This is a genomic window from Shinella sp. BE166, assembly GCF_051201095.1.
Lineage (GTDB): Bacteria > Pseudomonadota > Alphaproteobacteria > Rhizobiales > Rhizobiaceae > Shinella > Shinella lacus.
The window spans coordinates 220,541-669,236 of record NZ_JBPEHL010000002.1 but is presented as its reverse complement, the minus strand read 5'-3'; the positions used below and the strand labels follow the sequence as shown (position 1 = coordinate 669,236).

Annotated in this window: 433 protein-coding genes, 17 tRNA genes, 1 pseudogene and 2 riboswitches (2 of these 453 cut by a window edge); of the genes and pseudogenes, 195 read left to right on the top strand and 256 right to left on the bottom strand. The window is 63.8% G+C overall.

Annotated features, from left to right (window positions below):
* Positions 1 to 2,685: the 5' portion of a DUF3971 domain-containing protein gene (locus J2Y63_RS07300; RefSeq protein WP_435265486.1), read on the bottom strand. It extends 708 nt beyond the left edge of the window; 2,685 of the gene's 3,393 nt are visible here — the first part of the coding sequence; the start codon lies at positions 2,683 to 2,685; the stop codon falls past the left edge of the window.
* 149 nt (positions 2,686 to 2,834) lie between these two features.
* Here J2Y63_RS07300 and J2Y63_RS07295 point away from each other — a divergent pair, with 149 nt between their 5' ends.
* The 5 genes from J2Y63_RS07295 to J2Y63_RS07275 all read left to right on the top strand — a co-directional run bounded on the left by J2Y63_RS07295 (position 2,835) and on the right by J2Y63_RS07275 (position 7,678).
* On the top strand, positions 2,835 to 3,302 hold the full coding sequence (locus J2Y63_RS07295; protein WP_435265485.1) for a peroxiredoxin: 468 nt from the start codon (positions 2,835 to 2,837) through the stop codon (positions 3,300 to 3,302).
* A gap of 21 nt (positions 3,303 to 3,323) precedes the next feature.
* Positions 3,324 to 4,151 carry a ferritin-like domain-containing protein gene (locus J2Y63_RS07290; protein ID WP_435265484.1) on the top strand — a complete coding sequence of 276 codons (828 nt, stop codon included), beginning with the start codon at positions 3,324 to 3,326 and terminating at the stop codon, positions 4,149 to 4,151.
* 97 nt (positions 4,152 to 4,248) lie between these two features.
* A complete protein-coding gene (locus J2Y63_RS07285) occupies positions 4,249 to 5,538 on the top strand; it encodes a M23 family metallopeptidase (protein ID WP_435265483.1) in 1,290 nt (429 codons plus the stop codon).
* A 193-nt stretch (positions 5,539 to 5,731) separates the two neighbouring features.
* Positions 5,732 to 7,252: a DEAD/DEAH box helicase gene (locus J2Y63_RS07280; protein WP_435265482.1), complete on the top strand. Its 1,521-nt coding sequence runs from the start codon at positions 5,732 to 5,734 to the stop codon at positions 7,250 to 7,252.
* A 9-nt stretch (positions 7,253 to 7,261) separates the two neighbouring features.
* Positions 7,262 to 7,678 (top strand): NUDIX domain-containing protein, encoded by a 417-nt coding sequence (locus J2Y63_RS07275; protein WP_435265481.1) that lies wholly within the window; start codon positions 7,262 to 7,264, stop codon positions 7,676 to 7,678.
* Here the strand turns inward: J2Y63_RS07275 and J2Y63_RS07270 are convergent.
* The 8 genes from J2Y63_RS07270 to J2Y63_RS07235 all read right to left on the bottom strand — a co-directional run bounded on the left by J2Y63_RS07270 (position 7,675) and on the right by J2Y63_RS07235 (position 15,544).
* Positions 7,675 to 9,792, bottom strand: a complete 2,118-nt coding sequence (locus J2Y63_RS07270; protein WP_435265480.1) for a TonB-dependent receptor domain-containing protein — start codon at positions 9,790 to 9,792, stop codon at positions 7,675 to 7,677. The genes J2Y63_RS07275 and J2Y63_RS07270 overlap by 4 nt on opposite strands.
* Positions 9,793 to 9,902: 110 nt before the next feature.
* The gene (locus J2Y63_RS07265) at positions 9,903 to 10,220 is read right to left on the bottom strand and encodes a TfoX/Sxy family protein (protein ID WP_435265479.1); all 318 of its coding nucleotides are present in this window, start codon (positions 10,218 to 10,220) and stop codon (positions 9,903 to 9,905) included.
* Between the two features lie 3 nt (positions 10,221 to 10,223).
* Positions 10,224 to 11,834 (bottom strand): NTP transferase domain-containing protein, encoded by a 1,611-nt coding sequence (locus tag J2Y63_RS07260; RefSeq protein ID WP_435265478.1) that lies wholly within the window; start codon positions 11,832 to 11,834, stop codon positions 10,224 to 10,226.
* The gene (locus tag J2Y63_RS07255) at positions 11,831 to 12,529 is read right to left on the bottom strand and encodes an XdhC family protein (RefSeq protein WP_435265477.1); all 699 of its coding nucleotides are present in this window, start codon (positions 12,527 to 12,529) and stop codon (positions 11,831 to 11,833) included. Before J2Y63_RS07255 ends, J2Y63_RS07260 begins: the two co-directional genes overlap by 4 nt.
* The gene (locus J2Y63_RS07250) at positions 12,529 to 12,861 is read right to left on the bottom strand and encodes an XdhC family protein (protein ID WP_435265476.1); all 333 of its coding nucleotides are present in this window, start codon (positions 12,859 to 12,861) and stop codon (positions 12,529 to 12,531) included. Before J2Y63_RS07250 ends, J2Y63_RS07255 begins: the two co-directional genes overlap by 1 nt.
* A gap of 10 nt (positions 12,862 to 12,871) precedes the next feature.
* Complete coding sequence (locus tag J2Y63_RS07245; protein ID WP_435265475.1) at positions 12,872 to 14,098, bottom strand: vWA domain-containing protein; 1,227 nt, start codon at positions 14,096 to 14,098, stop codon at positions 12,872 to 12,874.
* 9 nt (positions 14,099 to 14,107) lie between these two features.
* Entirely contained in the window at positions 14,108 to 14,983 is an 876-nt protein-coding gene (locus J2Y63_RS07240) for an AAA family ATPase (protein WP_435265528.1), read from the bottom strand.
* Between the two features lie 78 nt (positions 14,984 to 15,061).
* A complete protein-coding gene (locus tag J2Y63_RS07235) occupies positions 15,062 to 15,544 on the bottom strand; it encodes a flavin reductase family protein (RefSeq protein WP_256116177.1) in 483 nt (160 codons plus the stop codon).
* 185 nt (positions 15,545 to 15,729) lie between these two features.
* Between J2Y63_RS07235 and J2Y63_RS07230 the strand changes: the two genes are divergently transcribed.
* From J2Y63_RS07230 to J2Y63_RS07200, 7 genes are all read left to right on the top strand, one after another.
* On the top strand, positions 15,730 to 16,806 hold the full coding sequence (locus tag J2Y63_RS07230; RefSeq protein WP_435265474.1) for an ABC transporter substrate-binding protein: 1,077 nt from the start codon (positions 15,730 to 15,732) through the stop codon (positions 16,804 to 16,806).
* A complete protein-coding gene (locus tag J2Y63_RS07225; RefSeq protein ID WP_435265473.1) occupies positions 16,807 to 17,808 on the top strand; it encodes a P1 family peptidase in 1,002 nt (333 codons plus the stop codon). It begins immediately after the preceding gene.
* Between the two features lie 82 nt (positions 17,809 to 17,890).
* Positions 17,891 to 18,568 (top strand): ribulose-phosphate 3-epimerase, encoded by a 678-nt coding sequence (gene rpe, locus J2Y63_RS07220; RefSeq protein ID WP_435265472.1) that lies wholly within the window; start codon positions 17,891 to 17,893, stop codon positions 18,566 to 18,568.
* Entirely contained in the window at positions 18,565 to 19,299 is a 735-nt protein-coding gene (locus J2Y63_RS07215) for a DUF2259 domain-containing protein (protein ID WP_435265471.1), read from the top strand. Before rpe ends, J2Y63_RS07215 begins: the two co-directional genes overlap by 4 nt.
* Before the next feature lie 2 nt (positions 19,300 to 19,301).
* Positions 19,302 to 19,832, top strand: a complete 531-nt coding sequence (locus J2Y63_RS07210; protein ID WP_435265470.1) for a hypothetical protein — start codon at positions 19,302 to 19,304, stop codon at positions 19,830 to 19,832.
* Between the two features lie 59 nt (positions 19,833 to 19,891).
* The gene (purB, locus tag J2Y63_RS07205) at positions 19,892 to 21,199 is read left to right on the top strand and encodes an adenylosuccinate lyase (protein ID WP_435265469.1); all 1,308 of its coding nucleotides are present in this window, start codon (positions 19,892 to 19,894) and stop codon (positions 21,197 to 21,199) included.
* A gap of 100 nt (positions 21,200 to 21,299) precedes the next feature.
* Positions 21,300 to 21,548 (top strand): hypothetical protein, encoded by a 249-nt coding sequence (locus tag J2Y63_RS07200; protein WP_435265468.1) that lies wholly within the window; start codon positions 21,300 to 21,302, stop codon positions 21,546 to 21,548.
* A gap of 95 nt (positions 21,549 to 21,643) precedes the next feature.
* On the opposite strand, the gene J2Y63_RS07195 is transcribed toward J2Y63_RS07200, so the two are convergent.
* Complete coding sequence (locus tag J2Y63_RS07195) at positions 21,644 to 22,447, bottom strand: DUF2189 domain-containing protein (RefSeq protein WP_256115733.1); 804 nt, start codon at positions 22,445 to 22,447, stop codon at positions 21,644 to 21,646.
* A 171-nt stretch (positions 22,448 to 22,618) separates the two neighbouring features.
* Here J2Y63_RS07195 and J2Y63_RS07190 point away from each other — a divergent pair, with 171 nt between their 5' ends.
* The gene (locus tag J2Y63_RS07190) at positions 22,619 to 23,179 is read left to right on the top strand and encodes an RBBP9/YdeN family alpha/beta hydrolase (protein ID WP_435265467.1); all 561 of its coding nucleotides are present in this window, start codon (positions 22,619 to 22,621) and stop codon (positions 23,177 to 23,179) included.
* A gap of 95 nt (positions 23,180 to 23,274) precedes the next feature.
* Positions 23,275 to 25,863, top strand: coding sequence for a sensor domain-containing protein (locus J2Y63_RS07185; RefSeq protein ID WP_435265466.1), 2,589 nt, complete (start codon positions 23,275 to 23,277; stop codon positions 25,861 to 25,863).
* 61 nt (positions 25,864 to 25,924) lie between these two features.
* Here J2Y63_RS07185 and J2Y63_RS07180 read toward each other — a convergent pair whose 3' ends face one another.
* Positions 25,925 to 26,245, bottom strand: a complete 321-nt coding sequence (locus J2Y63_RS07180) for a DUF1476 domain-containing protein (RefSeq protein WP_319321611.1) — start codon at positions 26,243 to 26,245, stop codon at positions 25,925 to 25,927.
* A 224-nt stretch (positions 26,246 to 26,469) separates the two neighbouring features.
* Here J2Y63_RS07180 and purC point away from each other — a divergent pair, with 224 nt between their 5' ends.
* From purC to J2Y63_RS07155, 5 genes are read left to right on the top strand one after another with little or no spacing between them, the layout of a single operon-like run.
* Complete coding sequence (purC, locus tag J2Y63_RS07175) at positions 26,470 to 27,234, top strand: phosphoribosylaminoimidazolesuccinocarboxamide synthase (protein ID WP_256115728.1); 765 nt, start codon at positions 26,470 to 26,472, stop codon at positions 27,232 to 27,234.
* A 44-nt stretch (positions 27,235 to 27,278) separates the two neighbouring features.
* Complete coding sequence (gene purS, locus J2Y63_RS07170; protein WP_256115726.1) at positions 27,279 to 27,521, top strand: phosphoribosylformylglycinamidine synthase subunit PurS; 243 nt, start codon at positions 27,279 to 27,281, stop codon at positions 27,519 to 27,521.
* A gap of 19 nt (positions 27,522 to 27,540) precedes the next feature.
* Positions 27,541 to 27,798 carry a hypothetical protein gene (locus tag J2Y63_RS07165; protein WP_256115725.1) on the top strand — a complete coding sequence of 86 codons (258 nt, stop codon included), beginning with the start codon at positions 27,541 to 27,543 and terminating at the stop codon, positions 27,796 to 27,798.
* A complete protein-coding gene (gene purQ, locus J2Y63_RS07160) occupies positions 27,795 to 28,466 on the top strand; it encodes a phosphoribosylformylglycinamidine synthase subunit PurQ (protein ID WP_319321620.1) in 672 nt (223 codons plus the stop codon). The genes J2Y63_RS07165 and purQ overlap by 4 nt, the downstream gene beginning before the upstream one ends.
* Before the next feature lie 47 nt (positions 28,467 to 28,513).
* The gene (locus J2Y63_RS07155; RefSeq protein WP_256115723.1) at positions 28,514 to 28,906 is read left to right on the top strand and encodes a hypothetical protein; all 393 of its coding nucleotides are present in this window, start codon (positions 28,514 to 28,516) and stop codon (positions 28,904 to 28,906) included.
* A 10-nt stretch (positions 28,907 to 28,916) separates the two neighbouring features.
* On the opposite strand, the gene J2Y63_RS07150 is transcribed toward J2Y63_RS07155, so the two are convergent.
* Positions 28,917 to 29,132, bottom strand: a complete 216-nt coding sequence (locus J2Y63_RS07150) for a DUF1127 domain-containing protein (protein ID WP_435265465.1) — start codon at positions 29,130 to 29,132, stop codon at positions 28,917 to 28,919.
* Positions 29,133 to 29,226: 94 nt separating this feature from the next.
* On the opposite strand from J2Y63_RS07150, the gene J2Y63_RS07145 reads away from it, so the two are divergent.
* From J2Y63_RS07145 to J2Y63_RS07120, 6 genes are all read left to right on the top strand, one after another.
* A complete protein-coding gene (locus J2Y63_RS07145; RefSeq protein WP_435265464.1) occupies positions 29,227 to 30,645 on the top strand; it encodes a PLP-dependent aminotransferase family protein in 1,419 nt (472 codons plus the stop codon).
* A gap of 104 nt (positions 30,646 to 30,749) precedes the next feature.
* Positions 30,750 to 32,987 carry a phosphoribosylformylglycinamidine synthase subunit PurL gene (purL, locus tag J2Y63_RS07140; protein WP_435265463.1) on the top strand — a complete coding sequence of 746 codons (2,238 nt, stop codon included), beginning with the start codon at positions 30,750 to 30,752 and terminating at the stop codon, positions 32,985 to 32,987.
* A gap of 19 nt (positions 32,988 to 33,006) precedes the next feature.
* Entirely contained in the window at positions 33,007 to 33,240 is a 234-nt protein-coding gene (locus J2Y63_RS07135) for a BolA family transcriptional regulator (protein ID WP_256115719.1), read from the top strand.
* 6 nt (positions 33,241 to 33,246) lie between these two features.
* Positions 33,247 to 33,510, top strand: a complete 264-nt coding sequence (locus J2Y63_RS07130; protein WP_435265462.1) for a hypothetical protein — start codon at positions 33,247 to 33,249, stop codon at positions 33,508 to 33,510.
* A gap of 152 nt (positions 33,511 to 33,662) precedes the next feature.
* The gene (gene grxD / locus J2Y63_RS07125; RefSeq protein ID WP_256115717.1) at positions 33,663 to 33,995 is read left to right on the top strand and encodes a Grx4 family monothiol glutaredoxin; all 333 of its coding nucleotides are present in this window, start codon (positions 33,663 to 33,665) and stop codon (positions 33,993 to 33,995) included.
* Between the two features lie 127 nt (positions 33,996 to 34,122).
* Positions 34,123 to 35,328 (top strand): multidrug effflux MFS transporter, encoded by a 1,206-nt coding sequence (locus tag J2Y63_RS07120; RefSeq protein WP_435265527.1) that lies wholly within the window; start codon positions 34,123 to 34,125, stop codon positions 35,326 to 35,328.
* A 75-nt stretch (positions 35,329 to 35,403) separates the two neighbouring features.
* Here the strand turns inward: J2Y63_RS07120 and J2Y63_RS07115 are convergent, their stop codons facing one another.
* From J2Y63_RS07115 to J2Y63_RS07075, 9 genes are all read right to left on the bottom strand, one after another.
* The gene (locus tag J2Y63_RS07115) at positions 35,404 to 36,225 is read right to left on the bottom strand and encodes an inositol monophosphatase family protein (RefSeq protein ID WP_435265461.1); all 822 of its coding nucleotides are present in this window, start codon (positions 36,223 to 36,225) and stop codon (positions 35,404 to 35,406) included.
* Complete coding sequence (gene ttcA, locus J2Y63_RS07110) at positions 36,222 to 37,082, bottom strand: tRNA 2-thiocytidine(32) synthetase TtcA (protein WP_435265460.1); 861 nt, start codon at positions 37,080 to 37,082, stop codon at positions 36,222 to 36,224. Before ttcA ends, J2Y63_RS07115 begins: the two co-directional genes overlap by 4 nt.
* 31 nt (positions 37,083 to 37,113) lie before the next feature.
* Positions 37,114 to 38,043, bottom strand: a complete 930-nt coding sequence (locus J2Y63_RS07105) for a glutaminase (protein WP_435265459.1) — start codon at positions 38,041 to 38,043, stop codon at positions 37,114 to 37,116.
* Positions 38,044 to 38,116: 73 nt separating this feature from the next.
* On the bottom strand, positions 38,117 to 38,734 hold the full coding sequence (gene rpsD, locus J2Y63_RS07100; protein WP_256115713.1) for a 30S ribosomal protein S4: 618 nt from the start codon (positions 38,732 to 38,734) through the stop codon (positions 38,117 to 38,119).
* A 221-nt stretch (positions 38,735 to 38,955) separates the two neighbouring features.
* Positions 38,956 to 40,467, bottom strand: coding sequence for an ATP-binding protein (locus J2Y63_RS07095; RefSeq protein ID WP_435265458.1), 1,512 nt, complete (start codon positions 40,465 to 40,467; stop codon positions 38,956 to 38,958).
* Positions 40,468 to 40,606: 139 nt separating this feature from the next.
* Positions 40,607 to 41,329, bottom strand: coding sequence for a carbonic anhydrase (locus J2Y63_RS07090; protein ID WP_435265457.1), 723 nt, complete (start codon positions 41,327 to 41,329; stop codon positions 40,607 to 40,609).
* 96 nt (positions 41,330 to 41,425) lie between these two features.
* Complete coding sequence (gene murI / locus J2Y63_RS07085) at positions 41,426 to 42,241, bottom strand: glutamate racemase (protein WP_435265456.1); 816 nt, start codon at positions 42,239 to 42,241, stop codon at positions 41,426 to 41,428.
* Positions 42,225 to 43,061 (bottom strand): RNA methyltransferase, encoded by an 837-nt coding sequence (locus J2Y63_RS07080; RefSeq protein ID WP_435265455.1) that lies wholly within the window; start codon positions 43,059 to 43,061, stop codon positions 42,225 to 42,227. Before J2Y63_RS07080 ends, murI begins: the two co-directional genes overlap by 17 nt.
* 68 nt (positions 43,062 to 43,129) lie before the next feature.
* The gene (locus J2Y63_RS07075; RefSeq protein ID WP_435265454.1) at positions 43,130 to 43,705 is read right to left on the bottom strand and encodes a hypothetical protein; all 576 of its coding nucleotides are present in this window, start codon (positions 43,703 to 43,705) and stop codon (positions 43,130 to 43,132) included.
* A 217-nt stretch (positions 43,706 to 43,922) separates the two neighbouring features.
* Between J2Y63_RS07075 and J2Y63_RS07070 the strand changes: the two genes are divergently transcribed.
* Complete coding sequence (locus tag J2Y63_RS07070) at positions 43,923 to 45,137, top strand: NADP-dependent isocitrate dehydrogenase (protein ID WP_435265453.1); 1,215 nt, start codon at positions 43,923 to 43,925, stop codon at positions 45,135 to 45,137.
* Between the two features lie 114 nt (positions 45,138 to 45,251).
* Entirely contained in the window at positions 45,252 to 45,890 is a 639-nt protein-coding gene (locus J2Y63_RS07065; protein WP_435265452.1) for a glutathione S-transferase family protein, read from the top strand.
* 30 nt (positions 45,891 to 45,920) lie between these two features.
* On the opposite strand, the gene J2Y63_RS07060 is transcribed toward J2Y63_RS07065, so the two are convergent.
* Positions 45,921 to 46,778, bottom strand: a complete 858-nt coding sequence (locus tag J2Y63_RS07060; protein WP_435265451.1) for an AraC family transcriptional regulator — start codon at positions 46,776 to 46,778, stop codon at positions 45,921 to 45,923.
* Between the two features lie 186 nt (positions 46,779 to 46,964).
* Here J2Y63_RS07060 and J2Y63_RS07055 point away from each other — a divergent pair, with 186 nt between their 5' ends.
* Positions 46,965 to 48,632: a SulP family inorganic anion transporter gene (locus J2Y63_RS07055; protein ID WP_435265450.1), complete on the top strand. Its 1,668-nt coding sequence runs from the start codon at positions 46,965 to 46,967 to the stop codon at positions 48,630 to 48,632.
* Here J2Y63_RS07055 and J2Y63_RS07050 read toward each other — a convergent pair.
* From J2Y63_RS07050 to recA, 3 genes are all read right to left on the bottom strand, one after another.
* Positions 48,629 to 49,861, bottom strand: coding sequence for a GGDEF domain-containing protein (locus J2Y63_RS07050; RefSeq protein ID WP_435265449.1), 1,233 nt, complete (start codon positions 49,859 to 49,861; stop codon positions 48,629 to 48,631). The genes J2Y63_RS07055 and J2Y63_RS07050 overlap by 4 nt on opposite strands.
* A 102-nt stretch (positions 49,862 to 49,963) precedes the next feature.
* A complete protein-coding gene (gene alaS, locus J2Y63_RS07045) occupies positions 49,964 to 52,627 on the bottom strand; it encodes an alanine--tRNA ligase (protein WP_435265448.1) in 2,664 nt (887 codons plus the stop codon).
* 305 nt (positions 52,628 to 52,932) lie between these two features.
* Positions 52,933 to 54,027: a recombinase RecA gene (gene recA / locus J2Y63_RS07040; protein ID WP_435265447.1), complete on the bottom strand. Its 1,095-nt coding sequence runs from the start codon at positions 54,025 to 54,027 to the stop codon at positions 52,933 to 52,935.
* A gap of 230 nt (positions 54,028 to 54,257) precedes the next feature.
* Between recA and J2Y63_RS07035 the strand changes: the two genes are divergently transcribed.
* Both J2Y63_RS07035 and J2Y63_RS07030 read left to right on the top strand, forming a co-directional pair.
* On the top strand, positions 54,258 to 55,205 hold the full coding sequence (locus J2Y63_RS07035) for a carbohydrate kinase family protein (RefSeq protein WP_435265446.1): 948 nt from the start codon (positions 54,258 to 54,260) through the stop codon (positions 55,203 to 55,205).
* 58 nt (positions 55,206 to 55,263) lie between these two features.
* The gene (locus tag J2Y63_RS07030; RefSeq protein ID WP_256115698.1) at positions 55,264 to 56,190 is read left to right on the top strand and encodes a pseudouridine-5'-phosphate glycosidase; all 927 of its coding nucleotides are present in this window, start codon (positions 55,264 to 55,266) and stop codon (positions 56,188 to 56,190) included.
* Positions 56,191 to 56,245: 55 nt separating this feature from the next.
* Here the strand turns inward: J2Y63_RS07030 and J2Y63_RS07025 are convergent, their stop codons facing one another.
* From J2Y63_RS07025 to J2Y63_RS07005, 5 genes are all read right to left on the bottom strand, one after another.
* Positions 56,246 to 56,734: an RrF2 family transcriptional regulator gene (locus J2Y63_RS07025; RefSeq protein ID WP_435265445.1), complete on the bottom strand. Its 489-nt coding sequence runs from the start codon at positions 56,732 to 56,734 to the stop codon at positions 56,246 to 56,248.
* A 404-nt stretch (positions 56,735 to 57,138) separates the two neighbouring features.
* Positions 57,139 to 57,324, bottom strand: coding sequence for a hypothetical protein (locus tag J2Y63_RS07020; protein WP_435265444.1), 186 nt, complete (start codon positions 57,322 to 57,324; stop codon positions 57,139 to 57,141).
* Between the two features lie 348 nt (positions 57,325 to 57,672).
* Positions 57,673 to 57,749: transfer RNA gene (locus J2Y63_RS07015), tRNA-Pro, on the bottom strand.
* Between the two features lie 96 nt (positions 57,750 to 57,845).
* Positions 57,846 to 58,292: a DUF192 domain-containing protein gene (locus tag J2Y63_RS07010; protein ID WP_435265443.1), complete on the bottom strand. Its 447-nt coding sequence runs from the start codon at positions 58,290 to 58,292 to the stop codon at positions 57,846 to 57,848.
* 50 nt (positions 58,293 to 58,342) lie between these two features.
* The gene (locus tag J2Y63_RS07005; protein WP_256116017.1) at positions 58,343 to 58,921 is read right to left on the bottom strand and encodes a cold-shock protein; all 579 of its coding nucleotides are present in this window, start codon (positions 58,919 to 58,921) and stop codon (positions 58,343 to 58,345) included.
* 196 nt (positions 58,922 to 59,117) lie between these two features.
* Between J2Y63_RS07005 and gloA the strand changes: the two genes are divergently transcribed.
* The 6 genes from gloA to J2Y63_RS06975 all read left to right on the top strand — a co-directional run bounded on the left by gloA (position 59,118) and on the right by J2Y63_RS06975 (position 62,981).
* On the top strand, positions 59,118 to 59,558 hold the full coding sequence (gene gloA, locus J2Y63_RS07000) for a lactoylglutathione lyase (protein ID WP_435265442.1): 441 nt from the start codon (positions 59,118 to 59,120) through the stop codon (positions 59,556 to 59,558).
* Positions 59,559 to 59,908: 350 nt separating this feature from the next.
* A complete protein-coding gene (locus J2Y63_RS06995; protein ID WP_435265441.1) occupies positions 59,909 to 61,234 on the top strand; it encodes a YcbK family protein in 1,326 nt (441 codons plus the stop codon).
* 140 nt (positions 61,235 to 61,374) lie between these two features.
* A tRNA-Glu gene (locus J2Y63_RS06990) sits at positions 61,375 to 61,449 on the top strand.
* A gap of 200 nt (positions 61,450 to 61,649) precedes the next feature.
* Positions 61,650 to 62,180, top strand: a complete 531-nt coding sequence (locus tag J2Y63_RS06985; RefSeq protein WP_435265440.1) for a hypothetical protein — start codon at positions 61,650 to 61,652, stop codon at positions 62,178 to 62,180.
* Between the two features lie 523 nt (positions 62,181 to 62,703).
* Positions 62,704 to 62,778, top strand: a tRNA-Glu gene (locus J2Y63_RS06980).
* Positions 62,779 to 62,906: 128 nt separating this feature from the next.
* Positions 62,907 to 62,981, top strand: a tRNA-Glu gene (locus J2Y63_RS06975).
* Positions 62,982 to 63,015: 34 nt separating this feature from the next.
* Here J2Y63_RS06975 and recJ read toward each other — a convergent pair.
* From recJ to J2Y63_RS06955, 4 genes are all read right to left on the bottom strand, one after another.
* Positions 63,016 to 64,824 (bottom strand): single-stranded-DNA-specific exonuclease RecJ, encoded by a 1,809-nt coding sequence (gene recJ, locus J2Y63_RS06970; protein ID WP_435265439.1) that lies wholly within the window; start codon positions 64,822 to 64,824, stop codon positions 63,016 to 63,018.
* 92 nt (positions 64,825 to 64,916) lie between these two features.
* On the bottom strand, positions 64,917 to 66,239 hold the full coding sequence (locus tag J2Y63_RS06965; RefSeq protein ID WP_435265438.1) for a homoserine dehydrogenase: 1,323 nt from the start codon (positions 66,237 to 66,239) through the stop codon (positions 64,917 to 64,919).
* 57 nt (positions 66,240 to 66,296) lie between these two features.
* Positions 66,297 to 67,514, bottom strand: a complete 1,218-nt coding sequence (locus J2Y63_RS06960) for an LL-diaminopimelate aminotransferase (protein ID WP_256116021.1) — start codon at positions 67,512 to 67,514, stop codon at positions 66,297 to 66,299.
* 176 nt (positions 67,515 to 67,690) lie between these two features.
* Positions 67,691 to 68,029, bottom strand: a complete 339-nt coding sequence (locus J2Y63_RS06955; RefSeq protein ID WP_435265437.1) for an SHOCT domain-containing protein — start codon at positions 68,027 to 68,029, stop codon at positions 67,691 to 67,693.
* Between the two features lie 125 nt (positions 68,030 to 68,154).
* On the opposite strand from J2Y63_RS06955, the gene J2Y63_RS06950 reads away from it, so the two are divergent.
* From J2Y63_RS06950 to J2Y63_RS06925, 6 genes are all read left to right on the top strand, one after another.
* The gene (locus tag J2Y63_RS06950) at positions 68,155 to 70,011 is read left to right on the top strand and encodes a PHA/PHB synthase family protein (RefSeq protein ID WP_435265436.1); all 1,857 of its coding nucleotides are present in this window, start codon (positions 68,155 to 68,157) and stop codon (positions 70,009 to 70,011) included.
* Positions 70,012 to 70,017: 6 nt separating this feature from the next.
* Entirely contained in the window at positions 70,018 to 70,737 is a 720-nt protein-coding gene (gene sfsA, locus J2Y63_RS06945) for a DNA/RNA nuclease SfsA (RefSeq protein ID WP_435265435.1), read from the top strand.
* 30 nt (positions 70,738 to 70,767) lie between these two features.
* Positions 70,768 to 71,595 carry a type I methionyl aminopeptidase gene (gene map, locus J2Y63_RS06940; protein WP_256116025.1) on the top strand — a complete coding sequence of 276 codons (828 nt, stop codon included), beginning with the start codon at positions 70,768 to 70,770 and terminating at the stop codon, positions 71,593 to 71,595.
* Between the two features lie 94 nt (positions 71,596 to 71,689).
* A complete protein-coding gene (radC, locus tag J2Y63_RS06935) occupies positions 71,690 to 72,433 on the top strand; it encodes a RadC family protein (RefSeq protein WP_435265526.1) in 744 nt (247 codons plus the stop codon).
* A gap of 138 nt (positions 72,434 to 72,571) precedes the next feature.
* Complete coding sequence (sthA, locus tag J2Y63_RS06930; RefSeq protein WP_435265434.1) at positions 72,572 to 73,978, top strand: Si-specific NAD(P)(+) transhydrogenase; 1,407 nt, start codon at positions 72,572 to 72,574, stop codon at positions 73,976 to 73,978.
* Positions 73,975 to 74,778: an endonuclease/exonuclease/phosphatase family protein gene (locus J2Y63_RS06925; RefSeq protein ID WP_435265433.1), complete on the top strand. Its 804-nt coding sequence runs from the start codon at positions 73,975 to 73,977 to the stop codon at positions 74,776 to 74,778. The genes sthA and J2Y63_RS06925 overlap by 4 nt, the downstream gene beginning before the upstream one ends.
* Here J2Y63_RS06925 and J2Y63_RS06920 read toward each other — a convergent pair.
* The 5 genes from J2Y63_RS06920 to J2Y63_RS06900 form a co-directional block, all read right to left on the bottom strand.
* Positions 74,765 to 75,412: a DUF2306 domain-containing protein gene (locus J2Y63_RS06920; protein WP_435265432.1), complete on the bottom strand. Its 648-nt coding sequence runs from the start codon at positions 75,410 to 75,412 to the stop codon at positions 74,765 to 74,767. The genes J2Y63_RS06925 and J2Y63_RS06920 overlap by 14 nt on opposite strands.
* Before the next feature lie 225 nt (positions 75,413 to 75,637).
* Positions 75,638 to 77,113 carry a trigger factor gene (tig, locus tag J2Y63_RS06915; protein WP_435265431.1) on the bottom strand — a complete coding sequence of 492 codons (1,476 nt, stop codon included), beginning with the start codon at positions 77,111 to 77,113 and terminating at the stop codon, positions 75,638 to 75,640.
* A 179-nt stretch (positions 77,114 to 77,292) separates the two neighbouring features.
* Positions 77,293 to 77,377: transfer RNA gene (locus J2Y63_RS06910), tRNA-Leu, on the bottom strand.
* A gap of 136 nt (positions 77,378 to 77,513) precedes the next feature.
* Positions 77,514 to 78,104 (bottom strand): GDYXXLXY domain-containing protein, encoded by a 591-nt coding sequence (locus tag J2Y63_RS06905; protein WP_435265430.1) that lies wholly within the window; start codon positions 78,102 to 78,104, stop codon positions 77,514 to 77,516.
* A gap of 2 nt (positions 78,105 to 78,106) precedes the next feature.
* Positions 78,107 to 79,210, bottom strand: a complete 1,104-nt coding sequence (locus tag J2Y63_RS06900; protein ID WP_435265429.1) for a DUF2157 domain-containing protein — start codon at positions 79,208 to 79,210, stop codon at positions 78,107 to 78,109.
* A gap of 1,096 nt (positions 79,211 to 80,306) precedes the next feature.
* Between J2Y63_RS06900 and J2Y63_RS06895 the strand changes: the two genes are divergently transcribed.
* The 3 genes from J2Y63_RS06895 (at position 80,307) to trmFO (ending at position 82,496) form a co-directional block, all read left to right on the top strand.
* Positions 80,307 to 80,450: a DUF1127 domain-containing protein gene (locus tag J2Y63_RS06895; RefSeq protein WP_256116034.1), complete on the top strand. Its 144-nt coding sequence runs from the start codon at positions 80,307 to 80,309 to the stop codon at positions 80,448 to 80,450.
* A gap of 346 nt (positions 80,451 to 80,796) precedes the next feature.
* The gene (locus J2Y63_RS06890) at positions 80,797 to 80,940 is read left to right on the top strand and encodes a DUF1127 domain-containing protein (RefSeq protein WP_023511883.1); all 144 of its coding nucleotides are present in this window, start codon (positions 80,797 to 80,799) and stop codon (positions 80,938 to 80,940) included.
* Positions 80,941 to 81,086: 146 nt separating this feature from the next.
* The gene (trmFO, locus tag J2Y63_RS06885; protein WP_435265428.1) at positions 81,087 to 82,496 is read left to right on the top strand and encodes a methylenetetrahydrofolate--tRNA-(uracil(54)-C(5))-methyltransferase (FADH(2)-oxidizing) TrmFO; all 1,410 of its coding nucleotides are present in this window, start codon (positions 81,087 to 81,089) and stop codon (positions 82,494 to 82,496) included.
* 1 nt (position 82,497) lies between these two features.
* Here trmFO and J2Y63_RS06880 read toward each other — a convergent pair whose 3' ends face one another.
* The 5 genes from J2Y63_RS06880 to yajC form a co-directional block, all read right to left on the bottom strand.
* Entirely contained in the window at positions 82,498 to 82,950 is a 453-nt protein-coding gene (locus J2Y63_RS06880) for a hypothetical protein (RefSeq protein WP_435265427.1), read from the bottom strand.
* Between the two features lie 77 nt (positions 82,951 to 83,027).
* Positions 83,028 to 83,870 (bottom strand): phytoene/squalene synthase family protein, encoded by an 843-nt coding sequence (locus tag J2Y63_RS06875; protein WP_435265525.1) that lies wholly within the window; start codon positions 83,868 to 83,870, stop codon positions 83,028 to 83,030.
* Between the two features lie 34 nt (positions 83,871 to 83,904).
* Positions 83,905 to 84,291 (bottom strand): Mth938-like domain-containing protein, encoded by a 387-nt coding sequence (locus J2Y63_RS06870; RefSeq protein ID WP_256116040.1) that lies wholly within the window; start codon positions 84,289 to 84,291, stop codon positions 83,905 to 83,907.
* Positions 84,284 to 86,791 carry a protein translocase subunit SecD gene (secD, locus tag J2Y63_RS06865; protein WP_435265426.1) on the bottom strand — a complete coding sequence of 836 codons (2,508 nt, stop codon included), beginning with the start codon at positions 86,789 to 86,791 and terminating at the stop codon, positions 84,284 to 84,286. Before secD (J2Y63_RS06865) ends, J2Y63_RS06870 begins: the two co-directional genes overlap by 8 nt.
* A 149-nt stretch (positions 86,792 to 86,940) precedes the next feature.
* Positions 86,941 to 87,276: a preprotein translocase subunit YajC gene (gene yajC / locus J2Y63_RS06860; RefSeq protein ID WP_256116042.1), complete on the bottom strand. Its 336-nt coding sequence runs from the start codon at positions 87,274 to 87,276 to the stop codon at positions 86,941 to 86,943.
* Positions 87,277 to 87,459: 183 nt separating this feature from the next.
* On the opposite strand from yajC, the gene J2Y63_RS06855 reads away from it, so the two are divergent.
* Together J2Y63_RS06855 and J2Y63_RS06850 are read left to right on the top strand one after the other, a co-directional pair.
* On the top strand, positions 87,460 to 88,329 hold the full coding sequence (locus J2Y63_RS06855; RefSeq protein ID WP_435265425.1) for an ATP-binding protein: 870 nt from the start codon (positions 87,460 to 87,462) through the stop codon (positions 88,327 to 88,329).
* Between the two features lie 7 nt (positions 88,330 to 88,336).
* On the top strand, positions 88,337 to 88,711 hold the full coding sequence (locus J2Y63_RS06850) for a VOC family protein (RefSeq protein ID WP_435265424.1): 375 nt from the start codon (positions 88,337 to 88,339) through the stop codon (positions 88,709 to 88,711).
* Positions 88,712 to 88,927: 216 nt separating this feature from the next.
* Here J2Y63_RS06850 and J2Y63_RS06845 read toward each other — a convergent pair whose 3' ends face one another.
* The 15 genes from J2Y63_RS06845 to J2Y63_RS06775 form a co-directional block, all read right to left on the bottom strand.
* Positions 88,928 to 90,487, bottom strand: a complete 1,560-nt coding sequence (locus tag J2Y63_RS06845; RefSeq protein ID WP_435265423.1) for a peptidoglycan DD-metalloendopeptidase family protein — start codon at positions 90,485 to 90,487, stop codon at positions 88,928 to 88,930.
* A 150-nt stretch (positions 90,488 to 90,637) separates the two neighbouring features.
* The gene (locus J2Y63_RS06840; protein ID WP_435265422.1) at positions 90,638 to 91,264 is read right to left on the bottom strand and encodes a hypothetical protein; all 627 of its coding nucleotides are present in this window, start codon (positions 91,262 to 91,264) and stop codon (positions 90,638 to 90,640) included.
* Between the two features lie 255 nt (positions 91,265 to 91,519).
* Positions 91,520 to 92,176: a protein-L-isoaspartate(D-aspartate) O-methyltransferase gene (locus J2Y63_RS06835; RefSeq protein ID WP_435265421.1), complete on the bottom strand. Its 657-nt coding sequence runs from the start codon at positions 92,174 to 92,176 to the stop codon at positions 91,520 to 91,522.
* Positions 92,173 to 92,943 carry a 5'/3'-nucleotidase SurE gene (gene surE / locus J2Y63_RS06830; RefSeq protein ID WP_319318984.1) on the bottom strand — a complete coding sequence of 257 codons (771 nt, stop codon included), beginning with the start codon at positions 92,941 to 92,943 and terminating at the stop codon, positions 92,173 to 92,175. The genes J2Y63_RS06835 and surE overlap by 4 nt, the downstream gene beginning before the upstream one ends.
* 19 nt (positions 92,944 to 92,962) lie before the next feature.
* The gene (serS, locus tag J2Y63_RS06825) at positions 92,963 to 94,246 is read right to left on the bottom strand and encodes a serine--tRNA ligase (protein WP_435265420.1); all 1,284 of its coding nucleotides are present in this window, start codon (positions 94,244 to 94,246) and stop codon (positions 92,963 to 92,965) included.
* A gap of 75 nt (positions 94,247 to 94,321) precedes the next feature.
* Positions 94,322 to 95,152 (bottom strand): twin-arginine translocase subunit TatC, encoded by an 831-nt coding sequence (tatC, locus tag J2Y63_RS06820; protein WP_435265419.1) that lies wholly within the window; start codon positions 95,150 to 95,152, stop codon positions 94,322 to 94,324.
* Positions 95,149 to 95,760 (bottom strand): Sec-independent protein translocase protein TatB, encoded by a 612-nt coding sequence (gene tatB, locus J2Y63_RS06815; protein WP_435265418.1) that lies wholly within the window; start codon positions 95,758 to 95,760, stop codon positions 95,149 to 95,151. The genes tatC and tatB overlap by 4 nt, the downstream gene beginning before the upstream one ends.
* Before the next feature lie 50 nt (positions 95,761 to 95,810).
* The gene (locus tag J2Y63_RS06810; RefSeq protein WP_256116053.1) at positions 95,811 to 96,008 is read right to left on the bottom strand and encodes a twin-arginine translocase TatA/TatE family subunit; all 198 of its coding nucleotides are present in this window, start codon (positions 96,006 to 96,008) and stop codon (positions 95,811 to 95,813) included.
* A 42-nt stretch (positions 96,009 to 96,050) separates the two neighbouring features.
* Entirely contained in the window at positions 96,051 to 97,154 is a 1,104-nt protein-coding gene (locus J2Y63_RS06805) for an ABC transporter ATP-binding protein (protein ID WP_435265417.1), read from the bottom strand.
* Positions 97,155 to 97,227: 73 nt separating this feature from the next.
* Positions 97,228 to 97,893: an SMC-Scp complex subunit ScpB gene (scpB, locus tag J2Y63_RS06800; protein WP_435265524.1), complete on the bottom strand. Its 666-nt coding sequence runs from the start codon at positions 97,891 to 97,893 to the stop codon at positions 97,228 to 97,230.
* Between the two features lie 50 nt (positions 97,894 to 97,943).
* Positions 97,944 to 98,744, bottom strand: coding sequence for a segregation and condensation protein A (locus J2Y63_RS06795; RefSeq protein ID WP_435265416.1), 801 nt, complete (start codon positions 98,742 to 98,744; stop codon positions 97,944 to 97,946).
* Between the two features lie 72 nt (positions 98,745 to 98,816).
* A complete protein-coding gene (nagZ, locus tag J2Y63_RS06790) occupies positions 98,817 to 99,836 on the bottom strand; it encodes a beta-N-acetylhexosaminidase (protein WP_435265415.1) in 1,020 nt (339 codons plus the stop codon).
* A gap of 105 nt (positions 99,837 to 99,941) precedes the next feature.
* Entirely contained in the window at positions 99,942 to 103,235 is a 3,294-nt protein-coding gene (locus J2Y63_RS06785) for an SPOR domain-containing protein (RefSeq protein ID WP_435265414.1), read from the bottom strand.
* Positions 103,236 to 103,298: 63 nt separating this feature from the next.
* Positions 103,299 to 105,059, bottom strand: a complete 1,761-nt coding sequence (gene argS, locus J2Y63_RS06780) for an arginine--tRNA ligase (RefSeq protein ID WP_435265413.1) — start codon at positions 105,057 to 105,059, stop codon at positions 103,299 to 103,301.
* Positions 105,060 to 105,096: 37 nt separating this feature from the next.
* Positions 105,097 to 106,317, bottom strand: coding sequence for a deoxyguanosinetriphosphate triphosphohydrolase (locus J2Y63_RS06775; protein WP_435265412.1), 1,221 nt, complete (start codon positions 106,315 to 106,317; stop codon positions 105,097 to 105,099).
* A gap of 218 nt (positions 106,318 to 106,535) precedes the next feature.
* Here J2Y63_RS06775 and erpA point away from each other — a divergent pair, with 218 nt between their 5' ends.
* Positions 106,536 to 106,868 carry an iron-sulfur cluster insertion protein ErpA gene (erpA, locus tag J2Y63_RS06770; protein ID WP_327506890.1) on the top strand — a complete coding sequence of 111 codons (333 nt, stop codon included), beginning with the start codon at positions 106,536 to 106,538 and terminating at the stop codon, positions 106,866 to 106,868.
* A gap of 30 nt (positions 106,869 to 106,898) precedes the next feature.
* Positions 106,899 to 107,690: an exodeoxyribonuclease III gene (gene xth, locus J2Y63_RS06765; RefSeq protein WP_435265523.1), complete on the top strand. Its 792-nt coding sequence runs from the start codon at positions 106,899 to 106,901 to the stop codon at positions 107,688 to 107,690.
* A 19-nt stretch (positions 107,691 to 107,709) separates the two neighbouring features.
* On the opposite strand, the gene exoR is transcribed toward xth, so the two are convergent.
* From exoR to J2Y63_RS06735, 6 genes are all read right to left on the bottom strand, one after another.
* Positions 107,710 to 108,513 carry an exopolysaccharide production regulator ExoR gene (exoR, locus tag J2Y63_RS06760; RefSeq protein WP_435265411.1) on the bottom strand — a complete coding sequence of 268 codons (804 nt, stop codon included), beginning with the start codon at positions 108,511 to 108,513 and terminating at the stop codon, positions 107,710 to 107,712.
* Positions 108,514 to 108,877: 364 nt separating this feature from the next.
* On the bottom strand, positions 108,878 to 110,131 hold the full coding sequence (locus tag J2Y63_RS06755) for an OmpP1/FadL family transporter (RefSeq protein WP_435265410.1): 1,254 nt from the start codon (positions 110,129 to 110,131) through the stop codon (positions 108,878 to 108,880).
* Between the two features lie 355 nt (positions 110,132 to 110,486).
* Positions 110,487 to 113,414 (bottom strand): valine--tRNA ligase, encoded by a 2,928-nt coding sequence (locus J2Y63_RS06750; protein WP_435265409.1) that lies wholly within the window; start codon positions 113,412 to 113,414, stop codon positions 110,487 to 110,489.
* A gap of 137 nt (positions 113,415 to 113,551) precedes the next feature.
* On the bottom strand, positions 113,552 to 114,331 hold the full coding sequence (locus J2Y63_RS06745) for a PopZ family protein (protein ID WP_435265408.1): 780 nt from the start codon (positions 114,329 to 114,331) through the stop codon (positions 113,552 to 113,554).
* 153 nt (positions 114,332 to 114,484) lie between these two features.
* The gene (locus J2Y63_RS06740; RefSeq protein ID WP_435265407.1) at positions 114,485 to 115,885 is read right to left on the bottom strand and encodes a TolC family outer membrane protein; all 1,401 of its coding nucleotides are present in this window, start codon (positions 115,883 to 115,885) and stop codon (positions 114,485 to 114,487) included.
* Positions 115,886 to 116,142: 257 nt separating this feature from the next.
* Positions 116,143 to 116,793 carry a protein-L-isoaspartate O-methyltransferase family protein gene (locus J2Y63_RS06735; RefSeq protein WP_435265522.1) on the bottom strand — a complete coding sequence of 217 codons (651 nt, stop codon included), beginning with the start codon at positions 116,791 to 116,793 and terminating at the stop codon, positions 116,143 to 116,145.
* A gap of 369 nt (positions 116,794 to 117,162) precedes the next feature.
* On the opposite strand from J2Y63_RS06735, the gene exbB reads away from it, so the two are divergent.
* Positions 117,163 to 118,143, top strand: coding sequence for a tonB-system energizer ExbB (gene exbB / locus J2Y63_RS06730; RefSeq protein ID WP_435265521.1), 981 nt, complete (start codon positions 117,163 to 117,165; stop codon positions 118,141 to 118,143).
* A 4-nt stretch (positions 118,144 to 118,147) separates the two neighbouring features.
* Complete coding sequence (gene exbD, locus J2Y63_RS06725; protein ID WP_435265406.1) at positions 118,148 to 118,585, top strand: TonB system transport protein ExbD; 438 nt, start codon at positions 118,148 to 118,150, stop codon at positions 118,583 to 118,585.
* 46 nt (positions 118,586 to 118,631) lie between these two features.
* On the opposite strand, the gene J2Y63_RS06720 is transcribed toward exbD, so the two are convergent.
* Complete coding sequence (locus tag J2Y63_RS06720) at positions 118,632 to 118,895, bottom strand: hypothetical protein (protein ID WP_435265405.1); 264 nt, start codon at positions 118,893 to 118,895, stop codon at positions 118,632 to 118,634.
* 186 nt (positions 118,896 to 119,081) lie between these two features.
* Between J2Y63_RS06720 and J2Y63_RS06715 the strand changes: the two genes are divergently transcribed.
* Positions 119,082 to 119,155: transfer RNA gene (locus tag J2Y63_RS06715), tRNA-Cys, on the top strand.
* Positions 119,156 to 119,432: 277 nt separating this feature from the next.
* Positions 119,433 to 119,771 carry an RcnB family protein gene (locus tag J2Y63_RS06710; RefSeq protein WP_256116066.1) on the top strand — a complete coding sequence of 113 codons (339 nt, stop codon included), beginning with the start codon at positions 119,433 to 119,435 and terminating at the stop codon, positions 119,769 to 119,771.
* 52 nt (positions 119,772 to 119,823) lie between these two features.
* Here J2Y63_RS06710 and J2Y63_RS06705 read toward each other — a convergent pair whose 3' ends face one another.
* Together J2Y63_RS06705 and J2Y63_RS06700 are read right to left on the bottom strand one after the other, a co-directional pair.
* A complete protein-coding gene (locus J2Y63_RS06705; RefSeq protein WP_256116067.1) occupies positions 119,824 to 120,300 on the bottom strand; it encodes a DUF2938 domain-containing protein in 477 nt (158 codons plus the stop codon).
* A gap of 79 nt (positions 120,301 to 120,379) precedes the next feature.
* A complete protein-coding gene (locus J2Y63_RS06700) occupies positions 120,380 to 120,664 on the bottom strand; it encodes a hypothetical protein (protein ID WP_256116068.1) in 285 nt (94 codons plus the stop codon).
* 163 nt (positions 120,665 to 120,827) lie between these two features.
* On the opposite strand from J2Y63_RS06700, the gene J2Y63_RS06695 reads away from it, so the two are divergent.
* Positions 120,828 to 120,902, top strand: a tRNA-Asn gene (locus tag J2Y63_RS06695).
* A 116-nt stretch (positions 120,903 to 121,018) separates the two neighbouring features.
* Here J2Y63_RS06695 and J2Y63_RS06690 read toward each other — a convergent pair.
* Entirely contained in the window at positions 121,019 to 121,210 is a 192-nt protein-coding gene (locus tag J2Y63_RS06690) for a hypothetical protein (RefSeq protein WP_256116100.1), read from the bottom strand.
* Positions 121,211 to 121,285: 75 nt separating this feature from the next.
* Positions 121,286 to 121,495 (bottom strand): hypothetical protein, encoded by a 210-nt coding sequence (locus J2Y63_RS06685; protein WP_435265404.1) that lies wholly within the window; start codon positions 121,493 to 121,495, stop codon positions 121,286 to 121,288.
* A 226-nt stretch (positions 121,496 to 121,721) separates the two neighbouring features.
* Between J2Y63_RS06685 and J2Y63_RS06680 the strand changes: the two genes are divergently transcribed.
* The 8 genes from J2Y63_RS06680 (at position 121,722) to J2Y63_RS06645 (ending at position 128,824) form a co-directional block, all read left to right on the top strand.
* On the top strand, positions 121,722 to 122,987 hold the full coding sequence (locus tag J2Y63_RS06680; protein WP_256116102.1) for an SAM-dependent methyltransferase: 1,266 nt from the start codon (positions 121,722 to 121,724) through the stop codon (positions 122,985 to 122,987).
* Positions 122,988 to 123,113: 126 nt separating this feature from the next.
* Entirely contained in the window at positions 123,114 to 124,154 is a 1,041-nt protein-coding gene (locus tag J2Y63_RS06675; protein WP_435265403.1) for a cysteine synthase A, read from the top strand.
* A gap of 11 nt (positions 124,155 to 124,165) precedes the next feature.
* The gene (locus tag J2Y63_RS06670; RefSeq protein ID WP_435265520.1) at positions 124,166 to 124,903 is read left to right on the top strand and encodes an alanyl-tRNA editing protein; all 738 of its coding nucleotides are present in this window, start codon (positions 124,166 to 124,168) and stop codon (positions 124,901 to 124,903) included.
* 62 nt (positions 124,904 to 124,965) lie between these two features.
* Positions 124,966 to 125,820 (top strand): 3-mercaptopyruvate sulfurtransferase, encoded by an 855-nt coding sequence (gene sseA, locus J2Y63_RS06665; RefSeq protein WP_435265402.1) that lies wholly within the window; start codon positions 124,966 to 124,968, stop codon positions 125,818 to 125,820.
* Entirely contained in the window at positions 125,820 to 126,410 is a 591-nt protein-coding gene (locus J2Y63_RS06660) for a GNAT family N-acetyltransferase (RefSeq protein ID WP_435265401.1), read from the top strand. The genes sseA and J2Y63_RS06660 overlap by 1 nt, the downstream gene beginning before the upstream one ends.
* Before the next feature lie 98 nt (positions 126,411 to 126,508).
* A complete protein-coding gene (locus J2Y63_RS06655) occupies positions 126,509 to 127,069 on the top strand; it encodes an OmpA family protein (RefSeq protein WP_256116106.1) in 561 nt (186 codons plus the stop codon).
* A gap of 182 nt (positions 127,070 to 127,251) precedes the next feature.
* Positions 127,252 to 128,286, top strand: a complete 1,035-nt coding sequence (locus tag J2Y63_RS06650; RefSeq protein ID WP_435265400.1) for a phosphotransferase enzyme family protein — start codon at positions 127,252 to 127,254, stop codon at positions 128,284 to 128,286.
* Between the two features lie 70 nt (positions 128,287 to 128,356).
* On the top strand, positions 128,357 to 128,824 hold the full coding sequence (locus tag J2Y63_RS06645; protein WP_435265399.1) for a DUF1203 domain-containing protein: 468 nt from the start codon (positions 128,357 to 128,359) through the stop codon (positions 128,822 to 128,824).
* Between the two features lie 48 nt (positions 128,825 to 128,872).
* On the opposite strand, the gene ald is transcribed toward J2Y63_RS06645, so the two are convergent.
* Complete coding sequence (gene ald, locus J2Y63_RS06640) at positions 128,873 to 129,991, bottom strand: alanine dehydrogenase (RefSeq protein WP_435265398.1); 1,119 nt, start codon at positions 129,989 to 129,991, stop codon at positions 128,873 to 128,875.
* Between the two features lie 164 nt (positions 129,992 to 130,155).
* On the opposite strand from ald, the gene J2Y63_RS06635 reads away from it, so the two are divergent.
* Entirely contained in the window at positions 130,156 to 130,617 is a 462-nt protein-coding gene (locus tag J2Y63_RS06635; protein ID WP_256116110.1) for an Lrp/AsnC family transcriptional regulator, read from the top strand.
* On the opposite strand, the gene J2Y63_RS06630 is transcribed toward J2Y63_RS06635, so the two are convergent.
* The 3 genes from J2Y63_RS06630 to ilvA form a co-directional block, all read right to left on the bottom strand.
* Entirely contained in the window at positions 130,614 to 131,861 is a 1,248-nt protein-coding gene (locus J2Y63_RS06630) for a diguanylate cyclase (RefSeq protein ID WP_435265397.1), read from the bottom strand. The genes J2Y63_RS06635 and J2Y63_RS06630 overlap by 4 nt on opposite strands.
* A 163-nt stretch (positions 131,862 to 132,024) precedes the next feature.
* Positions 132,025 to 132,339: an HlyU family transcriptional regulator gene (locus J2Y63_RS06625; protein WP_435265396.1), complete on the bottom strand. Its 315-nt coding sequence runs from the start codon at positions 132,337 to 132,339 to the stop codon at positions 132,025 to 132,027.
* A gap of 61 nt (positions 132,340 to 132,400) precedes the next feature.
* Entirely contained in the window at positions 132,401 to 133,648 is a 1,248-nt protein-coding gene (ilvA, locus tag J2Y63_RS06620; protein ID WP_256116114.1) for a threonine ammonia-lyase, read from the bottom strand.
* A gap of 279 nt (positions 133,649 to 133,927) precedes the next feature.
* Here ilvA and J2Y63_RS06615 point away from each other — a divergent pair, with 279 nt between their 5' ends.
* From J2Y63_RS06615 to J2Y63_RS06595, 5 genes are all read left to right on the top strand, one after another.
* Positions 133,928 to 135,382: a TrkH family potassium uptake protein gene (locus tag J2Y63_RS06615; RefSeq protein ID WP_256116116.1), complete on the top strand. Its 1,455-nt coding sequence runs from the start codon at positions 133,928 to 133,930 to the stop codon at positions 135,380 to 135,382.
* A gap of 78 nt (positions 135,383 to 135,460) precedes the next feature.
* Positions 135,461 to 136,039, top strand: a complete 579-nt coding sequence (locus tag J2Y63_RS06610; RefSeq protein ID WP_319319162.1) for a hypothetical protein — start codon at positions 135,461 to 135,463, stop codon at positions 136,037 to 136,039.
* Between the two features lie 115 nt (positions 136,040 to 136,154).
* Positions 136,155 to 136,799, top strand: coding sequence for a DUF47 domain-containing protein (locus J2Y63_RS06605; RefSeq protein ID WP_256116118.1), 645 nt, complete (start codon positions 136,155 to 136,157; stop codon positions 136,797 to 136,799).
* Complete coding sequence (locus J2Y63_RS06600) at positions 136,799 to 137,806, top strand: inorganic phosphate transporter (protein ID WP_256116119.1); 1,008 nt, start codon at positions 136,799 to 136,801, stop codon at positions 137,804 to 137,806. The genes J2Y63_RS06605 and J2Y63_RS06600 overlap by 1 nt, the downstream gene beginning before the upstream one ends.
* A 108-nt stretch (positions 137,807 to 137,914) precedes the next feature.
* Complete coding sequence (locus J2Y63_RS06595) at positions 137,915 to 138,220, top strand: hypothetical protein (protein WP_435265395.1); 306 nt, start codon at positions 137,915 to 137,917, stop codon at positions 138,218 to 138,220.
* A 52-nt stretch (positions 138,221 to 138,272) separates the two neighbouring features.
* Here the strand turns inward: J2Y63_RS06595 and J2Y63_RS06590 are convergent, their stop codons facing one another.
* From J2Y63_RS06590 to wrbA, 3 genes are all read right to left on the bottom strand, one after another.
* Positions 138,273 to 139,070, bottom strand: a complete 798-nt coding sequence (locus J2Y63_RS06590; RefSeq protein WP_435265394.1) for a hypothetical protein — start codon at positions 139,068 to 139,070, stop codon at positions 138,273 to 138,275.
* Positions 139,071 to 139,342: 272 nt separating this feature from the next.
* A tRNA-Leu gene (locus J2Y63_RS06585) sits at positions 139,343 to 139,427 on the bottom strand.
* A gap of 132 nt (positions 139,428 to 139,559) precedes the next feature.
* Entirely contained in the window at positions 139,560 to 140,159 is a 600-nt protein-coding gene (gene wrbA, locus J2Y63_RS06580; RefSeq protein ID WP_435265393.1) for an NAD(P)H:quinone oxidoreductase, read from the bottom strand.
* Between the two features lie 169 nt (positions 140,160 to 140,328).
* On the opposite strand from wrbA, the gene J2Y63_RS06575 reads away from it, so the two are divergent.
* The 6 genes from J2Y63_RS06575 (at position 140,329) to J2Y63_RS06550 (ending at position 148,512) form a co-directional block, all read left to right on the top strand.
* Positions 140,329 to 141,084 (top strand): competence/damage-inducible protein A, encoded by a 756-nt coding sequence (locus J2Y63_RS06575; RefSeq protein ID WP_319319177.1) that lies wholly within the window; start codon positions 140,329 to 140,331, stop codon positions 141,082 to 141,084.
* A 64-nt stretch (positions 141,085 to 141,148) separates the two neighbouring features.
* On the top strand, positions 141,149 to 141,991 hold the full coding sequence (locus J2Y63_RS06570; RefSeq protein WP_256116124.1) for a universal stress protein: 843 nt from the start codon (positions 141,149 to 141,151) through the stop codon (positions 141,989 to 141,991).
* 112 nt (positions 141,992 to 142,103) lie between these two features.
* Positions 142,104 to 142,601 (top strand): xanthine phosphoribosyltransferase, encoded by a 498-nt coding sequence (gene gpt / locus J2Y63_RS06565; protein WP_435265392.1) that lies wholly within the window; start codon positions 142,104 to 142,106, stop codon positions 142,599 to 142,601.
* A 195-nt stretch (positions 142,602 to 142,796) separates the two neighbouring features.
* Positions 142,797 to 143,384: a hypothetical protein gene (locus J2Y63_RS06560; RefSeq protein WP_435265391.1), complete on the top strand. Its 588-nt coding sequence runs from the start codon at positions 142,797 to 142,799 to the stop codon at positions 143,382 to 143,384.
* 626 nt (positions 143,385 to 144,010) lie between these two features.
* Positions 144,011 to 147,829 (top strand): vitamin B12-dependent ribonucleotide reductase, encoded by a 3,819-nt coding sequence (locus J2Y63_RS06555; RefSeq protein ID WP_435265390.1) that lies wholly within the window; start codon positions 144,011 to 144,013, stop codon positions 147,827 to 147,829.
* Positions 147,830 to 147,930: 101 nt separating this feature from the next.
* Positions 147,931 to 148,512: a histidine phosphatase family protein gene (locus tag J2Y63_RS06550; protein ID WP_435265389.1), complete on the top strand. Its 582-nt coding sequence runs from the start codon at positions 147,931 to 147,933 to the stop codon at positions 148,510 to 148,512.
* A 3-nt stretch (positions 148,513 to 148,515) separates the two neighbouring features.
* Here the strand turns inward: J2Y63_RS06550 and J2Y63_RS06545 are convergent, their stop codons facing one another.
* The 3 genes from J2Y63_RS06545 to metE all read right to left on the bottom strand — a co-directional run bounded on the left by J2Y63_RS06545 (position 148,516) and on the right by metE (position 153,666).
* Positions 148,516 to 149,595 (bottom strand): DUF6925 family protein, encoded by a 1,080-nt coding sequence (locus J2Y63_RS06545; RefSeq protein ID WP_435265388.1) that lies wholly within the window; start codon positions 149,593 to 149,595, stop codon positions 148,516 to 148,518.
* Positions 149,596 to 149,661: 66 nt separating this feature from the next.
* Positions 149,662 to 150,852, bottom strand: coding sequence for a formaldehyde dehydrogenase, glutathione-independent (fdhA, locus tag J2Y63_RS06540; RefSeq protein WP_435265387.1), 1,191 nt, complete (start codon positions 150,850 to 150,852; stop codon positions 149,662 to 149,664).
* A 189-nt stretch (positions 150,853 to 151,041) separates the two neighbouring features.
* Positions 151,042 to 151,243, bottom strand: a riboswitch (cobalamin riboswitch).
* A gap of 89 nt (positions 151,244 to 151,332) precedes the next feature.
* Complete coding sequence (gene metE / locus J2Y63_RS06535; RefSeq protein WP_435265386.1) at positions 151,333 to 153,666, bottom strand: 5-methyltetrahydropteroyltriglutamate--homocysteine S-methyltransferase; 2,334 nt, start codon at positions 153,664 to 153,666, stop codon at positions 151,333 to 151,335.
* 100 nt (positions 153,667 to 153,766) lie between these two features.
* Positions 153,767 to 153,981, bottom strand: a riboswitch (cobalamin riboswitch).
* Positions 153,982 to 154,167: 186 nt separating this feature from the next.
* On the opposite strand from metE, the gene J2Y63_RS06530 reads away from it, so the two are divergent.
* The 4 genes from J2Y63_RS06530 (at position 154,168) to J2Y63_RS06515 (ending at position 156,313) form a co-directional block, all read left to right on the top strand.
* A complete protein-coding gene (locus tag J2Y63_RS06530; RefSeq protein WP_435265385.1) occupies positions 154,168 to 155,160 on the top strand; it encodes an endonuclease/exonuclease/phosphatase family protein in 993 nt (330 codons plus the stop codon).
* 61 nt (positions 155,161 to 155,221) lie between these two features.
* Entirely contained in the window at positions 155,222 to 155,392 is a 171-nt protein-coding gene (locus J2Y63_RS06525) for a hypothetical protein (RefSeq protein WP_435265384.1), read from the top strand.
* Between the two features lie 7 nt (positions 155,393 to 155,399).
* Positions 155,400 to 156,038 carry an alpha/beta hydrolase family protein gene (locus J2Y63_RS06520; RefSeq protein WP_435265383.1) on the top strand — a complete coding sequence of 213 codons (639 nt, stop codon included), beginning with the start codon at positions 155,400 to 155,402 and terminating at the stop codon, positions 156,036 to 156,038.
* 98 nt (positions 156,039 to 156,136) lie between these two features.
* Positions 156,137 to 156,313: a hypothetical protein gene (locus tag J2Y63_RS06515; protein WP_256116135.1), complete on the top strand. Its 177-nt coding sequence runs from the start codon at positions 156,137 to 156,139 to the stop codon at positions 156,311 to 156,313.
* Between the two features lie 106 nt (positions 156,314 to 156,419).
* Here the strand turns inward: J2Y63_RS06515 and J2Y63_RS06510 are convergent, their stop codons facing one another.
* On the bottom strand, positions 156,420 to 157,367 hold the full coding sequence (locus J2Y63_RS06510) for an alpha/beta fold hydrolase (RefSeq protein ID WP_435265382.1): 948 nt from the start codon (positions 157,365 to 157,367) through the stop codon (positions 156,420 to 156,422).
* A gap of 270 nt (positions 157,368 to 157,637) precedes the next feature.
* On the opposite strand from J2Y63_RS06510, the gene J2Y63_RS06505 reads away from it, so the two are divergent.
* Entirely contained in the window at positions 157,638 to 157,955 is a 318-nt protein-coding gene (locus tag J2Y63_RS06505; RefSeq protein ID WP_435265381.1) for a DUF1883 domain-containing protein, read from the top strand.
* On the opposite strand, the gene J2Y63_RS06500 is transcribed toward J2Y63_RS06505, so the two are convergent.
* Together J2Y63_RS06500 and J2Y63_RS06495 are read right to left on the bottom strand one after the other, a co-directional pair.
* Positions 157,952 to 159,259, bottom strand: a complete 1,308-nt coding sequence (locus J2Y63_RS06500; RefSeq protein ID WP_435265380.1) for a replication-associated recombination protein A — start codon at positions 159,257 to 159,259, stop codon at positions 157,952 to 157,954. The two genes, J2Y63_RS06505 and J2Y63_RS06500, sit on opposite strands and share 4 nt — an antisense overlap.
* The gene (locus J2Y63_RS06495) at positions 159,256 to 160,659 is read right to left on the bottom strand and encodes a DegQ family serine endoprotease (protein WP_435265379.1); all 1,404 of its coding nucleotides are present in this window, start codon (positions 160,657 to 160,659) and stop codon (positions 159,256 to 159,258) included. Before J2Y63_RS06495 ends, J2Y63_RS06500 begins: the two co-directional genes overlap by 4 nt.
* Positions 160,660 to 160,863: 204 nt before the next feature.
* Between J2Y63_RS06495 and msrP the strand changes: the two genes are divergently transcribed.
* Both msrP and msrQ read left to right on the top strand, forming a co-directional pair.
* Positions 160,864 to 161,805 carry a protein-methionine-sulfoxide reductase catalytic subunit MsrP gene (msrP, locus tag J2Y63_RS06490; protein ID WP_435265378.1) on the top strand — a complete coding sequence of 314 codons (942 nt, stop codon included), beginning with the start codon at positions 160,864 to 160,866 and terminating at the stop codon, positions 161,803 to 161,805.
* Positions 161,805 to 162,461: a protein-methionine-sulfoxide reductase heme-binding subunit MsrQ gene (gene msrQ, locus J2Y63_RS06485; protein WP_435265377.1), complete on the top strand. Its 657-nt coding sequence runs from the start codon at positions 161,805 to 161,807 to the stop codon at positions 162,459 to 162,461. Before msrP ends, msrQ begins: the two co-directional genes overlap by 1 nt.
* 13 nt (positions 162,462 to 162,474) lie before the next feature.
* Here the strand turns inward: msrQ and J2Y63_RS06480 are convergent, their stop codons facing one another.
* Positions 162,475 to 163,644, bottom strand: coding sequence for a diguanylate cyclase (locus J2Y63_RS06480; RefSeq protein ID WP_435265376.1), 1,170 nt, complete (start codon positions 163,642 to 163,644; stop codon positions 162,475 to 162,477).
* Between the two features lie 204 nt (positions 163,645 to 163,848).
* Here J2Y63_RS06480 and J2Y63_RS06475 point away from each other — a divergent pair, with 204 nt between their 5' ends.
* Positions 163,849 to 164,559: a class I SAM-dependent methyltransferase gene (locus J2Y63_RS06475; RefSeq protein ID WP_435265375.1), complete on the top strand. Its 711-nt coding sequence runs from the start codon at positions 163,849 to 163,851 to the stop codon at positions 164,557 to 164,559.
* A gap of 62 nt (positions 164,560 to 164,621) precedes the next feature.
* Here J2Y63_RS06475 and rplQ read toward each other — a convergent pair whose 3' ends face one another.
* From rplQ to rpsL, 31 genes are all read right to left on the bottom strand, one after another.
* Complete coding sequence (gene rplQ / locus J2Y63_RS06470) at positions 164,622 to 165,044, bottom strand: 50S ribosomal protein L17 (RefSeq protein ID WP_256116144.1); 423 nt, start codon at positions 165,042 to 165,044, stop codon at positions 164,622 to 164,624.
* 45 nt (positions 165,045 to 165,089) lie between these two features.
* The gene (locus tag J2Y63_RS06465; RefSeq protein WP_256116145.1) at positions 165,090 to 166,100 is read right to left on the bottom strand and encodes a DNA-directed RNA polymerase subunit alpha; all 1,011 of its coding nucleotides are present in this window, start codon (positions 166,098 to 166,100) and stop codon (positions 165,090 to 165,092) included.
* A 103-nt stretch (positions 166,101 to 166,203) separates the two neighbouring features.
* The gene (rpsK, locus tag J2Y63_RS06460; RefSeq protein WP_023513823.1) at positions 166,204 to 166,593 is read right to left on the bottom strand and encodes a 30S ribosomal protein S11; all 390 of its coding nucleotides are present in this window, start codon (positions 166,591 to 166,593) and stop codon (positions 166,204 to 166,206) included.
* Positions 166,594 to 166,835: 242 nt separating this feature from the next.
* Positions 166,836 to 167,204, bottom strand: coding sequence for a 30S ribosomal protein S13 (gene rpsM, locus J2Y63_RS06455; protein ID WP_064329867.1), 369 nt, complete (start codon positions 167,202 to 167,204; stop codon positions 166,836 to 166,838).
* Between the two features lie 273 nt (positions 167,205 to 167,477).
* The gene (locus J2Y63_RS06450) at positions 167,478 to 168,062 is read right to left on the bottom strand and encodes an adenylate kinase (protein WP_256116146.1); all 585 of its coding nucleotides are present in this window, start codon (positions 168,060 to 168,062) and stop codon (positions 167,478 to 167,480) included.
* Positions 168,059 to 169,399: a preprotein translocase subunit SecY gene (secY, locus tag J2Y63_RS06445; protein ID WP_256116147.1), complete on the bottom strand. Its 1,341-nt coding sequence runs from the start codon at positions 169,397 to 169,399 to the stop codon at positions 168,059 to 168,061. Before secY ends, J2Y63_RS06450 begins: the two co-directional genes overlap by 4 nt.
* A 315-nt stretch (positions 169,400 to 169,714) precedes the next feature.
* Positions 169,715 to 170,194 carry a 50S ribosomal protein L15 gene (gene rplO, locus J2Y63_RS06440; RefSeq protein ID WP_256116148.1) on the bottom strand — a complete coding sequence of 160 codons (480 nt, stop codon included), beginning with the start codon at positions 170,192 to 170,194 and terminating at the stop codon, positions 169,715 to 169,717.
* A gap of 11 nt (positions 170,195 to 170,205) precedes the next feature.
* Entirely contained in the window at positions 170,206 to 170,409 is a 204-nt protein-coding gene (gene rpmD, locus J2Y63_RS06435) for a 50S ribosomal protein L30 (protein WP_256116149.1), read from the bottom strand.
* A gap of 13 nt (positions 170,410 to 170,422) precedes the next feature.
* Entirely contained in the window at positions 170,423 to 170,989 is a 567-nt protein-coding gene (rpsE, locus tag J2Y63_RS06430) for a 30S ribosomal protein S5 (RefSeq protein WP_023515494.1), read from the bottom strand.
* Positions 170,990 to 171,117: 128 nt separating this feature from the next.
* Positions 171,118 to 171,480 carry a 50S ribosomal protein L18 gene (gene rplR, locus J2Y63_RS06425; RefSeq protein WP_256116151.1) on the bottom strand — a complete coding sequence of 121 codons (363 nt, stop codon included), beginning with the start codon at positions 171,478 to 171,480 and terminating at the stop codon, positions 171,118 to 171,120.
* Between the two features lie 12 nt (positions 171,481 to 171,492).
* A complete protein-coding gene (gene rplF, locus J2Y63_RS06420) occupies positions 171,493 to 172,026 on the bottom strand; it encodes a 50S ribosomal protein L6 (RefSeq protein ID WP_256116152.1) in 534 nt (177 codons plus the stop codon).
* A gap of 42 nt (positions 172,027 to 172,068) precedes the next feature.
* Positions 172,069 to 172,467, bottom strand: coding sequence for a 30S ribosomal protein S8 (rpsH, locus tag J2Y63_RS06415; protein WP_256116153.1), 399 nt, complete (start codon positions 172,465 to 172,467; stop codon positions 172,069 to 172,071).
* 12 nt (positions 172,468 to 172,479) lie between these two features.
* Positions 172,480 to 172,785 carry a 30S ribosomal protein S14 gene (rpsN, locus tag J2Y63_RS06410; RefSeq protein ID WP_256116154.1) on the bottom strand — a complete coding sequence of 102 codons (306 nt, stop codon included), beginning with the start codon at positions 172,783 to 172,785 and terminating at the stop codon, positions 172,480 to 172,482.
* Positions 172,786 to 172,819: 34 nt separating this feature from the next.
* Entirely contained in the window at positions 172,820 to 173,377 is a 558-nt protein-coding gene (rplE, locus tag J2Y63_RS06405; RefSeq protein ID WP_256116155.1) for a 50S ribosomal protein L5, read from the bottom strand.
* Positions 173,370 to 173,681 carry a 50S ribosomal protein L24 gene (gene rplX, locus J2Y63_RS06400; protein ID WP_069059026.1) on the bottom strand — a complete coding sequence of 104 codons (312 nt, stop codon included), beginning with the start codon at positions 173,679 to 173,681 and terminating at the stop codon, positions 173,370 to 173,372. Before rplX ends, rplE begins: the two co-directional genes overlap by 8 nt.
* Before the next feature lie 12 nt (positions 173,682 to 173,693).
* Complete coding sequence (gene rplN / locus J2Y63_RS06395) at positions 173,694 to 174,062, bottom strand: 50S ribosomal protein L14 (protein WP_018328276.1); 369 nt, start codon at positions 174,060 to 174,062, stop codon at positions 173,694 to 173,696.
* 238 nt (positions 174,063 to 174,300) lie between these two features.
* Entirely contained in the window at positions 174,301 to 174,537 is a 237-nt protein-coding gene (gene rpsQ, locus J2Y63_RS06390) for a 30S ribosomal protein S17 (protein WP_256116156.1), read from the bottom strand.
* Between the two features lie 12 nt (positions 174,538 to 174,549).
* Positions 174,550 to 174,750 (bottom strand): 50S ribosomal protein L29, encoded by a 201-nt coding sequence (gene rpmC / locus J2Y63_RS06385; RefSeq protein ID WP_069059028.1) that lies wholly within the window; start codon positions 174,748 to 174,750, stop codon positions 174,550 to 174,552.
* Positions 174,751 to 174,762: 12 nt separating this feature from the next.
* Entirely contained in the window at positions 174,763 to 175,176 is a 414-nt protein-coding gene (gene rplP, locus J2Y63_RS06380) for a 50S ribosomal protein L16 (protein ID WP_117372290.1), read from the bottom strand.
* 38 nt (positions 175,177 to 175,214) lie between these two features.
* Positions 175,215 to 175,946 carry a 30S ribosomal protein S3 gene (rpsC, locus tag J2Y63_RS06375; protein ID WP_256116157.1) on the bottom strand — a complete coding sequence of 244 codons (732 nt, stop codon included), beginning with the start codon at positions 175,944 to 175,946 and terminating at the stop codon, positions 175,215 to 175,217.
* A complete protein-coding gene (gene rplV, locus J2Y63_RS06370) occupies positions 175,946 to 176,335 on the bottom strand; it encodes a 50S ribosomal protein L22 (protein WP_117372288.1) in 390 nt (129 codons plus the stop codon). Before rplV ends, rpsC begins: the two co-directional genes overlap by 1 nt.
* 2 nt (positions 176,336 to 176,337) lie before the next feature.
* Positions 176,338 to 176,616 (bottom strand): 30S ribosomal protein S19, encoded by a 279-nt coding sequence (gene rpsS / locus J2Y63_RS06365; protein WP_023517272.1) that lies wholly within the window; start codon positions 176,614 to 176,616, stop codon positions 176,338 to 176,340.
* A 15-nt stretch (positions 176,617 to 176,631) separates the two neighbouring features.
* Positions 176,632 to 177,468: a 50S ribosomal protein L2 gene (gene rplB, locus J2Y63_RS06360; RefSeq protein WP_256116159.1), complete on the bottom strand. Its 837-nt coding sequence runs from the start codon at positions 177,466 to 177,468 to the stop codon at positions 176,632 to 176,634.
* 31 nt (positions 177,469 to 177,499) lie between these two features.
* Entirely contained in the window at positions 177,500 to 177,793 is a 294-nt protein-coding gene (locus J2Y63_RS06355) for a 50S ribosomal protein L23 (RefSeq protein ID WP_256116160.1), read from the bottom strand.
* Positions 177,790 to 178,410: a 50S ribosomal protein L4 gene (rplD, locus tag J2Y63_RS06350; protein ID WP_256116161.1), complete on the bottom strand. Its 621-nt coding sequence runs from the start codon at positions 178,408 to 178,410 to the stop codon at positions 177,790 to 177,792. Before rplD ends, J2Y63_RS06355 begins: the two co-directional genes overlap by 4 nt.
* Before the next feature lie 12 nt (positions 178,411 to 178,422).
* Complete coding sequence (gene rplC / locus J2Y63_RS06345; protein WP_256116162.1) at positions 178,423 to 179,106, bottom strand: 50S ribosomal protein L3; 684 nt, start codon at positions 179,104 to 179,106, stop codon at positions 178,423 to 178,425.
* 170 nt (positions 179,107 to 179,276) lie between these two features.
* Positions 179,277 to 179,585 (bottom strand): 30S ribosomal protein S10, encoded by a 309-nt coding sequence (rpsJ, locus tag J2Y63_RS06340; protein ID WP_003507767.1) that lies wholly within the window; start codon positions 179,583 to 179,585, stop codon positions 179,277 to 179,279.
* A 189-nt stretch (positions 179,586 to 179,774) separates the two neighbouring features.
* Positions 179,775 to 180,950 carry an elongation factor Tu gene (gene tuf / locus J2Y63_RS06335; protein WP_435265371.1) on the bottom strand — a complete coding sequence of 392 codons (1,176 nt, stop codon included), beginning with the start codon at positions 180,948 to 180,950 and terminating at the stop codon, positions 179,775 to 179,777.
* Positions 180,951 to 181,016: 66 nt separating this feature from the next.
* A complete protein-coding gene (gene fusA, locus J2Y63_RS06330) occupies positions 181,017 to 183,116 on the bottom strand; it encodes an elongation factor G (RefSeq protein WP_435265374.1) in 2,100 nt (699 codons plus the stop codon).
* Between the two features lie 31 nt (positions 183,117 to 183,147).
* Positions 183,148 to 183,618, bottom strand: a complete 471-nt coding sequence (rpsG, locus tag J2Y63_RS06325; protein WP_256121541.1) for a 30S ribosomal protein S7 — start codon at positions 183,616 to 183,618, stop codon at positions 183,148 to 183,150.
* Positions 183,619 to 183,677: 59 nt separating this feature from the next.
* Positions 183,678 to 184,049 carry a 30S ribosomal protein S12 gene (gene rpsL, locus J2Y63_RS06320; RefSeq protein WP_022719193.1) on the bottom strand — a complete coding sequence of 124 codons (372 nt, stop codon included), beginning with the start codon at positions 184,047 to 184,049 and terminating at the stop codon, positions 183,678 to 183,680.
* A gap of 638 nt (positions 184,050 to 184,687) precedes the next feature.
* Here rpsL and J2Y63_RS06315 point away from each other — a divergent pair.
* Positions 184,688 to 184,981: a transcriptional regulator gene (locus tag J2Y63_RS06315; RefSeq protein ID WP_256121540.1), complete on the top strand. Its 294-nt coding sequence runs from the start codon at positions 184,688 to 184,690 to the stop codon at positions 184,979 to 184,981.
* Positions 184,982 to 185,179: 198 nt separating this feature from the next.
* A complete protein-coding gene (locus J2Y63_RS06310) occupies positions 185,180 to 185,854 on the top strand; it encodes a class I SAM-dependent methyltransferase (protein WP_256121539.1) in 675 nt (224 codons plus the stop codon).
* A 77-nt stretch (positions 185,855 to 185,931) separates the two neighbouring features.
* Here the strand turns inward: J2Y63_RS06310 and rpoC are convergent, their stop codons facing one another.
* The 11 genes from rpoC to tuf (J2Y63_RS06255) all read right to left on the bottom strand — a co-directional run bounded on the left by rpoC (position 185,932) and on the right by tuf (J2Y63_RS06255) (position 200,602).
* Positions 185,932 to 190,143: a DNA-directed RNA polymerase subunit beta' gene (gene rpoC, locus J2Y63_RS06305; protein WP_256121538.1), complete on the bottom strand. Its 4,212-nt coding sequence runs from the start codon at positions 190,141 to 190,143 to the stop codon at positions 185,932 to 185,934.
* Between the two features lie 154 nt (positions 190,144 to 190,297).
* Entirely contained in the window at positions 190,298 to 194,440 is a 4,143-nt protein-coding gene (gene rpoB / locus J2Y63_RS06300) for a DNA-directed RNA polymerase subunit beta (protein WP_435265373.1), read from the bottom strand.
* 255 nt (positions 194,441 to 194,695) lie between these two features.
* Positions 194,696 to 195,073 (bottom strand): 50S ribosomal protein L7/L12, encoded by a 378-nt coding sequence (rplL, locus tag J2Y63_RS06295; protein WP_256121536.1) that lies wholly within the window; start codon positions 195,071 to 195,073, stop codon positions 194,696 to 194,698.
* 60 nt (positions 195,074 to 195,133) lie between these two features.
* Positions 195,134 to 195,652: a 50S ribosomal protein L10 gene (gene rplJ / locus J2Y63_RS06290; protein ID WP_256121535.1), complete on the bottom strand. Its 519-nt coding sequence runs from the start codon at positions 195,650 to 195,652 to the stop codon at positions 195,134 to 195,136.
* Positions 195,653 to 195,993: 341 nt separating this feature from the next.
* Positions 195,994 to 196,686 carry a 50S ribosomal protein L1 gene (rplA, locus tag J2Y63_RS06285; RefSeq protein ID WP_256121534.1) on the bottom strand — a complete coding sequence of 231 codons (693 nt, stop codon included), beginning with the start codon at positions 196,684 to 196,686 and terminating at the stop codon, positions 195,994 to 195,996.
* Between the two features lie 2 nt (positions 196,687 to 196,688).
* Positions 196,689 to 197,120, bottom strand: coding sequence for a 50S ribosomal protein L11 (gene rplK / locus J2Y63_RS06280; protein ID WP_023517311.1), 432 nt, complete (start codon positions 197,118 to 197,120; stop codon positions 196,689 to 196,691).
* Positions 197,121 to 197,325: 205 nt separating this feature from the next.
* Positions 197,326 to 197,856, bottom strand: coding sequence for a transcription termination/antitermination protein NusG (nusG, locus tag J2Y63_RS06275; RefSeq protein WP_256121533.1), 531 nt, complete (start codon positions 197,854 to 197,856; stop codon positions 197,326 to 197,328).
* 16 nt (positions 197,857 to 197,872) lie between these two features.
* Complete coding sequence (gene secE, locus J2Y63_RS06270) at positions 197,873 to 198,073, bottom strand: preprotein translocase subunit SecE (RefSeq protein ID WP_256121532.1); 201 nt, start codon at positions 198,071 to 198,073, stop codon at positions 197,873 to 197,875.
* A gap of 194 nt (positions 198,074 to 198,267) precedes the next feature.
* Positions 198,268 to 198,343, bottom strand: a tRNA-Trp gene (locus tag J2Y63_RS06265).
* 135 nt (positions 198,344 to 198,478) lie between these two features.
* Complete coding sequence (locus J2Y63_RS06260; RefSeq protein ID WP_435265372.1) at positions 198,479 to 199,039, bottom strand: hypothetical protein; 561 nt, start codon at positions 199,037 to 199,039, stop codon at positions 198,479 to 198,481.
* Between the two features lie 387 nt (positions 199,040 to 199,426).
* Entirely contained in the window at positions 199,427 to 200,602 is a 1,176-nt protein-coding gene (tuf, locus tag J2Y63_RS06255) for an elongation factor Tu (protein WP_435265371.1), read from the bottom strand.
* 386 nt (positions 200,603 to 200,988) lie between these two features.
* Here tuf (J2Y63_RS06255) and J2Y63_RS06250 point away from each other — a divergent pair, with 386 nt between their 5' ends.
* Together J2Y63_RS06250 and J2Y63_RS06245 are read left to right on the top strand one after the other, a co-directional pair.
* Positions 200,989 to 201,615, top strand: coding sequence for a calcium-binding protein (locus J2Y63_RS06250; protein ID WP_435265370.1), 627 nt, complete (start codon positions 200,989 to 200,991; stop codon positions 201,613 to 201,615).
* Between the two features lie 33 nt (positions 201,616 to 201,648).
* A complete protein-coding gene (locus J2Y63_RS06245; RefSeq protein ID WP_435265369.1) occupies positions 201,649 to 202,209 on the top strand; it encodes a hypothetical protein in 561 nt (186 codons plus the stop codon).
* A 43-nt stretch (positions 202,210 to 202,252) separates the two neighbouring features.
* Here the strand turns inward: J2Y63_RS06245 and J2Y63_RS06240 are convergent.
* Together J2Y63_RS06240 and J2Y63_RS06235 are read right to left on the bottom strand one after the other, a co-directional pair.
* Positions 202,253 to 202,326 (bottom strand) — tRNA-Gly (locus tag J2Y63_RS06240).
* 25 nt (positions 202,327 to 202,351) lie between these two features.
* Positions 202,352 to 202,436, bottom strand: a tRNA-Tyr gene (locus J2Y63_RS06235).
* A gap of 202 nt (positions 202,437 to 202,638) precedes the next feature.
* Here J2Y63_RS06235 and rlmB point away from each other — a divergent pair.
* Positions 202,639 to 203,514 carry a 23S rRNA (guanosine(2251)-2'-O)-methyltransferase RlmB gene (rlmB, locus tag J2Y63_RS06230; RefSeq protein ID WP_435265368.1) on the top strand — a complete coding sequence of 292 codons (876 nt, stop codon included), beginning with the start codon at positions 202,639 to 202,641 and terminating at the stop codon, positions 203,512 to 203,514.
* 72 nt (positions 203,515 to 203,586) lie between these two features.
* Here rlmB and J2Y63_RS06225 read toward each other — a convergent pair whose 3' ends face one another.
* Complete coding sequence (locus J2Y63_RS06225) at positions 203,587 to 204,210, bottom strand: FMN-dependent NADH-azoreductase (protein WP_435265367.1); 624 nt, start codon at positions 204,208 to 204,210, stop codon at positions 203,587 to 203,589.
* A 131-nt stretch (positions 204,211 to 204,341) separates the two neighbouring features.
* Here J2Y63_RS06225 and J2Y63_RS06220 point away from each other — a divergent pair, with 131 nt between their 5' ends.
* From J2Y63_RS06220 to J2Y63_RS06185, 8 genes are all read left to right on the top strand, one after another.
* The gene (locus J2Y63_RS06220; RefSeq protein WP_435265366.1) at positions 204,342 to 205,289 is read left to right on the top strand and encodes a LysR family transcriptional regulator; all 948 of its coding nucleotides are present in this window, start codon (positions 204,342 to 204,344) and stop codon (positions 205,287 to 205,289) included.
* A 54-nt stretch (positions 205,290 to 205,343) separates the two neighbouring features.
* Positions 205,344 to 205,419: transfer RNA gene (locus tag J2Y63_RS06215), tRNA-Thr, on the top strand.
* 404 nt (positions 205,420 to 205,823) lie between these two features.
* Positions 205,824 to 207,968, top strand: a complete 2,145-nt coding sequence (locus J2Y63_RS06210; RefSeq protein ID WP_435265365.1) for a caspase family protein — start codon at positions 205,824 to 205,826, stop codon at positions 207,966 to 207,968.
* A 96-nt stretch (positions 207,969 to 208,064) separates the two neighbouring features.
* Positions 208,065 to 208,880 carry a hypothetical protein gene (locus J2Y63_RS06205; protein WP_435265364.1) on the top strand — a complete coding sequence of 272 codons (816 nt, stop codon included), beginning with the start codon at positions 208,065 to 208,067 and terminating at the stop codon, positions 208,878 to 208,880.
* A gap of 177 nt (positions 208,881 to 209,057) precedes the next feature.
* Positions 209,058 to 209,549, top strand: a complete 492-nt coding sequence (locus J2Y63_RS06200; RefSeq protein WP_435265363.1) for a hypothetical protein — start codon at positions 209,058 to 209,060, stop codon at positions 209,547 to 209,549.
* Between the two features lie 113 nt (positions 209,550 to 209,662).
* Positions 209,663 to 209,857 carry a hypothetical protein gene (locus tag J2Y63_RS06195; RefSeq protein ID WP_435265362.1) on the top strand — a complete coding sequence of 65 codons (195 nt, stop codon included), beginning with the start codon at positions 209,663 to 209,665 and terminating at the stop codon, positions 209,855 to 209,857.
* A gap of 125 nt (positions 209,858 to 209,982) precedes the next feature.
* Positions 209,983 to 210,756: an NAD kinase gene (locus J2Y63_RS06190; RefSeq protein WP_435265361.1), complete on the top strand. Its 774-nt coding sequence runs from the start codon at positions 209,983 to 209,985 to the stop codon at positions 210,754 to 210,756.
* A 34-nt stretch (positions 210,757 to 210,790) separates the two neighbouring features.
* Positions 210,791 to 211,294 carry a hypothetical protein gene (locus tag J2Y63_RS06185; protein WP_435265360.1) on the top strand — a complete coding sequence of 168 codons (504 nt, stop codon included), beginning with the start codon at positions 210,791 to 210,793 and terminating at the stop codon, positions 211,292 to 211,294.
* Between the two features lie 209 nt (positions 211,295 to 211,503).
* Here the strand turns inward: J2Y63_RS06185 and prfB are convergent.
* The 3 genes from prfB to J2Y63_RS06170 all read right to left on the bottom strand — a co-directional run bounded on the left by prfB (position 211,504) and on the right by J2Y63_RS06170 (position 216,684).
* Positions 211,504 to 212,635 (bottom strand): peptide chain release factor 2 gene (prfB, locus tag J2Y63_RS06180; RefSeq protein WP_256119064.1). Its coding sequence is split into 2 segments (ribosomal slippage): positions 211,504 to 212,565 and positions 212,567 to 212,635, totalling 1,131 coding nucleotides; the frame shifts between segments, so codons are not numbered across the junction.
* Positions 212,636 to 212,737: 102 nt separating this feature from the next.
* Positions 212,738 to 215,185, bottom strand: coding sequence for a penicillin-binding protein 1A (locus tag J2Y63_RS06175; protein WP_435265359.1), 2,448 nt, complete (start codon positions 215,183 to 215,185; stop codon positions 212,738 to 212,740).
* Between the two features lie 257 nt (positions 215,186 to 215,442).
* Entirely contained in the window at positions 215,443 to 216,684 is a 1,242-nt protein-coding gene (locus tag J2Y63_RS06170) for an N-acetylmuramoyl-L-alanine amidase (RefSeq protein ID WP_256119062.1), read from the bottom strand.
* Between the two features lie 635 nt (positions 216,685 to 217,319).
* Between J2Y63_RS06170 and J2Y63_RS06165 the strand changes: the two genes are divergently transcribed.
* Both J2Y63_RS06165 and J2Y63_RS06160 read left to right on the top strand, forming a co-directional pair.
* On the top strand, positions 217,320 to 220,208 hold the full coding sequence (locus tag J2Y63_RS06165) for an Rne/Rng family ribonuclease (RefSeq protein ID WP_435265358.1): 2,889 nt from the start codon (positions 217,320 to 217,322) through the stop codon (positions 220,206 to 220,208).
* 133 nt (positions 220,209 to 220,341) lie between these two features.
* On the top strand, positions 220,342 to 221,106 hold the full coding sequence (locus J2Y63_RS06160) for an SDR family oxidoreductase (protein WP_435265357.1): 765 nt from the start codon (positions 220,342 to 220,344) through the stop codon (positions 221,104 to 221,106).
* A gap of 75 nt (positions 221,107 to 221,181) precedes the next feature.
* Here the strand turns inward: J2Y63_RS06160 and J2Y63_RS06155 are convergent, their stop codons facing one another.
* On the bottom strand, positions 221,182 to 222,321 hold the full coding sequence (locus tag J2Y63_RS06155; protein ID WP_435265356.1) for a pyridoxal phosphate-dependent aminotransferase: 1,140 nt from the start codon (positions 222,319 to 222,321) through the stop codon (positions 221,182 to 221,184).
* A gap of 205 nt (positions 222,322 to 222,526) precedes the next feature.
* On the opposite strand from J2Y63_RS06155, the gene J2Y63_RS06150 reads away from it, so the two are divergent.
* The 5 genes from J2Y63_RS06150 to aat all read left to right on the top strand — a co-directional run bounded on the left by J2Y63_RS06150 (position 222,527) and on the right by aat (position 226,343).
* Positions 222,527 to 223,285, top strand: coding sequence for a DsbA family protein (locus J2Y63_RS06150; protein WP_435265355.1), 759 nt, complete (start codon positions 222,527 to 222,529; stop codon positions 223,283 to 223,285).
* Positions 223,286 to 223,437: 152 nt separating this feature from the next.
* On the top strand, positions 223,438 to 223,875 hold the full coding sequence (gene aroQ, locus J2Y63_RS06145) for a type II 3-dehydroquinate dehydratase (RefSeq protein WP_256119057.1): 438 nt from the start codon (positions 223,438 to 223,440) through the stop codon (positions 223,873 to 223,875).
* Positions 223,876 to 223,897: 22 nt separating this feature from the next.
* Complete coding sequence (accB, locus tag J2Y63_RS06140) at positions 223,898 to 224,359, top strand: acetyl-CoA carboxylase biotin carboxyl carrier protein (protein ID WP_256119056.1); 462 nt, start codon at positions 223,898 to 223,900, stop codon at positions 224,357 to 224,359.
* A 10-nt stretch (positions 224,360 to 224,369) separates the two neighbouring features.
* Positions 224,370 to 225,716 carry an acetyl-CoA carboxylase biotin carboxylase subunit gene (gene accC, locus J2Y63_RS06135; protein ID WP_256119055.1) on the top strand — a complete coding sequence of 449 codons (1,347 nt, stop codon included), beginning with the start codon at positions 224,370 to 224,372 and terminating at the stop codon, positions 225,714 to 225,716.
* Between the two features lie 12 nt (positions 225,717 to 225,728).
* On the top strand, positions 225,729 to 226,343 hold the full coding sequence (gene aat / locus J2Y63_RS06130; RefSeq protein ID WP_435265354.1) for a leucyl/phenylalanyl-tRNA--protein transferase: 615 nt from the start codon (positions 225,729 to 225,731) through the stop codon (positions 226,341 to 226,343).
* Between the two features lie 201 nt (positions 226,344 to 226,544).
* On the opposite strand, the gene J2Y63_RS06125 is transcribed toward aat, so the two are convergent.
* From J2Y63_RS06125 to gatB, 4 genes are all read right to left on the bottom strand, one after another.
* Positions 226,545 to 226,994, bottom strand: coding sequence for a DUF2155 domain-containing protein (locus tag J2Y63_RS06125; protein WP_435265353.1), 450 nt, complete (start codon positions 226,992 to 226,994; stop codon positions 226,545 to 226,547).
* Between the two features lie 76 nt (positions 226,995 to 227,070).
* Positions 227,071 to 227,469, bottom strand: a complete 399-nt coding sequence (locus J2Y63_RS06120) for an NADH:ubiquinone oxidoreductase subunit NDUFA12 (RefSeq protein WP_256119051.1) — start codon at positions 227,467 to 227,469, stop codon at positions 227,071 to 227,073.
* 127 nt (positions 227,470 to 227,596) lie between these two features.
* On the bottom strand, positions 227,597 to 228,097 hold the full coding sequence (locus J2Y63_RS06115) for a GNAT family N-acetyltransferase (protein ID WP_435265352.1): 501 nt from the start codon (positions 228,095 to 228,097) through the stop codon (positions 227,597 to 227,599).
* A gap of 67 nt (positions 228,098 to 228,164) precedes the next feature.
* The gene (gatB, locus tag J2Y63_RS06110; protein WP_327510254.1) at positions 228,165 to 229,667 is read right to left on the bottom strand and encodes an Asp-tRNA(Asn)/Glu-tRNA(Gln) amidotransferase subunit GatB; all 1,503 of its coding nucleotides are present in this window, start codon (positions 229,665 to 229,667) and stop codon (positions 228,165 to 228,167) included.
* 131 nt (positions 229,668 to 229,798) lie between these two features.
* Between gatB and J2Y63_RS06105 the strand changes: the two genes are divergently transcribed.
* The 4 genes from J2Y63_RS06105 (at position 229,799) to J2Y63_RS06090 (ending at position 232,043) form a co-directional block, all read left to right on the top strand.
* The gene (locus tag J2Y63_RS06105) at positions 229,799 to 230,104 is read left to right on the top strand and encodes a DUF1294 domain-containing protein (RefSeq protein ID WP_435265351.1); all 306 of its coding nucleotides are present in this window, start codon (positions 229,799 to 229,801) and stop codon (positions 230,102 to 230,104) included.
* A gap of 57 nt (positions 230,105 to 230,161) precedes the next feature.
* Positions 230,162 to 230,605, top strand: a complete 444-nt coding sequence (locus tag J2Y63_RS06100; protein ID WP_435265350.1) for an RrF2 family transcriptional regulator — start codon at positions 230,162 to 230,164, stop codon at positions 230,603 to 230,605.
* An 83-nt stretch (positions 230,606 to 230,688) separates the two neighbouring features.
* Positions 230,689 to 231,591: an NAD(P)/FAD-dependent oxidoreductase gene (locus tag J2Y63_RS06095; protein ID WP_435265349.1), complete on the top strand. Its 903-nt coding sequence runs from the start codon at positions 230,689 to 230,691 to the stop codon at positions 231,589 to 231,591.
* 194 nt (positions 231,592 to 231,785) lie between these two features.
* Positions 231,786 to 232,043 (top strand): YjhX family toxin, encoded by a 258-nt coding sequence (locus tag J2Y63_RS06090; protein ID WP_435265348.1) that lies wholly within the window; start codon positions 231,786 to 231,788, stop codon positions 232,041 to 232,043.
* 36 nt (positions 232,044 to 232,079) lie between these two features.
* Here the strand turns inward: J2Y63_RS06090 and J2Y63_RS06085 are convergent, their stop codons facing one another.
* The 7 genes from J2Y63_RS06085 to J2Y63_RS06055 form a co-directional block, all read right to left on the bottom strand.
* Positions 232,080 to 232,592, bottom strand: a complete 513-nt coding sequence (locus J2Y63_RS06085) for a GNAT family N-acetyltransferase (protein ID WP_435265347.1) — start codon at positions 232,590 to 232,592, stop codon at positions 232,080 to 232,082.
* Between the two features lie 118 nt (positions 232,593 to 232,710).
* Complete coding sequence (locus tag J2Y63_RS06080) at positions 232,711 to 233,856, bottom strand: slipin family protein (protein WP_435265346.1); 1,146 nt, start codon at positions 233,854 to 233,856, stop codon at positions 232,711 to 232,713.
* A gap of 438 nt (positions 233,857 to 234,294) precedes the next feature.
* A tRNA-His gene (locus J2Y63_RS06075) sits at positions 234,295 to 234,368 on the bottom strand.
* A 237-nt stretch (positions 234,369 to 234,605) separates the two neighbouring features.
* The gene (gene gatA, locus J2Y63_RS06070; RefSeq protein WP_435265345.1) at positions 234,606 to 236,087 is read right to left on the bottom strand and encodes an Asp-tRNA(Asn)/Glu-tRNA(Gln) amidotransferase subunit GatA; all 1,482 of its coding nucleotides are present in this window, start codon (positions 236,085 to 236,087) and stop codon (positions 234,606 to 234,608) included.
* 18 nt (positions 236,088 to 236,105) lie between these two features.
* Positions 236,106 to 236,570, bottom strand: coding sequence for a GNAT family N-acetyltransferase (locus tag J2Y63_RS06065; protein ID WP_435265344.1), 465 nt, complete (start codon positions 236,568 to 236,570; stop codon positions 236,106 to 236,108).
* Between the two features lie 3 nt (positions 236,571 to 236,573).
* Entirely contained in the window at positions 236,574 to 236,861 is a 288-nt protein-coding gene (gene gatC, locus J2Y63_RS06060; protein WP_435265343.1) for an Asp-tRNA(Asn)/Glu-tRNA(Gln) amidotransferase subunit GatC, read from the bottom strand.
* A 104-nt stretch (positions 236,862 to 236,965) separates the two neighbouring features.
* Positions 236,966 to 237,670 carry a metal-dependent hydrolase gene (locus tag J2Y63_RS06055; RefSeq protein ID WP_435265342.1) on the bottom strand — a complete coding sequence of 235 codons (705 nt, stop codon included), beginning with the start codon at positions 237,668 to 237,670 and terminating at the stop codon, positions 236,966 to 236,968.
* 121 nt (positions 237,671 to 237,791) lie between these two features.
* On the opposite strand from J2Y63_RS06055, the gene J2Y63_RS06050 reads away from it, so the two are divergent.
* Entirely contained in the window at positions 237,792 to 238,088 is a 297-nt protein-coding gene (locus J2Y63_RS06050; RefSeq protein WP_256119037.1) for an alkylphosphonate utilization protein, read from the top strand.
* Positions 238,089 to 238,101: 13 nt separating this feature from the next.
* Positions 238,102 to 238,587 (top strand): Holliday junction resolvase RuvX, encoded by a 486-nt coding sequence (gene ruvX, locus J2Y63_RS06045; RefSeq protein ID WP_319312122.1) that lies wholly within the window; start codon positions 238,102 to 238,104, stop codon positions 238,585 to 238,587.
* Here the strand turns inward: ruvX and J2Y63_RS06040 are convergent.
* Together J2Y63_RS06040 and J2Y63_RS06035 are read right to left on the bottom strand one after the other, a co-directional pair.
* Positions 238,533 to 238,859: a DUF6105 family protein gene (locus J2Y63_RS06040; protein ID WP_256119035.1), complete on the bottom strand. Its 327-nt coding sequence runs from the start codon at positions 238,857 to 238,859 to the stop codon at positions 238,533 to 238,535. The two genes, ruvX and J2Y63_RS06040, sit on opposite strands and share 55 nt — an antisense overlap.
* Positions 238,856 to 238,987, bottom strand: a complete 132-nt coding sequence (locus J2Y63_RS06035; RefSeq protein WP_256119034.1) for a hypothetical protein — start codon at positions 238,985 to 238,987, stop codon at positions 238,856 to 238,858. The genes J2Y63_RS06040 and J2Y63_RS06035 overlap by 4 nt, the downstream gene beginning before the upstream one ends.
* Before the next feature lie 208 nt (positions 238,988 to 239,195).
* Here J2Y63_RS06035 and J2Y63_RS06030 point away from each other — a divergent pair, with 208 nt between their 5' ends.
* Positions 239,196 to 240,131: an AEC family transporter gene (locus J2Y63_RS06030; RefSeq protein ID WP_435265341.1), complete on the top strand. Its 936-nt coding sequence runs from the start codon at positions 239,196 to 239,198 to the stop codon at positions 240,129 to 240,131.
* Here J2Y63_RS06030 and J2Y63_RS06025 read toward each other — a convergent pair.
* Positions 240,113 to 241,765 carry an acyl-CoA dehydrogenase family protein gene (locus tag J2Y63_RS06025; RefSeq protein ID WP_435265340.1) on the bottom strand — a complete coding sequence of 551 codons (1,653 nt, stop codon included), beginning with the start codon at positions 241,763 to 241,765 and terminating at the stop codon, positions 240,113 to 240,115. The genes J2Y63_RS06030 and J2Y63_RS06025 overlap by 19 nt on opposite strands.
* A gap of 171 nt (positions 241,766 to 241,936) precedes the next feature.
* Here J2Y63_RS06025 and J2Y63_RS06020 point away from each other — a divergent pair, with 171 nt between their 5' ends.
* The 4 genes from J2Y63_RS06020 to dprA all read left to right on the top strand — a co-directional run bounded on the left by J2Y63_RS06020 (position 241,937) and on the right by dprA (position 246,014).
* Positions 241,937 to 242,878, top strand: a complete 942-nt coding sequence (locus tag J2Y63_RS06020) for an aspartate carbamoyltransferase catalytic subunit (protein WP_435265339.1) — start codon at positions 241,937 to 241,939, stop codon at positions 242,876 to 242,878.
* Entirely contained in the window at positions 242,875 to 244,167 is a 1,293-nt protein-coding gene (locus J2Y63_RS06015) for a dihydroorotase (RefSeq protein ID WP_435265338.1), read from the top strand. Before J2Y63_RS06020 ends, J2Y63_RS06015 begins: the two co-directional genes overlap by 4 nt.
* Before the next feature lie 87 nt (positions 244,168 to 244,254).
* A complete protein-coding gene (gene plsY, locus J2Y63_RS06010) occupies positions 244,255 to 244,860 on the top strand; it encodes a glycerol-3-phosphate 1-O-acyltransferase PlsY (RefSeq protein ID WP_435265519.1) in 606 nt (201 codons plus the stop codon).
* Positions 244,861 to 244,862: 2 nt separating this feature from the next.
* On the top strand, positions 244,863 to 246,014 hold the full coding sequence (gene dprA, locus J2Y63_RS06005) for a DNA-processing protein DprA (protein WP_435265337.1): 1,152 nt from the start codon (positions 244,863 to 244,865) through the stop codon (positions 246,012 to 246,014).
* Here dprA and J2Y63_RS06000 read toward each other — a convergent pair.
* Positions 245,946 to 246,200 carry a hypothetical protein gene (locus J2Y63_RS06000; protein WP_256119028.1) on the bottom strand — a complete coding sequence of 85 codons (255 nt, stop codon included), beginning with the start codon at positions 246,198 to 246,200 and terminating at the stop codon, positions 245,946 to 245,948. The genes dprA and J2Y63_RS06000 overlap by 69 nt on opposite strands.
* A 260-nt stretch (positions 246,201 to 246,460) precedes the next feature.
* Between J2Y63_RS06000 and topA the strand changes: the two genes are divergently transcribed.
* The 6 genes from topA to rpmG all read left to right on the top strand — a co-directional run bounded on the left by topA (position 246,461) and on the right by rpmG (position 254,076).
* Positions 246,461 to 249,097, top strand: a complete 2,637-nt coding sequence (gene topA / locus J2Y63_RS05995; protein WP_435265336.1) for a type I DNA topoisomerase — start codon at positions 246,461 to 246,463, stop codon at positions 249,095 to 249,097.
* 4 nt (positions 249,098 to 249,101) lie between these two features.
* Positions 249,102 to 251,456 carry a ribonuclease R gene (gene rnr, locus J2Y63_RS05990; protein ID WP_435265335.1) on the top strand — a complete coding sequence of 785 codons (2,355 nt, stop codon included), beginning with the start codon at positions 249,102 to 249,104 and terminating at the stop codon, positions 251,454 to 251,456.
* 34 nt (positions 251,457 to 251,490) lie between these two features.
* Positions 251,491 to 251,958, top strand: a complete 468-nt coding sequence (locus J2Y63_RS05985) for a DUF983 domain-containing protein (protein ID WP_435265334.1) — start codon at positions 251,491 to 251,493, stop codon at positions 251,956 to 251,958.
* The gene (locus J2Y63_RS05980; protein WP_435265333.1) at positions 251,955 to 252,617 is read left to right on the top strand and encodes an NUDIX hydrolase; all 663 of its coding nucleotides are present in this window, start codon (positions 251,955 to 251,957) and stop codon (positions 252,615 to 252,617) included. The genes J2Y63_RS05985 and J2Y63_RS05980 overlap by 4 nt, the downstream gene beginning before the upstream one ends.
* A 13-nt stretch (positions 252,618 to 252,630) precedes the next feature.
* Positions 252,631 to 253,815: an MFS transporter gene (locus tag J2Y63_RS05975; RefSeq protein WP_435265332.1), complete on the top strand. Its 1,185-nt coding sequence runs from the start codon at positions 252,631 to 252,633 to the stop codon at positions 253,813 to 253,815.
* Positions 253,816 to 253,908: 93 nt separating this feature from the next.
* Positions 253,909 to 254,076 (top strand): 50S ribosomal protein L33, encoded by a 168-nt coding sequence (gene rpmG / locus J2Y63_RS05970; protein ID WP_023512792.1) that lies wholly within the window; start codon positions 253,909 to 253,911, stop codon positions 254,074 to 254,076.
* Positions 254,077 to 254,771: 695 nt separating this feature from the next.
* Here rpmG and J2Y63_RS05965 read toward each other — a convergent pair.
* Complete coding sequence (locus J2Y63_RS05965; RefSeq protein WP_435265331.1) at positions 254,772 to 256,139, bottom strand: PleD family two-component system response regulator; 1,368 nt, start codon at positions 256,137 to 256,139, stop codon at positions 254,772 to 254,774.
* Between the two features lie 16 nt (positions 256,140 to 256,155).
* Entirely contained in the window at positions 256,156 to 256,527 is a 372-nt protein-coding gene (locus J2Y63_RS05960) for a response regulator (RefSeq protein WP_010065708.1), read from the bottom strand.
* A 141-nt stretch (positions 256,528 to 256,668) separates the two neighbouring features.
* On the opposite strand from J2Y63_RS05960, the gene J2Y63_RS05955 reads away from it, so the two are divergent.
* From J2Y63_RS05955 to J2Y63_RS05945, 3 genes are all read left to right on the top strand, one after another.
* Positions 256,669 to 256,968 (top strand): DUF3572 domain-containing protein, encoded by a 300-nt coding sequence (locus J2Y63_RS05955; protein WP_435265330.1) that lies wholly within the window; start codon positions 256,669 to 256,671, stop codon positions 256,966 to 256,968.
* A gap of 125 nt (positions 256,969 to 257,093) precedes the next feature.
* A complete protein-coding gene (locus tag J2Y63_RS05950; RefSeq protein ID WP_435265329.1) occupies positions 257,094 to 258,440 on the top strand; it encodes a DNA polymerase IV in 1,347 nt (448 codons plus the stop codon).
* Between the two features lie 130 nt (positions 258,441 to 258,570).
* Positions 258,571 to 259,884, top strand: a complete 1,314-nt coding sequence (locus J2Y63_RS05945) for a L,D-transpeptidase family protein (protein ID WP_435265328.1) — start codon at positions 258,571 to 258,573, stop codon at positions 259,882 to 259,884.
* A gap of 57 nt (positions 259,885 to 259,941) precedes the next feature.
* Here the strand turns inward: J2Y63_RS05945 and J2Y63_RS05940 are convergent, their stop codons facing one another.
* On the bottom strand, positions 259,942 to 260,922 hold the full coding sequence (locus J2Y63_RS05940) for a tetratricopeptide repeat protein (RefSeq protein WP_435265327.1): 981 nt from the start codon (positions 260,920 to 260,922) through the stop codon (positions 259,942 to 259,944).
* An 87-nt stretch (positions 260,923 to 261,009) separates the two neighbouring features.
* Positions 261,010 to 261,582: a TetR/AcrR family transcriptional regulator gene (locus J2Y63_RS05935; protein WP_435265518.1), complete on the bottom strand. Its 573-nt coding sequence runs from the start codon at positions 261,580 to 261,582 to the stop codon at positions 261,010 to 261,012.
* A gap of 173 nt (positions 261,583 to 261,755) precedes the next feature.
* On the opposite strand from J2Y63_RS05935, the gene J2Y63_RS05930 reads away from it, so the two are divergent.
* Positions 261,756 to 262,154: a RidA family protein gene (locus J2Y63_RS05930; RefSeq protein WP_435265326.1), complete on the top strand. Its 399-nt coding sequence runs from the start codon at positions 261,756 to 261,758 to the stop codon at positions 262,152 to 262,154.
* Here J2Y63_RS05930 and dnaE read toward each other — a convergent pair whose 3' ends face one another.
* On the bottom strand, positions 262,155 to 265,649 hold the full coding sequence (gene dnaE, locus J2Y63_RS05925; protein WP_435265325.1) for a DNA polymerase III subunit alpha: 3,495 nt from the start codon (positions 265,647 to 265,649) through the stop codon (positions 262,155 to 262,157).
* A gap of 362 nt (positions 265,650 to 266,011) precedes the next feature.
* On the opposite strand from dnaE, the gene J2Y63_RS05920 reads away from it, so the two are divergent.
* Entirely contained in the window at positions 266,012 to 266,590 is a 579-nt protein-coding gene (locus tag J2Y63_RS05920; RefSeq protein ID WP_256119015.1) for a hypothetical protein, read from the top strand.
* Between the two features lie 21 nt (positions 266,591 to 266,611).
* Here J2Y63_RS05920 and J2Y63_RS05915 read toward each other — a convergent pair whose 3' ends face one another.
* From J2Y63_RS05915 to J2Y63_RS05795, 25 genes are all read right to left on the bottom strand, one after another.
* Positions 266,612 to 267,298 (bottom strand): ABC transporter ATP-binding protein, encoded by a 687-nt coding sequence (locus J2Y63_RS05915; protein WP_256119014.1) that lies wholly within the window; start codon positions 267,296 to 267,298, stop codon positions 266,612 to 266,614.
* 12 nt (positions 267,299 to 267,310) lie between these two features.
* Complete coding sequence (locus J2Y63_RS05910; RefSeq protein ID WP_435265324.1) at positions 267,311 to 268,618, bottom strand: lipoprotein-releasing ABC transporter permease subunit; 1,308 nt, start codon at positions 268,616 to 268,618, stop codon at positions 267,311 to 267,313.
* A gap of 35 nt (positions 268,619 to 268,653) precedes the next feature.
* The gene (proS, locus tag J2Y63_RS05905; RefSeq protein ID WP_435265323.1) at positions 268,654 to 269,982 is read right to left on the bottom strand and encodes a proline--tRNA ligase; all 1,329 of its coding nucleotides are present in this window, start codon (positions 269,980 to 269,982) and stop codon (positions 268,654 to 268,656) included.
* A gap of 717 nt (positions 269,983 to 270,699) precedes the next feature.
* Positions 270,700 to 270,969, bottom strand: a complete 270-nt coding sequence (locus J2Y63_RS05900; RefSeq protein ID WP_256119010.1) for a DUF1467 family protein — start codon at positions 270,967 to 270,969, stop codon at positions 270,700 to 270,702.
* Between the two features lie 78 nt (positions 270,970 to 271,047).
* On the bottom strand, positions 271,048 to 271,452 hold the full coding sequence (gene mce / locus J2Y63_RS05895) for a methylmalonyl-CoA epimerase (RefSeq protein ID WP_435265322.1): 405 nt from the start codon (positions 271,450 to 271,452) through the stop codon (positions 271,048 to 271,050).
* A 247-nt stretch (positions 271,453 to 271,699) separates the two neighbouring features.
* Positions 271,700 to 273,367 (bottom strand): ribonuclease J, encoded by a 1,668-nt coding sequence (locus tag J2Y63_RS05890; protein ID WP_256119008.1) that lies wholly within the window; start codon positions 273,365 to 273,367, stop codon positions 271,700 to 271,702.
* 15 nt (positions 273,368 to 273,382) lie between these two features.
* Positions 273,383 to 274,123 (bottom strand): biotin--[acetyl-CoA-carboxylase] ligase, encoded by a 741-nt coding sequence (locus tag J2Y63_RS05885; RefSeq protein ID WP_435265321.1) that lies wholly within the window; start codon positions 274,121 to 274,123, stop codon positions 273,383 to 273,385.
* Positions 274,124 to 274,146: 23 nt separating this feature from the next.
* On the bottom strand, positions 274,147 to 275,589 hold the full coding sequence (nuoN, locus tag J2Y63_RS05880; RefSeq protein ID WP_256119006.1) for an NADH-quinone oxidoreductase subunit NuoN: 1,443 nt from the start codon (positions 275,587 to 275,589) through the stop codon (positions 274,147 to 274,149).
* A 16-nt stretch (positions 275,590 to 275,605) separates the two neighbouring features.
* The gene (locus J2Y63_RS05875) at positions 275,606 to 277,117 is read right to left on the bottom strand and encodes an NADH-quinone oxidoreductase subunit M (RefSeq protein WP_435265320.1); all 1,512 of its coding nucleotides are present in this window, start codon (positions 277,115 to 277,117) and stop codon (positions 275,606 to 275,608) included.
* Positions 277,117 to 279,114, bottom strand: a complete 1,998-nt coding sequence (gene nuoL / locus J2Y63_RS05870) for an NADH-quinone oxidoreductase subunit L (protein ID WP_435265319.1) — start codon at positions 279,112 to 279,114, stop codon at positions 277,117 to 277,119. Before nuoL ends, J2Y63_RS05875 begins: the two co-directional genes overlap by 1 nt.
* Before the next feature lie 7 nt (positions 279,115 to 279,121).
* Positions 279,122 to 279,430 (bottom strand): NADH-quinone oxidoreductase subunit NuoK, encoded by a 309-nt coding sequence (nuoK, locus tag J2Y63_RS05865; protein ID WP_160860343.1) that lies wholly within the window; start codon positions 279,428 to 279,430, stop codon positions 279,122 to 279,124.
* A 27-nt stretch (positions 279,431 to 279,457) separates the two neighbouring features.
* Positions 279,458 to 280,072, bottom strand: coding sequence for an NADH-quinone oxidoreductase subunit J (locus J2Y63_RS05860; RefSeq protein WP_435265318.1), 615 nt, complete (start codon positions 280,070 to 280,072; stop codon positions 279,458 to 279,460).
* A 99-nt stretch (positions 280,073 to 280,171) separates the two neighbouring features.
* A complete protein-coding gene (gene nuoI / locus J2Y63_RS05855) occupies positions 280,172 to 280,663 on the bottom strand; it encodes an NADH-quinone oxidoreductase subunit NuoI (protein WP_256119002.1) in 492 nt (163 codons plus the stop codon).
* Positions 280,664 to 280,699: 36 nt separating this feature from the next.
* On the bottom strand, positions 280,700 to 281,746 hold the full coding sequence (gene nuoH / locus J2Y63_RS05850) for an NADH-quinone oxidoreductase subunit NuoH (RefSeq protein ID WP_435265317.1): 1,047 nt from the start codon (positions 281,744 to 281,746) through the stop codon (positions 280,700 to 280,702).
* Between the two features lie 20 nt (positions 281,747 to 281,766).
* Positions 281,767 to 283,845 carry an NADH-quinone oxidoreductase subunit NuoG gene (gene nuoG, locus J2Y63_RS05845; RefSeq protein ID WP_435265316.1) on the bottom strand — a complete coding sequence of 693 codons (2,079 nt, stop codon included), beginning with the start codon at positions 283,843 to 283,845 and terminating at the stop codon, positions 281,767 to 281,769.
* 122 nt (positions 283,846 to 283,967) lie between these two features.
* Complete coding sequence (locus J2Y63_RS05840; RefSeq protein ID WP_435265315.1) at positions 283,968 to 284,606, bottom strand: hypothetical protein; 639 nt, start codon at positions 284,604 to 284,606, stop codon at positions 283,968 to 283,970.
* 5 nt (positions 284,607 to 284,611) lie between these two features.
* Complete coding sequence (gene nuoF / locus J2Y63_RS05835) at positions 284,612 to 285,916, bottom strand: NADH-quinone oxidoreductase subunit NuoF (RefSeq protein WP_256118998.1); 1,305 nt, start codon at positions 285,914 to 285,916, stop codon at positions 284,612 to 284,614.
* 11 nt (positions 285,917 to 285,927) lie between these two features.
* Positions 285,928 to 287,061, bottom strand: a complete 1,134-nt coding sequence (locus tag J2Y63_RS05830) for an NADH-quinone oxidoreductase subunit E (RefSeq protein ID WP_435265314.1) — start codon at positions 287,059 to 287,061, stop codon at positions 285,928 to 285,930.
* A gap of 16 nt (positions 287,062 to 287,077) precedes the next feature.
* Positions 287,078 to 287,317, bottom strand: coding sequence for a hypothetical protein (locus J2Y63_RS05825; protein ID WP_435265313.1), 240 nt, complete (start codon positions 287,315 to 287,317; stop codon positions 287,078 to 287,080).
* Positions 287,317 to 288,507 carry an NADH-quinone oxidoreductase subunit D gene (locus J2Y63_RS05820; protein ID WP_327510299.1) on the bottom strand — a complete coding sequence of 397 codons (1,191 nt, stop codon included), beginning with the start codon at positions 288,505 to 288,507 and terminating at the stop codon, positions 287,317 to 287,319. The genes J2Y63_RS05825 and J2Y63_RS05820 overlap by 1 nt, the downstream gene beginning before the upstream one ends.
* A 48-nt stretch (positions 288,508 to 288,555) precedes the next feature.
* Positions 288,556 to 289,161, bottom strand: coding sequence for an NADH-quinone oxidoreductase subunit C (locus J2Y63_RS05815; protein ID WP_435265312.1), 606 nt, complete (start codon positions 289,159 to 289,161; stop codon positions 288,556 to 288,558).
* 17 nt (positions 289,162 to 289,178) lie between these two features.
* On the bottom strand, positions 289,179 to 289,754 hold the full coding sequence (locus J2Y63_RS05810) for a NuoB/complex I 20 kDa subunit family protein (RefSeq protein WP_256118993.1): 576 nt from the start codon (positions 289,752 to 289,754) through the stop codon (positions 289,179 to 289,181).
* Positions 289,745 to 290,110 (bottom strand): NADH-quinone oxidoreductase subunit A, encoded by a 366-nt coding sequence (locus J2Y63_RS05805; protein ID WP_119258712.1) that lies wholly within the window; start codon positions 290,108 to 290,110, stop codon positions 289,745 to 289,747. Before J2Y63_RS05805 ends, J2Y63_RS05810 begins: the two co-directional genes overlap by 10 nt.
* 467 nt (positions 290,111 to 290,577) lie before the next feature.
* Positions 290,578 to 290,654, bottom strand: a tRNA-Asp gene (locus tag J2Y63_RS05800).
* Between the two features lie 45 nt (positions 290,655 to 290,699).
* Positions 290,700 to 290,776 (bottom strand) — tRNA-Asp (locus J2Y63_RS05795).
* Positions 290,777 to 291,021: 245 nt separating this feature from the next.
* Here J2Y63_RS05795 and J2Y63_RS05790 point away from each other — a divergent pair.
* A tRNA-Val gene (locus J2Y63_RS05790) sits at positions 291,022 to 291,097 on the top strand.
* A gap of 70 nt (positions 291,098 to 291,167) precedes the next feature.
* Here the strand turns inward: J2Y63_RS05790 and J2Y63_RS05785 are convergent.
* Positions 291,168 to 292,364 (bottom strand): glycosyltransferase family 4 protein, encoded by a 1,197-nt coding sequence (locus J2Y63_RS05785; RefSeq protein ID WP_435265311.1) that lies wholly within the window; start codon positions 292,362 to 292,364, stop codon positions 291,168 to 291,170.
* A gap of 244 nt (positions 292,365 to 292,608) precedes the next feature.
* Between J2Y63_RS05785 and J2Y63_RS05780 the strand changes: the two genes are divergently transcribed.
* The gene (locus J2Y63_RS05780) at positions 292,609 to 293,793 is read left to right on the top strand and encodes a polysaccharide pyruvyl transferase family protein (RefSeq protein ID WP_435265310.1); all 1,185 of its coding nucleotides are present in this window, start codon (positions 292,609 to 292,611) and stop codon (positions 293,791 to 293,793) included.
* A gap of 23 nt (positions 293,794 to 293,816) precedes the next feature.
* Here J2Y63_RS05780 and J2Y63_RS05775 read toward each other — a convergent pair whose 3' ends face one another.
* From J2Y63_RS05775 to J2Y63_RS05750, 6 genes are all read right to left on the bottom strand, one after another.
* Positions 293,817 to 295,025, bottom strand: coding sequence for a polysaccharide biosynthesis/export family protein (locus tag J2Y63_RS05775; RefSeq protein WP_435265309.1), 1,209 nt, complete (start codon positions 295,023 to 295,025; stop codon positions 293,817 to 293,819).
* A gap of 64 nt (positions 295,026 to 295,089) precedes the next feature.
* Positions 295,090 to 297,261, bottom strand: a complete 2,172-nt coding sequence (locus tag J2Y63_RS05770; RefSeq protein ID WP_435265308.1) for a GumC family protein — start codon at positions 297,259 to 297,261, stop codon at positions 295,090 to 295,092.
* Between the two features lie 26 nt (positions 297,262 to 297,287).
* Positions 297,288 to 298,088 carry a response regulator transcription factor gene (locus J2Y63_RS05765; RefSeq protein ID WP_435265307.1) on the bottom strand — a complete coding sequence of 267 codons (801 nt, stop codon included), beginning with the start codon at positions 298,086 to 298,088 and terminating at the stop codon, positions 297,288 to 297,290.
* Positions 298,089 to 298,178: 90 nt separating this feature from the next.
* Positions 298,179 to 298,832 carry a PIG-L deacetylase family protein gene (locus tag J2Y63_RS05760; RefSeq protein ID WP_435265306.1) on the bottom strand — a complete coding sequence of 218 codons (654 nt, stop codon included), beginning with the start codon at positions 298,830 to 298,832 and terminating at the stop codon, positions 298,179 to 298,181.
* Entirely contained in the window at positions 298,829 to 299,641 is an 813-nt protein-coding gene (locus tag J2Y63_RS05755) for a glucose-1-phosphate cytidylyltransferase (protein ID WP_256118985.1), read from the bottom strand. Before J2Y63_RS05755 ends, J2Y63_RS05760 begins: the two co-directional genes overlap by 4 nt.
* Positions 299,638 to 300,933, bottom strand: coding sequence for a class I SAM-dependent methyltransferase (locus tag J2Y63_RS05750; protein ID WP_256118984.1), 1,296 nt, complete (start codon positions 300,931 to 300,933; stop codon positions 299,638 to 299,640). The genes J2Y63_RS05755 and J2Y63_RS05750 overlap by 4 nt, the downstream gene beginning before the upstream one ends.
* Positions 300,934 to 301,193: 260 nt before the next feature.
* Here J2Y63_RS05750 and rfbC point away from each other — a divergent pair, with 260 nt between their 5' ends.
* Positions 301,194 to 301,727 carry a dTDP-4-dehydrorhamnose 3,5-epimerase gene (gene rfbC, locus J2Y63_RS05745; protein WP_435265305.1) on the top strand — a complete coding sequence of 178 codons (534 nt, stop codon included), beginning with the start codon at positions 301,194 to 301,196 and terminating at the stop codon, positions 301,725 to 301,727.
* Here the strand turns inward: rfbC and J2Y63_RS05740 are convergent.
* The 4 genes from J2Y63_RS05740 to J2Y63_RS05725 all read right to left on the bottom strand — a co-directional run bounded on the left by J2Y63_RS05740 (position 301,718) and on the right by J2Y63_RS05725 (position 306,301).
* Positions 301,718 to 303,061 (bottom strand): DUF4910 domain-containing protein, encoded by a 1,344-nt coding sequence (locus J2Y63_RS05740; protein WP_435265304.1) that lies wholly within the window; start codon positions 303,059 to 303,061, stop codon positions 301,718 to 301,720. The two genes, rfbC and J2Y63_RS05740, sit on opposite strands and share 10 nt — an antisense overlap.
* A gap of 9 nt (positions 303,062 to 303,070) precedes the next feature.
* The gene (locus tag J2Y63_RS05735) at positions 303,071 to 304,141 is read right to left on the bottom strand and encodes an NAD-dependent epimerase/dehydratase family protein (protein ID WP_435265303.1); all 1,071 of its coding nucleotides are present in this window, start codon (positions 304,139 to 304,141) and stop codon (positions 303,071 to 303,073) included.
* A 132-nt stretch (positions 304,142 to 304,273) separates the two neighbouring features.
* A complete protein-coding gene (locus J2Y63_RS05730) occupies positions 304,274 to 305,644 on the bottom strand; it encodes a glutamate-1-semialdehyde 2,1-aminomutase (protein WP_435265302.1) in 1,371 nt (456 codons plus the stop codon).
* A 99-nt stretch (positions 305,645 to 305,743) separates the two neighbouring features.
* On the bottom strand, positions 305,744 to 306,301 hold the full coding sequence (locus J2Y63_RS05725; protein ID WP_256118979.1) for a response regulator transcription factor: 558 nt from the start codon (positions 306,299 to 306,301) through the stop codon (positions 305,744 to 305,746).
* 536 nt (positions 306,302 to 306,837) lie between these two features.
* On the opposite strand from J2Y63_RS05725, the gene J2Y63_RS05720 reads away from it, so the two are divergent.
* Positions 306,838 to 311,124 carry a chemotaxis protein CheB gene (locus tag J2Y63_RS05720; protein ID WP_435265301.1) on the top strand — a complete coding sequence of 1,429 codons (4,287 nt, stop codon included), beginning with the start codon at positions 306,838 to 306,840 and terminating at the stop codon, positions 311,122 to 311,124.
* A 3-nt stretch (positions 311,125 to 311,127) separates the two neighbouring features.
* On the opposite strand, the gene J2Y63_RS05715 is transcribed toward J2Y63_RS05720, so the two are convergent.
* Positions 311,128 to 312,117, bottom strand: coding sequence for a GDP-L-fucose synthase family protein (locus J2Y63_RS05715; protein ID WP_305112021.1), 990 nt, complete (start codon positions 312,115 to 312,117; stop codon positions 311,128 to 311,130).
* Complete coding sequence (gene gmd, locus J2Y63_RS05710) at positions 312,101 to 313,171, bottom strand: GDP-mannose 4,6-dehydratase (protein WP_256118977.1); 1,071 nt, start codon at positions 313,169 to 313,171, stop codon at positions 312,101 to 312,103. The genes J2Y63_RS05715 and gmd overlap by 17 nt, the downstream gene beginning before the upstream one ends.
* A gap of 292 nt (positions 313,172 to 313,463) precedes the next feature.
* Here gmd and J2Y63_RS05705 point away from each other — a divergent pair, with 292 nt between their 5' ends.
* From J2Y63_RS05705 to J2Y63_RS05695, 3 genes are read left to right on the top strand one after another with little or no spacing between them, the layout of a single operon-like run.
* Positions 313,464 to 314,726 carry a glycosyltransferase family 4 protein gene (locus tag J2Y63_RS05705; protein WP_435265300.1) on the top strand — a complete coding sequence of 421 codons (1,263 nt, stop codon included), beginning with the start codon at positions 313,464 to 313,466 and terminating at the stop codon, positions 314,724 to 314,726.
* Positions 314,723 to 315,964, top strand: coding sequence for a glycosyltransferase family 4 protein (locus J2Y63_RS05700; protein ID WP_435265299.1), 1,242 nt, complete (start codon positions 314,723 to 314,725; stop codon positions 315,962 to 315,964). Before J2Y63_RS05705 ends, J2Y63_RS05700 begins: the two co-directional genes overlap by 4 nt.
* Positions 315,961 to 317,148 (top strand): glycosyltransferase, encoded by a 1,188-nt coding sequence (locus J2Y63_RS05695; protein WP_435265298.1) that lies wholly within the window; start codon positions 315,961 to 315,963, stop codon positions 317,146 to 317,148. Before J2Y63_RS05700 ends, J2Y63_RS05695 begins: the two co-directional genes overlap by 4 nt.
* Before the next feature lie 3 nt (positions 317,149 to 317,151).
* On the opposite strand, the gene J2Y63_RS05690 is transcribed toward J2Y63_RS05695, so the two are convergent.
* The 3 genes from J2Y63_RS05690 to J2Y63_RS05680 form a co-directional block, all read right to left on the bottom strand.
* The gene (locus J2Y63_RS05690) at positions 317,152 to 317,736 is read right to left on the bottom strand and encodes a putative colanic acid biosynthesis acetyltransferase (RefSeq protein WP_435265297.1); all 585 of its coding nucleotides are present in this window, start codon (positions 317,734 to 317,736) and stop codon (positions 317,152 to 317,154) included.
* A gap of 181 nt (positions 317,737 to 317,917) precedes the next feature.
* Positions 317,918 to 318,751 carry a glycosyltransferase family 2 protein gene (locus tag J2Y63_RS05685; protein ID WP_435265296.1) on the bottom strand — a complete coding sequence of 278 codons (834 nt, stop codon included), beginning with the start codon at positions 318,749 to 318,751 and terminating at the stop codon, positions 317,918 to 317,920.
* Between the two features lie 16 nt (positions 318,752 to 318,767).
* Positions 318,768 to 319,844, bottom strand: a complete 1,077-nt coding sequence (locus tag J2Y63_RS05680; protein WP_435265295.1) for an MraY family glycosyltransferase — start codon at positions 319,842 to 319,844, stop codon at positions 318,768 to 318,770.
* A gap of 291 nt (positions 319,845 to 320,135) precedes the next feature.
* On the opposite strand from J2Y63_RS05680, the gene J2Y63_RS05675 reads away from it, so the two are divergent.
* Together J2Y63_RS05675 and J2Y63_RS05670 are read left to right on the top strand one after the other, a co-directional pair.
* On the top strand, positions 320,136 to 320,303 hold the full coding sequence (locus J2Y63_RS05675; RefSeq protein ID WP_256118970.1) for a hypothetical protein: 168 nt from the start codon (positions 320,136 to 320,138) through the stop codon (positions 320,301 to 320,303).
* The gene (locus J2Y63_RS05670; protein ID WP_435265294.1) at positions 320,300 to 320,491 is read left to right on the top strand and encodes a hypothetical protein; all 192 of its coding nucleotides are present in this window, start codon (positions 320,300 to 320,302) and stop codon (positions 320,489 to 320,491) included. Before J2Y63_RS05675 ends, J2Y63_RS05670 begins: the two co-directional genes overlap by 4 nt.
* Positions 320,492 to 320,509: 18 nt before the next feature.
* Here the strand turns inward: J2Y63_RS05670 and J2Y63_RS05665 are convergent, their stop codons facing one another.
* A complete protein-coding gene (locus tag J2Y63_RS05665; protein WP_435265293.1) occupies positions 320,510 to 321,484 on the bottom strand; it encodes a CatB-related O-acetyltransferase in 975 nt (324 codons plus the stop codon).
* A 96-nt stretch (positions 321,485 to 321,580) separates the two neighbouring features.
* A complete protein-coding gene (locus J2Y63_RS05660; protein WP_435265292.1) occupies positions 321,581 to 322,120 on the bottom strand; it encodes a Pycsar system effector family protein in 540 nt (179 codons plus the stop codon).
* A gap of 170 nt (positions 322,121 to 322,290) precedes the next feature.
* Here J2Y63_RS05660 and J2Y63_RS05655 point away from each other — a divergent pair, with 170 nt between their 5' ends.
* The gene (locus J2Y63_RS05655; protein WP_435265291.1) at positions 322,291 to 324,249 is read left to right on the top strand and encodes a CHASE2 domain-containing protein; all 1,959 of its coding nucleotides are present in this window, start codon (positions 322,291 to 322,293) and stop codon (positions 324,247 to 324,249) included.
* A 149-nt stretch (positions 324,250 to 324,398) separates the two neighbouring features.
* On the opposite strand, the gene hutC is transcribed toward J2Y63_RS05655, so the two are convergent.
* Both hutC and J2Y63_RS05645 read right to left on the bottom strand, forming a co-directional pair.
* Positions 324,399 to 325,205 (bottom strand): histidine utilization repressor, encoded by an 807-nt coding sequence (gene hutC / locus J2Y63_RS05650; protein WP_435265290.1) that lies wholly within the window; start codon positions 325,203 to 325,205, stop codon positions 324,399 to 324,401.
* Between the two features lie 31 nt (positions 325,206 to 325,236).
* Positions 325,237 to 326,580: a formimidoylglutamate deiminase gene (locus tag J2Y63_RS05645; RefSeq protein WP_435265289.1), complete on the bottom strand. Its 1,344-nt coding sequence runs from the start codon at positions 326,578 to 326,580 to the stop codon at positions 325,237 to 325,239.
* Positions 326,581 to 326,689: 109 nt separating this feature from the next.
* Here J2Y63_RS05645 and hutI point away from each other — a divergent pair, with 109 nt between their 5' ends.
* The 8 genes from hutI (at position 326,690) to J2Y63_RS05605 (ending at position 335,912) form a co-directional block, all read left to right on the top strand.
* Entirely contained in the window at positions 326,690 to 327,916 is a 1,227-nt protein-coding gene (hutI, locus tag J2Y63_RS05640; protein WP_435265288.1) for an imidazolonepropionase, read from the top strand.
* A 52-nt stretch (positions 327,917 to 327,968) separates the two neighbouring features.
* Entirely contained in the window at positions 327,969 to 329,504 is a 1,536-nt protein-coding gene (gene hutH, locus J2Y63_RS05635; RefSeq protein ID WP_435265287.1) for a histidine ammonia-lyase, read from the top strand.
* 1 nt (position 329,505) lies between these two features.
* Positions 329,506 to 330,306, top strand: coding sequence for an N-formylglutamate deformylase (gene hutG / locus J2Y63_RS05630; RefSeq protein WP_435265286.1), 801 nt, complete (start codon positions 329,506 to 329,508; stop codon positions 330,304 to 330,306).
* 18 nt (positions 330,307 to 330,324) lie between these two features.
* Positions 330,325 to 332,001: a urocanate hydratase gene (gene hutU, locus J2Y63_RS05625; RefSeq protein ID WP_435265285.1), complete on the top strand. Its 1,677-nt coding sequence runs from the start codon at positions 330,325 to 330,327 to the stop codon at positions 331,999 to 332,001.
* Positions 332,002 to 332,003: 2 nt separating this feature from the next.
* On the top strand, positions 332,004 to 332,579 hold the full coding sequence (locus tag J2Y63_RS05620) for a HutD/Ves family protein (protein WP_435265284.1): 576 nt from the start codon (positions 332,004 to 332,006) through the stop codon (positions 332,577 to 332,579).
* 83 nt (positions 332,580 to 332,662) lie between these two features.
* On the top strand, positions 332,663 to 333,649 hold the full coding sequence (locus J2Y63_RS05615; protein WP_435265283.1) for an aldo/keto reductase: 987 nt from the start codon (positions 332,663 to 332,665) through the stop codon (positions 333,647 to 333,649).
* Between the two features lie 200 nt (positions 333,650 to 333,849).
* Positions 333,850 to 335,034 (top strand): mannonate dehydratase, encoded by a 1,185-nt coding sequence (gene uxuA, locus J2Y63_RS05610; protein ID WP_435265517.1) that lies wholly within the window; start codon positions 333,850 to 333,852, stop codon positions 335,032 to 335,034.
* A 101-nt stretch (positions 335,035 to 335,135) separates the two neighbouring features.
* Positions 335,136 to 335,912 (top strand): transporter substrate-binding domain-containing protein, encoded by a 777-nt coding sequence (locus tag J2Y63_RS05605; protein WP_435265282.1) that lies wholly within the window; start codon positions 335,136 to 335,138, stop codon positions 335,910 to 335,912.
* Between the two features lie 203 nt (positions 335,913 to 336,115).
* Here the strand turns inward: J2Y63_RS05605 and J2Y63_RS05600 are convergent, their stop codons facing one another.
* On the bottom strand, positions 336,116 to 336,421 hold the full coding sequence (locus tag J2Y63_RS05600; RefSeq protein ID WP_435265281.1) for a hypothetical protein: 306 nt from the start codon (positions 336,419 to 336,421) through the stop codon (positions 336,116 to 336,118).
* Between the two features lie 99 nt (positions 336,422 to 336,520).
* Between J2Y63_RS05600 and J2Y63_RS05595 the strand changes: the two genes are divergently transcribed.
* Positions 336,521 to 337,477, top strand: a complete 957-nt coding sequence (locus J2Y63_RS05595; RefSeq protein ID WP_435265280.1) for a LysR family transcriptional regulator — start codon at positions 336,521 to 336,523, stop codon at positions 337,475 to 337,477.
* An 81-nt stretch (positions 337,478 to 337,558) separates the two neighbouring features.
* On the top strand, positions 337,559 to 338,683 hold the full coding sequence (locus tag J2Y63_RS05590; protein WP_435265279.1) for an NAD(P)/FAD-dependent oxidoreductase: 1,125 nt from the start codon (positions 337,559 to 337,561) through the stop codon (positions 338,681 to 338,683).
* A 36-nt stretch (positions 338,684 to 338,719) separates the two neighbouring features.
* Here the strand turns inward: J2Y63_RS05590 and secD (J2Y63_RS05585) are convergent, their stop codons facing one another.
* From secD (J2Y63_RS05585) to J2Y63_RS05570, 4 genes are all read right to left on the bottom strand, one after another.
* Entirely contained in the window at positions 338,720 to 341,257 is a 2,538-nt protein-coding gene (gene secD, locus J2Y63_RS05585; RefSeq protein WP_256118953.1) for a protein translocase subunit SecD, read from the bottom strand.
* Between the two features lie 109 nt (positions 341,258 to 341,366).
* Positions 341,367 to 341,789: a hypothetical protein gene (locus J2Y63_RS05580; protein ID WP_435265278.1), complete on the bottom strand. Its 423-nt coding sequence runs from the start codon at positions 341,787 to 341,789 to the stop codon at positions 341,367 to 341,369.
* 156 nt (positions 341,790 to 341,945) lie between these two features.
* The gene (locus tag J2Y63_RS05575) at positions 341,946 to 345,416 is read right to left on the bottom strand and encodes an AAA family ATPase (RefSeq protein WP_435265277.1); all 3,471 of its coding nucleotides are present in this window, start codon (positions 345,414 to 345,416) and stop codon (positions 341,946 to 341,948) included.
* A gap of 4 nt (positions 345,417 to 345,420) precedes the next feature.
* Complete coding sequence (locus tag J2Y63_RS05570) at positions 345,421 to 346,689, bottom strand: metallophosphoesterase family protein (RefSeq protein ID WP_435265276.1); 1,269 nt, start codon at positions 346,687 to 346,689, stop codon at positions 345,421 to 345,423.
* A 259-nt stretch (positions 346,690 to 346,948) separates the two neighbouring features.
* Here J2Y63_RS05570 and J2Y63_RS05565 point away from each other — a divergent pair, with 259 nt between their 5' ends.
* Positions 346,949 to 347,410, top strand: coding sequence for a MarR family winged helix-turn-helix transcriptional regulator (locus tag J2Y63_RS05565; protein WP_435265275.1), 462 nt, complete (start codon positions 346,949 to 346,951; stop codon positions 347,408 to 347,410).
* Between the two features lie 116 nt (positions 347,411 to 347,526).
* Here J2Y63_RS05565 and J2Y63_RS05560 read toward each other — a convergent pair whose 3' ends face one another.
* The 6 genes from J2Y63_RS05560 to J2Y63_RS05535 all read right to left on the bottom strand — a co-directional run bounded on the left by J2Y63_RS05560 (position 347,527) and on the right by J2Y63_RS05535 (position 355,899).
* Positions 347,527 to 349,722: an esterase-like activity of phytase family protein gene (locus J2Y63_RS05560; protein WP_435265274.1), complete on the bottom strand. Its 2,196-nt coding sequence runs from the start codon at positions 349,720 to 349,722 to the stop codon at positions 347,527 to 347,529.
* A gap of 290 nt (positions 349,723 to 350,012) precedes the next feature.
* A complete protein-coding gene (gene hupB, locus J2Y63_RS05555) occupies positions 350,013 to 350,288 on the bottom strand; it encodes a DNA-binding protein HupB (RefSeq protein WP_023516583.1) in 276 nt (91 codons plus the stop codon).
* A 204-nt stretch (positions 350,289 to 350,492) separates the two neighbouring features.
* Positions 350,493 to 352,916, bottom strand: coding sequence for an endopeptidase La (lon, locus tag J2Y63_RS05550; RefSeq protein ID WP_435265273.1), 2,424 nt, complete (start codon positions 352,914 to 352,916; stop codon positions 350,493 to 350,495).
* Positions 352,917 to 353,332: 416 nt separating this feature from the next.
* Positions 353,333 to 354,610, bottom strand: coding sequence for an ATP-dependent Clp protease ATP-binding subunit ClpX (gene clpX / locus J2Y63_RS05545; RefSeq protein ID WP_256118946.1), 1,278 nt, complete (start codon positions 354,608 to 354,610; stop codon positions 353,333 to 353,335).
* Between the two features lie 264 nt (positions 354,611 to 354,874).
* Positions 354,875 to 355,240 carry an MmcQ/YjbR family DNA-binding protein gene (locus J2Y63_RS05540; protein ID WP_435265272.1) on the bottom strand — a complete coding sequence of 122 codons (366 nt, stop codon included), beginning with the start codon at positions 355,238 to 355,240 and terminating at the stop codon, positions 354,875 to 354,877.
* Between the two features lie 26 nt (positions 355,241 to 355,266).
* The gene (locus tag J2Y63_RS05535) at positions 355,267 to 355,899 is read right to left on the bottom strand and encodes an ATP-dependent Clp protease proteolytic subunit (protein ID WP_256118944.1); all 633 of its coding nucleotides are present in this window, start codon (positions 355,897 to 355,899) and stop codon (positions 355,267 to 355,269) included.
* A 273-nt stretch (positions 355,900 to 356,172) separates the two neighbouring features.
* Here J2Y63_RS05535 and ggt point away from each other — a divergent pair, with 273 nt between their 5' ends.
* On the top strand, positions 356,173 to 357,927 hold the full coding sequence (gene ggt, locus J2Y63_RS05530) for a gamma-glutamyltransferase (protein WP_435265271.1): 1,755 nt from the start codon (positions 356,173 to 356,175) through the stop codon (positions 357,925 to 357,927).
* Between the two features lie 63 nt (positions 357,928 to 357,990).
* On the top strand, positions 357,991 to 359,241 hold the full coding sequence (locus tag J2Y63_RS05525; protein WP_435265270.1) for a cytochrome P450: 1,251 nt from the start codon (positions 357,991 to 357,993) through the stop codon (positions 359,239 to 359,241).
* Positions 359,242 to 359,244: 3 nt separating this feature from the next.
* Here the strand turns inward: J2Y63_RS05525 and J2Y63_RS05520 are convergent, their stop codons facing one another.
* A complete protein-coding gene (locus J2Y63_RS05520) occupies positions 359,245 to 360,045 on the bottom strand; it encodes an SDR family NAD(P)-dependent oxidoreductase (RefSeq protein WP_435265269.1) in 801 nt (266 codons plus the stop codon).
* A 108-nt stretch (positions 360,046 to 360,153) separates the two neighbouring features.
* Between J2Y63_RS05520 and J2Y63_RS05515 the strand changes: the two genes are divergently transcribed.
* Positions 360,154 to 360,633 (top strand): MarR family winged helix-turn-helix transcriptional regulator, encoded by a 480-nt coding sequence (locus J2Y63_RS05515; RefSeq protein ID WP_435265268.1) that lies wholly within the window; start codon positions 360,154 to 360,156, stop codon positions 360,631 to 360,633.
* On the opposite strand, the gene J2Y63_RS05510 is transcribed toward J2Y63_RS05515, so the two are convergent.
* From J2Y63_RS05510 to J2Y63_RS05490, 5 genes are all read right to left on the bottom strand, one after another.
* Positions 360,630 to 360,974, bottom strand: coding sequence for a cupin domain-containing protein (locus J2Y63_RS05510; protein ID WP_435265267.1), 345 nt, complete (start codon positions 360,972 to 360,974; stop codon positions 360,630 to 360,632). The genes J2Y63_RS05515 and J2Y63_RS05510 overlap by 4 nt on opposite strands.
* A gap of 50 nt (positions 360,975 to 361,024) precedes the next feature.
* Positions 361,025 to 362,308: an O-acetylhomoserine aminocarboxypropyltransferase gene (locus tag J2Y63_RS05505; RefSeq protein ID WP_435265266.1), complete on the bottom strand. Its 1,284-nt coding sequence runs from the start codon at positions 362,306 to 362,308 to the stop codon at positions 361,025 to 361,027.
* A 104-nt stretch (positions 362,309 to 362,412) separates the two neighbouring features.
* A complete protein-coding gene (locus J2Y63_RS05500) occupies positions 362,413 to 362,841 on the bottom strand; it encodes a CoA-binding protein (RefSeq protein WP_435265265.1) in 429 nt (142 codons plus the stop codon).
* A gap of 68 nt (positions 362,842 to 362,909) precedes the next feature.
* Positions 362,910 to 363,347: a CoA-binding protein gene (locus J2Y63_RS05495; protein WP_435265264.1), complete on the bottom strand. Its 438-nt coding sequence runs from the start codon at positions 363,345 to 363,347 to the stop codon at positions 362,910 to 362,912.
* Between the two features lie 31 nt (positions 363,348 to 363,378).
* Positions 363,379 to 363,570 carry a hypothetical protein gene (locus tag J2Y63_RS05490; RefSeq protein ID WP_435265263.1) on the bottom strand — a complete coding sequence of 64 codons (192 nt, stop codon included), beginning with the start codon at positions 363,568 to 363,570 and terminating at the stop codon, positions 363,379 to 363,381.
* A 29-nt stretch (positions 363,571 to 363,599) separates the two neighbouring features.
* Between J2Y63_RS05490 and J2Y63_RS05485 the strand changes: the two genes are divergently transcribed.
* On the top strand, positions 363,600 to 364,436 hold the full coding sequence (locus tag J2Y63_RS05485; RefSeq protein WP_435265262.1) for an EamA family transporter: 837 nt from the start codon (positions 363,600 to 363,602) through the stop codon (positions 364,434 to 364,436).
* A 3-nt stretch (positions 364,437 to 364,439) separates the two neighbouring features.
* Here J2Y63_RS05485 and J2Y63_RS05480 read toward each other — a convergent pair whose 3' ends face one another.
* The 3 genes from J2Y63_RS05480 to J2Y63_RS05470 are packed head-to-tail and all read right to left on the bottom strand — an operon-like array spanning position 364,440 to position 365,886.
* On the bottom strand, positions 364,440 to 364,727 hold the full coding sequence (locus J2Y63_RS05480; protein WP_319311704.1) for a HigA family addiction module antitoxin: 288 nt from the start codon (positions 364,725 to 364,727) through the stop codon (positions 364,440 to 364,442).
* A gap of 13 nt (positions 364,728 to 364,740) precedes the next feature.
* Positions 364,741 to 365,019, bottom strand: a complete 279-nt coding sequence (locus J2Y63_RS05475; RefSeq protein ID WP_435265261.1) for a type II toxin-antitoxin system RelE/ParE family toxin — start codon at positions 365,017 to 365,019, stop codon at positions 364,741 to 364,743.
* Positions 365,020 to 365,064: 45 nt separating this feature from the next.
* Entirely contained in the window at positions 365,065 to 365,886 is an 822-nt protein-coding gene (locus J2Y63_RS05470) for an enoyl-CoA hydratase (protein ID WP_435265260.1), read from the bottom strand.
* A 138-nt stretch (positions 365,887 to 366,024) separates the two neighbouring features.
* Here J2Y63_RS05470 and J2Y63_RS05465 point away from each other — a divergent pair, with 138 nt between their 5' ends.
* The 5 genes from J2Y63_RS05465 (at position 366,025) to argC (ending at position 369,741) form a co-directional block, all read left to right on the top strand.
* Entirely contained in the window at positions 366,025 to 366,456 is a 432-nt protein-coding gene (locus J2Y63_RS05465) for a PaaI family thioesterase (RefSeq protein ID WP_435265259.1), read from the top strand.
* A gap of 230 nt (positions 366,457 to 366,686) precedes the next feature.
* Positions 366,687 to 367,151, top strand: coding sequence for a 50S ribosomal protein L13 (gene rplM, locus J2Y63_RS05460; RefSeq protein ID WP_256118930.1), 465 nt, complete (start codon positions 366,687 to 366,689; stop codon positions 367,149 to 367,151).
* A 2-nt stretch (positions 367,152 to 367,153) separates the two neighbouring features.
* The gene (rpsI, locus tag J2Y63_RS05455) at positions 367,154 to 367,630 is read left to right on the top strand and encodes a 30S ribosomal protein S9 (RefSeq protein WP_256118929.1); all 477 of its coding nucleotides are present in this window, start codon (positions 367,154 to 367,156) and stop codon (positions 367,628 to 367,630) included.
* Positions 367,631 to 367,760: 130 nt separating this feature from the next.
* On the top strand, positions 367,761 to 368,714 hold the full coding sequence (gene speB / locus J2Y63_RS05450; protein WP_435265258.1) for an agmatinase: 954 nt from the start codon (positions 367,761 to 367,763) through the stop codon (positions 368,712 to 368,714).
* Positions 368,715 to 368,808: 94 nt separating this feature from the next.
* Positions 368,809 to 369,741, top strand: a complete 933-nt coding sequence (gene argC, locus J2Y63_RS05445) for an N-acetyl-gamma-glutamyl-phosphate reductase (protein WP_435265257.1) — start codon at positions 368,809 to 368,811, stop codon at positions 369,739 to 369,741.
* Positions 369,742 to 369,750: 9 nt separating this feature from the next.
* Here the strand turns inward: argC and J2Y63_RS05440 are convergent, their stop codons facing one another.
* Positions 369,751 to 370,830 (bottom strand): COX15/CtaA family protein, encoded by a 1,080-nt coding sequence (locus J2Y63_RS05440; protein WP_435265256.1) that lies wholly within the window; start codon positions 370,828 to 370,830, stop codon positions 369,751 to 369,753.
* Between the two features lie 111 nt (positions 370,831 to 370,941).
* On the opposite strand from J2Y63_RS05440, the gene J2Y63_RS05435 reads away from it, so the two are divergent.
* The gene (locus J2Y63_RS05435; protein ID WP_256118925.1) at positions 370,942 to 371,160 is read left to right on the top strand and encodes a DUF2842 domain-containing protein; all 219 of its coding nucleotides are present in this window, start codon (positions 370,942 to 370,944) and stop codon (positions 371,158 to 371,160) included.
* Between the two features lie 4 nt (positions 371,161 to 371,164).
* On the opposite strand, the gene J2Y63_RS05430 is transcribed toward J2Y63_RS05435, so the two are convergent.
* The gene (locus J2Y63_RS05430) at positions 371,165 to 371,611 is read right to left on the bottom strand and encodes an NUDIX hydrolase (RefSeq protein WP_435265255.1); all 447 of its coding nucleotides are present in this window, start codon (positions 371,609 to 371,611) and stop codon (positions 371,165 to 371,167) included.
* A gap of 174 nt (positions 371,612 to 371,785) precedes the next feature.
* Here J2Y63_RS05430 and J2Y63_RS05425 point away from each other — a divergent pair, with 174 nt between their 5' ends.
* Positions 371,786 to 373,051, top strand: a complete 1,266-nt coding sequence (locus tag J2Y63_RS05425) for a GNAT family N-acetyltransferase (RefSeq protein ID WP_256118923.1) — start codon at positions 371,786 to 371,788, stop codon at positions 373,049 to 373,051.
* Positions 373,052 to 373,057: 6 nt separating this feature from the next.
* Here the strand turns inward: J2Y63_RS05425 and J2Y63_RS05420 are convergent, their stop codons facing one another.
* The gene (locus J2Y63_RS05420) at positions 373,058 to 375,340 is read right to left on the bottom strand and encodes an exopolysaccharide transport family protein (RefSeq protein ID WP_435265254.1); all 2,283 of its coding nucleotides are present in this window, start codon (positions 375,338 to 375,340) and stop codon (positions 373,058 to 373,060) included.
* A 246-nt stretch (positions 375,341 to 375,586) separates the two neighbouring features.
* Here J2Y63_RS05420 and J2Y63_RS05415 point away from each other — a divergent pair, with 246 nt between their 5' ends.
* The 5 genes from J2Y63_RS05415 (at position 375,587) to J2Y63_RS05395 (ending at position 381,341) form a co-directional block, all read left to right on the top strand.
* Entirely contained in the window at positions 375,587 to 376,135 is a 549-nt protein-coding gene (locus tag J2Y63_RS05415; RefSeq protein ID WP_435265516.1) for a polysaccharide biosynthesis/export family protein, read from the top strand.
* A 5-nt stretch (positions 376,136 to 376,140) separates the two neighbouring features.
* A complete protein-coding gene (locus J2Y63_RS05410) occupies positions 376,141 to 377,307 on the top strand; it encodes a glycosyltransferase family 4 protein (protein WP_435265253.1) in 1,167 nt (388 codons plus the stop codon).
* A gap of 79 nt (positions 377,308 to 377,386) precedes the next feature.
* The gene (locus J2Y63_RS05405) at positions 377,387 to 378,952 is read left to right on the top strand and encodes an undecaprenyl-phosphate glucose phosphotransferase (RefSeq protein WP_435265252.1); all 1,566 of its coding nucleotides are present in this window, start codon (positions 377,387 to 377,389) and stop codon (positions 378,950 to 378,952) included.
* Complete coding sequence (locus J2Y63_RS05400) at positions 378,949 to 380,190, top strand: O-antigen ligase family protein (protein ID WP_435265251.1); 1,242 nt, start codon at positions 378,949 to 378,951, stop codon at positions 380,188 to 380,190. The genes J2Y63_RS05405 and J2Y63_RS05400 overlap by 4 nt, the downstream gene beginning before the upstream one ends.
* A complete protein-coding gene (locus J2Y63_RS05395) occupies positions 380,187 to 381,341 on the top strand; it encodes a glycosyltransferase (protein WP_256118917.1) in 1,155 nt (384 codons plus the stop codon). Before J2Y63_RS05400 ends, J2Y63_RS05395 begins: the two co-directional genes overlap by 4 nt.
* 58 nt (positions 381,342 to 381,399) lie before the next feature.
* Here J2Y63_RS05395 and J2Y63_RS05390 read toward each other — a convergent pair whose 3' ends face one another.
* Positions 381,400 to 381,651, bottom strand: a complete 252-nt coding sequence (locus J2Y63_RS05390) for a GlsB/YeaQ/YmgE family stress response membrane protein (protein WP_256118916.1) — start codon at positions 381,649 to 381,651, stop codon at positions 381,400 to 381,402.
* A gap of 119 nt (positions 381,652 to 381,770) precedes the next feature.
* Positions 381,771 to 381,847 (bottom strand) — tRNA-Pro (locus J2Y63_RS05385).
* 559 nt (positions 381,848 to 382,406) lie between these two features.
* Between J2Y63_RS05385 and J2Y63_RS05380 the strand changes: the two genes are divergently transcribed.
* Complete coding sequence (locus J2Y63_RS05380) at positions 382,407 to 382,619, top strand: hypothetical protein (protein WP_435265250.1); 213 nt, start codon at positions 382,407 to 382,409, stop codon at positions 382,617 to 382,619.
* A 54-nt stretch (positions 382,620 to 382,673) separates the two neighbouring features.
* Here J2Y63_RS05380 and J2Y63_RS05375 read toward each other — a convergent pair whose 3' ends face one another.
* From J2Y63_RS05375 to J2Y63_RS05345, 7 genes are all read right to left on the bottom strand, one after another.
* Positions 382,674 to 382,868: a hypothetical protein gene (locus J2Y63_RS05375; RefSeq protein WP_435265249.1), complete on the bottom strand. Its 195-nt coding sequence runs from the start codon at positions 382,866 to 382,868 to the stop codon at positions 382,674 to 382,676.
* Positions 382,869 to 382,973: 105 nt separating this feature from the next.
* Positions 382,974 to 383,504 carry a MerR family transcriptional regulator gene (locus tag J2Y63_RS05370; RefSeq protein WP_256118913.1) on the bottom strand — a complete coding sequence of 177 codons (531 nt, stop codon included), beginning with the start codon at positions 383,502 to 383,504 and terminating at the stop codon, positions 382,974 to 382,976.
* 176 nt (positions 383,505 to 383,680) lie between these two features.
* Positions 383,681 to 384,019: an integration host factor subunit alpha gene (locus tag J2Y63_RS05365; RefSeq protein WP_435265248.1), complete on the bottom strand. Its 339-nt coding sequence runs from the start codon at positions 384,017 to 384,019 to the stop codon at positions 383,681 to 383,683.
* A 99-nt stretch (positions 384,020 to 384,118) separates the two neighbouring features.
* Positions 384,119 to 385,090, bottom strand: coding sequence for a beta-ketoacyl-ACP synthase III (locus J2Y63_RS05360; protein ID WP_435265247.1), 972 nt, complete (start codon positions 385,088 to 385,090; stop codon positions 384,119 to 384,121).
* 1 nt (position 385,091) lies between these two features.
* Positions 385,092 to 386,150: a phosphate acyltransferase PlsX gene (gene plsX, locus J2Y63_RS05355; protein ID WP_256118910.1), complete on the bottom strand. Its 1,059-nt coding sequence runs from the start codon at positions 386,148 to 386,150 to the stop codon at positions 385,092 to 385,094.
* Positions 386,151 to 386,267: 117 nt separating this feature from the next.
* Entirely contained in the window at positions 386,268 to 386,819 is a 552-nt protein-coding gene (locus J2Y63_RS05350) for a YceD family protein (protein ID WP_435265246.1), read from the bottom strand.
* A 21-nt stretch (positions 386,820 to 386,840) separates the two neighbouring features.
* The gene (locus J2Y63_RS05345; RefSeq protein WP_435265515.1) at positions 386,841 to 387,395 is read right to left on the bottom strand and encodes a ubiquinol-cytochrome C chaperone family protein; all 555 of its coding nucleotides are present in this window, start codon (positions 387,393 to 387,395) and stop codon (positions 386,841 to 386,843) included.
* 153 nt (positions 387,396 to 387,548) lie between these two features.
* Here J2Y63_RS05345 and J2Y63_RS05340 point away from each other — a divergent pair, with 153 nt between their 5' ends.
* Positions 387,549 to 388,031: an outer membrane protein assembly factor BamE gene (locus tag J2Y63_RS05340; protein ID WP_435265245.1), complete on the top strand. Its 483-nt coding sequence runs from the start codon at positions 387,549 to 387,551 to the stop codon at positions 388,029 to 388,031.
* A gap of 73 nt (positions 388,032 to 388,104) precedes the next feature.
* Here the strand turns inward: J2Y63_RS05340 and J2Y63_RS05335 are convergent, their stop codons facing one another.
* The 4 genes from J2Y63_RS05335 to ribH form a co-directional block, all read right to left on the bottom strand.
* Positions 388,105 to 390,240, bottom strand: a complete 2,136-nt coding sequence (locus J2Y63_RS05335; protein ID WP_435265244.1) for a sodium-translocating pyrophosphatase — start codon at positions 390,238 to 390,240, stop codon at positions 388,105 to 388,107.
* 196 nt (positions 390,241 to 390,436) lie between these two features.
* Positions 390,437 to 391,663, bottom strand: coding sequence for an MFS transporter (locus J2Y63_RS05330; RefSeq protein WP_435265243.1), 1,227 nt, complete (start codon positions 391,661 to 391,663; stop codon positions 390,437 to 390,439).
* 14 nt (positions 391,664 to 391,677) lie between these two features.
* Positions 391,678 to 392,160 carry a transcription antitermination factor NusB gene (gene nusB / locus J2Y63_RS05325; protein ID WP_256118905.1) on the bottom strand — a complete coding sequence of 161 codons (483 nt, stop codon included), beginning with the start codon at positions 392,158 to 392,160 and terminating at the stop codon, positions 391,678 to 391,680.
* Positions 392,157 to 392,618, bottom strand: coding sequence for a 6,7-dimethyl-8-ribityllumazine synthase (gene ribH / locus J2Y63_RS05320; protein ID WP_435265242.1), 462 nt, complete (start codon positions 392,616 to 392,618; stop codon positions 392,157 to 392,159). Before ribH ends, nusB begins: the two co-directional genes overlap by 4 nt.
* A 198-nt stretch (positions 392,619 to 392,816) precedes the next feature.
* Between ribH and J2Y63_RS05315 the strand changes: the two genes are divergently transcribed.
* Positions 392,817 to 393,320 (top strand): cupin domain-containing protein, encoded by a 504-nt coding sequence (locus tag J2Y63_RS05315; RefSeq protein ID WP_435265241.1) that lies wholly within the window; start codon positions 392,817 to 392,819, stop codon positions 393,318 to 393,320.
* Between the two features lie 6 nt (positions 393,321 to 393,326).
* Here J2Y63_RS05315 and J2Y63_RS05310 read toward each other — a convergent pair whose 3' ends face one another.
* The 8 genes from J2Y63_RS05310 to J2Y63_RS05275 all read right to left on the bottom strand — a co-directional run bounded on the left by J2Y63_RS05310 (position 393,327) and on the right by J2Y63_RS05275 (position 401,041).
* The gene (locus tag J2Y63_RS05310; RefSeq protein ID WP_435265240.1) at positions 393,327 to 394,463 is read right to left on the bottom strand and encodes a diguanylate cyclase; all 1,137 of its coding nucleotides are present in this window, start codon (positions 394,461 to 394,463) and stop codon (positions 393,327 to 393,329) included.
* A 132-nt stretch (positions 394,464 to 394,595) separates the two neighbouring features.
* Entirely contained in the window at positions 394,596 to 395,213 is a 618-nt protein-coding gene (locus J2Y63_RS05305; RefSeq protein ID WP_435265239.1) for a riboflavin synthase, read from the bottom strand.
* Positions 395,213 to 396,310 carry a bifunctional diaminohydroxyphosphoribosylaminopyrimidine deaminase/5-amino-6-(5-phosphoribosylamino)uracil reductase RibD gene (gene ribD, locus J2Y63_RS05300; RefSeq protein ID WP_435265238.1) on the bottom strand — a complete coding sequence of 366 codons (1,098 nt, stop codon included), beginning with the start codon at positions 396,308 to 396,310 and terminating at the stop codon, positions 395,213 to 395,215. The genes J2Y63_RS05305 and ribD overlap by 1 nt, the downstream gene beginning before the upstream one ends.
* Complete coding sequence (nrdR, locus tag J2Y63_RS05295; RefSeq protein ID WP_319311457.1) at positions 396,311 to 396,790, bottom strand: transcriptional regulator NrdR; 480 nt, start codon at positions 396,788 to 396,790, stop codon at positions 396,311 to 396,313.
* Between the two features lie 66 nt (positions 396,791 to 396,856).
* Positions 396,857 to 398,155 (bottom strand): serine hydroxymethyltransferase, encoded by a 1,299-nt coding sequence (glyA, locus tag J2Y63_RS05290; protein ID WP_256118898.1) that lies wholly within the window; start codon positions 398,153 to 398,155, stop codon positions 396,857 to 396,859.
* A gap of 193 nt (positions 398,156 to 398,348) precedes the next feature.
* Positions 398,349 to 399,671 (bottom strand): L,D-transpeptidase family protein, encoded by a 1,323-nt coding sequence (locus J2Y63_RS05285; protein ID WP_435265237.1) that lies wholly within the window; start codon positions 399,669 to 399,671, stop codon positions 398,349 to 398,351.
* 289 nt (positions 399,672 to 399,960) lie between these two features.
* Positions 399,961 to 400,473, bottom strand: a complete 513-nt coding sequence (ldtR, locus tag J2Y63_RS05280; protein WP_256118896.1) for a transcriptional regulator LdtR — start codon at positions 400,471 to 400,473, stop codon at positions 399,961 to 399,963.
* Between the two features lie 130 nt (positions 400,474 to 400,603).
* A complete protein-coding gene (locus J2Y63_RS05275) occupies positions 400,604 to 401,041 on the bottom strand; it encodes a DUF6163 family protein (protein WP_256118895.1) in 438 nt (145 codons plus the stop codon).
* A gap of 155 nt (positions 401,042 to 401,196) precedes the next feature.
* On the opposite strand from J2Y63_RS05275, the gene hemB reads away from it, so the two are divergent.
* The 4 genes from hemB (at position 401,197) to J2Y63_RS05255 (ending at position 404,759) form a co-directional block, all read left to right on the top strand.
* Positions 401,197 to 402,213, top strand: a complete 1,017-nt coding sequence (gene hemB / locus J2Y63_RS05270; protein WP_256118894.1) for a porphobilinogen synthase — start codon at positions 401,197 to 401,199, stop codon at positions 402,211 to 402,213.
* A gap of 233 nt (positions 402,214 to 402,446) precedes the next feature.
* Positions 402,447 to 402,911, top strand: coding sequence for an RDD family protein (locus tag J2Y63_RS05265; RefSeq protein WP_435265236.1), 465 nt, complete (start codon positions 402,447 to 402,449; stop codon positions 402,909 to 402,911).
* Between the two features lie 145 nt (positions 402,912 to 403,056).
* On the top strand, positions 403,057 to 403,827 hold the full coding sequence (locus J2Y63_RS05260) for an arginyltransferase (RefSeq protein ID WP_256118891.1): 771 nt from the start codon (positions 403,057 to 403,059) through the stop codon (positions 403,825 to 403,827).
* A 14-nt stretch (positions 403,828 to 403,841) separates the two neighbouring features.
* Positions 403,842 to 404,759, top strand: coding sequence for a DMT family transporter (locus J2Y63_RS05255; RefSeq protein WP_435265235.1), 918 nt, complete (start codon positions 403,842 to 403,844; stop codon positions 404,757 to 404,759).
* Between the two features lie 227 nt (positions 404,760 to 404,986).
* On the opposite strand, the gene parC is transcribed toward J2Y63_RS05255, so the two are convergent.
* Positions 404,987 to 407,239 carry a DNA topoisomerase IV subunit A gene (gene parC / locus J2Y63_RS05250; RefSeq protein WP_256118889.1) on the bottom strand — a complete coding sequence of 751 codons (2,253 nt, stop codon included), beginning with the start codon at positions 407,237 to 407,239 and terminating at the stop codon, positions 404,987 to 404,989.
* 212 nt (positions 407,240 to 407,451) lie between these two features.
* On the opposite strand from parC, the gene J2Y63_RS05245 reads away from it, so the two are divergent.
* On the top strand, positions 407,452 to 408,648 hold the full coding sequence (locus tag J2Y63_RS05245; RefSeq protein WP_256118888.1) for a hypothetical protein: 1,197 nt from the start codon (positions 407,452 to 407,454) through the stop codon (positions 408,646 to 408,648).
* Between the two features lie 64 nt (positions 408,649 to 408,712).
* Here J2Y63_RS05245 and creD read toward each other — a convergent pair whose 3' ends face one another.
* The 4 genes from creD to J2Y63_RS05225 all read right to left on the bottom strand — a co-directional run bounded on the left by creD (position 408,713) and on the right by J2Y63_RS05225 (position 415,383).
* Complete coding sequence (gene creD / locus J2Y63_RS05240) at positions 408,713 to 410,149, bottom strand: cell envelope integrity protein CreD (RefSeq protein WP_435265234.1); 1,437 nt, start codon at positions 410,147 to 410,149, stop codon at positions 408,713 to 408,715.
* A 281-nt stretch (positions 410,150 to 410,430) separates the two neighbouring features.
* On the bottom strand, positions 410,431 to 412,221 hold the full coding sequence (gene aspS / locus J2Y63_RS05235; RefSeq protein WP_435265233.1) for an aspartate--tRNA ligase: 1,791 nt from the start codon (positions 412,219 to 412,221) through the stop codon (positions 410,431 to 410,433).
* A gap of 385 nt (positions 412,222 to 412,606) precedes the next feature.
* On the bottom strand, positions 412,607 to 413,203 hold the full coding sequence (locus J2Y63_RS05230) for an NUDIX domain-containing protein (protein ID WP_435265232.1): 597 nt from the start codon (positions 413,201 to 413,203) through the stop codon (positions 412,607 to 412,609).
* Positions 413,204 to 413,223: 20 nt separating this feature from the next.
* Positions 413,224 to 415,383 carry a molybdopterin-containing oxidoreductase family protein gene (locus J2Y63_RS05225; protein ID WP_435265231.1) on the bottom strand — a complete coding sequence of 720 codons (2,160 nt, stop codon included), beginning with the start codon at positions 415,381 to 415,383 and terminating at the stop codon, positions 413,224 to 413,226.
* On the opposite strand from J2Y63_RS05225, the pseudogene J2Y63_RS05220 reads away from it, so the two are divergent.
* The 3 genes and pseudogenes from J2Y63_RS05220 to J2Y63_RS05210 all read left to right on the top strand — a co-directional run.
* Positions 415,294 to 416,271, top strand: a pseudogene (locus J2Y63_RS05220) (23S rRNA (adenine(2030)-N(6))-methyltransferase RlmJ); the annotation flags it as partial. The gene J2Y63_RS05225 and the pseudogene J2Y63_RS05220 sit on opposite strands and share 90 nt — an antisense overlap.
* Positions 416,272 to 416,378: 107 nt before the next feature.
* On the top strand, positions 416,379 to 417,110 hold the full coding sequence (locus J2Y63_RS05215; protein ID WP_435265230.1) for a ribonuclease T2 family protein: 732 nt from the start codon (positions 416,379 to 416,381) through the stop codon (positions 417,108 to 417,110).
* A 15-nt stretch (positions 417,111 to 417,125) separates the two neighbouring features.
* Positions 417,126 to 417,716 carry a glutathione S-transferase family protein gene (locus J2Y63_RS05210; RefSeq protein ID WP_435265229.1) on the top strand — a complete coding sequence of 197 codons (591 nt, stop codon included), beginning with the start codon at positions 417,126 to 417,128 and terminating at the stop codon, positions 417,714 to 417,716.
* A gap of 58 nt (positions 417,717 to 417,774) precedes the next feature.
* On the opposite strand, the gene J2Y63_RS05205 is transcribed toward J2Y63_RS05210, so the two are convergent.
* The gene (locus J2Y63_RS05205) at positions 417,775 to 418,416 is read right to left on the bottom strand and encodes an outer membrane protein (RefSeq protein WP_256118880.1); all 642 of its coding nucleotides are present in this window, start codon (positions 418,414 to 418,416) and stop codon (positions 417,775 to 417,777) included.
* A gap of 358 nt (positions 418,417 to 418,774) precedes the next feature.
* Between J2Y63_RS05205 and J2Y63_RS05200 the strand changes: the two genes are divergently transcribed.
* From J2Y63_RS05200 to J2Y63_RS05175, 6 genes are all read left to right on the top strand, one after another.
* The gene (locus J2Y63_RS05200) at positions 418,775 to 419,539 is read left to right on the top strand and encodes an SDR family oxidoreductase (RefSeq protein WP_435265228.1); all 765 of its coding nucleotides are present in this window, start codon (positions 418,775 to 418,777) and stop codon (positions 419,537 to 419,539) included.
* The gene (gene uvrC / locus J2Y63_RS05195) at positions 419,536 to 421,584 is read left to right on the top strand and encodes an excinuclease ABC subunit UvrC (protein ID WP_435265227.1); all 2,049 of its coding nucleotides are present in this window, start codon (positions 419,536 to 419,538) and stop codon (positions 421,582 to 421,584) included. The genes J2Y63_RS05200 and uvrC overlap by 4 nt, the downstream gene beginning before the upstream one ends.
* A gap of 66 nt (positions 421,585 to 421,650) precedes the next feature.
* Positions 421,651 to 422,124 carry a hypothetical protein gene (locus tag J2Y63_RS05190; RefSeq protein WP_435265226.1) on the top strand — a complete coding sequence of 158 codons (474 nt, stop codon included), beginning with the start codon at positions 421,651 to 421,653 and terminating at the stop codon, positions 422,122 to 422,124.
* Between the two features lie 143 nt (positions 422,125 to 422,267).
* The gene (gene pgsA, locus J2Y63_RS05185) at positions 422,268 to 422,852 is read left to right on the top strand and encodes a CDP-diacylglycerol--glycerol-3-phosphate 3-phosphatidyltransferase (protein WP_256118876.1); all 585 of its coding nucleotides are present in this window, start codon (positions 422,268 to 422,270) and stop codon (positions 422,850 to 422,852) included.
* A 1-nt stretch (position 422,853) separates the two neighbouring features.
* Complete coding sequence (moaD, locus tag J2Y63_RS05180) at positions 422,854 to 423,108, top strand: molybdopterin converting factor subunit 1 (protein WP_435265225.1); 255 nt, start codon at positions 422,854 to 422,856, stop codon at positions 423,106 to 423,108.
* A gap of 3 nt (positions 423,109 to 423,111) precedes the next feature.
* Positions 423,112 to 423,579 carry a molybdenum cofactor biosynthesis protein MoaE gene (locus J2Y63_RS05175; protein WP_435265224.1) on the top strand — a complete coding sequence of 156 codons (468 nt, stop codon included), beginning with the start codon at positions 423,112 to 423,114 and terminating at the stop codon, positions 423,577 to 423,579.
* A gap of 63 nt (positions 423,580 to 423,642) precedes the next feature.
* Here the strand turns inward: J2Y63_RS05175 and J2Y63_RS05170 are convergent, their stop codons facing one another.
* On the bottom strand, positions 423,643 to 424,539 hold the full coding sequence (locus J2Y63_RS05170) for a branched-chain amino acid ABC transporter permease (protein ID WP_435265223.1): 897 nt from the start codon (positions 424,537 to 424,539) through the stop codon (positions 423,643 to 423,645).
* Between the two features lie 66 nt (positions 424,540 to 424,605).
* Between J2Y63_RS05170 and J2Y63_RS05165 the strand changes: the two genes are divergently transcribed.
* The 3 genes from J2Y63_RS05165 (at position 424,606) to J2Y63_RS05155 (ending at position 427,129) form a co-directional block, all read left to right on the top strand.
* The gene (locus J2Y63_RS05165) at positions 424,606 to 425,160 is read left to right on the top strand and encodes a CGNR zinc finger domain-containing protein (protein WP_435265222.1); all 555 of its coding nucleotides are present in this window, start codon (positions 424,606 to 424,608) and stop codon (positions 425,158 to 425,160) included.
* Positions 425,157 to 425,657, top strand: a complete 501-nt coding sequence (locus J2Y63_RS05160) for a hypothetical protein (RefSeq protein ID WP_435265221.1) — start codon at positions 425,157 to 425,159, stop codon at positions 425,655 to 425,657. Before J2Y63_RS05165 ends, J2Y63_RS05160 begins: the two co-directional genes overlap by 4 nt.
* Before the next feature lie 62 nt (positions 425,658 to 425,719).
* Positions 425,720 to 427,129, top strand: coding sequence for a hypothetical protein (locus J2Y63_RS05155; RefSeq protein WP_435265220.1), 1,410 nt, complete (start codon positions 425,720 to 425,722; stop codon positions 427,127 to 427,129).
* A 72-nt stretch (positions 427,130 to 427,201) separates the two neighbouring features.
* Here J2Y63_RS05155 and ndk read toward each other — a convergent pair whose 3' ends face one another.
* Together ndk and J2Y63_RS05145 are read right to left on the bottom strand one after the other, a co-directional pair.
* Positions 427,202 to 427,624 (bottom strand): nucleoside-diphosphate kinase, encoded by a 423-nt coding sequence (gene ndk, locus J2Y63_RS05150; protein WP_050742909.1) that lies wholly within the window; start codon positions 427,622 to 427,624, stop codon positions 427,202 to 427,204.
* A gap of 138 nt (positions 427,625 to 427,762) precedes the next feature.
* A complete protein-coding gene (locus J2Y63_RS05145; RefSeq protein ID WP_435265219.1) occupies positions 427,763 to 428,464 on the bottom strand; it encodes a glutathione S-transferase family protein in 702 nt (233 codons plus the stop codon).
* Between the two features lie 134 nt (positions 428,465 to 428,598).
* Between J2Y63_RS05145 and J2Y63_RS05140 the strand changes: the two genes are divergently transcribed.
* From J2Y63_RS05140 to J2Y63_RS05120, 5 genes are all read left to right on the top strand, one after another.
* Positions 428,599 to 429,108, top strand: a complete 510-nt coding sequence (locus J2Y63_RS05140; protein ID WP_435265218.1) for a DinB family protein — start codon at positions 428,599 to 428,601, stop codon at positions 429,106 to 429,108.
* Between the two features lie 198 nt (positions 429,109 to 429,306).
* Positions 429,307 to 429,591 carry a hypothetical protein gene (locus J2Y63_RS05135; RefSeq protein WP_435265217.1) on the top strand — a complete coding sequence of 95 codons (285 nt, stop codon included), beginning with the start codon at positions 429,307 to 429,309 and terminating at the stop codon, positions 429,589 to 429,591.
* Between the two features lie 195 nt (positions 429,592 to 429,786).
* Positions 429,787 to 430,866 (top strand): GGDEF domain-containing protein, encoded by a 1,080-nt coding sequence (locus J2Y63_RS05130; RefSeq protein WP_435265216.1) that lies wholly within the window; start codon positions 429,787 to 429,789, stop codon positions 430,864 to 430,866.
* 55 nt (positions 430,867 to 430,921) lie between these two features.
* The gene (locus tag J2Y63_RS05125) at positions 430,922 to 432,808 is read left to right on the top strand and encodes an ABC-F family ATP-binding cassette domain-containing protein (protein WP_435265215.1); all 1,887 of its coding nucleotides are present in this window, start codon (positions 430,922 to 430,924) and stop codon (positions 432,806 to 432,808) included.
* 85 nt (positions 432,809 to 432,893) lie between these two features.
* Positions 432,894 to 433,721, top strand: coding sequence for a polysaccharide deacetylase family protein (locus J2Y63_RS05120; protein WP_435265214.1), 828 nt, complete (start codon positions 432,894 to 432,896; stop codon positions 433,719 to 433,721).
* 6 nt (positions 433,722 to 433,727) lie between these two features.
* Here the strand turns inward: J2Y63_RS05120 and J2Y63_RS05115 are convergent, their stop codons facing one another.
* On the bottom strand, positions 433,728 to 434,570 hold the full coding sequence (locus J2Y63_RS05115; protein WP_435265213.1) for a GNAT family N-acetyltransferase: 843 nt from the start codon (positions 434,568 to 434,570) through the stop codon (positions 433,728 to 433,730).
* Positions 434,571 to 434,824: 254 nt separating this feature from the next.
* Here J2Y63_RS05115 and J2Y63_RS05110 point away from each other — a divergent pair, with 254 nt between their 5' ends.
* Entirely contained in the window at positions 434,825 to 435,931 is a 1,107-nt protein-coding gene (locus J2Y63_RS05110) for a TRAP transporter substrate-binding protein (RefSeq protein ID WP_435265212.1), read from the top strand.
* 90 nt (positions 435,932 to 436,021) lie between these two features.
* Here the strand turns inward: J2Y63_RS05110 and J2Y63_RS05105 are convergent, their stop codons facing one another.
* Positions 436,022 to 437,803 carry a TRAP transporter large permease gene (locus J2Y63_RS05105; RefSeq protein ID WP_256118860.1) on the bottom strand — a complete coding sequence of 594 codons (1,782 nt, stop codon included), beginning with the start codon at positions 437,801 to 437,803 and terminating at the stop codon, positions 436,022 to 436,024.
* Complete coding sequence (locus J2Y63_RS05100) at positions 437,800 to 438,375, bottom strand: TRAP transporter small permease subunit (protein WP_435265211.1); 576 nt, start codon at positions 438,373 to 438,375, stop codon at positions 437,800 to 437,802. The genes J2Y63_RS05105 and J2Y63_RS05100 overlap by 4 nt, the downstream gene beginning before the upstream one ends.
* A gap of 247 nt (positions 438,376 to 438,622) precedes the next feature.
* Here J2Y63_RS05100 and J2Y63_RS05095 point away from each other — a divergent pair, with 247 nt between their 5' ends.
* The 3 genes from J2Y63_RS05095 to J2Y63_RS05085 all read left to right on the top strand — a co-directional run bounded on the left by J2Y63_RS05095 (position 438,623) and on the right by J2Y63_RS05085 (position 440,623).
* Positions 438,623 to 439,549 carry a Gfo/Idh/MocA family protein gene (locus J2Y63_RS05095; protein ID WP_435265210.1) on the top strand — a complete coding sequence of 309 codons (927 nt, stop codon included), beginning with the start codon at positions 438,623 to 438,625 and terminating at the stop codon, positions 439,547 to 439,549.
* Positions 439,550 to 439,731: 182 nt separating this feature from the next.
* On the top strand, positions 439,732 to 439,938 hold the full coding sequence (locus J2Y63_RS05090; RefSeq protein WP_435265209.1) for a hypothetical protein: 207 nt from the start codon (positions 439,732 to 439,734) through the stop codon (positions 439,936 to 439,938).
* On the top strand, positions 439,931 to 440,623 hold the full coding sequence (locus J2Y63_RS05085; protein WP_435265208.1) for a Fic family protein: 693 nt from the start codon (positions 439,931 to 439,933) through the stop codon (positions 440,621 to 440,623). The genes J2Y63_RS05090 and J2Y63_RS05085 overlap by 8 nt, the downstream gene beginning before the upstream one ends.
* 44 nt (positions 440,624 to 440,667) lie before the next feature.
* Here the strand turns inward: J2Y63_RS05085 and J2Y63_RS05080 are convergent, their stop codons facing one another.
* Positions 440,668 to 441,117: a DNA polymerase III subunit chi gene (locus J2Y63_RS05080; RefSeq protein WP_435265207.1), complete on the bottom strand. Its 450-nt coding sequence runs from the start codon at positions 441,115 to 441,117 to the stop codon at positions 440,668 to 440,670.
* A 7-nt stretch (positions 441,118 to 441,124) separates the two neighbouring features.
* Complete coding sequence (locus tag J2Y63_RS05075; protein ID WP_435265206.1) at positions 441,125 to 442,615, bottom strand: leucyl aminopeptidase; 1,491 nt, start codon at positions 442,613 to 442,615, stop codon at positions 441,125 to 441,127.
* Between the two features lie 269 nt (positions 442,616 to 442,884).
* On the opposite strand from J2Y63_RS05075, the gene lptF reads away from it, so the two are divergent.
* The 5 genes from lptF to pdxA form a co-directional block, all read left to right on the top strand.
* Positions 442,885 to 444,054 (top strand): LPS export ABC transporter permease LptF, encoded by a 1,170-nt coding sequence (lptF, locus tag J2Y63_RS05070; RefSeq protein ID WP_435265205.1) that lies wholly within the window; start codon positions 442,885 to 442,887, stop codon positions 444,052 to 444,054.
* Complete coding sequence (gene lptG / locus J2Y63_RS05065) at positions 444,051 to 445,133, top strand: LPS export ABC transporter permease LptG (protein WP_256118853.1); 1,083 nt, start codon at positions 444,051 to 444,053, stop codon at positions 445,131 to 445,133. Before lptF ends, lptG begins: the two co-directional genes overlap by 4 nt.
* Entirely contained in the window at positions 445,133 to 447,469 is a 2,337-nt protein-coding gene (locus J2Y63_RS05060) for an LPS-assembly protein LptD (RefSeq protein ID WP_435265204.1), read from the top strand. Before lptG ends, J2Y63_RS05060 begins: the two co-directional genes overlap by 1 nt.
* A gap of 146 nt (positions 447,470 to 447,615) precedes the next feature.
* Positions 447,616 to 448,554 carry a peptidylprolyl isomerase gene (locus J2Y63_RS05055; RefSeq protein WP_256118851.1) on the top strand — a complete coding sequence of 313 codons (939 nt, stop codon included), beginning with the start codon at positions 447,616 to 447,618 and terminating at the stop codon, positions 448,552 to 448,554.
* Between the two features lie 59 nt (positions 448,555 to 448,613).
* On the top strand, positions 448,614 to 448,696 hold the start of the coding sequence (pdxA, locus tag J2Y63_RS05050; protein ID WP_435265203.1) for a 4-hydroxythreonine-4-phosphate dehydrogenase PdxA. The gene runs 940 nt beyond the window's last position; only the first 83 of its 1,023 coding nucleotides appear in the window; the start codon lies at positions 448,614 to 448,616; its stop codon lies beyond the right edge, outside the window.

Genomic DNA, 448,696 nt, shown 5'->3' with positions numbered 1-448,696 from the left:
ATTGGAAAGGCTTTCGCCATTGAAACCGACGGCCCGCGACAGGTTGGCCTGCACGGTGATGCCCTGCTTGTCGCCGCCACTCTCGCCGCCGCCGGCGTTCTTGAGGCGCGCCAGCACGGAGCGCACGTCGGCCGCCTCGCCGTCCGCCACGACGGAATAGCCGGATTTGCCGCGCTCCAGCTTCAGCCGGAACCGGTCGTCGGCCGAAAGCCGGACAGTGGAAAAGTTTGCCGCGTCCAGCCTTGCGCCGCGGAAGGTGAGATCGCCCGCGACATTGAACCCGTCGCCGGCAAAGCGGAAATCGGAAACCCGGGTGACGCCCTCCTTGGTGTCCGCCGTCAGCGTGACCTTGCCGCCGATGCCCGCACCCTTGGTCCAGCCGATCCAGGGAATGGAGACCGCGGCAGCGCCCACATCCGCGTCCACCTGGCGCGGCCCGTCGCCGTCCTGCTCCATGCGCATGGCGATCGCGCCATCCAGCACATCCTCCAGGCCCGGCAGCAGCTTGCGCCGGTCCTTGTTGTCGAGCGTGCCGGACAGGATCGTCTTGCGCTTGATTGTGCTCGCCTTGCCGACGGGCTCGAGCAGTTCGAGATCGAGCGTCACGCCGTCTATATCGGCCTTGGCCTTGAGGTCGGCCTGCTTGGGATCAATCGCCAGCACGCCGTGCAGGCCGGTGACCTCGCGCCCTGCGATCGGCTTGGCGACATCCACGTCGTTGAGGGTGAGCGCGGCCGTCCATTCCGGCGGCGGCGGATTGTGCGAGGAGATGACGCCGAAATGCGCCTTCACCTTGGCCTCGACCTGCCCGCTGAAATCATCCGGCGCAAAACCGGTCGCCGGCAGCGCGCGGATCGGCCGGTAGGTCACGAGCTCCGCGATCGCATCGGCATTGCCGGCGACGTCGATGTCCATGTCGGCCATCAGCGGCTTGGTATAATTGTCCGGCAAAACGAAGGTGCCGCCCTTCAGCGCAACCGAGCGGCCGGACGGGAAATAGGCAGCACCGCCGGTGATCTGAATTTCGGTGCGCGGACCCCGCAGGCGGAACTTCCCGGACGTATCGCGCAAGGGCGGGATCTCGCCCGCCACGTTCATGCGCGCGCCCTCGATGTCGAAGTCGATCTTCAGCTCGTCCGGACCGAGATGCATCGGCACGCCCGGCAGGCGCTCGCGGCCTTCGGCGAGGTAGAATTCGATGCGGCCATTGGTGACCGTGCCGCCGAAGATGTTCTTAATCACCCAGCTGCGTGCGGTCTTGGCCATCCAGAACGGCCAGAACTGCTTGACGGCCGCCGATTCCAGCTCGCTGGCGATCATCACGAAGCTGACTTCCGGCGCACGATCGCTGAAGCGCATGGCAAGGGAGCCCGCGACATTGCCCTTCTCGCTGGAAACGGCCATCTGCTCGAACAGCAGGTTCTTCGTCTTCGGCAGATAGTAGCCGTTGACCTTGGCGTCGAAGCGGATCGGCGCCTCGGTGGAATCGACCGGCCGGCTGATCGCATTGCTGAAGACGAGATCGATGGCAAAGCCCTTGTCCGCCCGGTCGGAGACGCGGTCGAGGTCGATGAGGCCCCCGGTAAAGGGGAAATGCGACTGGCCGACGCTCGCATCCGGCGAGGCAAGCTCGATCGATCCCTTGTCGAAATTATAGACGGCCTTGAGGGTGGAGGGGCGCAGCTCCGCCGCGATGCCATCGCCATAGACCGCACCGGCGGCGACGTTGATGGTCAGCCCCAGCACCGGCTTTGTCCCGGCGATCTCGCGCACGGAATTGACCGAGACGTCCGCCGTCGTGTCGATGCCGGCATGCACATTGCCGTTGACATCATTGCCGAGCAGGAATTTTGCCAGCGCCACATTGCGGATCGAGCCGTCGAGCGTGCGGATCGCGCCCTCTGTGCCCGAGGCGGTGAGGTCGATCTCGCCTTCGGAACCATCCAGCGAAAAATGACCGTCGATCGACATGGTGCCGTCGCCGTCGCGGGTGAATTGCAGGCTGGCGATGGCAAGCGTGATCGGCTTGCCGTCCGGCCCCTGGAATGTCGCGCCGAGGTCGGAGATGCTGACGGTCTGCATGCCGTTGGCGTCGATCAGGCGGTTGACGCCGTCGAGCCGCTCGAAGGTGGTTTCGAGATAGTCCGGCACGTCGGAAATGCGCAGTGCCGCGAGATCGAGCGGCTTGCTCTTCGGCAGCAGCGCCGCATTGAACATGACGCCGTCGACATCGAGCCGCGAGACGGCAAGGCGGCCGGAGGCGAGCCCCAGCGGATCGAGCACGATACCGATCGAATCGGTCGTCGCCAGTTCCTTGTCCGACTGAAGCTCGATGATGCGGACATTTTCCGCCTTCAGCGCAAACCCGTTGAAGCCTGCAAGGCGCAGCACCGTGTGATCGACCGACGCGCGGTAGCGGGGGCCGAGCGCCTGGTTGAGGGCGGCGACGGCACGGGCGTTCAAGGTGCTGTCGAAAAGCCCGGTCTCGACCAGGCCGATCAGCACGGCGCCGAGAAACAGCACGAGGGCGACGGTCGCAGCGACGATGCGGCAGGCGATGCCCGTGCGGCTGGCCTGCGCCGCATGCAGGACGATGGGTTCGTGCGCCTGCGCGGACGGCAATTCATGCAGCGGAACGATGTCCTGCTTGCGGAACACGACTCTCTCGCCGCGGATATCTCCCATCTCGCGCTTGTTTCCTTTGCCCCTGCGCGCACCCTATCCCACGGAATCGGTGCGCATCGTCCAGTGGCCGTTGGACGATTCTGTCTGCCACTATATATGCGGGAGGCCGGGTCCTTGACTCAAAAAGCCGGCCAAAGAAAGGAAATCCCATGGCAGAACTCGTCCCAGGCGCTGCGGCCCCGGACTTCACCCTCCCGCGTGACGGCGGCGGCAGCATTTCGCTCTCCGCATTGCGCGGCCGGCCCGTCGTGCTGTTCTTCTACCCGAAAGATGACACGGAAGCCTGCACGACGGAAGCGAAGGATTTTACCGCCGCCAAGACGGATTTCGAGGCCGCCGGCGTCGCCCTCGTCGGCCTTTCGCCAGATCCGGTGAAGAAACACGACAAGTTCGTCAAGAAACACGAACTCGACGTGCCGCTCGCCTCCGACGAAGGCCTGGAGACGCTGCAAGCCTATGGCGTGTGGAAGGAAAAGAGCATGTATGGCCGCACCTATATGGGCGTCGAGCGCACGACCGTGCTCGTCGATGCCGAAGGCAAGATTGCGGAAATCTGGCCGAAGGTGAAGGTCAAGGACCATGTCGCGGCCGTGCTCGAAGCCGCCAGGAAGCTATAAAACCCCGCATAAGGCGCTGGAATGATAAAACTTCCGCATATCGAGAGCCTTCGCGGCGGCACCACGGCGGCAATCTCTGCCGCCGATCTCGACCTGAAGACGGAGCTCGCGCAGGAGACCGCGCGCCGCTGGTTCGCCCGCACACTTTCAATGCGCTCGCCGCGCGATCCGGTGCTGCCGGCGCGGCCCGGCCGGCCGGAAAAGCCGGAGCTCATTCCGCCCAAGCATATGAAGAAGCGCTCACTGCACACCGAGAAGGGCCGCATCGCGCTGCTCCATGCGCTCGCCCATATCGAGCTCAACGCCGTCGACCTCGCGCTCGACATCGTCGCCCGCTTCACCACCGAGCGTGTGCCGCATTCCTTCTTCGACGGCTGGATGCAGGTGGCCTTCGAGGAGGCTAAACATTTCCGCCTCATCCGCGATCGCCTGCGCGATCTCGGCGCGGACTATGGCGACCTGCCGGCGCATGACGGGCTGTGGCAGGCCGCCCATGACACGCGCAACGACCTGACGGCCCGCCTCGCCGTGGTGCCGCTGATCCTCGAAGCCCGCGGCCTCGACGTGACGCCGACGCTGCAGGCCAAGATGCGGGAGACCGGCGATGACGCGAGCGCCGACATTCTCGACATCATCTACAACGACGAGAAGGGCCATGTGGCGGTCGGCGCAAAGTGGTTCCGCTTCCTCTGCGCCCGCGAGAAGAAAGATCCGTCGGCCATCTTCAGGGAGCTGGTGCGCACCAATTTCCGCGGGCCGCTGAAGCCGCCGTTCAACGATGTGGCGCGCGCCGAGGCCGGCCTCACGCCGTCGTTCTACCGCTCCCTCGTTTCTGTCAGCCAGAGCTGATATTTGGCGCCAAACAACCGCCGGGAAAGGCTTTATTAACCCTAACAATGTGTAATTCCCCGCACGAGACCTGCACAACCGGTCGGGGGTATCAACTGTGGCGGAGCGTCCTGAAAACCGCATCTTCGGAAAGCGCGCGAAGCAGCACGTCGTGATTTTCGCGAGCGGCGACAAGATCCGCCACATGACCATCCGTCCGTGGATGGCTGCCGTTACGTTCTGTTTCGCCGGCATGTTCACCGTCGGCTATCTCGCCGCCACCTCTTACTTGGTGCTGCGCGACGACCTGATCGGCGCCACCATGGCGCGCCAGGCCCGCATGCAGCATGACTATGAGGACCGCATTTCCGCCCTTCGCGCGCAAGTCGACCGCGTCACCAGCCGCCAGCTCCTCGACCAGCAGGTCGTGGAGGAGAAGGTGGAGAAGCTGATGCAGCAACAGTCGGCCCTCTCCGCCCGTCACGGCAAGCTCGACGCGCTTTTGAACCGCGCCGAAAGCAGCGGCGTGGAGGCGAGTGCCCCCCTTACCGAAGAGACGCCGGTGATCGACGGCCGCCGGGCGGACGCCGCCGGCGCCATCGATGCGATCATGGGTGGCGCCGGCGCGGCACCGCTGAAGACGACGCAACTTGCCTATGCCGCCACCAGCGAATCGGTCGCCGACCGCGCCGACCGCCTGTTCTCCAAGGTCACGCTCTCGCTGAAGGACCTCGAACACGAGCAGATCAACCGCATCCAGTCGCTGACCGCCGGGGCTTCTGAAACCGCCGACGCGATCCAGACCATCCTGCGCCGCACCGGCTTCGACGTCGCAGAAGAAACGGCCGAGAAGCCGGCTACCGATTCGGATCTCGCGATCGGCGGCCCGTTCGTCGAGCCCGTCGCCTTCACCGATCCGTTCGAAGAATCCATAAACGACCTCGACGATGCGCTGGAACGCCTCGATAGCGCCCGCCGCACCGCCCGGAAACTGCCCTTCGGAAACCCCTCGCCCCAAAGCAGCATCACCAGCCGCTTCGGCAACCGCACGGATCCGTTCCTTGGCCGGCTGGCGCTGCATGCCGGCATTGATTTTCGCGCCCGCACGGGCACGGAAATCCACGCCGCCGGTGCCGGCACGGTCGTCGTCGCCGGCCGCAACGGTGGTTACGGCAACATGGTGGAAATCGACCATGGCGACGGCCTGACGACCCGCTACGCCCACCTTTCCCGCGTTCTCGTCAAGGTCGGCGACCATGTGGACGAGGCCGATCCGGTCGGCCTTTCCGGCACGACGGGCCGCTCCACAGGCCCGCACCTGCACTATGAAGTGCGCCGCGACGGCAAGGCCATAGACCCCATGCGCTTCCTCACCGCGGGCATGAAGTTGACCACCTATATGGATTGACGTAACGCAAGGCCGAGGGCTTGCGGACGGCAAAAGCATCCGCCACACAGTTCAAATTGCTCGGTGATTCACCAAATTCGCTGATTTCCTTGACTTTCCGGCACTTTCGGCATATCTGCGCTGCATCCTAGCGGCGCGTCGACCGCTGAAACCCATTGCGTTCGCAAGAACCGGAACGGAAATAGTTTTCCCTTTGACCACTTTTGCTGATCTTGGCCTGAGCCCGAAAGTCCTGTCTGCCGTCACGGATTCGGGCTATACGATCCCGACTCCCATCCAGGCGGGCGCCATTCCGCCGGCCCTGGCACGGCGCGACATCCTCGGTATCGCCCAGACGGGCACCGGCAAGACTGCCTCTTTCGTTCTGCCGATGCTGACGCTTCTGGAAAAAGGCCGCGCCCGGGCTCGCATGCCCCGCACGCTCATTCTGGAGCCGACGCGCGAACTCGCAGCCCAGGTTGCGGAAAACTTCGAGAAATACGGCAAGAACCACAAGCTGAACGTCGCGCTGCTCATCGGCGGCGTCTCCTTCGACGAACAGGACCGCAAGCTGGAACGCGGCGCAGACGTCCTGATCTGCACGCCCGGCCGCCTGCTCGACCATTGCGAGCGCGGCAAGCTTTTGATGACCGGCGTCGAAATCCTCGTCATCGACGAAGCCGATCGCATGCTCGACATGGGCTTCATTCCGGATATCGAGCGCATCGCCAAGCTGATCCCGTTCACGCGCCAGACGCTGTTCTTCTCGGCCACCATGCCGCCGGAAATCCAGAAGCTGGCCGACCGCTTCTTGCAGAACCCGGAGCGCGTCGAAGTGTCGGTCCGCTCTTCCACCGCGACGACCGTGACGCAGCGCCTCGTCGCTACGCACAGCAAGGATTACGAGAAGCGCGCGACGCTGCGCGACCTCATCCGTGCCCAGGAAGACCTGAAGAACGCCATCATCTTCTGCAATCGCAAGGTCGACGTTGCCGACCTCTTCCGTTCGCTCGACCGCCACGGCTTCTCCGTCGGCGCGCTGCACGGCGACATGGACCAGCGCTCGCGCACCACGATGCTGGCCAATTTCAAGGAAAACAAGCTTACCCTCCTCGTGGCATCCGACGTCGCGGCCCGCGGCCTCGACATTCCGGACGTGAGCCACGTCTTCAACTTCGACGTCCCGATCCATGCCGAGGACTATGTCCATCGCATCGGCCGCACCGGCCGTGCCGGCCGCTCGGGCGCCGCTTTCACCCTGGTATCCAAGCGCGACGGCAAGTTCGTCGATGCCATCGAGAAGCTGATCGACCGCAAGGTCGAGTGGCTGAACGGCGGCCTCGATGCCCTGCCGCCGCAGGCCGAAGGCGAGGAGCGTGAACAGCGCTCCCGTGGCGGCCGTGAACGTGGCGGTCGTGATCGCGACCGCTCCCGTGGCCGCAAGGGCGAAGCCCGCGTGACCGAGACACGTCCCGAGGCACGCCCCGCGCCCGGCATTGAGACCAGCGAGACCGAAGAGAAGGTGGAAGCCGTGAAAGCTGAACGCAAGACGGAAGGGCGGCCGCAGACTCCCGCTCGCAACCCGCGGGCCGCGAACCATGCCGCCCCGCGTCCGGCCAACGACGACAACCGCGATCGTCGCAACCGCTACCGCCGCGACGACGATGACGGCCCGACGCCGCTCGGCTTCGGCGACGAGATCCCCGCCTTCATGCTGATCGCCGGCAAGGCCTGATCTCCTAGCATGTCCATTCCAGGCATCGATGTGCCAGGCCTCGGTTGCGGCCTGGCCATTTTGCGTGAGGGTAGGCTCCTGCTCTACCGGCGCCTTCGTGCACCCGAAGCCGGCTCATGGAACATCGTCGGCGGCAAGGTCGACCATATGGAACGCGCCGTCGATTCCGCCCGCCGCGAGGCGGAGGAAGAATCGGGACTGACGATCGGCGCCGTCAAGCTTCTCTGCATTTCCGAACAGATCATCGCGGAGGAGCGCCAGCACTGGCTGTCGCTCATCTATGTGACGGAGGATTTTGCCGGCGAGCCGCGCGTCATGGAGCCGGAAAAGCTGCCGGAATTCGGCTGGTTCGCGCTCGACGCCCTGCCCTCGCCGCTCTCCCGCTTCGCCGCCGATGCGGTGAAGGCGCTACGCAGCCAGATTTAGAATCGCGCCGTCGCGCCGATGATGAAGGTGCGGCCGCGGCCGTTCTTGACGCCGCCGTAACTGTCCATCAGGCCGGCATTCGCCTTCATGTAGCTCTCGTCGAAGACGTTCTCGACATTGACGAAGATCTTGGCGTTCTCGTTGATCTGCCAGGAGGCATGCGCGTCGAACAGCGTATAGGCATCGAGCTCGAAGGCCATTTCCTGGTTGATATAGGCCTGCTTGCTCTTGCCGACATAACGCATGCGCCCGCCAACGGTGAGCGCTTCGTCCAGGAAGCGCATGCCGACGTCGATCGTCGCAAAATCGTCCGGCAGCCGTCCCGTATCGCCGCCGACGCCGGCAGCGGCACCTTCCGGCTGGTTGGTATCGGCCAGCGTCAACGAGAATCCGGCATAATACCGCCCGGCATCGTAGCCGCCCTCCACTTCCAGCCCCTTCATGACCGTCGTTCCATCGACGTTCACCCAGCGCGCAGCACCATCCTCGCCGATGTCATAGGTAATATAGTCGCGGATGCGGTTGTGGAAGTAACCGACCTTCAGCCAGGCGGAATCGCCGGGCGTGAGCAGGTCGTCCGTCGTCATGTTGACGCCGAATTCCCAGCCGCGGCTCTTTTCCGGCAAGAGGTTGGGGTTGTTGTTGACCGGGTCGGAGGATCCGTCGAAGCTGTGGCCGCCCGGATAGAACATTTCCGCCGCCGTCGGCGGGCGCGACGTGTGGGCATAGGTCACGTAGGGCTGCAGCCAGTCGAGCGGGCGCGCTGCAAGGGTGATCTTCGGGTTGACGTCGCCGCCGTCGCGCGACAGTTCTTCCATCGGGCACGGCTGGCCATCGGCCGCGCAACCATTGGTGCCCGGCGCGTCATAGCCGCTGATGCCTTCCAGCGACCAGTAATCGTAGCGCAGGCCGCCGGTCAGGTCGAAAATGCCGTGCGTGATCGTTGCCTCGCTGAAGACGCCGGCCTTGACCAGCGTTCCATCCGGATTGGCGCCGCGCTTGGCGTTCCCTTCGTATTTATCCCGGCTGTACGCGCCGCCATAGGTGAGTTTCAGCTCGGTCTCGTCGCTGAGGTCGAAGCGCATGCGGTTGGAAATATCGAAGCCCGTCGTCGTGTTGGTGCCCTTGCGGCCGTCGAAGGTGGTGACATTGCCGTTGCTGCCGTCGAATTCGAGATCGGTGATGTTGAGATAGGCGTTGATGCTGAGATCGATCAGGTCGCTGCCCGGCTGGTAGGTGTATTTCGCCGTATAGGTCTGGTTCTCGATCTGCCAGTTGTAGCCGGAGCTGCCGGGCAGAAAGTCGTTTCCGTACCAGATGACGCCGAGCGCAAGCTTGTGATCGGAATCCGGCGAAAGGTTGATCTTGAACAGGCCCGATTTCGGATGCTGGTCGCCGGCAAACGGATAGGTCACGCCGTCGCCGTTGTCGTAGGGGCTCTTCTTCGTGTCGCTGAGCGCGCCGACGATGCCGATCTCACCCTCGCCGCCGATATCGGTGCGCGCTGCGCCCGTCAGCAGGCGGGAATAGTCGAAGCCGTTCGTGCCGGCGCGCACCGAGGTCATCACGCCATAGTCGCGGCCGGGCAGCAGCACGTCGTCGACATCGAGCGTGCGGAAATTGGCAGCACCCGCCAGCGTGCCCATGCCTTCGGCGCCGGAGACGGCGCCGCGCGTCACATCGACGCCGACCAGCATGTTCTGCTCGACATAGAGCATGTTGTCGAAGGTGCCGCCGTGGCCGGACAGGTTGCGAAAGGTCTGCGGCACGCCGTCGATCATGCTGTTGACGCGGCCCATGCCTTGCAGGCCGCGGATATTGACGGTGATGCCCGGCTGGTCCGACGGTTCGCGGGTGAAGGTGCCGGGCGAGGAGCGCAGCACCTGCGCGACGTCACCGGCATAGTCTTCCTGGATTTTGACGCGATCGGCCTTCGAAACCGCAGCCGGGATATCGATGATGCCGTCCCCGTCGCTGTCGCCTTCGATGTTGATCTGCTGGAGGTCCGTGGCCGCCGCATCCTGCGCCTTGACGGGTGCCGCGGTGACCAGAAGCGCAAGCGCCATGGCCGTGCCCGCAAGAAGCGTCGACGCGGAAGAACGATCGTATGTCATGGAAACCTCACCGGACATTTCGTCCACGCAAACTCAGGCGTGAACCGTCCGGTAATGGACAACATGACAATATAAGTCAAGTTTGATTGCGGCGTTTTCCGGGCGGGTTTTTATCGCGCGCGCAACGCCGCCTCATAGGCCCGGCGTACCCAGATCGCCATGACGTCGGGATCGTCGAGCGCCTCGTCGGGAATGGACCAATAGGGCATCTTCACCGGCTTGCCGCTCTTGCCGTCGTAATACCATTGCCGGCTGCCGGCGGCGGAAAAGTCGGGTGCGCTTTCCTCGTCGGCCTTCAGCAGGATCTCGCCCTGCACCTCCAGCGCCAGGATGCGGCCCTCGTGATAGATGCCCTTGCCGCCGAACATGCGCTTGATCGTCACCGGACCCAGCGCCTGGAACATCTCTTCGATCCCGTCGCGATCCATGCCCTACCCTTTCAAAACGCCGCCGGCGGCCAGCACCGCCTCCGGTGTGTCGACATCGATATGCGCCGCCTCGCCGATCTCCACGTCGACAATGTCGAGCCCGGCGCTCTCGACGATATGCCGCGCGCCGACATCGCCTTCCAGCGCGCGGATGGCAGCAAAGGTCGCGCGCGGCAGCACGACGGGATTGCCGCGCTTGCCGCCGGAGACCGCCCGCACGATGGCGTGTCCGCCGGCTGCGGCGAAGGCATCGAGCAGCAGGCGCACATCGGCACCGGTAACATGTGGCATGTCCGCGAGCATCACCACGACCCCGTCGCAACCCGGCCCAAGCGCGGAAATTCCGGCGCGAAGGGAGGTCGACATGCCCTGCGCGTGGTCCGGATTGCGCACGATATCGATTTTCAGCCCCGCAAGCTCCGCCTCGATCTCCTCCGCCCGGTGTCCCGTGACGACCAAGACCCGCGCAGGCTTGGCCTCCAGGGCGGCCTCGGTCGAGCGGCGCACCAGCGCCTCGCCGTCGAAGGCGGCGAGCAGCTTGTGGCTGCCGTTCATGCGGCTGGCGCGGCCGGCGGCCAGCACCAGCGCTGCGACGGAGAGAGGCCGTTCCGGCCCGCGCAGGTCGCGCGGCTGCGGGCGGGTCGGGATTTCCGCGAGAAGACCGCCGACGCCCATTCCCGTTATCTCCGTCGGTCCGGGATTCTCCCCGGCGAAGATGCGGGCAAGAATCCAGTCGAAGCCGTTTTCCTTGGGGCTGCGGGCGCAGCCCGGCGCGCCGATCACCGGCACCGTGTCCACGCGGCCGAGAACCAACAGGTTGCCCGGATCGACGGGCATGCCGACATGCTCCACCACGCCGCCCGCGGCGCGGATCGCGGCTGGGATCACGTCGTTCTGGTCGGTGACGGCGGAGGCGCCGAAGACGAGGACGAGGTCGTTGTCTGCGGCCGAGCGATGGATCGCCTCCGCAAGCGCGCGCGCGCGGTGCGGCACGCGCACCTCGCCCGTGAGCCGGCTACCGGACGGCTGTAGGCGCTGTTCGACGAGGCGACGGGTCTTGTCCATGACAGAGACCTTGAGCGTCGGCAGCTCGGTCGCGACGAGGCCGACGCGGTGCGCCGCGAAGGGTTTGACCTCCAGCGCCCGGCTGGTCGCCATGACGGCCGCGGCCTTTCGTGCAAGATCGCCGGAAACGGCAAGCGGGATGATCTTGATCGTCGCCACCATGTCGCCGGCCGCAACGCTGGCATGGTCCGGCAGGGTGGCGACGGTGATTGCCGGATCGACCCGGTTGAACCGGTCGATCGCCGCCCGGTCGGCGACAAAAAGCCCGTTCGCCGTCGCATGCAGGTTGATGCGGCCGGTCGCGGGCGGGGTGAAGGTGAGATGGTCCGGGGGGATCGCCGCGGCAATCAGCGATGCCGCCTCGTCCTCGCCGATATCGCCCGTTTCGAGCCGCACGGCGATGATGGTTGCGATGCCGGCCACGACCAGCGCCCGGCAGTCCTGCGCCGTCACCACATGCCCCTTGTGCAGCGACAGGCCCTCGACCCGCACGCCATGCGCCAGGCGCGCGCCGACAGAATCGGCAACCGGGACCTCGCCGAAAATCATGGTCCGGCACCGAGCAAGGGCCGGCGGCGCAGATGCGCGACGATATCCGCCAGGATGGCGACAGCGATCTCCGCGGGGCTCGCGGCGCCGATATCGAGGCCGATGGGGGCGGAGATGCGGGCGATCGCCGCCTCGCCGTGCCCGAGTGCTGTCAGGCGTTCCACACGCTTGGCATGGGTCTTCCGGCTGCCGAGCGCGCCGACATAGAAACAGCCGGTTGCAAGCGCCTGCGACAGCGGGACATCGTCGATCTTCGGATCATGCGTGACGGCGACGAGCGCCGTATAGGCATCGAGCGGCCGCGTCTTCAGCACATCCTCCGGCCAGTCGGCGACAAGGTCGATGCCGGCAAAACGCTCTTCGGTGGCAAAGGCCGTGCGCGGATCGATGATGGTGATATCGAAGCCCGCCACCCTGGCCATCTGCGCCAGCGCCTGGCTGATATGGACCGCGCCGATGACGACGATGCGCGCCGGCGGCAGGTGCACGTTGAGGAAGAATTTTCGCTCCTCCGCCTCCACCACGCCGGATTTGCCGGAGCGCAGGGCGCTTGCGATCGCTTCGCCGAGCGGTCCCGCAACCGGATCGCCCTCGCGAATGACCCGATCGCGCCCGTCGCCGAGATCCGTCAGGTGGATGACGGCGCGCCGCGCCGTGCGTTCCGCGTTCAGTTTACGCAGCAGGTAGGGATCCATCAGCCGATACGCTCCACATAGACGCGGATGCGCCCGCCGCAGGAAAGGCCGACGCGCCAGGCGGTCTCGTCGGCGACGCCGAATTCCAGCATGCGCGGTTCCCCCTCGGAAATGACCTCCATCGCCTCGCTGATCACCGCGCCCTCGACGCAGCCGCCGGAAACGGAGCCGTGGAAATTGCCCTCGCCATCGATGACCAGATGGCTGCCAACGGGGCGCGGCGCCGAGCCCCAGGTCTCGACCACGGTGGCGAGCGCCACCATGCGCCCGTCGTCCATCCAGCGTTCCGCGATGGTCAGCGGGTCGAGCATGTCGTTTGCGGTCGCGTCCATTTTCACCTCCTCATGCCGCCGGCAGGAAACGCCGCGGGTCGCCGGCACCGCGCGGGGCGGCGCCGGAAAGCGCAGCCACCAGATCGGCCATGGCATCCAGATTGTGCACCGGCCGCAGGTCATCCACATGCGGCAGCATGGCACGCACCCCGCGCGCCCGGGCTTCGAAACCTTCGAAGCGCAACAGCGGGTTGAGCCAGATCAGCCGCCGGCAGGAGCGGTGCAGCCGGTCCATTTCCGTTTCCAGCAGTTCGATGCCCTCTCGCTCCAGCCCATCGGTAATGAGCAGCACGACGGCGCCCTGTCCCAGCACGCGGCGCGACCACAGCCGGTTGAATTCCTTCAGCGTCTCGCCGATGCGCGTTCCGCCGGACCAATCGCTGACCGTCTGGCTGCATGCCTCGACGGCAAGATCGGGATCGCGATGGCGCATCGGCCGGGTGACGTTGCTGAGCCGCGTTCCGAACAGGAAGGCATGCATGCGGCGGCGGTGTTCGGCGAGCGCATGCAGGAAATGCAGGAAGATGCGCGTGTACTGGCTCATCGAGCCGGAAATGTCGGCGAGCACGACGAGCGGTGGATGCGCGGTCTTCGGCTCGCGATGGCGCGGCAGGATCAGCGCGCCGCCGGTGCGCATGGCGTGGCGCATCGTGGCGCGCGCATCGATCACCACCGGCCGGGTGGAGCGGCGGAAACGGCGCGTGCGCACCTCGTCCATCGGCAACACGAGGTTGGAGATGGCGCGCTTGGCCCCGGCAAGCTCCGCCGCCGTCATCTGCGCGAAATCCGTGCGGCGCAACACCTCGCTGCCGGAAGCGGTGAACCGCGCGTCGATCTCGATATCCGGCTCGTCGCGAAGGCGCTGCTCCTGCCGTCCGAACAACGCGTCCGACACACGGGTCTCGCCCGCCTTGCGCTTCTCGCGCTCCTCATGCCGCGTGACGACCGGCGACATCAGCGCGATCATTTTCGCCACAAGGTCGCGCGCGCGCCAAAAGAGCCGGAAGGCCTCGTCGAAGACGGCGTCGTCTTCATGGCGCTTGACGAGCGTCGCATGCAGCGCCGTGTAAAACTCCTCGCGGTCGCCGATGCCGATCGCCTGCACGGCCTCGATGGCATCCGTGACGGCCGCCGGCCCGATGCGCAGGCCGGCCTTGCGCAGCACGCGGGCGAAAAACACGATATTGTCGGCGAGGCGCCCATCCACGGCGCTCGAAACATCGCTTTCCGCCGCCATCGCCATCGCTCAGCCCGCCGCTGCCAGGCCGGCCTTGACGTCGTCGAGCAGCTTGCGGCCCTCCGCGCCGTCGATGCGCGCAATGTCGTCCTGGTATTTGAGCAACGTGCCGAGCGTGTCGGCGACCGTCTCCGGATCGAGCGCCACGCGGTCGAGTTCGGTCAGTGCCGTCGCCCAGTCGATGGTTTCGGCGACGCCCGGATTCTTGAAGAGATCGAGCATGCGCAGCTTCTGCACATAGGCTACGACCTGGCGCGACAGCGTTTCGTTGCAGCCGGGCACCTTGCGGCGGATGATCTCCAGTTCCTGGGCTGCCTGCGGATAATCGACCCAATGATAGAGACAGCGCCGCTTCAGCGCGTCATGCACCTCGCGCGTGCGGTTCGTCGTGATGATGACGATCGGCGGCTCCGCGGCACGGATCGTGCCGAGTTCCGGCACCGTCACCTGGAAATCGGACAGCACTTCCAAGAGGAAGGCCTCGAAAGCTTCGTCGGTACGGTCCAGCTCGTCGATCAGGAAGATGGGCGCACGGCCGTCCGGCGCGGAAAGCGCCTGGAGCACGGGGCGGCGGATCAGGTAGCGCTCGGAGAAGATATCGGCCTCGATGCGGCCGCGGTCGGTGGTGCCGGAGGCTTCGGCGAGGCGGATCTCCAGCATCTGCGCCGGGTAGTTCCACTCGTAGACCGCCGAGGAAATGTCGAGGCCTTCGTAACATTGCAGGCGGATCAGCGGACGGTCGAGCGAGGCGGCCAATACCTTGGCGATCTCCGTCTTGCCGACGCCGGCCTCGCCTTCCAGGAACAGCGGCCGCTTCATGCGCAGCGCGAGAAACAGCACGGTGGCGAGCGAACGCCCGGCGAGATAATTGCCGGCCGAAAGCATCTCCACGGTTTCGTCGATCGATTGCGGGATGTGTCCGCGCTGGTAAACCACGCCGCTCCTCCGTTCCGGAGGTCGAACTTATAGCGTGTGGTAGCCCCGGTCCATATAGAGAAGCGCCGGTTTGTGCTCGCCGGTGGAAATGCCCATCACCTCGCCGATCAGGATCATGTGCGTCGCCATGACCTTCAATTCGACGAGCCGGCAGTCGAAGGCGGCGCGCGCATCCATCAGCACGGGCGCGCCGGTCACCAGCTCTCCCCAATTGCCCATGGCGAAGCGCTTTTCCGATGTCATGGCCGGGTCGCGGCCGGAAAAGGCGTTGGCAAGCTCAACCTGATCGGCGGAAAGCGAGTTCAGCGCAAAATGGCCGCTCTTGGAGAAGATCGCGTTGTTCGGGTTGGAGGCGTTGAGGCAGGCGAGAACCATGGCCGGATTGTCCGACACCGAGCAGGCGGCGGTGATCGTCACACCGCGCTTCTCGCCCTCGTGCGCCGTCGTCACGATTTGCACATGGCCGGCATAGCGGCTCATCGCATCGCGGTAGAGCGACGGGTCCAGCATCAATCTGTCCAACACGGCATTCTCCTTCAACACAGGAGATACATGGCGAAAGTGAAGAAAAATGTAAGCCCCGTCGTCGAATTTTCCTGTCCTGCCAGAGACAAGCGGGGAATTGCGACGATATTTTCTTTGACCCCGCCGGCGCGGCCCTTACAAAGGGCATCATCGCGATCCATGGATTGAGAATGAAGACCTTTTTCTTCGCCAGCCTCATCGGCGCCTCGGTGTTTACGGCCCTGCCGGCGACGGCCGCCGGCCTCACCTTCGCCGTCGTCGCGCCTTCCGAAGGGCCGCTCGCGATCCTCGGCCAGCAGGTGCGCGACGGCGCGCGCTTTGCGGCGGAGGCGAATGGCGACACGGTCGTGGAGATCCCGGAAGCCTGCGACGAGACCGATGGCGACGGGATCGCCAAGCAGATCCTGGCCGCCGACGCCGTCGCCGCCGTCGGCTTCCTCTGCACCGAAGGGCTTGCGGCCTCGCTGCCGGCGCTCGCCGAAGCAAAAGTGCCGGCCATCACGCTTTCCGTACGCTCGGGCATCCTCATAGAGGATGCGCTGAAGAAGAACTGGCCGCTCTTCCGGCTGGCGCCCGGGCCGAAAGCGGAGGCCGACAAGGCGGTGGAGGTCATCACCCGCGACTGGAAATCCGAGCCCTTTGCCCTCATCGACGACGGCACGATCCATGCCCGCGAACTCGTCGAGGCGATCCGGCTGCGGCTGGAGGAAGTCGGCATGAAGGCCGTCTTCGTCGATACCTACCGCCCGGCGCAGGAGCAGCAGCTCACCCTCGTGCGTCGCCTTTCCCAGACCGGAGTGACCCATGTCTTTGTCGGCGGCGACCGCACGGACATTGCGGTGATCGCGCGGGATGCCAAGGCCGAAAAGGTGTCGCTGGCGCTGCTCGGTGGCGAGGCGCTGCTCGGTGCCGATCCGAGCGTGCCGATGACCGACGGCGTCGAAGCGATCGCGCTGCCGGACTATGGGGCACTGCCGGAGGGCGAGCCTGTCGCGACAGCGCTGAAGGCAAAGGGCATCATCGCCGAGGGTTACGTGCTGCCCGCCCACGCTGCTATTACCGCGCTTGCAACCGCGGCGGCCACGGGTGGCGACCTTGTGGAAAAACTCGCCGGCGGCAGTTTCGCGACGGCAATCGGCCCAGTCGCCTTCGGCGCGGACCGCGAGCTCGGCGACAATCCCTATCGCCTGCTCGTCTGGCGCGGGGGTGCCTTTGTGCCGGCCGGGACCGCGCCTGAGAGCGAATAGATGAAGCCGGGCGCGAAAAACAGCATCACCGATGTCGCCGGCCTGAAGGTCGGCAATGCGACGGATCATGTCCTGCGCTCCGGCGTCACGGTCGTCGTCTGCGAAGACCCCGCCACTGCCGCGGTTCAAGTGCTCGGCGGCGCGCCGGGCACGCGCGAGACCGATCTTCTGGAGCCGCACAACACCGTGCAGACGGTCGATGCCGTCGTGCTTGCCGGCGGCTCGGCCTTCGGGCTCGATGCCGCCTCCGGCGTGCAGGCGGGTCTGCGCGAGGCCGGGCGCGGCTTTGCCGTCGGCGCCTTTCGCGTGCCGATCGTGCCCGCCGCCATCCTGTTCGACCTGATGAACGGCGGCGACAAGGACTGGGGGCGCTATCCGCCCTATCGCGAACTCGGCTATGCGGCGCTTGCCAATGCGGCCGCCGATTTCGAAACCGGCAGCGTCGGCGCCGGCACCGGCGCGCTCACCGCGACCGTCAAGGGCGGCCTCGGCTCGGCCTCCAGCGTGCTGGAGGGTTGCTTCACCATCGGCGCGCTGGTGGCGGTCAATGCGCTGGGCTCCGCGACCATCGGCGACACCCGGCATTTTTGGGCGGCGCCCTTCGAAGAGGGCGACGAGTTCGGCGACCTTGGTCTGCCGGCACCCTTCCCCGCCGGTGCTCGCGTGCCGCGCACCAAACTGTCGCGACGCCCGACGGGCGTGGAAAACACCACCATCGCCGTCATCGCCACCGATGCGGTGCTGAGCAAGGCAGAAGCCAAGCGGCTGGCGATTGCCGCCCATGACGGTTTTGCCCGCGCGCTCTGGCCGGCGCATACGCCGCTCGACGGCGACCTCGTCTTCGCGCTCGCCACCGGCAGGAGCGGCCGCACGCCGGCAGCGGAGGATTTCATCGCGCTCTGCGCGGCCGCCGCCTCCACCATGGCCCGCGCCATCGCCCGCGGCGTGCACGATGCGGTGCCGATGCCCGGCGATGTCATGCCAAGCTGGTCGATGCGGTAAATTCGCCCGTTGTTCGCCCTCATCCGGAATGATATGGCGACGGCAAAATCCTAGCCCCACATCCTTGTCCAAGGAGCCTGACATGACCCTTCCCATCCGGATCGCGCCCTCCATCCTCGCCGCCGACTATGCGAAACTCGGCCAGGAAGTGCGCGACGTCGTCGCGGCCGGGGCGGACTGGATCCACCTCGACATCATGGACGGGCATTTCGTGCCGAACATTTCCTTCGGCCCGGATGTCATCAAGGCGCTGCGCCCGCACACCGACGCCTTCTTCGACTGCCACCTGATGATCGCGCCCGCCGACCCCTATCTCGAAGCCTTCGCCAAGGCGGGCTGCGACAGCATCACGGTGCATGCCGAGGCCGGCCCACATCTCGACCGCTCGCTGCAGGCGATCAAGGCGCTCGGCAAACGCGCCGGCGTGTCGATCAACCCTGCGACGTCGGAAAGCGTGCTCGACTACATTCTCGACAAGATCGACCTCATCCTCGTCATGACGGTCAACCCGGGTTTCGGCGGCCAGAAATACATTCCGTCGATGCAGGAAAAGCTGCGCCGCGTGCGAAAAATGGTCGGCGACCGGCCGATCGACATCCAGGTCGATGGCGGCATCGCGGTGGATACGATCGCGCTGCCCGCCGCCGCCGGCGCCAATGTCTTCGTCGCCGGCTCCGCCATCTTCAGCGGCGGCCATGTTGACGCCTATCGCAAAACCATCGACACTCTGCGCAGCAATGCGGAGGGTGCGCGGGCGTGACGGTTTTCGGAAGGGCGGCGGTCGCGCTGCTCGCCTCCCTGCTGGCTGCGGCCGGCGCATCGGCCGGCGACTTCGCGAGCTACCAGACGCTCGGCTTCTCGCCGGACGGAAAGGTCTTCGCCTACGAGGAATTCGGCGTCCAGGACGGTTCCGGCTTTCCCTATTCCAACCTCTATTTCATCGACACGGAGAAGGATTCCTTTCTCTCCGGCACGCCGATCCGCGTGCGCATTGATGACGAGGAGGCGGACCTCGCCAAGGCGCGCGCCGAGAGCTTCGGCAAGGCGAAAAGCCTGATCGAACAGCACAAGGTGCTCTCCAATCCCGGCGTGCTCGCAGCCTTCAACCCGGTCGGCGAAGTGGGCGTCGATCGCAAGCGCCTCGAATATCTGCAATATGCTATCGAACCGACGCCCGGCGGCAGCTTTGCGCTGGCGATTGACGACATCCCGCTCGATGTGTCCGACCGATGCCGCGACCTAGTGATCGAGGGCGGCAAGGGCTTTCGCCTGAAGCTGGTGAAGCGCGACGGTGCGGCGGCCGATGAGGTGCTCCACGAGGACACACGCGTTCCGGACAGCCGCAACTGCCCGCATTCCTACCAGATCTCCGGCGCCGTGACCTTCAGCCCGCTCGGCGCCGATCCGGTCCATGTGGCGCTGGTGCTCGTGCGCAGCTTCGGCTTCGAGGGCAGCGACGGCCGCTGGATCGCCGTTCCCTTCCGGCCTTGAGCATGGAACTTGCGGCGGGCACGACGGGCGCAGCTTTCCGCGAACCGACTCCAATCCTGCCCGCCCTGCCGCTGCATCTCGGCGGCGCCGTCGGCTGGGGCCTGCTGATGGTCGCCTGTGCTTACATCTCGCTTGTGATACAGGGGCGCGCCGAGACCTTCCATCTCCAAACGATCCTGTCCATCTATGCCGCCGGCGGCCTTGCCGCCTGGCTCATCGCGTTGCCGATGGCCCGCCTGCTGACGCGCCGCCGCAACGTCGAGACGCGTTTTGCAGCGCATTTCGCGCTGCTCGGCCTCGGCACCGTCGCCTTGACCGCCTTCTTCTTCGCCATGGACTACCGGCTGTTCTATGCGCAATGGCACCAGCCTTTCGGCACGCGCATCTGGGCCTACCAGTTCGTCTTCACGTCGCTCGGCGCCTGCTACCAGTTCCTCGTCATGGGCCTCGGGCTCTACCTGCCGGCGGGATTGCCGCTGCTTGCGGGCGCCAGCCTGTGGCTCGCGCGATGCATGCCCGCATACATGCGTTGAGCTTGCCGGCCATCTTTGCTAAAGCGGCGGCAACGCCCACCTGAGAAAGTCTTGAGCCGATGATCCCCCGCTATTCCCGACCGGACATGGTCGCCATCTGGTCGCCCGAAACGAAGTTCCGCATCTGGTTCGAGATCGAGGCGCATGCCTGCGACGCGCTGGCGGAGCTGGGCGTCATCCCGAAATCGGCGGCCGAGACCATCTGGGAAAAGGGCGGCAAGGCCGAGTTCGACGTCGCCCGCATCGACGAGATCGAGGCCGTCACCAAGCACGACGTCATCGCTTTCCTGACGCATCTCGCCGAATTCGTCGGCCCCGACAGCCGCTTCGTGCACCAGGGCATGACGTCGTCCGACGTGCTCGACACGACCTTCAACATCCAGCTCGTGCGTGCCGCCGATATCCTGCTTGCCGACATGGACCGCGTGCTGGCCGCGCTGAAGGCCCGCGCCTTCGAGCACAAGGACACGATCCGCATCGGCCGCAGCCACGGCATCCATGCCGAACCCACGACGATGGGCCTGACGCTCGCCCGCTTCTACGCCGAGATGGACCGCAACCGCGCCCGCCTCGTGGCAGCCCGCGCCGAAATCGCCACCGGCGCGATCTCCGGCGCCGTCGGCACCTTCGCCAATATCGATCCGCGCATCGAAGAGCATGTCTGCGCCAAACTCGGCCTGACCCCGGAGCCGGTCTCCACGCAGGTCATCCCGCGCGACCGCCACGCCATGTTCTTTGCCGTGCTCGGCGTCATCGCATCGTCGATCGAAAACGTCGCGATCGAAATCCGCCACATGCAGCGCACGGAAGTGCTGGAAGCCGAAGAGTTCTTCTCGCCGGGCCAGAAGGGTTCTTCGGCCATGCCGCACAAGCGCAACCCGGTGCTGACGGAAAACCTGACGGGCCTCGCCCGCCTCGTGCGCATGGCCGTGACGCCGGCGATGGAAAACGTGGCGCTCTGGCACGAGCGTGACATTTCCCACTCCAGCGTCGAGCGCGCCATCGGCCCGGACACGACGGTGACGCTCGACTTCGCGCTGAACCGGCTTGCCGGCGTCATCGAGAAGCTGGTGATCTATCCGGACAACATGCTGAAGAATCTCAACAAGTTCCGCGGCCTGGTTCATTCGCAGCGCGTCCTGCTTGCCCTTACGCAAGCTGGCGTTTCGCGCGAGGACGCCTACCGCCTCGTGCAGCGCAATGCGATGCGGGTCTGGGAACAGGGCAAGGATTTCCTGGAAGAGCTGCTCGCCGACACGGAAGTGCGCGCCGCCTTGTCCGAAGAGCAGATCCGCGAAAAGTTCGACCTCGGCTACCACACCAAGCACGTCGACACGATCTTCCGCCGCGTCTTCGGCACCGTCTGACATCGATCCCCAAACGTGCCGGCGAAGCCCCTTCGCCGGCCGGAAACTCTGTATTAGACTTCCCTTGCGTGCAATGCCGCACGCATCCTGGGGGCTGAACATGAAGTTTCTTGCTGCCGCATTTTGTTCTGCAATTGCGCTGGCCGCGTCATTCGCCGGCACCGTGCAGGCGCAGACGCCACAATCCATCGTCGAACTGCTGAAGGCCGGCTACGACATCATCAACGTGGCGCCGATTTCCGAAAGCTACGCGGTCTTCCTGCAAAAGGACGACGGGGTCGTCGTCTGCCAGATGGGTTTCAACGACGGCGCCTTTTCCACCGACAAGTGCTATCCGCTGACCAAGTGAGGGCCAGAAACGGCGATGGCGCCAATGGCGCCATCGCCCCCTCTGACGGGCGGCCTTGCGCCCTCCTCCTGGCGCTCGTTCCACCCGCGAACGTTCTATTGCGGCTCGTCGACCACGATCTTGCGGTAGAGATGCCAGGTGGCATGGCCTAGGATCGGCATGACCACGGCAAGGCCGACGAAAAGCGGCACCGTGCCGATGATGAGCAGTGCCGCAACGATCAGGCCCCAGCAGGCGATCGGCACGGGGTTGACCAGCGTCGCCCTAAGCGAGGTTTCCATCGCCGAGACGGCGCCGACATCGCGGTCGAGCAGCATCGGAAAGGCGATGACGGTCGTCGCCAGCACGACGAGCGCGAAGCAGAAGCCGATGGCATTACCCGCCAGCATCAGCAGCAGCCCGTTTTCGGAACTGAAGATGGAAGCGAGGAACAGGGCGAGCGATTGCGGCGGCTCCGGCCCGAACAGGTTGGTATAGAGGATCTGCGCGAAGACCAGCCAGGCCACGAAAAGCGCCATCAGCATGGCGCCGACGGCAAGGATGGAGGGCAGCGCCGGCGAATGGCGCACCTCCAGCGCATGGCGCCAGGATGTATCCATGCCGCGCTCGCGCCGCCGGCTGATCTCGTAGAGGCCGATGGCGAAGAACGGGCCGAGCAGCGCGAAACCGGCGATCAGCGGAAAGATCAGGGGCAGCAGGTTGGCGCCGGAACTCCAGGTGACCAGCACCACGCCCGAGATCGGATAGATCAGGCTCAGGAAGACATAGTGCGAGGGTTTTGCGCGAAAATCGTCAAAACCGCGCGCCAATGCATCCCACACGTCGGAAAGCCCGATCCGGCGGATCGCCGGACGCGCCACCACGCTGTCTGGGCCTGCCATCACATGAAAAGTCGCCATGATCACGCCTCCTTGCCGGTTTGAAACCGTCACGGCCCGTGCGCGCGTGGAGGGCAATCGTCCGCCAGTACGGCCGGCCGTCATTGCATCGAAGATGGCGGATTATACACCCGGGCGGCGATTTGTCCTCCCCTCTTGACTTCAGGACTTCGTGAACGCACATGCGACCGCATGAAAGCGTCAGAAGCAGAAATCCTCATCGTTCCCGGCTACACCAATTCCGGGCCGGAACACTGGCAGAGCCGCTGGCAGAACAAGCTCGGCTCGGCGCGCCGCGTCGAGCAGGCCGAGTGGGCGAAGCCCGTGCGGGAAGACTGGGTCCAGCGCGTGGTCGAGGAAGTGGCCGCCGCGACGAAGCCCGTCGTCCTCGTTGCCCATTCGCTCGGTGTCGCCGCCGCCATCCATGCCGCGCCCCATTTCGGCAACAAGGTCGCCGGCGCCTTCCTTGTCGCACCGCCGGATGTCGCCAACCCGGATATCCGCCCGAAACACCTGACGACCTTCGGGCCGTATCCCCGCGAGCCGCTGACCTTCCCGTCGCTGGTGGTTGCCAGCCGCAACGACCCGTTCGGCACCTATGAACATGCCGACGACATCGCCGCCGCGTGGGGCTCGCTGCTGCTCGATGCCGGCGAGGCCGGGCATATCAACACGGAATCCGGCCACGGCCCCTGGCCGGAGGGCACGATGGTTTTCGCGCAGTTCCTGAGCCGCCTCAAGGCCCCCGAATGAAGCTTCTATGACGAAGGTGGTATTTCGTCATTAAGAGGAATTTCATAGAAATCCTGCACGCTCTGGCTGTTTAGTTCAAGCAGGCGCCGCGTTTCATGGCCAAACCTTTCGGTTCGACCTCCATTGCCGTGCGAGAAGCGGAGCCCGAGCCGTTTTATCGCCAGCTTTTTGCGCGCTCCGGCTTCGGTTTTGCAGCGCTCGATGCGGAAGGCCGCATCATCGATGCCAATGCCAGCCTGCTGCGCGCATTCGGCGTCGCGTCTTTCGCGGATCTCCCGCCTTTCCCGGATTGCGTCTCGCCCAAGGACCGTCCGGCCATCGCCTTCGCCATGCGCCCGCACCTTGCCGAACAGGCGCCCTGGGAAGTGCGCCTGCTGCGGGCGGACGGCAGCGAATTCTGGGTGCTCGCCTCCTTCATCGAGCCGCCCGCCCTTCCCGACGAGGCGCTGAGCCCGGCCATGATCGTCCAGACGATCGATGTCGACGAGCGCAAGCGCAACGCCCTCGAACTGGCGGAGCGGGAAAGCCGCTGGAACCATGCGCTGGAATCCGCCGGCCAGGGCGTCTGGGACCATGATTTCGCGCGCGGCGACCTCTTCTATTCCCGCCAGTGGCGCACCATCCGCGGCCTGCGGCCGGACGATCCGATCGACACCTCGCTTGACACCTGGATCCAGACCGTGCATCCGGACGACCGGGCGCATGTGCTTGCCGAAATCGCCAAGCAGGAAAGCGGCGAAGCATCCTTTAACGTCTTCAGCTACCGCGAACGGCACAAGGACGGACACTGGATCTGGATCGAGAGCCGTGGTGCGGTCGTCGAGTATGGCCCGGACGGCAAGCCGAGCCGCATCGCCGGCACGGACACGGACATCACCGAGCACAAGGAAGCGGAAGAACGGCTCGCGCAGATGTCGCGCCGCCTGGAACTCGCCCTTGACATATCGCGCATTGGCGTTTTCGAGATCAACCTCAAGACGTCCGATGTGCGCTGGGACGACCGCATGATCGGGATTTACGGCCTCGACGGAGACCCGGATTCGGAGACCTGGGAGCGCGCCCTTCATCCTGACGATCGCCTCAAGGCCACGATGACGGTCGCCGACGGCATCTTTCGCGGCCAGGACTTCGTCAACGAGTTCCGTATCATCCGCGGCGATGGCGAGATCCGTCATGTGCGGGGACGCGCCGCCCCCTATATCGACCTCACCGGCGTGCCCCGTCTCATCGGCGCGAACTGGGACGTCACCGGCGACGTGCGCCTGCAGGAAGAGCTGAAGCGCGCCAAGGATCTTGCCGAAGCCCGCAACGACGAATTGGAAGCGGCAAGGGCGCGCATCGAATATACCGCGCTGCACGACCACCTGACCGGCCTGCCGAACCGCCGCTATCTCGACGCAACCATCCAGGCCGCCGCGAAGGAGGCGCAGGAGACCGGCAGCCGGCTCGCTGTGCTGCATATCGATCTCGACCGCTTCAAGGAAATCAACGACACGCTCGGCCACCTCGCCGGCGACCAGATGCTGGTGCATGCCGCGGGCCTGTTGAACGCGTTGAAGGGACCGGATGATTTTGTCGCGCGCATCGGCGGTGACGAATTCGTCTTCCTTTCCACCGGCTCGGGTGGGCGCAACCTCGCGACGCTTGCCGAGGCGATCGTCGATGCCATGCGCAAGCCCGTCACCTTCAACGGCCATATTTGCCGCTTCGGCGCCAGCGTCGGCATTGCCAGCCTTTCGGGCGCGGCGATCGATGCCAAGCAGCTGCTCGTCAATGCCGACCTCGCGCTCTACCGCGCCAAGAACCGCGGCCGCAGCCGGCACGAATTCTTCACCAGCGATTTCCAGGCGCAGATCATCGTCAACAAGCAGACGGCCGACGAGATCCTCTCCGGCATCGAGCAGCGGCGCTTCCTGCCCTATTACCAGCCGCAGTTCTGCGCCCGCACGCTCGATATCGTCGGCGTCGAGACGCTGGCCCGCTGGGATCATCCGACACGAGGCATCCTTGCGCCCGATTCCTTCCTGAAGATTGCGGAAGACCTCGACTGCGTGGCGACGATCGACCGCATCGTGCTGGAACAGTCGCTTGCCGATTTTGCGCGATGGGAGGCGCAGGGGCTGGGCATCGCCAAGATCTCGGCCAACGTCTCGTCGAAACGCCTGCACGACCCCGAGCTTGCCCACTCGCTGCGCACGCTCGACATCCGCCCGAAATCGCTCTCCTTCGAACTGCTGGAATCGATCTTCCTCGACGATTGCGACCGCACGGTGCTGGAGAACCTCGCCGAGATGCGCAGGCTCGGCATCGATATCGAGATCGACGACTTCGGCACCGGCCATGCCTCCATCGTCAGCCTGATGAAGCTGAGCCCCCGGCGCCTCAAGATCGACCGCCAGCTCGTCAAGCCGGTCAGCCGTTCGCCGGGCCAGCGCAAGCTCGTCGCCACCATCGTGGAAATCGGCCGCTCGCTGAACATCGAGGTCGTGGCCGAGGGCGTCGAGACGCCGGCGCATGTCGCCATCATGCGCGATCTCGGCTGCGATATCCTGCAGGGTTACGCGCTTGCCCGCCCCATGCCGGCCGACGCTATACCGGATTTCGTGCAGCGGCAGGAATGGCGCAGCCAGACCGGCACCGTGCGCGACCTGCAGAACGAAGTCCGCCGCGCCATCATCCGCTAGAAACGAAAAAGCCGCCCGGCATCACCGGACGGCTTCTGCAATACATGATTGCAGCCGCTGATCAGCTGGCTTCGACCTGCGCGATCGCGACAGCGAGAAGCTCGAGCATCTGCACGCGGATTTCGTCTTCGCTGCGGGCGACACCGGCAGCGTCGAAATCGGCCTTGATCTTGCGCACGACATCCTCATGGCCGACTTCCTCGAAATCGGCGGCGACGACGTCTCTCGCATAGCTGTCCGCGTCGGCGTCCGTCTTGCCGAGCAGGCCGGCAGCCCAGAGGCCGACCAGCTTGTTGCGGCGTGCCTCGGCCCTGAAGCGCAGTTCCTCGTCCAGCGCGAACTTGGCCTCGAAGGCCTTTTCCCGATCCTGCATGTTGGTCATCCGTGACTCCCGTAGATTCTTTTGCCCGTTGGGTTCCCCGCCCATAAATCAAAACGACGGCAAAAGTGCAACGCGAACTTTCGTGAGTTCGGAAGTTCCGGGAAGGCCGGAAAACGGGGGATCGGGCGAGACGCCGATTGTTAAAGTGCAGCATTTCGTTTATGGGAGCGCAAACGAACGACACCTGCGCGGCCCCCAAGCGCGCCAACAACAGAGAAAAATCCATGAACCGTCGCCGCCGTATTTACGAGGGCAAGGGCAAGATTCTTTATGAAGGCCCTGAGCCAGGCACGCTGATCCAGTTCTTCAAGGACGATGCGACCGCCTTCAACAAGAAGAAACACGATGTGATCGACGGAAAGGGCGTGCTGAACAACCGCATCTCCGAGTTCCTCTTCACGCAGCTCAACAAGATGGGTATCCCGACCCATTTCATCCGCCGTCTCAACATGCGCGAGCAGCTGATCAAGGAAGTCGAGATCATCCCGCTCGAAGTGGTCGTGCGCAACGTTGCCGCCGGCTCGCTGTCCAAGCGCCTCGGCATCGAGGAGGGTACCGTCCTTCCGCGCTCCATCATCGAATTCTATTTCAAGGCCGATGCGCTCGAAGACCCGATGGTCTCCGAAGAGCACATTACCGCCTTCGGCTGGGCGAGCCCGCAGGAACTCGACGACATCATGGCGCTCGCCATCCGCGTCAACGACTTTCTCTCCGGCCTCTTCCTCGGCGTCGGCATCCAGCTCGTCGATTTCAAGATCGAGTGCGGCCGCCTCTATGAAGGCGACATGATGCGCATCATCATCGCCGACGAGATTTCGCCGGACAGCTGCCGCCTGTGGGACATCGCGACCCAGGAGAAGATGGACAAGGACCGCTTCCGCCGCGATCTCGGCGGTCTGCTGGAAGCCTACCAGGAAGTCGCCCGGCGCCTGGGCATCATCAACGAAAACGAGCCCGTGCGCGGCACCGGTCCGGTCCTGGTGAAGTAACCCTTCACCGGCCAGCCGAACATATTTGGTTTGAAGAGGAAGACATGATCAAGGCACGCGTAACGGTGACGCTCAAGAACGGTGTTCTGGACCCGCAGGGCAAGGCAATCGAAGGCGCGCTCGGCAGCCTCGGCTTCGAGGGCGTCGGCGCTATCCGCCAGGGCAAGGTTTTCGACCTAGAACTCGCCACCGCCGACCGCGCCAAGGCCGAAGCCGACCTCAAGGCGATGTGCGACAAGCTGCTGGCCAACACGGTAATCGAGAATTATACTATCGCCCTCGCCTGACGGTTGAAGGACATAGGCAATGGCAGAGGTCACGAACGAACTGCTCTACGAGGTGCTGAAAAGCATCCATGCCCGAATGGACAAATTGGACACGGGCCTTTCCGACCTTCGTAGCGAGATGATCACGATGCGCGGAGCAATCGTGACCGTGCAGCAGGACGTCCATCACATCTATTCGCGGCTGGAGCGCGTCGACCAACGCCTCGACCGTATCGAAAACCGCCTCGAACTGCGTGAACTCGCCGAGGCCCAGGCAAGGTTTGAACCACACCCATGAAGTCCGCCGTCGTCCAACTTCCCGGCCTCAACCGTGACCGCGACATGATCGCGGCGCTGACCAAGATTTCCGGCGTAGCACCGGTCACCGTCTGGCAGACGGAAACAGACCTGCCGGATGTCGACCTGATCGTCATTCCGGGTGGCTTCTCCTATGGCGATTACCTGCGCTGCGGCGCGATTGCCGCGCGCATGCCCGTCATGCAGGCGATCAAGGCGAAGGCGGAAGCCGGCGTGAAGGTTCTGGGCGTGTGCAACGGCTTCCAGATCCTGCTCGAAGCGGGCCTGCTGCCCGGCGCGCTGATGCGCAATGCCTCGCTGAAATTCGTCTGCCGCGAAGTGAAGCTGGAAGTGGCGAATGCCGAGACCGACTTCACCCGCGCTTACGACAAGGGCCAGATCATCCGCTGCCCGGTCGCCCACCACGACGGCAACTTCTTCGCCGATGCCGAGACGCTTGCCGCGATCGAAGGCAATGGCCAGGTCGTGTTCCGCTATGCCGAAGGCACTAACCCGAACGGCTCGCTGAACGACATTGCCGGCGTCATCAACGCGAAGGGCAACGTGCTCGGCCTGATGCCGCATCCGGAAAACCTGATCGAGGCCGCGCATGGCGGTTCGGACGGTCGCGGCCTCTTCGCATCGGTGCTCGACGTAATCGCTGCTTAACGCACGCTTGTTATCAAGGGCGCATGTCCATTCCCGAAAGGCTTTTCATGCGCCCTCTTCTCCCAGCCAAGCTTCTCCTGCCGCTCGCCGCCGTCGCGGCTCTGGCCGCTTGCCAGACGAAGACCCCGGCGCCGAAGGTCAATGGCGGCGCGCTGCCGACCATGGAGCGCGTGGCACTTGCCGCAAACAGCTGCTGGTTCAAGTCGGGCGATCCGGCCTTCAAGGCCTATCGCCTCGCGCCGGAATTGAACTCCTTCTCCGGCCGCCCGCGCATCCTCGTCGTGCACCGTAATTCGCCGGAATCCCGTCCGCTGCTCGTCGTGCAGGCGGAAGGCAACCCGGCAAAGCTCGATGCCTTCGGCCCGATGATGGGCGAAGCGGTCGGCGCGCGCATCGCGAGCGACGTTCAGCGCTGGGCCGGCGGCGGCAAGGGCTGCTGAGCGTTAAAACTCAATCCCAGTAGAACGATTTCCTGACCTCGCGATGTGCCTCGGTGCGAGTGATGCCGATGTCACGCAGCTCGTCGTCGGTGAGCTCCAGCAGGGCATGGCGCGTGCGCCGCTTCAGGCAATGGGCGCGCAAGGCGAGCCAGGTGCGATAGGCAATTGCCCGCACTGATCTCTTGGGCTCAAGGCCGGATTCGGCGAAGATTGTATCAATTGTCATTGTCAATTCTCCTGACAAGCCACTGCAATAGTAGCAATCGATACATTCAATAGATAATTGACTCTCTCGGCGGTGCAATATAAGAATTGGCACCATGACAAATTGGCTTCCCGATCTCCAGGCCTCCGACGGGCCGCTTTATGTCCGCATTGCCGACCAGATCGAGCAGGCGATCAATGCAGGCGCGCTCGCCTCGGGCAGCAAGCTGCCGCCGCAGCGCAACCTCGCCTATGACATCGGCGTCACCATCGGCACCGTCAGCCGCGCCTACAGCATGGTGCGCGAACGCGGCCTCGTCAGCGGTGAAGTGGGGCGCGGCACCTATGTGCTGGGCACGTCGGAGCACAATCCCTCCCCTGCCGTCGATCCGGTCAGCGCAAGGCTTGCCGGCACGCGCGCGGCCAATGCACCGCCTGGAAAACTGCGCTTCGACACGACCGCGGCGACGGACATCGGCCAATCCGCCGCCGTCACCGACATTCTGGCGGCGATCTGCCGGGAGCAGCCGAACGAGATTGCGAGCTACACCCGCAACTTCCCCCGCCATTGGCTGGAAGCGGGCCAGCGCTGGCTCGGCAGCGGCGGCTGGCAGCCCAGCATCGACAGCATCGTGCCGACGCTTGGCGCGCATGCGGGCATCATCGCCGCCGTCTCCGTCATCACCGCGCCCGGCGACCGCATCGTCTTCGAGCACCTCACCTATTCCCAGGTCAGCCGCGGCACCGCCCTGCTCGGCCGCCAGACGGCGCTCGTCGAATCGGATGCCTATGGCGTGATCCCGGACGATTTCGAGCGCGTCTGTGTGCAGCAGCACCCCAAGCTCGCCTTCCTGATGAGTGCCGCGCAGAACCCGACGCTCGCCACCATGCCGGAGGATCGCCGCCGCGCAATCGCGGCGATCGCCAAGCGGCACAATGTCTGGCTGATCGAGGACAATCTCTACGGCGCCACCGTCGACAATGGCATTCCGCTGCTGGCAGAAATCGCACCCGACCGCACTTTCCTCGTCGGCGGCCTGTCGAAAAGCGTGGCTGCCGGTGTGCGTGGCGGCTGGATCTCCTGCCCGCCGCATCTGGCGCAGCGCGTGCGCATTGCCCACAAGATGGTGAGCGGCGGCCTACCCTTCCTGCTGGCGGAAGTCGCCGCCCGCCTCGTGCTTTCAGGCACGGCCGATGCCATCCGCAGCGCCGTCGCCGACGAGGTGCAGGCGCGCGAGGCGATCGCGCGGGAGATTTTCGCCGGGCTGGATTTCGAGTCCCATCCGCGCGTGCCGTTCCTCTGGCTGAAGCTACCCGATCCCTGGCTGTCCGGCACGTTCCGCCAGGCCGCTTTCGCCGAAGATATCCTCATCGACGACGAGGACGAGTTCAAGGCGGGCCGCTCGGAGAAGACGTTCCACCGCGTCCGCATCGGCTTCTCGCCGCCGGAAAACCGCGAGGATGTCGTGTCCGGCCTGACGCGGCTTCGCCGCCTGCTCGTCCATGGCCCGACGGGTTACGACAGCCTCGCCTGACGGCCTCCTTCGGCTGTGATTGCAGGTCATTTTCCTGTCGCACTGCAAAGCAGCATGAGGTAAAGAGACCGCAAAGCTGCCCTCCACCGACAAGACGAGCGACGATGACCATTTCGAACACCCGCCCGATCACCCCGGAGCTGATTGCCGCCCACGGGCTGAAGCCGGATGAATATGACCGCATCCTCTTGCTGATCGGCCGCGAACCGACCTTCACCGAACTTGGCATCTTCTCCGCCATGTGGAACGAGCACTGCTCGTACAAGTCCTCCAAGCGCTGGCTGCGCACGCTGCCGACCAAGGGTCCGCGCGTCATCCAGGGCCCGGGCGAAAATGCCGGCGTGGTGGATATCGATGACGGCGACTGCGTCGTCTTCAAGATGGAGAGCCACAACCACCCCTCCTATATCGAGCCCTACCAGGGAGCTGCGACCGGCGTCGGCGGCATTTTGCGCGACGTCTTCACCATGGGCGCACGCCCGGTCGCGGCGATGAACGCACTGCGCTTCGGCGCGCCGGACCATCCGAAGACCCGCCACCTCGTCTCCGGCGTCGTCGCCGGTGTTGGCGGCTACGGCAACTCCTTCGGCGTGCCGACGGTCGGCGGCGAAGTCGAGTTCGACGAGCGCTACAACGGCAATATCCTCGTCAATGCCTTTGCCGCGGGTCTTGCCAAGTCCAACGCGATCTTCCTCTCGGAAGCCAAGGGCGTCGGCCTGCCGGTCGTCTATCTCGGCGCCAAGACCGGCCGTGACGGCGTCGGCGGCGCCACCATGGCATCGGCCGAATTCGACGAGTCGATCGAGGAGAAGCGCCCGACCGTGCAGGTCGGCGACCCCTTCACCGAAAAGTGCCTGCTGGAAGCCTGCCTCGAACTGATGCAGACCGGCGCCGTCATCGCCATTCAGGACATGGGTGCGGCCGGCCTCACCTGCTCCGCCGTCGAAATGGGCGCCAAGGGCGATCTCGGCATCGAGCTGAACCTCGATCTGGTGCCGGTGCGCGAAGAGCAGATGACCGCCTACGAGATGATGCTGTCGGAAAGCCAGGAGCGCATGCTCATGGTTCTGGAGCCCGCCAAGGAAGAGGTCGCCAAGGCGATCTTCGTCAAGTGGGGCCTCGACTTCGCCATCGTCGGCTACACGACGGACGACCTGCGCTTCCGCATCCTGCACCAGGGCGAGGAAGTCGCGAACCTGCCGATCAAGGACCTGGGCGACCAGGCGCCGGAATATGACCGCCCGTGGCGCGAGCCCGGCAAGCCCTCGCCGCTGCCGGCCAGCCTGGTGGCGGAACCTGCCGACTACAATGAGGCCGTGCTGAAGCTTGTCGGTTCGCCGAACCAGTCGAGCCGCCGCTGGGTCTACGAGCAGTATGATACGCTGATCCAGGGCAATTCGCTGCAGATCCCCGGCGGCGACGCCGGCGTGGTGCGCGTCGAAGGCCATGCCACCAAGGCGCTTGCCTTCTCCTCCGACGTGACGCCGCGTTACGTCGAGGCCGATCCGTTCGAGGGCGGCAAGCAGGCCGTCGCCGAATGCTGGCGCAACATCACGGCAACCGGCGCCGAGCCGCTCGCCTCCACCGACAACCTGAACTTCGGTAATCCGGAAAAGCCGGAAATCATGGGCCAGTTCGTCAAGGCCATCCAGGGTATCGGCGAAGCCTGCCGTGCGCTCGATTTCCCGATCGTCTCCGGAAATGTCTCGCTCTACAACGAGACGAACGGCATCGCGATCCTGCCGACCCCCACCATTGCCGGCGTCGGCCTGCTGCCGGACTGGTCCACCATGGCAAAGATCGGCGGCGCGAAGGACGGCGACCAGCTGATCCTCATCGGCATCGACGGCAGCCATCTCGGCCAGTCGGTCTACCTGCGCGACGTGCTGGGCATCGTCGACGGCCCGGCGCCGGAAGTCGACCTGCATGCGGAGCGCCGCAACGGCGATTTCGTGCGCTCGGCCATCCGCAACGGCCAGGTCACGGCCTGCCACGACATTTCCTCGGGCGGCCTCGTGGTCGCACTTGCCGAAATGGCGATGTCGTCCGGCAAGGGCGCCGCGGTCGATCTCTCGGGTTCGAACGGCCCCGCGCACGCGCTGCTCTTCGGCGAAGACCAGGCGCGCTACGTCATCGCCGTCCCGGCCGATCTCGCCAACTTCCTCAGCGCCAACGCCGAGGGTGCGGGCGTGCCGTTCCGCCGTCTCGGCACGGTGGGCGGCGACGCGCTCGTCGTGGAGGGTCGCCTGTCGCTCGCCATTGAGCAATTGCGCAACACCCATGAATCGTGGTTCCCTGACTTCATGGATGGCAACGGCAACGCCGCTGCCGCCGCGGAATAATTATAAGGGAGCAGTCCACATGCCTATGTCACCCGGCGATATCGAAGACATGATCAAGTCCGGCATTCCCGGCGCGAAGGTTGTCATCCGCGATCTTGCCGGCGATGGCGACCACTATGCAGCCGAGGTCGTCGCGGAAGCGTTTCGCGGCAAGACCCGCGTGCAGCAGCACCAGATGGTCTATGACGCCCTGAAGGGCAATATGGGCGGGGTGTTGCATGCCCTCGCCCTCCAGACCTCCATTCCGGAGTAATCCGCCATGGCCGGTCTCCTCGATGAACTCGTCTCCGGCGTGGTCGATGCGGCTCTCAAGGAGGTGCTGAAGAAGACCGGCGTGCGCAAGACAACGGCCAAGCGCACACGCCGCAGGACGACGACGCGCAAGAAGGCTTCCGGCGGGCTGCTCGGCGACATCCTCGAAGCGGCGCTGAAGCCGGCGGCGAAGAAGCCGGCCCGGCGCCCGCGCAAGCAGGTGAGCCGACGCCGCACCGCCGCCAGCCGTTCGCGCCAGCGCAGCCGGTAGGGCGCGACCATCGCGCAACAGCCCCGGAAATCGTAAGGGAGCCCCTTGCGTTTTTTCTGAGGGCCTTCTGGCAATTGTCATCCGAGATTGTTATCTAGGGCGGACGGTTCATCGCATCGGCCCTTGAAGCCGATTTGCCAAGGAATACTGCAATGAGCATCCACGATTTCATCGCAAACGAAGTAAAGAACAACGACGTCGTCGTCTTCATGAAGGGCACGCCGGAATTCCCGCAGTGTGGGTTCTCCGGTCAGGTCGTACAGATCCTCGACTATGTGGGTGTGGACTACAAGGGCATCAACGTGCTCGCCGACGCCGACATCCGCCAGGGCATCAAGGACTATTCCAACTGGCCGACCATTCCCCAGCTTTATGTGAAGGGTGAGTTCGTCGGCGGTTGCGACATCGTGCGCGAGATGTTCCAGTCGGGCGAATTGCAGTCCCATCTTCAGGAACAGGGTATTTCGATCAAGGGCGCTGCCTGACGCTTCACGGTCCTTCCGGCCGGCCAAGCTTTTAAAGGCGCCGCATTCCCAGCGGCGCCTTCTCTCTTTTATGGAATAAATTCTTATGTCCGGACTTTCCCCCGAATCGGCCCAGCGCCTCAAAGGCATGGGCAAGATAGAATTCATTGCGCTCATGGCGCTGCTGATGGCGCTCAATGCTCTGGCCATCGACATCATGCTGCCCGGCCTGCAGGAGATCGGCGCCAGCCTCGGCGTCGAGAACGAGAACCACCGGCAATATGTCATTTCCGCCTACCTGATCGGCTTCGCCTTCGCGCAGTTGCTCTACGGCCCGATATCGGACCGGTTCGGCCGCCGTGCGCCGATGTTCTTCGGCCTCGGCGTCTATGTCGTGTCGTCGCTGGCGGCGATCTTCGTGCCGAGCTTCGCGGCCCTGCTGGCGCTGCGCTTCATCCAGGGCATCGGCTCGGCCGCCATGCGCGTCATCACCATCTCCATCGTGCGCGACATTTTCGGCGGCCGCGCGATGGCGGAGGTCATGTCGCTGATCATGATGGTCTTCATGGTCGTGCCGGTGCTGGCGCCGGGCACGGGCCAGGTCGTCATGCTGTTCGGCGACTGGCACCTGATCTTCGTCTTCATGGCCGTCATGGCCTCTGTCGTCTGGGCGTGGATGTATTTCCGCCTGCCGGAAACGCTGCATGCCGATGACGTGCGCCCCTTCACGGTGCGGTCGGTGCTGCAAGGCTTCCGCATCGTGCTGACCAACCGCGTGGCGCTCTGCTACACGCTGGCGAGCACCTTCATCTTCGGCGCGCTGTTCGGCTTCATCAACTCGGCGCAGCAGATCTATGTCGGCATCTACGGGCTTGGCGTCTGGTTCCCGGTCGCCTTTGCCGGGGTCGCGGCCTTCATGGCGCTGTCGTCCTTCGTCAATGCGCGGCTCGTCGGCCAGTTCGGCATGCGCCGGCTGTCGCATGGTGCATTGCTCGGCTTCCTCGCCGTCAACACGCTGTGGCTGCTTTTGACGCTCCTCTGGGCGCCGCATGTGCCGTTCGCCATCTTCATCGTGCTCTTCGCGCTGTCGATGTTCCAGTTCGGCTGGATCGGCTCGAACTTCAACTCGCTCGCCATGGAGCCGCTCGGCCACGTCGCCGGCACGGCCTCCTCCGTGCTCGGCTTCATGGGCACGGCCGGGGGCACGATCCTCGGTGCGATCATCGGCCAGGCTTTCAACGGCACCGCGCTGCCCCTCGTCATGGGCTTCTTCTCGCTGTCGATCATCGGCCTGATCTTCGTGCTGATCGCCGAGCACGGGAAGCTGTTCCAGCCGCATAACCAGCCGGTCTGACGAAACCGCCAGGACAAATGCAAAAGGCCCGGCTACCAATGGCAGCCGGGCCTTTTTGTTGGGTCGAAAACCGCCTCAGTCGACAAAAACCTCGCGGCGCAGCATCTCCCAGCTATCCTTGTCCGGCGCGACCAGCAGGCCGCCCTCGACATGGTGCGGCTGGTAAGGCGAGCCGTCGAAGCGGGCGGCATAGGCACCGGCTTCCTGGGCGATGAGCGTGCCGGCCAGGTGATCCCAGGGCATCAGCTTGTTGTACATCAGGTAATGCAGGTGGCCGCCGGCGAAGGTGCGGTATTCGTGCGCCGCGCAGCGGTAGTTCGAAACGAAGGCCACCTTGGCGAGGTTCGACAGGATGCGGGCGCGCCGCTCGCGATCGAGGAAGCTGGTGGAGGCCATGCCGGTCATGGCTTCGAGCGGTGCCGCGCCCCGCGTCTTCAGCTTGACAGCCGGGCGGTGATCGCCGGTCTGCCAGGCGCCGCCGCCCTTTTCCGCCATCACGAAATCATCGCCCATCGGGTCGTAGATGATGCCGCCGACGGTCTCGCCACCGGATACGATCGCCGCCATGACGCCGAAAAGCGGCACGCCGGAGGCGAAGTTGAAGGTGCCGTCGATCGGGTCGACGACGATGGCAAGCTCGGCATCGGCGAGCTTCGGCAGCAACGCCGGATCGGCCGCGACCGATTCCTCGCCGACGAAGAGCACGCCCGGGAACTGTGCCGCGACCTCTTTCTTGATGAAGCGTTCGGCCGCTTCGTCGGCCTCCGTCACCAGGTCGTTGGCGTCCGCCTTGGTGCGGATGTCGCTCTTGGCGAGTGCGCGAAAGCGCGGGCGGATTTCGGCCTCGGCCGCCTGTGCAAGCACCAGCGCCAGGGCATTGATGTCAATCGTCGTCATTCGTGTCTTACCGTTTCCAGGGAGGAGAAATCGAAAAGCTTCGGGTCGAGAAGATGGGACGGGTTGGTATGGCCAAGTGCCCGCAGCATGGCGTCCTTGCGGCCCGGCATGCGCGTCTCGATATCGGCCAGCATCGCCTTCATCGCATTGCGCTGGAGGCCGTCCTGCGAGCCACAGAGATCGCAGGGGATGATCGGGAACTGCATGGCGGCCGCGAATTTCGCGAGATCCTCCTCCGCCGCATAGGCGAGCGGGCGCAGCACCATCAGGTCGCCCTCGTCGTTCAGGAGCTTCGGCGGCATGGCGGCGAGCCGGCCGCCATGGAAGAAGTTCATGAAAAAGGTTTCGAGAATGTCTTCGCGGTGATGGCCGAGCACCAGTGCGTCGCAGCCCTCTTCGCGCGCGATGCGATAGAGATTGCCGCGCCGCAGCCGCGAGCAGAGCGAACAATAGGTCGCGCCCGCCGGCACTTTCTCCTTCACGATGGAATAGGTGTCGCGGTATTCGATGCGGTGTTTGATGCCGATCGAGGACAGGTATTCCGGCAGGATATGTTTTGGAAAATTCGGCTGGCCCTGATCGAGATTGCAGGCGATGAGCTCCACCGGCAGCAGGCCGCGCCATTGCAGGTCCATCAACAGCGCCAGCAAGCCATAACTGTCCTTGCCGCCGGAGACGCCGACGAGCCAGCGCTTCTGGCCCTTCAGCATGGAAAAGTCGTCCATCGCCTGTCGCACCTGCCGCAGCAGGCGCTTGCGCAGCTTGTTGAAGGAGACGCTCCTGGGGGCATCCGCAAAGAGCGGATGACGGCCGTCGTCCGATGCGTCGTCGTCGGTATCTGCAAATGCGAGGGTCATGGGTTTGCAATGCCCCGAACGCGGCTCACAATCAAGCCCCGAAGACCGACCAGCCCGTCCGCGCCGCCAGCATTTCCAGCGCCAGCGAGCCGAGCAGCGAGTTGCCGTTGTCGTTCAGCCCCGGCGACCAGACCGCAACCGAGGCCTTTCCCGGGGCCACGGCGAGAATGCCGCCACCCACGCCGCTCTTGCCCGGCAGGCCGACGCGATAAGCGAAGTCGCCGGAGCCGTCATAGTGGCCGCAGGTCAGCATCAGCGCGTTGATGCGCCGCGCGCGCATATGCGAGACGACGCGGTGGCCGGTCAGCGGGTTGGTGCCGCTGTTGGCGAGGAACAGCCCCGTCTTGGCGAGCTGCCGGCAGCTCATCGCCAGCGCGCATTGGTGGAAATAGACGCCGAGCACCAGTTCGGCCGCGTGGTCGAGCTTGCCGAAGGAGCGCATGAAATTGGCGAGCGCGAAATTGCGGAACCCCGTCGCCTGCTCGGAGCGCGCGACAGCCTGGTCGATGATGATGTCGTCCTCATCCGCGAGGTAGCGCAGGAAGCGCACGATCTCGCCGATTGCCTCCTTCGGCGTATGGCCGGCAAGAATGAGGTCCGTGATCGCGATGGCGCCGGCATTGATAAACGGATTGCGCGGAATACCGCCCTCGTGCTCCAGCTGGACGATGGAGTTGAAGGCGGAGCCCGACGGTTCGCGCCCCACCCGCTTCCAGATCGCCTCGCCATGTTTGCCGAGCGCCAGCGTCAGCGTGAAAACCTTGGAAATGCTCTGGATCGAGAAGGCTTCTTCCGCGTCGCCCGCGAGATACCTCGTGCCATCGACACTGACGACAGCCATGCCGAACTTCTGCGGGTCCACATGCGCAAGCTGCGGAATGTAATTCGCCACCCTGCCCTCGCCACGCCGTGGCGACAGCGTCGCATGGATCTCGTCGACGATAGCCTGCAAATCCGTCATGCCGTTTCCCCCAAAAGAAAAAGCCGCCAATCTCTTGGCGGCTTTTCCAGATTTCGCAAGGTGTCGACCGCGATTAACGCGAGTAGAATTCGACGACCAGGTGCGGTTCCATGACGACGGCATAGGGCACGTCGGAGAGAACCGGGATGCGGACGAAGGTGGCGACCATCTTGTTGTGATCGACTTCGATGTAGTCCGGAACGTCGCGTTCAGCGAGGCCAACGGATTCCAGAACCGTGACGAGCTGCTTGGACTTGTCCTTGACTTCGATGACGTCGCCCGGCTTGCAGCGGTAGGAACCGATGTTGACGCGAACGCCGTTGACCTTGACGTGGCCGTGGTTGACGAACTGACGGGCAGCGAAGACCGTCGGAACGAACTTGGCGCGGTACACGATCGCGTCGAGGCGCGATTCGAGCAGGCCGATCAGGTTTTCCGGGGTGTCGCCCTTGCGGCGCTCGGCTTCAGCGAAGATCGCGCGGAACTGCTTCTCGCGGATGTCGCCATAGTAGCCCTTCAGCTTCTGCTTGGCGCGGAGCTGAACACCGAAGTCCGAAAGCTTGGACTTGCGGCGCTGGCCGTGCTGGCCCGGGCCGTATTCGCGGCGGTTGACCGGGGACTTCGGACGGCCCCAGATGTTTTCGCCCATACGGCGGTCGATTTTGTACTTGGATGCAGCGCGCTTGCTCATCGCATTTCCTCTAGTCTTGTTATTGCCTGCCCGTTGCCGGACCGGCTGAAGGAAACACGCCCTCCTCTGAACCTTTTCGAGGCTCCGACAGGTTTCTCACGATCGCGACCGGAGAATCCACGGGACATGTCAAATGAAACACCGGACATTGCTGCCCGGCGTTGGCGGGTCATTAGGCGGGTTTCACAAATTTGTCAACGCGCGGCGCCCGGAAAATCCGACTATTCAGCCGCATCCTGCCGGGAATCCGTCAGGTCCGGCCCGTTGGCATCGCCAGGCTTCGTCTCGCAGCCGAGATCCGGGAAGGCGACGATGCGGTGGCCGGCGAGATCGCTGTGCACCACGACCAGCCCCTGCTCCTCGAAATAGCCAAGCAGACGGCGCGCGCGGCGGGCGGAATGGGTGCCGTAGGCACGCGCGATCATCGCATCCGACGGGCAGGCAAGGCCGCGCACGGCGGCTTGTGCGACGAGCAGGAAGACGCCCTGCAGGTCCTCGGTGACGCTGCGGGACAGATCGAGCGCCCTCGCCCAGATTTCCGTTCCCGCCGTCTCGGCATCGACGCCGGATCGCGCGACCGCCATCTTGCGCCGGAAGGCCGGCAGCGAGAGCGGCGCGCCGGGCACGCGGCGGATGCGGCAGCGCACGAGGAAATCCTGGAACAGTTCAGCATCCGCCCGGAAGGCCGCATCGGGATGACCGAGGATTTCGGCCAGCGTGCGGTCGAGCAGGTCTTCGCGTTCCTCGGCGGTGATTTCAGGCGCCGCAGCCTTCGCCGGCTCCGCCACCGGCTCCGGCCGGGCGCGGGAGAGTTCGGCGAGGATATCCGTCGTGGGCCGCGGCGCCGGTGGCGCGCGGCGAACGAGCTGGCGCGAAAACTCTTCCGGGTCCGGCGTGAAGATCAGGTCTTCGACGTCCTGCGGTGCATCCGGCAGCGGCATCAGTTTGGGGCTGGTCGAACGCGCGGAGGTTTCCACCGCGCCGATCTCCACCGGCAGCGGGCGGCGCGACAGCGCCGGCCCGAGCGCCACGAAGGAGCCGCGCGGCAGGTCGCGGAACATTTCCGCCTGCCGCCGGTCGAGGCCGAGCAGGTCGGCGGCGCGCGCCATGTCGATGTCGAGGAATGTGCGGCCCATCAGGAAGTTGGAGGCCTCGGCCGCGACGTTCTTGGCGAGCTTGGCAAGGCGCTGCGTGGCGATGACGCCGGCCAGGCCGCGCTTGCGGCCGCGGCACATCAGGTTGGTCATCGCGCCGAGCGAGAGTTTTCGCGCTTCTTCCGACACTTCGCCGCCGGAGGCCGGCGCGAAGAGCTGCGCCTCGTCGACGACGACGAGCACCGGATACCAGAAGTCCCGGTCCGCATCGAAGAGCGCATTGAGGAAGATGCCCGCCGCGCGCATCTGCTCGTCGGCTTCCAGCCCTTCGAGCGAGAGCACGCAGGAGACGCGGTGCTGGCGGATGCGGTTGGCGATGCCGACGAGTTCGGCTTCCGTGCGCTCGCCGTCGACGACGACATGGCCGAATCGGTCCGACAGCGTGACGAAGTCGCCTTCGGGATCGATGATGACCTGCTGCACCCATTGCGCGGACTGTTCGAGCAGGCGGCGCAGCAGATGCGACTTTCCCGAGCCCGAATTGCCCTGCACCAGCAGGCGGGTCGCCAGCAGTTCCTCGATATCGAGCCTGGCCGGTGCACCGCCCTGCACCGTTCCCATGTCGATGCCGACCTTCATGCCATTCCTCGTTTCCGTCCGAAAGACAGCCGCGGTTCTATTGGACCGCGCGCATGGCGGGAGGTCTATCACCGATCCGCGCGACTTGTCCGCAACAACGCGCAAAACCCACAGTTTTGCGGCAGACCCCCGATGAGGGTCAGACGAAGAAATCGACCTTTCCTTCATCGAGGTCGTAACGGGCTCCGACGATCTTCAGCTTACCGGCCTCAAGTTTGCTGGTGATGACGTCGGTGGAAATCCGCAAGCGCTCAACCACGCGCTTGACGTTTTCCCGAACGGAATTGTCCAGCAAATCCCCCTCCAGGCGGGTGGAATGCAGGACGGAGGGCAGGATCGGTGCCACCATCGCCTCGATCGCGCTGTCGTAGTCCGCACTATCCTTCACTGCCGCGACGGCCGCGGCCACCGCACCGCAGCGTTCGTGGCCAAGAACCACGACCAGCGGCACGCCGAGATGCTCGACCGCATATTCGATGCTGCCGAGTCCGACCATGTCGACCGTGTTTCCGGCGACGCGCACAATGAAAAGATCACCCAATCCGCACGCGAACAGCAGTTCCGGCGGAACGCGCGAATCGGAGCATCCCACAAGCACGGCGAAGGGATGCTGCGCTTCGGCGATTTCCAGCCGGCGCTTGCGATCGATGTGGAGAACCGGAACACGATCGGCGACGAAATCGTCATTCCCTTTTTTCAAGAGCGCCAGCGCCTCGTCCGGCGAGAGACCGGTCGGCGCGGGCGCATGCGCAACGACCGTATTGTCTGCGGCGGAGGCCGACGCTGCAAAGCCTGTGCCGAGCACAGCCGCACCGCAACAGGCGCCCTTCAGGAAAAGACGCTTCGAAAGTTTCATTTCCATGTGTTCCTCTTCAAGGAGCCGATGGCAATAACCGCGCACCCCAGACAAAGACGCCAAGATGCCCCTCAACGCCGACATCCCGTAAATTCAGGCGCCTCAACGGTTTGTGCGTGAGTTCGATTCGATTTGCAATCCAAAGCCCTGCATCAGCCGGCGGGTGGAAAAATCCGGATTGCCGGAGGTGAAGACGGCGATGTCCTCGCCCGGCGCCAGCGTTTCGAGCGGCGGCACGAGCCGGCGAGCCTGGCGGGCGATGGCTTCGGCCGGGTCGAGCCAGTCGACCGGCCAGGGAGCAAGCTTGCGGAAGAGGTTCGCCATGAAGGGATAGTGCGTGCAGGCGAGCACGACGATATCCGTCTTGCGGCCGTCCTGTTCGATGAAGCATTGAGCAATCTCTGCACGGACCGCGTCGTCGGCGAGCGTTTCGCCGCGGATATAGGCTTCCGCCATGGGCGCAAGGCGCTCCGAGCCGACGAGGCGCACGTCGCACTGGCTGGCGAAGGACTGGATGAGATCGCGCGTATAGGCGCGCTTGACCGTGCCGGGGGTGGCGAGCACCGAGACGAGGCCGGAGCGCGTGCGCTCGGCGGCGGGCTTGATGGCGGGCACGGTGCCGACGAAGGGCATGGCGGGAAAGGCGGCGCGCAGGTCTGCTCCCACCAGCGTGAAGGCGGTGTTGCAGGCGATGACGCAGATTTCCGGGTCGTGCTCGGCGAGCAGCTTGCCGAAGAGGTCGATGACATGCGCCTTCAGCGCCGGCTCCTCCCAGGGACCGTAGGGAAACCCGGCATCATCCGCGACATAGATGAAGTGCCGCTCCGGCATCAGCACGCGCGCCTCGCGCAGCACGGTCAGCCCGCCGATGCCGCTATCGAAGACCAGGATAGGTTTGGCACTATTCGTCGTCGTCACGGGGCACCTTGGGCCGGCGGTTGCGCGTGCGGTTCGGGTTCGTCGCGCCGCGCGGTGATTCCGGGGTGAAACGGTCGAGGCAGGAAATGATGCCGCGCAACACCTGGATCTCCGTGCCGGTGAAGGAAGGACGCGTCAGGATGGCGCGCAGGTTCTCCACCAGTTTGGGCTTTTTTTCGACAGGCCGGAAATAGCCGCGCGCATCGAGCGTCTCCTCGACATGGTCGAACAGGCCCTGCAACTCTTCCTTCTTGGCGGGGCGCTGCGGCAGCGCGTCGAACGGGGTGTCCTCGACGGAGGCTAGGCCGCTCTTCATCCACTCGTAGCTCATCAGAAGTACGGCCTGGGCGAGATTGAGCGAGGCGAAGGCGGGATTGACCGGGAAAGTCACCAGTTCGTCGGCAAGCGCGATTTCCTCATTGGTGAGGCCCGTGCGTTCGCGGCCGAAGAGTATGCCGGTCTTTTCGCCGGCCCGGAAACGAACGCGCAAATCATCGGCAGCAACGACGGGGGAACGCACTTCCTTGTAGCCGTAGCGGTCGCGCGCGGTCGTCGCATAGACGAATTCGAGATCTGCGACGGCCGCTTCCAGCGAGGGATAGACCTTGGCCGCCTCGATGACATGGTCGGCCTTGCTGGCGGCGGAGATCGCCTTCTCGCTCGGCCAGCCGTCGCGCGGATTGACCAGACGCAGTTCGGCGAGGCCGAAATTCGCCATGGCGCGCGCCACCATGCCGATGTTTTCACCCAGTTGCGGATGAACGAGGATGATCGCCGGTCCTTCGGCGATCAGCGTGCGTTCGCTGTTCGTGCCTGCCATACCCATATTTCCCTAGAAAAGTCGGGCCTCACTGGCACAAATGGCTGAAAATGAAAAGCGGCAGCCGCTTATTCCGGGTTTTCCTCTGCCGTGCCGCTCCCGCCATTGGCGCCTTCCTGGGCAATCTCCTGCAACTCCTTCTTCAGCGACGCGGCCTCTTCGAAGCTCGGGCGCTCGATATCGTTGATGACGGCCCGGCCGTCCTCGTCGATAACCTTGAAGACGAGCTTTTCCGGCTCCCAGTCCGCGGCGCGCTCGCCGAAGCAGTGGCTGTTGTCGAAGGTTACCGTCACATCCTCCGCGCCGCCCGCGGGCTGGCCTTCCGTCACCGTGATGTCCTTCAGCGCGCAGCCGTCCTGGCCGCCGATGATCGGATCGTAATCGAAGGGCGAACCGCCGTCGTCATAGGCGGGGTACTTCGCGGCTTCCTTGTATTTCGCGACGAAATCCTTGCTGTAAAGCCGCGCCAGAAAATCCTCGGAGAAGTAGTCGGTATAGGGCGGCGGCGTGTGGCTGTCGGTGCCCATGTCCTGCCAGTTGGTGGTCGCCGCGGACATGATTTCCGACACCGGCGCCTTGTAGTCGGCCGCCTCGACGGAGACGGGAAGCAGAAGGACGAGCGCAACGAGACCGAAACGCGACATGACATTCTCCATTGGGTGACGGCAGGCCCGGATGGGCGCCGTGAGCGAACTTTCCTGGAACGGAATTTTGGCGAAACTTATTCCGTCCGCCGGCGAAAATAAACCGCCTCATCCGATCGTTGGCTTTGCCTTGCCGGCCTTGGATGCTATAGGGCCAAACGGTTCTTTCAAGTCCACGATCCGGGGCGCCCAGCCCCTACAAAACACGAGGCTCTCCATGGCAAAGATCAAGGTCGCCAACCCCGTCGTCGAGCTCGACGGCGACGAGATGACGCGCATCATCTGGCAGTTCATCAAGGACAAGCTGATCCATCCCTACCTGGACGTCGACCTCGAATATTACGACCTCGGCATGGAAAACCGTGACGCCACCGACGACCAAGTGACGATCGATGCGGCCAACGCCATCAAGAAGCACGGCGTCGGCGTCAAGTGCGCGACGATCACCCCGGACGAAGCCCGCGTCGAGGAATTCAAGCTGAAGAAGATGTGGAAGTCGCCGAACGGCACGATCCGCAACATCCTCGGCGGCGTCATCTTCCGCGAGCCGATCATCTGCAAGAACGTGCCGCGTCTCGTGCCCGGCTGGACCAAGCCGATCATCGTCGGCCGCCATGCCTTCGGCGACCAGTACCGCGCCACCGACTTCAAGTTCCCCGGCAAGGGCAAGCTGACGATGAAGTTCGTCGGCGAGGACGGCAAGGAGATCGAATATGACGTGTTCGACGCCCCGTCCGCCGGCGTCGCCATGGGCATGTACAATCTCGACGATTCGATCACCGAATTCGCCCGCGCCTCGCTGAACTACGGCCTGCAGCGCAAGGTGCCGGTGTACCTCTCCACCAAGAACACCATCCTCAAGGTCTATGACGGCCGCTTCAAGGACATCTTCCAGGAAGTCTTCGACAAGGAATTCGCCGACAAGTTCAAGGAAGCGAAGATCTGGTACGAACATCGCCTGATCGACGACATGGTCGCCTCGGCGCTGAAGTGGTCCGGCGGCTACGTCTGGGCCTGCAAGAACTACGATGGCGACGTGCAGTCCGACATCGTCGCCCAGGGTTTTGGCTCGCTCGGCCTGATGACCTCGGTTCTGATGACGCCGGATGGCCAGACGGTGGAAGCGGAAGCCGCGCACGGCACGGTGACGCGCCACTACCGCCAGCACCAGAAGGGCGAGGAAACCTCGACCAACTCGATCGCCTCGATCTTCGCCTGGACGCGTGGCCTCGCGCACCGCGCTAAGCTCGACAACAATGCCGAGCTCGCGCGTTTCGCCGACACGCTGGAAAAGGTCTGCGTCGACACGGTCGAATCCGGCTTCATGACGAAGGACCTCGCCCTTCTCATTGGTCCCGACCAGCCGTGGCTCTCCACCACCGGCTTCCTCGACAAGATCGACGAGAACCTCCGCAAGGCCATGGCGGCCTGAGCGAGACAGCCTATCGAAAGCCCGGCCTTGCGCCGGGCTTTTTCTTTGTCCTTCCCTTGCGGCGGCAACCCCGCGCCCTATCCTCCCGTCCACCATTTGTGAGAGGAGAACAGCATGGCCGAGGACCTGATCTTCTACGCCAATCCTATGTCGCGCGCACGCATTGCCCGCTGGATGCTGGAGGAAGTCGGCGCGCCCTATCGCACGGAATGGCTGACCTTCGACGGATCGATGAAATCGCCCGACTATCTGGCGATCAACCCGATGGGCAAGGTGCCCTGCATCCGCCACGGCAAGACCATCGTGACGGAAGCCGCCGCGATCTGCGCCTACCTCGCCGATGCCTTTCCGGAAGCCGGCCTTGCGCCGCCAACCGACCAGCGCGGCGACTATTACCGCTGGCCGTTCTTCGCCGCCGGGCCGCTGGAAATGGCGGTTTCGATCAAGGCTTTCGGGCTGGAGGTGCCGAAGGAGCGTCACCGCAGCATCGGCTGCGGCAGCTACGAATCGGTGATGGACACCCTCGCCTATGCCGTCACGCAGCACCCCTATATCACCGGCGACAGCTTCACCGCCGCCGATGTCTATGTCGGCGCCCATATCAGCTGGGGCCTCCAGTTCGGCTCGCTGGAGCCCCGGCCGGAATTCAAGGCCTATTGGGACCGGCTGAAGGAGCGCCCGGCGAGCAAGCGCGCCACTGCCATCGACGACGAGGAAATGCACCGCCAGCTTGCGGCAGCGAAGGCCGGCTAGGGCGGGTTTTCACCCGCCCCGCCTTCATCATCAAGCCGGCTGAAGCGGCAGGTGGATTTCCGTCAAAAGCTCGCTTGGCGGCACCTCGCGCGGATTGTTGAGATAGGTCTCGAACATGACCTCGTCGCGGATGGAGCGGCCGGAGGCCGGCAGCCAGGTGGCGTAGAGCCAGCGGTAGGCCGCTCCCATGTTGGCATACGGCCCCTGGTGGCGCAGCACCGCATAATCGCCGCCGGCAAGCGTGCGGCGAACCAGCGGCGCTTCGGCGGGAACGGCTGCGTCCGCCGTGACGCAGGCGAAGGAGCGCAGCTTGTCCTCCGCCACGAGATCCGGATCGTCGAGAAAAACCCCGACCATGCGCATGTCCGGCCGGAAGATGTTGCGGGAGAACAGCGCGCCGTAAAGCGCCTCGAAAGCCTTGCCGATGCCCATATAGGACCCGGCATGGGAAACGCCGAGCAGCGTCTGTTCAGGTAGGGTGCGGATGGTGATGTCGTACATGCGGGTCGGCTCCTTGCCGCTTTGGGGTTCGAAGGCGCGATGGCTCCCCTCCCGCCGGTAGCGCGCCGGCGGCATGCCATAGGCAGCCGCGAAGGTGCGCGTGAAGGACTGGAGATTGGGGTAGCCCCATCGCGCGGCGATGTCCCGTACGGTTTGGTCGGACCGCACCAGGTCGCCCGCGGCCCGGTGCAGACGAAGCCGGCGGACGGTCGCCGCCAGCGTTTCGTTGTGCACGGCCCGGTAGACGCGGTGCCAGTGATGCGCCGAAAGGCAGGCGATCTCCGCCAGCCGGTCGAGGTCGATATCCTCGTCCAGATGATCGTAGATATAGGCGGATACGCGCGACAGACGCTTCTCGTAGCTCGCCCAGATTTCATTCTCGCCCATGCCGCACCTCTTTCGTCGGGACGCATTCAACCAAGCATGCGGCGATTTCACAAATCCTGCGCTTCTGCCTTGCCTTGCAATTTTCACAAGGCTTTGACGTCCGTCATTGCAAAAACGCGCGACTCGGCGTGAGATGCCCTCGCCGGCCAGCTTTTCCCCCTTTCCACCGGCCTCCTGAGGCGCCCCATGACCGATACCCTGATGCCGAAGCTCGCCAGCGTTTTCGCGGAGGGTTACGGGCCGGCGCGACTGAAGGCGGACGTGCTGTCCGGCCTCACCGTCGCCATCGTCGCGCTGCCGCTCTCCATGGCGATCGCCATCGCCTCCGGCGTCACGCCCGACCGCGGCCTCTATACGGCGATCGTCGGCGGCTTCCTCGTCTCCGCACTCGGAGGCAGCCGGTTCCAGGTGGGGGGACCGGCCGGCGCCTTCATCGTGCTCGTCGCGGCAACGGTCGCACGGCACGGCGTCGAAGGCCTGCTGCTTGCGACATTTCTCTCCGGCATCATTCTCGCGCTTGCCGGCTATCTGCGGCTCGGGAAATTCATCAAGTTCATTCCCTATCCGGTGACGGTCGGCTTCACCGCGGGCATCGCCGTCATCATCTTCGCCAGCCAGATCGGCGAACTGCTCGGCCTGAAGCTCGGCGGACAGGAGCCGGGACCGATCCTCGAAAAGCTCGCGGCACTTTGGGCGGCACGTCCGACCTTCAGCCCCGCCGCCTTCGGTGTGGCCGGCGTCACCATCGCCATCATCCTGCTGCTGCGGCGCTTCCGGCCCGCCTGGCCCAACCTCCTCATCGCCGTCGCCGTCGCATCCGCGGCAACCGCCCTCCTCTCCTTGCCGGCCGATACGATCGGCACCCGCTTCGGCGGCATTCCGCGCGGCCTGCCGGTTCCCGCGCTGCCGTCCTTCTCGCCGGACCTCGTCATCGCCGTGCTGCCCGATGCGGTCGCCTTCGCACTGCTCGGCGCCATCGAATCGCTGCTCTCCGCGGTCGTCGCCGACGGCATGACGGGGCGGCGCCACCGCTCCAGCATGGAGCTGATCGCGCAGGGCTTCGCCAATATCGGCTCGGCGCTGTTCGGCGGCATCTGCGTGACGGGCACGATCGCGCGCACCGCCACCAATGTGCGCTCCGGCGCCACCAGCCCGGTTTCCGGCATGCTGCATTCGGTTTTCCTGCTGCTCTTCATGCTCGTTGCCGCGCCGCTCGCAAGCTACATTCCGCTCGCGGCGCTCGCCGGCGTGCTGGCGGTCGTGTCGTTCAACATGGTCGAACGGCCCGCCATCGCCGCACTCTTACGCTCGTCGCGGGGTGACGCGGCGGTGCTCGCTGTCACCTTCCTGCTCGTCGTCTTCCGCGACCTGACGGAGGGCATCGTCGTCGGCTTCCTGCTCGGCGCCGTGCTGTTCATCGACCGCATGGGCAAGGCGGTGAACATCCGCGAGGAGACGGTGCCGCAGATCGTGCGAGCCATCGAGAATGCCGGGGAGGACACCGGCCTGCCGGAGCGACCCGTGATCGCGAACGATCCGGATACGGTGATTTACCGCATCAGCGGCGTGTTCTTCTTCGGCGCGGCGGCCAGCGTCGGCTCCGTGCTCGACCGCATCGCCGACCAGCGCCGTAACTTCGTGCTCGATTGCGCGGACGTGCCGCTGCTGGATTCGACGGCGGCGAGCGTGATCGAAGGCCTCGTGCGCAAGGCGGAACGCGCCGGCGTGCGCGTGTTCATCACCGGGCTGAAACCCGACATGCGCCGCATGCTGGAAGCCCACGAGCTGCACCCGCCGCGCGTCACCTTCACTTCCACGGTGGACGCGGCCATGGCCGAGATTGCCGCGCGTTAGCCGATGGCGATGCCGACGGGGGAAATGACGGGTGCGCGCATGCGCTCCGCGAGATCGGCAAGGCCGGCCGTGGGCAACGCGCGCATGACCTGGTTGCGCCCGCCCTCCTTCGCCGCATAGAGCGCGGCATCGGCCGCCGAATGCAGGCGGTCGAAATCCGTGCCGAAGGTGGCGACATCGGCAAGCCCGATGCTGACGGAAACCGCGATGTCGCGGCCCTCGTTGCTGATTGCGAGCGACTCGACCTCGCGCCGCAGCCCTTCGGCGAACTGTTCGGCACGCGCGATATCATGCCCCGGCGCATAGAGCGCGAATTCTTCCCCGCCGAAGCGGCAGAACAGCATGTTCGCCTCCAGCCCGGCGGAAATGCGGGCAGAGAACCGTTTCAGCACGATATCGCCCGCGACATGGCCATGCGTGTCGTTGATCGCTTTGAAGCGATCGAGGTCGAAGATCATCAAGGTGCCGGGCGAACGGTCGGCCAGCCGCTTCTGCATGTCGTCCAGGAAGGAGCCGCGATTGGCGATGCCCGTCAGGGCGTCGGTGCGCGACGCCTGGCGATAAAGCGCCTCGCCGCGCTCCTTGATGAGCACCAGCATGGCGACGGCGGCGAGAATCGTGTGGGCGAAAAGCTCCAGCGTGAAGACCGCGAACCAGGTGGAATAGGCGGTGCCGTGCGCGAGCGGCGCCGGCGCGAGCAGCGCCATAGGGATGCGCAGCGAATAGATGATGCCGTGCGTCAGGAAAAAGAATGCGGCGATCGTGCGGGTCGGCAGCGGCTCGGCGCGGCGCTCGCGCCAGATATCGGCGGCGATCCACAGCGAATAAGCGGTGATGATCACCGAAATCACGACGATGCGGTTGTTGACGTCCGCCGTCACCGGCGGCACCAGCAGGTAGATGAGGGACCAGGCAAGCGGCCCGGCCAGCAGCACGGCGGGATAGACGCGGCGACGATCGAAAACGCGAAAACCGGCCCACATGAAAGCGTAGCCACAGGCCGCGAGCGCATTGCCGAGACCGACGGTCAGGAGCGGCGGCCCGATCGGGCGGAGCGCGAAGAGCAAGGTGCAGAGCGAGCCGATCCACATGGACAGGCACCAGTACCCGGCCGCTGCCGCATGGCGACGGTCGGTCAGCCAGACCTGCAACAGGAAAATCGCGATGACCGTCGTCGCCAGGAAGGTGCAGATCATCAAGGTCGATATGCTGATGACATCTTCAATCAAAACAAACACTCCGCGCGCGGACAGGCTAGGCGGAAACGTTGAAGACTTCGCAAACGAAAACGGCGGGCAAGGCCCGCCGTTCTACCGTCAAAAATGCTTTCGTCAGCCGGCAATGGCACCGGCGACCGCCTCGATGGCATCGGCCGCCTTCGCGCCGTCCGGGCCGCCGGCCTGCGCCATGTCGGGCCGTCCGCCACCGCCCTTGCCGCCAAGTGCTTCGGAGGCGCGGCGCACCAGGTCGACCGCGCTGAAGCGGCCGGTCAGGTCGTCCGTCACGGCGACCACGGCGCTCGCCTTGCCGTCCGGCGAAACGCCGACGAAGGTGACGACGCCGGAACCGAGGCTCTTCTTGCCCTCGTCCGCCAGGCTCTTCAGGTCCTTCGGCTCGACGCCGGTGACGACCTTGCCGAGATATTTGACACCCACGACCTCGCGCATGCCATCGTCGCCGCCACTCGTGCCGCCGCCGCCGAGCGCCAGCTTCTTCTTTGCCTCGGTCAGTTCACGCTCCAGCTTGCGGCGCTCGTCGACCAGCGCTTCGACGCGGGCGAGCACTTCGCCGGGCTGGGCCTTCAGTGTCGTGGCAAGCGCCTTCACGCGCTCGTCCTGCTCAGCGAGATAGGCGCGGGCCGCCTCGCCCGTCAGCGCTTCAAGGCGGCGGATGCCGGAGCCGACGGCGCTATCGGACAGGATGCGCACGAGGCCGATCTCGCCGGTGGCCGCGACATGCGTGCCGCCGCAGAGCTCGACCGAATAGGGCCGGTTCGCCTTGGCGCCGCGCACGCCGGTGCCCATGGCGACCACGCGCACCTCGTCACCGTATTTTTCGCCGAACAGCGCCATGGCGCCTTCCGCAATCGCGTCGTCCACCGTCATCAGGCGGGTGGTGACCGGCGAATTCTGCACGATGATCTCGTTGGCCATGTCCTCGATGACGCGCAACTCTTCCGCCGACATCGGCTTGGGGTGCGAGACGTCGAAGCGCAGGCGTTCGGGCGCGACCAGCGAGCCCTTCTGGGCGACGTGGGTGCCGAGGACTTCGCGCAGCGCCTCATGCAGCAGGTGGGTCGCCGAATGGTTGGCGCGCAGGCGCGAGCGACGGGCGTGATCGACGGTGAGCGCCACCGCGTCGCCGACCTTCAGCGTGCCGTCCCTGACGGTCGCGACATGGACGAAGACGCCCTCGCCCTTCTTCTGCGTGTCCGACACGTCGAGCTTGGCATTGTCGGCGGAAATGACACCCGTATCGCCCATCTGGCCGCCGGATTCCCCGTAGAACGGCGTCTGGTTGACGACGAGCTGCACCTCGTCGCCGGCGGAAGCAGCATCGACCGCCTTGCCATCACGCACGATGGCCTGGACGACGCCTTCGGCGGTCTCGGTGTCGTAGCCGAGGAATTCGGTCGCGCCGAACTTTTCCTTGAGCTCGAACCAGATCGTCTCGGTCGCCTTGTCGCCGGAACCGGCCCAGTGCGAGCGGGCCTCGGCCTTCTGGCGCTCCATCGCATCGGTGAAGCCGGACAGATCGACGCCGATTTCGCGGGCGCGCAGCGCGTCCTGCGTCAGGTCGAGCGGGAAGCCGTAGGTGTCGTAAAGCTTGAAGGCGGTCTCGCCATCCAGCATATCGCCCTTGCCGAGCGTGGTCGTCGCGTCGGAAAGCAGCGTCAGGCCCCGTTCCAGCGTGGTGCGGAAACGGGTTTCTTCCAGCTTCAGCGTCTCGGAGATCAGCGCTTCGGCGCGCTGGAGTTCCGGATAAGCGCGGCCCATCTCGCCGACGAGCGTCGGCAGCAGCTTCCACATCAGCGGATCCTTGGCGCCGAGCAACTGCGCGTGGCGCATGGCGCGGCGCATGATGCGGCGCAGCACGTAGCCGCGGCCATCCTTTGCCGGCAGCACGCCGTCGGCGATCAGGAAGGCGGAAGAGCGCAAGTGATCGGCGATGACACGGTGGCTGGCGCGCGCCTCGCCCTCTGCCTTCACGCCGGTCGCCTCGACGGAGGCGTCGATCAGCGCGCGGAAGAGGTCGATGTCGTAATTGTCATGCTTGCCCTGCAGGAGAGCCGCGACGCGCTCCAGGCCCATGCCGGTATCGATCGACGGGCGCGGCAGGTCGACGCGCTCTTCCTTGGTGATCTGCTCGAACTGCATGAAGACGAGGTTCCAGATCTCGATGAACCGGTCGCCATCCTCTTCCGGCGAGCCGGGCGGGCCACCCCAGATATGATCGCCATGGTCGTAGAAAATCTCGGAACAAGGACCGCAGGGGCCGGTATCGCCCATCGCCCAGAAATTGTCGCTGGTCGCAATGCGGATGATGCGGTCGTCGGAAAGGCCGGCAATCTTCTTCCAGAGATCGAAGGCCTGGTCGTCCGTATGGTAGACGGTGACGAGCAGGCGGTTCCTGTCGATGCCGAATTCCTTGGTGATCAGGTTCCAGGCAAGCTCGATCGCGCGCTCCTTGAAATAATCGCCGAAGGAGAAATTGCCGAGCATCTCGAAGAAGGTGTGGTGGCGCGCGGTATAACCGACATTGTCGAGGTCGTTGTGCTTGCCGCCGGCACGCACGCATTTCTGCGCGGAGACCGCCGTCGAATAGGGACGCGATTCCAGGCCGGTGAAGACGTTCTTGAACTGCACCATGCCGGCATTGGTGAACATCAGCGTCGGGTCGTTGCGCGGCACGAGCGGGCTGGACGGCACGACCTCGTGTCCGTTCTTTCGGAAATAGTCGAGGAAAGTCGACCGGATTTCATTCACGCCGTTCATATCGCGTCCTTCATCTCTGCACCGTCTGCACCTGAAAACCGGCGCATTACCCACCCAATTGTCCCGCAACGACGGCGCGACGCCGTAGAGTGCCCGCCCGGAAGGTCCGTGAAGGCCATCCACCCACGAATTCCGTCGAAACTGCGCGCCTGCCGCCTGTCTTGCGGAAGGCCGGAAACCTTTGGTCGCGCGCGAGAACTGAAGGCTTTTATCGCCCGCCTCGGCACCTGTCCAGACATCAAAAAACCGGCCCTTCACGAAGAAGAGGCCGGTTTTTCGATATTCTTGCGGGCGTTGCGCGGGGATTACATCGCCGCAGCGTCGTCGTCGCTGGAATCGTTCGGATCAGGGCCACCGTTTTCCAGGAAGCGGTCGGCGATGAGGCCGGCATTCTGGCGCAGCGACGTCTCGATCTCGTTGGCGAGATCCGGATTGTCACGCAGGAACGTCTTGGCGTTCTCGCGGCCCTGGCCGAGGCGCTGGCTGTTATAGGAGAACCAGGAGCCCGACTTCTCCACGATACCGGCCTTGACGCCGAGATCGATGAGCTCGCCCGTCTTGGAGACGCCCTCGCCATACATGATGTCGAACTCGACCTGCTTGAAGGGCGGCGCCATCTTGTTCTTGACCACCTTGACGCGGGTCTGGTTGCCGATGACCTCGTCACGCTCCTTGACCGCGCCGATGCGGCGGATGTCGAGGCGGACGGAGGCGTAGAACTTCAGCGCGTTGCCGCCCGTCGTCACTTCCGGCGAACCGTAGACGACGCCGATCTTCATGCGGATCTGGTTGATGAAGATCACCATCGTGTTAGACTTGGATATCGAGGCCGTCAGCTTGCGCAGCGCCTGGCTCATCAGGCGGGCCTGGAGGCCGGGCAGGCTCTCGCCCATCTCGCCTTCGATTTCGGCGCGCGGCGTGAGCGCGGCGACCGAGTCGATCACGAGCACGTCGATTGCACCGGAACGCACCAGCGTGTCGGTGATTTCCAGCGCCTGCTCGCCGGTGTCGGGCTGCGAGATCAGGAGGTTTTCCAGATCGACGCCGAGCTTGCGGGCATAGACCGGGTCGAGCGCGTGTTCGGCGTCGACGAAGGCGCAGATGCCGCCCTTCTTCTGAGCTTCCGCAATGGTCTGCAGAGCCAGCGTCGTCTTGCCCGAACTTTCCGGGCCGTAGATCTCGATGATGCGGCCCTTGGGCAGACCGCCAACGCCGAGCGCGATGTCGAGGCTCAGCGAACCGGTCGGAATGGTCTCGATCTCGATGACGCTGTCCTTGCCGCCGAGCTTCATGATGGAGCCCTTGCCGAAGGAGCGCTCGATCTGGGAGAGTGCCGCCTCGAGTGCCTTGCTTTTATCCACTGCTTTATCCTCTACGAGCCGCAAAGTGTTCTGTGCCATTCCGTCCACCTTTAGGTTATTGAAGCAAGACAGGCAACGAACCCGCCGATGAAAGCTATGTACACATTTTGTTCTCATTTCGCAAGGTGCATTTATCCATTTGAATGTTTTTGCGAATCGGGGGCGTGTTCTATTTTCGTTTCGGTGGGATAAAGCCACGCAGGAACAAGGGTATACCCGCCCTGGTGCCCGGCCTTCGAGGCCGAATCGGGCGGGTGCGAAGGAAGACGATGACGGGAAAGACGATACTGGTGATGGGCGGCGCCCATGTGGACAGGCGCGGACGCATTGCCGGCGAGACGACGCCGGGGGCGAGCAATCCCGGCGGCTGGTTCGTGGAAGCGGGCGGCGGCGCCTTCAATGCGGCGCGCAACCTCGCGCGGCTGGGGCATGCGGTGCGGCTCGTCTCGCCGCGCGGCGGCGATGCGGACGGCGATATCGTCGCGGCGGCTGCTGCGGCGGCGGGCATCAAGGACACCCCCTTCACCTTCCTCGACCGGGCGACGCCGAGTTACACGGCGATCATCGAACGCGACGGCAACCTCGTCATCGCGCTTGCCGACATGGACCTCTACCGGCTGTTCTCGCCGCGGCGCCTGCAGCAGCGAGCTATGCGCGAGGCGGTCGCGGCGGCAGGCCTCATCCTCACCGATGCCAACCTGCCGGCCGAAACGCTCGGCGCCATGGCGAAGGCCGCGGCTGAAGCCCGCGTGCCGATCGCCGGCATCGCCATCTCGCCGGCCAAGGTCGTGCGGTTCGAACAAACCCTGTCCGCCCTCGCCTTCCTGTTCATGAACGAGGCGGAGGCACGCACGCTGACGGGGGCTACACCGGAAAACCCGGCCGACTGGCCGAAGGCCTTGCGCGCCGCGGGCCTTGCCGCGGGCGTGGTGACGCGCGGCGGGCGGGGCGTCATCGCTTTCGATGCGAAGGGCGCGGCGCTGGTCACGCCGCCGGAAATCCCGGCGCTCGGTGATGTCACGGGTGCGGGCGATTCGCTGGCTTCCGGCTTCGTCAGCGCCTGGCTTGCCGGGCGGGATCTCGGCGAGGCGCTGCGCCACGGCGTGGCGGCGGCCGCGATCACCGTGCGCTCGCCGCTGGCCGTGGCTGAAGAAATGTCGCAGGCGGCCCTTGCCGCCGCACTTTCTCTTGTGCCTCAGGCCGAATGGATGGCATGAGACTTTCTTGCCGAAAATTCCGCCTGAAAATTCGACCAGATTTCCGCAAGGATCCAGCATGACCAGACCCGCCTCCGCCCTCCTGCCGATGCAGTATTCGGAAGAAGTCGCCGCCGCCAAGGCGCGCGGCGCGCCGATCGTCGCGCTCGAATCGACGATCATCACCCATGGCATGCCCTATCCGGGCAACCTGGACATGGCCCGCAGCGTCGAGCGCATCATCCGCGAGGAAGGCGCCGTGCCGGCGACCATCGCCGTCATCGACGGCGTGCTGCATATAGGCCTCGACGATGCGACGCTCGAAACGCTGGCGAAGACCGAGGGCGCCATGAAACTATCACGCGCCGACCTCGCCTTCGCGATCGCGGAGCGGCGCACCGGCGCCACCACCGTCGCCGCGACCATGATCGGTGCCGCGCGCGCCGGCATCAGGGTTTTTGCGACAGGCGGCATCGGCGGCGTGCACCGCAAGGCGGAGGAAACCTTCGACATTTCCGCCGACCTCGACGAGCTGTCGCGCACAGGCGTCATCGTCGTCTGCGCCGGCGCCAAGGCGATCCTCGACATTCCGAAGACGCTGGAAGTGCTGGAAACCCGCGGCGTGCCCGTCGTTACCTATGACAGCCCGGTCTTCCCCGCCTTCTGGTCGCGCGATTCGGGGCTGAAGAGCCCGCTGACGCTGAACAGCCCGGCCGCCATCGCCAATTTCCAGACGGTGCGCGACCAGCTCGGCGTCGACGGCGGCATGCTGATCGCCAATCCCGTGCCGGAGGCCGATGAAATCCCACGCGAGGAGATGGAGATCTATATCGCGCGCGCGCTCGACAATGCCGAACGCGACGAGATCGCCGGCAAGGCCGTAACACCCTACCTGCTCGACAGCCTTTTCCGCCTGACGGACGGCCGCAGCCTGAAAACCAACATCGCGCTGGTGGAGAACAACGCACGATTGGCGGCGGAAATCGCCGTGGCGCTGGTCGATTGACAATCCGACGGTGGCCGGTTTGCGCCGGCCATACCTCGCTTTTTTCCGACCTGGGTCAACCGGCGCGTTTCAACACCCATTGCGAACTGCTCTGCCAGAGCGTGGTCGGGATTTCCTGCTCCAGGGTCTGGACGAGGGCCGCGAGGCTGACGCTGCGCAGCTTTGCGCGCCATGCCTCGTCCGCATCCCACATGACGCGGGCGACCGCGCAGGGGCCGGCCTCGCAATAGCCTTCGGGACGGCAGGGATTGTTGGCGCGAATATTGCTGCAGGCAAAGGTCCGCTCCTTGCCTTCCACCGCCTCCACCACATCGAGAAAGGTGATTTCCGCGGTCGGCCGGGCAAGGCGATAACCGCCGCTCGGCCCCAGCGTCGATTCGACCAGCCTCGCCTGGGAAAGGCTCTGCAACGCCTTGGAGAGATACTCCTTCGGCAGGCCATGGAATTCGGCCAAAGCCTTGGTGGAAAGATAACGCCCGTCTGGAAGTCCGGCGAGAATGGCACAACAGTGCAGTGCCCATTCGACTTGGCTCTTGAGGATCATCAAACCCATCCGCGCAATAAGGATATTTATTATCCGTATTCTATGCTTTTTGTAAACGGCGGGGTGAGGAGATTGCAGGTACAGGGCCAAGATTCTCGCGAAGAGCTTTAGGAAAAACCGCTGACCCGGATGACCAGCGACGGGTTCTCTCGCACTTGGCTGTCAGATTTCGGTTTATGTAATTTAACCTAGTTTGCTGTCATAAGTGCCTGCCTATATGCGCAGGAAGGTTCGAAAGCATGCTTTCCTCCTGCCAGCGCACCCCGTTCTTTGTGGTCTTCTTGATCTGGTCGTTGGGAAGGCCGAAGCCTCGCGCGCAACGCGCTCCGAACCATATTGAGCTTTAGAATGGAACGGCCCGCCCTGTTTACTGCTATTGGGGTCATCAGGGCGGGCCAAACTGGTTAGGAGACCGGCAGCGTGCCGCTGAAATACGTATTGAATTGCTGCTGAGCTGCGGTCTTCACACCCTCGCGGCTGAGTTTTCCATCATTACTGGGATCATCCGAAACGTTCCGGTTGACGATTCGCCATACTGTGTCGCAGACCGCTGCGCGAACGCCCTTCAAGTCTTCATTTGTCAAAGCCATTTTCAGTCTCCTTCATATTTGGGTGACCCAATTGCCTACCCAAATCTAAGAGCGAGTAATGTTCGCTCTTAGAGCGACGGCCACATTCTCCGGCAACTCCGGGGTTATGCTTGATCGCTCGGCCATATTAAAACCGCCCAACAAGACGGGGATAATTTCTGAAGGATTTTCTGATCGGCTACCGGATTGGTGCGGGCTCAATCGCCTCGTAATTGAGAGAAGTCCGTCCACCCGAGTAAATGATGACGCACCTGAAGGAGGCTGTTCTCTCCCACAGTGCGCTCACAACGTAAATTTGACTAATCAAATACTGGGGCGGGAAACGTTGGCTTCTCAGGGCCTTGCCGATGGTCGGAGTGGAGAGATTCGAACTCCCGACCCTCTGGTCCCAAACCAGATGCGCTACCAGACTGCGCTACACTCCGTCCGTCCCGGCGAAGGGGGAGATACACGCATCCGCCGGCTGCCGCAACAGCTAATAGGCGCTTTCGGGCGCTTGTCGCGAGAAATGCGGGGACGGTCTATTGCGCCTTGCGCTGGGATTCCAGGAGTTCGTTCTTAACGCGGTTGCCGGCGCGGATGCCGAGGCGCTTGACGGTGCCACCGTTGAGTTCCAGCACGTAGTCGATCGGTCCCTGCGAATCGATGATCGCTTCCGAAAGCGGCTCGGCATTTTCCTTGATGGCGCGCACCTTGCCGTCCTTGGCGATGAACAGCATGTCGAGCGGCAGGTAGGTGTTCTTCATCCACATGAAGACCTGCCGCGTTTCGCCGAAGGCGAAGAGCATGCCGTGGTCCTCGGCCATTTCGCGGCGGTTCATCAGGCCCTGCTCGCGCTGGCGCGGCGTGACGGCCAGTTCGACCGTGAAGACATGGCTCTTGCCATCCTTGGTCACGATCGTCAGCGGCTGCTTGTCAAAGGTTTCCGCAGCGTGAGCGACGAGCGAGAAACAGAAAAAAAGCGCCATGACGGCGCTCGCGAGGCGCGCGAAGCCGAACGTCCGCGCGAGATGCCCCATCAGTGCGCCCTGTTGCCGGGAACCGGCATGTCCGGGTGGATTTCCGCGGCCATCAGGCCCTTTTCGCCATCGCCGAAGCGCACGAGCACGACCTGCCCCGGGCGAAGCTCGGTGAGGCCGAAGCGGCGCAGCGTCTCCATATGAATGAAGATATCCTCGGTGCCCTCGCCGCGCGTCAGGAAGCCAAAACCCTTGGTGCGGTTGAACCACTTGACCAGCACGCGCTCCAGCCCGCTCGACGGCGTGACCTGAACGTGGGTCTTCACCGGCGGCATCTGCGAGGGATGCACGGCGGTCGACTGGTCCATGGAAAGAATGCGGAAGGCCTGGTAGCCGCGGTCGCGCTTCTGGATCAGCGCGACGACGCGCGTTCCTTCCAGAACCGTCTGGTAGCCATCGCGCCTGAGGCAGGTGACGTGCAGCAGGACATCCTGCATGCCGTTGTCCGGCACGATGAAGCCGAAGCCCTTGGCGACGTCGAACCACTTGATGATGCCGGTGATCTCGATCAGATCGACGGCGTCATTGCTCTGGTCATCACGGGTCGTGATTTCCTTTGAAGACACCCTGTCCACCATGACCTGCCAGCCCCTCGTTTACGCGTCACATGAGTTTACGGTTAACTGATTCTTGATAACCAGAATAACATTGTCCCGATGCGAATGCGCAAGCCCCTTTGAAAGTTTTGCCGGCCCTATTGGTAGGCTGCAAGGCTTGCCTGAGGCTGACAAAACCCTACTCTTTCGGACGACCCCACATTCAGAGGATTTTCCAATGCGTTATCTCCACACGATGGTCCGCGTCAAAGACGTCGACCAGTCCCTCAACTTCTACTCGACGCTGTTCGGCCTTAAGGAAGTGCGCCGCTACGAGAACGAAAAGGGCCGCTTCACGCTGATCTTCCTGGCGGCGTCCGAGGATGTCGATGCCGCGCGCGAAAAGGCGGCGCCCTGCCTGGAGCTCACCTACAACTGGGACACCGAGGATTATGCCGGCGGGCGCAATTTCGGCCACCTCGCCTATGAGGTCGACGATATCTATGCGCTCTGCCAGAAGCTGATGGACAACGGCATCACCATCAACCGTCCGCCGCGCGACGGCCACATGGCCTTCGTGCGCTCGCCGGACGGCATCTCCATCGAGATCCTGCAGAAGGGCGAAAACCTGGCGCCTGCCGAGCCCTGGGCGTCGATGGGCAATACCGGAGTCTGGTAGGGCCGGCGCCGCAAGTCCTGCGGGACGCAAGCTCCGGGCAAAGCTTGCGTCCTATAGCTTTGTCACAAGACCATCGTTTCGCCGTATTTGGCCGGGATTTCTTGCCTTCCGGTCGATCGCCAGCGAGAGGGGCGCCTTGGCCGATTCCGGCCGGTTTGCTTCCCGTATGGCGTTCTCGGCTCCACACGCTTCGGCCTTTACACTTTTGGCCGAAACGGTAACATCGCGGCAACCGCAGCCTGGCCCTTCGGCTTTTCTCGCTTGCGGTTGCGACTGTTTGAAGAAATGGCCCGATCGGCGGCAAGACCGAGGGCGCGAACGTCGAAAGCGGGGGAAAGCCTTTGCAGGACATGCAGGGAAAGTGGCCAGGCCTGAAGGCGCTGCGGTATGGATTGCTGCTGGCCGTTTCGGTCGCCACGCTCTCGGGCTGCGTTTCCGCAGTCTCCACGGATATGCGCGCGGAAAACAAGGCCGTGCAAGAAAATGAAGAGACGGTCGCCGAGGGCAGCACCGACGACACCACCACGCCGGTGGTGACCGCCGACGCCGCTCAAGGCACGGCTAAGAATCTATCCGTCACGGCCGATGCCGGCACGACGGCGGGTGACCAGGTCGCCGGCGAAGAGGCCGGACGCGATATGGCAGGCCTCGTCATGCAGCAGACCACGCTGAATGCCGGCCAGTCGAGCATCTATGCGAATGGCGGCCAGACCAGCACCGCCTATGCGACGCAGACGTCGGGCACGAATGCCTCGGTCAAGAGCCTCTATGCTGGTTCCGGCGAGGCGCAGGGCACGGACCAGTCCGGCCGGTTGCCGGTCGAGGACATGCCGCAGGTCGAATCGACCGGGCAGCAGCCGCTCGAAACGCTCGGCGACGAGCAGGCCGAAGTGGTGTTGCCGGACAACGTGCCGATCCCCAAGACCGCGCGCACGGCGCTCGTCGCGGAGGCAGCGACCGGCAATGCCGCCGATTTTGCGCTTACGACACCCGCGGAAGACAGCGTGACGCTGCCGGAAACGACGGCTCAGGCCGGTCTTGCCGAGACGCAGACAAAGAAGGACCAAACGCGCAAGACGGTGACGCTAGCCTCGCTTTTCGCCAGCAAGCGCGAAGCCAAAGACCAGTTCGACGGTGATCGTTTTGCCGAGCAGCCGCGCCGCGTCCTCAACCGCGAGAGCGCAAGTGCCACGCGCAAGGCGTCCCTTGGCACACTCCCCGGCGTTTCGACGGCCAATGCGCTGTTTTCGACCGATCACTCGGAATCCGAAGAGGTCGAGGACGACGCGCCGCAGTTCAAGGAAGTGGCCTCACTTGCAGGCCTCGCGCGGCTCGCGCCGAACGGCCTGTGGCTGCAGACCGAAAAGGTGAAGACCGGCTGTTTCAAGCCGGAATTGCTGCAGGTGCTGAAGACGATCGAAACGCATTATGACAAGCCGATCATCGTCACCTCGGGCCTGCGCGACCTGAAACGCAACCGCGCGAAACAGTCGCTGCATACGCGCTGCGAGGCCGCCGATATCCAGATCGCGGGCGTCACCAAGTGGGAGCTTGCGGAATATCTGCGCAGCATGCCCGGCCGCGGCGGCGTGGGCACCTATTGCCACACCGAATCCGTGCATATCGACGTCGGCCCGGAACGCGACTGGAACTGGCGCTGCCGCCGGCGCAAATAGGCTATCGGCCTAAGCTCCTGTAATTGGTGCGCTTTCGCGTATCCGAAGCCGCCCTCTGGGCGGCTTTTCATTTTTTTGTCACAACGGCTTTTTCCCGCTTGCGGAAGCCAAAGCGCCCTTCTATAAGACGCCCACCGCACGCGCCCTTCGTCTATCGGTTAGGACGTCAGATTTTCATTCTGAAAAGAGGGGTTCGACTCCCCTAGGGCGTGCCACCCTCCCCCACCTCTCGACTTTTCCGCGAAATCATGGTTCCGTTTGTCCTGTCATGGGGGGACTGCCTGTGGAGTCATGGAAATACTCTGGACTGCTTCTGGGCGCTTTCTTGTTCGCTTCCGACCACGCGTCTGCCGACCCTGTCGACGCGTTTCTCAACAAGATGGTAGGCACTTTAAGAGTCACAAGCGAGCCATACATGCACTCGGGGAAGCTCGCCGGCTGCCAACTAATTTTCGAGGCGCTCGCCAAGGACTGGAAATATCGGCAGGGTGCGCTCTTGAAGATCGAAGGATCCGTTGCTGTTATGCTGATGAAGAGCCAGCTCGGTACCAGCCTGAAAGTCGTGGTTCAAGAAATGACCGTTTCGAAAGATCTTGATGTGTCATTTTCGCCTTCGTCACCTTCGCGCGCCTATCTTATTGCAGATAACCTGAACACGTCACTCGGGTCGTTGGTGGCTGCAACGCCGTCGGACACACCGGGTGCGCTCTTCTCTGTCTTCAACCTCTCCCCGACCCTCGATGTGCTCGTGGAAAGCTTAGACACGAAGACGTTGAAGGTTGCTTTCAATCAGTTGGACGGAGAGTCGGACATCGTGCTGACGTTGAACACTGACGTTGCGGAGACGGACGCAACAGGCCGGCGGACAAAATCCAACGAAGCAATGGAATCGCTCAGCGCTTGTTTGCTTGCCCTCAGCGAACAGAACCAGCCTTCTGAGAATTGATCAGACAGAGTGACTGTCGATACCTTCCTTCCGGGTGAAATCTTCATAGTTGATAGCCACGGGCACTCGCCAGCGCGTGCCACTTCTCCCCCACATCACGCATTCATGACCGCCCGAAGCTTTTCGTGCTCGCTCCAGCGTGGAACGACACATGGTTAAGGATCGTTGAGGATTTACGGCTGCGATCTTACGCGGTCGGGAGAGAGGCCCCGTCGAGTATGGCCCAGCGCTCCGGGGTCTCGATCCGCTCAGTCGCACCGCTCGTCCGGCCCAGCATGCCGGACGAGCGGCTGCGTGTTGCCGACAACGGCAACGGAGCTGAGCCAACGGGCACCGCCGGGAGGGTCAACGGCGGCAACCTCAGGACCTTCAGCAAGGATTATATGGGAAGGCTCCCGCGAAATTGCCAGTCGTCAATTCAACGCTCCGTGGGTTCCGGTTTCCATCGATGAAAAAGTTGCGATTTTCGCGATTTTCCGTCTTGCGCATCCGGCCGGTCCTGATTAGAAGACGCCCACCGCACGCGCCCTTCGTCTATCGGTTAGGACGTCAGATTTTCATTCTGAAAAGAGGGGTTCGACTCCCCTAGGGCGTGCCACTTCCCCTCCCCGAATACAGTCTCGACATCTCTGGACCGGCTCGTCGATCGAGCGGGAAAAAAGAGAAAAATCCTGCATTTAGGGCTTGCGCAAATCAATAGGCCCGACTAGAAGACGCCCACCGCACGCGCCCTTCGTCTATCGGTTAGGACGTCAGATTTTCATTCTGAAAAGAGGGGTTCGACTCCCCTAGGGCGTGCCACTTCCCCCGTCGACTTCTCCGCAAAACACGTCCGTCAGAACGCCTTTGCCGCGTCCAGCACGCGGAACTGCATGCGCCGGCTACCCTGCCAGCTATCGGCCGAAAGCGTGCCGGCGAGATGCACCGCCTGGCCGCGCTCCTTCATCAGGAACATGCCGAGATCAGCTTCCGCCGCGCGGAACGCCATGGCGTCGATGCGCCCGCCATCGGGACCTTCAAGGGCGATGCGCAGGTGGTTGACGCCGACGGGACGCACATCGCGGACACGATGCGCCGGCAGCGCGAAGATCGGCTGCGGATGGCCGGAGCCGTAGGGGCCGGCCTGTTCGAGCTGGTCGGCGAGCGCCAGGGTGGCGCCGCTGGCGCTCATCGCGCCGTCGATCTTCAGCGTCTCCACGGCCACCAGATCGCGCACGGTGCGCTCGGCGCGTTCCTCGAAGAAGGTGCGCAGGCGGCCGAGATTGGCCCGCTCCACCGTCAGGCCGGCCGCCATAGCGTGGCCGCCGCCCTTGACCAGGATGCCCTCGTCCACGGCGGCGCGCACCATGCGCCCGAGATCGAAACCGCTGATCGAGCGGCCGGAGCCGGTGCCCTTGCCGGAGGGATCGAAGGCGATGGCGAAGGCGGGGCGGCGGAAGCGGTCCTTCAGCCGTGAGGCGAGCAGGCCGACGACGCCCGGATGCCAGCCCTCGCGGGCCGTCAGGATCACCGAGGCGTTTTCGCCGGTGCCGTATTCCGCTTGCGCCTCGGCTTCCGCCTCGGTGAGCATGGCGGCTTCCATGGCCTGCCGCTCGCGGTTCAGCTCATCGAGCTGCTTGGCGATGCGCTCGGCCTCGCCCGGCTCGTCGATGGTCAGGAGGCGGCTGCCCAGCGCCGCATCGCCAATGCGCCCGCCGGCATTGATGCGCGGGCCGACGAGGAAACCGAGATGGTAGGGCGTCACCGGCCCGCCGATGCCAGCCTGCTTCAGGAGCGCCGTCAGGCCGGCATTGCCGAGATGGCGCGCAGCGACGAGCCCCTTCACCACATAGGCGCGGTTGAGCCCCTTCAAGGGAACGACGTCGCAGACCGTGGAGAGCGCCACGAGATCGAGCATGGAGAGGAGATCGAAGCCGGCGGCCCGCGTATCGCCCCGCGCGCGCAGAACGCGCTGCAAGGCCACCAGCACGAGGAAGACGACGCCGGCGGCGGAGAGGTGCCCCTGCCCCGACAGATCGTCCTCGCGATTGGGATTGACCAGGGCATGGGCCGGCGGCAGGTCCTCGCCGACCTGATGGTGGTCGATCACCACGACATCGATTCCGCGATCGCGCGCGACCGCCAGCGATTCGTGGCTGGTCGACCCGCAATCGACGGTGACGATCAGCTGTGCGCCGCGCTCGATGAGCTGGGCGATGGCGTTGGGATTCGGGCCATAGCCCTCGAAAATGCGGTCGGGAATGTAGATTTCCGCCTGCACGCCGAAATGCACGAGGAAACGGTAGAGCAGTGCCGAGGAGGACGCGCCGTCGACGTCGTAATCGCCGAAGATCGCCACGCGCTCGCCGCGCTCCACGGCGCGCGCCAGCCGCTCCGTCGCCGCCTCGCAGTCCATCAGGCTGTAGGGCTCGGGCATCAGGCGGCGCAGCGTCGGATCGAGGAATTCGAGCGCGGTCTCAAAAGGCACGCCGCGGCCGGCCAGCACGCGCGCGATCAGGTCCGGGAGGCCATGCGTCTGGCTCATCGCCAGCGCGCGGTTTTCCCCCGCCTGGTCGAGCCGCGCCACCCAGCGCTGGCCCGTCGCCGAGCGCTCGACGCCGAGAAAGGCTCGGCTGACGGGATCTGCGTTTTCCAGCATGCTCATGCTCACTCCTCGCTCGGCCTAAAAGACCAGTGCCCGCGCTCCGGCGCAAGGGCGGAGGCGGGCACGGGATTGTTCGCGATGAAAGACGGCGATCAGGCCGTCTTCGGCCGCTCGATGCGGATCACCTGCGGTTCGCCGACGAGATAGCCCTCGCCCTTGATGGAGGCGACCGCCTTGCGGACCGAATCTTCCATCGTCGCATGGGTGACGAGGATGATGGTCTTGGGATCGGTCGATTCGGTCGTGGACTGCGCACGCTGGACGATCGATTCGAGCGAGATGCCGTTTGCCGCCATGTGCTTGGCGATGCTGGCGAAAACGCCGGTGCGGTCTTCCACCGAGAGGCGGATGAAGTAGCCACCGTGGTGCTTGCGGATCTGCGCGCGCTTGTAGGGCGCAAGCGACGCCGCCGGGCGGCCGAGCGCCGGCACGGTCTGCGCGCCGGGGCGGCTTTTCGCGATGTCGGCGATGTCGCCGAGCACGGCGGATGCGGTGGCGTTGCCACCCGCACCGGGGCCGACCATCAGCAATTCGCCGAGAATGTCCGATTCGATCGCCACGGCGTTCGTCACGCCATCGACCTGCGCGATGACCGAATCGAGCGGCACCATGGTCGGGTGTACGCGCTGTTCGACGCCGGTGTCGGTCTTCTGCGCCACGCCGAGCAGTTTGATGCGGTAGCCGAGATCGGCCGCCGCACGGATGTCGTCGATCGAGATGTTGGTAATGCCTTCGAGATAGATGTCATCGGCCGAGATCTTCGTGCCGAAGGCGAGCGTCGTCAGGATCGACAGCTTGTGCGCCGTGTCGTTGCCCTCGATATCGAAGGCCGGATCGGCTTCGGCATAACCCAGGCGCTGGGCTTCCTTCAGGCAGGCCTCGAAGGACAGGCCCTCCTTCTCCATCTTGGTGAGGATGTAGTTGCAGGTGCCGTTCATGATGCCGTAGACGCGGGAAATCGTGTTGCCGGTAAGCGACTCGCGCAGCGCCTTGATGACCGGGATGCCACCGGCAACAGCCGCTTCGTAGTTGAGGATGCAGCCGTTTTTCTCCGCGATGCCGGCAAGCTCCACGCCATGGGCGGCGAGCAGCGCCTTGTTGGCCGTCACCACATGCACGCCTCGCGACAACGCCGCCTTGACCGCGGCATAGGCCGGATCGCCTGCCCCGCCCATCAGCTCGACGAAGACGTCGATCTTCGCCTCGCGGGCGAGCGCAACGGAATCGTCGAACCATTCGATGGCGGTAAGATCGACGCCGCGATCGCGGCCCTTGGTGCGCGCGGTGACGGCGACAATCTCGATCGGCCGGCCGCACGTCGTCGTGAGCATGTCCCTGCGTTCGACGAGAATCTTCGCGAGCGAAGCACCAACGGTGCCCAAGCCCGCAATGCCGATCTTCAGGGCATCAGCCATGGTCATGTCCTAACGTTTTGGAAAAAGCCCTCCGCCTGGCGCGGAGGGCGGATGGTGTCAGCGATGGGCGTTCAGCGAGATGACGTTGTGCATCGTCTCGTCGGCCGTGGAGAGGAACTTCTTGATGTTGCGCGCCGCCTGGCGGATTCGGTGCTCGTTCTCGACCAGCGCGAGACGAACATAATCGTCGCCCATCTCGCCGAAGCCGATGCCCGGCGCAACCGCGACGTCGGCCTTCTCGACGAGAAGCTTGGAGAATTCCAGCGAGCCGAGATGGCGGAACTTTTCCGGGATCTTGGCCCAGGCGAACATGGTGGCCGCCGGCGGCGGAACCTCGAAGCCGGCCTTGCCGAAGGTATCGACCATGACGTCACGGCGGCGCTTGTAGATGCTGCGCACTTCCGCGATGTCCGCACCGTCGCCGTTCAGCGCATGCGTCGCCGCCACCTGGATCGGCGTGAAGGCGCCGTAGTCCAGGTAGGACTTTACGCGGGTGAGTGCTGCGATCAGGCGTTCGTTGCCGACGGCAAAGCCCATGCGCCAGCCGGGCATGGAGAAGGTCTTCGACATGGAGGTGAACTCGACAGTGATGTCGATGGCGCCCGGAACTTCCAGCACGGACGGCGGCGGCGCGTCGTCGAAGTAGATTTCCGAATAGGCAAGGTCGGACAGCACGATGATGTCATGCTTCTTCGCGAACGCGATGACGTCCTTGTAGAAATCGAGTGTCGCGACATGCGCCGTCGGGTTGGACGGATAGTTGATGATCAGCGCGAGCGGCTTCGGGATCGAGTGGCGCACGGCGCGCTCGAGCGGCGGGAAGAAGCTCTCGTCCGGCTCGACCGACATCGAGCGGATCACGCCGCCGGCCATCAGGAAGCCGAAGGCGTGGATCGGATAGGTCGGGTTCGGGCAGAGGATCACGTCGCCCGGCGCGGTGATCGCCTGCGCCATGTTGGCGAAGCCTTCCTTGGAGCCGAGCGTCGCGACGACCTGCGTCTCCGGGTTCAGCTTCACGCCGAAGCGGCGGGCATAATAGGCGGCCTGGGCGCGGCGCAGGCCGGGAATGCCCTTGGACGAGGAATAACGATGGGTGCGCGGGTCCTGGACGACTTCGCAGAGCTTGTCGACGATCGCCTTGGGGGTCGGCAGATCGGGATTGCCCATGCCAAGGTCGATGATATCGGCGCCACCCGCTCGCGCGCTTGCTTTCAAACGGTTGACCTGTTCGAAAACATACGGCGGCAGACGCCGGACCTTGTGAAACTCTTCCATCTTTTACCCCGTTGAGCGCGGAGCCCCTCCGGCGGCTCTGCCGGAAGACGCAAAACTCCACGCGAATCAAGTGACCGGATAAGGGCGAAAGCGTTCAAAATGAAGGCGCTTCGCCTGCGCCGGCGGTCCAGGGGACCGCCCATCGCTTTGCTGCCAAACGGCAAGAAAGGCAAGTGCTAATTCGTGCCCTGGATCTCAGAAAGTGTCGCCGCGCCGTGTCCGTCGCGCAGAGCCTGCAATTCGGCGAGCTGGCGACGGTATTCCGCCTCCGAAATCACGCCGGAACTGCGGCGGCGCGACAGCGACGACAGGCGCGCCGAGTAGCTGGCGGCTTCCTCGTCGCTCATCTGCTTCGTCTCGGCGCTGACGATCGCGGTGATGTCCGGATAGACGTCGGCGCGGTTGGCGCCGCTGTTGACCGTCGAGGGCGTCTCGCTGGAAGCGCAGGCGGCAAGGACGACCGGCATGGCGGCCATGAGAAAGGCGGCGCTCAAGCGCCTGAATTCGAACGCCATGTGGCAGTATGCTCCTGTCGAAACGACCGGTTCCGTATCTTTCCGTGAAAGGCTGTCAGGCCCTTGTAATCTGTTTCGCAGAGAATGTAAAAATACAAAAGTAACAATAAAATCGGGAGGGAACGATGGCCGAGGACAGCAAAGCGAACGACCGCGATGCAGCCGGAAACAAGCCCGGTTTTCAGCCCTTCGACCCCGCCGCGATCGAACCCTATGTCGTGAAGGACCCGGAAGCGCTGACGGTCAACCTGGCCCGTACCGTCGAGCAGCTCGGCAAGGCGGCGTCGGCCTGGCTGGCGCCCCGCGAAAGCGGCGAGAAGGTCGACACCGTCTCCGAGCCGATGGTGGACATGGTGAAAACCCTCTCCAAAGTCTCGGAATACTGGCTGACGGACCCGCGCCGCACGCTGGAAGCGCAGACCATGCTGCTCGGCAGCTATTTCAACATCTGGTCGCGCACGCTGAGCCGTCTTTCCGGCGAGGAGCCGGACGCCACGCCCGATCCGCACAGCAAGGACAAGCGTTTCAGCGACGAGGACTGGGTGAAGAACCCCTTCTTCGATTTCCTGCGACAGGCCTATTTCGTGACCTCCGACTGGGCGGAAAAGCTGGTGGCGGATGCGGAAGGCCTCGACGAGCACACGCGCCACAAGGCGGGCTTCTATGTGAAGCAGATCGCCAGCGCGATCTCGCCCAGCAACTTCGTCACCACCAATCCGCAGCTCTATCGCGAGACCGTTGCCTCCAATGGCGCCAACCTCGTGCGCGGCATGAAGATGCTGGCGGAGGATATCGCGGCCGGCCGGGGCGACCTGAAGCTGCGCCAGACCGACACGAGCAAGTTCGCGATCGGCGAGAACATGGCGCTGACGCCGGGCAAGGTTCTGGCGCAAAGTGATGTCTGCCAGGTCATCCAGTACGATGCGACGACGGAGACGGTGCTGAAGTGCCCTCTCCTCATCTGCCCACCGTGGATCAACAAGTTCTACATCCTCGATCTCAACCCGGCGAAATCCTTCATCAAATGGGCCGTCGACCAGGGCCATACGGTCTTCGTCATCTCCTGGGTGAACCCGGACGAGCGCCACGCCGCCAAGGACTGGGAGGCCTATGCGCGCGAGGGCATCGGCTTCGCGCTCGATACGATCAAGCAGGCGACCGGCGAGGACGAGGTCAACGCGATCGGCTATTGCGTCGGCGGCACGCTTCTGGCTGCGACGCTGGCGCTGCATGGGCAGGAGGGCGACAAGCGCATCCGCACGGCGACGCTCTTCACCACGCAGGTCGATTTCACCCATGCCGGCGACCTCAAGGTCTTTGCCGACGAGGAGCAGATCGACCTCATGGAGCGTGGCATGAAGGCGACCGGCTATCTCGACGGCTCGAAGATGGCGACCGCCTTCAACATGCTGCGCGCCTCCGAGCTGATCTGGCCCTATTTCGTCAACAACTACCTGAAGGGCCAGGATCCCATGCCCTTCGACCTTCTGTACTGGAATTCAGATTCCACGCGAATGCCCGCCGCCAACCACTCGTTTTACCTCAGGAATTGTTATCTGAACAATACCCTCACAAAGGGCAAGATGGTGCTCGCCGGCAAGACGCTTTCGCTGAAGGACGTCAAGATCCCGATCTACAATCTCGCGACCAAGGAGGACCATATAGCGCCGGCGAAATCGGTCTTCGTCGGCAGCCAGTTCTTCGGCGGCAAGGTCACATACGTCATGGCGGGCTCGGGCCACATTGCCGGCGTCGTCAATCCGCCGGACAAGATGAAATACCAGTTCTGGACCGGCGGCCCGGTGAAAGGTGCCTTCGAGGACTGGGTCGAGAAGGCAAACGAGACGGCCGGGTCCTGGTGGCCGCATTGGCACGCCTGGATCAAGGCCGAGGACGACCGCATGGTGCCGGCCCGCAAGACCGGCGGCGCGATGAATTCCATCGAGGAAGCCCCCGGCTCCTACGTGCGTGTGCGTGCCTGACGCGACATGAAATTCGATCCGCCGCTCGTCTCCGGCACCCTCGTTCAGCGCTACAAGCGCTTCCTGTTCGACGCCATCCTCGATGACGGATCGGCGATCACCGGCTCCTGCCCCAACACCGGCTCGATGCGCGGCCTCACCGCGCCGGGCTCGCGCATCTGGATGTCGCAGAGCGACAGCCCGACGCGAAAACACCGGCATCGGCTGGAGCTGGTGGAGGCGGACGACACGATCGTCGGCATCAATACCGGCCTGCCGAACCGGCTCGCCGAGGAAGCGATCCGCGCCGGCCTCGTCGCCGATCTCGCCACCTATCCCGTTCTTGAGCGCGAAAGGAAATACGGCCGCAATTCGCGCATCGACATCCTGCTCTCCGGCGAAGGCCGCCCGTCGGCCTATGTCGAGGTGAAGAACGTGCATTTCCGCCGCACACCCGGCCTTTCGGAATTCCCCGATACCGTGACGGAGCGCGGTGCAAAACATCTGGAAGAGCTCGGCGACATGGCGGAGGCGGGTTTTCGCGCGGTCATGCTTTATCTCATCCAGCGCGAGGATTGTTCGCGCTTCCGCATCTGCGCCGACCTCGATCCGACCTATGCGACAGGTTTCCGGCGGGCGATTGCGCGCGGCGTCGAGGCCTATGCGGTCAAATGCGCGGTTACATCCCAGCAAATCCATCCTGTCGCAGCGATCGCCATGGACGAACCCGGTGTCGCTGATTTATGACGGTCTCTAAAGATTAGCGAAAGTTCGACCATGGTGACCTATATCGACGCGACCTCCGCGCCGCTGAAGAACACGGGCGTGATCCGCCTCTACGACGCGGAGGCCTTCGCCGGCATGCGCAAGGCCTGCCAGCTTACCGCGCGCTGCCTGGACGAGCTCTATCCGCTGGTGAAGCCGGGCGTTGCCACCGACGTCATCGACCGTTTCGTCTTCGAGTTCGGCATGGATCACGGCGCGCTTCCGGCAACGCTGAACTATCGCGGTTATACCAAGTCGAGCTGTACCTCGATCAACCACGTCGTCTGTCACGGCATTCCGAACGACAAGCCGCTGCGCGAAGGAGATGTCGTCAATATCGACGTCACCTTCATCCTGGACGGCTGGCATGGCGATTCGAGCCGCATGTATCCGGTCGGAGAGATCAAGCGCGCCGCCGAACGGCTCCTGGAAGTCACCCATGAATGCCTGATGCGCGGCATCGCCGCCGTGAAGCCGGGTGCGCGCACCGGCGCCATCGGCGAGGCGATCCAGATCTATGCGGAAGTCGAGCGCTGCTCCGTCGTGCGCGATTTCTGCGGCCACGGCGTCGGCCGGCTTTTCCACGATGCGCCGAACATCCTGCATTACGGCCGCGCCAATGAGGGGCCGGAGATGAAGGAGGGCATGATCTTCACCATCGAGCCGATGATCAATCTCGGCCGGCCGCATGTAAAAGTGCTGTCCGACGGCTGGACGGCAGTCACGCGCGACCGCTCGCTCTCCGCGCAATACGAGCACACCGTCGGCGTGACGGCGGATGGCTGCGAGATCTTTACGCTTTCGCCCGGCGGCCTCGACCGCCCCGGCCTTCCGGCATAGGTCGCCCATGGCAGGATCGCGCGGACGAAAGGACACGACATCCTCCACCACGACGGTGGACGAGCCCGCGACCGCCGACGATCTTTTCGACCCCATGGACGAACGCGGCCATTTCTATGAGCGCCCTGCCCGCACAGCGAACGCCAAGGCGATCCCGGCGGTTGAGGAAAAACACTATCACGGACACCGCGAGCGGCTGCGCCTGCGCTTCCGCGACAGTGGCGACGGCGCACTCGCGGACTACGAAATCCTCGAACTGCTGCTGTTCCGCCTCATTCCCCGGCGCGACACCAAGCCGGTGGCAAAGGCCTTGCTCGACCGCTTCGGCACGCTCTCCGGCGTGTTCGGCGCCACCCCCGCATTGTTGCAGGAGGTGAAGGGCATCGGCGAGGCGGTGGCACTCGACCTGAAACTCATTTCCGCCGTCGCGCAGCGCACGCTGAAAAGCGAGATCCGCAACAAGACCGTGCTCGCGTCCTGGTCCTCCGTCATCCAATATTGCCACGCCGCCATGGCGCACGAGCCGCGCGAACAGTTCCGCATTCTCTTCCTCGACAAGCGCAACACGCTGATCGCCGACGAGGTGCAGGGGCACGGCACGGTCGATCACACGCCGGTCTATCCGCGCGAGGTGGTGCGCCGGGCGCTCGAACTGTCGTCGACGGCGATCATTCTGGTTCACAACCACCCGTCCGGTGACCCTACCCCGTCGCGGGCGGACATCGACATGACGAAGACGATCGTGGAAACGGCGCGCCCGCTTGGTATCACGGTGCATGACCACATCATCATCGGCAAGGATGGGCATGCCAGTCTCAAGGGACTGAGACTTATGTGAAATCCCAAAATCGGATGAACCGGCTTTCATCCGATTGAAACGGTTCGCTGTCACATTCGGTTGACGTAAAAATGCGAGGCGAAGACAATTGCTGCAACGCAATATGATTCTTCCCGCAAAAGACTGGGGCACCCTCACATGCAGGAATTCGATCTCGTCGTCGTGGGCAGCGGCCCCGCAGGCCGCCGTGGCGCCATCCAGGCCGCCAAGCTCGGGCGCAAGGTTCTCGTCATCGAACAGGGCAAGCGCGTCGGCGGCGTTTCCGTGCACACCGGCACGATCCCGTCGAAGACGCTGCGCGAGACTGCGCTGAACCTCTCCGGCTGGCGCGAGCGCGGTTTTTATGGCCGCTCCTATCGCGTGAAGCAGGAAATCAGCGCCGACGACCTGCGCCGCCGCCTGCTCATCACGCTCGACCACGAGGTCGACGTGCTGGAGCACCAGTTCGCGCGCAACCGCGTGCAGCACATCCGCGGCAAGGCGAAGTTCGTCACGCCCGACACGATGGAAATCGCCAAGGACGACGGCGAGATCGTGCATGTGAAGGGCGCCGGCATCATGCTTGCGGTCGGCACCAAGCCCTATCGCCCGAGCAGCATTCCGTTCGACGGCGTCAGCGTGCTCGACAGCGACGAGCTGCTCGACATCCAGAGCCTGCCGCGCTCCATGGCCGTCATCGGCGCCGGCGTCATCGGCATCGAATATGCCACGATCTTCAGCGCGCTCGACACGCAGGTGACGGTTATCGATCCCAAGGCGACGATCCTCGATTTCATCGACAAGGAAATTATCGAGGAGTTCACCCATGATCTGCGCGACCGCAACATGAAGCTGATCCTCGGCCAGAAGGCCGACAAGGTGGAGAAGCTCGAAAACGGCAAGTGCGAGATCACGCTGGACAACGGCCGCCACGTCACCTGCGACATGGTGCTCTATGCCGCCGGCCGCGTCGGTGCGACGGACAGCCTGAACCTTGCCGCCGCCGGCCTCACCGCCGATTCGCGCGGTCGCCTCAGCGTCAATCCGGAGACGTTCCAGACCGAAGTGCCGCATATCTTCGCCGCCGGCGATGTGGTCGGCTTTCCGGCGCTTGCCTCGACCTCGATGGAACAGGGCCGCATCGCCGCCCGCGTCGCCGTCGGCGCCATTGCCAAGGAGCCGCCGAAATATTTCCCCTACGGCATCTATGCCGTGCCGGAAATCTCGACCTGCGGGTTGACCGAGGAAGAGGTCAAGGAACGCGGCATTCCCTATGAATGCGGCATGGCGCGGTTCCGCGAGACCTCGCGCGGCCATATCATGGGCCTCAATTCCGGCCTGCTGAAGATGATCTTCTCGCTGAAGACCCGCCGCCTGCTCGGCGTGCACATCGTCGGCGAAGGCGCGACCGAACTCGTCCATATCGGCCAGGCCGTGCTGAACCTGAAGGGCACCGTCGAATATTTCGTCGAAAACACCTTCAACTACCCGACGCTTGCCGAAGCCTACAAGATCGCCGGCCTCGACGCCTGGAACCGCATGGGCGACCTGTCGCAGACGGCATGAAGATCCTGTCGCTGAACGTCTGGGGCGGCATGCTGCACGCGCCGCTCATCGACTATCTCGCCGCAGTCGATGCCGATATCTATTGCCTGCAGGAAGTGCCTCGGGCCGTCGCCGCGCGGTCGGACTGGCTCACGTATCGCGACGGCGCGGTGGAACTCCAGCAGCGCGCCAATCTCTACCGGGACATCGCCAGCGCGCTTTCCGCCCATGACGGCTTCTTCGCGCCGGCCATGCGCGGCGAATTGCTGGACGGTGACCAAGCCTGCTGGCAGGAATTCGGCCTCGCCACCTTCATCCGGCAGGACATCGCGGTGATCGGCCAGGCGCTCGATTTCGTGCACGGCGCCTATTCCCCGCATGGGTTCGGCACCCATCCACGCGCCCGCAACGCCCACGCTTTCCGCCTCTACGACTACGCGGCCGATCGCGCGTTGTCCGTCGTGCAACTCCACGGCCTGCGGACGGAAGACGGCAAGGGCGATTCTCCCGTCCGTGATGCGCAGGCCGACGCCCTCGTCGCGCTCATCGAGCGCCTGCATCGCAAGGAAGAAGGCCTCGTGCTCTGCGGCGACCTCAACCTGCTGCCCGACAGCCGCACCTTCAAGACACTCGAACAGCTCGGCCTCACCGACCTCGTCACGACCCGCGGCTTCACCGACACGCGAACCTCGCTCTACAAGAAGCCCGGCCGCTATGCGGACTACCTGCTGGTGAATGCGGAAATAACGGTCGCCGAGTTCACCGTCGTGGAAACACCTGAAGTCTCAGATCACCGGGCACTGCTCCTCACCCTCGGCTGACGACGGGTCGCAGGCCTGCCCGCCGCTGCCCGGATTTGCTCCGGCGCACGATGACCTCAGCAAGAAGAAGATTGGGTATCCAGCATCCCCACGCCAGCGCGCCGGCCACCTCGTCGTAGGACAGGCCGGCCACGACGGAGAGCCCGAGGTAGATGCGAAGTGTCACCGCAGCCATCGTCAGGGCGGCGGAGCGGATCATCCAGCGGCGATGCGCCGCCACATCCCCCGTCATCGCGAGAATGACGCCGTAGACCGTCGTGCCGACCCAGGCAATGGCCAGGCAGCCGAAGCCAGAGGCGGCAACAGCGCCCGATTCGGTGCCCACCGCCAGAAAGAAGCCGCCGGCGCCGGAGGCGAGAATCGAAATCGCATAAACCCTCCCGAGGATGCGGTGAAGGGTGATGCGGCGTTGCCGCAACCCCGGCCACAACTGCACGGGCACGAGAGCAAGCGCGACCGACGCCAGAACGATATGGGCATAGAATGCGACCGGCCGCAGGTTGGCGTGATAGACGAAGTCGGCCATCGTCACCTCGACGCCTCCGAGGAGAAAGCGAAAGGAGGCAATGGCCACCACGGGACACAGAATCCAAAGCAGGACGAACCTGCTGATGGCGACAGTTGATTTCAACATGCGGGCGCACTCCGGCATTGCGGCCGCGCTATTTGCACAGCAGGCGGCGACCGCGTTTTCGACATGGTCATCACTGGCATAATCGAGCGTATTGGCGGGTTTCGTTGTGCTGCACTTTGTTGCGGAGGCCGCGCGTGGCTGCCCGGTCTACGCGGAAACATTCTGTCCAAACGCAAAAAGGCCGCCCAGTGGGCGGCCTCTTCGTATTCGATCGGGTCGATCCGATTATTCGGCGTCGCCTTCGGCGGCCTTCTTCTTGGCCGGGGCCTTCTTCTTCGGAGCGGCTTCTTCGCCGTCCGTTGCTTCAGCCTTGGCGGCAGCCTTCTTCTTCGGCGCAGCCTTCTTGGTTTCCTTTTCGGAACCCTCTTCGTCTTCAGCCATCAGCTCGTCCTTGGAGACGGCCTTGTCCGTCACCTTGATCTCGCTGAGCAGGTGATCGACGACCTTTTCTTCGAAGATCGGCGCGCGCAGCGAAGCGGCGGCACCCGGGGTCTTCTGGAAATATTCGAGGATCTGCTTTTCCTGGCCCGGGAACTGGCGGAGCTGCTGGTAAAGCGACTGCTGCATCTCTTCGTCGGTCACCTGGACGCCGGCCTTTTCGCCGATTTCCGAGAGAACGAGGCCGAGGCGGACGCGGCGTTCGGCGAGCTTGCGATATTCTTCGCGAGCGGCTTCTTCCGTCGTGTCTTCGTCAGCGAACGTCTTGCCGGACTGCTGGAGGTCCGTGTTGATCTGGCGCCAGATGTTTTCGAACTCGGCGTCGACCAGGCGTTCCGGCGAATCGAACTTGTACATCTCGTCGAGCTGGTCGAGGATCTGACGCTTGACCTTCTGGCGGGTGACCGAGCCGTACTGGCTTTCGATCTGGCCGCGGACGATTTCGCGCAGCTTGTCGGCCGATTCGAGGCCGAGCTTCTTGGCGAGGTCGTCGTTGATCTCGACGTCGGCGGCGGCAGCGACTTCCTTGACGTTGATGTCGAAGGTGGCTTCCTTGCCGGCGAGGTTTTCAGCCGGGTAATCGGCCGGGAAGGTAACGGTGATGACCTTCTCGTCGCCAGCCTTCAGGCCGATGAGCTGCTCTTCGAAGCCCGGGATGAAGCGGTTGGAGCCGATGACGAGTTCCGCGTCTTCGTCCTTGCCGCCGTCGAAGGCTTCGCCATCGACCTTGCCGAGGTAATCGATCGTGACGCGGTCGCCGTCGGCGGCCTTGCCCTTCTTGGTTTCGTAGGAACGCGCGCTTTCGGCGATCTTCAGGATCTGCTCGTCGACCTCGGCAGCGTCGACTTCAACGACTTCGCGCGTGACGGCGATGCCGGAAGCGTCCTTCAGCGTGATCGCCGGAATGACTTCGTAGGACAGGGTGAATTCGAAATCGGCTTCGGCGGCAAGGATCTTTTCCGCTTCGGCCTGGTCTTCGGTCATCACGATTTCCGGCTGGGTCGCCGACTTTTCGCCACGCTCGGAAAGGATCGCCGACGGACGGTCGCGGATGATCTCGTTGACGAGCTCAGCCATGATCGACTTGCCGTACATCTTCTTGAGATGGGCGAAGGGGACCTTGCCCGGACGGAAGCCGTTGATGCGGACACGGCCCTTGGCGTCTTCAAGACGCTCGTTCATCTGAGCTTCCATGTCCTTGGCCGGGATAACGACCTTGATTTCGCGCTTCAGCCCTTCAGCGAGCGTTTCGATAACCTGCATGTTCAAACCTTCAATTTCGAGTTGGCGGTGCTCAAACCGGCCTGCCGGTTATGGCGAGCACCCCGCCGGTCCATTTGCCAGCGGTGGCTTTACTGAATTCCGTGGCCTTTTGGCAAGCAAAATGGCGCTCTCAAATGTCCACACCCCGCGGAAACCTCCATTTCCACGGTTCGTGGCTCTGGTGCGGGTAGAGAGACTTGAACTCCCACGCCTTGCGGCACCAGAACCTAAATCTGGCGTGTCTACCAATTTCACCATACCCGCGTCTCAGATTCTGCAGTGCCACGGGCGGCATGGCCGCTGCCGTGGCGCCCTCCGAGCGCGGCGTCTCTATATCACCCGTTTCCGGCGGATCAAAGGAAAAATGCGGGGCAGAGCGGCGTGATCCAGCCCGTTCTCGTCAATAGAGCGGTTCATCATAAATCGGCTCGCCCTTCAGGATGAGCCGGGCGATCTGCGGCGTGCCCTCCTTCGAGACGCGCGCCTCCACCTCCAGTTCCTCCTGGTTGCGGGCATCCTCCAGCACCTTGCCCTCGCCTTCCGGCACATAATAGCGCTCGATGCCGTAGCTGACGAAGATGTTATCCGGCAGGACGTTGTCCACCGAAGAGTAATATTCAAAGGGCAGCGTGCGCAGCACGACGCTGCCTTCCGCCGGCGCCAGAGCGCCGAAGCTCGCCTCGCTCGCCGTCCACAGGCCGTCCGCGCCGGGCTTCAGCCGCACCGACATGCGCACCTGCTGGCTGTCCTTCGGTATCTCGCCCGTCACGATATCCTTCGGGATCGTCGAGATCGGATAGGACAGGATGACGTAGTCGCCGCGCAGCAGGTCGCGCGGATCGACGGGCAGCGTCTTCAATTTAATGTCGGCGCCGCTGCGCAGGATCGAGGCGCGGCTTTCGACCATATAGCCGAGCACCGCCGTCTGGAGCGCCGCGGCGACGATGGCTGCGGCAAGCGGGGGCACGCGGAAGAAATTGGATATCGTCATGCTCACGCCTCCACCTTGGTTTCAGCCTTGGAAAACCGCCGCTCCAGCGCGATGACGCCCCAGGCGATCAGCGCCACCACCAGGCCCGAGACGAGGAAGAAGCCGGACGTGCCGATGATCGAGCCGATCGTTTCGGAGGCGAGATAGAGCGTCTCGGCGGCGAAAGCACCGTAGCCGAGATAGCGCACGGCCCCATTCTCCTTGCCCGAAAGTGCAATGCCGGCGATGGCGGCGGCAAGCGTGAGGATGCCGAGGAACAGCCGGTCCGCCACATTGTCGAATTCGGCATGCAGCACGAGAAGGCCGACCATCAGCACCAGGTAGGAATAGAAGGCGGGTGCGGCGCCGGCCGTGCGGGCGAAGGCATGCAACGGCGACTGCGGCACGGCGGCCAGCAGATAGGCGACCGCGCCGAAGGCGGCAATCGCGATGGCGGTCGTCGGCGTCTCATATTCGCTATAGATAAAGGCGAGCCAGGTGACGAGCAGCAGATAGGCGAGATGGCGGACCCGCGCGGCGCTGGTATACCGCACCAGCAGGATAATGATGACGGCCATCAGCGGCATCAGCCAGAGCAGCACGGTCTCATTGGCGCTGTAGGATTGCGTCCAGTCCGCACCGGACACGACGAAGGCCAGGAAACCCGCTACGGCAGTGACGGCGCCCGAGCGGAAGAGCGCAGCCGCCACGACCGCGCCGACGAACCATACGAGCATCGCCTGGAACGTATCGCCGGAAAGATGGTACATCTGCCCGACGAGCGCGATCGCGCCGCCGAAGGCGAGCGTGCCGAACACCAGGAAGGCGGCGGCGAGCCGCTCTGCGCCGCGCGTGATGAGCACCGCGCCGGCCAGATAGGCGCCCCAGATCAGCCCGACGATGCCGACGAGCCGCACGAGGCGCGGAATGGCATCCCAGTTGGCGGCGACCAGCAGCAGGACCGCGGCGGCGACCAGCAGTGCGGCGATGATCATCAGCACGCGGCCGAGGCTGAAGGAACTGGGGCGGGAATCGTATTCCTTGAGCAGCCGCCCGACGGTCGGCGCGTCGATCAGGCCCTGCACCTCCCAGAGTTTGAGGTCGCGCTCCAGCCTGCCCCTGTACATGCGTTCCCGCTCCGTTCCGAAAATATCACTCGATCGCGCCGATTCCGGCTCTGTCAACAGGGACGATATAGGTTGCGGAGAAATTCGCAATCGGGGCGAAAATTCGAAAAATGGGCAAATCTTCGCAAGTTACGCCCTTGAATGCGGACCAATGACCACCAAGATTAACGGGAAATAAAGAAATACATGGTAATTCTAGCCCTCAAGAGCCGATTGGCTCGGCGGTTTCGGGCATGCAGCAGGCGCATATCATCCATGCCCATATTGCACTGCACAAATTCGACGGGCGTGGTTATAGTTCAGTCATCGGATCAGAGATGGTCCGGCCCGGAAATCAAGGCGCCGCGTTTCGTAAGGCGACAGAGGACCGGAAGAGCGGATTGGTCGAACGCCTGGCATGATGCCTGAAGACCCGATGTCCGGAAACGGGGATCGAAATGGAATTCGGGGCGACGCACTCCTCCTCCCAGCGTCGCTTCGATACGATTGGCAACACTCCTCCTCCCAGTTGCCAGTCACCTTCAATGACGCCCGCTGGATCTCCTCCCCCAGCGGGCGTTATTATTTGCGCCAGACGCATGGCGCGCCCTCCCTTTCCCGGCAAAATCCTTCGACGCTGCGTAGATCCGCGCAAAGTTTGCGCAATTCGCGCGCCTGACGTTGAACGCATGCAAGCGACGCATGGGTGCCATTCCGATCCCGCTCTTTTTTATGCGGCGGCGCCATCCTATATTTCTCTCATCGGTCGGGCGACGATCTCCTCCTCCCAACGTCCCCGACAGGATCGGCACCCCTCCTCCTCCCAGGTTGCCGATCGAGACCAGAAACGCCCGCCGGATCTCCTCCCCGGCGGGCGTTTCTTTTTGCACTGCACCCAACCAGAGATGCATACCGGCCTTAACCTTTGTGGCCAAAAGCCCGGATTTTGGCCAGAATTTTGCCAAAATTTCTGCTTGACATGCGCAAAACGCATGGGTGCCGTGCTGGAACAGCGCTTTTCTTTTCGGCGGCGCAGCGTATATTCCGTTTCATCAGATCAGGGCGGCGCCAAAGACGAGCGGCCGCCCAGTACGAAGCCCAAGAAAGGGGTAATCACATGAACCTGGCACGCTCTTTTAACAACTGGCGCAAGTATCGTCAGACCGTCAACGAACTCGGCCGCATGTCGGACCGCGAGCTCCGCGACCTCGGCATCGGCCGCAGCGATATCCCGTACATCGCTCGCAAGGCTTCCAACTAAGCCGAACGACCTTTAACGGTCCTTTTTCGAACGCCCTCCGGTTCCCGCCGGAGGGCGTTTTGCTGTGCTCGACTTATTGCGCCGCACAATGCCGCGATTCATCGTCTGCGACACGCCCGACTTTCTTCTCCGAAAATGCTGAAAATCTCTATCCGCCTGGAATATCGGCACTTTCTGCCTATTCTGCTCGCACCGTTCGCAACTGCCCGATCCGTGATCGTCTTATTGCACAAATGCATAGCAGCTGCATTTTCTTTGCACTGCACATTAACAAGAGTGTCGCGTATATAAGCATCACAAACCGGTTGACAGACGTCCCGGACAACCGCTTCGAGGAGCAAAGACGATGAACCCGATCCGCATTGCAAAGAACTGGATTTCCTACCGCCGCACGATGAACGAACTCGGCAACCTGTCGAACCACACGCTGTCCGACATCGGCCTGACGCGTTACGACATCCGCGACATCGCAGCCCGTTCCTTCCGCTAAGACATCAGCCGAATTTCCGCCGCTGCGGCCGGAATAGGCGACGCGCGAGGAACGCTTCAAACGGCACCATCTGGTGCCGTTTTTGATTCAAGCTTTTGATTTCGGGGTGATGGAAAGCCGCACGCCGCCGTGGTAACGAACCGGCCATGAGCAACACCTCCTCCCCAGCCCCCATCCACGTCATCGGCGGCGGCCTTGCCGGCTCCGAAGCTGCCTGGCAGATCGCCGAGCGTGGCGTGCCCGTCATCCTGCATGAAATGCGCGGCGTGCGCGGCACGGATGCCCACAAGACGGACGGCCTTGCCGAGCTCGTCTGTTCCAACTCCTTCCGCTCCGACGACGCGACCAGCAATGCGGTCGGCGTGCTGCATGCCGAGATGCGGCTGGCCGGCTCGCTGATCATGCGCTCGGCGGATGCCAACCAGGTGCCGGCCGGCGGCGCGCTTGCGGTCGATCGCGACGGTTTTTCCGTCGCCGTCACGGCCGCGCTCGAAAGCCACCCGCTGATCACCATCACGCGCGAGGAAGTGACCGGACTGCCGCCGGAGGAATGGGACCAGGCGATCATCGCGACCGGTCCGCTGACCGCACCATCGCTCGCCGCAGCGATCCAGGCGCGCACCGGCGCCGATTCGCTCGCCTTCTTCGATGCCATCGCGCCGATCGTGCACACGGCAAGCATCGACATGGAAATCTGCTGGTTCCAGTCGCGCTACGACAAGGTCGGCCCGGGCGGCACGGGCAAGGACTATATCAACTGCCCGATGGACGAGGCGCAGTACAATGCCTTCATCGATGCGCTGATCGCCGGCGACACGACGGGCTTTAAAGAATGGGAAGGCACGCCCTATTTCGACGGCTGCCTGCCGATCGAGGTGATGGCGGAGCGCGGCCGCGAGACGCTGCGCCACGGGCCGATGAAGCCGATGGGCCTCACCAATGCGCACAACCCGACCGTCAAGGCCTATGCCGTCGTGCAGCTGCGCCAGGACAATGCGCTCGGCACGCTCTACAACATGGTCGGCTTCCAGACAAAGCTGAAATATGGCGCGCAGGCAGAGATCTTTCGCCTGATTCCCGGGCTCGAAAATGCGGAATTCGCCCGCCTCGGCGGCCTGCACCGCAACACCTACATCAACTCGCCGACGCTGCTCGACCGTTCGCTGACGCTGAAAGGCCGCCAGGGCCTGCGCTTCGCCGGCCAGATCACCGGCTGCGAAGGTTATGTGGAAAGCGCCAGCATCGGCCTGCTCGCCGGCCGGTTCGCCGCCGCCGAGCGGCTGGGCGAGACGCCCTCGCTGCCGCCGGAAACCACCGCCTTCGGTGCGCTGCTGAACCATATTACCGGCGGCCACATCGTCTCCGACGACGAGCCGGGCAAACGTTCCTTCCAGCCGATGAACGTCAATTTCGGCCTGTTTCCGCCGCTGGAGCCGGGCGCGGTGATCAGGCCCGAAGGCCTGAAGCGCTTTCGCGGCAAGGACAAGGCGATCGCCAAGAAGCACGCGACCGCCGCCCGCGCGCTGGAAGACTGCGCGCGCTGGTTAAGCCTGTGAATTAGTGCGGCTGGCCCGCGGCCTGCGGGTCGGCGCTGGCGATACCAGGCATGAAGCTGCCGAGCAGCCACAGCGAGACTTCCGCGGCGTCCCGCTCGTCGCGGAACTCGAAGGTGCCCCCCTCGTAGGCGGCATTGGCGAACTTGATATCGAGGCGCTTCGGGCCGGCGCCGTTGACGCGTACCGTGCCGGGTTCGATGAGATGGCAGGAATAGTGGTGGCCGTGCGCATTCATGCAGCCGGCCTTGCCGTCATGCAGCCGCAGGAACACCGTGCGGCCGTTTGCGGTGGTGACCATCTCGCGGATCGCCTCGTCGGGAAACGCACGGCCGAATTCCAGGATCGCCAGGCCGGCATCCTCGCCCGCCAGCTCCTGCTCCTCCTCCCGGCGAAACATCTGACGAAAGACCAGGCCGGCCAAGAGCAGGCTGGCGATGGTGATGGTCCAGAGCATCGGCGCGACTCCTCCGCGAAAAACGTCCTGACGCTGTAGCCGACAAGGCTTGCGCCAGTTTTGCGTCTCGTCAATTTTTAGAACGGCCCGCGCCGCATCGCCCGCCACATCCACCATTGACGCCGCCACTGCGCCGGCTGGGGGGACCGTTCCAGCACCGCAGCGCCCGCCTTTTCGGCGGCGTCCAATATATGCGGAACGAGGGCGACGGGCAAAAAGGCGGGGCGATTCGCCGGCGAGACGCCGCCCGCCGCCCGCGCCTTGGCCAGATGCTCCCGCCCGAGGCCCACGAATGCCTGCACCGCGCGCGTTGCCGCAGCGGCATCGCTGCCGCCAAGAAGCGCTTCCGGCGCCAGGCCGGTCGCGGCCAGGAGATCGGCCGGCAGGTAGACCTGCCCGCGGCGACGGTGGAGCGGCAGCAGCAGGAGTGTTCCGGCCACCGTCTGCGCCACGCCGGCATGGCCGGCCGCATCCGCCGATTTCGGCGCGGTGGCGGAATCAAGGACGAGGCTCGCAAGCTGGATCAGCGCGGAGGCCGTCTCGCCGGCATAACCTTCGAAAGACGCGCGGCTTTCCATCGGGTCGTTATAGACGTCGAAGATGCGCGCCTCGATCATGTCCGTCAGCACGGCGATGGGCAGCCGGTGTTCCCTGACGCAGGCCATCAGGCCGGCGGCGAGCGGATTGGCCATGGCGTCCCCGTCGGCCTCGCCCTCCAGCAGGTCGCGCCACCATTGCAGGCGGATTTCGCCGGGAAGCGCCTCGCGCACGACGTCGCGCACGCGGGCGATCTCGGCATTGAAGGCGTAGAGCGCAGCAAGCGCGCCGCGCTTTTCCACTGGTGCCAGCAGGCAGGCGAGATAGCGGTCGCGATCGGTGTCGCGAAGCACCGTCAGGCAGTGCTCGTAATGGGCATCCATCTTGTCGGTCACGTCGAAAAAACCGCCTTTCGCGTCACACCGCGATCAGCGCCGCGGCGACCGCGCGGCTTTCCGCCAGCATGACATTGAACGTGCGCACGGCGGCCCCCGTGCTCATCGGGTCGGAGCTGATCCGGCGCTCCTTGAGCGCCGCCTTGATATCCGCCGGCAGCGGGCGGATGTCCTTGCCGGTGCCGACGAGCAGCACCTCGATATCGCCCGCCTCGTCCAGCACGCGCTGGAGGTCGGCGACCGTCAGCGCCTCGCCCTCCTCCTTGTCCCAGCCGTGGATGCCGGAGGGCAGGCAGAGGATGGAGCCGCGGTGCGACATGTCGGCAAAGCGAAAACCGCCATTGCCATATGCGTCGATCGGCGCACGACCGGGGAAGTGCGCCTCGCGGATTTCGATGCCTTTAGCCATTGCTTTCCGTCGCTTCCGTAACCGGTGCCTTACTACCCTTGCCCGGGCGGTAGCGTTCCGGCTGCAGGCGGAACAGGATAAGGATCGGTCCGGCAATATAGATAGAGGAAATGGTGCCGATCGCCACCCCGAAGAGCAGCGTCAGCGCGAAGGTGCGGATCGCCTCGCCGCCGAACAGCGCCAGCGCCGAAAGCGCGATCAGCGTCGTCGCCGAGGTCAGCACGGTGCGAGACAGCGTGCGATTGATCGCGTCGTCGATCAGGATCGGTAGCGGCATCTGCTTGAAATTCCTGAGATTCTCGCGGATGCGGTCATAGACGACCATCGTGTCGTTCAACGAATAGCCGGCGACGGTCAGGAGGGCCGCGACGGCGGTGATGTTGAACTCGATCTTGGCGAGCGCCAGGAAGCCGAGCGTGAAGAACACGTCATGCGCCAGCGCGATGATCGCGCCGATGGCGAAATGCCATTCGAAGCGGACCCAGATATAGGCGACGAGCGCCAGGAGGCCGACGACGAAGCCGAGCGTCGCGGTGTCGATCAGCTCGCCGGAAATCGCCGGGCCAACCACCTCGACGCGGCGGAAATCGTAATCGTCCTCAAGCTCGCCGCGGGCGATGAGCACGGAGGTCTGCTCGGCGTTCTCGCCCTCGCCGGCCGACGTCAGCCGCACCAGCGCGTGGCGCGCATCGCGGTGCTTGGTGACGTTCAGCACGTCGACGCCGGCATCCGTGAGGCGCGCGGCGATATCGTCGGGGTCGGCATTGCCCGCCTTCGCCTGCACTTCGAGCGCCGCGCCGCCGGTGAAATCGATACCGGGCTTGAGCTTTCCGGCAATCAGCAGGCCCGCGATGGAGAGCGAGAGCACGGCCGTCATCAGGAAGACGACGTTACGCACCGCCATGAAGCGCAGATTGAGGCTGTCGAAAAAGCCGGAGCGCACGCCCTTCGGCAGGTGCGTCGCGTGGCTGCGGTTGAGCCAGGCGCTGACAAGGCGGCGCGTCAGCGTGAAGGTGGTGATGAGCGTTGCCAAAAGGCCGATGCCGACGGCAAGCGCGAAGGCGCGCACCGGCGCAGCCGAGAGCAGGAAAAGGACCGCGATGGCAATGAACATGGTGATGGAGGCGTCAAGCACCGTGGCGCGGGCACGGCGGAAGCCGACCAGAACCGCGCGCGAGAGCTCGCGCCCGCCCTTCACTTCCTCGCGAATGCGCTCGAAGATCAGCACGCTGGCATCCACCGTGATGCCGACGGTGAGCACAATGCCGGCGATCATGGAAAGCGACAGCGGCGCCCCGACCAGCGCCAGCACGGCGAAGGTGAGGATGACGTTGAAGAACAGTGCTATCGAGGCGATGACCCCGAGCACGCCATAGAAGAAGGTCATGAAGGCGACGACGGCCCCGACAGCGACGACGAGCGCAGCGGCCATCGTGACCCGGGACGTCGTGCCGAGCGCCGGCTCGATCGAGCGCTCCTCGATGATGGTGAGCGGTGCGGGCAGCGGGCCGCTGGCGATGATGCGCGCGAGGTTTCCCGCACCCTCAGCGTCGAAATCGCCGGAAAGCCGGCCGACGCCATCCGTGATAGCGCCCTGGATGCGCGAGGTCGAGATGATCTGGCCGTCGAGCAGGATGGCGATGGTGCGTCCGCTGTTTTCGCGCGTGAAGGCGGCGAGCCGCTCGGTCGCTTCGCCTCTCAGCACGAATTCGATGAAGGGCTCGCCATTGGCGGCTGGCTGCGCGGAGGCGACGTCCGATGCGGTGAAGAGATCGTCCTGGCGGACCAGGTAGCCGACCGGCGGCTCCCCGGTGGAGTAGAGCACTTCGGAGCCCGCCGGCGTGCCGTCCTCGATCGCCGTGTTGACCGGCACGCTGTCATCGACCAGCCGCGCGGAGAGCCGGCCGACCTGCGCCAGCATGTCCTTGACGCGCTGCGGGTTGGTGAGGCCCGGCATGGCGACGACGATGCGGTAATGCTCGCCGCGCCCGACGACAAGGGTGGGGATATCCAGGCTCTCGACGCGGCGGCGGACCGCATCGACAGCGCCAAGCGAGGCGGCGCGGACGGAATCGTCGATGGCTGCGGCCGACAGGACGAGGCGGAACGCGTTGGTTTCGGGCTCGCTGAGCGTGCCGAGATCGAGGCCTGCCAGCGTCGTGCGGGCGGCCTCAACGCGATCGGGCGCCGTCACGGTCACGTCGATCGTATCGTCCGCACCGTTAAGGTCGCTATAGGGAACGCGGGCGGCGCGCAGCGCATTGCCGATCGTTTCCACGGCGGCGCGCAGCCGGTCGGCGGCGATGTCGCTGCGTGAAACCTCCAGCACGAGGCGAGAGCCGCCGGTGAGGTCGATGCCGGGCTCGAGGCGGTGCATCGTCAGCCAGCCCGGCAGAAGAGCGGCGGTGCGCGTGGGCAACAGGCTGGGCAGAATGACAAGAAGGCTCGCCGCAAGGACGAGCCAGAGGGAAACGGTCTTCCAGCGGGCGGATTGCTGCATCGCGGTCTCGCCTACGGCAATTCCAGCAAAAGGGCGGAACGCGGTCCTGCTGGCATTGCGTAAAAACAAAAACAACCCGGCACGGACGCCGGCTGAAAACCAGTCGGGCCGTCCGGCCGGGTTTTTACCCGGCCAGGCGGCAGGCCAAGTTATTCCTTGACGGGTTCGCCCTTGACGCGGACTTCGCTGATGCCGCTGCGCACGACGCGCACCTTCATGCCCTCGGCGATTTCGACTTCAAGCTCGTGGTCGTCGACGACCTTGGTGACCTTGCCGACGATGCCGCCGCCGGTGACGACCTGGTCGCCGCGGCGGATGTTCTTCAGAAGCTCTTCGCGACGCTTCATGTTGGCACGCTGCGGGCGGATGATGAGGAAATACATCACCACGAAGATCAGCAGAAACGGCAGGACCGACATGAGAATGTCTGCACCGCCAGCTGCCCCGCCGGGTGCCGTCTGGGCGAAGGCCTCGGTAATGAACATCAGCTACTCCTTGAAATCTTGAATTTGTGCGGCCTGAGGGGCCATTTCGGTTGCCGGAATATAGGCAAGCAGGCCTTGAATGCAACACACGAGACTGAGAAGCCGGCTCTTTTCAAGCGCTTTCCCCCTTTTCGCCACCCGCCGCCCCATGTTACCCGGCAGGGACGCATGAGGAGAGAGAAATTGCAGGAAGACCACGTCAAGCTTTTGCTCGCCGAAATCGGCCGTATCAATGCGGCGCTGGAACGCCTCGCCGGCCCCGCGCCCGCCATCAACGACTGGAACGCCGCCGACGTCTTCGTCTGGTCGCCGGCCCGCCAGCACCTCCAGCCGGTGAAGCGGCCGAACCGCATCGACATCGAGCTCATCCGCGGCGTCGACCATGTGCGCGATATCCTGGTGGACAACACAGTGCGATTCGCCCGCGGCCTGCCGGCCAACAACGTGCTGCTCTGGGGCGCGCGCGGCATGGGCAAGTCGTCGCTGGTTAAATCGGTGCATGCGCTTGCGGCCAAGGAGACGGGGAGCGGCCTGAAACTCGTCGAGGTGCACCGCGAGGATATTTCGACGCTGCCGGCGCTGATGGAGATCCTGAAGGACGCGCCCGCGCCGATCATCATCTTCTGCGACGACCTCTCCTTCGACCATGACGACACGTCCTACAAGTCGCTGAAGGCGGCGCTGGACGGCGGCGTGGAAGGCCGGCCGGACAATGTGCTGCTCTACGCCACCTCCAACCGCCGGCACCTCCTGCCGCGCGACATGATGGAGAACGAGCAGTCGACGGCGATCAATCCCTCCGAGGCTGTCGAGGAAAAGGTATCGCTCTCCGACCGCTTCGGCCTCTGGCTCGGCTTCTACAAGTGCAGCCAGACCGAATATCTCGAAATGATCGACGGCTATGCCGGCCATTTCGATCTCGACCTCCCGGCGGAACAGCTCCACGCCGAGGCGCTCGAATGGGCGACGACGCGCGGCTCCCGCTCCGGCCGCGTCGCCTGGCAATATGTGCAGGACCTCGCGGGGCGGCTTGGCAAGCCGCTGGTGAAATGACCGGCCGATGCGCTTCGTCAATCCGATCCCCTTCGTCCGTGATATCGGTCGCTCCCGGGATTTCTACCGCGACAGGCTCGGCCTGAAGATTCTGGAGGATTTCGGGACCTTCGTGCTCTTCGAGACCGGCTTTGCGATCCACGACGGACGCGCGCTGGAACAGACGGTCTGGGGAAAGGAAGCAAGCGGGGAAGAGCCCTACGGGCGAAGGAACCTGCTGCTCTATTTCGAGCATGAGGATATCGATGCGGCCTTCGCGGCCATCGCGCCGCATGTGGAGCTGATACACCCGGTCGAACGGCAGGCCTGGGGCCAGCGCGTCTTCCGGTTTTATGATCCGGACGGGCATGCGATCGAGATCGGCGAGCCGCAGGTGAAATAAGCAAGGCGACGGGACCACCTTGCTTTGATCGGTAAACCTCGCCCCATCCTCTGTCGTCATCCTCGGCCCTGAGCCGAGGATCCACATCCGCGGCGTGGCCGTGGATGGATGGTCGGGTCAGGCCCGACCATGACGGAGGAGAGGTCGAGCGGCATTATCAGAAACAACAAGGCCCGGTCGAACCGGGCCTTGTTGTATTTCCTATGGACGATCAACCTATTCCAGGAAGGTCATCGGGTTGACCGGGGTGGCGTTCTTGCGCACTTCGAAGTGAACCTTCGGGCGGGTGGCGTTGCCGCTCATGCCGGACGTGGCGACCGTCTGGCCGCGCTGGATCTTCTGTCCGCGCTGGACGCTAAGGTCGCCGGCATGGCCATAGACCGTGACGGTGCCGTCGTCGTGGCGCACGAGAACCGCGTTGCCGAGTTCCTTCAGGCTGCTGCCGGCATAGATGACCACGCCGTTTTCAGCGGCCTTGATCGGCGTGCCTTCCGGAACCGAGATATCGATGCCGTCGTTGCGGTTGCCTTCGACATTGGCGCCGTAGCCGGCGATGACCGCGCCGCGCACCGGCCAGCGATATTTGCCGATGCCGGTCGATTCGGGGGCATCTTCCGTTACGTCCGACTTTTCGGTCGCTTCGGTCACGGAGACAGTCTTCACCGGTGCCTTGTAGGTTTCCGGCTTCTTTTCCGTCGTCTCGACCTTCTTTTCCTTGTTGACCGGAACCGAGGCCGTCGTCGTCTTGTCCGTCGTCGTTTCGACGCTCGCGCCGCCGGCCGGGATCGTCAGCTTCTGGCCGATGCGGATCGATGCGGTTTCAAGCCCGTTCGCCTTCTTCAGCGCATCGACGGAAACGCCGTTGCTGCGCGCGATCTTGGCAAGCGAGTCGCCCGGCTGCACTTCGTAGCCGGACTTGCCCTTGCCTTCGCCGGCCTCGGCGACCTTGGAATTCGTCTGGCCGGTTTCCGACTTCACCTTGTCCCGGGTGGAGGTGCCCGGCAGGATGGCGACGTTCTGCTCGCCCTTGCGCTCCGGCGTCGGCAGCTTTTCGCCGACCTTCAGCGTGTGGTCCGTCGAGGCCTTAGCGGCACTTGCCGTCGTGCTGAAGGTTGGGATGACGATCTTCTGGCCGGGCTCGGCATCCGCAGCGCGCTTCAGGCCGTTGGCGGCGAGAATTTCCTTTTCCGGCACACCGTAGCGGTTGGCGAGCGTCTTCACGCTTTCGCCCTGGCGCAGCATGACGACCGGTGCGTTCTTCGTCGACCAGCCGGCCTTGCCCTTGACGGTTGAGGTCGTGAGCGTATCGACTTCCTTGACCTTGCGCTCGGGAAGCTCCTGGGCCATGGCGACGTCGCGCTCGGCTTCCTGGCGGGCGCCGGCGGTCGGGTCGTTGAGTTCGCCGCGCTGCACGGTCATCGGCGTCGTGGCGAGCCGCGTGCCGGAGCCGCCGGTGGTGGATGTGTTGATCGGGTCGTAGGAGACCGTGCCCTGATCCGGGAATTCCTGGTTCAGCGCCTGCTCACGGGTGCCCATCTGGTCGGTTGCGACGACCTGCTGGCCGTTGCCGACCGAGCCGCGCGGCACGACATTGTTGCCGAAGAGCGTGCGGCGCGGGACCGAACTCGTCGTGATGTTGTCTGAGCCGGAGGAGGAGAAGAGGCCGCCAAAACGGGAGACGTCCGAGCTGCACCCGGTCGCTACGCTTGCCAGCAGGGCGGCGGCCACGAGGCGGGTCGCGGTCCTACCAAAACTCGGCGATACACTCTTACGCATGAGACTACCCAATCGGTACGCTACTTGATGTAGACCGATTAAAGCGCGTTAGAGTTACTGCACGGTTAAGGACGGGCTATCCGCAACAGGTTTTTGATGAATTGATAACCATGGTGCCCCCGCACCATGGCAAAACGAGGGTGAAAAGCCTCAGAAGCCCGTCGCGTACATGCTGTCGGCGCGCGAGATGCGGCCGTTGACGCGGGCGACATTCTCGACATCGGCAGCACTTGGCTGGAAGATCGCCGAAATGGGCGTCGCGCGGCGCGTGGCGCGTTCACCGAGGACGGCGGCATTTTCGAGGGCGGCATCGGGCGCCGTCATGTCGAGGGCGCTTTCATTGTAGGCGATGGCTTGCAGTGCGGCGACGGCCGGCTCGCGTGTTCCGGCATAACGCGCGCTGCGTTGGTCCTGCGCCGGCATGCTGTCGAAATATTCGACATAGGCGCGATAATAGGCCTTGCGGTCGTCCTTCTCCAGGAAATGGCCGAAGGCGGCATATTCGCGCTTTTCGAGTTGGGCAGTATCGAGGTTTTCACGCTCGGCAGCGGTCAGCGCCGGCAGGCTGGAAGTCGTCTCTTCCCTGGCGACGCTCAGCACGAGCAGCGCATCGACCGTCAGGCCGACATGGGACGACGGGTCGTAGCTGCCGCCGGCGAGATGCGCGGTCGATCCGGCCTCGGCATTCTCCTCGACAGCCTTGCCCGCAGCCTTGCCTGCGAGATAGGCGAGGCTGTCGCTGGTCGAGCTGCTGGTGATCCTGTTCGAGACGTACATTTCCCTCTCCATCGGAACGGCCTCAAAAAATCGGCGTCCTGTGTGGAAACTTCTGCTTCGCTATCGGCCTACGCCCCGAAGCTTGCGCGAAGCTTACGTTGGTTAACAAAAGGTTAACGCGCTGAAATCGCGATGGGAATCCGGGCCGAGCGCCAAGACGCGTTCGCTGGAGGGACTGATTTTCCGGGAAAAAACGCTACGAGACTCAGCAGGCGGACGCCTGCCAAGCCGTAAAAGCCATGAATGAGAGTTTGATTAGAGCGCCTGCGCCATCTGCGGCACGATCGGCAGGTAAGGCACCTCGAAGAGGTCTTCGCGGTCAAAGCGGCTGCCGGTCTTGGTCAGCTTCAGCATGCGGCACTCGGTGTCGCTGACCATGACGGGGGCGATCAGCATGCCGCCGGAGACGAGCTGTTCGGCGAAGAAGCGCGGCAGAGCCTGGAAGGCGGCGGTGACGAGGATGCGGTCGAAGGTGCCCTCGCCCGGCATGCCGTTGCTGCCATCGGCCTGGCGCACGATGACATTGCGGATGCCGGCCTTTTCGATGGATTGCTGCGCATTGGTGGCGAGCGTGCGGTAGCGGTCGACCGTCAGCACGCGCTCCGTCAGACGGCCCATGACGGCGGCGGTGAAGCCGCTGCCGGTGCCGACTTCGAGGATGCGCTGGCCGGCCTTGAGGCTGAGCAGATGCAGCACGCGCACCGCAAGGTCGATTCCCTCCATGAAGGAGCCGCAGTCGAGCGGCAGGACGCGGCGCGAATAGGCCTCGCCGGCAAACTGCGGCGGCACGAAGAGCGTGCGCGGCGTCTGCTCCACGGCCGTCAGGAGGTCGAGATTGTTGATGCCCTGCCCGCGCAGGCGCAGCGCCAGCGCGGCAAAACCTTCCTTCTCGATCACCCGTCCCGTGTTCAATCCGCATCCTCGCCGTTGAGCACGCGCTGCACGCGATCGAGCACGGTGTAATCCGTGAGGTCGAGTTTCAGCGGCGTGACCGAGATCTTGTGGTTCTTGACCGCGTGGATATCGGTGCCGACGCGGAAGTCGCCCTTCCGCTCGCCGAAGCGCAGCCAGTAATAGGGGAAGCCCCGGCCATCGGCGCGCTCGTCGATCGTGAGACCGAAATCGAGCTTGCCCTGGCTCGTCACCTCGACGCCCTTGAGTTCGGCGGGGGTGCAGTTGGGGAAGTTCAGGTTGAAGAAGGTCCAGTCCGGCAGTTCGACGTCCATCAGCTGGCGGATGAGTTTTGGCGCGAAGGTTTCGGCCACTTCCCACGGCACGACGCGGCCGCTGGCATGGTGGTAGGCCTGGCTCAGCGCCATCGACTTGATGCCCTGCAGCGTGCCTTCGATGGCGCCGGCGATCGTGCCCGAATAGGTCACGTCATCGGCCATGTTGGCGCCGGCATTGACGCCGGAGAGAACGAGGTCCGGCTTGACGTCCAAAACTTCGCGCACGCCCATGATGACGCAATCCGTCGGCGTGCCGCGCAACGCGTAACGCTTGTCGTCGATCTTGCGCAGGCGCAGCGGCTCGGAGAGCGTCAGCGAATGGGCAAGGCCGCTCTGGTCGGTCTCGGGCGCCACGACCCAGACATCGTCCGTCAGTTCCCGGGCGATCCGCTCGAGGGCTGCGAGGCCCTCGGCATGGATGCCGTCGTCATTGGTCAGAAGGATGCGCATCTCGTCTCCGCCCGCCGCCTCAGGCGGCCTTCTCGATCTTCTTCAGGCCGCCCATATAGGGCAGCAGGACATCGGGCACCGTGACCGTGCCGTCCTCGTTCAGGTAGTTTTCCATGACGGCGATCAGCGCGCGGCCGACGGCCGTGCCCGAGCCGTTCAGCGTGTGCACGAACTTGGTCGCCTTGTCGTCCTTGCCGCGATAGCGCGCATTCATGCGGCGCGCCTGGAAATCACCGCAGACCGAAACGGACGAGATCTCGCGGAACGTATCCTGCCCCGGCAGCCAGACTTCCAAGTCGTAGGTCTTGCGGGCGCCAAAACCCATGTCGCCGGTGCACAGCGTCATGACGCGGTAGTGCAGGCCGAGGCGCTTGAGGATTTCTTCGGCGCAGGCCGTCATGCGCTCGTGTTCGTCGATCGAGCTGTCCGCATCGGTGATCGAGACGAGTTCGCACTTCATGAACTGGTGCTGGCGCAGCATGCCGCGCGTGTCACGACCGGCCGAACCCGCCTCCGAGCGGAAGCACGGTGTGAGCGCCGTGAAACGGAGCGGCAGCTTGTCCTGGTCGAGGATTTCCTCGCGCACGAGATTGGTCAGCGAGACTTCCGCCGTCGGGATCAGCCAGCGGCCGTCCGTGGTGCGGAACAGGTCTTCGGCGAATTTCGGCAGCTGGCCGGTGCCGTACATGGCGTCGTCGCGCACCAGCAGTGGCGCATGCACTTCCGTATAGCCGTGTTCGCCCGTGTGGACGTCGATCATGAACTGGCCGAGCGCACGCTCCAGGCGGGCAAGCTGGCCCTTCAGCACGGTGAAGCGCGAGCCGGCGATCTTCGCCGCGGCCTCGAAATCCATCCAGCCGAGCGCCTCGCCGATTTCGTAGTGCTCCAGCGCCTTGTGGTTCCAGCCGGGCTTGGCTCCCCATTGCAGCTTTTCCACATTGCCGGTCTCGTCCGAGCCGACCGGCACGTCGTCGAACGGGATGTTGGGAATGCGCGAGAGCTGGTCGGTAAGCTCGGCGGTGACCTGGCGCTCTTCCTCTTCGGCTGCGGGAAGCAGATCCTTGATGGCGGAGACTTCGGCCTTCAGCTTGTCGGCAAGTTCGCCGTTCTTCTGCGCCATCGCCGCGCCGATCTCCTTGGAGGCGGCGTTGCGGCGCGACTGCATGTCCTGCGCCTTCTGGATGACGCTGCGGCGCTTCTCGTCGAGGTCGATCAGCGCCTTTGCGAGGGGGCTTGCGCCGCGCTTCGCCAGGGCGGCGTCGAAGGCGTCGGCATTGTCGCGGATCCATTTGATATCAAGCATTGTCGTTCCAGGCGTTCTTTGGATGAAGGCTCACCCCGCCCGGCAGCGACCTGCGGCAACGCCGCGGGAAAAGCCTCAGTCGGCCTCGCCCGGGGTTGCTACGACCTCGTTTTCCGCGTCCTGCGCGTTCGAGGCGTTCGCCCGCTGCCGTTCGATGAGTCGGGCCGTATAGATGGAAATCTCGTAGAGAAGGATGGCCGGCAGTGCAAGGCCGATCTGGGAAACCGGATCGGGCGGCGTCAGCACGGCCGCCACCACGAAGGCAATGACGATCGCGTATTTGCGCTTTTCCTTCAGCGTCTGCGACGTGATGAAGCCGGCGCGCACCAGAAGCGACGAGATGACCGGGAGCTGGAACACGAGGCCGAAGGCGAAGATCAGCGACATGATCAGGCTGAGATATTCGGAAACCTTCGGCAGCAGCTGGATGGAGACCTGCCCTTCGCCGCCGCCCTGCTCCATGGCGAGGAAGAACCACATGACCATGGGCGTGAAGAAGAAATAGACCAGTGCGGCGCCGATCAGGAACAGGATCGGCGAAGCGATCAGGAACGGCAGGAAGGCCGAGCGCTCGTTCTTGTAGAGGCCGGGCGCCACGAACTTATAGACCTGCTGGGCGATCACCGGGAAAGCGATGACGAAGGCGCCGAACATGGCGACCTTGATCTGCGTGAAGAAGAATTCCTGCGGCGCCGTGTAGATCAGCTCCACATTGCGATGCGTCAGCCCCGCCCACTCCACCGCCCATTTGAAGGGCAGGACGAGCAGGTTGAAGAGCTGCTTGGCGAAATAGAAGCAGACCAGGAAGGCGACGAAAAAGGCGCCGACCGCCCAGAGCAGGCGCTGGCGGAGCTCGATCAGGTGCTCGATCAGCGGCTGGGGCTTGTCTTCGATATCGCCGCTCATGCCTCGTCCTTCTTGGTCTTTGTCGTCTTGGCCTTGGCGGGAGCGGCCTTCTTGGCCGTGGCGACCTTTGCCGCCGACTTGGCAGCGGCCTTCGTCTCGGCCTCGAGCTTGGCGGCCGCCTTGCGCGGCTTCGTGGCCTTCGCGGCCGTTTCGGCAGGCTTCTTCGCCGCCGTCTTCTTTGTCGGCCCCGCCTTTAGTGGGACGGCTGCCACCGGCTCTGCCGAGGCCGGCTTGTTGGCCTCGGACGGCACGGCGAGCGGTACGCTCTCCGCCGGCGTGCTCGTGCTCGTCGACGATGTAACGGAGCTGGCCGACTTCTGCAGGTCCGCCTTGATCTCGTTGCCCATCTGGCGCAGCGGATTGACCGCCTCGCGAATGGTGTTCAGCGGATTGAGCTTCTGCGCCTCGCCGATCGTCTTCTTCACATCTTCGAGATCGGCCTCGCGCAGCGCCTCATCGAACTGCTGGCGGAAATCGCTCGCCATGCCGCGCATCTTCGACATCATGCGGCCGAACGTGCGCAGCATCTGCGGCAGGTCCTTCGGACCGACCACGATGATCAAGACGATCGCGATGACGAGTATTTCGGTCCAGCCGACATCAAGCATTGGGTATTGTCCTCATGGGCCGCGAACCACCGCCCGCGGCCAAACGCCGGTCACTTGACCTCGTCAGCCTTGTGATCGACGGTCTTCGCCTTGTCGGCGGCGGCCGCTTCCTCTTCGGACATGCCCTTCTTGAAATTCTTGATGCCCTTGGCGACATCACCCATCAGTTCCGGAATCTTGCCGCGGCCGAACAGCAGCAGCACAACCACCAGAACGATCAGCCAATGCCAGATGCTGAAAGAACCCATTCCCGTAACTCCCTTTCGAACTCGAACCCCGATGTAAGACGTTCAGGCGTTTTTTTCAAACACTAGTATGTCGCGCTGGTTAGCCGAAAGCGTGACGTCGCGCAATCCGGCCGCCAATTGATCGGCCCTGACACGCGCCCGAACCGGCCGATCGGTGCCCGGCACGGCGAGATCCAGCAGCTCGACCACGCCGAGAAAGCGCCGCGACAGGATGCGCGCCGGAATGTCGCCGCCGGTTTCCATGACGTGCAGGCCCGACAGGCGCACCGCGACATGCACTTTCTGGCCGTCCGAAAAATCCCTGCCGTCGGCATTGCCGAGCGGCGTTTCGACGACGCCGCCGCGCACATGGCCGGGAAATTCGTTGATTTCGGAGAAGAAAGCGGCCGCAAAGATGTTTTTCGGGCGAAGATAGAGCTCTTCCGCCGTGCCCACCTGCACGAGGCGACCGTCCTTCAGAAGCGCGATCCGGTCGCCCATGCGCATCGCCTCCTCGGCATCATGGGTCACCACGATGGCGCTGGCGCGCGAGTGGCGCAGGATCGCCAGCGTGTCGGCGCGGATCGAATCCTTGAGGCGCGAATCGAGGCCGGAGAACGGCTCGTCCATCAGCAGGACCGACGGCCGCGGCGCAAGCGCACGGGCAAGCGCCACGCGCTGCTGCTCGCCGCCGGACAGGACATGCGGAAATTTCTGGGCATAGTGCGACAGTCCGACGCGGTCGAGCGCCACCAGCGCCTCGGCTTCCGCTTCCGCTCGCGGCAGGGCCGTCAGGCCGAAGCGCACATTTTCGAGCACCGACATATGCGGGAACAGCGCGAAATCCTGGAACATCAGGCCGACGCCACGCCGCTCGGGCGGCAGGAAGGTGGTCGGGCCGGCGATCTCGCGGTCGTTGAGCAGCACACGGCCGGCGATCTGCGCCTCGATGCCGGCGGCGATGCGCAATAGCGTCGTCTTGCCGGAACCGGAGGGGCCGAGCAGGCAGAGAACCTCGCCGGGCTCCGCCGTCAGCGAAATGCCGCGGATCGTCTGCTTGTTGTGGTAGCTGTGGTGGATATCCTCGAAAGACAGGCGCGCGCCGAACATCACAGCCGATGCCCGTCTCGTCTCGATACCGTTGGAGCCTGACGGGTCCGAAGCCATTTCCGAAGTTTTCCCAGTCCCTTGGCCAGTCACTGGCGTGTCGCCGGCGACCGGTGCTGGCGATAAGCTTCGTCTATTCGTCTTCTTTTCCGCCCGGTGTCAAGAGACCGAGTTCTTCGAGGTCGAGCTGGGTGATCGGGTCCTCGTCTTCCGCCAGTTCGTCCTCGCGAAGCGGCATGGGCACCTGGAAATTGGCAGGGATGCGGCCGGTCAGCAGGCCAGCGCCCTTCAGCTCTTCCAGCCCCGGCAGGTCGCGCAGGTCTTCGAGGCCGAAATGATCGAGAAAATCGCGCGTCGTGCCGAAGGTGACCGGGCGCCCGGGCGAGCGCCGGCGGCCGCGAAACCGCACCCAGCCCGCCTCCATCAGCACGTCCAGCGTGCCCTTGGAGGTCTGCACGCCGCGGATATCCTCGATTTCGGCACGCGTGACCGGCTGGTGATAGGCGATGATCGACAGCACTTCGAGGGCGGCGCGCGACAGTTTGCGCAGCTCCGTCTCGTCGGTGCGGATGACGAAGGATAGGTCCGGCGCGGTGCGGAAAGCCCAATTGTCGTCCATCTGCACGAGGTTGACGCCGCGCCCGGCATAAAGCCCCTTCAATTCGCGCATGACATGCAACACATCGACGCCGCGCGGCAGGCGCTCGGCGATATAGGCCGCGGAGACCGGGCCGGCGGAGGCGAAGACCAGGGCTTCGGCGATGCGCGCGGCCTCGTGCAGCCGGCGCGGATCGACGATCGTGCCGCCATCCGCATCGCGCGGTGCGTCGTCCTCGCCTTCGATCACGCTCACGGCCCCCCGTCCTCGTCGCCTTCGGGGTTCGGCCCGCGGCGCAGGTAGATCGGCTGGAAGGCGCCGTCCTGGCGAAGCTCCAGCCGCCCTTCCCGCACCATTTCCAGCGTCGCCGCAAAAGCGCTGGCGATCGCCGTGGTGCGGTCAGCCGGGTCGGTCAGGTAGCGCAGCAAGAAATGGTCGAGCGCCGTCCAGTCCTCGAACTCACCGACCAGCAGCGACAGGATGTCCCGCGCCTCGGCGAGCGACCAGACGGTGCGCTTTTCTATGGTGACCTGGGTGATGGCATGGCGCTGGCGCAGCGACGCATAGGCGTTGAGCAGGTCATAGAGCGAGGCCTCGAAGGTCGAGCTTCGTTCGACCGGAATGTGTTCCGGCATGCCGCGGGCAAAGACGTCGCGGCCGAGGCGGTTACGGTTGACGAGCCGGGTCGCTGCATCGCGCATCGCCTCCAGCCGCTTCAGGCGGAAGGCAAGGCTCGCCGCCATTTCCTCGCCGGAGGGACCGTCGTCCTTTGCCTGCCGCGGGATCAGCAGGCGGGATTTGAGATAGGCGAGCCAGGCCGCCATGACGAGATAGTCGGCCGCAAGCTCGATGCGGATCTTTCGCGCCCGGTCGATGAAGACGAGATATTGCTCGGCGAGCGCCAGCACGGAGATGCGGGTGAGATCCACCTTCTGCGTGCGGGCAAGATGCAGGAGAAGGTCGAGCGGGCCTTCGAAGCCGGCGAGATCGACGACGAGGCTTTCCTCGGAAAGCCCCCGCTCCTCGCCGCCCTCCTGCCACAGGTCGTCCATCGGCGCATCCGCACCGCGACCCTTCTTCTGTGGCTTCGGCCCCGTTCCCTGCACGTCGCCCCTCTAGCGTTTTTAAGCCACCGCGATCATCGCGTTGAACTCTTCGCGCAGCGCCTGCTCGTCCGCCCCATCCGGCGTCGGGAAGCCCGCGCGCACCGCATTCGCCCGCCGCAGGCTGTCGCCCGTGAGCGGCGGCACGTTTTCGGTCACCGCTATCATTTCGTCCATGATGCCATGGCAATGCAACACCATGTCGAGCCCCGCGGCGATGATTCCCCGGCTTCTTGCAGCAATATCGCCTTTCAGCGCGTTCATCGACACGTCGTCGGACATCAGCAGCCCGTCGAAACCGATATGGCCGCGGATGATCTCGCTCACCACCTTGGCCGACGTCGTCGCCGGATTGTCGCCGTCGATGGCAGTGAAGACGATATGCGCGGACATCGCCATCAGCTCGTCCTTCAGGCGCCGGAAGGGCACGAAGTCGCAGGCCTCCAGCTCTTCGCGGCTAGCATGCACGACCGGAAGGTCATGGTGCGAATCGACCATGGTGCGGCCGTGGCCCGGAATGTGCTTCATGATCGGCAGCAGGCCGCCGGCCTTGAGGCCCTCCGCCGCCGCCTTGCCCATCACCGAGACGATCTCCGGTTCCTGGCCGTAGGCGCGGTTGCCGATGACATCGTGCACGCCCGGCACGGCGACATCCAAGACCGGCAGGCAATCGACATTGATGCCGAGGCGCAGAAGATCGAAGGCATGCAGGCGCGACATCAGCCAGGCGGCGCGCAGCCCCTTTTCCGCGTCCGCGCGGTAGATCGCGCCGAGCGCCGCGGCATTCGGATATTGCTGCACATGCGGCGGCTTGATGCGCTGGACGCGGCCGCCCTCCTGGTCGATCAGCACGGCAATGTCGCTGCCGCCGCCAATGCAGTCACGCATCTCGGCCGTCAGGTCTGCCACCTGCGCCGGCTCGCCGATATTGCGGCCGAAGAGGATGAAGCCCCAGGGCCGCTCGCTGCGGAAGAAGGCCTTTTCGTCGGCGGTGAGGCTCAGGCCCTTGCAGCCCGAAAGGAAGGATTTCGATTCGCTCATGTCCGCAATCTTAGAGGTTCGGTTTGGAAAGACGAAGGGGTGCGCCTTCGCGGGAATCAAAGAGGCGCGGACCTGCCGCGCCTCTTCAGAAAATCTCTGCCGGCCTCAGCGGGTGACGAGGCAGCTGCCGCCCGCGCTCTTGTAGCGACTGCAGAGCGAGTTCGCCTCTTCGCGCGAGCCGACCGGAATGCGCACACGGAAGAAGGTGCCCTTGTTGGGGATTTCCGCCTTCTTGATATCCACGCCGCGGCCGCCGATGACGCTCGAGAATTTCGAGGACAGCGAGTTGTAGCTCTTCTGCGCTTCGGCTTCGGACGGCAGCGAGGCGATCTGGATCACGTAGCTGCCGGGGGCGACGGCTGCGACCTGCGTCTGTTCCGCCGTCTGCTGGGTTTCGGCCGGCTTTGCTTCGGCAGTCTGCGTGCCCGAGACATTGCCGTTTTCGGTGACGGTGCCGACGACGGTGACCGGCTGGTCGATCGGGCGGGTTTCCGGAAGCGGCGCGTTGCCGTCCGTCGAGGTGTCCGTCGCGCCGATCGTCGTCGTCTTCACGGTGCGCACCGGAGCAGTGTCGTCAACTTGCGCATCCGCCACTTCGGCGAGCGCAGAGCGCGGCTGGCCTTCGCTTGCCGCCTGCTCGGCGCTGAGCGAGGAATCCGCATCGATCGTCGCATTTGCCGTCGCGACGGCTTCGCCCGAGGCGCTGCCAGTCGTTGCGGTGGCCTTGGCGTCGATATCGGCCGTTTCGACCACCGGGTCGGTGACCGTTTCCTCGCGGGCGACCAGCGTGCCGTCCGGCTTGACGATCATCGTCTTGACCTTGCGCGGCGAGACGAGCGGCTTGTTGCCGCCTTCCGTCGTTGCGGTCTGGGGCTCGTCGACGCCCGGCAGCAGACGGTTCTCGTCGTCCGCCTGGATGACCGCTTCGACGCCGTCTTCCGGACCGTCGAACGGCAGGGTTTCCGGCGTCAGCGTGCGCTGCACGACGTCCACCGGCTCTTCCGTCGAGGTGACGAGCTGTTCCTGCTGCGGCGTGGCGGCAGCGTCGCCTGCGACGCGGTCGTAGACGGCCTTGTCCTGGTTCGGGACGGTCTTGCCGCCCTTTTCCTCCGGCACGATCTTCACCGGTGTCTTGTCTGCGAGGATGACGCGCGGCTCGCCTGAACCGGCCGTGCCGCCGGTAAAAGCGGTCCAGGCGTAGACGCCGCCACCGCCGACCAGCAGAAGGGCCGCGAGGGAAGCGGCGATCAGCAGGCCGCGGCGCGGGCGCGCCTGCTCGTCGTCATACCCGTCGCCGGTATAGAGCGTGCTCGCCTGGCCGGGATCGACCGGGATCGCCATGCGCTCCGGCTGGCTCAGCGAGCGGCGGAAATCCTCTTCCAGCGCGCGCTCGAAATCGTCGACATCGTTGATCTGCGCCGTCGGCTGGGCGACGGCCGCGGCAACCGCGCCGGCGGCAACACCCGCCTGTAGGTCTTCCGTGCGCGCCTTGTTCGATGGCTCGGTGAAGAGCTGCGCCATTTCCGCGTCGATGTCGAAATCATAGTCCGGCTGGTAGACCGGCGGCTTTTCCTTCTCGATGACCGGAAGCTGCGGCACGTCGAGCTCGGTCACCGGGGAGACGCCCTCGTCCGTATCGGCAATCATCGCGGGGTCGAAGGGCAGCGCGCCATCGGCCGTCTCGGTGATGACCGGCTGCGGCGCGGTATAGGTGGAGACCGGAACGGCGACGGCGGGTTCGCGGCGCACGGGCGTCACCACCTCGACCGGCCTTGCGACCTCGGCCTTCACCTCTTCCTTCACCGGCTCGTCGTCCAGCGAGAAATCGGAAAGATCCAGGTCGATATCGGACAGGTCGAATTCCAGGTTCTCGAAATCGAGGTCCGGCTCGGCGGCGACCGGGGTCGGCATCGCGACCGGCTCGTGGCGGGTCTCGACGACCGGGCTCTGGACGGGTTCGAAGACCGGTTCGCGAACGGTCTCGACGAACGGCGTCCGCGCCGTCTCGGCAACCGGCTGGCGGTGCGCGACGGGCGTCGCGCGGCCGAAGATGGAGGAGAGGCCGCCGGTGGTGCGCGGCGTCGCCGTCACGGCGGCAAGCGAAGAGCGGGTTTCCGGCACGGGATAACGCTCGACCTCGGCCAGCAGCGCATCGCGGTCGTAGTTCTGGCCCGGCTCGACGGATTCAACCCGGTAGTCGGGCTCGGCTTCGAGCGTGGGTTCTTCGGCCTGCCATTGCGTTTCGGCTTCCGCTACCGCACGGGCGCGGTCCTCGCGGTTTTCGAAGGGCATTTCGGCGACGAAATGCGGCTCGTCGCGGGCATAGACCGGCTCCGCGTGGAACGGCTCGGCATCCTCGCGGACAGTCTCGTCCGGCATCCAGCCGTCAAAATTCGGTTCGCCGTCAGCTTCCACGGTCACCGGCAGCGGCTCGACGAAGGAGGCTTCGGCGCTGTGCTCGCGCGGCGCGCGGTCGTCGGCCAAAAGATCGTCGGCAAAACCGTCGCCGATCGAAAGCTCTAGCTCGCGCTCCAGGTCGAGGCCGACATCGTCGAGCGGGTTTTCGTCCGCGGCGTGCGGCTGGAAGCCGAGGAAGGCCGGCTGGTGCTCATCAGCGCTGGTGCGCTCGGGAATATAGGTTTCGACGACCGGCTCGCTGCGCTGTTCGAAGCGCGGCTCCAGCCTCTCGACGAATTTCAGGCCCGCATGCGCCGTCGGCTCGGCCTCGACGGCGGGCACGTCTTCATGCACGGCCGTTTCAAGCTCGTCGGCCAGCAACAAGGCGGGATCGAATTCCAGTTCCGGCTCAGGATCGGCCGGCCGGACATCGGCAACCACTTCTTCTTCAACAGGAGTCGGCTCGACCGCTGGCTCTTTAAAAGCGGGCTCGCGATATTCGACCTCGCTGAGTGTGGCGCCGTACTGCGGATCGCCGACGATCAGCGCATCCTCGAAAGACGGCTCGATCGCCTGCTCAGTGACGGACGGTTCTTCGAAGGAAGGCTCGCGGTTACCGATATCGCTCGCGGCGACGTCGCGCGTCGGCACTTCGTCCAGAACAGCATCGCTCTCTTCGGCGACCGGCTCCGGCGCGTCGAAGACGGGCTCGACATGGCGCGGGGCCGCCCGCTCGGCGACGACCGGCTCGACCGCGACGCGGCTTGGCGTGTCATATTGCTCGAAGGCGCGCATCAGCTCGTCCTCGAGGGCGAGCACGGGGTTGTCCCGTCGCGGCACAGTTTGCGCGGCGTCGGCGACCGGTTCGGGGGAAGGCTTGCGGACGTCCTGAAGCGGACGCGGCTCGTAGCCGACGAGACGGGCAAGCTCGGCCAACGGATCGTCGTCCGCCAGGAGATCCGTGTCAGCGGTTCCGCTTCGCGCGAAGTTCTTCTCTGCCATACTGCTTCCCACTCACAAGCTACAAAAACGCGTTTGCCAGCTTATTGTGGGGAAATGGTGACGTTATCGCATTTCGTCCGGGGCGGCCGTGCCTGTAATCGACAGGCCGGACTTAAGAACAGACGCGACAGCATTCACCAGCCCAAGTCTGGCAATACTCAATTCTCTATTTTTATCGTTAACAAACCGTAATTCCGGTTGCTCTTTGCCTTTATTCCAATGCGCATGGAAAGCACTGGCAAGATCATAGAGGTAAAAAGCGATGCGGTGCGGCTCGTGCGCCAGTGCCGCGCCCTCGATGACGCGGGGATATTCTGCCAGCTTTGCGAGAAGCTGCAACTCGCTAGGATCAGCGATATTGCCCTCGATCGCCGCGGCGAGATCGAGCGAACCGATGTCGAGCCCCGGAAAGGCTTCTGCCGCCTGGCGGAACACCGACATGCAGCGCGCATGGGCATATTGCACATAGAAGACCGGATTGTCCTTGGACTGCTCCGTCACCTTGGCGAAGTCGAAGTCGAGCGGCTCGCTGTTCTTGCGATAGAGCATCATGAAGCGCACGGAATCGCGGCCGACCTCGTCGACCACGTCGCGCAGCGTGACGAAGTCGCCGGAGCGCTTCGACATCTTGACCGGCTCGCCACTGCGGAACAGCTTGACGAGCTGGCAGAGCAGCACCGTCAGCTTCGCCTTACCTTCGGATACGGCGCGCGCGACGGCCTCCAGGCGCTTGACGTAACCGCCATGGTCGGCACCGAGCACATAGATCATCTCGTCGAAGCCGCGGTCGAACTTGTCCTTGAAATAGGCGACGTCGGCGGCGAAGTAGGTATAGGAGCCGTCGGACTTGATCAGCGGACGGTCGATATCGTCGCCCACTTCCGTCGAACGGAACAGCGTTTGCTCGCGGTCTTCCCAGTCTTCCGGCAGCTGGCCCTTCGGCGGCGGCAGAACGCCCTTGTAGACATGGCCCTTGAAGGTCAGGTCGTTGATCGCCGTGCGGATCGGTGCGCCGTTGCCGGCATGCAGCGAACGTTCGGAATAGAAGACGTCATGGTGGACGTTGAGCGCGGCCAGATCCTCGCGGATCATCGCCATCATCGCGTCGATCGTCCTGTCCTTGACGAGCGGCATCCACTGGTGTTCCGGCATGGCGCGCAGGGTCGTGCCGAACTCTTCCGCCAGCGCCTCGCCGACCGGCTTCAGGTAATCGCCCGGATAGAGGCCCGACGGAATATCGCCGATCGCCTCGCCCAGCGCCTCGCGGTAGCGCAGGAACGCCGAGCGGGCCAGCACGTCGATCTGCGAGCCGGCGTCGTTGATGTAATATTCCTTTGTCACCGCATAGCCGGCAAAGCCCAGCAGGTTGGCGAGCGCATCGCCCACCACGGCACCCCGGCAATGGCCGACATGCATCGGGCCGGTCGGGTTGGCGGAGACATATTCCACATTCACCTTGCGCCCGGTGCCGAGCGAGCCGCGGCCATAGTCCGTGCCCTGCCGGATCATGCCGGCGAGCAGCGCCTGCCAATAGGCGACCGAAAGGCGCACGTTGATGAAGCCCGGTCCGGCGACGGCGACCTCGGCGACCTGCGGGTCCTTCTTCAGCTCCTCGACGATGAGGTCGGCGAGTGCGCGCGGATTGAGACCGAGCGGCTTTGCCAGCACCATGGCGGCATTGGTCGCCACGTCGCCATGGCTTTGGTCGCGCGGCGGCTCGACGCTGATGCGGCCGAAATCCAGCTCGGCGCGCTTCTCACGGACGATTTCAAGTCCTTCGAGTACGTTTTTGATTCTGTTGTCGAAGTCTGTAAAAAGGTTCATCTCATCCATCCGCGCGAAGCGATCCGTGGGCGGCTGACTATCGCAATTCCGGGGTATGGTCAAACAGCCGGCGGTGCGTGTTGATCGCGTAGTTGTCGGTCATTCCCGCGAGATAATCGCCGACATGGCGGGCGCGCGCCGATTCCGGCATGGTCGAAATGCGGTCCACCCAATAGTGCCCCTGCATGAGCTGCGGGTCGTCCATATAGGCGTGATAGAGGTCCGTCAGGATGGACGCCGCATTGGCGCGCACGCGCATCACCTCCGGGTGGCGATAGATGCGGGAAAACAGCAGGCGCTTGATCTGCTTGTCGGTGACCGCCATCTCGTCGGTGAAGGTCGCAAGCACCCGGCGCGCCTTGCGCACGTCCTCGGCACTTTCCGGGCGCTCCTCGCGGATCGCCTGCTGGGCATAGCCGATCACGTCTTCCACCATGGCGGTGATCTGGCGGCGCATGATCTCGTGGGTGAAGCGCGAAGCTTCGAGGTCCGGATAGCGCTCGCGCACGTCGCGCATCAGTTTTGCAAGGAACGGCACGTCCTCCAGCATGTCGAAGGTCAGGTAGCCGGAGCGCAGGCCATCGTCGATGTCATGGGTGTTGTAGGCGATGTCATCGGCGATCGCCGCGACCTGCGCCTCCAGGCTGGCATAACTCGCCAGCTCAAGGTCGTGCACGGCGCAATATTCGAGGATCGGCCGGGGCACGTCGTCTCCGTGCGTGCATTCGCCCGTCGGGCCGATCAGCGGCCCGTTGTGCTTGACGAGGCCCTCCAGGCTTTCCCAGGTGAGGTTCAGCCCGTCGAAATCGGCATAACGCCGCTCCAGCTTGGTGACAATGCGCAGCGACTGCGCATTGTGGTCGAAGCCGCCGAAGGGCTCCAGCACCTCGTGCAGCGCGTCCTCGCCGGTATGGCCGAAGGGCGTGTGGCCGAAATCATGCACCAGCGCCACCCCCTCGGCGAGGTCCTCGTCGAGCTTCAGCGCGCGCGCCAGCGCACGCGCAATCTGCGCCACCTCGATCGTGTGGGTCAGGCGCGTGCGGTAATGGTCGCCGTCGGCGGCGATGAAGACCTGCGTCTTGTGCTTCAGGCGGCGGAAGGCCGTGGTGTGCACGATGCGGTCGCGGTCGCGCTGGAAGTCCGACCGCGTGGGGCTTTCCGGCTCGGGATAAAGCCGCCCGCGGGTCGCCCAGGGGTCGGAGGCATAGATGGCGCGTTGCCCCGCGCCGAAACCCAGCGCATGTCTGTCCAGTGTCATTCGTCACCTGCATTCACGCCGCCCATTGACGCGGCCGCAATGCCTTCATACCTATAGTGTGCACAGCGGCAAGTCCGGCTGCAAGCTGAGCGTGAAATGCAAGCCTTTTCAGGGATTTGCCCAAGACGCTCCGCAGCCGCCCCTGCCATCGGCGACGAAGTCGCCATCTGTGCGACAGAGCGATTCTCTCCGGATCTTGACCCCGGCAGGAGGCAGACATGAACGACAAGTCCGTAAGTATTTCCGACGCCGCCGCAAGGCGCATCGCGTCGATCCTCAATTCCTCGCCGGAAAAACAGGCGTTGCGCGTCTCCGTGGAAGGCGGCGGCTGTTCCGGCTTCTCCTATAAATTCGACCTCGTCGAGGACCAGCAGGACGACGACCTGGTGCTCGAAAAGGACAAGGCCAAGGTGCTGATCGACCAGCTCTCCCTCGTCTACATGGACGGGTCCGAGATCGACTTCATCGACAACCTGCTCGGCCAATCCTTCCAGATCAAGAACCCCAACGCGGTCGCAAGCTGCGGCTGCGGCACCAGCTTCTCGATCTGAACCAACGAATCACAGGACCCGCGCATGCCGATGAAGATTGCCACCTGGAACATCAACGGCGTGCGGGCGCGCATCGACAATCTGGTTGCGTGGCTGAAGGAGTCCAATCCCGACATCGTCGCGTTGCAGGAAATCAAGTCGGTCGACGAGTCGTTTCCGCGCGGCGAGATCGAAGCGCTCGGCTATCACGTCGAGACGCACGGGCAGAAGGGTTTCAACGGCGTCGCGCTGCTCTCGAAGATCCGCCCGGACGAAGTGAACCGCGGCCTGCCCGGTGGCGAGGGCGACGAGCAAGCCCGCTTCATCGAGGGCGTGTTTTCCGTCGAGGGCGGCGTCATCCGCGTCTGCTCCATCTACCTGCCGAACGGCAACCCGCCGGACGATCCGGTGAAATATCCCTACAAGCTTTCGTGGATGGACCGGCTCATCGCCTTTGCTGAGGACCGGCTGGCGCTCGAAGAGCCGCTCATTCTCGCCGGCGACTATAATGTCATTCCCGAGCCGCACGATTGCTGGGACGTCAAGGTCTGGGAAAAGGACGCGCTCTACCTGCCGCCGACCCGCCAGGCCTTCCGCCGGCTGGAAAATCTCGGCCTGACGGATGCCGTGCGCGCCACGTCGGATGCCGTGCCGCTCTATACGTTCTGGGATTACCAGGCGGGATGCTGGCCGAAGAATTTCGGCATCCGCATCGACCACCTCATGCTGTCGGCCGAAGCCTCGGACCGCCTCGTCTCGACGGCGGTCGAAAAGCATGTGCGCGCCTGGGAAAAGCCGTCCGACCATGTGCCGGTCGTGGCCGTGCTCGATTACGCGGCCTAAGGCAAAAATCTAAAAGGTCTTATTCGTCAGGATTGAAGCGGATGCTCTGCGCGAGCGCCACGCCCTTGCGGCGGTCTTCCTCGCTTGCGACGGAGAAGGCTTCCTCCTGCGTCGCCTGCAGCCAGGCACAGTCCTTCGGCGGGCAGTGATCGAGGGCCGCGGTCATGAAGGCGAGGCCGCGGGCCGCCTGGCCTTCCTGGAAGAGGATGTTGCCGAACAGGCCCATCGCGCCGGCATGGCCATTGTTGCGCGCACGGTTCAGCCACTTCTTGGCCTGGTGCACGCTGGCACTGCCGCCCTCGCCCGAGAGCATCATGCGGCCGAGCTGGAACTGCGCTTCCGGAATACCGAAGGCCGAGGCTGCCTGAAAATAGAGCTGGCGGGCCTGGGTCATGTCGACCTTCACAGGGCTATCCGGAATGCCGCGGCGATAGTAGCTGGCGAGCGCGATCAGCGCATTGGCGAAGTAGCCGGTATCTTCCGAACCCGGCTCGACGCCGGCCTGGGCGATCTCGCTGTAGATCTTGAAGGCTTCGAGGTCGTTTTCCGGCACGCCGTCGCCATCGGCATACATATTGGCAAGCGCCCAGCGCGAGCCGGTATGGCCCTTTTCCGCCGCATAACGATAGGCCTCGATGGCGTCTTCCTTGCGACCCTTCTTGTAGGAGAAGAAACCGAACTTGAAGAGGTCGAAGGGACCGCTTTCCCTGCTGACGCCGGACTGGGGATCGAATGCGAGGGCCTGTGATGCCGCTCCAAAGGAGAGCGAAAGGCAAAGACCCATTACCACTATTTTCATCGGCGACAACTCGGACTTGGGCATCACTTCTACAATTCCGTGCCCAGCCTGGTTCGCTGTGCCAAACCGGAATCGCACGGGTCTCGTGCGGATTTCCGGCAACTCCGGCGGCAATGACATCGGCTGGCTCATCGTTTCCTTGGGCGCGGTTTCACGCGTCTACTTGTCATTATCGCTGCGCCCCGTTTGTGGCGGGAAATGGACATCTCGTCTCTCGTCTAGGTGTGTAGCAAACTCTGGAAAAAAATGTGTTGCGATTCCGTCACATAATTTGACGCCTCGCTGTGGTTTCCCCAGAGAGGCTTAACCGGAGCAACAAAGTCTTAACCAAGAAAAAAGGCCCGGCGATGACGCCGGGCCTGATTCTGATCTCTTGATGGTCCGCCGATCAGAATTTGACCTTGAGCGAGGTCGAGATGGCCGTCACCAGATCGTTGTCGAAATCATAGGAAACGCGCCGGCCGAAGGTGCGGCCGTCCTTGACGACCTGACCCGAGGAACCGCTCGTCAAGATGCCGATTGCGCCACTCAGGCGGAACTCGACATTTTCGCTCGCGGCATAGGAAATGCCGGTGCCGAGCGTCCAGGTGTCGGTCTGCGCGCCGATGCCGGTGCTCGTGCCGCGGTCCCAGGTGAGGCTCACGGCGCCGCTCAGCTTGTCGTTGAACTTGTGGCCGACGCCGCCCGAAACGGTCCAGCCGTCACGATACAGCAGGTCGAGCGAGGTGACTTCCGTCGGGCCGCTGGTGCGGCATTCGATGCCGCGCGTCGCGATCGGGCAGAACGGCAGGCTCTGGAGCTGGCTCCAGTCGGTCCATTTGACCGAACCGAAGGCCAGCCAGTCCGGCGCAATACCCGACTGGAACTTAAACTCCAGCGAATCCGGCATGTCGGCCGAGCCGAAGACCGGCGTGTTGACACCGGCAATGCCCGGCAGCACGGCGCCCGGCACCTGCCGCAGGTCCATCGTGCCGGTAATGTCGTCGAGCTTCACGGCACTGTTGTAGACCAGGCTCGTGCGCAGCGCATATTCCTCGATCTCATAGGCTATGCCGGCGCGCCAGCCCCAGCCTTCGCCTTCCAGCTCCAGGCGGCCCATGCCGTTGATCGGCGAGCCGGCGGGCATGGCGAAGACCAGGCGGTCCTTGAAACCGGAGACTTCCTGATAGAAGCCGCCGCCGATGATACGGAACTGGCCCGGCCCCATGTCGAAGGAATAGGAGCATGTCGTCGCGTAGTTGTGGCTTTCGATCTTGGTCTCGACGTTGTCGTTCGCGCCCGCCCAGTTACGGCCAGGATTGATATGCACGCCCCACGGCTGCGAATAGTCGGCCATGCAGTCGATCGCATCGCCAATCGACGCCTTGATGCCGACGCGCGGAACCCAGTACCCCTCGGTATCGCGGATGCCGTTGTTGGGCAGTCCATTGAGGTCGCCGTCTTCCAGCACATTGTCGCGGACATTGTTCATGTCGCGCTGTGGATTCACGTATGTGGCGCTTGCCTCGGCCGCATAATCCGAAGGATCGAACAGCAGGTCGATATTGTAGCCGCCGCGCTCCAGGCCACCGGCCTGCGCGGACGTCGCAGCCAGCAATGCAAGTGCCGCCACCGCACCCCGGCTAATCGTTTTCTTACCCATGCAATCCCCCTCACAAAGTCTTGCGCTAACGACAACTGCCTTCGTCGCGCGCCTCTCCGCAATGACTATCGGAGACACACGCTTTCTTGGCAAACCCCAGTTCTTGCCTGTGATTTCCAAACAGTATTCAGAAAATTACGTAAGGTTTTTATGAAGACCCTCAACATCAATAAGCTAAGGAACATTTTTTCAATACCACGGGAATTTTACCGGATTGATGGATATTCATTCCATCAAGGTGGCATTCTGTCACATTATGGACACAGCCGGAATTTTGCAGCCCGCTTACCGAATAGAAAACCGCGCCGGGGTCTCCGGCGCGGTTTTTTCATCTTCCCGGCAGATTTTAGGGGAATCAGCCTGCTTCGCTGACGCGGCCAAGGGCCACCGCGAGGCTTGCGAGCTGCTGTTCGAGCTCCGCGAAGCGTTCGCGCTCGGCCTCGACCACCTCGGGCTTGGCATTGGCGACGAACTTTTCGTTCGACAGCTTGCCCTCGATGCGGCCCGCCTCCGTCCTTGCCTTGTCGATCGCCTTTTCGAGGCGCGCCTTTTCGGCCGCCAGATCGATCAGGCTGCCGAGCGGCAGGCAGACGGTCGCCTCGCCGACGACGATCTGCGCGGCACCTTTCGGCGCCGTGTCTTCGAGGCCGATCTCCGACACGCGGGCGAGACGGCGGATGGCCGAATCGTGCGTTTCGAGGCGCGTCTTCGTCAGCGCGTTGGCGCCGACGACCACGAGCGGCGCCGTGGCGCTCGGCGGCACGTTCATTTCGGCGCGGACCGACCGGATGCCGGAGACGAGATCGACCAGCCAGTTGATCTCGTCGGCGGCCGCATCGTCGGCATAGGCCGGCGACGGCCATTCGGCGTGGCAGACGAGGCTGTCCCGCGTCTTGCCCTCGCCTGCGGTGTGCGCCCAGAGCTCTTCCGTCATGAAGGGCATGAACGGATGGAGGAGCTTGTAGATCTCTTCCAGGACATAGGCCGCGCAGGCCTGCGATTCCGCCTTCGCCGCCGCATCCTCGCCCATGAAGATCGGCTTCAGCAGTTCGAGATACCAGTCGCAGAACTGGTTCCAGACGAAGCGGTAGAGCGTGCCGGCCGCATCGTTGAAGCGGTAGGTCTCGATAGCCTCGGTGACGTCGCGCGCCGTGCGGGCGAGTTCCGTCAGGATCCAGCGGTTGATCGTCAGCGATGCCGTTTCCGGCACGAACTTCGGATCGGTCGCAACCCCGTTCATCTCGGCAAAACGCGTGGCGTTCCAGAGCTTCGTGCCGAAATTGCGGTAGCCGGCGATGCGGGCCGGGTCGAGTTTCACGTCACGCCCCTGCGCGGCCATGATGGCCAGCGTGAAGCGCAGCGCGTCCGCACCGTATTCGTCGATCAGTTCGAGCGGATCGATGACGTTGCCCTTCGACTTCGACATCTTCTGCCCGTTCTTGTCGCGAACGAGAGCGTGAATATAGATCGTGTGGAAAGGTTCGACCGGGTTGCCGAGCTCATCCTTCATGAAATGCAGACCCATCTGCATCATGCGCACGACCCAGAACGGGATGATATCGAACCCTGTTACGAGAACGCTCGTCGGATAATAACGCTCAAGCGCCGGCGTCTTTTCCGGCCAGCCGAGCGTCGAGAACGGCCACAATGCGGAGGAGAACCAGGTGTCGAGCACATCCTCGTCGCGCGTCAGGATCTCGCCCGGCTGAAAATTCTCCAGCTTCTCCTCGACCCAGGCCTTCCACGGGCCTTCATGCGCGATGTAGTGCTGGATGGCGGCGTGCAGCGCCTCCTCCTCGCTCTTTTCGACGAAGACCTGGCCGTCCGGGCCATACCAGGCCGGAATCTGGTGGCCCCACCAGAGCTGGCGGGAGATGCACCAGGGCTCGATATTATCAAGCCAGTTGAAATAGGTCTTTTCCCAGTTCTTCGGCACGAAGTTGGTGCGGCCTTCGCGAACGGAATCCAGTGCGGGACCGGCAAGCGCCTTGTTGTCGACGAACCATTGATCGGTCAGCATCGGCTCGATGACGACGCCGGAGCGGTCGCCGAAGGGCTGCATGACCTTCTTGTTCTCGACATAGGGAATGTCGTTGCCTTCGCCGTCCTTGACGGTGACCGCAAGGCCCTCGGCATTGATCGCGTCGATGATGCGCTTGCGCGCCTCGTAACGGTCAAGGCCGCGATATTCGTCGGGAACGAGGTTGATATCATCGACCTCCGACTCGTTCGGCACGTTGCCGGATTTCGCGATTTCCAGCGCCTGCGCCGCATAGACGGCATAGGGCTCGCCGTCGGCGCGCATGGCGGCCTGCGTGTCCATCAGCCGATAGAGCGGGATATTGTTGCGACGGGCCACCTGATAGTCGTTGAAGTCATGCGCGCCGGTGATCTTGACCGCGCCGGAACCGAAATCCCGTTCCGGATATTCGTCCGTGATGATCGGGATCAGACGGCGGTGCGCCTTGGGGCCGACCGGGATCTCGCAGAGCTTTCCGACGATCGGCGCATAGCGCTCGTCCAAGGGATGGACGGCGACGGCACCATCGCCCAGCATCGTTTCGGGACGCGTGGTGGCAATCGAGATGTAGTCGCGCTCTTCCTGGAAGACAACGTTGCCGTCGGCGTCCTTCTCGACATAGGTATAGGTCTCCCCGCCGGCGAGCGGGTACTTGAAATGCCACATGTGGCCGTTGACTTCGTTGTTCTCGACCTCCATGTCCGAAATCGCTGTTTCGAACTTCGGGTCCCAGTTGACGAGCCGCTTGCCGCGATAGATCAGGCCTTCCTTGTAGAGCGAGACGAAGACTTCGAGCACGGCTTCGGAAAGCCCCTCGTCCATAGTGAAGCGTTCGCGCGACCAGTCACAGGACGCGCCGAGACGCTTCAACTGGTTGAAGATCAGGCCGCCGGATTCCGCCTTCCATTCCCAGACCTTCTCGATGAAGGCGTCACGGCCCATCTCGCGACGGCCAGGCAGCTTTTCGGCGGCGAGCTTGCGCTCGACGACCATCTGCGTCGCGATGCCGGCATGGTCCATGCCCGGCTGCCACAGCACATCCTTGCCGCGCATGCGCTCGAAGCGGACCATGATGTCCTGCAGCGTGTTGTTGAGCGCGTGGCCCATATGCAGCGAGCCGGTCACGTTCGGCGGCGGGATCACGATGGTGAAGGTCTCTGCGCCCGGTTTTGCGCCTTCGCCGGCGCGAAACGCGTCCGCATCTTCCCACGCCTTGGCAATTCGCGGCTCGACCGCTGCGGAATCATAGTTCTTTTCAAGCATTTTCGTGCGAAGCCCGCTGTTTGTCGTCAGGGTTTTCTAAACCGGATGGCCGGCATGAAGTCAACAATATCAGAAGAAAAGCCGCGCCGGGGGTCCGGCGCGGCTCAAACCATTTTTTAGGAGAATGGCGGCGTCGGTCAGCGGCGCGGGCCGCGCGCCACCCGTTCGATCTCTTCGCGCACCAGCCGCTCGACCAGCGTCGGCAGGTTGTCGTCGAGCCACTCCTGCAGCATCGGGCGCAGCATCTCTTCGGCGATCTCATCAAAGGAGCGGCGCGGGCCGGCATCCATCGCCTGCGCCAGCGCACCAAAGGACTGCGCCACGCGCTCGCCGACCGCGGGAGAAACGAGAGCGGAGATATCACGGCCTGACCCGACGGGTTCGGCCACACGTGTTTCCACGACCGGCGTCGGCTCGACGTGGGGCGTTACGCTCTCATGCTTTTCGACAAAGGGCTCGCGCTTTTCGACGGCTTCGACCGGCGGCACGAAGCGGCTGGCATTCGCCGTCATGCGGGAGGTCATTACGGGGTTTTCTTCGCGCAACGGCAGTTGCACCGGCTCGATGGAAACGGGCTCAACCTCCGGCTCGCGGTTTGCGACATGCCGCTCCGAGGCGGCGCGCACGCGGGCGGCGACATCGGCGAGCGACAAAGCGGGCTGGGTGGCATGCGCCGGTTCCGCGCGCTGGATTGGCTGGATGGCGGAGGGGCGGTGCTCCTCGCTGTGGAACCGCTCGACCACTGCCGGGTGGTCCATCAGGTTGCCGGAATGGCTGTCCGTCGTGATGTGGAAACCCTCGTCGCCATCGGCATCGGGCGCAAGCTCCGGCATGGCTTCGTTGTTCTCGATGATCTTGCGGATGGACGCCAGGATTTCATCCATGGACGGTTCACGCGCTACATTTGGCTGAGCCATTTCTATCCCCGTTCTCTGCGGCGTCCACGGCCTGCCGCTCCCAGCCTGCCGGACATTCCGAAAACCCTAGGCGAGTTCGGTGGCGAACTAAATCACCGCGAATCATGTGTTACGAGTGATGCACAGATTTGTTTGCCCTGCCAAGGGCGAGGCTTATTCGCTGTCGACGGTTCTCAGCCCGAACCACTTGTCCTTGACGGCCTCGAAATGCACCTCGGAGCGGTATTCCGCCACTTCGAGGCCCTGGCTGCGCACGGTCAGGCTGCCGGTGGCGGCGAGCAAGGAGTAGCTCGCCACGACGGCATTGCGCTGCACGGCGGCGAGGTCTTCCTGTGCGTCGAGCACGTTCTGCTGGGCGTTTAGCACGTCGAGCGTCGTGCGCTGACCGACGTTTCGCTCCTCGATGACGCCGTTGAGCGCCTGGTTGGCCGCGTCGATCTGTACGCGGATGGCCGCGATCGACGCGCTGGCCGCCTCATATTGCGCATGTGCCGAGGCAATCGTGCGCTGAACTTCCATGCGCGCGGAATCGACCAGTAACTGGCTTTCGCCAAACCGTTCCTTGGCCTGGCGGATCTGGCCATATTCGGCACCGCCCTGATAAATCGGAACGGTAACGCGAGCCGTAACCGCACCGCGCAAATCATCGCCTGCAGCCTGATCGCCGTTGACCGACTTGTAGACGCTTCCCTGTAAAGAGACGCCCGGCAGCATAGCGCCTTCGGCCTCCTTCACATTAAAGCCCGCCGCATCGACATCGCGCATCGCGGCAATAATATTGGGGTTTTCACGCATGCCTGTGGCTACCGCGTTGTCAAGCGAGTTCGGCATGGCCTTCTTGGCCGCGGACGGTTGTTTGATGCCCTTCGGCGTTTCGCCGACGATTTGTACGTAGACTGCTTCACTCTGCTTCAGCGACGAGATCGCTGCAGTCAGCAGCGCTTTGGCGGCAGCAAGTTCGGCTTCAGCGAGACTAACGTCCGTGCGGGTGCCTTCGCCCACGTTCAGCCGCGCATTGGAAGCACTCAGCTGCTCTTGGAGAAAGGCGATGTTCTGCTTGCGGATCGACACGATTTGCTGGTCGCGTGCTATATTCGCGTAAGACTCCACCGCTGCGAGGAGGATCGAAATTTCCTGAGCGCGCAGCGATTCACGGCTTGCCAGCACATTCGCCTCGGCCGCCCGGACGCGATTAAGGGTCTGAAAACCATCGAATATTTGCTGGCTGATTGTGATGCCATAGCTCGACGTAACCAGATCTGTTCTGCGAGTGCCTTGAGGACGCTTCGATCCGGCGTAAGGGCCGATGTCGCGACTCACACGTAGGGCCTCGGCTTCAGCAACAGCCGAGACACGCGGCCTCATCCCCGACTTGGCAATCGTCACATTCTCATCAATGGCACGCAGAGCCGCACGGGCTGCATTCAGGTCCGGATTGTTCTCGTACGCCTTGGCCATCGCACCGGCCAGCGTTTCAGCGGATGCGCCGTATGGCACGGCGTGGAAGGCGGTGGCGAGGGCTAGCGCGAGGGCGGTTCGACGAAGAATGGACACAGTACGAAACTCCGATCCTGGCCAGCCCGGCGCATGAGCTGCCTTTACACAATTCTCACCGGCCATAGGCCGGGCACGCTTTCGGGCAGCGGCAACCCTCCACGGACGGTGCCGCACCGACCGCGATAATGCCTCTTCGTTCATTCGGGAACAGTCGGCAGGTCCATCGGCAAGGATTTGGTAACGACAATAGGACAGGCCCGTTGCGAAAGTGCAACAAATCGGGCCTGCCCGGGATAAAGCGCCTCAGCGCTCATTCAGAAGACGAATTCCTTCGCCCGACGGAAGCCCGGCAGCGGCTTGACGGCCGTGTTGAAGACGTTGCGCTCGGAAACCCGACCGCCTTCCTTGATATAAAGGCGGGCCTGCGAGGCATTGCCGTAGCCCTCGACGACGACCAGGCGACCACCGTCGCGAAGCTGGGCAAAAATGGCATCCGGCACGAATTCGACAGCGCCGTGCACGAAGATCACGTCATAGGGCGCTTCCGGCGCGTAACCTGCTTCGAGATCGCCGGTGACGACGGCGACATTGTCGTGGCCGAGGCGGGACAGCGTGTCCGTCGCGGTCGCGGCAAGATCCGCGTCGCTTTCGAGCGCCACCACCGAGCTGCCGAGGCGCGAGAGAATCGCGGAGGCGTAACCGGTGCCACAGCCCACTTCGAGCACCACGTCGGTATTGGCGATCTCGGCGAGCTGGATCAGCTTGGCGAGCGGCGACGGCTCCATGAGGTAGCGGCCGGGCACGAGCTGGATGTCGTTGTCGATATAGGCGAGCGGCTTCACCGCCGCGGGCACGAACTCTTCGCGCGCGACGGTCAGGAAGGCGTCGAGCACCTCGTGCGACGTCACGTCCGTCGTACGGATCTGGTTGTCCACCATCTTCGTGCGCGCTGCTTTGTAGTCAATCATCTCTAGCCCTGTGAGTAAGCGGCAGACCGCGGCACGAAGGCCCGGTTGCGATGCCGGATGCGTCGCAATTCTCTTAGTGCGGTTTCGGGCCGGGTGTCCAGTGGCGGCGACGGGTTGCGCGCAAAAACCGCGGCCCGGCCGGTTCGAACCGCGTGGCCCCGGAATATCCAAGGGTTATCATGAATAAATTACTCAACATATTATTGCCTGCTCCCTGCATAATGTCGTATTGAACACTCAGGTTTTACGGATGCCAAGGCAGCCGCACCATGCCCGTTTCTTTTGAACGGGCTTCGCTTGAACTAAGATATGTAAGAGGAATACGCCGTGCCGAAACGGTCTCGCCTGCTATTCGCGATCTTCCTGATGGCGCTTGCCGCCCCGCACGCCGCCCCGGCGCAGACCCAGGAGACACCATCGGTCCAGACGGACGGCCAGCCGGACACGACGGGCCAGTCCACAGGCAGCGCCAACACGACGGACACGACCGCGCGCCCGACGACGACCGAAGGCGCTGCCGACACCGCGACCGACCCGGACGCCATGGCCGCCGATGAGGAGGCGACCGAACTCGACGCCGTCGATGACGCCGCCGGCGAGCGCCAGGCCGGCCTGCCGCATGACCTTTCCCCTTGGGGCATGTTTATGGCGGCCGATATCGTCGTCAAGGGCGTGATGATCGGCCTTGCCTTCGCCTCCGTCGTCACCTGGACCGTGCTGCTCGTGAAGCTTGCGGAGCTTGGTGCCGCGCAGCGTTCCGCCAGCCGTGCCGTGCGCCGGCTCGTTGCCGCCCGCGGCCTCGCGGATGGCGAAGAGGCGCTCGGCCGCAACCGCGGCGTGGTCGCCCGCATGACGCGTGCAGCACGTGAGGAAATGGATGCCTCCGAGGCCGTGCTCGATCACGTCTCCGACGGCGGCGTGAAGGAACGCGTCTCCTCGCGTCTCGGCCGCATGGAAGTGCATGCCGGCCGCCGCATCGCCAAGGGCACCGGCCTGCTCGCGACGATCGGCTCGACTGCCCCCTTCGTCGGCCTGTTCGGCACAGTCTGGGGCATCATGAACTCGTTCATCGGTATCTCCAAGGCGCAGACCACCAACCTCGCCATCGTCGCGCCCGGCATCGCCGAGGCGCTGCTGGCGACGGCGATCGGCCTCGTCGCCGCCATTCCCGCCGTGGTGATCTACAACTTCCTGGCGCGCGCCATCACCGGCTACCGCCAGAACCTCGCCGACGCCTCGGCCGCGATCGAACGGCTCGCAAGCCGCGATCTCGACGTGCGCCGCGCCGTGCGTCACGCCGCGCCGCGCAGCGAGCGCGCTAGCGGCTCCGTCGTGAAGATCGGGTGACGTCATGGCGAGCAAGATCAAGGAAGGCGGCGGCGATGACCTGGAGGAGAACAGCGAAATCAACGTGACGCCGTTCATCGACGTCATGCTGGTGCTGCTCATCATCTTCATGGTGGCGGCGCCGCTCGCCACCGTCGACATCAATGTCGACCTGCCCTCCTCCGTCGCCCAGCCGACGCCCCGCGAGGACAAGCCTGTCTTCATGACGCTGAAGAAGGACCTCACTGTCTCGATCGGCAACGGCGAGATCGGGCGCGACACCTTCGGCCCACAACTCGACGAGGTGACGGACGGCAACAAGGACACGCGCATCCTGCTGCGCGCCGACAAGGCTGTCGACTACGGCAATGTGATGGATGTCATGAACCTGCTGCGCGCCGCCGGCTATGCCAAGATCGCGCTCGTCGGCCTCGAAGGCGCGGCGCCGGCTGCGGCCCAATAAGAGCAAGGCGCGCCTTCGGGCGCGCCTACCCGCTCATTCGGGTGGATTACCGCTCGAAAATATCGATCTTGTGCCGGGAAAGCAGTTGCAGCGATCTGTCCGGCGCGATCCGGTAGGTCTCGACATAACGATCGCCGAAATTGTCACGGAACAGATGTTCGAACGTGCTGCCGATTGGCGCCTTCGTCAGTTTGCTCCGCGGCTGGCCGTTATAGGTGATGCTGCCCGGAATGGGCTCGATGGCGTAGGCGGCGGAGCTTAATAGAGCAAACGTCATCGCCACCACCGCCAGGGTCTTTATCGTGCGCATCGGGCATTCTCCTGTCTTGTTGATTTCATCCAACTGTAGATGGGGTTGGCGGAGCCTTTGTTCCATCACAGGATCGTGGGACACGCACGCAGGCGGGAAAAAATTCACAATCCGCTGCAAGCCCCTTGCGCCCTTTCTAAATTCGTTCTAAACGCCCGGCACCACTCGCTTTATAGCAAAACGGACGGCCTCGTGGCGGAGTGGTGACGCAGAGGACTGCAAATCCTTGCACCCGAGTTCGATTCTCGGCGAGGCCTCCAACTTCCAATTTATCATGGACTTAGATCGCTTTGTTGTGGATACCTACGCTTAAGGTAGGCCACTCTTGGGATCCTTGCATTCCGACGCCGCATTTTGCTTGGCGCATGCTTCCGGCAGTACCGCTCCTCTATGAGCAATCAGCTCTTCACCGGTGGAGCGCTCACAGGAACAGGTAAATTAAGCGACTGTTTTCATTACAGAAGTTTAATCTTACATTCACTTCTCGTTCATCGGCGCGGACCTAGGCTCTGCTCATCGACAACGAGGAACTACCCCATGAAAGTCTTCATCCGCACGCTTCTTGCCACTGTCGCCCTCTCGGTCGCGGCAGTACCGATGGCACAGGCCGCCCAGCAATACGGCCACGACCGCAAGCCCGGCTATTCGCAGACCTATAAGAAGAAAGTCGTGACCAGGAAGAAGGTCGTGACGCGGCGCGCCTGGCACCAGGGCGAGCGCTACTCCGACTGGAAGCGCCGGCCGGCTGTGCGCGACTACCATCGCTACGGCCTGCGCAAGCCCAACCGCGGCCAGCAATGGGTCAAGGTCGACAACGATTACCTGCTGCTAAGCATCGCCACAGGCGTCATCCTCGGGGTCGCTGCGGCCCGCTGAACGAAAAACCCCACCGCAGACGATCTGCGGTGGGGTTCTTTCTTGTTACGCCTCAACGGATGAGCAGCGCCGTGCCGTAGAGCCCCAGCGCAAAAACGGTATGCGCGACGAGATTGAGGATGCGCACCGTATTGGCATTCGGCAGCTTCGACGCCGCAACCCCGATACCGAGACCCGGCTGCAGCAGGAACCAGCCGGCGCCGACGGTGACGATGCCGAGAATCCAGGCCGGCAGGAAGGTCGGGGCGGCAAACCAAGCCTCGCCGACGAGGAGCGCCAGGATCACGCCATAGAGAATGCCGACCGCATAGTGGCTGATCCAGCCGAGCGCCAGCTCGTTGGCATAGGGCGGCGCCTTGCCGATATCGTCATGAAAGACCGTGCCGTTCTTCAGGTGCCAGAACCAGCGGCCGACCGGCGCCCAGTTTGGCCGCGACTGGCGGAACCCCTTCCACAAAACGATCGCCCAGAGATCCATGAGCACGGTCGCGCCGATACCGATCGCAACGCCCTTCAACAGCAATTCCATATGCTTCCCTCACCCTAAAAAGCCCTGCCGGGGTTTAGAGCAGGTCCGCAGCGTCGATGCAATAAAGAGAGAGGGAACGTCAGCGCGCGTTGCGGCGCGCCTTACGGGTCGCCCACCAGACGGCCAGGCGACGGCGCTGGCGGCGGACGAAATGGGAATCGTGCGACAACACGAGAAGGCCGAGCGGCACCATCCAGAATCCGAGGATCGGCAGGAAGCCGAGAATGCCGCCGACGATGAGGAGAACGCCGATCAGGGTGCGCAGCCAGCGCGATTCCGGCAGTTTCATCCGAAAACTTCCGATCACGATCTGCCGCGTGCGCGGGTCGATCCCGAAATGCATGTTTGTTTTTCGCGTCGTCATTCGCCGTCCATTCGCTCGAAAGCCCGGTTTTCCGGGGCTCGCCTCCCCTCCAGTTGGAGACTTCTCCACAATCAATCAAGCCTCGTGCATTTTTTTGTCAAAAAGCGCTTGGCAAATCGATCCAGCATTTGTATTACGCGCTCACTCCGCAGCGAGCGGATGATCCCTGGTAGCTCAGCGGTAGAGCATTCGACTGTTAATCGACAGGTCGCCGGTTCGAATCCGGCCCGGGGAGCCAGATTTTGAGGGGCTGTGCTGAAAAGCGCGGCCCTTCTGCTTTTCCGGCATAGACGCAGTTAAGGAGCCATCCTTCCGCAGGATTGGCTCCCCGTCAATGATCACGTGCTGCTTTCGCTATCGCACGTTCGTCGGCTGGCGCTTGATGTTCATCTGGAGTTCGTGGCGGCTGGCGAAGCGGCCGAAGAGCAGGAGAAGCTTGCGTTCCTCCGCCTTGTCCAATCCGTTCTTGCGGCAATGTTCGATTACATCGAGCACATTGCGGGTCTGGCGGGGGCTGAACTGGCGATTGTCGATGTGGTGCGTCATGGCGGGCTCCTCGCTTCGGCATTCGGGCAGAGGAGGAATGCGCCGGGCGGCTTATTGTTCCCGGCGCTTTGATTTTCAGGCCACCATTCCGGCACCCGCCTGGCCGGCACTGCGGGCGAGGCTGTAGTCGCGATCGGGGGTGGCGCGGCGGAAGGTCTGGCTGCGGTCGCGCGGCCGCATAGCGGCGTCGCCGAGCGGCGTTCCGATTACCCCGTCGGCATAGGTGCCGGTCGCGATATCGTCGTCATGATCGACCGGGCTCGCCGGAAAAAGTCTGAAAAGCATCCTGATACCTCCAATTTTCCTTCAAACGAACGGGCGCGGTTTCCGTTCCCGCCGATTGCCGGATAGACGCAAAATTAACCATGTTTCCTAACAGCTCGTTAAAGCCTCGCGCTTTTCCGGGCGACCTTGCGCATCTTTGTGATCCGACCTGTCACGATTCACGTCTTGGCGTTCAGGAACATTGACGCTAGCTTACCCTTACGTCGGGTTGGCAGAGGGGCAATCGATGACGAATGATTTGATTTCAGAACAGACATTTTCAGATCGAGACATTTTGACGGCGGCCAATTTCGCCACACGCGCGAAAGGACTGCCGTTCCGTGCGCAGATGGTGTTGCGCAGCCTGCTCGGCCTGGAAACCGGGGCGCTCGCCATAACGGTGCCCAGCGGCCAGACCTTCGTGATCCGGGGCAAGACGCCCGGCCCGAACGCCGTCGTGAAGCTCAACAATTGGAACCTTGCCTATCGCGCCGTCAGCGGCGGCACGATCGGTGTTGCCGAAAGCTACATGGATGGCGACTGGGAAAGCCCGGACGCCGGCATGTTCCTCGAACTCGTGCTGGTCAATACCAACATCGTTCGCAACTATACGAACGGCCCGCGCGGCCTGTTGCTGCTCGTCGAAAAATTCCGCCACTGGCTGAACGCCAATACGCGCCGCGGCTCGCAGCGCAACATTTCCGCGCATTACGACCTCGGCAACGAATTCTATTCCCAGTGGCTCGACCCGACGATGACCTACTCCTCCGCGCTCTATTCGCGCGGCGCAAACGACCTCACCTCCGCCCAGGTCGCGAAATATCGCGCCCTTGCCGAGGCAACCGGCATCGGCCCGAACGACCATGTGTTGGAGATCGGCTGCGGCTGGGGCGGATTTGCGGAATTTGCGGCCAGCGAGATCGGCTGCAAGGTCACGGGCCTGACGATCAGCCGCGAGCAGCTTGCCTTTGCGCGCGAGCGCATGGCGAAGGCAGGCCTTACCGACCGGGTCGAGCTGAAATTCCAGGATTACCGCGACGAGACCGGCACCTATGACCGCATCGTCTCGATCGAGATGTTCGAGGCGGTCGGCGAAAAATACTGGCCGGCCTATTTTTCCAAGCTGAACGAATGCCTGAAGCCCGGCGGCCGCGCCGGCCTGCAGATCATCACCATCCTGCAGGAAGCCTATGAGGAATACCGGTCGAACCCGGATTTCATCCAGAAATACGTCTTCCCCGGCGGCATGCTGCCGACCCGCGAGCACCTGGCGTCGCTCGGCCGGCAGTTCGGGCTGTCGACGGCCTCCGACATCGGTTTCGGCCATGACTATGCCCGCACGCTTGCCGAATGGCGCCACCGCTTCTGGGCCGCCTGGGAGCGCATCGTGCCACTCGGCTTCGACGAGCGCTTCCGGAAACTCTGGGAATTCTACTTCTACTATTGCGAAGCGGGTTTTCGGGCGCGAAACATCGACGTGCGGCAGGTGGTTTATACGCGTCCGCTCGGCTGACCCGCGCAGGTTAAAAAAAATCCCTCTGGAAGCCCGTTCTCGGGGAACACGATTTCTTGCAAAGCGCCGCTTGGCGGCCGAAAAGACGTTTCCTGATCTAGGTTTATAACGCGAGGCTCGGCTCCCATGGCAATTCTTCCGTCCGTTCTGGATGCAATCGGCAATACGCCGCTGATCCGGCTCAAGGGGGCATCCGACGCGACGGGCTGCGAGATCCTCGGCAAGGCGGAATTCCTGAACCCCGGCCAGTCGGTCAAGGACCGCGCCGCACTCTACATCATCCGTGCCGCGGAACGGTCCGGGGCGCTGCGTCCCGGCGGCGTCATCGTCGAGGGCACGGCCGGCAATACCGGCATCGGGCTGGCGCTCGTCGCGCAGGCGCTCGGCTACCGCACCGTCATCGTCATCCCGGAAACCCAGAGCCAGGAGAAGAAGGACGCGTTGCGCCTGCTCGGCGCCGAGCTCGTCGAGGTCCCGGCCGTTCCCTACAAGAACCCGAACAACTACGTAAAACTCTCCGGCCGTCTTGCAGAGCAGCTCGCCAAGACCGAGCCGAACGGCGCGATCTGGGCCAACCAGTTCGACAACGTCGCCAACCGCGATGCCCATATCGAGACGACGGCGCCGGAAATCTGGCGCGACACGGACGGCAAGGTGGACGGCTTCGTCTCGGCCGTCGGCTCCGGCGGCACGCTGGCCGGCGTGGCCGCGGGCCTCAGGGCGAAAAACCACAACATCAAGATCGCACTTGCCGATCCGGATGGCGCGGCGCTCTACAACTATTATGCGCATGGCGAACTGAAGGCCGCCGGCAGCTCGATCACCGAAGGCATCGGCCAGGGCCGCATCACGGCGAACCTCGAAGGGTTCACGCCGGATTATTCCTACAATATTCCCGATTCCGAGGCGGTTCCGCTTGTTTTCGACCTGATCGAGAACGAAGGCATCGCGCTTGGCGGCTCCTCCGGCATCAACATTGCGGGCGCGATCCGGCTGGCCAGAGACCTCGGCCCGGGCCACACGATCGTGACGATCCTCTGCGACTATGCTAACCGCTATCAGTCCAAACTCTTCAACGCGGACTTCCTCGATTCGAAGGGCCTGCCTGTTCCGGCATGGCTGACGGCGAAATCGGGGATCAAGGTCCCCTATCAGCCGGTCGAATAGGTCTCATGTCCCTGCCAACCACTGCCCTCTTTCGCGACGATTTTTATCTTTCGACAAACGAGGCGGTGGTGACGGCGGTGCACGAGGATGGCGGCATCGAGCTCGACCAGACCTGTTTCTACGCGACATCCGGCGGCCAGCCGGGCGATACCGGTTTTCTGGAGCGCGCCGACGGTTCCCGCATCGCGCTCGGCCCGGCCTTCAATGGCGGCACGAAAGAGATCATCATCCACCGCCCGCTGGAGGGCGAGACGTCGCCGATCGTCGGCGAGACCGTCGTCGCCCATATCGACTGGGCGCGCCGCTACAAGCTGATGCGCATGCATACGGCCTGCCACCTGCTCTCCGTTGTCTGCCCCTACCCCATCACCGGCGCGGCCGTCGGCGAGGACGACAGCCGGGTCGATTTCGACATGAGCGAGACGATCGACAAGGATGAGGTGACGGCGCGGCTGATGAAGCTCGTCGAGGAAAACCATCCGATCTTCGTGCAATGGATCACCGATGAGGAACTCGCTGCCAATCCCGGCATTGTGAAGTCGAAGAACGTGCGCCCGCCGATGGGCCTCGGCCGCGTCAGCCTCGTCTGCATCGGTGAAAACTCTTCGGTCGACAGCCAGCCCTGCGGCGGCACGCACGTCTCGGAGACGCAGGAAGTGGGTGCCATCCACATCGGCAAGATCGAGAAGAAGGGCAAGGAGAACCGCCGGTTCCGCATCCGCTTCGGTGCGCCCGGTTCCGAGGCGTAGCGCTTTCTGGTTTACGCAAGACCGCGTTCCGCATTTTGCCGGAATTGCCTGAGGAGTAAAAAATGTCCAACGACAAGAGCAGGTTCGTCGTCTCGGCTGACTGGGTGGAAAAGCAGCTCGGCGCGCCGGAATTCCGCATCGTCGATGCCGCGTGGTATCTGCCCGCGCAAAACCGCAACGGCGCCCTCGAATATGCGGCCGGCCACATTCCCGGCGCCGTCTTCTTCGATCAGGATGTGATCGCCGATCATTCGAGCAACCTGCCGCACACCGTGCCCTCGCCGGCCTTCTTCGCCACCGAAGTCGGCAAGCTCGGCATTTCGGATACTGACACGATCGTGGTCTATGACGGCCCCGGCATCTTTACGGCGCCGCGCGTCTGGTGGCTGTTCCGCACGATGGGCGCCAAGAACGTCTTCGTGCTGGATGGCGGTATCGATGGCTGGAAGAAGGAAGGAAGGCCGCTCCAGACCGACCTGCCGGAACCCGCCCCCGCTGTCTTCCACACCAACTTCAATCCTTATGCCGTCACCTCCTTCGAGGAGATGCGCGGCATCGTCTCGACGGGTTCGAAGCAGATCGCGGATGCCCGCGGCGCCGGCCGGTTCACCGGCGAGGAAGCAGAACCCCGGGCCGGCATGCGCTCCGGCCATATGCCAGGCGCCAAAAGCCTGCCGTCGGGCACCTTCTCCGTCGATGGCAAGTTGAAGGACCTTACGAGCCTGCGAAAACATTTCGAGGATTCGGGCATCGACCTTACGAAGCCGGTCGTCACCAGCTGCGGCTCGGGCATCACGGCGGCGATCATCACGCTGGCGCTCACCTCGCTCGGCCATGAAAACAACACGCTCTATGACGGCTCCTGGTCGCAATGGGGTGGCCGGGACGATACGCCGGTCGTGACGGGAAAAGACTGATGGCGAAGAAGGCACAGACGGCACCGATCGCCGTCCACATCACCGCGCTCGAAATGACCTCGCCGCCGAAGCAGAGCCTGCCGGTGCCGGTCAACGTGCACACCGCGATCCTCAATGCGCCGGAAATCCCGCTCGCCTTCTACCGCTTCCTCTACCGGCAGGTCGGCAGCCGCTGGCACTGGGTCGACCGGCTGCGCATGACGGACGACGCGCTCGCCAAGACGCTGTACGACAAGCGCAACAGCGTCACCGTGCTCTATGTCAACGGCGCGCCGGCCGGGTTCTTCGAGCTGTTGCAGATCGATGAGGACGTGGTCGAGCTGTCGCATTTCGGCCTGTTCGAGCGCGCGCTGGGGCTGGGCATCGGCAAGTGGTTCCTGCTCCAGACGCTCTATGCCGCCTGGTCGCTCGGGCCGAAGCGCGTGACGGTCACCACCAACAATCTCGACCATCCGCGCGCTCTCCAGCTTTACCAGATGTTCGGCTTCTCGCCGGTCGGCACGCGGGATGCCGAGCTTGTTCCGCTCGCTGACGCCGAATTGCTGGCACTCGCGAAGCGGGATTGTCTGCTGCCGCCGGAGCCGCGTTAATCAATCTGAACGGGAGCTAACAGCCGGTTCAGCTCCCTTTCAGATCGCCCATGGCAATTTCCGTTCAACAGACGATCAAACGAACAGGAAACATTGCCATGCAACGCCGCGCCTTTCTGACCGCGTTCGCCACCGCCCTTGCCGTCCCCGCCTTTTCGGGCCTCGCGCTCGCGCAGGAAACCCCGTCCTCGGAGATCATCCTGCGCCGCCTCGATGCGGCCCCCTCCCGCCGCCTGCGCGAAGAGGAACGGGTGACCGTGCGCGAATTCAAGCGCCGTCCGGATCTGCGCGGTGCCGCCCCCTCGATCAACATCCAGTCGATCAACTTCGCCTTCGCTTCCTCGGATATTCCGCGCTCGGAATACCGCAAGGTAAGCCAGATCGCGCGCGCCATGGAGCAGCTCCTCAAGCGCCGCCGCCGCGCGGTCTTCCTCATCGAAGGCCATACGGATGCCGTGGGCTCGGCCGCGTCCAACCAGGTGTTGTCCGAACGCCGCGCCGAATCGCTGAAGCGGCTGCTGGTGCAGGAATTCGGCATCCCCTACCGCGCGCTCGAAACGGTCGGCTACGGCGAGGACTATCTGCTGGTGCCGACGCAGAACGAGGAATGGCGCAACCGCCGCGTGACGCTGCGCCGCATCGACGAATTCGTGCGCTAATTCAACGCTCCAGAAGCATCACCGCGGGTGCCCACCGGCATCCGCGGTGATGTTGTTTTTGCGGCCTACTTCGGTGCTGGAAACGACCGGGCAACTATGTCATATGACTGTCACGAGCATTTCCCGAAGGCGATGGAGCCGTGGACGGATCGATCGGCATACAAACGGAATCTTTCGCTCGCATGGACAGCCCCACCCCTGATCTTCGCGATTTGCTTGGCAAGCGGGTGCGCATCCTGCACACCAAGCGGCGCCTCAGCATCCAGAAACGCATCGTCGTCTTCGAGCAGCAGACCTATGTGCTGCATTTCTTCGTGCTGAAATCGACCAAGGACCGTTTCGAGGACGCCGTCGGGCGGCTGGAAGCGGCCGGCATTTCCGCCCAGCATGTCTGCGCCGGCACCGCCTCGTGGGGTGACGCCATCAAGGCCGGCGGCCACTGGCTGGCGCTCTCCTACCTCCCCGGCAAGCCGCTGACCCAGAAGGCGCATCCGGCAGCGCTCGCGGCGCTTGGCCGCACGCTCGCCAAGCTCAACACGATCGAAGGGGCCGCCACGGGTGCGCTCTTCGAACGCCGTCGGCCGGTCCTGCCGCATGAGGGTTACCTCGCCCAGTCCGGCGCCCTTCACAGCCCGGAGGAGCGGCGCTGGATCGAAGAGAGCCTCGCGCGCATGCGGCGCCTGCCAGCCACCCAGCTTACCCATGGCGACCTCTACGGCAGCAATATCATCGAGCAGGACGAACATGCGATCGGCCTGATCGACTATGAGCTGATGACCTATGACGTGTCCGGCATCGAGCTTGCCGCAACGATGATGCGCCCGTTCTGTCGGCAGACCACGCAGCGGCGCAGCCTGCTCGACGGCTATCTCGGCACCTGCGCTGCCGACCTACGCGCAACCTGGCTGGCGCATGCGCCGGACCTCGTCTTCACCGCCGCCACCCGCTTGCTCGCCGCACGGCGGCAGCGTATCCGTCACCTGAAGATCCGCGACCGGCTTCTCTCCATCGCTGAAGCGCTCCCGCTGGCATCGCTGCGCAAGCGGCTGAAAGACCGGCGCGAGGCCATTGCCAGGAACATCGTGTCCGCCGAGGCGAACGAGGCCTATTACCAGCACATCGCCAAGACCATGGTCGGCCTTTGCCTCGCCGATCCGGCGATCAATCCTGTCGAACTCCTCGGGCAATGCGACAAGGCGTTCCGCAAGACGGCCTGACAGGAATCGGGTGTCACAAGCGCGGCCAATGATGAAGGATTGCGGCACCTTGCAACCGGAGCCGCCAAAGATGTCCCTTCGTTTCCTGCCCATGCCGACCGAAACCGCGACCGCTTACTGGAGCGGCGGCAAGGATGCCTATGGCATGGTGCCGGAGCGGCATGTCTCCGACGGCGACGGCGTGCCCTGTCGCCACTGCCTGCGGCTCGTCGGTGCCGGCGAGACCTATCTCGTCCTGGCGCACCGCCCCTTCCCGGCCGTCCAGCCCTATGCGGAAACCGGCCCGATCTTCCTGCATGCCGAGCCCTGCACCGCCCATGTTCCGTCTGAAGACCTGCCGCCGATGCTGATTAGCCGCAACTATATCGTTCGCGGCTATTCGGCGAGAGACCGCATCCTCTACGGCACCGGCGCCGTGGTGCCGACCGGCGATATTCCCGACTATGCCGCCACGTTGCTGGCGCGCGAGGATGTCGCCTACCTCCACATCCGCTCGGCGCGCAACAATTGCTATCAGTGCCGCATCGAGCGCGCATGAAAAAGGCCCGGATCGCTCCGGGCCTTCTTTCATTGCATGCATGTCGGATCAGGCGACGTTCAGCACCGCTTCCGGGGCATAGGCCTCGTAGCCGAGCGCCTCGGCAACCGGGCGGTTGGTCACACGGCCCCTGTGCACGTTGAGGCCGGCGCGCAGATGCCGATCCTCGGCAATCGCCTTCAGGCCCTTGTCGGCGAGTTGCAGGCCGTAATGCAGCGTCGCATTGTTCAGCGCATGGGCGGAGGTGACGGGCACCGCGCCCGGCATGTTGGCGACGCAATAGTGCACCACGCCGTCGACCTCGTAGGTCGGGTCGGAATGGGTGGTGGCGTGTGAGGTCTCGAAGCAGCCGCCCTGGTCGATGGCGACGTCGACGATGACCGCGCCCCTCTTCATGCCCGACAGCATTTCGCGGGTGACGAGTTTCGGCGCCGCGGCACCGGGGATGAGCACGGCGCCGATGACGAGATCGGCGGAGAAGACTTCCTCTTCCAGCGCATCGATCGTCGAATAGCGCGTGTGGATACGGCCGCCGAAAATGTCGTCTAGCTGGCGCAGGCGCGGGATCGAGCGGTCGACGATCGAGACGTCGGCACCGAGGCCGGCCGCCATCTTCGCCGCATGCAGGCCGACGACGCCGCCGCCGATGATCGCGACCTTGGCCGGCAGCACGCCCGGCACGCCGCCGAGCAGGATGCCGCGGCCGCCATTGGCCTTCTGCAGCGCGGTGGCGCCTGCCTGGATGGAGAGACGGCCGGCAACCTCGGACATGGGTGCGAGCAGCGGCAGGCCGCCGCGCTCGTCCGTCACCGTCTCATAGGCGATGGCGGTGACGCCGGAGGCGAGCAGGCCCTTGGTCTGTTCCGGATCGGGCGCGAGATGCAGGTAGGTGTAGAGAATCTGTCCGTCGCGCAGCTGCGCCCATTCGGAGGGTTGCGGCTCCTTGACCTTCACCACCATGTCGGACTTCTGGAAGATATCCGCGGCGGTGGCCACGATCTTCGCGCCGGCGGCGCGGTAGGTGTCGTCGTCTGCGCCGATGCCGGCGCCGGCCTTGGTCTCGACGAGAACCTCGTGGCCATGGGCCACATATTCGCGCACGGCACCGGGCGTCAGGCCCACCCGATATTCGTGATTCTTGATTTCCTTCGGACAACCGATACGCATGCGCGTTCCTCTCCCAGTGCTGTTCCCGTTCATTGCCGCCGCTTGTCGGCGGGGACCACTATGGAAGCAGAGGACGCGTGCAATGTCCTTGCAAAGCGGGTTTGCGAAACGCGCCATTGTCGAATATTCTACGAATATCAGCGGAAATTTCGAAGGAAATTCGAATGGCGCATCTGGATGCAATCGATACTGCGATCCTGAGGGTGATTCAACAGAACGGCCGGATCTCCAATGCGGAGCTTGCGGAGCGCGTCGGCCTGTCGCCGTCGGCCTGCTCGCGCCGGCTGGACATTCTGGAAAAATCCGGCGTCATCAACGGCTATCACGCCCGCGTCTCGCCCAAGGCGCTCGACTACAAGATGATCGCCATCGTGCACATCTCGCTTTCCGGCCAGTTCGCCAAGACGCTGAACGAGTTCGAATCCGCCGTAAAACTCTGCCCCAACGTGCTCGTCTGCTACCTGATGTCCGGCGAATACGACTATATCCTGCGCGTCGCCGCCAAGGATCTGGAGGACTACGAGCGCATCCACCGCGACTGGCTGTCGGCGCTGCCCCATGTGGTGAAGATCAATTCCAGCTTTGCGCTGCGCGAGATCATCGACCGGCCGAATGTCGGCATCTAGCTCGCAATAACCCGGTTTCGGCCGGCATTCTTTGCCGCATAGAGCCGTGCATCGGCCGCCGAAAGCAGGGCGTTCAGCGTCGTGCCGTCGTTGTAGCTGTTGGCGATGCCGATGCTGACCGTCACCGGCACGCCGTCCGGCCGGCGGATTTCCGCCTCCACGGTGCGGCGCAGGGCCTCCGCGCGTTCGGCGCCGGCCTCTGGCGAGACATCCTCGCAGATCACCACGAATTCCTCGCCGCCAAAGCGGAAGACGCGGTCGGTGCCGCGCAGTGCGCGTTGCAGGCAGGCGGCCGTCTCTTTCAGCACGCCGTCGCCGGCGAGGTGGCCGAAGCGGTCGTTGACGTCCTTGAAATGGTCGGCATCGATGATCATCAGCGCCATCGGCTTGCCGGCCGCCAGCATCGCGGAGAGCAGGCGCGGCGCCTCGAATTCCAGGCGGCTACGATCATAGACGCCGGTCAGCGCATCGCGGCCGGAACGGTCCAGCAGGTCCTCGTAACGCTCGCGAAAGGTGAGATCGGCAAAGATATCCGAGATCGGGCGCGGCGAGACGGGAATGGCCGAAATGCGCGAATAGGAGAGATAGATGGTGATCAGCACCGCATAGGCGCAGGCCGCCATCATCTTTGCGATCCATCCGCCCCAGAAGACTTCGACCGGGGCGCCGTTGAGGAAATGCAGGGCTGCGAAGAAGCCGATCTGATCGAAGGTCAGCACCACGACGCCGGAGACGAAGAAGCGCATGGCCGTGCTCTTCTTGAACACCCGCCCGAGCCGTTCGTAGAGCAGGATGATCGCCAGCGCATCGATATAGAGCAGCGTCGTGCCCCAGAGCATCAGCCAGCCCATCTCTTCGATGAAGGCGAGGTCCGCGATGCGGCCCGGCACCGCGCCGATCGTCTGGTGATGGCGCAGAAAGAAACCGAGGCCGACCGTCAGGAAATTGCCGGCGAGCAGGCCGTAGATCGGCGCGCGCACGACCGCGGCGTCCTCCTTCACGTAAAGAAGGAGAATCATCATCAGCTTGCCGGAAAACAGCACGGAGGAGCCCGGCGAGATGACGCCGAAGGGCAGCTCGATGTAAAAGACGGCCGCGAGATAGGTTTCGAGGAAGTGCATCACGCCGAGTGCGGCAATGAAGACGCCGATGCCGATCTGATGGCGCAGATGCAGGATGCCCACCATGAAGACGAAATAGAATCCGGCCTCGACGAGAAGCAGGATCAGATTTTCAGTACCCATGGGCGATCCGCAGTTTCTTCGCTTCGCCCCGCAGCTAAATACAGGGCAAGAGTCGCAACAAGTCTTTTCCTGCGGATACAGGCAATCGCGCCGGTTCTCCAGCGCGTTCACGTTCTTTTGTGTGACTTTTCACAGAACGAGGCGAGAAATCGCCCGGCAGCGGTCAGACCTGCCGGCTGTCCACGCCGTCGTTGAACAGCGAAGGCCCGTGCTGGTCGACGATCTGCTTTGCCTTGCGGAAGGTCGAGGCGACCGTATCGTCCCGCGAGGAGAAGAGATCGGCGCGGATGAAGCTGCGGGTGAAGACCCGGTCGCCGTCCCGCTTCTCAATCCGCCCGGCCAGGCGATACTGGCCGCCTTCCGGAATGGGAGCCGCGACGAGGGTGAGGTCGTTGTAGGCCTCGGTTTCCTCCGCGACCTTCGCGGGGGCTGCCGAGTCGCTGCCGCGACCGAAGAGTTTTGAAAAGAACGATGCCATGGCCGATTGCTAACACAGGCCGCCGCGCCCTCCAAGGGGAGAGCGCTGCCAGCCCCTGCCCCTAGATGATGAGGTTTGCGAGAATTTCGTTTTCCGTGATGTCCTGGTAACGCATGCCGGCAGCGTCGAAGGCCTTTTTCAGCGCCGCAAAATTCTCCGGCGCCTTGGTTTCGATGCCGATGAGGATGGAGCCGAAATTGCGGGCGGATTTCTTCAGGTATTCGAAGCGGGCGATGTCGTCGTCCGGGCCGAGCATGTTGAGAAAATCCTTGAGCGCACCGGGGCGCTGGGCAAGGCGCAGAATGAAGTATTTCTTCAGCCCGGCATGGCGCATGGCGCGCTCCTTGACGTCCGGCAGGCGCTCGAAATCGAAATTGCCGCCGGAGACGACGGCGACGACCGTCTTGCCCTCCAGCGCCTCGCGGCCGAGCGCATCCAGCGCCGTCAGCGACAGCGCACCCGCCGGCTCCAGCACCACGCCCTCGACATTCAGCATGTCGATCATCGTCACGCAGATCGCGTTTTCCGACAGCAGCATGACCTGATCGGCCGAAAACCGGCTGAGGGCTGCAAAATTGAGGGCGCCGATCTGCCCGACCGCGGCACCGTCGACGAAATTGTCGACCTGGTCGAGCGTCACCACCGCACCGCTTTCGAGGCTGCGCTTGAGGCTCGGCGCACCGGCCGGCTCGCAGAACAGGAAGCTCGACGGGCCGATCCTGTCGGCAAGATACCCGGTCACGCCCGAAGCGAGGCCGCCGCCGCCGACGGGCAGCACGACGAGATCCGGCAGCTTGCCATCGGGAAGCTGCGCGACGATTTCGGCGGCCACCGTCGCCTGCCCCTCGATGATATCAGCATGGTCGAAGGGCGGCACCATCAGCGCACCGGTCGCCTCCGCGTGCTCGCGGGCCGCCTTGTAGCACTGGTCGAAGAAGTCGCCGACGAGCTTGATCGTCACGAACTCGCCGCCGAAGATGCGCGTCTTGTCGATCTTCTGCTGCGGCGTCGTCACCGGCATGAAGACCACGCCCGGCACGCCGAAATGGCGGCAGACGAAGGCGAAACCCTGCGCGTGGTTGCCGGCCGAGGCGCAGACGAAGCTGCGCGCGCCGTTCTCGTCGGCGAGAACCTTGCGGAAGAAGTTGAACGCCCCCCGGATCTTGTAGGAGCGTACCGGCGAGAGGTCCTCGCGCTTGAGATAGATTTCCGCGCCGTAGCGGGCGGAGAGATGTTCGTTCAGCTGGAGCGGCGTTTCGGGAAACAACCCGCGCAAGGCCTCCATGGCCGCGTCGACGTCGGATGTCATGCTCTGGTCCATATTCGATAGGGATCTGGGTTCGATAGGATTGGGTTCAAAAAGCTGCGTGTCTCGCCTTCAGGACAAGTCTTGCCTTCAGGAAGGACAGATGCAGGGGAAGCCGATCATTCTTCAAACCTTTCCGACGCCGCGCAGCAGAACCGGTTGAAACCAAGGAGGACCGCGTCGGAAGCCATCCTTGAGTTTGGACAATGCAAAGGCTATGGCATATCGACGCGACGGATACCACCCGCCCTGGCCGCCATGGCCTCTTCCCGAGACCAGAACTTGAACGCCACCATCTTTCGATCCGCCATCAACATTGCCGCCATAAGCGGCATCTACTTGTCCGTGGCGATGCTCGTTCCGGCCTTCATCGACGTCTATTACGGCCATCCCGATTCGGAGGTTTTCTTCCTCTCCGCCTTCATGACCGGCGGCCTGTCGCTCGCGACGGCTGCTGCGACACGGGCCGGCCCGCCGCCCTTCAACAAGCGCATGGGCTTCCTCGTCGTCAACATGCTCTGGCTTTCGGGCAGCATCATCGGCGCGATCCCGCTGTGGCTCTCGTCACTGAACCTCACCTTCGCGCAGGCCTTCTTCGAATCGGTCTCGGCGATCAGCACGACCGGCTCCACCGTCATCGTCGGCCTCGACGACGCGCCGCCCGGCGTCCTGATGTGGCGCTCGCTGCTGCATTGGCTCGGTGGCGTCGGGATTCTCGCCCTCGGCCTCTTCATCATGCCCTATCTGCGCGTCGGCGGCATGTCCTTCTTCAAGCTCGAATCGTCCGACACGGCCGACAAGCCCTTCGCCCGCATCGCGAGCTATACCCGCGCCTTCCTCGCCATCTACGTGGCGATCACCCTCATTTGCGCCATAACCTATGCCGCGCTCGGCATGAGCCGCTTCGATGCACTGAACCACGCCATGTCGACCGTCGCGACCGGCGGGCTTTCGACGCACGACGCCTCCTTCGGCTATTTCAAGAGCCTGCCGCTGCTCTGGGCCGCCACCTTCTTCATGACGCTCTCCAGCCTGCCGTTTTCGGTGCTCATCCTGTTCGTGGTGCGCGGGCGCATCGATGCCTGGCGCGACCCGCAGATCCGCGTCTTCCTCGCCTATCTCGCGCTCTTCGCGATCGCGGCCAGCATCTTCCAGCGGATCGAGAACGGTGTCCCCTTCCATGAGGCGCTGGCGCATTCCTTCTTTACCGTCTCCTCGATTCTCTCCACCACAGGCTTTGCCAGCGACGACTTCACGCAATGGGGTCACTTCATCGTCGCACTGGCCTTCGTCGCGACCTTCATGGGCGGCTGTTCCGGTTCGACGTCGGGTGGGCTCAAGGCCTACCGCCTGATCATTCTCTTCAATTTCATCCGCACTGGCCTCTACCGTCTCATCTATCCCGACGGAATCCATGCCGTGCGCTACGGCAGCATGACCGTCGACATCGATCTGCAGCGCGGCGTCTTCCTTTTCTTCATCACGTATGTGGCCATTTCCGCTATCGGCGCCATTGTGCTCGGCCTGATGGGCTATGACGTTCTGACGGCGGTATCGGCCGCCGCGACGTCGCTGTCCAACGTCGGCCCGGGCGTTACCCAAGCGATCGGTCCGGCCGGCAGTTTTGCCGGCTTTCACGATGCCGCTCTCTACCTGCTCTCCTTCCTGATGTTGCTCGGCCGTCTCGAAATCCTGACTGTGCTCGTCATCCTGACACCACTGTTCTGGAAGAGCTGACCGCGTACCGCCTTTGGCGTTCTTGACTGTTGTCACGCTTCTCCGCATCCTGCCGCCATCCGGCTGGAGGAAGACTGAATGTTTGCGTCGAAGTCCCTGTTGCGTTTGACCTTTATCGCCGCGCTCGCGCCGGCCTTCGCCTTTGCCGGGCCGCTTGCGGATGCGGCGAAGAAGGCGGAGGAACAGGCGGCCGCCGGCGACACGGTGGGCGCGCACAACACGATCCGCGATGCCTTCGGCACCTTCGCCGCCACCCTGCCCTTCACGATCGGCAAGGCCGTCTTCGTTTCGGCCCCGCCGGAAGGCTATGGCATGTATGCGGTCCGCCCCGCCTCCGACTTCAAGGTCGGAGAGGCGCTGATCTCCTATGTCGAGCCCGTCGGCCTCACCTGGCGGCCGGGCGACGGCGGCCTGCTCGAATCGCATTTCACCGTGGACCTCGAACTTCTCGACCCCAAGGGCACGGTGCTTGCCGAGCAGAAGGCCTTCGGCTCCTTCGACTTCAAGGGCAGCGTGCGCAACCAGGAAGTCTTCGCCAAGCTGACCCTCAATCTCAGCGGCCCGCCGGCTGGCGACTACGTGTTGCGCTACCGCTTCCGCGATGCGGCCAGCGGCGCCGTGGCGATCAGCGAACAGCCGTTCAAGATCGTGCCGTAACGAGGTTTTCCACAGGCAGGCAGAGAATTGTGACAAGCCGGAATCCAAGCTTTCCAGCGGCTTGACGGTCAATTATGACAGCGGCATGACAACCCCAGCCAGGTAAGGGGCATCCATGCTTTCGCTGTTTCGCAAACTCATGCCGCGCGAAGACCGCTTCTTCGATTATTTCGAGCAGCATTCCCGCACCGTCGTCGGCGCCGCCGAAGCCCTCCGTTCGGTTCTCGCGGGCGGGCCGGATCTGGAAAAACATTGCGACCGCATCGTCGAACTGGAAAACCAGGCCGACGATATTACCCGCGAAGTGCTGCTCGCCGTGCGCCGCAGCTTCATCACCCCCTTCGACCGCGGCGACATCAAGGACCTGATCCAGTCGATGGACGACGCCATCGACATGATGCACAAGACGGTAAAAACCATCCGCCTCTACGAGCAGACGCAGTTCGAGCCCGGCATGCAGGAGATGGGCGAGACCGTCGTCAAGGCCGCACATCTCATCGCCGAGGCCATTCCGCTGCTCGACAAGGTCGGCGTACACGCCACGCGCCTCAGCGCGATCGCCGAAGAGGTCACCCGCGTCGAGGGCCGCTCGGACGAGCTGCACGACCAAGGCCTGAAGAACCTCTTCAAGCAATACGGCAAGACCGACCCGATGGCCTATATCATCGGCAGCGAGATCTATGGCGAACTGGAAAAGGTGGTCGACCGCTTCGAGGACGTGGCGAACGAGATCAGCGGTATCGTGATCGAGAACGTCTGATGGAGGCCACCCTCGCCCTACCCCTGCTGGTCGCGCTCGTCGGCATCGCGCTGCTCTTCGACTTTCTGAACGGCCTGCACGATGCGGCGAATTCCATCGCCACCATCGTCTCGACGCGCGTGCTGCGCCCGCAATATGCCGTGATGTGGGCGGCCTTCTTCAACTTCATCGCCTTCCTGTTCTTCGGCCTGCACGTCGCCGAAACGCTCGGCAAGGGCATTATCGATCCGGGCATCGTCAGCCCCCTCGTCATCTTCGCGGCCCTGATGGGCGCGATCATCTGGAATGTCGTCACCTGGATCTTCGGCATCCCGTCGAGTTCCTCGCATGCGCTGATCGGCGGGCTGGTCGGCGCCGGCCTTGCCAAGACCGGCTTCGACGCCGTCGTCTGGAGCGGCCTCATCAAGACGGCGAGCGCCATTTTCCTGTCGCCGGCGATCGGCTTCTTCCTGGCGCTCGTCCTCGTGCTCATCGTCTCCTGGCTCTTCGTGCGCCAGACGCCGTTTGCCGTCGATCGCACATTCCGCGTCATGCAGTTCATCTCGGCCTCGCTCTATTCGCTCGGCCATGGCGGCAACGACGCGCAGAAGACCATGGGCATCATCGCCGTGCTGCTCTTCTCGCAGGGCTATCTCGGCAGCGAGTTCCACGTCCCCTTCTGGGTCGTCATCAGCTGCCAGGCGGCCATGGCGCTCGGCACCCTGATGGGCGGCTGGCGCATCGTGCACACCATGGGCTCGAAGATCACGCGCCTCAACCCGATGCAGGGCTTCTGCGCCGAAACCGGCGGCGCGATCACCCTCTTTGCCGCCACCTGGCTCGGCATCCCGGTCTCGACGACCCATACGATCACCGGCGCCATCATCGGCGTCGGCGCCGCGCGCCGCGTCTCGGCGGTGCGCTGGGGTCTCGCCGGCAACATCGTCATCGCCTGGATCGTCACGCTGCCCTCGGCGGCCGCGATTTCGGCGCTGTTCTACCTGACGTTCAGTGCTATCGGAGGCTAGGCGTTTCGCTGCGGCGATAAGAGACCAGCGATTGACGTTCCGGTACGGTCCATTAAATGAGACTGATGGAACCCGCGCGGTTTTTTTCAGAACTGGCATTGGAAAGCTATGAACGACAAGGTTTTTGACACCCTGACCGGCATGTACTTCACGGTCGATGACCCCGATGGCAGCTATGGCACCGGTCAGGTCATCCGTCTTGCCGCCGAGGGGGTCTATTTCGTACGCTTCGACGGCAACGAAGTGACGTTGCCCCTGGAACTCGCCTCCATCGGCGAGATGCTGGAGACCACCGACGAAGAGTTCAAGCTCTGGCGGTTCTTCGACACGATCGAAGAGCGGGACGCCTGGATCGAATGGCTCGATGCCCCCTCCAAGCCGCGCGTCATCTCGCTGGTAAAGCCCACCAAGTAGGCTCCAGCGGCGGAAGCGTTTCCGCTTCCGCCGTTCACCCCGTTTCAATTGCTTAGAACAGGTCCGGCACGTGCTTGATCGCGTGGACCGGCTGGACGAAATCCTGCGTCGCCAGGAAATCGAAGCTGTCGGAATGCGTGGCGTTCGACGCATCGTCAAAGGCGGCGGCACGCGCGGCAAGACCGGCATCGTCGTGGCTGGCATCGGGGGCCGCGAGCTTCTTGAACACGAAGCTGTCGCCGTCCGCCGGCTCGCCCGCCTTGTTCAGGCTGGTGAACTTGAGCTGCAGCTTGTTGAAGAGTTCGGCCGTCTTGCCGGATTCGAAGAAATACTTGTCGGACTTGCCGTAATAATCGCCGAAGGCCTTGAGATTGAACTTGGCCGTGCCGATCACGTCGCCGCTGCCATCGACGGCCTTGAACGTCACCACGTCGCCGGCGATCTTGGTCGAGGTGATGGTCATCTTCTCCGTGCCGAGGGCATAGACCATCTTGAACTTGCTGAAATCGCCGTCCTTCTCGAGGTTCAGGCTGTAGTTGAACTTCGTCTTGAAGCTGTCGGTATATGTGGCATTGATGGCGATGCCGTTCTTCGTCTGCGCGGTGGAATAGGCAAGGGTGCTGTTATAGCCCTCCGCCTTGATTTTCAGCGTCAGGCTCGTCGTGGTCTTGCCCACCTTCATCAGAATGTCGGTGGTGCTGTCGCCGAAGCTGCTGTCGACCTCAACGGTCGCCTTCAGCGTGGTCGAGGTCTGGCTGTACTTCGTCACCTTGACCGTAAAATCACCGACGCCGATGGACCCATAGGTCTTCTGGAAATAGGCCTTGGTCAAATATTTTGGAAATTTCATTCACGCCCCCAATGGTATCCCACGTTGAAACATCGGGCGCTAAAAAAGCGAAAGCATTTTTAGCTGGCAAGGGCGCTTCTCTACTTTGCTCGCGTTCCGGCCACCAAGAAAAGCAAGTGTTGCGCGGCCGGCACATTTTCGAATGCCAGCAATGGTGGCAGGATCACAAAGCGCAGAACTCCACCCGTAAAAGTCCAACCGCCCGCCACTGCATCTGCGTCGGCAGGCGAATCAGGTGGCGATGAGATTGTATACTTGCATCGGGGAAAGTCTGGTGCGGGCGGCGGGGCTCGAACCCGCACAGCCAAGGCCGAGAGATTTTAAGTCTCTTGCGTCTACCAGTTTCGCCACGCCCGCATAGCCTGCTTTTCGAAGAGTCAGCACGCTTCGTCAATAGGGCGTTTTGCAAAGGCTTGTATCGGTCGCAAAAAGGGCGCGGCCCTTGTGCAGGACCGCACCCCCGTTTTTCGGTGACGCTTCAGGAAAACGTCAGGCCGAAAGCTTGCCCGCGATCTTGGCGACGTGGGCGCCCTGGTAGCGGGCGGCTTCGATTTCGACTTCGGAGGGCTGGCGCGAGCCGTCGCCGCCGGTGATCGTGGAGGCGCCGTAGGGCGAGCCGCCCTTGACTTCTTCCACGCCCATCTGGCCCTGGAAGGCATAGGGCAGGCCGACGACGACGAGGCCGTGGTGGAGAAGCGTCGGGATGAAGCCGAGGATGGTCGATTCCTGGCCGCCGTGCTGGGTGGCCGTCGAGGTGAAGACCGAGCCGACCTTGCCGACCAGCTTGCCGGCCATCCACAGGCCGCCCGTCTGGTCCCAGAAATTGCGCATCTGCGAGGCGACCGTGCCGTAGCGCGTGCCGGCGCCGACGATGATCGCGTCGTAGTCGCCGAGTTCGGCAACCGTGGCGATTTCGGCCTTCTGGTCCGTCTTGTAGTGCGAGGCCTTGGCGACCTCGTCCGACACCAGTTCGGGAACGCGCTTGACGGTCACCTCGGCACCGGCCGATTTTGCGCCTTCGGCCACGGCATAGGCCATGGTCTCGATATGGCCGTAGGCCGAGTAGTAAAGAACCAGTACTTTCGCCATCGTGGTCTCCTCAGGTCGAAGTTGCTTTCCGCTTGATCGCGGCGTCAGCTTGGATGTAGCACTTTGAGGGATCGGCGACAGAAGCCGCACGGTCGACAGACTGTTCACCCGCCATTGACAATGTCGCCCGGCACGGTCGCCATTGCTAGACGAAATCCAGAGAGCGCCCATGAGTTCCAGCCCCATCGCCACCGCCGCCATGCTCGCCATCGGCGACGAGCTTCTCTCCGGGCGCACCAAGGACAAGAATATCGGCCAGCTCGCCGACGTGCTGTTCCTCGTCGGCATCGACCTGAAGGAAGTGCGCATCGTCGGCGACGACGAGGAGGCGATCGTCGAGGCGCTGAATGCGCTGCGCGCCCGCTACACCTATGTCTTCACATCCGGCGGCATCGGCCCGACCCATGACGACATCACGGCGGACGCCATCTCCAAGGCTTTCGGCGTGCCCTGCCTGCACGATCCGCTTGCCATGCAGCTGCTCGGCGCCATGTACGAGCGGCGCGGCGTGGAGTTCAACGAGGCCCGTAAGCGCATGGCCCGCATGCCCGAGGGCGCCGTGCACATCGAAAATCCGGTTTCCACCGCGCCGGGCTTCAACATCGGCAATGTCTATGTGATGGCCGGCGTGCCGCAGGTCTTTACCGCCATGCTGAGCGCCGTGGTGCCGACGCTTGAAGGCGGCGTGCCGATGCTGTCGCGCTCCGTCGCCTCGCCCTTCGGCGAAGGCGACATCGGCAGCGCGCTCGCTGCGATCCAGAAGAACCACCCGGAAACCAGCATCGGCTCCTATCCGCGCTTTTCCGAAAACCGCTTCTCGACGGAGATCGTCATCCGCAGCCGCGAAGAAGCACCGGCGGAAGCCGCCGAACGTGATATACTCCAGATGATCGCCGAAATCGCCGTGGCCAAGGCCGCCTCTTGATCCGGATCAAGGTTTTGCCGCGGCGACAGGCGCAGGTTTCCGACGAACCACACAGGAGGCCGAAATGACCTACAAGACCATCGTGGCAGTGCTGAGCGCTGCCGATGACGCCGGCAAGGTGACGGACCACGCGCTTGCGCTCGCGCGCAAGACCGGCGGCCACGTCATCGGCATCCACGCCGAAGCGCCGGTCGTCGTCACGCTGATCGCACCCATGGAATATCCCGATCCGAACGCCGTGCTCGACCTGCAGGAGCGCGCCCAGCGCCAGTCGCGCGAGGTCGAGCAGGCCTTCCGGTCGCGCTGCGAGCGCGACGACATTTCCTATGAATGGCGGCTTTTCACCGGCACCGCCGGTTATGCCTCCGCCGGCATCATCGACAGCGCCCGCGGCGCCGACATCGTTCTCGCCGGCCAGTTCGATCCGGACATCGACGGCCCATCGCGCGAAGACATCGAGGACCTGCTCTACGAGAGCGGCCGCCCGGTCTATCTCGTGGCCAATGCGCCGGCCGGCCCGGAAACCATCGAGCGCGTGCTTCTGGCCTGGAACGGCTCGCGCGAAGCGGCGCGCGCCGCCTTCGATGCCCTGCCCTTCCTGACGGCAGCAAAAGAGGTCGAGATCTTCACCATCGACCCGCCGGAAAATTCCATGCAGTCGCGCGATTTCTGCGGTGCCGAGCTTGCGGCGACGCTCGCCCGCCATGGCATCAAGACGACGGTCGCCTCCGGCTCGTCCGACGGCCATTCTGTGGCGGATGCGATCAACCGCCGGGCGACGGAAATCGATGCCGGCCTTATCGTCATGGGCGCCTACAGCCATTCGCGGCTGCGCCAGCGCCTGTTCGGCGGCGTCACCAGTGCCATGATGCGCGGCGCGCGCGTGCCGACGCTGATGTCCCGGTAGCCAGACTTCGTTGTGGATCGCCCGGCGCCAAGGCCGGGCGGTGATTTCTTTGGGCGGCGAAGTGCTTTAAACAGAGGGAATCTCTGTTTTTCTGCCATCAGGAGCCACCCCCATGTCGTTGCCCGACAAAGCCTTCCCCGTTTCCTGGGACCAGTTCCACCGCGATGCGCGCGCGCTCGCCTGGCGGCTGGCGGATGGCGACCGCGAATGGAAGGCGATCGTCTGTATCACCCGCGGCGGCCTGGTGCCGGCGGCCATCGTCTCGCGCGAGCTTAACATCCGCGTCATCGAGACGGTCTGCGTCGCCTCCTACCATGATTATGTCTCGCAGGGCGAAATGCATGTGCTGAAGGGCATCTCGCCCGAGCTGTCGCAGCAGGGCGGCGAAGGCATCCTCATCGTCGACGACCTGACGGATACCGGCAAGACGGCCGCCGAAGTGCGCGCCATGCTGCCCAAGGCGCATTTTGCCGCCGTCTACGCCAAGCCGAAGGGCCGCCCGCTGGTCGATACCTTCGTCACCGAGGTCAGCCAGGACACCTGGATCTATTTCCCCTGGGACATGGGCTTCACCTACCAGGAGCCGATCGCCAAGGGCGCGCGCGACTGACATTTTTGCGAAAGCGGCATTGAAATTGATTCAATGCTGCGCCGCAACAGACTGATTTGACGATTTTTTTCGTGAAAAGCCGGCGGATGGGCCAGGCCTGCCCGCCGGCTTAATCTTTCCGCAATGCCTCCAACAGATAGTGCTGATATGGCCCGCCGGCGTGGCGTGCGTCCTTTCGATCCCTTCAGGCGGTAGATGCGCGGTCTGCGAATTCCCACATCCGCATCGGCGACCCTTCTCCTCGCGGCCCTCTTCTCGCCGGGCCAGGCGGTGGCAGAAGATATCCGCACCATGGCCGTCACGGAATTCGTCGAGAACAATGTGCGGCCCTGGCTGACCGAACCGGCCATCCTCAATGCCGTCATCGCGCAGAACGCCGCGCATGCGGCGATCGACCAGGCGGGGATCGACGCGCTCGATGCGCGCTGGCGCGCCGAGCTCTTCAACGCGGAGCGGCCGATGATCGAGGCCCAGCTTTCCAATGCGCTCTCGCTCACACTGAAGGGCCGGCAGCGCGCGGCCGAGGGGCTGATCACCGAAATCTTCGTGATGGACAATCGCGGCCTCAATGTCGGCCAGAGCGACATCACCTCCGACTACTGGCAGGGCGACGAGGCCAAGTGGCTGAAGAGCTTTGGCACCGGCGCGCTCTACATCGAGGACGCGGAGCGCGACGAGTCCACGCAGCTCATGCAGGCACAGGCGAGCCTGCCGATCACCGACCCGCATACCGGCGCCATCATCGGCACGATCACCGTCGGCGTGAACCTCGACGCGCTTTGACGCGCACGGCAGAGAATCACTTTATCCACGGATCACAACTCGGCCGGGATCGCTATTCCCTGAAGTCGGGAGACCTTAAAGACCCCTGAATTTTACCTATTATTTTTTTCACTTGTCCACAGTTACGCATGCCGCCGCACCGCCGTTCGGGGTGAACCTGCTGGTTTTGCAGGCTTCGCAGGATGTCCCCATTTTCCACAGGGGCAGGCACAAGATATAGGGTTCAAACTTCCGTCACAAACCAGCCCTTGACGGGAATCGCCCGGATGAGGTTAATGAAATCCAAGTTGCGGCGGCGGCTGGACCGTATTGTTACGAGGTCGGTTCTCATCACGAAATCGCGTTTTCTGCGCATGTGGCCGGGTGGATGATCCGCTCGCCGCATAAGGGTTTTTGCGCCCGATTTCCTGACGCGCCATTGCAGCAGATGGGGCTGGAAAAAAGAACCTGTTGATACTATATTTAGTATTTGCAGCCATACTCAGCACAAGATACAGGACACTCGAGATCATCGGGTTTCCCGCACGGACTGGAAGATTTGGGCTGGCTGCAAGAGCATTGCGGCCGGACGGGGATAATTGCGCCCTGTTTTTGAGGCAGGATGCGGCAGCAGAGGACAACGGACAATGCGCATAGAACGTCGTTTCACCAAACCCGGCCAATCGGCCTATGCGGAGATCGAATTCCGCAAGGCCATCAGCGAGATCAAGAACCCGGACGGTTCCATCGTCTTCCGGCTCGCCGATATCGACGTGCCCGCGCAGTTCTCCCAGGTCGCCGCCGATATCCTGGCCCAGAAATATTTCCGCAAGGCCGGCGTGCCCGCGCGCCTGAAGAAGGTCGAGGAAAACGACGTTCCGTCCTTCCTGTGGCGTTCCGTTGCCGATGCCGACGCCCTGAAGCTGCTCCCCGAGGGTGAGCGCTACGGCTCGGAAACCGACGCGCGCCAGGTCTTCGACCGCCTCGCCGGCACCTGGACCTATTGGGGCTGGAAGGGCAAATATTTCGCCTCCGAGGAAGACGCGAGCGCCTTCAAGGACGAGCTTGCCTATATGCTCGCCACCCAGCGCGTCGCTCCGAACAGCCCGCAGTGGTTCAACACCGGCCTGCACTGGGCCTATGGCATCGACGGCCCCGGCCAGGGCCATTTCTACGTCGACCCCTTCACCGGCAAGCTGGTGAAGTCGAAGTCGGCCTATGAGCATCCCCAGCCGCATGCCTGCTTCATCCAGTCCGTGGAAGACGATCTCGTCAACGAGAACGGCATCATGGACCTGTGGGTGCGTGAAGCCCGCCTCTTCAAGTACGGCTCCGGCACCGGCTCCAACTTCTCCTATCTGCGCGGCGAAGGCGAAAAGCTTTCGGGCGGCGGCAAGTCCTCCGGCCTGATGAGCTTCCTGAAGATCGGCGACCGCGCGGCCGGTGCCATCAAGTCCGGCGGCACGACGCGCCGCGCGGCCAAGATGGTCGTGGTCGACATCGACCATCCGGATATCGAGGCCTACATCAACTGGAAGGTCAAGGAAGAGCAGAAGGTGGCGGCCCTCGTCACCGGCTCGAAGATCGTCGCCAAGCATCTCAAGGCCATCATGAAGGCCTGCATCAATTGCTCGGCCGATGGCGACCAGTGCTACGACCCGGCGGCAAACCCGGCCCTCAAGCGCGAAATCCGCGCTGCCAAGAAGGACCAGGTTCCGGAAAACTACGTCAAGCGCGTCATCCAGTTCGCCAAGCAGGGCTACAAGGACATCGAGTTCAAGACCTACGACACGGACTGGGATTCGGAAGCCTACCTCACTGTTTCGGGCCAGAACTCCAACAACTCCGTCTCGCTGAAGGACGACTTCCTTCGCGCTGTCGAAAATGACGGCGACTGGAACCTGACCGCCCGCAAGGACGGCCGCGTAATGAAGACGCTGAAGGCCCGCGACCTGTGGGAACAGATCTCGCATGCCGCCTGGGCATCGGCCGATCCGGGCCTGCACTTCAACACGACGATGAACGACTGGCACACCTCGCCGGCCGCAGGCCCGATCCGCGCCTCGAACCCGTGCTCGGAATACATGTTCCTCGACGACACGGCCTGCAACCTCGCCTCGCTGAACCTGCTTCAGTTCAAGGATGCGGCCACCAAGAACATCAACATCGCCGATTACGAACACGCCGTACGCCTCTGGACCATCGTGCTCGAAGTCTCGGTGATGATGGCGCAGTTCCCGTCGCGCCAGATCGCCGAACGCTCCTACGAATACCGCACGCTCGGCCTCGGCTATGCCAATATCGGCGGCCTGCTGATGTCGTCGGGCATCCCGTACGACTCGACGGAAGGCCGCGCCATTGCCGGTGCGCTCACCGCCATCATGACGGGCGTCTCCTATGCGACCTCCGCCGAAATGGCGAGCGAGCTCGGTCCGTTCCCGAACTTCGCACCGAACCGCGACAACATGCTGCGCGTCATGCGCAACCACCGCCGCGCGGCCTACGGCGAGACCACCGGCTACGAGCAGCTTTCCGTCAACCCGGTCGCCCTTATCCATGGCGATTGCCCGGACCAGACCCTCGTCGTCCACGCCAAGGCTGCCTGGGACAAGGCCGTGGCACTCGGCGAGAAGCACGGCTACCGCAACGCCCAGACGACCGTCATCGCGCCGACCGGCACGATCGGCCTCGTCATGGACTGCGACACGACCGGCATCGAGCCCGACTTCGCGCTGGTGAAGTTCAAGAAGCTCGCCGGCGGCGGCTACTTCAAGATCATCAACCGCGCCGTTCCCGAAGCCCTGCGCACGCTCGGCTATTCGGAAAGCCAGATCGCCGAGATCGAGGCCTATGCCGTCGGCCACGGCAACCTGAACCAGGCGCCGGCCGTCAACCCCGGCTCGCTGAAGGCCAAGGGCTTCACCGACGAGAAGATCGAAGCGGTCAGCGCCGGCCTCAAGGCAGCCTTTGACATCAAGTTCGCCTTCAACCAGTGGACGCTCGGCGCCGACTTCCTGAAGGAGACGCTGAAGGTTTCCGACGAGCAGCTTTCCGACATGTCCTTCAACCTGCTGGAGCATATCGGCTTCTCGAAGAAGGACATCGAAGCCGCCAACATCCACGTTTGCGGTGCGATGACGCTGGAAGGCGCACCGTTCCTGAAGAACGAGCACCTCGCCGTCTTCGATTGCGCCAATCCCTGCGGCAAGATCGGCAAGCGCTACCTCTCGGTCGAAAGCCACATCCGCATGATGGCGGCCGCCCAGCCGTTCATCTCGGGCGCCATTTCCAAGACGATCAACATGCCGAACGAGGCGACCGTCGAGGATTGCAAGAACGCCTACATGCTTTCCTGGAAGCTCGCGCTGAAGGCGAACGCCCTCTACCGCGACGGCTCCAAGCTGTCGCAGCCGCTCAACTCCTCGCTGATCGAGGACGAGGACGACGAGGATGATGCCATCGAGGCCCTGATCGCGGCACCCGCTGCCGCCCAGGCCGTCACCGTCACGGAAAAGATCGTCGAGCGCATCGTCGAACGCCTGATCCGCGACCGCGAAAAACTGCCGAACCGCCGTCAGGGCTACACCCAGAAGGCCGTCGTCGGCGGGCACAAGGTCTATCTGCGCACCGGCGAATTCGGCGATGGCCGCCTCGGCGAGATCTTCATCGACATGCACAAGGAAGGCGCCGCCTTCCGTGCCATGATGAACAACTTCGCCATCGCCATCTCGCTGGGTCTCCAGTATGGCGTGCCGCTCGAAGAATATGTGGAGGCCTTCACCTTCACCAAGTTCGAGCCGGCCGGCATGGTGCAGGGCAATGACGCGATCAAGAACGCCACGTCGATCCTCGACTACGTGTTCCGCGAACTCGCCGTCTCCTATCTCGGCCGCCACGACCTCGCCCATGTCGATACGTCGGACTTCTCCAACACGGCACTCGGCAAGGGCATCCAGGAAGGCAAGACCAACCTGATCTCCACCGGCTGGACCCGAGGCCACAAGCCGACGCTCGTCCAGGGCGGCCAGGCCGGCGAGCGGGCGCTCGGCGAACCTAAGGGTGCGGCAACCGCAGCCCCCGCCAAGGCATCGTCCGGCAGCAACGTCACCTCGTTTGCCGGCAATGCCGCGCGCAAGCTGGAGCCGGCCGTCGCCATCTCCACCTCGGAAATCGTCGCCTTCAAGCGCGATTACGAGGAGCGTGCCGCCGAAGTCGCGGACGAGGTCGCCGAGGAGGCCGCGGACGGCGCAGTCGAGAGCGTCACCGCCCTCTTCTCCGACAAGGCCGCCGCCGAAGCCGCCAGCGCCAAGGCCGACGCCAAGAAGCTCGAAGCCGAACGCCGCATGCGCTCGATCGCCCAGGGCTACACCGGCAACATGTGCTCCGAGTGCCAGAACTTCACGATGGTGCGCAACGGCACCTGCGAAAAGTGCGACACCTGCGGCGCCACCAGCGGCTGCAGCTGATCACAGCATCCCATGACATTTCCTTCCGGGCAGGCAACTGCCCGGAAGGGGTTTTCGGAACAAAGCATAAACTCCACGACGACAGGCAAGCCGTGCAAGACGTGAGCGGAAAAACAAACCGCATCCGGGCGACCCGCCTGACCCTGCTCAGCCGCGGCGCGACCGCGTCAAATCAGCAGCCGCGTTTTTTCTCCGACGAGCCAATCCTTGCCAAAGAGCTTGAACGCGCAACACAGCTCGCGTGTGCCCTTCCCACCTTCGAAGACGTGTTGCATGCCCCCGAGGCCAGCGCCGCCGAGACGGCCGTGGCCTTCTCATCGAAGCCGACGCTTTGTGAGGCGCTGCGGGATGTCGATTATGGGCGGTGGAACGGGTTGGCGGTGGCCGATGTCGCGGCCGACGATCTCCAGCGCTGGATGGCGGACCCGTCGGCGGCGCCGCATGGCGGCGAAAGCTTCGAGCAGGTGCGCGAGCGTGTGGCCGCCTGGCTGGATGGGTTGCATGGGACCGGAGGACGCCGGCTCGCCGTCACGCATGGCATCGTGCTGAAGATCGTTCTCGCCCATGTTCTCGGCGCACCGCTGACGTCGGTCTGGCGTGTCGATGTCGAGCCGCTCGGTTCGCTCTCGCTGACGAGCGATGGCCGGCGCTGGGCCTTGCGGCACTTCGGATCGGCGGCGTAGCCGTCAGCCCGCTGCGGCCAGGGTCGCGGGATCCTGCCATTCGGCAGCGGCGTGGCCCGGTATATCCGCGTCCGTCTCGGCTCCGTCCGACACACGGTCCAGAACCTCCCGCCATTGCGACACCAGGCTAAGATAGGTGCGGCTTCCGAACCGCTCGGCGAGCCGATATTGCTGGCGCAGCGTTATGCGCACCGTCGCGCGGCTGAAACGGTCGGACTGGGCGGGGAAGTCATCGGGCTCCATCCGCCTTGCCAGCCCGTCCAGCACCGCCTTGCGCAGGAGCGGCAGGTCCGGGCGGGCGAAGCGCTCGAACAGCGCCTGGAAGCGGGCATGGGCGTCGATGTCGAATTTCAGGTCGCGGCCGAGCGTATCCATCACGGGATTGGCCGGGTGCAGATAACCGAGCGGGACGTGATATTTCGGGATCGGCGTGTTGGCCGAATGGGTGCGGCCCGACCGCAGCAAATGCGGCAGCAGGTGCGTGTGCGGCCCGGCGGGCGAGACGCCGCCGGTCTCCGGCCCGCCGATCTTCTGGAAAACCTCGATGCGGCCGATCCGGGTCAGTGCGACCCGATGAGGATGGGCCGTCATGAGGGCGGCGCTCACCGGATTTCCGGGATCGAAGAGGCTGCGCCCGGCATGGGCGCGCAGAAGGGTGATCAGGTCCGTGTCTGCCGTGCGGATGCAGAAGTCGCATTGCGGCAGCGCCAGCCCGATATCGAACAGCACCGCTTTCCTGTCCGTGGGACGCACCGCCTCCGCGTCGGCCCCGAGCTCCGTCAGGACCTTGCGCCCCTCCATCGCCGAATCCCTTTCGGGCAGGCAGAGCGCCACGCCGTGGCTCCATCGCTGCGGCTTCGCGCTGAGCGTCTCATAGGCGACCGGAACGACCTGCTCGACCATGTCGGCGTTCAGCCGCATGGCGCCGCGCGATGTCGCGCGCACGAACATCGTCGGCGCGTCGGCCTCCAGATATTCGCCCCAATCCTGGTGGAACTCGGCGACGGCGCCGAAGGAGCCCATGCTCCACCCTGCCCTCGCGTCGACGAGGTGGTCTATCAAGACATCCCGGAGATCCGCCATGGTCGTTTCATCCTTCATCCGTGATTTGCGTGCGCCGGCGGAAACACCCGCCGGCGCACCCGGCCGTCAGGCGGCCTTCAACAGGTCCCCATGCGGGTCGAGCACGAATTTCGTGGCCGCTCCCTGGTCGAAACTCTCGTAGCCCTGCACGGCATCGTCGAGCGCAATGATCTTCGCGTTGACGATGTCGGCGATCGGCAGCCGGTCGTGCAGGATCGCCTGCATGAGCTGCCGGTTGTACTTCAGCACGGGCGTCTGGCCGGTGTGGAAGGACTGCGCCTTGGCCCAGCCGAGGCCGAAGCGCAGCGACAGGCTGCCGACCTTTGCAGCACTATCGACCGCGCCGGGATCCTCGGTGACATAGAGGCCGGGAATGCCGATGGAGCCCGCAGCGCGGGTGATCTCCATCATCTGGTTGAGTACGATGGCCGGCTGCTCGCCGCCCGCATGGCCGCGCGCCTCGAAACCCACCGCGTCGATGGCGCTGTCGACCTCGTCGGTGCCGACCACTTCGGCGATCATGTCGCCCAGCCGATCGCTCTTGGAAAGGTCGATCGGCTCGAAGCCGACCCTTGCGGCATGCGCCAGGCGATCCTTGTTGAAATCACCGATCATCACGACCGCAGCACCGAGGATGCGCGCGGAGGCGGCCGCGGCCAAGCCGACCGGGCCGGCGCCCGCCACGTAGACCGTGGAGCCGACGCCGACGCCCGCGCGCACCGCACCGTGGAAGCCCGTCGGCAGGATATCGGACAGCATGGTGAGGTCGCGGATCTTCGCCATCGCCTTGTCGCGGTCGGGGAATTTCAGGAGGTTGAAATCCGCATAGGGGATGGTGACGTAGCGCGCCTGGCCGCCGATCCAGCCGCCCATGTCGACATAGCCATAGGCGCCGCCGGCGCGCGACGGGTTCACCGTCAGGCAGACGCCGGTATCCTGCGACTTGCAGCAGCGGCAGCGCCCGCAGGCCACATTAAACGGCACGGACACGATATCGCCGACCTGCAGCATCTCCACGTCGATGCCCTTCTCGATGACCTCGCCGGTGATCTCGTGGCCCAGCACGAGGCCGGGCATGGCCGTGGTGCGGCCGCGCACCATGTGCTGGTCGGAGCCGCAGATATTGGTGGAAATCACCTTGAGTATCACGCCGTGCTCGATGCGCCGGCCATCCGGCGCCTCCAGCTTCGGGTCGTCGATGTCGCGCACTTCCACCTTGCCGGGGCGCATGTAGACGACGCCTCTGTTCCTGCTCATATCCGTCTCCTCCTCAGTTGAACGCCGTTCCGGCCCGCAGATGCGCGGGCAGGATCTGGTCGGAACGCCGACGCGCATCGCCAATGGGCGAATGCGGACCGTGTCTTTCGACGAAAGGATGGAAAAGAGGAGGAACAGGGCGGCCCGAACGAGACGCCTATTCGCCTCTCGATCGCCCACCGCAATCGGTCGAGTCTTGGGTTCAAGGCTGGTTTCCGGGCTCCAGAACCGTCCTTCCGGACACTCTCGGCGCCTTCCCAGCCTGCTGGCCAGTGGCATTTGCCGAGATTTTGGTTCCGCTACCGTTGCGGGGGCAGCGCCGGTTTTAGACCGGCTTCCCAATTATCCATCCCGACAACGCCGGAATGGCACCCTGAACAGGCCCAACAAACCACGCGCAGGACGAAATGACCTTCGGGAATACGACATCCTCGATAGAAGCAACGACACGGCCCGGCCTTGCGGCCGGGCCACGCGTTGTTACTGCGCCGCCCGTCGCAGTTCGGCGGCGGCTGCCACCATGTTGACGAGGGCTGGCTTGACCTCCTCCCATTTCCGGGTCTTCAGGCCGCAATCGGGATTGATCCAAATCTGGCGATCCTGAAGGCGCTCGCGGGCGAGCGACAAGAGATCGGTCATCTCTTTCACCTCCGGCACCCGCGGCGAGTGGATGTCGTAGACGCCGGGGCCGATCTCGTTCGGATATTCAAAGTTCCGGAAGGCATCGAGCAGTTCCATCTTCGAGCGCGACGTCTCGATGGAGATGACATCGGCATCCATGGCGGCGATCGCGGAGATGATGTCGTTGAACTCCGAATAGCACATGTGGGTGTGGATCTGGGTGCCATCCGCCACGCCGCTTGCGCAAAGGCGGAAGGATTCGACGGCCCAGTCGAGATAGTGCTGCCAGTCCTTGTGGCGGAGCGGCAGGCCTTCGCGAAGGGCTGCCTCGTCGATCTGGATCAGTTTCGCGCCGGCCTTTTCGAGATCGACGACCTCGTCGCGGATGGCAAGGGCGATCTGTCGGCATGTCGCGCTACGGGCGATATCGTCGCGCACGAAGGACCAGTTGAGGATCGTCACCGGGCCGGTCAGCATGCCCTTCACCGGCTTGTCGGTGAGGGACTGCGAATATTGCCACCAGCGCACCGTCATCGGGTTCGGCCGCGAGACGTCGCCGAAGATGATCGGCGGGCGGACGTAGCGCGAGCCGTAGCTCTGCACCCAGGCATGCTGCGTGAAAGCGAATCCGGATAATTGCTCGCCGAAATATTGCACCATGTCGTTGCGCTCGAATTCGCCGTGCACGAGCACGTCGAGGCCGATCTCCTCCTGCCAGCGGATGGCGGTTTCTGTTTCCTTCTGCAGGAAGGTTTCGTAGTCCGCGTAGCTCAACATTCCCTTGGCATGGGCGGAGCGCGCCTTGCGAACGTCGCTCGTCTGCGGGAACGAGCCGATCGTCGTCGTCGGGAACAGCGGCAGCCTGATCGCCGCCGACTGGATCCGGCGGCGCGTTTCGAAGGCGCTCGCGCGCGTCTTCATGCCCGCGTCGATGCCGGCAATGCGGCCCTGCACCAGCGGGTCGGTCACCTTCGGCGATGCGGCGCGGGCGGCGATGGCCCGCGAAGCGTCGTCCAGGGTTTGTCGAGCGGCATCCTTGCCCTGTGCAAGGCCCTTGCCGAGCGTCGCAAGCTCGCCAAGCTTCTGCGTCGCGAAGGCAAGCCAGGTCTTGAGGTCGGAGTCGAGCGCCGTTTCGAGATCGAGGTCGATCGGCACATGCAGCAGTGAGCACGCGGCGGCGATTTCGACCGCATCGGCGCCGCGGGCGGAAACGACCGGGGCCATTCGGTCGAGGATGGACGCGAGGTCCGCCCGCCAGATGTTGCGCCCGTCGATCACGCCGAGCGACAGGACCTGGTCCGCACGCACGGTCTGCACGACCGCGTCGAGCTGGTCCGGCGCGCGCGCAAGATCGACATGGAGGCCGGCGACCGGCAGGGCGGCAACAGCCGAAAGATTATCCGCGAGCGCGCCAAAATAGGTCGTGAGCATCAGCTTCAGGCCGGGTGCCGCCTTGGCGAAGCCTTCATAGGCGAGTTTGAAGGCATGGCGCTCGCCCTCGGTGAGGTCGAGCGAAAGGATCGGCTCGTCGACCTGAACCCAGTCCGCGCCTGCCTCGCCCAAACGGCGGAACAGTTCCTCATAGACCGGCAGCAGCTTTGCCAGGAGGTCGAGCGGCTTGAAGGTGGACGGACGCGCCTTCGCGAGCTTGAGGAAGGTCACCGGGCCGAGCATGACCGGGCGCGTGTGGATGCCGAGCGCCTTGGCCTCCAGGAAGTGGGCGACCGGCTTCTGCGTGGTGAGGCGGAACACCTGATCCTCCGAGACCTCAGGCACCATGTAGTGATAATTCGTGTCGAACCATTTGGTCATTTCGAGCGCGGGAACGCCGTGGCCGTGATGCGCATGGCCGCAATCGGCAGGACCATCCCGCTCGCTGCCGCGTGCCATGGCGAAATACAGCGAAAGCGGTACGTCGCCGCCGTCCCAGCCATAGGCGGCGGGAATGGCGCCGACCATCACGGCCGTATCCAGCACATGATCGTAAAAGGAGAAATCGTTGGAGGGAATCCGCGTGATGCCCTGGTCGCGCTGAAGCGCCCAGTTTTCGGCGCGCAGTTTTTTCGCCGTTTCGAGAAGGTCGGTCTCCGTGAGCTTGCCGGACCAGAAGCCTTCGAGCGCGAACTTCAGTTCACGATGGCGGCCGATGCGCGGGAAGCCGAGGGAGGCGACCGGGAGAGTTTGTTTGGACATTGTCATACCCCATTGGTTTGTGGGGGCATGGGTTGAGCGGACGCGTGCAGGCTCTGCCGTTGCCGGAGAGATGCAGCAACCACCGGGACACCCCGCCCGTGGACGTTCTGTTGCCTTGGCAGGTCTCCTGGCTCGCGGGTCGTCGCCGCTGTCCGTCTTCCCAAGGCTTTCGCCTCAGTGACATTGTTGGACAGCAACTCGCCGCTCACAGTTGCGGGGGCAGCCCCGGCTTTGCCGACGGATCGACGCACCGGATTCCCTCTTAGCCCTGGGACGGACGGACCATCCCAGGGAACCACGACGACGCGACTTGGCGTGATATCGGCGGCAATGTCAAGTCATATAAAGAAATCTTTATGTCTTTATTTATGGTGCGACTTAACGCAGCGTGCAGTCCTTGCCCATGATGTCATTGCAGCGTCGGGATGTGCGGGGTACATGCAAACCTCCCGTTACGGGAATCGGCCTCCCGCGAATCCCGTGATGCAGAAGGAACAGTCGATGCCCATAGTGCCGCGCCGGGGACCGATCGCCCTTGCCTACCGTGTCCTCGTCCTGCCGGGCGTCATCGCCTATCTCTTCGCCGTCAGCATCGTCGTGCTTGCCGGGGACCGGTTCTGGCTGGTCGACCTGCTCACCTTCGCCTGGCCCTATATCGTCGCCGCCGGCGCGTTGTTGGTCGTTGCGGCCGTCGTGACGCGGCGCCTGAAGGCGATCGTGATCGCGCTGACCGGGCTTGCCATCGCCCTCATACCGGCGGCCGACGTGCCGACTGCGCGCGCCTCTGCCGCGAAGAGCGGCCTGAAGGTGCTGACAGCCAATCTCTATGTGCGCAACCGCGAGGACCCCGCCGTCTTCATCGACCTGCTGCGCCGGGAAAAGCCCGACATCGTCGTGCTGGAGGAGACGACGGCACGGTGGGAGCAGGCGCTTTCCGCCTCAGGCCTGTTCGCCTATGAAAGCAGCGTCGACACCCGCATCCGCGACAGCCTGAAGGTTTTCTCCACGCTGCCGATCCGGGCGGAGACGGAGCTGAAGCGCGCCTTCACCGAGGAGCGCGCCTACAAGCAGCCGCTTCGGCTGGAGCTCGACATGGGCGGCAAGCCGATCTTCCTCTATGCCTTCCACCCGGAGACGCCGCGTCGGCTCTGGCAGTGGCGCGACCGCAACGACTATCTCTCGGCAGCCGCCGACGCCGTGAAGGGCGATCTCGAAAAGGCGCCGGTCATCGTTGCCGGCGACTGGAACACGCCGACCTGGTCGCCCTTCTTCCGAAATTTTTTAAAGCAGGCCGGCCTTGCCTCCACGGCGGGCGGCTGGTTGCAGCCCGTCACGCGCTTCAGCCTGAAACTCGATGCGCTTGCCTATATCGGCGCCTCGATCGACCATGTTGCCGTCTCGCCGGATATTTCCGTGCGGGCGCGCCGCGTCGGCCCGTCTTTCGGCTCGAACCACCTGCCCGTCATTGCCGAACTCACCCTGCCGGAGACCTGATGGCCTCTCGTCTCGACGGGAAAATGCCCTATCTTGGAAGAAAGCAACACGGGAGATGACGATGCCGACCGAGAAGGACAGCCCGAAGACCTCGCTGGAAGCCGAGCGCGCCCGGCAGAAGGACAAGGACGCCAAGACCGAGCAGGATGATTATCTGGAAGAGGCGCTGGAAGAGACCTTTCCGGCAAGCGATCCGATCGCGCCCGGCGACGTGAAGGATCACGCGAAGTGAAGCAGCGATGAGCGCCCGCTTCCTGTTCGCCGGCCCGGACGACGCGCCCACCACCCTGCTTCTCGCGCATGGTAGCGGCGCGCCGATGGATTCGCCGGCAATGACCGCCGCGGCCACGGCGCTTGCAGCGGAAGGCCTGCGCGTCGCACGCTTCGAGTTTTCCTACATGGCCGCCCGGCGCAACGAGGGTAGCCGCAGGCCACCGCCGAAGGCAGAAACGCTGAACCCGGAATTTCTCGACGCTGTGGCAGCGCTCGCAGCAAAGGGGCCGCTCGTCATCGGCGGCAAGTCGATGGGCGGGCGCGTCGCCAGCATGGTGGCGGACGATCTTTTCACTGAGGGCCGCATCGCCGGCCTGCTCTGCCTCGGCTACCCGTTCCACCCGCCGGAAAAACCCGCGCAGCTGCGCACCGCCCACCTGATGGGCCTGAAGACGCCGGCGCTCATCTGCCAGGGCACCCGCGACCCCTTCGGCACGAAGGAGGAAGTGCCGGGTTACGGACTGCCGGACACCATCCGCGTGCTCTGGCTGGAAGACGGCGACCACGACCTCAAACCGCGCAAGAGCATTTCCGGTTTCTCCGCCGCCGACCACCTCGCCACCATGGCGAAGACGGTGAAGGCCTGGACGGAGACACTCGGCTAAACCTGTTCCATGCGGAACAGCGCGCAACACGGTCCCATGCGATTGTTCAGTCACTGGATGGAACGAACCATCCCAACCGAACCAGAAGGGACCCCACCATGCGCAACTTCATTCTCGCCGCCGCCGTCGCTCTCACCGCCGTCGCTTCCTTCGCCGCCCCCTCGCAGGCCGGCTATTACAGCTACGACTACCAGCCCTATTGCGTCATCAAGAAGATCAAGAGCTACGACTACTACGGCAACCTGATCATCAAACGCGTCCGCGTCTGCCACTGAGCGCTGCCCCGATCTGGGGTCGATTGGAGTGCGGCTGCCGCCGGCAGACGGCCTCACGGACGTGATGAAGCCCGGATGCGATCCTCGCATCCGGGCTTCTCCCTTTTTAGTTATTACCGACCTGGCCCGCCCAGCTCTGCGTGTTGGTCTCGCCATTGAGGAACGGCAAGGCGGTGCTAACGAGCGCCGGGGCCGCGAAGGTCTCGTAGTGGGTCAGGCCCGGCAGGATGGCGAGGCGGTTCTTCGCCATGTTCTCCCGCATCCAGCCGGCATCCCGCAGCCCGCCGCCGAGCTTCTGGTAAAATTCGACGATGTGTTCCGGGCGGATCATGTCGCTGTCGCCGAAGATCAGCATGACCGGCATGGAAAGTTTCGCCACCGCATCGGAGGCGTCATAGTCGCCGCGCATCGCCGCACCCATGGCGTCGAGCAGTTTCGGGAATTCAGAGACATCCGGTGCTACGGCGGCGTAGGATTTGTACATCGGCGTTTCCTTCATCATTTCGGCCATGGCGCCGGAGACTGCCGCCTGCTGCGGCAGCATTTCCGGGAAGAAGCCGTTCCGGGCAAAGGGCGCGGAAGCGATGACAAGGCGGCGCACCTTGTCCGGCGCCTGCGCCGCCATCTGCAACGCGACGCCGCCGCCGAAGGAATAGCCGAGCACGTCGACCTTGTCGTAACCGAGCTTTTCCACCAGCTCGGCCATGTCCGCGCCGATCGCCGGGATATCGATCGGCCGGTTGCCGAGCGGCGTGCGGCCATGGCCCTGGAGATCGACGCCGATCACCTGCCGCTTGTCCTGCAAGGTCTTGAGGTTGGCGCCGAACATCTCGATCTGGCCGAGGCCGCCATGCAGCAGCAACAGCGGTTCGCCCTCGCCGCGGATCTCGTAGTAATAATTGATGCCGTTCACCTCGAGATGGCCCGCCTTGTCCGGCACGCCGGCCTCGCCCTGCAACGGGTTTTCCTTAATCTCCTCGGCCTGCACGGCGGCCGCCGGCACGAAGGCGGCAAGGGCGGCGGTCACCAGGGTGATGATGGTCATTTTCGGCATGTCTCTCTCCTCGGGGTTCTGACCGGCAGGCCCGCCGGTTTCATACCTCAAGGACGAAGGCCCCATGCCCGCGCCGACAGGGCGGCGTGAAATTTTTTGCAAAGAGCCTGAGAAAGGGAATCAAGCGGCTGCCGGATTGAATCCGATTTACCTCGCAATCGATTGAAAAGAATAGGCAATCAAGGGGTGCACGCCACCATTGGCACGGAAGGGAACATTAACCGGCGCGTGCGAACATTAGCGCAAAACCAGATACATTCCGGGCAGACCATGGCACACAGTTTTTCCTACACGCATTACGATCTCGACATGCAGCGTGGCGGCACGACGATCGAAATTGCGCTCTCGGCGGTCGCCAATGTGCGCCTGATGAGCCACGCCAATTTCGACCTGTTCAAGAATGCCCGCCAGCACAAGTTCTTGGGCGGCGTCGCCAAACAATCGCCGATCCGGCTGAAGATTCCGGAGAGCGGCCACTGGCATGTGGTGGTCGATATGGAGGGTCATACGGGCAAGGCGGAATCGTCGATCAAGATCGTGCCGCTGGCACCGCAGAAGCCGGCGCCGCGCTTCAACGCCGCGTCCTAGCCTCTTTCCTTGCGCAGCTTCGCCCACCATTCCAGCCGCTTGCGCAGTTCCCGTTCGAAGCCGCGCTCCGGCGGATCGTAAAAGGTCCGGCGGCCCATCTTCTCCGGAAAATAGTCTTGGCCGGAAAAGGCGTCCGGTTCGTCGTGGTCGTAACGATAGCCGTCGCCGTAGCCCTCGCCCTTCATCAGCTTGGTCGGCGCGTTGAGGATGTGTTTGGGCGGCAGCAGCGAGCCGTTTTCCTTCGCCGCGCGCATCGCCGATTTGTAGGCGGTGTAGACGGCGTTGGATTTCGGCGCCGTCGCGATGTAGATGCAGGCCTGCGCCAGCGCCAGTTCTCCCTCCGGCGAGCCGAGGAAGTCATAGGCGTCCTTCGCCGCATTGCAGACGACGAGCGCCTGCGGATCGGCCAGCCCGATATCCTCGACAGCCATGCGCACCATGCGGCGGCAGAGGAACAGCGGGTCTTCGCCGGCATCCAGCATGCGCGTCAGGTAGTAGAGCGAGGCATCCGGGTCCGAGCCGCGCACCGCCTTGTGCAGGGCGGAGATGAGATTGTAGTGGCCGTCCTGCGACTTGTCATAGACCGGTGCCCGGCGTTGCACGATGCGGAAGAGATCGTCCTGGCCGAAGGCTTCGTCCGCCCGCGCCGCACGCCAGACTTCTTCCGCCAGCGTCAGAACCGCCCGCCCGTCGCCATCCGCCATGCGCAGCAGCGACATGCGCGCTTCCTCGTCGAGCGGCAGCGGCTTGCCCTCGCTCGCCTCGGCGCGCTTCAAAAGCTCCTCCAGGCTGGTTTCGTCATGCGGCTTGAAGGTCAGCACGCGGGCGCGCGAGAGAAGAGCGGCGTTGAGCTCGAAGGACGGGTTTTCCGTGGTGGCGCCGACGAGCACGATCGTGCCGTCCTCCATGACCGGCAGGAAACTGTCCTGCTGGGCGCGGTTGAAGCGGTGGATCTCGTCGACGAAGAGCAGCGTCTGGCGCCCGCCCATGCGGCGCGCGCGGGCGGCATCGAACAGCTTCTTGAGTTCGGCGACGCCAGAGAAGATCGCCGACGTCTGCTCGAAGGCGAGCCCGGTTTCGCCGGAGAGGAGGCGCGCCACGGTCGTCTTGCCGGTGCCAGGTGGCCCCCAGAAGATCATCGAGCCGAGCGAGCCCGCCTCGATCATGCGCGAGAGCACGCCGTCCGGGCCGGTCAGGTGCTCCTGGCCGGAGACTTCGCCGAGCGTGCGGGGACGCAGGCGATCGGCAAGAGGCCGCTTCGCCGCCATGTCCTCCGGTTCACGCGGGGCGAAGAGGTCGCTCATCGGAAGAACTGGCGGATGCGCTGGCCGTCACGCTCGATCTCGACGCGCCAGATGGACGGGTCCTCATTGACGAGGGAGGCGAGCTTTTCGGTGCTGACGACCTCGGTACCGTTCAGCTCGATGATGATATCGCGCGGCTGGAGGCCGATGCGCGCGGCCGGCGAGCCGCGGTTGATCTCCGTGACGACGACGCCGGTCGTCGCCCGGTTGGTCGGCATGCGCAGCTCCTCGGCGACGCGCGGCGACAGGTTGGCGACCACGGCGCCGGAGAAGGGATTGCGGCCTTCGATCAGCCGTTCGTCGCGCGGCGTCGTTTCCGGCGCGCGGTCGAGCGAGAGCGTCAGTTCCTCTTCCTTGCCGTTGTTGACGACCGTGATGCGTGCCGTGCCGCCGATGCCGACGGTGGTGAGGCGATAGCCGAGCGCATCGGGATGTTCGACGGACACGCCGTTGACGGCGGTGACGACCTCGCCCGCCTTCATGCCGGCCTTTTCCGCCGGGCTGCCGGCCTGCACCTGCGAGATCAGCGCGCCGCGCGCCCGCTCCAGGCCGAGCGCCTCGGCGACTTCGGATGTCACCGCCTCGAAGGTCGCGCCGATGAACGGGCGGTCGAAGCTGGCGCTGCCGTTTTCGGCGCTGGCGACGAAGGTCTTCACCAGATTGGCCGGGATGGCGAAGCCGACGCCGTTCGAGCCGCCGCCGCGCGAAAAGATCGCGGTGTTGATGCCGATCAGTTCGCCGTTCATGTTGATCAGGCCGCCGCCGGAATTGCCGGGATTGATCGCCGCGTCCGTCTGGATGAAGAAGCCGAAATCGCCGGAGCGGACCTGGTTGCGCGCGAGCGCCGAGACGATGCCGCTCGTCACCGTCTGGCCGACGCCGAACGGGTTGCCAATGGCGAGCACCAGGTCGCCGACCTGCACCGCGTCGCTGTCGCCGAGCGGCAGCGCCGTGAAATCGGCATCCGCCTTGATCTTCAGCACCGCGAGGTCGACGCGCTCGTCCTTCAGCACCACCGTGCTTTCATATTCGCGGCCATCCGCCAGCGCGATCTTGATGTCGCTGGCGCCCTCGATCACATGGTTGTTCGTCACCACGATGCCCTTGGAGCCGACGATGACGCCCGAGCCAAGCGACGACTGCTTTTCGCTGCGGTTCGGCATGCGCTGGCCGAAAAACTCCTCGAAGAAGGGATCGCCTTCGAAGATCGAGCGGCGCTCGACGACGCGCTCGGCATAGACATTCACGACGGCATTCTCGACCTGCTTGACGAGCGGCGCGAAGGAGAGTTGCATTTCCGTGCGCGACTGCGGCACGGTGCGCTCCTCGGCGGTTGCGGGCGTGACCAACGCGAGCGCAACGACGAGCGGGGCGGCAAGCAGGATGCGGACTTTCGGCATGGACGAGTCTCCTTCGTGTCTGCGCCACGATCAGATAGGATTTCGCAGGAAAAAAGGCAGACTGCGCCGCGCCGGACCGAATGATGGGCGTCACGCGCAACGCACGAAAAAGTGGTCGCCGGAAATCTTTTGCGGCCGTTGAAACAACACGAGCCTTGTTTACGTAGGAACCAGGGAAAGCAACCAACAGATCGAGCCCCCACCATGTCCTTCTACCGCCCGCTCCGCGTCCCCGCCTCGCAGATCACGCCGGAACACTGTTTCCTCAGCCGCCGCTCCTTTCTCGCCGCAGCGGCGGGTGGCGCACTGGCGGCTGCCGGCTCGGCCGCTTTCGCAGCGCCGCTGAATGCGTCCAAAAGCCAGTATATGGTCGATGAGACGCTGACGCCCGAAAAGGACGTGACCAGCTATAACAATTTCTACGAATTCGGCACGGGCAAGGGCGACCCGGTGGCCAATGCGACGGACTTCAAGCCGACGCCCTGGACGGTGAAGGTGGACGGCCTCGTCGGCAAGCCGAAGGAATTCGGGCTGGAAGAGCTGCTGGCCCTGCCGCTCGAAGAGCGCGTCTACCGCATGCGCTGCGTCGAGGCCTGGTCGATGGTGATCCCGTGGATCGGTTTTCCGCTTGCGGCCCTCCTCGACAAGGTTGAACCGCTGGGCGACGCGAAATACGTCGCCTTCGAAACCGTCGTGCGGCCGGAGGAAATGCCGGGCCAGTCCGGCTTCTTCCAGCCGCTGCCCTGGCCCTATGTCGAGGGTCTGCGGCTCGATGAGGCCCGCCATCCGCTGGCCATCCTCGCCGTCGGCGTCTACGGCAAGACGCTACCGAACCAGAACGGCGCGCCGATCCGCCTCGTCGTGCCGTGGAAATATGGCTTCAAGGGCATCAAGTCGATCGTCCGGATCACCCTCACCGACAAGCAGCCGCCCTCCACCTGGAACCTCAGCGCCTCGAACGAATACGGCTTCTACGCCAACGTCAATCCGGAGGTGGACCACCCGCGCTGGAGCCAGGCGAGCGAGAACCGCATCGGCGAAGGCGGCTTCTTCGGCGCGAACCGGCGCCCGACGCTGCCCTTCAACGGCTATGCCGAGGAGGTCGCAGGCCTCTATTCCGGCATGGACCTTCGGGCGAATTTCTAATGGCTGGCCTGCCCGCCCTGCCCCGAAAATATCATGCGGCGTCGATCTGGCTGCTTTATGCCGTGGGCTTCTTGCCGGCGGCCTACGGCTTCTATCTCGGCGCAACGGGCCGCCTGCCCGGCAATCCGGTCAAGGAATTCGAGCACCTGCTCGGCCTGTGGGCATTGCGTTTCCTCGTCGCAACGCTCGCCATATCGCCGATCCGCGATCTTTTCGGCATCAACTGGGTACGCTACCGGCGCGCACTCGGGCTGCTCGCCTTCTGGTATGTGCTGATGCACTTCCTGACCTATATGGTGCTCGACCAGTACCTGAATTTCGCAGCCATCATCACCGACATCGCCAAACGGCCCTTCATCACCATCGGCATGGCGGCCTTCGTGATGCTGATCCCGCTGGCGCTGACCTCGAACAACTGGTCCATCCGAAAACTCGGGCCGCGCTGGGTCAGGCTGCACAAGCTCGTCTACGTGATTGCGGCCTGCGGCGCGCTGCACTTCGCCATGGCAGTGAAGGTCGTGGGGCCGGAGCAATGGCTCTATATCGTCCTCGTCCTCTTGCTTCTCGCCTATCGATTGATACGGCCCATACTGCGCGGGAAGAAACGGGCAAGGCCGCAGGCGACCACGGTGCGCGGGCAGGAACGCTCGGCCTAGCCGAAGCCATTCATTACACGACGAAGAGCTTCGGCCCTGCCTGCGGCGATCCCTCCGCAACGCTGCTGACGACCCGGTTGCGGCCATTGCTTTTGGCGAGATAAAGCAGCCTGTCGGCGCGGCTGATCGCATCGTGGATGCTATGGTCGCCCGCCGCCGTGACGGCCACGCCGAAGCTGGCGGTAATCGAGCGGTCGATGCCGATGGCGCTCAGGTCACGCTCTGACAGCGCGATGCGGACGGTGTTCGCGAGCGTATGGGCGTCCTGCAAGCGGCAGTTCGGCAGATGGGCGATGAATTCTTCTCCGCCGAACCGCGCCACGGCAACGCCCGGCCAGGAGAGCGTGCGCAGCAGGGCGGCGACCTCCCGAATGGCCTCGTCGCCTGCGGCATGCCCGAAGCGGTCGTTGATCGACTTGAACCAGTCGATATCGGCAACGATGATGGCGGCCTCGCCCTTTGCGGCGCGCGCATTCTGGCCGATGAACTGTTCGAAGCCACGGCGATTGAGAAGGCCGGTCAGCGGATCTTCCTCGGCCGCCTTCCGATGCCCCTCGACAATGCGCAGCGCCACCGATGCAAGCGCCGTCAGGGCCATCAGCAGCGCGCCAATGGTCGCCGTGATCTGCATGACGAAGGCGTAGGACGAACCGATGAATTCGTCCATCGCCAGCGTGCCGGCCATGATGAAGAAGATCACCGTGCGCACGGATGTCTCCAGCACCACGAACCCCACTGCACCGAACAGCGCGCGATCGATCCAGCTGCTCGAACGGCGCCACGAGGATGCCATTGCGACGAGCAGCAGGGCGCAGCAGGCGACATCGCTGATGAAGAGCTCGAAGCGCAGGCTCTCTGCGGCGAGAACCGCGTAGCCGATGCCGGCATAGGCGATCGCGGCCATGGCAAGGCGAGCGCCCACAAGGCGGGGCGCGTCGAAGTGGGTGACGAGCGCGTGGCCGTAGAGGAGGAAGGCGCTGAGGAAAGCGGCATCCGCCGTCAGCGCCACCACGAAGACCGGCGCGACGGCTTGCAGAAGCGGTGCGAGGAAGCCGATCGCGGCGCAGAGATAACCCGCGCCCCAGAACAAGGCGGCGCGATTGCCGAAGCGCGCCACGACGAGAAATGCGACCCCAAACAGGGTGAGAACCATCGGCAGCAGATATGCGAAATTCTCGGCCATCACTCAAACTCGATTAAACTCCGCCAGAACTTTAAATCCCGGGGCTAAAGACAATCCGTAGGAATATGCTTTCCAAAATCTTTCCCCCGGATTTTCAAGGTGCGCCAGGCGTTAACCGCCACCGCCGCGCCTACCACCAATGAGATATTCCCGACGACGGATGGATAGCTGGCGCGGAAGGGCCACGCGATCCATCCTGACACCATGGAAACGCTCGAAAACCAGCGCACCTTCTGGAACACCTGGAACGCCGACAACCGGGAAGACCGGATCAGCGAGGTCTCTCGACGCCAGGCGGAAGTCATTACCGGCTGGCTCGACGAGCAGCCGGGTCGCAATCTCGATATCCTGGAAGTGGGCTGCGGCACGGGCTGGTTCTGCCCGCAGCTCTCCCGGTATGGCCGCGTCACCGGCACGGACCTTTCGGACGACGTGCTGCGCCGCGCGCAGGCCCGCTGGCCCGGTGTCGGCTTCATCGCCGGCGATTTCGCGACGATGCCCTTTGCGGATGCCAGCTTCGACGTCATCGTCAGCCTGGAAGTGCTCTCCCATGTCGCCGACCAGGAAGCCTTCGTCGCCCGCATCGCCCAGCTTCTGCGCCCCGGCGGCCTGCTGCTGCTCGCCACGCAGAACAGGACCGTGCTCAGCACCCATTGCAAAATACCGCCGCCCGCCCCCGGGCAGTTGCGGAACTGGGTGGACCGGTGGCAGCTCGACGCATTGCTCCGGCCGCATTTCAACGTGGAAAACCTCGTCTCGGTCACGCCCATCGCCCACAAGGGGGTTCGCCACATCCTCGCCGGCCGAAGGCTGAATGCCCTTCTGGGGCCTGCCGTGGGCCATGCATGGCGCACCATCATGGAACGGCGCGACTGGGGCTGGACGCTAATGGCGCGGGCGCGAAAGCCGAAATAGCCGCAAAGAAAAAGGCCGGGGACATGCCCCGGCCTTTTTTATACAATCCGGTCAACCGGCGATCAGGCTGCTTCGGCCTGTGCTTCGGCTTCCGTGCGAGCGAGGTCCTTCGCGCCCTTTGCGGAAGCGTCGCGGTCAACGAATTCGATGACGGCGAGCGGAGCATTGTCGCCACGACGGTAGCCAGCCTTCATGATGCGAAGGTAGCCGCCGTTGCGGGTGGCGTAACGGGTTGCGATGGCGTCGAACAGCTTGGCGACGACGGCAACGTCACGGATCTGCGAGATCGCCTGGCGGCGAGCGTGCAGGTCGCCGCGCTTGCCGAGGGTGACGAGCTTTTCGACGATCGGGCGAATTTCCTTCGCCTTCGGCAGCGTGGTGACGATCTGCTCATGTTCGATGAGCGAGGCAGCCATGTTGGCGAACATCGCCTTGCGGTGGCTGGCAGTACGGTTGAGTTTGCGGCCCGAATTCTGGTGGCGCATCTCGGTTCTCCTTCACATGCAGGCTGAAAACCTGCCGTTTGATGGTTAATATTGGTCTTCGTAACGCTTGGCGAGATCTTCGATGTTCTCGGGCGGCCATGCCGGCACTTCCATGCCGAGGTGCAGGCCCATGGAAGCGAGAACTTCCTTGATTTCGTTCAGCGACTTGCGACCAAAATTCGGGGTGCGAAGCATTTCGGCTTCGGTCTTCTGAATGAGATCGCCAATGTAGACGATGTTGTCGTTCTTCAGGCAGTTCGCCGAACGGACGGAAAGTTCCAGTTCGTCGACCTTCTTGAGGAGCGCCGGGTTGAAGGCGAGCTCGGTGACCGACTCTTCTTCGGCTTCCTTCTGCGGTTCGTCGAAGTTGACGAAGACCGAGAGCTGGTCCTGAAGAATGCGGGCCGCGAACGCGATCGCATCTTCGCCGGTGACGGAGCCGTCGGTCTCGATGGACATCGTCAGCTTGTCATAGTCGAGAACCTGGCCTTCGCGGGTGTTTTCCACCTTGTAGGACACTTTCTTGACCGGCGAGTAGAGGCTGTCGACCGGGATGAGGCCGATCGGCGCGTCTTCGGAACGGTTGCGGTCGGCGGGCACATAGCCCTTGCCGTTGTTGACCGTGAACTCCATGCGGATTTCGGCGCCCTCGTCGAGGGTGCAGATGACATGGTTGGGGTTCAGGATCTCGATGTCGCCGACCGTCTGGATGTCACCAGCCGTTACGACGCCCGGACCCTGCTTGCGCACGACCATACGCTTGGAATCGTCGCCATCCATCTTGATGGCGATTTCCTTGATGTTGAGCACGATATCGGTCACGTCTTCGCGGACACCCGGGATCGACGAGAACTCGTGCAGCACGCCGTCGATCTGCACGGCGGTAACAGCCGCACCGCGCAGCGACGACAGGAGTACGCGACGCAGCGCGTTGCCGAGCGTCAGGCCGAAGCCCCGCTCCAGCGGCTCGGCAACAAGGCTTGCCTTGGTGCGGCCGGAGGAGGAGAACTCCACCTTGTTCGGCTTGATCAGTTCCTGCCAGTTTTTCTGGATCATATGTTTTGCCTTCCGTTCGCCGCCACCATCCAATCGTGACGGCCGAGCCCTGAAGATCCGCGAAAGCCGGAAACCGGCTTCCGCAGCAATTCGAATGCGATGATCAGACGCGACGCTTCTTGCGCGGGCGGCAACCGTTGTGCGGGATCGGGGTCACGTCGCGGATCGACGTGATCATGAAGCCGGCAGCCTGGAGGGCGCGCAGAGCCGATTCACGGCCGGAACCCGGACCGCAGACTTCGACTTCCAGCGACTTCATGCCGTGTTCCTGGGCCTTCTTGGCGCAGTCTTCGGCAGCGATCTGGGCAGCGAACGGGGTCGACTTGCGCGAACCCTTGAAGCCCTTTGCACCGGCCGACGACCAGGCAATGGCGTTGCCCTGTGCATCGGTGATGGTGATCATCGTGTTGTTGAACGAAGAATTGACGTGAGCAACACCCGAGGTGATGTTCTTGCGTTCGCGACGGCGGACGCGTGCGGCTTCCTTGGCCATGGGTAGTCCTTTCGTTGATCTCGACACCGCCGTAGTTCCAGCGGCTCCACCGGGCGGAGGCTTGGCCCCTGCCCTGAATAAAATTTGCACACCGGCCCGAGGGCGTTGCGTGCGGCGATATCGTCACTGCCGTAGTGCCAGCAGCTCCACCGACCGGGACAAAGGCTTGGCGCCAAGCCCCGCTCGAAACTCAAAAGAGGCCGGCGCGACGCGCCAGCCTCCTGTTCCCCGTTTCCGGGAAATTACTTCTTCTTGCCTGCGATGGCCTTCGCCGGGCCCTTGCGGGTACGGGCGTTGGTGTGCGTGCGCTGACCGCGGACCGGGAGGCCACGACGGTGACGCAGACCACGGTAGCAACCGAGGTCCATGAGACGCTTGATGTTCATCGAGGTCTCGCGACGCAGGTCGCCTTCGACCTGGTAGTCGCGGTCGATGGCTTCGCGGATCTGCAGGATTTCTGCGTCCGTGAGCTGGTGAACGCGACGATCAGCCGGGATACCGACCTTCTCGATGATTTCCTGTGCAAACTTCGGGCCGATCCCGTGAATGTAACGCAGCGCGATGACAACGCGCTTCGCAGTCGGGATGTTGACGCCAGCGATACGTGCCACGCCTGTTCTCCTTGCTTCCAGTTGCCATCCGGCAAGTGGTCTTCTTCATTTGAAGCGGCTCCAAAGCCGCGTCGCTCAGTTGATGTCCGTGACACGTCGAAAACGACCGCACCCGGACTTCGTTCTTGGAAGTCCGCGCCGATCGCAATGGTATGTCGCGAGTTGGCGCTGTCATAAGGGGGAATCGGCTAAAAAGTCAACTCCCCGGCAGATCCTTTTTCGGATTCCAGGCTGCAAAGCAACCGCTTCACACTTTTCCCGGAATTGCTCCTATCAGGCGTTCTCCAGGATTCCGGCAATCTCTGCCGTCACCACGTCGACATTGGCCATGCCGTCGACCGTCTGGAGCTTGCCCGTCGATGCGTAGTAGCTCGACAGCGGCGCGGTCTTTTCGCGGTATTCCGTCAAGCGGCGCTTGAAGGCTTCCGGATTGTCGTCGGAGCGAACCGTGCCGCCGGCGGCGACCGTTTCGGCCACGCGATTCTCCATGCGCTTAACCAGCGCATCTTCATCCACCTTCAGCTCGATGACGGCGTCGAGCGCGATGCCCTTGCCGGCGAGGATCCGGTCGAGGGCTTCGGCCTGCGGAACCGTGCGCGGGTAACCGTCGAGGATGAAGCCCTTGGCACAGTCGGCCGAATCGATTCGGTCGGACACGATCTCGTTGACGATGGCGTCGGAGACGAGCTGGCCGGCGTCCATGACGGCCTTCGCGCGTTTGCCGACATCCGTGCCGGCGGCAACGGCCGCCCGCAGCATGTCACCCGTGGAAAGCTGCGGAATACCGTGCCTCTCCGTCAGGAGCTTGGCTTGCGTTCCCTTGCCAGCGCCCGGCGGCCCCAGAAAAATCAGTCTCATCGTCCCCTCTTTCCTCCACGCAGCTTCGACTTCTTGATCAGCCCCTCATACTGCTGAGCAATCAGGTGACCCTGAATCTGTGCTACAGTATCAAGGGTCACGCTGACAACAATCAAAAGCGACGTACCACCAAGGTAGAACGGCACACCTGTCTGAGCGATGAGAATTTCGGGAAGAATGCAGACGAACATCAGGTAGGCCGCGCCGATCACCGTGATGCGGGTCAGCACGTAGTCGATGTATTCTGCGGTGCGTTCGCCCGGACGGATGCCCGGAATGAAGCCGCCATGCTTCTTCAGATTGTCGGCCGTATCCTTCGGATTGAAGACGATGGCCGTGTAGAAGAAGGCGAAGAAGGCGATCATGCCCGCATAGAGCAGCATGTAGAGCGGCTGGCCATGGCCAAGGGCGGCGATGATGGCGGTCGCCCACGTCGGCAGCTCGGCGGTGTTCGAGAAGCCTGCAAGCGTTGCCGGCAGCAGCAGCAGCGAGGATGCGAAGATCGCCGGGATGACGCCCGCGGTGTTGAGCTTCAGCGGCAGGTGCGACGTATCGCCCTGGAACATGCGGTTGCCCACCTGTCGCTTCGGATACTGGATCAGAAGACGGCGCTGGGCGCGTTCCACGAAGACGATGAGCGCGATGACGACGACGGCCATAACGACGACGGCGAGAATCACGCCGATCGACAGAGCGCCAGTGCGGCCGAGTTCGAGGGTGCCGGCGAGCGCGCCCGGGAGGGCGGCGACGATGCCTGCGAAGATGATCAGCGAAATGCCGTTGCCGATGCCGCGCGAGGTGATCTGTTCACCCAGCCACATCAGGAACATCGTGCCGCCGAGCAACGAGATGACGGTGGAGATGCGGAAGAACCAGCCCGGATCGTTGACCAGCCCTGCCCCGCTTTCGAGGCCCACCGCGATGCCATAGGCCTGCAGCGTGCCGAGCAGCACCGTGCCGTAGCGGGTGTACTGGTTGATGATCTTACGGCCCTGTTCGCCTTCCTTCTTGAGCTGTTCCAGCGAGGGAACGACCGAAGTCATCAGCTGCACGATGATCGACGCGGAGATGTACGGCATGATGCCGAGCGCGAAGATCGCCATGCGCTCGACGGCGCCGCCGGAGAACATGTTGAAGAGGCCGAGAATGCCGCTGGACTGGCCCTGGAAGGCCTGGGCGAAAGCATCGGGATTGAGGCCCGGCAACGGGATATAGGTGCCGAGGCGATAGACGAGCAGCGCGCCCAGCGTGAACCAGAGACGCTTCTTCAGATCTTCCGCCTTGGCGAAAGTCGAGAAGTTGAGATTAGAGGCAAGTTGTTCCGCTGCCGAAGCCATGCATTTCTCCGCGAAGCCGATCCGGCGGCGGGGAGCCCGGCCAGGTCCGGAATGGCTGATCCGTTTGGCATAGGCGCCCGGCCCTCCTCGGACCGTTTGCTCATGCTGAAATTCGTCGTGCCCGTCTGCCGTTGCGGCAAACTCGGCGGATGGAGCCTAAACCGGTTGAAACGCGGATTGTCAAGCAATCCCGGCCTCACCCTGGTTTTAAATTCCGGACAACAGCGGGATGGGGTTCCCGGCCGTCGTTGTGAGGCTCACATATGGGAGCAAAATAGCCCGGTGTGAAGCACACCGGGCGAAGATTTCGTCGAATTATTCAGCGGCTTCCGCAGCTGCGAGAAGCAGCTTGATCGAGCCGCCGGCCTTTTCGATCTTCTCGATGGCGGGCTTGGAGGCGCCGGCGACTTCGAAGGTCACCTTGGCCGTCAGTTCGCCGTCGGCGAGGATGCGAACGCCGTCCTTGACGCGGCGGATGACGCCAGCGGCCTTGAGAGCGGCGGCGTCAACCGTTGCCTTGCCGTCGAGCTTGCCGGCGTCGATGGCGACCTGGATGCGGCCCAGCGACACGATGGCGAAGTCGGACGAGAAGATGTTGTTGAAGCCGCGCTTCGGCAGGCGACGGTAGATGGGCATCTGACCGCCTTCGAAGCCGTTGATGGCCACACCCGAACGTGCCTTCTGACCCTTCACACCACGGCCGCCGGTCTTGCCGGAGCCCGAACCGATACCGCGACCTACGCGCTTACGGTTCTTGGTAGAGCCTTCGTTGTCCTTGATTTCATTGAGCTTCATGATCTATCCCCTCACTTCTCGTCGACGACGCGGACGAGGTGCTGGACGGCACGGATCATGCCGCGGACAGACGGAGTGTCTTCCAGCGTGCGAACCCGATGCATCTTGTTAAGGCCCAGGCCGACGAGCGTTGCACGCTGTACGGCCGGACGGCGGATGGGGCTGCCGATCTGCTCGACAGTCACCGTCTTCGTTGCGGTTTCTTTCTTAGCCATTGTTCAGACTCCCTTATTCTTCGGAAGCGACGCCGGCGGACGCACGACGGGCCTGCAGCGTGGCATACTTCATGCCGCGCTGTGCCGCGATGTCCTTCGGGTGCATCTGGCTCTTGAGGGCGTCGAAGGTCGCACGGATCATGTTGTACGGGTTCGACGAACCGGTCGACTTGGCGACGACGTCATGAACGCCGAGCGTTTCGAAGACGGCGCGCATCGGGCCACCGGCGATGATACCGGTACCGGCCTTGGCCGAGCGAAGCAGAACCTTGCCGGCGCCGTGGCGGCCGTGCACGTCGTGGTGCAGCGTGCGGCCCGAGCGCAGCGGTACGAAGATGAGGTCGCGCTTGGCGGCTTCGGTGGCCTTCCGGATGGCTTCCGGAACTTCACGAGCCTTGCCGTGGCCGAAGCCGACGCGGCCCTTCTGGTCGCCGACGACGACGAGAGCTGCGAAACCGAAACGACGGCCGCCCTTGACGACCTTCGCGACGCGGTTGATCGCGACGAGCTTGTCGACAAACTCGCTGTCGCGCTCTTCGCGGTTCTGGCGGTCATCGCGACCGCGCTTTTCCTGTGCCATTGTCCTTTTCCTTTTTCTTTTCCGGGTGCAATCGGCAGATTGACGAAAGTCGCCCCCATTCAGGGAATGGAAGCGACCAATACCCAACTGAGCTGACCGGCAGGCGCTTTACGCGCCCAGCCGAAAGATCAGAAGCTAAGACCACCTTCACGCGCAGCTTCGGCGAGAGCCTTGATGCGGCCGTGATAGATGAAGGCGCCACGGTCGAAAACGACCTCCTTGACGCCGGCCTTGGCGGCACGCTCGGCGATGAGCTTGCCGACGGCAGCGGCTGCTGCCGTGTCGGCGCCCGTCTTCAACGACGAGCGCAGATCGGTGTCGAGCGTGGAGGCGGACGCAAGCGTCGTGCCGGCCACGTCATCGATGACCTGTACGTAGATGTTCTTCGACGAGCGATGAACCGACAGGCGCGGACGGCCGTTGGCGACCGCCTTGATGGAACGGCGCACGCGGTTGGCGCGGCGCACGAGAGCTTCTTTCCTGCTAGCCATTTCGCGTGATCCTTACTTCTTCTTGCCTTCTTTGCGGACGATCCGCTCTTCGGCATACTTGACGCCCTTGCCCTTGTAGGGCTCGGGGCCACGGTATTCGCGGATTTCCGCTGCGACCTGGCCGACCTGCTGCTTGTTGATGCCGGAGATGATGATTTCCGTCGGCTTCGGTACAGCGATCGAGATGCCTTCCGGCGTCTGGTAGACCACGTCGTGGCTGAAGCCAAGTGCGAGCTGCAGGTTCTTGCCCTGCAGCGACGCGCGGTAACCGACGCCGTTGATTTCGAGCTTGCGCTCGTAGCCGTCCTTCACACCCTTGAAGATGTTCTCGACCATCGTGCGGGACATACCCCACTTGGAACGAGCATCCTTGGACGTGTTGATCGGCTGAACGACAACTGCGTTGTCTTCGAGCTTCACCGAAACTTCGTCGTTTGCGACGAAGAACAGTTCGCCCTTCGGGCCCTTCGCGGTGACCGTCTGACCATCGACGGTCGCGGTGACACCAGCGGGAACCGGAACGGGCTTCTTACCGATACGAGACATTGTTTTATCCTGTCTGTTCGTTATGGAGATCCTTGCTCAGTCTTAGAAGACCGAGCAAAGAATCTCGCCACCAACGTTCTGTTCGCGTGCCTGGTGATCGGCCATCACACCCTTCGGGGTCGAAAGGATGGTGATGCCGAGGCCGTTCGCGACCTGCGGAATGGACTTGACCGAGACATAGACCCGGCGGCCCGGCTTGGAGACGCGGTCGATCTTGCGGATCACGGACGCGCCTTCGTAGTACTTGAGTTCGATGTTCAGCTCGGCCTTGCCGTTGCCGAATTCGACTTCCGAATATCCGCGGATGTAACCTTCGGACTGAAGGACGTCCAGAACGCGGGCGCGCAGCTTGGAAGCCGGCGTCGAAACGCTGGACTTGCGGCGTGCGGCGCCGTTGCGGATGCGGGTGAGCATATCGCCCAGAGGATCAGTCATAGACATGTGCCCGTCTCCTTACCAGCTCGACTTGACAATGCCCGGCACCTTGCCGGAATTGCCCAGTTCACGAAGCGCAATACGCGACATTCCGAGTTTGCGATAAAAGGCGCGCGGACGGCCCGTTACTTCGCAGCGGTTGCGGATGCGGGTCTTGGAACCATTGCGCGGAAGTTCGGCAAGCTTCAAGGTCGCCTTGAAGCGCTCTTCGATCGGAAGAGCCTGGTTCTGGATGATGGCCTTCAGGCGGGCACGCTTAGCGGCCTGGCTGGCAACCAGTTTGCGGCGGCGCTTGTTCTTTTCAACTGCGCTCGTTTTCGCCATAACAGTTATCCTTCTTTACGCTTGTCGTTACGGATCAGGCGCGGAACGGGAAGTTGAACTCTTTCAGAAGAGCCCGTGCTTCGTCGTCCGTCTTTGCCGTCGTGCAAACGATGATGTCCATGCCCCACATCTGATCAACCTTGTCGTAGTTGATCTCCGGGAACACAATGTGCTCCTTGATACCCATGGCGAAGTTGCCACGGCCATCGAAGGACTTCGGGTTCAGACCACGGAAGTCGCGTACGCGGGGCAGCGCGATGTTCACGAGGCGATCCAGAAATTCATACATGCGGGCGCCGCGCAGCGTGACCTTCGCGCCGATCGGCATGCCTTCGCGCAGCTTGAAGCCGGCGATGGAGTTGCGGGCGCGCGTGATGACCGGCTTCTGGCCGGCAATCGCTGCGAGGTCGCCAGCCGCTACGGACGGCTTCTTCGAATCGCCCGTCGATTCACCAACACCCATGTTGATGACGACCTTGTCGAGACGCGGGATCTGCATCTCGTTGGCGAAGGAGAACTGCTCCTGAAGCGCCTTGCGAATACGCTCGACGTATTCCTTCTTGAGGCGCGGCTCATACTTGGTGTCAGCCATCGATCGACACTCCCGAACGCTTTGCTACACGAACCTTCTTGTCGCCCTCGACCTTGAAACCGACGCGGGTCGGCTTGCCGTCCTTGGGGTCGGCGATCGCGATGTTCGACAGGTGGATCGAAGCTTCCTTGGTGATGATGCCGGCTTCCTGGGTCTGGGACTGACGCTGGTGACGCTTCACCAGGTTAATACCCTTGACGACCGCACGGTCTTCCTTCGGCATGACCTGAACAACTTCACCGGTACGGCCCTTGTCCTTGCCGGTGAGTACGACGACCTTGTCGCCCTTACGAATCTTCTGCATAGCCATCGCTCCTTAGAGTACTTCCGGAGCCAGCGAGATGATCTTCATGTGGTTCTTTGCGCGAAGTTCGCGCGGAACCGGTCCGAAGATACGGGTGCCGATGGGCTCTTTCTTATTGTCGATCAGGACGGCTGCGTTGTTGTCGAAACGGATAACGCTACCATCGGGGCGGCGGATGTCCTTGGCGGTGCGAACGACAACCGCCTTCATCACGTCACCCTTCTTCACGCGGCCGCGCGGGATGGCTTCCTTGATCGAGACGACGATAATGTCGCCGACCGAAGCGTACTTACGCTTGGAGCCGCCCAGCACCTTGATGCACATGACACGACGTGCGCCGGAATTATCCGCGACGTCGAGGTTAGTCTGCATCTGAATCATGTCAGGTCGCCTTCTTGTTTTACCGGACCGGTTGGGTGTTAGCCCCCTGTTCCAGCTTATGGAAATACGTGTTTTCGCGCGGGATGGTCTTTTGTCAGGGTGGTTTCCACTGATCGGCGAGCCGATGGGACCTTCCGTGCGCTCAAAGCAAAAGACGCTCGTGATTCCGAGCGTCCTTGCGCTGCTTCATACAGGTTTTCGCGCCGAACACAAGGGCCCGGCGCAAATTCCGATGTTTTTAGGCGTGGGCCGATACGACGGTCCAGCGCTTGTCCTTGGAGATGGGTGCGCATTCCTCGATGGAAACGACGTCACCGACCTTGTACTGGTTGTTTTCGTCATGCGCCTTGTACTTCTTGGACCGGCGAACGGTCTTCTGAAGCAGCGGGTGGGCAAAGCGGCGCTCGACGCGAACGACAACGGTCTTTTCGTTCTTGTCACTGACTACAGTGCCCTGCAGAATGCGTTTCGGCATCGTTTTCGGTCCTTAGGCCTTGGCTTCTGCCGCCTTCTGGCGGGCAATGGTCTTGACGCGCGCGATGTCCTTGCGGACTTCGTTGATGCGCGAGGTCTTCTCGAGCTGGCCAGTCGCCTTCTGGAAGCGCAGGTTGAACTGCTCTTTCTTCAGCTTGGCAAGCTCATCGTTGAGCTGGTCGGCGCTAAGCGCGCGAACGTCTACGGCTTTCATCCTACTCGCTCCTTACTCTGCAATGCGCTGTACGAAGCGCGTCTTGACCGAGAGCTTGGCCGAGCCGAGACGAAGCGCCTCGCGGGCGATCTCCTCGGAGACACCGTCGATCTCGAACATCATACGACCAGGCTTGACCTTGGCCGCCCAGTATTCGACCGAGCCCTTACCCTTACCCATGCGGACTTCGGTAGGCTTGGCGGTGACCGGCACGTCGGGGAACACACGGATCCACACACGGCCGGCACGCTTCATGTAACGCGTGATCGCGCGGCGGGCCGCTTCGATCTCGCGAGCGTTAACGCGATTCGGTTCCTGAGCCTTCAAGCCGAACTCGCCGAAAGCGAGGTCGGAGCCGCCCTTGGCGACACCCTTGATGCGGCCCTTGAACTGCTTGCGATACTTGGTACGCTTTGGCTGCAACATTTTTTTACTTCTCCGATATTGGCTGCCAAACGCGACTGTTACGCGTTTTCACGACGACGGTCGCCACGATCGCCGCGTTCGCGGCTGGCGGGACCCTGGCTGTCACTTTCGCTTGCGCGACGCTCCGAAGCCATCGGGTCGTGTTCAAGGATTTCGCCCTTGAAGATCCAGACCTTGATGCCGCAGATGCCGAATGCGGTTTCGGCTTCAGCCGTACCGTAGTCGATGTCCGCACGCAGCGTGTGAAGCGGAACGCGACCTTCGCGGTACCATTCCGTACGGGCGATTTCCGCGCCGCCGAGACGGCCTGCGCAGGTGATCTTGATGCCTTCGGCGCCAAGACGCATCGCGGACTGAACAGCGCGCTTCATCGCACGGCGGAAAGCCACGCGGCGCTCGAGCTGCTGGGCGATCGACTGGGCAACGAGGGTTGCGTCGACTTCCGGCTTGCGCACTTCAACGATGTTAAGGTGCGTTTCGGAGTTCGTCATCGCGGCGAGCTTCTTGCGAAGCTTCTCGATGTCTGCACCCTTCTTGCCGATGATCAGACCCGGGCGAGCCGAGTGGATCGTGACGCGGCACTTCTTGTGCGGACGCTCGATGACGACCTTGGCGATACCGGCCTGCTTCAGCTCTTCCATGACGAAAGCGCGGATCTTCAGGTCTTCGTGGAGCAGCTGGCCGTATTCGGCATTGTCGGCGAACCAACGGCTGTCCCAGGTACGGTTGATGCCGAGGCGGAAACCGATTGGATTAATCTTCTGGCCCATTATGCGGCCTCCCCTTTGGCTTCGACTTCACGGACGACGATCGTGAGATGCGAGAAAGGCTTCTCGATCCGCGATGCGCGGCCGCGGCCACGAGCGTGGAAACGCTTCATGACAATCGACTTGCCGACATACGCTTCCGCGACGATCAGCGAGTCCACGTCGAGGTCGTGGTTATTTTCTGCGTTGGCGATAGCGGATTCAAGCGTCTTCTTGACGGTCTCGGCGCTACGCTTGCGCGAGAATTCAAGTTCAGCGAGCGCCCGGTCGACCTTCTTGCCGCGGATCAGCGCAGCAAGCAGGTTGAGCTTCTGGGGGCTGACGCGGATCGTGCGCGCGATGGCCTGCGCCTCGTTATCCTTCAGCCGACGTTCGGCTTTAGCCTTGCCCATCGTTACTTCCTCTTCGCCTTCTTGTCCGCGCCGTGACCGTAATAGGTCCGGGTCGGAGCGAATTCACCAAACTTGTGGCCAACCATGTCTTCGTTGACGGCCACCGGGATATGCTTGCTGCCGTTGTAGACGCCGAAGGTGAGACCGACGAACTGCGGCAGGATCGTGGAGCGACGGCTCCAGATCTTGATCACTTCGCTGCGACCGCCTTCACGAACCTTCTCAGCCTTCTTGAGAAGATAGCCGTCAACAAACGGGCCTTTCCATACTGAACGAGCCATTCCTGACTACCTCTCTTACTTCTTCTTCAAGTGGCGCGAGCGCATGATGAACTTGTCGGTCGACTTGTTCGAGCGGGTACGCTTGCCCTTGGTGGGCTTGCCCCACGGGGATACCGGGTGACGACCACCGGAGGTGCGGCCTTCACCACCGCCGTGCGGGTGGTCGACCGGGTTCATGACGACGCCGCGGTTGTGCGGGGTCTTGCCGCGCCAACGCGTGCGACCAGCCTTGCCGTCGTTGATGTTGCCGTGGTCCGGGTTGGATACAGCGCCGATCGTGGCGAGGCAGGACGAGTGAACCAGGCGCTGTTCGCCCGAGTTCAGGCGAAGGATCGCCATGCCCTGGTCGCGGCCGACGAGCTGGACGAAGGTGCCGGCGGAACGGGCGATCTGGCCGCCCTTGCCCGGCTTCATCTCGACGTTATGAACGATCGAGCCAACCGGGATGTACTGCAGCGGCATGGTGTTGCCGGGCTTGACGTCAACGGCCTTGTCGGACGCGATGACCTTGTCGCCGGCTGCCAGGCGCTGCGGTGCCAGGATATAGGCCTGCTCGCCGTCAGCGTAGTCGATCAGCGCGATGAACGCGGTGCGGTTCGGGTCGTATTCCAGACGCGCGACCGTACCTTCGACGTCGAACTTGCGACGCTTGAAGTCGACGAGACGGTAGGTACGCTTGTGACCGCCGCCGATGAAGCGGGCAGTGATGCGACCCAGGTTGTTACGGCCACCGCTCTTGGAGAGACCTTCGGTCAGAGCCTTTACGGGCTTGCCCTTGTAAAGGCCCGACCGGTCGACGATGACCAGCTGGCGCTGGCTCGGAGTGGTCGGGTTGTAGCTTTTCAATGCCATTTTTCTGTTTCCTCTTTAGCCGAGTGCCCGATTAGAGCCCGGTGGAGACGTCGATGGACTGACCGTCAGCGAGCGTGACGATAGCCTTCTTGACATCTCCCTGCCGGCCGGCGAAGCCGCGGAAACGCTTGATCTTGCCCTTGCGGACGAGCGTGTTCACAGCCGTGACCTTGACGCCGAAGAGTGCTTCCACTGCAGCCTTGATTTCAGGCTTGGAAGCGCGCTTGGCAACGTTGAAGACGACCTGGTTGTTTTCGGATACCAGCGTCGACTTTTCGGTGATCGAAGGAGATACGATCACATCGTAGTGGCGAAGATCCGTCATTTGAACCGCTCCTCGAGGGCTTCTACAGCAGCCTTGGAGAGCACGAGCTTGCCGCGGCGCAGGATGTCGTAAACATTGATACCCTGGATCGGAAGAACATCCACGTTCGGGATGTTGCGGGCTGCGAGCTTGAAGTTGCCGTCAAGTTCCGAGCCGCCGATGATGAGGGCATTGGTGAGACCGAGCGAGGCGAATACGCCGGCGAGAGCCTTCGTCTTTGCTTCGGCAGCAACCAGATCGTCGATGATGATCAGGTTTTCAGCCTTCAGCTTGGCCGAGAGCGCATGACGCAGGCCGAGCGCGCGAACCTGCTTGGGCAGGTCGTGGGCATGGCTGCGGACAACCGGGCCGTGGGCCTTGCCGCCGCCGCGGAACTGCGGTGCACGAGCCGAATGGTGACGAGCGCGGCCCGTACCCTTCTGCTTGTACATCTTGGCGCCCGTGCGGGAAACCTCGGCGCGGGTCAGCGACTTGTGGCTGCCCTGCTGCTTCTTGGCGAGCTGCCAGCGGACGACGCGGGCAATGATGTCTTCGCGCGGCTCGAGGCCGAAAATCGCGTCGGAGAGGGAGACCTTGCCGGCGTCCTTCCCCTCGAGGGTCGTGACTTTGAGATCCATGATCAGGCTCCCTTACTTGACTGCGGCGCGCACGGCGGCCGGACGCGGCGCGTCGGACGGGGTGCCGGACTTGACGGCGTCACGAACGACGATCCAGGCACCCTTGGAGCCCGGGACTGCGCCCTTAACGAGGATGAGACCACGCTCTTCGTCGGTCGAGACGACTTCGAGGTTCTGGGTGGTGACGCGCGTCTGGCCCATGTGACCAGCCATGCGCTTGCCCTTCCAGACCTTGCCCGGGTCCTGGTTGTTACCCGTCGAACCGTGCGAACGGTGCGAGACGGACACGCCGTGCGTTGCACGAAGACCACCGAAGTTGTGGCGCTTCATGGCACCGGCGAAACCCTTACCGATCGTGGTGCCGGTAACGTCGACGAGCTGACCTGCGACAAAGTGGCTCGCGGTCAGTTCCGCGCCGATGTCGATGAGGTTGTCTTCCGAAACGCGGAACTCGACGAGCTTGGCCTTCGGCTCGACGCTTGCAGCGGCGAACTGGCCGCGCAGTGCCTTTGCCGTGTTCTTCACCTTGGAGGTGCCGGCGCCGAGCTGGACGGCCGTGTAGCCGTTCTTGTCCTGCGTGCGCTGGGCCACGACCTGGACGTTGTCCAGTCGCAATACTGTTACAGGGATATGCTCACCTGCGTCATTATAGACGCGAGTCATCCCTACTTTCTGTGCAATCACACCTGAACGCATGGTTCAATCCTCTTAGAAGTCCTGTCGGGGTATTCCCAAAGCAAGGGAGCCCCTTCATGCCTCTTGGTTTAAGGATTCCACTCGGGCCTCGAAGGCCGTCGGGTTTCCCGTTTTTAGAAGACGTCGGCTAATGCCACGTACCTTCCTTGTTATTTCGGCTTACGCCGGACTTAGAGCTTGATCTCTACGTCTACACCGGCCGCAAGGTCGAGCTTCATGAGAGCGTCAACGGTCTGCGGGGTCGGATCTACAATGTCGAGCAGGCGCTTGTGCGTGCGCATCTCGAACTGTTCGCGGCTCTTCTTGTCGACGTGGGGCGACCGGTTGACCGTGAACTTTTCAATACGGGTCGGGAGCGGAACGGGGCCGCGGACGCTTGCGCCGGTGCGCTTTGCCGTCGACACGATCTCGCGCGTGGAGGCATCAAGGATCCGGTGGTCAAACGCCTTGAGGCGGATGCGGATGTTCTGGCCGTTCATACGACTTTTCCTTAGTTCGTTATCCGCGCGATTCTCTTGGGAATACGCGCTTTTTGATTCTGGCGGTTCCATAAAGGAACGCACACGAAAACACAATTGCCGAAAGGCCAGTCCGCTAAATTTTCAAAGACCGGAGGGGCAGGGTTGAACCCCTGCCCTTCCTTTTTCAGCGGCCTAGGGCCTTACGTCTTACTCGACGATCGAAGCAACGATGCCGGCGCCGACGGTGCGGCCGCCTTCGCGGATCGCGAAGCGCAGCTTTTCTTCCATCGCGATCGGAACGATCAGCTCAACGGCAACCGTGACGTTGTCGCCCGGCATGACCATTTCCGTGCCTTCCGGCAGCGAAACGATGCCCGTCACGTCCGTCGTGCGGAAGTAGAACTGCGGACGGTAGTTCGTGAAGAACGGCGTATGACGGCCGCCTTCTTCCTTCGTCAGGATGTAGGCTTCTGCCATGAACTTCTTGTGCGGCTTGACCGAACCCGGCTTGCACAGGATCTGACCACGCTCGACGCCGTCACGGTTCACACCGCGAACGAGAGCGCCGATGTTGTCGCCGGCCTGGCCCTGGTCGAGCAGCTTGCGGAACATTTCAACGCCGGTAACCGTCGTCTTCGAGGTCGGGCGGATGCCGACGATCTCGACTTCTTCACCGACCTTGACGATGCCGCGCTCGACGCGACCCGTCACAACCGTACCGCGGCCCGAGATCGAGAACACGTCTTCGATCGGCATCAGGAACGGCTGGTCGATCGGACGCTCCGGCGTCGGGATGTAGGCGTCGACAGCGGCCATCAGCTCGCGGATCGCGTCTTCACCGATCTTCTTGTCCGAATCTTCGAGAGCGGCCAGAGCCGAACCCTTGACGATCGGAATGTCGTCGCCCGGGAAGTCGTAGGACGACAGAAGTTCGCGCACTTCCAGCTCGACGAGCTCGAGAAGCTCGGCGTCGTCGACCTGGTCGACCTTGTTGAGGAACACGACGATCGCCGGAACGCCGACCTGGCGGGCGAGCAGGATGTGCTCGCGGGTCTGCGGCATCGGGCCGTCAGCAGCCGAGCAGACCAGGATCGCGCCGTCCATCTGGGCAGCACCGGTGATCATGTTCTTGACGTAGTCGGCGTGGCCGGGGCAGTCGACGTGGGCGTAGTGGCGGGCCGGCGTCTCGTATTCGACGTGCGCCGTCGAGATGGTGATGCCACGAGCCTTTTCTTCCGGAGCGGCGTCGATCTGGTCATACGCCTTGTATTCGCCGAAATACTTCGTGATCGCGGCCGTCAGCGACGTCTTGCCATGGTCGACGTGGCCGATCGTGCCGATGTTTACGTGAGGCTTGTTGCGCTCAAACTTGCTCTTTGCCATTTCCGGCTCTCCGTTCCTTGTCCCGCGAAGGGAAATTCATACAATTTTCTTAGGGGCGTACCCCGGTCACTTCTGACCGGAGTACTTTGCCTGGATTTCCTGCGCGACGTTCGAGGGAACCGGCGCATAGTGATCGAAGGTCATCGTGTACTGGGCGCGGCCCTGCGACATGGAGCGCAGGTTGTCCACGTACTTGAACATGTTGGCCAGCGGCACGTTGGCGGAGATCACGACGGCAACGCCGCGCGATTCCTGGCCCTGGATCTGACCACGACGGGAGTTCAGGTCGCCGATGACGTCGCCGACATAGTCTTCCGGCGTGACGACTTCGACCTTCATCATCGGTTCCAGCAGCTGGGCGCCGGCTTCACGCGACGCTTCACGGAAGCAGGCACGCGATGCGATTTCGAAGGCGAGGACCGAGGAGTCGACGTCGTGGAAGGCGCCGTCGATGAGCGTCGCCTTGACGCCGAGCATCGGGAAGCCTGCGAGCGGACCCGAGGACAGAACGCTTTCGATACCCTTCTGAACGCCCGGGATATATTCCTTCGGAACAGAACCGCCGACGATCTTGGATTCGAACAGGAAGTCTTCGCCTTCCGGGTTCGGTTCGAAAACGAGCTTCACGCGGGCGAACTGGCCGGTACCACCGGTCTGCTTCTTGTGCGTGTAGTCCTTTTCTGTCTTGCGCGTGATGGTTTCGCGGTAGGCAACCTGCGGGGCGCCGACATTGGCTTCGACCTTGAACTCGCGACGCATGCGGTCGACGATGATGTCGAGGTGAAGTTCACCCATGCCTGCGATGATCGTCTGGCCCGACTCTTCGTCGGTCTTGACGCGGAAGGACGGATCTTCGGCGGCCAGGCGGTTGAGCGCGAGGCCCATCTTTTCCTGGTCGTTCTTGGTCTTCGGCTCGATCGCGATCTGGATGACCGGCTCGGGGAATTCCATGCGCTCGAGGATGACCGGCTTCAGGGGATCACAGAGCGTGTCGCCCGTCGTCGTGTCCTTGAGGCCGGCGAGAGCAACGATGTCGCCTGCAAAGGCTTCTTCGATGTCTTCACGCGAGTTGGAATGCATCTGCAGCATGCGGCCGACGCGCTCGCGCTTTTCCTTGACCGTGTTCATGACCGACGTGCCCTTTTCGAGCTTGCCGGAATAGATGCGGGCGAAGGTGAGCGAACCGACGAAGGGGTCGTTCATGATCTTGAACGCGAGCATGGAAAGCGGCTCGGCGTCGTCAGCGTGACGCTCGATTTCGGCTTCCGTCTTGACGTCGATGCCCTTGATCGCCGGGATGTCTGCCGGGGACGGCAGGTAATCGACGACGGCGTCGAGCAGCGGCTGAACGCCCTTGTTCTTGAACGCCGTACCGCAGAACATCGGGTGGAACTTCACGTCGATGGTGCCGCGGCGAACGAGCGCACGGATCTGTTCGTTGTCCGGGTAGTTGCCTTCGAGATAGGCTTCCATCGCGGCTTCGTCGATTTCGACGACGGTCTCGATGAGCTTCTCGCGGTATTCTTCTGCCTGGGCCTTCATGTCTTCCGGGATTTCGACGACGTCCCACTGGGCGCCGAGCGATTCATCGCGCCAGACGAGAGCGTTCATCTCGATCAGGTCGACGACGCCCTTGAACTCGGTCTCGGCGCCGATCGGCAGCTGCATGACGACCGGGATCGCGCCGAGGCGCGACTTGATCATGGATACCGAGCGGTAGAAGTCCGCGCCGGTCTTGTCCATCTTGTTGCAGAAGATCATGCGCGGAACGTTGTACTTCTCAGCCTGACGCCAGACGGTTTCCGTCTGCGGCTCTACGCCGGCGTTGGCATCGAGAAGGGCGATCGCACCGTCGAGAACGCGCAGCGAACGCTCGACTTCGATGGTGAAGTCGACGTGGCCGGGGGTGTCGATGATGTTGAAGCGGCGGGTCTTGCCGTCACGGCCCTTCCAGTAGGTCGTGGTGGCAGCGGACGTGATCGTGATGCCGCGTTCCTGCTCCTGCTCCATCCAGTCCATCGTAGCGGCGCCGTCATGGACTTCGCCGATCTTGTGGGACTTGCCGGTGTAGTAAAGGATACGCTCGGTCGTCGTCGTCTTGCCGGCGTCGATATGCGCCATGATACCGAAATTTCGGTAGTCTTCGATTTTATATTCGCGAGCCATCTGGGACTCCTTTCGAGACGTCTAGTTTCGGTTACCAGCGGTAGTGCGAGAAGGCACGGTTGGCGTCAGCCATCTTGTGCGTGTCTTCGCGCTTCTTGACGGCGCTGCCGCGATTGTTCGCTGCGTCCATGAGTTCGCCGGAGAGGCGCTCGACCATGGTCGTTTCGTTACGCTTGCGGGCAGCTGCGATCAGCCAACGGATTGCGAGAGCCTGGCGGCGCTCCGGGCGAACATCGACCGGAACCTGGTAGGTCGCACCACCAACGCGGCGCGAACGCACTTCGACGTGCGGCGCAACGTTGTCCAGAGCCGAATGGAACACCGTGACCGGGTCCGCTTTAGCCTTGCCCTGAACGACATCGAAGGCGCCGTAAACGATCGTTTCGGCGACGGACTTCTTGCCGTCCAGCATGATGGCATTCATGAACTTGGTGACTACGAGATCGCCGAACTTCGGGTCCGGGTTGATCTCGCGCTTTTCTGCTCTATGGCGACGGGACATACTTTTTGTCTCTCAAACTTGTAACTGATCTGACCAGCGAAATGGCGCCGGTTGACTTATTATTTCGGACGCTTCGCGCCGTACTTGGAGCGGCGCTGCTTGCGGTTCTTGACGCCCTGGGTGTCGAGAACGCCGCGGATGATGTGGTAACGAACGCCCGGCAAGTCCTTGACGCGGCCGCCACGGATCATGACGACGGAGTGTTCCTGCAGGTTGTGGCCTTCGCCCGGAATGTAGCCGATGACTTCGAAGCCATTGGTCAGGCGGATCTTGGCGACCTTACGCAGAGCCGAGTTCGGCTTCTTCGGGGTCGTCGTGTAGACGCGGGTGCAAACGCCGCGCTTCTGGGGGTTTTCCTGCAGAGCAGGAACCTTGTTGCGCTTTACCGACGCCTGGCGCGGCTTGCGGATCAACTGGTTTACGGTAGGCATTTAACCATCCCTTGCAAATCTAGTCTCGTTTACCCTTGCGGGCGGGCCTGGAGCGGCACGCCGCTCCAACATTGTTTGGTTGCCGCATTTATGCGACGCCAAGCGTTCCGCTTGCCTGCAAAATGCTCGGTGGCCACACGCGTGTTCATGCGCAATAAAAGGCCGATCCGCTTTTGCGGATGACCTTCATAGGCAGAGGACGCGATAACCGCGTCATGCGTGCAGCATTCATGTTCTCAACGTGCGTCGAGCCCTGTTTGAGGCGAACTCCAGAACGAGTCGTTCCGAACCAGCCAGCCTCACATAGGCTCTGATAGCGGGCGGTCTACTGATTAAAGGTCGAAAGGTCAAGGGGCGGCGCGAAAGAATCCTGCCCGGGAATGCCTGCTTTGCCTGAGAAGCAGGGCTTTCAGGGTGCGCCCCTGCCCTCTTCACGGCGATTTTCAGACAACCAGCCTTCGCCGATCTGCATTAAGAAAGCATGAAGAAGGAATCAACCGGAAGAGTCGCTCCGCGCCAATTACATCCACCGATTCTCTTGCAGCGCGGCTTTTGACGGGATCGTGATTTTTGCGATTGGGTCCGACCGCCCTACCCTTTATAGAGCTTGCATCATTTCATCCCGAAAGGAGCCTGCCATGGCCAGTGCCGACAACGACAACAATACGCTCGACGACCCGATGGTCTTCATCATCATCGGCAAGGCCTATGAGCGCGACGGCGACGAGGGCATCGATATCCACGTCATGCTGCGCGCGCCGGACGACGACAGCGCCGTGCGCGAGGCGCTGAACGCCCTTTCGGAGGAAGGCTTCCTCGAGGCAGATCTCGACCAGATCGGCACGCTCAACGACGTGCCGGACGAGGAGCCGCATGCATCCGCCTATCGCGGCGCGCTCGAAGGGGAAGTGGCGATCATCCGCTTCGCGTGACGCCGCGCCCCCGCCAGCCTGATTGCTCCCCTTGGCAGAGGCGTGTCGCCCGCCTCTGCCGGCAGCACCGGGTAGTAGGCTCCTATCCGTTCAGGTGAGGTTCTACGCCCTATTGGCGGCTTACCAGCCCCCGGGGGCTCGGGCATGGTGCTCGACATGGTCGCTCAGCCTGTCCGGCCTGGCCTCACGGGGGAAAAGATGACCGTTTCCGATACAGCGACAGCGGTTGGCGAAAAGAACGATTATTACGACAAGAGCTATTTCGACAAGACGTTCGAGCACCAACGCTATGCGGCCTATTTCGATCGCCTGAAGTTCGAGAAATTCGTCGGTCCGTCGGACCGCGTGATCGATTTCGGCTGCGGTGGCGGCTACATCCTCTCCAGCCTCGACGTGAAAGAGCGCGTTGGTGTCGAGGTCAACGAGGCGGCCGCCGCGGCGGCCCGCAAGAACGGCATCCGGGTCTTCGGGAGCCTTGATCAGATCGAGGACGGCTGGGCCGACACCATCATCTCCCACCATGCGCTTGAGCATGTCGACGATCCACTCGGCATGGTGCGGCAGATGTTCACCAAGCTCCGCAAGGGCGGCAAGGTGGTGCTCGTGACGCCGAACGAGTCCTTCAAGATTGGCTACCGCGAAGACGAGCCGAACTTTCACCTGTTCACCTGGTCGCCCAGCAACCTCGGCAACCTGCTGAAGCGTGCCGGTTTCACCGGGATCGCCGCGGCGCCGGTCCACCACCGCTGGCCGCGCTACTGGTGGATCGTCGGCCCCATCGTCGGCAAGCGGATGATGAACCTCATCTGCATCGCCTATGGACGGGTGATGACGGGCGTCAGCCAGGTCAGGGCCATCGGCTACAAGCCCTAGACGCTGCCCCGTCTCACATAAACAAAAAGCCGCCCGAAACGCTCGGGCGGCTTTTTCAATTTCAAAAGAACGACAGCTTATTCGGCTGCGGCGTTCTCGCCGCCGGCGAGGTCCGCCAGCATCGGGGTTGCAACGCCTGCACCCGTCGACTTGCGGCGCTCGTCGAGGATCATCTCGTCGCGAGCCGTCGCAATGCGGCGGATCTGGGTCATGGTGCCACCCGTACCGGCCGGGATGAGGCGGCCGACGATGACGTTTTCCTTGAGACCCTGCAGGCCGTCGGTCTTGCCGGCGATCGCAGCTTCCGTGAGAACCTTGGTGGTCTCTTGGAAGGATGCGGCCGAGATGAACGACGGGGTCTGCAGCGACGCCTTGGTGATGCCGAGGAGGACCGGATCGCCGTAAGCCGGCTTCTTGCCTTCCTCGATCAGGCCGTCGTTGACGTCTTCGAGCTCGATACGGTCGACGTTGTCGCCGACGATATAGGTCGAGTCGCCGGCATCCGTGATCTCGACCTTCTGCAGCATCTGGCGAACGATCACCTCGATGTGCTTGTCGTTGATCACAACGCCCTGCAGACGGTAGACTTCCTGGATTTCGTTCACGAGGTAGGAAGCGAGTGCTTCCACGCCCTTGATCGCCAGGATGTCGTGCGGCGCCGGGTTGCCGTCGAGGATGTAGTCACCCTTTTCGATGTAGTCGCCGTCCTGAAGGTGGAAGGGCTTGCCCTTCGGGATCAGGTATTCGACCGGCTCGACACCGTCTTCCGCCGGCTCGATCATCACGCGACGCTTGTTCTTGTAGTCGCGACCGAAGCGAACCGTACCATCGATCTCAGCGATGATGGCGTGGTCCTTCGGACGACGGGCTTCGAACAGTTCGGCAACGCGCGGCAGACCACCGGTGATGTCCTTGGTCTTGGCGCTTTCCAGCGGCGAGCGGGCAAGAACGTCACCCTGCGAGACCTTTTGGCCCGGTTCAACCGACAGGATCGCGTCGACCGAGAGCAGGAAGCGGGCTTCGCCACCACGGGACAGTTTGGCGACAGCGCCATTCTTGTCCTTGATGATGATCGCCGGCTTCAGGTCCGTACCGCGCGGCGTCGAGCGCCAGTCGATGACCGAACGCTTGGTGATGCCGGTGGACTCGTCCGTCGATTCCAGAACCGAGATACCGTCGACCACGTCTTCGAAGTGAACGGTGCCCTCGACTTCCGTCATCATAGGACGGGTGTAGGGGTCCCACTCGGCGAGACGCTGGCCGCGCTTCACCTTGTCGGCATCGTCGACGAAGATCTTCGAACCGTAAGCGACGCGCTGCGAGGAGCGTTCCACGCCGCGCTCGTCCAGGATCTGGATCGCCATGTTGCGGCCCATCGCGACGAGAACGCCTTCAGAGTTGCGCAGCATGTTGCGGTTCTTGATCTGCACCGTGCCTTCATACGACGCTTCCAGGAACGACTGGTCGACCACGGTCGCCGTGCCGCCCAAGTGGAAGGTACGCATGGTGAGCTGGGTGCCCGGTTCACCGATCGACTGTGCCGCGATGACGCCGACGGCTTCGCCCATGTTGACGGGCGTGCCGCGTGCAAGGTCGCGACCATAGCAGACGCCGCAGACGCCGGTCTGGATTTCGCAGGTCAGCGCCGAGCGGATGCGGATCGACTGGATACCAGCCTTTTCGATCTGGACGACGTCGGCCTCGAGGATCATCCGGCCCGCATCGACGATGCGCTCACCCGTGACCGGATGATCGATATCGTCCAGCGCGGTACGGCCGAGCACGCGGGTGCCGATCGAAGCCACGACCTGGCCGGCATCGACGATCGCCGTCATCGTGAGGCCCGTTTCCGTGCCGCAGTCGACATGCGTGACGATGCAATCCTGCGCGACGTCGACGAGACGGCGGGTCAGGTAACCGGAGTTCGCGGTCTTCAAGGCGGTGTCTGCCAGACCCTTACGGGCACCGTGCGTCGAGTTGAAGTACTCGTTAACGGTCAGGCCTTCCTTGAAGTTCGAGATGATCGGCGTTTCGATGATTTCGCCCGAAGGCTTCGCCATGAGGCCGCGCATACCGCCCAGCTGACGCATCTGGCTCGGAGAGCCGCGGGCGCCGGAGTGCGACATCATGTAGATGGCGTTCATCGGCTTCTGGCGGCCGGTCGCGGGGTCGAACTCGACGGCCTTGATGCGGGCCATCATGTCTTCCGCGACCTTCTCGGTGGCCTTGCCCCAGGCATCGACGACCTTGTTGTACTTTTCGCCCTGGGTGATCAGGCCGTCATTGTACTGCTGCTCGTATTCCTTCACCAGGTTTTCGGTGTCGCCAACGATCTTCACCTTGGTTTCCGGAATGACCATGTCGTCCTTGCCGAACGAAATGCCGGCGCGGCAGGCGTGGACGAAGCCGAGCTGCATGATGCGGTCGCAGAAGATGACCGTGTCTTTCTGGCCGCAGTGACGGTAGACCGAGTCGATCATCTTGGAGATGTTCTTCTTGGTCATTTCCTGGTTGCAGATGTCGAACGGAATGTTGCCGTTCTTCGGCAGCAGTTCGCCGATGATCATGCGGCCTGGCGTCGTTTCGAAGATCTTGGTGTAGGGCTTGCCTTCACCGTCGACCGACTTGTAGCGGCCCTTGATCTTGGCATGCAGCGTGACGACCTTGTTTTCCAGAGCGTGGTGCAGTTCGCCCATGTCGGAGAAGGCCATGCCTTCGCCCGGCTCGTTCTGGTTCTGGATCGACAGATAGTAGAGGCCGAGAACCATGTCCTGCGAAGGAACGATGATCGGTGCGCCGTTTGCCGGATGCAGGATGTTGTTGGTCGACATCATGAGCACGCGCGCTTCAAGCTGGGCTTCCAGCGAGAGCGGAACGTGAACAGCCATCTGGTCACCGTCGAAGTCGGCGTTGAAGGCCGTGCAGACGAGCGGGTGCAGCTGGATGGCCTTGCCTTCGACCAGCGTGGGTTCGAAGGCCTGGATGCCCAGGCGGTGCAGCGTCGGTGCGCGGTTCAAGAGAACCGGATGTTCGCGGATGACCTCGTCGAGGATATCCCAGACTTCCGGCTTTTCCTTTTCGACGAGCTTCTTGGCCTGCTTGACGGTCGAGGAGTAACCCTTGGCGTCGAGGCGGGCGTAGATGAACGGCTTGAACAGTTCGAGCGCCATCTTCTTCGGCAGGCCGCACTGGTGCAGCTTCAGTTCCGGACCGGTCACGATGACCGAACGGCCGGAATAGTCGACGCGCTTGCCGAGCAGGTTCTGGCGGAAGCGGCCCTGCTTGCCCTTGAGCATGTCGGACAGCGACTTCAGCGGACGCTTGTTGGCACCCGTGATGACGCGGCCGCGGCGGCCGTTGTCGAACAGGGCGTCAACCGATTCCTGAAGCATGCGCTTCTCGTTGCGGATGATGATGCCCGGTGCGCGCAGCTCGATGAGGCGCTTCAGACGGTTGTTGCGGTTGATGACGCGGCGGTAGAGATCGTTGAGGTCCGACGTCGCGAAGCGGCCGCCGTCCAGCGGAACCAGCGGACGCAGGTCCGGCGGGATCACCGGGACGACCTTCATGATCATCCATTCCGGGCGGTTGCCGGATTCCATGAAGTTCTCGACGATCTTCAGGCGCTTCATCAGCTTCTTCTGCTTCAGATCCGAGGTGGTCTCGGCCAGATCCGAACGCAGATCGCCAGCGATCTTCTCAAGGTTCATCGAGGCGAGCATCTCGTAGATGGCCTCGGCGCCGATCATCGCCGTGAACTGGTCTTCACCATATTCATCGACGGCGATCATGTATTCTTCTTCGGAAAGAAGCTGGTTTTCCTTGAGCGCGGTCAGGCCCGGCTCGGTCACGATGTAGTTCTCGAAATAGAGAACGCGCTCGACATCCTTCAGCGTCATGTCGAGCAAAGTCGAGATACGCGAGGGAAGCGACTTCAGGAACCAGATGTGGGCGACGGGCGCGGCGAGCTCGATATGGCCCATGCGCTCGCGGCGAACGCGCGACAGCGTGACTTCGACGCCGCACTTTTCGCAGATGATGCCCTTGTACTTCATGCGCTTGTACTTGCCGCACAGGCACTCGTAGTCCTTGATCGGGCCGAAGATGCGCGCGCAGAACAGACCGTCGCGTTCCGGCTTGAACGTGCGGTAGTTGATCGTTTCCGGCTTCTTGATCTCACCGTAAGACCAGGAAAGAATCTTTTCCGGAGAAGCGATCGAGATCCGGATGGAATCGAACGTCTGCGCAGGCACCTGCGGGTTGAAAAGGTTCATGACCTCTTGGTTCATGCCTATCTCCTTCGTGGGCCATTGGCCCTCTGCTTAGCAAGCCATTGCGGCGATACCCGGGTGCCGCAAGGCTGCTTGAAACGGATGAGCCGCCCCAGCCCGAGCGGGCGGAGCGGAAACGGTGCGCGCCCTGGAGGCGCGCACCCGATCATGATTATTCCGCGGCGTCCGGAAGCTGGCCGGCTTCGTTGGCTGCGTCGAGCTTGGAGTTCTCGAGTTCGACCGACAGGCCGAGCGAGCGCATTTCCTTCACGAGAACGTTGAAGCTCTCCGGAATGCCCGCTTCGAACGTGTCGTCGCCACGAACGATCGCCTCGTACACCTTGGTGCGGCCCGCGACGTCGTCCGACTTCACGGTCAGCATTTCCTGCAGCGTATAGGCGGCGCCGTAGGCTTCGAGCGCCCAGACCTCCATTTCCCCGAAGCGCTGGCCGCCGAACTGCGCCTTGCCGCCCAGCGGCTGCTGGGTAACGAGCGAGTACGGGCCGATCGAACGGGCGTGGATCTTGTCGTCCACAAGGTGGTTCAGCTTCAGCATGTAGATGTAGCCGACGGTCACCTGGCGGTCGAACTGGTCGCCGGTCCGGCCGTCATAGAGCGTCGACTGGCCGGTGACCTTGAGGCCTGCCTGTTCGAGCATCTCGTTGACGTCCTTCTCGACGGCGCCGTCGAAGACCGGGGTCGCGATCGACACACCACGACGGGTCTGTTCCGCAAGGCGGACGATGGACTCGTCGTCATACTGCTTGATCGGCTCGCCCTTCGGGCCGGAACCGATGACGCTGTCGATGACATCGCGCAGCGGCTGGATTTCGGCACCTGCCTTGTAGGCGTCGAGCATCGCGCCGATCTGCTTGCCCATGCCGGCGCAAGCCCAACCGAGATGCGTCTCCAGGATCTGGCCGACGTTCATGCGCGAAGGCACGCCCAGCGGGTTCAGAACGACGTCGACATGCGTGCCGTCTTCCAGGAACGGCATGTCCTCGATCGGAACGATGCGCGAAACCACACCCTTGTTGCCGTGACGGCCGGCCATCTTGTCGCCCGGCTGGATCTTGCGCTTCACAGCGACGAAGACCTTGACCATCTTCATGACGCCCGGGGGCATTTCGTCGCCGCGCTGGACCTTTTCGACCTTGTCCATGAAGCGCTGTTCAAGGCGCGACTTGGATTCGTCGTACTGGCCGCGGAGCGCTTCGATCTCGCCCTGAACCTTCTCGTCCTCGACGGCGAACATCCACCACTGCGAGCGGGGATATTCGGAGACGACGGCGTTCGAAAGCTCGGTGCCCTTCTTGAAGCTCTTCGGGCCGGCAACGGCGACGTTGCCACGCAGCATGTCGATCAGGCGGCCGTAGACGTTACGGTCGAGGATCGCCTGCTCGTCGTCGCGGTCCTTCGCGAGACGCTCGATCTCTTCGCGCTCGATCGCCATCGCACGTTCGTCCTTCTCCACGCCATGGCGGTTGAAGACGCGAACTTCGACGACCGTGCCGAAGGTGCCGGGCGGCATGCGCATGGAGGTGTCGCGCACGTCGGAAGCCTTTTCGCCGAAGATGGCGCGCAGAAGCTTTTCTTCCGGCGTCATCGGGCTTTCGCCCTTCGGCGTGATCTTGCCGACGAGGATGTCGCCCGGCTGAACTTCCGCACCGATGTACACGATACCGGCTTCGTCGAGGTTCTTCAGCGCTTCTTCCGAAACGTTCGGAATGTCGCGCGTGATTTCTTCCGGACCGAGCTTGGTATCGCGGGCCATGACTTCGAACTCCTCGATATGGATCGAGGTGAAGACGTCATCGCGCACGATGCGTTCGGACAGGAGGATCGAGTCCTCGTAGTTGTAGCCGTTCCACGGCATGAACGCGACGAGCGCGTTGCGGCCGAGTGCCAGGTCGCCGAGGTCGGTCGACGGACCGTCCGCGATGATGTCGCCCTTGTTCAGAACGTCGCCGACGGTGACCAGCGGGCGCTGGTTGACGCAGGTGTTCTGGTTGGAGCGCTGGAACTTCTGCAGGCGGTAGATATCGACGCCCGACTTCGACGGATCGAGGTCTTCGGTGGCGCGGATAACGATACGGGTCGCGTCGACCTGGTCGACGACGCCGCCGCGGCGGGCCGCGATGGCAGCGCCCGAGTCACGGGCAACGACCGGTTCCATGCCGGTGCCGACGAACGGGGCTTCGGCCCGCAGCAGCGGCACGGCCTGACGCTGCATGTTCGAGCCCATGAGCGCGCGGTTCGCGTCGTCGTTCTCAAGGAACGGGATGAGCGCGGCTGCGACCGAAACGAGCTGCTTCGGCGAAACGTCCATCAGGTTGACCGTGTCGCGCGGCGCGAGCATCACTTCGCCCGAGTGACGGCAAACGACGAATTCTTCCACGAACGAACCGTCCGAGGTGAGTTCCGAGTTTGCCTGGGCGACGTAGTACTTCGCTTCTTCCATGGCCGAGAGGTAGACCACTTCGGTCGTGACCTTGCCGTCCGTGATCTTGCGGTACGGGCTTTCGATGAAGCCGTACTTGTTGACGCGGGCGAAGGTTGCGAGCGAGTTGATCAGACCGATGTTCGGGCCTTCCGGCGTTTCGATCGGGCAGATTCGACCGTAGTGGGTCGGGTGAACGTCGCGGACTTCGAAGCCTGCGCGCTCGCGGGTCAGACCACCCGGGCCAAGAGCCGAAAGACGGCGCTTGTGGGTGATTTCCGAAAGCGGGTTCACCTGGTCCATGAACTGGGAGAGCTGCGAGGAACCGAAGAATTCGCGAACCGCGGCAGCCGCCGGCTTCGCGTTGATCAGGTCCTGCGGCATCACCGTGTCGATCTCGATCGAGGACATGCGTTCCTTGATCGCGCGCTCCATGCGCAGCAGGCCGAGACGGTACTGGTTCTCCATCAATTCGCCGACCGAACGCACACGGCGGTTGCCGAGGTTGTCGATGTCGTCGATCTCGCCCTTGCCGTCGCGCAGTTCGACAAGCATCCGGACCACCGCCAGGATGTCGTCCTTGCGCAGCGTGCGGACCGTGTCGGCGACGTCGAGGTCGAGGCGCATGTTCATCTTCACGCGGCCGACGGCGGAGAGGTCGTAACGCTCCGCATCGAAGAACAGCGTGTTGAACATGGCTTCGGCCGAATCCATGGTCGGCGGTTCACCCGGGCGCATGACGCGGTAGATGTCGAACAGCGCGTCCTGGCGGTTCTCGTTCTTGTCCACGGCCAGCGTCGAGCGGATATAGGCGCCGACGTTGATGTGGTCGATGTCGAGGACCGGGATTTCGTCGAAACCGGCCGACAGGATGACCGGGAGGGTCTTCTCGTCGATTTCGTCGCCGGCTTCGAGGTAGATCTCACCCGTCGAGAAGTTGACGATGTCTTCGGCGAGGTAGTTGCCGTAGAGCTCGTCATCGGTCGCCTTGAGGGCCTTGAGGCCCTTTTCGGAGAGCGTCTTCAGGAGGCGCGGGGTCAGCTTCTTGCCGATTTCCACGACGACTTCGCCGGTGTCGGCGTCCACCATGTCCGAGACGGCCTTCTGGCCTTTCAGCGCGTCCGGATTGAAGGGCACGCGCCAGCCTTCGCCGTCGCGCTGGTAGAACGACTTCGTGTAGAAGGTCGACAGGATTTCTTCACCGTCCATGCCGAGTGCCATGAGCAGCGACGTGACGGGGATCTTGCGGCGGCGGTCGATACGCGCATGCACGATGTCCTTGGCGTCGAACTCGATGTCGAGCCAGGAACCGCGATACGGGATGACGCGGGCAGCGAAGAGCAGCTTGCCGGAAGAGTGGCTCTTGCCCTTGTCGTGGTCGAAGAACACGCCCGGCGAACGGTGCATCTGGGAGACGATGACGCGCTCGGTGCCGTTGACGATGAACGTACCGTTGTCGGTCATGAGCGGCATGTCGCCCATGTAGACGTTCTGTTCCTTGATGTCCTTGATCGACTTCGCGCCGGTATCCTCGTCGATATCGAACACGATGAGGCGCAGCGTCACCTTGAGGGGCGCTGCATAGGTCAGGTCACGCTGGCGGCATTCCTCGACGTCGAACTTCGGCTGCTCGAATTCGTAGGAGACGAATTCGAGCATGGAAGCGCCGGAGAAGTCGGTGATCGGGAAGACCGACTTGAAAACGGACTGGAGGCCCTCGTCCGGACGACCGCCGGCGGGCTCTTCAACCATCAGAAACTGGTCGTAAGATGCTTTCTGAACCTCGATGAGGTTCGGCATGACTGCGACTTCAGGGATTTTACCAAAAAACTTGCGTACGCGCCTACGACCGTTAAACGAAAGGGTCTGAGCCATCGTCGCTCCTTCAAAATTTGCATCCGGGCCTGCAACGGACGGGGTTCGCTGGCCAGTCGATCCCGTCTATCATGGGTTTGTTCAATCTCGTCTTGCCGCCGAAGCCACGGGCCGGATTGCCCGATCGCCTGGGTAGAAGACCATCCTCTTGAAGAACCCATTACCCAAAAGCCGGTTTTCGCGGCTTTTGGGTAATCAGTTCGGAGGAATCATCAATGGGAGAGGGTTTTCACCCTCCCCCATCGCATTCCGGTATTACTTAACGTCGACCTTGGCGCCGGCGTCCTCAAGCTTCTTCTTGAGGTCGGCAGCTTCGCCCTTCGACACGGCTTCCTTGACAGCCTTCGGAGCGCCTTCGACGAGGTCCTTGGCTTCCTTGAGGCCGAGGCCGGTGATGGCGCGGACTTCCTTGATGACGTTGATCTTGTTGGCGCCGGCCTCAACGAGGATGACGTCGAACTCGGTCTTTTCTTCTTCGACCACAGCAGCAGCAGCGCCACCGCCAGCAGCAGCGACGGCTACCGGTGCAGCAGCCGAAACGCCCCACTTCTCTTCGAGCAGCTTGGAAAGCTCAGCAGCTTCCAGAACGGTCAGCGAGGAGAGGTCTTCTACGATCTTTGCGAGATCAGCCATTGTCATAGTTCCTTATATTCGGTTCGAACTGGTTAGTTTGATTTACAGCGAAAAACCGCCTCAAGCGGCTTCGTCCTTCTTGGCGTAGGCGGCGAACACACGAGCAAGCTGGCTTGCCGGTGCTGCAACGACCGTGGCGACGCGCGTAGCCGGGGCTGCAAGCAGGCCCAGGAGCTTTGCACGAAGCTCGTCGAGCGAAGGCAGGGTCGCAAGCGACTTGACTGCATCAGCGTCGAGTGTGGTCGCACCCATGGCACCACCGAGAACAACGAGCTTGTCGTTGGTCTTGGCGAAATCCATGGCTACCTTGGGAGCAATCATCGGATCATTTGCGTAAGCAATGAGCGTCTGACCCTGGAAGAGATCAGACATCCCTTCCGACTCCGTACCCTGAAGGGCAATTTTGGCCAGGCGGTTCTTCGCGACCTTGACGGTACCGCCCGCTGCACGCATCTTCGTACGAAGATCGTTCATCTGTGCGACGGTGATACCGGCGTAGCGGGCCACGACAACCGAACCGGAAGCCTTGAAGACTTCGTTCAGCTCCGTGACGAATTCGCGTTTTTCCGCTCTTTCCACTGTGCCTATCTCCAGTTGACAGGACCGTGACTTCTCACGGGACCTGCCGGGTTTACCTTTGCCGCCAGGGATCCGCTTCAAAAGGGATCCCGAGCGACGCTCGAGGATCCTGTCCCCCCGCGCTCGACCGGATGGCCGCGACACAAGGTAAGGTAGGTTCGAACCGAATTTCGGCGTCATCCGACGCGGAAGAAATCCAGGTCTCACCCCGTCTCATGCAGGCTAAAGTGATTAAGGGATAACCACCTGCAATCTCGGACAGGAGTTCCGGGTTGCCCCGGAAATCCCCGGCCAGACAAGGCCGGGAATTCTGTTGCGGTTCGGCCGGAGCCGGACCGGAATTAAGCGACGGTCGCCGGGTCGATTTTGACACCCGGACCCATCGTCGAAGAGATGGCTACGCGCTTGACGTAGTTGCCCTTGGCGCCCGTCGGCTTGGCCTTGATGACCGCGTCGGCGAATGCCTTGATGTTTTCTTCCAGAGCCTTGGCGTCGAAGGAAGCCTTGCCGATGCCGGCGTGGATGATACCAGCCTTCTCGACGCGGAACTCGACAGCACCGCCCTTGGATGCCTTGACGGCGCCGGTGACGTCCATGGTCACGGTGCCGACCTTCGGGTTCGGCATCATGCCGCGCGGGCCGAGAACCTTACCGAGGCGGCCGACGAGCGGCATCATGTCCGGGGTGGCGATGCAGCGATCGAAATCGATCTTGCCGCCCTGGACGATTTCGACGAGGTCTTCGGCGCCGACGATGTCTGCACCGGCAGCCTTGGCTTCGTCAGCCTTGGCGCCACGTGCGAAGACGGCGACGCGAACGTCACGGCCCGTGCCGTTCGGCAGGTTGACCACGCCGCGGACCATCTGGTCTGCGTGACGCGGGTCGACGCCGAGGTTCATGGCGACTTCGATGGTTTCGTCGAACTTGGCGACGGCACGCTCCTTGACGAGAGCGATGGCGTCGGAGAGGGCGACGAGCTTGGTCGGGTCGATGCCTTCACGGATCTTCTGGAGACGCTTTGCTACCTTGGCCATGATCAACCTACCACTTCCAGGCCCATGGCGCGGGCGGAGCCCTCGACCATTGCCATCGCGCCTTCGATATCGGCGGCGTTGAGATCCTTCATCTTGGCTTCGGCGATCGACTTGATCTGAGCCTTGGTGAGCTTGCCGACGGTGGCACCCTTGCCCGGGGTCTTCGAACCGGAGGTGATCTTGGCTTCCTTCTTGAGGAAGTAGGTCACCGGGGGCTGCTTCATCACAAATGTGAAGGACTTGTCCTGGTAATAGGTGATGACGACCGGAATCGGCATGCCCTTTTCCATTTCCTGCGTAGCCGCGTTGAACGACTTGCAGAATTCCATGATGTTAATGCCACGCTGACCAAGCGCCGGGCCGATCGGCGGGGACGGGTTTGCCGATCCTGCCTTGACCTGAAGCTTGAGCTGGCCTGCAACTTTCTTAGCCATTTCTCTCTGCCTTTCAGAATGCGACCGGTTTCCCGGTCCATGATGCCGGTCCGAAGACCGGCGGCTGCGGTTGCGTGGTGCGGATTTCTGGCGCCCGGCTTATAAGGCGACTGTCCTTCCACGCGATCGGCGGAAATCTCCGCCACCAACCCTCTGACGAGGGCCGGATTTCACACAAGCAGCGCCCCGAAGGACGCCACCGAAATCAGATTTTCTCGACCTGGGCGTATTCCAGCTCGACCGGGGTGGCGCGACCGAAGATCGACACTTCCACCTTGAGGCGCGAACGCTCCTCGTCGACGTCCTGAACGATGCCGTTGAACGACGCGAACGGACCGTCGGAAACGCGAACCTGCTCGCCGATCTCGAAGGAAACCGAGGGCTTCGGACGATCGACACCGTCCTGGACCTGCGACAGGATGCGATCAGCCTCGGAGTCAGGGATCGGAACCGGCTTGTTGTCGGAACCGAGGAAACCCGTGACCTTCGGCGTATTCTTGATGAGGTGGTATGCCTCGTCCGTCAGGTTCGCCCGCACCATCACGTAGCCCGGGAAGAACTTGCGCTCGGAATCGACCTTGCGGCCGCGACGCACCTCGACAACCTTCTCGGTCGGCACGATGATCTTCTCGAACAGATGCTCAAGGCCCTTCTGACGCGCCTTGTTCTCGATGTCCTCGGCGACCTTCTTTTCGAAATTCGAATAAGCGTGGACGATGTACCAACGCGCAGCCATGTTCATCTCCAACCAATCAAGCGCTAGCGCTGAGGACGAGGCCGATCAGCCAGCCCATCAACTGGTCAGCAGCAAAGAAGAACACTGCCGCAAGGAAGACCATGACAAAAACCATGATGGTCGAGATCATCGTCTCGCGCCGCGAGGGCCAAGTCACTTTCGCCGTCTCGGAGCGTACCTGCTGCAGAAACGCAATCGGATTCGTTTTCGATGCCATTGAATGTCCACGCCATTACGGCGCGTAAAGCTGAACTATCAGCCCCACGCACCGCGTGTCTGTTTTGCCCTACATAAAGCCCGATTCCCTTTTTAACAAGAGGCAACCGGGCTTTTCGCGAATTTAGACGGTCGAACGCCGTCACGCCATCCCCTCCCCGTCGCTGCAAGTCGTCCGCGCTGTCCGGTTTGGAATGGCAGGGGCAGCAGGGCTCGAACCTGCGACCTGCGGTTTTGGAGACCGCCGCTCTACCAACTGAGCTATACCCCTAGATGCTTGCCGCTCCTGAACGAAACGCCCGTCGCCGGCAAGGCATGGCGTCTTTACGGCGCACGGATCGACTTGGCAAGCCCGAAGACGAGATTTTTTCACAGTTTAACAACGCAGCGCACAGCCTGCCGCCCCTCACCAGGCGAAACGGAGACGCGCCCGGATGGTGCCGGTCAGGCCGGCCTCCTGCCGCCGCACGGACGCGCCGAGATCGAGCCCCTCGAAGACCCTCTGCTCGATGCCGAATTCCGTCCCGATCCGGCGATCACCACTCACGGCCGTGCCGGCTGCGACGAAAGAGGTGCCGGTCGGCAGCGCCTGGAGCTGCGCCTTCTGCACCACGCGCACCGAGCCACGATAGCCGTGCCGCACATTCGCGTCGGCCGACACGGACGGCGTGACCACCACGTCGAAGGAGGGCGACGCCATCCAGCGGCGCGAAACGCCGGCGCTGGCGGAGACGCGCCCCGTCAGAGGATTGTAGCCCGCCGTCGCGCTGCGCTCGCTGCCGGAATGCCCCTGCCCGCGCAGTTCCGCCCAGAGCCTGGCATTGTCACGCGTATCGCGTATCCGGCCGGTGGAGGACGTGGTGATGGAGACATCGACCCCGGCGCTCATCTCGGCAGCGGTCGCGGCCTTGGCGCCCATGCGCAGGCGATAGACATAGCTGGAGAGTTTCGCCGGCGACCATATCAAAAGAGAATCATCAGCCTGGGCTTCGGCTGCCGGGAGAATCAAAAAAATTGTCGAAACAGCGAGCGCTGCGCGCGCCGCGCGTGCAAATGCGTTCATGGGAGTGCGGGCCTGTTTCCGGTTGCCGTGATGCGCGCGGCACGACCTCGTGTCCGCCACACGCAGAGGCGCCTCCGCAAGATACCGGATCGAAACGATCCACCGGCGCCGGACCCGGGCGTACAGCGCCCTGGCCGTGTCGCTCGAAGCGACGCGGCAAACCTACCCCCTGGCGCCCACCGCCTCCATCCCCAGAACTGGCGAGTTATGCCCGGCGGCTAAAACAGCCCGCGCAAAAGAAAAAGCCCCGCGGTTTCCCGCGGGGCTCTCAATCAGGTCAAAGACCCGAAATTACTCGACGATCGAAGCAACGATGCCGGCGCCGACGGTGCGGCCGCCTTCGCGGATCGCGAAGCGCAGCTTTTCTTCCATCGCGATCGGAACGATCAGCTCAACGGCAACCGTGACGTTGTCGCCCGGCATGACCATTTCCGTGCCTTCCGGCAGCGAAACGATGCCCGTCACGTCCGTCGTGCGGAAGTAGAACTGCGGACGGTAGTTCGTGAAGAACGGCGTATGACGGCCGCCTTCTTCCTTCGTCAGGATGTAGGCTTCAGCCATGAACTTCTTGTGCGGCTTGACCGAACCCGGCTTGCACAGGATCTGGCCACGCTCGACGCCGTCACGGTTCACACCGCGAACCAGCGCACCGATGTTGTCGCCGGCCTGGCCCTGGTCGAGCAGCTTGCGGAACATTTCAACGCCGGTCACGGTGGTCTTCGAGGTCGGGCGGATGCCGACGATCTCGACTTCTTCACCGACCTTGACGATGCCGCGCTCGACGCGACCCGTCACAACCGTACCGCGGCCCGAGATCGAGAACACGTCTTCGATCGGCATCAGGAACGGCTGGTCGATCGGACGCTCAGGCGTCGGGATGTAGGCGTCGACAGCGGCCATCAGCTCGCGGATCGCGTCTTCACCGATCTTCTTGTCCGAATCTTCGAGAGCGGCCAGAGCCGAACCCTTGACGATCGGAATGTCGTCGCCCGGGAAGTCGTAGGACGACAGAAGTTCGCGAACTTCAAGCTCGACGAGCTCGAGGAGTTCGGCGTCGTCGACCTGGTCGACCTTGTTGAGGAACACGACGATCGCCGGAACGCCAACCTGGCGGGCGAGCAGGATGTGCTCGCGGGTCTGCGGCATCGGGCCGTCAGCAGCCGAGCAGACCAGGATCGCGCCGTCCATCTGGGCAGCACCGGTGATCATGTTCTTGACGTAGTCGGCGTGGCCGGGGCAGTCGACGTGGGCGTAGTGGCGGGCCGGCGTCTCGTATTCGACGTGTGCCGTCGAGATGGTGATGCCACGAGCCTTTTCTTCCGGAGCGGCGTCGATCTGGTCATACGCCTTGTATTCGCCGAAATACTTCGTGATCGCGGCCGTCAGCGACGTCTTGCCATGGTCGACGTGGCCGATCGTGCCGATGTTTACGTGAGGCTTGTTGCGCTCAAACTTGCTCTTTGCCATCTCTTTATTTCCTACTGAACGAAAGTTGGGCTAACCGGCCCGTCCGGTTTGGCAGGCGTTTAAGGCTTTCGCAACGAATGCGCAAGCGCTAAATGCACGGTAAAATCTGCCGGAAACGAGCTTGGGTGAGCCGGATAGCCGTTAGATCGTGACGCGGAATCGCTTTTTCAAGGCAGGGCCTTAGGCCGCATGCCCGTTGCTCGTCCGATGCGGCGCGGGTCCGATTCGCTCCGGGGTCGCCTCCCGCCTGCGATCCGCGGAGCGACCTACCCAGCGTTACAACGACTACGCCGAACGGATGCCGGGATACACCCCTTGCTTAACTGCTTGCCCGACAACGCGTGCTCTAGATTCAACCGCTTATTTTCAATCGTTGGGAGGCGACAATGGAAACGATGTGGAGCGAAGCCCTGGTGTTTTCCAGAGCAGAAGGCAAGGACATCAAAGGCACGGAAAAAAACGACAGGCTGAGCGGTGGCGACGATGACGACAGGATCCGTGCCTTGGGTGGCGACGACGCCGTAAGAGGCAAAAGAGGGAACGACAATATCGACGGCGGCAAGGGCGAGGATAAAATCAAGGGCGACGCTGGCGACGACAAGCTGTCTGGCGGCGCAGATCGGGACAGGGTTGAAGGTGGTGCAGGCAATGACACCGTCTCCGGTAATGCCGGCGACGACAAACTCTTCGGCGACGGTGGAGCTGATACCCTATCGGGCGGAGCCGGAAAAGACACGCTGTCGGGCGGAGCGGGAAATGACACACTCGGGGGCGGCAAAGGCGACGATGTGCTTTCCGGTGGTAAGGGCGTCGACACCTTTGTGTTCGGCAAGAAGGACGGCAATGACGTGATCCGTGATTTCAAAGACGGAACGGATTTGATCGACCTCCGCGGGCAGACTTTTGAGGTCAGCGAAAACAAAGGCTCGGCGGTGCTGGAGCTCTCGGGCGGCGGCACCGTAACGCTGAAAGGCATCGACATGAACGATGTGGACCCAGACTGGTTTCTTTAGATAGAAGCCGCGCATTCAGCCCGGGAGGGTTCTATGCAGATCCGTTTGCTTTCCGCTTTGAAACGAGCCCCTCCCCGCGGTGCCAGTCGCATCATCGGCCTTCTCGCCATGATCGCGACAACGCCGATCATGGCGCAGGATTTCGATGCGAGTGGCCCCACAGGCCCGCGGTCTGGCGAGGAAGACGACGCGCAGAAGGAAATCAACCGGCTGCACGCCATCATCCGGGAACTCGAAAGCGAGATTTCCAAACTGCGCAACGAGACCACGGAGAAGCAGACTTCGGCCGGCAAGAGCGACCTCATCGGCACCTGGCTCGGCAACGTCTCCTGCGGCCGGCGCCAGTTCACCATCACCTTTTCCGTCGACGAGCAGTTCGGCCGGGTCGGCAAGGGCAAATGGGCCTATAGCGGCGCTGCCAGGGGCACGGACGAAGCGCAGATCAGCCCGATGGCGACGGAGGACAGCCCGAATTCGTACGCCCTCGTCACCGCGCGGTCGGATACCTACGACTATGTCGTCCAGATCGACGGAAACACCATTACCGGCAAGGCCAACAACCAGAAATGCCAGATCTACCTTGAACGCGGATAGGCATCGAGTCGGCACGCAATCATTATAAAAGACGGAAAAATACTGGAGCGGGTAGCGGGAATCGAACCCGCGTATTCAGCTTGGAAGGCTGCTGCTCTACCATTGAGCTATACCCGCGGGGGTCTTGATCCATGTGACAGAATGGTGGAGGGAGTTGGATTTGAACCAACGTAGGCTGAGCCAACGGATTTACAGTCCGTCCCCTTTAACCACTCGGGCATCCCTCCATATTCCGTCGGGATCAAGCGACCAGTTCGACCGGCGGGCAGTGCCTCGCGGCGGTGCCTTCGATCTGGCGGGGTATATGACGGGCGCAATTCATCCTGTCAACACGACGTCACGGAAAAAATTACGAAAAATCGCATCGTCCCCAGGCTGCGGCCGGGCCGCGCCATTTGCGCGCCGCCCGTGCCCAGCCTATAAGACCGCATGAGCAAAGACGATACCGGCGGCAAGTCCGCGAAAGACACCCATTACGCCAATCTGCGCCGGGCGCACCGCGACCAGCGGCGCGAGCGCGGCGAAATCCCGACGCCGAAGGACGACCGCCGCCGCAAGCCCGCCGACGGCTGGAAGGCGCCGGCGCTCGCCCCCGACCAGGTCCATCTCTATGGCCTGCACACGGTGCGCGCCGCCCTCGACAATCCCGAGCGGAAGATCATCAAGCTTTCAGTAAGCCTGAACGCCGCCCAGCGGCTGAAGCTGCCGGATTTCTCCACCCTGCCCTACCCGGTCGAGACCGTGCTTCCGTCCGATCTCGACAAGGTGCTCGGCCCGGAAGCCATCCACCAGGGCGTTATGCTCGAAACGCGGCCGCTGCCCGCCCGCCGGCTGGAGGCGCTGAAGGACAGCCCGCTGCTGCTGGTGCTCGACCAGGTGACGGACCCGCACAATGTCGGCGCCATCATGCGCTCCGCCGTCGCCTTCGATGCCGGCGCCGTCATCACGACGCAGCGCCATTCGCCGACCGAATCGGGCGTGCTGGCCAAGACGGCGTCCGGCGCGCTGGAACTCATTCCCTATATCCAGGTCACCAACCTGGCCGATGCGCTGGAGGAGCTGCACAAGCTCGGCTTCCTGACGATCGGCCTCGATTCGGAAGGCCCGGAACCGCTTGAAGGCGCATTGTCCGGTGAGCGCATCGCGCTGGTCATGGGCTCGGAGGGCAAGGGACTGCGCCAGAAGACGCGCGCCACCTGCAAGGTGCTCGCCCGCCTCGACATGCCCGGCGCGATCAAATCGCTCAACGTCTCGAACGCGGCCGCGATCGCGCTCTACGCCACGCAGCGCCATCTGCTCAGCTGAACGATCATCCGACACGCAAAAAAGGCCCGCCGGTCTCCACCGGCGGGCCTTTTGCATGGGGAAGCGTGGCGCTTAGCCGACGAGCCGCAGCTTGACGCCGCCGGAAATGGTGCGTTCGGCTTCGGAAATCGCTTCGATCTTCGAATCGGGGCTGAGGTTCAGGCCTTCGGCGCGAACAATCTCGATATCGGTGACGCCGAGGAAGCCCAGCACGGTCTTCAGGTAGCTTTCCTGATGGTCCATCACGGCCGCCGGGCCGGCGCTGTAGTGTCCACCGCGCGTGGAGACGATGATCACCTTCTTGCCCCCGGCAAGGCCCTTCGGGCCCTCTGCGCTGTAGCTGAAGGTCTTTCCCGAGACGGCGATGCGGTCGATCCAGGCCTTGAGCTGGCTCGGCAGGGAGAAATTGTACATCGGCACGCCGAGGACGATCGTGTCGGCAGCGAGGAATTCTTCGAGCACGGCAGCGCTCTCGGCAACGTCAGCGGCGATCTGGGCGTCGACGTCTTCCGGCTTGGCGTTGGCGGCCATCAGGTGGGCGCCGGAAAGATGCGGTAGCGGGCTGGCAACGAGGTCACGATAGGTGATGGCGGCATCCGCCTGTTCGGCCTTGATCTGGGCTGCAACGGCGGCGGTCAGCCGGCGGGATACGGAATGGTCTCCGAGAATGCCGGAGTCGATATGGAGGACGTTCATGGTTCAGCACCTTTGTTCGGTTTGGGTGCAAAACATATGTTCTGAAAACAATCGCGTGATTAGACGGCAAAAATCCAATTGACCGTTTCAAATAGGAAACAATAATAGGTGCAATCATTGGAGATGGCACCATGCAGGACCTGAACGACCTCGCGCTCTACGCCGCTGTCGTGCGGCACAAGGGCTTTACGGCGGCGGCGAATGCGCTCTCCGTGCCAAAGTCGAAGATCAGCAAGCGCATCGCGGCCCTTGAGGAGCAGCTCGGCGTGCGCCTCATCGAACGCTCCACCCGCAAGCTCAGCATCACCGATGTCGGCCAATCTTTCTACGAGCGCTGCGAGGCGGTGTTGTCCGGCGTCGAGGCTGCGGAGGCCGTCGTCGCCGTCGCCAAGGCGGAGCCGGCCGGCATCGTGCGCATGTCGATGCCGCCGGGCTTCGCGCCGATGGTCGCCGACGTGCTGCCGAGCTTCATGAAACGCTATCCGCAGGTGCGCCTCTCCATTCTCACCACCGGCCGCCCGGTCGATCTCATCGAGGAGCGCATCGACGTCGCACTGCGCGTGCGCGACGGCTACGACACCGACCAGTCGCTGGTGGTGCGCCGCTTCGGCGGCACGCGGCGTTATCTCGCGGCGAGCCCGCGGTTCCTGGAGCGCCACGGGCCGATCGATTTCGACACGATCGCCCGCGTGCCGACGCTGTCCATGCAGGAGAACTCGCCGCGCGCCATCTGGACGCTCATCCATGCCAACGGCGACGTGCGCGACATCTCCCATTCGCCGGTGCTGCTCTGCTCGGATTTCAGCGTGCTGGAGCGCGCGACGATCGAGGGCGTCGGCCTCGGCATGCTGCCGGACATGCTGGTGGAGCGCGGTTTTCGCAGCGGCGTGCTGACGCCGGTGCTGCCGGAATGGTCGAGCGCCGAATCGACCGTGCACGCCGTCTTCACCTCCCGCCATGGCATGCTGCCGGCCGTGCGCGCGCTCATCGACCATCTGGCGGAAAACCTGCCGCGCTCCATGCTGCGCTGCCAGGAAATCGTGCCAAGAGCCGCCACCGACAGCAACTGGTCGATCTGACCCCGGCCTTTTCGCTTTACAGCCGCGGAAAATATGCTAACTCCCTCGCAGAGTGCCCTTATAGCTCAGTTGGTAGAGCACCTGATTTGTAATCAGGGGGTCCCGGGTTCGAGTCCTGGTGGGGGCACCACTTATTCTCCAAGCACTTAGCCGTTGAATTGGCGTGAAAAACCTTTCGCTTTGCGGCACTCGTGATGAACCGGCGATTGATGATCGTCGGCAATCTGCTGCGCGTGTTGCCCAAAGCGTTGCGCGAAAACAGAGCCTCCTGAGGTAGACACTACCTCAAATAGTGAGCTTGCCGCGCAAAAGGAACGCATTATCCTGAAGTTAGATCGATCATCGTGGATTGACCCGGACCAGTTGATTGCGAAGGTCTGAAGCGTACGCCAAGGCACAGCGTAACGCGCAAGCCGTTCCTCAAATCTTATCCGAAAAGAGGCCCTCGGCCTCGGCATGCATCCCGATGGCCAAACGACGGCGCTGCGTCGCAGCTTGCCAATGGCGGCAGACGAACCCGGAGGAGTGCACGCAATGGCGAAGAGCGGCTTTGTCAGTTCAATCGGCTTCCTCTTCCTTGTCCTTCTCTCATGGCCAAGTGCCAGGGCGGCCGATCTTCCGGTGCTCGTCGCCGACACCTGCACGGAAATTCCGGCTTCAGTGGGCGTAGAGCCAAAGCGTGTTGCGCTCGTAATCGGCAATTCGGACTACACAGGCGGGATACCGGCGCTCAGAAACCCTGGCAACGACGCAAACGGTGTCGTCTCGGCACTTCACAAGCTCGGTTTTTCCATCTTCGCATTGGCGGACGGAACGGGAAGCGTCATGCGGGACTGCATCGCGCGTGCGAAAACGGCAATCTCTGAGGACGCTATCGCCATCATCTATTATTCCGGTCACGGCATCCAAGTCGACGACCGCAACTACATGATCGCGACCGATGCGGCCGCGGACGGCGCGCTTTCGGACGCTTATGTCTATATCGACGATGTCATCGACGCCGTGAAAGAGAACGCGGCATCTGTCATGGTGTTTCTTGACGCCTGCCGCAACAACCCGTTCGCGCCCAAGGGCGCAGCGGGCCTGTCTGTCTCCACCGGGCGTAGCCTCGAGCGCGGGCTGAAGAAAGTGACCTCGAACGACACGCAGGCACGCCAGCAGGCAAAGGGGATTTTTGTCGCCTACTCGACCTCTCCCAACGCAATCGCCACCGACGGCACCGGCAGCATGAGCCCGTTCACCGAGGCATTTGTGGCCTCGGTCGGCAAGCCCGGTTATTCCGTCCAGCGCGCGCTGAGCGAGGTCTCCAAGAGCGTTGGGGAAGCGACGAACTGGTCGCAGACGCCCTGGATCAAATCTTCTTTGACGGCCGAGATCATGTTGAACGGCGGACTGACGGAAGAGCAAGCGGTGACCCTGTCCGACAAGCACGCCGGCGAATCCCACCGCCTGCTCTCCTCCGGCGACGTGCCAGGCGCGATCTCCGAGGCTCTCAAGGGCCTGCCGCTCCCACTTCCCGCCGATGCGGAAAAACGGTTTTCCAAAGCGCATCTCGCCCTGGTGGCCGCGACGCGTTCGACAAGCTACCGGTTGGGACCAACCGAAGGGGGATGGGCTCCAAGCGGCTATTCCCCCATCACCAACCGTGTCGTGGGCAGCGCATGGGGCGAGGTGCGCACCCTGTCGCTCTGGGATACGGGCAAGGGTATCAAGATTGTCGATCTCGCATCTATCAACCAGAACAGTCCGGACTTCAACGCGTCGCTATCCCCGGATGGCCAACGCATAGTGGCCCATGTCGGCCCCGGTCAGGTGATCGTCGTGGACGCCCTTTCGGGAGTCACTCTGCGAACGATCACGCTGCCGGGGGTTGGCGATTCGAACAACCAGCTCGCGTCGCTGCACTTCGGCCCGGACAGTCGAACTCTGGTTGCCCTCACCTCTCATCTGAAGGATTTTGGGTATCAGTCCGCGGTACAGGTCTGGGATACGGAGAGCGGGCAGCAACGCAAGAGTTTTGCTTTTAAGGACATATTCGCCAGCAACCCTGCTCTCTCGCAAAATGGCTGCTATGCGGCCGACGCAAATGTCGACCTTCGCGTTTCCGCCATTGCCTTCCTCTGTACCTTCAATACCACCAGGATAGACGGCAAAGAGCCGATGGTCATGATCTTCGGCAAGATCGATCTGCATTCGGGCACATTGGTATCATATGGCCAACTGCCCACCGGCGGCCAGGAACAGCTGGGGGATTTTAGGTTTCGGGACGATGCGAACGGAATTGTTGCCCAGCACTACACGGACAGCATTTATAGCCGTGTCCTTCTCAACACGGAGACTGGCAAACTCGTCGGAGAGCGCGTGCCGGCAATCATGTTCTCGACGTCCTACTCACCCGACGGGAGCCGGTTCTTCGCAGGCGAAGGGAACAGGATCGAATTCTATTCCGCCGACACCGGCGAGCACGTCGGTGGGCTTGATGGCACCACGGACGGTTTTATCTATCCCGCTGTCTTCTCGGCGAACGGAGCGCTTCTCGGCCCGCAATTCGCAACCGGGGACGTTTGGTGGGTGCCTCCGAAGGGCGCGGATCTGGTAGCTGCGGCGCTCGCCCGTCTGGATGACGCCGGCCGCGGGCGTGCGATGGCGCAAAGTCTGGCATTCAAGGTTTCGGATTGACGGCCTCTTCAAAGGATGCCGTCACGATGCCGAAAGCGGCTCCCTTCCAAAGCACCTTTAAATTGTCTAGGCTCTCCCTCTCTGGACGGAGGGGCGATGTTTCAGTTTTTCAGGTCACGCAAGGTTCTGAAGCCCGCCTCGCCTGTGCGGGTTCCAACTCCCGCGAAAGCGACCATCCCGCCCGAGGGCGTCACGCTTGAGATTGCCGAGACAGCGACCCTCAAGAGCAAGCTAATCATCGCGGGCGAAGGCCATGTGATCACGATCGGCGCCGGGTCGCGTGTGTGCGGCTCGATCCGCCTCAAGGGTCGCAACCACCACATCACGATTGGCCAGGATGTCGATCTGAACGACCACATCACCATGCGCGGTCGCGACAACCGGATCACAATCGGCAACAAGGTGGCGATTGGCGGAGACATGACGATCACTGGTAACGGTAAGTCGATAGATATCGGCAACGGCACGGTCGCACGCGACACATATATTCTCTGTCACGAGGAGCAATATGTCCGAATAGGCCGCGCATGCTTGTTCTCGCGTAACGTCGAAATCCGCACGACCGATGCCCATGCCCTGATCTGCCGCGAAACGGGCGAGCGCCTCAACCCATCGCAGCCCATCGAGATCGGAGATCATGTCTGGCTGGGCGTCGGCGTGCTGGTCAGCAAGGGCGCAAAGATCGCCGAGGACAACGTCGTGGGCGCCAAGTCCTTCGTCGCCAAGCCTTTCCTTGAGAGCGGAACGGTCATTGCCGGTGTCCCGGCCAAGGTCGTTAAACGCGGCGTGACATGGCAGCGGGACACCAGGGAAAAGTACGATCCCGACGAGCTCGACGGCTGGCGGGCGCTGGCCATTCCCCTTTCCCTTTCCCTTTATCTCTCTTCGGGATTGCTTCCCTTCGTCGTCTAATCCGGCGCCCCCAGAACGATCAGCACGCCTTTGCGCCGCGGGATATGCGGCGCGCCATCGGCCTGATCCCCGCAACGTAAAGGCGAAACTATGATTGAAAGTTGTCGTCGAACGCCGCTATGCACCTGCTCCATCCTCACCTAGAAATCCGTTTGAGGCCACGCAAAGGAGAGCGCGATGGGCAATTGGAGACCGACGGGAGGGAAGGATACGCTTCTGGATGCCCGGCTGAATACGGGGAGCTGGAACGGGAAGCCGATCTACATTCATGTTACATCGCAGGAAGGGCATACCGGCATCGATACGGCCGGCAAGATCAATGCCACGCCGAAGAAGGACCGGAGAGGACCGGCGGCCAAGAACGGCATATATGTCAATCCGGTCCAGCAGACATTTTGCCCGAGCGAAGCCTTCACCCTGCTTTTCTTCGAGGAAGAGAAATACCGCAACAGCGCAACCCATTGCTTCGTCTTCTCATTCCTGAAGCAACCGGGCGCCAGTTCCTTCAAGGAAGATGACATATCCAACGGCAGTTGGGTAAAGGAGCTCATCTACTTCGACAACATTACCTATTCGCAAATCGACATCCTGTATAAAGGCCCAAATCCCTTTGCCGCCCTGCGGCTCCAGAATCACCCGAACCCCAAGGTTCAAGCGGCATTCGGCTGACGCTTTGCGGGGTTTCTTGCCGCGCCGGGCGGACTGGCCTATAGGCGTTCATGACAAGGCCGGTGCCCCCAAGGCTGGCGGCGGCGCGAAAGCATTTTTGCGGAGGTATGGACGTGACGGCAGGTAAGGACGCGGTTTCGAAAGTGACGGTCGAAAAGCGCATTGACGGAAAGTACTTCTTCACGCTCACCTTCCGCGGCGTCACCTATCCGGTCAAGGGTCCGTTCGCCAATCCGATGCTGGCGGCTGCCGCCGGCCAGGCCACGCTCAAGGCGATGGAAGCGCGGGCCGGAGCGCCCAAGGCCTGACGGCCACGCCCGTTACAGCGACACTGTCATATTTTTCAGATGCGCATGCCGTAAAGGCATGCGACAAAGACCGGCCCTGCGCGCCTGGCGCGCTCAAGGCTTCTCTAGAGATGCGGATCGGCGGCATGGCGCGTAATTTCAATTCCCTTTCCTTCGTCGCCTCGCAGGCGCCCGAAGCGCAGGAAGCGCGCGATGAGCTGGTGTCGATCTATGGCAATGCCGATCCGGAGGAGTCCGATGTCATCGTGGCGCTCGGCGGCGACGGCTTCATGCTGCAGACGCTGCACACGACGATGAACACCGGCAAGCGGGTCTATGGCATGAACCGCGGCTCCATCGGCTTCCTGATGAACCGCTACGACCCGAAGGACCTGCTGGACCGTATCGAGGGTGCGGCGGAAAACGCCTTCCGGCCGTTGGAGATGATCACCAACGATGCGAGCGGCCTGGAGCGCCGGGCGCTGGCGATCAACGAGGTCTACCTGTTTCGCCAGTCCTACCAGGCGGCGAAGCTGCGGGTCAGCGTCGACGGTCGGGTGCGGCTGGAGGAGTTGATCTGCGACGGGCTGCTGCTGGCGACGCCAGCCGGCTCGACGGCCTACAACCTTTCCGCCCATGGCCCCATCCTGCCGCTGGAGGCGCCGCTGCTGGCGCTCACGCCCGTCAGCCCCTTCCGGCCCCGCCGCTGGCGCGGTGCGCTGCTGCCGAACAAGGTGACGGTGGACATCCACGTGCTGGAGGCGGAGAAGCGGCCGGTCAATGCGGTGGCCGACAATACCGAGGTGAAATCGGTGACTTCGGTGCGCATCGCCGAATCGGCCGGCCTTTCCGCGCGCATCCTGTCCGATCCGGATCATTCCTGGTCCGACCGGATTCTTGCCGAACAGTTCGATTATTGACACTGTCACCCAGCCTCGGGACAGGAGTTTTGCCATGACGCGGCACGCACTTGCCACCGCCCTCACCCTGCTGTTTCTCGCCGGAACGCCCGCCTGGGCCGAAGGCGAGCCGCCGGTCGCGGAAACCATCACCTTCGTCGTCAGCACCGGATTCTGGGAAGAGCCGGTCGAGAATGCGGGAGAAGACGCCGCCAAACAGGACACCGCCGATGCGGCCAAACCGGCCGAGATGCGCCGCGGCTACTACAAGCTGATCGCCGTGCGCCAGCCGGACGGCACAGCCGAGGTCCATCTCCAGCAGATCGAGGCAACCGCTGCCGGCCCGAAGATCGCGTCGTCGACGGTGCTGGAAGAGTTTTCCGCTATGAAGCCCTATGTGACGGACATACGGCCGGAAAACTCCACGGGGATCACCACCCAGCCGGGCCTCTTCGCCACCGTCTACCTGAAGACCGACCCGAAGGCCGTCGAGCCGGAAAGCTGGACGGTGCTGATCGACGATCTCGGCGACATCAAGATCGAGCGGGCCACCAACTGAAGACCGGAGCCAAGGCGCCAGCTTATTGTAATGGTAACCTCTCCTCCCCACCGTCATCCTCGGGCTTGACCCGAGGATCCACGCCTCATGGCACACCCTGAATTTGTGATGTGGATCCTCGGGTCAAGCCCGAGGATGACGCGGGTGGTTTGGGCCACAAACTGAAACGGGCGCCGAAGCGCCCGTTCTGATTTCGTTTTCCGAGGTGCTTAGTTCAGGTCGTCCACGACGGCGTCGGCGCCGCCGTTCACGCGGTGGGCAAGGGCCGCTTCCATGAACTCGTTGAGTTCGCCGTCGAGCACATCCGAAGGCGCGGTGCTTTCGACGCCGGTGCGCAGGTCCTTGACCAGCTGGTAGGGCTGCAGCACGTAGGAGCGGATCTGGTGGCCCCAGCCGATATCCGACTTGGACGCGGCTTCGGCGTTGGCGGCCTCTTCGCGCTTCTTCAGCTCGGCTTCGTACATGCGGGCGCGCAGCATGTCCCACGCCTTGGCGCGGTTCTTGTGCTGCGAGCGCTCCTGCTGGCAGGCCACCACGATGCCGGTCGGGATGTGCGTGATGCGCACAGCCGAATCGGTCGTGTTGACGTGCTGGCCGCCGGCGCCCGACGAACGATAGGTGTCGATGCGGCAATCGCTCTCGTTGATCTCGATGACGATCGAGTCGTCGATGACCGGATAGACCCAGATCGACGAGAACGAGGTGTGGCGGCGGGCATTGCTGTCATAGGGCGAAATGCGGACCAGGCGGTGCACGCCCGATTCGGTCTTCAACCAGCCATAGGCATTGTGGCCCTTGACGAGCAGCGTCGCGGACTTGATGCCGGCTTCTTCGCCGTCATGGACTTCCAACAGTTCCACCTTGTAGCCCGAACGCTCCGCCCAGCGCGTGTACATGCGCAAGAGCATGTTCGCCCAGTCCTGGCTTTCCGTGCCGCCGGCGCCGGAATGCACTTCGAGATAGGTGTCGTTGCCGTCGGCCTCGCCGGAGAGCATGGCTTCGACCTGCTTGCGCGCGGCCTCGTTGCGGACAGCCTTGAGCGTGTCTTCGGCTTCCTTGACGATCGCCGCGTCGCCCTCTTCCTCACCGAGCTCGATGAGTTCGATATTGTCCTTGAGCTGCTGCTCGATGAGCTTCACGGCATTGATGCCTTCGTCCAGCTGCTGGCGCTCGCGCATCAGCTTCTGGGCTTCCTGGGCATCGTTCCAGAGGTTGGGGTCCTCTGCCTTGTTGTTCAACCAGTCCAGTCGTCTTACCGCCTGATCCCAGTCAAAGATGCCTCCTCAGCAGGCTTATGGCCTGCTTGATTTCGTCGACGACGTTCTCGATTTCCGCGCGCATGTCCGCCTTCTTCTTCGATGCTAATTCGGTGGCCGTGAAATAGAGAGGGCGGGCGCGGATGTAAAGCCCCGCGCCCGCCCTCGCAAATAGATCAGACCTGGATCAGAACAGGCCGCCGCTGCCGCCGGTCACCGCCTGGTTGGCCTGCGGCGAGTTCTTCAGGATCTCTTCGGGGCTCGCGAATTCCTCGCCGCCGATGACCGAGAAGACGTCGGCCGGGCCTGTGCCGGGCTTGAAGGCTTCCATGATGGTGTCCGGCTGGCCTTCCGAGGCCTGCATGCCGGTCTTGCGGTTGACCGCGATGAACTGCATGCCTTCCGGCACGATGAACTTCGTCGGGCGCGTGCCTTCTAGGGCTGCGGTCATGAATTCGTTGAAGATCGGCGCCGAGAGCGAGCCGCCGGTGGCGCCGCGGCCGAGCGGTGCCGGGTTGTCGAAGCCGATATAGAGGCCGGCGACGAGGTCCGGCGTGTAGCCGACGAACCAGGCATCCTTCTCGTCGTTGGTCGTGCCGGTCTTGCCGGCCGTCGGGCGGTCGAGCTTGATCTTGCCGGCGGCGGTGCCGCGCGTGACGACGCCTTCCATCATCGAAGTGATCTGGTAGGCCGTCATCGGGTCGAGCACCTGCTCGCGATTGTCGACCAGCGTCGGCTCGTCCTGCTTTTCCCAGTCGTTGGCGTTGCAGTTCTCGCAGGTGCGCTCTTCGTGGCGGAAGATCGTCTTGCCGTAGCGGTCCTGGATGCGGTCGATCAGCGAGGGCTTGATCTGCTTGCCGCCATTGGCGAGCACGGAATAGGCCGAGACCATGCGCAGCACGGTCGTCTCGCCGGATCCGAGCGACATGGAGAGCACCGGATACATCTTGTCGTAGATGCCGAAGCGTTCGGCATATTCGGCAACAAGGTTCATACCCATGTCGTTGGCAAGCCGGACGGTCATCAGGTTGCGCGAGCGCTCGATGCCAAGGCGTAGCGTCGAGGGGCCGGCAGAACCGCCACCGTAGTTCTGCGGGCGCCAGACCTGGCCGCCAGCAACGATCTCGATCGGCGCGTCCATGATGACGGATGCCGGCGTATAGCCGTTGTCGAGCGCTGCGGCGTAGACGAAGGGCTTGAAGGACGAGCCCGGCTGGCGCATCGCCTGCGTCGCGCGGTTGAATTCCGACTGCGCATAGGAGAAGCCGCCGACCATGGCGAGCACGCGGCCGGTATGCGGGTCCATGGCGACGAGGCCGCCCTGTACCTTCGGCGGCTGGCGCAGGCGATAGCCGCCGCCTTCCGTCGGCTCGACATAGACCACGTCGCCCACCGTGAAGACGCCGGCCGGCGACTTCGCGGTCTTGCGGTCGCCCTTGGCCGAACGATAGGCCCATTTCATGTTGTCCGCTTCGATGCGGCCGGTCACGCGCTCCTCGACGACCTTGCCGGAAGCGTCCTTGCTTGGCTGGAGGCCGATATCGGCGCCGCCGTCATCGACGGCCAGCACGACGGCAAGCTTCCATTCCGGCACGTCGGCAAAGGCATCCACCTTGGCAAGCTCGATGCCCCAGTCCCCGCCGATCTCGATCGTCTTGATCGGGCCATGGAAGCCGCGGCGCTCGTCATAGGTCAGGAGGCCGTGCTGCAGGGCCTTGCGGGCCGCGACCTGGATGCGCGGATCGAGTGAGGTGCGCACCGAAAGACCACCCTCGTACAGCGCATTGTCGCCGTAGCGCTCGATGATCTGGCGGCGGACCTCTTCCGAGAAATATTCGGAGGCGAAGAGATAGGAACCACGGTGACGCGGCGTAACACCGAGCGGCTGGGCCTTGGCTTCCGCGCCGTCGCTCTGGGTGACGTAGCCGTTCTCGACCATGCGGTCGATGACCCAGTTGCGGCGCTCGATGGCGGCCTCGGTGCGGCGGAACGGATGGTAGTTCGACGGACCCTTCGGCAGCGCCGCCAGATAGGCGGTTTCGGCGATGGTGAGTTCGGTCACCGACTTGTCGAAATAGGTGAGCGCCGCGCCGGCAATACCGTATGAATTCAGGCCGAAGAAGATCTCGTTGAGGTACAGTTCGAGGATGCGGTCCTTCGAATAGGCCTGCTCGATGCGGAAGGAGAGGATCGCTTCCTTGACCTTGCGGTCGATCGTCTGGTCGGAGGACAAGAGGAAGTTCTTCGCGACCTGCTGGGTGATCGTCGAGGCGCCCACCGGGCGGCGGCCCGAGCCCATGTTCTGGACGTTGACGACGATGGCGCGGAACAGGCCCGTCACGTCGACGCCGGGATGCTGGTAGAAGTTCTTGTCTTCGGCCGACAGGAAGGCCGCCTTCACGCGATCCGGGATGGCCTGGATCGGCAGGTAGAGGCGGCGTTCGCGGGCATATTCGGCCATCAGCGCGCCGTTGCCAGCATGCATGCGCGTCGTCACCGGCGGCGCATAGCTGTTCAACACCTCATAATCGGGAAGATCCTTGGTGACACTTCCGAGATAGAGCGCGACCACGGCCGCCAGGCCGAGGAAGAAGACGGCGCCAATCCCGAAGAAATATCCAATCAGTCTGATCATGAGCCAGTTACCGACGCCTTATGTCTTAAATTTCATCGGGCAGACCCGCTGCCCGGCCTTGCGCCGCTCAGTCTTCCAGTCGAAGACGAGTCGCCCCCATTTTCTCGCTCCCGTCTAGCGATCGGAATGTGAGGAAAATAGGGCTTACAGCATGCATCCCGGCTTCGCCACCGCACAATGGCGGCTTCTGTCACTTTTCCGGCACAGGCACACTAACACGTTCCCGGCCCGCGCGCCTGCGGCGTCGCGCGAAAAGCTTAACCGCCGTTGGCAACGACGGTCGTGCGGTACTCCTCCACCGCCTTGGCGACGAGGCCCGCGACCTTCTTCTGCCAGGCCGGATCGACGAGCAGCTTTTCGTCGTCCTTGTTCGACATGAAGCCGAGTTCCAGCAGGATCGACGGCACGTCCGGTGCGGTCAGCACGCGGAAGCCGGCATGGCGGTGCGGGTTGTTGATCAGCAGCACCTCGTTCTTGAAGTTGCCGACGATGCTCTGGGCGAGGTTGATGGAAAAGGCCTGCGTCTCGCGCCGCGTCAGGTCGAGCAGGATATCGGCAACCTCGGCCGGCTCGTCGACGAAGGAGATGCCGGCGATCTGGTCGGAAAGGTTTTCGCGCTCGGCGAGGCTCGCTGCGAGGCTGTCGGAGGCCTTGTCGGAGATCGTATAGACCGTCGCGCCGCGGATATCCTTCTGCCGCAGCGTATCGGCATGGATGGAGATCAGCAGGTTCGCCCCCTCGCCGCGGGCAAGCTGCACGCGCTGCGAAAGCGAGAGGAACTCGTCCTTGTCGCGCGTCAGGATCGCGCGGGTGCCCGGCAGCTTGTTCAGCGCCTCGGCAAGTTCGCGGGCGAAGGCGAGCGTGACATGCTTCTCTTCCGTCTTGGTGACGCCGCCGCGCGCACCGTTGTCGATGCCGCCATGGCCGGCGTCGACGGCGATCACGAACGGCCCTTCCGCCTTGCTGCCGGGCAGCATGACGGGCGCCTGTTCGCTGGACGCCGTGGCGGACGCCTCCTGCCAGCTCTGTTTTTCCATGTTCGCCTGGAAGACCTGGTCGGTGACGATCGCCGTGTCGACGACGAGCCGGTAGCTCGCCGCCCCCTGCTCTTCCTGCACCTCGGCCAGCACGACGCCGATCGGCCGCGAGGCGGTCAGCACGATGCGCGAACGGCCGGCGGCCATGGTGCCGTAGCGGATGTCGGAAAAGATGCCGCGCGCTTCCAGTTCCTCCGCCTTAATGCCGAAATCGGTTTCCGGCAGGTCGATCAGCACGCGATAGGGATTGGCGACGTAGTGAACCTTGAACTCCGGCTTGCGGTCGAAATCGATGACGAGGCGGGTGCGCGCATCGTCGCCGGCGATGCGCGCGGCAAAGGCAAGCAGCGGCGCGGCCGAATCGGAAACGGCAAGCGCCGGCGTGACGATCGCGGCACAGAGAAAGACGGCGATCAGGCCGGCAAAAAAGCGGGACGAATGTTCAGTCAGGACGCGTAGCATCACCCGGACAGCCCTCAAACGCGTGGAGACCGCGCGATGCGGTGCAGGACAAGGCCCATAGATGCCCTCTTATGGTTAACGAAAGCTTGGCGCGCCAAGAGACCGGCGGACGAAGGGGCCAAGATCACCGCAAATCCATCAAGATTATGACGCTTTTGGCTTTTCCCTTGCCATTGTGACATATCCGCCATAAAAGCAAAGTCAGGGAAAAAGATCAGACGGGATAGAATCGCCTTGAGCAGGCAGCCACTCCTTCGGGACTTGGCGCCGAACCGGGCCTTCATCCGCCGTCATACCCACTTTTTCCCGGCCGATAAGATCGCGTAAGCCGGCGGTGGCCGGAACAGTCAAGGTGGATTTCCACCAAACGCCCTTACCCAAGGGCAACTTCATCGGACCTTTCAAGGTCTATGGCACTGGCATTCTCGTTGGACGTTGATGTTGTCACAGCGGATTTTCTCAGAGGGTAACAGGCACCGGGACGCTCGCGTACCGACCTACCTCCGTCCGCTAACCCCTCACCGGGGCCCGACGGGAACTTACATATTCGGCGCAGCCCTCTCCTCTCCCGGCACCTCCCTTTCAGGGAACGGTTCGCCGCCAGGATCGCGCATGCGCCGAGGAGCACAATTTACATGGCAGAGAAAATGCTTATCGACGCGTCTCACGCTGAGGAGACGCGCGTCGTTGTCGTACGCGGAAACCGCATAGAAGAATTCGACTTCGAATCCGAACACAAGAAGCAGATCCGCGGCAATATCTACCTTGCCAAGGTCACGCGGGTAGAACCGTCGTTGCAGGCGGCCTTCGTCGATTACGGCGGCAACCGCCACGGCTTCCTGGCCTTCGCCGAAATCCACCCGGATTATTACCAGATCCCGCTTGCTGATCGCCAGGCCCTGCTCAGGGCCGAGGCCGAAGAGCACCGTCGCGACGACGATATCGAGCAGGTCGAGACCGGAACCGACCTTTCCGACGATTCGGAAACGGAAACCACTGAGGCTGAAACCACCGAGACCGAAGCTGTAGTAGAAGCCGCTCCGGTCGAGGTTGTCGCCGAAGCCGAGGTCGTCGAGGCTGTCGCCGCGCTTGAAGAAGCCCCGGCCGAAAAGCCGAAGAAGCCGCGCCGCACCCGCAAGGCCAAGGCGAAGACCGAGGATGCACCGGCAGCCGAAGAGGCCGCAGCGCCCGCGGAAAGCACCGACGACGAGACGCCCGGCGGCGCGATGGCCATGGCCGTCGATGCCGACGAAATCTCCGAGCCCTCCGACCGCAAGCGCGGCCGCCGCCGTCGCGATGACGACGACGATGATGACGACGGTCATCCCGGCGAAGAAAAGGAAGTCATCGAATCCGTCGGCGCCGAAGACGCGATGGAAGAGGTTCCGGACCGCGTGCAGCGCAAGCCGCGCAAGCAGTACCGCATCCAGGAAGTCATCAAGCGCCGCCAGATCCTGCTCGTGCAGGTCGCCAAGGAAGAGCGCGGCAACAAGGGCGCTGCTCTCACCACCTATCTGTCGCTCGCCGGCCGCTACTCGGTTCTCATGCCGAACACGGCGCGCGGCGGCGGCATTTCCCGCAAGATCACCAACCTGCAGGACCGCAAGCGCCTGAAGGAAATCGCCCGCAGCCTGGAAGTCCCGCAGGGCATGGGCGTCATCCTGCGCACTGCCGGTGCCAACCGCACCAAGGTCGAGGTCAAGCGCGACTTCGAATACCTGATGCGCCTGTGGGAGAACGTCCGCACCCTAACGCTCGCCTCCACGGCCCCCTGCCTCGTCTACGAGGAAGGCTCGCTCATCAAGCGCTCGATCCGCGACCTTTACAACAAGGACATCAGCGAGATCGTCGTTGCCGGCGAGGAAGGCTACAAGGAAGCCAAGGGCTTCATGAAGATGCTGATGCCGAGCCACGCGAAGGTCGTCCAGCCGTACCGCGACGTGCATCCGATTTTTTCGCGCTCGGGCATTGAGGCCCAGCTTGACCGTATGTTGCAGCCGCAGGTGACGCTGAAGTCCGGCGGCTACATCATCATCAACCAGACCGAGGCGCTCGTCTCGATCGACGTCAACTCCGGCCGCTCGACGCGCGAGCACTCCATCGAGGAGACCGCGCTCCAGACAAACTTGGAAGCCGCCGAGGAAGTGGCGCGCCAGCTGCGACTGCGCGACCTTGCCGGCCTCGTCGTCATCGACTTCATCGACATGGAGGAGAAGCGCAACAACCGCTCCGTCGAGAAGCGCCTCAAGGACCACCTCAAGAACGACCGCGCGCGCATCCAGGTCGGCCGCATCTCGCATTTCGGCCTGCTCGAAATGTCGCGCCAGCGCATCCGCGCGTCCGTTCTCGAATCGACCATGCAGACCTGCCCGCACTGCAACGGCACGGGCCATATCCGCTCGCAGTCGTCGGTGGCGCTGCACGTCCTGCGCGGCATCGAGGAATATCTCCTCAAGAACACCACGCACAATATCTCGGTGCGCACGACGCCGGACATCGCGCTCTACCTGCTCAACCACAAGCGCGGCACGATCATCGATTATGAAAACCGCTTCGGCGTGCAGATCATCATCGAGGCGGATGCCCATGTCGGCGCGCAGCATTTTGCGATCGACCGCGGCGAAGCAGTCGAAAACCCGGTCAAGATCGAGCAGATCCTGCATTTCGAACCCGAGCCGGAAGACGACGACGTCGTGATCGAGGAGGAGATCGACGAGGAAGACGAGGAAGAAGCACGCCCGGCCGCGGCCGCGCAGGCTTCTGCCCCGGCAGCGTCCTCCGCCGCCGCTTCCGATGACGGCCGCAAGCGCAAGCGCCGCCGCCGCCGTCGCGGTCGCCGTGAAAATGGCGAAGGCACCGACACCGCCTCCTTCGGCGGCGAACAGGCCGGCGACGAAGACGTTCTCGACGACGAGGATGCCGAAGGCGAGGAAGGTGTGGATGCCGCCGATGCGGACGCCCAGGCCGGCGAAACCTCCGAGCAGCGCCGCAAGCGCCGCCGTCGCGGCAAGCGCGGTGGCCGCCGCAACCGCCCCGAGGATGGTTCGGTCGAAGCCGGTGCCGAAGATGGCGAATCCGAAGACGCCGATGGCGATGCGGACGAAGCCGATGAAGTGACGAGCGTCGAGGTGGACGTGGCCGAAGTGGCTGTCGTCGCCGAGGAAGCGCAGGTCGAGGCTGTCGCCGAAGAGGCGCCCGTCAAGCCGAAGCGTGCCCGCCGCAGCCGTGCCAAGGCAACCGAGGAAGCCGTCACGGACGAGGCTGCCCGCACGGCAATCGAGGCGCAGCCCGAAGCCGCACCGGCCAAGGCAGCCGAAGAGGACGTCGCTCCGGTCGAACCGGAAGTCGAGGTGGCCTCGGCCGATCTCGAAGAGCCGGCAAAGCCCGTGCGCGCCAACCGCGACCTCTCGAAGATCGCCTCCGAGCCCGTGGTCAAGTCTTCGACGGCCAAGGAAACCACGCCGGACGACGATCCGGACAAGCCCAAGAAGGGCGGCTGGTGGCAGCGCCGCGGCTTCTTCTAAGAAGCGCCCTACCTCAAGAAATCCGAAGGCCCGGCATCGTCCGGGCCTTTTTCTTGCCCGTTGGAATCGGGTGGTTCCCTGCCTGCCTATCTGCGACACCCGCGGCCGTCAGAAACCAGCAAGGGAGAAACCCATGACCCGCCTTACCGACAAGGTCGCCATCATCACCGGCGCAAGCTCCGGCATTGGCCGGGCAGCCGCGCTGCTTTTCGCCGAACAGGGCGCCCGACTCGTGCTGTCGGCCCGCGGAAACGAACGGCTGGAGGAGGTCGCCAAAGAAATCCGTTCCGGCGGCGGCGCGGCCGTCACCGTTGCCGGCGACGTCAGCGAAGAAACCCATCACCGGGCGCTGGTCGATGCGGCGCAGCGTGAATTCGGCGGCCTCGACATCGCCTTCAACAATGCCGGCACCACCGGACCGGTCGGGGCGCTGCCCGATCTCGCCCTGGCCGACTGGCAAGACGTGCTCGGCGTCAACCTGACCAGCGGCTTCCTGGCCGCCAAATACCAACTGCCGGCCATGGAAGCGCGCGGCGGCGGCGCGATCGTCTTCACCTCGACCTTCGTCGGCTACACGGCGGGCTTTCCGGGGCTTGCGGCCTATGCGGCGTCGAAGTCGGGCCTGATCGGCCTCGTTCAGGTGCTCGCCTCCGAATATGGCCCGAAGGGGATTCGCGTGAATGCGCTGCTGCCGGGCGCCACGGATACGCCGATGGGGCGCGAGGTGGCGAATACGCCGGAAGCACGTCAGTTCATTGCGGGGTTGAACGCCTTCAAGCGCATCGCCGCGCCGGAGGAAATCGCGCAGGCCGCGCTCTTCCTGTGCTCGGACGCCTCCAGCTTCACCACCGGCACGGCCATGCTCGTCGATGGCGGCGTGTCCATCAACCGGGTCTGAGAAAGCGATTCACCTGGCTGCGAGATTGAGTCCGCTCCTGGCCGCAAGACCCTGAAACGGAATCGTTTTCCGAAATCAGGCCAACCAACGCGCGAGGCGGTCGACCGCCTCGTTCATCTCCTCGAAGGAGCCGGCATAGGAGAAGCGCATCGTGTGCTGGCCGTCCTTCGGGTCGAAGTCGATGCCGGGCGTCGCCGCGACATCGGTTTCGGCCAGCATGCGGCGGGCAAACGCCATGCTGTCATTGGTGAAGCGGCTGACATCGACATAGGCATAGAAGGCGCCGTCCATCGGCGAGGCGATGGAGAAGCCGAGTTCCGGCAGGCGCTTGACCAGGAAATCGCGGTTCACCCGATAGGCATCGCGATAGACGTTGAGCTCCGCCTCGGCGCCAAGTGCGGCCTCCGCCGCGATCTGCGAGAGTTCCGGCGCGGAAATGTAGAGGCTCTGGGCGATGCGCTCGACCGGGCGCACCAGCGCTTCCGGCAGCACCATCCAGCCGATGCGCCAGCCGGTCATGCAATAATATTTCGAGAACGAGTTGATGATCACCGCCTCGTCGCCGAATTCCAGCGCCGTCGCCTCTTCGCCGACGAAGGTGAGGCCGTGATAGATCTCGTCCGAGATGAAGGCGATGCCGTTGTCGCGGCAATAGGCGGAGAGCGCCGCCAGATTGGCGCGGCCGGTCACCGTACCGGTCGGGTTCGCCGGGCTTGCCAGCAACACGCCATCGATACGGCCATGGGCTTGCAGGGCTTCGGGCGTCAGCGTGAAGCCATTGTCCGCATCGACCTCGATCTCCACCGTCTCGATGCCGAGCGCCGCCAGGATGTTGCGGTAGGCCGGATAGCCCGGACGCGCGATGGCGACGCGGTCGCCGGCATCGAAGAGCGCCAGGAAGGCCAGGTTGAAGCCGGCCGAGGAGCCGGTGGTGATGGCGATTCGGCCCGGATCGACGGAAACGCCATGATGGCTCCTGTAAAAATCCGAAATGGCGCGGCGCAGTGACAGCAGGCCCAGCGCATCCGTATAGCCGATGCGCCCCACATCGAGCGCCCGGCGGGCCGCTTCACGCGCCGCTTCCGGCGCCGGATGCGCTGGCTGGCCGACCGCCATGGAGATCACCGGGCGTCCGGCGGCGCGCCGCTTCGTCGCCTCTGCGAGCACGTCCATGGCGTGGAAGGGTTCGACGGCGCCGCGCGACGAGAGTTTCATGAGCCTGCCTTCCAATTCTGAGATCGTGCCTGTGTGCCGCAACACGCCCATATTCACAATCCCGCGAGGGCCGAAAATCCGCCGCTTTTGCCCTATCGTTTGCGCTTTGCCGGCCATAAGATCGTTGAAAGCACCCACGTCCGCATTGACGCGCGGGTGCCGCCAATGGCACTCATCGGCGCATCACGACGAGGACAGCACAGACATGACATTCAAGACGAAGCTCGCGGCCACCGTCGCTCTCGCACTCGCGGTCGCAGCCCCCCTTCCCGCGCTCGCCCTCGACGATGCGCAGAAAAAGGAGATCGGCGAATTCATCAAGGAATACCTCGTCGAGAACCCGGAAATCCTGGTGGAAGTGCAGGAAGCCCTGCAGAAGAAGCAGGAGGCCCAGCAGCAGGCGAAGGCGCAAGGCGCGATCACCGACAACGAGAAGGCGATCTTCTCCTCGCCCTATGACATTGCGCTCGGCAACCCGCAGGGCGACGTCACGATCGTCGAGTTCTTCGACTACAACTGTGGCTACTGCAAGCGCGCCCTCTCCGATATGGACGCGATCCTGAAGGAGGACAAGAACGTCCGCTTCGTGCTGAAGGAACTGCCGATCCTCGGCCCCGATTCGCTGGCCGCCCACAAAGTGAGTGCTGCCGTGCGCGATCTTTCGCCGGAAAAGTACGGCGAATTCCACCGCACGCTGCTTGGCGGCGAAGGCCGGGCGACGGAGGAAAGCGCCATCGCGCTTGCCGCCGGCATGGGCCTTTCCGAGGCGGACATCCGCAAGACCATGGCCGAAAAGCCGCATGACGACGCGGTGCGCGAGGCCTATTCGCTGGCAAACGACCTCGGCATCACCGGCACGCCGTCCTATGTTCTCGGCAACGAGATGGTGTTCGGCGCGGTCGGCGCGGACGACCTGCGGGCAAAAATCGCCAATGTACGCGCCTGCGGCAAGGCGAGTTGCTGACGGACGCCATCTTCTTGCCACGCTCACCGTATTCAGCCTGTGCTGCTTGTGGACATCGCCTCTTTCGACCGGCAAAGCCCCTGCCCTTGGGGCTTTCCCTGCGGGAACCGCCGGTCTATAGGTAATCCTCTATCCAGCATGCGGAATTGCGAATGGCTTCACCCCTTTTTGTGCTCAACGGCCCCAACCTGAACGCACTCGGCAAGCGCGAGCCCGGTATCTATGGCGGGCACACGCTCGCCGATATCGAAGCGCTCTGCACGGCCGAGGGCGAGAAGCTGGGCTTTGCCGTGGACTTCCGCCAGTCCAATCACGAAGGTGACCTGGTCGACTGGATCCATGAAGCCGGCGACACGGCCGTCGGTATCGCCATCAATGCCGGTGCCTATACCCACACCTCGATCGCGCTGCATGACGCCATCCGCGCCATCAAGATCCCGGTGGTCGAGCTGCACCTTTCCAATGTGCATGCCCGCGAAGAATTCCGCCACAAATCGATGATCGCGCCCGCTGTGAAGGGCGTCATCTGCGGTTTCGGGGCGCACAGCTACATCCTCGCGCTACACGCGCTTTCGTCCATCACGAAATAAGAAAAAACAGAGGCTCACTTCCATGGCTGACAAGAAACACGGCATCGATCAGGGTCTGATCCGCGATCTCGCCAACATCCTCAACGAGACGGACCTGACCGAGATCGAAGTGGAGCAGGACGACCTGCGCATCCGCGTCTCGCGTGCCGGAACCCCGCAATATGTCCAGGCGCCGATCGCAGCTCCGGCCGCCTATGCTGCCCCTGCCGCAGCGGCAGCCGCCCCGGTCGTCGTCGACGCGCGCAACAACAAGAACGCCGTCACGGCCCCGATGGTCGGCACGGCGTATCTCTCGCCTGCCCCGGGCTCGCGCCCGTTCATCGAGGTCGGCGCGACGGTCAAGGAAGGCCAGACCATCCTCATCATCGAAGCCATGAAGACGATGAACCAGATCCCGGCGCCGCGCTCGGGCAAGGTCACCGAAATCCTCGTGCAGGATTCGAGCCCGGTCGAGTACGGCGAACCGCTCATCGTCATCGAATAAGGTGGCTCAGATGATCTCCAAAGTCCTCATTGCCAACCGCGGCGAGATCGCGCTCCGGGTCCTTCGGGCCTGCAAGGAGCTGGGCATCGCCACGGTTGCCGTGCATTCGACGGCGGATGCCGACGCCATGCATGTCCGCCTTGCCGACGAGAGCGTGTGCATCGGCCCGCCGCCCTCGCGCGAAAGCTACCTGAACATCCACCAGATCGTCGCCGCCTGCGAGATCACCGGCGCCGACGCCGTGCATCCGGGCTACGGCTTCCTGTCGGAAAACGCCAAGTTCGCGGAAATTCTTGACGCGCACGGCATCACCTTCATTGGCCCGACGGCGGAACATATCCGCATCATGGGCGACAAGATCACCGCCAAGAAGACGGCGGAAGCGCTCGGCATCCCGGTCGTTCCGGGCTCCGAAGGCGAAGTGAAGCCGGAGAACGCGCTGGAAATCGCCCGCCAGATCGGCTTCCCCGTGCTCATCAAGGCAACCGCCGGCGGCGGTGGCCGCGGCATGAAGGTCGCTAAGAACGAGGACGATCTCGAGGAAGCTGTCTCGACGGCCCGTTCCGAGGCGCTCGCCGCCTTCGGCAACGATGCCGTCTACATGGAAAAGTACCTCGGCAAGCCGCGCCATATCGAAATCCAGGTCGTCGGCGATGGCATGGGCAATGCGGTGCATCTGGGGGAGCGCGACTGCTCCCTGCAGCGCCGCCACCAGAAGGTCTGGGAAGAGGCGAACTCCCCGGCCCTCAACGTCGAGCAGCGCATGAAGATCGGCCAGATCTGCGCCGACGCCATGATGAAGCTGAAATATCGCGGCGCCGGCACGGTCGAGTTCCTCTACGAGAACGGCGAGTTCTATTTCATCGAAATGAACACCCGCCTTCAGGTGGAGCACCCGATCACCGAAGCGATCACCGGCATCGACCTCGTGCACGAGCAGATCCGCGTCGCTTCCGGCGCCGGCCTCTCGGTGCGCCAGGAAGACATCGTCTTCTCCGGCCACGCCATCGAGTGCCGCATCAATGCGGAAGACCCGCGCACCTTCGTGCCCTCGCCGGGCACGATCACGCATTTCCATGCGCCGGGCGGCCTTGGCGTGCGCGTCGATTCGGGCGCCTATCAGGGCTACAAAATCCCGCCCTACTACGACAGCCTGATCGGCAAGCTCATCGTGCACGGCCGCACCCGCGTCGAATGCATGATGCGCCTGCGCCGCGTTCTGGACGAGTTCGTCATCGACGGCATAAAGACCACGTTGCCGCTGTTCCAGGACCTGATCGGCAACCAGGACATCGCCAACGGCGATTACGACATCCATTGGCTGGAAAATTATCTGGCCGATAAGACCGACGCCTGAGGGGCGTCGGTTATGGCAGGGCGTCGCGGACGGCACCCGGAAATCACGCCGGAACTGCTTTTGCGCGCCTATTCCATCGGGCTCTTCCCGATGGCCGATTCGGCGGACGACCCGGAGCTCTTCTGGGTCGAGCCGGACATGCGGGGCGTCATCCCGCTGGATGACTTCCACGTCTCGCGCAGCCTTGCGAAAACCATCCGCAAAAACCCGTTCGACATCCGCTTCGACACCGCCTTCGACGCGGTGATGGCCGCCTGCGCCGAAGCAGCACCGGATCGGCCCTCCACCTGGATCAACGCAAAGATCCGCTCGCTCTACGGAACGCTGCACCGCATGGGTCACGCCCATTCGGTGGAAGCATGGGAGGGCGATCGGCTCATCGGCGGGCTCTACGGCGTCTCGCTGGGCGCGGCCTTCTTCGGCGAGAGCATGTTCTCCCGGCGCACCGACGCCTCGAAAATCTGCCTCGTGCATCTCGTGGAGCGGCTGAAGGCCCGCGGCTTCCGCCTGCTCGACACGCAGTTCACCACCGAGCACCTGAAGTCCTTCGGCGCGATCGACGTGCCGAAGATCGAATACGAGGACATGCTGGCGAACGCGCTGGCATCACCGCATCTGCCGTTCTGAGACGATGAGTTGTGCCGTGGGGCATGGATCCTCGGGTCAAGCCCGAGGATGACGGAAGAAGAGAAGCAGGACAAACATAGAAACGGTGCCGCATGCCGCACCGTTTGACGGAGGTCGGCCACACTCCCTCCCCTCCGTCATCCTCGGGCTTGACCCGAGGATCCACGCGGCAAACGCAAGCATTCACAAAAGGGAGAGGCCCTATTCGGTCTTCGTCTCGGCGTCTTCCGGCGGCGGCACGTCGGACTTGGCCTTGCACTCGATGAGCCAGACGTCATAGACGGGGTGTTCGACGGCGTTGAGGCCGGGGCTGTCGGCGAACATCCAGCCGGTGAAGATGCGGCGGATTTTTCGATCGAGCGTGATTTCGTCGACCTCGACGAAGGTGGTGACCTTCTGCGCCTCGGTGTCGTCGCGGCTATAGCAGACCTTCGGCGTCACCTGGAGCGCGCCGAACTGCACCGTCTCGCCGATGTAGACGTCGAAATTGGTGATGCGGCCGGTTATCTTGTCGATGCCGGAGAAGACGGCGACCGGGTTTTCCACCCGCGCGGCCTGGGACAGGACGGGTGTCGCGACGACGCCGACGGCCGCAAGCGCGACCGAAACGAACCGCCGTCCGGCGTTTGCCCGAAAAAACCCGAATGTCATGAATGCCGTCTCCTGCGATCTGCACCGGTTTTCGCCGGCCGCTTGGAGCTACCGGCGAATTGTGGCCAAATCGGTATCAGTTGCCCGGCGTCCAGGCGTCGTAGTCGCCCGTCACGCGCGGACGCTCGCCGGCAACGGCGATCGAGCCCGGCGGGCGATAGGCCTGCGCGCTGCCGGTGCCGTTCGGGCGGTGCGGCTTTTCCCATTCGCGCGCCTTGTAGGTCTCGTCGGCGGGGGAAACATCCGTGCGGTGGTGCATCCAGCCGTGCCAGCCCGGCGGGATGGCGGAGGCTTCGGCATAACCTTTGTAGATCACCCAGCGGCGCGTGCGGCCTTCGGAATCCTTGGCCGTGCCCTGGTAGTAGACATTGCCCAATTCGTCTTCGCCGACCTTGGTGCCGAAGCGCCAGGTGTGAAAACGGGTGCCGATCGTCTGACCGTTCCACCAGGTAAAAATCTGCGTGAGGAGGTTCATGGGCTGGCGTCCTTGGCAGGGCCATGCCGAAAGCGCGGCCCGCGACTGAATATTCTTCCGCTTATGGCGCGCGGGCGCCGGAATGTCCAGCGATTCCCACGCCTTCGCACACGCCTTTTCGCCGCACTCAGGCGCCGAGCGGCTTCTCGTAGACATGCAGCGGCACGCCGGAAACGTCGTCCGCCGTGTGCTTGGCTTCACCGACCTTGACGAAGCCGTGCGCCGTATAGAAGGCGACCGCCGCATCGTTGCGCGGATCGACCTCCAGCAGCATGGCATTGGCATCGGGAAAGCAGGTTTCCAGCTCGGCGAACATGTCGCGGCCGATACCCTGCCGCTGGTAGCGTGGCAGCACATAGAGCTGGTGCAGCAGCACGGTCTTCGGCCGTTCCTTCCACATGGCCGCAAAGCCCATGCCGGCAAGTTCCTTGCCGTTGTCGGCCACGACGAATTCCGCGTCCTTGCGCTCCAGCCGGCTTTTGAGCGCCGGCACGGCATGCCAGCGCGCGGTGATCTGGCTCACCTTGTCGGCACCGTAGAGCGCGTCATAGGTCGCATGCCAGGTCTCGGCCAGCAGCGCGCTGACCTTGACCAGATCGCCCTCGGACGCCGTACGGACGAAGAACATCGAAGAACCCTTTTGTTTTGAAGTAATTCCGAACGGAAAACCGCTTTACACTTTTCCTGGAATTACTTCAGTCCTCCAGGCCGAGCTTGGCCTTGACGAGGGCCTGTACGGCCTGCGGGTTGGCCTTGCCGCCCGTCGCCTTCATCACCTGGCCGACGAACCAGCCGGCAAGCGTCGGCTTGGCCAGAACCTTGGCGACCTGGTCCGGGTTGGCGGCAATGATCTCGTCGACGGCCTTCTCGATGGCGCCGGTGTCCGTCACCTGCTTCATGCCGCGCGTCTCGACGATGTCGGCCGGGTTGCCGCCTTCGGTCCAGACGATTTCGAAGAGATCCTTGGCGATCTTGCCAGAGATGGTGCCGTCCTTGATGAGGTCGATGATGCCGCCGAGCTGATCGGGCGAAACCGGAGTCTCTTCAATGGCTTTGCCGTCCTTGTTCAAGGCGCCCAAGAGGTCGTTGATCACCCAGTTGGCGGCAATCTTGCCGTCGCGGCCAGCGGCCACGGCCTCGTAATAATCGGCGATGGCCTTTTCGGAGACGAGCACCGAGGCGTCGTAGACCGAGAGGCCCAGATCCTTGACGAAGCGGATCTTCTTGTCGTCCGGCAGTTCCGGCAGGTCGGCCAAAAGCTTGCCGACGAATTCGTTGTCGAATTCCAGCGGCAGCAGGTCCGGATCGGGGAAATAGCGGTAATCATGCGCGTCTTCCTTCGAGCGCATCGAGCGCGTCTCGCCCTTGCCCGGATCGAACAGACGGGTTTCCTGATCGATCGAGCCGCCATCCTCCAGAATGCCGATCTGGCGGCGCGCTTCGTATTCGATCGCCTGGCCGATGAAGCGGATGGAGTTGACGTTCTTGATTTCGCAGCGCGTGCCAAAACCTTCGCCCGGACGACGCACCGAGACGTTGACGTCGGCGCGCATGGAACCTTCGTCCATGTTGCCGTCGCAGGTGCCGAGGTAGCGCACGATGGAGCGCAGCTTCGTCATATAGGCCTTGGCCTCGTCCGACGAGCGCATATCCGGCTTGGAGACGATCTCCATCAGCGCCACGCCGGAACGGTTGAGGTCGACATAGGACATGGTCGGATGTTGGTCGTGCATCGACTTGCCGGCGTCCTGCTCCAGATGCAGGCGCTCGATACCGATCTCGATGTCTTCAAAGTTGCCCTGGCGGTCGGGGCCGAGCGAGATGACGATCTTGCCCTCGCCGACAATCGGGTCCTTGAACTGCGAGATCTGGTAGCCCTGCGGCAGGTCCGGATAGAAGTAGTTCTTGCGGTCGAAGATCGAGCGATGGTTGATCTGCGCCTTGAGGCCGAGGCCGGTGCGCACGGCCTGGCGCACGCATTCCTCGTTGATGACGGGCAGCATGCCGGGCATGGCGGCATCGACGAGCGAAACGTTGGCATTCGGCGCCTTGCCGAACTCGGTGGAGGCACCGGAAAACAGCTTGGAATTGGAGAGAACCTGCGCGTGCACCTCCATGCCGATGATGACTTCCCAATCGCCGGTGGCGCCGGGAATGAAGCGTTTCGGATCGGGGGTGCGGACGTCGACGAGGGTCATGGCAGGCTCTTGGCTCGGGTGTCTTCGGTTGCTGTCTCGGTAGAACATATGGGCAGGCCGCGCAAGGTTTTCAGCGGGTGCGGCCCGCCGTCGTTAGCCAAGCCGCAAGGATGATCGGCTAAAGACAGGCGATGAGCACGGCAACAACGCTTCTGATGATTTTCCTCCTCGTGAACGTCGTGACGTTCTGCGTCTTCTGGTGGGACAAGGAGGCCGCGCGGGATGGCCATTGGCGCGTTTCCGAAGCGCGGCTGCTGCAATTCGCGTTCATCGGCGGCAGCCACGGCGCCTTTGCAGCGCAACGGTTGTTGCGGCACAAGACGCGCAAGGAGCCGTTTCGCACGCAGTTGATGGCGATCCTGCTCCTGCACGCGGCACTGATCCCGGTGGCATTGGTCTTCGGCCCCTCCCTGTACCAGATGCTGCGCGCCGGCTGAGATCACCCTCTCGTCGGCAAGGTTGACAGGCTGCACGTTCGTAACTATTATTGTTACATGAAAAGAAACAGCCGCCTTTCCGCCGTGCTTCACGCACTCATGCACATGGCCGAGCGCGACGCGCCGATGACCTCGGACGATCTCGCGCTCTGCCTCGATACCAACGCCGTCGTCGTGCGGCGCACGATGGCCGGGCTTCGCGATGCCGGCATCGTGCAATCCGGCCGCGGTCATGGCGGCGGCTGGCACTTTGCCAAGCCGCTCGCCGAGATATCCCTGCTCGACATCTACAATGCGCTCGGCGAGCCGATCGTCTTCCAGATCGGCCCCGCGACGGAAATGCCGGGCTGCGTGGTCGAGCAATCCGTCAACCGGGTGATCGGCGATGCGCTGAAGGATGCGGAAGCAATCCTGATGGCGCGCTTTGCCGGCACGACGCTTGCCGATCTCGCCGCCGACTTTCGGGTGGCGGTAAAACACTGCCGGGCCGATACGGGCTGACGGCAGCCAACTCCAAAGACCCGCATCGGACGACCGGCACCCGCCGGGCGAACGATGCCGCACGTTCCATGAAAGGATCCACCATGACCGAAGATGCCATCATCATCGGCGGGGGCTTTGCCGGCCTTTCCGCTGCCATGCAGCTCGCCCGCGCCCGCCGCCGCATCACCATTCTCGACACCGGCGAACCGCGTAACCGCTTCTCCCCGCATTCGCACGGCTTTCTCGCGCAGGATGGCCGGCCGGGGCGCGATATTCTTGCCGACGCCCGCCGCCAGCTTGCCGCCTACGAAACCGTCACCTTCCGCGACGCGCCGGCCGAAAAACTGGAAGGCGAGATCGATGGCTTTTCCATCCTCACCGGCGATGGCGGGCGGATCGACGCCCGGCGCGTGCTGCTCGCCACCGGCTTCGAGGACCAGTTGCCGGATGTGCCTGGCCTTGCCGAGCGGTGGGGCAAGACGGTGCTGCATTGCCCCTATTGCCACGGCTACGAGGTGGGTGGCGGTCCGGTCGGCGTGCTGGCCCGGACGGCGGATGCCGCACGCTTCGCGGCGCTTGTCGCCGATTGGGGCGGCGTGACGCTCTTCACCAACGGGACGCCCGAGCCGGACGACGCAACCCTCACTTTGCTGGAACAGCGCGCCGTAAAGCTGCGGCCGGGCCGCGTCACGGCCATCGCGGATGGGCCGAACGGCATGCTCTCCGTCGAAACCGGGCCGGGCATTCCGACGCTGCTCAAGGCGCTCTTCGTCATGCCGGAAGCGCGGGTGCGCAGCGCGATCCCCGGCGATCGCGGCCTTACGCTGAAGGAAACGCCGGTCGGCAAGATCATTCAGACGGACGAGACCGGCCAGACGTCGCTCCCCGGGCTTTATGCCGCCGGCGACATCGCGCTCGGACCGGGAAACATCACGCTTGCCGCCGCCGATGGCGTGAAGACCGGCGTCATGCTGCACCACTCGCTGATCTGGCCAACGCATTGACCTTGGCGAATGTCCCGGTTATTTCGGGACATTCGTGAATGGAGTTTTGATGTCCAACTCGTCAGAGACCTGCTGAGGACCCTGCCCGCTCATCAATGCGCGCAGGGTCAGAAAAAACGATGAACCCTGCCACCTGACCGGTGGCGGAACGTTTTTTCGCGTTCATTCGAACGCCAGACGGACTTCTCGAGACAATGGACATTTCCCGCGCCGAACAGCGCATTCTCCACCTGCTCGCCCAGGGCGGCCGGATCGACATCGAAAAAGACGAAAACCACAAGATTGTCAGCGTCGCCTGCATCACGCGGGACGGCTGGCGTGCCAGCGGGCTCGATATCGAGCTCTTCCGCAAGCTGAAGCGCCGGCGCAGCATCGCCTCCTCCGGCGGCAGGCCCTACCGCATCACGCAGCGGGGGCTGGAGCTGGTGCGCTCGCAACTGGACAACCAATAGAAGAACGGGAGGCGCGGTGAAAGCCCCGCCTCCCCCTCAAAACCCGTCCGGCCCGTAGCCGATCGGCATATCCTCGACGAGCTGCCGGCGAAGGCCGATCGATTCCACATCCCTGTCGAGGCGCTCGGAATAGTCGACGGAAAGCCAGCTGACGGAATAGCCATGCTTCTGGAAGAACCCCACGGCCGCCGTGTTGCGCGCATGGGTCTGGAGGCGTGCCGCCTCGAAGTCGGCGGCGATGATTTCCGCCTCCATGACCGCAAGAAGCGCCGCGCCGACACCCTTCTTCTGATGAAGCGGATCTACCCAGAGGTCGGTGATCTCGTCGTCGAAAGATTCGCGCGAGGCCCAGCCGGTAAGCCCGCCGTCGAACTCGGCCACGCTCACCCGCAGCCAATGGCGGGCGAGAAATTGCTGGAAGGCATTGCGGGCATGGTCGCGCCGCACCTGAAGGTCGGCGACACCGACGACGGCCTGTTCCCAGGCCCGAACGCCGATTTCGACGATGGCCGGAACATCCTCCTCACGGGCGTTGCGAACGGTGATCATGCCGCCATCAAAGCATTGCGCCCCGCCCTTGGCGAGAGAGCCAAAGGTCTATCCACGGAGATGATGGGGAGCGTTGCCGCAAAACGGAACCGCCCGGCCTTGCCGGCCGGGCGATCCCTTACTTGTCGCGGAGCTGGACGATGTCGTTCATCAGGCCCGCCGTCCCGTTGTGGATGGTCAGGCGCTCCACCTTTCCGGCGATGGCTTCGAGGGCTTCGAGCTCCTTCAGCCGCAGCATGACCGGGTTTTCCGCCATCACCTTTGCCGTGTTGAGCAGCGAACGGGTGGCGTTCGTTTCCTCGCGGCGGCGGATGATGTTGGCTTCGGCCTGCTTTTCCGCAGCGACGACCTGGTTGAGGAGGTCGCGCATCTCGCCCGGCAGGATCACGTCCTTGAGCTCAATGGCCGAGACCTCGATCCCGATCGCCGCCATGTCGGCGCGCACCTTCTCGGCTGCCTCCGCGTTGACCGTTACCTTGCGTTCAAGGATCTGGTCGAGCGTCAGCGTGCCGAGCGTCTGGCGGAAGGCGAATTGCAGCGCCCGGTACAGGGCATCCGCAAAGTCCTTCACCTCCGAGACCGCCTTCAACGGGTCGGCGACGCGGTATTCGGCGGAAATGTTCACCCGGATTGTGACCTTGTCCCGGGTAAGCAGTTCCTGACCGGTCACGTCGAGCGACTGGCGCTTGAGGTCGACCACGCGCACCTGGATCGTCTTTCCGACGTTCCAGAAGGCGTGCGCGCCCGGCTCCAGCGTGTGCAGGTGCGTCCCGTCGACGAAGAGCAGGCCGACCTGGCCGTCATTGACGATGAAGGCCGTCGTCAGCTCCGTGCGGCGGGCGCGCGTCAGCCGGCGCATCAGTTCCGGATCGATGTCGAGCCGATCCTTGAGATCGACGCGCGTCTCGGTCCACGGACCTGCAGCGTTCCACACCACGAGCTTCTGGTTCGGAGCGAGCACCGAAAAGAGCTCGCCGTCGCGCTCGACGACCGCCACATCGCGGCTTGCGGTCCGGATGACCGTCAGTTCGCGGGTTGCCACCTCCGGGAGCGTGTCGAACAACGGCTTCTCATAGGCGGAAGTGAAGGCCGGGCGGTTCACGTCGTGGCGCTCCAGTTCGAGCATGCCGCGGCGGTTCGGCAGGGCGTGTTTACCCGGTCCGAAAATGCCGAGCACCTCTCCCCTGTAGAGGGCGAGCACGCGTTCGTTGGCCTTCACGAGGACGCGCTGGCGCCCCAAAATCATATCGAGAAACGTCGTCATTGTTCTTGCTCCTTCGGGTCATACGCTACGTCACGAACCGATCTTCCTTTCGTTGATGATGTCGTTTGGCATCGGCAAGTTGTCTTGTCAGTTCCCCGAGAAACCCTGATCGCCCGGGGAACCCGCGGGCGGGGCATGCGAATAGTGATCCGAGGACCGGATGGCGGCCATCGGCGGTGGGCTTTCGGGAGAGGACCGCGCGGCCTTTGGGCGGGCTTGGGAGCGTCACGCTCCCTCGCTGGCCGGAAGGCGGCTTGGCCGTCACCGCGAACCGGACCGCAAACGTCCGGCGTCGGGCTTTCCGGGTTTCCCCGGTCCGCCGTCCGCAGTCCGGTCCCCGGACCGGATATCGAGACAGCTTGGAAGGCTGTTTGGAGAAGGATTCGAACCTTCCACAGTCAGAGTAACAGTCTGATGCTCTACCACTGAGCTATCCAATGGAGCAGACAACGGGAATCGAACCCGCGACCTCCGGAGGCATGTCCGGTGCTCTACCGCTGAGCTAGGTCCGCAAACCAGTCTTCATAGTGCGGCATCCGTACACGACGACGGCAGGGCCGCCTCGCGCGGGAGGAGCGTGAAAAACTCCATCCGTTGACATCCGCACCGGCTGAACGACCGGGAGGGCGCGTTTATTCTCGACTTATGCGGGGATCAAGCGAAAAAGGCGCAGTCACGCCTCTCGTAACGGCAGGTGTTGCCGTTACGACACGTTTTGGCGATGGCCGCGGTGGAGGGCGAAACCGCCCTTACCACCACTTGTTCGGCGTGAAGCGGCCGGCGGCCTTTTCGATGACATGCGCCGTTTTGAAGAGGATTTCCTCCTCGAAGGGCTTGCCGATGAGCTGGAGGCTGAGGGGCAGGCCCTTGTGGTCGAGGCCGGCGGGGACGGAGAGGCCCGGCAGGCCCGCCATGTTCACCGTGACGGTAAAAATATCCTGGAGATACATCTTGACTGGATCGGACGCGAGGTCCTCGTCGGCGATACCGAAGGCCGAGGACGGGGTGGCGGGGGTGAGGATCGCATCGACGCCGGCATCGAAGGCGAGTTCGAAGTCGCGCTTGATCAGCGTGCGGACCTTCTGGGCCTGGAGGTAGTAAGCGTCGTAGTAGCCGGCCGACAGCACATAGGTGCCGATCATGATGCGGCGCTTGACCTCCGTGCCGAAGCCGGCGGCGCGCGTCTTCTCGTACATGTCGACGATGTCCTTGCCGTCGATGCGCAGGCCGTAGCGTACGCCGTCGTAGCGGGCGAGGTTCGACGAGGCTTCCGCAGGCGCCACAATGTAGTAGGCCGGGAGCGCGTATTTGGTGTGCGGCAGGGAGATGTCGACGATCTCGGCGCCGGCATCCTTCAGCCAGGCGATGCCCTGCTGCCAGAGCGCCTCGATTTCCTCCGGCATGCCATCCACGCGGTATTCGCGCGGGATGCCGATGCGCATGCCCTTCAGCGACTGGCCGAGCGCGGCTTCGTAATCCGGCACCGGCAGATCGACGGAGGTCGTGTCCTTGGCATCAACGCTGGCCATGGACTTCAGGAGGATCGCAGCATCGCGCACGTCGCGGGCGATCGGGCCGGCCTGGTCGAGCGAGGAGGCGAAGGCGACGATGCCCCAGCGCGAGCAGCGGCCATAGGTCGGCTTGATGCCGACAGTGCCGGTGAAGGCGGCCGGCTGGCGGATCGAGCCGCCGGTATCCGTCGCAGTGGCGCCGGCGCAGAGGAACGCGGCGACGGCTGCGGCCGAACCGCCCGACGAGCCGCCGGGCACGAGATCGAGGTTGGAGCCGGTGGCGCGCCAGGGGTTCTTGACCGGGCCGTAATAGGACGACTCGTTGGAGGAGCCCATGGCGAATTCGTCCATGTTCAGCTTGCCGAGCATGACCGCGCCGTCGTTCCAGAGGTTCTGCGTGACGGTCGATTCGTATTTCGGCTCAAAACCGTCGAGGATGTGGCTACAGGCCTGGGTGTGCACGCCTTCGGTGGCGAACAGGTCCTTGATGCCGAGCGGGATGCCTTCCAGCGCGCCGGCCTGGCCGGCAGCGATGCGGCCGTCGGAGGCCTTCGCCATGTCGCGCGCCTTTTCCGGCGTCACGGTGACATAGGCGTTGATCGCCGGGTTCGCCGCCTCGATCGCGCCGAGATAGGCGTCCGTCAGTTCGACGGCGGTGATCTCCTTCGCGCCGAGCTTTTCGCGGGCTTCGGCAATGGTCAGGCGGGTCAGATCGGTCATGGGTGCGGTCACTTCGGGTCAGGCAGCGAGAAGCTGCTTTTGGTAAAATACGGAAAACGGTGAAGCCGGATAGTCGAGCACGGGGCCGCAGCGGGTAAAGCCGGCCTTCTCGTAGATCGCCCAGGCCGCCGGGTGCTGGTCGCCGGTTTCGAGCACGAGCGTCGTCAGCTCCTCCCGTTCGGCGACGCTAAGGATTTCGCCGAGGATGCGCCGGCCGATGCCCTGCCCCTGCCACGCCGGCCGGGTGAACATGCGCTTCACCTCGCCCACCGTTTCGGAATGGCGCTTCAGCGCGCCGCAGCCGACGACGGTGTCGCCGTCGCGGGCGATCCAGACCGTCACGGTCGGCTCGGCCATCTGCTCGACGGTGAGGTGGTAGCAGGCCTCCGGTGGCGACAGCGCGAGCAGGACCGTGTTCAGCTCCGCGATCAGCGTGCGAACCTCATCCTGCAACGGGCTTTCGACGGCGATGGTGACGGCCAAGGATTACTCCACAACCTTCGGAACCTGGAAGAAATTGCGGTCGGTGGCCGGCGCGTTGGCGACGATGTCATCGGCCTTGCTGCCGTCGTTGACGACGTCTTCACGCTTGCGCATCACCATCGGCGTGACCGAGGTCATCGGCTCGACGCCCTCGACATTCACTTCGGAAAGCTGCTCGACGAAGCCGAGGATGCCGTTCAGCTCGCCCGTCATGCGGCTTGCCTCTTCCTCGCTGACGGCGATGCGGGCAAGGCGCGCGACGCGCTTCACGGTGGCTAGATCTACGGACATGGTAAGCTCCGGTGGGAAATTTCCTACCCGCTATAATGACCAAGCCCAAGGGGCGCAACGGGGGAATGGCCCCTTCCACGCCCCCTCGCCCGTTTTCCGGCGGCTCAGCGCGAGACGACGCTGCCCACGCCCGGCACCTCGATCTTGGCCGATGCGCCGTCCATCGCCTGCACGAAGAGGTCGGCCGTCTGGTCGATGATGCCGAAGGAACCGTAGTGGCAGGGAATGACGGTGTCGAACTTGAAGAAGCGCTGGCAGGCGAGTGCGGCCACGGCACCGCCCATGGTGAAGCGGTCGCCGATCGGCACGAGGCCGATTTCCGGCTGGTGCAGTTCCTGGATCAGCGCCATGTCGGAGAAGATGTCCGTGTCGCCCATGTGATACAGCGTCGGATCGTTCTCGAAATGCAGGACGAGGCCGTTGGCGCTGCCGAGCGAATGGGAAACGCCGTCTTCGGTGATCTGCGCGGAGGAATGCAGCGCGTTGACGAAGGTGGTGGAAAAACCGTCGAAATGCACGGTGCCGCCGGTATTGCCCATTTCAAGCTTTTCGACGCCCTTGTTGCCGAGCCAGGAGGCGAGGTCGGCATTTGCCAGCACCGTCGCGCCGGTTTCCCGGGCGATCTGGATGGTGTCGCCGACATGGTCGCCGTGGCCGTGGGTGAGCAGCACATGGGTGAGGCCGGCGACGGCGTCCTTGCGGGTCGATTCGTCGAAGGAGGGGTTGCCGGTGAAGAAGGGGTCGATGAGGATCTTGGCTTTCGCCGTTTCGATGCGGAAGGCGGAATGGCCGAGCCAGGTAATCTTCATGGAGGGTCTCCTGTTTGAATGCTTGCAGAATATAGGCCCGGCGATTGTCGTTTCCATCCGCCGCGCGATCGTTATAAGCGTGGCTTTCGAGATGGAGCAATGTCCTCACAAGGAGCCCACCATGGCCGACGACGATTATATCTACGACGAAGTGACAGGCGAATGGCGCCCGGCGTCCGAGATCGCGGCGGAGAAGGCGGCGGGCAACGTGGTGCGCGATGCCAGCGGCACCGTGCTTGCGGATGGCGATTCGGTCGTGCTGATCAAGGACTTGAAGGTTAAGGGCGCCGGGCAGACGCTGAAACAGGGCACTGTCATCAAGACGATCCGCCTCACAGAAAACCCGGAAGAGATCGACTGCCGGCACGATGCCATCAAGGGCCTGGTGCTGCGCACCGAATTCGTCCGCAAGCGCTGAGAAGGGTCTGGCCATGGCGACGCTGACACTGGAAGAACTGGCCGGCATCCTCGCCCCCGGCCAGCCGATCGCCGGCCTCGACCTCGGCACCAAGACCATCGGCCTTTCGGTTTCCGATCTCGGCCGCCGGCTCGCCACGCCGCGGCCGGTGCTGAAGCGCGTTAAGTTCACCCAGGATGCAGAGGTGCTGTTGGCTTTCGCCGCCAAGGAGAAGGTCGTCGCCTTCGTGATCGGCCTGCCGGTGAACATGGATGGCAGCGCCGGCCCGCGCGTCCAGGCGACGCGCGCCTTCGTGCGCTCGATGGCCGACAAGACCGACATCCCCTTCGTCTACTGGGACGAGCGGTTGTCGACGGTGGCGGCGGAGCGCACGCTGATCGAGATGGATGTGTCGCGCAAGAAGCGGGCCGAACGCATCGATTCGGCCGCCGCTTCCTTCATCCTTCAGGGCGCGCTCGACAGGCTTTCGTCGCTGGCGAGAGCGTCCGAAGACGACTGACGGCGGGCCTGCCACCAGGCCCAGATCTTCTTGCGGCGGCGGAAGGCGATGAGGCCCAGCACCAGGAAACTGTCGAAGATGATGGCGCGCAGCACGAGCGGCGGCAGGTCTTCCGGCGGAATGCCGAGGATGTGGCCGTAGATCTGGAACACCAGGTCATGCGCATCCCGCGTCAGCATGAAGACGCCGAAATTCATGTCGTAGTAGGAGAGCCCGTACCAGCTCCCCAGAAGCGCGATCGGGCCGGCCCAAAGGAACAGGAACCACTTCATGCCGCCCTCCTCTTCATTACGAGAAGGTCGCCGGCCGCGAAGATGATCTCGCTCACCGCCACGCCCGCGACAAGCACGAGAAGCGGCACGGCAATATCCACCGCCACGAAGCAAAACAGGGTCGTCATGACCGAAATCCGGGCCGTTCTGGCCATACTCAGCACTCGCTCACATGGTTAACACCAGGTAAACGCCACCTTCACCCGTTAACCCTGATCGCGCAACGTAAACCCTTCATTAAGGTTAATATCCACACGGCCGCCGGCGGGCGGGTGCCTTGCCAGACCCGCCAAGGCATGGAATGAGCGGAGATCATTCCTCTGCCGATCCGGTTCCATGCTCCCCATCTTCGAAAGCATCCTCCCCGTCTTCCTGCTCGTCGTGCTGGGAACGCTGCTCAAGCGCTGGCGGCAGATCGACCGCGACATGTGGAACGGGCTCGAACAGCTCGGCTTCTTCGTGCTGTTCCCCTGCTTGCTGTTCACGACGCTCGCCAATGCGGAATTTTCCGGCATCGCCGCCGGAAGCGTGGCACTCGGCTCCATTGGCTCGGTGACGCTCATCGCCCTGTTGCTCGCCATTTGCTGGCCACTTTTTCGCGCGGCCAACGTCTCGGGGCCGGCCTATACGTCGATCTTCCAGACCTCGACGCGCTGGAACGCCTTCATCGCGCTGGCGATCGCCGAAAAGCTCTATGGCCCGCAAAGCCTCGCGCTCGTCGCGCTGGTGGCGACGCTGATCATCATCCCGATCAATTTCTACAATATCGGCATTCTCGTCTGGTTCGGCGGCGGCACGCGCAGCCTCAAAACCTTCCTGCACAAGATCGTCACCAATCCCATGATCATCGGCTCCGTGCTCGGCGTTGCCGTCAACCTCGCGGGAATCCGGATCTACGACCCGCTGATGCAGGCGGCCGAACAGGTCGCGGACGCCTCCCTCAGCCTCGGCCTCATCATGGTCGGCGCCGGGCTGAAGCTCGCCGATGCGCTAAGACCGCGCCCGTTGGCAATGTTGCCGGTGGTGCTGAAACTGCTCTTCATGCCGCTAGTCATGACCGGGGCCGCCTATGCACTCGGCATGCGCGGCGAGCCGCTGCTGACGATCGCCATGGGCGCGAGCGTACCCACCGCGATGAACGGCTATGTGCTGGCCAAGCAGATGGGTGGCGACGCGCCGCTCTACGCCGCCGTCGCGACGCTCCAGACGATCGCGTCCTTCTTCACCATTCCGATTGTGCTGGCGGCGACGGCTTACCTCGCCGGGGGATAAAGCAGGTCGACGATATAGGCCGAATCGAAGCGCGAATCGAGCATGCCGTAGGTCGAGCGCCAGCCGGAGGCGAGGCGCGTTTCGAGGAAGGCATCGGCGATGCGGCCGGCACCGGCGCGGTAGAGTTCGGCGGCCGCCGAAGCAAGCGCCAACTGCTCGACGAGCATGCGGGCGGCCCCCTCGTCACGCTCGCAGAGCGACAATGCCGCGCGCAGCACGTCCACCGTCTTCTTGCCGGCCGAGCCGAGGTCGCGGGCGAGCCCGGCGAAAAGCATTTCGAACAGATCCCGGCCCCGGCCGATGACGCGCATCAGGTCGAGCGCCATGACATTGCCAGAGCCTTCCCAGATGGCGTTGACCGGCGCCTCGCGGTAATGCCGCGCGATCGGACGCTCCTCGACATAGCCGCTGCCGCCGATGCATTCCATCGCCTCGTAGATCAGCGCGGGCGCGATCTTGCAGCACCAGTATTTCGTCACCGGCGTCATGATGCGGGCGTAAGCGGCGTCTTCCGCGCTGTCGCGCGCCTTGTCGAAGGCTTCGGCGAGGCGCAGCGAGAGCGCGGTCGCGGCGGCGACATCGAGCGCCATGTCGGCGAGCACGCGGGTCATGATCGGCTGGGCGACGAGCGGCTTGCCGAAGGCGTTGCGGCCGCGGGTGTGGTGCACGGCTTCGGCGAGCGAGGCGCGCATGATGCCGGAGGAGGCCAGCGCGCAATCGAGCCGGGTCAGCGTCACCATGTCGAGAATGGTGCGAATGCCGGCATCGGGCGTGCCGAGCAGGAAGCCGAAGGTTTCGGAGAACTCGACCTCGGAGGAGGCATTCGAGCGGTTGCCGATCTTGTTCTTCAGGCGCTGGAAGCGCAGGCCGTTGGTCGAACCATCCTCCAGCAGGCGCGGCACGAGGAAGCAGCCGACGCCCTCGCGGGTCTGTGCCAGCATCACGAAACCGTCGCTCATCGGCGCCGACATGAACCACTTGTGGCCGGCCAGCCGGTAGATGCCCTCGCCGAGGCGTTCGGCCGTTGAGGTGTTGGCGCGCACATCCGTGCCGCCCTGCTTTTCCGTCATGCCCATGCCGATGGTGACGGCGGTCTTCTGCATGGCGGGCTTGTTGGTCGAATCGTATTTGCGCGACAGAATCTTCCGGCCCCATTCGCGCTGCACCTGCGGCGAGGTGGAAAGGGCGGCGACCGAAGCGCTCGTCATGGTCAGCGGGCAGAGATGGCCGCATTCGAGCTGGGCCGTCAGGTAGAAGCGCACGGCACGTGCCCTGTGCGCCCTGCCCTGTTCGTCCGGCACGTTCTCCCACAGCGAGGAATGCAGCCCGGTCGCCATGGAGCGACGCATCAGCGCGTGCCAGGCCGGGTGAAAATCGACGACATCCAGACGCTCGCCGCGCGGCCCGTGCGTGCGCAGCTGCGGCGGGCTCTCGTTCGCCATGCGCGCGAGTTCCTGGGCTTCCGGCGAGGTCACGTAGCGGCCGATCGTGTCGAACTCGTCGCGCAGGCCCTTCGGCATCGCGTCCGTAGCATCGACCAGCAACGGGTCGGAACGATAGGCGTTGATGCCCGACCAGAGCGGCGGCTGGTTGAGATCGGCGAATTTCTGTTCGGTGCGGGTTTCGCGAGTCATGAGCGGGTTCTAGCCCAAGTCGCGGCGGGGCGAAACGGGGCGTTGCGGCCTGTGGCACCTCGACGCTCATAAAAGCGTGGGAATGCATGACGGCCGCCGCTCTCAGCCTTGCCGCGGCGGAACCGACACTCTATAGACCCCGCGTATCCACGACAGTTGAGGCGGAGTTTTATGGACTTCTTTCCGCATCGCCACCTTCTCGGCATCAAGGGTTTGACCGAGCAGGACATCACCCTGCTGCTCGACCGCGCCGACGAGGCGGTCAAAATCTCCCGGCAGCGGGAGAAGAAAACGTCGACGCTGCGCGGCCTGACGCAGATCAACCTGTTCTTCGAAGCCTCCACGCGCACGCAATCCTCCTTCGAGCTTGCCGGAAAACGCCTCGGCGCCGACGTGATGAACATGTCCGTCGGCAATTCATCGGTGAAAAAAGGCGAAACGCTGATCGACACGGCGATGACGCTGAACGCCATGCATCCGGACGTGCTGGTGGTGCGCCATTCCTCCGCCGGTGCAGCCGCGCTTCTGGCGCAAAAAGTCTCCTGCGCGGTGGTCAATGCCGGCGACGGCCAGCACGAGCATCCGACACAGGCACTGCTCGACGCGCTGACCATCCGCCGTGCCAAGGGCAAGCTCTCACGCATCATCGTCGCGATCTGCGGCGACGTGCTGCATTCGCGTGTCGCCCGCTCGAACATTCTGCTGCTCAACGCCATGGGTGCGCGCGTGCGCGTCGTCGCCCCGGCAACGCTGCTGCCTTCGGGCATCGCGGACATGGGTGCCGAGGTCTACCACTCCATGGCGGAGGGCCTGAAGGATGCGGATGTCGTGATGATGCTGCGCCTGCAGCGCGAGCGCATGTCCGGCGCCTTCGTGCCGTCGGTGCGGGAATATTTCCATTATTACGGGCTCGATGCGGAAAAGCTGAAGGCGGCGAAAGATGATGCGCTCGTCATGCATCCCGGCCCGATGAACCGCGGCGTGGAAATTGCCTCGGAAATCGCCGACGGGCCGCAGAGCGTCATCGAGCAGCAGGTCGAGATGGGCGTCGCCGTGCGCATGGCCGTGATGGAAACGCTTCTTCTTTCCCAGAACCAGGGACCCCGCGCATGAGCCGCACGACCGTCCTCAAGAACGTCCGCATCCTGGACCCCTCGCGCAACGTCGATGAAAACGGCTCGATCGTCATCGTCAACGGCAAGATTGCCGGGATCGGCAGCGGCGCACAGAACCAGGGCGCGCCGGAAGGTGCCGAGATCGTCGACAGCAAAGGCCTGATCGCCGCTCCCGGCCTCGTCGATGCCCGCGTCTTCGTCGGCGAGCCGGGTGGCGAACACCGCGAGACGATCGAATCCGCGTCGCGCGCGGCAGCCGCAGGCGGTGTGACGACCTTCATCACCATGCCCGACACCGATCCGGTGATCGACGATATCGCGCTGGTCGAATTCGTGCTGAAGAACGCCCGCGACAAGGCGATCGTCAACATCCATCCGGCAGCGGCCCTCACCAAGGGGCTGAAGGGCGAGGAGATGACCGAGTTCGGCCTGCTCCAGGCCGCCGGCGCCGTCGCCTTCACCAATGGCCGCAACCCGATGCACAATGCGCAGGTGCTGCGCCGCGCCATGACCTATGCCCGCGAGTTCGGCGGCGTCATCGCGCTCGAAACCCGCGACAAGTATCTCGGCGCCGGCGGCGTGATGAACGAGGGGCTGCTGGCAAGCTGGCTCGGCCTTTCGGGAAGCCCGCGCGAGGCCGAACTGATCCCGCTCGAACGGGACCTGCGCATCGCCGGCCTCACCCGCGGCGCCTATCACGCCGCGCAGATTTCCGTGCCGGAATCTGCGGAAGCCGTGAAGATCGCCCGCGAGCGCGGCGCCAACGTCACCTGCGGCATCTCGATCAACCACCTGACGCTGAACGAAAACGACATCGGCGAATACCGCACCTTCTTCAAGCTCTCGCCGCCGCTGCGTGGCGAAGACGACCGCAAGGCCATGGTCGATGCGCTCGCCCGGGGCGAGGTCGACATCATCGTCTCCGCGCATGATCCCCAGGACGTCGATACCAAGCGCCTGCCCTTTGCCGATGCGGCGGATGGCGCGATCGGGCTCGAAACCATGTTGGCGGCCGCGCTTCGGCTGCATCACAGCGGCGAAGTCCCGCTGATGCGCCTCATAGACGCGCTCTCGACGCGCCCGGCAAAAATCTTCGGCCTCGATGCCGGTACGCTGGCGCCGGGGGCACGCGCCGATATCGTGCTCATCGACCCGGACGAGCCCTGGCTTGCCACCAAGGACACCTTCGTCTCGCGTTCGAAGAACACGCCTTTCGAAGATGCCCGCTTTACGGGGCGCGCAGTTAGCACCTATGTTGCCGGCAAACGGGTGCATTCGCTGGCTTAGGCGTCTGCCCCCTTCGCCCGCCGGAAGGGACGATTCCGGCGGCGGCATATCAAGGCATGGTTTCGGGGGAAAACTGACGTGTCCGACATCTTTACCTGGCAGCTCGGCGCCCTGCCGACGCTTGCCGCGCTCGCCTTCGGCTATATTCTCGGCTCCATTCCGTTCGGCCTGATCCTGACCCGCATGGCGGGGCTGGGCGACGTGCGCCAGATCGGCTCCGGCAATATCGGCGCGACCAATGTCTTGCGCACCGGAAACAAGAAACTCGCCGCCGCGACCCTGCTGCTCGATGCACTGAAGGGCACAGCCGCCGCAGCCATCGCCTCGCGCTGGGGGCTGGACGCCGGGATCGCCGCGGGCTTCGCCGCCTTCCTCGGCCATCTCTTCCCCGTCTGGCTCGGCTTCAAGGGCGGCAAGGGCGTGGCGACCTATGTCGGCGTTCTGCTCGGTCTCGTGCCGGTCATGCTCACCGTCTTCGCCGCGGTGTGGATCGGCCTCGCCTATCTCACGCGTTATTCTTCTCTTTCAGCCCTAGTTGCAACTGCGGTATCTCCGGTTGTATTGTGGTTTCTCGGTCACGAGAAGGTGGCGCTGCTCTTTCTCGTACTCACCATCATCACATGGTGGAAACACCGGGCCAATATCAGCCGCCTGATGAGCGGCACCGAAAGCAAGATCGGCAGCAAGGGATAGCCATGCACGACCGCAGCGCAAGGACACGGGGAATTGCGCTGACGGAAAGACAGAAGATCGCCTGGCTGCGCCTCATCCGCAGCGACAATGTCGGGCCGGTCACCTTTCGCGAACTCATCAACCATTTCGGCAGCGCCGAGACCGCTTTGGATATGCTGCCCGAACTCTCCCGTCGCGGCGGCGCGTCCCGCGTGATCCGCGTCGCGAGCCAGTCCGAGGCAGAGCGCGAACTGGACCTCGCCGACAGGCATGGCGCCACCTTCGTCGGCATCGGCGAGCCGGATTATCCGCCGCTGCTGCGCCAGATCGTCGGCGCCCCGCCGCTTCTTGCCGTGAAGGGCAACCTGAACGTCGCGTCGGCACCCGCCGTCGGCATCGTCGGCGCGCGCAATGCCTCGATTTCCGGCATGAAATTCGCCGGCCTGCTGGCGCGCGAGATCGGCCGCGCCGGCTATTCCATCGTCTCGGGCCTCGCGCGCGGCATCGATACTTCCGCCCACCGCGCCAGCCTCGATACCGGAACGATCGCCGCCATGGCCGGCGGCCTCGACAAGCCCTATCCGCCGGAAAATATCGGTCTGCTCGGCGAAATGACCGACGGACAAGGCCTCGCCATCAGCGAAATGCCCTTCGGCTGGGAGCCCCGCGCGCGCGACTTCCCGCGCCGCAATCGGCTGATCGCCGGCATGGCGCTCGGGCTGGTGGTGGTGGAGGCGGCGGTGCGCTCCGGCTCGCTGATCACCGCGCGCAACGCCGCGGATTTCGGCCGGCTGGTCTTTGCGGTGCCAGGCTCGCCGCTCGACATGCGCTGCGAGGGCACGAACGGCCTGCTGAAGGACGGGGCGACCATCACCACCACGGCCGACGACGTGCTGGAAAGCCTGCGGCCCCTCTCGGAGCCCGACCTCTTCACCCCGCGACCGCATGCCGGCGAGCCGCCGGAGGACACACCACCGGCACTTCGCCTGCCGCCAAGCGACGGCGAGCGCGAGCGGATCGCCGAAGCGCTGAGCCAGGTGCCGGCCGAGATCGACGAGGTCATCCGCCATACCGGCATCGCGGCGGCGACCGTCTACCTCGTGCTCCTAGAACTTGACCTTGCCGGCCGGCTTCAGCGGCATGGCAATGGCGGGGTCTCGCTGACCCCGGAGTGACAGCGGCCGTATGCCGGCCAGGATGTCCCCCGCCTCCACATAGGCCATCTCGATGAAATAGCGCAGCATATCCGCGCCTTCATTGTTCGCGACGGTCCGTAACTCGGCCAGCATCTGGCGGGTGTAAGCGATGTTCTCCTCTGCCGTGTGAGGTGGGAGAGCGGGCTTTGAAGGTTTCGAGTTCATGGCTTATCCGTTGTGCCAATGATTCAGAATCACCGTTAGGTTGTAATTCCTATGCCTAGGAAACGATACAACGATTATTTATAATTGCAAGAATTGATTGATCGCGCATCGGTTGTATCGCGTTGCATCCCACTTATTTCACCCCTACCTCTTGACCGGAACGCTTTGTCTGTTCATGTCGAGACACGACTTTCCGGCGCATTGCGCCCGTTTCGCCGGCACCCAACCGCGCGGCACCCGGTACTCAGAGAAAAATGACGATGAATGTTGTAGTTGTGGAATCGCCTGCCAAAGCCAAGACGATCAACAAGTATCTCGGCCCCGGTTACACCGTGCTCGCCTCCTTTGGCCATGTGCGCGACCTGCCGGCCAAGGACGGCTCCGTTCGTCCGGACGAAGACTTCGAGATGACCTGGGAAGTGGACAGCGCTTCCGCCAAGCGTATGAAAGACATCGCCGATGCGGTGAAATCCTCCGACGGCCTCATTCTCGCGACCGACCCGGATCGCGAGGGTGAAGCGATCTCCTGGCACGTTCTCGACGTCTTGAAGAAGAAGCGCGTCCTCGGCGACAAGCCGGTGCAGCGCGTCGTCTTCAACGCCATCACCAAGTCGGCCGTGCTCGAAGCCATGCGCAACCCGCGCGATATCGACATCGCGCTGGTGGATGCCTATCTCGCCCGCCGTGCGCTCGACTATCTCGTGGGCTTCAACCTGTCGCCGGTGCTGTGGCGCAAGCTGCCGGGCGCACGCTCGGCCGGCCGCGTGCAGTCGGTGGCGCTGCGCCTCGTCTGCGATCGGGAATCCGAGATCGAACGTTTCGTCTCGGAAGAATACTGGAACCTCTCCGCCCTGCTGAAGACGCCGCGCGGCGACGAGTTCGAGGCCCGCCTCTCCTCGGCCGAGGGCAAGCGCCTCCAGGCTAAATCCATCAACAATGGCGAAGAGGCGAACCGCCTCAAGGCGCTGCTCGAAGGCGCGACCTACCGGGTCGAGAGCGTCGAAGCCAAGCCGATGAAGCGCAACCCTTCGCCGCCGTTTACGACCTCCACCCTGCAGCAGGCCGCCTCCTCGAAGCTCGGCTTCTCCGCGTCGCGCACCATGCAGGTCGCCCAGAAGCTCTATGAAGGCATCGATATCGGCGGCGAGACCGTCGGTCTCATTACCTATATGCGTACCGATGGCGTGCAGATGGCGCCCGAGGCGATCGATGCCGCGCGCCAGGCCGTGGCAGAGCAGTTCGGCGCGCGCTACGTGCCGGATAAGCCCCGCCTCTACTCCACCAAGGCGAAAAATGCGCAGGAAGCCCACGAGGCGATCCGCCCGACCTCCTTCGACCGCACGCCGGACCAGGTGAAGCGTTACCTCGATCCGGACCAGCTCCGGCTCTACGACCTCGTCTGGAAGCGCGGCATCGCCAGCCAGATGGCATCCGCCGAAATCGAGCGCACGACGGTCGAGATCGAAGCGGACAATGGCGGCCGCAAGGCGGGCCTGCGCGCCACCGGCTCCGTCATCCGCTTCGACGGCTTCATCGCGGCCTACACCGACCAGAAGGAAGACGGCGAGCAGTCGGACGACGGTGACGACGATGGCCGCCTGCCGGAGATCAACGCCCAAGAGGCGGTCGCCAAGCAGAAGGTGAACGCCACCCAGCACTTCACCGAACCGCCGCCGCGCTACTCCGAAGCCTCGCTCATCAAGAAGATGGAAGAGCTCGGCATCGGCCGCCCGTCCACCTATGCCGCGACACTCGCGACGCTGCGCGACCGCGAATATATCCTCATCGACAAGCGCAAGCTGATCCCGGAAACCAAGGGCCGCCTCGTCACGGCCTTCCTGGAAAGCTTCTTCACGCGTTATGTCGAATATGATTTCACCGCGGATCTCGAAGAAAAGCTCGACAAGATCTCGGCCGGCGAACTCGACTGGAAGCAGGTTCTTCGCGATTTCTGGAAGGACTTCTTCGCCCAGATCGAGGACACCAAGGAGCTGCGCGTCACCAACGTGCTCGATGCGCTGAACGAGGAACTGGCGCCGCTGGTCTTCCCGAAGCGCGAGGACGGCAGCGATCCGCGCATCTGCCAGGTCTGCGGCACGGGAAAACTCTCGCTGAAGCTCGGCAAGTTCGGCGCCTTCGTCGGCTGCTCGAACTATCCGGAATGCAATTTCACCCGCCAGCTTTCCGCCGACAACGGCTCTGATGCGGAGGCGAATGCCTCCAACGAGCCGCAGAGCCTCGGCAAGGACCCGCATACCGGCGAGGAGATCACGCTCCGCTCCGGCCGTTTCGGCCCCTATGTGCAGCGCGGCGACGGCAAGGAGGCCAAGCGGTCGAGCCTGCCCAAGGGCTGGACGCCGGCAAGCATCGACCACGAGAAGGCGCTCGCTTTGCTCTCGCTGCCGCGCGATATCGGCCAGCATCCGGAAACCGGCAAGATGATTTCCGCCGGCATCGGCCGCTATGGGCCGTTCCTTCTGCATGACGGCGGGTATGCCAATCTCGAAACCGTCGAGGATGTGTTCTCCGTTGGCCTCAACCGCGCCGTCACCGTCATCGCCGACAAGGCGTCGAAGGGTCCGGGCGGTCGCGCGCGCGGCACGCCGGCGGCGCTGAAGACGCTCGGCGACCATCCGGATGGCGGTCCCATCACCGTGCGGGATGGCAAATACGGCCCCTATGTGAACTGGGGCAAGGTCAATGCCACCCTGCCGAAGGGCAAGGCGGCCGACAGCGTGACCATGGAAGAAGCGCTGGTGCTGATCGCCGAAAAGGCCGGCAAGGCCAAGGCGACGAAGGCAGCGAAATCCGACGACGCCAAGGCGGCAAAGCCGAAGGCGAAGGCGAAACCCAAAACCGCAGCCAGCAAGACCGCAGCCAAGGCGAAGAAGGCCTGACGACATGACGAGGGAACCACGCAGCCGGGCAGGACAATCCAAGCGGCCCGGCCGCGCGGGTCGTGACGTGCCGCCGACGGACAATATCCCGATCATCCACGGCGTCCTGCCGCCGCGCGACGTGCTGCTGCGCTTCATCGCGGAGAACCCCGAACAGGCCTCCAAGCGCGAGATCGCCAAGGCCTTTGGGCTGAAGGGCGAAACGCGCGTCGAGCTGAAGGCGCTGCTCAAATCCTTCGAGGAAGACGGGCTCCTGGAAAAGCGCCGCAAGTCGCTCGTGCGCCCCGGCGCGCTGCCGCCTGTCGCCGTGCTCGACATCACCACGCGCGACGTGGACGGCGAGTTGATCGGCCGCCCCGCGGAATGGCTGGACGATGCGGGCGTGGCGCCTGCCGTGGCAATCCGTCAGTCCACCGTCGGCAGCAAGGGCAAGGCGCCCGTCGCCGGCCTCGGCGACCGCGTGCTCGCCAAGATCTTCCCGGCGAAGGAACGCGGCGGGCCGGCCTATACGGCGCGCATCATCAAGGTGCTCGACAAGCGCAAGAATTCCGGCATGGGCGTCTTCCGCGCCGCGCAAGCGGGCGGCGGCGGGCGCATCATGCCGATCGATCGACGCGGCGAGGAAATGGAAGTCGACGCCGAGTTCACGGCGGGCGCCAAGGACGGCAACCTCGTGGAGATCGATGTCGTGCGCATGGGCCGCTTCGGCCTGCCGAAGGCGCAGATCAAGAGCGTCGTCGGCTCGGTCGCCTCGGAAAAGGCGATCTCGATGATCGCCATCCACGCCCACGGCATTCCGCATGTGTTCCCCGATGCCGTGATCCGCGAGGCGGAGGCCGCCGGTGCGGCCACCATGTCGCATCGCGAGGACTGGCGCAGCCTCCCCCTCATCACCATCGACCCGCATGACGCCAAGGACCATGACGACGCGGTCTATGCCGAGCCGGACACGTCTCCTGACAATCCGGGCGGCGTGGTCGTCACCGTCGCCATCGCCGATGTCAGCTATTATGTGCGACCGAAATCCGCGCTGGACCGTGAAGCGCAGAAGCGCGGCAACTCGGTCTATTTCCCGGATCGCGTCGTGCCGATGCTGCCGGAGCGCATCTCCAACGATCTCTGCTCGCTGAAGGAAGGCGTCGACCGCCCCGCGCTTGCCGTGCGCATGGTCTTTTCGCATGAAGGCCGCAAGGCGAGCCACACCTTCCACCGCATCATGATGAAGAGTGCGGCGAAGCTCTCCTACCAGCAGGCGCAGGCCGCCATCGATGGCGCGCCGGACGACAAAACCGGACCGATCCTCGACACAATCCTGAAGCCGCTCTGGGAAGCCTACCGCATCATGACGGTCGGCCGGAACCGCCGCCAGCCGCTCGAACTCGACATGCCGGAACGCAAGATCCTGCTGAAGCCGGATGGCACGGTGGACCGGGTCCATGTGCCGCCGCGGCTCGATGCGCACAAGCTCATCGAAGAGATGATGATCCAGGCGAACGTCGCGGCCGCCGAGACGCTGGAGAAGAAGAAGCAGGTCCTGATCTACCGCGTGCACGATGCGCCCTCGCTTGCCAAGCAGGAGGTCCTGCGCGAATTCCTGCAGACGCTCGACATCTCGCTCGTCAAGGGCGGCAGCATGCGCTCCAACCATTTCAACGGCGTGCTTGCCAAGGCCCAGGACAAGCCGTTCCAGCAGATGGTCAACGAGATGGTGCTGCGCTCGCAGAGCCAAGCGATCTACAGCCCGGAGAATATCGGCCATTTCGGTCTGAACCTGATGAAATACGCTCACTTCACCTCGCCGATCCGCCGCTATGCGGACCTGATCGTGCACCGGGCGCTGGTAGGCTCGCTCGGGCTTGGTGAAGGCGGCATCACGCCGGACGAGGAAGCGGTGCTCGACGACATCGCGGCGGAAATCTCGACCTTCGAGCGGCGCGCCATGGCGGCCGAGCGCGACACGGTCGACCGGCTGATCGCGCATCACCTTGCCGGCCGTATCGGCGAGGAATTCGACGGCCGCGTCTCGGGCGTCACCAAGGCGGGACTATTTGTCACCCTGCCGGAGTATGGCGCCGACGGCTTCGTGCCTATATCTTTGCTGGGACGCGATTACTTTATCTATGACGAGGCCCACCAGGCGCTTTCCGGCGAAAAAACCGGGCTCGGCTACCGCCTCGGGGATATGGTGCGCGTGAGGCTCGCGGAAGCGGTGCCGCTCGCCGGTTCGCTCCGGTTCGACATGTTGAGCGAGGGACGCAAGATGCCGACGGCAGTGCGCTCCTTCCACAAGTCGGGCCGGCGCAAGGGCAGCGAACCGCGGCGCCAGCCGGGCACCCGCCCTCCCCGCGGGAGACGCTAGGCCGGTCAAAAGTGCCGGCAGGAAGGACTAGACCATGCAGGCGAACGAGACCAGCAGCACGCTGCAATTCGGCGATACCGCGAGCATCGCACCGGCGGAGCGCCCGCTCGGCCGTGCCATCAAGCGCGGCATGCTGAACCGCTGCCCGGCCTGCGGCACCGGCCGCCTCTTCCGCTCGTTCCTGAAGCCGGTCGACAACTGTGCGGCCTGCGGCGAGGACTATACGCACCAGCGTGCCGACGACCTGCCGCCCTACCTCGTCATCACCATCGTCGGCCATATCGTCGTTGGCGGCTACATGATGACGGACCTCGTCTGGCCTCTCTCCACCTGGCAGCATCTCGCCATCTGGACACCAATCACCCTCATCCTGGCGCTTCTCATGATGCAGCCCATCAAGGGCGGCACGATCGGCCTGCAATGGGCGCTGAAGATGCACGGGTTCAACGACAAGCCCGTCGAGGCGGAGGCCGCTCCAGCCTATGGCGACCGGACGGCATGACATCTGTCCGGCCTGTCGATGCAGCCTCGATCCTGCTTCTCGACCGGTCGGGGGCCGGCGTGCGCGTGCTCGTCGGCCGACGCAGCAGCAAACATGTCTTCATGCCTGACGTCTACGTCTTCCCGGGCGGCCGGCGCGACGCCGGGGATCGCCTGGTCTCCATCGCCAACCCGCTGAACCCGCTTGCCAACGAGCGGCTCGCGCTGAAGGCCGGCACACGCTGTTCCAATTCGCGGCTGCGCGCGCTCGGCGTGGCGGCGGTGCGCGAACTCTACGAGGAGGCCGGCATTCCGGTCGGCGCACCGCTCGCCGAGCCTGCGGAAGGCGTGCTTCCCTTCCGGCCCGACCTCTCCCACCTGCGCTTCCTCGCCCGCGCCATCACGCCCGCCGGCATGGTGCGGCGCTTCGACACACGCTTCTTCACGCTCTTTGCCGACGAGGCGAACGTCGATCCGGCCGGCGCCAAGGCCAGCCATGAGCTGGAAGACCTGCGCTGGGTAGATATTTTTGACCACAAGGGCATCGACATGCCCGACATAACCGTATTGATCCTTGAAGAGCTGAAAAAAAGCATTCAGGAAGACAAGTCTCTGCCCTTCGGAAGGCCCGCGCCGCTGTTCTACGCCCAGCGCGGGCGTCACCTACGGGATATTCTTTGAGGATCGATCGCATATGACGCAGCCGCAATCCGGCACCTCCGGCCCGGTGGAGAGCATCCACTGGAGGTCTCTCATTGCAGCCGTCGCCGCCATTTCCGCAGTCGGCATCGCCATCGGCCTCGGCCTGCCGCTGCTCTCCATCATCATGGAAAAGCGCGGCATCTCGTCCACGATGATCGGCATCAACTCCGCCATGGCCGGCGTTGCCGCCATGGCCGCAGCTCCCTTCACCACCCGGCTTGCCCACGCCTGGGGCACGTCGACGACGATGCTGCTTGCCATCCTGCTTTCCGCCATCAGCGGCCTCGGCTTCTATTACATCGAGAATTTCTGGCTGTGGTTCCCGCTGCGCCTGGTCTTCCACGGCGCGATCACCACGCTCTTCATCCTCTCGGAATTCTGGATCAACGCCGCAGCCCCGCCCCGCCGGCGCGGCCTGGTGCTCGGCATCTACGCGACCGTGCTGTCGCTCGGCTTCGCCACCGGCCCCCTGCTCTTCTCCATCCTCGGCAGCGACGGCGTGCTGCCGTTTGCAGTCGGCGCGGCGATCATCCTGCTTGCGGCAATCCCCATCTACATCGCGCGTGCCGAAAGCCCGATCATCGACGAGAAGCCGGAACTGCATTTCATGCGCTACGTGCTGCTCGTGCCGACGGCGACGGCCGCGGTCTTCATTTTTGGCGCGGTGGAAGTGGGTGGTCTTTCGCTCTTTCCGATCTACGCCACCCGTGCCGGCTTCAGCGAGCCGCAGGCGGCCCTGCTGCTCACCGTCATGGGCATCGGCAACATGGCATTCCAGATCCCGCTCGGCATGCTCTCCGACCGCATGAAGGACCGCAGGAGCCTCTTGACGATCATGGCCGTCATCGGCCTCGTCGGTGCGCTCTCGCTGCCGCTGGTGTCGCAGAACTGGGTGCTGATGGCCGTGGTGCTGCTGGTGTGGGGCGGCTGCGTTGCTGGCCTTTACACGGTCGGCCTCAGCCATCTCGGCTCGCGCCTCGTCGGCGCGGACCTCGCGGCTGCCAATGCCGCCTTCATCTTCTGTTATGCGGTCGGCACGGTGGTGGGTCCGCAGGCGATCGGCGCGGCGATGGACGTCTCCGGCAATGACGGTTTTGCCTGGACGATCGTGTCCTTCTTCGGCTTTTACCTGGTACTTTCACTGGCCCGGATCGTTTTCCGACCGAAACGGGCTTGACTTTTCGGGCGCGATTTGTAGTTTCCGCCCAGATTTAAGCCGTGGAGCAGACTGGCTGTCCGCGGCTTCGTTTTTCATAAAGGCAGGACGACCATGGCCAAGGCTACCACCATCAAGATCAAGCTGCTGTCGACGGCCGACACCGGTTTCTTCTACGTAACGACGAAGAACAGCCGTACGATGACGGACAAGATGACCAAGACGAAGTACGATCCGGTCGTCAAGAAGCACGTCGAATTCAAGGAAACCAAGATCAAGTAATCTTGGCGACCCTTTTGGTTCACAAAGGCGCTGGGCGGAAACGTCCGGCGCCTTTCCTTTTGGGCCGGGTCGCTGCAAGCTAGTTGGAGATTCGCGAATCAAAAACGCCGCTCCCTTGACGGGAGCGGCGCTGAACGGGGGTCGGCCAGATACGACGACGGCACGAGGATTCCGTTTGTGTCGTAACCAGCCGACCGACCCCACGACCCAGGAGATGCGGCGGACCTAGCATCATGGGGTAACCGGTTGTGCGGGCTTGTTTGCCGCCCATGAGTTGAACATCGCGCGAAAAAGAAAAAAAATCAACGAATTCTTAACGCTCCCCTCGCCGCTCCTTGTCTCATAGTTAACCGCGGCGCCGACGCTTGTCTCATTGGGTTCCAGTTACGTTATGGATCACAACAACGGTGGGTCCACGTTACGTCAACCAGAGCGTGAAGCACACTCAACCCAGACAAAATACCGCCGAGCCACACGGTCAGATTGCAGAAAGCGCAACCCGTTGATAACACTGATCAAAAGCCAGTATTGGGATTTTAAGCTAATTCCCCGCGAGCGTGATCCACAAAGATCGGAAATCCGTATTTCTGCTGCGGCTAATACGTTGGGGGAACTGCCTGAAATTTAGAGCAAGCGCTCAGAGTGCAAACTGGCCTGTGGACAACCAATAGGCAGGCGCCGGCAAACCACCCGAATCAGGCAGCTGCGGCCACCACGCGGTTCCGTCCGGAACGTTTTGCCTCGTAGAGCGCGGTGTCGGCGCGCTTCAGCAATGTTTCCGGGCTGTCGCCCGAAGGCAGCGCGGAGGCAAGGCCGAGCGAGGCGGTGATCGGCAGGAAGACATCGGTGCCGGGAATGCGGAAGGGCTCGCGCTCAACGATCGTGCGAAGGCGCTCCGCCACGCCCGCCGCCATCTCGGCCGACGTATCGGGCATCACCAGAACGAACTCCTCACCGCCGTAGCGGCATGCAAGATCGGCGCCGCGCACCGCGGAGCGCACGCGGTTGGCGAATTCGCGCAGCACCGCGTCGCCGGCATCGTGGCCATAGGTATCGTTGACGAGCTTGAAGCGGTCGATATCGGTGATGCAGACCGAAAGCGGGCGGCCACGCGCCATGGCGCGGTCGATCAGCAGCTTCATGTGGTTGTCGAGGTAGCGGCGGTTGTGCAGGCCTGTGAGGCCGTCCGTCACGGCCAGCTCGATCGTCTGGCGGACGCTTGCGCGCAGACGATCATTGCAGCGCTTGCGGCGGATCTGGGTGAGGCTGCGGGCGATCAGCTCGTTCGGGTCGATCGGCCGCATCAGGTAATCCGTCACGCCGAGATCGAGCGCGCGCACGATCAGGTCGTCATGGCCCTGCTCGGCGATCAGCAGGAGCGGCAGGAAGCGCGTGCGTTCCAGCGAGCGCAGCTGCGAGCACAGGCGCAGCGGATCGTAGTCGTCGAAATTGGCGTTGACGATCACCAGCTCGTAGTTGCTCTCGGCCGCCTGGAAGAGGGCCGCCTGGGGATCGGACGTGCAGGTGACGTCGGCGATCGGTTTCAGCGCACGCGAAATTCGCTCCTGCGAGCTCGCGCGGCTATCGACGAGCAGCACGTCGCCCGCCTCGTCGCCCATGACGTTGTCCAGCCCCTCCTCCATGGAGATGGCGCGGGCGGTCGCCGCGCGCATGCGCAGCTCGTCCGTCAGCGTCTTCAGCCGCACCAGGCTCTTCACCCGCGACATGAGCTGGAGGTCGTTGACCGGCTTGGTCAGGAAATCGTCGGCGCCGGCCTTCAGGCCGCGCACGCGGTCCGACGGCTGGTCGAGCGCCGTCACCATGACGACCGGGATATGCGACGTGCGCGGATTGGCCTTCAGCCGCTCGCAGACCTCGAAACCGTCGATGCCGGGCATCATGATGTCGAGCAGGATGAGATCGACCTGGGTCCGCTCGCAGATCGACAGCGCTTCGTAACCATTGTCGGCCGTCAGCACGTCGAAATATTCCGCGAGAAGCCGCGCTTCGAGCAGCTTCACGTTGGCCGGAATGTCGTCGACGACGAGGATGCGTGCTGTCATGGCCCTGGTCTCTACCTCATGCGTCGCCGAGATAGGTCTTGATGGTTTCGATGAATTTCGGAACGGAGATGGGTTTCGAGACGTAAGCCTCGCAGCCACCCTGCCGGATGCGCTCCTCGTCGCCCTTCATCGCAAAGGCGGTGACGGCGATCACGGGGATGACATGGAGCTCGTCGTCCTCCTTCAGCCACTTGGTGACTTCGAGGCCCGAAACCTCCGGAAGCTGGATGTCCATCAGGATCAGGTCCGGGCGATATTTGCGCGCGAGATCAAGGGCTTCCATGCCATTCCTGGTCTGGATGGTGGTGTAGCCGGACGCCTCGATGAGGTCCCGGAAGAGCTTCATGTTCAGCTCGTTGTCCTCGACAATCATCACTTGCTTGGGCATTGTGCGTCCCTGTTCCTCTCACCGGCCTTGCAACCCTCCGGAAGATCGATAAGTTGCGGCAAAGCCGAAATCACCCAGCCTGACCGCAGCCACGTTAGCGGCACTTGGTTGATTAAAAGGTAAATTTCCCGAGGGAAAACGATGAAAAGCCAAAAAGATACACCCGCGACGGCGGAGGCGGAAGCAACCGCTGTCGCCATCCTCGGCTGGATCGCCGGCGAGCCGGAATTGCTCTCGCGTTTCCTCGCGCTGACCGGCGTCGCGCCCGCGGAAGTGCGCAACGCCATCAACGATCCCGGCTTTCTCGCCGGCCTCGTCGACTTCCTGATGGGACACGAGCCGACGCTGCTCGACTTCAGCGCGGCGACGGGCATCACGCCGGAGACGGTCGTGCGCGCCCACGCGATCCTCTCTGGACCATATGGCGACACCGATTTCTGAGGGAATAAACCGGGTGTGCGACACCGCGCGTCCAGCCTGTGCGTCGTCATGCTTTCAGCCCCGGTTCCTCTTGAGACTCTTTAACTTAAGCATTAATGTCGCGATGTTCAATATTTGTTCCATTCATGAGCACCGCCACACAGCTTTTTCCGGGCTTCTGTCGTGACTGCCTTTCCGGGCAGCCGGCCGATCTGCGTCGTTGCCGCGCCTGCGGCAGCCCCCGTCTCGTCTATCATGACGAACTTTACGACCTGACGCTCGCCCATATCGACTGCGACGCCTTCTATGCCTCGATCGAGAAACGCGACAATCCGGAGCTTGCCGACAAGCCGGTGATCATCGGCGGCGGCAAACGCGGCGTGGTCTCCACGGCCTGCTACGTCGCGCGCATCCACGGCGTGCGCTCGGCCATGCCGATGTTCAAGGCGCTGGAAGCCTGCCCGAACGCCGTCGTCATCAGCCCGAACATGGAGAAATATGTGCGGGTCGGCCGCGAGGTGCGCACCATGATGCAGGAGCTGACGCCGCTCGTCCAGCCGCTCTCCATCGACGAGGCCTTCCTGGAATTGCGCGGCACGGAGCGCCTGCACCACGATCCGCCAGCCCGGGTGCTTGCGCGCTTTGCGGAGCGCGTCGAGAAGGAGATCGGCATCACCATCTCGATCGGCCTCTCCTACTGCAAGTTCCTCGCCAAGGTCGCCTCGGACATGCGCAAGCCGCGCGGCTTTTCCGTCATCGGCGAAGCGGAGGCGCTCGACTTCCTGCGGGACAAATCCGTGCGCCTGATCTGGGGCGTCGGCAAGGCCTTTGCCGAGACGCTGGAGCGCGATGGCATCCGCACCGTCGGCCAGCTTCAGACCATGGAGGAAACCGACCTGATGCGCCGCTATGGCGTCATGGGCAAGCGCCTCTTCAACCTTTCGCGCGGACAGGACGACCGCGAGGTTCATCCGAACGACGCTGCCAAGAGCGTTTCGGCCGAAACCACCTTCTTCGACGATATTGCGGGTTATGACGAGCTGGTCACGCATCTGCGCCGCCTGAGCGAGAAGGTCGCCTCGCGGCTTCGGAAATCCGGCATTGCCGGCTATACGGTCGTGCTCAAATTGAAGACCGCCGACTTCAAGGGCCGCACGCGCAACCGCAAACTCGAAGACCCGACCATGCTCGCCGACCGGATTTTCCGCACGGGGCTCGACTTGCTGCGCAAGGAGGTGGACGGCACGAAGTACCGGCTGATCGGCATCGGCGTCACGGAGCTTGCCGATCCCGGACGCGCCGACCCGCCGGACCTCGTCGATCCCGCCGCCAGCCGCCGTGCTGCGGCGGAAGCCGCGATGAACACGTTGCGCGACAAGTTCGGCAAGGCGAGCGTTGAAACCGGCTATACGTTCGGCAAATCCGGCCCCGAACGCTTTCACGAAAAGTTGACCTTCAAATCCGCCGGGAAAACTGACACCCCCACCGAATAAATCCCGAAGAACCAGCGTTCTGCATTGCATCGGGTTGGCACAGATCGGGGGATCGCCAGCTGCATCAAGCCTTCTTTAAACTGGATGCACTAAGCTCCCCTTCGGTTTGTATTGCGTACGGATGGGTTACATGAAGTTTCGCCTCGCTACTGGCATGAGCATATTGGGCCTGATGCTGAGCTGCGCCACGGCGCTCGGCGGAACGCTCGAAGGTCCCCTCCAGATCATGGTGTCGAAGGACCTGCAGGAACTGAAGATCTATGATGGCGGCGTGATCGTCGCCACATCGCGCGTCTCCACCGGCAAGGCCGGCCATTCGACGCCGACCGGCATCTTCTCCATCCTGGAAAAGAAGCGCACGCACTTCTCCAACCTCTATGACAGCGCGCCGATGCCCTTCATGCAGCGACTGACCTGGTCCGGCATAGCACTGCACGCCTCCAACAGCGTGCCCTCCTACCCCGCCTCGCATGGCTGCGTGCGCCTGCCGAACGATTTTGCCAAGACGCTGTTCAGCGTCACGCGGCGTGGCGGCCATGTGCTGATCACCGACCGCGAGATCGCGCCGCAGCGCATCGTGCATGCTGCGCTGTTCAAGCCCGTCGTCGTCGTGCCGGATACGCCGCTCCTGTCGGAAGCGGGCCTGCGCCCGTCGCTCATCGAGGCCGGCGACAAGAGTGTCGAGGTGGCGATGACCGATCCGAAGCCGGAGATCGTCACGCCCATCGTGCAGAAGACCGAACAGGACCCGATCCGCATTCTCGTCACGCGGCGCGGCGAGCGTGAAATGCTGGTCGATCTCCAGCGGCTGCTGACCTCGCTCGGCTACGACGCCGGCATTCCCGACGGCCTGCACGGCAAGCAGACGGTCACAGCCATCCGCGCCTTCCAGCTCGCCGAGGGCCTGACGGAAGACGGCGTGGTCTCGCCGGAACTGGTCGCCGCCGTCTACGCCAAGGCGGGCAAGGGCACGCCGCCGAACGGCCAGATCCTGGTGCGCCAGAAATTCAAGCCGCTGATCGAGGAGCCGATCACCATCCGCAATCCGGAAATCGCGCTCGGCACCCATTTCCTCATCGCCCGCGAGGTCGATGCCGACAAGGGCAAGGCGGAATGGTACGGCGTGAGCATGGACAACCAGCTCCCGCAGGGCACGCTGAAACGCCTCGGCATCACCACCGAGGCCGACGCTTCCGCACCTGATGCGCTGACGAAAACCCTCGACCGCCTCGACATTCCGGAAGATATGCGCAACCGCATTTCCGGCCTGATGGGCGAAGGCGCCTCGCTGTCGATCTCCGACACGGGCCTCGCCCCCGAAACCGGCGACGGTACGGATTTCATCACGGTCACCCGCAAGGTGCAGAAGGCGGACGCCTCGATCGTCCAGGGCGGCAAGAAAAAGAAAAAGAAGAAGGTCTCGTCGGTCACGGTCGTCAATTAACCCGCGACCTCTGGCGCAGCATAGGGCCACCGGGAACCGGTGGCTCTTTTCGGGCGGTCATTCGCCGAGGCGCTGCAACAGTTCCTCATAATCGCCTTCGGCCGTCGCCAGCCACGCCGTGTCGCCAGCGGCGCGCAGACGCTCGATCCTGCTTTGCATGAAGGATTTTGCGTCGTCCATCCGGCCGAGCTCGTAGGCGAGCACGCCGCGTTGGAACAACATGTCCTGTATAGTTTCGAGGTCGTCCTCGGCCTCTGCGATCTCCAGGACACGGATAAGGTACGGCTCCGCCTCCTGCTTGCGGCCCATGGCATGCAGATTTTGCGCAAGGTTGGTGAGCACGGTTTTCAGCTTCGGGTGGCTCTTGCCGAAAAGCCGCTCGCCGCGCGACAGCACATCCTTGTTGAGTGCCAGCGCTTCCTCGTAGCGCTTGGCCTCGTGCAATTGGAAGGCCTGCTTCTCCCGCACGCCGGCGCGCTGGTCGTCGCTATATCCGGGGTAGACGTCAGCAAGCAGCGCGGCCTTGCCATATTGCTCGGCGGAAAGCGCGTGGCTGGCGCTGTTGCCGGGAATTGTCGCATAGGCGCCCAGCAGCTCCGCATGAACATAGCGGTCCATCAGCCGCCGGCCGAGCGGACGATCGTCCCCCTCGCTCAAGGTCGCCAGCTCCTCCAGGGCCGCAATGCCGTCTTCATAGCCGAGAAGCGCCGAACGTACCGTGACACGGCCCACCATCGAGAGAATTTCCCGCCGCTCATCGAGAAGCTCACGCTTTTCACCGACATAGCTGCGGAGCACCTTCAGTTCGGCCATGGCCTCCGTGCCGCTGAACTGGACCTCTTCGTCGTCGAGCCGGCTGCTCATCAAGGCAACCCGTTCGCGCAGCTGTGCATCATCGGTCGGCGCGCCCAGCGCCTCGATGGTGACGGTGGTGCGATCGGCCATGGCGATGGACGGGAGGCCGGCGACGGCGAACAGGCAGCACAAGACAGCAGTTCGTAATCGCATCCGTTTCCCCGGCTCCCTGTTCGTCGGCAACAGGTCAGGAATTTGTGGCCCTGACCCCGAAGGTCAAGGGTGGGCCTGCCGCTTCCACGCCCGTAAACAAAAATTTCACAAACGTCGTCAGGCCGGCCGGGCGAGAAGGCCCGTCGCGAGAGCCTTGAACGCTTCGACCGCTTTGGGAAGCACCGCCTTCGGCTCGTCGCTCGCCGCGATCCAAAGCGCAGCGTTGAACGCCATGCTGCTGAGGAGACGGGCGGCGGCCTCGCCGTTCAGGGGTTTGAGCATTCCCTCCCCGATGAGCTTTTCCACTTTCGCCTGCGTGACTTGCAGGCATTCGCTCTGGCTCGGCCATTGCGAAGGGTCTCCCAATACGGCAGGCCCGTCGAGCAGGACGATGCGTTGTACCTCGGGGTCGAGCGCCATCTCGATATAGGCCGCCCCTTCCGCAAGCAGGCCACCCCAATCGTCTCCCGTGCGCTCCCCGATCTCCTTGGCGCGCGTTGCCATGTCCGAATCGATCTGGTGGACGACTGCGGCGAGAAGCCCGCGCTTGTCGCCGAAAATGTTGTAGAGCGCGCCCCGCGTCAGCCCGACATCGGCGGTCAATTCGTCCATGGAGGCGGCGGAATAGCCCTTCTTGCCGAAGGCACGGCGCGCGGCGCCGATCAGCTTGACGCGGTTTTCCTCCATCATCTCGATGCGCCGATTCACGATTTCATCCTTATTTTTGATATACGGCCCGTATATGAACTTGACATCGGCGCCATGCGCGCCCAATTTCATATACGCAACGTATACGAAATTACAGCGGCTGTGAAGCGACACTGCTCTGCCCAGCCGCCTCAACAAAGAGAAGAGAGACTGACATGACCCAACGCGAAGCAATTTATCCGGCTGGCCGGCACGCCCTCTATGACGAACACGAATATTCGGCGGCCATCAAATCCGGCGACCTCCTGTTCGTTTCCGGACAGGTCGGCAGCCGGGCAGACGGCACGCCCGAACCCGATTTCGCCAAACAGGTGCGCCTCGCCTTCGAAAACCTCAAGGCCACGCTGGCGGCGGCGGGCGCCACGCTCGACGACATCGTCGACGTGACGTCGTTCCACACGGATCCCGAAAAGCAGTTCGATACGATCCTGGCCATCAAGCACGAGGTCTTCAACACGAAGCCCTACCCGAACTGGACCGCCATCGGCGTCAACTGGCTTGCCGGTTTCGACTTCGAGATCAAGGTCATCGCCCGCATCCCGACGGCGAAGTAACTAGACCAGCTCCACATCCAGCACGCCCGGTGCGGAGCGCATGGCAGCAGCGATTTCGGGGGAGATGCGGAAACGCTCGTTGAGCTCGACCTCGATTTCGCGCTGGCCATTGTCCTTGATGACGATGAACGAGACCAGCCCGTCGCCCTTGGTGTTCAAGTGGGCGGCGATGGAGCGCAACGGGCCGGAATCGCGCACATAGACGCGCAGCGCCTTCTGGGTCTGGAGCGATTCCTCCTCCAGCGAGCGCAGCGTCTGGATGCGCAGGCCGATGCCTTCCGGACGTTCCTCCGCCTGCACGGTCATCACCAGCGATTTGCCGGCCTCCAGCAGGTCGCGGTACTGGTTGAGCATTTCGGAAAACAGCACCGCCTCGAACTGGCCGGACGAATCGGAGAAGGCGACGATGCCCATCTTGTTGCCAGTACGGGTCTTGCGCTCCTGCTTGGAGGTCACCGTGCCGGCAAGGCGGCCGGCGGTGGCGCCGCGCTTCACGGCGATGGCGAAATCGGCGAAGGTCTGCACCCGCATCTTGGAGAGGATCGGCGCATAGGTGTCGAGCGGGTGGGCCGAGAGGAAGAAGCCGAGCACCTGGAACTCGCGGTGCAGCTTTTCGGACGCAAGCCACGGCGTGTAGGACGGCAGTGTGATCACCTCCGGCCCGGTCGCAGCGCCCATGCCGAAAATGTCGCCCTGCCCGCTGTTCTTGTCTTCCTGCGCGCGCTGCGCGTAACCGAGCATGCGGTCGAGGCCGGCGACCATGGCGGCGCGGTCATGGCCGAAACAATCGAAGGCGCCGGCGACGATCAGGCTTTCGAAGACGCGGCGGTTGACGAATTTCGGGTCGATGCGCAGGCAGAAGTCTTCCAGGCTCTTGAACGGCGTGTCGCCGCGCACCTGAACGATGTGCTGCACGGCCGCCTCGCCCACGCCCTTGATGGCGGCGAGCGCGTAGTAGATGCGGTTCTCGCCGGTCTCGAAATGAGCAAACGAGGTCTGCACGGAAGGCGGGATGACCGCGATGGCGAGACGCCCGGCATCCTGCCGGAAATCGTTCAGCTTGTCCGTGTTGGACATATCGTAGGTCATCGACGCGGCCAAAAACTCGACCGGGTAATGCGCCTTCAGATAGGCCGTCTGGTAGGAAACGATGGCGTAGGCGGCGGCGTGCGACTTGTTGAAGCCGTAGTTGGCGAACTTGGCCAAGAGGTCGAAGATCAGGTCGGACTGCGGCTTCGACACGCCGTTCTTCACGGCGCCGTCGACGAAGCGGGCGCGCTGCTTGTCCATCTCCTCCTTGATCTTCTTGCCCATAGCGCGGCGCAGAAGATCGGCTTCGCCGAGCGAATAGCCGGACAGGACCTGGGCGATCTGCATCACCTGTTCCTGGTAGACGATGACGCCCTGCGTCTCCTTCAGCAGATGGTCGATCATCGGATGGATCGACTCGATCTCCTCCTCGCCGTGTTTGCGGGCGTTGTAGACCGGGATGTTCTCCATCGGACCCGGGCGGTAGAGCGCCACGAGCGCGATGATATCCTCGATGCAGTCGGGCCGCATGCCGATCAGCGCCTTGCGCATGCCGGCACTTTCCACCTGGAACACGCCGACCGTCTCGCCGCGCGACAGCATCTCGTAGGTCGGCTGGTCGTCCAACGGCAGACTTTCGAGCTTCACCTCGACATCGAGCTTGCGGATGAAATCGACCGCTGTCTTCAGAACGGTCAGCGTCTTCAGGCCGAGGAAGTCGAACTTGACGAGGCCGGCCTGTTCCACCCATTTCATGTTGAACTGGGTGACCGGCATGTCGGAGCGCGGATCGCGGTACATCGGCACGAGCTGCGACAGCGGCCGGTCGCCGATCACGATACCGGCGGCGTGCGTCGAGGCGTGGCGGTATAGGCCCTCGATCTTCTGGGCGATATCGAGCAGGCGCGCGACGACGGGCTCCTTCTCCGCTTCTTCCTGCAACTTCGGCTCTTCCTCGATCGCCTTGGAGAGCGGCGTCGGGTTGGCCGGGTTGTTGGGCACGAGCTTGCAGATCTTGTCGACCTGGCCGTAGGGCATTTCCAGCACGCGGCCGACGTCGCGCAGCGCCGCACGCGCCTGCAGCGAACCGAAAGTGATGATCTGCGCCACCTGCTCGCGGCCGTATTTCTGCTGCACGTAGCGGATCACCTCTTCGCGGCGGTCCTGGCAGAAGTCGATGTCGAAGTCGGGCATCGAGACACGTTCCGGGTTGAGGAAGCGTTCGAAGAGCAGCGAGAAGCGCAGCGGATCAACGTCGGTGATCGTCAGCGCGTAGGCGACGAGCGAACCAGCACCCGAGCCGCGGCCAGGTCCGACGGGAATATTCTGCTGCTTGGCCCATTTGATGAAGTCGGCAACGATGAGGAAGTAGCCGGGGAACTTCATGCGCTCGATGACGCTGAGCTCGAAATCCAGCCGCTCGCGATAATCCTGCTCGGTATAACCCGGCGTCAGGCCGAGCAGTTCCATGCGGCTTTCAAGGCCCTCCACGGACTGGCGGCGCAGTTCTGCCGATTCGGCGCGGTCCGCCTCCTCCGGATCGTCCGTCGCACCCGTGAAGCGCGGCAGGATGGGGCTGCATGTCTTCAACACGAAGGAGCAGCGCCGGGCGATCTCGACCGTGTTCTCCAAAGCCTCCGGCAGGTCGGCAAAGAGCTTCGCCATCTCCTTGCGGCTCTTCAGATAGTGGTCGGGCGACAGGCGGAAACGGTTGTCGTCCGAGACCATGGCATTGTGCGCCACCGCCATCAGCGCGTCATGCGCATCATAATCATCGGGCGCCGGGAAGAACGGCTCGTTGGTGGCGACCAGCGGCACGTCTTCCGCATAGGCAAGCTCGACCATGCGGCGCTCGTGCTGCTTGTCGTAGCGCCCGTGGCGTTGCAGCTCGATATAGAGCCGGTCGCCGAAGACGCGCTTCAGCGCATGAAGACGCGCGCGCGCCACCGCCGGCTGGCCGGCGAGGATGGCCATGTCGACCGGGCCGCCATGCGCACCAGTGAGCGCGATCAGCCCGTCCATGCCCGCTTCCAGCCAGCTATAGGCGATGCGGATCGACTGGTTGCCTTCGCCGCCGAGATAGGCGCGGCTGACGATCTCGACGAGACGCGCATAACCGGCATCGGTCGCGGCAAGGAGCACGATCGACGGCAGCTTCACGAGTTGCGCCTGTCCGCCGCGCCGCTCGCCGTCGCCCTCGTCTTCCATGTCGATCGACAGCTGGCAGCCGATCAGCGGCTGGATGCCGTCGCCGATCGCCTTCTGCGAAAATTCCAGCGCGGCGAACAGGTTGTTCGTGTCGGTGATGGCGATCGCCGGCTGCTGGTCGGACATCGCCTTGCCGATGATCTTCTTGATCGGCAAGGCGCCCTCGAGCAGCGAAAAGGCCGAATGCACGCGCAAATGCACGAATTGCGGCGTCTCGGCCACCGTGCCGCCATCCGTCTTCCGAGCTTCGTCCGCCATGCGTATCTTCCTTCCGGTCAAGGCAGGAAGCTTAAACGGATTCGCACCGGCCTCGTCCAGAAGGTTATTGCCGTTACACCCGATTTCCACGCGCGAGCACGCGTGGGCGAGATGCGATCGGCTTCAAAGAATGAAATGCAGGCCGTCAAATTCCGAAGAGGATGACGGAGAAGGTGGCGACGAACATGGCCATGGAGGTGAATGCAGCAAGATCACGAAGAAAATCGGTCATTGTGGCTCCCTTTCCTTTTATGTTGTCACTTTGTTCTATTCTTGTTCTCATGTCAACAGCTTTCCACAGGCCCTCTGGACCGGCGTTCGAAGGCGCAATATGGTCGCCTCGCTCACATGGAGGAAAAGAGATGAAGTCGTTGATTGCCGCCCTTCTGCTTTCGGCCAGCCTGGCTGCCCCTGCCGCCGCCGCGGATTTCCCGGCCGAGCGCATCATGGCCATGGCGAGCGGCGACTGGAACAAGGACGGCACGCCGGACCTCGCCCTGGTGGCAACGCCGGGCGACGACAGCGGAGACGACAACGGGCTCTACATTTACGTCGCCAAGCCGGAGGAAAACCGGCTGACGCTGGCGCTTGCCCTGCCCAGGACGGTCTGGGGCAACCTTACCATGTTCGGCCAGGAGCCGGAGCTGGCGGCGCTCGCCAATGGCTCCTTCACGCTCACCACGAAAAACGATTCGATCGGCCGCGACCGTTGGCGCCAGACGCTGACGATCGCCCACCGCAATTTCGATTTCATCGTCGCGGGCTACACCTATTCGTCCTACGACACGCTCGACACGGACGCCGTCAGCGATTGCGACCTCAACGTCCTAACCGGCAAGGGCAAGGCGCTCGGCCAGCCTATCACCGGCAAGGCGCAATTCGTGTTGCTGAAGGACTGGAACGACGAGATCGCCCGCTCGATCTGCGGGCTGGACAATTAATCAACGGCCTGGAGGGCTAAATCAGGCGAGCTCGCGCACGAGGCCGTCCTCGATCGTCACGCGGCGATCCATCAGGCCGGCGAGCTCGTGGTTGTGCGTGGCGATGAGCGCCGCAAGGCCCGACTGGCGGGCGAGCGCTTCCAGCGCCTCGAAGACGTAGCCGGCGGTTTCCGGGTCGAGGTTGCCGGTCGGCTCGTCGGCCAGCAGCAGAAGCGGCGCATTGGCGACGGCACGCGCGATGGCGACGCGCTGCTGCTCGCCGCCGGAGAGTTCCGACGGGCGGTGCTCGGCGCGATGGCCGATGCGCATATAGTCGAGCAGCTGGGCGGCGCGTTCGCGCGCCTCCGCCTTGGTGAGGCCGCCGATGAGCTGCGGCATCATGATGTTTTCCAGCGCGCTGAATTCCGGCAGCAGATGGTGGAACTGGTAGACGAAGCCGATCTCGTTGCGGCGGATCGTCGTGCGCTCCTCATCGGCAAGCTCGGCGCAGGAATGACCGTTGACGAAAACCTCGCCGACATCCGGCTTTTCGAGCAGGCCCGCAATGTGCAAGAGGGTCGACTTGCCGGTGCCGGAGGGTGCCACGAGCGCGACGGTCTCGCCGCTCTTCAGCGTGAAATCGGCGCCTTTCAGGATCGTCAGCAGGGTCTCGCCCTGGCCGTAGTGCCGTTCGATGCCCCTGAGTTCCAGTGCGTTGCGCGCGTTCATGGCGTTCTGTTCCTATTCGTACCGCAGGGCCTGGACGGGATCGAGCTTGGAGGCGCGCCAGGCGGGGAAGATGGTCGCAAGGAACGAGAGCGCCAGCGCCATGACGATGACCGTGACCGTCTCGCCGGCATTCATGTCGGCCGGCAGCTGGCTCAGGAAGTAGAGTTCCGGGTTGAACAGCGTCGTGCCTGAAATCCACGAGAAGAACTGGCGGATCGATTCGACGTTCAAACAGACGACGACGCCGAGCGCGACGCCGGCAAAGGTGCCGACCGTGCCGATCGCCGCCCCCGTCATGAAGAAGATGCGCATGATGGCACCGGACGTGGCGCCCATGGTGCGCAGGATCGCGATGTCGCTGCCCTTGTCCTTCACCAGCATGATGAGGCCGGAGATGATGTTGAGCGCGGCGACGAGCACGATCAGCGTCAGGATCATGAACATGACGTTGCGCTCGACCTGAAGCGCTGAGAAGAAGGTGCGGTTGCGCTGGCGCCAGTCCGTTATGTAGATCTGCCGCCCGGCCGCCGCCTCGATCGGCTGGCGCAACTCGTCGACCGCATCGGGATTGGTGACGAAAAGCTCGATCGACTGCACGATGCCTTCAGCGTTGAAGTAGAGCTGCGCTTCTTCAAGCGGCATGTAGATGATCGAGGCGTCGTATTCCGACATGCCGATCTCGAAGATCGCCGAGACGGTGTAGGTCTTGACGCGCGGATTGACGCCGAGCGGCGTCACGTCGCCTTCGGGCGCAACGAGCGTGATCTGGCCGCCGGCGCTCAAGCCGAGTTGTTCGGCCATGCGCGAGCCGATCGCCACGCCGCTGCCGGAGGCGAAGCCGACGAGGTCGCCTTCCTTGAAATTGTCCGAGACGGCCTTCATCTTCGCGAGATCATCGGCACGGATGCCGCGCACTAGCGCGCCCGTGCCCGCCCCGGCGGTACCGGAGGCCAGCGTCTGGCCCTCGACGAGCGGGATCGCCATGGTGACGCCCGCGACGGCGGAAAGGCGCTCGGCGAGTGCGGCATAGTCGTTCAGCGGCGTATCGATCGGCTGGATGATCATGTGGCCGTTGATGCCGAGGATGCGCGAGATCAGCTCCGTGCGAAAGCCGTTCATGACGGCCATGACGATGATGAGCGTGGCGACGCCCAGCATGATGCCTATGAAGGAGAAGCCGGCGATGACCGATATGAAGGCTTCCTTGCGCCGGGAGCGCAGGTAGCGCCAGGCGACCATCCGCTCGAAAGCGGAGAACGGGCGGTTTTTCTTGTAGGCTTGAGCCCCGGTTGCAGATGCACCGCTCGCTGCGTCAGCCATGGTCCCTCCCGTTGCCCCGGCGCCGGCACGCCGCATCAGTTACCGGACGTCAGGCGGTTGATCGCCGCCTCGATGGTCAGCGTCTCGCGCGCACCGGTCTTGCGGTCCTTGATCTCGACTTCGCCGTTGGCGACGCCGCGCGGGCCGGCAATGACCTGCACCGGCGCGCCGATGAGGTCGGCCGTTGCGAACTTGGCGCCCGCCCGCTCGTCCTTGTCGTCATAGAGCACGTCGATGCCGGCCTTCAGCAGTTCGGCGTAGATCTTTTCGCAGGCCGCATCGCAGGCGTCGTCGCCGGACTTCATGTTGATGACGATCGCCTCGAAGGGGGCGACGGCCTTCGGCCAGATGATGCCGTTCTCGTCATGGGACGCTTCGATGATCGCCGGCACGAGGCGCGTCGGGCCGATGCCGTAGGAGCCCATGTGCACGATGTGCTCCTTGCCGTCCGGGCCCTGTACCTTGGCGCCCATGGCTTCGGAATATTTCGTGCCGAAATAGAAGATGTGGCCGACTTCGATGCCGCGAGCGGACAGGCGCTCGCCTTCCGCAACCGCCTCGAAGGCGGCGGCGTCATGCATTTCGGAGGTCGCGGCGTAGCGCGAGGTCCACTTGTCGAAGATTGCCTTCAGGCCTGCGACGTCCTCGAAGTTGGTGTCTTCGGCCGGGACGTCGAAGTTCAGGAAGTCCTTGTGGCAGAAGACTTCCGATTCGCCGGTATCGGCGAGAATGATGAATTCGTGGCTGAGATCGCCGCCGATCGGGCCGGTATCGGCACGCATCGGAATGGCGCGCAGGCCCATGCGCGAGAAGGTGCGCAGATAGGCCGCGAACATGCGGTTATAGGCGTGCACCGCGCCTTCACGGTTGAGGTCGAAGGAATAGGCGTCCTTCATCAGAAACTCGCGCGAGCGCATGGTGCCGAAGCGCGGACGGATCTCGTCGCGGAACTTCAGCTGGATATGGTAGAGGTTGAGCGGCAGGTCCTTGTAGGACTTCACATACGAACGGAAGACGTCCGTGATCATCTCCTCGTTCGTCGGGCCGTAGAGCATCGGACGCTCCTGGCGGTCCTTGATGCGCAGCATCTCCTTGCCATAGGCGTCGTAGCGGCCGCTTTCCTGCCAGAGTTCGGCCGACTGCAGCGTCGGCATCAAAAGCTCGACGGCGCCGGCGCGGTTCTGCTCCTCGCGGATGATGGCGTTGACCTTGTCGAGGACGCGCTTGCCCAGCGGCAGCCAGGTATAGATGCCCTGGGACTGTTGCTTGACCATGCCCGCACGCAGCATCAGCCGGTGCGAGACGATCTCGGCCTCCTTGGGGTTTTCCTTGAGGATGGGCAGGAAGAAGCGGGAAAGGCGCATATCGGGTTCCGGACTGACTGATCCGCCCTATTCGGGGAATCGGGCAAAATGACGTTGATTTTGATGCGTTCATAAACGCTTCGCCGGAGGAAGGGAACCCGGCAGGCCCAGCCCGTGCATCGAGTCAGCGCACTGTCCACCGTCACCGACGGATGCGACAAATGTGGCGGAAAAATGGGGGCGTCAATAACAGAAATTGCGTGCAGGTTGTCAATGGAAAAATTTTATTCCAGTGTAGCAAAAATGCAAAAAAAGCGGATGACAACGCCTAAGCTTTGGGCTAGTTTCAGGCCACAAAACAGGCAAGAAGTACAAATTCTTGCCATTTCGCGGTCAAGTCTTGGGAGGATCAGATCTTTGGCGCGCGTAGACGCTGCCACCGCACAACGGATAAAGATCACGCGATACCTGTAAAACAAGGCTTTCAGCCTTGTTTTTTTTTGCCTTTTGCCAAGCCGGCCCCTCCCTTGATAAGCCCGCCCGCCGGGTTCATGCGTCAAAGCCGCACACCTCCCCGCTCCTGCGACACTCCGCCTCACGCTGGGTAAAGACAGCCGCGCCGCGGCGCGCCTCGCGGGGTGCTTATGCGCCGTTTTTTCGGGGTTTTTGCCGGTCATTATGACAGGGGGCAAAGAAAGACTTTTCCAGCGGTCCCCGGAGGGGCTGGAAAATCATGCTTCCGGCCGTTGTGACACCGTTAACCTTTGTGGCGGGCGCCTATTTAAAATCCGGCATGAATTGCGGGATGGAGTCGATGCCGTAGCCGAGCCGCACCGACAGGACGTACCAACAGCCGTAGACCACGGCGGAAACGATCGTCGTGATCAGCATCACGCGGCCGCCCCGAAAGCGCGCCGGCGCGCTTTCCACCGTGCCGGGCACCACCTCCTCGGCTTCGGCCTGCGTCTTCAGCCCGAAGGGCAGCACGGCAAAGAGCGTCATCCACCAGACGATGAAATAGACGGCGAAGTAGGAAAACCACTGCATGGATGAGACCCTCGTGCGACAGCCGGTCTTTTACGCCGGTCGCAGGTGAAGTTCAAACGGCGTGAGGGCGGCGTGCTGTCACACCTCTTCCAGCTCGACCAAGGTGCCGAAGAAATCCTTGGGATGCAGGAAGAGCACCGGCTTGCCATGGGCGCCGATCTTCGGATTGCCGTCGCCCAGCACACGCGAACCGCGCGCCACCAACCGGTCGCGGGCGGCGAGGATATCATCCACTTCATAGCAGATATGGTGCATGCCGCCGGCGGGGTATTTTTCGAGGAAGGCGCTGATCGGCGATGCCTCGCCGAGCGGCTCCAGCAGTTCCACCTTGGTGTTCGGCAGCTCGACGAAGACAACCGTCACGCCATGCTCGGGCAGCGCTTGTGGCGGGGAGACGTTTGCGCCGAGCGTATCGCGGTAGGTCGCCACGGCGGCCGCCATGTCCGGCACGGCGATGGCGATGTGGCTGACTTTGCCGAGCATGGGGACCTCTTCATCCGTACAAGCAGCAAGACAATCATACGGGGCCGAAGAGTGAACCGGCGACGTTGCGGCCCGCCGATCTCCCCCCTTGAGGGGGAGATGCCCGGCAGGGCAGAGGGGGGTAAATCCCATCCACCGCCAGCCGTTTTCGATGCCGCACCATCGTCCCCCCTCTGTCGGCTTCGCCGACATCTCCCCCTCAAGGGGGGAGATCAGTGGGAGTTTGCCGTGCCCTAGCAACGACGCGTCAGACCTTCGTCAAAAACACCGTGACCACAGGCTTCTTGCCCCAGATCTCGTTTGCCGTGGAGCGCACGGCGCGGCGCACGGCTTCGCGCACCATCTCCAGGTCCTTGCGGCGCGCGCGCGGGATGCTTTCGACGGCGCCGAGCACGGCGTCGTAGAGCGTGTCGCCCATGTCCTCGCCCTCGTCGTCGAACTGTGGCAGGCCGAAGGGTTCGACCTCGGGATCGCCCATGAAATCGAAGCGGTTGTCGAGCAGGATGCTGACGGCGACGTGGCCGACGAAGGCGAGCTTGCGGCGGTCGCCGATGCCCATTTCCTCGTAGTCGCCGATGAGATTGCCATCCTTGAAGATGCGGCCGAAGGGGGCGTGGTCGACGACCTCGGGCACGCCGGGGGCAAGCTTCAGGACATCGCCATTGCGCACGCGCGGCACCTGCGCGATGCCGGACTGTTCGGCGAGCTGGGCATGGGCCGTCAAGTGTGCGGCCTCGCCATGCACGGGCACGACCATCTTCGGGCGCGTCCAGCCGTACATCTGCTGCAATTCATGCCGGCGCGGGTGGCCGGAGACGTGCACCAGCGCCTCGCTGTCGGTGATGACGTTGATGCCCTGGTCGACCAGGCCGTTCTTGATGTCGTTGATCGCCTTCTCGTTGCCGGGAATGGCGCGCGAGGAGAAGATGATCGTGTCGCCATCGGTGAAGGCGACGTTGCGCATCTCGTCGCGGGCGATCTTGGCCAGCGCCGCACGGGGCTCACCCTGGCTGCCGGTCAGGATGACGACGACCTTGTCGCGCGGGATATAGCCGAACTCGTCTTCCGCGATGAAGGGTTTCAGGCCTTCCATGAGGCCGATGTCGCGGGCGACCTCAGTCACGCGCTTCATGGAACTGCCGAGCAGCAGCACCTCGCGGCCGGCGGCTTCGGCCGCCTGCGCGATCGAGCGGATGCGGCCGACATTGGACGAAAAGGTGGTGATACCCACCCTGCCCTCGGCGCTCTCGATGATCTTGGTGAGGCTTTCGGAGACTTCGCGCTCGGAGGGCGAGACGCCGTCGCGAAGGGCATTGGTGCTGTCGCAGATCAGCGCCAGCACGCCCTCGTCGCCGAGCTTGCGGAAGCGCGTCTCGTCGGTGAGCGGCCCGAGCGACGGATCGAGGTCGATCTTCCAGTCGCCGGTGTGGATGACGGTGCCGAGCGGCGTCTTGATCGCCAGCGACATCGGCTCGGGAATGGAGTGGTTGACGCCGATCGCCTCGATTTCGAACGGCCCGACATTGATGCGGTCGCCTTCCTTGAAGATGGTGATCGGGATTTCCGTGCGGCTCTTCTCGTAATTGCGCTTGGCTTCCAGCATGCCGGCGGTGAACGGCGAGGCATAGACCGGCACGTTGAGGCCCGGCCACAGCTCGTTCAGCGCGCCGTAATGGTCCTCGTGCGCATGGGTGATGATGATGCCCTTGAGCTTCTCGCGTTCCTTGGCGAGGAAGCGGATATCGGGCAGCACGAGATCGACGCCCGGCAGGTCCGGCCCCGGAAAGGTGACGCCGCAATCGACCATGATCCACTGGCGGCTGGCCTTCGGGCCGTAGCCATAAAGCGCGAGGTTCATGCCGATTTCGCCGACGCCGCCCAGCGGCAGGAATACCAGTTCGTCTTCTTTTGCCATCGGCTTCAAAAATTCCTATCCAAAAAACACGTCGCCGGCCGCGATCAGTCGCGTGCCGCCGTCATCCATCTCCAGTTTCAGGAGACCTGTATCATCAATTCCGGAAAAGCGCCCGGAAATAGAACGGTCGGGAAGGTTGACCGTTATGTTTTCCCCGATGCCGCCGGCGACCTTTTTCCAGCGCTCCATGATGGCCGAAATCCCCCGTCCGGCGTCCCACAGCGACAGGGTTTCGGCCATCGACTGGAAGAGATAGGCGAACAATTCGTCAGGGGAAGCGGAGGCGCCGAAATCACGCAGGGTGGCGACCGGATAGAGCCCCGCATCGGGCGCCACGGCGACATTGATGCCGATGCCGATGACCAGACCATGCCGGCCGTCAGGTAGCGTCTCGCCTTCGATCAGGATGCCGCAGACCTTTCGACGGTCGACCAGAATGTCGTTCGGCCACTTCACCAGCACATCCGGTGCATCGAGCGGCATGATGCGGCTGACGGCGGCCTGCACGGCGACGGCGACGGCGAGCGGCAGGGAGCCGAGCCGGTCCATCGGCGCCGGGTCGATCAGCATCAGCGAGGCGTAGAGATTGCCGGGCTCGGAGAACCAGGCCCGCCCGCGCCGGCCGCGCCCGCCCGTCTGGCGTTCCGCGGTGATCCAGAGACCGGAAAGCGCGCCCTTTCGGGCGCGCTCCAGGCATTCCGTATTGGTCGAGCCCACTTCAGCGAGCGCCTCGTGCCGGAAGTCGTCGAGCGACATCCGGCGAGGATTTTCGGGCCCGCTCAAAAGAAGGTCCGCGCCGCGGCTTCGGCAGCAGCACCGATCGGGCCGCCGATCAGCACATAGCCGACGACGAACAGGCCGGAGAGGCCGAAGACCAGCTTCAACTCGCCGGCGGTGCGGGCGAATTCGCCTGTCGCTTCGTCGAACCACATGACCTTGATGATGCGCAGGTAGTAATAGGCGCCGACGACCGAGGCGAGCACGCCGATGATGGCGAGCGCATAGAGATGCGCTTCGATCGCCGCCATGAAGACGAAGTATTTCGCGAAGAAGCCTGCCATCGGCGGGATGCCGGCGAGCGAGAACATCAGGATCGTCAGGACCGTCGCCATGAAGGGGTTGGTCGTGGAGAGGCCGGCGAGATCGTCGATGTTCTCGACATTGCCGCCTTCCTTGCGGCGCATGGCGAGGATGCAGGCGAAGGTGCCGAGCGTCATGACCATGTAGATGAGCATGTAGAGCGCCACGCCGCGAACGCCCGCCATGGAACCGGCGGCAAGGCCGACCAGCGCATAGCCCATGTGGCCGATCGAGGAATAGGCCATCAGGCGCTTGATGTTGCGCTGGCCGATGGCCGCGAACGAGCCGAGCAGCATGGAGGCGATCGAGATGAAGACGATGACCTGCTGCCAGTCGGCAACGACAGGCTCGAAGGCCTCGATGACGATGCGCACCAGCATGGCCATGGCAGCGACCTTGGGGGCAGCGGCGAAGAAGGCCGTGACGGGGGTCGGCGCGCCTTCATAGACGTCCGGCGTCCACATGTGGAAGGGCACGGCCGAGATCTTGAAGGCCAGGCCGGCGAGGATGAAGACCAGGCCGAAGACGAGGCCGAGCGAACGGCCTTCGGCGGTCAGCGCTGCCGCGATTTCCTGGAAGCCGATATGGCCGGTGAAGCCGTAGACCAGCGACATGCCGTAAAGCAGCATGCCGGAGGAGAGTGCACCGAGCACGAAATATTTCAGGCCCGCTTCCGTCGAGCGCAGGCTGTCGCGGTTGATCGCGGCGACGACATAGAGCGCCAGCGACTGGAGTTCCAGCGCGAGGTAGAGCGACAGCAGGCTGTTGGCCGAGATCATCAGCAGCATGCCGAGCGTCGATAGCACGATGAGCACCGGGAACTCGAAGCGGTCGAGCTGTTCCGAGCGGGCATGGCCGACGGTCATCACCATGGCGGTGATGGAACCGATCAGCGCCAGCACCTTCATGAACTTGGCGAAGGCATCGGAGACGAAGGCGCCGCCATAGGCCTGGCCCTCGCCCGTGGCGAGCACCAGCCAGAGGCCGGAGATGATCAGAAGCGCGACGGCAAGCCCGATGACGGTGGTGCCCGAGCGTTCGCCGGAGAAGACACCGATCATCAGCAGGGCGAGCGCGCCGACGGCAAGAATGATCTCCGGGAGCGAGAGCTGAAGGCTGGCGAGGATAGTATCAGCAGTCATGTCTTGGGTCCCGTCGTCAGTTCGCCGAAAGCGCAACAGGTTGCGCCGCCTGCAGAGCCGCGGAGTAGTTATTGAGCAGCGCGTCGACCGAAGCCGCCGTCGCATCGAACACCGGCGCCGGATAGACGCCGTAGAAGATCGTGAGGATCACGAGCGGATAGAGCAGCAGTTTCTCGCGCAGATCGAGGTCGAGCAGCGACTTCAGGCTTTCCTTCTCCAGCGCACCGAAGATCACCCGGCGGTAGAGCCAGAGCGCGTAGGAGGCCGAGAGGATGACGCCCGTCGTGGCGAAGAACGCGACCCAGGTGTTGGCGCGGAAGACGCCGACCAGCGTCATGATTTCGCCGACGAAGCCAGAGGTGCCGGGGAGGCCGACATTCGCCATGGTGAGGATCATAAAGGCGACGGCGTATTTCGGCATGTTGTTGACGAGGCCGCCGTAGGCGGAGATCTCGCGGGTGTGCAGCCGGTCATAGACGACGCCGACGCAGAGGAAGAGCGCGCCGGAGACGATGCCGTGCGACAGCATCTGGAAAATGGCGCCCTGGAGACCCTGCGCATTCGCCGCGAAGATACCCATGGTGACGTAGCCCATGTGGGCGACCGACGAATAGGCGATCAGCTTCTTGATGTCGTCCTGCATCAGCGCCACCAGCGAGGTGTAGATGATGGCGATGACCGACAGCGCGAAGACGAAGGGCGCGAAATAGTCGGAGGCCAGCGGGAACATGGCGAGCGAGAAGCGGATGAAACCGTAGCCGCCGAGCTTCAAGAGCACGCCGGCCAGGATGACCGAGCCCGCCGTAGGCGCCTGGACGTGCGCGTCGGGAAGCCAGGTGTGCACCGGCCACATCGGCATCTTCACCGCGAAGGACGCGAAGAAGGCGAGCCATAGCCAGGTCTGCATCTGGGCCGGGAAGTTGTAGGCGAGCAGTTCAGTGATGTCGGTCGTGCCGGCCTGCCAGTACATCGCCATGATGGCGAGCAGCATCAGAACTGAGCCGAGCAGCGTGTAGAGAAAGAACTTGTAGGAGGCGTAGACGCGATCCTTGCCGCCCCAGACGCCGATGATGATGAACATCGGAATGAGGCCGGCCTCGAAGAAGACGTAGAACAGCACGATATCGAGCGACACGAAGACGCCGACCATGAACACTTCCAGGAGCAGGAAGGCGATCATGTATTCGCGCAGGCGCTTTTCGACCGAATGCCAGCTTGCAAGCACGCAGAAGGGCATCAGGAAGGTCGACAGGATGACGAACAGCATGGAAATGCCGTCGACGCCGAGATGATAGGAAATGCCGGTGCCGAGCCATTCGGCCTTCTCGACCATCTGGAAGCCCGGGTTGGCATTGTCGAAGCCGATCCAGATGAAGAGCGAGAGGACGAAGGTGAAGACCGTCGTCAGAAGCGCGACATTCAGGATGTTGCGGCGACCATAGGGGCTATCCTCGCGGGTCAGCAGCAGAAGCGCCACGCCGACGAGCGGGAGGAATGTGACCGCTGAAAGAATGGGCCAATCGGTCATCAGAGGGAGCTCCCGAGCATCATCCAGGTGACGAGTGCTGCAATACCCAGCAGCATCGCGAATGCGTAGTGATAGAGGTAACCGGTCTGGAGGCGCACGACGCGATCCGTGACATCCATGACGCGGGCGGCGATGCCGTTCGGGCCGAGGCCGTCGATGACGGTGCCGTCACCCTTCTTCCAGAGGAACTTGCCGATCCGCATGGCGGGACGGACGAAGAGGAAGTCGTAGAGTTCGTCGAAGTACCACTTGTTGAGCAGGAACTGGTAGAGGCCGCGATGCTGCTCGGCGAGGTATTTCGGCGTTTCCGGCGAGCGGATGTACATGTACCAGGCGGTGACGAAGCCGAGCGCCATGGCGGCAAACGGGCTCCACTTCACCCAAAGTGGAACGTGGTGGTACTCGTTGACCAGCTCGTTCTCAGGCAGCGTGAACAGCGCGCCCTGCCAGAACTCGCCATAGTGATGGCCGTAGAAATACTCGACGAAGATCACACCCGCGACCACCGCACCGGCGGCGAGCAGGTAGAGCGGGATCAGCATCACGGCCGGGGATTCGTGCACATGGTGCATGACATCCGCGGAAGCGCGCGGCTTGCCGAAGAAGGTCATGAATGCCAGGCGCCAGGAGTAGAAGCTTGTGAAGAGCGCTGCGATGACCAGCAGCACGAAGGCGAAGCCGGCGACCGGGCTGTGCGAGGCGAAGGCCGATTCGATGATCGCATCCTTCGAGAAGAAGCCGGCGAAACCGATGATCGTGCCCGGGATGCCGACGCCGGTCAGCGCCAGCGTGCCGATCGTCATCATCCAGAAGGTGATCGGGATGTGTTTGCGCAGGCCCCCCATGTAGCGCATGTCCTGCTCGCCATCGACGGCGTGGATGACGGAGCCGGCGCCAAGGAACAGCAGAGCCTTGAAGAAGGCGTGCGTGAAGAGGTGGAAGATCGCAGCGCCGTAAGCACCGATGCCGAGCGCCACGAACATGTAGCCGAGCTGCGAGCAGGTCGAATAGGCGATGACGCGCTTGATGTCGTTCTGCACGAGGCCGACGGTCGCCGCGAAGAAGGCGGTGATCGCACCGACGAGCGTCACGACCATCAGGGCGGTGTGCGACAGTTCGAACAGCGGCGACATGCGCGCGACGAGGAACACGCCGGCGGTGACCATGGTCGCGGCATGGATGAGGGCCGAAACCGGGGTCGGGCCTTCCATGGCGTCCGGCAGCCAGGTGTGCAGCAGGAACTGCGCCGACTTGCCCATCGCGCCCATGAAGAGCAAGAGGCAGGTGGCGGTCAGCGCATGCGACTTGTCGAGCGTCATGCCGAAGAGGTTGATGACGGGCGCGGCGGCATCCGCAGCACCTTCGGCCGGCAGGTAGGTCGCGGCGGTGGCGAAGATCGTCTCGAAATTGATCGAGCCGAAGAGCACGAAGACCGAGAAGATGCCGAGCGCGAAGCCGAAGTCGCCGACGCGGTTGACGATGAAGGCCTTCATCGCGGCGGCGCAGGCGGACGGCTTCTTATACCAGAAACCGATCAGCAGGTAGGACGCGAGGCCCACGCCTTCCCAGCCGAAGAACATCTGGAGAAGGTTGTCCGACGTCACCAGCATGAGCATGGCGAAGGTGAAGAGCGACAGATAGGCGAAGAAGCGCGGCCGATGCGGGTCGTGGTGCATGTAGCCGATGGAATAGACGTGCACGAGCGTCGAGACCGAATTGACGACGACGAGCATGACGGCTGTCAGCGTATCGACGCGGAACGCCCATTCGACATCGAAGCCGCCGGACTGGATCCAGCGCAGCACGCTGACCTTGATCATCTCCGTCTCGCCCATGGCGACGTCGAAGAAGACGATCCACGACAGGACTGCCGCCAGGATCATGAAGCCGGAGGTGACATATTCGGACGCCTTGGCGCCGATGGCATTGCCGCCGATGCCGGCGATCAGGAAGCCGGTCAAAGGAAGGAAGACGATTGCCTTGATGATGGTATCCATGACCCGATCAGCCCTTCATCATATTGACGTCTTCGACGGCGATCGAACCGCGGTTGCGGTAGAAGACGACGAGTATTGCAAGACCGATGGCCGCTTCCGCAGCCGCGACGGTCAGAATGAACAGTGCGAAGACCTGGCCGACGATGTCGTTCAGGAAGGCCGAGAACGCGACCATGTTGATGTTGACCGCAAGCAGGATGAGCTCGATCGACATCAGGATGACGATGACGTTCTTCCGGTTGAGGAAGATGCCGAAGACGCCGAGGGTGAAGAGGATGGCGCTGACGGTGAGATAGTGGGAAATACCGATTTCCATTTTGCTTTTCCTTGGTCCCGCGCTGCCTCAGATGCCCTGGCCGGGCTTCACCTTGACGACCTCGACGGCGGTTTCCGGCGTGCGGGCAACCTGCTGCGAGATGTTCTGGCGTTTAATGTGTGGCTTGTGGCGCAGCGTCAGCACGATCGCGCCGATCATGGCGACGAGCAGCACGAGGCCGGCGATCTGGAAGAAATAGACGTAGTGCGTGTAGAGCACGTCGCCGAGCGCTGCCGTGTTCGTCCGCTCGGAGACCGGAGGGATCGGCATCGAGATGTTCTTGGCGATCTCCGGCGCAAAGGTCGAGCCGCCGACGACGATGATCAGTTCGGCGGCAAGGATGAGGCCGATCAGCGCGCCGACCGGGGCATATTCCAGCGCCCCTGCCCGCAATTCGGCAAAGTCGATGTCGAGCATCATCACGACGAAGAGGAAGAGAACCGCGACCGCGCCGACATAGACGACCAGCAGGATCATCGCCAGGAATTCGGCGCCCGTCAGCAGGAACAGGCCCGCCGAGTTGAAGAAGGTGAGGATCAGGAACAGCACGGAATAGACCGGATTCCTGGACGAGATCACCATGAAGGCGGACGCCACCGCCACGAAGGCGAAGAGATAGAAGAATAGAGCCTGGAGACCCATTTTGGTGCCTTTTCGTCTTCCCCGGAGAAGGTCCCCCTTCCCCGTCGAAGCCTGACGACCACTCGTCAGGCACTTACGTTCATCTTGCCTTTCCGCCGATCAGCGGTAAGGCGAATCCATGCCGATGTTGCGGGCGATTTCCCGCTCCCAGCGATCGCCGTTCTCGAGCAGCTTCTGCTTGTCGTAGTAGAGCTCCTCGCGCGTCTCGGTCGCGAACTCGAAGTTCGGTCCCTCGACGATGGCGTCGACCGGGCAGGCTTCCTGGCAGAAGCCGCAATAAATGCACTTCACCATGTCGATATCGTAACGCACCGTGCGGCGCGTGCCGTCGTTGCGGCGCGGACCCGCCTCGATGGTGATGGCCTGGGCAGGACAGATCGCCTCGCACAGCTTGCAGGCGATGCAGCGTTCCTCGCCGTTCGGATAACGGCGCAGCGCATGCTCGCCGCGGAAGCGCGGCGAGACCGGCCCCTTTTCAAAGGGGTAGTTCACCGTCGCCTTGGGGCGGAAGAAGTAGCGCATCGACAGGAAGAACGCGCCGACGAATTCCTTGAGGAACAGCGAATTTACGGCTTGCGAAAGACTAGCCATTTCAAGCTCCAATGCTGCTGAGGGTCGGGGCGGTCCTCATGCGGACCAGCCCGTGAGCTTCAGCACGAATGCAACGATGACCACCATGGCGAGCGAGATCGGAAGGAAGACCTTCCAGCCCAGACGCATGAGCTGGTCGTAGCGGTAGCGCGGCACGAAGGCCTTCACCATCGCGAACATGAAGAAGACGAAGGAGGCTTTCAGCACGAACCAGATGATGCCCGGGACCCAATTGAGGAACCAGACGTCGACCGGGGGCAGCCAGCCGCCGAGGAAGAGGATCGTCGTCAGCGCGCACATAAGGCAAATGGCGGCATATTCGCCGAGCATGAACATCATGTACGGGGTGGAGCCATATTCGACCATGAAGCCGGCGACGAGTTCGGATTCGGCTTCCGGCAGGTCGAAGGGCGGGCGGTTCGTCTCGGCCAGCGCCGAGATGAAGAACACCACGAACATCGGGAACAGCGCCAGCCAGTGCCAATCCAGGAAAGAACCCGGCAGGCCGATCATCGTGCCGACGCCGTCGCGCTGCGAGTTGACGATGTCCGTCAGGTTCAGCGAGCCGACGCAGAGCAGCACGGTGACGATGACGAAGCCGATCGAGACTTCGTAGGACACCATCTGCGCGGCGGAGCGCAGCGCGCCGAGGAACGGGTACTTCGAGTTCGAAGCCCAGCCACCCATGATGATGCCGTACACTTCGAGCGAAGAAATCGCGAAGATGTAGAGGATGCCGACATTGATGTTGGCGATGACCCAGCCGTCGTTGAGCGGCACGACCGCCCAGGTGGCGAGCGCCAGCGTCACCGAGACGAGCGGCGCCAGAAGGAAGATCATCTTGTTGGCGGTCGCCGGGATGACCGGCTCCTTGAAGACGAACTTCAGAAGGTCGGCGAAGGATTGGAAGAGACCCCAGGGGCCGACGACGTTCGGGCCGCGGCGAAGCTGAACGGCGGCCCAGATCTTGCGGTCGGCGAGAAGCACGTAGGCGATGAAGACCAGCAGCGCGACCAGCAGCAGGAGCGACTGGGCCACCATGATCAGGCCAGGCCAAACGTAGGTCGAAATGAAAGCGTCCATAACGTCTTATTCCTTCGCGCTCATTCCGCCGCGGCTTTGAAATTGTTGCGGGCCAGCGCCGAGCACTCGGCCATGACCGCGGAGGCGCGCGCTATCGGGTTCGTCAAATAGAAGTCTTTGATCGGAGACGCAAACCCGGAATTCGCCATCGTCCCGCCTTTTTTCGCAAGTGCGGAAAGATCGGCGATTTCGCCCGTCGCAATCTCGTCGACTGCGGCAAAATGCGGGTGTGCGGCGTGGAGTTTTGCGCGCAGCTGGACCAGCGAATCGAAGGGCAGCTTCTTGCCGAGCACGTCCGACAGCGCACGCAGGATCGCCCAGTCCTCGCGGGCATCGCCCGGCGCGAAGCCGGCGCGGTTGCCCACCTGGACGCGGCCTTCGGTGTTGACCCAGGTGCCCGACTTCTCGGTGTAGGTCGCGCCCGGCAGGATGACGTCGGCGACATGCGCCGCGTTGTCGCCGTGCGAGCCGATATAGACCGTGAAGGCGGTCTTCCTGGCAAAGTCCATTTCGTCGGCGCCGAGCAGGAAGAGCACGTCCGTGCCATCAAGCATGTCGGCTGCGACCTTGCCGCCCTCGCCCGGCACGAAGCCGAGATCGAGGCCGCCGACGCGGGACGCCGCAGTGTGGAGAACGGCGAGGCCGTTCCAGTCCGCCTTCACCGCGCCGATGCTTTCGGCAAGCTTGGTGACGGCCGAGAGCACGGCGAGGCCATCGGCACGCGACAGCGCGCCCTGGCCGACGATGATCATCGGACGCTCAGCCTTCTTGAGCTTGGCAGCGAACTTGACCGAGCCGTCGATGAGGCCGGAGAGCGTGTCCGTGCCGGCACCGAGATATTCGTAGCCGTAGCGCAGCTCGCCCTGTTCGCCGATCACGCCGATCGGGAAATTGTCCATCCGCCAGCGCTTGCGGATGCGGGCGTTGAGCACGGCCGCCTCGAAGCGTGGGTTGGAGCCGACGATCAGCAGCGCATCGGCCTGTTCGATGCCTTCGATGGTCGGGTTGAAGAGGTAGCTCGCGCGGCCGAGCGACGGGTCGAGCGTGGAACCGTCCTGGCGGCAGTCGATGTTGGTCGAGCCGAGCGCCGTCATCAGTTCGCGCAGCGCAAACATTTCCTCGACCGAAGCAAGGTCGCCGGCGATGGCGCCGATGCGGTCACCGGACGTGCCGGCAACGGCGGTCTTGATGGCGCCGAAAGCGTCCGCCCAGGTGGCGGGCTGGAGACGGCCGTCCTTGCGGACGTACGGACGGTCGAGGCGCTGGGTCTTCAGGCCGTCCCAGATGAAGCGGGTCTTGTCGGAGATCCACTCTTCGTTGATCTCCTCGTTGACGCGCGGCAGGATGCGCATGACTTCGCGGCCGCGGGTATCGACGCGGATCGCCGAGCCGACAGCGTCCATGACGTCGATCGATTCGGTCTTGTTCAGTTCCCACGGACGCGCCGTGAAGGCGAAGGGCTTGGAGGTCAGCGCGCCCACCGGGCAGAGATCGACCACGTTGCCCTGAAGCTCGGAGGTCATCGCCTGTTCGAGATAGGTGGTGATCTCGGCATCCTCGCCGCGGCCGATCAGGCCAAGCTCGGTGATGCCAGCGACTTCCGTCGTGAAACGAACGCAGCGCGTGCAGTGGATGCAGCGGTTCATGATCGTCTTGACGAGCGGACCGATATACTTGTCCTCGACCGCGCGCTTGTTTTCCTGGTAGCGCGAACTGTCGATGCCGAAGGCCATCGCCTGGTCCTGCAGGTCGCATTCGCCACCCTGGTCGCAGATCGGGCAGTCGAGCGGGTGGTTGATGAGCAGGAACTCCATCACCCCTTCGCGTGCCTTCTTGACCATAGGCGTGGTGGTGAAGACTTCCGGCGGCTCGCCGTTCGGGCCGGGGCGCAGGTCGCGCACGCTCATGGCGCAGGAGGCCGCCGGCTTCGGCGGGCCACCCTTCACCTCGACGAGGCACATGCGGCAGTTGCCGGCAACCGACAGCCGCTCGTGGAAACAGAAGCGCGGAACTTCGGCGCCCGCATCCTCGCACGCCTGAAGCAGCGTGAAGTGATCCGGCACTTCGATTTCTTTTCCGTCGACTTTCAGCTTTGCCATATCTCAATTCCCGCTTTTGACGCAGTCGCTGCGTCTTGCCAGCGCCATTCTCTCCAGCCGTTGTTTTGGGCGCTCTGCCCGTCCCGCCGGCCTTTGTTCCATTTCGCCAGTTCCGGCGGAGCCTAGCCCCTGCCCTTCACCAGCGCCTTTGCCTGCTCTACCCAGCGATCGCGGGCAATGCGCCCGGCGAACCCGAGTTCGGCTTCAATCCTCGCCACATCCTCGGCCTTCAGGGCCGCGATGTCAGCGTAACGCCGGAAGCCCATGCCGTTCAGCACCTGCTCCAGCTTCGGCCCGATGCCCGAAATCGCTTTCAGGTCATCGACCTTGGCGGCTTTGGCGGCCGGCGCCTTGCGCGCGGGCTTCGCTTCCGCCTTTTTCGGCGTCGCGCTTTCGCGCGCCACCTCGATCTTCGGTTCGGCCTTCGCCACCGGCTCGGCCACCACCACGCTCAGCACCGGCTTCGCCTTGACCGGCTCGACCGTTTCCGCCGTGGCATCCGCCGCTTCGTCGAGCGCCACCCTGGCGCGCTCCGTCGCGGTCTTCATCATGCCCAACATCAGCCCGGCCATCTGGCCGGCGATGCCGAAACCGATCGCCGTCGTGGCGGCCATTGCCGCCACCGGATGGGCCATCAGCGGATGCAGCGGCACGCCCGGCATTTCCTTCAGCCACGGCGCCAGACCGAAAGGGTCGTCGCCGGCGACTGGCGCCGGCTGAACTCTGGTTGCATTCGCATCCTGTCCTGCCGGCTTCGTCATCGCCTTTACTCCGCTGCTTCAAGCACGGCGCCATGCGCCGTGGCGTTTGCCGTATACTTGTCGATGCGCGCCTCGATCTCCGGACGGAAGTTGCGGATGAGGCCCTGGATTGGCCAGGCCGCCGCATCGCCGAGCGCGCAGATCGTGTGACCTTCGATCTGCTTCGTCACGTCGAACAGCATGTCGATTTCGCGCTTCTGGGCATTGCCCGTGACCATGCGCTGCATGACGCGCATCATCCAGCCAGTGCCTTCGCGGCACGGCGTGCACTGGCCGCAGCTCTCGTGCTTGAAGAAGGCCGAGATGCGCCAGATCGCCTTGATGATGTCGGTCGAGCGATCCATGATGATCATGCCACCGGTGCCGAAGGAGGACTTCACCTCGCGCAGGCCGTCGAAGTCGAGCGTGACATTCATCATGTCTTCGCCCTTGACGACCGGGCAGGATGCGCCACCCGGAATGACGGCCAGAAGATTGTCCCAGCCGCCGCGGATGCCGCCGCCGTGCTTCTCGACCATCTCCTTGAAGGAGATGCCCATGGCCTCCTCGACCGTGCAGGGCCGGTTGACGTGGCCGGACATCATGAACAGCTTCGTGCCGACATTGTTCGGGCGGCCGAACGAGGAGAACCAAGCCGCACCACGACGCAGGATCGTCGGCGTGACGGCGATCGATTCAACGTTGTTGACCGTGGTCGGGCAACCATAGAGGCCCATATTCGCCGGGAACGGCGGCTTCAGGCGCGGCTGGCCCTTCTTGCCTTCAAGGCTTTCGAGCAGCGCGGTTTCTTCGCCGCAGATATAGGCGCCGGCGCCGTGGTGTACGTAGATGTCGATGTCGTAGCCGAGCTTGTTGTTCTTGCCGAGCAGGCCGGCGTCATAGCACTCGTCGATGGCCGCCTGGAGCGCCTCGCGCTCGCGGATGAACTCACCGCGCACATAGATGTAGGCAGCGTTGGCGCCCATGGCGAAGGAGGCGACGACGCAGCCTTCGATCAGCGTGTGCGGATCGTGGCGCAGGATGTCGCGGTCCTTGCAGGTGCCGGGCTCGGATTCATCCGCATTGACGACGAGGTAATGCGGACGGCCGTCGGATTCCTTCGGCATGAAGGACCACTTGAGGCCGGTCGGGAAGCCGGCGCCGCCGCGGCCGCGCAGGCCGGATGCCTTGACCTCGTTGATGATCCAGTCGCGGCCCTTTTCGAGCAGCTCCTTGGTGCCGTCCCAATGGCCGCGGGCCATGGCGCCCTTCAGCGACTTGTCCTTGGTGCCGTAGATATTGGTGAAGATGCGATCCTGGTCTTTAAGCATGGTTCACCTCTTTACCGCGGCTTCTTGCCGAACACGCGGATGTATTCCGCTTCGCCGCCCTTTGCGAGCGCCTCGGCCTGCCTGACCCAGTCGTCGCGTTCGATGCGGCCCTTGAAATTCAGATAGGAATCGACCCAGGCGCGCTCTTCCAGCTTCCAGGAGGAAACCTGTGCGAAGGTGAAGATGCCGAGCTCGTGCAGGATGCCCTCGATCTTCGGGCCAACGCCGGAGATGAGCTTCAAGTCGTCCACGGTCGCGGGACGCGCGATGGCGGACGGACGGTCCTTGTCTTCGAGCGACGGCTTGCCGGCCGCAGCCACCGGATGCTTTGCTTCATTGTCGCCGCCTTCGGCCCGCGTGTCGCCCGTCGCCTTGCTGTTGGCGGCCGCTTCCGCCTTGGCGGTTGCCGGCGTCTTCAGCTTGGGGTCGGTCTCCACCGCATCGGTCGTCGGCTTTGCGGCATTCGACGGGGGAACACTGACGCTGTCGCCCTCGGTCTTCTTGGCGCGGGTCGTCACCTTCTTGGCGGCCGGTTCCGGCTCGTTCAGGCTGGTAAGGCCGCCGACCGGGGCGGAAAAGATGCGGTCGACCTGCGGGCCGGTCTCCACGGTGGAGCCCTTGCCGGCATCGAAACGGTCGATGATGTGTTCGAGCTGCGTCGCGGTCAGGTCTTCAAAGCTGTCCTTGAAGATCATGATCATCGGCGCATTGACGCAGGCGCCCAGACACTCGACCTCTTCCCAGGACAGCGTGCCGCTCTCGTTCAGGTGATGGGGTTCGGCGTGGATGCGCTTCTTGCAGACATTGATGAGGTCTTCCGCGCCGCGCAGCATGCAGGGCGTCGTGCCGCAGACCTGGACATGGGCGCGCGTGCCGACCGGCCCGAGCTGGAACTGTGTATAGAAGGTCGCGACTTCGAGCACTCGGATATAGGCCATGCCGAGCATGTCGGCGATGGCTTCGATCGAGGCCTTGGTGACCCAGCCGTCCTGCTCCTGCGCGCGCATCAGAAGCGGGATGACCGCCGATTGCTCGCGGCCCTTCGGATACTTCTTGATCGTTGCCTTGGCCCAGCTCGCATTCTCCTTGGTGAAGGCGAAGCTCGCGGGTTGGACATTGTCTTCGGCTAGTCGACGAACGGACATTCTGTAACGCCTTGTCTCAGTTAATCTGCCTGCACTGCGTTTGCGCCGTGTTGACGAATTCGCAGGCGTAGGCCGACTTCTCTTTCTGCATGAATACGACATAGCGGCTGCCGTTCGGCGCCGCGGCCTTGATCTCGTAACCCTGGTCCACCAGCTCGCCGATCGTGGCGGACGAGACGCTGCCTTCCGCATCCTGCGCCTGCGCAGCGAAAGCGGTCACCAGCAAGAGGGCGATGGCGGTGGCCAGTCTCGGCATCAGCGGTCAACCTCGCCGAACACGATGTCGAGGGAGCCCAGGATCGCCGAGACGTCGGCGAGCTGGTGCCCGCGACAGATGAAATCCATCGCCTGGAGGTGGGCATAGCCCGGGGCGCGGATCTTGCAGCGATAGGGCTTGTTGGTGCCGTCGGCGACGAGATAGACGCCGAACTCGCCCTTCGGCGCCTCGACGGCTGCGTAAACTTCGCCGGCAGGCACGTGATAGCCCTCGGTGTAAAGCTTGAAGTGGTGGATGAGCGCTTCCATCGAACGCTTCATCTGGCCGCGCTTCGGCGGAACCATCTTGCCATCGACCGAGGAGACCGGGCCGACCTTGGCGTCGCCGAGCAGGCGGTTGACGCACTGGCGCATGATCTTCGCCGATTCGCGCATCTCGATCATGCGGATGACATAACGGTCGTAGCAGTCGCCGTTCTTGCCGATCGGAATGTCGAAGTCGAAATCGGAATAGCACTCATAGGGCTGCGAACGGCGCAGGTCCCAGGCAGCGCCCGAACCACGCACCATGACGCCGGAAAAGCCCCAAGCCCAGCAATCCTCCAGTTTCACGACGCCGATATCGACGTTGCGCTGCTTGAAGATGCGGTTGCCGGTCAAGAGCTCGTCGATATCGTCGACGGTCTTCAGGAACGGGTCGATCCACTTGCCGATGTCTTCCACCAGCTCATGCGGCAGGTCCTGGTGCACGCCGCCGGGGCGGATATAGGCCGAGTGCATGCGAGCACCACAGGCGCGCTCGTAGAACACCATCAGCTTTTCGCGCTCTTCGAAACCCCAGAGCGGCGGCGTCAGCGCGCCGACGTCCATGGCCTGCGTGGTGACGTTCAAGAGATGCGAAAGGATGCGGCCGATTTCGGAATAGAGCACGCGGATGATCTGGCCGCGGATCGGCACCTCGGTGCCCGTCAGGCGCTCGACGGCGAGCGCGAAGGCATGCTCCTGGTTCATCGGCGCCACGTAGTCGAGGCGGTCGAAATAGGGCACGGCCTGGAGATAGGTCTTCGTCTCGATGAGCTTTTCGGTGCCGCGATGCAGCAGGCCGATATGCGGATCGACGCGCTCGACGATTTCGCCGTCCAGTTCGAGGACCAGACGAAGAACCCCGTGCGCCGCAGGATGCTGCGGGCCGAAGTTGATGTTAAAGTTGCGAACGTTGTGCTCGTTCATACCGCTTGCTCCAGAGGCCCGCGCCCAATTGGGTCGCGCGACCCAAAATCAGTTCTGCTTCGCCTTCTCGTCGCCCGGCAGCACGTAATCGGTGCCTTCCCAGGGAGAGAGAAAGTCGAAGTTGCGGAATTCCTGCTTCAGTTCGACAGGCTCGTACACGACACGCTTGACCTCGTCGTCGTAACGCACTTCCACGAAGCCGGTGGTCGGGAAATCCTTGCGCAGCGGATGCCCCTCGAAGCCGTAGTCGGTGAGGATGCGGCGCAGGTCCGGGTGGCCGGTGAAGAGGATGCCGTACATGTCGTAGGCTTCGCGCTCGAACCAGTCGGCACCCGGATAGACCGGGAAAGCGGAGGGAACGGGCACGTCTTCGCCCGTCGCGACCTTGATGCGGATGCGCTGGTTCTGGCGCGGCGACAGCAGGTGGTAGACCACGTCGAAGCGCTCGGCGCGCGCCGGCCAGTCGACGCCGCAGACATCGATGAGGTTGACGAACCCGCACTGCACGTCATCGCGCAGGAAGGTCAGAAGATCGAGGATGCGTGCCGCGTCCGTCTTCAGGGTGAGTTCGCCATAGGCGATATCCGAAGACGCGACGAGTTGGCCTGCCGCTTCGCCGATATAGGAGGACAGCTCCTGGAGGGCTTCGCTCATGTGTCAGTCCCCTGCCCTTATCGCTCGATCGTACCGGTCCGGCGGATCTTCTTCTGCAGCAGGAGCACGCCGTAGAGGAGCGCTTCTGCCGTGGGAGGACAGCCTGGTACGTAGATATCGACCGGCACCACGCGGTCACAGCCGCGCACCACCGAATAGGAATAATGATAGTATCCGCCGCCGTTGGCGCAGGAGCCCATCGAGATGACGTAACGCGGCTCCGGCATCTGGTCGTAGACCTTGCGGAGTGCGGGCGCCATCTTGTTGGTCAGCGTGCCGGCGACGATCATGACGTCGGACTGGCGCGGAGAGGCGCGCGGCGCGAAGCCGAAACGTTCGACGTCGTAACGCGGCATGGAGAGCTGCATCATCTCGACGGCGCAGCAGGCGAGACCGAAGGTCATCCACATCAGCGAGCCGGTGCGCGCCCAGGTGATGAGCTCGTCGGTCGAGGTGACGAGAAAACCCTTGTCGGCGAGTTCGTTGTTGATCTCGCCGAAGAAGGCGTCGTTGCTGCCGATCGGCTTGCCGGTCGAGGGATCGATGATCCCCTTCGGCTGCTGCGCGACGAGCGTGGTGGATGCTACTCCCATTCGAGTGCTCCCTTCTTCCATTCGTAGATGAAGCCGATAGTCAGGACACCGAGGAAGACCATCATCGACCAGAAGCCGAACCAGCCCATGTCGCCGAAGGAGACGGCCCAGGGGAAGAGGAAGGCCACTTCGAGGTCGAAGATGATGAAGAGGATCGACACCAGATAGAAGCGGATGTCGAATTTCATGCGCGCATCGTCGAACGCATTGAAGCCGCACTCGTAAGCGGAAAGCTTTTCCGAATCGGGGGCCTTGTATGCGACGGCAAAGGGCGCGACCAGCAGTGCAATGCCGATCACGAGCGCGATACCGATGAAGATGGCGATCGGGATATAGGAACCGAGAAGTTCAGTCATTGGCGTCCATCCTGCCTGCTGCTGGCGCCGGGAAGACGCCTGTTGGTCGGTGACCTGCAAGCCGAGAAAGTATGTTGCAACGCCACGTCGTTAGCGCAGTGAGAGCAACCGCGCAAGGCTTTGTCCGGCTTTCGCCGCAATCATTGTGTTGTTTTCCCGACCGCCCGGAAAGGCAGGTGGCAAAGCCATTTAAATCGTTACGATTTCATGACGGGCGGCATTCCGGGCGTTTCGCCGCAGGTGCGAAGAGAAATCACTTCGCACGCCCTACCACGCCTCGAATTGGCATCGGGATCGAGCATCGGAATCACGCCAAACGGCGGCCCGAGGTGCGTCAATCTGCACCAGCAAGACGAAGTCGAATTATTCGCGAAGGACCACACGAGGCATCGCTGCGCCGATTCGATCGGATCACATGAAGTGCCGCGTGAAGAAACGGCACCAGATATATGGAGGAGAAGGGAAAATGGCGCGAGTGACGGGGCTCGAACCCGCGACCTCCGGCGTGACAGGCCGGCACTCTAACCGACTGAGCTACACCCGCGCATTGTGACCTTGCGGTCTCGACTGTTTCGTCCGGCCTTTCGAGTGGCGCGAGTGACGGGGCTCGAACCCGCGACCTCCGGCGTGACAGGCCGGCACTCTAACCGACTGAGCTACACCCGCATTCCTCGAAAGCGTCCGGATGGCGAAGCACCCGTCCCGAGCGGCCCAGAGCCGTTCGATGAGCGGCTAACTAAGGGGTTCGCCTTTGGGTGTCAAGCAGGTTTCACGACAAAAGAATGACGCGCCCTGAAATGTTTCCACACCCTTCTGTATCACCATGGGGACATTCAAAAAATGCAAAAAACTTTTCGATTGCCTCTTGCGGTTTGATCCGGTTCCGCATAGATCACGGCCACCAACGCGGCGGGCGATTAGCTCAGTTGGTAGAGCGCCTCGTTTACACCGAGGATGTCGGCGGTTCGAGTCCGTCATCGCCCACCACTTCTTCTTTTCCCCCAATTTCCCTGTTTTGCGCGTGATTTCAACGCGCCGCCGACACGGCCTCTCTCGATCAGAGCCGTTCGCGCACCACACGCAGCCAGTTCTTCAACGGCTGCGGCAGGAAGGTGCGCAAGCCGGGGCGCAGGCCCGGCGGCAGCGACCAGCCGTCCATGGCAAGCGGAGCGGCAAGCGGCGGCGGGTTCGCCTGGATGTCGCGCAGCACCGAGGCATAATGCGCCGCCATGCGGTCCACCGTGAAGGCGCCGGCAACCTTTCGCCGTGCACCGATGGAAAGGGCCAGCAGACGCGCGCGGTCCTTGTCCAGGCAGCGGATGAGGCCTGCGGCCTTCGCCGGGTCGCCCACCGGGAACAGCAGGCCGTCCCGCCCATCCTCGACGATCATGTCCGTGACGCCGCGCAGCGCCGAGGCGACCGGCACGCATCCGGCCGCCATGGCCTCCACCAGCGCCATCGGCAGCCCTTCGTAGCGCGACGGCATGAGAAAGACGTCGTGCGCCGCCAGTAGGTCCGGCACCGCTTCGGCCGCAACGGCGCCGGCATAGACGATGCGCGGCGCCATGCCGGGCATGGCGGCCTTGAGCCGCGTAAGATCCGGGCCGTCGCCGGCAACCGTCAGGGTCACCGAGGCCGGCAGCCGGGCAAGAATCTCCGGCAGCCACAAGACACCCTTCGAGGCATCCTCGATTCGTCCCAGAAACAGCAGGCGCAGCCCCTCCCCGATCGGCCGGGGCAGCCGGTCGGCCTGGGGGTAGGCATCCGTCGAGATGGCATTGGCGATGACGGCGGTGCGCTCGGCCGGGAAATGATGGCGCTTCACCAGATCGTCGCGGCAGCGTCGCGAGACGCAGACGGTCGCATGGACATGCGGGCGGATCGCGTGGGCGGCGGCGTAGGTGCCGGGCGTGATGTTGTGCACGACCATCAGGCGCAGGATTTTTGGCGAGAGGTAACGCACGATATTGGTCTGCACCCGGTCGCTGAGCACATTGACGATGACGCCGTCGAAGCCTTCCGCGGCGATCGCCCGTTCAAGCTGCCGTGCAGCGCTTTTCCCATCGCCCGGTGGCGTTTCGACGAGCGTGCCGAAGGCCGCTTCGCGCTCCAGCCCCGGTTGAAGGCTCCAGCCGCCATGGGACAGCCCGACCCAGCGCAGGTCGATCCCGTGCGGCGCGAGGCCGCCGCGCAGGTGCCTGAACACGGTATAGGTGCCGCCCATATGCGGCAGGGCGAAATAGGCGATCTTCATGGTCGGTCCCTCGATGCCCATTCTCCCGACGGATCGACAGCGGAAAAGCTGGGTCTTGGAAGACCGCCCCGGCCCTTCGCAGGAGACCGCCGGGCGCCTACCTCTTTTGGTGGAGGCGGGACGTCGAATGGCCTTGTTTTCCGTGTCGGGGCGCGGCGCGATAGTTTGGCGTCCTGGCGGCCCTCGCCCATTTTTTGAATGCCCGGACTTCCGGGGCGCCACTCGATAGCGGTGGACAAATTTCATGAAGATCGGCCTGCTCGGACAGTTCGGGTCCGGAAACTCGGGCAATGACGGCTCGCTGGAGGCGATGCTGGTCTTCCTGCGCCGGGCCTGCCCGGAGGCCGGCCTGCTGTGCATCTGCTCCGACCCCGCGGTGATCGGCGAACGTTTTGCGCTGGAGGCGGTCGGCATTCGCGGCGCGTCCTTCTCCCGTCCGTTTTTCCGCGCCCTCGATGCCCGGCTCGGGCGTATCCCCGGCCGGATCGGCGGCCTCCTCTCGATGCTGCGGACCGCCGGGCGAATCGATGTGCTGGTGGTGCCCGGCACCGGCATCCTCGACGATTTCCAGGAAACGGCGTTCGGATGGCCCTTCATCGTTTACGGCTGGTGTCTTGCCGCCCGGCTGCGGGGCGCGCGCATAGCCTTCCTCAGCATCGGCGCCGGGCCGATCCACGGCAGGCTCAGCCGGTGGTTCCTGAAATCGGCGGTGCGTTTGGCCGATTACCGCTCCTACCGCGACGACTATTCGCTGCGTTATGTGCAGGGCCTTGGCATCGATACCTCTTCCGACCACCGTTTTCCCGACATCGCCTTCGGCTTGCGCAAACCCGTCCGCCCTGTCGCGGCGGAACGCCCAACGACGATCGGCATCGGCGTCATGCATTATCGCGGATGGCAGCGTGACCATGTCGGCGCAGAGGCGATCTACCGGACCTATCTGGACAAGATGCTGCGCGTGGTGCGCGGGCTGCTCGACGAGGGTTACGACGTGCGCCTGTTCATGGGCGATACGTCGGACGAAACGGTTCTCGACGATATACGCATCGCCTTTGCCGGCAGCGGCGGAGGTCGTCTTTCAGCGGCGCGGACCACTTCGCTGCATGCCGTCATGGAAGAAATGCAGAAGGTCGATATCGCCATCGTCTCGCGCTACAGCAACCTGCTCTGCGCCCTGAAAATCGGCCGGCCGACACTTTCGCTCGGCTATGCGGAGAAGAACGATGAGCTGATGGCCGAATTCGGCCGGATTCCGTTCTGCCAGCATATAGAGACATTCGACGTGGACCTGCTCTTGAGGCAGGTCCGGATCGTCCTCGGCGACCTGCATGCCGCGGGCAAGGCGATCGCCCGGCGCAACGCAATGATCCGCTCCGCGCTTGCCAAGCAGCAGAACCTGCTTCTCGCTCGCGTGCTGGTCGATCGCTGAACACACGATGATTCGGCAGGGTCCTAGCGCTGGACGACGACGTCGCCCTCTTCCAGCGCGAGGCTCACCCGCAGGATATCGCCGGCCATCACCGGATCGGTCTGGCCGACCTCGACTTCTTTATATTGGCCATCGAGCAGCCGGATGGCGGAGAAGCGGAAGGCGGCCTGCCGGCTGCCGTCCTTCTTTTGCAGGGCGATGCCGGCCTCGGCCATGGCCTGGACGCTATAGGCCATCTTGCGGCGAAGGCGCAGGATGTCGATGTTCACCTCGCGCAGTTCCGCCGCAACGTCCCCGCGGCGCTGTCCGCGCATGGAGACCAGCCGGCCGTCGATCGCGGTCAGGTTCTGGCGGGCGCGGGCAAGGAAGGAGCCGAACTCCAGCACGTCGCGGTTGGTCGCGGATATTTCGCGCTGCTTCTCGCGAAGCTGGGTCTTGGACGTAATGCCGCGATCCACCATGGTGCGGGCCTGCTTCACATCCTCGTCCAGCAGGGCGAGTTCACCGTCACGCAGCTTGCCGCTGCGCTCCAGCGTGTCGATCTCCTCGACATAACTTTTCTTCTGAACCTCCAGGCTTTCGAGCTCGGTGGCGAGCGTCGCGCGGCGGAGCTCGAACAGCGTGCGCTCGGACTGCACGACCTGCTGCACGATGCGCGAATCGGGCGTGCCGAGCTCTTCGCGGGCCACATAGCTGAAGTCCCGTTCGTTCAGCTCCGCTTCCAGGCGCGCCCGCTTCACATCCTGCGCCAGAAGCTGCATGCCGAGATCGGCATATTCCTGCCGCAGGCCGGCGAGCTGCACGCCGGCATTTTCCCCCTGCGCCAGCGCCTCCTTCTGCCCGCCGCCGAGCGCGAACAGTTCCAGCGCGATCATGCCGGGACGAAACTCGTAGCGGCCGGGCTTCTGGACCTCGCCGACGATGAAGACGGGGGCATAGGCTTCCACTACGACAGATGCGGAAAGGTTGGCGATATGCACCTTCAGCCCCGCATCAATCGTTTCGCGGACCTCGTCGATGCTCTTGCCGGCGGCCGTGATGTTGCCGAGCAGCGGATAGCCGATCGTGCCGTCCGTGCCGATGGGAAAGGAACCGCTCAATCCGAGGTCGCCGTAAACCGTGATGCGCAGCACGTCGCCGCTGGCCAGCCGGTAGCGCTGGTCCTCCGCGCCTGCCGCCGCAACCGCCTGGGCGAGGAACAGCAGGCAGGCCAAGAGCGCCAGCCAAAGCATACTCGGCGGGGGCCGATGCTGTTTGCGTGTTAGGGCCTGGACTTTTGCCATGACGTTTCAAGCCTCACATCCCGACGATCGACGGCGTGTCGATGGGATTTTCGTTGCGTTTTCCGGCGTCGGCCGTTGAACGATGGTGGTCCGTGACGAGGGACACGACGTTGCGGCGGCTCGCCGCGTTGTTGATGACGAGCCCTCCGACCACGATGCCGGCCGTCTTGAGGGTGCGTAGCGCCCGAACCGTGCGCACGGAATCGCTGCCGGCCGGAACGACGAGCACCGTCGTATCGGCGAGCGAGGAGACCAGCAGCGCGCTGGAACCGTTCGACAGCGCCGTCGAATCGACGATCACGACGTCATAGGTCTGCCGGAGGGTACAGAGCAGGCGCGCAAAACCCTTGTGGCCAAGAATATGCTCGGCGGGCACATCGACCCTGCCGGCGCAAATCAGGTCGAGGCCGGAGGCCCCGTCGCGGCGGATGAGCTCGTCGATCGGCACGTCCTCGGATGCCGCGACCGTATCCACCGTGCGCAGCGGCAGGACGCTGAATTCGTCGGCAATGCCGGGGGCCGCAAGATTGGTATCCACGATGACGGTGCGCAGCCCCGTGGCGGCAAGCGAGCGGGCAAGACAGGAGGCGACGAGCGTCTTGCCCTCGCCGGGACCTGCCGATGTTACGGAAACCACCAGCACGTTTCCCGACCGGGCGGAAAGCCGCAGGCGGCCCTGCACGTCGGCGACGGCCTGGGCAAAGGGCGAGAGGGAATCGCGAATGATGCCCGCGACGTTGGAGCGCTGCTGCGGGGAAAGCTCCGGGATGCGGCCGATGACGGGGCTGCCGAGATTGCTTTCGGCCGGATCGGGACGGCGCCGGAAGCTCGCGCGCAGTTCCAGGAGAAGGGTCGAGAACGCGCCGCCGCCAAGGCCGAACATCAGCCCGCCCAACAGCCAGGCCGAAAGGTCCGGGCTTGACGGCGTACCGGACGGCATGGCGCGCGAAATGATGCGCGCCTCCGCCATGGCGATGCCGTCCTGTTCGATCGTCTGCTTGTAGCGCGTCAGGTAGCTCTCGTAGATCGCCCGGTTGGCGCTCGCCTCGCGGTCAAGCTGGTCGGCCTGGACGATGGACTCGTTTGCTGTCGACATTTCGGTCTGGAGCTGTTTCAGGCTGGCCTCAAGGCCGGACTGCTGGCGCCGCGTGACCTCGATCTCGTTGCGCAGGCTGCCGACGATCTGCTCCACCTCGACGTCGATCTGCGCCTGGATCGTGGCGAGCTGCGATTTCAGGTCGGGGATCTGCGGGTTCTTCACCGCGCCGCTTTCGCTGATCGCCGCCAGCAGGCGCTTGAGGCGTGCTTCCTCGGTGCGCAGCTGCTGGATCGCCGGGGAATTGAGAACCTCCGACAAAGCGAGACCGCCCTTTCCTTCCGATGCGTCAATCGCGGTGGCGAGCCGCGCGACCGAGCCGGCGAGCTGGGCACGCAGCCGCGCCAGCTCCGCATTCAGCCCGGCGATCTGCTGGGACAGCAGGGTCGTGCCGTTCGACTTGACGATGCCGGATTTTTCGCGGAACGAAGTCGCCGTGTGCTCCGAGCGTTCCAGGTCGCTGCGCAGGCTGACGAGGCGCGTGCCGAGCCAGTCGCTGACGCGCCGTGTTGCCGTCGTCTGGAGATCGACCTGGTAGTTGATGTAGGTTTCCGCATAGGCATTGGCGACGTCGGCGGTGAACTGCGGCTCCGTGCCGCTGAAGGCGACGTAGATCGTGTAGGAGCGGCCGTCGTTCGTGACGCGCACGCCGGAGGTCAGCTTGTCGATGAGCACGCGCCTGTCCGCGATCACGCGGGTCGCGTGGCCGGGCGAAGCCTGGGCGGTGCCGCTTTCCGCCGTCAGGACGAAACCCTTGGCGACATCGACGCCCGATGCCTGCAGATAGGCCAGGACCCTTTCGGCCATCGAGCGCGACGAGATGATGTCGACCTCGGTGCGCAGCACCGGGCTTTCCTGCGGCAGCGAGGAGATGACGGATTCGGTCGGCAGCGCCTGGAACTTGCGCGCATCGAGCGCCAGCACCGCCTCGGCGCGGTAGCGCGACGGCTGGTCCTGATAGCCGACGGCGGCAGCCCCCATGCCCACGGCAACGCAGAAGAGGATCAGCCACCGGCGCTCGACGATGACCGAAAGCACCCTGGGAATCGCAGACTCCTCCGGGCCGGCCTGATTTTCGGACCAGATCATGACGGACTTCCTGTTGCGGAGCGGGCTTACGCCCTGCTGTTCTGAAGCGTCTCGTCCGTCAGGATTTCGCCGACCTTGCAGGCGACTTCCGTGCGGTTGGTGGCGCCGAGCTTCTTCATGATGTTGCGAATGTGCACTTTGACTGTGCTTTCGCAGAGGTTGAGTTCGCGGGCGATCATCTTGTTCGCCTTGCCGCGGCGCAGCGCCTCGGCGACGGCGGCCTGCCGCACCGTGAAGGCGGAGCCGCAGATCTTGCGCGAGGCGTAGCTGCCGAGCAGGCCGCGCATCGCAAGGACGCTGCTGGCCGGCACGAACTGCCCGCCGGCGATGGCAAGCCCGATCGCCTCGATGCAGACGTCGATATCGACCGTGCTTGGAATGAGCCCGTGCACGCCGAGATCGATGACCTGCAAGACGTGTTCGATGGCATGATTGTCCGAAAGCACGACCACCGGCACCGGCTCCAGCGTGGTCACGAGTTGGGTGATCTCGTCGCGAAGCCCGGGATCGGTGATGTCGTTGCTGCCGATGTTGAGAAGGGCGGCGCGCAGCGTGCCGAGCGAGCCCTTGCGCTGCTGCCAGCTCGCCAGGCCCGAAAAGGTGAAGATGCTGATGCCGATCTGGTGGGAATCGAGGCTGTTGGCCAGACATTCGCGATCGAGGTTGCGCTTGTCGAAGATCGCGACGTAGTCGTTCACGGCATATCGCTGCGTGTGCCGTTCCATCTGGTCCCTGAAGTCGACACGAATGTCGCTGCTGGTCAGTCCTGCAGTCCGGAAAATATCAATCGATTCCCTGTCGGAATCCATCTCGTCGTCTCTTACCATGATACCCCTCACTAGATTCCTGGTCGAATTTACGAGTCTGTACCTGCCATCCACATCCAAGATAGAACTACGGCGATCTGTGCCGCTTTGTTACGCAAGAGCCATCTTGCGGACCGTGAAAGCTTCCGCGAAGAGCGAAGGCGACCGGCATTCCATTCCACGCATGCGGGCCAAACCGCGAAAGACATCCTCGTGGAACCAATCCTTGGACCTCTGCGTGGCGAAGTGCTCCATGAGCAGGTCGATCTTTCGATCGATCACGCCGGGCAACAGGGGTACGTAGGCATTGCGTTCCGTGATGTCCCCGTCCCATTTCGGGATCTCATATTCTAAGACGAAGTGGTCCCTGAATATATTCATTGTTAACTTATTTAGCTCTCGATGATCTTGATGCGCATCCCGCCGGCTATGGGTAAAAATGACGTCCGGCTCTACTCTTTCGCGCAAATCCAGCAGGAAAGCCTTGATCTCGCGGCTCTGGCTCGGGAAGTAGCTGTCCTCGAAACCGCACACCTCGACCGTGGCCGAAGCAGCGCCTTCGAGGAAGGCCGCCGCCGAGCGCCGCGTCTCGGCCGCGCGCTCCGTGGTGGCACTCATGACGCACCAATGGACCTCCAGCTTCACGCCCGCGGCGATCAGGCCGAGGATCGTGCCGCCGGCGCCGATCTCGATGTCGTCGGCATGCGCGCCCAGGCACAGGATGCGCAACCGGTGGCCGGCAGACGCCATGGGCAGCGCTTTCATGACCGGCCTGCCACGCGAAGGTTCGACACGCGCTCGCCCGGAACCTGGCGGACCCACGGCATCTCGCCGCGTTCGACCATTTCCTCCAGCATCTGCCAGTCGCGCAGCGTATCCATCGAGCGCCAGAAGCCCTCGTGTTTGTAGGCCATCAGCATGTCGTCCGCGATCAGCCGCAGGAACGGTTCGAGCACCAGTTCCTCGCCTTCGCGCATGTAGTCGAATATCTCGCGGCGCATGAGGAAATAGCCGCCGTTGATCCAGATTTCAGAAGTCTCCGACGAGCGGAACTCGCGCACCCGGCCCGTCTCGTCGATATCGGCGATGTGGTAGGTCAGCGGCGGGCGCACGGCCAGGAAGCAGGCGATCTTGCCGCTTGCCTCGAAGCGGGCGACCATGTCGTCGAGATCGACGTCGGTGAGGCCGTCGCTGTAATTGGCGAGGAACATGCGCTCGCCCTTCACCTGCTCGCGCACCGCCCAGAGGCGTTCGCCGATATTGCGCCAGATGCCGGTATCGATCAGCGCGATGCGCCATTGCTGCTGCGCATCGCCCAGAAGCTCGACCCTGCCCTCGCCGGAGACGACGCAGTCGGAAAATGTCTGCGGGCGGCAGTTCAGGAAGAAGTCCTTGATGACGTTCGACTTGTAGCCGAGGCACAGGGTGAAATCGTCATGGCCGTAGGAGGCGTAATATTGCATGACATGGCGCAGGATCGGCTGCGCACCGAGCGGGATCATCGGCTTGGGTATGCTTTCCGAATAGTCCCGGATGCGCGTACCGCGGCCGCCGCAGAAAAGCACCACCTTCATGACAGCACCTCCAGCGGATCGAGCACACTGACTTCGGGGATCGGCACAATGAACTTCGCGCCCCATTCGCCGACATGGCGCATCTGGCCGATGATTTCGGCCTTCAGATTCCAGGGCAGGATGAGAATGTAGTCCGGCCGATGCGTGTCGATCGCCTCGACGGGCAGGATGGGTATGTGCATGCCCGGCGTGTAGCGGCCGTGTTTGTAGGGATTGCGGTCGACGGTGAAATCCAGGAAATCCGTGCCGATGCCGCAATAGTTCAACAGCGTGTTGCCCTTGCCCGGCGCGCCGTAGCCGCAGATGCGGCCGCCGCGCTCCTTCACGCTGATGAGGTAGTAGAGCAGGTTGCGCTTGGCCTGCCGCGCCCGGACGGAGAAGGACGTATAGGCCTCCACGTCGTGCAGGCCGGCGCGGCGCTCCTGCCCCAGCAGGCCGGCGACATTCGGGCTGATAACCCCGCAACGGCCAGCATGGCCGAGATAGACCCGCAGCGAACCGCCATGGGTCGGCAGTTCCTCGACGTCGAAGATCTCCAGGCCGTGCACCCTTGCGGCGATCTGCACCGTGAACAGCGAGAAATACGAGAAATGCTCGTGGTAGATCTGGTCGAACTGGTTTTCAGCAATCAGCGTGGCGACATGCGGGAATTCGATCGTCACGACGCCCTGTGGCTTCAGGATGCGCTTCATGCCCGCCAGGAAGTCGTTGATGTCGGGCACCTGCGCCAGCACGTTGTTGGCGACGATCAGGTCGGCCTTCTGGCCGGCCGCGGCCATCTCGCCGGCAAGGCGCTTGCCGAAGAAGGCGACCCGCGTCGGGATGCCCCTGGCGATCGCGGCATCGGCGACGTTTCTCGCCGGCTCGACGCCAAGCACGGGAATGTCGCGCGCCACGAAATGCTGCAGGAGGTAGCCGTCATTGCTTGCGAGCTCCACGACGAAGCTATGCCTGTCGAGGGCGAAGCGGTTGATGACCTCTTCGCAATAGCGCTCCGCATGCGCCACCCAGCTGGTGGAGTAGGAGGAGAAGTAGGCATACTCCTCGAAGATGCTTTCCGGGCTGACGAACTCTTCCAGCTGGACGAGCAGGCAGGCCTCGCAGACCCGTGCATGCAGCGGATAATAGGCCTCCATCAGCCCAAGTTCGCTTTCCTGCCGGAAACTTTCGCATGGCGGTGACATGCCGAGGTCGACGACGGTGTGTTTCAGGGTAGCGCCGCACAGCCGGCACGCCGGCCGAAGCGACAAATTATGTGAATTCGAGAGCGAATGGCCGGCCTGCAAGTTCATGGCAACGCCTCCAACAGTGATTTTCGGTCCTCAAGCCCTTCGGGGACCGTTTCTCGACGTGTTGGCAGAGTAAGCGCAGGCTAAAAACCCTTCGATACTACTATATGAACATTCTACCCTGACCGAAAGGCGTAGCACTCTGAAACGCGTGTAAGCGAACCTTAACCAAGCCTAAACCGCACGTACCGGTCTACCCCGGAAACCCCACTTGGCAGGCGCTCCGCATCGGGCAGGATGGCGCCGGAAAAGGGGAGAACCACATGCTTTTCACCAGGACCGATCTCGATGGCGTCTGGCTGATCGAAGCCTCTCCCATCCGCGACGAGCGCGGTTCCTTCGCCCGCACCTTCTGCGCCGACGAGATGGAGCACCATGGGCTCGAAACCCGCTTCGTCCAGCATAGCCTCTCCCGCTCGACGCAAAAACACACGCTTCGCGGCCTGCACTTCCAGAAGGAGCCGCACCAGGAGGTGAAGCTGGTATCGTGCCTTACGGGCGCGATCTGGGACGTGGCGGTCGACCTGCGCCCGCAATCGCCCACTTACGGCCGCTGGACGGCGGCGGAACTCAGCGCGGAAAACATGCGCCAGTTCTACATTCCCCAAGGCTTTGCCCACGGCTTCCTATCGCTGACGGAGGACGCGGCGGTCGGCTACCTCATCTCGACGCGCTACGCACCCGACGCAGCCTCCGGCGCCCGCTACGACGATCCCGCCTTCTCGATCCACTGGCCGGCAAAACCGGCGGTGATCTCGGACAAGGACAGGGCCTGGCCGCTCCTAAATCAAGTCTGACGGTTAACGGAATCCTCCACTTCGCCGAGCAATCCGCATTGTTTCAGTCGGTCGGCGGCGTAGGCGATATCCGCGAACGGCAGGCCGGAGCGGCTGGCAATATCGAGCAGGCCATGGCTGCCATCCGCCAGATTCAGCACCCAGAGATAGGCCATGGTGAGGTCGGAGGTCGTCTTGTGCCCTCCGGTCGCCGAATAAAGCCCCCGCCGCCCGAGTTGCGGCTCGCCCTTCGGCGAGAGGTTGAGCGGCACCCAGTCGGTTTCGAGTATGTCGATGATATCCGTGATCATCCGGAAGGAGGATGCGAGATGGTCCGGCCGTACGAGATCCAGGTTGTCGGCGGAGGTATGATATTCGGGGAAGGTGCCGAAGGCGCTGCGCTGGAGAAGGCCGACCGGCATGTTGAAGCCCGGCGAGCAGAATTGCCGCTCGTCATAACCGTATGGGCTGAAATCGAGCATTGTCACCTTTCGTCCGGCGCAGCGCACGCTTTCCATGACACGATCGATCGTCGCGTCGCCGCGGCGGCTGCGCTTGTAGACCGGCCCGCCGCCGTCGCCGATGCAGGAGACGACGAGGCCGTGGTCGATGCGCGCCAGCCTGTCCTCATTGCCGGCAAGCCAGCAGAGCGCCCCGATCGTGCCCGGCGCGAAGAGGATGCGATAGCCGTAGCGGTTTTGCCGCCCGGCAAGCATTCTTGCGAGGAGGGTCAGCACGGCGAGACCGGAGCAATTGTCGTTGGCAAGTGAGGGATGGCAGATATGGGCGGTGAGCAGCACCTCGCGCTCCGTCGTGCCCGGCAGGAAGACCTCGCCATAGGTGAGCGAACCGTCGGCAAGGGTGGTGTCGATGAAGACGTCGTAATCGCCCTCCTCCAGCGCCAGATAGTCGCGATGGCGCATGCAAAAGCCCCAATCCCGCCGGTAGTAGCTGGTCCTGTAGGGAATCAGGTCGGGCTGGTCCGGCAGCGTGTGAAGATGCGCCCGCAGTTCCGAGAGCGGCATGCGGCGGGCGACGGGCTCGCTGTAGCTGACCAGGTGCAGGTTGGATTGGGCGAAATCCACCACGACCCTGCCGCTCGCCGTGCGGATGTGGGCGTTTCGCACGGTCCATTCCTGCGGCACCGTCCAGTCGAAGACCGGCGTGCCGGAGGGCACTTCCCTCACGGCGATGTCGATATGCTCCGACAGGATCGCGAGCGTCTCGCGCACCCCTGGGCCGGTAATGCTGCGGCAAATCGGAAACAGCCGCGAGACCAGGGCATGAAGCTCGCTGCCGAGATCGGCGGCTCCCTCCCGCACCATGCCGCCGTCGACCCTCGGAACCTCGTTCATCGCGCGGCCTCAGGCATGCGCCTGTCGCAACGCCGCCGGGCTTTCGACCGTCGGCAGCCAGCGCAGATCCGGGTCGATCGTGTTGCTGCGCAGGAGGTCGCTGATGTGGCTGATGCGCTGGTAGCGCGGCCCTTCGAACTCCTCCATACCGAGCCCGCCGCTGCCATAGGCGGCGTAGAGCTGGCGGGCGCCGGCGACCACGTCCCATTGCGGGCGGAAAGCCGGGAGTGCGCGCGCGATCTTGCCGAAATCGACCCGGTAGGACCGCGGGTCCGGACCGGCCTCGCTGGCATATTCCAGCCGGCAGCCCGGCACGGTCTCGGCCACCACGTCGGCGATGTCGCGGATGCGGTAGTTGTGCGTGGTCTGGCCGACATTGAAGGCCTGGTTGAAGACGACCTCGCGGGGCGCCTCCAGCGCCGCCAGGAAGGCGCGGGAAATGTCCTCGACATGCACGATCGGCCGCCAGGGCGTGCCGTCCGATTTCAGCAGGATGAGGCTCTTGGTGACCGCCCAGGCGACGAGATTGTTCAGCACGATATCGAAGCGCAGCATGGGCGACAGGCCGTAGGCCGTCGCCGGCCGGAGGAAGACGGGGCAGAAGCTGCGATCCGCAAGCGCGCCGATATCACCCTCCGCCCGGACCTTGGAAATACCATAGGCGGAGACCGGATTGAGCGGCGCATTCTCGTTGACGAGATCATCCCCGGCAAGGCCGTAATTGCTGCACGAGGAGGCGAAGAGAAAGCGGGCGACGCCTGCCTCCCGCGCCATGCGCGCGACCCGCACGCTGCCCTTGTGGTTGATGTCGTAGGTGACGTCGGGATCAAGGTTGCTCAGCGGATCGTTCGACAGCGCCGCCAGATGCACGACCGCGTCGAAACCTTCGAGGTCGCTCGCGGAAATGTCGCGCACATCCTTAAGGACGGAAGGAACCTCGGTCATCGGGCCGCCGGGCGCATAGGAGCAGCGGCGGTAGAGCCGGCTGTCGTAGCCGTGCACGTCGTGCCCCGCCTGCAGGAGGATCGGCACCATGACGGCACCGATATAGCCCTGGTGTCCCGTGACAAGCACCTTCATATCCGGATCTCCCCATAAGTGATTGTAGAGGGATGCTAAAACGGTGCGCAGCGGAGCACGATTGATGACAAAGACGGCGCTGCGCACCGGAAGGAGGCACTGGGTTACAAAGCCTACTTCTTTTGGACAGGGTCAGGCGGTCCGGGCCGCCGCCACCGGTTCCTCGACGTTCGGCAAGCTGTTGTAGCGGCGGAAGACGACGTCGGACGGGCGCCCGACGAGGTAGTTCTCGATGCCGTGCTCAAGGGCCAGATGATAGACGCCGAGCGCGCCATCGAAGGCGGCGATGGTCTGGTCTATCTCGTCGTCGCCATGGGTGTAGCTCACCACCAGCGACGGCGCGAGCACGCCGCGGCGGATGGTCTCCTGCAGCAACAGCGTCCGGAAGGCCTGCGAGGGCGTGCCCTCCCGCCCCCGCGTGGCATAGGTCAGGCAGGCGGGATGCCCCGCGACGGAGACGAAGCGCTGGAGGCCGTGATGCACGATCGCCTGCTCGATGCCGGCCTTCAGCCGCAGCCCCTGACGGCGCAGGCGCGAGATGACCGGCTCCTGCGCGTAGACGTGCATCGTCGCGATCGCCGCCGCCATGGCGTGGGTCTCGGCGCCGTGGGTGGTCGACAGCAGGAAGACGCGCGGTCGTTCCACCTGCTCGATGCCGCCAAGCTCCATGAGCTCGCGCCGGCCGGCAAGTGCCGAGATGGCGAACCCGTTGCCCAGCGCCTTGCCGAAGCAGGAAAGATCCGGCCGCAGCCCGTAATATTCCTGCGCGCCGCCCCTCGCCCAGCGGAAGCCGGTGATCATCTCGTCGAGAATGAACAGCGCGCCGTTCTGGTGGCAGAGTTCCTGAAGGTCATGGAGGTAGCCCTCCGCGGGGTCGTCGCCGCGCGAGGCCTCCAGGATGAAGGCGGCGATCTTGCCCGGATGGCGGGCGAACAGGTCGCGCGCGTCGTCGAGATCGTTGTAGCGAAAGCCGAGCGTCAGATTGCGCACGGCCTCGGGAATGCCGGCATTCATCTCCGTCGTGCCGATGAACCAGTCGTCGGTAGAGAAGAACGGATGGTCCTGGCAGCGCGCAATATAGTCCCGGCCGGTCGCCGCCCGTGCGAGGCGAACCGCCGCCGAGGTCGCATCCGACCCGTCCTTGCAGAATTTCACCATGTCCGCGCCGGGCACCATCTGGAGGAAGGCCGAGGCGCACTCGACCTCGATACGCGCCGGCCGGGTGAAATTGCAGCCGAGCTCCAGTTGATGTGCCACGGCATCGAGGACGGGAGCATAGGCATGGCCGAGGCCGACCGCGCGGTTGCCCATGCCGTATTCGATATAGGCGTTTCCATCGACGTCGAAGACATGGCAGCCATGGCCTTCGACGATGAAACCGGGGGACAGCACCGGATATTGGTCGTCCCCCTTGGCGTAGGTATGGGCGCCGCCGGGGGTGACCCAATGGGCACGCCGACGGAGCCTGTCGGAATTCGCGAAGTCCTGAATGAAGCCGTCCATGGAACTCTCCCGTTCGGTCCTTCAATGCACTATCGGCGCTTCAGCGCCGGGTGCATCCGCACTCTTGGGGGAAAGCGACCTGACCGAAAGGCGTAGGGCTCAGTCGAACAGTTCGTTCAGCTTGAAGATCACTTCCGTTCGGTTGCGCACCTTCAGCTTCTTCATGATGTTGCGGATATGAACCTTGACCGTGCTTTCCTGCAGGTCGAGTTCATAGGCGATGATCTTGTTGGCCTTGCCGAGCTTGAGCATCGCGATGACATCTTCTTCCCGGTAGGTGAAGATCTCGGCGCGCTTGCGCTCCTGCTGGTCGGCGACGGACATCAGCCGGCGCAGTTCCGGCAGGCTTTCCGTGGAGATGAAGATGCCGCCCGAAAGTGCCAGCGAGATCGCCTTCACGCAGACGGCGATGCCGACGGCCGAGGGAATGAAGCCCCTGACGCCGAGTTCGAGCGCGGTCAGCACCTGCCGCAGGTCATGGCTGTCGGAAAGGATGATGACCGGCAGGTCGGGGAAGCGCGTGAGAAGCGTTCGGATCTCCTCCTCGATGCGCGGCTCGGTGACATCGTGGCTGCCGACATTGATCAGCACGCCGCTCGATGCTTCGGCATATTTCGCCATCCAAGTCTCGATGGAGTTGAAAAGCACGATCGTCATATCGAGACCGTGCGATACAAGGCTTTGTGACAGGCATTCCCGGTCAAGGGCGCGCTCATCTATGATATCGAGGACCCGCGTACTTCCGAACGCACTCTTCGCCGCGTTGGCTGACTTGTAAGCTGCCGACCGGACTGCGCCATTCGAAGGCTTCCGGTAGCTCCATCCGTTTATTCCCGCGATTTCGGCCACAGCAAAATTCTCCGGACTCTACAATTTACCTAAAGAGAACTGTCCCCTGCCAGTTAAGCGCCGACCAAGTAAAACAACTTCCAGATGCCGCAACATCCGAAGACGCTACGCAAAACAATATTCATTTTCGGTAGGCGCTGCATTCTGTTAGGTTTAAATTATATCAAAAAAATAGCTGAGAACAGATTCGGAAAATACGTAGAAAAGGGGCTATACAATCGCTTAACGTGCGTATATACTGATCACGGTTCTCTATAGTTGTACCGAACGCTCCCTATGTCTGCAGTGTCCCTGAGATCGCATTCATGAGTTCGAGTCGACCCTCCTCACGCACTCCGTCGGGATTGGATGACGTTGGCGCGAGATCCGTCGCGGGCGTCGTCGCGATCGGCGCATCGGCCGGAGGGCTGGACGCCTGCCGGAGCCTCCTCGACGCCATGCCCTCGGGCGGAGGCAACGCCTACATCCTCGTCCAGCATCTCGACCCGGCGCGCGAAAGCATGCTGGTGGGCCTGCTCTCCGGCCATACCGCGATGACCGTGGTCGAGGCTGCGGACGGCCAGCGGCTGGAGCCGGACCATCTCTTCATCATTCCGCCCGGCCGCTACATCGCCGTCAATGCCGGCACGATTCGGCTGAGCACGCCGTCGGAGCGCAACGGCATGCGCATGCCCTACGATTTCCTGCTGCATTCGCTGGCGACGGAATACGGGCCCCGCGCGACCGCGGTGGTGCTTTCCGGCACTGGGACGGACGGCAGCCTCGGCGTGCGGTTCATCCGCGAGGCGGGCGGCCGGGTCTATGTGCAGGATCCGGACGAGGCGAGCTACGAGGGCATGCCGAACAGCGTGATCGATTCCGGCATGGCCGACCAGGTCATGCCGCTCTCGGCCATCGGCCAGGCCCTGCATGGCGCGCCCTCCCCGGCGATCGCGCAGGACAAGGAACACGTCTCCAAACAGGCGGCCATGGAGGCGATCCTCACCCTCCTGCGCCAGTCGACCGGCAAGGATTTTTCGCTCTACAAGCAGGGCACGCTCTACCGGCGGCTGGAGCGGCGCATGGCCATGGCCGGCCTCCCGTCCTCCGACAGGGCGCGTTATCTCGGCATCCTCGAAGAAAACCCGTTCGAGCTCTCCCAGCTCGCCACCGATATCCTCATCAATGTCACGAGCTTCTTCCGCGATCCCGAGATCTTCGATCGCCTGCGCTCGACCATCGTGCCCCAGCTCATCCGCCATCATCCGCCCGAGCTGACGCTGCGGCTGTGGGTTGCCGGATGCAGCACCGGCGAGGAAGCCTATTCGCTGGCGATGCTCGTGCAGGAATGCATCACGGACGCGAAGTCCGACATCAAGTTGCAGGTTTTCGCATCCGATGCCGACGAGGAGGCGATAGCCTTCGCCCGCGAGGGCAACTATCCGAAGATGATCGAGGCCGACGTCTCGCAGGAACGCCTGGAGCGTTTCTTCATCGCGGAGGAATATGGCTACCGCGTGGGTCCGGAGTTGCGCGCCTCGGTGATCTTCGCGGTGCAGAACATCCTGACCGACCCGCCCTTCTCCAACATCGACCTCATCTCCTGCCGCAATCTTCTCATCTATCTCGGGCCGGAAGCGCAGGCCAAGGTCATCGCGCTCTGCCATTTCGCGCTCAACGAAAACGGTATCCTGCTGCTCGGCAGCACCGAGACGGTCGGCAGCGGGGCGAGCCGCTTCGACATCGTCGACAAGGCCGCGAAGATCTTCCGGCGCCAGGGACAACGCGGCCGCTACGGCTTCGCCATCAACGCCTTCGACACGGTGCGGGCACGCGCGCAGCAGGGACAGGCGCAGTTCCCGAACCGCCAGGCCGCACTTGCCGACCTCAGCCGTCGCACGATCCTCGACGCCTACGCGCCCGCCACGGTCCTGATCAACCGGAAATACGAATATCTCTATTCGCTCGGCCCCGTGCAGCGCTACCTGCGCATCGCGCCCGGCTATCCGACCCAGGATCTCTTCACGATCACCCCGCGCAGCATTCACACGAAACTGCGCTCGGCGCTGCACCGTGCCTTGCAGGAAAAGGTGCGCACCGTCGCCGCCGGCCTCTACCACGATGCCGACGACACCCTGTCGCGCTACGACATCGTCGTGCAGCCCGTCACCAGCGACGGCGAGGACCTGTTTCTCGTCAGCTTCTTCGACGTGGCGCGGGAAGCGCCGGCCACCGACACCACGGACCTGCCGGACGATCCCCGCTCGCGCGCGCTGGAGCGCGAACTGGCCGCCACCCGGACGGAACTCCAGGCGGCGATCCGCGACCTGGAAAACGCGGCGGAGGAGCAGAAGGCGATCAATGCGGAAACGCTTTCGCTCAACGAAGAATACCAGTCCGCAAACGAGGAGCTTCTCACCTCGAAGGAGGAACTACAGTCGCTGAACGAGGAGCTCACCGCGCTCAACATCCAGCTTCAGGAAGCGCTGGAGCGGCAGCGCGCCACGGCAAACGACCTGGAAAACGTGCTCTACAGCACCGACGTCGCGACGATCTTCCTCGATCTGGAATTGCGCATCCGCTACTTCACGCCGGCGACCCGCGCGATCTTCAACGTGCTGGTCGGTGATATCGGCCGGCCGCTCGGCGACCTCAATTCCCGCGTGCCGGATTCGACGCTGCTCAGCGACGCTGCCGCCGTGCTGAAGGGCAGCACCGGCAAGGAGCGCGAGGTGAGAACCACCAGCGGCACCTGGTATCTGCGCCGCATCATGCCCTACCGGACCCAGGAGGGAGACACGGAAGGCGTGGTCATCACCTTCGCCGACATTACCACCCAGCACCACACCACCGATGCGCTCGACCGGGCGAAACACACGGCAGAGCGGGCCAATGCGGCAAAATCCCGCTTCCTCGCCACGGCAAGCCACGACCTGCGCCAGCCCCTTCAATCGCTGGTGCTGCTCCAGGGCCTGCTGGAAAAATCGGTCGAGGGCGAAAAGGCGCAGCGGCTGGTACGGAGTTTTCGCGATACGCTCGGCTCGATGTCGGCCATGCTCAATGCCCTGCTCGACATCAACCAGATCGAGGCGGGCACCGTCTATCCGCGGATCGTGACATGCAGCGTCAACGACGTGCTTGAACGGCTGCACGAGGAATTCAGCTACAGCGCGATCGAGAAGGACCTGTCGCTCCACTTCGTTCCCTGCACGCTCCCGATCCGGACCGATCCGCGCCTGCTGGAACAGATCGTCCGCAACCTTCTGGCCAATGCCGTCAAATACACCAAGAAGGGCAGGATCCTGCTCGGATGCCGGCGCCATGGCGATGCGCTGGCCATCGAGGTCTGGGATAGCGGCGTCGGCATTCCCTCCCATGAGCTCCAGTCGATTTTCGACGAGTACCACCAGGCCTATAACGAAACGACCGAGGACGAACTCGGCCTCGGGCTCGGCCTCTCGATCGTGCGGCGCCTCAGCCTGCTGCTCGGCCACAAGGTCCAGGTCCGCTCGGTGCCCGGCAAGGGCTCGGTCTTCTCGATCCATGTGGCGCTCGGCCGCGAAGACCCGCACAGGGACAAGCCCGCCTTCATCAGCGAAAGCCCGCCGCCGCCCCCGGTGCGCGGCACCGTGCTTGTCGTGGAGGACGACCCGAAGGTTCGCAGCCTCATCGAGATCGCGCTGCGCGACGAACAGCACCTCGTCCATGTGGCGGAGAGCGGCGAGACCGCGATCGAGCTTGTGGCGAGCGGTGCGGTGGTGCCGACTCTCATCCTGGCCGACAACAACCTGCCGCACGACAAGAACGGTATCGAGGTGACAAAACACCTTCGCTCCATCCTCGGCGACGATGTTCCCGCGATCGTGCTGACCGGCGACATTTCGGCGGAGACATTGCGCCTTCTCTCGGCCGAAGACTGCCTGCATATGCCGAAGCCGGTGAGCCTTGACGACCTCCTGAAGGCGATCCAGCTGTTGCTGCGCTCGAATGCGGGGCTCGACGACGACCGGCCCGACGCGCCGCCGCCGTCCCTGTCCGACGGACCGGAGATCTTCATCGTCGACGACGACCGCATGATGCGCGAGGTGCTGCGCGAGACGTTCGAAGCCCATCAACGGCCCGTGCGGACCTTTGCGAGCGGCGAAGCCTTTCTCACCGCCTTCGACGACAAGGAACCCGGCTGCGTGCTGATGGACGTCAACCTGCCGGGCATGAGCGGCCTCAAGGTGCTGGAGACCCTGCGCGGCAAGGGGATCACATTGCCGATCATCATGATCACCGGCGCCGGCGACGTCGCCACCGCCGTGCAAGCCATGAAAGCCGGCGCCTCCGATTTCATCGAGAAGCCCATCGGCCCGTCCGACCTGCTGGCCTCCGTGGCCGCGGCGCTGGAGCGCAATCGCGACGTCGGCAAGCGCGGCGTGTGGCAGCGGCTGGCGAAGGACCGCCTGGCGGCGCTGACCGGCCGCCAGCGGGAAATTCTCGAGCGGGTGCTGGCCGGTCAGTCCAGCAAGGTGATCGCCCAGGATCTGGACCTCAGCCAGCGCACCGTCGAGGCGCACCGCGCCGCGATCATGAAGCGCATGGGCGCCGGCTCGCTGCCAGCGCTCGCCCGCCTGATGGCCGCAGCGGAAGGCGGCGGCGCAGGCTGAGCCTTACGGATGATGCTGCTTGACCAGGCTGTTGCGGCCCGATGTCCGCCAGCGATGGTAGAGTTCCTCGATGCCGGCCCGAAGCGCGATCTTGTGCGACCAGCCGAGCCGGTGAAGGCGGGAACTGTCCAGGAGCTTGCGGGGGGCGCCATCCGGCTTGAAGGCATCGAAGACGATGCGGCCGCGAAAATCGATGACATCGGCGATCAGGAAGGCGAGTTCGCCGATGCTGATCTCCTCGCCCGAGCCGATATTGATCAGCTTGGGACTTTCATATCCCTTCATCAGGAAGACGCAGGCGTCGGCGAGGTCGTCGACATGCAGGAATTCCCGCTTCGGCGTGCCCGTGCCCCAGACGACGACGCTGTCGCGATGGCTGACCCGCGCGTCGTGCATCTTGCGGATCAGCGCCGGGATGACATGCGAATGGTCGAGGTCGAAATTGTCGTTCTGGCCGTAGAGGTTCGTCGGCATCACCGAAATGAAGCGACAGCCATGCTGCTCGGCATAGGCGCTGGCAAGCTTTATGCCGGCGATCTTGGCGATGGCATAGGCCTCGTTGGTCGGCTCCAGGCTGCCCGTCAGCAAGGCGTCCTCGGTGATGGGCTGCTCGGCATGCTTGGGGTAGATGCAGCTCGATCCGAGGCAGAGCAGCTTTTCGACGCCGAGTTCGGAGGCCGTCTTGATGATGTTGAGGAGGATGAGGGCGTTTTCGGCGAGGAACTCCGCCGGGTAGCGCGCATTCGCGCCGATGCCGCCGACCCGGGCAGCGGCGATGAAGATCGCCTCCGGCCGCGCCTTGCGCATCCAGGCTTCCGTGTCGGACTGGCGCGTCAGGTCGAGGTCCTCGCGCGTCACCGTCTGGATGTCGCAGCGCTCCCGTTTCAGCCGGCGCATGAGCGCCGAGCCGACCATTCCGGAATGCCCGGCCACCCAGACCCGCTTGCCACGCAGGTCGTAGGATACCGTGTCGTCTTCAGCCGTGGAGATCATTTCGCCCCTCCTCCTTGGTGATCACCCGCAGGTCCGATTCGACCATCTCCGAGACGAGCTCGCCGAAGGTCACCGTCTGGCGCCAGCCGAGCCGCTCGCGCGCCTTGCTCGCATCGCCAAGCAGGATATCGACCTCCGCGGGGCGGAAATAACGGGGGTCGATCTGTATGAGCGGCTTGCCGCTCTTGCGCTCGTAGCCGACCTCGTCGACGCCCACGCCGTCCCATTCGATGGATTTTCCCACCACATCGAAGGCGCACTCGACGAATTCCCGCACCGTATGGGCCTCTCCCGTGGCCAGCACATAGTCATCCGGTACGTCCTGCTGCACGATCCGCCACATGCCCTCCACATAGTCGCGTGCATGCCCCCAGTCGCGCTTCGCATCGAGATTGCCGAGATACAGCTTGTCCTGCAGCCCCCATTCGATCGCAGCGACCGCCCGCGTGATCTTGCGCGTGACGAAGGTTTCGCCCCTGCGCGGGCTTTCATGGTTGAAGAGGATGCCGTTCGAGGCGTGGAAGCCGTAGGCCTCGCGATAGTTGACCGTCATCCAGTAGGCGTAGAGTTTCGCGGCGGCATAGGGGCTGCGCGGATGGAACGGCGTTCCCTCCCGTTGCGGCGTTTCCTTGATGCCGCCGAAGAGTTCCGAGGTCGATGCCTGGTAGAAGCGGCATTGTTCGCCGACCTTCAAAAGCCGCATGGCCTCCAGAAGCCGCAGCGTGCCGAGCGCGTCGGTATTCGCGGTATATTCCGGCGTCTCGAAACTCACCTGCACATGGCTCTGGGCGCCGAGATTGTAGATCTCGTCCGGCTGGACCTCCTGGATCACCCGGCAGAGGTTCGTCGCATCGGTCAGGTCGCCGAAATGCAGGTGGAAGCGCACCCCCGGCGATCGCGGATCGACATAAAGGTGATCGATGCGGGCCGTATTGAAGGAGGACGAGCGGCGCTTGAGGCCGTGCACCCGATATCCCTTGGAAAGCAGAAGCTCGGTCAGGTAGGAGCCGTCCTGGCCCGTCACGCCGATGATCAAGGCTGTTTTTTCAGGCATTGTCGCTCTCGCAGGAGGGGCATGCGGGCACAATTCTTCTCTGCCCGTCGTCTCGTGAGTTAGCGATGACGCGGTCCGCGCGGCAAGGTGGCCGTTCGGGGGACGGGGATCGTCCCGCTTTCTCCGGATCGGACGAGGCCGCACCTCCGCCCGACGAAGGTCTAGCTACCCTCGTCGGAAGGCGTAGGCCGGGTGCGGGGGCAAAATACCCCCTAGCGCCTTTGGAGAACTTGCCGCCCGTCCGCGTATTGGCAGGATCGTAACCCGCAGGAATTGTGATCCCGGGGGGCTCATGCGGACGATCTTCGTCAATCGATATTTCCATCCCGACCAGTCGGCGACGAGCCGCATGGTATCGGCGCTCGCTTTCGGCCTGGCGCGGCAGGGCGGCAAGGTCGCGGTCGTCGCGAGCCGCACCCGGCATGACCAGGCCGACGTTCCCCTCGCCGGGCGGGAAACCTGCTCCGGCGTGGATGTCGTCAGGCTTTCCACCTCGCGCTTCGGCCGCGGCACCCTGCCCGGCCGCGCCATCGACTACCTCTCCTTCCACCTCGCGGCCTTCGGCTGGCTCATCCGCAATGTCCGGCGCGGCGACGTGGTGGTGGTCTGCACCGATCCGCCGCTGATCTCGCTCGGCTGCGCGCTGCCCATCCGGCTGCGCGGGGGCGAGATGGTCAACTGGGTCATGGACCTCTTTCCCGAAACCGCCATCGAGCTCGGCCTTTTCAGCAGGGCGCCCGTGCTCGGACGGCTTGCCGCCTGGCTGCGCGACCGGTCGGTCGCCCGCGCGCGCCTCACGATCTGCCCAACGGAGCGGATGGCGGATTACCTGCTCACGCGCGGCGCACCGGCTGATCGCATGCGCGTGTTGCACCATTGGTCCGATGCCGCCGAGATCCGCCCCGTGCCGCGCGACGAAAATCCCCTTCGCACCGCCTGGGACTACACCCATAAATTCGTCGTTGGTTATTCCGGCAACTTTGGCCGCGCCCATGAATTCGCCACGCTGATCGAAGCGGCGACCCTTTTGCAGGACCGGCAGGACATCCGCTTCCTGATGGTCGGCGGGGGCCACAAGCTCGCCTCCGTGCAAGGCGCCGTGCGCGAACGCGGCCTCGCCAATGTCACCTTCAAGCCGCTTCAACCAGCCGAACAGCTTGCCGAAAGCCTCGGCGTGCCGGATCTGCACGTCGTCTCCCTGCTGCCGCGCCTCGAACATTGCATCATCCCGAGCAAGTTCTACGGCATCCTCGCCGCCGGCAGGCCGACGCTCTTCATCGGCGATCCGAAAGGCAGCGTCGCGGCCGTCATCGATGCCGAGGGCTGCGGGGTGAACATCGCGATCGGCGAGGCCGAAAGGCTAGCCCGCACGATCGCCGAGCTGGCGGCATCGCCGGAAAGGGTCGTCGCTATGGGCGAGACCGCGAGGGCCGTGCTCGAAGCCGATTACGCCTATGACCGCGCGCTCGCAACCTGGCGCGTGCTACTGAGGGATTTGGCCGAAGCCGCGCCCGCGCCTGCCCGCGCCGTCCTGCTGGAGCAGGAGACGTCATGACCGACACCGTCGTCGTCAGCCAGCTCGGCGCCCGCATGCACTATGCCGTCGCCCGCATCCTGGCGAAGGAAGGCCGGCTCGGCCATTTCTTCACCGATATCTGCGGCACAAAAAGTTGGCCCTCGCTCCTCCACAGGCTGCCCCAGTCGATGCTGCCGCGGCCGGTGCGGCGGCTGGTCGGGCGGGTGCCGAATGGCGTTCCGCCGGAACTGATCACGGATTTTCCGCTTTTCGGCGTGCGCTCCGCCATCCGGCGCCTGCGCATGGAGGACCAGGCCGGAGAAATGTCCCATGCCGTCTGGGCCGGCAGCCGCTTTTCGACGCTCGTCGCGGCCCGGGGTTTTCACAACGCCGCCGGCCTCTATGCCTATAGCGGCGATGCGCTGGAACAGATGCGCGCCGCCAAGAAGCAGGGCCTCTGGGTCGCCGTCGAGCAGATGGTCGCGCCCCGCGCCGTGCTGGAAGCCATCCTCGCCGAAGAGATGGGGCGTTTTCCCGACTGGGCCGGCCCGCCGGCGAACAACCCCCATGCCGAAACCTTCGCGGCCCGCGAACGCGCCGAATGGGCGCTGGCGGACTGCATCGTCTGCCCGTCCGATTTCGTGCGCGACCATGTCATTGCCGAGGGCGGGCCGGCGGACCGCTGCGTCGTCGTGCCCTACGGCGTCGACGCGAAGGACCGCTCCGATCCGACGCCCCGCGCGCCCGGCCCGCTGCATGTCCTGACGATCGGCGAGGTCGGCCTGCGCAAGGGCTCGCCCTATGTGCTGCAGGCCGCCGAGCGCCTCGGCACCGCCGTGCGCATGCGCATGGCCGGCCCCCACCGGCTGCCCGAGCCGGTCCGCCGCCGGCTGAGCCGGTCGATCGAGCTCAGGGGCATCGTGCCGCGCGCCGAGGTCGCCGGGGAGTATCGCTGGGCGGATGTCTTCCTGCTGCCCTCGCTTTGCGAGGGGTCGGCCACCGTCATCTACGAGGCGCTGGCCTCCGGCCTTCCGGTCATCACCACCTACAGCACGGGCAGCGTCGTGCGGCATGGCGTCGAGGGCCTGATCGTGCCGGAGCGCGACCCGCAGGCGATCGTCGATGCCGTGCGCTACCTCGCCGACAACGAGGACATCCGCGCAACCATGTCGGCCAATGCGCGCCGCACGGCGGCTAGCCACACCGTCGACAAATATGGCGCGCGCCTTCTCGACGTGCTGTCCCGGCTGCACGGCCCCCATGGCGACGAGCCATGAAAATCGTCCATGTCATCACCACCATGGACCCGGACAAGGGCGGCCCGCAGGCGGTCGTGATGCGGCTTGCGGCGGCCCAGGCCAACCTCGGCCATGCGGTGCATGTGGTGAGCCAGGCGGATACGCAAACGCTCGGCCATGTCGCGCGGCTCGGCGAGGCCATTCCCGGCTTCCAGCACATCGTCTGGCACGCCGTGCCGCCGGGGAGGCTGGAAGAGGTGCTCTGCCGCAAGGCGCGGCCGCTTCTGGCGCGCATCCTCACCGATGCCCACCAGGTCCACCTGCACGGCGTCTGGGAGCCGATTCTCGTCTTCGCCGCCGCCATCGCCGCCCGCAACGGCGTGCCCTATTGCGTGTGCCCGGCCGGCATGCTCGACACCTGGAGCCTTGCGCAAAAACCTTGGAAGAAGCGCCTGGCGCTGGCGCTCGGCTGCCGCCGGATGCTCGACCACGCGGCCTTCATCCACGCCCTCAACCGCGACGAGGCGGAGCTAATGCGACCGCTCGGCCTGAAGGCGCCGGCCGAGATCATTCCGAACGGCGTCTTCATCGAAGAATTCGAACACCTCCCCTCCGCAAAGACCTTTCCCACGCTGATCGGCCTGCCGGCAGAGCGGCGCTTCGTACTGTTCCTCTCTCGCCTGCACTACAAGAAGGGCCTCGACCTTTTGGCCGATGCCTTCCAGCGGGTCGCGCAGGAATGCCCGGATGTCGATCTCGTCGTGGCGGGCCCGGATGGCGGCGCGGAGGACGATTTCCGCGATCTCGTGCGCCGCTTCGGGCTCGAAAGGCGCGTCTTCATGGTCGGCCCGCTCTATGGCGAGACGAAGCTGCAGGCCTTCGTTTCCGCCGCCTGCTTCTGCCTGCCCAGCCGGCAGGAGGGGTTCAGCGTGGCGATCACCGAGGCGCTCGCCTGCGGCACGCCGGTCGTCATCACCCGTGCCTGCCATTTTCCGGAAGTGGCCGTTGCCGGCGCCGGCGCGGTCGTGGCGCTCGATGCGAACGATGTCGCGAGCGCCCTGGTCGAAACACTCTCGAATGCGCCCGCAGCCCGCGCCATGGGGCAGAACGGTCGCCGGCTGGTCTTTGAGAACTATACCTGGCCGCGCATCGCTCAACTGACGATCGGCCTCTACGAGGCCTATGCGCCGGCAACCGAGAATGTCGGGCTTCCCACCACCTGATGGCTAACCAACCTGCCGGCGGCTGGCGACGGCACGCGCCGGATTGCCGGCATAGACCGTCCACGGTTCCAGCGCCCGGACCGCGACACCACGCGCACCGAGAACCGCCCCCTCGCCCACCTCCATGCCCGGGCCGACAAAGGCCTCCGCGGCGATCCAGGCGTTGCGGCGCAGCAGGATCGGCCGCGCCACCAGCGGAAAGGTCGGCTGCTGGATATCGTGCGTGCCCGTGCACAGATGCGCGCGCTGCGACACGATCGCCAGCGCCTCCAGCGTCACGGGCGCGACATTGTAGCAGATCACGCCCGGTCCCATCGAGGCATTCGGCCCCATTGTGAGGTTGCCAGGCCACCAGATGACCGTGCTGCCATGCACGATCGCCGTCGGATCGAGCTTGGCGCCGAAGAGGCGCAGCAAAAGATTGCGCCAGGGATGGAAGGGCGACGGCGTCCATGCCGCAAGGCACCGCCAGGCGATGAGCCAGGCAAGCCGCATCAGCCGGAAGCGCAGCGCGAATGTCGGCCCGCCGAGCAGCGGTGCGGCGAGGCCCAGCGTGTCGAAGGCCGGATCGTCATAACGGGATTTCATGGATGGACGAGCCTCCCTGGCATCGGCGGAACGCAATGGGTTTCAACGCCGCGCCCGCTGGCCACGACGGTCGGCATCCCCGGACGAGCAACCGCCAGGAGGCGGGGGCCTCGCATCTCCCGCTCCCGGCGGCGGTCGCAGGCAAGGGGTACTGCCCACAACCCCGTACGGACGAACCTGGTCAAACGGGCAGGCCTTCCTCCCGCCGCCGCAGCTCCTCCGTCTTGATGACGATCATGTATTCGTAGGCGGCGAGCAGCCGGCAGTAATGGTAGCCTTCCCAGCCGTCCCTGAATCCGCCGCGCAGGATATACATGTAGAGGAAACGCGCGGCCGGGCGGAACGGCAGGCGCATCGACAGTTCCTTCATGGCGCGACGGCGCACCTCGGGCACCGCGCTCAGCATGTCGCGCCAGGGCACGCGTTTCTCGCGCAGGCTGATCACCGTCTCTCGCGCCTCGGAGGAGGAATAGCGGTTGTGCTTGTCGTACCAGGCGTTGAGGCCCTTGTTGAAACTGTAGTGGATGAAATGCGCGTTAAGCCGCCCCTCCGGCCCCTCGGGCAGGCAGCGCGAATGGGCGTCGCGCTCGTAGCGCACGCGATCCGGCCGCACGAGGCGGGTGATCCACGTCGGGTAGAGGCTGCTGTGCTTGATCCAGCGTCCCATGAACATGTTCTTGTAGCGGATGCGGAAGGAGCTTTCGGGGCGCACCGGATCGCGGGCGATCGCCAGCATCTCGTCGCGCAGATCCGGCGGCGTCACCTCGTCGGCGTCGGGCGTATAGACCCAGGGATATTTGTAGGTGATCTCCTTCAGCCCGTAGGTGCGCTGGTGCGATTCGGTATCGTGCACCCGCTGGTAGACCCGGGCGCCCGCCGCCTTTGCGATCTCCACCGTCCTGTCGGTGCTGTAGGAATCGAGCACGACGATATCGTCGCACCAGTCCAGCGAGGCCAGGCAGGCGGGGAGATTCCTCTCCTCGTTCAACGTCATGATCAGTACGGAAATCGACATCGGCCGCCCTCCCTCGTTACATCTGCAGCTTAATTGAGGGACGGGCGGCGCGATGGACCCGCCGGCGCGTGGCGGACTCGGCGGCGAGCACGAATGCGGTATGGGCGATCGCGACGAAGACGAGGCCGATCACCATCACAGGCCCCGGAAGATTGAAGACCAGGCCGAGATAGCCGACGCCGCCGCACAGGAACGACACCAGGACGATGACATAGCTGGTGGCCGCGGGCGAAAACCCTGTATCGATCAGCAGGTGATGCAGGTGTCGGCGATCCGCCGACATGGGGCTGCGGTGATCGAGCATGCGGCGCACCATCAGGCTCAGCGTATCGACCACCGGAATGATCACCAGCCAGAGCAGGCTCTGGAAGGCGAGCCCCTCCGCGCCGTTCGACAGGCACAGGATCAGGTAGGCGATGATGCCGCCGAGCGCCGTGCTGCCGGCATCGCCCAGATAGACCGAGGCGCGGGCGCGCCAGGGGCTGCGCAGGTTGAAGATGAGAAAGCCGCCGACCGCCGCAAGCAGGAGGGCGACCGGAACGACGAGCCCCTCGGCGCCCGCGTGCAGCGACAGCAGGAGAATCCACACCAGCGCTGCCACGGCGCTGCCGCCGGCAAGCCCGTCGACGCCGTCCAGCATGTTCCAGGCATTGATCAGCCCGACGATGAAGGCCACGGAGAGCACGAGAAGGCCGATGGGGCCGAAGACGATCCCCAGTTCCGTGAGGTCGCCGAACGACACCTGCCCCAGCCCTTCGGCGGAGATCAGCGTGATCGCGATCAGCACCTGCGCCCCGAAACGGAAGCGGGCGGGCAGCGCGAACCGATCGTCCGCGACGCCGAGCCCGACGATCAGCAGCGTCGCCGCCCAGAAGCCCGGCCCGCAAGCCATCGGGCCTGAAGCGAGCAGGCTGATGCCGGCAAACGCCAGGAAGATCGCGATGCCGCCGCACAGCGGGATGGCACCCTCATGGATCTTCCGGTGATCCGGCAGATCCATGAGGTGAAGGGGAACTGACAATGTACGCAACAGGACGACGAAAAAGGCGCTCAACGCAAGAGACGCCGAGCTTTCGAGCAGCAAGAAAATCATATGACGCCCCTGCAATCGCCGCGATGCCCTGACCTGGAGCGATCAGGTTGCATGGACGATGATGCAAGCATAGCGATAGAAATGCGGGGCCGACATTTGAGCAAAAGGTCAAGGGATCCTCGTCGAAGCGCAGGAATCCACCCGCAGGGGTACACACGCCTACTCCCTTTCCGCGCCCTTCTCCTCCCTTTGGACAGGTTTCACACGGCACCGCGTTGTTTTGGCGCGCCGATTCGCGGCTTGACATCCGTCGACGAAAATGGAACATAAAGAGAACAAATGGAGGTGCCGATGCAAACCGATGCCGTCGAACGTGCCCTTGCCGAAGTCGCCGCCTGCCGGGCGCTGCGCGAAAAGCAGCAGGCCCACCGGGCCGAGTTCCAGCGCAAGCTGGAGGCGGTCGCCAAGCCCCTTTATGTGCTGAAGAGCAAGCGCCAGCTGGAGCTCCGGCTTCAATGATGCGCGCGGATCGACGGCAAAAGCAGATATTCTGCGAGGAAGCGCTGGAAATCCTCGCCTTTCACAACGGCAATGCCCTGGAAGCCTTGCGCACGATGATCGCCGAGCGCGACGCCGTCGAGGAACGGCTTGCCATCGTGACATTGATCATGGCGCGCGGAGACGACGAGGCGTGGCGACCTTCGTGACGACAATGTCCGAGGCCGTCAGCCGAATGCGATCTCCCAGGCCGCACTTCCCACGATGCCGGCGATAAACGCCGTAATCCACGGCAGGAACGGCTTGAGCCGGGCAAAGGGAGACACGGCGGCAACCGTTTCCCCTTGCGGCTCTGCATTCGGCGTGACGACGGCAGGCGCCTTGCCTTTGGTGTCGGCGCCGTGGAGACGCTTACGGAACAATTTCAGCGCTTTCGGGTCGTCCAGTTCGGTGATCTCTTTTTTCGCCACCGCGTAGAGTTTCGGCTCGAGTTCACGCAACGCACCAGCCGCCAGCCGCTTTTCCAGCTCGGCGAGCGCCAGCTGGATATCGTTGAACGGGATGTCGAACAGGTCGTCGAGCCGGAATCGCCACCATCGCACGCGCATCAGGCGGGCGACCGTCTCTTCGTCGAAACGGTGTCGGATGATACGCGCGGGGATGCCGCCGACGATCGCATAGGGAGGAACATCGCGCGAGACGACGGAGCCCGCCGCAATGATGGCGCCATCGCCGACGTTCACGCCGGGCAGGATGATCGCGTTGGCCCCGATCCAGACGTCGCTGCCGACGATCGTGCGCTGCGGCACTTGCTTGCGTGGGCTGGTGAACTGCTGCATCGCTTCGGACGGAATCCACTGGCCGTCCCCCCACTGGAAGGAATGCGTCGAGAGCCAGTCGGTCGGGTGGTTGCTGTCGCCGATCACCGTGCCCGGGGCGATCGAACAGTATCGCCCGATATGCGCCGTTTGCCCGGAAATCCGCACGTTATCGCGCAGGAACGTATAGGCGCCGATCATTCCCCGCGAGGAGATATCGCCGGCAAGCCAGACCGGACTTTCAACAAGCAGGTGGCCCTTGTGCCAGATTTTCGCGCGGTGGACATGAATGTTGGCAATGCCGAAGCTTTCGAGCGGACGCCGTCCCTCTCCTGCATTGTCATCGCGATAAGCAGCAGCGTTCAGGCCGTGCATGTCCATCATTCTCGATCCTCGCTGGGACGTGAACCCGCCCCGCACCTTAGAATTCCTGCTGGCAAAGCCAACAGCAAAATGCCGCCCGAACCCCTATCGCCGCCTTCACCGCGTCGCAAGCAGCGCGACATAGGCGATAACCGTCAGCAGCAGGCCGCGGAAGGCGAAGCCGACGAAGCGGTATTTGTCGCTGGCGATCGCGGCGATGGCGTCGGCGTTCTGCATGTATTGCTCGAAGAGATAGTCGATATCGCGGGTCTCGGCGGCCTTGCGGAACCCCTCGCGATGGTGGGGCCAGGCGCCCCAGAAGAGCGATGTCGCGTTGTCGACGCGGCGCGGCAGCACGACGAGGATCGCCGACACCATGGAAAAGACCAGCGCGAAGGCGAGCAGGCCGGAAAAGACGATCGTGGACAGGTCGGCGTCTGCATAACGCGACCAGGTAAACACCGCGCGGCTTTCCGTGGAGGTGACGAGCAGCGCCAGCATGAAGGTGAAGATATAGGCGGCCTTCTGGTCGGAAATCTTCACCTGGTCGTAGAACACGTCGTTGATGCGGCGGATATGGTCAAAATGCTCGACCGCGATGCCCTCGGCGCCGCCCATAGCCCGTTCGAGAATGCTCTGCCGATCTTCCGCCGCCATGTCGCTTTCGTTCCCCGTTTCCCTCGTGATAGCCGAGAGGTTTTGGAAAGCAACGGCATGCGTGCGGCGCCGCTTGACTTTTTTGAGGGGATGTCGAGTGCTGGCACCATGCGAAGCCTCGTCCCGCCATCCCGTCCCACCCTGCCGCGTCCTGCCCGGAGCACCGGCGCATGAAGACGGGACTGCGCTTTCCGCACCGATGGTCGCGCCGCAGCAAGCGCCTCGCGGTGCTCACCTTCGCGGTCATCGTGCTGGTTTCCGCGCTGCCGCAGCTTCCCGGCTGGTCGCTCGCGGACCTGCGCGCCTTCGACTATTTCTCCACCCTCGACGATCCCCGCCCGCCGGCCGCAAGCCCCGTCATCGTGGCGATCGACGAACCGTCGCTGGCCGAGATCAACGCGCAATGGCCCTGGCCGCGCGAACTGCACGCGCGGCTGGTCGAAAGCCTGCGCAAGGCAGGCGCCACGGCAATCGGCCTCGACATCATCTTCGCCGAGCCCTCCAATCCGGCCTCCGATGCGGCGCTCGCCAAGGCGCTCGGGCCGGACGTGGTGCTCGCCGGCGACGAGAGCGTCATCGTCACGCCGCAGGCCGAACAGTTCCTGCGCACCACGCCGCTGCCGGCCTTTTCACAAGCCAGGGCCGTGACCGGCATCGCCTCCATTACGCTTGGCGGCGACGGGGTCTTTCGCGACCTGCCGCGCTACGAGGATGGTTTTGCGCTGGCGCTCGCCCGCATCGCCGGCAAGACGGCGGTCTCGCCCGCGGGCAAACTGCTGCAATCCTTCGGCCCTTCGCGCAGCTATCCGACCGTCTCCTATTACCAGGCGCTCGACCCGGAAAACATGCTGCCGAAGGATATGTTCAAGGGCCGCGTGGTCATCGTCGGCCTCAGCCTGCAGAATGCGCCGGTCATCAATTCCGGCGGCGCCGACGCCTTCGCGACACCCTATACGGTGCATACCGGCCGGCTGGTGGCGGGGGCGGAAATCCAGGCGACGATCTTCGACAACCTCACCACGGGTGCGGCGATCACCCGCGCCGGCACACCGCTCGCCATAACGTCCGTCGCCCTTGCGGCGCTTTTTTCGGCCGCGCTCGTGCGGCGCGCGACGCGCTGGCAGACGGTCGTGCTCAGCCTGTTCGCCACCGCGGTGCTCGGGCTGTTGAGCTTCGCGCTGATCCGCGAGGCGACGCTTTTCGTCTCGCCGATCGGCCCCACCGTCGCGCTGCTGCTGGTCGCGGCCGGCCAGACGGCGCTCGACTATGCGGAGGAGCGGCGGCGGCGGCGCGAGATCGTGCGCGCCTTCTCGCAATATCTCTCGCCCGCCCTCGTCGAGCGCCTCGCCCGCGATCCCTCGCAGCTGAAACTCGGCGGCGAGCGGCGTACGCTCTCCATCCTGTTTTGCGACGTGCGCGGCTTCACCACCATCGCCGAGACGATGAAGGACGACCCGGAACAGTTGACCACGCTGATCAACCGGCTGCTGACGCCGCTGTCCGACATCGTGCTGAAACATGGCGGCACGATCGACAAATATATCGGCGACTGCGTGATGGCCTTCTGGAACGCGCCGCTCGATGACGAGCACCATGCCCGGCACGCGGTCGCCGCCGCGCTCGACATGCTCGACGCGATGGCGACGCTCAATGCGAAGCTGAAGGCGGAAGCGGCGGCGAGCGGCACGCCCTATCACGCATTGCGCATCGGCATCGGCATCAATACCGGCGACTGCGTGGTCGGAAACATGGGCTCCTCGCAGCGCTTCGACTATTCGGTGCTGGGCGACGCGGTAAACCTCGCTTCGCGGCTGGAGGGCGCTTCGAAGGCTTACGGCGTGCCGCTGCTCATCGGCGAGCGCACGGCGACATTGGCGGCGACGGATTTCGCCGTGCTGGAGCTCGACCGCATCACGGTAAAGGGCCGCAGCGGTGCGGCGCCCGTCTTCACCGCCCTGCGCAGCCTGCCGGATGCAGCTATGGCCCAGCATGCCCGCTTCATCGAGGACAAATATGCCGGACGGCTGACGGCCGACGACGCGACCTTCGATGTGCTGAGCGAGGCAAGCCCGTCGCTGGCCCCCTATTACGCCACCATCCGGTCCGAACATTTCGCCGGCGGCGCCTAGGACCAATCGACATTCAGCTCAGGCCGTGGCGAAAATGGTGGTTTTGCGTGACCCGGAGCGCAGCGTACTCAATGTACGTGAGCACCGGAAGCACGCAAAAGCGCCATTTGCAGACCGGCATGGGCTGAATGTCGATTGGTCCTAAGGGTTCAGGCGTTTTGCTTGGGATGCGACGGAGCGAATTCGGCGACGAGCTCGTGTTTTTCGCCCGGATAGGTCAGCCGCACATGGGTGATATAGACGCCGCCGCTCCAGGTGCGCCGCTCGACGACCAGACAGGCGGTGCCCGGGGCGATCGCCAGCAGGTCCGCGGCCCGGGAATCGGCGCCGACGGCACGGATGCGATGTTCGGCGGCACTCCAAGGCACGCGGCTGATCAGCCAGGCGCCGGGCGCGGTATCGTCAAAGGTTTCGGCCGCGGCTTCCGGCACGGCGACGAGGTTGATCAGGCGATCCTCAAGGCAGAACGGCTGCGCGCCGGCGAAATGCAGCGCGGAAATCTCCGTCAGCGGCGCGGGCTCCGGCAGGTCCATCAGGCGGCGATCGGCCGCTTTTGCCGAGCGGTCGAGGCGCGTGCGCTTCTCGTAGCGATAGCGCAGCCCGAGCGATTCGACCTCGAGGCGGATGTCGTGGATCTCCAGCACGGCGGATTGCGCGTGCGGGTGGGTGACATAGCTGCCGGATTTGCGCCGCCGCTCGATGAGGCCGCGCTTGACCAGCTCGGTGATTGCCTTGTTCACCGTCATGCGCGAGCACTGGTACTGCTCGGTCAGCTCGTGCTCGAAGGGAATGCGGTGGCCCGGCGGCCACTCGCCCGAGAGGATCTTGCCTTCCACTTCCTCCAGGATGCGGCGATGCAGCGGCGGCTCCTTGGCCTCGGTCCGTGTCTTTTCCTGGTCGATGGAAATGGTCGCCTCCGCGCTTGCCGGGCGCAATCGCCCGGTGGGACAAGTCATAGGAAAGGCAGGCCCGCCTTACAATACGCCCTCAGGCGTCCGTGAGCGCCCGCATCGTCGCGGTGAAGCGCCGGCCGATTTTTTCGCGCGCCGCGTGGCGGCCGCCCTCGACCTGCTTGTGGCCGTTCACCCAGACGCAATCGACCTCGGCACCATTGGCAAAAATCCAGCCGTCGAGCAGCGCGTCGCCCGCAAGATCGAGGCCATGACGGGCCTTGACGCTGACGAAGTCTGCCGCGTTACCGGCAGCGATGCCCGCTTCGACGCCCAGCGCCGCGGCACCGCCGACCAGCGCACCGTCGAACAGCGCCCGGCCCGTCGAGCCGCCGGGGGCGGCGAGCACGTTGCGGGCGCGGTGGGCGAGACGCTCGGAATATTCCAGCTGGCGCAACTCGTCCGGCAGGCCGATCAGCACGTTCGAATCCGAGCCGACGCCGAATCGGCCGCCGGCGGCGAAGAAGTCGGCCGGGAAGATGCCGTCACCGAGATTGGCTTCAGTGATCGGGCAGAGGCCGGCGATCGCGCCGGCTTTCGCCATGCCGCGCGTCTCGGTGTCGGTCATGTGCGTGGCGTGGATGAAGCACCAGCGGCCGTCGACGGCCTGGTTGTCGAGCAGCCATTCCACCGGGCGGCGGCCGGACCAGGCGATGCTGTCCTCCACTTCCTTCACCTGCTCGGCGATGTGGATGTGGATCGGCTTGTCGCCGGCCATGGCGACGACGGCGGAAAGCTCCTCCGGTGTCACCGCGCGCAGGCTGTGCGGCGCGACGCCTGTGATGCCACCGGGCAACGCATCCGTCAGCGTGCGGCAACGCTCCAGCAGTGCGGCGTAAGAATCTCGGTCGTTGATGAACCGGCGCTGTCCCTCGCCCGGCGCCGTGCCGCCGAAGCCGGCATGGGCATAGAAGACGGGCAGCAACGTCAGTGCGATGCCGGTTTCGGACGCGGCCGCGGCGATGCGAACGGCCATTTCGGCGATGTCGGCATAGTGCCGGCCGTCCTTGTCATGGTGCAGGTAGTGAAACTCGCCGACGCGGGTGAAGCCCGCCTCCAGCATCTCGACATAGAGTTGCGCGGCGACCGCCTCGACATCGTCCGGCGTCATGGACAGCGCGAAACGGTACATGACATTGCGCCAGCTCCAGAAGCTGTCGCTGCCCGGCCCGCGCGTTTCCGCAAGGCCCGCCATGCCGCGCTGGAAGGCGTGGCTGTGCAGGTTCGGCATGCCGGCGACGATGGTGTTGTGGCGTTCGTCACCCGCTGCGGCGGCGGCGTCCGTTTCGAGGCGCGCGATGCGGCCGCCTTCGATATGGAGACGCACGTCCTTCGTCCAACCGCCCGTAAGCAACGCCTGCCTTGCATGAATGACGGCCATGCCGCTTCCTCCCTCTTCCGGTGTATCTTCGACGCCGATCCGCAAATTCGCTCTTGCGTCCTCTGCGATTATGTATATACATTATCTTCATCACAGGGAAGAGGCAATCATGGTATCAGCAGCGGAAAAGGACACGGTGCGCGTCTGGCGCAATGCCCGGCTGGCGACGCTCAACGAGAGCCTGCCCGGCCTCGGCATCGTCGAAGATGGCACTATTGCCGTGTGCGACGGACGCATCGCCTTCGTCGGTCCTGAAGCCGATCTGCCCGCCGAATTCTCCGCTGCGGAAACCATCGATTGCGAAGGCCGCTGGATCACGCCGGGCCTCATCGATTGCCACACCCATCTCGTGCATGCCGGCGACCGCGCCCATGAATTCGAGCTGCGGCTTGCCGGCGCCTCCTACGAGGAGATCGCGCGCGCCGGCGGCGGCATCGTCTCCTCGGTCAAGGCGCTGCGCGCGGCGAGCGAAGACGATCTCGTGCGCCAGACGCTGCCCCGCCTCGACGCGCTGATCGCCGAAGGTGTCACGACCGTCGAGCTGAAATCCGGCTACGGCCTCGATACCGAAAACGAATTGAAATCGCTGCGCGCCGCCCGCCGGGTTGCCGAGCAGCGCGACGTGACCGTCCGCACCACCTTCCTTGGCGCCCACGCGTTGCCGCCGGAAATGAACGGCGACAAGACCGCCTATATCGACAAGGTGGTCAGCGAGATGCTGCCGGCCATCGCGGCGGAGGGCCTTGCCGATGCCGTGGACGGCTTCTGCGAGGGTATCGCTTTCCTGCCGGACGAGATGGCGAAGGTCTTCGACGCGGCGAAGAGCCACGGCCTGCCGGTCAAGCTGCACGCCGACCAGCTTTCGAACCTCAATGGCGCGGCCCTTGCCGCCTCCTACGGCGCGCTTTCGGCCGACCACCTCGAATATACGGACGATGCGGGTGCCGCCGCCATGGCGAAGGCCGGCACGGTCGCCGTCATCCTGCCGGGGGCCTTCTACTTCATCCGCGAGACGAAGAAGCCGCCGGTCGAGCTCTTCCGCAAGCACGGCGTCAAGATGGCCGTCGCGACGGATTCCAACCCCGGCACCTCGCCGCTGACCTCGCTCCTCCTCACCATGAACATGGCCGCCACCCTCTTCGGCATGACCGTCACGGAATGCATTGCCGGCACCACCCGCGAAGCCGCCCGCGCACTGGGCCTGGTCGACGAAGTGGGGACGCTCGAAGCCGGAAAGTGGGCCGATTTCGTCCTCTGGGACATCGGCCGGCCGGCGGAACTGGTCTACCGCATGGGCTTCAATCCCATGTTTGCCCGTATCCGCAGCGGACATTAGGTCAATTCGCAGCAGGTCAATTCGAAGGCCGGGCTGCATCGAGGAATGCAAAATGACGATCACGCTTCATCCGGGCTCCGTGCCCCTCAAAACCCTTGAATCCATCTACTGGACCGGCGTTTCCGCCCGTCTCGAACCGTCCTTCGACGCGGGTATCGAAAAAGCCGCCGCCCGCATCGCGGAAATCGCCGGCGGCCCCGAGCCGGTCTATGGCATCAATACCGGCTTCGGCAAACTCGCCTCCATCAAGATCGCGGCCGCCGATGTCGCCACCCTCCAGCGCAACCTGATCCTGTCGCATTGCTGCGGCGTCGGCAAACCGCTGTCCGAAAACATCGTGCGCCTCATCATGGCGCTGAAGCTGATCTCGCTCGGCCGCGGCGCTTCCGGTGTGCGCCTCGATATCGTCCGCCTGCTGGAAACCATGCAGGAAAAGGGCGTCATTCCGGTCATCCCCGAACAGGGTTCCGTCGGCGCCTCCGGCGACCTTGCTCCGCTCGCCCATATGGCGGCCGTGATGATCGGCGAAGGTGAAGCCATTTATGCCGGCGAACGCCTGCCCGGCGGCGCGGCCCTCGCAAAAGCCGGGCTGAAGCCCGTCGTGCTTGCCGCCAAGGAGGGCCTCGCCCTCATCAACGGCACGCAGGTCTCGACCGCCCTGGCGCTCGCCGGCCTCTTCCGGGCGCATCGCGCCGCGCAGGCTGCGCTCGTCACCGGCGCGCTTTCCACAGATGCCGCCATGGGCTCCTCCGCGCCGTTCCATCCGGATATCCACACGCTGCGCGGCCACAAGGGCCAGATCGACGCCGCCGCGTCGCTGCGTGCGCTGCTGGCCGGTTCCGTCATCCGCGAGAGCCACATCACCGGCGACGAGCGCGTGCAGGACCCCTATTGCATCCGCTGCCAGCCGCAGGTCGACGGCGCCTGCCTCGATGTGCTGCGCTCGGCCGCCCGCACGCTGGAAATCGAAGCCAATGCCGTCACCGACAACCCGCTGGTGCTGTCCGACAACAGCGTCATCTCGGGCGGCAACTTCCACGCCGAACCCGTCGCCTTCGCCGCCGACCAGATCGCGATTGCGGTCTGCGAGATCGGCGCGATTTCACAGCGGCGCATCGCGCTTCTCGTCGACCCGGCGCTGTCCTTCGGCCTGCCGGCCTTCCTCGCCAAGAAGCCGGGGCTCAATTCCGGCCTGATGATCGCGGAAGTGACCTCGGCCGCTCTGATGAGCGAAAACAAGCAGATGGCGCATCCGGCCTCGGTCGATTCGACGCCGACCTCCGCCAACCAGGAAGACCACGTCTCCATGGCCTGCCACGGCGCCCGCCGCCTGCTGCGCATGACGGAAAACCTGTCCGCCATCATCGGCATCGAAGCGCTGACCGCAGCGCAGGGCATCGAGTTCCGCGCGCCGCTCGTCACCAGCCCGGAATTGCAGAAGGTCGTTGCAACGCTGCGCACCGTGGTCGCGACGCTGGAAGAGGACCGCTACATGGCGCCGGATCTCGCCGCCGCCAGCAGCTTCGTCTCGTCGGGCGCGCTCGGCGCCTCCGTTTCCAAGGGCATCCTGCCGGTTCTGGAGGCCTGACATGGCGGTTTTCGAAACCCACCAGGGCACCTCGCCCGTCATCCTCGCCTTCCCGCACACCGGCACGGACGTGCCGGCCGAAATATGGGAACGCCTGAACGACAACGGCCGCATCCTCGCCGATACGGACTGGCATATCGAGCGTCTCTATGACTGCCTGCTGCCGAATGTGACGACCGTGCGCGCCACGTTCCACCGCTACGTCATCGACGCCAACCGCGATCCGGCCGGCGTCAGCCTCTATCCCGGCCAGAACACGACGGGCCTCGTGCCGGAAACGGATTTCGACGGCAAGGCGATCTGGAAGGACGGCGAGGCGCCGACCGAGGCGGACATCGCCTTCCGGCTCGCCAATTTCCACGCGCCCTACCACGCGGCGCTTGCCGCCGAGATCGAGCGCGTCAAGGCGATCCATGGCGTGGCCATCCTCTACGATTGCCACTCGATCCGCTCGCTGATCCCCTTCCTGTTCGAAGGCCGGCTGCCGGATTTCAACGTCGGCACGGATATGGGCCGCACCTGCGACAAGGCCATCGAGACGGCGACGTTCGATGCCTGCGCGAAGGCCGAGGCCTATACCAGCATCCTCAACGGCCGCTTCAAGGGCGGCTGGACGACGCGCCATTATGGCAGGCCGGAAACCGGCGTGCACGCCATCCAGATGGAACTCGCGCAGGTGAGCCATCTCGCCACGGAAGCCCCGCCCTTTGCCCTCGACGAGGAGAAGGCCGCGCGGCTGCGCATTGTTCTGACAGACATCCTGAACCGTCTCGAGGCGCTTGCCTCCACCCTTCCACGCTGATCCCGGGAGAACCAGTTAATGACCACCAATCCCCGCCACAATATCCGCGAAATCCGCGCTGCCCGCGGCACCGAACTCACCGCCAAGAGCTGGATGACGGAAGCGCCGCTGCGCATGCTGATGAACAATCTCGACCCGGACGTCGCGGAAAACCCGCATGAACTGGTCGTCTACGGCGGCATCGGTCGCGCCGCCCGCACCTGGGCCGATTTCGACAAGATCGTCGCCTCGCTGCGCGATCTGGAAGAAAACGAGACGCTGATCGTGCAATCCGGCAAGCCGGTCGGCATTTTCCGCACGCACAAGGATGCGCCGCGCGTGCTGATCGCCAATTCCAACCTCGTGCCGCACTGGGCCAACTGGGACCATTTCAACGAGCTGGATAAGAAGGGCCTTGCCATGTACGGCCAGATGACGGCCGGTTCGTGGATCTATATCGGCAGCCAGGGCATCGTTCAGGGCACCTACGAAACCTTCGTCGAAGCCGGCCGCCAGCACTACAATGGCGACCTCAAGGGCAAGTGGGTGCTGACCGGCGGCCTCGGCGGCATGGGCGGCGCCCAGCCGCTAGCCGCCGTCATGGCCGGCGCCTCGTGCCTTGCCGTCGAGTGCAACCCGGATTCGATCGATTTCCGCCTGCGCACCCGCTACATCGACGAAAAGGCCGACACGCTCGACGAGGCGCTCGCGATGATCGACCGCTGGACGAAGGCCGGCGAAGCCAAGTCCGTGGGCCTGCTCGGCAACGCCGCCGAGATCCTGCCGGAAATGGTCCGCCGCGGCATCCGCCCCGACATGGTCACCGACCAGACCTCGGCGCACGACCCGATCAACGGCTACCTGCCGAAGGGCTGGACGATGGGAGAGTGGAAGGAAAAGCGCGAAAGCGACCCGAAGGCCGTCGAAAAGGCCGCCCGCGCCTCCATGCGCGAGCATGTCGAAGCGATGATCGCCTTCCAGGACATGGGCATCCCGACCTTCGACTACGGCAACAACATCCGCCAGGTCGCCAAGGAAGAGGGCCTCGAAAACGCCTTCGCCTTCCCGGGCTTCGTTCCGGCCTATATCCGCCCGCTGTTCTGCCGCGGCATCGGCCCGTTCCGTTGGGCGGCCCTGTCCGGCGATCCGGAAGATATCCGCAAGACCGACGCCAAGGTCAAGGAACTGCTGCCCCATAACAAGCACCTGCACAACTGGCTCGACATGGCCGCCGAGCGCATCGCCTTCCAGGGCCTGCCGGCGCGCATCTGCTGGGTCGGCCTCGGTGATCGCCACCGCCTCGGCCTCGCCTTCAACGAGATGGTCAAGAACGGCGAACTGAGCGCGCCGATCGTCATCGGCCGGGACCACCTCGATTCGGGCTCCGTCGCCTCGCCGAACCGCGAGACGGAATCGATGAAGGACGGCTCGGACGCCGTGTCCGACTGGCCGCTGCTGAACGCGCTGCTCAACACCGCCTCGGGTGCGACCTGGGTCTCGCTCCACCACGGCGGCGGCGTCGGCATGGGCTTCTCGCAGCATTCGGGCGTCGTCATCTGCGCCGACGGCACGGATGCGGCAGCCGAACGCCTCGGCCGCGTGCTGTGGAACGACCCGGCGACGGGCGTCATGCGCCACGCGGATGCCGGGTACGACATCGCGCTCGATTGCGCGAAGGAAAAGGGCCTGCGCCTGCCCGGCATCCTCGGCAACTGAGGATGCGGCTTCTCCGCAATGTCGAGCATCGCCGCATGCCGTGGAAAAACGGCGGCGGCGAGACGGTCGAGGTGATCGTCCATCCGGAAGGTCCCGACCTTTCGGAGTTCGGCTGGCGCGTCAGCATGGCGACGGTGGCGAGCGATGGACCGTTCTCCGTCTTCCCCGGCATCGACCGCACGCTGGCGGTGCTGTCCGGGGACGGTATGGCGCTGTCTATCGAGGGTGTCGGCGAGAAGCTGCTGACGCCGGAGACCGCGCCCCTCACCTTCCCGGCCGACGTACCGACCACGGCGCGCCTCACCGGCGGCCCGATCACCGACCTCAACGTCATGACCCGTCGTGGCGTTTTCGGGCACAGGCTGGCGCGGCACGTCGCGGAAGGCTCGCTGGTTCTGGCGGAATCCTCCAGCGAACGCCTGCTGCTGGCGCTCGAACCGCTCGGCGTTTCCACCGCTGACGGCCTCATCGGCCTCCAGCCGCTCGACGCCCTAGTATTCGGTGGCTCTGAGAGTGTCGAGGTGGTCTCGGCCGGCGAAAGTGCGGCCTTCTATCTGGTAGAAATCACTCCGGCCTGAGCCATAGACGGAAGCGATTTCCTTGTCCGCGTTCCAGCGGAATGCTACCTCCCGACACAATCAATGTGTCGGGAGACTTTTTCATGAGACATCGCAAATTCGGCCGCACGGGTTTTACCACCACGGATATCGGCTTCGGCGCCTGGCAGATCGGCGGCGCCTGGGGTGACGTCACCGAAGCGGATGGCCGCGCCGCCCTTCACGCCGCGCTCGACGCCGGCATGAGCTTCATAGATACCGCCGACGTCTACGGCGACGGCCGTTCGGAAAAGATCATTGCCGACGTGCTGAAGGAACGCGGCGGCCAGCGCCCGATGGTGGCCACCAAGGCCGGCCGCCGGCTCTCGCCGCATGTCGCCGACGGCTACAACAAGCAAAACCTCGAAGGCTTCGTCGATCGCAGCCTGAAGAACCTCGGCGTCGAGCGCCTCGATCTCGTGCAGCTGCATTGCCCGCCGACGGAGGTCTACTACCGTCCGGAAGTCTTCCAGGCGCTGGAGGAGATTAAGGCCGCCGGCAAGATCGCCAATTACGGCGTCAGCGTGGAAAAGGTCGAGGAAGCGCTGAAGGCGATCGAGTTCCCGGGCGTCGTCAGCGTGCAGATCATCTACAACATGTTCCGCCAGCGCCCGGCGCAGCTGTTCTTCAAGGAAGCCGCCCGCCGCCACGTCGCGATCATCGCGCGCGTGCCGCTGGCAAGCGGCCTGCTCTCGGGCAAGATCACCCGCGAGACAGCCTTTGCCGCCGATGACCACCGCAACTTCAACCGCCACGGCGAATCCTTCGATGTCGGCGAGACCTTTGCCGGCGTGCCCTTCGAGACCGGCTTGCAGGCCGTCGAGGAAATCCGCGCGCTGGTGCCGGCAGGCACGACCATGGCCGCCTTCGCGCTGCGCTGGATCCTGATGGCGGATGCCGTCAGCGTCGTCATCCCCGGCGCGCGCAATGCCGAGCAGGCGGAGGCGAACGCCCGGGCTGCAAGCCTGCCCGCCATTCCGGAAGACGTGATGGAAGCGACGCGCGAGGTCTACTACCGCCTCGTCGCCCCGCATGTGCACCAGCGCTGGTAGTGATTGCGCGACATCTATGCCGGTCTTCAGGCCGGCATCGGTGACGAAATCCGCCCCGTCAACGCAGGTCGCAAAACCGGAGTCGGAACAGGCGGTTGGTCCGGTTTTCGAAGAGATTGAGTCATCTTCCGGCGCGCCCCTTGCGCACCCCCTGCCCGTGTGATCCAACCCCGGGGTTGGGGTCTGGAGGAATGACGATGATGGAAGAATGTTTTCGCTGGTATGGCCCGAAGGATCCGGTGACCCTCGACCATATCAAGCAGGCCGGCGCTACCGGCATCGTCTCCGCACTCCACCATATCTATGACGGCTCGGCCTGGCCGCTCGACGATATCCTCGCGCACAAAGCGGCGATCGAGGCCGCGGGCCTGACCTGGTCGGTAGTCGAGAGCATTCCGGTGCACAATTCGATCAAGATCGCTGGCCCCGAGCGCAGCAAATATATTGGGGCCTACAAGGATACGATCCGGGCGCTGGCGAAGGCCGGCATCAGGACGATCTGTTATAACTTCATGCCCGTCTGCGACTGGACGCGCACCGACCTGCTCTACCGCATGCCCTCCACCGGCTATGCGCTGCGCTTCGATGCCGTGGATTTCGCAGCCTACGACCTGCTGGTGCTGCGCCGGAAGGATGCGGAGAAGGATTATACGCCCGCGGCCATCCGCACCGCGAAGGACCGGCTGATCTCGCTCAACGACGATCAGGTGGCGACGATCGAGCGCAACCTCATCGCCGGCCTGCCGGCGACCGAGCGCAGCTATGATCGCGACAGTTTTCGTAAGGCGCTGGAAGAATACCAGGGCATCGACGCCGAGGCGTTGCGCGGCAACCTCAAGACCTTCCTGCGCGAGATCGTGCCGGTGGCGGAAGAGGTCGGCGCGCGGCTGTGTATCCACCCGGATGATCCGCCGTTCTCGCTGTTCGGCCTGCCGCGCGTCGTCTCCAACGCCGAGGATGCCCGCGCGATCCTGGCCGCGGCGCCGAGCCCCGCGAACGGCCTCACCTTCTGCACCGGCTCCTATGGGGTTCGCGCCGATAACGACCTGCCGGCCATGGTGCGCGAATTCGGCCCGAACATCCATTTCGCCCACCTGCGCAATGTCACCCGCGAGCCGGACGGCTCCTTCCATGAGGCCGACCATCTCGATGGCTCGACCAACATGGTGGAGGTCGTCGTCGCGCTTCTGGAGGAGCAGGCGCGGCGCAAGGCGGAAGGTCGCGCCGACTGGCGCATCCCCATGCGCCCCGACCACGGCCACCTGCTCGCCGACGATATCGGCAAGGCGCGCATCAACCCCGGCTACTCGCTGATCGGCCGTCTGAAGGGGCTGGCAGAACTGCGCGGCGTCATGCGCGGCATCTCCCGTTTCATAGCCGCGTGAACATAAACTGAAATGATAGCGACTATCAGGGCTATCTATTTCGTTTATGCACGGGGCCGCGCTACCGTTCCCTCGGTCACAATCAGAACAGGGGAACGACCATGAAAAAAATGCTGCTCGCGCTGGCTCTTGCAGGCTCTACCCTGCTTTCCGCCCAGGCTTCTGCGCAAACGCTGAAGATCGGCACGGAAGGCGCCTACCCGCCCTTCAACTTCCAGGATTCCGCCGGCAATCTCGACGGCTTCGACGTGCAGATCGGCCTTGCGCTCTGTGAGAAGATGAAGGTCGAATGCGAAGTCGTCGCGCAGGATTGGGACGGCATCATTCCCGGCCTCGTCGCCAAGAAATATGACATGATCATCGCCTCGATGTTCATCACCGAGGAGCGCAAGAAGCAGGTTTCCTTCACCGACCCCTATTATCTCGCCGCCATGACGCATGCCGCGCCGAAGGGCGCCGGCCTCACCGATTTCACCAATGAGGGCATGAAGGGCAAGACGATCGGCGCCCAGTCCGGCACCACGCAGGCCGATTACGTCGCGGCCGTCTATCCCGATGCCGATATCAAGCTCTATCCGACGCAGGACGAAGTGAACCTCGACATGGCGAACGGCCGCCTCGACCTGCAGGTCGGCGACATGATCCCGCTGCTCGACTGGGTCACCAAGAACGACGACGGCAAGGCCTGCTGCGAGCTGGTCGGCACGCCGATCACCGATCCGAAGTTCGTCGGCGAAGGCGTGGGCATCGCGGTGCGCCAGGACGACAACGATCTGCGCGAGAAGCTGAACGCTGCCCTGAAGGCCATCCGCGAGGACGGCACCTACAAGAAGATCAACGACAAGTATTTTTCCATCGACATCTACACGATGAAATAATGGACTGAGAGTCGGCTTCGGCCGCCTTGGCTTCATGACAAAGTCTGCCCAAACTCTCCTCCGTCATGGTCGGGCCTGACCCGACCATCCACAGCCGCGGGTGCCGCGTGGATCCTCGGGTTAAACCCGAGGATGACGGCAGTGGGCGGGTGATGGTTGTCACCAAAGCGAGGCGGCTTCGGCCGCCTCTTGCATCCACGCGATCAAGGCTCGAAGGAGGTTTGGCTTCCAGCTGCCGAGCCCTCGATGGGCCGGGTGAAAAACGCCTCGCCTTCCGCTTCGTCATCAAGACTGACCAGAAATGGATGGGGATCGAACGCCCGTCTGGGGCGGAATTCCATGCGTGCGTTCACGCCGTCGGCCAGCAAGTCATCGAGATAGGACCCCGCGAGCCCGCTGGTGCTAAACCGTTCCCACATATGGCAATTTCCCCTTCGTTCGACCGGCAAAATGCGCCTGCGGGCTTTTTGGTTCCGGTAAAAACGAGCCATTGCCGTCGAAAAGCGCATGCCGCCGACCAGGGGTAGTCATTTATCCAGCAGGGGTTGTGAAACGGCGCCTTCGCCTCGGCTCTTGCCTTTTGCCACGGCGCCGTCCTAGCTACGTGCATGCCCACAAACCGCCTTGAACGCTTCGCCCACAATCTTGACTGGAACCTGCTGCGCACCTTCGTGGTCGTGGTGGAGGAAGGCAGCATCACGCGGGCGGCGAACCGGCTTTTGCTGCAACAGCCGGCCGTCAGCATGGCGCTGAAGCGGCTGGAACAATCGGTCGGCCACCGGCTGATCGACCGCAGCCCCGGCCGTTTCGAACTGACGGAGGCCGGCGAACGGCTGCATGCGCTTTGCCACGACATTTTTACCGCCATCGTGCGGCTGCCGGAGGCGATGCAGCCCTCCAGCGAAGACATTGCCGGCCATATCACCATCCATTCGGTGAGCCATGCCATGAACCCCGCCTGGGACCGGGCGATCGCCGATTTCTTCCGGCTGCATCCGCGCGTTACCGTGGGCGTGACGGTGGAGACGACGACCGACGTCATCCGCTCGGTGGAGCGCGGCGTGGCGACGCTCGGGCTTTCCGACGGCATCATTCCGGAGGGGCTGGAGAAGGTGCCGTTCTGCTACGAGCGTTATGCGCTCTATTGCGGCCGCGGACACCGGCTGTTCGGGGCGCTGGATGCACGGCTGGAGGACCTGCGCGGCGAACCCTATGTCTCCTTCCTCGCCGACGTGCTGGGCGGGCCGCATATGGGGCCGGTGACGGCCGTGCGCGCCGTCGGCTCCTTCGGGCAGCAGGTGCGCGCGCTTGCCTTCAACGTGGAAGAGGTGCTGCGCCTCGTGGTGGCCAATGCCGGCATCGGCATGCTGCCGGCGCACCTCACCGGCGTGGCCCTGACGGCCGGCGAACTCTGGCAGCTTCCACCCTATGACGACCTGCCGGTGGCCGAAACCTTCCGCATCACCAATCCCGGTTCGGCGCTCAATCCGGCCGAGCGCGCCTTCCTCACCCACATGGCCGATGTGCCGCCATGGCGCTGGGGCGAGCCGCATCAATCCGGCTGATATCCACCTTCACCTCTATAAATTTGAAGAATGCCGAAAGCTTGCTTAGGCCTGTCCCTTGTGAAGACAGTGGAGGCGGCCATGCAGACTTTCGACATCGCAATCATCGGCGGCGGCATTGCCGGCATATCGCTCGCCTATTTCCTGAGCCCGCACCGCTCCGTCGTCGTGCTGGAGCGCGAAGGCGCGCTCGGCTATCACAGCACCGGCCGCTCGGCAGCCGAATTCACGCTGCGCGACAATGCGCCCCTCGTGAACGCGCTCGCCCGCGCCAGCCATGCTTTCCTCACGCAGCCGCCGGAGGGGTTTGCCGCCGTGCCGCTGCTCATCGACCGCGGCAGCATCATCCTCGGCACGGAGGGCAAGGAAGCGCTGCTGCACGCCCGTTTCGAGGCGGCGAAGGCGCTCGGCGTGGCCGTGGAATGGCTTGATACGGCGGCCATGCTCGCCCGCGCGCCAATGCTCGACCCCGAATATGCCACTGCGGCCTATTTCGACCCGGACTACTGGGACATCGAAGTGGACGCGCTGCTGCAGGCCTATGCCCGCCACGCGCGGCGCCACGGTGCCCAGATCCTTGAAGGCCGGTCGTTCGCCGGCGCCCGGCGGGTTGGCGCGAGTTGGCTGATCGAGACCGATGACGAAACGATCGCCGCCGGAACAGTGGTGAATGCGGCCGGCGGCTGGGCCGATACGGTGGCGGGCCTTTGCGGTGTCGCGCCGGCCGACATCGTGCCGCATCGCCGCACGGCAATCACCGTCGACCTGCCCGAGGGCATCGACGCCAGCCGCCTGCCGGAAATCAATGAAGTCGAGGACATCTTCTATTTCAAGCCCGAGGGCCGCCGCCTGCTCGCCTCGCCCGCCGACGAAACGCCCTGCGAACCGGCGGACGTGCAGCCGGAGGAACTCGACGTCGCCTATGCCGCCCACTATGTCGAGGAGGCGACGACCTTGAGCGTGCGCCGCGTCTTCAAGAGCTGGGCCGGCATGCGCAGTTTTTCTCCGGACCGGCTGCCGGTGATCGGACCCGCCAAGGACGAAGCGAGCTTCTTCTGGCTCGCCGGACAGGGCGGATACGGCATCCTCACCTCGCCCGCCCTCGGCAGCCTCGCCGCAGCCCTCCTCACCGGAGAACCGGTGCCCGAGCCGCTGGCCCGCGAGGGCATAACGGCGGAGACCTTCAGTCCTTCCCGCTTCCCCTGAAATGAAACGGGCGCCTCAAGGGCGCCCGTTCCGGTTTCAAGCTTCGGTTGCCGGCGTGGTTGCCGAGCCCGGTGCCCGTGTCGCATCGCGATCCTTCCACCAGCGGCTGAGGAAGAGCAGGATCGGACCGCCGATATAGATCGACGAGGTCGTTGCGACCACGACGCCGAACAACATCGGCCAGGCGAAGGGCTTGACGGTATCGCCACCCCAGATCGCCATCGGCAGCAGCGAGACCGCGACGGCGACGGAGGTGAAGATGCATCGCATGACCACCTGGTTGATCGACAGGTCGATAAGGTCGGAGAACGGCATCGACTTGTACTTGCGCATGTTCTCGCGCATGCGGTCGTACACCACCACCTTGTCGTTGACCGAGTAACCGATCAGCGTCAGCACCGCGGCGATGGCCGTCAGGTTGAAGTCGATCTGCATCAGGGAGAAGAAGCCGATCATCTTGGTGATGTCCAGGATCAGCGTCGCGATGGCGCCCACGGCAAAGTGCCATTCAAAGCGCCACCAGATGTAGATCAGGATCGCCAGCATGCCGAGCGCGACGGCGAGGAAGCCGGAACGCGCAAGCTCCGTGCTGACCGTCGGGCCGACCACTTCCGTGCGCTCGAAGTTCGCATCCGCGATCACCGCCGCAACGCCGTCGCGGACCTGCTGGAGGGCCGCGGACTGCGCCTCTTCGCCGCCCGGCTGACGCTGCACGCGCACGAGCACGGAGGTGCCCTGGCCGAATTCCTGCAGCGCCACTTCGCCGAGGTTCAGGCTCTCCATCTTCTCGCGCACGACGGCGAGGTCGATCGGCGTCTTGGAAGTCGCCTCGACCTGGATGCCGCCGACGAAGTCGATGCCGTAGTTGAGACCCGGCGTGAAGAACAGGATGACCGAGCTTGTCGAGATGAACGCCGACATGGCAATGGCGATGTAGCGGCCGCGCATGAAGGAGAAGGTCGGGATGCTCGGCACCGCGCCGAACATCGAGTGGATGTCGATCTTCTTCATCTTGCTGCGGATGACGACCTCGCGCATCAGCAGGCGCACGAAGGTGATCGAGGTGAACATCGAGATTGCGAGGCCGATGATCATGGTGATGGCGAAGCCGCGCACCGGGCCGGAGCCGAACATGAAGAGCAGGATCATGCCGACCATGGTCGTCATGTTGCCGTCGACGATGGTGGCATAGGCCTTGTTGAAGCCGACATCGAGCGCCTTCATGGCGCCGGCGCCCGCCGCCGTTTCTTCACGGATACGGGCATTGATCAGGATGTTGGCGTCCACCGCCATGCCGATGCCGAGGATGATGCCGGCGATGCCGGGCAAGGTCAGCGTCGAGCCCAGCAGCCCGAGCAAGCCGATCGTCAGGATCGTATGCAGCACGAGGCCGAGGTTTGCGATGAGACCCCAGGAGCCATAGAGCACCTGCATCATGATCACGACGGCAAGAAGGCCGGCAAAGCCGGTGTAGAGGCCCATGCGGATCGAGTCGGAGCCGAGGTTCGGGCCGACGGTGCGCTCCTCGATGATGGTGAGCGGTGCCGGCAGCGCGCCGGAGCGCAGCAGCGCCGAAAGCACGGTCGCTTCCTGCGGGTTGAAGTTGCCGGAAATCTGGCCCTGGCCGCCGATGATCGGCTCGCGGATGACGGGAGCGGTCAGCACCTTGCCGTCGAGGACGATGGCGAAGGGTTTTCCGACATTCGCTTGGGTGATTTCCGCGAACTGGCGGGCACCGGTCGAATCGAAGCTGAACGAGACGATCGGCTCGTTCGTGCGCTGGTCGAAGCCGGCCTTGGCGTCCGCCAGGCGGTCGCCCGAGATCGCCACGCGCTCTTCCACGGCATATTTGCCGGGGTCGTTGGCGCCGGGCAGGATCATCACGCCGCGGGGCGCGACGCTGTTCGGATCCACGGTCTGGTCGACCATGTGGAAGCTCATCTGCGCGGTGGAGCCAAGCAGCTGGCGCAGGCGCGTCGGGTCCTGGAGACCCGGCAGCTGCACGAGGATGCGGTCGCCGCCGACGCGCTGGATGAGCGGTTCGGCAACGCCGACCTGGTCGACGCGGCGACGGATGATTTCAAGGCTTTGCTCGACGGCGGCCGACATGCGCTCGTTGATGCCGGCTTCCGTCAGCGCCACGGTGATGACGGTGCCGGAGGTCTCGACATCGATGTCGGAGGAGCCGGTGCCGAAGCCGAGCGACGTCGTCGGTGCGGCGAGCTTGCGCACTTCCGGCAGGACCTTGTCGAGCGCGGCCTCGTCGGCCAGCGTGATCGTCAGCGTCGTGCCGCTGAGGCGGGCGGCCGAGGCGCGCTCGCCGGCGGTGCGCAGGATGCCGCGCGCATCGTTCAGGAGCACGTCCATGCGCGCCTTGCGAAGTGCTGCGGAATCGACTTCCAGCACGAGATGCGAGCCACCCTTCAGGTCGAGGCCGAGGGTGACGGGCTTGGCGGGCAGAAAGCGCCCGAATGTCGCCTGCTGTTCAGTCGTCAGCACGTTGGGCACGGCCGCGAGCACCCCGAACAGGATGATCACGGTGTACAACAACAATGCCCATTTGGAGGTTTTCATGGGGTTGTTCCACTTAAACTGACGGACGGGCGCGACAGAATCAGTCGGCGCCGTCCGCTGGGATCGGAATTTCAATCGAATGGCGCGGCGTCAGAAACGCCAAAGGGCCTTACGCGGCAAAAGCCGGAGGCGCGCGGCTGCGGAACGCGGCATGGCCGGACAAAGCCGGCGCAGCATCGTCGACAGCAAAGAATGCCCCTGACGAGGCGATTTCAAAAGGATAGAGCAGCAGGCCGGCGCTCGGCACGATCGCCTTGCCGGCCGCATCGCCCTCGGGAAGCCCGGTCTTCGCCTTGGCGACCCGCCGTTCGGCATGGCCGCTCGCCGGAAACCACAGGTCATCGCCGGTCGTGGAGAGCGGCGACGGTGCCACGCCGCCTTCCGCGGCCGCACGCTGCGGGTGGCCTGCGGTGGCGGCGCTCTGCGGCAGCGAGAACTGCGAGAGGAACAGGGTGAAGAGCAGCACGAGGAAGCCTGCGGGCGCAAAACCCCGCTCCCACATGGTCGCTTCTTTTCCGGTCCTGTTCGTCATGCCGTCCGTTTCGTGCCCGTCCGTCTGGTCAACGCGGGGCGCCGTGCAAAGCAGCGGTGCCGATGGTGCGCCAAGAACCACTTACCATCCGCCAAGTCAAGTTGCGAGCCAAGTTCCACGCTTTGACGCTTGTCTGATGGACAGACGTTTCAGCCCTCACAATTCATGGATCACCACATCCGGGCAGGCTTCGCGCGCGAGATCGCGCAGGTGTTGGTGGTGCGTCAGGTAGATCACCTGCCCGCCCGTCGCCATGGCGCCCATCACCTTGAGGGCGTTCAGCGCGCGCCGGTCGTCGAAGGTCTCCATGATGTCGTCGGCGATGAAGGGCACGATCTCGCGGCTGGCGGCGATCTCGTGATACCCCGCGACGCGCAGCGCCAGGTAGAGTTGGAAGCGCGTGCCCTTGGAAAGGTCTTTTGCCAGCTTCGAGCCACCGGCGGCGGCATTGACCACGAGGAACTCGCTGTCCTTCTCCAGGACGGTCGAGAGCCCGGAATATTCGCCGCCCGTGATATCGCGAAAGGTCTTGGAGGCGCGCTCCATCATCGCGCTGCGATGGCGTTCGCGATAGAGCCGCAGCGCCTGCTCGGCGGCGAGAATGCCGGCGCGGGTCGCGAGGTAGCGCCGCGATTTTTCCGCAAGCTCGATCAGCGCCGTGCGCCGCCGCTCCTCCAGCACAGCCGCCTCGTCGCTGCCGGCGATCCTGGCCAGCGCCTCCTCCGCCCGCGCCCGCGCAAGATGATGCTCCTGCACCGCGCGGTCGAGTTCTTCCAGCCGCACCGAAAGATCGCCCTTCTCTGCGGCAAGCTGGTCGTCGTCGACCGCCGAAAGCCACGCCTCCGCCTCGTCGACCGTCCCGGCGCGCATCTGCTGCATGAGATCACGCCCGGCATCCTCGATGCGCCCCAGAATGTCGTCGCGTTTGCGATAGGCTTCGAGCAGCTGATCCGCCTCCGCGAGACTGTCGCAGCCGAGGAAGGCGTAGACTTCGGAAAGCCGCGACGTCAGCACGGCCCGGCGCTCGTCCAGCACCTTCTCCTCGTCATCGAGGCGCAGCAGCGCCTTGTCGATCGCCTCGCGCCGGTCGTGTACCGCCTTCGCGGCAGCGAGCCGCCGGGAAAGGCCGGCCACGGCCGCGAGCGGGTCCTCGGTATCGAACGGCTCGGCAAGCCGCTCGGCAAGGCGGCGCGCGTGGCTGCCGTAATCCTGCTGGTCGCGGCGCATGCCGGTAATTCGGTGATCGAACTCGCGCCGCCGCTCGACATTCTGGGCGAGCGCCTGCAAGGCGGGGAGTGCTGCGGCAAGCCGTTCCGGCTCGGCCGGCGCCAGCTCGGTGGCGAGCCAAGTGCCGGCGATCCCGCGGTCCCAGGTTTCCTGCCATGCCGCCAGGCCCGCGGCGGTTTCCTCCACCGCCTTCCGGCGCGCCTCCGCATCCGTCCTGGCGCGGTCGAGATGCTCCGCGACGGCGAGCCGTTGCGTACGCGCCGACTTCAGCGCCTCCAGCCGGTCTTCCGCAAGGAACAGCGCCTCGTCGAGCGGCGTGCCTGTGGGGATTTCGCTGCCCAGGAGGGCGGAGAGGCGCGCCTGCAGGTCACGTGCGTCATTCTCCACGAGCTCGGCTTCGATGGTCTGCCGCGCGAGATCGCCGAGCTTTTCCAGCGCTACCACGCGCCGCTCCAGCCAGGCCGTCACCTCCGCCAGCGGGGTCTCTTCGGGGAGGTCGAAGCGCCGGGCGAGCGAAGATATCTCTGCTGCGACCACCGCCCTCACCTGCTCCAGACGCTGCGCTTCGCCGCCGAGCGCATCAAGCCGCGCCCCGCCTTCCGCCACCGTGCGTTCAAGCACCCGCAGCTCCGACAGACGGTCGGCGTTGCGCAGGCGTGTCTCGCCGGCGCGGTCATCGTCGTGCATGGCGCGCTCGAACTCGGTGGCGGTGTCGGCGTCGAGGGCGGCACGGTGTCTTTGCCAGGCGGCGTCCCGCATCGTCCGCAGGCGGCCGGCATGCTCCTCCCCAGCAGCGCCGGTCGCCTTTTGAAGCGCATCGAGCGTCGCCCGGGCGGAAGCGACCTCCAGCTCCAGCGCCGCGACCTGCTCCTGCTGCCGGCGCAGGGCCTCGGCCGCCGCGTCGTATCGCTTGCGCAGGGCTTCGAATTCCGAAGGCGCCGGGATAGCCAGACCCTCCAGCGCCTTGGCCGTGCCGGACCACGGCGCCAGACGCGCCATCGCGCCATCGGCGTCCTGCCGGGCGAGAGCGGTCAGCCGCCGGGCCTCGCGGAGACGGGCCAGAAGGTCGCCCGAGCGGGCGGCGCGCAGGATGGCGCCGAGGGTGGCTGCGCGTTCCTCTTCCTTGGCCGCGTCCGCATCGGAAACGGCGCCTGCCTTGCTGCCAAGCGAAGCCAATGTCCGTTCCGCCTCGGTCTGCTCGCGACGGGCCGTTTCGGCGCGTTCGACAAGTGCCGTTCGCCGCGACAGGAGCGCCGCGAGTTTTTCGCCGAGGCCGGGCGGCAGCAGGATGTCCGCCGGCTCCGCATCCGGCGGCAGGCCGAGCGCGGCGATGCTCGCGCCGATCGTGGCGATGACGCGGTCGCGCTCGGCCTCGCGGGCGGAAAGGTCCATCACCGCGGTGCGGAAACGGGCTTCGAGCCCCGAGCCGGCGAGTGCGGCAATATCCGCATCCGCCGCAAGCACGGCCTCGTCTTCCGTCAGCCCGTCGCGCTCATCCTCATAGCGTTCGCGCTCGCCTGCGACGCGCTCGCCGCGCGCGGCGATTTCCGTCGCCTCGCGCGCCAGTTCGTCCGTGAGAGATCGCCAGGTGGCCGGTGGCGACGTGCCGAGATCATAGGCGCCGAGTTCCGTTCGCAGCGCCCGCAGGCGCCGGAGATAGGGCAGCGCGGAGAGGCTGCGCTCGATCAGCGCCAGCGCGGCGCGGGCCTCGGTGCGGGCGGCCGTGGCCTCCTCGTGGTGACGAGTGGCGGTGTCGCGGTCGCGCACCAGCGCGCCGTAGTCGCGGGCCGCAATGTCGAGCGCCTTGCGCTCGGCCGCCAGCGCCTCGATCTCGGCTTTCAGCGTGGAAAGGCCATGTTTGCGGCCGGAGGGGCGGTAGAATTCGTCGGCCTCCGCCTTCAGCGCGGCAAGGCCGGTCGCCATGTCGGAAAGGCCGGAACTCGCGGAAAACAGCATGGAGCCGAGTTCGCCTTCGCTCTTCAGGATGTCCTCGCCACCCTTTTCGATGCTCTCGTCGTCGAGCGAGAACATGGTGCGGTAGGCGTTGCGGTCCATACCGCCGAGCACGCTGGCAAAGAGCGTATCCGGCAGCGGGCGGTCATCGGCGGCGACAAGCGAGGCCTGGTTGCGCTTGAGGCGATAGGCCTCGTGACGTTCGGCGCCGACGGAAAACTGCCCGCCGACGCGCATCAGCGCATAGGGGTGCAGGAAGCCGTAGGTGCTGGTTCGCTCGATGCCGAAGAGCAGGTCGAGATAGGCGGAGAACAGCGTGGACTTGCCGGCCTCGTTGGGGCCGTGCACCAGGTGGAAATCCGGCTTGCCGGGCCGCGCGGCCCCGAAATCGAGGCTGCGATCAGTGAATTTTCCATAGCGGACGAGGTCGAGGCGATCGAGGCGCATGCGCTCACACCCTCCCGTTTTCGCCGCCGAGGCGGGCGATCACGGCATCGGAGCCCTGCAAAGCGAGGTCGAACAGGAGCGCCTCTTCCGCCGCCTCATCCGGTGCCAGCAGGCTGCGCGCCTCCTTCGGTAATTGGCGCAGGATGTCGGCCAGCGTCTCGCGCAGCTCCTCGCGATAGGCATGGTTCTGCACAACGTCCTCATGCATCAGGCGGGACAGTTCCGTGAGCGGGCCGGCATCGGCACCGGCGGTCGCGAGCGGCACGGAAACGGCGAGCTCCACCGCCTCGATCCAGCATTCGCCAAGCGAGGACGCGAGGTTCTGCAATTCGGCGGTAAGCAGGTCCTCGTCCCGGCGCAGGCGCCAGGCGAGCGGCGTGGCGCCCGTGAGCGTCAGGCGGGCAACGACATGAGCGCCCTCTGCGGCCGCCCTCGCCTCTCCCAGCACGGTCTCAACGCGGTCGAGCATGCCGGGCCACTCGTCGATGCCGGTGAGATCGACGGACAGCCGTTCGAAGACCGCGACGGCCACCCGGTATTCCTCGCAGGTGATCGTGCCATCCTCGGCGATCGTCGCGAGTGTCACGCCCTTCGGCCCGCCCTCATTGATGTCGCGGCCCTGCGGATTGCCGGGCATGACGATCCACGGCTTTTCCAGATGCACCCGGCGCTGGTGGATATGGCCGAGCGCCCAATAGTCGAAACCGTGCGCGGAAAGATCGGCGATGCCAACCGGGGCGTAGGGATCGTGGCGGCTGGCACCGGCGAGGCTGGTGTGCATGAGGCCGATATTGACGGCATCCGGCACCGGCGCGCGAAAGGTCGGCAGCAAGGAGGCTGGCGCGTGCGGCTGGGCGAAGCTGACGCCGTGCACATGGATTTCGCGGCCGCTTGCGAGCGCGCCGGCCTTCACCGGCTTTCCGCGGCCGTCGAAGACGTGCACGTTAGGCGGGAAGGTCAGTTCGCGGGTGATCTGCGACTGCGCATCGTGATTGCCGCGGATGAGGAAGACGCCGATGCCGGCCGCCTCCAGCCGCCGCATCTGCCCCATCAGGAACAGCGCCGTCGCCATGGAGGTCTGCGAGCCGTCATAGAGGTCACCGGCGACGATGACGGCATCGACACGTTCGGAAATGGCAAGGTCGACGATGCGCTCCAGCGCCTTGCGCGTCGCACCGCGCACGAGATCGCCGAGGTCGGCATTGCGCAGCGCGAGCGAGGTGAGCGGCGAATCGAGATGAAGGTCGGCCGTGTGAATGAAGCGAAAAGGCATGGCCGGACAATCGCCTCAGCCCTCTTTCGGGTCAATGCTTGCAGCAACGCGGGCCGGGTTATGCAGGAAAGAAATCACCCTCCCCTGAAAAAGCCAGAGAAGAGAAGCGAAAAACGCATGTTGCCTGACCGTTCGCATTTACAGTCATCGTTCAATATCTATGATCAAATTATCCGAAAAACTTCACGATCATTTGACATGGTCCCTCATAATACCTATATTCCACCTCATGACTAGCACGATAGAAATCTCCCAGGGCATGTTCAAACTCTACCATCAGGTCAGCCGCCTGGTGAACGAGTGCATGATGGATGAAGGCGTGTCGCTCGCCCGCAGCAAGTTCCTGCTTTTGCTGGAATGTCAGGGGCCGCAGCGCTCGACGGACATCGCCTGCGCGCTCGGTTTCGCACCGCGCACGGTGACGGAAGCCATCGACGGGCTCGAGCGTGACAAGCTCGTCAAGCGCGAGCCGGACCCGAAGGACCGCCGCGCCAAGATCGTCTCCATTACGGATATGGGCCGCACCGTCATTTCGGCCGCCCAGCAGCCGCAGCACAAGATGATCGAGGCGATCTTCGCAGTTCTCACGGAAGAGCAGAAGCAGCAGCTGAAGGAAATCATCCGCTGCCTCAGCGAGAAGACCGATGAGTTGCAGCGCGGCCGGGACCAGCACGAGGCCGGCGACACTCCGCCCATCCGCCCCTTGCAGGCCGTCGGCTAAGCCGGACGGCAACCAAACCGAAAAGGCCGGGATCGCGAGATCCCGGCCTTTTCGTTTGCCCTTTCAGGCAGGGTCCAGCGCCTCCCCCGCACGAGGAGGCACCGGAAATCCGCTTCTTACATGGCGTTCATCGGGCCGATGCCGAAGAACAGCGTCTCGCCGGAGGAGTCGTCGACGCCGTCATTGTCCGTCACGACGTAGCCGTTGCCGGCGGCGTCGATGGTGAAGCCTTCGACCTTGTCGACGACGTAGCCGTTGGTGGCACCCTTCAGGTCGGGGATGAGGTCACGAACCTCTTCCTTCTTGACGACCGGCAGTTCGCCGCCGATCTTGCCCGGCTTCAGGTCGGCGAGCGCCACGCGGTAGAGCTTCTTCAGCTTGGCGGCCTGGCCGATCTGGTTGTCGCGCTCGATGATGTAAGCGTAGTCGCCGTTCGCCGTGATTTCGGAAAGGCCGACCCAGCCGGCTTCCGTCGTTTCGAGCGGGTAGCGCACGGCGCCCCACTCCTTCGACGAGGGCTTGTAGGAGACGAGCTTCACAAAGCCCTTCTCGTCATCACCCCATTCGCGCTGCACGGCCATCCAGAGCGTCAGGTCATCGCCTTCGCCGACGCTGGTGATGCCTTCGAAGCCGAAACGCTTCTCGCCGGCGCGCAGCTCGGCGGGGATGGCGATTTCCTTCTCGATGGCGCCCTTCTCGTTCACGTGGATGATCGCGTGGCTGTAGAGCTTGTCGGCATCGCCCTCGGAAGCGAGCCAGAAGCCGCCTTCATGATCCGGCACCAGGCCTTCGATGTCGAGCTTCTGGGCGGCAGCGCCGGCGCGCGTGATGCGCAGAGCATCGGTGATCTTGGCCGGCTTCGCGGTGGCGTCGATCGTGAAGATCGTCGGCTGCGAGGCGTAGACCGAGTCGTTGACGGCGTAGAGATGGCCAGCCTGGTCCTTGACCGGAGCGAGACCCGAGAGAGCGCCGAAGCCGATCAGTTCGCCGTCCTTTTCGGTGGAGACGATCTGCGGATACGCTGCTTCGCCTTCCGCACGCTCGAAGATCATGACGTGCGAGCGGGCAAGGCCGTCCTCGACGAGGTCGGTTTCGTTGGCGGTCACGAAGAGGTTGCGGCTCGGAATGGCGACGGCGCCTTCCGGACCGATGCCCGACGGCAGCAGCTGGAGAAGCTCGGGCTCGGCACCGGTGTCCTTGTAGACGCCGACGATCGAGGCGCGCTCGGCCAGCACGAAGAACAGGTTGTCGTCGCCGAACTTGGCGGCTTCCATGCCTTCCGGCTCGACGCCCTTCTTGTTGCGCGCATCCGGATAGTGGGCGATCTTGGCGATTTCGCGCTCGAAGGCCGCGCCGTTCTCGTAGAGAACCTTGCCGGTCTTGTCGAAGATGGTGAAGCCGCGTGCGCCACCCTTCCAGTCGCCTTCATTGGCAACGACGAAGCGGTTGTCGTCCAGCCACTTCACGGCGTCGGGCTCGCGGGCGACGTCCTTCATCTCGCCGGTGAACTTGAGGGCGCCGTCCTTCTTGGTGTCGATGCCTTCCAGGTTGACCGTGCCGGCGGTGAAGTGGGACTTCACGGTACCGGTCTTGCCGTCGATGATGACGATGTAATTGTTTTCCTGGAGCGTGAGGGCAATCTCGTCCAGGCCATTGAAGGCGACGAATTCCGGCTCCGGATCGTCACCGGCGACGTCGGCCAAGCCGGTCAGCGTGACATGCTTGATCGAACCGCAGTCGACGACGCCGTCCTTCAGCGACAGTATGACGAGATCGCCGGCCGGCATCTGCGGGATGTCGCCGTCATTGACCTCTTCATCGCGCTCGTTCTCGATGGCGATCGCGGCGATCGTCTTGTCCTTGTTGAGCGCGATCGAGTCCGGCTGACCGCCGAGGTCGCAGGTCGTGTCGATGGCCTTCGAAGCGATGTCGACCTGGGCGAGGATGCCCGACGGCTTGACGAAGCTTTCTCGGGTGTTGATGGCGACGAGCGCCTTTCCGCCGGCGAACGTGACGGAGGTCGGCTCGCCTTCGAAGGCGACCGTGCCGCCGGCCTTCGGGGCCTTTGCATCGGTGATGTCGATGAAGCCGATCGCCTTGTTCGGGCTGTCGGAATAGACGAGCATGTTGCCATCTTCAGACGCACTGATGATTTCCGAAGAGGTCGGCGTCGCCTTGTCCTTGCCTTCCGGCAGGTTGTCGGCAACGGCAAAGGATGCAATGCGATTGAATACAGGCTCGGCGCTAGCGGCAGAAGCTACCGATGCGGCGAGGACGGCTGCGAGCGCAGCAGTGATCGAACGGGTTTTCATGAAATCCTCCGGGATCCGGTCAAAAGGAACCCGGCGGTTCTGAGGCTTTCGTGTTACAGGCCGATGACAATTCGACGACGGCTGCACGCCTCCACCCGGAAATAAAAAGGGGCCCGGAAGAACCGGGCCCCGACCCTGAAACTCAGGATTGGCGGCGGAGTGGATAACCGCTCTCTGCCCTGCAGCGCCAAGCGCCCCGAAGGACGCGCCCCGGGCGCAGCAGAACTGTGGATGCCGCATCATGCCTTCCCGCACCTGTTTGGATGCGAGGATCATGCAGCGGCATCGGATCAGCCGTTAACGGCGTCCTTCAGCCCCTTGCCGGCCGAGAACTTCGGCACGTTGCGTGCCGGGATCTCGATCTCGGCGCCAGTCGAAAGGTTGCGGCCCTTCGAAGCTTCACGACGCGATACGGAGAAATTGCCGAAACCGACCAGACGAACGTCGCCGCCGTTCTTGAGTTCGCCCTGGATCGTCTCGAAAACGGCGTCGACAGCAGATGCTGCGTCCGTCTTGGACAGGCCCGACTTCTCAGCCACTGCGGATACGAGTTCATTCTTGTTCATGTTTCCACCCCTTTCTTACGGTTTGAAACGACTCATACAAGTCGGGGGCAGAATACGCATCGCCCCTCGCCTCGCAAGAAAATTTCGTCGCAATCCCCTGAGAATCCGGGGTTTACACACGCTTTTCAACGAAAAAGACCGGCCCGCGGGCCGGTCTTTCCAGTTTCGCGCCAAAATACCGGATGCTTCACCCGGCGTTAAGGCTCAGTGCGCGATGGCGCCGAGGCCGTCTTCAGTCGATTCGACAGCCGGAACCTTGGTATCCTCGACGGTCCCGTCCCACTCGATCGGCTCAGGCCGGCGCACGAGCGCATGCTTGATCACCTCGCCCATGCGGGAGACCGGAACGATCTCCATGTTGTTCTTCACGTTGTCCGGAATGTCGGCCAGGTCCTTGGCGTTCTCTTCCGGGATCAGCACCTTCTTGATGCCGCCGCGAAGCGCTGCGAGCAGCTTTTCCTTCAAGCCGCCGATCGGGAGCACCCGGCCGCGTAGCGTCACCTCGCCCGTCATCGCGATATCCTTCGAGACCGGGATGCCGGTCATGATGGAAACGATGGCGGTCGCCATGGCGATACCGGCCGATGGGCCGTCCTTGGGCGTCGCACCTTCCGGCACGTGCACGTGGATGTCGGTCTTGTCGAAGCGCGGCGGCTCGATGCCGAAATCGACGGCGCGCGAGCGGACGTAGGACGCCGCCGCCGAGATCGATTCCTTCATCACGTCCTTCAGGTTGCCGGTCACTGTCATGCGGCCCTTGCCACCGGGAAGGCTGACGCCTTCGATGGTGAGGAGTTCGCCGCCGACTTCCGTCCAGGCAAGACCCGTAACGACGCCGACCTGGTCCTCGCCTTCGGCTTCGCCGTGGCGGAAGCGCGGAACGCCGAGGAAGTCGTGGATGTTCTCCGCCGTGACCTCGACCCTCGCCGACTTGCCCTTGATGATCTCGGTGACCGCCTTGCGGCCGAGCTTCATCAGTTCGCGTTCCAGGTTACGCACACCCGCCTCGCGGGTGTACTGCTGGACGACCGCCATCAGCGCGCCGTCGGTAACCGAAAATTCCTTCGGCTGCAGCGCGTGGTCGCGGATCGCCTTGGGCAGCAGGTGCCGCTTGGCGATTTCCAGCTTTTCCTCTTCCGTGTAGCCTGCGATGCGGATCACTTCCATGCGGTCCATCAGGGGTGCTGGAATGTTCAGCGTGTTCGCCGTCGTCACGAACATGACGTTGGACAGGTCGTATTCGACTTCCAGGTAGTGGTCCATGAAGGTCGAGTTCTGTTCCGGATCGAGCACCTCGAGCAGAGCCGAAGACGGGTCGCCACGGAAATCCATGCCCATCTTGTCGATTTCGTCGAGCAGGAAGAGCGGGTTGGACTTCTTCGCCTTCTTCATCGACTGGATGACCTTGCCGGGCATCGAGCCGATATAGGTGCGGCGGTGACCGCGGATCTCGGCCTCGTCACGCACGCCGCCGAGCGCCATGCGGATGTATTCGCGGCCGGTCGCCTTGGCGATCGATTTCGCAAGCGAGGTCTTGCCGACGCCCGGAGGGCCGACGAGGCACAGGATCGGGCCTTTGATCTTGGCCGAACGCGCCTGCACGGCGAGATATTCGACGATGCGCTCCTTGACCTTGTCAAGCCCGAAATGATCCTCGTCGAGGATCTTTTCCGCGGCATTGAGGTCGGTCTTGATCTTCGACTTCTTGTTCCACGGAATGCCGGTCAGCCAGTCGAGATAGTTGCGCACGACGGTGGCTTCCGCCGACATCGGGCTCATCTGGCGCAGCTTCTTCATCTCGGCATCCGCCTTCTCGCGGGCCTCCTTGGAGAGCTTGGCCTTGGCGATCTTTTCCTCCAGTTCGGCCATCTCGTCGCGGCCGTCCTCGCCGTCGCCTAGCTCCTTCTGGATCGCCTTCATCTGCTCGTTCAGGTAATATTCGCGCTGAGTCTTCTCCATCTGGCGCTTGACGCGCGAGCGGATGCGCTTTTCAACCTGAAGAACCGAGATCTCGCCTTCCATGAAGCCGAGCGCCTTTTCAAGCCGCAGCTTGACGCTCGTCGTCTCCAGCATTTCCTGCTTTTCGACGATCTTGATGGAGAGGTGCGAGGCGACGGTATCGGCGAGCTTCGAGTAATCCTCGATCTGGCTCGCGGCGCCGACGACTTCGGGCGAAATCTTCTTGTTGAGCTTCACGTAGTTCTCGAACTCGGAGACGACCGAGCGCGACAGCGCTTCGATCTCGACCGGGTCCTCGTCGGGCTCGACCAGCACATGGGCCATCGCCTCGTAGAACTCTTCGCGTTCGGTGTAGCCGTCGATTTCAGCGCGCGCACGGCCTTCGACCAGCACCTTGACGGTGCCGTCGGGCAGTTTCAGCAGCTGGAGCACGTTGGCGACGGTGCCGATGCGGTAAATAGCGTCGACTTCCGGATCGTCGTCGGAGGCGTTGATCTGGGTGGCAAGCATGATCTGCTTGTCGGTGCCCATCACCTCTTCGAGCGCGCGGATCGACTTCTCGCGGCCGACGAACAACGGAACGATCATGTGCGGGAACACCACGATGTCGCGCAGGGGCAGGACCGGGAAGGCCGTCGATTCGTGCGGCGCAGACGTCTTTTTCGTCATGTCATTTCCTTTCAAACGTCCCGTTTCCGGGAACCGGTCCAATCGGCGCTTGGGGGCGCCGGGCCGGCGTTCTTTTCCATCCACAAGTGGCGTTCGGTTAACGCTTTTTCAAGCCCGGCTACGGAGTGCCCCACCCCGCACCAGGCCAGACGAACCAACGGAAGGAAGTGTAGTCTTCCGCGCTGTCGCGGAACTTGCGGCCTTCCCCCGGCAATGCGCCGGAGCATACGCGAGATACAGAATCAAAGTCTTTCATATTCGCTTGGCCCGCGACGTTTCGCAACGTCTTATAAGGCCGGCAGGCACTACATCATGCCCCGTCCGGGGCCTAGCGACCAGTCACGAAATGTCACGAGTTGACCCGGAAACGAAAAGACCCGCCGTGGCGGGTCTTTCCTCTCAGTGATGTGCGTCGATCAGGCCGAGACGTTGGCCTTCTCGTCGGAGCGCTCCGAGTAGATGTAGAGCGGACGGGCCGAACCCTTGACCACCTCGTCGGAGATGACCACCTCGCGCACGCCTTCCAGCGTGGGCAGTTCGAACATCGTGTCGAGCAGGATCTTCTCCATGATCGAGCGCAGGCCGCGGGCACCGGTCTTGCGCACGATCGCCTTCTTGGCGATCTCGCGCAGCGCATCCTCGTGGAAGGTCAGTTCGACGTCTTCCATCTCGAACAGGCGCTGGTACTGCTTGATCAGCGCGTTCTTCGGCTCGGACAGGATCTGGATCAGCGCATCCTCGTCGAGGTCTTCCAGCGTCGCCAGGACCGGCAGACGGCCGATGAATTCCGGGATGAGGCCGAACTTCACCAGATCTTCCGGCTCCAGTTCACGCAGAACCTCGCCGACGCGGCGATCTTCCGGCGAGCGCACCGTCGCGCCGAAGCCGATCGAGGTCTTCTCGCCACGGGCGGAGATGATCTTGTCGAGGCCAGCAAATGCGCCGCCGCAGATGAACAGGATGTTCGTCGTGTCGACCTGCAGGAATTCCTGCTGCGGATGCTTGCGGCCGCCCTGCGGGGGAACCGAGGCAACCGTGCCTTCCATGATCTTCAGAAGCGCCTGCTGCACGCCCTCGCCCGAAACGTCACGGGTGATGGACGGGTTGTCGGACTTGCGCGAGATCTTGTCGACTTCGTCGATATAGACGATGCCGCGCTGCGCACGCTCGACATTGTAGTCGGCCGCCTGAAGAAGCTTCAGGATGATGTTTTCCACGTCCTCGCCGACGTAACCGGCTTCGGTCAGCGTCGTGGCGTCGGCCATGGTGAAAGGCACGTCGATGATGCGGGCGAGCGTCTGGGCGAGATAGGTTTTGCCGCAGCCCGTGGGGCCGACCAGCATGATGTTCGACTTCGCCAGTTCCACGTCCGAGCCCTTGGCGGCATGCGCCAGGCGCTTGTAGTGGTTGTGCACCGCCACCGACAGGATGCGTTTGGCCTGCTGCTGGCCGATGACATATTCGTCGAGGACCTTGATGATGTCCTGGGGCGTCGGAACGCCGTCACGGGACTTGACCATCGAGGTCTTGTTCTCTTCGCGGATGATGTCCATGCACAATTCGACGCATTCATCGCAGATGAAGACGGTCGGTCCGGCAATCAGCTTGCGGACTTCGTGCTGGCTCTTTCCGCAGAAAGAGCAATACAGGGTATTCTTAGAGTCGCCGCCGTTGCTGCCGCTGACCTTGCTCATATCACTTTCCTTCCAGCACGCCGTTCATCTCCCGGAAGATGGCCGGACCACTCACACCGCCTTGCCGGAAGCGCTTTCGCGTCCTCCAAAGGCTCCAGGGGCACTGACCGGGCCGGGCGCAAGCCCGCCAACCGGTCGCAACGCATTCCCCGTTTAAACACCGAATGCTAAGCTGTCACAAATCAACATAGCATTAACGGCCAATATTACCGGCTTTGCTGCGCGGATAAAGCCCCGCGATCATTACAAATCGCACGATCGCGTTCATCCGCGCATTAAGCCAAGATCTGCGCGCGCCTTGTGCGTCAACTTAGCCGCAACCAAACCGTGACTTTCCCTTAGATAGTCACACAAGGCCGCGTCGTCCACTGATTCGCCCGTTTGCCGCTGTATCCACTTCATGCCCCGTGAGGCGAGATACGGCGCGGGCCGGCATCCGGGCTGCTCGCGCAGGATATCGAAAGCGAGCTCCGACACCTTGAACGTGACGCCCGGCAGTTCCGCCTCGCTCCATCCGGCGATGGCGAAAACCTTGCCACCGACCTTCCAGACATGCGCCCCGCCCCATTGCACGACACGGGTCGTGGCCGGGAGCGAAGCGCAAAAGGCATTGTACTCGTCGAGCGTCATGGGTCGCGCAGTCCCCGACCCCGATGTTACGACGCGTCCACGCCCTCGATTGCCTCGCGGCTGGTGATGACGCGGTCGACCACACCCCAGTCCTTCGCCTCGTCGGCCGTCATGAAATGGTCGCGGTCGAGCGTCCGTTCCACTTCCTCATAGGTGCGGCCGCAGTGCTTGACGTAAATCTCATTCAGCCGACGCTTCATCTTGATGATGTCTTTTGCATGGCGCTCGATGTCGGACGCCTGGCCGGAGAAGCCGCCGGACGGCTGGTGAACCATGATGCGGGCGTTCGGCGTGGCGAAGCGCATGTCCTTGTGGCCGGCGGCCAGGAGCAGCGAGCCCATGGACGCGGCCTGGCCGATGCAGAGCGTCGACACGGCCGGGCGAATGAACTGCATCGTATCGTAGATCGCCATGCCGGACGTGACAACGCCGCCCGGCGAATTGATGTAGAGCGCGATCTCCTTCTTCGGGTTTTCGGCCTCGAGGAAGAGGAGCTGCGCGCAGACGAGCGTGGCGATGTGATCTTCGACGGGACCCGTCAGGAAGATGATACGCTCCTTGAGGAGACGCGAATAGATGTCGTAGGAACGCTCGCCGCGGTTGGTCTGCTCGACGACCATCGGCACCAGAGCCATGGCGGTATCTACGGGATTTCTCATATCAATCCTTCATCGGTGTGGCCCTGAAACCCTTCGCAAACGTTGGGAATCAGCAAGTTTCTTCTTCCCTACATAGAGTGTCAGGGTATCTGACTTCAAGACGGACGCGCGTTTTGCGGCGCTCTATGCCAGAATGGGGTTAACTGGCGCGACGCAGGAAAGCGATTTCCACAGGTGCAGCGCCGACAGGGTGAAGGAAGGATGAATCCGTCCCATCACCCTGCCCGCATTTCCCGGCGCCTTGCGCCCTTATTCCGACGGATGGAGACAGTCATGACGACACGATCTATCGCAGCCCTCGGGCTTCTTCTCGCAACCGCCGCCGGCGCATTTGCCCAGCAGGCCTCCGACACGGTCTCGCCGGAGCGCGCGACCGGCTTTTCCGCAGCCAAGGTCGTGACGACAAAGGCGCATATGGTGGCCGCCGCGCATCCGCTCGCGGCGGAGGCCGGCGAAAAGGTCCTTGCCGCCGGCGGCAGCGCCATCGACGCCATGATCGCCGTCCAGACGGTGCTCGGCCTCGTCGAGCCGCAATCCTCCGGTCTCGGCGGCGGCGCCTTCCTCGTCTATTACGATGCCGGCACGAAGCGCATCACCACGCTTGACGGCCGCGAGACCGCGCCGATGGAGGCGACCCCAAAACTCTTCCTGGATGAGACGGGCCAGCCCCTCAAATTCTTCGATGCCGTCGTCGGCGGTCGTTCGGTCGGCACGCCCGGCACCGTCATGCTGATGCAGGAGGCGCACAACCGCTGGGGCCGCACGCCCTGGAAGGACCTTTTCGCCCCGGCCGAAAAGATCGCCCGTGACGGCTTCGCCGTCTCGCCGCGCCTCGCCAGCCTGATTGCCGCGGAAGGCGACAAGCTGAAGACCTTCGAATCGACGACGTCCTACTTCTTCGGCGCCGACGGCGCGCCGTTGAAGGCCGGCACGATCCTGAAAAACCCGGCCTATGCCGAAACGCTCTCCGCCATCGCGGCAGGCGGAGCGCCCGCTTTCTATACGGGCGCCATAGCCGAGGCGATCGTCGATACGGTGCGCATGTCCGGCAAGAATGCCGGCGTGCTGGCGCTTGCAGACCTTGCCAACTACCAGGTCAAGGAGCGGCGGCCCGTCTGCGTCTCTTACCGCGCGCTCGACATCTGCGGCATGGGACCGCCCTCCTCCGGCGCGGTCGCCATCGGCCAGATGCTCGGCATCCTTGAGAATTTCGACCTCAAGGCGCTCGGCAAGGACAATCCGGAAAGCTGGCGGCTGATCGGCGATGCCCAGCGCCTCGCCTTCGCCGACCGCGAACGCTTTCTTGCCGACACCGATTTCGTGCCTTCGCCGATCAAGGGCCTTCTCGAAAAAACCTATCTCGGCGAACGGGCCAAGCTGCTCGACGGCGACAAGGCGCTCACCGATGACGCGGTGACCGCCGGCAAGCCGGAATGGGACCACGCCTTCAACTTCGGCCGCGATGCCGCGATCGAACTGCCCTCCACCAGCCATTTCGTCATCGTCGACAAGGACGGCAACGTGGTCTCGATGACCACGACCATCGAAAACGGCTTTGGTTCCCGCCTGATGACCAACGGCTTCCTGCTCAACAACGAACTGACCGACTTCTCCTTCAAGACCCATGATGAGGGCATGCCCGTCGCCAACCGTGTCGAGCCCGGCAAACGCCCCCGCTCCTCCATGTCGCCCACCATCGTCATGAAGGACGGCAAGCCGCTGCTCGCCATCGGCTCGCCCGGCGGCAGCCAGATCATCGGCTATGTCGCGCAGGCGCTTGTCGCCTATATCGACTGGGGCATGGATGTCGGCGCCATTGTCGCCATGCCGCACGCCATCAACCGCTTCGGCCCCTACGACCTCGAAGCCGGCACCGACGCAGAAAAACTCGCCGAACCGCTGAAAGCCCTCGGCTATGAAGTAAAAATCGGCGACATGAACTCCGGCCTCCACGCCATCGAACTCACCGCCGACGGCCTGAAGGGCGCCGCCGACCCGCGGCGCGAGGGGATTGCGATCGGGAAATGATGCGGCTGTTGACCACCGATCGCCGCGCTTTTACGGCGCGGCGAAATCCGCTAGGTCATTCCCATGACAACGCTCCCCTTCCCGTTTCTCTCCATCGATCCCGCCAGCCGCCGCGTCTCACTCGACGCCCGCGATCCCGCTTTCTACCGTGATCCGAACCCGGTCTATGCCGCCTTGCATGCGCACTGTCCCACCTTCTACTGGGAAGAGCGGAAACGCTGGTATTTCACCGGCTATGACCATGTTAACGGCTTGCTGCGCGACCGGCGGTTCGGGCGGCAGATCCTGCATGTGGCGACGCGGGAAGAGCTGGGCCTGCCGGAGCCGCAGGATCATGTGAGGCATTTCGATGCGGCGGAGGCGTGGTCGCTTCTGGAGCTGGAGCCGCCGGAGCACACGCGGCTGCGCACGCTCGTCAACCGCGCCTTCGTCTCGCGCACGATCGAGCGGCTGACGCCGGAGATCGCCGCGCTCTGCCATCAGGCGATCGATCGTTTCCAGAAGGATGGCAAGGTCGAGTTGCTCGCCGCCTTCGCCGATATCCTGCCGGTGACGATGATCGCCCGCATGATCGGCATTCCGGACGAGATGGGGCCGCAGCTCCTGAAATGGTCGCATGCCTATGTGCGCATGTACATGTTCGGCCGCACGCAGAACGACGAGGTCGCGGCCGACAGGGCGGCGAAGGAATTCTCCGACTATGTGCGCGGCGTCATCGCCGAGCGCCGGGCGGAGCCGCGCGACGACCTGCTCTCGCACATGGTGCACACGGAGCACCGCGGCCAGCTGCTCACCGAAGACGAGCTGATCTCGACGACCATCGTGCTGCTCAATGCCGGACATGAGGCGACGGTGCACCAGATCGGCAATGCCGTGCGCAGCATCCTCGAAAACGGCGCCGACCCGTCCGTGATCTTCGCGGACGAGACGGCGACGGAGCGCACGGTGGAGGAATGCCTGCGCATTTCCGCGCCGGTGCATATCTTCGATCGTTTCGCGCTGGAGGATGTCGAGCTCGACGGCATCCAGTTCCGCCGCGGCGACAAGGTGGCGATGATCCTCGCCGCCGCCAATCTCGATCCGAAGAAGTTTTCCGATCCGCTCGCCTTCAGGCCGGATCGCAACGAGGGCGCGAACCTCTCCTTCGGCGCCGGCATCCATTTCTGCATCGGCGCCCCGCTGGCAAGGCTGGAGCTCAATATCGCCCTGCCGATCCTGTTCCAGCGCCTGCCGGGGCTGAAGATCGCGCAAAAGCCCGTGGTCAAGGATGTTTACCATTTCCACGGGCTGGAGGCGCTGGACCTGACCTGGTGAGGCTCAGGCGGCTACGTAGCGCGTGGCCGGCTTGTTGTGCGAGATGTTCGGGCCGAGCGCCTGGCGCGCGGTTTCGTGCTTTTCCCAGTCCGCCTTTTCCGGCAGCGAGGGGATGGTGACGAGTTCGCCCTGGTCAAGGCCGGCAAGGGCGGCGTCCACGAGGTCGGCGACGTCCATGACGCGGCTCTGGTCGAGCGCCTCGACGGAGCCCCCTGCCCGGTCGAAGATTTCCGTCCGCGTCAGGCCCGGCAACACGGCCTGGAGGCGCACGCCGGTGCCGTCCAGTTCGCGGGCGAGCGACTGGGTGAAGGCGAGCACGAAGGACTTGGTGCCACTATAGGTGCCGTTGAACAGTTCCGGGATGATGGCGACGGCCGACGCGATATTGACGATCGTGCCCTTCTTGCGCGCGACGAAGGCCTGGGCTGCTGCCACGGCGAGGCGGTTGGCGGCGGTGACGTTCAGCGCGATCATCGTGTCGAGATAGTCGATGTCATCGGCGAGCAGCGCACCCTTCGGGCCGATGCCGGCATTGTTGACGAGGAGCGTGATCGCCACGTCGTCGCGGATGCGGCGTTCGACGGTGCGGACATCCGCAGGGGCCGAGAGATCGGCGCGCAGCACGTCGACGGCAACGCCATGGTCTGCCTTCAGCTTTTCGGCGAGCGCCGCAAGCCGCGCTTCGTCACGGGCGACGAGCACGAGGTCGTAGCCGCGGCGGGCGAGACGATCGGCGTAGGTGGCGCCGATGCCGGCGGATGCGCCGGTCACGAGGGCGGTTCCAAGGTTCGTTGTGCGGGTCATGTCAGGTCTCCGGTTTGAATTTAGTGGTATATGCCACTATATTGGGAGCGTTATCCGGGCTTGCAATAGGCCCGCGCGATTTTTATCGAGAGAGTAGCGAGGTGTGAGATGAGCGAAACCGACGGCGTCTGGCAGCACTGCACGAACAGCGCGATCCGTCGTGCCGCGCGGCAACTCGGCCAGCTCTATGACGACCTGATCGAACCGAGTGGGCTGAAGGGCACGCAGTTTTCGCTGATGTCGCAGATCGCGCTAGCCGGCAAGGACGGCACGCCCCTGAAGCCGCTGGCGGAGGGGCTGGTCATGGACCTCTCGGCCCTCGGCCACACGCTGAAGCCGCTCACGCGCGACGGGCTGGTCGAACTCATCCCCGATGAACGCGACGGGCGCGTGAAGCGCGCGCGGCTGACGCCGCTTGGCGCGCAAAAGCAGGAAGAGGCGCTGGCGCTCTGGCATGACGCGCAGGGGCGCTTCGACGCCGTGTTCGGCGCCGAGCGTTCGGCCGAGATGCGCAGCCTGCTCGGGCTTATCTCGACGCCCGACTTCGCCAAGGCCTTTCGGGCGGCGAAACCGGGATCCGACGATTAGAGGCGGATGACGTAGTCCTTGCGAGTCGTTTCAACGACTTCCCAGCTTCCCTTGAAGCCGGGCCTGAGGATCAGCCGGTCGCCGGCCTTGAGGTGGAAGGTCTCGCCGTCGTCGGAGGTGACGATCGAACGGCCTTCGAGGATGTGGAAATATTCCCACTCGTCATACTGGATGCGCCATTTTCCCGGCGTCGATTGCCAGATGCCCGAATAGGTGCCGCCCTCGGCCTCCTCGATGTTCCAGCTCGTGAAGACCGGATCGCCGGAAATCAGCCGGTCCGCGGCCGGCCGGCCCTCTTCCGGCACGATGCCGGAAATGTCGAAGGGTTGCGCTTTGCTCATGCTTGCTCCTTGGGAAGGATGCGGGCGGCCTCAAAGACCGCCCGGGGAAATCAGGCTTTGGCCAGCGCCTGTTCGATATCCGCGATGATGTCGGCGACATCCTCGATGCCGATCGACAGGCGCACGACATCCGGCCCGGCGCCGGCCGCGACCTGCTGCTCTTCCGAAAGCTGGCGGTGCGTCGTGGAGGATGGGTGGATGACGAGCGAGCGCGTGTCGCCGATATTGGCGAGGTGCGAGAGCATTTCGAGGCCCTCGACAAAGCGCTTTCCGGATTCGTAGCCGCCCTTCAGGCCGAAGGTGAAGACGGCGCCCGCGCCCTTCGGCGAATAACGCTGCTGCACGCCGTGGTTCGGGTCGTCGTCCAGGCCGGCATAGGTGACCCAGGAGATTTTCTCGTGCCCCTTCAGCCATTTGGCGACGGCGAGCGCATTGTCGCAATGACGCTGCATGCGCAGCGGCAGGGTCTCGATGCCGGTCAGGATCTGGAAGGCGTTGAACGGCGAGATGGCGGGGCCGAAATCACGCAGGCCCAGCACGCGGCAGGCAATGGCGAAGGCGAAATTGCCGAAGGTCGCGTGCAGCACCATGCCGGCATATTCCGGGCGCGGCTCGGAAAGGGCCGGATATTTGCCCGAGGCCGTCCAGTCGAAGGTGCCGCCGTCGACGATGACGCCGCCCATGGAATTGCCATGGCCGCCCATGAACTTGGTCAGCGAATGCACGACGATATCGGCGCCATGCTCCAGCGGGCGCACGAGATAGGGCGTCGCCATGGTGTTGTCGACGATGAGCGGCAGGCCGTGGCGGTGCGCCACGTCGGCGATGCCAGCAATGTCGACGAAGGTGCCGCCGGGGTTCGCCAGGCTCTCGATGAAGATTGCCTTGGTCTTGTCGTCGATCTGGCTTTCGAAGGAGGAAAGATCGCTCGTATCGGCCCAGCGCACATGCCAGTCGAAGCTCTTGAAGGCATTGCCGAACTGGTTGACCGAGCCGCCATAGAGTTGGCGGGCGGAGATGAAATTGTCGCCGGGGCGCATGATCGTGTGGAACACGAGGAGCTGTGCTGCGTGTCCCGAGGCGACGGCGAGCGCCGCCGTGCCGCCTTCGAGTGCTGCGACGCGCTCTTCGAGCACGGCCTGCGTCGGATTCATGATGCGGGTGTAGATATTGCCGAAGGCCTGCAGGCCGAAGAGCGAGGCGGCGTGGTCCGTATCGTTGAAGACGAAGCTGGTCGTCTGGTAGATCGGCGTCGCGCGGGCACCCGTCGTCGGGTCCGGCTGGGCACCGGCGTGGATGGCGAGCGTGGAAAATCCGGGCTTGTTCTTCGTCATGAAATGGCCTCCCTGGCTGAAGTCGGGCGCACTATTTCAGAGGGATAGGGGCCGGTCAAAGAAAGAATTTCCGGTGCGACGATCGGTTTTGCGCCGCGAAAATCTCACGCGACGAGGCGCGGATATTCGATCGCCGGGCAGCGATCCATCACCACCTTGATGCCCGAAGCTTCCGCCGTGGCGGCGGCCTCATCATGGCGCACGGAAAGCTGACCCCAGATGACTTTCGGCAGAGAAGAAAGCGCCAGGGCCTCCTCGACGACCGACGGCAGCGCATCGGCCGCGCGAAAAACGTCGATCATGTCGATCGGCTCGACGATGTCGGCAAGGCGGGCGACGACGGGCTGGCCGAGAATTTCCTTGCCGGCCTGGCCGGGATTGACCGGGATGACGCGATAGCCCTTGCGCAGCAGGAAGGCCATCACCCGATGGCTCGGCCGCTCCGGGTTCCGCGAGGCGCCGACGAGCGCGATCAGCTTGGTCGAGCGCAGGATGTCGGCGATGTAATAGTCTGGATAGGAATCATGATTCATGGCGTTATCCCGTCTTCTCGGGGGAGAATTGGGGTAACGCTGCGTGAAGTCAATATTATTGACAACCGTCAGGATGCCTTGAGCATCAGCACCGGATATTCCGTCACCGGGCAACGATCCATGACGACCTGGATGCCGGCGGCCTCCGCACGCGCTGCCGCCGCATCGTCGCGCACGGTGAACTGGCCCCAGATGACCGCGGGCAGCGGGCGGAGCGCCAGCACCTCGTCGACCACCGCCCCGAACTGGCTGGCCGCGCGAAAAACGTCGACCATGTCGATCGGCTCGGGGATGTCGGAGAGATGGGCGTAGACGGTCTGGCCGAGGATGGTTTTGCCGGCATGACCGGGATTGACCGGAAAGACGCGATAGCCCTTGCCTAGCAGGAAACCCATCACCCCATGGCTCGGCCGCCCGTCGTTCGGCGAGGCGCCCAGCACGGCGATGGTATGCACGGATTTGAGGATATGGCGGATATAGCTATCGGCATAGTGATCGTGGTTCATCGCTGCCTCCTCCGGCGTTGGCGACCGTCTCTCACACGTCTTCCAGATAGGCATAGTAGCGCAAAACCTTAAAGAAGACGACCGGGCGGGTGCCCGCAAAAGCCTGCGAATTGTGCCAATCCGGATCACATTTGAGGGTTTCATCGTTCCCGCCGGTCGAAATCGCTGAAAATCCCGATTGCAAATCGCCGGTTTTGCGCAGATGAAGGGGCCAACTCCCCATCCGCCTGCCCGCCCCCCCGAGGTCCCAGATTGCCGCTAGACGTCCTTTTTCTCGTGCTGTTCGGCGCGGCTCTGCATGCGGTCTGGAATGCGCTGGTCAAATCCGGCACGGACAAATCGCTCGATGCCGCCATGGTCTCGCTCGGCGGCGGCATGGTCGGCCTCGCCTGCCTGTGGCTGGTGCCGCTTCCACATCCCGAGGCCTGGCCGTTCATCCTGACCTCGGCCGTCCTGCAATTCGCCTATTTCCAGCTTGTCGCAGCGGCCTACCGGGCGGGGGACATCGGCCTCGTCTATCCCCTGATGCGCGGCGCCGCCCCCCTTCTCGTCGCCACCACCAGCGGCCTCGTGCTCGGCGAACATCTGACGCCCACCGCCATGGCCGGCGTGCTCATCATCTCCGCCGGCGTGCTCACACTCGCCTTCGAATCGCGCCACGGCAGCCGGCGCGCCATCGTCTTTGCGCTGGCAAACGCCGTCGTCATCGCGAGCTACACCTTCGTGGACGCCGCGGGCGCTCGCGCATCCGGCGATGCCATATCCTATACGCTCTGGATGTCTCTGCTGCCGCCGGTGCTGCTGTTCGGCTGGGCGATCTCGCAGCGCGGCGTCGCCCCGGTCTGGAACCATGTGCGCCGCAACTGGATGCGCGGCCTCCTCGGCGGCGGCGGCTCAATCGCCTCCTACGGCCTCGCGCTATGGGCGATGACGAAAGCCCCCGTCGCGACTGTCGCAGCCCTACGCGAAACCGCCATCCTCTTCGCCCTCCTCATCTCGGTCTTCATCCTCAAGGAGAAAGCCAGCATCTGGCGCTACATCGCCGGCGCGGTGATTGCCGGTGGGGTGCTGGTGCTGAAGCTGGCTTGAGCGTCACGCGGCTGTCTGCGCCGGCAGGACCTCTCGCAGTATCTTTTCGCCACCCGTACGCTGGGCGACCGCAAGATCGTAAGCGGCCTGCAAGCCGAGCCAGAATTGCGGATCATTTCCGAAATAACGCCCCAGGCGCAGTGCCGTATCGGCGGAAACGCCTCGTTTTCCGTTCAGTATCTCCGACACCCGCCCGGAATTGATCCGCAGCGCAAGCGCAAGCGCATTGCCGCTCATTTGGCGCGCTTCCAGTTCCTCCTTCAGGATCGAGCCGGGATGGACCTCGAACATTCGCTTTCTCCAATCAATGATAGTCAACGATCTCGACATCGTAGGCGTCGCCGTTCTCGAAGCGGAAACAGAGGCGCCACGGTCCGTTGATCGTCATGGCCCACTGGCCCTTGCGGTCACCGCTCAGCTTGTGAAGCCCGATCGATTTCAGCGGTGAAATATCGTCGAGACTTCGCGCCGTGTTCAGAACGTTCAGGCGTGCCATCGCCTTTGCTGGGTCGAGCCCCGAAAATCGGGACTTTCCAGCCTCGATGAACTGCCTTGTCGCCGTGTCCGCAATGGACTTGATCATCCGGTCAGCATACTACGCTTTCCGATGTACATCCAGCGGAAAGCCTCAGCGCTTTCCCCACTCCGGCATGCGCTTGTCGAGAAAGGCGCCGATGCCCTCCTTCGCGTCATCGGCGAACATGTTGTCCACCATCGTCGCCACGGCCACGTCGTAGGCATCCCGCAGCGGCAGGCCGGCTTGGGCGCGCATGGCGGCTTTGCCGATGCGGAGCGCCTGGGGCGACTTGGAGGCGATGACGGCGGCGTATTTGTCGACGACTTGGCGCAGGTACTGCTGCGGCACGATGCGGTTGACGAGGCCGAAATCCTTGGCGGTCGAGGCGTCGATCGTCTCGCCGGTCAGCAGCATTTCCATCGCCTGCTTGGGGTGCGCGGCGCGGGTGACGGCAACCATCGGCGTCGAGCAGAACAGGCCGATATTGACGCCCGGCGTGCAGAAGGTGGAGGTGTCGGTGCAGATGGCGAGGTCGCAGCTTGCGACGAGCTGGCAGCCGGCAGCCGTTGCGAGGCCGTCGATCTCGGCCACCACGGGCTGTGGCAGCGCGGCGATCTTCAGCATGAGATCGGCCGCCATGCGCATCGTCTTCTCGAAGAAGGCGCGGCCGCCGTCGGCATCGCCGCGGCGCGCCGTCATTTCCTTGAGATCGTGGCCGGCGGAAAAGACTTTTCCGGTCGAAGCAAGAATGACGATGCGGATCGCCTCGTCGGCGGCAGCGGCATCGAGCGCCGCGCCGAGCGCCTCCATGACGGCGATGGAAAGCGCGTTGGCCGGCGGATTGTTCAGCGTGATCCGGAGGATGGGTGCGAAGCGCTCGACCTTTACCGGGTTGACCGGCTCCTCTTTCCTGAACGACACCACATCCGCCATGACCGGCCTCCTTCGCTGTTCGGTTTTGCGGTCCTACGCCTCGCGGCAGACAGTTTCAAGCACGGCGCCATAGACTTTGAGGGGGCTTGCCGCGGCCGGCAAATCGGTCTGTAAACGCAGGCGACTGGAGACGTGCCGATGAAACTGACGCCGATCATGGACCCGGAAGCGCTGAACCGCTTCCTCGAAGCCGATTTTCCGCAGCTTCATACTGACGGCAAGGTTTTCGAGGTGATGGAGGTCCATCCCGGCGCGATCGTCATGCGCCTCATGCCCAATGAACGGCACCTGCGCCCCGGCGGCACCATCTCCGGCCCCACGCTCTTTGCGCTTGCCGATGTCGGCGCCTGGTGCGCAGTGCTGGCGCATATCGGCCCGGTGGCGCTCGCCGTCACCACCAATCTCAACATCAATTTCCTGCGCAAGCCGGCGCCCGGCCCCCTCTCCTGCACCTGCCGGGTCCTGAAGCTCGGCAAGCGGCTCGCGATCGTGGAAGCGTCGATTTTCGACGAGGATGCCGAGGATCTGGTGGCGCATGCCACCGCGACTTACTCGATTCCGCCGCGATAATTTGTGGTATCAAAATACCACATAAGCAAGCCATTGTTTTTGCTATATTATCTTTGGCGCCGCCCGGATCGCGTCTCTTGACGCCCAAGCAACACTCGCTTATAAGCCGCCCAGATCGCGGTCCTTTGGCGCCGCTTTCGATTTTTGGCGTCCGCAAGGGGGCCAAACCAAGCAACAAAAAGCGCCCAAAGCCGCAAGGTTTCGGGACCCCTAAAGAAAGAGCTACTCCCATGGGAACCTTCGTACAGAAGCCCGCCGAGGTAGAGAAGAAGTGGATCCTCATCGACGCCGAAGGCCTCGTTGTCGGTCGCCTCGCTACCCTGATTGCAAACCGCCTGCGCGGCAAGCATAAGGCAACCTTCACCCCCCACGTCGACGACGGTGACAACATCATCGTTATCAACGCCGAGAAGGTCGTCTTCACCGGCAAGAAGTATTCCGACAAGACGTATTACTGGCACACCGGTTATCCGGGTGGCATCAAGGAGCGTACGGCTCGCCAGATCATCGAAGGCCGCTTCCCGGAGCGCGTTCTCGAAAAGGCTGTCGAACGCATGGTTCCGCGCGGCCCGCTCGGCCGTCGCCAGATGAAGAACCTGCGCGTCTATGCCGGCTCCAACCATCCGCATGAAGCCCAGCAGCCCGTCACCCTCGACGTCGCCAAGCTGAACAGCAAGAACACAAGGAGCGCCTGATCATGGCCGACCTCTCCTCGCTCAAGGACCTCGGCGTCGCTGCCGCAGCTCCCGCTGCCTCCGCCCCGGTTCACGTCAAGAAGGTTGACGCCCAGGGCCGCTCCTACGCCACCGGCAAGCGCAAGAACGCTGTCGCCCGCGTATGGGTCAAGCCGGGCTCCGGCAAGATCACCGTCAACGGCAAGTCTTTCGAGACCTACTTCGCCCGCCCGGTTCTGCAGATGATCCTGCAGCAGCCGATCATCGCGGCTGCCCGTGACGGCCAGTTCGACATCGTTGCCACCGTCGCCGGCGGCGGTCTTTCCGGCCAGGCCGGTGCCGTTCGTCACGGCGTCTCCAAGGCACTGACCTACTTCGAACCGGGCCTGCGCGCGGTTCTGAAGAAGGGTGGCTTCCTGACCCGCGATTCGCGCGTCGTCGAACGCAAGAAGTACGGCAAGGCCAAGGCCCGCCGTTCGTTCCAGTTCTCCAAGCGTTAATCGCTCGGACGATTTTTGGTTCAGGAAAGGCCGGGGTTCGCCCCGGCCTTTTCGTTTTCGGCGTGTAGAATCCCTCTTGCCTTAAAGCCCGCGATTGGCGAACGTCCGGCCAGATTTCGGAGGGAATTTCATGGCCAACAAGACGATCGACCACGCCATCACGGCAAAATCGCTGAAAAGCGCTGCCTCGGATCCGACCCATGCCGGCATCCTCTCCTTCATGCGCCGGCGCTATTCGAAGGTGCTGAAGGATGTCGATGCGGTCGTCTGGGGCATTCCCTTCGATGCCGCGACCTCCAACCGCCCCGGCACGCGCTTCGGGCCGCAGGCGATCCGCCGGGCTTCGGCGATCATGGACAACGATCCGCAATATCCCTTCGAGCGCGACCTCTTCGAGGACATGGCCGTCATCGACTATGGTGATTGCCTGCTCGACTACGGCAACCACCAGAAGACGCCGGGAACGATCGAGCGCGAGGCGAAGAAGATCCTCAAATCCGGCGCCTACATGCTGACGCTCGGCGGCGATCATTTCATCACGCTGCCGATCCTGCGCGCACACGCCGAAAAATACGGCCCGCTGTCGCTCGTCCAATTCGATGCGCACCAGGATACCTGGGCCGATGAGAAGGGCCGCATCGACCATGGCTCTTTCGTCGGCACGGCTGTGCGCGAGGGGCTGATCGATGCGGAGACGTCGATCCAGATCGGCATCCGCACCCACGCGCCGGAGGATTGCGGCATCCGCATCCTCTATGGCTACGAGGTGGAGGAGATGACGGCCGGCGAACTCGCCGACACGATCGTCCACCATGTGGCCGACCGCGCAACCTACCTCACCTTCGACATCGACTGCCTCGACCCGGCCTATGCGCCCGGCACCGGCACGCCGGTCTCCGGCGGCCCGTCGAGCTCGAAAATCCTGTCGGTGCTGCGCAAGCTCGGCGCGCTGAACGTCGTCGGCTCGGATGTCGTCGAGGTTTCGCCGGCCTATGACCATGCCGACATCACCGCCATCGCCGGCTCGACCATCGCCATGTACATGCTGGGGCTGCACGCCGCGCAGCTCGCGGAACGGCGCTGAACCGTCGGCATTGAATGCGACAAGGCAAGCCGCTATATCGGGCCGACCCTCGCGGGCGGTCCGCGGCGCATGCATTGACAGGATGGGATTCCAGATGAAACCGAAGATCTTCATCGATGGCGAACACGGCACGACGGGCCTGCAGATCCGCACGCGCATGGCCGGCCGCGACGATGTCGAGCTTCTGTCGATTCCGGAGGCCGAGCGGCGCAATGCGAAGCTGCGCGAAGACCTGCTGAACGGCGCCGACGTCGCGATCCTCTGCCTGCCGGACGATGCCGCCAAGGAAGCCGTCGCCATGGTCGCCGGCAACAATTCCGTGCGCATCATCGACACCTCGACTGCGCACCGCGTCCACCCCGACTGGGCCTACGGCTTCGCCGAAATGGACCGCGCGCAGCCGAAGAAGATCGCCGACGCCCGCTATGTCGCCAATCCCGGCTGCTACCCGACCGGAGCCATCGGCCTCATCCGCCCGCTGCGCCTCGCCGGCATCCTGCCGGAGGACTATCCGGTCACCGTCAACGCGGTCTCCGGCTATACCGGCGGCGGCAAGCAGATGATCGCGCAGATGGAAGACGCCGGGCACCCGGAGCACATCTCTTCGCCCCACTTCCTCTACGGCCTGCCGCTGAAGCACAAGCATGTGCCGGAAATGCAGGTGCACGGCATGCTGTCGCGCGCGCCCCTCTTCTCGCCGTCGGTCGGAAAATTTGCCCAAGGCATGATCGTGCAGGTGCCGCTCTATCTCGCCGACCTCAACGACCACGCCTCGCTGGGCTCTATCCATGAGGCGCTGGTCGCGCACTATGCAGGCCAGGACATCGTCGACGTGGTCGACCTCAAGGAAAGCGCCGCACTCCCCCGCGTCAACGCCGTGGAACTCGCCGATACCGACCGCATGAAGCTCTACGTCTTCGGCACCGCCGGCGCCCCCCACGTCAACCTCGTCGCCCTGCTCGACAATCTCGGCAAGGGCGCTTCGGGCGCTGCGGTGCAGAACATGGATCTGATGCTGTGGGGCTGAGTTTCGCCCCTAGCGCTCATACTCCCCGACAAACCCGCGCCAGTGCGCGACCGCAAAACCCAGCACGATCAGCGCGCCGCCCTGGTGCGCCAGCGCCCAGCCGAGCGGCACCTGCCAGATCAGCGTCAGGATGCCGATCGTTGCCTGGAGACAGATGAGGGCGAAGAGGACGAAGGCGCGGCGGGCGTGGGTGGTTTCGGGGGCGGCGCGCAGCGATGAGAGCATGTGGATCAGCACGAGCGCGAACAGCACGTAGGCGCCGATGCGGTGGACGAACTGCACGGTCTTCGGGTTCTCGAAGAGGTTGATCCACCAGGGCTGCTGGAGGAAGAGGCCGCCGGGCACGACGGCGCCGTCCATCAGCGGCCAGGTGTTGTAGGACAGGCCGGCGTCGAGGCCGGCGACGAGCGCACCGAGATAGATCTGGAAGATCGCCATGCACGCGATGATGCCCGCCATGCGCTGCGAGGTCGCGGTTGGGGCCGGATCGTCGCTGTGCGGCGAGAGTGCGCGCATCAGCCAGGTGGTCCAGGCGAAGATCAGACAGGCGATGGTGAGGTGGGTGGCGAGCCGATACTGGCTGACGGACACGCGGTCGGCGAGGCCCGACGAGACCATCCACCAGCCGATGAAGCCCTGGAAACCGCCGAGCGCCAGAAGCCCGACGAGCGGCCAGCGCAGCTTCTTCTCGATGCGGCCGGTCAGCCAGAAGAAGGCGAGCGGCACGGCGAAGACGAAGCCGATGGAGCGCGCGATCAGCCGGTGCGCCCATTCCCACCAGAAGATCGTCTTGAACTCGTCGACGGTCATGCCCTTGTTGATCTGCTCATATTGCGGAATGCGCTTGTAGAGGTCGAATTCCTCCTGCCATTCGGCTGCGGTGATCGGCGGGATGACGCCGTGGATCGGTTTCCATTCGGTGATGGAAAGCCCGGATTCGGTGAGCCGAGTCGCGCCGCCGACAAGCACCAGCACGAACAGCGTGAACAGCACGAAGCCGAGCCACCGGCGCACCTGGCGGCGGTTGCGGTCGGTCTTGTCCGTGTCGTAGTCACTGCGGTATGCGGTCGCGGTGGTGGCGGTCATCATAACTGCTCCTTGTCTTGGCGTTGATTTGCCCGACCGGGCCGTGCAAAACAAGGCCCGAACCTTTGCGGCATGCCGTCGCGCCCTTGCCGCTTATGAATTGAAAGACCGCCAATGCCCCCTCGCCTGCGCAAACTGATCGGCACCGTGCTGATCATCATCCTCGTTCTCGTCTACGCGCTGATCGCGACCACGGTCGCGGTGGCGACCTTGGGGGAATCGCCGTGGTGGACCCACCTCATCTATTTCACGGTGACCGGCCTGCTCTGGATCCTGCCGGCCATGCTGATCATCAAGTGGATGGAAAAGCCGGGCAAGCCGCGCGACGAATAGGCCGCTATCGCGCCCTGATGTGGGCGGCGAGGCCGGTCGGATAGAGCTCCCAGCCGTTCGGCAAGGCATCCGGCATGAACCAGCGCGCCGTCCAGACCGAGCGGTCGTGCTCGACCAGCGTGATTTCCGGGCGGCGGTAAAGGCTTTCGTCCAGCAGGCGGATCGGCGCGGCGAAGATGAATTCGTGGCCGCGCGCGCCCTCGTGCCAGAAGAGATTCTCGAAGACGGTCCACGGGCCGTTGATGGCGATGCCGCAGTTGAGTTCCTCGCGGAATTCGCGCGCCAGCGCCTCCTCCCGCGTCTCTCCGAATTCGACGGTACCGCCGGGCGGGCGAACGCCCTTCACGCTGCCGTCGTCCCGCGTCACTTCCGCGGCGAGCAGCCGGCTGCCCTGCCAGGCGAGGCCCAGCACCTTCACATGGATTTTCTGCGGCGGGCGCCATGTCTGCATGTCTTCCTCCTGCCCTTTGCTTTTGCCGGATTTCGTTATGAACTTGCTAACCGCGCTTGCCAATTTCGCCCGGCAAACGGGGTGATGCCACTGGATTTAAACCATTTCCGCAAGTCTGGTGCCTATGGTGTTTGTGCGGCGATCCGGCCGCATCGGGTGCATAAGGGCGACGCCATGGGAGCGATGCAACTCAATTTCCAGATCATGCCGTCCGAGCGCGAGCTCGCGAGCCGCTATTTGGGCCTCGTCGCCGGCGGCGAGCGCACGCCCTCGACGGTGCCGCTGTCGATCCGCCTGCACGATCGCATGGAATCGCTGGAAACCCGCTGGCGGGCGCTCGAAGCGGAAAACAAGCTTTCGCTTCACCAGAGCTATGACTGGTGCCGCGCCTGGGCGGAGACCCATGCCTGCAAGCTCCTGATCGTCGAAGGTTTTTCCGGCGGGCGCACCCATCTCATCCTGCCGCTCGAAATCGTGCGCCACGGGCCGGTGCGCACCGCCCGCTTTCTCGCGACCTCCTTCAGCAACATCAATACCGGGCTGTATACCGAGGAATTCCACTTCCTCGCCGCGCCGCCGCGCCTGCGGCAGGCTTTTGAACAGGCCCGCAGCCAGTTTGCTCGCTATTTCGACCTGTTCATGCTGGAAAAGGTGCCGCTCAACTGGCGCGGGGAAACGAATTCCTTTGCCGACCTGCCCTCGGTGCTGAACCAGAACGCTGCCTTCCAGCTCGAGCTTTTCGACGATTTCGACCGCACGCTGGCGCAGGTCAATGCAAAACGCCGCCGCAAGAAATTCCGCCTCTCCGAGCGCCGGCTGGCGACACTCGGCGGCTATGAACATGTGGTCGCCTCCACCAACGAGGAAAGCCGCCACCTGCTCGAAACCTTCTTTCGCCAGAAGGCCGCGCGTTTCGACACGATGGGCCTGCCGGATGTCTTTCGCGACGAGGAAACGCGCAATTTCTTCCGCCGCGCGATCGCGGTGCCGGCCAAGGACGGCAACTATCCGCTCCAGATCCATGCCGTGCGCCTGAAGGGTGAAAACGACGGGCGCATCGTCGCCATTGCCGGTCTTTCGCGCAAGGGCGACCATGTGATCTGCCAGTTCGGCTCGATCGACGACACGATCGCGGCGGATGCCAGCCCCGGCGAATTCCTGTTCTACCTGGCGATCCGCAAACTGTGCGGCGAAGGCGTGCGCCTCTTCGATTTCGGCATCGGCGACCAGCCCTACAAGCGCTCCTGGTGCACGATCGAAACGCCGCAGCACGACCTGCTCTGGCCGACGACGGTGGCCGGCAGCATGGTTGCGGCGGTGCACCGGGCAAAAGCGGGCGCCAAGCGGCTCATCAAGCAGAACCCGCAGGTCTATTCCTTCCTGCAGCGCATGCGCTCGGGCAAGACGGAGTTCGTCCGCGCCGGCGACGACGCGGAATAGAGCTTTTTACGCGGCGCGGCGCCCCGGGTAACGCGGCGGCTCCGCGCCCTCGCCCGTCATCAGCACGATCTCGCTATAGCCTGCTTCGCCGAAGGCGCCGATCAGTTCGACGATCTCGTCTTCCTCGGCACCCGGAATGGAGAGGATGATGTCCGTCTCCTGTCCGCGCGTGAGGCGGCGCACGCCTTCCACTTCCGCCGGGCCGCATTCCACGATCACCGTGTCATAGGCGTCGGCGAGCGAATCGATCACCATCGCCAGCCGGTCGATGCCGCGCATGGCGCGTTTGATGTTGGCGTTGCCGCGCGGGATGATATGCGCGCTGGACAGCCGGTCGCCATGGATGATGTCGCCGAAGGCCGCGTCGCCGACGAGAAGGTCGGTGATGCCGGGCACATGGGTCGACTGCGCCATCAGGCGCGTCGGGCAGGCCGAGCCGGTCAGGTCGATCAGCAGCGTCTTGCGATGTTCTTCCGCGATGCGGCGGGCGAGCATGACGGTGGCGGTCGATCCGCGGTCGCCCGAAGGCGAGACGGAAATGGCGACGGAAACATTGTTCTCGATCATGTGCCAGGCGACGGAGGCGACGGAGAAGTCGCCATCGTCGGCAAGGCCGGGCGTATCGAGCAGCGAGGCCTGGACGGTTTCCGGCTCGACCTCGTCCTCGTCGGGCGCAATGCTCGACAGCAGGGATTTTGCCGGCGCGCGCACGTCCTTGATGGGGCCGTAGTCCGGACGGGCGACCGGCTCGGCGCGAACCACGGGCTCACTGCGCACCACCGTTTCCGTATGGACTACTGTCTCGCGCTGGATGACCGGCTCTTCCACCACGATTTCGGGCTCGATCTCCTCGACCTCCTCCTCGCGTCGATAGGCGACGACGCCGACCGGCTTCAGGGCGCGGCCGCTGAACAGTTCGGCAAGCAGGATGACGATGGCGCTCAGTGCAAAGCCGGCGGCGGCGCCGACAATGGTGATCGGCAGGACTTTCGGGAAGGAGACTTCGGTCGGCTCGACGGCCGCCGAGATGATACGGGCATCGGCCGGCGTCGAGCCGCTGCCGGTGCGCGACGTCGCCTCGCGGTAGCGGGCAAGATAGGTTTCGAGGAGCTGGCGCTGCGCCGTCGCCTCGCGCTCCAGCGCCTTGAGCCCGACTTCGTCCTCGCCGGCGCGCGCCGTGTCCGCCTTCACGGAGTTGAGCTGCTGTACGAGCTGCGTTTCGCGCAGCCGCGCGGTCTTCGCCTCGTTTTCGAGGCTCGACAGGATTTTCTGCGTCTCAGCCTTGATCTGCCCGCGGATGCCGACGAGCTGCGAGCGCAGGCCCTTCAGCCGCGGATGGCCTTCCAGCAGCGAGGTGGAGAGATCGGAGATCTGCCCCTGGATCTGCGCCTCGCTCTCCTTCAGCCGCTGGATCATCTGCGAGCCGACGACGTCGCTCAGCGTATCGGGCGCGCCGCCGGCCGTCAGCACGTTGCGCACGCTTTCGGCGCGCGCTTCCGCATTGGCGCGTTCGCCACGCACCCGGGCAAGTTCGGTCGAAATATCGTTCAGCTGGCGCACGGCGAAGGTGGAGTTTTCGCCCGTCGGCAGGAGGTCGGAGTTCGAGCGGTATTCGGCGACCTTCTGCTCGGCCTCGCGCACCTTTTCGCGCAGGTTGGCGATTTCCGGCTCCAGCCAGCGCGTCGCCTCGGAATTGGTGTCGAGCTTGGCGCCGCTTTGCAGCGAGAGGTAGACCTTGGCCATCTCGTTGGGGATCCGCGCGGCAAGGCCCGGGTCTTTCGAGCTGAACTCGATGGCGATGACGCGCGACTTCTCGACCTGGTAGACGACGAGCTTTTCGGCGAACTCCTTCAGAACGCGGTCTTCGGGTGCGAGATCGAGCGGGTTCTTCTTGAGCCCGAAAAGAACCAGCAGGTCGGAAATGGCGGAGGGCTGCGCCGTCGGATCGAACTCCTCCAGCTCCTGCAGCTTCATATTGCGCGTGACCTGCTTGATGAGGTCGGCGGATTTCAGGAGCTGCACCTGGCTGGCGATGCCGAGCTCGTCGAAGGCCGGCTGTTCGCGGCCCTGCGAGCGGTCCGTGCCCGTCGTGAAGGCCGGCTCGCGCGTTTCGATGAGAAGGCGCGCCTCGCTCTTGTATTTGGGCGTGATGAGGTTTGCGCCGGCAAAGGCGATGCCCGCGCAGGCGACGGTTGCCAGAAGCACCCGCATGCGGTTGCGCCAGATCGCGCCGAAAAGACCGCCAAGGTCGATATCGACATCCTGCTGGCTTCCGTGAACGCCCGACATATCCCTACTCCACCACACGACGATGACACGACGATTTCCGGGCACGGTAAACAAACATGGTAACGCAAGGGTTAATTACCGGCGGTTGTCCCCTCACCTCCGCGCGCTTCTTTCACGAAAAAAACGGACCCGACCTGCCGGCGCCTTTACCAGCCATTAACCCTAACGGATCGATAACGGGGATCAGATTTTCTGATTTGCGGGATTGGGTTCAAGCGAATGACATTCGCCACCATCAACAAGGGCATGCTGCTCGCGCTGGCACTCATCGTGCCGGCCATCGCGGGCTGCAGCAGTTACCGCCCCGCCCCCAAGGCGTTCCACGAGGCGACCATCCAGCCCTACCGGCTCGACAGCGGCGACCGCCTGCGCGTCACCGTCTTCGAGCAGACCGGCCTTACCAACACCTATTCGATCGACCAGGCCGGCTACGTCGCCTTCCCGCTCATTGGCGCGGTGCCCGCGCGCGGCAAGACGATCCAGGAGCTCGAAGGCGCTATCGCGGCAAAACTCCGCCAGGGCTATCTGCGCGATCCCGACGTCTCCATCGAGGTCGACCGCTACCGTTCGATCTACATCATGGGCGAAGTGGGCCAGGCCGGGCAGTACAGCTATGTCGCCGGCATGACGATCCAGAACGCCATCGCGGTCGCCGGCGGCTTCTCGCCGCGCGCCAACCAGGGCAATGTCGACGTCACACGCAAGATCAACGGCAAGATTCTCACGGGCCGCGTCTCCATCTCCGATCCGGTTCTGGCCGGTGATACGATCTATGTCCGTGAACGGCTGTTCTGATCGTCATGGCGGACGATGGGCCTCTGCGAATCATACATTGTTTCCGCTCCCCCATCGGCGGCATCTTCCGGCATGTGCGCGATCTCGCGGAATTCCACACGAAGGCAGGCCATGAAGTCGGGATCGTCTGCGACAGCCTTACGGGAAGCACCTTCGAGGACGGGCTTTTCGACGAGATCCGGCCTTACTTGGCACTCGGCCTCGTTCGCCTGCCGATCAGCCGGTCGGTCAGCCCGGGCGACATCCGCGCGTTCTGGAACAGCTATCATGAAATAAAAAGTTTGCAGCCGGATGTCCTGCACGGGCACGGCGCCAAGGGTGGCGCCATTGCCCGTCTCATCGGCTCAGCCCTGCGGGTCAACAGGTATCGCGTAGCCCGCCTCTACTCGCCGCATGGCGGCAGCCTGCACTACGACCGCCGCACCGCGACAGGTTTCGCGGTGCTGGCGGCCGAGCGGCTGCTCGAACCCCTCGGCGACGCGCTCGTCTTCGTCTGTGATTACGAGCGGGACGCCTATGCCGCGCGCGTGGGAAAACCGCGCGTGCGCACGGAGCGCATCTATAACGGCATCCACGACCGCGACTTCGAACCCGTCTATTCCCGCGAGGACGCCGTCGATTTCCTCTATATCGGCATGCTGCGCGACCTGAAGGGGCCGGATCTCTTCGTCGACGCTTTCGCGCGCACCGAACGCCGCGTCGGCCGGCCGCTGTCCGCGCTGATGATCGGCGACGGGCCGGACAAGGCGAAATACGAGGACATGATGCTGCGCGCAGGCCTTGGCCGGCGCATCGGCATGCTGCCCGCCATGAAAGCGCACGACGCCTTCGCGCTTACCCGCAACGTCGTCGTGCCGTCACGCGCCGAGGCCATGCCCTATATCGTGCTGGAGGCGCTCGCCGCGCGAAAACCGGTGATCGCCAGCCGCGTTGGCGGCATTCCGGAAGTGCTCGGCCCCGACAGCATCGCGCTCGTCGAGCCCGGCAATCCCGATGCGCTGGCGGCCGTGATGGCCGAGGCGGTGGGCGACCCGGACTGGCGGCGCAAGGTGATGCCGGAGCCAAAGGCCTTCAAGGAAACCTTCTCCGCCTCCGTCATGTCCTCTTCGCTCCTCAGCCTCTACCGCGAGATCCTGGCGCGGCAGAATGGCGGAAATCGGCACGCTTCCTGAGGCCGGCGCCTCACGCCACGTAAACGTTTCTTAGGGGCTTCGTGCTATTTCCGGTACAAAGCCTCCACAGGTGCGTGCCATGAACCATGTCGACAAGCCCGTTTCCTTCGATGCGGAAGCCCTGAGGCGGAAAGCCTCCGAGATCAGGACCATCACGCCGGGAACGCCGGCGGAAGAGTATGACGGCGGCAAGACCGTCGAGCTCAATCCGCTCGCCCAGAAGATCGCGCTCCAGTTCCGCGCCGACACCTATTCGCCCAGCATGATCATCGGCCTGCTGCGCCTCGTCGAATTCCTGGCGCTGCTGACGCTCGGTTACGGCATCCACGTGCTCTATGTCAGCATGGGCATGACGGTGTTCTACCTGTCGGTGCTCGTCGGCGGCGCGGCCATCGGCGTGCTGCTGCTACAACTCGCGGATGCCTATCAGGTGCCGGCGCTGCGCTCGCCCTGGCGCATGACGCCGCGCATCCTCGCCGCCTGGGCCATCGCCTTCGCCACGATGGCGCTCATCGTCTTCTTCTTCAAATCCGGTGATCACTATTCGCGTGTCTGGTTTGCCTCGTGGTTTGCCGCCGGCGGCGTCTACCTCGTGCTTGAGCGGCAGATCATCGCCTATTCGATCCGCCGCTGGGCCCGCAACGGCACCATGGAGCGCCGCGCCGTCATCGTCGGCGGCGGGGAGCCCGCCAAGGAGCTTATCCGCACGCTGGAACACCAGCCGGAAAACGACATCCGCATCTGCGGCATCTTCGACGACCGCGACGAGCGCCGCTCGCCCTCGATTATCGCCGGCTATCCCAAGCTCGGCAATGTCGCGGAACTGGTGGAGTTCGCGCGGCTGGCGCGCATCGACATGCTGATCATCTCGCTGCCGCTGTCGGCCGAGGCGCGCATCCTGGCGCTGCTCAAGAAGCTCTGGGTGCTGCCCGTCGATATCCGCCTTGCGGCCCACGCCAAGGGCCTGCGCTTCCGCCCGCGCAGCTATTCGCAGGTCGGCAGCCTGCCGATGCTCGACATTTTCGACAAGCCGATCGCCGACTGGGACAATGTCGCCAAGCGCATCTTCGACATCTTCTTCAGCCTGCTTGCGCTTTCCCTGCTCTGGCCTGTGATGCTCGGCGCGGCCATCGCCGTGAAACTTACCTCGAAAGGCCCGATCATCTTCAAGCAGAAGCGCCACGGCTTCAACAACGAGATCATCGAGGTCTACAAGTTCCGCTCGATGTACACGCACCTTGCCGACCCCTCGGCCAAGGCCGCCGTGACGAAGGGCGACCCGCGCGTCACCCCCGTCGGCCGGTTCCTGCGCAAGTCCTCGATTGACGAATTGCCGCAGTTCTTCAATGCCCTGAGAGGCGACCTCTCCCTCGTCGGTCCGCGCCCGCACGCCATCCAGGCCCAGTCGCACGACCGCAAATATGTCGATGTCGTCGAGGGTTACTTCGCTCGCCACCGGGTAAAACCCGGCGTCACCGGCTGGGCGCAGATCAACGGCTGGCGCGGCGAGATCGACCATGACGACAAGATCCGCTTCCGCACGGAATTCGATCTCTATTACATCGAGAACTGGTCGCTCTGGCTTGACCTGAAGATCCTGTTGCTGACGCCCTTCCGCCTGCTCAACACGGAAAACGCGTATTGAGCGACGCGGCCTTACCCTACGCCCAGCCCTTCCGGCCGCATCTCGCGGCCGTTGGCATCATCGGCTCCACGCTGGTGACGGTCGGCGTGTTCCTGTCGGGTTTCGTCATCAGCGAGCCGGCGCCCTACGAGGTCTTCATGGCCGGCCTCATCGGCCTGTGGGCGATCGTCGGCCTGCGCATCTCGCGCAACATCGCGCCGCTCCTGATCCTGCTCTTGCTGTTCAACGTCGGCGGCATGCTGTCGCTGACCGTGATGGACGACCTTGCCGGCGGGCCGATGTATATCGCCGTCTCGCTGTTCCTGGCGCTGTCCAGCGTCTTCTTCGCCGCCATCATCGAGGCAAAGCCGGCGCGGCTCGACCTCATCTTTCGTGCCTGGGTGGCGGGCGCCCTCATCACGTCTCTCCTCGGCATCCTCGGCTATTTCCATGCCTTTCCTGGCTCCGAGGCTTTCACGCTCTACGACCGCGCCAAGGGCGCCTTCCAGGACCCGAACGTCTTCGGCCCCTTCCTCGTCGCGCCCTCGCTCTACCTGATGCACGGGCTGCTCACCGGCCGCATCCTCGCCGCCCCCCTGAAGGTCGCGGGCGTGCTGGTCCTGGCACTCGGCCTCTTCTTGTCCTTCTCGCGCGCGGCCTGGGCGCTCTATCTCTTCTCCGTCGTGGCGCTCGTCTTCGTCATGCTTTTGAAGGAGCGCACCGGCGCCTTCCGGCTGAAGATCCTCATCCTCAGCATCTCCGCCGCCGGCCTGATGATCCTCGCGCTGGTCGTCGCCCTGCAATTCGACAAGGTCGCCGATCTCTTTTCCAGCCGCACCCAGCTCGTGCAGGAATATGACGGCGGCCATCTCGGCCGTTTCGACCGCCATCGCATCGGCTTCCTGATGGCGATGGAAAAGCCGCTCGGCATCGGCCCCATGGTGTTCAGCACGATGTTTCCGGAAGACGAGCACAATATCTGGCTGAAATCGCTCACCACCTATGGCTGGCTCGGCTTCGTCTGCTACCTCGCTCTAATCGTCTGGACGCTATGGGCCGGCTTCAAGGCGCTGCTGCGCAACCGGCCCTGGCAGCCCTACCTGATGATCGCCTACATCACCATCGGCGGCCACACCGCGATCGGCTTCGTCATCGACACGGACCACTGGCGCCATTTCTACCTGCTGCTGGGCATCGTGTGGGGCTGCCTCGCGCTTGAAGCACGCCACACAAGCAAGATCGCATCGGACCGGCCATGAGCACCAAACAGGACAGGAACCCGCGGCAGATGCGCCTGCTCCAGGTGCTGGAGCCGAGCGGCGGCGGCTCCGGCCGCCATTTCATCGACCTCTGCCGGGGCATGCAGGCGCGCGGCCATATCGTGCACGCCATCTATTCGCCGCTGAGAGCCGAAGAGCGCTTCGTCGAGGAATTGCAGTCGCTGGCGCTTGCCGGCACGCATATCGTCGCGATGACCCGCTCGCCCGGCCCCTCGGACCTCAATGCCTGGCGGGCGATCCGCGCCGTCATGCGCCGCGCCGGGCCGTTCGACATCGTGCACGGCCACAGTTCCAAGGCCGGCGCGCTGTCGCGCCTGCGCCTGCCCGGCCGCCACATCCCGCGGGTCTACACGCCGCACGCCTTCCGCACCATGGACCCCGGTCTCGGCAATCTCGGCCGCAAGGTCTATGGCTCGATCGAAAAGCTGCTCGCACGCGGCTTCACCGACAAGTTGATCTGCGTTTCGGCCGACGAATATGCCCATGCCCGCGCGCTCGGCATGCCGCGGGACAAACTGTCGATCGTCGTCAACGGCGTGGAGACCCCACCGGATCACGCCCGCGAGTCGGTCCGCCAGGCACTCGGCATCCCCGATGACGCCCTGCTCTTCGGCTTCGTCGGCCGGCTCTGCCACCAGAAGGCGCCGGAGCGCCTCGTCGCCGCCTTCCAGCTTCTCGCCGGCCGCGTGCCGAATGCCCATCTGGTGATGATCGGCTCCGGCGAGGCGGAGCGTGCGGTCGCAAAGCAGGTCGAGGCCTCCGACCATGCCCCGCGCATCCGCCTCACCACCGGCTTTACAGGGCCGCAAGCGATGGCGGCCATCGATGTGCTCGTCATGCCGAGCCGCTACGAGGCGATGTCCTATGTCATGCTGGAAGCCGCCGCCGCTGGCAAGCCGCTGATCCTCACCGACGTTGGCGGCGCTTCCATGGTGCTGAAGGACGGCGAGAACGGCGTGCTCGTGGAAAACGACGACGATCCGAAACGGCTCGCCGGCGCCATGCTGCGCCTCAGCGATCCAGACCGCCTCGCCCGCCACAGCGCCGCTGCCCGCGCCCGCAGCGGCGACTACAGCCTGGCCCGCATGATCAGCGAGACGGAAGCCGTCTATCGCGGCCTCATCGCCTGAAACGAAAAGGCCGCCCCTCCTCTCGGAGAGACGGCCCTTTAAAAACCTCGCCGCTACCCTACCGCCGGATCGCCCTTGCGATCGCGATGAGGACGCAGGCGCCGATGAAACCGGCGATCAGATAACCGATCCAGCCGCCGAGCGAGACGCCGATCAACCCCAGCAGCAGATTGGCCACAGCCGCGCCGACGATGCCGAGCACGATGTTCATCAGCACGCCCATGTTGCTCTTCATGAACATTTCCGCGAGCCAGCCCGCGATGCCGCCGATGATGATGGCCGCGATCCAGCCGATACCTGCATCTTCCATTCCCGTCTCCTCAAGCTCCGGATAGCACCGGCGAAGGAGCCGGCGGCAGAAGAACGCGGACAGGGGCGCAAAGTTCCGCGCGCAGAACCTGCAAACTCAGGAAATCAGGGAGAAGAAAATGGTCGGAATGGCGGGATTCGAACCCACGACCCCTTGACCCCCAGTCAAGTGCGCTACCGGGCTGCGCTACATTCCGGACCGCCGAAACCCCTATAGTCTCGGGCATTTGGATGCAAGCCCAAAAATAAACCGTCAGAACAAAAGTGGAGAATTGCAGCTTTAGGATAGTTTTGCGCGCAGAAATTCACACGGAAAACGCCACGGCTTTTCCTTCGTGTCTCCGGGGTTATCCTGGCGTTTCAGAGGTGCGGCCATGCCGGCGCCCTTACAACCGGGAAACGGTCCCTGGCTTTCATCGTTATCGGCGGTTTTGCCGCAGCGTCGGCTGAGGTCGGAAAAGTGCAATTTTTTTCACAACCGTACCGAATCGGCTGAATCAGGCCTTTCCCGGGATTAGACCAAAGTCGTAGAGTGTTGTCGCTCGCTTGTCATTTGCGAGCACTCCCCCGCGTCACAGAAAGCCAAGCGTGACGCTTGTTTTGCCCCGCCATCGTGCGGGGCTTTTTCTCTCCACTGAATCCCGTCTCCCCGCTTGACTCGAAAGCGAATGAGAACATAATGGGAACAAAAGTGAGAAGCCTTTCCCTGATCGTTAAATCAGCCTGCTTGCTGTGCCACCACAGGAGAATACCGACGTGCGACCGCTTCCCGAGTACGAAGCAAAACCGAACGATGGCAAGGACGACGCCGTAAGTGCCGCCCTCGCCTGGCATGATGGAGATGCCAAGGCGACGATCGCGACGCTGCTTGCCGATTGCGCCCACCTGCGGCGCCAGCTTGAAATGAGCCGTTCGGCGATCAGCCGGGGCTTCGTGCGTGGATGGGACCCGACGCAGCAGCGCGACTGAGGGAGGGCGGCGCGCGGCGACATGCGATGCTTGCACCCTCTCCCGCCGCAGACGCTAAAACGTCCCGCCACCTGCTATGGGGCTAACGAGCGGCAATGGCGGATCGTTCGGGTTCTTCTGGTCGCCGGGCTTGATGATCGGCGGGATAACGCCGTCTTCCTGCTTGCGATCGGGAATTCCGCCGGTGCCCTGCGGGCCGCGCGGCGTTTCGATTTCGTTGTCCGTGGGTGTGGTCTTTTCGATGGACATATTGGTCTCCTTTCGTCGAAGGGAGAACAAATCCACTGCGGCAATGTTCCAACCGCCGCTGCTCGCCTGCTCCGTCAAGGTGCGGCCGAATATCTTCTGGCGGGCTCAGCGGACCTGGTCGAGCAGGCGCTTGCATTCCAGCAGGTCGTAGAGGGCTTCCTGCAGCAGCGCGCGGTCTTCCTTGCCGACGCTGGTCTTGCCCAGCGAGATTTCCGGCGGGTCGTCGGTGCCGCCGACGAAGGAGAAGAAACGGCGGCTGGCGGGGGCCTTGGCGCGGCCGACGATCTGGTCCTCGTCGCTGGCGGCCTTCGGCGGCGGCGGTTCTTCATGGCTGGCGGCGGCGAGCGCCTCGACGGTCGCAAGGTCCCCGCTGGCGATGGCCGCGACGAAGCGGTTGCCGTTGACCTTGAGCAGCTTCTGCACGCCCTTGATCGTGTAGCCGTGGTCGTAGAGGAGATGGCGGATGCCCTTCAGCAGGTCCACGTCTTCCGGACGGTAATAGCGTCGCCCGCCGCCGCGCTTCATCGGCTTGATCTGCGTGAACCGCGTCTCCCAGAAACGCAGAACATGCTGCGGCAGGTCGAGATCGTCGGCCACTTCGCTGATGGTGCGGAACGCGTCCGGACTCTTGTCCATTCTACCCTCGATGAAAGCTCACGGCGCCGTCAATTCTGGACGCTGCCGAATCGTATTCATTTCAGCGGGTTGCCAGGCGATATTCAAGTTTCAAATTGCCTAACGGCCGGCAATCGGCAGAAAAATCGCCTGAAGCGCGTCGCGATCTTCCAGATTTGCTCCTGGCGCGGCAGGCTTCAGGAGGCCGGCGACGTCGGTTTCTGCTTGGCTTTGCGCGAAAGATGCGACTTCAGCACCCGCTGCTTGAGCACGTTGGAGGCCTTGAAGGTCATCACCCGGCGCGGCGAAATCGGCACTTCCTCGCCGGTCTTCGGGTTGCGGCCGATGCGCTCGTTCTTGTCACGCACCTGGAAGGTCGCGAAGGAGGAGAGTTTCACGCTCTCGCCCCGCACGATGGCGTTGCAGATCTCGTCGATCACGGTTTCGACAAGCTCTGCGGATTCGGTCCTTGAAAGGCCGACCTTCCGGAAAACCGATTCGGCCAAATCTGCACGTGTCACCGTCTTGCCGCTCATCGTTCCTCACCGATTTCCTATTGAAAGCGTATGGTTAAGTGGCGGAAGAGTATTGTCCTTGCCCCCTCGGGTCAAGCGGTCCGGCGGGCCGGCGTTACGCTACCAGCGCAGCAGCACCGCGCCCCAGGTGAAGCCGCCGCCCATCGCCTCCAGAAGCACGAGGTCGCCCTCCTTGATTCGGCCGTCGCTGGCAGCCGCCGCCAGCGCGAGCGGGATCGAGGCGGCGGAGGTATTGCCGTGCAGGTCGACGGTGACGACGACCTTTTCCAGCGGAATGCCGAGCTTCTTGGCTGAGCCGTCGATGATGCGCTTGTTGGCCTGGTGCGGCACCAGCCAGTCGATGTCGTCGGCCGAAAAGCCGGTCGCGTCGAAGGACGAAACGACAACGTCGGTGATCATGCCGACTGCATGCTTGAAGACCTCGCGGCCCTCCATGCGCAGATGGCCGACCGTGCCTGTCGTGGACGGGCCGCCGTCGACATAGAGCTTTTCGCGGTGGGCGCCGTCGGAGCGCAGCTGCGTCGTCAACACGCCGCGGTCCTGGTTGGTGCCTGCCCCTTCCTGCGCTTCCAGCACGATGGCGCCGGCGCCGTCGCCGAAGAGCACGCAGGTCGTGCGGTCGGTCCAGTCGAGGATGCGCGAGAAGGTCTCGGCGCCGATGACCAACACGCGTTTGGCCAGACCGCCGCGGATATAAGCGTCGGCGGTCGTCACCGCATAGACGAAACCGGAACAGACGGCCTGCACGTCGAAGGCGAAGCCGTGATGCATGCCGAGGCGGTTCTGGATGTTGACGGCCGTCGCCGGGAAGGTGTTGTCCGGCGTCGAGGTCGCGACAATGATGACGTCGATGTCCGCGGCCGTCAGGCCCGCCTTATCGAGGGCCGCGCGCGCGGCACCCTCGCCGAGCGAGGCGGTCGTCTCGCCCTCGCCCGCGATGTAGCGCTGGCGAATGCCGGTGCGCTGCACGATCCAGTCATCGGACGTGTCGACCATGCTTTCAAGTTCGGCATTGGTGAGTACCCGCTTCGGAAGCGCTGTTCCGAAGCCGCGGACCACTGAACGGATCATTCTATACCTCGTCGATCATGCCCTGGGCGGCGCCTTCAACGGGGCGGCCCGCATGATACTTCTGCAAATCTTTTTCGATCTTGTCCTTGAGGCCGTTGCGGGCCATGTCGTAGCCGACATCCACCGCGGCCGCGAACCCTTCGGCATCCGTGCCGCCATGGCTCTTGATGACGATGCCGTTCAGGCCCAGGAACACGCCGCCATTGACCTTGCGCGGGTCCATCTTCTCGCGCACCCGGTCGAAGGCGCTCTTGGCGAGAATATAGCCGAGCTTGGCAAGCCAGGTGCGCGACATGGCCGCGCGCAGGTACTCGGCCATCTGCCGCGCCGTGCCTTCCGCCGCCTTCAGCGCAATGTTGCCCGCAAAACCTTCCGTCACCACCACATCCACCGTGCCGCGACCGATATCGTCGCCTTCCACGAATCCGTAATAGTCGATCGTGTCGAAATTGGCCTCGCGGATGAGCTGGCCCGCGGCTTTCACCTCTTCCTGGCCCTTGATCTCCTCGACGCCGACATTGAGCAGGCCGAGCGTCGGCCGGTCGATCTCGAACAGCGCGCGCGCCATGGCGCCGCCCATCAGCGCGAAATCGAAGAGCTGGCCCGCATCCGCGCCGATCGTCGCGCCGATATCGAGCACGATGCTCTCGCCCTTCAGCGTCGGCCAGATGCCGGCGATCGCCGGGCGCTCGATATTGGCCATCATGCGCAGGCAGAATTTCGACATGGCCATCAGCGCGCCGGTATTGCCGGCGGAGACGGCGACATCGGCCTCGTTCTTGGCGACCGCATCGATCGCCCGCCACATGGAGGATTTGCCGCGGCCGCGGCGCAGCGCCTGGCTCGGCTTCTCGTCCATGGCGACGGCGACGTCGCAATGATGGAAGACGCTTGCGGCCTTCAGCTTCGGATATTGCGCCAGGATCGGCTCGCATTCGGCAGAAATGCCGAAAAGCACGAAGCGGATGTCGGGATGGCGCTCGAGAGCCTTGGCTGCGCCTGGGATAGCGACCTTGGGGCCGAAATCGCCACCCATGACGTCGACGGAAATTCTGACCACGCGTGTCTTGCCTTAGTTCTTGTTTTCCAGGGGCAGAGGCCTGCCGCGGCGGAATTCGGTCAAAATACCGCTTTTCGCCGGGGGCACAACTGAATTATCGGGCGCTTATGGAGCCGTTCAGTCTTTTTTCCAGTCCTTGAGAACGGCGAAGGGCGAAGGCTTCCGATCGTCCTTGTCGGTGCTTTCGATATGGCCGGAAAAGGCGACGTCGGCCCGACGCGGATAGGGATCGATCGCCAGCGCGACATGTTCGGCAGCGGTCACGCCGGCGTCGATCGTGTCGCCGGAGAAGATTTCCGGCGCGTCCGGGCCGTCGGGATCGAGCAGCATCTCGCCGCTCTCCGTCGCCAGCGGAAGCCGCGCGAGCTTGGAGCCCTCCGGCACGAAGATGACATCGACCGGCTCGTCGATATGCGCCTCGACCGGATCGAGCGTCACGACGCAGGCCTGCACGATATCCGCCGCAACACGGCCCTTGAGGCGCACGCCGTCGCGCTTCCAGCGCTGCACCTGGAGGGTGGCGGAGAGCGCTTTCACCTCCAGTACCGACCAGAGCCTTGCCAGCCCCGCGCGCTCCTCGGAGTCGGCCTCGATCGTCACCGAGACCGGGTTGGCGGAAATGTGTCCCACCTTGACCGGGTAGGAAAACGGCGTGTCGTCTGTGTTCATTCTCTCGTCCTTGCGCCGCCTTCAGGCGGTCTGTCCTTGTTCGCCGGGTTCCGCCACGCTGAGCGCACCGATCTCGATCTCGTCCTCGCCGACGGCCGTCATGATCTTTTCGGCCGAAAAGAGGTAGTCGGCAAGCCCTGCCATCGACGGCGCGCCCTCGCCCGCCTGCGGATGGATGTTGCGCCTGAGTGCTGCCGCAAGCGCTTCGCGGTCGCCGGAATCGAGCGCCGCGGCATAGGATTCCAGCCGGCCGTAGAACATGCCGGCGAACTTCTTCATGCGCTTCGGCACGCCGACATCGCCGACGCCGAGCTCGCGAATCGAGTGATCGACGTCCTCGAAGAAGGCGTCGACGATCTCCTGCGCGATCTCCTGGCCCGACGTGGCGCTTTTGCGTGTACGCCGGAAGTAGAGGATCAGCATGGCCGACAGCATCTCGAAACGGCCCATCACCGTGTCCGGAACATCAAGCACTTCATAGAGATAGGGGTGACGCGCCGCCTTTGTCAGCGTCGCGTACTGTTTTTCGACGATGCGCCGGTTGCCGTTTTTTTTGCCGAACAGGCCGAAAATCATCATAAAGCCTAGTTTTGCCCGATTCAAACAATGGAGCCGTCGCAAGTCATGTTGCATGACGGTCGAAGCTGGTTTACCGAAGCAGGCATGAATTGCAATGGCTGCGCGGCCATCACAGTCCCGGGGATGTTGTTGAAGAGAGATGCTCTGAACATGAAGCTGTTGCGTAACGCCGCCATTGCCGTCACCCTCTCCGCATCCGTTCTTGCAGGCTGCCAGGGTCCGGGCGAAGTGCTGCATCAAGGGTATGTCGTCGACCAGGAAACCTTGGCGCTGGCACCGGTCGGCTCGTCGCGCGAACAGGTCCTGCTCTCGCTCGGCTCGCCGTCGGCGACCGCGACCTTCGACAACGAAGTCTTCTACTACATTTCCCAGAAGCGCACGCGCCCCGTCGCCTTCATGAAGCCGAAGGTCGTCGAGCAGAGCATTCTCGCCGTCTATTTCGACAAGGAAGGCGTCGTCGATCGCCTCGCCCATTACACGCTGAAGGACGGTCGCGTCTTCGACATGATCTCCCGCGTCACGCCGACCGGCGGCGTCGAGCTCACCTTCCTCGGTCAGCTGCTGCGTGGCGGCGGCGGCAATGCGCCGGGTGCGGCAATCCAGAACTTCTTCAACACCGGCGGCCCGAAGTAAGAACCGCCAGTATCGAAAGAATCAAAAACCCCGGGGATCGCTCCCCGGGGTTTTCTTTTGTGCGTCTTGCCGGTCAGGCTAGGACGGCGAGCAGCAGGAGCGCCACGATATTGGTGATCTTGATCGCCGGGTTGACGGCCGGGCCTGCGGTATCCTTGTAGGGATCGCCGACGGTGTCGCCCGTGACGGAAGCCTTGTGAGCCTCGGAACCCTTCATGTGGCGCTGGCCGTCCTTGTCGACGAAGCCGTCTTCGAAGCTCTTCTTGGCATTGTCCCATGCGCCGCCACCGGAGGTCATGGAGATGGCCACGAAGAGGCCGTTGACGATGACGCCGAGCAGCGACGCGCCGAGCGCGGCGAAGGCCGACGCCTTGGAGCCGGAGATCAGCAGCACGCCGAAATAGACGACGAGCGGCGCCAGCACCGGCAGCAGCGAGGGCACGATCATCTCGCGGATCGCTGCCTTGGTGAGAAGGTCCACCGCGCGGCCATAGTCCGGCCGTTCGGTGCCGGCCATGATGCCGGGCTTCTCGCGGAACTGCCTGCGCACTTCCTCCACGATGGCGCCAGCCGCACGGCCGACGGCGGTCATCGCGATGCCGCCGAAGAGATACGGGATGAGGCCGCCGAAGATCAGGCCGGCGACGACATAGGGGTTGGAGAGGTCGAAGGAGACCGGCCCCATATCCGCGAAATACGGATATTTGTCGCCGTTTGCCGCGAAGTAGGCGAGGTCGTTCGAATAGGCGGCGAAGAGCACCAGCGCGCCGAGGCCCGCCGAACCGATCGCGTAGCCCTTGGTGACGGCCTTGGTCGTGTTGCCGACGGCGTCGAGCGCGTCGGTCGACTTGCGCACTTCCGGCGGCAGGTGCGACATTTCGGCGATGCCGCCGGCATTGTCGGTGACCGGGCCGAAGGCATCGAGCGCCACGATCATGCCGGCAATGCCGAGCATACCGGTGACGGCGATGCCGGTGCCGAACAGGCCGGCCAGCTGATAGGTGGAAATGATGCCGCCGACGATGACGATGGCCGGCAGTGCGGTCGATTCCAGCGAGACCGCGAGGCCCTGGATGACGTTCGTGCCGTGGCCGGTGACCGATGCCTGGGCGATCGAGTTCACCGGGCGTTTGTTGGTGCCGGTATAATATTCGGTGATCACCACGATGAGCGCCGTCACCACGAGGCCGAGCAGGCCGCAGATGAAGAGGTTCGTGCCGGTGATCTCCTTGCCGGCGACGGTGCCGACCACACCCCAGCCGACGGTGACCGACGTCGCGGCCGCAAGGCCGAGGACCGACAGCGCGCCCGTGACGATGAGGCCCCGGTAGAGGGCGCCCATGATCGAGCCGTTCGAGCCGAGCTTGACGAAGAAGGTGCCGACGATCGACGTGATGATGCAGGCGCCGCAGATGGCCAGCGGGTAGATCATGGCGGTGCCGAGAACCGGGGCGCCGGCGAAGAAGATCGCCGCGAGAACCATGGTGGCGACGACGGTCACCGCATAGGTCTCGAACAGGTCGGCGGCCATACCGGCGCAATCGCCGACATTGTCGCCCACATTGTCGGCGATGGTTGCCGGGTTGCGCGGATCGTCTTCCGGAATGCCGGCTTCCACCTTGCCGACGAGGTCGCCGCCGACGTCCGCGCCCTTGGTGAAGATGCCGCCGCCGAGACGGGCGAAGATGGAGATCAGCGAGGCGCCGAAGCCGAGCGCCACCAGCGCATCGATGACCTCACGCGAGGCCGGGTCCTGGCCGAGGATGGCGGTGAGATAGCCGTAGTAGATCGAGACGCCGAGAAGGGCGAGGCCCGCCACCAGCATGCCGGTGATCGCGCCCGACTTGAAGGCAATATCGAGGCCGGAGGACAGGCTGACGGACGCGGCCTGTGCCGTGCGCACATTGGCCCGCACGGAAACGTGCATGCCGATGAAGCCGGCGACACCCGACAGCACGGCGCCGATCAGGAAACCGATCGCAGCCGTTGCGGAAAGCAGTAGCCAGGTGCCGACGAAAACGACGACCCCGACGATGGCAATGGTCTTGTATTGCCGGGTGAGGTACGCCTGCGCCCCTTCCCGGATATAACCTGCAATTTCCTGCATGCGGGCATTCCCCTGATCGGCGGCAAGCACCGACCGCGTCGCCCAGATGGCATAAACCACCGAAAGCAACCCGCATGCGATCACGCCCAACAATATGGTCATTTTCGCTCTGTCCTCCTTGGAGACCGCCGGGTCCTCTCCCTGCGGCCGGTTCGCGCCCGTCCCCGTTTTGCCTCCTCACAAGGCGGGGGCCGGCGCGCGGCCAGAGTGCGTTTGCGAATCGGCTGCGTCAAGCCGCCGCACTGCGGCAAGCCGTGCTGTGCGCTGGATTTTTCGGCGCCGATCGGATGCGAAACGATTAGACGGGGGCGCGGCGGGTGCGCAGCAGCAGGAGAAGCACGAGCACCAGGCTGACGCCGGTGATCGGCCAGAACATCAGGTTGATCGTCTGCCAGCCATAGGCGTTGAACACCTTGCCGGAGGAGAAGGAGGCGAGCGCCACCGTGCCGAACAGGATGATGTCGTGAAAACCCTGCACCTTGTCGGCTTCGTGCGGCTGGTAGCTGGAGGCGACGATGGCGGTGGCCCCGATGAAGCCGAAATTCCAGCCGATGCCGAGCAGGATCAGCGCGCCCCAGAAATTCCACAACTCGATGCCCGCATGCGCAACGAGCGCGCAGGCCATGAGGATGATCAGGCCGGCCGCCACGACCTTCTCCGTGCCGAAACGCTGGATCAGCATGCCGGTGAAGAAGCTCGGCGCGAACATGGCAAGCACATGCCACTGAATGCCGAGCGTCGCGAGCTCCGGCGAAAAGCCGCAGCCGATGACCATGGCGAGCGGCGCGCCGGTCATCATGAAGGTCATCAGCGCATAGGAGGAGATGCCGCAGATCATACCGGTCATGAAGCGCTGGGTCAGGACGATTTCGCGGAGCGGCCGGACGGGCAAGCCGGTGGCGACCGCTGCCGCCTTGTGATCGGGCAGGCGCAGGAACAGGAAGAGCACGATGGCCGCAAGGCAGAGCGGCGCCAGCGCCACGAAGGCGCCGGCAAACAGCACCGGCTCGAACATGTCCTTGGTGAGGATGACCACCTGGGGGCCGAGCACGGCGGAGATGACGCCGCCGGCGAGAATCCAGGAAATGGCGCGCGGCTTGTAGAAGGACGGCGAGGCATCGGCGGCCGCGAAGCGGATTTTCTGCGCAAAACCGCCGGAAATGCCGATGAAGACGAAGCCGAAGGCAAAGAGCCAGAAATCGCCGCGGAAGAGCGCGATGGCCGCGATCAGGCCGCCGGCCGCGCCGAGCAGGGCACCGACGATGAAACCGTACGTGCGGCCGAGCAGACGCGCGGCGAAGGCGACGAGCACGGCGCCGAGCGCCACGCCGACATTGAAGGCGGTGAGCGGCGCTGTGGCGAGCGACTTGTCGGCGCCGAGCAGGTTATAGCCGGCGAGCCCGCCGATGGAAAAGGCGATCGGCCCGGCAGACGCCAGCAGCGCCTGCGCGAACATCAGGAGGAAGACATTGCGGCGCGCGGCCGAAAGTTCCCGTTCAAGACCTTCGACCGTACCCGTGCTCATGCCACTCTACCAACCTATTTGCGCGTATCCGGACGCAGCTGCTTGGCGATGCGGTCGAGCACCGCGTTCACCAGCTTCGGCTCCTCGTCGTCGAAGAAGGCCTTGGCGATCTCGACATATTCCGTAACGATCACGGCGATCGGCACGTCCTTGCGTTCCTTCAGCTCGAATGTGCCGGCGCGCAGGATGGCGCGCACGGTGGAATCGAGCCGCGACAGTGCCCAGTCGTCCTGCAGCGCGGCACCGATCATCGGGTCGAGCAGGCGCTGGTCGCGCACGACGCCCGCGACGATCGACCGGAACCAGGAGGCATCCGCCTTCAGATAGGTGTCGCCGTCGATCTCCTGGCCGAGCCGATGGGTCTCGTATTCGGCGACGATCTCGAGCACGCCGCTGCCGCCGATATCCATCTGGTAGAGCGCCTGCACGGCGGCAAGCCGCGCAGCACCACGCTGGTTGGCCGGCTTTACCGGCTGCTGGTCCTTGTCCGTCGTCACTGTTCGCCGCCCAGTTTCTTCTTCAATTCGATCATCGTGAGTGCCGCACGCGCCGCAAAGCCGCCCTTGTCGCCTTCCGACCCGCGCGCCCGCGCCCAGCCCTGTTCGTCGTTCTCGACGGTCAGGATGCCGTTGCCGATCGGCAGGCTCTCGCTGACGGCGAGGTCCATCAGGGCACGGCTGGATTCGTTGGCGACGATATCGAAATGATAGGTCTCGCCGCGGATGACCATGCCGAGTGCCACGAAACCATCATACCACGTGCCGCCGTTTTCCATGCCGTCGAGCGCCATGGCGATCGCGGCCGGGATTTCGAGCGCGCCCATGACGGTCACGACATCGTAGCTGGCACCGGCGGTGGTCAGCGCGTTCTTGGCGCCGTCGAGCATCGCATCGGCCATGTCATCGTAGAAGCGAGCTTCGACGATGAGGAGATGGGGATTATCGCTGTTGGCCATGGATCACCTGAAAATTGGAGGCAGGCCGCGCAAGTGCGGGCAGAGGCGGCGGTCAAACCACGACGGGCGGTGCTTGGCAAGAGTTTTCCGCCCCGCCCGGCGATTTCGGCTCCCGGCATGGGCCTTGTCGCTTGGAACGGGGTTGACAGACATGAACAAAAAGTGAACGATATGTCAAGGCCGGCAGAGGAGAAAACAATGAATGCCCGCAAACCGCCGATCGTCACCCTCGCAAAGCTGGAGCTGGAGCACTGGACGCAGGGTTCGCTCTATGAGTCCCGCGACGCATCCTTCGGCGCGGTTCTCGGCCTGAAAGACCTCGGCATCGGCTATGGCGAGGTGCCACCCGGCAAGTCCGGCTGTCCCTTTCACAGCCACCATGTCGAGGACGAGCTTTTCGTCATCCTCGAAGGCCACGGCACCTATCGTTATGGCGACGAGCGGCATCTCGTCGGCCCTGGCGACGTGCTTGGCGCACCGGCCGGCGGGGCGGAAACGGCGCACCAGATCATCAATACCGGCACGGTGCCGCTGAAATACCTGTCGATCTCGTCCATGGCGGCAACCGAGATCTGCGAATATCCGGATTCCGGAAAATTCCTGGCCAAGACGCGCCTTGCCACCGGCGGCAGGACGGAGTTCCGCACGATGGCGCGCGCGGGCGAAACCATCGATTACTGGGAGGGCGAGCCCGGCGCGTGAGGCCGTTCAGGCGGCGAGCGAGACGCGGTTGCGGCCGTTGCGCTTCGACATGTAGAGCGCCTTGTCGGCATTGCTGAGCAGGGAATCGAAGCTGACGCCCTCCTCGTTGCCGAAGGCGATGCCGGCGCTGACGGTACAGGTGATGGATCGCCCGCCGATGGGGATGAGTTTCGAGGCGAAATCCTCGCGGATGCGCTCGGCGATGCGCTGCGCCCGGTCCGGCAGGGTGCGGTCGAGCACGACGATGAATTCCTCGCCGCCGAGGCGGGCGATGCAGGCGGATGCGCCGCAGGCGTCGCGCAGGATATCGGCGAAAGCGGTCAGCACGGCATCGCCGGCCGCATGGCCGTGGCGGTCGTTGACCGACTTGAAATTGTCGAGGTCGAAGGCGATCGCGGCGCCGTTTTCCCGCACCGGCATGTCGCCGTAGCGGTCGAAGAGGGCGCGGCGGTTGAGCAGGCCGGTCAGCGGGTCGGTCATGGCGGCGCGCTGATGGCTGCCGGCGACGCGCCACTGGTTGAGGGCGAGCGACATGGCGCCGATGCCGGTAATACCCATGATCGCGGCGATGAGATTGAGGTTTTCCGCCCAGTTTTCCGGCGCGCGGCCCATCACCCACTTGCCGTCGTGGATGAGCACGCCGGCGCAGAGCAGGAAGGAGAATGCCGTCAGCAGGTAGAGGATGACGATGCCGGTGAGCGGCAGCGGTGCTTCCTGCCGCGCGCGCCAATATTCCCAGGCCGTCGCGGTAAGGCATCCGACCAGCAGCAGGTTGAGCGCGATGAAGCCGAGACCGTCGTAGCCGGCGATCAGCAGCGGCAGGGCTATCGCCGAGCAGGCGAGGAACAAAGCCACGATGCGCCGGCGCGCCCTGTTGCCGGAGCGGAACCGGTAGGCGGCGCCGTAAATGAAGGAGAAGCCCAGGAACTGCAGCAGGAAGGCGAGGCAACCGACGGCAACGTTCACGCCGTCGATATAGAGGCTGTAGACCCCCACTGCCGGCACGATGCAGCCGATGCCGATCGCCCAGGACAGGAGGAACCGCTCGACACGCGCCGACATCCATGAGGCAAACAGCGTCGCCGACAGGCAGAAGCCCGCAAGCCCGATCGCCAGCAGGAGGGTGTGGTAGTCAGGCGCCATGCGGCAACGGTCTCCAAAAGTCCGATGCCAGCACACTAGGAAGCGAGAGGTATCGATATCGTTACTTCGGACGGCAGATTTTTAACGCCTGCTGTCCCGATGCGTAACGGCATCGAAAGTGTCACGCCACCGTCACGCCTTCGAAGCGGGAAACTCCGCAAGCCGCGCCGCGTAACGCGCCATGGTGTCGACTTCGAAATTGACGAAATCGCCGGCCTTGCGCTCGCCCCAGGTGGTGACTTCCAGCGTGTGGCGGATGAGGAGCACGTCGAAGACCGCGCCATCGACGGCGTTCACGGTGAGCGAGGTGCCGTCGAGCGCGACGGAGCCCTTGGGTGCGACGAAGCGCTCCAGGCCTTCCGGCGCGCGGATGCGGAAGCGCGTGGCGTCGCCCTCGGCCTCGACCGACAGGATTTCCGCCTTGCCGTCGACATGGCCGGAGACGATGTGGCCGCCGAGCTCGTCGCCGATCTTGAGGGACCGTTCGAGGTTGATCTTCGTTCCGGCCTTCCAGCCGGCGATGGTCGTCAGCCGCAGCGCCTCTTCCCAGGCCTCGACCTCGAACCAGCGGGCGTTGGAGCCCTCCTCCGGCAGCGCCGTGACGGTGAGGCAGGTGCCGGAATGGGCAATCGAGGCGCCCATGGGGATGGTGGCGGGGTCGTAGGCGGTGCGCACACGCAGGCGAACGCCCGCGTTCATGGGCTCGACCGTCTCGACCGTTCCGATATCCGTGACAATGCCGGTAAACATCAATCGTCTCTTTCGTATTCTTGCAAACAATCCGCGCCGTAATGCGCTGTGCGGCGGAGCGAAAACCCGTCCGGCATCCGCCCGGAGACAAATGGGGATGCGACCCCGTCTTTGCCAATGGTGCCGGCGCCGTTGAACAGCAGGATGCGGTCGACGAGGCCTGCGTCGAGGAACGACCGCACCGCCCGCGCGCCACCTTCGACCAAAAGCGAGGAAATGCCGCGCGTGGCGAGTGCGGCCAGCAGCGCGTCGAGCCGGCGCGGATCGCAGGTCAGCACCTCGACACCCTCGGCTTCCAGCGCCTCGTGCCGGGCGGCAAGGGCGGGATCATGCGCGCTTTCCTTCGTCGTGACCGCGATGACCGGCACTTCGCGCGCCGTACGTGCAAGCTTCGAGGCCACCGGCAGTTCCAGCCGCGGGTCGAGCACAATTCTTACCGGCGAGCGGGCTTCGAGCCCCGGCAGGCGGCAGGTCAGTTCCGGGTCGTCGGCGAGCGCGGTGCCGATGCCGACGAGGATCGCGTCCGTCTCGGCGCGCAGGACATGCACCTGCCCGCGCGATACCGGCCCGGTGATCGCCACCTGCCCCGTGCCGAGCCGGCCGAGCATGCCATCGGCGGAAACGGCAAGTTTCAGAGTCACATAAGGCCGCCTCTTCGTCTGTCGCGTTAGATAGGCGGCAAGCGCTTCCCGGCCTTCCGCCTCCAGAACGCCGGTCTCGACCGCGATGCCCGCATCGCGCAGCATCGAAAGCCCCCTGCCCGCCACCCGCTCGTCCGGATCGGTCACCGAGACGACGATGCGGGCGACGCCGGCGGCGATCAGCGCATCGGCGCAGGGCGGCGTCTTGCCGTGATGCGAACAGGGTTCAAGCGTGACATAGGCGGTCGCGCCGTGTGCGGCTTCGCCCGCTTCGGCCAGCGCCTGCGTTTCCGCGTGCGGTCGCCCGCCCGGCGCGGTGACGGCGGAACCGAGGATCACCCCGTCCTTGACGATAAGGCAGGCGACGGAAGGGTTGGTGGCGGTCAGGCCGAGATTGCGGCGGCAGAGGCGGATCGCCGCTGCCATGAACCGCTTATCGTCGGCACCGCCGGACATCTAGCTGTCGACGCCCGGGTCGCGGGCGATCTTGGCGGAGACCTCGGCGAGGATCTTCTCGAAATCGTCGACATGGGAGAAGTCGCGATAGACCGAGGCGTAACGCACGAAGGCCACGTCATCGAGCGCCTTCAGCGCCTCCAGCACCTGGAGGCCGATCTCTTCGGACGAAATTTCCGTCTCACCGGAGCTTTCCAGCCGGCGGACGATGCCCGAGACCGCGCGTTCGATGCGGTCCCGGTCGACGGGCCGCTTGCGAAGCGCGATCTCGAAGGATCGAAGCAGCTTGTCGCGGTCGAAGGGGGCCTTGCGGCCGGTCTTCTTGGCGACCATGAGCTCGCGCAACTGCACCCGTTCAAAGGTCGTGAACCGACCGCCGCAATCCGGGCAGATACGCCGACGGCGAATGGCGGCCCCGTCCTCTGCCGGACGGGAATCCTTCACCTGCGTATCTTCCGAACCGCAATAGGGGCAGCGCATGAAGTCTCCTTGTTTTGCGCAGTTCCGGACGGAAAACCGCGCGACATTTTTCCTGGAACTGCTGCCTTACATATAGGTGTACATCGGGAAGCGGTCCGTCAGCTTGACGACCTTTTCCCGAACGGCCGCTTCCACCGCGGCATTGCCCTCGTCGGAATTGGCAACCTTCAGGCCGTCGAGAACCTCGACGATCAGGTTGCCGATTTCCTGGAACTCGGCTTCCTTGAAGCCGCGGGTCGTGCCCGCCGGCGTGCCGAGACGCACGCCCGAGGTGACGAAGGGCTTTTCCGGATCGAAGGGGATGCCGTTCTTGTTGCAGGTGACGTAGGCGCGGCCGAGGGCTGCTTCCGCGCGCTTGCCGGTCGCGTTCTTCTTGCGCAGGTCGACCAGCATCAGGTGGTTGTCGGTGCCGCCGGACACGATGTCGAGGCCACCGGCCTTCAGCGTTTCGGCAAGCGCCTTGGCGTTCTTGACGACCTGTGCCGCGTAGTCCTGGAATTCCGGCTGCAGCGCTTCGCCGAAGGCGACGGCCTTGGCGGCGATGATGTGCATCAGCGGGCCGCCCTGGAGGCCCGGGAAGACGGCCGAGTTGATCTTCTTGGCGATTTCCGCGTCGTTGGTGAGCACGATGCCGCCGCGCGGGCCGCGCAGCGACTTGTGCGTGGTGGTCGTGGCAACATGGCAGTGCGGGAACGGCGACGGGTGCTGGCCACCGGCAACGAGGCCGGCAATGTGCGCCATGTCGACCATCAGGTAGGCGCCAACTTCATCGGCGATCTCGCGGAAGCGCTTCCAGTCCCAGATGCGGGAATAGGCGGTGCCGCCGGCGATGATGAGCTTCGGCTTGTTCTTGCGCGCCTTCTCAGCGACGTCGTCCATGTCGAGCAGGTGGTCTTCTTCACGCACGCCATAGGAGACGACGTTGAACCACTTGCCGGACATGTTGACCGGCGAACCATGCGTCAGGTGGCCGCCCGAATTGAGGTCGAGGCCCATGAAGGTATCGCCCGGCTGGAGCAGCGCGAGGAAGACGGCCTGGTTCATCTGCGAACCGGAATTCGGCTGGACATTGGCGAAATCGACACCGAACAGCTTTTTCGCACGCTCGATGGCGAGTTCCTCGGCGATGTCGACGAACTGGCAGCCGCCGTAATAGCGCTTGCCCGGATAGCCTTCAGCGTACTTGTTCGTCATGATCGAGCCCTGGGCTTCGAGCACGGCGCGCGAAACGATGTTTTCCGAGGCGATCAGTTCGATCTCGTGGCGCTGGCGACCGAGTTCCTTCTGGATGGAGCCGAAAATTTCCGGATCGGTATCGGCAAGGGAACGCGTGAAGAAAACGTCGGTAGCGGAAGAATTGCTCATCCTCGAGGCTCCTTAAGGGTGGGTGGCACGGTGTTTATCGTCCTCGCATGGCAAGGGCAATATCCGCTCCACGGTTTGCGCCATTTCCGCGCGCGTTATGAGACAAAAACGACAAGCCGCCAAATGCCTGAAAACAGCAAGGCCCCGCATTCCTTTCGGAAGCGGGGCCTTTGAAAAAGTACGACGAATGGCCTTATTGCGGCAACAGGTCGCTGTCGACGGCCTGGCCGCCTTCCTGGTTGTAGTTGGTCTGGAGGGCGAGTTCGGTGGCGCCGTCCTTCTGGTAGATATCGTCGCGGAACTGCACGACGCGGTCCTTGGCCGACCAGGCGGTGATGTAGGTGAAGAACACCGGCACTTCTTCCGCCAGCTTGATCGGCGTGTTGACGCCGCTCTTGATGGTCGATTCCATCTGCGAGCGCGACCAGCCGAGCGTGTCCTTGAGCAGCCACACCGAAAGGTCGCGCACGTTTTGCACGCGCACGCAGCCCGACGATTCGAAGCGCATCAGCTTGTTGAACAGGCCCTGCTGGGGCGTGTCGTGCATGTAGACCTGGTGTTCGTTGTGAAAGTTGATCTTCGTGGAAGACATGGCGTTGATCTTGCCCGGGTCCTGGCGGAACATCAGGTTCGGCGCCTTTTCGGCGTTCCAGTCGACCGTCTCCGGCGAGACTTCGCCGCCATTGCCGTCGAACAGGCGGATCGAGTTGCGCGACAGGTAGGTCGGATCCTTGCGCATCAGCGGCATGATGTCCTTCTGGATGATCGAGCGCGGCGCGGTCCAGTAAGGGTTGAGGATCACTTCGTAGATCTTGGAATTCAGCACCGGCGACTGGCGGTCGATCTTGCCGACGATGGCGGTGTGGCGCGAGGCGACGCGGCCACTCTCGACGGCCTCGATATAGGCGGCCGGGATGTTGACCATGACGTAACGGCGGCCGAGGTCGCCGGACATGGCCTGGAGGCGAACGAGGTTCGTCTGGAGCTGGCCGAGGCGGGTATCGGCCGGAACGTTGAGCGCCTTCAGCGTATATTCGCCGACGGCACCGTCGGACGGCAGGCCATGGCGGGCCTGGAAGCGCTTGACGGCGCCGTCCACGTAGGAATCGAAGGCGCCGTTCGTGCCGGCGGAGCGCGGCAGGTCGCCGGAGATGATCAGGCGCTGGCGCAGCTGCGCCACAGCCGGGTCGGCGACGCCCATTTCAAGCTTCTGCTGCGTGTTGATGGTCGGCCAGCCGCCGCTCGACACGATGTTCTGGTAATCCATGATCGCCTGCTGCAGGTAGCCAGAGCTTCCGGAGCCGAAGATCGGGTTGTTGGAGACGACGGCGGTGGCAGTGCGCGATGCCTCGGCGTCGAACTGGTCGTCCCAGTTGCCGCGGCGCGGAGCATTGAGGATGTCGTCGAGCGCCGTCTGGGCGAGCGCCTGGCCGGCCACTGCGGCGGCGCCGAAGGTTGCGGCAGAGCGCAGGAATGCGCGGCGCGAGAACACATCAAATCCGGTTTTGCGAGACATTTATCCTACCATCTCCTGAGCGCCGCGAAAGGCGGCGAGGTGCACGTGGCACGGCGACCCAAAAGGTCCATACCCGATGCAGCTATCACGAACAGGGTTAACAAACGCAAACCGGCCCTGCCGCCCGCGCATACCTCAAACCCCACTGTCCGGGTGTCACAGCAATATGGCCAATTCGTGTCTCGGCGGGCGCCGCGGCCCGCAAGTGCCAGCCGCAAAACGCGAAAAGCCGGACGCGCAGGGAACGCGGCCGGCTTTTAGGGAGGAGGTCGAAACTGTCGCGCGACGATTACAGGCGGTAGAGGATCGAGTCGTTCCAGAAGCGATCGAGGCGCTGGAGCAGCTTGTTCATCTGGTTGAATTCGCCTTCGCCGATGCCGCCGACCTTCTGGATCGAGCCGATGTGGCGCTCGTAGAGCTTGGCGACGGTTTCGGCGATTTCCTGGCCGCTTTCCGTCAGGCTGATGCGGACCGAGCGACGGTCGATGCGCGAGCGCTGGTGGTTGATGAAGCCGAGGTCGACCAGCTTCTTCACATTGTAGGAGACGTTCGAGCCGAGGTAGTAGCCGCGGGAGCGCAGCTCGCCTGCCGTCAGTTCCGAATTGCCGATGTTGAAGAGGAGCAGCGCCTGGACGGCGTTGACGTCGGAGCGACCGCCACGGTCGAACTCGTCCTTAATCACGTCGAGCAGGCGACGGTGCAGACGCTCAACGAGGTGGAGGGATTCCAGATAGAGGTTGCGGATCGCGTCTTCCTGCGGGTCGACGACGGGGGCCTGCTGCGGCTTCATCTTGGTGTTCATGGTTACTGCCTCACTGTTTTGTTTGGCGGTGTGGTTTGTTTTCCCGCCTTGAGTGAGAACCTAACGAATGCATCTAAAATTCTACTTAAACCGCAGGCTTAACAGCGCCTTACCGGAAGGCGACCCTGTCTCAGGGTGAATCAGTTCTTACCGTGCGGGCCTGGCGGCGGCGCTGGATGAAGAGCGCGAGGCGGAAAAGCACGAAGACGATGGCGATTGCGGCATGCATGAAAACCAGCAGCCGGTCGATGCCGAAAATGGACGGATAGGCCTCGTGCATGGCGATTTCGGTGGCCGCCGCGATGAGCCAGATCACCGGCCCCCAGGACACCAGAAGCCAAAGCCCGACGGCCGCGACCGGGAACAGGACGGCAAGCGCCGTATAGGCCGCCTTCCACGCCGGCGGCAGGAGATCGAAGCGCCCCTGCCCGTTGAAGGAGACGCCGGTCAGCATCGCCCAATATTGCAACGCGAACCACAGCGAGCCGAGCGCCACGAGCCGCAGGAACAGCACGAACAGCGTTTCGGTCAGGCTAGATCTCGGGCCCTTGGCAGAATCAGCAACCATGGCGCGGACAGTAAGGGCAAGGTAGGCTGGTATAAAGCCCGCAAAATCCGTCATGCACGGCCATATGCCGCAGGCCCCCTCACCGCTCGCGATTTGATCGATGGTTTTTGCGTGATAAGGAGGCGGCAAAGGACCCATGCAAGGGAAGAAACATCATGACCGGCAGCAGGAACATCGTCGACGAGATCACCGGACACCGCCGCATGCGGCGCAACCGGAAGGCCGACTGGACGCGCCGCCTCGTGCAGGAAAACCGCCTGACGGTCGATGACCTCATCTGGCCGGTCTTCGTGGTGCCGGGCACGAACGTCGTCGATCCGGTCGCGGCCATGCCGGGCGTCAACCGCATGAGCATCGACAGGCTCGTGGAAGCCGCCAAGGAAGCCGCCGATCTCGGCATTCCGGCGCTCGCCACCTTCCCGAACATCGAGATGAGCCTGCGCGACGAGACGGGCTCCCACTGTCTCGCCGCCGACAACCTGATCAACGAGGCGACCCGCGCCATCAAGAAGGCGGTGCCGAACATCGGCGTCATTACCGATGTCGCGCTCGATCCCTTCACCAGCCATGGCCATGACGGCGTGCTGCGCGGCGACGTCATCGTCAACGATGAGACGGTCGAACTGGTGGCGAAGGCCGCCGTGCTCCAGGCCGATGCCGGCTCCGACATCATTGCGCCGTCCGAGATGATGGACGGGCGGGTCGGCGCGATCCGCCAGGCGCTCGATGCCGCGGGCCACCAGAATGTCGGCATCATGGCCTATGCGACGAAGTTCGCCTCCGCCTTCTACGGCCCCTATCGTGATGCGATCGGCACCGGCGGGCTCCTGAAGGGCGACAAGAAGACCTATTACATCGACCCCGCCAACGGCACCGAAGCGATGCGCGACGCGGCGCTCGACGTCGAGGAAGGCGCCGACATGCTGATGGTCAAGCCCGGCCTACCCTATCTCGACATCTGTTGGCGCATGAAGGAAGCCTTCAGCCTCCCGGTCTTCGCCTACCAGGTTTCCGGCGAATACAGCCAGATCAAGGCCGCCGCGATGAACGGCTGGATCGACGGCGAACGCGTCATGCTGGAAACCCTGCTGGCGTTCAAGCGCGCCGGGTGTGACGGCATCCTGACCTATTTTGCGATGGATGTGGCGCGGCATCTCGCCCGCAAGGGCTGAAATCTGATTTGCCCCTCACCCTAGCCCTCTCCCCGCAAGCAGGGAGAGGGGGCGTGCCCAACTCTCCGGCAGAGAGTTAGGAAGACGGCGCGGCATATCACCTTCGCCCCGCTTGCGGGGAGAAGGTGGCCGGCAGGCCGGATGAGGGGCATACACCCCCAATCCCAATCACCGTTGTTTTCCCCAAAAAGCCTCCCCATATAACAGGCATGTTCCTTTCGGGAGACAATGAGATGAGCGCCGACTTTAATGAAACGCGGGTTCCGACGACGGATTGGCAGGCCTATCGCGGCGTGCTGTCGCGCCGGGTCTTTGCGTTTCTGATCGACTATGCGATCGTCGCGCTGCTGTGGGTTCCGGCCGCCGTCATCGTGTTCTTCCTCGGCATCCTGACGCTCGGCCTCGGTTTCTTTCTCTATCCGGCGCTCTTCGCCATCGTCGCCATGCTCTATTTCGGCCTGACGATGGGCGGCCCGAGCCAGGCGAGCGCCGGCATGAACGTCATGGGCCTCGCCTTGGCCCGCACCGACGGCCGGCCGGTCGATTTCCTGACGGCCATTGTGCATCTCGTGCTGTTCTGGATCGGCAATGCGGTACTGACGCCGTTCATCGTGCTCGTCGGCCTCTTCACCGATCGCGGGCGCCTGCTGCACGACCTGTTGCTCGGCACCGTGGTGGTCCGCCGCGACCGCTATTGAGGGAACGGACGGGCCAGGACCCTCCGTTCGGCGCATGATCGCAAACCGATTGCGGTTTGAAGGGTCATGCGCCAGTTGACCTTTTTTCGAACTAGGCCATGGTATTGGCATAGAAGTGTCACACGACGGAGTCGCCTCACGGCCGATGAATACGCAGGCAACATCCTCTCCGCAGTTCTATCTCACCGCGCCGGCGGCTTGCCCCTATCTGCCGCAGGAGATGGAGAGGAAGGTGTTTACCCATCTGGTGGGTGAGCGCGCGCCGGAGCTGAACGACCTCCTGACCCAGGGCGGCTTCCGCCGCTCGCAGAACATCGCCTATCGTCCGGCCTGCGAAACCTGCCGCGCCTGCATTTCCGTGCGCATCCTTGTCAACGAATTCGAACCGCGCCGCTCCATGCGCCGCGTGCAGGCGACGAATGCCGACCTCATCTCGCACGAATATCCGGCCGAACCCTCCAGCGAGCAATATTCGCTGTTCCGCACCTATCTCGACGCCCGCCACCAGAAGGGCGGCATGTCGGACATGTCGGTGCTCGATTATGCGATGATGGTGGAGGACACCCATGTGCACACCAAGATCATCGAATACCGCCTGCGCGAGGAGGGCTCCGGCCTTCAGGAGCGCCCGCAAGGCGAGCTGCTCGCCGTGGCGCTGACCGACCGTATGGGCGACGGCCTCTCGATGGTCTATTCCTTCTACAATCCGGAACGCGCCGAACGCTCTCTCGGCACCTTCATGATCCTCGACCACATCCGCCGCGCCCAGGCGCTCGGCCTGCCGCATGTCTATCTCGGCTATTGGGTCAAGGGTTCGCGCAAAATGGACTACAAAACAAAGTTTTTGCCGCAGGAACACCTGATGCCGCGCGGCTGGGAGCGCTATGATGGGGAAAATAGCGAACCCCAGCCGTAGAATCGATTGCCGCCTTGTCCCAGAAGAATGACCCGGCCCTTCACCGCAAGGGGCTTCTCATCACCGCCATCGGCGGCCTTGCCCTCTCCTTCGATATCCCGCTGATCCGCTCCGCCGACGGTGACGTCTGGTCGATGGTCGTCCTGCGCAATATCTCGGTGTTCGTGATGGCGCTCGTTCTGTGGGCCGTCCTGAATTTCGTTTTCCGCCGCAAGACGGTGCTCATTCCCGGCCGCATCGGCCTGCTGATCGGCCTGGTCTACGGCATCAACGGGCTGACCTTCATGCTGGCGGTCTTCAACACGACGACAGCCAATGTCGTCTTCATCCTCGCCTTCACCTCGATGTTCGCGGCAATCCTCTCCTGGATCTTCCTGGGCGAGCGGCCGAGCAACGCGACCCTCCTGACCATGGGCGCCATGGTCGCCGGCGTCCTGCTGATCGTGCATGACGGGCTTTCGAGCGGAAACGTCTTCGGCGATGCGATGGCCGCCTGTTCGGCCCTGCTGCTGGCCATCGCCCTGACGCTCAGCCGCAGAAGCGGCGCCGACATGGGCTTCGTGCCACTCGTCGCCGCCGTACTCTCGGGCATCGTCGCGCTGTTCTTCCTTCCCCCCGGCGGCCTGACGGTCGCCGAACCGGTCTACATCCTCTTCAACGGCCTCGTGCTGCTGCCCCTCGCCTTCTGGTGCCTCGCCACCGGCCCGCGCTACCTCTCGGCACCGGAAGTCGGCATGTTCTACCTGGTCGAGACCGTGCTCGCCCCCATCTGGGTCTGGATCGTCTTCTCCGAAACCCCCACCACCCAAACCCTGATCGGCGGCTCCATCCTCATCCTCGCGCTGCTTGCCCATTCCCTCTGGCAGATGCGCTCAAAATCCCGCGCCGCCCGGCAAGGCGACCCAGCGGCGGAGTTTCCGTTTACGGGGTGAGGTGTTACGCTCTTGATTTACGCGTTATGGTAGGCAAGGAGGCTCTGGCACCGATGACGCAAGGATGAAAAGCGCGATAGCCCACTGCCGCCGACGGATGACGATATGGCCAGGCAATTGGAAGCCGCCCGCATTGGCATGGAGAAGTACAAGGAGGCGCTTCGCGAACTGGCGAAGCACTGACGATGCGCTTCCTCCGCGACGTCAGCATCCCCTATTCCGGCTGATCAGCCGCTGAACTTGCCGCTCCTCGGGAAACCCTTCGGCACGGTGCGGCCGGCGGTGGCGCGGTCGGCGATCCATTCGGCGAGTTCGTCCTTGCTGCGCACGAAGTTGCGGCCGGCGCTGTCGTCCCAGGTGAGGCCGTCGGCGATGGCGAAGCAGCGCAGGTCCGAGACGCCGCCATCCTTGTAGCGTTGCAGGCGCACGCCCTTGCCGCGTGTCATTTCCGGCAGCTGCGAAAGCGGGAAGACCAGCAGCTTGCGGTTTTCGCCGACGACGGCAACGTGGTCGCCGCGCACTGGAACGACGAGCTTCGCCTCGTCCGGCATGCCGACATTCATCACCTGCTTGCCCTTGCGGGTGTTGGCGACCATCTCGGTTTCCGCGACGATGAAGCCGTTGCCGGCCTGCGAGGCGACGATGAGCTTGCGCGACGAATCGTGCACGAAGGCGGTCAGCACGTCCTGGTCGTTCTCCATGTCGACCATGATGCGCAGCGGTTCGCCATGGCCGCGGCCGCCCGGCAGCTTGTCGGCGCCGAGCGTGTAGACCTTGCCGCCCGTCGTCACGATCAGAACCTTGTCCGTGGTCTGCGCCGGGAAGGCCACCTTCAGCGCGTCGCCCTCCTTGAACTGGAGGCCGGACGTATCGGACATGTGGCCCTTCAGCGCGCGAATCCAGCCCTTTTCCGAGATGACGACCGTGACCGGCTCCTTCTCGATCATCGCCTGCTGGATGGCCTCGACATCGGCATCCGGCGCGCTGGCGAACTGGGTGCGGCGGCGGCCGAGCTCGGTGGCTTTCGCGAATTTCTTGCGGACTTCGCCGATTTCCCAGGCGACGGTCTGCCACTGCTTTTCGTCGGAGGCGAGCAGCGCCTCGATCTCCGCCTTCTCCTTCGACAGCGTGTCGAATTCGGTGCGGATCTCGAATTCTTCCAGCTTGCGCAAGGAGCGCAGGCGCATGTTGAGGATCGCTTCGGCCTGCACGTCCGTGAGCGAGAAGGTCTCCATCAACGAAACCTTCGGCTCGTCCTCCTCGCGGATGATGCGGATCACCTCGTCGAGGTTGAGATAGGCGACAAGGTAGCCGCCGAGGATTTCCAGCCGGCGGTCGATCGCGGCGAGCCGGTGGCGCGAGCGGCGCTGGAGCACTTCGCGCCGGTGGGCGAGCCACTCGACGAGGACTTCCTTGAGGCCCATGACGCGCGGCACGCGGCCCATCGACAGCACGTTCATGTTGAGCGGAATGCGGCTTTCGAGCTCGGAGAGCTTGAACATCGATTCCATCAGGATCGTCGGATCGACCGTGCGGCTCTTCGGCACCAGCACGATGCGCACGTCTTCCGCCGATTCGTCGCGGATGTCTTCGAGCAGCGGCAGCTTGCGGGCGATCAGCAGTTCGGCGATCTTCTCGATCAGCCGCGACTTCTGCACCTGGTAGGGAATTTCGGTGATGACGATCTGGTAGCCGCCGCGGCCGAGATCTTCCGTCTGCCACTTCGAGCGCACGCGGAAACCGCCGCGGCCCGTGCGGTAGGCTTCGGTGATGCTCTCGCGGCTGTCGATGATGATGCCGCCGGTCGGCAGGTCCGGGCCCTGCACGAATTCGACGAGCTTTTCGAGCTCGGCATCGGGATGGCGGATGAGATGAAGTGCGGCGTCACAGAGTTCATGCACATTGTGCGAGGGAATGGACGTCGCCATGCCGACGGCGATGCCGGAGGAACCGTTTGCGAGCAGGTTCGGGAAGGCGCCCGGCAGGACGACCGGCTCCTCGTCTTCCTCGTTGTAGGTCAGGCGGAAGTCCACGGCGTCCTGGTCGATGCCGTCGAGTAGCAGCGTCGCGACATCCGTCATGCGCGCTTCGGTGTATCGGTAGGCGGCGGCGTTATCGCCGTCGATATTGCCGAAATTGCCCTGTCCGTCGACGATCGGATAGCGCTGCGAGAAATCCTGCGCGAGGCGCACCAGCGCGTCATAGACCGACTGGTCGCCATGCGGGTGGAATTTACCGATGACGTCGCCGACGATACGGGCGCATTTCTTGAACGAGGAGTTGGCGCGGATGCCCATCTCGCTCATCGCATGGATGATGCGGCGATGGACCGGCTTCAGGCCATCGCGCACATCCGGCAGCGCGCGTTGCGTGATGGTCGACAGCGCATAGGCAAGGTAGCGCTCTTCCAGCGCCGCCTTGAGGTCGACCGGCAGAATGTTGTCGTCTCCGCCATCCGGCGGCAAGGTGTTTTGTCCCATGGGACTTGACTAGCCCGCGGACCGATTCGCGGCAAGGAATCCGGGTAATCCGGCTGTGGATAGTGCTTTGTAAAGCCTGTCGGAGAAAACCGGCGGGCGGGCGAGAAAGCCATGGAAAGTTGCGCCGGCCCGAATATAGTCACCGCGCCGCACGTCTATGAGCGGTAACGGCAAGGCAGCCGTCGAAAAAATCCAGAAAGAGAGCCAAACCTATGATGCGCACCTCCCATTTCCGCACCCTTCTCGCCGGCGCTGCGCTCGCCACCCTGGCAAGCCCCGCATTTGCGCTCGACGGCGCGGATCTGATGGCGAAGCTGAATGCCACCTATGCCACGAGCGGCGTTACCATCGGCTATTCGAATGTCGGCGTCGACGGCTCGACCGTGACGCTGGAAGGCACCGAGCTGAAGGCGACGGGCGCCGAAGCGCCGATCAAGCTCGGCACCATCACCATGGAAGGCGTCGAGGAAGACGGCGAAGGCGGCTACACGATCGAGACCGTCGCATTCCAGGACATCGACGTCACCGAGGCAGAAGCGACGGTTTCGGCCAAGGACCTCGCGCTGAACGGCGTATCGATCCCCGGCACCGTGGTTCCCGGCACGCTCGAATCGCTGCTGATGTACGAATCGGCAACCGCCGGCCCGGTCAGCGTCTCGACCAAGGGCAAGGAAGTCTTCTCCATGTCCGGCATGGAAGCGAACATCACCCGCATGGATGCCGATGCCGGCCTCGAATTCGACGCCACGCTCAACGACCTCAAGGCGGACCTGACGACCGTCGAGGACCCCAAGGCCAAGGACACGCTTGCCAAGCTCGGCATCCAGTCACTGGAAGGCAAGGTCAACATGTCCGGCAGCTGGGAGCTCGCCAGCGGCAAGCTCGCGGTCGACGAATATGCCTTCGACTTCAAGGATATCGGTCGTCTCAACCTGTCGCTGGAATTCTCCGGCTACACGCTGGATTTCCTGAAGAACCTGCAGGAGGCCATCAAGACCGCCGAAGCCAACCCGAACAAGGAAGAGGCCAACGCCGCCATGGGCATGGCGATGATGGGCCTCGTGCAGCAGCTGACCTTCAACAGCGCGTCGCTGTCCTTCGAGGATGCCTCGATCACCAAGAAGCTGCTCGACTATGCCGGCAGCGAACAGGGTGTCTCGGGCGACCAGATGGCACAGTCGCTGAAGGGCCTGGTTCCGATCATGATCGCCCAGCTCAACATGCCTGACCTGCAGAACCAGATCTCGGCCGCCGTCAACACCTATCTCGACGACCCGAAGAGCCTGAAGATCAGCGCCGAGCCGAAGGAGCCGGTGCCGTTCCCGATGATCATGGGTGCCGCCATGGGCGCACCGCAGACCATCCCGCAGGTCCTCGGCGTGACGGTGACGGCCAACGAGGAAATGTAAGCCTTTCGGCAGCCTCAAACGAAGAAAGCCCGGAGCGTCTGCTCCGGGCTTTTTGTTTTGCGGCTCAGCGAGCCGGGATCGCCTGTGGCACCGGCGCCGACCATTCGACGCGGCGCGTCGCGTACATGGTCGCCGCGATGGTGACGAAGGAGATGAGCGCACCGGCGAGCAGCGCGTATTCGTCCTCGCGCAGCACCAGATACATCACGCCATAGGCCGAGAGCAGCACGGCGCCGAGCGACAGGCCGTTCTTTTGGCTCCCCGTGGCGCTGCCGAGATAGGCGGCGATCAGCAGCGTCGTGGCGAGCGCCGCCACCGCATAGGCGATGGTGAAGCCGGTATGTTCGGCAAGCGCCAGCAGCAGCACATAGAAGACGATGAGCGCAAGGCCCGTCAGCACATACTGGATCCAGTGCACCATGCGCCCGCCCTTCAGTTCGACGACGAAGACGGCGAGGAAGACGAGCGAGATGAAGCCGATCGAATATTTCAGCGTGCGCGAGATCACCTGGTAGAACTGGACGGGCTCCACGAGGTTGATCGTCATCAGGCTGCCCGACAGCGGCAGCGTCGAGCCGGCAGCGACCCGGTCGATGCCGCGGGCGAGATAGGGGATCGTCCACTTGGCCTCGAAATTCGTCGCGGTGACGGACTTCTGCTCCGGCAGGAAGAGACCCTCGAAGCCCGGATGCGGCCAGTCGGCCTTGGCGGCAAAACTCGTCGTCTGGCCGGCGGGCGCGACCGCAAAGCTGCGTGAGCCGTTCAGCGACAGCGCGATCTCGAAGGCAAAGCCGTTTTCGACGAGCGGCCGTTCGATCGCCCGGTGCACGCCGACATTCGTCTGCGGCGTCGGGTAGCCGTCAGCGGCGGCGATGGCCATGGCGGACACCTGCCGCATGCCGGGATCGAAGGGCAGAACCGCGCCATTGTCGATCTTCACGCCGGCATCGGAGCGGATGCCGGTAATGTCGTTGATGGCGAGCACCAGGAACGCCCGGTCGAGCTGCGGTTCGCCCGGAAACTGCGTCAGGTCCTGCAAGATGCCCTTACCGAAACGACCCTTGAGCGTCAGCGCGCCGTTGTAGACCGGCAGCGTGTAGATCGAGAGCTTGCGCTCCTCGGTCTTCAGGTCCGCCGTGACATCGAGCGTCTCCGGCATCACCAGCGCCCATTCGGTTACCTGATCAACGATCGTGCGGCCATCCACGTCTCGACTGCGCTGCACGAAGAAGGGCACCGCCAGATAGGGACCGTTGATCGTCTGATCACCGCCCCAGCCATTGGCGATGCGGCGCGAGACATCGGCCGCGCGCTGCGCCCGCTCTTCCGTCAGGCCCCAGACGAGAAGCAGCGGCACGAGCAGCGCTACGGAGATGATGCCGATCATGATGAACTTGACGCCCGGCGAGCGCAGGAAGGTGGCGAGGTTGCCGCGCGGCTCGGGGTTTAGCGCATGCGGGAATGATGCGGGGACGGGATCGTCCGCTTCGGTCGTCGTCATGAAAAGTCCCTCCAGTCGTGAATCGCCTCTGTGGGCGCAACTTCACGCTAGGGGTGCATTTCGACTGATTGCGCGCTGAATTCTGATCGACTGGCGGCGAATTCGCGGCATTGTGGCGTCTTTCGGCAAAAAGAAAGGGGCCGGCGTTTCCACCGGCCCTTTTTTTGAAGTTCCGCCCCACCTCCAGGTCATCCTCGGGCTCGACCCGAGGATCCACCGGCTTGCTCGAAGTGTTGGATGGTCGGGTCAAGCCCGACCATGACGGAGGAGAGGTTTTGCGATTAGTCCTTCTTCGCCGTCGGAACGACGCGCAGGGCCAGTTCGCGCAGCTGCGTGGGCGTTGCCGGCGACGGGGCGTTCATCAGCAGGTCCTGTGCCTGCTGGTTCATCGGGAACAGCGAGATCTCACGCAGGTTCTTGGCGCCGACGAGCAGCATGACGACACGGTCGATACCGAAGGCGCAGCCGCCGTGCGGCGGTGCACCGTACTGGAACGCGCGATAGAGGCCGCCGAAGCGCTCTTCCACGTCCGTCTGGCTGAGGCCGACCTTTTCGAAGGCTTTGACCATCAGGTCCGGCGACTGGTTACGGATCGAGCCCGAGGCGATTTCGAAGCCGTTGCAGACTGCGTCGTACTGGTAGGCCTTGAGGTCCAGCGGATCCTTGCTGTCGAACGCCTCGATGCCGCCCTGCGGCATGGAGAAGGGGTTGTGCGCGAAGTCGATCTTCTTTTCGTCCTCGTTATATTCGTAGAACGGGAAGTCGACGATCCAGCAGAATTCGAAGCGGTCGCGATCGACGAGGTTCAGTTCTTCACCGGCGCGTGTGCGGGCTTCGCCGGCAAACTTGTAGAACTTGGCCGGATCGCCGGCGACGAAGAAGCAGGCGTCGCCGTCTTCGAGACCGAGCTGCTGACGAACCGCTTCCGTGCGCTCCTCGCCGATGTTCTTTGCCAGCGGGCCAGCGCCTTCGAGCTTCTCGCCCTCCTTGCGCCAGAAGATGTAGCCGAGGCCGGGCTGGCCGGTCGACTGCGCCCAGGCGTTCATGCGGTCGCAGAAGGCGCGGGAGCCGCCGGTCTTGGCCGGAATCGCCCAGACCTGCACCTTCGGGTTCGACGCGATCATGTTCGCGAAGACCTTGAAGCCGGAGCCGGCGAAATGGTCGGTCACGGCCTGCATGACGATCGGGTTGCGCAGGTCCGGCTTGTCGGAGCCATACTTGCGGATCGCCTCGTCATAGGGGATGCGCGGCCACTGCTTCGTCACCGGCTTGCCGTCGGCAAACTCTTCGAAGACGGCCGTCATCATCGGCTCCATCGTGTCCCAGACGTCTTCCTGGGTGACGAAGCTCATCTCGACGTCGAGCTGGTAGAATTCGCCCGGCAGGCGGTCGGCGCGCGGGTCTTCGTCGCGGAAGCACGGCGCGATCTGGAAGTAGCGGTCGAAGCCCGCAACCATCAGCAACTGCTTGTACTGCTGCGGCGCCTGCGGCAGGGCGAAGAACTTGCCTTCATGGACGCGCGACGGCACGAGGAAGTCGCGAGCCCCTTCCGGCGAGGAGGCGGTCAGGATCGGCGTTGTGTATTCGGCAAAACCCGCCTCGCCCATGCCCTTGCGCATGGAGGAGATGATCTGCGTGCGCTTGATGATGTTCTTGTGCAGCGTTTCGCGGCGAAGATCGATGAAGCGGTACTTCAGGCGCACGTCTTCCGGATAGTCCGGCTCGCCGAAGACGGGCAGCGGCAGTTCCTTGGCGGCCGAGAGAACCTCGATTTCCTGCGCGTAAAGCTCGATCTCGCCGGTCGGCATGGTCTTGTTGATCGTGTCTTCGGTGCGCGCCTTGACGCGGCCGTCGATGCGGATCACCCATTCGCCACGCACGGTTTCGGCCATCTTGAAGGCCGGCGAATCGGGGTCGGCGACGACCTGGGTGATGCCGTAATGGTCGCGAAGGTCGATGAAGAGCACGCCGCCATGATCTCGAACGCGGTGGACCCAGCCGGAAAGACGGACGGTGGCGTCGACGTCGGACTTGCGGAGGGCGGCGCAGGTGTGGCTGCGGTAACGGTGCATCGTGCTATCCTGAAATGCTGAAGGGCCGCGCGGGAAGAACCCGGCGCAGCGACCATGAAAATCGCGCGGAAAAGCGCATGACCACGCCCGTTTGTCAAGGCTTTCGGGGGAAGGTCCCTCCCCAACCACTTCCCACAAAGCGAAGAGACTTATGTCGGCAGCGCAATTGCATATCGGGCAGGACGATGCCTCATTCCCTTCTCCCCCCGCGGGGAGAAGGTGGCCCGAAGGGTCGGATGAGGGGGTGGCACGGAGGGATCTCTAGCGTTTGCGACCTCCCCCTCATCCGCCTGCCGGCACCTTCTCCCCCTAGGGGAGAAGGGGATTCCCGCATCGTCCTATCCTTGAGGGAGACGCTAGATGATTTCCGACGGGCATGCCGCCCTCAGCCGAATTCACCCCGATGCAGCGTCAGCCATTGCAGCAGCACGATCGTCTTGGCATCCTGAATGCCGCCGGTGGCGATCAGCCCATAGGCCTCGTCGATGGGCATTTCGACGATCTCGATATCCTCCCCCTCGCCGTCCACGCCGCCGCCCTTGCCGTCGCGCTTTGTGGCATCGATGCGGGCGACGAAGCAGCCGACGCGTTCTGTTAGCGTGCCGGGGCTCGAATAGATGTCGAAGAGGTGGCACACATCGCGCACGGCATAACCGGTCTCTTCCATCGCCTCGCGGGCGACGGCCTCTTCGGGCGCGTCGTCATCGAGCAGGCCCGCTGGCACTTCCAGCAGGAAGCCATCGAAATGGCCGCCGAAGAAGGCGCCGGGGCGGAACTGGCGCACGAGGATGAGCGACTGGCGGGCGGGATCGACCAGCAGCACCGAGGCCGCCGGGCCGTGGTCATGCACCTCGCGGTCGAGCCGTTCGACCCGGCCATCGGCGCGGGTCTGTTCGATGACGAGCGTGCGAAGGTGGATGAAGCGTTTCCAGACCGTCTGCTGGTCGACGATGCGGATGGCGGACGTGGCTGGAGCCGTCATGGAAAATCCTTCAGGTGGAATCAGGCCTTGCGCAGCCAGACGCGGTTGTCGTGGAAGGCGGCACCGCCATAGGGTGCGACGGGATCGGCGCCGGTCAGCACATTGATGCCCTCCCCGTCGAGATGGGCGGAATTCGGCCAGATGCCCTCGGCGATCAGCACGCCGGGCTTCACGCTGTCGGTGATCTTCGCGTGCAGGCGGATATCGCCGCGGACATTGCCGAGATGGACGATATCGCCCTCCGCGATGCCCTCGGCCGTCGCATCCTGCGGGTGGATCATCACCTCCGGCCGGCCCTCACGCTCGCGCGAGCCCTTGGTCTCCGTAAAGCTGGAGTTGAGGAACATGCGGGCGGGCGACGTGGCGAGGCGGAACGGGTGCTCGGCATCCGGCGTCTCGATGAGCTCGACGTGATCCGGAAAGGCTGGCAGCGCCGCGTGCGGGCCGAAGGCGCCGAGCACCTTTGGCGGCCGGTTGGGCGCCGGCGTGTCGATCCATTTCGGGCGGAAGCGGAATTTGCCGTCCGGGAAGCCGAAACCCTTGGAAAAATGCGCGGTCTCGAAATCCGGCTGGCAATCGATCCACTTCTCTTGCTTGAGGCCGTCGAAATCCATTTCGTAATAGGGCAGCATGCGGGTGATGTGCTCCTGCTCGGACAGCCCAAACCCGGGCATCCCGTCGACGCCGAGACGCTTTGCCAGTTCCTCGATGACGAAGAGATTGGTGCGCACGGTGGCGGGCGGCTCGACGAGTTTCGGGCCGAGCAGGATGTGCTGGTGGCCGCCGCCGCGGTAGAGGTCGTCATGTTCGACGAACATGGTGGCGGGGATGACGATATCGGCGAGCTTCGCCGTATCGGTCATGAACTGCTCGTGCACTGCGACGAACAGGTCATCGCGTTCAAAACCCTGTTTCACCAGGCGCTGCTCAGGCGCCACATTCACCGGATTGGTGTTCTGAATCAGCATGGCCGTAACGGGGCCGCGATGGCGGAGCGCCACGGCATCGCCGGTCAGCACGCGGCCGATCTGCGACTGGTCGAGCACGCGGATATCCGGATCGATGAGCCTCGTGCCCATCAGCTCGCTCTTGCGCAGGTGGAAGATCGACGAGTTGCTGTGGAAGGCGCCGCCGCCCTCATATTGCCAGGAGCCGAGCACGGTGGCGATGGAGAGTGCGGCATGCATGGAGACCGCCCCGTTGCGGCTGCGGGTGAAACCGTAGCCGAGGCGGAAGAAGCTCTTCTTGGTGCGGCCGACGAGGGCGGCAAAGGTCTCGATCTCCTCGACGCTGAGGCCGGTGATCGCGGCGGCCCATTCCGGGTTGCGCGTCGCAAGATGCGCTTCGAGGCCGGCCGGGTCGTCGGCGAATTTCTCCATATAGGCGCGGTCGGCGTAATCATCGCGGAAGGCGACGTGCATGACGGCGCAGGCGAGCGCGGCGTCCGTGCCCGGCCGCAGTTTCAGCGCGAGATCGGCCGTTTTCATCGTCGGGTTGTCGTAGATGTCGATGACGACGATCTTGGCGCCGCGTTCCTTGCGCGCCTTCACCGCGTGGGTCATCACGTTGACCTGCGTCGAGACGGCGTTCGTGCCCCAGATCACCACGCAATCCGACTTCGCCATCTCGCGCGGATCGGGGCCGCGCAGCGTGCCGGCGCCCATGGTAAAGCCGGTCCAGGCGGGGTTGGTGCAGATCGAATCGAAGAAGCCGGAATAGCGTTTTGCGTGGCGCAGGCGCTCGATGGAATCGCGCTGCACCTGGCCCATCGTGCCGGCGTAATAATAGGGCCAGACGGCCTCCGTGCCGTGCGCCTGCTCAGCCTTGACGAAGGCTTCGGCGATCGCGTCGAGCGCCGCCTCCCAGGAGATGTCGGCCCAGTCGCCGCTGCCCTTCTCGCCCTTGCGCACCATCGGCTTCATCAGGCGGTCGGGATGGTAGAGGCGCTCGGCGTAGCGGGCGACCTTGGCGCAGATGACGCCGGCCGTGTAGCTGTTGTCGGCGCTGCCCTTGACGCGGCCCATGCGGCCATCCGCGCCGATCTCTATATCGAGCGCGCAGGTGGAGGGACAGTCGTGCGGACAGGCGGAATGGCCGATCCGGGGTTTTCCGAGATTGGGGGTCGCAACGTTCATGGCTTTTCTATATGGCAGAGCGCAAAGTGCCAAAAGGCAAATCATTCTACCATCGCAACAATTCATCGTCGCATCAGCGCGGATGATCGTGGGTGTCGCACAATGAACTACCGCCACATCTACCACGCCGGCAATTTCGCGGACGTGCTGAAACATGCCGTGCTCGCCCGCCTCGTGCTCTACATGCAGGGCAAGGACAAGGCGTTTCGCGTGCTCGATACCCATGCCGGTCTCGGGCTCTACGACCTCTCCAGCGAGGAAGCGCAGAAGACCGGCGAATGGCTCGACGGCATCGGCCGACTGATCGACGGCGACATGCCGGCAGCGGTGGCGGATATCCTCGCGCCCTACCTGAAGGTCGTTCACGAACTGAATCCGCATGGCGGGCTAACCTATTATCCCGGCTCGCCAAAACTGGTGCGCCAGCTCTTCCGCCCGCAGGACCGGCTCTCCGCCATGGAGCTGCATCCGGATGACTACGAGACGCTGCATCGGCTGTTCGACGGCGATTTCCAGAGCCGCGTCACCCGGCTCGACGGCTGGCTTTCGCTCGGCGCGCACCTGCCGCCGAAGGAAAAGCGCGGCATCGTGCTGGTCGATCCGCCCTTCGAGATCGAGGGCGAATACGAGCGGCTGGTCGACGGGCTGCAAAAGGCCGTGCGGCGCTTTCCCGGCGGGGTCTATTGCCTGTGGTATCCACTGAAGAAGAACGCGCCCATCGCCGCCTTCCACAAGGCGCTGAAGGAGACGGGCATTCCCAAGATGCTCTGTGCCGAACTGACCGTACGCAGCGACCGGGAGACGACCGGGCTGACGGGCTCCGGCCTCATCGTGGTCAATCCGCCCTTCACGCTGAAGCCGGAGCTCGACGTACTGCTGCCCTTCCTGAAAGAGCGGCTGGCGCAGGATCGCTTCGCCTCGGCGCGTGCCTTCTGGCTTGCGGGCGAAACGAAGGCCTCTTGACCTTTGCCGTTCGGCGGCAACAATCGCGCGCCGAACCGGGAGACTTTCATGACGCCTTTCCTCGCAGCCGCCGATCGATGAGCTGGCTGCCGCTTTCCCCCTTTGCGCGATCCGCAGGCCTGCTCCTCGCTGGGTTTGCCATGCTTGCCGGCTGCAGCGAGGAGAAGCCGGCCGAAAAGCCGAAGACCGAGGTCAACCGCAAGACGCCGCAGACGCAGGCGCAAAAAATCCCGCTCGGCAAGGGGTTCGATTTCTACGTGCTCTCGCTCTCCTGGTCGCCGACCTGGTGCGCAGGCAATGATTCCACCGGCAAGACCCAGCAATGCCGGCGCGGCGAGAACAACGGCTTCATCGTGCACGGGCTCTGGCCGCAGAACGACCGCGGCTATCCGGAATTCTGCCGGACCCGCGAGCCGGACCGGGTGCCGGACAATCTCGGCCGCACCGTTCTGGACATCATCCCTTCCATGGGCCTTGTCGGCCACCAGTGGCGCAAGCACGGCTCCTGCTCGGGCCTCAGCCAGAAGGACTATTTCGCCGTCACCCGCGCGGCCTTTGAACGCGTCCGCATTCCGGCGGAGGCGGAGCCGCAGCGCGGCGGCGCGCGCCTTGCGCCCGATGCCATGGAGCAGGCCTTTACCGCCGCCAATCCCGGGCTCGACCGCAAGGGCATCGCGGTCACCTGCGAGGACGGACGGCTGGAAGAAGTGCGCATCTGCATGACGCCGGACCTTTCCTTCCGCCCCTGCCCAGAAGTCGACCGCGCGGCCTGCCGCGCCAAATCCATCGAACAACCGCCCATCCGCTAAAACAGGACCCTGCTGATGAAAATCTTCTATTCCACCACATCGCCCTATTCCACCAAGGTGCGCATGGCCGCGCATTTTGCCGGGCTGCCGGTCGAAGCGATCGCCACCGACACCAATGCCGACCCGGCCGAACTGCTGGCCGCCAACCCGCTCGGCAAGATCCCGGCGCTGGTGACCGACGATGGCCTCGCCGTCTTCGACAGCCGCGCCATCATGAACTATATCGACCGCCAGACGCGCGGCTCGCTCTATCCACGAAATGCTTCTAAGCGCACCGAAGTGGACGTGCTGGAAGCGACCGCGGACGGCATTTGCGACTGCCTGCTCGCCATCGTCTATGAACGCCGTTTCCGGCCGGAGGATAAGATCCACCAGCCCTGGATCGACCGGCAGTGGGAAAAAGCCGAGCGCGCGCTCGATCATCTCGAAGCCAACATGCCGCGGCTTGGCAAGAAGCCAAATGGCGGCCATTTCGCCCTCGCCGCCATGCTGCGCTACATCGAACTGCGCTTCGAAGGAAAGTGGCAGCGCGGCCGGCCGAAGCTGAAGCGCTTCCTCTCCCGCTTCGAAGCCGTCTTCCCAGACTTCGCGCAGTTCAAGGATTGAGCACAAACAAAAAGGCCGGGCTTTCGCCCGGCCTTTCCGTATTCCAGAGCCGTGAGGCTTAGAACTTCACGCCGAGACCGACGCGGACGCTGTGGTCTTCGAAGCCCGACTTGACCTTGTCGCCGCCGAGGTTGAAGCCCTTCTTCTGGTAGTCGCTGTAGCGGTATTCGACGCGCGCCGTGACGTTGTTGGTCACGAAGGCTTCAGCACCCGCACCGGCGGTCCAGCCGACCATGTTGCGGTCGTCCTTGCCGGCGCCGTTCTTCAGCTCGACATTCGTGCCTGCAACACCGGCGGTGCCGTAGAGCAGGACCGGGTTCAGGTCGATACCGACGCGGCCGCGGATCGAGCCGTTGACGCCCTGCTTGGCCTTCAGGCCGTTGCGCTCGGCGTCGACGCCCGAGTAGTTCAGGTCGGCTTCACCGCCGTAGACGATCTGGCCGGACTGCATGTTGTAGCCGCCGTAGACGCCGCCGCCGAGGCCGTTTGCCTTGGCATCGCCCTGACGGTTGAAGTCACCGCGCTGCCAGCTTGCCGTACCACCGGCATAGGCACCGGCCCAGTTGCCGCCCGAGACCGGCTCGGAATATTCAGCGGCCGGAGCCTGGGGAACTTCGTCGATGGCGTCAGCTGCGTGAGCGGCCTGGAAAGCAACCATCGAGACGGTCGAAGCGATGAGGGTGGCGATGAGTGTACGCATGATATTCTCCTTTACTGAACGACGCCCTCTGTTGGGAGGCTGTCGGGCGTCGTCATTTCTAATTCAGTCCCGCCCGGTTGAGGGGAAATTGAATAAAGATTGAGGAATTGAAAGAGCCAAAATGTGAAATGATTGTGGCAGAGACACGGCACAAATGGGATGTGACTTTTGAACAACAGGGAATTTATTAACTATGAATTCAAGAAGAGCGAAAACCGGTAAAATATACTTCAAATTACTTTGAAGTGGCTTTTGCAGTTAATTTTTCTGCAACCAATTGTCGGGGGGAGTTTAAGCCTGCGCTGGGATGTCTATATCTTGGGCCGGTTAAACAAATGAATCGGCAGGACGGATTTTCTTGAAGAACCCCCTCAGGACGGCCCTCGTGACGGGCGGCGCGAAACGCATCGGCAAGGCCATCGTGGAGGATCTCGCGGCGAACGGCTTTGCCGTCGCCATCCACGCAAACGAATCCCGCGACGAGGCGGACGCGATCGCCAGCGCCCTCGCCGCGCGCGGCGTGACGACCGCCGTCGTGCAATGCGACCTCTCGGACGGGGCGGCAACGGCCAGACTCATTGCGGCGGCGCGCGCTGCGGTCGGCCCGCTCGATCTGCTCGTCAACAACGCCTCGCTGTTCAAGCCCGATACCGTCGAGGCCTTCGACGACGCGCTGTGGGACCGCCATTTTGCCGTGCATGTGAAGGCACCGTCGATCCTGGCGCGGGATTTCGTGCGCCAGCTTCCCGAAGGCGTCGCGGGCTCGATCGTCAACATCATCGACCAGCGCGTCTGGAACCCGACGCCGCGCTACTATTCCTACACGCTCTCGAAATCGGCCCTGTGGATGGCGACGCGCACCATGGCGCAGAGCTTTGCGCCGCGCGTGCGCGTCAATGCAATCGGCCCCGGCCCGTCACTGCCGAACGAGCGGCAGGACGACGCCGCCTTCCAGGCGCAGGTCGAGGGATTGATCCTGCGCCGCGGCCCATCGCTTGGGGAATTCGGCCGAACAGTTCGCTTTTTGTTCGACACGCCATCCATAACGGGGCAAATGATAGCGCTCGATGGCGGGCAGCATCTCGCCTGGGAAACACCCGATGTCGGGGGAATAGCGGAATGAATGGCCGGAAGGTAGAGGATGGCGGCATCCTCTATGACGAAAACGAGACGGAAGAGGACGACGAGCTTCAGGAAAGCCCGCTCGAAGGCGCCATTGCGCCCGCCGTCGCGACACCCGGCATGGACTGGAACGAAGGCGGCGACGTGCCGGAAGGCGTCGTCGGCGCCGCGCTGATCGAGTTCTTCGTCAAGCGCCTGCCCAACAGCCCCGGCGTCTACCGCATGTTCAATGCGGATGGCGACGTGCTCTATGTCGGCAAGGCACGCAGCCTGAAGAAGCGCGTGACCAACTATGCGCAGGGCCGCGGCCATTCCAACCGCATCACGCAGATGATTCGCCAGACGGCGAACATGGAATTCGTGACGACGCGCACGGAGACCGAGGCGCTGCTCTTGGAAGCCAACCTCATCAAGCGCCTACGCCCGCGTTTCAACGTGCTTCTGCGCGACGATAAGTCCTTCCCCTATATCCTGCTGACGGGCGACACGCGGGCGCCGGCGATCTTCAAGCATCGCGGCGCGCGCAGCCGCAAGGGCGACTATTTCGGCCCGTTTGCCTCGGCGGGTGCCGTGGGCCGCACGATCAATTCGCTGCAGCGCGCCTTCCTGCTGCGCACCTGCACCGACAGCGTCTTCGAAAGCCGCACGCGGCCCTGCCTGCTCTACCAGATCAAGCGCTGTTCCGGCCCCTGCACGAACGAGATCCGCGATGCGGACTATGGCGAGCTCGTGCAGGAGGCGAAGGATTTCCTGTCGGGCAAGAGCCAGAAGGTGAAAGCGCACATGGCCGAGGCCATGAATGACGCGGCGGAAAACCTCGATTTCGAGCGCGCCGCGGTCTATCGCGACCGGCTGGCGGCACTCTCCCATGTGCAGAGCCACCAGGGCATCAATCCGGCGGGCGTCGAAGAGGCGGACATTTTTGCGATCCACCACGAAGGCGGCGTGTCCTGCATCCAGGTGTTCTTCTTCCGCACCGGGCAGAACTGGGGCAACCGTGCCTATTTCCCCAAGGCCGACCCGCAGCTTTCCGGCAGCGAAGTGCTGAACGCCTTCCTCGCGCAGTTCTACGACGACAAGCCCTGTCCCCGGCAGATCCTGCTCTCCGAAACGGTCGAGGAAATCGACCTTCTGGCGCAGGCGCTGTCCGAAAGGTCCAACTACAAGGTGACGATCTCCGTGCCGCAGCGCGGCGAGAAGAAGGACCTCGTCGACCATGTGGTGGCCAATGCCCGCGAGGCGCATGGGCGGAAGCTGGCGGAAACCGCCTCGCAATCGCGCCTGCTCGACGGTTTCGCGGCGACCTTCAAGCTGCCCACCGTGCCGCGCCGCATCGAGATCTACGACAACTCGCACATCATGGGCACCAACGCCGTCGGCGGCATGGTGGTGGCGGGGCCGGAAGGTTTCGTGAAGGGGCAGTACCGAAAGTTCAACATCAAATCGACCGACATCACGCCCGGCGACGACTTCGGCATGATGAAGGAAGTGATGACCCGGCGCTTCTCGCGCCTCATCAAGGAAGAGGGCCTGCCGGACCGCACCGCCGAGACCGGCGCGGAAGCTGCCGACCTGCCCTTCCCCGCCTGGCCGGACGTGATCCTCATCGATGGCGGCCAGGGCCAGATGACGGCGGTGCGCGCCATCCTGGAAGAGCTCGGCATCACCGACCAGGTGATCGCCATCGGCGTCGCCAAGGGTGCCGACCGCGAGGCCGGGCGCGAGCGCTTTTTCATGCGCGGCATTCCGGATTTTTCCCTGCCGCCGCGCGATCCCGTGCTCTATTTCGTGCAGCGCCTGCGCGACGAGGCGCACCGCTTCGCCATCGGCTCACACCGGGCACGGCGCAAGAAGGAAATGGTGAAAAACCCGCTCGACGAGATCGGCGGCATCGGCCCGACGCGAAAGCGCGCCCTCCTCCAGCATTTCGGCACGGCGAAGGCGGTGTCGCGCGCGGGCATGTCGGACCTGATGGCCGTCGCCGGCATTTCGGAATCGGTCGCCCGCATCGTCTACAACCATTTCCACGACGACGCCGCCGGATAGCGGTTGCCAGCCTGCCGGCGGCTGTTAGGGTGCCGGCACGGCATTCCTCATCGAGAGCGAGGCGTCATGATCGTCTTCAAGCATAGCCTGCCCGTCATCGCCGGCCTCTGCCTGCTGGCAACGGGTGCCATTGCGCAGACCCAGGTGGGCGATGCGCAGATGCTGGGCGTGACCGGCACCTGCGAGGCGCTCGTCGTGGGAAAACAGCAGTTCAGCGACAGTTGCTCGGAAAAGCTGCTCAACGTCTCCTATCCGAACGGCCGCGTCGGCTTCTACTTCGTGCTGGAGGGTAGCCGCATCATCACCTTCAGCGGCATGGACGGCGCCAATCCGACACCGGACAGCGACGTGATCGACCTCGACAAGGTGATCGTCAGCCGCAAGGACACACCGGACACGCCCGATGTCTTCCCGGCAAAGGGCACCTGCGGCTTCGGCAATCCGATGAAGGGCGCCATGACGGTTTCCTGCGAGGGCACGCTATCCGACGGACAGGCCTTTTCCGCGCGCTTCACCACGGACGGCAAACCGCCGACGTGACCACCCGTAAGGCGCGGTTTTTCGCAAACAGATGCGTCATTCGGCCCGGCTCCGTAAATTCGCCAAGAATTGCCGGAAACAAAGGTTGACGGCACTGTCACAAAGACCTCATCTAGCCGGAAATAGTCGAGACTGAAGAATCCATGGCTTCCCGCGCATACAATATCCCGAATCTCCTCACCTACGCCCGTATCGTGGCCGTACCGCTGATCGTGCTGTGCTTCTTCATCGAAGGACGGCTGGAATCGTCCGATTTCGCGCGCTGGGCGGCCTTCGGCCTGTTCGTCGTCGCCTCCATCACCGACTATCTCGACGGCTATCTCGCCCGCATCTGGAACCAGACGTCGAATATCGGCCGCATGCTGGATCCGATCGCCGACAAGCTGCTGGTCGCCTCCGTGCTGCTGCTGATGGCCGCCGACGGCACCATCGCCGGCTGGACGATCTGGGCCGCGATCATCATCCTGTGCCGCGAGATCCTCGTCTCGGGCCTGCGCGAATATCTCGCGGACCTCAAGGTCAGCGTGCCGGTGACGCGCATCGCCAAGTGGAAGACGGCCATCCAGATGCTCGCCATCGCCTTCCTGCTGGCCGGCCCTGCCGGCGACAAGGTGCTGCCCTACACGACCGAGATCGGCATCAGCCTGCTTTGGATCGCGGCGCTGATCACCATGTATACGGGCTACGACTATTTCCGCGTCGGCCTGAAGCACATCGTGGACGAATGAGATGACGAAGCTCGTCTATTTCGCCTGGGTGCGCGAACGGATCGGCAAGGGCGAGGAAGAGATCGACTTGCCCGCCTCCGTGCAGACGGGCGGCGACCTTCTCCGGCACCTCAAGACGCTCGGCGACGACTATGTCCATGCGCTGGAGCACGAGAACGTCATCCGCATCGCGATCAACCAGGAACATGTCGAGCACGACGAGCCGATCGCGGGCGCCCGCGAGATCGCCCTCTTCCCGCCCATGACGGGGGGCTGAACGGTGGCCGGCGACGCTCCGGTCATCGTGCGCGTCCAGGCGGGCGATTTTGACGCCGCAGGGGAAGCCACGCGCCTCACCGGCGGTCGCAGCGATGTTGGCGCCATCGTCACCTTCACCGGCCTCTGCCGCGATGAGGGCGGCATGCTCGCCGCACTGGAACTCGAACATTACCCTGGCATGGCGGAAGCGGAGATCACGCGCATCTGCCGCGAGGCCGTGGCGCGCTTTTCCCTTCTCGGCATCGCCGCCATCCACCGGGTGGGCAAGATCGCGCCGGGCGAAAACATCGTGCTGGTCATCGCCACCGCCCCTCATCGCCACGCCGCCTTCGACGGCGCCTCCTTCGTCATGGATTACCTGAAGACCTCCGCCCCCTTCTGGAAGAAGGAGCATTTCGCCGACGGCCGCACCGGCGGCTGGGTCGACGCCAAGGAGAGCGACGACCGGGCGCGGGAGAAGTGGGCGTAATTGGCTCTTTTGTTTTCGTTTGTCTTTTCGGGAAAACCGGTTCCCACTTTTCCCTGACAAACTCTACGGCACCGGCCGTTCGCGGCGGAAAATCACCAGCAGCAGCACCAGCGCGGAAAAGATTACCAGGTCGCGCCAGAGGAAATCGCCGTAGGCGCTCCAGAGCGTCTCCGCGAAACCCATCGCCGCGCCGCCGAGCGCCGAAAGCAAGGGCGCCCCTGCCCCGCCGATCGCGGCGATGAACAGCACCTTCACGCCGAAGACCAGACCGGCGCCGAAATCCATGTTGCCGTAATAGGAGACCGCGAGGATGCCGGTGAGGCTGGCAATCAGCGCGGCGATGGCATAGGCGGCGAGGTAGACGCCGGCAGAATCCACGCCGCACAGTTCCGCCGCCTGCCGGTCTTCCGAGACGGCCCGCCAGCGCCGGCCCCAGGCGGAGCGGGCGAGGAAGACGTGGCCGACGAGGACGATGGCGATCATCGCGGCCGTATTGGCCATTTGCAGCAGCGTCAACGCCACGGGAAAGGCCGGGTCGCCCCAAAAGACGATCGGGGTGTTGAGGAAGGGCGGCAGCCAGAGGCTGCGCGTATCGGACGCAAGCCGCGCCGTCTCCATCAGCACCAGCACGGTGCCGACGGCGGCGACCACCACCGTATTGTCCGAGGAGAAGGCGAGCGGTCGCATCACGAACCGCCCGATGACCAGGCCGGCGCCGATGCTGTAGAGGAGCGCCACGACCGCGCCAAAGCCCAGCGCCGCCGGCAGCACCAGCCACAGCCGGTCCCAGCCGAAACCGGCAAACAGGATGAACATCTGCGCCGCGAAGGCGAAGAGCGCGCCGTAGCCGATATCCGCCCGGCGCGTCACGGCAAAGGCGATCGAATAGCCGAAGGCAAGCGCCGCATAGAGCGCGGCGACGGGCATTGCATTGGCGATCTGCTGGAGGAAATAGGCCATGGCGGTTCCGGACGGGTTCGATAAATTATAACTGGCAAAATTGCTTTTACCAGTTAGAATATCGCCATGACCTTTTCCTGGACCCCGCATCGGTTTTCCGGCGGCGCGCTCGCTCTCGATGTCGCGAACTCCGTCGTGCTGCGCGCCGATCCCGAGCGGCGGATCGACCGTTTCGCCGATCCGGCCGTGATGGACGCCTTTCCCGACGGTGCGAACCGGCATGGCGCGGAACGCGCGCTTTTCGGCGCGCTGGAACCGGTCGGCGCGGACGGCCGCGACGGGCTGGTGGCGCTGCGCGAGGCGATCGACCGGCATTTTCGCGCCGAGGTGCTGGGTGCGGGAAAGCCGGCGCTGATGGCCGACCTGCTCGATGCCATTTCGGCGACGCTGCGCCGCTCCGGCACCCGGCCCCACGCGCTCGATACGGCCACCGCCCGCTCCGCCCTGATGCTGCTGACGCAGCCGGAGCCGGAGCGGCTGAAAATCTGCCCGAACTGCCACTGGCTCTTCCTCGATCGCAGCCGCAACCGGTCGCGCGCCTGGTGCGACATGGCCGTCTGCGGCAACCGGGCGAAGGCCAGCCGCCATTATCGCCGCAACCGCGAGGAGCCCCGGCCATGAAGAGGTTTCTGCTGATCGCCCTGCTGCCCCTGATACTTGCCGCCTGCCAGCGCGAGACGGGGGCGGACCCGCTGAAGCTGACCGGGAAAATGTTCGTCTTCAACTACCGGCTGGCTTACGCGACCTACATGATCACGCTCGACCGTATCGCGCCGGTGCCGGAGGGATCGGTGGTGAAGGCGGAATTCGAGAACCCGGCGGGCGGCGCGCCGCTGACGCTGGAGCGCAAGCTCTTCGCCAATCTCAAGCGGGTCGCGCTGGAAAGCCCCGACCTTTCCTGCGTGAAGAAGGGCAAACCCTACAAGGTGGCGATTTCGGTCGTCGGGCCGGATGGCACGACGCTGCAAACCCTTGCGGCCGAGGTCACCTCCACGCTCGACCAGAGCGCCCTGCCGGCAAAGGCGCTTGTCGTCGGTCCCGGCTATGACAAGAACCCCGAAGTTTTCAAGGACGGCAAGACGCCGGAGCATTTCGAAATGGCGACGTGCCCGTTCTGAGCGAATATTCGCCAAGGCTCATGCGTTCCGCCTGAAATGGTTTGTCGCGGGAGGCAATGCGCATGAGGGTTCTGCCTGTCCTGGCCGCCGCCGGCCTCATGGTGATATCCACCGCGGCCCGCGCGCAGGACCCGGCCGCCTGCCCGGCCAAGGCCGCCATCCTCGCCCTTTCCGATACGGTGCTCGCCGAGCGGGAAACGCTGCCGCGGCTGAAGGCGCGCGGTTTTGGCGCCGAGGCCGCCTATCTCAAGATCCGCTACGGCGCGCTTTCGATGGATGCGGCGACCACGCTTGCCCGCGGCCTGCGCGACGCCGGCGTGCGCGAGGCGATCGACCTTGCAGGTGCGCTCGATGCGCGGCGCGAGGGCTTCGCCGCGGTTGCCGAAGATCCTGCGGGCTTGCCGCAATTCGGCGTGCTCATCTCCACCCTCCGCGCGGTCCTGGAACAGGGCGATGCGGAAAAGCTGCTCGCCGCGATCGCCGCCCTGAAGGCCGACCAGCAGGCGTCGATCGGCCAGCGCATCGTGGCGGCTGTCATCGACTGGCCGGACGAGCGAAAGGCAGCGCTTGCGGAGGCCGCAGGCAAGCATGGCCTCCTCCTGATACAGGCCGGCCTCATCGCCTCGCAGCGCGACCCGAAAGCCTGGGCCACCTTCGCCGCCTCGAAACCGGACAGGCTCGCGGATCTGGTGCAGGCCTGGAACTGGGCGCCGGGGTTTGTCGGCAACCCGGCCCTGCCGCGTCCGGTACAAGATGCGAAAGCCCAGGCGATGCGGAAATCCGTGCACACCGTCTTCATCGTCGCCGCGCGCGAGCCGGAACGGGACTTCCTGATGACCTACCTGAACTATACGGGCGACATCGCCGACACGGAAAAGGCGGCGCAGTCCGTGCTTGCGGAGATCGACGGCGGGGATATCCGGCCGGAGGGCCTGCTGGACCGCGCCTGGCTGACCGCCTATCGCAGCCTGCGCGCCACGGCGGCGGACCCGGCGAAGGTCGATACCGTGCTCACGGAAATCTCGTTCTATGCCGGGCGCTACTTGCGCACCGCCGACGGCCTCTCCGTGCGCGACGTCATCGACCGCCTCATCGCGGTCGAGGCCCTGACGCCCTTCCTTAAGGGCGAGGCGACCGCCGTGCCGGAGATGCCGGAAGAGCTCAGCGCCAGGTTCCAGGCGCAATGGCCGCTCTGGACGGAGATGGCGGCGGCGCTGAAGGCGGCCCCGCTGACGCCGCTCGCCAAGGACCCACTGAAGGCGCCGATCGTCGTGGAACTGCTGTTTGCCGCCGGCGACCACGCCCGCCTCGCCGACGTCGTGCTTGCGGCAGAACCGGCGGAGGCCAAGCTTGCCATGGCGACCGACTTTGCCATGCGGCTCGACCGCGGCTGCGCCAGCACCATGTATCACCAGGCCGAAGCGGTGCTGCTCTCAGGCCAGCCGATCTTCAAGTTCGATGCCATGAAATGAAAGAACCGGATCCTTTCGGCCCCGGTTCTTCAAACATATCAGTCATGTCCGGCCGGAGCCGGACAATCTGATTCAGCCGACGATTTCGGTGTCGGAGAACCAGTACTTGATTTCCTGGGCAGCGGTTTCCGGAGCGTCGGAGCCGTGAACGGAGTTTTCGCCGATCGACAGGGCGTGCGTCTTGCGGATCGTGCCTTCGTCGGCGTTTGCCGGGTTGGTGGCGCCCATGACTTCGCGGTTCTTGAGGATCGCGTTCTCGCCTTCGAGAACCTGGACGATCGTCGGGCCGGAGGTCATGCCTTCAACCAGTTCGCCGAAGAAGGGGCGTTCCTTGTGAACGGCGTAAAAGCCTTCGGCTTCGCGCTTGCTCATCCAGACGCGCTTGGAGGCCACGACGCGCAGACCCGCGTCTTCGAGCATCTTGGTGATCGCGCCGGTCAGGTTGCGCTTGGTCGCGTCCGGCTTGATCATCGAAAAGGTGCGTTCAATCGCCATTTTCCCGTTTCCCTTGGTTTTCCGGTGAAAGTGGCGGTTCCATAGCCGCCAACGCCCGGCAAAACAAGGGGGTGGCGGCGATTGGCGATGTCAGGGCCGAAGTTTCATGCAGCCGTCACACGGCGACCTGGGCCGCCGTCACACGGCGGCGTCGGCCGCCGCAACGCGGTGGCCGACGCCGCCGTGCAGATCGAGACAGCGGGTAAACCAGTCCGCCACCGGGTCATCCTCGGCAAGCACTTTCGTGCCCGCCGTGGTGCGCAGCCATTGCAGCGCGCCGAAGACGATGTAGTCCGGGAAAAGCGGGCCTTCGCCGCCGATGAACGGCTGGATCTTCAGCATGTTGCGCAGCGGCTGGAGCTTCTTGGCAAAGCCCTCGATCTCCGCCTTGCCGGCTTCGGCGATGTCTTCCAGCGAGGCGCCGAGGCGCTCCTCCCGGCTGCGGCGGAAATAGTCCCGGTCGGCCGGCCCGAGCAGGTTGTGAATGTCGAGGATGGCGATGCGGGTGACCGCCATGTGCAGCGTCGATTGCGACCAGTTCTCGATGAAGCGGGCCATCGCCACGCCGCCCTCGCCGCCGAACAGCGACGGCCGGTCGGGATAGGCCTCGTCGAGATAGAGCGCGATGTCGAAACTGTCGCGCACCAGCCGGTCGCCATCGCGCAGCAGCGGCACGGTTCCCGTGCTGCCGCCCTCGATCGCCGGGATCTCGGTGAAGCCGACCGGCACCGTCTCATAGTCGAGGCCCTTGTGGGCGAGCGACAAGACCGTCTTCCAGACATGGGGCGAAAACTGGCGGGTCCTGTCGGCGCCGGAGAGCGCGTAGAGCAAGCGGGTCATCAAAGCCTCGTCGTTTGGTGTCGGCGCATTGGAGCGCAGGGCGGCCCGTCACGCAAATCAGATAATTTCATGGGTCGCATTCATGCAGGCGATGCAGGCTTCCGCTATAGTCCCGGCACATCACGGAGACCCCGATGCTCGACCACTACCGCATGTATGCCGCCTACAATGCCTGGGCCAACCGCGCGCTCTATGACGAAGTGGGCAAGCTCGACGATGCCGCCTACCGCCAGAATCTCGGCGCCTTCTTCGGCTCGCTGCACCGCACGCTGAACCACCTGCTCACCGCGGATCGCATCTGGCTGAAACGTTTTACCGGCAGCGGCGACGCGCCGACCAGCCTCGACACCATCCTGCACGAGGATTTCGCCGGCCTGCGGGCGGCAAGGGAGGTGGAGGACGCGCGCCTGGCGGCCTTCATCGATTCGTTGACGGAAGAGCAGATCGCGGCCGACTTCACCTACAGCCCGCTCACCAACCCGACGATCGTCACCCATCCGCTCGGCCCCGCACTGACCCACGTCTTCAACCACCAGACCCATCATAGGGGCCAGTGCCACGGGATGCTCACGGCTTTGGGCGGTTCAAGTATTACGCTGGACCTGATTTATTTTGTGAGGACGGAGGGCTCGAAATTCCTATAAATTTTAGGGAGAGTGCTATCTTCGGTTCCTGCAATAGTGGTGATACAGTTGTGCGGTATGGGAGCGCTCTACATCGACTGTGAGGGCAGCCCCGCCCTGTCACTCAGGTGACAGGCACGGGCAATCGGTGATGGGATAGTCGCTGCCATGGGGTGGGTGCCAGGAGGGCACTTTCCCCTCCTGGAAGAGGGAAGAAAAATGGCAAGAACGACCGAAGAGTGGGCAGCCCTGCTCGGCAGTACGCTTTGCAAGATGGCACGGGTCTATGGCACGGACGCCCCCAATGCCTACCTGCCGGAAGAATGCTATCCGGTGATCGAGAAGACCTTGGAGGTGGCCCTGAAGGACGCCCGTGCGGAAGGCTATGCCGCCGCCATGCGCGACCTCCAGCAGAACCGAACGGCCCGCGCCAAGGAACCGACCCGCGCGACCGTGATCGGACAGGTGATGCGGGTCATCCCGCTCGCCCGCCGGACAGCCTGAATTCACGCGACACCCTTCGTGCGGCTGCATCGGGCGATGCGGCCGCACGAGGCGTGGGAGATGCTTGCGTTTCGTCAAGTCCGGTTGAATTTCTTTATCAGCACACGCAAAATTAACCGTGCAATCCGATAGTTACGCCGACTGACATCATCATGGCGCAGGCGATCTCCGCGGGCGCCCAGCCGACGGCGTTTCATGACCAGCAAAGCCTCCCCCGCCCCGAAAGACCAGCAGCCGGCCGTTCCGCCGATCATGGCGCGCATCGCGCATGTGATGGCCAATCTCGGCATTTCCGGCCTGCCGCGGAACTATGAACTGCTGTTCGAGGCGCTGAACGGCAATGCAAGCGTGGCGCGCGAGATCGCCGCCCTCGGCAAGTCGCCGGAACAGGCCGCGCTCGATTCGATCGCGCTGCGCCATTCGCTGCCGAGCCACAATGTGCTGGCCGCCGGCCAGGCCGCGGGGGAAGCCGTGCGCGTGCTTGCGGAAATTTCCCAGACCGCGGAAACGAGCCGCCGGGACCGCGCCGTCGCACTGCACGAATTGCAGGAAATCGCCGACCGCATGCGTGCCGATCCGGTGCTCGGCATTTCGGATTTCTCCAGCGACACGGTGCGCCTGCTCTCGCTGGTGCGCGACATCCTTGGCATGGACCGCTCGGCGGCGACGAAGATCGACGACCTGCAAGCCCATCTTGACGGGCTGCGCACCGGCCTCTCCGTCAGCCGCGAGGCGCTGACCCACGATCCGGTGACGGGCCTCGGCAACCATGCCGCCCTGCTCGGCCGGATGAAGGGCGTCTTCCAGGGCGAAGCGGCGGGCACCTCGGCGCTGCTGATGTTCCGCGTCGAGCAGCTCAAGGAATTCGCCGAGAGCCATCCGGCGGGTGCTGCGGAAAAGACGCTGAAGCGGCTTGCTGCCATCTTTCGCCGATCGGTCAAGAAGGACGATTTCGTCGCGCGCACCGGGCCGGACCTGTTCTGCCTGCTTTTGTCGGATGTCAGCCGCGAGATCGCGGTCACCATCGCGCGCCGCATCGCCGTTCGCGTCGCGGAAAAGCCGTTTCCCTTCATGGACCGCGAGCTGCCGGTGGGCTTCCTGACGCTGACGGCCGGCGTCTCGCTCAGCGATTCGGCGAGCGCTCCCGCCATGCTCTACGAGCAGGCCGATCAGGCGCTCGCCTATGCCGCCGAAACCGGCATTGCGCTGCGCATATACTCCGCGGAAGTCGCCGATCGGGCGGGCCGTGGCTATCGTTCCGGTTCGGCCGCCTGAAGAGGCGCGTCGCCACCCCTTGCCTTGACTGGCCGCCCCGCCCTATAGACCCGGAATGATCACGATTTCCGGCCTCACCGCCCGCATTGCCGGGCGTCTCCTCATCGAAAACGCGTCCCTCTCGCTGCCGAGCGGCGTGAAGGTGGGTCTCGTCGGCCGCAATGGCACCGGCAAGTCCACGCTTTTCCGCATCATCACCGGTCAGTTCGCCTCGGAAGCCGGCAGCATCTCGCTGCCGAAGAATGCGCGCATCGGCCAGGTGGCGCAGGAGGCGCCGGGCACGGACGACGCGCTGATCGAGATCGTGCTGGCCGCCGACAAGGAGCGCGCCGCGCTGCTCAAGGAGGCGGAGACCGCGACCGATCCGCATCGCATTGCCGAAATCCAGACGCGGCTCACCGATATCGGCGCGCATTCGGCGCAATCGCGCGCGGCGAGCATCCTCGCCGGCCTCGGCTTCAATCACGAGGCGCAGCAGCGGCCGGCGAAGAGCTTTTCCGGCGGCTGGCGCATGCGCGTGGCGCTGGCGGCCGTGCTGTTCTCCGAGCCGGACCTGCTGCTGCTCGACGAGCCGACCAACTATCTCGACCTCGAAGGCACGCTGTGGCTGGAGGATTATGTGCGGCGTTATCCGCACACCGTCATCATCATCAGCCACGACCGCGACCTTCTGAACACCGCCGTCAACGCCATCGTGCATCTCGACCAGCAGAAGCTCACCTTCTATCGCGGCTCCTACGACCAGTTCGAGCGGCAGAAGGCCGAGAACGACGAGTTGCAGATGAAGGCGAAGGCGAAGAACGAAGCCGCACGAAAGCATCTGCAAAGCTTCATCGACCGCTTCAAGGCCAAGGCCACCAAGGCCAAGCAGGCGCAGAGCCGCGTCAAGGCGCTGGAGCGCATGGGCACGGTCGCGGCCGTGATCGAGACGCATGTGCAGCCGATCACCTTCCCCGAGCCCGAGCGCCAGCCCGCCTCCCCGATCATTGCCATCGAAGGCGGGGCGGTCGGCTACACACCGGGGCAGCCGATCCTCAAGCAGATCAACCTGCGCATCGACAATGACGACCGCATCGCGCTGCTCGGCTCGAACGGCAACGGCAAGTCGACTTTCGCGAAATTCATCTCCGGCCGGCTGGAGGCGGAATCGGGTGCGGTGAAGCGCGCGCCGGGCCTGAAGATCGGGTTCTTCGCACAGCACCAGCTCGACGACCTCATTCCGGACCAGTCGCCGGTCGAGCATGTGCGCCGGCTGATGCCGGAGGCGACGGAGGCCAAGGTGCGCGCCCGCGTGGCGCAGATGGGGCTTGCGACGGAGAAGATGTCGACCGCCGCCAAGGACCTGTCCGGTGGCGAGAAGGCGCGCCTGCTGATGGGCCTTGCCGCCTTCGACGCGCCGAACCTCTTGATCCTCGACGAGCCGACCAACCATCTCGACATCGACAGCCGCCGCGCACTGATCGAGGCGCTGAACGACTATGAGGGCGCCGTCATCCTGATCTCGCACGATCGCCACCTGATCGAGGCGACCGTCGACCGGCTGTGGCTGGTCAACGAGGGCACGGTCAAGACCTTCGACGGCGACATGGAGGAGTATCGCAGCCTCATCGTGCAGTCCGGCAAGAAGGACGACAGGGAAAAACCGGCCGGCAACGGCGAGCAGGCGAACAAGGCCGACCAGCGCAAGGCGAATGCCGACCGGCGCGCCCAGTTCGCGCCGCTCAAGAAAAAGATCAATGAAATCGAATCCCTGACGGCAAAGCTGCAGAAGCAGATTCAGCTTCTTGATGCGGAGCTTGCGGATCCGGTGCTCTACGAAAAGAGCCCGGCCAAGGCAGCCGAGAAGGCGAAGCTGCGCGCCATGGCGGTCGACAAGCTGCATGACGCCGAAGAACAATGGCTGGAGCTTTCGGCCGAATACGAGGAGGCGATGGCGGGATAAGCCCTTTCCGCCCGCAGCCTCAACGCTTCATTAACCATGATCGGACAAAAGTGCTTGCAAGATCATCATCTTGCCGAGTGCGCCCATGCGTTGCCGCCTGCTTCTTGCCGCATTGGCGCTGCTGCCCCTGCTTGCCGGGTGCAACACGACCAAACCGCGCGCCTCCACCGAGACCGCCTTCGTCGAGGCCAAGAAGGCGAAGGTGCTCGACGCGGATGATCCCGTGCCGATGTCGCCCGCCCGCTGGGCCGGGCGCACGGGGCTTGCCGGGCGCACGCTCGCCGTCGCCTCGCTCGCCGACCTGAAGCTGCGGCACAAGGAGGTCGTGCTGACCTTCGACGACGGCCCGGTGCCGGGTCGCACGGAGGCGATCCTCGCCACGCTCGATGCCTATCGCGTCAAGGCGACCTTCCTGATGGTCGGCCAGATGGCGGATGCCTATCCGGCCATCGCCCGCAAGGTCGTCGCCCGCGGCCACACCATCGGCAGCCATACCTATCGCCATGCCAACCTGCGCTATCTCGCCTTCGAGGCGGCGATGGCGGAAATCCGCAAGGGCGAAAAGGCCGTGCAGCGCGCCACCGCCCGCCAGCCGGATTTCTTCCGCTTCCCCTATCTGTCGGACACGTCGGCGCTGCGCAGCGCGGTCTCGCGGCGCGGTACGATCATCATGGATATGGACGTGGATTCGAAAGACTATTTCAAGGTCTCGCCGGCATCCGTCGCGAGCCGCACGATGGAGGGGCTGCGCAAGCGCGGCCGCGGCATCATCCTGCTGCACGACATCCACAAGCGAACCGCCGCCGTACTGCCGGCACTGCTCGCGCAGTTGAAGGCCGAGGGCTATTCCGTCGTGACGCTGCGCCACAAGGGCACGGGCGGATCGGACCTGCTCGCCATGGCGGGGAATTAGGACCTATCAGCCGAGCTCGAATGTCGTGATGCCGAAGATGCGGTTGAGCGGCAGGTCCGGCATCGTTCCGCGATACATACGCGCCGTCTCGAAGACCGGCGACAGGCCGTGGCGCACGCAGAGCGCCTTCGCCTCGGTGTTTGGCGCCGGGATATCGAGGTAGATCCGGCCGCCACCGACATTTGCGACGAGCGCGCGGAACAGCAGGTCGGCGCCGACATCGGTGTCGGAGAACAGCGGGCCGATCTTGAAACCCTCGCGGCAGGCGCGAATCGTGCCGTAGCCGGAGACCTTGGTGCCCTGGAGCAGCGCGAAACTCTGGCGCGTCTCCTGTTCCTTCAGCCATTCGCGCAGGAAGGTCTCCCGGCGGGCCGGATTGAACCGTTCATCGTAATCGGCGATCAGCGGCACATGGACGGGCGAGACAGGCGTCAGCCGCGGGTCGTTCGGCACCGTGCATTGCACCCGGCCGCCATAACGCACATTGGCATGGGCATAGGCGAAGCCGGACTTGCGATAGTTCTCCTGCTGGGCGACGACGCCGTCGAGGCCGACTACGCGGTCTTCCGCCATCGCCATCGCGGCTTCCCACAGGCGCAGCCCCACACCCTGTCCGCGCACGTCCTTGTGCACGATATAGAAGCCGAGAAAGGCGTAATGCGTGCCATAGCGGACGAGCGAAATCGCCCCCACCATGCGCTTTTCCGCCTCCGCGACGAGATAGCCCTCCGGATCAGCCACCCAGAAGGGTCCGGCATCGCCAAGCCCCGGGTTCCAGCCTTCCGCGGCCGCCCAATCCAGAATGTCGACCAGTTCGTCGCGATAGGCCTTGCGAATCTGGATATCCATGCCCTGCCCTTCGCCCTGCCGCGTTGCTGCCAATCTTTCAACCGGAAAGAGGGCTGTCAACCATGCAGGAAAAGGAAGAAACGCTCAAAAAACAGGCAGATAGCAAAATGCTGCACGTAAGACGAAAGTCGTAGGGGTCCCATTCACCCTTCTTTCCGCCTGCGGCTTGAAACACCAAACCCGACATGGTTAGCTTCCGCGCGATGACACAAGGGTGGGGAAGAGGAACCCTGCTCGCAATTGGGAGGAAATCTATGGATCGTCGTTCATTCATCAAGAAGGCCGGTGTCGCCGGCGTGGGCGGTGCGGCTGCGACCGTACTGGCCGCTCCGGCGCTTGCGCAGAGCAACCCGAAGGTCAACTGGCGCCTTGCCTCCTCGTTCCCGAAATCGCTCGACACGATCTATGGCGGCGCGGAAGTGCTGTCGAAATACGTTTCCGAAGCGACGGACGGCAATTTCCAGATCCAGGTTTTCGCCGCCGGTGAAATTGTGCCCGGCCTGCAGGCCGCCGACGCGGCTTCCGCCGGCACGGTCGAAGCCGCGCATACGGTTTCCTACTATTACTGGGGCAAGGACCCGGTCTGGGCGCTCGGCGCCGCCGTTCCCTTCGCGCTCAATGCCCGCGGTCACAATGCCTGGCAGTACCATGGCGGCGGCATCGACATGTTCAACGAGTTCTTGGCGACCCAGGGCCTGATCGGCTTCCCGGGCGGAAATACCGGCGTGCAGATGGGTGGCTGGTTCCGCAAGGAGATCAAGACCGTCGCCGACATGTCCGGCCTGAAGATGCGCATCGGCGGGTTCGCCGGCAAGGTTGTCGAGAAGCTCGGCGTCGTGCCGCAGCAGATCGCCGGCGGCGACATTTATCCGGCGCTGGAAAAAGGCACGATCGACGCGGCCGAATGGGTCGGACCCTATGACGACGAGAAGCTCGGCTTCTTCAAGGTCGCGCCCTACTACTACTATCCCGGCTGGTGGGAAGGCGGCCCGACGGTTCACGCCCTCTTCAACAAGGCGGCCTTCGACGGCCTGCCGAAGGCCTACCAGTCGCTGCTGCGCACCGCCTGCCAGGCGACCGACGCCAACATGCTGCAGAAATACGACTACCTGAACCCGGCGGCCATCAAGCGCCTTGTCGCCGCCGGCGCGAAGCTAAGCCCTTTCAGCCAGGAAATCCTGTCGGCCTGCTTCGACGCCGCCAACGAGGTCTATGCCGAGATGGAAGCCTCGAACCCGACTTTCAAGAAGATCTGGGAATCGATCAAGGCGTTCCGCGGCGAGTATTACCTCAACGCGCAGATCGCCGAATACAATTACGACACCTTCATGATGATCCAGCAGCGCGGCAACAAGCTCTAAGCGCCTGACGGAAACCGCACAAAAAACCCCGGAGCAGCGATGCTCCGGGGTTTTTCTTTGGAAAGGGCCGGCTGACGCCGGCCCAAAACATCAGTTGAAGGATGGCGGGCTCGAAAGGTCGTTGGTGGGCTTCTGCTCACCTTCACCAGCCGGCTTCTGTTCGCCGCCTTCCAGCGGGTTACCGGCGGGAAGCTGCAGGCCACCCGGCAGGCCGAGGCCGCCGCCGTTGTCCGGCAGCGTCATGCCCCCACCATTGGCACCGAAGCCGGGCACCTCGATCTTGATCGTCGCTGGATCGATGCCGGTTCCCGTATCCTTGTAGTGCATGACCATCTGCGGGAACATGATGGTGAGTGCCACCATGACGATCTGGATGCAGACGAAGGGCACAGCACCCCAATAGATCTGCCCGGTCGTTACCGGCTGGGTCACCTTGCCCGTCACCTTGTCCAGATAGGGCACCTTGGCGGCGACCGAACGCAGGTAGAACAGCGCAAAGCCGAAGGGCGGGTGCATGAAGCTCGTCTGCATGTTGATGCCGAGCAGCACGCCGAACCAGATGAGGTCGATGCCGAGCTTGTCGGCCGCGGGTGCGAGCAGCGGCACGATGATGAAGGCGAGCTCGAAGAAATCGAGGAAGAACGCCAGGAAGAACACCAGGATGTTCACCCCGATCAAGAAGCCCGTCTCGCCGCCCGGCAGGGAGACCAGCAGGTGTTCGACCCACAGGTGCCCGTTCACGCCGTAGAAGGTGAGAGAGAAGACGCGGGCACCGATCAGGATGAACAACACGAAGGCGGAAAGGCGCGTCGTGGCGGCGAGTGCCGAACGCATCACCTCCATGTTGAGCCGGCCCTTGGCAGCCGCCATGACCAGCGCACCCACAGCACCCATGGCGCCGCCTTCCGTCGGCGTCGCGATGCCGAGGAAGATGGTGCCGAGCACGAGGAAGATCAGCGCCAGCGGCGGGATCAGCACGATGATGACCTGCTGCGCCAGCCGGGACATCATATTGATATTCATCGTCTTATCGACGAGGGCAACGACGTAGATGAAGATGACGCCGCAGGTGGCGCCGAGAATGTCGGCATTCGGGCCCTGTGTCGGGTAGAGATAGACATGCGCCGCGTAGGCAAAGCCGGCCGCGACGATCAGCGCGATGATGAGCGACGTGACGCCGGAGCCGAGCGAGCGCGCCTCTAGCGGCAGGGCCGGCATGGAATCCCGCTTGAGGAAGCTCATCAGCAGGATGTAGCCCATGTAGAGGGCGGTCAGGATCAGGCCCGGGATGAGAGCGCCGGCATACATGTCGCCGACCGAACGGCCGAGCTGGTCGGCGAGCACGATCAGCACGAGCGACGGCGGGATGATCTGGGCGAGCGTGCCAGACGCCGCAATGACGCCGGAGGCGACGCGGCGGTCATAACCGTAACGCAGCATGATGGGCAGAGAGATGAGGCCCATGGCGATGACCGAGGCGGCGACGACGCCGGTGGTGGCCGCAAGCAGCGCGCCGACGAAGATCACCGCATAGGCAAGGCCACCGCGGATCGGCCCGAAAAGCTGGCCGATCGTATCGAGCAGGTCTTCCGCCATGCCGGATTTTTCGAGCACGATCCCCATGAAGGTAAAGAAGGGGATGGCGAGCAATGTGTCGTTCGACATCACCCCCCATAGCCGCTCCGGCATCGCGTTCAACAGCGGCCAGGACAGGTTGATGGAATCGGACAGCGGTGCGAGCTCCACGCCGATGATGAAGAAGAGCAGGCCGTTTGCCGCAAGCGAAAATGCCACCGGATAGCCCAGCAGCAGGAACACGATCAGCGACACGAACATGATCGGCGCGAGGTTTTCCGCAATGAACTCGATCATGCGCCCTTCTCCTCCGCCACGGCAGTGTCAAGCGGCGCGTGCGTCGGCACGTAGGGCGTCGGGTCCTCCATGTCGCCGCTCATGATGGCGATCTTCTTGATGATCTCCGACACGCCCTGGGCGGCAAGCAGCACGAAGCCGGCAAGCAGGATCGCCTTGGCCGGCCAGACGATCAGGCCGCCGGCGCTGGAGGAGCCCTCGCCCGAGCGATAGGACATCAGCACGTAGGGCACGAGGAAATAGACCATCAGCAGCACGAAGGGCATCAGAAACAGGCAATGGCCGAGAAGGTCGATCCAGTGCTGCACGCGGCGCGAAAACTTGCCGTAGACGACGTCGATGCGGATGTGCTCGTTCTGCGACAGCGTATAGGCGGCAGCGAGCATGAAGGCCCCGCCGAAGAGATACCATTGCGCCTCAAGCCAGGCGTTGGATGACATATTGAACAGTTTCCGGATAACGGCATTTCCGGCGCTCACAAGCACGGCGATCAAGATCAGCCAGCCAACGGCTTTCCCGATGTTTTCCGTAATCGTGTCGATGAGCCGGCTGAAAACCAGCAGCGTCTTCATGAGAACTCCTCCCCGCTTGGCGTGTTATTGCTGTTGTGCCAAGCACAGCCAGAGTGCCGATTTCAAGGCTGGTTTCAAGTCCGAGGCCGGGTTTTCCCGGTCTGAGGCCCGGCATTAGACGAAAGGCGAAGGCCGCCCCGGCGGCCTTGCACAAAGGATAGGCAAGCGTCAGTGCGGAGGCACTCTTGCCCCGGCCGAAGGTTCTGCTACAACACCGCCAAATCATCATACAAATGAGGGTGGAGCCATGTCCCCGATCAATCTCGCAATCGTCGGCGTCGGCAAGATCGTGCGCGACCAGCATCTTCCGGCCGTCGCCAAGAACAGCGATTACAAGCTGATCGCCGCGGCAAGCCGCCACGGCACGGTGGACGGAATCGACAATTTCAAGTCGATCGACGAGATGCTGGCGACCGTGCCGGCAATCGATGCCGTATCGCTCTGCATGCCGCCGCAATATCGCTACGAGGCGGCGGAAAAGGCGCTTTCGGCGGGCAAACACGTCTTCCTCGAAAAGCCGCCGGGCGCGACGCTCTGCGAAGTCGCCGACCTCGAAGCGCTCGCCGCCGCCAAGGGCGTTTCGCTCTTCGCGAGCTGGCATTCGCGTTATGCGCCGGCCGTCGAGGCAGCAAGGAGCTTCCTTGCCGGCACGACGATCCGCTCGATGCAGGTGATCTGGAAGGAAGATGTGCGCCACTGGCATCCGAACCAGGACTGGATCTGGCAGGCCGGCGGCCTCGGTGTCTTCGACCCGGGCATCAACGCGCTCTCCATCGTCACCCATATCCTGCCGCGGCCGGTCTTCATCACCGCCGCCACGCTGGAATTCCCGGAAAACCGCGACGCGCCGATCGCCGCCGCGATCACCTTCTCGGACGCCAAGGGCCTCGACCTCAAGGCCGACTTCGACTGGCGCCAGACCGGCAAGCAGAGCTGGGACATCGTCGCCGACACCGAGGCCGGCGAGATGGTGCTGTCCGAAGGCGGCGCCAAACTTTCCATCGACGGCAAGCTGGTGCACGAGGAGCCGGAGCAGGAATATCCGATGCTCTACAAGCGCTTCGCGGAGATCGTGAAGGCCGGGAAATCCGACGTCGACCTCGCGCCGCTTCGCCACGTCGCCGACGCCTTCATGCTCGGCCGCCGCAAATTCGTCGAGGCCTTTCACGACTGAGGGAACCCTAGAAGCGGACACTGCAACGTTCGTCGCCGGCAAGGGACTGGCAGTTTGTCCTGCGCGACCCCATATGTTGCAGTTGTGTCCCATCAGGCCCGCGCAATGGAGGATGCGGTACAAACGGGATTGCCCTCAATCGCGAATATGTTTCTATGGGATATCATTGAAAGGATACCGGCATGAACGAACCACTTAGGACTCTTATCGACGCTGCCCGGAAAGCTCCGCAGACGAAGAGTGATCTGGAGGTTCAGCGCCGCAGCTTTGCCTATGGCAATACGCACTTCGAAAACGACAAGATAACGCGCGAAATGGTGAACAAGATCGCCGATGAAATGCCGTTTTCCGAGGACTTGAGCGTCAAAGCGAATCGTAACGATGAGTGAAGAAGAACGCCGCCATAGCGTTGCGAGCGAAGCTTATCTTATCCAAGATGAACAGTTGCGTGCAGAAGCCGAGGCCAGGAACGGCCTGCTTCAATTCGACCGCGCTTGCAGCATGATCGTTGACGCAATTGAGAAGGGTGAAAGTTGGAAGCTTCGCCCGTCGGCTATCCTTGCACTTCATCGTGCGGCCCTTGATGGCATCAGTAGCTATGCCGGCAACTTCCGTCCGTCCAGCGTTGCCATCTCGGGCAGCAAACACAAGCCCGTCGATGCTCATCTTGTTCCAGAACTCATTGAAGACCTTTGCGATTACGTCAACGAGCACTGGAAGGACAGGACCGCTGTCCACTTGGCTTCGTATATCATGTGGCGGCTCAATTGGATTCATCCTTTTAGCGATGGAAACGGGCGCACATCGCGCATGGTTTCCTATCTCGCCTTGTCAGTAAGGCTTGGAATGCTCCTTCCAGGGCGAGACACAATACCGGATCAAATCGTCGACAATCGGCAACCTTATTTCAATGCACTCGAAGATGCCGATCAAGCGCTGGCCGAAGGCAGAATCGATCTGGCCAAGATGGAAGAATTAATTGAAGGCATGCTCGCCAAACAGCTTATGAGCGTGATGGAATCGGCCACAGGCAAGCATTTCATTTCAGATGATGAAAGCAACAGGCCGGCCTAACAGCCGATGCAAGTCTGGTGTGACAAACTAAAAACGGCCGGCTATTAGGCTTTTTTCTGCCAGCGCCCGTCGCTGTTCTGCTGCCAGTAGGTGAGCTGGTGCCCCTCGCCCTTCAGGCGCTTCCAGTGCTCGCGCGCGGTCTCGACTTCCGCCTGGTCGTAGCCGTCGAACATGAAGATGACGCGGTCATAGGGATCGAGCGGCGGCGGTTCGGCGCCGGCGACGAGGAAGCGCACGGTGGCGGCGTTGGCGTTGTCGGCCGTCATGGTCAGCAGCACCGGCTGTTCGGCGGGGAACGCCTGCTCGTCGGTGCCGTGCGGCAGGAAACTGTCCTCGCGGAAGGTCCACAGATGCGTGTCGAGCGCATCGCGGCGCTCCGCGTCGCCGGTCTGCACGACGACGCGCCAGCCGCGTTCGAGGCTCTTGTCGAGCAGCGGCGGCAGCGCGTCCTCGAGCTTCGATTCGGTCAGGTGGTAGAAGAGGACCTCGCTCACCCTCTCCTCAGCTTTCGTAATTCGCGCGCACCAGCTCGTCGAGCAGGCGCACGCCGAAGCCGGAACCCCAGGACTGGTTGATCTCGTCGGTCGGCGAGCCCATGGCGGTGCCGGCGATGTCGAGATGCGCCCAGGGCGTTTCCTTGACGAAGCGGTGCAGGAACTGCGCGGCGGTGATCGAGCCGGCATAACGGCCGCCGGTATTCTTCATGTCGGCGAACTTGCTGTCGATCATCTTGTCGTATTCGCGGCCGAGCGGCATGCGCCACAGGCGCTCGTTCGTCGAGAGGCCGGCCGCGGTGAGGCGCGCGGCGAGCGTGTCGTCGTTGGAGAACAGGCCCGCATGATGGCTGCCGAGCGCCACCATGATGGCGCCGGTCAGCGTCGCGAGGTTGATCATGAACTGCGGCTTGAAGGTCTCGTTGCAGTACCAAAGCGCATCGCACAACACCAGGCGGCCTTCGGCATCCGTGTTTATGATCTCGATCGTCTGGCCGGACATCGACTTGACGATATCGCCGGGGCGCTGGGCGTTGCCATCAGGCATGTTTTCCACAAGGCCGAGGATGCCGACGACATTCGCCTTGGCCTTGCGGGCGGCGAGCGTATGCATCAGGCCGATGACGGCGGCGGCACCGCCCATGTCACCCTTCATGTCCTCCATGCCGGCGGCCGGCTTGATGGAGATGCCGCCCGTATCGAAGACCACGCCCTTGCCGATGAAGGCGACCGGCCGGTCCTTCTCCTTGCCGCCCTTCCAGTGCATGACCGCAAGGCGCGGCGGGCGTACGGAGCCCTGCGCGACGCCGAGCAGCGCGCCCATGCCGAGCCGCTTCATCTCGCGTTCGGTGAGGATTTCCACCTCGACGCCGAGCTTTTCGAGCGCCTTGGCCTTTTCGGCGAATTCGACCGGGCCGAGCACGTTGGCCGGCTCGTTGACGAGGTTGCGGGCGAGAATCACGCCCTCCGCGACGGCATCGGAAACGTCGTTTGCCTTCTTGGCGGCGCTGGCGGCGGCGGTGACGATGGTCACCTTGGCGGCCTTGCCGTTCTTGGTGTCGTCGTCCTCGCCCTTCTTCGTCTTGTAGATATCGAAGCTGTAGGCGCCGAGCTGCATGCCAAGGGCGAAATCGGCGGCGTTCTTCGCCGTGACGGTGGCGCCCGGCGCATCGAGGTAGATCGTCGCCTTGTCGGCGCGGCCGATCTTGCCGGCAGCGGCACCGCCAGCCTTCAGCCAGTCGTGCGCGACGAGCTTGTCCGCCTCGCCGAGGCCGAGAACGAGGATACGATCGACGGGAGCGCCATGCGGCGCCAGCACGTCGAGGGTCTTCAGCGCCTTGCCGGTGAATTTCGCCACGCCCGCGGCGCGGGTGACGATGCCTTCCGGATCGACCTCGCCGAGACCGGCCGCCGTCTGGTCGGCAATCTGCAGGAGGATCGCAAGACCGCCCGAGGCGCGTGCTGTCTTTGCGAAACCGATGTCGAATCTGGAAGCCATGACTTACTCCGAATCTGTGGCCGGCGGGCCTGTCGTCCGATAAGAGACGGCCGCCAATCTCATCAATTCCTTGTCGCTTTTGCGGCGCTTGGCAAGATGCGGCACCTTGTTTACAGATGGTTAGTCATGCTTGTTCGCCATAAATTTTCCTTGGCCGGAGAGACTCCCGGCTATGGCATCAGCCTGAAGAAAGCTTATATGCCCATGGCTGTTCCGAGGGGTGCCCCTGCACGAAGCCGGAGCCGCCTGTCGGAAACGCGGACGAAACGATGAAATTGATCGAGCGCTATATCCTGCGGCGGGCGTCGCTCATGTTCGTCGCCACGCTCGTGCCCCTGCTCGGTATCGTCTGGGTCACGCAGGCGCTCGGCAGCATCAACCTCGTCACCGACAGCGGCCAGTCGATCTTCGCCTTCCTGCGGCTCGCGACGCTCATTCTCCCCTCCGTCATCCCGATCATCCTGCCCTTCGCGCTCGTCATCGGCGTGTCGCAGACGCTGACGGTGATGAATGCCGATTCGGAGCTGACGGTGCTGAACTCCGCCGGCGCCTCGCGCATGACGATCATCCGGCCGGTCATGATCCTGGCCGTGGCGATGAGCCTCGTGTCTTTCGTCGTCGACAATTTCGCCGAACCCTATTCGCGCACCGCCGTGCGCAAGATGATCGCGACGGCGCATGCCGACATGCTCTCCTCCGTCGTGCAAGAAAACACCTTCCGCAAGATCACCGACGGCCTCTACGTGCAGGTGGCGGAGCGGCGCAATGGCGGCGTGCTGGAGGGCCTGTTCGTGGCCGATACGCGCGATCCGCGCTTCGAGCTCGTCTATTATGCCCGCGAGGGTGCCGTGGACGAAAACAGCTCAGCGCTGGTGATGAAGGACGGCGAGGTGCATCGCAAGCTGCCAGACGGCAACGTCTCGATCATCAAGTTCGACTCCTACGCCTTCGATCTCGCGGACCTGACGCAGAGCGTCGGCAAGACGAATATCCGCGCTAAGGACCGCGATCTCTTCTATCTGTTCGATCCGGACCCGAACGACCCGCAATACCAGCGCAATCCCGGCGCGTTCACCGCGGAAATCCACCGCCGCTTCACGGAATGGCTGTTCCCGGCCGTCTTCGGCCTCATCGCGCTCGTCGTCAGCGGCGATGCGCGCTCGCATCGTGAGGCCCGCGTGCATCCGATGATCACGGCGCTGCTCACCGCCCTCTTCGTGCGCTGGGCGAGTTTCTATGCATCGAACAATGCGGAAGATTCCGCCTATTTCATACCGATCATGTATCTCATCCCCGGCGTCACCGCAGCACTGGCGATCTGCTATCTCGGACGCAACAAGAGCCTCGATATTCCCGTGACGCTCGGCGAGCGGCTGACCGAGCTCGGCAATCGGTGGCGGGCAGGCCCGGCGTCGACCGGCGGGAGCGGCCAGCCATGATCCCCACACTCGGCTTCTATTTCTTCCGCCGCTACACGGTTACCACCGTCTGGTTCCTGCTCGGCATCTTCTCTTTGATCTTCATCATCGATTTCAGCGAGATGTCGAACCGCGTCGGCGCCCTGCCCGGCTACACGCTGACCAGCGGCCTGCTGGTGACGGCGCTACGCATTCCGACGATCCTGATGCAGACCGTGCCCTTCGTGGCGCTGTTTGCCGGCATGGCTTCGCTGATCTCGCTCAACCGGCGCTACGAACTGGTCGTCACGCGGGCGGCGGGCATTTCGGTCTGGCAGTTCCTGCGCCCCTTCATCATCGGCTCCTTCCTGTTCGGCGTGCTCGCCGTTCTCGCCATCAACCCGATTGCGGCCTGGAGCAGCAGGAAGGCCGTGGAGCTCGAAGCGAGCTGGGGCGCGGCCAACGCCTCGCGCACCGAAAACGCCGTGCCGTGGCTGCGCCAGATCTATGGCGACGACCAGGCGATCATCGGCGCCAAGGCGGTTCTCGACGAGGGCACGCGGCTGTTGAACGTCACCGTCATCCACTTCGATCCGGACGGCCGCATCGTGCTGCGCCAGGATGCCGATTCGGCAACCTTGGAAGATGGTTACTGGCTTCTTAAGAACGTGCACGAGACGCGCAACGGCGAGTTGCCGGTTCGTCTCGAAGAGGTACAGCTTCGTACCAACCTGAAACGGGAATTCGTCCAGGAGAGCCTCGAAAAGCCTGAATCCATTCCGTTTTTGAGCCTTGGGCGCAAGATCGAGGCGGCAAAGTCCTTCGGTTTCCCTACCGACGCGATGGAAACGCAGTTCCATTCCCTGCTCTCGCTGCCACTGCTCCTGGTTGCCATGACGCTGATCGCAGCCTGTGTATCATTGAAATTTAGCCGGTTTAATCAATCGCGTGCGGTGATTCTGGGTGGAATCCTGTCAGGCTTCATGCTTTATGTCGTCACCGTGCTTGTGAAAGCATTCGGAAGCAGCGGTGTTGTACCTCCGTTCGTTGCGGCCTGGCTCCCAGTGGTCGTCGCAATGTCGTTAGGGGCGACGATTCTTCTCCATCAGGAGGATGGCTAGTGGCGGCAGGCGACCGCAAAACGAATAGGTGGTTGAGAGCCGCCCTGCTTGCAGGTGCGGCCATGTGCGCCATCGTGCCCGCCTCCGCGCTCCCCGCCCGGGCGCAGGCACCCGACATTCAGTCGATGGAACCGAATATCCCGGACGACGCCAAGCTGCTTCTGGCGGCGAACGAGCTCGTCTATAACAATGACTCCGAAAAGGTGATCGCCCGCGGCGCGGTGCAGATCAACTATGGCGGCTACAAGCTCGTCGCCCGCCAGGTCGAATACAACCAGAAGACCGGCCGGCTGACCGCCTTCGGTAATATCGAACTCATAGAGCCGACGGGCAACCGCGTCTACGGCGAGCAGATGGACCTGTCGGACGATTTCGCCAACGGTTTCGTCAATGCGCTTCGCATCGAGACCACCGACCTCACCAAGCTGGCGGCGACCAGCGGCGAGCGCGTCAACGGCGAGGAGATGATCCTCAACCATGCCGTCTATACCGCCTGCACGCCCTGCGCCACGGACCCGACGCACCGCTCGCTCTGGCAGATCAAGGCCGAGCGCGTTGTGCAGAATGGCCGCACCAAGACGATCCGGCTTGAGCGCGCGCGCTTCGAGATGTTCGGCCGGCCGATCGCCTATATTCCCGTGCTGGAAGTGCCGGACCATACGGTGAAGCGCAAGAGCGGCTTCCTGTTCCCGCAGTTCAGCTATGAGCAGAAGCTTGGCCTCGGCATCACGACACCCTATTATTTCGCGATCGCGCCCGACATGGACGCGACGATCTCGCCGAGCGTCTTGACCCGTCAGGGTTTCCTCGTCGAGGCGGAGTTCCGCAAGCGCTTCCACAACGGCCAGATCACGTTGCGCGCCGCCGGCATCGACCAGTGGAATCCGGGCGTGTTTTCCGCAGGCACGAGCGACCGGCGCGACGATTTCCGCGGCATGGTCGCCTCCGAGGGCCGCTTCAAGATCAATCCCCGCTGGGCCTTCGGCTGGGATGTCATGGTGCAGAGCGACAATAACTTCTCGCGCACCTATGACCTGGACGGCCTGAGCGACCGCATTCATACCAATCAGGTCTATCTGACCGGTCTCGGGCGCCGCAACATCTTCGACCTGCGCTCGTTCTATTTCGACGTGCAGGATGCCGATCCGCAGGACCGGCTGGAGCGCAAGCAGGCGATCGCCCAGACGCTCGACTACGAATATATCGCGCCGCAGCCGGTCCTCGGCGGCGAGCTGTCGATCACGACGAACATCACCAATATCGAGCGCGACCTCTCCGACCGATACAGCGTGCGCGGCAATGAACGCTTCCGCGGGCTTGCCGGCGGCACGACGCGGCTGACCAGCGAACTCGAATGGAAGCGCCAGTTCGTCGTACCCGGCGGCCTCGTGCTGACGCCCCTGCTCGCGGCCCGCGGCGATATCCACCGCCTCGACATGAACGACCCCGGCCTCGCCTATGCCGGCATCTACGAGGACGACAGCAGCGCGACCCGCTCGATGCTGACCGCCGGCCTCGAGGCGCGCTACCCGATCCTGGCGACGACCGACACCAGCACCCACCTCTTCGAGCCGATCGCGCAGATCTATCTGCGCCCGGACGAAGACTATCCGGGCGGCCTTCCGAACGAGGACGCGCAGAGCTTCGTCTTCGACGCGACGAACCTCTTCGAGCGCGACAAGTTCTCCGGCTTCGACCGTATCGAGGGCGGCTCGCGCGCCAATATCGGCCTGCGTTACACCGGCACCTTCGACAATGGCGTGCGCCTGCGCTCGATCGTCGGCCAGTCGTTCCATCTCGGCGGCGTCAATTCTTTCGCGACGCCGGACCTCGTGAATGCCGGTGCCAATTCCGGCCTCGAACGGGATACGTCGGACTATGTCGGCATGGCCGGCTTCGACCTGCCGAACGGCCTTTCGGTCGCCCACAGCGCCCGCCTCGACAAGAACGACCTGTCGCTGCGCCGCTCGGACACGTCGGTGCGCTTCGATGGCGCCCGCTTCGAGACCGAGGTCACCTATACGCGCATCGCCGCGCAGCCGCTTTACGGCCTGGCGGAGAATGCCAGCGAAATCCAGAGCGCCGCGGCCTTCAAGTTCGAGAACTACTGGTCGGTGTTCGGGTCGCTGACCTACGACATCAACCGCCAGAGCCTGTCGCGCAACGGTTTCGGCTTCTCCTACGACGATCGCGACACGGTCTTCTCGGTCGTTTACGAGCAGACGCGCGACAAGTCCGGCACGACGGCGAACGACTGGTCGATCGGCGCGCGGCTGATGTTCCGCACGCTCGGCGACATCAATGTCGGTGATACGACGCTGACGGGCTTCGAATAGGCCGCGCGGCCGCTCTTGTCATCGTTTGGCCGCATGTATTATGCACATCCGGGAGAGCGCCCGCTGGTGAACGCCTTCCGCATGGGAGGCGCGCCCGCACGGATGAAACCGGTGGACGCGGCAATGGGTTTGGGAAAGGGACTGGCATAATGGGCAGACAATCTCTGGTGCGATCCATGATGATGGGCGTGGCACTTGCCGCCGCCGTGACGATCGCGGCCCCGGTCGGCACCGTTCAGGCGGCAAGCTCCGTCGTGGCTGTCGTCAACAACATGCCGGTGACCTCCGGCGAGATCGAGCGCCGCGCCGCCTTCCTCAGGCTGCAGCGCGCCAAGGGCAACCTTCGCGCCATGGCCCGCGAGCAGATGATCGAGGACGCGCTGAAGCGCACGGAGATCCTGCGCGTGCGCAACTCCGTCAGCAGCTCCGACGTCGAAGCCGCCTATGCGCGTTTCGCCTCTTCCAACAAGATGACGACCCAGCAGCTCGGCCAGGTCCTCGACCGCGCCGGCGTCGGCGTCGAGCACTTCAAGCAGTATATCGCCGTGCAGATGAGCTGGCCGCGCGTGGTCAATGCCCGCTACAGCGGCACCGCCACCGGCAAGACGCTCGTCGAGCGCATGCAGGCAAACGGCGGCAAGAAGCCGGTGACGACGGAATATTTCCTCAAGCAGGTCATCTTCGTCGTGCCGGAAAAGCGCCGCAACGCCATTCTCGGCAAGCGCAAGGCGGAAGCGGAAGCCTCACGCTCGAAGTTCCCGGGCTGCGACCAGGCCAAGGTTTTTGCCGCCACGATGCTCGACGTCTCGATCCGTGACCTCGGCCGGGTGCTGGCGCCGGAAATGCCGGAGGACTGGAAGCCGCTCATCGAGAAGGCCGACGGCCTGACGACCGGAACCCGCGTCACCGAACGCGGCGTGGAATATCTCGCGATCTGCAAGAAGCGTGAAGTCAACGACGACGTGGCCGCCGAAATGGTGTTCCGCGCGGAAGACCTCGCCAAGTCGAACGGCAACGAGAACGACGAGAACAGCAAGAAGTACCTCGCCGAACTGCGCAAGAAGGCGACGATCACCGAACGCTGATGTCTCGGCCGTAAGCTTCCGGCCGGTCCGCTCTCTCCAACCCGCTGACGGCAGGTCCCATGACGACGACGAACATTCCTCCGCTGGCGCTCACCATGGGCGATCCGGCGGGGATCGGGCCGGATATCACGCTCGCGCTGTG

Coding starts and splice junctions, on each gene's coding strand:
- J2Y63_RS07295 (WP_435265485.1), top strand. CDS start 2,835: ATGGCAGAACTCGTCCCAGGCGCTGCGGCCCCGGACTTCACCCTCCCG.
- J2Y63_RS07290 (WP_435265484.1), top strand. CDS start 3,324: ATGATAAAACTTCCGCATATCGAGAGCCTTCGCGGCGGCACCACGGCG.
- J2Y63_RS07275 (WP_435265481.1), top strand. CDS start 7,262: ATGTCCATTCCAGGCATCGATGTGCCAGGCCTCGGTTGCGGCCTGGCC.
- J2Y63_RS07270 (WP_435265480.1), bottom strand. CDS start 9,792: ATGACATACGATCGTTCTTCCGCGTCGACGCTTCTTGCGGGCACGGCC.
- J2Y63_RS07265 (WP_435265479.1), bottom strand. CDS start 10,220: ATGGATCGCGACGGGATCGAAGAGATGTTCCAGGCGCTGGGTCCGGTG.
- J2Y63_RS07260 (WP_435265478.1), bottom strand. CDS start 11,834: ATGATTTTCGGCGAGGTCCCGGTTGCCGATTCTGTCGGCGCGCGCCTG.
- J2Y63_RS07255 (WP_435265477.1), bottom strand. CDS start 12,529: ATGGATCCCTACCTGCTGCGTAAACTGAACGCGGAACGCACGGCGCGG.
- J2Y63_RS07250 (WP_435265476.1), bottom strand. CDS start 12,861: ATGGACGCGACCGCAAACGACATGCTCGACCCGCTGACCATCGCGGAA.
- J2Y63_RS07245 (WP_435265475.1), bottom strand. CDS start 14,098: ATGGCGGCGGAAAGCGATGTTTCGAGCGCCGTGGATGGGCGCCTCGCC.
- J2Y63_RS07240 (WP_435265528.1), bottom strand. CDS start 14,983: ATGCTTTCGGCCGGCAATTATCTCGCCGGGCGTTCGCTCGCCACCGTG.
- J2Y63_RS07235 (WP_256116177.1), bottom strand. CDS start 15,544: ATGCTGGACCCGTCGCTCTACCGCGATGCGATGAGCCGCTATGCCGGC.
- J2Y63_RS07230 (WP_435265474.1), top strand. CDS start 15,730: ATGAAGACCTTTTTCTTCGCCAGCCTCATCGGCGCCTCGGTGTTTACG.
- J2Y63_RS07225 (WP_435265473.1), top strand. CDS start 16,807: ATGAAGCCGGGCGCGAAAAACAGCATCACCGATGTCGCCGGCCTGAAG.
- rpe (WP_435265472.1), top strand. CDS start 17,891: ATGACCCTTCCCATCCGGATCGCGCCCTCCATCCTCGCCGCCGACTAT.
- J2Y63_RS07210 (WP_435265470.1), top strand. CDS start 19,302: ATGGAACTTGCGGCGGGCACGACGGGCGCAGCTTTCCGCGAACCGACT.
- purB (WP_435265469.1), top strand. CDS start 19,892: ATGATCCCCCGCTATTCCCGACCGGACATGGTCGCCATCTGGTCGCCC.
- J2Y63_RS07200 (WP_435265468.1), top strand. CDS start 21,300: ATGAAGTTTCTTGCTGCCGCATTTTGTTCTGCAATTGCGCTGGCCGCG.
- J2Y63_RS07195 (WP_256115733.1), bottom strand. CDS start 22,447: ATGGCGACTTTTCATGTGATGGCAGGCCCAGACAGCGTGGTGGCGCGT.
- J2Y63_RS07190 (WP_435265467.1), top strand. CDS start 22,619: ATGAAAGCGTCAGAAGCAGAAATCCTCATCGTTCCCGGCTACACCAAT.
- J2Y63_RS07185 (WP_435265466.1), top strand. CDS start 23,275: ATGGCCAAACCTTTCGGTTCGACCTCCATTGCCGTGCGAGAAGCGGAG.
- J2Y63_RS07180 (WP_319321611.1), bottom strand. CDS start 26,245: ATGACCAACATGCAGGATCGGGAAAAGGCCTTCGAGGCCAAGTTCGCG.
- purC (WP_256115728.1), top strand. CDS start 26,470: ATGAACCGTCGCCGCCGTATTTACGAGGGCAAGGGCAAGATTCTTTAT.
- purS (WP_256115726.1), top strand. CDS start 27,279: ATGATCAAGGCACGCGTAACGGTGACGCTCAAGAACGGTGTTCTGGAC.
- J2Y63_RS07165 (WP_256115725.1), top strand. CDS start 27,541: ATGGCAGAGGTCACGAACGAACTGCTCTACGAGGTGCTGAAAAGCATC.
- purQ (WP_319321620.1), top strand. CDS start 27,795: ATGAAGTCCGCCGTCGTCCAACTTCCCGGCCTCAACCGTGACCGCGAC.
- J2Y63_RS07155 (WP_256115723.1), top strand. CDS start 28,514: ATGCGCCCTCTTCTCCCAGCCAAGCTTCTCCTGCCGCTCGCCGCCGTC.
- J2Y63_RS07150 (WP_435265465.1), bottom strand. CDS start 29,132: ATGACAATTGATACAATCTTCGCCGAATCCGGCCTTGAGCCCAAGAGA.
- J2Y63_RS07145 (WP_435265464.1), top strand. CDS start 29,227: ATGACAAATTGGCTTCCCGATCTCCAGGCCTCCGACGGGCCGCTTTAT.
- purL (WP_435265463.1), top strand. CDS start 30,750: ATGACCATTTCGAACACCCGCCCGATCACCCCGGAGCTGATTGCCGCC.
- J2Y63_RS07135 (WP_256115719.1), top strand. CDS start 33,007: ATGCCTATGTCACCCGGCGATATCGAAGACATGATCAAGTCCGGCATT.
- J2Y63_RS07130 (WP_435265462.1), top strand. CDS start 33,247: ATGGCCGGTCTCCTCGATGAACTCGTCTCCGGCGTGGTCGATGCGGCT.
- grxD (WP_256115717.1), top strand. CDS start 33,663: ATGAGCATCCACGATTTCATCGCAAACGAAGTAAAGAACAACGACGTC.
- J2Y63_RS07120 (WP_435265527.1), top strand. CDS start 34,123: ATGGGCAAGATAGAATTCATTGCGCTCATGGCGCTGCTGATGGCGCTC.
- J2Y63_RS07115 (WP_435265461.1), bottom strand. CDS start 36,225: ATGACGACGATTGACATCAATGCCCTGGCGCTGGTGCTTGCACAGGCG.
- ttcA (WP_435265460.1), bottom strand. CDS start 37,082: ATGACCCTCGCATTTGCAGATACCGACGACGACGCATCGGACGACGGC.
- J2Y63_RS07105 (WP_435265459.1), bottom strand. CDS start 38,043: ATGACGGATTTGCAGGCTATCGTCGACGAGATCCATGCGACGCTGTCG.
- rpsD (WP_256115713.1), bottom strand. CDS start 38,734: ATGAGCAAGCGCGCTGCATCCAAGTACAAAATCGACCGCCGTATGGGC.
- J2Y63_RS07095 (WP_435265458.1), bottom strand. CDS start 40,467: ATGAAGGTCGGCATCGACATGGGAACGGTGCAGGGCGGTGCACCGGCC.
- J2Y63_RS07090 (WP_435265457.1), bottom strand. CDS start 41,329: ATGGAAATGAAACTTTCGAAGCGTCTTTTCCTGAAGGGCGCCTGTTGC.
- J2Y63_RS07080 (WP_435265455.1), bottom strand. CDS start 43,061: ATGGCAGGCACGAACAGCGAACGCACGCTGATCGCCGAAGGACCGGCG.
- J2Y63_RS07075 (WP_435265454.1), bottom strand. CDS start 43,705: ATGTCGCGTTTCGGTCTCGTTGCGCTCGTCCTTCTGCTTCCCGTCTCC.
- J2Y63_RS07070 (WP_435265453.1), top strand. CDS start 43,923: ATGGCAAAGATCAAGGTCGCCAACCCCGTCGTCGAGCTCGACGGCGAC.
- J2Y63_RS07065 (WP_435265452.1), top strand. CDS start 45,252: ATGGCCGAGGACCTGATCTTCTACGCCAATCCTATGTCGCGCGCACGC.
- J2Y63_RS07060 (WP_435265451.1), bottom strand. CDS start 46,778: ATGGGCGAGAATGAAATCTGGGCGAGCTACGAGAAGCGTCTGTCGCGC.
- J2Y63_RS07055 (WP_435265450.1), top strand. CDS start 46,965: ATGACCGATACCCTGATGCCGAAGCTCGCCAGCGTTTTCGCGGAGGGT.
- alaS (WP_435265448.1), bottom strand. CDS start 52,627: ATGAACGGCGTGAATGAAATCCGGTCGACTTTCCTCGACTATTTCCGA.
- recA (WP_435265447.1), bottom strand. CDS start 54,027: ATGGCACAGAACACTTTGCGGCTCGTAGAGGATAAAGCAGTGGATAAA.
- J2Y63_RS07035 (WP_435265446.1), top strand. CDS start 54,258: ATGACGGGAAAGACGATACTGGTGATGGGCGGCGCCCATGTGGACAGG.
- J2Y63_RS07030 (WP_256115698.1), top strand. CDS start 55,264: ATGACCAGACCCGCCTCCGCCCTCCTGCCGATGCAGTATTCGGAAGAA.
- J2Y63_RS07025 (WP_435265445.1), bottom strand. CDS start 56,734: ATGATCCTCAAGAGCCAAGTCGAATGGGCACTGCACTGTTGTGCCATT.
- J2Y63_RS07020 (WP_435265444.1), bottom strand. CDS start 57,324: ATGGCTTTGACAAATGAAGACTTGAAGGGCGTTCGCGCAGCGGTCTGC.
- J2Y63_RS07010 (WP_435265443.1), bottom strand. CDS start 58,292: ATGGCGCTTTTTTTCTGTTTCTCGCTCGTCGCTCACGCTGCGGAAACC.
- J2Y63_RS07005 (WP_256116017.1), bottom strand. CDS start 58,921: ATGGTGGACAGGGTGTCTTCAAAGGAAATCACGACCCGTGATGACCAG.
- gloA (WP_435265442.1), top strand. CDS start 59,118: ATGCGTTATCTCCACACGATGGTCCGCGTCAAAGACGTCGACCAGTCC.
- J2Y63_RS06995 (WP_435265441.1), top strand. CDS start 59,909: ATGCAGGGAAAGTGGCCAGGCCTGAAGGCGCTGCGGTATGGATTGCTG.
- J2Y63_RS06985 (WP_435265440.1), top strand. CDS start 61,650: ATGCACTCGGGGAAGCTCGCCGGCTGCCAACTAATTTTCGAGGCGCTC.
- recJ (WP_435265439.1), bottom strand. CDS start 64,824: ATGAGCATGCTGGAAAACGCAGATCCCGTCAGCCGAGCCTTTCTCGGC.
- J2Y63_RS06965 (WP_435265438.1), bottom strand. CDS start 66,239: ATGGCTGATGCCCTGAAGATCGGCATTGCGGGCTTGGGCACCGTTGGT.
- J2Y63_RS06960 (WP_256116021.1), bottom strand. CDS start 67,514: ATGGAAGAGTTTCACAAGGTCCGGCGTCTGCCGCCGTATGTTTTCGAA.
- J2Y63_RS06955 (WP_435265437.1), bottom strand. CDS start 68,029: ATGGCGTTCGAATTCAGGCGCTTGAGCGCCGCCTTTCTCATGGCCGCC.
- J2Y63_RS06950 (WP_435265436.1), top strand. CDS start 68,155: ATGGCCGAGGACAGCAAAGCGAACGACCGCGATGCAGCCGGAAACAAG.
- sfsA (WP_435265435.1), top strand. CDS start 70,018: ATGAAATTCGATCCGCCGCTCGTCTCCGGCACCCTCGTTCAGCGCTAC.
- map (WP_256116025.1), top strand. CDS start 70,768: ATGGTGACCTATATCGACGCGACCTCCGCGCCGCTGAAGAACACGGGC.
- radC (WP_435265526.1), top strand. CDS start 71,690: ATGGACGAACGCGGCCATTTCTATGAGCGCCCTGCCCGCACAGCGAAC.
- sthA (WP_435265434.1), top strand. CDS start 72,572: ATGCAGGAATTCGATCTCGTCGTCGTGGGCAGCGGCCCCGCAGGCCGC.
- J2Y63_RS06925 (WP_435265433.1), top strand. CDS start 73,975: ATGAAGATCCTGTCGCTGAACGTCTGGGGCGGCATGCTGCACGCGCCG.
- J2Y63_RS06920 (WP_435265432.1), bottom strand. CDS start 75,412: ATGTTGAAATCAACTGTCGCCATCAGCAGGTTCGTCCTGCTTTGGATT.
- tig (WP_435265431.1), bottom strand. CDS start 77,113: ATGCAGGTTATCGAAACGCTCGCTGAAGGGCTGAAGCGCGAAATCAAG.
- J2Y63_RS06905 (WP_435265430.1), bottom strand. CDS start 78,104: ATGACGATATCCAATTTCTTCCGCGTGCCCCCGCTTGCCGCAGCCATC.
- J2Y63_RS06900 (WP_435265429.1), bottom strand. CDS start 79,210: ATGTACAGGGGCAGGCTGGAGCGCGACCTCAAACTCTGGGAGGTGCAG.
- J2Y63_RS06895 (WP_256116034.1), top strand. CDS start 80,307: ATGAACCTGGCACGCTCTTTTAACAACTGGCGCAAGTATCGTCAGACC.
- J2Y63_RS06890 (WP_023511883.1), top strand. CDS start 80,797: ATGAACCCGATCCGCATTGCAAAGAACTGGATTTCCTACCGCCGCACG.
- trmFO (WP_435265428.1), top strand. CDS start 81,087: ATGAGCAACACCTCCTCCCCAGCCCCCATCCACGTCATCGGCGGCGGC.
- J2Y63_RS06880 (WP_435265427.1), bottom strand. CDS start 82,950: ATGCTCTGGACCATCACCATCGCCAGCCTGCTCTTGGCCGGCCTGGTC.
- J2Y63_RS06875 (WP_435265525.1), bottom strand. CDS start 83,870: ATGGATGCCCATTACGAGCACTGCCTGACGGTGCTTCGCGACACCGAT.
- J2Y63_RS06870 (WP_256116040.1), bottom strand. CDS start 84,291: ATGGCTAAAGGCATCGAAATCCGCGAGGCGCACTTCCCCGGTCGTGCG.
- secD (WP_435265426.1), bottom strand. CDS start 86,791: ATGCAGCAATCCGCCCGCTGGAAGACCGTTTCCCTCTGGCTCGTCCTT.
- yajC (WP_256116042.1), bottom strand. CDS start 87,276: ATGTTCATTACCGAGGCCTTCGCCCAGACGGCACCCGGCGGGGCAGCT.
- J2Y63_RS06850 (WP_435265424.1), top strand. CDS start 88,337: ATGCGCTTCGTCAATCCGATCCCCTTCGTCCGTGATATCGGTCGCTCC.
- J2Y63_RS06845 (WP_435265423.1), bottom strand. CDS start 90,487: ATGCGTAAGAGTGTATCGCCGAGTTTTGGTAGGACCGCGACCCGCCTC.
- J2Y63_RS06840 (WP_435265422.1), bottom strand. CDS start 91,264: ATGTACGTCTCGAACAGGATCACCAGCAGCTCGACCAGCGACAGCCTC.
- surE (WP_319318984.1), bottom strand. CDS start 92,943: ATGCGCATCCTTCTGACCAATGACGACGGCATCCATGCCGAGGGCCTC.
- serS (WP_435265420.1), bottom strand. CDS start 94,246: ATGCTTGATATCAAATGGATCCGCGACAATGCCGACGCCTTCGACGCC.
- tatC (WP_435265419.1), bottom strand. CDS start 95,152: ATGAGCGGCGATATCGAAGACAAGCCCCAGCCGCTGATCGAGCACCTG.
- tatB (WP_435265418.1), bottom strand. CDS start 95,760: ATGCTTGATGTCGGCTGGACCGAAATACTCGTCATCGCGATCGTCTTG.
- J2Y63_RS06810 (WP_256116053.1), bottom strand. CDS start 96,008: ATGGGTTCTTTCAGCATCTGGCATTGGCTGATCGTTCTGGTGGTTGTG.
- J2Y63_RS06805 (WP_435265417.1), bottom strand. CDS start 97,154: ATGGCTTCGGACCCGTCAGGCTCCAACGGTATCGAGACGAGACGGGCA.
- J2Y63_RS06795 (WP_435265416.1), bottom strand. CDS start 98,744: ATGGACGACCTGTGGCAGGAGGGCGGCGAGGAGCGGGGGCTTTCCGAG.
- nagZ (WP_435265415.1), bottom strand. CDS start 99,836: ATGAGCGAATCGAAATCCTTCCTTTCGGGCTGCAAGGGCCTGAGCCTC.
- J2Y63_RS06785 (WP_435265414.1), bottom strand. CDS start 103,235: ATGGCAGAGAAGAACTTCGCGCGAAGCGGAACCGCTGACACGGATCTC.
- argS (WP_435265413.1), bottom strand. CDS start 105,059: ATGAACCTTTTTACAGACTTCGACAACAGAATCAAAAACGTACTCGAA.
- J2Y63_RS06775 (WP_435265412.1), bottom strand. CDS start 106,317: ATGACACTGGACAGACATGCGCTGGGTTTCGGCGCGGGGCAACGCGCC.
- erpA (WP_327506890.1), top strand. CDS start 106,536: ATGAACGACAAGTCCGTAAGTATTTCCGACGCCGCCGCAAGGCGCATC.
- xth (WP_435265523.1), top strand. CDS start 106,899: ATGAAGATTGCCACCTGGAACATCAACGGCGTGCGGGCGCGCATCGAC.
- exoR (WP_435265411.1), bottom strand. CDS start 108,513: ATGCCCAAGTCCGAGTTGTCGCCGATGAAAATAGTGGTAATGGGTCTT.
- J2Y63_RS06755 (WP_435265410.1), bottom strand. CDS start 110,131: ATGGGTAAGAAAACGATTAGCCGGGGTGCGGTGGCGGCACTTGCATTG.
- J2Y63_RS06750 (WP_435265409.1), bottom strand. CDS start 113,414: ATGCTTGAAAAGAACTATGATTCCGCAGCGGTCGAGCCGCGAATTGCC.
- J2Y63_RS06745 (WP_435265408.1), bottom strand. CDS start 114,331: ATGGCTCAGCCAAATGTAGCGCGTGAACCGTCCATGGATGAAATCCTG.
- exbB (WP_435265521.1), top strand. CDS start 117,163: ATGGCGCTTGCCGCCCCGCACGCCGCCCCGGCGCAGACCCAGGAGACA.
- exbD (WP_435265406.1), top strand. CDS start 118,148: ATGGCGAGCAAGATCAAGGAAGGCGGCGGCGATGACCTGGAGGAGAAC.
- J2Y63_RS06720 (WP_435265405.1), bottom strand. CDS start 118,895: ATGCGCACGATAAAGACCCTGGCGGTGGTGGCGATGACGTTTGCTCTA.
- J2Y63_RS06710 (WP_256116066.1), top strand. CDS start 119,433: ATGAAAGTCTTCATCCGCACGCTTCTTGCCACTGTCGCCCTCTCGGTC.
- J2Y63_RS06705 (WP_256116067.1), bottom strand. CDS start 120,300: ATGGAATTGCTGTTGAAGGGCGTTGCGATCGGTATCGGCGCGACCGTG.
- J2Y63_RS06700 (WP_256116068.1), bottom strand. CDS start 120,664: ATGACGACGCGAAAAACAAACATGCATTTCGGGATCGACCCGCGCACG.
- J2Y63_RS06690 (WP_256116100.1), bottom strand. CDS start 121,210: ATGACGCACCACATCGACAATCGCCAGTTCAGCCCCCGCCAGACCCGC.
- J2Y63_RS06685 (WP_435265404.1), bottom strand. CDS start 121,495: ATGCTTTTCAGACTTTTTCCGGCGAGCCCGGTCGATCATGACGACGAT.
- J2Y63_RS06680 (WP_256116102.1), top strand. CDS start 121,722: ATGACGAATGATTTGATTTCAGAACAGACATTTTCAGATCGAGACATT.
- J2Y63_RS06675 (WP_435265403.1), top strand. CDS start 123,114: ATGGCAATTCTTCCGTCCGTTCTGGATGCAATCGGCAATACGCCGCTG.
- sseA (WP_435265402.1), top strand. CDS start 124,966: ATGTCCAACGACAAGAGCAGGTTCGTCGTCTCGGCTGACTGGGTGGAA.
- J2Y63_RS06660 (WP_435265401.1), top strand. CDS start 125,820: ATGGCGAAGAAGGCACAGACGGCACCGATCGCCGTCCACATCACCGCG.
- J2Y63_RS06655 (WP_256116106.1), top strand. CDS start 126,509: ATGCAACGCCGCGCCTTTCTGACCGCGTTCGCCACCGCCCTTGCCGTC.
- J2Y63_RS06650 (WP_435265400.1), top strand. CDS start 127,252: ATGGACAGCCCCACCCCTGATCTTCGCGATTTGCTTGGCAAGCGGGTG.
- J2Y63_RS06645 (WP_435265399.1), top strand. CDS start 128,357: ATGTCCCTTCGTTTCCTGCCCATGCCGACCGAAACCGCGACCGCTTAC.
- ald (WP_435265398.1), bottom strand. CDS start 129,991: ATGCGTATCGGTTGTCCGAAGGAAATCAAGAATCACGAATATCGGGTG.
- J2Y63_RS06635 (WP_256116110.1), top strand. CDS start 130,156: ATGGCGCATCTGGATGCAATCGATACTGCGATCCTGAGGGTGATTCAA.
- J2Y63_RS06630 (WP_435265397.1), bottom strand. CDS start 131,861: ATGGGTACTGAAAATCTGATCCTGCTTCTCGTCGAGGCCGGATTCTAT.
- J2Y63_RS06625 (WP_435265396.1), bottom strand. CDS start 132,339: ATGGCATCGTTCTTTTCAAAACTCTTCGGTCGCGGCAGCGACTCGGCA.
- ilvA (WP_256116114.1), bottom strand. CDS start 133,648: ATGACATCCGACGTCGACGCGGCCATGGAGGCCTTGCGCGGGTTGTTT.
- J2Y63_RS06610 (WP_319319162.1), top strand. CDS start 135,461: ATGTTTGCGTCGAAGTCCCTGTTGCGTTTGACCTTTATCGCCGCGCTC.
- J2Y63_RS06605 (WP_256116118.1), top strand. CDS start 136,155: ATGCTTTCGCTGTTTCGCAAACTCATGCCGCGCGAAGACCGCTTCTTC.
- J2Y63_RS06600 (WP_256116119.1), top strand. CDS start 136,799: ATGGAGGCCACCCTCGCCCTACCCCTGCTGGTCGCGCTCGTCGGCATC.
- J2Y63_RS06595 (WP_435265395.1), top strand. CDS start 137,915: ATGAACGACAAGGTTTTTGACACCCTGACCGGCATGTACTTCACGGTC.
- J2Y63_RS06590 (WP_435265394.1), bottom strand. CDS start 139,070: ATGAAATTTCCAAAATATTTGACCAAGGCCTATTTCCAGAAGACCTAT.
- wrbA (WP_435265393.1), bottom strand. CDS start 140,159: ATGGCGAAAGTACTGGTTCTTTACTACTCGGCCTACGGCCATATCGAG.
- J2Y63_RS06575 (WP_319319177.1), top strand. CDS start 140,329: ATGAGTTCCAGCCCCATCGCCACCGCCGCCATGCTCGCCATCGGCGAC.
- J2Y63_RS06570 (WP_256116124.1), top strand. CDS start 141,149: ATGACCTACAAGACCATCGTGGCAGTGCTGAGCGCTGCCGATGACGCC.
- gpt (WP_435265392.1), top strand. CDS start 142,104: ATGTCGTTGCCCGACAAAGCCTTCCCCGTTTCCTGGGACCAGTTCCAC.
- J2Y63_RS06560 (WP_435265391.1), top strand. CDS start 142,797: ATGCGCGGTCTGCGAATTCCCACATCCGCATCGGCGACCCTTCTCCTC.
- J2Y63_RS06555 (WP_435265390.1), top strand. CDS start 144,011: ATGCGCATAGAACGTCGTTTCACCAAACCCGGCCAATCGGCCTATGCG.
- J2Y63_RS06545 (WP_435265388.1), bottom strand. CDS start 149,595: ATGGCGGATCTCCGGGATGTCTTGATAGACCACCTCGTCGACGCGAGG.
- fdhA (WP_435265387.1), bottom strand. CDS start 150,852: ATGAGCAGGAACAGAGGCGTCGTCTACATGCGCCCCGGCAAGGTGGAA.
- metE (WP_435265386.1), bottom strand. CDS start 153,666: ATGTCCAAACAAACTCTCCCGGTCGCCTCCCTCGGCTTCCCGCGCATC.
- J2Y63_RS06530 (WP_435265385.1), top strand. CDS start 154,168: ATGCCCATAGTGCCGCGCCGGGGACCGATCGCCCTTGCCTACCGTGTC.
- J2Y63_RS06525 (WP_435265384.1), top strand. CDS start 155,222: ATGCCGACCGAGAAGGACAGCCCGAAGACCTCGCTGGAAGCCGAGCGC.
- J2Y63_RS06520 (WP_435265383.1), top strand. CDS start 155,400: ATGAGCGCCCGCTTCCTGTTCGCCGGCCCGGACGACGCGCCCACCACC.
- J2Y63_RS06515 (WP_256116135.1), top strand. CDS start 156,137: ATGCGCAACTTCATTCTCGCCGCCGCCGTCGCTCTCACCGCCGTCGCT.
- J2Y63_RS06510 (WP_435265382.1), bottom strand. CDS start 157,367: ATGCCGAAAATGACCATCATCACCCTGGTGACCGCCGCCCTTGCCGCC.
- J2Y63_RS06505 (WP_435265381.1), top strand. CDS start 157,638: ATGGCACACAGTTTTTCCTACACGCATTACGATCTCGACATGCAGCGT.
- J2Y63_RS06500 (WP_435265380.1), bottom strand. CDS start 159,259: ATGAGCGACCTCTTCGCCCCGCGTGAACCGGAGGACATGGCGGCGAAG.
- J2Y63_RS06495 (WP_435265379.1), bottom strand. CDS start 160,659: ATGCCGAAAGTCCGCATCCTGCTTGCCGCCCCGCTCGTCGTTGCGCTC.
- msrP (WP_435265378.1), top strand. CDS start 160,864: ATGTCCTTCTACCGCCCGCTCCGCGTCCCCGCCTCGCAGATCACGCCG.
- msrQ (WP_435265377.1), top strand. CDS start 161,805: ATGGCTGGCCTGCCCGCCCTGCCCCGAAAATATCATGCGGCGTCGATC.
- J2Y63_RS06480 (WP_435265376.1), bottom strand. CDS start 163,644: ATGGCCGAGAATTTCGCATATCTGCTGCCGATGGTTCTCACCCTGTTT.
- J2Y63_RS06475 (WP_435265375.1), top strand. CDS start 163,849: ATGGAAACGCTCGAAAACCAGCGCACCTTCTGGAACACCTGGAACGCC.
- rplQ (WP_256116144.1), bottom strand. CDS start 165,044: ATGCGCCACCAGAATTCGGGCCGCAAACTCAACCGTACTGCCAGCCAC.
- J2Y63_RS06465 (WP_256116145.1), bottom strand. CDS start 166,100: ATGATCCAGAAAAACTGGCAGGAACTGATCAAGCCGAACAAGGTGGAG.
- rpsK (WP_023513823.1), bottom strand. CDS start 166,593: ATGGCCAAGGAAGCCGCACGCGTCCGCCGTCGCGAACGCAAGAACATC.
- J2Y63_RS06450 (WP_256116146.1), bottom strand. CDS start 168,062: ATGAGACTGATTTTTCTGGGGCCGCCGGGCGCTGGCAAGGGAACGCAA.
- secY (WP_256116147.1), bottom strand. CDS start 169,399: ATGGCTTCGGCAGCGGAACAACTTGCCTCTAATCTCAACTTCTCGACT.
- rplO (WP_256116148.1), bottom strand. CDS start 170,194: ATGAAGCTCAATGAAATCAAGGACAACGAAGGCTCTACCAAGAACCGT.
- rpmD (WP_256116149.1), bottom strand. CDS start 170,409: ATGGCTAAGAAAGAAACCGCAACGAAGACGGTGACTGTCGAGCAGATC.
- rpsE (WP_023515494.1), bottom strand. CDS start 170,989: ATGGCACAGGAAAAGCGCGGTCGCGATGACCGCCAGAACCGCGAAGAG.
- rplR (WP_256116151.1), bottom strand. CDS start 171,480: ATGGCTAGCAGGAAAGAAGCTCTCGTGCGCCGCGCCAACCGCGTGCGC.
- rplF (WP_256116152.1), bottom strand. CDS start 172,026: ATGTCTCGTATCGGTAAGAAGCCCGTTCCGGTTCCCGCTGGTGTCACC.
- rpsH (WP_256116153.1), bottom strand. CDS start 172,467: ATGTCTATGACTGATCCTCTGGGCGATATGCTCACCCGCATCCGCAAC.
- rpsN (WP_256116154.1), bottom strand. CDS start 172,785: ATGGCGAAAACGAGCGCAGTTGAAAAGAACAAGCGCCGCCGCAAACTG.
- rplE (WP_256116155.1), bottom strand. CDS start 173,377: ATGGCTGACACCAAGTATGAGCCGCGCCTCAAGAAGGAATACGTCGAG.
- rplX (WP_069059026.1), bottom strand. CDS start 173,681: ATGCAGAAGATTCGTAAGGGCGACAAGGTCGTCGTACTCACCGGCAAG.
- rplN (WP_018328276.1), bottom strand. CDS start 174,062: ATGATTCAGATGCAGACTAACCTCGACGTCGCGGATAATTCCGGCGCA.
- rpsQ (WP_256116156.1), bottom strand. CDS start 174,537: ATGCCGAAACGCATTCTGCAGGGCACTGTAGTCAGTGACAAGAACGAA.
- rpmC (WP_069059028.1), bottom strand. CDS start 174,750: ATGAAAGCCGTAGACGTTCGCGCGCTTAGCGCCGACCAGCTCAACGAT.
- rplP (WP_117372290.1), bottom strand. CDS start 175,176: ATGTTGCAGCCAAAGCGTACCAAGTATCGCAAGCAGTTCAAGGGCCGC.
- rpsC (WP_256116157.1), bottom strand. CDS start 175,946: ATGGGCCAGAAGATTAATCCAATCGGTTTCCGCCTCGGCATCAACCGT.
- rplV (WP_117372288.1), bottom strand. CDS start 176,335: ATGGGCAAGGCTAAAGCCGAACGTCGGCTGAAGGATAACGAGGCGCAG.
- rpsS (WP_023517272.1), bottom strand. CDS start 176,616: ATGGCTCGTTCAGTATGGAAAGGCCCGTTTGTTGACGGCTATCTTCTC.
- rplB (WP_256116159.1), bottom strand. CDS start 177,468: ATGGCATTGAAAAGCTACAACCCGACCACTCCGAGCCAGCGCCAGCTG.
- J2Y63_RS06355 (WP_256116160.1), bottom strand. CDS start 177,793: ATGACGGATCTTCGCCACTACGATGTGATCGTATCTCCTTCGATCACC.
- rplD (WP_256116161.1), bottom strand. CDS start 178,410: ATGGATCTCAAAGTCACGACCCTCGAGGGGAAGGACGCCGGCAAGGTC.
- rplC (WP_256116162.1), bottom strand. CDS start 179,106: ATGCGTTCAGGTGTGATTGCACAGAAAGTAGGGATGACTCGCGTCTAT.
- rpsJ (WP_003507767.1), bottom strand. CDS start 179,585: ATGAACGGCCAGAACATCCGCATCCGCCTCAAGGCGTTTGACCACCGG.
- tuf (WP_435265371.1), bottom strand. CDS start 180,950: ATGGCAAAGAGCAAGTTTGAGCGCAACAAGCCTCACGTAAACATCGGC.
- fusA (WP_435265374.1), bottom strand. CDS start 183,116: ATGGCTCGCGAATATAAAATCGAAGACTACCGAAATTTCGGTATCATG.
- rpsG (WP_256121541.1), bottom strand. CDS start 183,618: ATGTCCCGTCGCCATAGAGCAGAAAAGCGCGAGATCAACCCGGACCCG.
- rpsL (WP_022719193.1), bottom strand. CDS start 184,049: ATGCCTACCGTAAACCAGTTGATCCGCAAGCCGCGCCAGGCGTCGGTA.
- J2Y63_RS06315 (WP_256121540.1), top strand. CDS start 184,688: ATGGCCAGTGCCGACAACGACAACAATACGCTCGACGACCCGATGGTC.
- J2Y63_RS06310 (WP_256121539.1), top strand. CDS start 185,180: ATGACCGTTTCCGATACAGCGACAGCGGTTGGCGAAAAGAACGATTAT.
- rpoC (WP_256121538.1), bottom strand. CDS start 190,143: ATGAACCAAGAGGTCATGAACCTTTTCAACCCGCAGGTGCCTGCGCAG.
- rpoB (WP_435265373.1), bottom strand. CDS start 194,440: ATGGCTCAGACCCTTTCGTTTAACGGTCGTAGGCGCGTACGCAAGTTT.
- rplL (WP_256121536.1), bottom strand. CDS start 195,073: ATGGCTGATCTCGCAAAGATCGTAGAAGACCTCTCCTCGCTGACCGTT.
- rplA (WP_256121534.1), bottom strand. CDS start 196,686: ATGGCCAAGGTAGCAAAGCGTCTCCAGAAGATCCGTGAAGGCATCGAC.
- rplK (WP_023517311.1), bottom strand. CDS start 197,120: ATGGCTAAGAAAGTTGCAGGCCAGCTCAAGCTTCAGGTCAAGGCAGGA.
- nusG (WP_256121533.1), bottom strand. CDS start 197,856: ATGGCTGCGCGTTGGTACATCGTCCACGCTTATTCGAATTTCGAAAAG.
- secE (WP_256121532.1), bottom strand. CDS start 198,073: ATGGCATCGAAAACGAATCCGATTGCGTTTCTGCAGCAGGTACGCTCC.
- tuf (WP_435265371.1), bottom strand. CDS start 200,602: ATGGCAAAGAGCAAGTTTGAGCGCAACAAGCCTCACGTAAACATCGGC.
- J2Y63_RS06250 (WP_435265370.1), top strand. CDS start 200,989: ATGGAAACGATGTGGAGCGAAGCCCTGGTGTTTTCCAGAGCAGAAGGC.
- J2Y63_RS06245 (WP_435265369.1), top strand. CDS start 201,649: ATGCAGATCCGTTTGCTTTCCGCTTTGAAACGAGCCCCTCCCCGCGGT.
- rlmB (WP_435265368.1), top strand. CDS start 202,639: ATGAGCAAAGACGATACCGGCGGCAAGTCCGCGAAAGACACCCATTAC.
- J2Y63_RS06225 (WP_435265367.1), bottom strand. CDS start 204,210: ATGAACGTCCTCCATATCGACTCCGGCATTCTCGGAGACCATTCCGTA.
- J2Y63_RS06220 (WP_435265366.1), top strand. CDS start 204,342: ATGCAGGACCTGAACGACCTCGCGCTCTACGCCGCTGTCGTGCGGCAC.
- J2Y63_RS06210 (WP_435265365.1), top strand. CDS start 205,824: ATGGCGAAGAGCGGCTTTGTCAGTTCAATCGGCTTCCTCTTCCTTGTC.
- J2Y63_RS06205 (WP_435265364.1), top strand. CDS start 208,065: ATGTTTCAGTTTTTCAGGTCACGCAAGGTTCTGAAGCCCGCCTCGCCT.
- J2Y63_RS06200 (WP_435265363.1), top strand. CDS start 209,058: ATGGGCAATTGGAGACCGACGGGAGGGAAGGATACGCTTCTGGATGCC.
- J2Y63_RS06190 (WP_435265361.1), top strand. CDS start 209,983: ATGGCGCGTAATTTCAATTCCCTTTCCTTCGTCGCCTCGCAGGCGCCC.
- J2Y63_RS06185 (WP_435265360.1), top strand. CDS start 210,791: ATGACGCGGCACGCACTTGCCACCGCCCTCACCCTGCTGTTTCTCGCC.
- J2Y63_RS06175 (WP_435265359.1), bottom strand. CDS start 215,185: ATGATCAGACTGATTGGATATTTCTTCGGGATTGGCGCCGTCTTCTTC.
- J2Y63_RS06170 (WP_256119062.1), bottom strand. CDS start 216,684: ATGCTACGCGTCCTGACTGAACATTCGTCCCGCTTTTTTGCCGGCCTG.
- J2Y63_RS06165 (WP_435265358.1), top strand. CDS start 217,320: ATGGCAGAGAAAATGCTTATCGACGCGTCTCACGCTGAGGAGACGCGC.
- J2Y63_RS06160 (WP_435265357.1), top strand. CDS start 220,342: ATGACCCGCCTTACCGACAAGGTCGCCATCATCACCGGCGCAAGCTCC.
- J2Y63_RS06155 (WP_435265356.1), bottom strand. CDS start 222,321: ATGAAACTCTCGTCGCGCGGCGCCGTCGAACCCTTCCACGCCATGGAC.
- J2Y63_RS06150 (WP_435265355.1), top strand. CDS start 222,527: ATGACATTCAAGACGAAGCTCGCGGCCACCGTCGCTCTCGCACTCGCG.
- aroQ (WP_256119057.1), top strand. CDS start 223,438: ATGGCTTCACCCCTTTTTGTGCTCAACGGCCCCAACCTGAACGCACTC.
- accB (WP_256119056.1), top strand. CDS start 223,898: ATGGCTGACAAGAAACACGGCATCGATCAGGGTCTGATCCGCGATCTC.
- accC (WP_256119055.1), top strand. CDS start 224,370: ATGATCTCCAAAGTCCTCATTGCCAACCGCGGCGAGATCGCGCTCCGG.
- aat (WP_435265354.1), top strand. CDS start 225,729: ATGGCAGGGCGTCGCGGACGGCACCCGGAAATCACGCCGGAACTGCTT.
- J2Y63_RS06125 (WP_435265353.1), bottom strand. CDS start 226,994: ATGACATTCGGGTTTTTTCGGGCAAACGCCGGACGGCGGTTCGTTTCG.
- J2Y63_RS06120 (WP_256119051.1), bottom strand. CDS start 227,469: ATGAACCTCCTCACGCAGATTTTTACCTGGTGGAACGGTCAGACGATC.
- J2Y63_RS06115 (WP_435265352.1), bottom strand. CDS start 228,097: ATGTTCTTCGTCCGTACGGCGTCCGAGGGCGATCTGGTCAAGGTCAGC.
- gatB (WP_327510254.1), bottom strand. CDS start 229,667: ATGACCCTCGTCGACGTCCGCACCCCCGATCCGAAACGCTTCATTCCC.
- J2Y63_RS06105 (WP_435265351.1), top strand. CDS start 229,799: ATGAGCACGGCAACAACGCTTCTGATGATTTTCCTCCTCGTGAACGTC.
- J2Y63_RS06100 (WP_435265350.1), top strand. CDS start 230,162: ATGAAAAGAAACAGCCGCCTTTCCGCCGTGCTTCACGCACTCATGCAC.
- J2Y63_RS06095 (WP_435265349.1), top strand. CDS start 230,689: ATGACCGAAGATGCCATCATCATCGGCGGGGGCTTTGCCGGCCTTTCC.
- J2Y63_RS06090 (WP_435265348.1), top strand. CDS start 231,786: ATGGACATTTCCCGCGCCGAACAGCGCATTCTCCACCTGCTCGCCCAG.
- J2Y63_RS06085 (WP_435265347.1), bottom strand. CDS start 232,592: ATGATCACCGTTCGCAACGCCCGTGAGGAGGATGTTCCGGCCATCGTC.
- J2Y63_RS06080 (WP_435265346.1), bottom strand. CDS start 233,856: ATGACGACGTTTCTCGATATGATTTTGGGGCGCCAGCGCGTCCTCGTG.
- gatA (WP_435265345.1), bottom strand. CDS start 236,087: ATGACCGATCTGACCCGCCTGACCATTGCCGAAGCCCGCGAAAAGCTC.
- gatC (WP_435265343.1), bottom strand. CDS start 236,861: ATGTCCGTAGATCTAGCCACCGTGAAGCGCGTCGCGCGCCTTGCCCGC.
- J2Y63_RS06055 (WP_435265342.1), bottom strand. CDS start 237,670: ATGAAGATTACCTGGCTCGGCCATTCCGCCTTCCGCATCGAAACGGCG.
- J2Y63_RS06050 (WP_256119037.1), top strand. CDS start 237,792: ATGGCCGACGACGATTATATCTACGACGAAGTGACAGGCGAATGGCGC.
- ruvX (WP_319312122.1), top strand. CDS start 238,102: ATGGCGACGCTGACACTGGAAGAACTGGCCGGCATCCTCGCCCCCGGC.
- J2Y63_RS06040 (WP_256119035.1), bottom strand. CDS start 238,859: ATGAAGTGGTTCCTGTTCCTTTGGGCCGGCCCGATCGCGCTTCTGGGG.
- J2Y63_RS06035 (WP_256119034.1), bottom strand. CDS start 238,987: ATGACGACCCTGTTTTGCTTCGTGGCGGTGGATATTGCCGTGCCGCTT.
- J2Y63_RS06030 (WP_435265341.1), top strand. CDS start 239,196: ATGCTCCCCATCTTCGAAAGCATCCTCCCCGTCTTCCTGCTCGTCGTG.
- J2Y63_RS06025 (WP_435265340.1), bottom strand. CDS start 241,765: ATGACTCGCGAAACCCGCACCGAACAGAAATTCGCCGATCTCAACCAG.
- J2Y63_RS06020 (WP_435265339.1), top strand. CDS start 241,937: ATGGACTTCTTTCCGCATCGCCACCTTCTCGGCATCAAGGGTTTGACC.
- J2Y63_RS06015 (WP_435265338.1), top strand. CDS start 242,875: ATGAGCCGCACGACCGTCCTCAAGAACGTCCGCATCCTGGACCCCTCG.
- dprA (WP_435265337.1), top strand. CDS start 244,863: ATGCACGACCGCAGCGCAAGGACACGGGGAATTGCGCTGACGGAAAGA.
- J2Y63_RS06000 (WP_256119028.1), bottom strand. CDS start 246,200: ATGAACTCGAAACCTTCAAAGCCCGCTCTCCCACCTCACACGGCAGAG.
- topA (WP_435265336.1), top strand. CDS start 246,461: ATGAATGTTGTAGTTGTGGAATCGCCTGCCAAAGCCAAGACGATCAAC.
- rnr (WP_435265335.1), top strand. CDS start 249,102: ATGACGAGGGAACCACGCAGCCGGGCAGGACAATCCAAGCGGCCCGGC.
- J2Y63_RS05985 (WP_435265334.1), top strand. CDS start 251,491: ATGCAGGCGAACGAGACCAGCAGCACGCTGCAATTCGGCGATACCGCG.
- J2Y63_RS05980 (WP_435265333.1), top strand. CDS start 251,955: ATGACATCTGTCCGGCCTGTCGATGCAGCCTCGATCCTGCTTCTCGAC.
- J2Y63_RS05975 (WP_435265332.1), top strand. CDS start 252,631: ATGACGCAGCCGCAATCCGGCACCTCCGGCCCGGTGGAGAGCATCCAC.
- rpmG (WP_023512792.1), top strand. CDS start 253,909: ATGGCCAAGGCTACCACCATCAAGATCAAGCTGCTGTCGACGGCCGAC.
- J2Y63_RS05965 (WP_435265331.1), bottom strand. CDS start 256,139: ATGACAGCACGCATCCTCGTCGTCGACGACATTCCGGCCAACGTGAAG.
- J2Y63_RS05960 (WP_010065708.1), bottom strand. CDS start 256,527: ATGCCCAAGCAAGTGATGATTGTCGAGGACAACGAGCTGAACATGAAG.
- J2Y63_RS05955 (WP_435265330.1), top strand. CDS start 256,669: ATGAAAAGCCAAAAAGATACACCCGCGACGGCGGAGGCGGAAGCAACC.
- J2Y63_RS05950 (WP_435265329.1), top strand. CDS start 257,094: ATGAGCACCGCCACACAGCTTTTTCCGGGCTTCTGTCGTGACTGCCTT.
- J2Y63_RS05945 (WP_435265328.1), top strand. CDS start 258,571: ATGAAGTTTCGCCTCGCTACTGGCATGAGCATATTGGGCCTGATGCTG.
- J2Y63_RS05935 (WP_435265518.1), bottom strand. CDS start 261,582: ATGATGGAGGAAAACCGCGTCAAGCTGATCGGCGCCGCGCGCCGTGCC.
- J2Y63_RS05930 (WP_435265326.1), top strand. CDS start 261,756: ATGACCCAACGCGAAGCAATTTATCCGGCTGGCCGGCACGCCCTCTAT.
- dnaE (WP_435265325.1), bottom strand. CDS start 265,649: ATGGCGGACGAAGCTCGGAAGACGGATGGCGGCACGGTGGCCGAGACG.
- J2Y63_RS05920 (WP_256119015.1), top strand. CDS start 266,012: ATGAAGTCGTTGATTGCCGCCCTTCTGCTTTCGGCCAGCCTGGCTGCC.
- J2Y63_RS05915 (WP_256119014.1), bottom strand. CDS start 267,298: ATGAACGCGCGCAACGCACTGGAACTCAGGGGCATCGAACGGCACTAC.
- J2Y63_RS05910 (WP_435265324.1), bottom strand. CDS start 268,618: ATGGCTGACGCAGCGAGCGGTGCATCTGCAACCGGGGCTCAAGCCTAC.
- proS (WP_435265323.1), bottom strand. CDS start 269,982: ATGCGCCTTTCCCGCTTCTTCCTGCCCATCCTCAAGGAAAACCCCAAG.
- J2Y63_RS05900 (WP_256119010.1), bottom strand. CDS start 270,969: ATGCAGTGGTTTTCCTACTTCGCCGTCTATTTCATCGTCTGGTGGATG.
- mce (WP_435265322.1), bottom strand. CDS start 271,452: ATGCTCGGCAAAGTCAGCCACATCGCCATCGCCGTGCCGGACATGGCG.
- J2Y63_RS05890 (WP_256119008.1), bottom strand. CDS start 273,367: ATGGCAAAAGAAGACGAACTGGTATTCCTGCCGCTGGGCGGCGTCGGC.
- J2Y63_RS05885 (WP_435265321.1), bottom strand. CDS start 274,123: ATGTCGCTCGACGACTTCCGGCACGAGGCGCTCGCTGAAGTGGGCTCG.
- nuoN (WP_256119006.1), bottom strand. CDS start 275,589: ATGACTGCTGATACTATCCTCGCCAGCCTTCAGCTCTCGCTCCCGGAG.
- J2Y63_RS05875 (WP_435265320.1), bottom strand. CDS start 277,117: ATGACCGATTGGCCCATTCTTTCAGCGGTCACATTCCTCCCGCTCGTC.
- nuoL (WP_435265319.1), bottom strand. CDS start 279,114: ATGGATACCATCATCAAGGCAATCGTCTTCCTTCCTTTGACCGGCTTC.
- nuoK (WP_160860343.1), bottom strand. CDS start 279,430: ATGGAAATCGGTATTTCCCACTATCTCACCGTCAGCGCCATCCTCTTC.
- J2Y63_RS05860 (WP_435265318.1), bottom strand. CDS start 280,072: ATGGGTCTCCAGGCTCTATTCTTCTATCTCTTCGCCTTCGTGGCGGTG.
- nuoI (WP_256119002.1), bottom strand. CDS start 280,663: ATGGCTAGTCTTTCGCAAGCCGTAAATTCGCTGTTCCTCAAGGAATTC.
- nuoH (WP_435265317.1), bottom strand. CDS start 281,746: ATGGACGCTTTCATTTCGACCTACGTTTGGCCTGGCCTGATCATGGTG.
- nuoG (WP_435265316.1), bottom strand. CDS start 283,845: ATGGCAAAGCTGAAAGTCGACGGAAAAGAAATCGAAGTGCCGGATCAC.
- J2Y63_RS05840 (WP_435265315.1), bottom strand. CDS start 284,606: ATGACGAAGCCGGCAGGACAGGATGCGAATGCAACCAGAGTTCAGCCG.
- nuoF (WP_256118998.1), bottom strand. CDS start 285,916: ATGCTTAAAGACCAGGATCGCATCTTCACCAATATCTACGGCACCAAG.
- J2Y63_RS05830 (WP_435265314.1), bottom strand. CDS start 287,061: ATGTCCGTTCGTCGACTAGCCGAAGACAATGTCCAACCCGCGAGCTTC.
- J2Y63_RS05825 (WP_435265313.1), bottom strand. CDS start 287,317: ATGCCGAGACTGGCCACCGCCATCGCCCTCTTGCTGGTGACCGCTTTC.
- J2Y63_RS05820 (WP_327510299.1), bottom strand. CDS start 288,507: ATGAACGAGCACAACGTTCGCAACTTTAACATCAACTTCGGCCCGCAG.
- J2Y63_RS05815 (WP_435265312.1), bottom strand. CDS start 289,161: ATGAGCGAAGCCCTCCAGGAGCTGTCCTCCTATATCGGCGAAGCGGCA.
- J2Y63_RS05810 (WP_256118993.1), bottom strand. CDS start 289,754: ATGGGAGTAGCATCCACCACGCTCGTCGCGCAGCAGCCGAAGGGGATC.
- J2Y63_RS05805 (WP_119258712.1), bottom strand. CDS start 290,110: ATGACTGAACTTCTCGGTTCCTATATCCCGATCGCCATCTTCATCGGT.
- J2Y63_RS05785 (WP_435265311.1), bottom strand. CDS start 292,364: ATGAAGATCGCCTATTTCGCCCTGCCGCATATGGGCGGCACCTATACC.
- J2Y63_RS05780 (WP_435265310.1), top strand. CDS start 292,609: ATGAAGATCGGCCTGCTCGGACAGTTCGGGTCCGGAAACTCGGGCAAT.
- J2Y63_RS05775 (WP_435265309.1), bottom strand. CDS start 295,025: ATGCTTTGGCTGGCGCTCTTGGCCTGCCTGCTGTTCCTCGCCCAGGCG.
- J2Y63_RS05770 (WP_435265308.1), bottom strand. CDS start 297,261: ATGATCTGGTCCGAAAATCAGGCCGGCCCGGAGGAGTCTGCGATTCCC.
- J2Y63_RS05765 (WP_435265307.1), bottom strand. CDS start 298,088: ATGGTAAGAGACGACGAGATGGATTCCGACAGGGAATCGATTGATATT.
- J2Y63_RS05760 (WP_435265306.1), bottom strand. CDS start 298,832: ATGAAAGCGCTGCCCATGGCGTCTGCCGGCCACCGGTTGCGCATCCTG.
- J2Y63_RS05755 (WP_256118985.1), bottom strand. CDS start 299,641: ATGAAGGTGGTGCTTTTCTGCGGCGGCCGCGGTACGCGCATCCGGGAC.
- J2Y63_RS05750 (WP_256118984.1), bottom strand. CDS start 300,933: ATGAACTTGCAGGCCGGCCATTCGCTCTCGAATTCACATAATTTGTCG.
- rfbC (WP_435265305.1), top strand. CDS start 301,194: ATGCTTTTCACCAGGACCGATCTCGATGGCGTCTGGCTGATCGAAGCC.
- J2Y63_RS05740 (WP_435265304.1), bottom strand. CDS start 303,061: ATGAACGAGGTTCCGAGGGTCGACGGCGGCATGGTGCGGGAGGGAGCC.
- J2Y63_RS05735 (WP_435265303.1), bottom strand. CDS start 304,141: ATGAAGGTGCTTGTCACGGGACACCAGGGCTATATCGGTGCCGTCATG.
- J2Y63_RS05730 (WP_435265302.1), bottom strand. CDS start 305,644: ATGGACGGCTTCATTCAGGACTTCGCGAATTCCGACAGGCTCCGTCGG.
- J2Y63_RS05725 (WP_256118979.1), bottom strand. CDS start 306,301: ATGACGATCGTGCTTTTCAACTCCATCGAGACTTGGATGGCGAAATAT.
- J2Y63_RS05715 (WP_305112021.1), bottom strand. CDS start 312,117: ATGATCTCCACGGCTGAAGACGACACGGTATCCTACGACCTGCGTGGC.
- gmd (WP_256118977.1), bottom strand. CDS start 313,171: ATGCCTGAAAAAACAGCCTTGATCATCGGCGTGACGGGCCAGGACGGC.
- J2Y63_RS05705 (WP_435265300.1), top strand. CDS start 313,464: ATGCGGACGATCTTCGTCAATCGATATTTCCATCCCGACCAGTCGGCG.
- J2Y63_RS05700 (WP_435265299.1), top strand. CDS start 314,723: ATGACCGACACCGTCGTCGTCAGCCAGCTCGGCGCCCGCATGCACTAT.
- J2Y63_RS05695 (WP_435265298.1), top strand. CDS start 315,961: ATGAAAATCGTCCATGTCATCACCACCATGGACCCGGACAAGGGCGGC.
- J2Y63_RS05690 (WP_435265297.1), bottom strand. CDS start 317,736: ATGAAATCCCGTTATGACGATCCGGCCTTCGACACGCTGGGCCTCGCC.
- J2Y63_RS05685 (WP_435265296.1), bottom strand. CDS start 318,751: ATGTCGATTTCCGTACTGATCATGACGTTGAACGAGGAGAGGAATCTC.
- J2Y63_RS05680 (WP_435265295.1), bottom strand. CDS start 319,844: ATGATTTTCTTGCTGCTCGAAAGCTCGGCGTCTCTTGCGTTGAGCGCC.
- J2Y63_RS05675 (WP_256118970.1), top strand. CDS start 320,136: ATGCAAACCGATGCCGTCGAACGTGCCCTTGCCGAAGTCGCCGCCTGC.
- J2Y63_RS05670 (WP_435265294.1), top strand. CDS start 320,300: ATGATGCGCGCGGATCGACGGCAAAAGCAGATATTCTGCGAGGAAGCG.
- J2Y63_RS05665 (WP_435265293.1), bottom strand. CDS start 321,484: ATGATGGACATGCACGGCCTGAACGCTGCTGCTTATCGCGATGACAAT.
- J2Y63_RS05660 (WP_435265292.1), bottom strand. CDS start 322,120: ATGGCGGCGGAAGATCGGCAGAGCATTCTCGAACGGGCTATGGGCGGC.
- J2Y63_RS05655 (WP_435265291.1), top strand. CDS start 322,291: ATGAAGACGGGACTGCGCTTTCCGCACCGATGGTCGCGCCGCAGCAAG.
- hutC (WP_435265290.1), bottom strand. CDS start 325,205: ATGACTTGTCCCACCGGGCGATTGCGCCCGGCAAGCGCGGAGGCGACC.
- J2Y63_RS05645 (WP_435265289.1), bottom strand. CDS start 326,580: ATGGCCGTCATTCATGCAAGGCAGGCGTTGCTTACGGGCGGTTGGACG.
- hutI (WP_435265288.1), top strand. CDS start 326,690: ATGGTATCAGCAGCGGAAAAGGACACGGTGCGCGTCTGGCGCAATGCC.
- hutH (WP_435265287.1), top strand. CDS start 327,969: ATGACGATCACGCTTCATCCGGGCTCCGTGCCCCTCAAAACCCTTGAA.
- hutG (WP_435265286.1), top strand. CDS start 329,506: ATGGCGGTTTTCGAAACCCACCAGGGCACCTCGCCCGTCATCCTCGCC.
- hutU (WP_435265285.1), top strand. CDS start 330,325: ATGACCACCAATCCCCGCCACAATATCCGCGAAATCCGCGCTGCCCGC.
- J2Y63_RS05620 (WP_435265284.1), top strand. CDS start 332,004: ATGCGGCTTCTCCGCAATGTCGAGCATCGCCGCATGCCGTGGAAAAAC.
- J2Y63_RS05615 (WP_435265283.1), top strand. CDS start 332,663: ATGAGACATCGCAAATTCGGCCGCACGGGTTTTACCACCACGGATATC.
- uxuA (WP_435265517.1), top strand. CDS start 333,850: ATGGAAGAATGTTTTCGCTGGTATGGCCCGAAGGATCCGGTGACCCTC.
- J2Y63_RS05605 (WP_435265282.1), top strand. CDS start 335,136: ATGAAAAAAATGCTGCTCGCGCTGGCTCTTGCAGGCTCTACCCTGCTT.
- J2Y63_RS05600 (WP_435265281.1), bottom strand. CDS start 336,421: ATGCGCTTTTCGACGGCAATGGCTCGTTTTTACCGGAACCAAAAAGCC.
- J2Y63_RS05595 (WP_435265280.1), top strand. CDS start 336,521: ATGCCCACAAACCGCCTTGAACGCTTCGCCCACAATCTTGACTGGAAC.
- J2Y63_RS05590 (WP_435265279.1), top strand. CDS start 337,559: ATGCAGACTTTCGACATCGCAATCATCGGCGGCGGCATTGCCGGCATA.
- secD (WP_256118953.1), bottom strand. CDS start 341,257: ATGAAAACCTCCAAATGGGCATTGTTGTTGTACACCGTGATCATCCTG.
- J2Y63_RS05580 (WP_435265278.1), bottom strand. CDS start 341,789: ATGACGAACAGGACCGGAAAAGAAGCGACCATGTGGGAGCGGGGTTTT.
- J2Y63_RS05575 (WP_435265277.1), bottom strand. CDS start 345,416: ATGCGCCTCGATCGCCTCGACCTCGTCCGCTATGGAAAATTCACTGAT.
- J2Y63_RS05570 (WP_435265276.1), bottom strand. CDS start 346,689: ATGCCTTTTCGCTTCATTCACACGGCCGACCTTCATCTCGATTCGCCG.
- J2Y63_RS05565 (WP_435265275.1), top strand. CDS start 346,949: ATGTTCAAACTCTACCATCAGGTCAGCCGCCTGGTGAACGAGTGCATG.
- J2Y63_RS05560 (WP_435265274.1), bottom strand. CDS start 349,722: ATGAAAACCCGTTCGATCACTGCTGCGCTCGCAGCCGTCCTCGCCGCA.
- hupB (WP_023516583.1), bottom strand. CDS start 350,288: ATGAACAAGAATGAACTCGTATCCGCAGTGGCTGAGAAGTCGGGCCTG.
- lon (WP_435265273.1), bottom strand. CDS start 352,916: ATGACGAAAAAGACGTCTGCGCCGCACGAATCGACGGCCTTCCCGGTC.
- clpX (WP_256118946.1), bottom strand. CDS start 354,610: ATGAGCAAGGTCAGCGGCAGCAACGGCGGCGACTCTAAGAATACCCTG.
- J2Y63_RS05540 (WP_435265272.1), bottom strand. CDS start 355,240: ATGACGCTCGACGAGTACAATGCCTTTTGCGCTTCGCTCCCGGCCACG.
- J2Y63_RS05535 (WP_256118944.1), bottom strand. CDS start 355,899: ATGAGAAATCCCGTAGATACCGCCATGGCTCTGGTGCCGATGGTCGTC.
- ggt (WP_435265271.1), top strand. CDS start 356,173: ATGACGACACGATCTATCGCAGCCCTCGGGCTTCTTCTCGCAACCGCC.
- J2Y63_RS05525 (WP_435265270.1), top strand. CDS start 357,991: ATGACAACGCTCCCCTTCCCGTTTCTCTCCATCGATCCCGCCAGCCGC.
- J2Y63_RS05520 (WP_435265269.1), bottom strand. CDS start 360,045: ATGACCCGCACAACGAACCTTGGAACCGCCCTCGTGACCGGCGCATCC.
- J2Y63_RS05515 (WP_435265268.1), top strand. CDS start 360,154: ATGAGCGAAACCGACGGCGTCTGGCAGCACTGCACGAACAGCGCGATC.
- J2Y63_RS05510 (WP_435265267.1), bottom strand. CDS start 360,974: ATGAGCAAAGCGCAACCCTTCGACATTTCCGGCATCGTGCCGGAAGAG.
- J2Y63_RS05505 (WP_435265266.1), bottom strand. CDS start 362,308: ATGACGAAGAACAAGCCCGGATTTTCCACGCTCGCCATCCACGCCGGT.
- J2Y63_RS05500 (WP_435265265.1), bottom strand. CDS start 362,841: ATGAATCATGATTCCTATCCAGACTATTACATCGCCGACATCCTGCGC.
- J2Y63_RS05495 (WP_435265264.1), bottom strand. CDS start 363,347: ATGAACCACGATCACTATGCCGATAGCTATATCCGCCATATCCTCAAA.
- J2Y63_RS05490 (WP_435265263.1), bottom strand. CDS start 363,570: ATGGGGAGTTGGCCCCTTCATCTGCGCAAAACCGGCGATTTGCAATCG.
- J2Y63_RS05480 (WP_319311704.1), bottom strand. CDS start 364,727: ATGTTCGAGGTCCATCCCGGCTCGATCCTGAAGGAGGAACTGGAAGCG.
- J2Y63_RS05475 (WP_435265261.1), bottom strand. CDS start 365,019: ATGATCAAGTCCATTGCGGACACGGCGACAAGGCAGTTCATCGAGGCT.
- J2Y63_RS05470 (WP_435265260.1), bottom strand. CDS start 365,886: ATGGCGGATGTGGTGTCGTTCAGGAAAGAGGAGCCGGTCAACCCGGTA.
- J2Y63_RS05465 (WP_435265259.1), top strand. CDS start 366,025: ATGAAACTGACGCCGATCATGGACCCGGAAGCGCTGAACCGCTTCCTC.
- rplM (WP_256118930.1), top strand. CDS start 366,687: ATGGGAACCTTCGTACAGAAGCCCGCCGAGGTAGAGAAGAAGTGGATC.
- rpsI (WP_256118929.1), top strand. CDS start 367,154: ATGGCCGACCTCTCCTCGCTCAAGGACCTCGGCGTCGCTGCCGCAGCT.
- speB (WP_435265258.1), top strand. CDS start 367,761: ATGGCCAACAAGACGATCGACCACGCCATCACGGCAAAATCGCTGAAA.
- argC (WP_435265257.1), top strand. CDS start 368,809: ATGAAACCGAAGATCTTCATCGATGGCGAACACGGCACGACGGGCCTG.
- J2Y63_RS05440 (WP_435265256.1), bottom strand. CDS start 370,830: ATGATGACCGCCACCACCGCGACCGCATACCGCAGTGACTACGACACG.
- J2Y63_RS05435 (WP_256118925.1), top strand. CDS start 370,942: ATGCCCCCTCGCCTGCGCAAACTGATCGGCACCGTGCTGATCATCATC.
- J2Y63_RS05430 (WP_435265255.1), bottom strand. CDS start 371,611: ATGCAGACATGGCGCCCGCCGCAGAAAATCCATGTGAAGGTGCTGGGC.
- J2Y63_RS05425 (WP_256118923.1), top strand. CDS start 371,786: ATGGGAGCGATGCAACTCAATTTCCAGATCATGCCGTCCGAGCGCGAG.
- J2Y63_RS05420 (WP_435265254.1), bottom strand. CDS start 375,340: ATGTCGGGCGTTCACGGAAGCCAGCAGGATGTCGATATCGACCTTGGC.
- J2Y63_RS05415 (WP_435265516.1), top strand. CDS start 375,587: ATGCTGCTCGCGCTGGCACTCATCGTGCCGGCCATCGCGGGCTGCAGC.
- J2Y63_RS05410 (WP_435265253.1), top strand. CDS start 376,141: ATGGCGGACGATGGGCCTCTGCGAATCATACATTGTTTCCGCTCCCCC.
- J2Y63_RS05405 (WP_435265252.1), top strand. CDS start 377,387: ATGAACCATGTCGACAAGCCCGTTTCCTTCGATGCGGAAGCCCTGAGG.
- J2Y63_RS05395 (WP_256118917.1), top strand. CDS start 380,187: ATGAGCACCAAACAGGACAGGAACCCGCGGCAGATGCGCCTGCTCCAG.
- J2Y63_RS05390 (WP_256118916.1), bottom strand. CDS start 381,651: ATGGAAGATGCAGGTATCGGCTGGATCGCGGCCATCATCATCGGCGGC.
- J2Y63_RS05375 (WP_435265249.1), bottom strand. CDS start 382,868: ATGTCCATCGAAAAGACCACACCCACGGACAACGAAATCGAAACGCCG.
- J2Y63_RS05370 (WP_256118913.1), bottom strand. CDS start 383,504: ATGGACAAGAGTCCGGACGCGTTCCGCACCATCAGCGAAGTGGCCGAC.
- J2Y63_RS05365 (WP_435265248.1), bottom strand. CDS start 384,019: ATGAGCGGCAAGACGGTGACACGTGCAGATTTGGCCGAATCGGTTTTC.
- J2Y63_RS05360 (WP_435265247.1), bottom strand. CDS start 385,090: ATGATCCGTTCAGTGGTCCGCGGCTTCGGAACAGCGCTTCCGAAGCGG.
- J2Y63_RS05350 (WP_435265246.1), bottom strand. CDS start 386,819: ATGAACACAGACGACACGCCGTTTTCCTACCCGGTCAAGGTGGGACAC.
- J2Y63_RS05345 (WP_435265515.1), bottom strand. CDS start 387,395: ATGATTTTCGGCCTGTTCGGCAAAAAAAACGGCAACCGGCGCATCGTC.
- J2Y63_RS05340 (WP_435265245.1), top strand. CDS start 387,549: ATGAAGCTGTTGCGTAACGCCGCCATTGCCGTCACCCTCTCCGCATCC.
- J2Y63_RS05335 (WP_435265244.1), bottom strand. CDS start 390,240: ATGACCATATTGTTGGGCGTGATCGCATGCGGGTTGCTTTCGGTGGTT.
- J2Y63_RS05330 (WP_435265243.1), bottom strand. CDS start 391,663: ATGAGCACGGGTACGGTCGAAGGTCTTGAACGGGAACTTTCGGCCGCG.
- ribH (WP_435265242.1), bottom strand. CDS start 392,618: ATGGCCAACAGCGATAATCCCCATCTCCTCATCGTCGAAGCTCGCTTC.
- J2Y63_RS05315 (WP_435265241.1), top strand. CDS start 392,817: ATGAATGCCCGCAAACCGCCGATCGTCACCCTCGCAAAGCTGGAGCTG.
- J2Y63_RS05310 (WP_435265240.1), bottom strand. CDS start 394,463: ATGGCGCCTGACTACCACACCCTCCTGCTGGCGATCGGGCTTGCGGGC.
- J2Y63_RS05305 (WP_435265239.1), bottom strand. CDS start 395,213: ATGTTTACCGGCATTGTCACGGATATCGGAACGGTCGAGACGGTCGAG.
- ribD (WP_435265238.1), bottom strand. CDS start 396,310: ATGTCCGGCGGTGCCGACGATAAGCGGTTCATGGCAGCGGCGATCCGC.
- nrdR (WP_319311457.1), bottom strand. CDS start 396,790: ATGCGCTGCCCCTATTGCGGTTCGGAAGATACGCAGGTGAAGGATTCC.
- glyA (WP_256118898.1), bottom strand. CDS start 398,155: ATGAGCAATTCTTCCGCTACCGACGTTTTCTTCACGCGTTCCCTTGCC.
- J2Y63_RS05285 (WP_435265237.1), bottom strand. CDS start 399,671: ATGTCTCGCAAAACCGGATTTGATGTGTTCTCGCGCCGCGCATTCCTG.
- ldtR (WP_256118896.1), bottom strand. CDS start 400,473: ATGAACACCAAGATGAAGCCGCAGCAGGCCCCCGTCGTCGACCCGCAG.
- J2Y63_RS05275 (WP_256118895.1), bottom strand. CDS start 401,041: ATGGTTGCTGATTCTGCCAAGGGCCCGAGATCTAGCCTGACCGAAACG.
- hemB (WP_256118894.1), top strand. CDS start 401,197: ATGACCGGCAGCAGGAACATCGTCGACGAGATCACCGGACACCGCCGC.
- J2Y63_RS05265 (WP_435265236.1), top strand. CDS start 402,447: ATGAGCGCCGACTTTAATGAAACGCGGGTTCCGACGACGGATTGGCAG.
- J2Y63_RS05260 (WP_256118891.1), top strand. CDS start 403,057: ATGAATACGCAGGCAACATCCTCTCCGCAGTTCTATCTCACCGCGCCG.
- parC (WP_256118889.1), bottom strand. CDS start 407,239: ATGGGACAAAACACCTTGCCGCCGGATGGCGGAGACGACAACATTCTG.
- J2Y63_RS05245 (WP_256118888.1), top strand. CDS start 407,452: ATGATGCGCACCTCCCATTTCCGCACCCTTCTCGCCGGCGCTGCGCTC.
- creD (WP_435265234.1), bottom strand. CDS start 410,149: ATGACGACGACCGAAGCGGACGATCCCGTCCCCGCATCATTCCCGCAT.
- aspS (WP_435265233.1), bottom strand. CDS start 412,221: ATGCACCGTTACCGCAGCCACACCTGCGCCGCCCTCCGCAAGTCCGAC.
- J2Y63_RS05230 (WP_435265232.1), bottom strand. CDS start 413,203: ATGACGGCTCCAGCCACGTCCGCCATCCGCATCGTCGACCAGCAGACG.
- J2Y63_RS05225 (WP_435265231.1), bottom strand. CDS start 415,383: ATGATTTGCCTTTTGGCACTTTGCGCTCTGCCATATAGAAAAGCCATG.
- J2Y63_RS05215 (WP_435265230.1), top strand. CDS start 416,379: ATGAGCTGGCTGCCGCTTTCCCCCTTTGCGCGATCCGCAGGCCTGCTC.
- J2Y63_RS05210 (WP_435265229.1), top strand. CDS start 417,126: ATGAAAATCTTCTATTCCACCACATCGCCCTATTCCACCAAGGTGCGC.
- J2Y63_RS05205 (WP_256118880.1), bottom strand. CDS start 418,416: ATGCGTACACTCATCGCCACCCTCATCGCTTCGACCGTCTCGATGGTT.
- uvrC (WP_435265227.1), top strand. CDS start 419,536: ATGAATGGCCGGAAGGTAGAGGATGGCGGCATCCTCTATGACGAAAAC.
- J2Y63_RS05190 (WP_435265226.1), top strand. CDS start 421,651: ATGATCGTCTTCAAGCATAGCCTGCCCGTCATCGCCGGCCTCTGCCTG.
- pgsA (WP_256118876.1), top strand. CDS start 422,268: ATGGCTTCCCGCGCATACAATATCCCGAATCTCCTCACCTACGCCCGT.
- moaD (WP_435265225.1), top strand. CDS start 422,854: ATGACGAAGCTCGTCTATTTCGCCTGGGTGCGCGAACGGATCGGCAAG.
- J2Y63_RS05170 (WP_435265223.1), bottom strand. CDS start 424,539: ATGGCCTATTTCCTCCAGCAGATCGCCAATGCAATGCCCGTCGCCGCG.
- J2Y63_RS05165 (WP_435265222.1), top strand. CDS start 424,606: ATGACCTTTTCCTGGACCCCGCATCGGTTTTCCGGCGGCGCGCTCGCT.
- J2Y63_RS05160 (WP_435265221.1), top strand. CDS start 425,157: ATGAAGAGGTTTCTGCTGATCGCCCTGCTGCCCCTGATACTTGCCGCC.
- J2Y63_RS05155 (WP_435265220.1), top strand. CDS start 425,720: ATGAGGGTTCTGCCTGTCCTGGCCGCCGCCGGCCTCATGGTGATATCC.
- ndk (WP_050742909.1), bottom strand. CDS start 427,624: ATGGCGATTGAACGCACCTTTTCGATGATCAAGCCGGACGCGACCAAG.
- J2Y63_RS05145 (WP_435265219.1), bottom strand. CDS start 428,464: ATGACCCGCTTGCTCTACGCGCTCTCCGGCGCCGACAGGACCCGCCAG.
- J2Y63_RS05140 (WP_435265218.1), top strand. CDS start 428,599: ATGCTCGACCACTACCGCATGTATGCCGCCTACAATGCCTGGGCCAAC.
- J2Y63_RS05135 (WP_435265217.1), top strand. CDS start 429,307: ATGGCAAGAACGACCGAAGAGTGGGCAGCCCTGCTCGGCAGTACGCTT.
- J2Y63_RS05130 (WP_435265216.1), top strand. CDS start 429,787: ATGACCAGCAAAGCCTCCCCCGCCCCGAAAGACCAGCAGCCGGCCGTT.
- J2Y63_RS05125 (WP_435265215.1), top strand. CDS start 430,922: ATGATCACGATTTCCGGCCTCACCGCCCGCATTGCCGGGCGTCTCCTC.
- J2Y63_RS05120 (WP_435265214.1), top strand. CDS start 432,894: ATGCGTTGCCGCCTGCTTCTTGCCGCATTGGCGCTGCTGCCCCTGCTT.
- J2Y63_RS05115 (WP_435265213.1), bottom strand. CDS start 434,570: ATGGATATCCAGATTCGCAAGGCCTATCGCGACGAACTGGTCGACATT.
- J2Y63_RS05110 (WP_435265212.1), top strand. CDS start 434,825: ATGGATCGTCGTTCATTCATCAAGAAGGCCGGTGTCGCCGGCGTGGGC.
- J2Y63_RS05105 (WP_256118860.1), bottom strand. CDS start 437,803: ATGATCGAGTTCATTGCGGAAAACCTCGCGCCGATCATGTTCGTGTCG.
- J2Y63_RS05100 (WP_435265211.1), bottom strand. CDS start 438,375: ATGAAGACGCTGCTGGTTTTCAGCCGGCTCATCGACACGATTACGGAA.
- J2Y63_RS05095 (WP_435265210.1), top strand. CDS start 438,623: ATGTCCCCGATCAATCTCGCAATCGTCGGCGTCGGCAAGATCGTGCGC.
- J2Y63_RS05090 (WP_435265209.1), top strand. CDS start 439,732: ATGAACGAACCACTTAGGACTCTTATCGACGCTGCCCGGAAAGCTCCG.
- J2Y63_RS05085 (WP_435265208.1), top strand. CDS start 439,931: ATGAGTGAAGAAGAACGCCGCCATAGCGTTGCGAGCGAAGCTTATCTT.
- J2Y63_RS05075 (WP_435265206.1), bottom strand. CDS start 442,615: ATGGCTTCCAGATTCGACATCGGTTTCGCAAAGACAGCACGCGCCTCG.
- lptF (WP_435265205.1), top strand. CDS start 442,885: ATGAAATTGATCGAGCGCTATATCCTGCGGCGGGCGTCGCTCATGTTC.
- lptG (WP_256118853.1), top strand. CDS start 444,051: ATGATCCCCACACTCGGCTTCTATTTCTTCCGCCGCTACACGGTTACC.